The sequence below is a fragment of the Peptostreptococcus equinus genome, from assembly GCF_027125355.1.
In the GTDB taxonomy this organism is placed as follows: Bacteria; Bacillota; Clostridia; order Peptostreptococcales; family Peptostreptococcaceae; genus Peptostreptococcus; species Peptostreptococcus equinus.
In genome coordinates this window covers 115,343-576,715 of sequence record NZ_CP114052.1, presented here as the reverse complement: position 1 = coordinate 576,715, position 461,373 = coordinate 115,343, and the positions used below count along the sequence as shown (strand labels likewise).

General features: G+C 30.5%; 443 protein-coding genes, 6 tRNA genes, 6 rRNA genes, 10 pseudogenes, 3 riboswitches and 4 other annotated features (1 of these 472 running past the window's edge). Of the genes and pseudogenes, 64 read left to right on the top strand and 401 right to left on the bottom strand.

Translation table 11 applies throughout. The features are described from left to right. On the bottom strand, window positions 1–133 hold the 5' portion of the coding sequence (locus O0R46_RS03000) for a hypothetical protein (protein WP_269312101.1). 50 nt of this gene lie to the left of the window's left edge; 133 of the gene's 183 nt are visible here — the first part of the coding sequence; it begins with the start codon at window positions 131–133; its stop codon lies off the left edge, out of view. 84 nt (window positions 134–217) lie between these two features. Between O0R46_RS03000 and O0R46_RS02995 the strand changes: the two genes are divergently transcribed. Both O0R46_RS02995 and O0R46_RS02990 read left to right on the top strand, forming a co-directional pair. Then, a complete protein-coding gene (locus O0R46_RS02995; RefSeq protein WP_269312100.1) occupies window positions 218–454 on the top strand; it encodes a hypothetical protein in 237 nt (78 codons plus the stop codon). Between the two features lie 172 nt (window positions 455–626). Next, entirely contained in the window at window positions 627–1,010 is a 384-nt protein-coding gene (locus tag O0R46_RS02990) for a DUF2513 domain-containing protein (protein ID WP_269312099.1), read from the top strand. On the opposite strand, the gene O0R46_RS02985 is transcribed toward O0R46_RS02990, so the two are convergent. After that, window positions 1,007–1,213 carry a hypothetical protein gene (locus O0R46_RS02985; RefSeq protein ID WP_269312098.1) on the bottom strand — a complete coding sequence of 69 codons (207 nt, stop codon included), beginning with the start codon at window positions 1,211–1,213 and terminating at the stop codon, window positions 1,007–1,009. The genes O0R46_RS02990 and O0R46_RS02985 overlap by 4 nt on opposite strands. Window positions 1,214–1,282: 69 nt before the next feature. Here O0R46_RS02985 and O0R46_RS02980 point away from each other — a divergent pair, with 69 nt between their 5' ends. Then, window positions 1,283–1,612: a hypothetical protein gene (locus tag O0R46_RS02980; RefSeq protein WP_269312097.1), complete on the top strand. Its 330-nt coding sequence runs from the start codon at window positions 1,283–1,285 to the stop codon at window positions 1,610–1,612. Window positions 1,613–1,650: 38 nt separating this feature from the next. Here O0R46_RS02980 and O0R46_RS02975 read toward each other — a convergent pair whose 3' ends face one another. From O0R46_RS02975 to O0R46_RS02955, 5 genes are all read right to left on the bottom strand, one after another. After that, a complete protein-coding gene (locus O0R46_RS02975; protein WP_269312096.1) occupies window positions 1,651–1,887 on the bottom strand; it encodes a hypothetical protein in 237 nt (78 codons plus the stop codon). A 94-nt stretch (window positions 1,888–1,981) separates the two neighbouring features. Further along, complete coding sequence (locus O0R46_RS02970) at window positions 1,982–2,326, bottom strand: winged helix-turn-helix domain-containing protein (protein ID WP_269312095.1); 345 nt, start codon at window positions 2,324–2,326, stop codon at window positions 1,982–1,984. Between the two features lie 9 nt (window positions 2,327–2,335). Then, complete coding sequence (locus O0R46_RS02965) at window positions 2,336–3,019, bottom strand: antA/AntB antirepressor family protein (RefSeq protein WP_269312094.1); 684 nt, start codon at window positions 3,017–3,019, stop codon at window positions 2,336–2,338. A 19-nt stretch (window positions 3,020–3,038) separates the two neighbouring features. Beyond that, window positions 3,039–3,278, bottom strand: a complete 240-nt coding sequence (locus tag O0R46_RS02960) for a hypothetical protein (RefSeq protein WP_269312093.1) — start codon at window positions 3,276–3,278, stop codon at window positions 3,039–3,041. A 541-nt stretch (window positions 3,279–3,819) separates the two neighbouring features. After that, window positions 3,820–4,023 carry a helix-turn-helix domain-containing protein gene (locus O0R46_RS02955; protein ID WP_269312092.1) on the bottom strand — a complete coding sequence of 68 codons (204 nt, stop codon included), beginning with the start codon at window positions 4,021–4,023 and terminating at the stop codon, window positions 3,820–3,822. A gap of 175 nt (window positions 4,024–4,198) precedes the next feature. Here O0R46_RS02955 and O0R46_RS02950 point away from each other — a divergent pair, with 175 nt between their 5' ends. From O0R46_RS02950 to O0R46_RS02935, 4 genes are all read left to right on the top strand, one after another. Further along, window positions 4,199–5,131 carry a helix-turn-helix domain-containing protein gene (locus O0R46_RS02950; RefSeq protein ID WP_269312091.1) on the top strand — a complete coding sequence of 311 codons (933 nt, stop codon included), beginning with the start codon at window positions 4,199–4,201 and terminating at the stop codon, window positions 5,129–5,131. A gap of 11 nt (window positions 5,132–5,142) precedes the next feature. Next, window positions 5,143–5,313 (top strand): hypothetical protein, encoded by a 171-nt coding sequence (locus O0R46_RS02945; RefSeq protein WP_269312090.1) that lies wholly within the window; start codon window positions 5,143–5,145, stop codon window positions 5,311–5,313. A gap of 17 nt (window positions 5,314–5,330) precedes the next feature. Then, entirely contained in the window at window positions 5,331–6,314 is a 984-nt protein-coding gene (locus O0R46_RS02940; protein ID WP_269312089.1) for an SHOCT domain-containing protein, read from the top strand. 144 nt (window positions 6,315–6,458) lie between these two features. Next, the gene (locus O0R46_RS02935) at window positions 6,459–7,535 is read left to right on the top strand and encodes a site-specific integrase (RefSeq protein WP_269312088.1); all 1,077 of its coding nucleotides are present in this window, start codon (window positions 6,459–6,461) and stop codon (window positions 7,533–7,535) included. A 41-nt stretch (window positions 7,536–7,576) separates the two neighbouring features. Here the strand turns inward: O0R46_RS02935 and O0R46_RS02930 are convergent, their stop codons facing one another. The 7 genes from O0R46_RS02930 to thiD all read right to left on the bottom strand — a co-directional run bounded on the left by O0R46_RS02930 (window position 7,577) and on the right by thiD (window position 16,275). Next, entirely contained in the window at window positions 7,577–7,981 is a 405-nt protein-coding gene (locus O0R46_RS02930) for a universal stress protein (protein WP_269312087.1), read from the bottom strand. Window positions 7,982–8,096: 115 nt separating this feature from the next. Beyond that, window positions 8,097–9,386 carry a branched-chain amino acid transport system II carrier protein gene (gene brnQ, locus O0R46_RS02925; protein WP_269312086.1) on the bottom strand — a complete coding sequence of 430 codons (1,290 nt, stop codon included), beginning with the start codon at window positions 9,384–9,386 and terminating at the stop codon, window positions 8,097–8,099. 673 nt (window positions 9,387–10,059) lie between these two features. Next, a complete protein-coding gene (locus tag O0R46_RS02920) occupies window positions 10,060–11,979 on the bottom strand; it encodes a C39 family peptidase (RefSeq protein ID WP_269312085.1) in 1,920 nt (639 codons plus the stop codon). Between the two features lie 95 nt (window positions 11,980–12,074). Beyond that, window positions 12,075–12,497: an RrF2 family transcriptional regulator gene (locus O0R46_RS02915; protein WP_269312084.1), complete on the bottom strand. Its 423-nt coding sequence runs from the start codon at window positions 12,495–12,497 to the stop codon at window positions 12,075–12,077. A gap of 150 nt (window positions 12,498–12,647) precedes the next feature. Continuing rightward, entirely contained in the window at window positions 12,648–13,964 is a 1,317-nt protein-coding gene (gene thiC, locus O0R46_RS02910) for a phosphomethylpyrimidine synthase ThiC (RefSeq protein WP_269312083.1), read from the bottom strand. Window positions 13,965–13,999: 35 nt separating this feature from the next. Continuing rightward, a complete protein-coding gene (gene thiM / locus O0R46_RS10090) occupies window positions 14,000–15,436 on the bottom strand; it encodes a hydroxyethylthiazole kinase (protein ID WP_331275614.1) in 1,437 nt (478 codons plus the stop codon). Between the two features lie 14 nt (window positions 15,437–15,450). Continuing rightward, complete coding sequence (thiD, locus tag O0R46_RS02895; protein WP_269312082.1) at window positions 15,451–16,275, bottom strand: bifunctional hydroxymethylpyrimidine kinase/phosphomethylpyrimidine kinase; 825 nt, start codon at window positions 16,273–16,275, stop codon at window positions 15,451–15,453. 55 nt (window positions 16,276–16,330) lie between these two features. Further along, window positions 16,331–16,435, bottom strand: a riboswitch (TPP riboswitch). 146 nt (window positions 16,436–16,581) lie between these two features. On the opposite strand from thiD, the gene O0R46_RS02890 reads away from it, so the two are divergent. Next, window positions 16,582–16,992, top strand: a complete 411-nt coding sequence (locus O0R46_RS02890; RefSeq protein WP_269312081.1) for a hypothetical protein — start codon at window positions 16,582–16,584, stop codon at window positions 16,990–16,992. A 67-nt stretch (window positions 16,993–17,059) separates the two neighbouring features. Here the strand turns inward: O0R46_RS02890 and aroF are convergent, their stop codons facing one another. The 4 genes from aroF to zupT all read right to left on the bottom strand — a co-directional run bounded on the left by aroF (window position 17,060) and on the right by zupT (window position 20,849). After that, window positions 17,060–18,052, bottom strand: a complete 993-nt coding sequence (aroF, locus tag O0R46_RS02885) for a 3-deoxy-7-phosphoheptulonate synthase (protein WP_269312080.1) — start codon at window positions 18,050–18,052, stop codon at window positions 17,060–17,062. A 13-nt stretch (window positions 18,053–18,065) separates the two neighbouring features. Beyond that, window positions 18,066–18,824, bottom strand: coding sequence for a shikimate dehydrogenase family protein (locus O0R46_RS02880; RefSeq protein ID WP_269312079.1), 759 nt, complete (start codon window positions 18,822–18,824; stop codon window positions 18,066–18,068). Window positions 18,825–18,835: 11 nt separating this feature from the next. After that, a complete protein-coding gene (gene aroB / locus O0R46_RS02875; protein ID WP_269312077.1) occupies window positions 18,836–19,870 on the bottom strand; it encodes a 3-dehydroquinate synthase in 1,035 nt (344 codons plus the stop codon). A 133-nt stretch (window positions 19,871–20,003) separates the two neighbouring features. Then, on the bottom strand, window positions 20,004–20,849 hold the full coding sequence (gene zupT, locus O0R46_RS02870) for a zinc transporter ZupT (protein WP_269312076.1): 846 nt from the start codon (window positions 20,847–20,849) through the stop codon (window positions 20,004–20,006). A 172-nt stretch (window positions 20,850–21,021) separates the two neighbouring features. On the opposite strand from zupT, the gene O0R46_RS02865 reads away from it, so the two are divergent. After that, window positions 21,022–22,380, top strand: a complete 1,359-nt coding sequence (locus O0R46_RS02865) for an MATE family efflux transporter (RefSeq protein WP_269312075.1) — start codon at window positions 21,022–21,024, stop codon at window positions 22,378–22,380. A 98-nt stretch (window positions 22,381–22,478) separates the two neighbouring features. On the opposite strand, the gene O0R46_RS02860 is transcribed toward O0R46_RS02865, so the two are convergent. The 3 genes from O0R46_RS02860 to O0R46_RS02850 form a co-directional block, all read right to left on the bottom strand. Further along, on the bottom strand, window positions 22,479–23,306 hold the full coding sequence (locus O0R46_RS02860) for an exodeoxyribonuclease III (protein WP_269312074.1): 828 nt from the start codon (window positions 23,304–23,306) through the stop codon (window positions 22,479–22,481). 177 nt (window positions 23,307–23,483) lie between these two features. After that, on the bottom strand, window positions 23,484–24,176 hold the full coding sequence (locus O0R46_RS02855; RefSeq protein ID WP_269312073.1) for a VOC family protein: 693 nt from the start codon (window positions 24,174–24,176) through the stop codon (window positions 23,484–23,486). An 89-nt stretch (window positions 24,177–24,265) separates the two neighbouring features. Continuing rightward, window positions 24,266–25,303 (bottom strand): FUSC family protein, encoded by a 1,038-nt coding sequence (locus O0R46_RS02850; protein WP_269312072.1) that lies wholly within the window; start codon window positions 25,301–25,303, stop codon window positions 24,266–24,268. A 430-nt stretch (window positions 25,304–25,733) separates the two neighbouring features. Between O0R46_RS02850 and adhE the strand changes: the two genes are divergently transcribed. After that, entirely contained in the window at window positions 25,734–28,367 is a 2,634-nt protein-coding gene (gene adhE, locus O0R46_RS02845) for a bifunctional acetaldehyde-CoA/alcohol dehydrogenase (protein WP_269312071.1), read from the top strand. 72 nt (window positions 28,368–28,439) lie between these two features. Here the strand turns inward: adhE and O0R46_RS02840 are convergent, their stop codons facing one another. The 11 genes from O0R46_RS02840 to O0R46_RS02795 form a co-directional block, all read right to left on the bottom strand. Continuing rightward, on the bottom strand, window positions 28,440–29,420 hold the full coding sequence (locus O0R46_RS02840; protein WP_269312070.1) for an NADH:flavin oxidoreductase: 981 nt from the start codon (window positions 29,418–29,420) through the stop codon (window positions 28,440–28,442). Further along, entirely contained in the window at window positions 29,420–29,734 is a 315-nt protein-coding gene (locus O0R46_RS02835) for a zinc finger protein (protein ID WP_269312069.1), read from the bottom strand. Before O0R46_RS02835 ends, O0R46_RS02840 begins: the two co-directional genes overlap by 1 nt. 23 nt (window positions 29,735–29,757) lie before the next feature. Further along, entirely contained in the window at window positions 29,758–31,263 is a 1,506-nt protein-coding gene (locus O0R46_RS02830) for a polyamine aminopropyltransferase (protein ID WP_269312068.1), read from the bottom strand. Between the two features lie 15 nt (window positions 31,264–31,278). Next, entirely contained in the window at window positions 31,279–31,704 is a 426-nt protein-coding gene (locus tag O0R46_RS02825) for a DUF350 domain-containing protein (RefSeq protein WP_269312067.1), read from the bottom strand. Window positions 31,705–31,718: 14 nt separating this feature from the next. Continuing rightward, window positions 31,719–32,825 carry a DUF4178 domain-containing protein gene (locus tag O0R46_RS02820; protein ID WP_269312066.1) on the bottom strand — a complete coding sequence of 369 codons (1,107 nt, stop codon included), beginning with the start codon at window positions 32,823–32,825 and terminating at the stop codon, window positions 31,719–31,721. 19 nt (window positions 32,826–32,844) lie between these two features. Further along, window positions 32,845–33,333: a GNAT family N-acetyltransferase gene (locus tag O0R46_RS02815; RefSeq protein ID WP_269312065.1), complete on the bottom strand. Its 489-nt coding sequence runs from the start codon at window positions 33,331–33,333 to the stop codon at window positions 32,845–32,847. Window positions 33,334–33,550: 217 nt separating this feature from the next. Continuing rightward, window positions 33,551–34,315: a formate/nitrite transporter family protein gene (locus O0R46_RS02810; RefSeq protein ID WP_269312064.1), complete on the bottom strand. Its 765-nt coding sequence runs from the start codon at window positions 34,313–34,315 to the stop codon at window positions 33,551–33,553. 135 nt (window positions 34,316–34,450) lie between these two features. Beyond that, window positions 34,451–34,867 carry a 2-thiouracil desulfurase family protein gene (locus O0R46_RS02805; protein ID WP_269312063.1) on the bottom strand — a complete coding sequence of 139 codons (417 nt, stop codon included), beginning with the start codon at window positions 34,865–34,867 and terminating at the stop codon, window positions 34,451–34,453. A 6-nt stretch (window positions 34,868–34,873) separates the two neighbouring features. After that, the gene (locus tag O0R46_RS10245; protein ID WP_331275613.1) at window positions 34,874–35,173 is read right to left on the bottom strand and encodes a YbaK/EbsC family protein; all 300 of its coding nucleotides are present in this window, start codon (window positions 35,171–35,173) and stop codon (window positions 34,874–34,876) included. After that, complete coding sequence (locus O0R46_RS10240; RefSeq protein ID WP_331275612.1) at window positions 35,173–35,343, bottom strand: hypothetical protein; 171 nt, start codon at window positions 35,341–35,343, stop codon at window positions 35,173–35,175. The genes O0R46_RS10245 and O0R46_RS10240 overlap by 1 nt, the downstream gene beginning before the upstream one ends. Window positions 35,344–35,383: 40 nt before the next feature. Next, window positions 35,384–35,794, bottom strand: coding sequence for an arsenate reductase ArsC (locus tag O0R46_RS02795; RefSeq protein ID WP_269312062.1), 411 nt, complete (start codon window positions 35,792–35,794; stop codon window positions 35,384–35,386). Between the two features lie 244 nt (window positions 35,795–36,038). Between O0R46_RS02795 and O0R46_RS02790 the strand changes: the two genes are divergently transcribed. Together O0R46_RS02790 and bioB are read left to right on the top strand one after the other, a co-directional pair. Further along, entirely contained in the window at window positions 36,039–36,611 is a 573-nt protein-coding gene (locus O0R46_RS02790) for a biotin transporter BioY (protein WP_269312061.1), read from the top strand. Continuing rightward, window positions 36,601–38,289, top strand: coding sequence for a biotin synthase BioB (bioB, locus tag O0R46_RS02785; protein ID WP_269312060.1), 1,689 nt, complete (start codon window positions 36,601–36,603; stop codon window positions 38,287–38,289). Before O0R46_RS02790 ends, bioB begins: the two co-directional genes overlap by 11 nt. 137 nt (window positions 38,290–38,426) lie before the next feature. Here the strand turns inward: bioB and O0R46_RS02780 are convergent, their stop codons facing one another. The 7 genes from O0R46_RS02780 to O0R46_RS02750 form a co-directional block, all read right to left on the bottom strand. After that, window positions 38,427–39,485: an NAD(P)-dependent alcohol dehydrogenase gene (locus O0R46_RS02780; protein ID WP_269312059.1), complete on the bottom strand. Its 1,059-nt coding sequence runs from the start codon at window positions 39,483–39,485 to the stop codon at window positions 38,427–38,429. 196 nt (window positions 39,486–39,681) lie between these two features. Continuing rightward, window positions 39,682–40,404, bottom strand: a complete 723-nt coding sequence (locus O0R46_RS02775; protein WP_269312058.1) for a CPBP family intramembrane glutamic endopeptidase — start codon at window positions 40,402–40,404, stop codon at window positions 39,682–39,684. 186 nt (window positions 40,405–40,590) lie between these two features. Then, window positions 40,591–41,490, bottom strand: coding sequence for an ABC transporter permease (locus O0R46_RS02770; protein ID WP_269312057.1), 900 nt, complete (start codon window positions 41,488–41,490; stop codon window positions 40,591–40,593). A 167-nt stretch (window positions 41,491–41,657) separates the two neighbouring features. Next, window positions 41,658–43,589, bottom strand: a complete 1,932-nt coding sequence (locus tag O0R46_RS02765) for a cell wall-binding repeat-containing protein (protein WP_269312056.1) — start codon at window positions 43,587–43,589, stop codon at window positions 41,658–41,660. A gap of 284 nt (window positions 43,590–43,873) precedes the next feature. Continuing rightward, a complete protein-coding gene (locus O0R46_RS02760) occupies window positions 43,874–44,395 on the bottom strand; it encodes a hypothetical protein (RefSeq protein WP_269312055.1) in 522 nt (173 codons plus the stop codon). Beyond that, window positions 44,361–45,122, bottom strand: coding sequence for a hypothetical protein (locus tag O0R46_RS02755; RefSeq protein WP_269312054.1), 762 nt, complete (start codon window positions 45,120–45,122; stop codon window positions 44,361–44,363). The genes O0R46_RS02760 and O0R46_RS02755 overlap by 35 nt, the downstream gene beginning before the upstream one ends. A gap of 255 nt (window positions 45,123–45,377) precedes the next feature. Next, window positions 45,378–45,998: a hypothetical protein gene (locus tag O0R46_RS02750; RefSeq protein WP_269312053.1), complete on the bottom strand. Its 621-nt coding sequence runs from the start codon at window positions 45,996–45,998 to the stop codon at window positions 45,378–45,380. A gap of 1 nt (window position 45,999) precedes the next feature. On the opposite strand from O0R46_RS02750, the gene O0R46_RS02745 reads away from it, so the two are divergent. Next, window positions 46,000–46,203: a hypothetical protein gene (locus O0R46_RS02745; protein ID WP_269312052.1), complete on the top strand. Its 204-nt coding sequence runs from the start codon at window positions 46,000–46,002 to the stop codon at window positions 46,201–46,203. A gap of 192 nt (window positions 46,204–46,395) precedes the next feature. On the opposite strand, the gene O0R46_RS10210 is transcribed toward O0R46_RS02745, so the two are convergent. The 16 genes and pseudogenes from O0R46_RS10210 to O0R46_RS02670 form a co-directional block, all read right to left on the bottom strand. Next, window positions 46,396–46,581: a hypothetical protein gene (locus tag O0R46_RS10210; protein ID WP_422763626.1), complete on the bottom strand. Its 186-nt coding sequence runs from the start codon at window positions 46,579–46,581 to the stop codon at window positions 46,396–46,398. Between the two features lie 272 nt (window positions 46,582–46,853). Continuing rightward, window positions 46,854–47,423, bottom strand: coding sequence for an MgtC/SapB family protein (locus O0R46_RS02740; RefSeq protein ID WP_269312525.1), 570 nt, complete (start codon window positions 47,421–47,423; stop codon window positions 46,854–46,856). A gap of 461 nt (window positions 47,424–47,884) precedes the next feature. Next, window positions 47,885–48,079, bottom strand: a complete 195-nt coding sequence (locus O0R46_RS02735; RefSeq protein ID WP_269312051.1) for a hypothetical protein — start codon at window positions 48,077–48,079, stop codon at window positions 47,885–47,887. A gap of 319 nt (window positions 48,080–48,398) precedes the next feature. After that, window positions 48,399–48,527: a hypothetical protein gene (locus O0R46_RS02730; RefSeq protein ID WP_269312050.1), complete on the bottom strand. Its 129-nt coding sequence runs from the start codon at window positions 48,525–48,527 to the stop codon at window positions 48,399–48,401. 99 nt (window positions 48,528–48,626) lie between these two features. Further along, window positions 48,627–48,755 carry a hypothetical protein gene (locus O0R46_RS02725; protein ID WP_269312049.1) on the bottom strand — a complete coding sequence of 43 codons (129 nt, stop codon included), beginning with the start codon at window positions 48,753–48,755 and terminating at the stop codon, window positions 48,627–48,629. Window positions 48,756–49,505: 750 nt separating this feature from the next. After that, window positions 49,506–50,036 (bottom strand): DUF7010 family protein, encoded by a 531-nt coding sequence (locus O0R46_RS02720; protein ID WP_269312048.1) that lies wholly within the window; start codon window positions 50,034–50,036, stop codon window positions 49,506–49,508. Window positions 50,037–50,174: 138 nt separating this feature from the next. After that, the gene (locus tag O0R46_RS02715) at window positions 50,175–50,606 is read right to left on the bottom strand and encodes a YbaK/EbsC family protein (protein WP_269312047.1); all 432 of its coding nucleotides are present in this window, start codon (window positions 50,604–50,606) and stop codon (window positions 50,175–50,177) included. Window positions 50,607–50,726: 120 nt separating this feature from the next. Beyond that, entirely contained in the window at window positions 50,727–50,888 is a 162-nt protein-coding gene (locus O0R46_RS02710; RefSeq protein WP_269312046.1) for a hypothetical protein, read from the bottom strand. 63 nt (window positions 50,889–50,951) lie between these two features. Continuing rightward, window positions 50,952–51,266, bottom strand: coding sequence for a hypothetical protein (locus O0R46_RS02705; protein WP_269312045.1), 315 nt, complete (start codon window positions 51,264–51,266; stop codon window positions 50,952–50,954). A gap of 575 nt (window positions 51,267–51,841) precedes the next feature. Then, complete coding sequence (locus O0R46_RS02700; protein WP_269312044.1) at window positions 51,842–52,543, bottom strand: class B sortase; 702 nt, start codon at window positions 52,541–52,543, stop codon at window positions 51,842–51,844. A 205-nt stretch (window positions 52,544–52,748) separates the two neighbouring features. Beyond that, window positions 52,749–53,163: pseudogene (locus tag O0R46_RS02695) on the bottom strand (sigma-70 RNA polymerase sigma factor region 4 domain-containing protein). Window positions 53,164–53,460: 297 nt separating this feature from the next. Continuing rightward, a complete protein-coding gene (locus tag O0R46_RS02690; protein WP_269312043.1) occupies window positions 53,461–62,109 on the bottom strand; it encodes a YSIRK-type signal peptide-containing protein in 8,649 nt (2,882 codons plus the stop codon). After that, complete coding sequence (locus tag O0R46_RS02685) at window positions 62,093–62,506, bottom strand: RrF2 family transcriptional regulator (protein WP_269312042.1); 414 nt, start codon at window positions 62,504–62,506, stop codon at window positions 62,093–62,095. The genes O0R46_RS02690 and O0R46_RS02685 overlap by 17 nt, the downstream gene beginning before the upstream one ends. A gap of 3 nt (window positions 62,507–62,509) precedes the next feature. After that, window positions 62,510–62,722: an AP2 domain-containing protein gene (locus O0R46_RS02680; protein WP_269312041.1), complete on the bottom strand. Its 213-nt coding sequence runs from the start codon at window positions 62,720–62,722 to the stop codon at window positions 62,510–62,512. A 123-nt stretch (window positions 62,723–62,845) separates the two neighbouring features. Continuing rightward, on the bottom strand, window positions 62,846–63,313 hold the full coding sequence (locus tag O0R46_RS02675) for a hypothetical protein (RefSeq protein ID WP_269312040.1): 468 nt from the start codon (window positions 63,311–63,313) through the stop codon (window positions 62,846–62,848). 280 nt (window positions 63,314–63,593) lie between these two features. Continuing rightward, window positions 63,594–64,100 (bottom strand): annotated as a pseudogene (locus O0R46_RS02670) (recombinase family protein); the annotation flags it as partial. Between the two features lie 511 nt (window positions 64,101–64,611). Here O0R46_RS02670 and O0R46_RS02665 point away from each other — a divergent pair. After that, a pseudogene (locus O0R46_RS02665) lies at window positions 64,612–64,719 on the top strand (plasmid mobilization relaxosome protein MobC); the annotation flags it as partial. 63 nt (window positions 64,720–64,782) lie between these two features. Then, window positions 64,783–65,121 (top strand): VanZ family protein, encoded by a 339-nt coding sequence (locus O0R46_RS02660; RefSeq protein WP_331275611.1) that lies wholly within the window; start codon window positions 64,783–64,785, stop codon window positions 65,119–65,121. Here the strand turns inward: O0R46_RS02660 and O0R46_RS10235 are convergent. Next, a pseudogene (locus O0R46_RS10235) lies at window positions 65,092–65,196 on the bottom strand (CD1845 family protein); the annotation flags it as partial. The gene O0R46_RS02660 and the pseudogene O0R46_RS10235 overlap by 30 nt on opposite strands. A gap of 18 nt (window positions 65,197–65,214) precedes the next feature. Next, window positions 65,215–65,535, bottom strand: a pseudogene (locus O0R46_RS02655) (23S rRNA (uracil(1939)-C(5))-methyltransferase RlmD); the annotation flags it as partial. A 333-nt stretch (window positions 65,536–65,868) separates the two neighbouring features. Here O0R46_RS02655 and O0R46_RS02650 point away from each other — a divergent pair. Both O0R46_RS02650 and O0R46_RS02645 read left to right on the top strand, forming a co-directional pair. Beyond that, a complete protein-coding gene (locus O0R46_RS02650; RefSeq protein ID WP_269312038.1) occupies window positions 65,869–67,236 on the top strand; it encodes an ISLre2 family transposase in 1,368 nt (455 codons plus the stop codon). A 114-nt stretch (window positions 67,237–67,350) separates the two neighbouring features. Further along, entirely contained in the window at window positions 67,351–68,322 is a 972-nt protein-coding gene (locus O0R46_RS02645; RefSeq protein WP_269312037.1) for an aromatic ring-hydroxylating oxygenase subunit alpha, read from the top strand. A gap of 643 nt (window positions 68,323–68,965) precedes the next feature. Here the strand turns inward: O0R46_RS02645 and O0R46_RS10165 are convergent. From O0R46_RS10165 to O0R46_RS02505, 27 genes and pseudogenes are all read right to left on the bottom strand, one after another. Next, window positions 68,966–69,307: a group II intron maturase-specific domain-containing protein gene (locus O0R46_RS10165; protein ID WP_269312523.1), complete on the bottom strand. Its 342-nt coding sequence runs from the start codon at window positions 69,305–69,307 to the stop codon at window positions 68,966–68,968. A 159-nt stretch (window positions 69,308–69,466) separates the two neighbouring features. Next, window positions 69,467–69,565, bottom strand: a pseudogene (locus tag O0R46_RS10160) (hypothetical protein); the annotation flags it as partial. 48 nt (window positions 69,566–69,613) lie between these two features. Continuing rightward, window positions 69,614–73,015, bottom strand: a pseudogene (locus O0R46_RS02625) (helicase-related protein); the annotation flags it as partial. A gap of 169 nt (window positions 73,016–73,184) precedes the next feature. After that, complete coding sequence (locus tag O0R46_RS02620; protein ID WP_269312036.1) at window positions 73,185–74,612, bottom strand: AlbA family DNA-binding domain-containing protein; 1,428 nt, start codon at window positions 74,610–74,612, stop codon at window positions 73,185–73,187. A 19-nt stretch (window positions 74,613–74,631) separates the two neighbouring features. Then, a complete protein-coding gene (locus O0R46_RS02615) occupies window positions 74,632–74,811 on the bottom strand; it encodes an AbrB/MazE/SpoVT family DNA-binding domain-containing protein (RefSeq protein ID WP_269312035.1) in 180 nt (59 codons plus the stop codon). A gap of 140 nt (window positions 74,812–74,951) precedes the next feature. Beyond that, a pseudogene (locus O0R46_RS02610) lies at window positions 74,952–75,638 on the bottom strand (DNA topoisomerase); the annotation flags it as partial. Window positions 75,639–75,757: 119 nt separating this feature from the next. Further along, a pseudogene (locus O0R46_RS02605) lies at window positions 75,758–76,639 on the bottom strand (CHAP domain-containing protein); the annotation flags it as partial. Window positions 76,640–76,647: 8 nt separating this feature from the next. Beyond that, window positions 76,648–76,926: pseudogene (locus tag O0R46_RS02600) on the bottom strand (ClbS/DfsB family four-helix bundle protein); the annotation flags it as partial. A gap of 36 nt (window positions 76,927–76,962) precedes the next feature. Further along, complete coding sequence (locus tag O0R46_RS02595) at window positions 76,963–77,244, bottom strand: CD1845 family protein (RefSeq protein ID WP_269312034.1); 282 nt, start codon at window positions 77,242–77,244, stop codon at window positions 76,963–76,965. An 18-nt stretch (window positions 77,245–77,262) separates the two neighbouring features. Further along, window positions 77,263–78,897 carry a 23S rRNA (uracil(1939)-C(5))-methyltransferase RlmD gene (rlmD, locus tag O0R46_RS02590; protein WP_269312033.1) on the bottom strand — a complete coding sequence of 545 codons (1,635 nt, stop codon included), beginning with the start codon at window positions 78,895–78,897 and terminating at the stop codon, window positions 77,263–77,265. An 85-nt stretch (window positions 78,898–78,982) separates the two neighbouring features. Beyond that, window positions 78,983–80,731 carry a pyruvate kinase gene (gene pyk / locus O0R46_RS02585; protein ID WP_269312032.1) on the bottom strand — a complete coding sequence of 583 codons (1,749 nt, stop codon included), beginning with the start codon at window positions 80,729–80,731 and terminating at the stop codon, window positions 78,983–78,985. Between the two features lie 112 nt (window positions 80,732–80,843). Next, complete coding sequence (pfkA, locus tag O0R46_RS02580; RefSeq protein WP_269312031.1) at window positions 80,844–81,815, bottom strand: 6-phosphofructokinase; 972 nt, start codon at window positions 81,813–81,815, stop codon at window positions 80,844–80,846. A gap of 215 nt (window positions 81,816–82,030) precedes the next feature. Then, on the bottom strand, window positions 82,031–83,656 hold the full coding sequence (locus tag O0R46_RS02575; RefSeq protein WP_269312030.1) for a LysO family transporter: 1,626 nt from the start codon (window positions 83,654–83,656) through the stop codon (window positions 82,031–82,033). A 31-nt stretch (window positions 83,657–83,687) separates the two neighbouring features. After that, the gene (locus O0R46_RS02570) at window positions 83,688–87,278 is read right to left on the bottom strand and encodes a DNA polymerase III subunit alpha (protein ID WP_269312029.1); all 3,591 of its coding nucleotides are present in this window, start codon (window positions 87,276–87,278) and stop codon (window positions 83,688–83,690) included. A 45-nt stretch (window positions 87,279–87,323) separates the two neighbouring features. Further along, a complete protein-coding gene (gene whiA / locus O0R46_RS02565; protein ID WP_269312028.1) occupies window positions 87,324–88,289 on the bottom strand; it encodes a DNA-binding protein WhiA in 966 nt (321 codons plus the stop codon). Further along, complete coding sequence (locus O0R46_RS02560) at window positions 88,290–88,715, bottom strand: NUDIX hydrolase (protein WP_269312027.1); 426 nt, start codon at window positions 88,713–88,715, stop codon at window positions 88,290–88,292. A 31-nt stretch (window positions 88,716–88,746) separates the two neighbouring features. Continuing rightward, window positions 88,747–89,883 (bottom strand): gluconeogenesis factor YvcK family protein, encoded by a 1,137-nt coding sequence (locus O0R46_RS02555; RefSeq protein ID WP_269312026.1) that lies wholly within the window; start codon window positions 89,881–89,883, stop codon window positions 88,747–88,749. 10 nt (window positions 89,884–89,893) lie between these two features. Further along, window positions 89,894–90,757 (bottom strand): RNase adapter RapZ, encoded by an 864-nt coding sequence (gene rapZ / locus O0R46_RS02550; RefSeq protein WP_269312025.1) that lies wholly within the window; start codon window positions 90,755–90,757, stop codon window positions 89,894–89,896. A 41-nt stretch (window positions 90,758–90,798) separates the two neighbouring features. Next, a complete protein-coding gene (locus O0R46_RS02545; protein ID WP_269312024.1) occupies window positions 90,799–91,536 on the bottom strand; it encodes a PHP domain-containing protein in 738 nt (245 codons plus the stop codon). 4 nt (window positions 91,537–91,540) lie between these two features. Next, window positions 91,541–92,467, bottom strand: a complete 927-nt coding sequence (gene murB, locus O0R46_RS02540; RefSeq protein WP_269312023.1) for a UDP-N-acetylmuramate dehydrogenase — start codon at window positions 92,465–92,467, stop codon at window positions 91,541–91,543. A gap of 120 nt (window positions 92,468–92,587) precedes the next feature. Continuing rightward, entirely contained in the window at window positions 92,588–93,544 is a 957-nt protein-coding gene (hprK, locus tag O0R46_RS02535) for an HPr(Ser) kinase/phosphatase (RefSeq protein ID WP_269312022.1), read from the bottom strand. Between the two features lie 4 nt (window positions 93,545–93,548). Next, window positions 93,549–95,366, bottom strand: coding sequence for an excinuclease ABC subunit UvrC (gene uvrC, locus O0R46_RS02530; protein WP_269312021.1), 1,818 nt, complete (start codon window positions 95,364–95,366; stop codon window positions 93,549–93,551). Between the two features lie 115 nt (window positions 95,367–95,481). Next, entirely contained in the window at window positions 95,482–96,774 is a 1,293-nt protein-coding gene (sstT, locus tag O0R46_RS02525; RefSeq protein ID WP_269312020.1) for a serine/threonine transporter SstT, read from the bottom strand. A 341-nt stretch (window positions 96,775–97,115) separates the two neighbouring features. Then, window positions 97,116–99,941, bottom strand: a complete 2,826-nt coding sequence (uvrA, locus tag O0R46_RS02520) for an excinuclease ABC subunit UvrA (RefSeq protein WP_269312019.1) — start codon at window positions 99,939–99,941, stop codon at window positions 97,116–97,118. Window positions 99,942–99,954: 13 nt separating this feature from the next. Next, a complete protein-coding gene (locus O0R46_RS02515; RefSeq protein WP_269312018.1) occupies window positions 99,955–100,524 on the bottom strand; it encodes a nitroreductase family protein in 570 nt (189 codons plus the stop codon). Window positions 100,525–100,542: 18 nt separating this feature from the next. Then, complete coding sequence (uvrB, locus tag O0R46_RS02510) at window positions 100,543–102,519, bottom strand: excinuclease ABC subunit UvrB (RefSeq protein WP_269312017.1); 1,977 nt, start codon at window positions 102,517–102,519, stop codon at window positions 100,543–100,545. A gap of 236 nt (window positions 102,520–102,755) precedes the next feature. Next, the gene (locus O0R46_RS02505; RefSeq protein WP_269312016.1) at window positions 102,756–103,178 is read right to left on the bottom strand and encodes a hypothetical protein; all 423 of its coding nucleotides are present in this window, start codon (window positions 103,176–103,178) and stop codon (window positions 102,756–102,758) included. Between the two features lie 116 nt (window positions 103,179–103,294). On the opposite strand from O0R46_RS02505, the gene O0R46_RS02500 reads away from it, so the two are divergent. Further along, complete coding sequence (locus tag O0R46_RS02500; RefSeq protein WP_269312015.1) at window positions 103,295–104,506, top strand: AI-2E family transporter; 1,212 nt, start codon at window positions 103,295–103,297, stop codon at window positions 104,504–104,506. Between the two features lie 155 nt (window positions 104,507–104,661). Here the strand turns inward: O0R46_RS02500 and O0R46_RS02495 are convergent, their stop codons facing one another. The 15 genes from O0R46_RS02495 to O0R46_RS02425 form a co-directional block, all read right to left on the bottom strand. Further along, a complete protein-coding gene (locus O0R46_RS02495) occupies window positions 104,662–105,546 on the bottom strand; it encodes a DMT family transporter (RefSeq protein ID WP_269312014.1) in 885 nt (294 codons plus the stop codon). A gap of 162 nt (window positions 105,547–105,708) precedes the next feature. Further along, the gene (locus O0R46_RS02490; protein WP_269312013.1) at window positions 105,709–106,893 is read right to left on the bottom strand and encodes a pyridoxal phosphate-dependent aminotransferase; all 1,185 of its coding nucleotides are present in this window, start codon (window positions 106,891–106,893) and stop codon (window positions 105,709–105,711) included. Window positions 106,894–106,976: 83 nt separating this feature from the next. Then, window positions 106,977–108,302, bottom strand: coding sequence for a branched-chain amino acid transport system II carrier protein (brnQ, locus tag O0R46_RS02485; protein ID WP_269312012.1), 1,326 nt, complete (start codon window positions 108,300–108,302; stop codon window positions 106,977–106,979). Between the two features lie 49 nt (window positions 108,303–108,351). Continuing rightward, window positions 108,352–109,344: a 2-hydroxyacid dehydrogenase gene (locus tag O0R46_RS02480; protein WP_269312011.1), complete on the bottom strand. Its 993-nt coding sequence runs from the start codon at window positions 109,342–109,344 to the stop codon at window positions 108,352–108,354. Between the two features lie 383 nt (window positions 109,345–109,727). Further along, window positions 109,728–110,735 (bottom strand): electron transfer flavoprotein subunit alpha/FixB family protein, encoded by a 1,008-nt coding sequence (locus O0R46_RS02475; protein ID WP_269312010.1) that lies wholly within the window; start codon window positions 110,733–110,735, stop codon window positions 109,728–109,730. A 55-nt stretch (window positions 110,736–110,790) separates the two neighbouring features. Beyond that, window positions 110,791–111,582: an electron transfer flavoprotein subunit beta/FixA family protein gene (locus O0R46_RS02470; protein WP_269312009.1), complete on the bottom strand. Its 792-nt coding sequence runs from the start codon at window positions 111,580–111,582 to the stop codon at window positions 110,791–110,793. A gap of 16 nt (window positions 111,583–111,598) precedes the next feature. Next, window positions 111,599–112,732 (bottom strand): acyl-CoA dehydrogenase family protein, encoded by a 1,134-nt coding sequence (locus tag O0R46_RS02465; protein WP_269312008.1) that lies wholly within the window; start codon window positions 112,730–112,732, stop codon window positions 111,599–111,601. A 30-nt stretch (window positions 112,733–112,762) separates the two neighbouring features. Next, window positions 112,763–113,878 carry a 2-hydroxyacyl-CoA dehydratase subunit D gene (locus tag O0R46_RS02460; protein ID WP_269312007.1) on the bottom strand — a complete coding sequence of 372 codons (1,116 nt, stop codon included), beginning with the start codon at window positions 113,876–113,878 and terminating at the stop codon, window positions 112,763–112,765. A gap of 1 nt (window position 113,879) precedes the next feature. Then, window positions 113,880–115,115 carry a 2-hydroxyacyl-CoA dehydratase subunit D gene (locus tag O0R46_RS02455; protein WP_269312006.1) on the bottom strand — a complete coding sequence of 412 codons (1,236 nt, stop codon included), beginning with the start codon at window positions 115,113–115,115 and terminating at the stop codon, window positions 113,880–113,882. 21 nt (window positions 115,116–115,136) lie between these two features. After that, window positions 115,137–115,925: an acyl-CoA dehydratase activase gene (locus O0R46_RS02450; protein WP_269312005.1), complete on the bottom strand. Its 789-nt coding sequence runs from the start codon at window positions 115,923–115,925 to the stop codon at window positions 115,137–115,139. Between the two features lie 124 nt (window positions 115,926–116,049). Further along, the gene (locus O0R46_RS02445; protein ID WP_269312004.1) at window positions 116,050–117,288 is read right to left on the bottom strand and encodes a CaiB/BaiF CoA transferase family protein; all 1,239 of its coding nucleotides are present in this window, start codon (window positions 117,286–117,288) and stop codon (window positions 116,050–116,052) included. Window positions 117,289–117,335: 47 nt separating this feature from the next. Next, window positions 117,336–118,904 carry a class I adenylate-forming enzyme family protein gene (locus O0R46_RS02440; RefSeq protein WP_269312003.1) on the bottom strand — a complete coding sequence of 523 codons (1,569 nt, stop codon included), beginning with the start codon at window positions 118,902–118,904 and terminating at the stop codon, window positions 117,336–117,338. 341 nt (window positions 118,905–119,245) lie between these two features. Next, window positions 119,246–119,911, bottom strand: a complete 666-nt coding sequence (locus O0R46_RS02435) for a GntR family transcriptional regulator (protein WP_269312002.1) — start codon at window positions 119,909–119,911, stop codon at window positions 119,246–119,248. A gap of 108 nt (window positions 119,912–120,019) precedes the next feature. Then, entirely contained in the window at window positions 120,020–120,436 is a 417-nt protein-coding gene (locus tag O0R46_RS02430; RefSeq protein WP_269312001.1) for a phosphate-starvation-inducible PsiE family protein, read from the bottom strand. A gap of 171 nt (window positions 120,437–120,607) precedes the next feature. Beyond that, window positions 120,608–121,138: a methylated-DNA--[protein]-cysteine S-methyltransferase gene (locus tag O0R46_RS02425; protein WP_269312000.1), complete on the bottom strand. Its 531-nt coding sequence runs from the start codon at window positions 121,136–121,138 to the stop codon at window positions 120,608–120,610. A gap of 214 nt (window positions 121,139–121,352) precedes the next feature. On the opposite strand from O0R46_RS02425, the gene O0R46_RS02420 reads away from it, so the two are divergent. After that, on the top strand, window positions 121,353–121,757 hold the full coding sequence (locus O0R46_RS02420) for a pyridoxamine 5'-phosphate oxidase family protein (protein WP_269311999.1): 405 nt from the start codon (window positions 121,353–121,355) through the stop codon (window positions 121,755–121,757). Window positions 121,758–121,804: 47 nt separating this feature from the next. Here the strand turns inward: O0R46_RS02420 and O0R46_RS02415 are convergent, their stop codons facing one another. From O0R46_RS02415 to pdxS, 3 genes are all read right to left on the bottom strand, one after another. Beyond that, window positions 121,805–122,656 (bottom strand): hypothetical protein, encoded by an 852-nt coding sequence (locus O0R46_RS02415; RefSeq protein WP_269311998.1) that lies wholly within the window; start codon window positions 122,654–122,656, stop codon window positions 121,805–121,807. Between the two features lie 119 nt (window positions 122,657–122,775). After that, window positions 122,776–122,919 carry a hypothetical protein gene (locus tag O0R46_RS02410; protein ID WP_269311997.1) on the bottom strand — a complete coding sequence of 48 codons (144 nt, stop codon included), beginning with the start codon at window positions 122,917–122,919 and terminating at the stop codon, window positions 122,776–122,778. A 74-nt stretch (window positions 122,920–122,993) separates the two neighbouring features. Next, complete coding sequence (gene pdxS / locus O0R46_RS02405) at window positions 122,994–123,869, bottom strand: pyridoxal 5'-phosphate synthase lyase subunit PdxS (RefSeq protein ID WP_269312522.1); 876 nt, start codon at window positions 123,867–123,869, stop codon at window positions 122,994–122,996. Window positions 123,870–124,063: 194 nt separating this feature from the next. Here pdxS and pdxR point away from each other — a divergent pair, with 194 nt between their 5' ends. Continuing rightward, window positions 124,064–125,464, top strand: coding sequence for a MocR-like pyridoxine biosynthesis transcription factor PdxR (gene pdxR / locus O0R46_RS02400; RefSeq protein WP_269311996.1), 1,401 nt, complete (start codon window positions 124,064–124,066; stop codon window positions 125,462–125,464). 93 nt (window positions 125,465–125,557) lie between these two features. On the opposite strand, the gene O0R46_RS02395 is transcribed toward pdxR, so the two are convergent. The 6 genes from O0R46_RS02395 to pepF all read right to left on the bottom strand — a co-directional run bounded on the left by O0R46_RS02395 (window position 125,558) and on the right by pepF (window position 133,421). Further along, a complete protein-coding gene (locus O0R46_RS02395) occupies window positions 125,558–126,988 on the bottom strand; it encodes an aminoacyl-histidine dipeptidase (RefSeq protein WP_269311995.1) in 1,431 nt (476 codons plus the stop codon). Window positions 126,989–127,274: 286 nt separating this feature from the next. Then, window positions 127,275–127,901, bottom strand: coding sequence for a GntR family transcriptional regulator (locus tag O0R46_RS02390; RefSeq protein ID WP_269311994.1), 627 nt, complete (start codon window positions 127,899–127,901; stop codon window positions 127,275–127,277). Between the two features lie 99 nt (window positions 127,902–128,000). Then, window positions 128,001–129,308: an L-cysteine desulfidase family protein gene (locus O0R46_RS02385; protein ID WP_269311993.1), complete on the bottom strand. Its 1,308-nt coding sequence runs from the start codon at window positions 129,306–129,308 to the stop codon at window positions 128,001–128,003. Window positions 129,309–129,582: 274 nt separating this feature from the next. Beyond that, window positions 129,583–131,472: a sigma-54 interaction domain-containing protein gene (locus tag O0R46_RS02380; RefSeq protein ID WP_269311992.1), complete on the bottom strand. Its 1,890-nt coding sequence runs from the start codon at window positions 131,470–131,472 to the stop codon at window positions 129,583–129,585. Then, window positions 131,453–131,626, bottom strand: coding sequence for a hypothetical protein (locus O0R46_RS02375; protein ID WP_269311991.1), 174 nt, complete (start codon window positions 131,624–131,626; stop codon window positions 131,453–131,455). The genes O0R46_RS02380 and O0R46_RS02375 overlap by 20 nt, the downstream gene beginning before the upstream one ends. A gap of 13 nt (window positions 131,627–131,639) precedes the next feature. Next, window positions 131,640–133,421: an oligoendopeptidase F gene (pepF, locus tag O0R46_RS02370; protein WP_269311990.1), complete on the bottom strand. Its 1,782-nt coding sequence runs from the start codon at window positions 133,419–133,421 to the stop codon at window positions 131,640–131,642. An 83-nt stretch (window positions 133,422–133,504) separates the two neighbouring features. Here pepF and O0R46_RS02365 point away from each other — a divergent pair, with 83 nt between their 5' ends. Continuing rightward, window positions 133,505–134,023: a Gx transporter family protein gene (locus O0R46_RS02365; RefSeq protein ID WP_269311989.1), complete on the top strand. Its 519-nt coding sequence runs from the start codon at window positions 133,505–133,507 to the stop codon at window positions 134,021–134,023. A 187-nt stretch (window positions 134,024–134,210) separates the two neighbouring features. Here O0R46_RS02365 and O0R46_RS02360 read toward each other — a convergent pair whose 3' ends face one another. The 9 genes from O0R46_RS02360 to O0R46_RS02320 form a co-directional block, all read right to left on the bottom strand. Next, window positions 134,211–135,308: a S1C family serine protease gene (locus O0R46_RS02360; RefSeq protein ID WP_269311988.1), complete on the bottom strand. Its 1,098-nt coding sequence runs from the start codon at window positions 135,306–135,308 to the stop codon at window positions 134,211–134,213. A gap of 118 nt (window positions 135,309–135,426) precedes the next feature. Continuing rightward, on the bottom strand, window positions 135,427–136,782 hold the full coding sequence (locus O0R46_RS02355; RefSeq protein WP_269311987.1) for a glucose-6-phosphate isomerase: 1,356 nt from the start codon (window positions 136,780–136,782) through the stop codon (window positions 135,427–135,429). Between the two features lie 126 nt (window positions 136,783–136,908). Next, window positions 136,909–138,507: an NAD(P)/FAD-dependent oxidoreductase gene (locus tag O0R46_RS02350; RefSeq protein WP_269311986.1), complete on the bottom strand. Its 1,599-nt coding sequence runs from the start codon at window positions 138,505–138,507 to the stop codon at window positions 136,909–136,911. Window positions 138,508–138,604: 97 nt separating this feature from the next. Then, window positions 138,605–138,979 (bottom strand): hypothetical protein, encoded by a 375-nt coding sequence (locus O0R46_RS02345; RefSeq protein ID WP_269311985.1) that lies wholly within the window; start codon window positions 138,977–138,979, stop codon window positions 138,605–138,607. A gap of 18 nt (window positions 138,980–138,997) precedes the next feature. Continuing rightward, entirely contained in the window at window positions 138,998–140,083 is a 1,086-nt protein-coding gene (locus O0R46_RS02340; protein WP_269311984.1) for an SEC-C domain-containing protein, read from the bottom strand. Between the two features lie 99 nt (window positions 140,084–140,182). Continuing rightward, window positions 140,183–140,644, bottom strand: coding sequence for a hypothetical protein (locus O0R46_RS02335; RefSeq protein ID WP_269311983.1), 462 nt, complete (start codon window positions 140,642–140,644; stop codon window positions 140,183–140,185). 59 nt (window positions 140,645–140,703) lie between these two features. Beyond that, window positions 140,704–140,970: a hypothetical protein gene (locus O0R46_RS02330; RefSeq protein WP_269311982.1), complete on the bottom strand. Its 267-nt coding sequence runs from the start codon at window positions 140,968–140,970 to the stop codon at window positions 140,704–140,706. A 74-nt stretch (window positions 140,971–141,044) separates the two neighbouring features. Next, window positions 141,045–142,133, bottom strand: a complete 1,089-nt coding sequence (locus O0R46_RS02325) for a hypothetical protein (protein ID WP_269311981.1) — start codon at window positions 142,131–142,133, stop codon at window positions 141,045–141,047. Between the two features lie 14 nt (window positions 142,134–142,147). Next, window positions 142,148–142,462 (bottom strand): hypothetical protein, encoded by a 315-nt coding sequence (locus O0R46_RS02320; RefSeq protein ID WP_269311980.1) that lies wholly within the window; start codon window positions 142,460–142,462, stop codon window positions 142,148–142,150. A gap of 303 nt (window positions 142,463–142,765) precedes the next feature. Here O0R46_RS02320 and O0R46_RS02315 point away from each other — a divergent pair, with 303 nt between their 5' ends. The 3 genes from O0R46_RS02315 (at window position 142,766) to O0R46_RS02305 (ending at window position 143,790) form a co-directional block, all read left to right on the top strand. Further along, window positions 142,766–142,975, top strand: coding sequence for a hypothetical protein (locus tag O0R46_RS02315; RefSeq protein ID WP_269311979.1), 210 nt, complete (start codon window positions 142,766–142,768; stop codon window positions 142,973–142,975). A 54-nt stretch (window positions 142,976–143,029) separates the two neighbouring features. Then, window positions 143,030–143,206 carry a hypothetical protein gene (locus O0R46_RS02310; RefSeq protein ID WP_269311978.1) on the top strand — a complete coding sequence of 59 codons (177 nt, stop codon included), beginning with the start codon at window positions 143,030–143,032 and terminating at the stop codon, window positions 143,204–143,206. 89 nt (window positions 143,207–143,295) lie between these two features. Next, on the top strand, window positions 143,296–143,790 hold the full coding sequence (locus tag O0R46_RS02305) for a hypothetical protein (protein WP_269311977.1): 495 nt from the start codon (window positions 143,296–143,298) through the stop codon (window positions 143,788–143,790). Window positions 143,791–143,831: 41 nt separating this feature from the next. On the opposite strand, the gene O0R46_RS02300 is transcribed toward O0R46_RS02305, so the two are convergent. The 59 genes from O0R46_RS02300 to O0R46_RS02010 all read right to left on the bottom strand — a co-directional run bounded on the left by O0R46_RS02300 (window position 143,832) and on the right by O0R46_RS02010 (window position 177,696). Then, window positions 143,832–144,650: a peptidoglycan recognition protein family protein gene (locus tag O0R46_RS02300; RefSeq protein WP_269311976.1), complete on the bottom strand. Its 819-nt coding sequence runs from the start codon at window positions 144,648–144,650 to the stop codon at window positions 143,832–143,834. Between the two features lies 1 nt (window position 144,651). Beyond that, the gene (locus O0R46_RS02295; protein ID WP_269311975.1) at window positions 144,652–144,861 is read right to left on the bottom strand and encodes a phage holin; all 210 of its coding nucleotides are present in this window, start codon (window positions 144,859–144,861) and stop codon (window positions 144,652–144,654) included. A gap of 10 nt (window positions 144,862–144,871) precedes the next feature. Then, window positions 144,872–145,156, bottom strand: coding sequence for a hypothetical protein (locus tag O0R46_RS02290; RefSeq protein ID WP_269311974.1), 285 nt, complete (start codon window positions 145,154–145,156; stop codon window positions 144,872–144,874). Window positions 145,157–145,211: 55 nt separating this feature from the next. Beyond that, complete coding sequence (locus O0R46_RS02285) at window positions 145,212–145,460, bottom strand: hypothetical protein (protein WP_269311304.1); 249 nt, start codon at window positions 145,458–145,460, stop codon at window positions 145,212–145,214. A 1-nt stretch (window position 145,461) separates the two neighbouring features. Next, a complete protein-coding gene (locus O0R46_RS02280; protein ID WP_269311305.1) occupies window positions 145,462–145,818 on the bottom strand; it encodes a hypothetical protein in 357 nt (118 codons plus the stop codon). Window positions 145,819–145,828: 10 nt separating this feature from the next. Beyond that, window positions 145,829–146,863: a hypothetical protein gene (locus O0R46_RS02275; protein ID WP_269311306.1), complete on the bottom strand. Its 1,035-nt coding sequence runs from the start codon at window positions 146,861–146,863 to the stop codon at window positions 145,829–145,831. After that, window positions 146,863–148,005: a hypothetical protein gene (locus O0R46_RS02270; protein WP_269311307.1), complete on the bottom strand. Its 1,143-nt coding sequence runs from the start codon at window positions 148,003–148,005 to the stop codon at window positions 146,863–146,865. The genes O0R46_RS02275 and O0R46_RS02270 overlap by 1 nt, the downstream gene beginning before the upstream one ends. 257 nt (window positions 148,006–148,262) lie before the next feature. Next, window positions 148,263–148,814, bottom strand: coding sequence for a putative phage tail protein (locus O0R46_RS02265; RefSeq protein WP_269311308.1), 552 nt, complete (start codon window positions 148,812–148,814; stop codon window positions 148,263–148,265). Beyond that, a complete protein-coding gene (locus O0R46_RS02260; RefSeq protein ID WP_269311309.1) occupies window positions 148,811–149,863 on the bottom strand; it encodes a baseplate J/gp47 family protein in 1,053 nt (350 codons plus the stop codon). The genes O0R46_RS02265 and O0R46_RS02260 overlap by 4 nt, the downstream gene beginning before the upstream one ends. Then, the gene (locus O0R46_RS02255) at window positions 149,856–150,293 is read right to left on the bottom strand and encodes a DUF2634 domain-containing protein (protein ID WP_269311310.1); all 438 of its coding nucleotides are present in this window, start codon (window positions 150,291–150,293) and stop codon (window positions 149,856–149,858) included. Before O0R46_RS02255 ends, O0R46_RS02260 begins: the two co-directional genes overlap by 8 nt. Then, window positions 150,293–150,571: a hypothetical protein gene (locus O0R46_RS02250; protein ID WP_269311311.1), complete on the bottom strand. Its 279-nt coding sequence runs from the start codon at window positions 150,569–150,571 to the stop codon at window positions 150,293–150,295. Before O0R46_RS02250 ends, O0R46_RS02255 begins: the two co-directional genes overlap by 1 nt. 3 nt (window positions 150,572–150,574) lie before the next feature. Next, a complete protein-coding gene (locus O0R46_RS02245) occupies window positions 150,575–152,590 on the bottom strand; it encodes a C40 family peptidase (RefSeq protein ID WP_269311973.1) in 2,016 nt (671 codons plus the stop codon). Continuing rightward, window positions 152,590–153,291 carry a LysM peptidoglycan-binding domain-containing protein gene (locus tag O0R46_RS02240; protein WP_269311972.1) on the bottom strand — a complete coding sequence of 234 codons (702 nt, stop codon included), beginning with the start codon at window positions 153,289–153,291 and terminating at the stop codon, window positions 152,590–152,592. The genes O0R46_RS02245 and O0R46_RS02240 overlap by 1 nt, the downstream gene beginning before the upstream one ends. Beyond that, window positions 153,292–155,217 (bottom strand): tape measure protein, encoded by a 1,926-nt coding sequence (locus O0R46_RS02235; RefSeq protein WP_269311971.1) that lies wholly within the window; start codon window positions 155,215–155,217, stop codon window positions 153,292–153,294. Window positions 155,218–155,413: 196 nt separating this feature from the next. After that, on the bottom strand, window positions 155,414–155,926 hold the full coding sequence (locus O0R46_RS02230; protein WP_269311970.1) for a phage tail assembly chaperone: 513 nt from the start codon (window positions 155,924–155,926) through the stop codon (window positions 155,414–155,416). A gap of 12 nt (window positions 155,927–155,938) precedes the next feature. Continuing rightward, window positions 155,939–156,385: a phage tail tube protein gene (locus tag O0R46_RS02225; RefSeq protein ID WP_269311969.1), complete on the bottom strand. Its 447-nt coding sequence runs from the start codon at window positions 156,383–156,385 to the stop codon at window positions 155,939–155,941. 13 nt (window positions 156,386–156,398) lie between these two features. Beyond that, window positions 156,399–157,505 carry a phage tail sheath C-terminal domain-containing protein gene (locus O0R46_RS02220; RefSeq protein WP_269311968.1) on the bottom strand — a complete coding sequence of 369 codons (1,107 nt, stop codon included), beginning with the start codon at window positions 157,503–157,505 and terminating at the stop codon, window positions 156,399–156,401. A 1-nt stretch (window position 157,506) separates the two neighbouring features. Further along, on the bottom strand, window positions 157,507–157,998 hold the full coding sequence (locus tag O0R46_RS02215) for a phage tail terminator family protein (RefSeq protein ID WP_269311967.1): 492 nt from the start codon (window positions 157,996–157,998) through the stop codon (window positions 157,507–157,509). Next, a complete protein-coding gene (locus tag O0R46_RS02210; RefSeq protein WP_269311966.1) occupies window positions 157,998–158,456 on the bottom strand; it encodes a hypothetical protein in 459 nt (152 codons plus the stop codon). Before O0R46_RS02210 ends, O0R46_RS02215 begins: the two co-directional genes overlap by 1 nt. A 2-nt stretch (window positions 158,457–158,458) precedes the next feature. After that, the gene (locus O0R46_RS02205) at window positions 158,459–158,812 is read right to left on the bottom strand and encodes a hypothetical protein (RefSeq protein ID WP_269311965.1); all 354 of its coding nucleotides are present in this window, start codon (window positions 158,810–158,812) and stop codon (window positions 158,459–158,461) included. After that, entirely contained in the window at window positions 158,812–159,210 is a 399-nt protein-coding gene (locus tag O0R46_RS02200; protein WP_269311964.1) for a hypothetical protein, read from the bottom strand. The genes O0R46_RS02205 and O0R46_RS02200 overlap by 1 nt, the downstream gene beginning before the upstream one ends. 8 nt (window positions 159,211–159,218) lie before the next feature. Continuing rightward, window positions 159,219–159,446 (bottom strand): hypothetical protein, encoded by a 228-nt coding sequence (locus tag O0R46_RS02195; RefSeq protein WP_269311963.1) that lies wholly within the window; start codon window positions 159,444–159,446, stop codon window positions 159,219–159,221. Window positions 159,447–159,460: 14 nt separating this feature from the next. Beyond that, the gene (locus O0R46_RS02190) at window positions 159,461–160,321 is read right to left on the bottom strand and encodes a hypothetical protein (protein ID WP_269311962.1); all 861 of its coding nucleotides are present in this window, start codon (window positions 160,319–160,321) and stop codon (window positions 159,461–159,463) included. Between the two features lie 20 nt (window positions 160,322–160,341). Next, a complete protein-coding gene (locus O0R46_RS02185) occupies window positions 160,342–160,971 on the bottom strand; it encodes a DUF4355 domain-containing protein (RefSeq protein ID WP_269311961.1) in 630 nt (209 codons plus the stop codon). Window positions 160,972–161,055: 84 nt separating this feature from the next. After that, window positions 161,056–162,255, bottom strand: coding sequence for a minor capsid protein (locus O0R46_RS02180; protein WP_269311960.1), 1,200 nt, complete (start codon window positions 162,253–162,255; stop codon window positions 161,056–161,058). Then, the gene (locus O0R46_RS02175; protein WP_269311959.1) at window positions 162,239–163,585 is read right to left on the bottom strand and encodes a phage portal protein; all 1,347 of its coding nucleotides are present in this window, start codon (window positions 163,583–163,585) and stop codon (window positions 162,239–162,241) included. The genes O0R46_RS02180 and O0R46_RS02175 overlap by 17 nt, the downstream gene beginning before the upstream one ends. A 13-nt stretch (window positions 163,586–163,598) precedes the next feature. Continuing rightward, window positions 163,599–164,882 carry a PBSX family phage terminase large subunit gene (locus O0R46_RS02170; RefSeq protein WP_269311958.1) on the bottom strand — a complete coding sequence of 428 codons (1,284 nt, stop codon included), beginning with the start codon at window positions 164,880–164,882 and terminating at the stop codon, window positions 163,599–163,601. Further along, the gene (locus tag O0R46_RS02165; RefSeq protein WP_269311957.1) at window positions 164,872–165,393 is read right to left on the bottom strand and encodes a terminase small subunit; all 522 of its coding nucleotides are present in this window, start codon (window positions 165,391–165,393) and stop codon (window positions 164,872–164,874) included. The genes O0R46_RS02170 and O0R46_RS02165 overlap by 11 nt, the downstream gene beginning before the upstream one ends. 155 nt (window positions 165,394–165,548) lie before the next feature. Beyond that, window positions 165,549–165,854 (bottom strand): hypothetical protein, encoded by a 306-nt coding sequence (locus O0R46_RS02160; protein ID WP_269311956.1) that lies wholly within the window; start codon window positions 165,852–165,854, stop codon window positions 165,549–165,551. Further along, the gene (locus O0R46_RS02155; protein ID WP_269311955.1) at window positions 165,855–166,040 is read right to left on the bottom strand and encodes a hypothetical protein; all 186 of its coding nucleotides are present in this window, start codon (window positions 166,038–166,040) and stop codon (window positions 165,855–165,857) included. 885 nt (window positions 166,041–166,925) lie between these two features. Further along, window positions 166,926–167,432, bottom strand: coding sequence for a hypothetical protein (locus O0R46_RS02150; protein WP_269311954.1), 507 nt, complete (start codon window positions 167,430–167,432; stop codon window positions 166,926–166,928). Between the two features lie 16 nt (window positions 167,433–167,448). After that, window positions 167,449–167,661, bottom strand: coding sequence for a hypothetical protein (locus O0R46_RS02145; protein WP_269311953.1), 213 nt, complete (start codon window positions 167,659–167,661; stop codon window positions 167,449–167,451). A gap of 14 nt (window positions 167,662–167,675) precedes the next feature. Continuing rightward, on the bottom strand, window positions 167,676–167,882 hold the full coding sequence (locus tag O0R46_RS02140; RefSeq protein WP_269311952.1) for a hypothetical protein: 207 nt from the start codon (window positions 167,880–167,882) through the stop codon (window positions 167,676–167,678). A gap of 4 nt (window positions 167,883–167,886) precedes the next feature. Beyond that, entirely contained in the window at window positions 167,887–168,021 is a 135-nt protein-coding gene (locus O0R46_RS02135) for a hypothetical protein (RefSeq protein WP_269311951.1), read from the bottom strand. A gap of 11 nt (window positions 168,022–168,032) precedes the next feature. Then, window positions 168,033–168,416, bottom strand: coding sequence for a hypothetical protein (locus tag O0R46_RS02130; RefSeq protein ID WP_269311950.1), 384 nt, complete (start codon window positions 168,414–168,416; stop codon window positions 168,033–168,035). A gap of 29 nt (window positions 168,417–168,445) precedes the next feature. After that, window positions 168,446–168,949: a hypothetical protein gene (locus O0R46_RS02125; protein WP_269311316.1), complete on the bottom strand. Its 504-nt coding sequence runs from the start codon at window positions 168,947–168,949 to the stop codon at window positions 168,446–168,448. Window positions 168,950–168,953: 4 nt separating this feature from the next. Further along, window positions 168,954–169,130: a hypothetical protein gene (locus O0R46_RS02120; protein ID WP_269311317.1), complete on the bottom strand. Its 177-nt coding sequence runs from the start codon at window positions 169,128–169,130 to the stop codon at window positions 168,954–168,956. Window positions 169,131–169,139: 9 nt separating this feature from the next. After that, window positions 169,140–169,553, bottom strand: a complete 414-nt coding sequence (locus O0R46_RS02115; RefSeq protein ID WP_269311318.1) for a single-stranded DNA-binding protein — start codon at window positions 169,551–169,553, stop codon at window positions 169,140–169,142. Continuing rightward, the gene (locus O0R46_RS02110; RefSeq protein WP_269311319.1) at window positions 169,546–169,842 is read right to left on the bottom strand and encodes a hypothetical protein; all 297 of its coding nucleotides are present in this window, start codon (window positions 169,840–169,842) and stop codon (window positions 169,546–169,548) included. Before O0R46_RS02110 ends, O0R46_RS02115 begins: the two co-directional genes overlap by 8 nt. Continuing rightward, entirely contained in the window at window positions 169,842–170,045 is a 204-nt protein-coding gene (locus O0R46_RS02105; RefSeq protein ID WP_269311320.1) for a hypothetical protein, read from the bottom strand. Before O0R46_RS02105 ends, O0R46_RS02110 begins: the two co-directional genes overlap by 1 nt. Window positions 170,046–170,047: 2 nt before the next feature. Next, complete coding sequence (locus O0R46_RS02100) at window positions 170,048–170,314, bottom strand: hypothetical protein (RefSeq protein ID WP_269311321.1); 267 nt, start codon at window positions 170,312–170,314, stop codon at window positions 170,048–170,050. Beyond that, window positions 170,314–170,553: a hypothetical protein gene (locus O0R46_RS02095; RefSeq protein ID WP_269311322.1), complete on the bottom strand. Its 240-nt coding sequence runs from the start codon at window positions 170,551–170,553 to the stop codon at window positions 170,314–170,316. The genes O0R46_RS02100 and O0R46_RS02095 overlap by 1 nt, the downstream gene beginning before the upstream one ends. A gap of 71 nt (window positions 170,554–170,624) precedes the next feature. Then, window positions 170,625–171,083, bottom strand: a complete 459-nt coding sequence (locus tag O0R46_RS02090; protein WP_269311949.1) for a DUF3310 domain-containing protein — start codon at window positions 171,081–171,083, stop codon at window positions 170,625–170,627. Between the two features lie 4 nt (window positions 171,084–171,087). Further along, on the bottom strand, window positions 171,088–171,327 hold the full coding sequence (locus O0R46_RS02085; protein ID WP_269311324.1) for a hypothetical protein: 240 nt from the start codon (window positions 171,325–171,327) through the stop codon (window positions 171,088–171,090). 1 nt (window position 171,328) lies between these two features. Beyond that, the gene (locus O0R46_RS02080; RefSeq protein ID WP_269311325.1) at window positions 171,329–171,691 is read right to left on the bottom strand and encodes a DUF1064 domain-containing protein; all 363 of its coding nucleotides are present in this window, start codon (window positions 171,689–171,691) and stop codon (window positions 171,329–171,331) included. After that, entirely contained in the window at window positions 171,692–172,609 is a 918-nt protein-coding gene (locus tag O0R46_RS02075) for a DUF7666 domain-containing protein (protein WP_269311948.1), read from the bottom strand. A gap of 9 nt (window positions 172,610–172,618) precedes the next feature. Continuing rightward, a complete protein-coding gene (locus O0R46_RS02070; protein WP_269311327.1) occupies window positions 172,619–173,158 on the bottom strand; it encodes a hypothetical protein in 540 nt (179 codons plus the stop codon). Between the two features lie 44 nt (window positions 173,159–173,202). Further along, window positions 173,203–173,823, bottom strand: a complete 621-nt coding sequence (locus tag O0R46_RS02065) for an ERF family protein (RefSeq protein ID WP_269311328.1) — start codon at window positions 173,821–173,823, stop codon at window positions 173,203–173,205. 8 nt (window positions 173,824–173,831) lie between these two features. Then, on the bottom strand, window positions 173,832–174,371 hold the full coding sequence (locus O0R46_RS02060) for a siphovirus Gp157 family protein (RefSeq protein ID WP_269311329.1): 540 nt from the start codon (window positions 174,369–174,371) through the stop codon (window positions 173,832–173,834). Between the two features lie 9 nt (window positions 174,372–174,380). Beyond that, window positions 174,381–174,551, bottom strand: coding sequence for a hypothetical protein (locus O0R46_RS02055; protein WP_269311330.1), 171 nt, complete (start codon window positions 174,549–174,551; stop codon window positions 174,381–174,383). A 42-nt stretch (window positions 174,552–174,593) separates the two neighbouring features. Further along, entirely contained in the window at window positions 174,594–174,905 is a 312-nt protein-coding gene (locus O0R46_RS02050) for a hypothetical protein (RefSeq protein ID WP_269311947.1), read from the bottom strand. After that, the gene (locus O0R46_RS02045) at window positions 174,898–175,146 is read right to left on the bottom strand and encodes a hypothetical protein (protein WP_269311946.1); all 249 of its coding nucleotides are present in this window, start codon (window positions 175,144–175,146) and stop codon (window positions 174,898–174,900) included. The genes O0R46_RS02050 and O0R46_RS02045 overlap by 8 nt, the downstream gene beginning before the upstream one ends. Window positions 175,147–175,148: 2 nt before the next feature. Further along, the gene (locus O0R46_RS02040) at window positions 175,149–175,388 is read right to left on the bottom strand and encodes a hypothetical protein (protein ID WP_269311333.1); all 240 of its coding nucleotides are present in this window, start codon (window positions 175,386–175,388) and stop codon (window positions 175,149–175,151) included. Further along, complete coding sequence (locus O0R46_RS02035; RefSeq protein ID WP_269311334.1) at window positions 175,388–175,666, bottom strand: hypothetical protein; 279 nt, start codon at window positions 175,664–175,666, stop codon at window positions 175,388–175,390. Before O0R46_RS02035 ends, O0R46_RS02040 begins: the two co-directional genes overlap by 1 nt. A gap of 10 nt (window positions 175,667–175,676) precedes the next feature. Next, window positions 175,677–176,261, bottom strand: coding sequence for an ORF6C domain-containing protein (locus O0R46_RS02030; RefSeq protein WP_269311945.1), 585 nt, complete (start codon window positions 176,259–176,261; stop codon window positions 175,677–175,679). Window positions 176,262–176,263: 2 nt separating this feature from the next. Beyond that, window positions 176,264–177,127 carry a DUF3102 domain-containing protein gene (locus O0R46_RS02025; RefSeq protein WP_269311944.1) on the bottom strand — a complete coding sequence of 288 codons (864 nt, stop codon included), beginning with the start codon at window positions 177,125–177,127 and terminating at the stop codon, window positions 176,264–176,266. A gap of 15 nt (window positions 177,128–177,142) precedes the next feature. Further along, window positions 177,143–177,274: a hypothetical protein gene (locus O0R46_RS02020; protein WP_269311943.1), complete on the bottom strand. Its 132-nt coding sequence runs from the start codon at window positions 177,272–177,274 to the stop codon at window positions 177,143–177,145. A 66-nt stretch (window positions 177,275–177,340) separates the two neighbouring features. Next, complete coding sequence (locus tag O0R46_RS02015) at window positions 177,341–177,556, bottom strand: hypothetical protein (RefSeq protein ID WP_269311942.1); 216 nt, start codon at window positions 177,554–177,556, stop codon at window positions 177,341–177,343. Next, on the bottom strand, window positions 177,553–177,696 hold the full coding sequence (locus O0R46_RS02010) for a toxin-antitoxin system HicB family antitoxin (protein WP_269311941.1): 144 nt from the start codon (window positions 177,694–177,696) through the stop codon (window positions 177,553–177,555). The genes O0R46_RS02015 and O0R46_RS02010 overlap by 4 nt, the downstream gene beginning before the upstream one ends. Before the next feature lie 123 nt (window positions 177,697–177,819). Between O0R46_RS02010 and O0R46_RS02005 the strand changes: the two genes are divergently transcribed. After that, window positions 177,820–178,131, top strand: coding sequence for a ribbon-helix-helix domain-containing protein (locus O0R46_RS02005; RefSeq protein WP_269311940.1), 312 nt, complete (start codon window positions 177,820–177,822; stop codon window positions 178,129–178,131). Here O0R46_RS02005 and O0R46_RS02000 read toward each other — a convergent pair. The 4 genes from O0R46_RS02000 to O0R46_RS01985 all read right to left on the bottom strand — a co-directional run bounded on the left by O0R46_RS02000 (window position 178,122) and on the right by O0R46_RS01985 (window position 178,854). After that, the gene (locus O0R46_RS02000; protein ID WP_269311939.1) at window positions 178,122–178,250 is read right to left on the bottom strand and encodes a ribbon-helix-helix domain-containing protein; all 129 of its coding nucleotides are present in this window, start codon (window positions 178,248–178,250) and stop codon (window positions 178,122–178,124) included. The genes O0R46_RS02005 and O0R46_RS02000 overlap by 10 nt on opposite strands. Further along, window positions 178,251–178,394, bottom strand: a complete 144-nt coding sequence (locus O0R46_RS01995; RefSeq protein ID WP_269311938.1) for a hypothetical protein — start codon at window positions 178,392–178,394, stop codon at window positions 178,251–178,253. It abuts the gene before it with no gap. Then, window positions 178,395–178,580 carry a hypothetical protein gene (locus O0R46_RS01990; protein ID WP_269311937.1) on the bottom strand — a complete coding sequence of 62 codons (186 nt, stop codon included), beginning with the start codon at window positions 178,578–178,580 and terminating at the stop codon, window positions 178,395–178,397. A 70-nt stretch (window positions 178,581–178,650) separates the two neighbouring features. Then, on the bottom strand, window positions 178,651–178,854 hold the full coding sequence (locus tag O0R46_RS01985; RefSeq protein WP_269311936.1) for a hypothetical protein: 204 nt from the start codon (window positions 178,852–178,854) through the stop codon (window positions 178,651–178,653). A 168-nt stretch (window positions 178,855–179,022) separates the two neighbouring features. Between O0R46_RS01985 and O0R46_RS01980 the strand changes: the two genes are divergently transcribed. The 3 genes from O0R46_RS01980 (at window position 179,023) to O0R46_RS01970 (ending at window position 181,561) form a co-directional block, all read left to right on the top strand. After that, window positions 179,023–179,697, top strand: coding sequence for a helix-turn-helix domain-containing protein (locus tag O0R46_RS01980; protein ID WP_269311935.1), 675 nt, complete (start codon window positions 179,023–179,025; stop codon window positions 179,695–179,697). Window positions 179,698–179,790: 93 nt separating this feature from the next. Beyond that, on the top strand, window positions 179,791–180,390 hold the full coding sequence (locus O0R46_RS01975) for a hypothetical protein (RefSeq protein WP_269311934.1): 600 nt from the start codon (window positions 179,791–179,793) through the stop codon (window positions 180,388–180,390). Between the two features lie 145 nt (window positions 180,391–180,535). Continuing rightward, complete coding sequence (locus tag O0R46_RS01970; RefSeq protein WP_269311933.1) at window positions 180,536–181,561, top strand: site-specific integrase; 1,026 nt, start codon at window positions 180,536–180,538, stop codon at window positions 181,559–181,561. 59 nt (window positions 181,562–181,620) lie between these two features. Here O0R46_RS01970 and O0R46_RS01965 read toward each other — a convergent pair whose 3' ends face one another. The 21 genes from O0R46_RS01965 to O0R46_RS01865 form a co-directional block, all read right to left on the bottom strand. Then, complete coding sequence (locus O0R46_RS01965; RefSeq protein WP_269311932.1) at window positions 181,621–181,797, bottom strand: hypothetical protein; 177 nt, start codon at window positions 181,795–181,797, stop codon at window positions 181,621–181,623. Window positions 181,798–181,820: 23 nt separating this feature from the next. Beyond that, window positions 181,821–182,867 (bottom strand): type II secretion system F family protein, encoded by a 1,047-nt coding sequence (locus O0R46_RS01960; RefSeq protein WP_269311931.1) that lies wholly within the window; start codon window positions 182,865–182,867, stop codon window positions 181,821–181,823. Beyond that, a complete protein-coding gene (locus O0R46_RS01955; protein WP_269311930.1) occupies window positions 182,839–183,726 on the bottom strand; it encodes a GspE/PulE family protein in 888 nt (295 codons plus the stop codon). Before O0R46_RS01955 ends, O0R46_RS01960 begins: the two co-directional genes overlap by 29 nt. Window positions 183,727–183,857: 131 nt before the next feature. Further along, on the bottom strand, window positions 183,858–184,481 hold the full coding sequence (gene yihA, locus O0R46_RS01950; RefSeq protein ID WP_269312521.1) for a ribosome biogenesis GTP-binding protein YihA/YsxC: 624 nt from the start codon (window positions 184,479–184,481) through the stop codon (window positions 183,858–183,860). Window positions 184,482–184,595: 114 nt separating this feature from the next. Continuing rightward, entirely contained in the window at window positions 184,596–186,971 is a 2,376-nt protein-coding gene (gene lon / locus O0R46_RS01945; protein ID WP_269311929.1) for an endopeptidase La, read from the bottom strand. A gap of 206 nt (window positions 186,972–187,177) precedes the next feature. Continuing rightward, window positions 187,178–188,449, bottom strand: a complete 1,272-nt coding sequence (gene clpX / locus O0R46_RS01940) for an ATP-dependent Clp protease ATP-binding subunit ClpX (protein WP_269311928.1) — start codon at window positions 188,447–188,449, stop codon at window positions 187,178–187,180. 26 nt (window positions 188,450–188,475) lie between these two features. Beyond that, on the bottom strand, window positions 188,476–189,060 hold the full coding sequence (gene clpP, locus O0R46_RS01935; RefSeq protein ID WP_269311927.1) for an ATP-dependent Clp endopeptidase proteolytic subunit ClpP: 585 nt from the start codon (window positions 189,058–189,060) through the stop codon (window positions 188,476–188,478). Between the two features lie 163 nt (window positions 189,061–189,223). Further along, a complete protein-coding gene (gene tig / locus O0R46_RS01930; protein ID WP_269311926.1) occupies window positions 189,224–190,507 on the bottom strand; it encodes a trigger factor in 1,284 nt (427 codons plus the stop codon). A 127-nt stretch (window positions 190,508–190,634) separates the two neighbouring features. Continuing rightward, a complete protein-coding gene (locus O0R46_RS01925; protein ID WP_269311925.1) occupies window positions 190,635–191,108 on the bottom strand; it encodes a metallophosphoesterase family protein in 474 nt (157 codons plus the stop codon). A 21-nt stretch (window positions 191,109–191,129) separates the two neighbouring features. After that, on the bottom strand, window positions 191,130–192,530 hold the full coding sequence (gene rph, locus O0R46_RS01920; RefSeq protein ID WP_331275609.1) for a ribonuclease PH: 1,401 nt from the start codon (window positions 192,528–192,530) through the stop codon (window positions 191,130–191,132). An 18-nt stretch (window positions 192,531–192,548) separates the two neighbouring features. Then, entirely contained in the window at window positions 192,549–194,630 is a 2,082-nt protein-coding gene (ligA, locus tag O0R46_RS01915; protein ID WP_269311924.1) for an NAD-dependent DNA ligase LigA, read from the bottom strand. A 119-nt stretch (window positions 194,631–194,749) separates the two neighbouring features. Continuing rightward, complete coding sequence (locus O0R46_RS01910) at window positions 194,750–195,013, bottom strand: hypothetical protein (protein ID WP_269311923.1); 264 nt, start codon at window positions 195,011–195,013, stop codon at window positions 194,750–194,752. A 96-nt stretch (window positions 195,014–195,109) separates the two neighbouring features. Further along, a complete protein-coding gene (locus O0R46_RS01905; RefSeq protein WP_269311922.1) occupies window positions 195,110–195,835 on the bottom strand; it encodes a YebC/PmpR family DNA-binding transcriptional regulator in 726 nt (241 codons plus the stop codon). A 167-nt stretch (window positions 195,836–196,002) separates the two neighbouring features. Next, entirely contained in the window at window positions 196,003–196,761 is a 759-nt protein-coding gene (gene nadE / locus O0R46_RS01900; RefSeq protein WP_269311921.1) for an NAD(+) synthase, read from the bottom strand. Window positions 196,762–196,770: 9 nt separating this feature from the next. Continuing rightward, window positions 196,771–197,415, bottom strand: coding sequence for a YigZ family protein (locus O0R46_RS01895; protein WP_269311920.1), 645 nt, complete (start codon window positions 197,413–197,415; stop codon window positions 196,771–196,773). Between the two features lie 130 nt (window positions 197,416–197,545). Beyond that, a complete protein-coding gene (locus O0R46_RS01890; protein WP_269311919.1) occupies window positions 197,546–198,925 on the bottom strand; it encodes an aldehyde dehydrogenase in 1,380 nt (459 codons plus the stop codon). Window positions 198,926–199,077: 152 nt separating this feature from the next. Then, entirely contained in the window at window positions 199,078–199,524 is a 447-nt protein-coding gene (locus tag O0R46_RS01885) for an NUDIX domain-containing protein (RefSeq protein WP_269311918.1), read from the bottom strand. 53 nt (window positions 199,525–199,577) lie between these two features. Further along, the gene (locus tag O0R46_RS01880) at window positions 199,578–200,249 is read right to left on the bottom strand and encodes a HEAT repeat domain-containing protein (RefSeq protein ID WP_269311917.1); all 672 of its coding nucleotides are present in this window, start codon (window positions 200,247–200,249) and stop codon (window positions 199,578–199,580) included. 145 nt (window positions 200,250–200,394) lie between these two features. Next, complete coding sequence (rpsD, locus tag O0R46_RS01875; RefSeq protein ID WP_269311916.1) at window positions 200,395–201,000, bottom strand: 30S ribosomal protein S4; 606 nt, start codon at window positions 200,998–201,000, stop codon at window positions 200,395–200,397. 146 nt (window positions 201,001–201,146) lie between these two features. Then, window positions 201,147–202,742 carry a phospholipase D-like domain-containing protein gene (locus O0R46_RS01870; protein WP_269311915.1) on the bottom strand — a complete coding sequence of 532 codons (1,596 nt, stop codon included), beginning with the start codon at window positions 202,740–202,742 and terminating at the stop codon, window positions 201,147–201,149. A gap of 4 nt (window positions 202,743–202,746) precedes the next feature. Continuing rightward, window positions 202,747–203,007, bottom strand: coding sequence for a cysteine-rich small domain-containing protein (locus O0R46_RS01865; RefSeq protein ID WP_269312519.1), 261 nt, complete (start codon window positions 203,005–203,007; stop codon window positions 202,747–202,749). A 151-nt stretch (window positions 203,008–203,158) separates the two neighbouring features. On the opposite strand from O0R46_RS01865, the gene hflX reads away from it, so the two are divergent. Further along, window positions 203,159–204,475, top strand: coding sequence for a GTPase HflX (gene hflX / locus O0R46_RS01860; RefSeq protein WP_269311914.1), 1,317 nt, complete (start codon window positions 203,159–203,161; stop codon window positions 204,473–204,475). Window positions 204,476–204,588: 113 nt separating this feature from the next. Here hflX and O0R46_RS01855 read toward each other — a convergent pair whose 3' ends face one another. Continuing rightward, a complete protein-coding gene (locus O0R46_RS01855) occupies window positions 204,589–205,851 on the bottom strand; it encodes a D-alanyl-D-alanine carboxypeptidase family protein (RefSeq protein WP_269311913.1) in 1,263 nt (420 codons plus the stop codon). A gap of 200 nt (window positions 205,852–206,051) precedes the next feature. Here O0R46_RS01855 and O0R46_RS01850 point away from each other — a divergent pair, with 200 nt between their 5' ends. Beyond that, window positions 206,052–206,582 (top strand): DUF4364 family protein, encoded by a 531-nt coding sequence (locus tag O0R46_RS01850; RefSeq protein WP_269311912.1) that lies wholly within the window; start codon window positions 206,052–206,054, stop codon window positions 206,580–206,582. Between the two features lie 130 nt (window positions 206,583–206,712). On the opposite strand, the gene O0R46_RS01845 is transcribed toward O0R46_RS01850, so the two are convergent. The 10 genes from O0R46_RS01845 to O0R46_RS01800 all read right to left on the bottom strand — a co-directional run bounded on the left by O0R46_RS01845 (window position 206,713) and on the right by O0R46_RS01800 (window position 222,137). Continuing rightward, the gene (locus tag O0R46_RS01845) at window positions 206,713–207,327 is read right to left on the bottom strand and encodes a hypothetical protein (protein WP_269311911.1); all 615 of its coding nucleotides are present in this window, start codon (window positions 207,325–207,327) and stop codon (window positions 206,713–206,715) included. A 237-nt stretch (window positions 207,328–207,564) separates the two neighbouring features. Continuing rightward, complete coding sequence (gene hcp / locus O0R46_RS01840; protein WP_269311910.1) at window positions 207,565–209,205, bottom strand: hydroxylamine reductase; 1,641 nt, start codon at window positions 209,203–209,205, stop codon at window positions 207,565–207,567. 235 nt (window positions 209,206–209,440) lie between these two features. After that, window positions 209,441–210,832 carry a bifunctional folylpolyglutamate synthase/dihydrofolate synthase gene (locus O0R46_RS01835; protein ID WP_269311909.1) on the bottom strand — a complete coding sequence of 464 codons (1,392 nt, stop codon included), beginning with the start codon at window positions 210,830–210,832 and terminating at the stop codon, window positions 209,441–209,443. Window positions 210,833–210,849: 17 nt separating this feature from the next. Continuing rightward, window positions 210,850–213,504 carry a valine--tRNA ligase gene (locus O0R46_RS01830; protein WP_269311908.1) on the bottom strand — a complete coding sequence of 885 codons (2,655 nt, stop codon included), beginning with the start codon at window positions 213,502–213,504 and terminating at the stop codon, window positions 210,850–210,852. Between the two features lie 54 nt (window positions 213,505–213,558). Next, window positions 213,559–213,779, bottom strand: a binding site (T-box leader). A 139-nt stretch (window positions 213,780–213,918) separates the two neighbouring features. Further along, entirely contained in the window at window positions 213,919–217,740 is a 3,822-nt protein-coding gene (locus tag O0R46_RS01825) for a cell wall-binding repeat-containing protein (protein ID WP_269311907.1), read from the bottom strand. Window positions 217,741–217,980: 240 nt separating this feature from the next. Next, window positions 217,981–218,652, bottom strand: a complete 672-nt coding sequence (phoU, locus tag O0R46_RS01820; RefSeq protein ID WP_269311906.1) for a phosphate signaling complex protein PhoU — start codon at window positions 218,650–218,652, stop codon at window positions 217,981–217,983. Between the two features lie 20 nt (window positions 218,653–218,672). After that, on the bottom strand, window positions 218,673–219,428 hold the full coding sequence (gene pstB / locus O0R46_RS01815) for a phosphate ABC transporter ATP-binding protein PstB (protein WP_269311905.1): 756 nt from the start codon (window positions 219,426–219,428) through the stop codon (window positions 218,673–218,675). A 22-nt stretch (window positions 219,429–219,450) separates the two neighbouring features. Next, a complete protein-coding gene (gene pstA, locus O0R46_RS01810; RefSeq protein WP_269311904.1) occupies window positions 219,451–220,344 on the bottom strand; it encodes a phosphate ABC transporter permease PstA in 894 nt (297 codons plus the stop codon). A 15-nt stretch (window positions 220,345–220,359) separates the two neighbouring features. After that, window positions 220,360–221,247 carry a phosphate ABC transporter permease subunit PstC gene (gene pstC, locus O0R46_RS01805; protein ID WP_269311903.1) on the bottom strand — a complete coding sequence of 296 codons (888 nt, stop codon included), beginning with the start codon at window positions 221,245–221,247 and terminating at the stop codon, window positions 220,360–220,362. Continuing rightward, entirely contained in the window at window positions 221,247–222,137 is an 891-nt protein-coding gene (locus O0R46_RS01800; protein ID WP_269311902.1) for a phosphate ABC transporter substrate-binding protein PstS family protein, read from the bottom strand. The genes pstC and O0R46_RS01800 overlap by 1 nt, the downstream gene beginning before the upstream one ends. A 319-nt stretch (window positions 222,138–222,456) precedes the next feature. Between O0R46_RS01800 and O0R46_RS01795 the strand changes: the two genes are divergently transcribed. Then, window positions 222,457–224,007, top strand: coding sequence for a 4Fe-4S dicluster domain-containing protein (locus O0R46_RS01795; RefSeq protein WP_269311901.1), 1,551 nt, complete (start codon window positions 222,457–222,459; stop codon window positions 224,005–224,007). A gap of 71 nt (window positions 224,008–224,078) precedes the next feature. On the opposite strand, the gene O0R46_RS01790 is transcribed toward O0R46_RS01795, so the two are convergent. Then, window positions 224,079–225,629: an ABC-F family ATP-binding cassette domain-containing protein gene (locus O0R46_RS01790; protein ID WP_269311900.1), complete on the bottom strand. Its 1,551-nt coding sequence runs from the start codon at window positions 225,627–225,629 to the stop codon at window positions 224,079–224,081. A gap of 263 nt (window positions 225,630–225,892) precedes the next feature. Here O0R46_RS01790 and O0R46_RS01785 point away from each other — a divergent pair, with 263 nt between their 5' ends. Continuing rightward, window positions 225,893–228,664: a transglycosylase domain-containing protein gene (locus tag O0R46_RS01785; RefSeq protein ID WP_269311899.1), complete on the top strand. Its 2,772-nt coding sequence runs from the start codon at window positions 225,893–225,895 to the stop codon at window positions 228,662–228,664. A gap of 154 nt (window positions 228,665–228,818) precedes the next feature. Here O0R46_RS01785 and O0R46_RS01780 read toward each other — a convergent pair whose 3' ends face one another. The 5 genes from O0R46_RS01780 to O0R46_RS01760 all read right to left on the bottom strand — a co-directional run bounded on the left by O0R46_RS01780 (window position 228,819) and on the right by O0R46_RS01760 (window position 236,255). Next, complete coding sequence (locus O0R46_RS01780) at window positions 228,819–230,474, bottom strand: DEAD/DEAH box helicase (RefSeq protein ID WP_269311898.1); 1,656 nt, start codon at window positions 230,472–230,474, stop codon at window positions 228,819–228,821. A gap of 330 nt (window positions 230,475–230,804) precedes the next feature. Beyond that, window positions 230,805–232,799 (bottom strand): oxidoreductase, encoded by a 1,995-nt coding sequence (locus O0R46_RS01775; protein ID WP_269311897.1) that lies wholly within the window; start codon window positions 232,797–232,799, stop codon window positions 230,805–230,807. 203 nt (window positions 232,800–233,002) lie between these two features. Continuing rightward, complete coding sequence (locus O0R46_RS01770; protein ID WP_269311896.1) at window positions 233,003–233,884, bottom strand: patatin-like phospholipase family protein; 882 nt, start codon at window positions 233,882–233,884, stop codon at window positions 233,003–233,005. An 8-nt stretch (window positions 233,885–233,892) separates the two neighbouring features. Then, window positions 233,893–235,071 carry a tRNA uracil 4-sulfurtransferase ThiI gene (gene thiI / locus O0R46_RS01765; protein ID WP_269311895.1) on the bottom strand — a complete coding sequence of 393 codons (1,179 nt, stop codon included), beginning with the start codon at window positions 235,069–235,071 and terminating at the stop codon, window positions 233,893–233,895. 26 nt (window positions 235,072–235,097) lie between these two features. Next, window positions 235,098–236,255: a cysteine desulfurase family protein gene (locus tag O0R46_RS01760; RefSeq protein ID WP_269311894.1), complete on the bottom strand. Its 1,158-nt coding sequence runs from the start codon at window positions 236,253–236,255 to the stop codon at window positions 235,098–235,100. Between the two features lie 127 nt (window positions 236,256–236,382). On the opposite strand from O0R46_RS01760, the gene O0R46_RS01755 reads away from it, so the two are divergent. After that, window positions 236,383–237,336 carry an AEC family transporter gene (locus O0R46_RS01755; protein WP_269311893.1) on the top strand — a complete coding sequence of 318 codons (954 nt, stop codon included), beginning with the start codon at window positions 236,383–236,385 and terminating at the stop codon, window positions 237,334–237,336. A 101-nt stretch (window positions 237,337–237,437) separates the two neighbouring features. Here the strand turns inward: O0R46_RS01755 and O0R46_RS01750 are convergent, their stop codons facing one another. The 27 genes from O0R46_RS01750 to O0R46_RS01620 form a co-directional block, all read right to left on the bottom strand. Then, on the bottom strand, window positions 237,438–238,187 hold the full coding sequence (locus tag O0R46_RS01750; protein ID WP_269311892.1) for an amino acid ABC transporter ATP-binding protein: 750 nt from the start codon (window positions 238,185–238,187) through the stop codon (window positions 237,438–237,440). 9 nt (window positions 238,188–238,196) lie between these two features. After that, on the bottom strand, window positions 238,197–238,862 hold the full coding sequence (locus O0R46_RS01745; RefSeq protein WP_269311891.1) for an amino acid ABC transporter permease: 666 nt from the start codon (window positions 238,860–238,862) through the stop codon (window positions 238,197–238,199). A 34-nt stretch (window positions 238,863–238,896) separates the two neighbouring features. Continuing rightward, window positions 238,897–239,727 carry a transporter substrate-binding domain-containing protein gene (locus O0R46_RS01740; protein ID WP_269311890.1) on the bottom strand — a complete coding sequence of 277 codons (831 nt, stop codon included), beginning with the start codon at window positions 239,725–239,727 and terminating at the stop codon, window positions 238,897–238,899. A gap of 166 nt (window positions 239,728–239,893) precedes the next feature. Next, window positions 239,894–240,100: a binding site (T-box leader), on the bottom strand. A gap of 139 nt (window positions 240,101–240,239) precedes the next feature. After that, window positions 240,240–242,120, bottom strand: coding sequence for an ATP-dependent helicase (locus O0R46_RS01735; RefSeq protein WP_269311889.1), 1,881 nt, complete (start codon window positions 242,118–242,120; stop codon window positions 240,240–240,242). Window positions 242,121–242,139: 19 nt separating this feature from the next. Then, on the bottom strand, window positions 242,140–243,723 hold the full coding sequence (locus O0R46_RS01730) for a ClC family H(+)/Cl(-) exchange transporter (RefSeq protein ID WP_269311888.1): 1,584 nt from the start codon (window positions 243,721–243,723) through the stop codon (window positions 242,140–242,142). A 36-nt stretch (window positions 243,724–243,759) separates the two neighbouring features. Beyond that, window positions 243,760–244,620 (bottom strand): bifunctional 5,10-methylenetetrahydrofolate dehydrogenase/5,10-methenyltetrahydrofolate cyclohydrolase, encoded by an 861-nt coding sequence (locus O0R46_RS01725; protein ID WP_269311887.1) that lies wholly within the window; start codon window positions 244,618–244,620, stop codon window positions 243,760–243,762. Window positions 244,621–244,684: 64 nt separating this feature from the next. After that, on the bottom strand, window positions 244,685–245,329 hold the full coding sequence (locus tag O0R46_RS01720; RefSeq protein ID WP_269311886.1) for a cyclodeaminase/cyclohydrolase family protein: 645 nt from the start codon (window positions 245,327–245,329) through the stop codon (window positions 244,685–244,687). Between the two features lie 177 nt (window positions 245,330–245,506). Continuing rightward, on the bottom strand, window positions 245,507–247,183 hold the full coding sequence (locus O0R46_RS01715; protein WP_269311885.1) for a formate--tetrahydrofolate ligase: 1,677 nt from the start codon (window positions 247,181–247,183) through the stop codon (window positions 245,507–245,509). Window positions 247,184–247,552: 369 nt separating this feature from the next. Next, window positions 247,553–247,981 (bottom strand): flavodoxin, encoded by a 429-nt coding sequence (locus tag O0R46_RS01710; protein WP_269311884.1) that lies wholly within the window; start codon window positions 247,979–247,981, stop codon window positions 247,553–247,555. A gap of 12 nt (window positions 247,982–247,993) precedes the next feature. After that, window positions 247,994–248,578: a DUF3793 family protein gene (locus O0R46_RS01705; RefSeq protein ID WP_269311883.1), complete on the bottom strand. Its 585-nt coding sequence runs from the start codon at window positions 248,576–248,578 to the stop codon at window positions 247,994–247,996. Between the two features lie 92 nt (window positions 248,579–248,670). Then, window positions 248,671–250,044: an argininosuccinate lyase gene (argH, locus tag O0R46_RS01700; RefSeq protein ID WP_269311882.1), complete on the bottom strand. Its 1,374-nt coding sequence runs from the start codon at window positions 250,042–250,044 to the stop codon at window positions 248,671–248,673. Window positions 250,045–250,115: 71 nt separating this feature from the next. Beyond that, complete coding sequence (locus O0R46_RS01695; protein WP_334307487.1) at window positions 250,116–251,327, bottom strand: argininosuccinate synthase; 1,212 nt, start codon at window positions 251,325–251,327, stop codon at window positions 250,116–250,118. A gap of 116 nt (window positions 251,328–251,443) precedes the next feature. After that, window positions 251,444–252,283: a transporter substrate-binding domain-containing protein gene (locus O0R46_RS01690; RefSeq protein WP_269311880.1), complete on the bottom strand. Its 840-nt coding sequence runs from the start codon at window positions 252,281–252,283 to the stop codon at window positions 251,444–251,446. Between the two features lie 192 nt (window positions 252,284–252,475). Then, window positions 252,476–252,685: a binding site (T-box leader), on the bottom strand. 118 nt (window positions 252,686–252,803) lie between these two features. Continuing rightward, a complete protein-coding gene (locus tag O0R46_RS01685) occupies window positions 252,804–256,400 on the bottom strand; it encodes a SpaA isopeptide-forming pilin-related protein (protein ID WP_269311879.1) in 3,597 nt (1,198 codons plus the stop codon). Window positions 256,401–256,416: 16 nt separating this feature from the next. Further along, on the bottom strand, window positions 256,417–257,289 hold the full coding sequence (locus tag O0R46_RS01680) for a class C sortase (protein WP_269311878.1): 873 nt from the start codon (window positions 257,287–257,289) through the stop codon (window positions 256,417–256,419). Window positions 257,290–257,330: 41 nt separating this feature from the next. Continuing rightward, complete coding sequence (locus tag O0R46_RS01675) at window positions 257,331–258,164, bottom strand: class C sortase (RefSeq protein ID WP_269311877.1); 834 nt, start codon at window positions 258,162–258,164, stop codon at window positions 257,331–257,333. 87 nt (window positions 258,165–258,251) lie between these two features. After that, window positions 258,252–259,160 carry a class C sortase gene (locus O0R46_RS01670; RefSeq protein ID WP_269311876.1) on the bottom strand — a complete coding sequence of 303 codons (909 nt, stop codon included), beginning with the start codon at window positions 259,158–259,160 and terminating at the stop codon, window positions 258,252–258,254. Window positions 259,161–259,172: 12 nt separating this feature from the next. Beyond that, window positions 259,173–260,096: a Cna B-type domain-containing protein gene (locus O0R46_RS01665; protein WP_269311875.1), complete on the bottom strand. Its 924-nt coding sequence runs from the start codon at window positions 260,094–260,096 to the stop codon at window positions 259,173–259,175. Window positions 260,097–260,232: 136 nt separating this feature from the next. Then, a complete protein-coding gene (locus O0R46_RS01660; RefSeq protein ID WP_269311874.1) occupies window positions 260,233–262,320 on the bottom strand; it encodes a pilin N-terminal domain-containing protein in 2,088 nt (695 codons plus the stop codon). A gap of 572 nt (window positions 262,321–262,892) precedes the next feature. Further along, on the bottom strand, window positions 262,893–264,725 hold the full coding sequence (locus O0R46_RS01655) for a cell wall-binding repeat-containing protein (RefSeq protein WP_269311873.1): 1,833 nt from the start codon (window positions 264,723–264,725) through the stop codon (window positions 262,893–262,895). 120 nt (window positions 264,726–264,845) lie between these two features. Continuing rightward, complete coding sequence (locus tag O0R46_RS01650; RefSeq protein ID WP_269311872.1) at window positions 264,846–265,979, bottom strand: tetratricopeptide repeat protein; 1,134 nt, start codon at window positions 265,977–265,979, stop codon at window positions 264,846–264,848. A gap of 52 nt (window positions 265,980–266,031) precedes the next feature. After that, entirely contained in the window at window positions 266,032–267,816 is a 1,785-nt protein-coding gene (locus O0R46_RS01645) for a B12-binding domain-containing radical SAM protein (RefSeq protein WP_269311871.1), read from the bottom strand. An 11-nt stretch (window positions 267,817–267,827) separates the two neighbouring features. Then, on the bottom strand, window positions 267,828–268,823 hold the full coding sequence (locus O0R46_RS01640; RefSeq protein ID WP_269311870.1) for a hypothetical protein: 996 nt from the start codon (window positions 268,821–268,823) through the stop codon (window positions 267,828–267,830). A 129-nt stretch (window positions 268,824–268,952) separates the two neighbouring features. Then, window positions 268,953–270,407 (bottom strand): carbon starvation CstA family protein, encoded by a 1,455-nt coding sequence (locus O0R46_RS01635; protein ID WP_269311869.1) that lies wholly within the window; start codon window positions 270,405–270,407, stop codon window positions 268,953–268,955. A 170-nt stretch (window positions 270,408–270,577) separates the two neighbouring features. Beyond that, on the bottom strand, window positions 270,578–272,278 hold the full coding sequence (argS, locus tag O0R46_RS01630; protein ID WP_269311868.1) for an arginine--tRNA ligase: 1,701 nt from the start codon (window positions 272,276–272,278) through the stop codon (window positions 270,578–270,580). Window positions 272,279–272,422: 144 nt separating this feature from the next. Continuing rightward, the gene (locus O0R46_RS01625; RefSeq protein ID WP_269311867.1) at window positions 272,423–273,295 is read right to left on the bottom strand and encodes a diacylglycerol/lipid kinase family protein; all 873 of its coding nucleotides are present in this window, start codon (window positions 273,293–273,295) and stop codon (window positions 272,423–272,425) included. Between the two features lie 44 nt (window positions 273,296–273,339). After that, on the bottom strand, window positions 273,340–275,763 hold the full coding sequence (locus tag O0R46_RS01620; protein WP_269312518.1) for an endonuclease MutS2: 2,424 nt from the start codon (window positions 275,761–275,763) through the stop codon (window positions 273,340–273,342). A 212-nt stretch (window positions 275,764–275,975) separates the two neighbouring features. On the opposite strand from O0R46_RS01620, the gene O0R46_RS01615 reads away from it, so the two are divergent. Next, a complete protein-coding gene (locus tag O0R46_RS01615; RefSeq protein WP_269311866.1) occupies window positions 275,976–277,424 on the top strand; it encodes an aminoacyl-histidine dipeptidase in 1,449 nt (482 codons plus the stop codon). An 88-nt stretch (window positions 277,425–277,512) separates the two neighbouring features. On the opposite strand, the gene O0R46_RS01610 is transcribed toward O0R46_RS01615, so the two are convergent. From O0R46_RS01610 to trkA, 16 genes are all read right to left on the bottom strand, one after another. After that, window positions 277,513–278,364 (bottom strand): DegV family protein, encoded by an 852-nt coding sequence (locus O0R46_RS01610; protein WP_269311865.1) that lies wholly within the window; start codon window positions 278,362–278,364, stop codon window positions 277,513–277,515. Between the two features lie 13 nt (window positions 278,365–278,377). Beyond that, the gene (trmL, locus tag O0R46_RS01605) at window positions 278,378–278,848 is read right to left on the bottom strand and encodes a tRNA (uridine(34)/cytosine(34)/5-carboxymethylaminomethyluridine(34)-2'-O)-methyltransferase TrmL (protein ID WP_269311864.1); all 471 of its coding nucleotides are present in this window, start codon (window positions 278,846–278,848) and stop codon (window positions 278,378–278,380) included. A 1-nt stretch (window position 278,849) separates the two neighbouring features. Further along, a complete protein-coding gene (gene nth, locus O0R46_RS01600) occupies window positions 278,850–279,509 on the bottom strand; it encodes an endonuclease III (protein WP_269311863.1) in 660 nt (219 codons plus the stop codon). 94 nt (window positions 279,510–279,603) lie between these two features. Further along, window positions 279,604–280,206 (bottom strand): signal peptidase I, encoded by a 603-nt coding sequence (gene lepB / locus O0R46_RS01595; protein WP_269311862.1) that lies wholly within the window; start codon window positions 280,204–280,206, stop codon window positions 279,604–279,606. 29 nt (window positions 280,207–280,235) lie between these two features. Continuing rightward, window positions 280,236–281,627 carry an RsmF rRNA methyltransferase first C-terminal domain-containing protein gene (locus O0R46_RS01590; RefSeq protein WP_269311861.1) on the bottom strand — a complete coding sequence of 464 codons (1,392 nt, stop codon included), beginning with the start codon at window positions 281,625–281,627 and terminating at the stop codon, window positions 280,236–280,238. After that, window positions 281,614–282,243, bottom strand: a complete 630-nt coding sequence (locus O0R46_RS01585; protein ID WP_269311860.1) for a DUF3867 family protein — start codon at window positions 282,241–282,243, stop codon at window positions 281,614–281,616. Before O0R46_RS01585 ends, O0R46_RS01590 begins: the two co-directional genes overlap by 14 nt. Window positions 282,244–282,444: 201 nt before the next feature. After that, window positions 282,445–283,206 (bottom strand): DUF975 family protein, encoded by a 762-nt coding sequence (locus O0R46_RS01580; protein WP_269311859.1) that lies wholly within the window; start codon window positions 283,204–283,206, stop codon window positions 282,445–282,447. Window positions 283,207–283,302: 96 nt separating this feature from the next. Beyond that, a complete protein-coding gene (locus O0R46_RS01575; protein ID WP_269311858.1) occupies window positions 283,303–284,070 on the bottom strand; it encodes a DUF975 family protein in 768 nt (255 codons plus the stop codon). A gap of 242 nt (window positions 284,071–284,312) precedes the next feature. Beyond that, a complete protein-coding gene (locus O0R46_RS01570; RefSeq protein WP_269311857.1) occupies window positions 284,313–285,239 on the bottom strand; it encodes a DUF975 family protein in 927 nt (308 codons plus the stop codon). Window positions 285,240–285,374: 135 nt separating this feature from the next. Further along, window positions 285,375–286,202 carry a carbon-nitrogen hydrolase family protein gene (locus O0R46_RS01565; protein ID WP_269311856.1) on the bottom strand — a complete coding sequence of 276 codons (828 nt, stop codon included), beginning with the start codon at window positions 286,200–286,202 and terminating at the stop codon, window positions 285,375–285,377. Window positions 286,203–286,214: 12 nt separating this feature from the next. Beyond that, on the bottom strand, window positions 286,215–286,796 hold the full coding sequence (locus O0R46_RS01560) for a GNAT family N-acetyltransferase (RefSeq protein ID WP_269311855.1): 582 nt from the start codon (window positions 286,794–286,796) through the stop codon (window positions 286,215–286,217). Window positions 286,797–286,800: 4 nt separating this feature from the next. Further along, the gene (locus tag O0R46_RS01555) at window positions 286,801–286,923 is read right to left on the bottom strand and encodes a hypothetical protein (protein WP_269311854.1); all 123 of its coding nucleotides are present in this window, start codon (window positions 286,921–286,923) and stop codon (window positions 286,801–286,803) included. A gap of 332 nt (window positions 286,924–287,255) precedes the next feature. Next, window positions 287,256–288,680: an adenylosuccinate lyase gene (gene purB, locus O0R46_RS01550; protein ID WP_269311853.1), complete on the bottom strand. Its 1,425-nt coding sequence runs from the start codon at window positions 288,678–288,680 to the stop codon at window positions 287,256–287,258. A 27-nt stretch (window positions 288,681–288,707) separates the two neighbouring features. After that, window positions 288,708–289,985, bottom strand: coding sequence for an adenylosuccinate synthase (locus tag O0R46_RS01545; protein ID WP_269311852.1), 1,278 nt, complete (start codon window positions 289,983–289,985; stop codon window positions 288,708–288,710). A gap of 332 nt (window positions 289,986–290,317) precedes the next feature. Continuing rightward, complete coding sequence (locus O0R46_RS01540; protein ID WP_269311851.1) at window positions 290,318–291,769, bottom strand: TrkH family potassium uptake protein; 1,452 nt, start codon at window positions 291,767–291,769, stop codon at window positions 290,318–290,320. A gap of 12 nt (window positions 291,770–291,781) precedes the next feature. Then, on the bottom strand, window positions 291,782–293,137 hold the full coding sequence (gene trkA, locus O0R46_RS01535) for a Trk system potassium transporter TrkA (RefSeq protein ID WP_269311850.1): 1,356 nt from the start codon (window positions 293,135–293,137) through the stop codon (window positions 291,782–291,784). Window positions 293,138–293,324: 187 nt separating this feature from the next. Here trkA and O0R46_RS01530 point away from each other — a divergent pair, with 187 nt between their 5' ends. Further along, a complete protein-coding gene (locus O0R46_RS01530) occupies window positions 293,325–294,026 on the top strand; it encodes a PepSY domain-containing protein (RefSeq protein ID WP_269311849.1) in 702 nt (233 codons plus the stop codon). A 6-nt stretch (window positions 294,027–294,032) separates the two neighbouring features. Then, the gene (locus O0R46_RS01525) at window positions 294,033–294,614 is read left to right on the top strand and encodes a manganese efflux pump MntP (RefSeq protein WP_269311848.1); all 582 of its coding nucleotides are present in this window, start codon (window positions 294,033–294,035) and stop codon (window positions 294,612–294,614) included. 66 nt (window positions 294,615–294,680) lie between these two features. Here the strand turns inward: O0R46_RS01525 and trxB are convergent, their stop codons facing one another. The 9 genes from trxB to O0R46_RS01480 form a co-directional block, all read right to left on the bottom strand. Beyond that, window positions 294,681–295,607 carry a thioredoxin-disulfide reductase gene (gene trxB / locus O0R46_RS01520; protein ID WP_269311847.1) on the bottom strand — a complete coding sequence of 309 codons (927 nt, stop codon included), beginning with the start codon at window positions 295,605–295,607 and terminating at the stop codon, window positions 294,681–294,683. A gap of 146 nt (window positions 295,608–295,753) precedes the next feature. Beyond that, window positions 295,754–297,016 (bottom strand): DNA polymerase Y family protein, encoded by a 1,263-nt coding sequence (locus O0R46_RS01515; protein WP_269311846.1) that lies wholly within the window; start codon window positions 297,014–297,016, stop codon window positions 295,754–295,756. Window positions 297,017–297,134: 118 nt separating this feature from the next. Then, on the bottom strand, window positions 297,135–297,935 hold the full coding sequence (locus O0R46_RS01510) for a hypothetical protein (protein ID WP_269311845.1): 801 nt from the start codon (window positions 297,933–297,935) through the stop codon (window positions 297,135–297,137). A 227-nt stretch (window positions 297,936–298,162) separates the two neighbouring features. Continuing rightward, the gene (locus O0R46_RS01505) at window positions 298,163–298,630 is read right to left on the bottom strand and encodes a dCTP deaminase/dUTPase family protein (protein ID WP_269311844.1); all 468 of its coding nucleotides are present in this window, start codon (window positions 298,628–298,630) and stop codon (window positions 298,163–298,165) included. A 4-nt stretch (window positions 298,631–298,634) separates the two neighbouring features. After that, window positions 298,635–299,837: an FprA family A-type flavoprotein gene (locus tag O0R46_RS01500; RefSeq protein ID WP_269311843.1), complete on the bottom strand. Its 1,203-nt coding sequence runs from the start codon at window positions 299,835–299,837 to the stop codon at window positions 298,635–298,637. A 227-nt stretch (window positions 299,838–300,064) separates the two neighbouring features. Then, window positions 300,065–301,060, bottom strand: coding sequence for an ATP-binding cassette domain-containing protein (locus O0R46_RS01495; RefSeq protein WP_269311842.1), 996 nt, complete (start codon window positions 301,058–301,060; stop codon window positions 300,065–300,067). Further along, window positions 301,060–301,755, bottom strand: a complete 696-nt coding sequence (locus tag O0R46_RS01490; RefSeq protein ID WP_269311841.1) for a GTP-binding protein — start codon at window positions 301,753–301,755, stop codon at window positions 301,060–301,062. Before O0R46_RS01490 ends, O0R46_RS01495 begins: the two co-directional genes overlap by 1 nt. 25 nt (window positions 301,756–301,780) lie before the next feature. Beyond that, complete coding sequence (locus O0R46_RS01485; RefSeq protein ID WP_269311840.1) at window positions 301,781–302,848, bottom strand: ABC transporter substrate-binding protein; 1,068 nt, start codon at window positions 302,846–302,848, stop codon at window positions 301,781–301,783. A 397-nt stretch (window positions 302,849–303,245) separates the two neighbouring features. Beyond that, entirely contained in the window at window positions 303,246–303,647 is a 402-nt protein-coding gene (locus O0R46_RS01480) for a thioesterase family protein (protein ID WP_269311839.1), read from the bottom strand. A gap of 180 nt (window positions 303,648–303,827) precedes the next feature. On the opposite strand from O0R46_RS01480, the gene dcd reads away from it, so the two are divergent. Both dcd and O0R46_RS10205 read left to right on the top strand, forming a co-directional pair. Then, window positions 303,828–304,358 carry a dCTP deaminase gene (gene dcd / locus O0R46_RS01475; protein WP_269311838.1) on the top strand — a complete coding sequence of 177 codons (531 nt, stop codon included), beginning with the start codon at window positions 303,828–303,830 and terminating at the stop codon, window positions 304,356–304,358. A gap of 82 nt (window positions 304,359–304,440) precedes the next feature. Further along, entirely contained in the window at window positions 304,441–304,554 is a 114-nt protein-coding gene (locus O0R46_RS10205) for an IS3 family transposase (protein WP_422763599.1), read from the top strand. A 56-nt stretch (window positions 304,555–304,610) separates the two neighbouring features. Here the strand turns inward: O0R46_RS10205 and ribH are convergent, their stop codons facing one another. From ribH to ribD, 4 genes are read right to left on the bottom strand one after another with little or no spacing between them, the layout of a single operon-like run. Next, window positions 304,611–305,072, bottom strand: a complete 462-nt coding sequence (gene ribH, locus O0R46_RS01470; RefSeq protein WP_269311837.1) for a 6,7-dimethyl-8-ribityllumazine synthase — start codon at window positions 305,070–305,072, stop codon at window positions 304,611–304,613. Window positions 305,073–305,122: 50 nt separating this feature from the next. Further along, window positions 305,123–306,322, bottom strand: coding sequence for a bifunctional 3,4-dihydroxy-2-butanone-4-phosphate synthase/GTP cyclohydrolase II (locus O0R46_RS01465; protein WP_269311836.1), 1,200 nt, complete (start codon window positions 306,320–306,322; stop codon window positions 305,123–305,125). 12 nt (window positions 306,323–306,334) lie between these two features. Beyond that, window positions 306,335–307,009: a riboflavin synthase gene (locus O0R46_RS01460; protein ID WP_269311835.1), complete on the bottom strand. Its 675-nt coding sequence runs from the start codon at window positions 307,007–307,009 to the stop codon at window positions 306,335–306,337. Continuing rightward, window positions 306,994–308,091, bottom strand: coding sequence for a bifunctional diaminohydroxyphosphoribosylaminopyrimidine deaminase/5-amino-6-(5-phosphoribosylamino)uracil reductase RibD (gene ribD / locus O0R46_RS01455; protein WP_331275606.1), 1,098 nt, complete (start codon window positions 308,089–308,091; stop codon window positions 306,994–306,996). The genes O0R46_RS01460 and ribD overlap by 16 nt, the downstream gene beginning before the upstream one ends. 130 nt (window positions 308,092–308,221) lie before the next feature. Then, window positions 308,222–308,333: riboswitch (FMN riboswitch) on the bottom strand. 193 nt (window positions 308,334–308,526) lie between these two features. Here ribD and nadA point away from each other — a divergent pair. The 9 genes from nadA (at window position 308,527) to O0R46_RS01410 (ending at window position 317,065) form a co-directional block, all read left to right on the top strand. After that, window positions 308,527–309,402 carry a quinolinate synthase NadA gene (gene nadA / locus O0R46_RS01450; protein ID WP_269311834.1) on the top strand — a complete coding sequence of 292 codons (876 nt, stop codon included), beginning with the start codon at window positions 308,527–308,529 and terminating at the stop codon, window positions 309,400–309,402. 2 nt (window positions 309,403–309,404) lie between these two features. After that, complete coding sequence (locus O0R46_RS01445) at window positions 309,405–310,679, top strand: L-aspartate oxidase (protein ID WP_269311833.1); 1,275 nt, start codon at window positions 309,405–309,407, stop codon at window positions 310,677–310,679. Beyond that, entirely contained in the window at window positions 310,657–311,514 is an 858-nt protein-coding gene (gene nadC / locus O0R46_RS01440; protein WP_269311832.1) for a carboxylating nicotinate-nucleotide diphosphorylase, read from the top strand. Before O0R46_RS01445 ends, nadC begins: the two co-directional genes overlap by 23 nt. Before the next feature lie 317 nt (window positions 311,515–311,831). Continuing rightward, window positions 311,832–312,974: an acryloyl-CoA reductase gene (gene acrC / locus O0R46_RS01435; protein ID WP_269311831.1), complete on the top strand. Its 1,143-nt coding sequence runs from the start codon at window positions 311,832–311,834 to the stop codon at window positions 312,972–312,974. Window positions 312,975–312,993: 19 nt separating this feature from the next. Beyond that, on the top strand, window positions 312,994–313,797 hold the full coding sequence (gene acrB / locus O0R46_RS01430) for an acryloyl-CoA reductase electron transfer subunit gamma (protein ID WP_269311830.1): 804 nt from the start codon (window positions 312,994–312,996) through the stop codon (window positions 313,795–313,797). Window positions 313,798–313,819: 22 nt separating this feature from the next. Then, complete coding sequence (gene acrA / locus O0R46_RS01425; protein ID WP_269311829.1) at window positions 313,820–314,926, top strand: acryloyl-CoA reductase electron transfer subunit beta; 1,107 nt, start codon at window positions 313,820–313,822, stop codon at window positions 314,924–314,926. A gap of 33 nt (window positions 314,927–314,959) precedes the next feature. Then, window positions 314,960–315,436: a beta-alanyl-CoA:ammonia lyase gene (locus O0R46_RS01420; RefSeq protein WP_269311828.1), complete on the top strand. Its 477-nt coding sequence runs from the start codon at window positions 314,960–314,962 to the stop codon at window positions 315,434–315,436. 43 nt (window positions 315,437–315,479) lie between these two features. Further along, a complete protein-coding gene (locus tag O0R46_RS01415) occupies window positions 315,480–315,857 on the top strand; it encodes an acyl-CoA hydrolase (protein WP_269311827.1) in 378 nt (125 codons plus the stop codon). A 26-nt stretch (window positions 315,858–315,883) separates the two neighbouring features. After that, window positions 315,884–317,065 carry a CaiB/BaiF CoA transferase family protein gene (locus O0R46_RS01410; protein WP_269311826.1) on the top strand — a complete coding sequence of 394 codons (1,182 nt, stop codon included), beginning with the start codon at window positions 315,884–315,886 and terminating at the stop codon, window positions 317,063–317,065. Window positions 317,066–317,194: 129 nt separating this feature from the next. Here the strand turns inward: O0R46_RS01410 and O0R46_RS01405 are convergent, their stop codons facing one another. The 4 genes from O0R46_RS01405 to O0R46_RS01390 form a co-directional block, all read right to left on the bottom strand. Then, window positions 317,195–318,055, bottom strand: a complete 861-nt coding sequence (locus O0R46_RS01405; RefSeq protein ID WP_269311825.1) for a MerR family transcriptional regulator — start codon at window positions 318,053–318,055, stop codon at window positions 317,195–317,197. Between the two features lie 128 nt (window positions 318,056–318,183). Beyond that, window positions 318,184–319,293: an ABC transporter permease gene (locus tag O0R46_RS01400; RefSeq protein ID WP_269311824.1), complete on the bottom strand. Its 1,110-nt coding sequence runs from the start codon at window positions 319,291–319,293 to the stop codon at window positions 318,184–318,186. Further along, window positions 319,280–320,419 (bottom strand): ABC transporter permease, encoded by a 1,140-nt coding sequence (locus O0R46_RS01395; RefSeq protein WP_269311823.1) that lies wholly within the window; start codon window positions 320,417–320,419, stop codon window positions 319,280–319,282. Before O0R46_RS01395 ends, O0R46_RS01400 begins: the two co-directional genes overlap by 14 nt. Before the next feature lie 11 nt (window positions 320,420–320,430). Then, complete coding sequence (locus tag O0R46_RS01390) at window positions 320,431–321,360, bottom strand: ABC transporter ATP-binding protein (RefSeq protein WP_269311822.1); 930 nt, start codon at window positions 321,358–321,360, stop codon at window positions 320,431–320,433. A 192-nt stretch (window positions 321,361–321,552) separates the two neighbouring features. Between O0R46_RS01390 and O0R46_RS01385 the strand changes: the two genes are divergently transcribed. Further along, on the top strand, window positions 321,553–322,767 hold the full coding sequence (locus tag O0R46_RS01385) for a sensor histidine kinase (protein ID WP_269311821.1): 1,215 nt from the start codon (window positions 321,553–321,555) through the stop codon (window positions 322,765–322,767). Further along, window positions 322,764–323,399, top strand: coding sequence for a response regulator (locus O0R46_RS01380; protein WP_269311820.1), 636 nt, complete (start codon window positions 322,764–322,766; stop codon window positions 323,397–323,399). Before O0R46_RS01385 ends, O0R46_RS01380 begins: the two co-directional genes overlap by 4 nt. Window positions 323,400–323,521: 122 nt before the next feature. On the opposite strand, the gene tpx is transcribed toward O0R46_RS01380, so the two are convergent. The 3 genes from tpx to O0R46_RS01365 all read right to left on the bottom strand — a co-directional run bounded on the left by tpx (window position 323,522) and on the right by O0R46_RS01365 (window position 326,211). Next, complete coding sequence (tpx, locus tag O0R46_RS01375; RefSeq protein WP_269311819.1) at window positions 323,522–324,031, bottom strand: thiol peroxidase; 510 nt, start codon at window positions 324,029–324,031, stop codon at window positions 323,522–323,524. Window positions 324,032–324,182: 151 nt separating this feature from the next. Continuing rightward, window positions 324,183–324,821 carry a response regulator transcription factor gene (locus O0R46_RS01370; protein WP_269311818.1) on the bottom strand — a complete coding sequence of 213 codons (639 nt, stop codon included), beginning with the start codon at window positions 324,819–324,821 and terminating at the stop codon, window positions 324,183–324,185. Beyond that, complete coding sequence (locus O0R46_RS01365) at window positions 324,793–326,211, bottom strand: sensor histidine kinase (RefSeq protein WP_269311817.1); 1,419 nt, start codon at window positions 326,209–326,211, stop codon at window positions 324,793–324,795. The genes O0R46_RS01370 and O0R46_RS01365 overlap by 29 nt, the downstream gene beginning before the upstream one ends. 218 nt (window positions 326,212–326,429) lie before the next feature. Here O0R46_RS01365 and O0R46_RS01360 point away from each other — a divergent pair, with 218 nt between their 5' ends. Beyond that, window positions 326,430–326,963, top strand: coding sequence for an NfeD family protein (locus O0R46_RS01360; protein ID WP_269311816.1), 534 nt, complete (start codon window positions 326,430–326,432; stop codon window positions 326,961–326,963). 38 nt (window positions 326,964–327,001) lie between these two features. On the opposite strand, the gene O0R46_RS01355 is transcribed toward O0R46_RS01360, so the two are convergent. The 4 genes from O0R46_RS01355 to murJ are packed head-to-tail and all read right to left on the bottom strand — an operon-like array spanning window position 327,002 to window position 332,293. Continuing rightward, a complete protein-coding gene (locus O0R46_RS01355) occupies window positions 327,002–328,684 on the bottom strand; it encodes a hypothetical protein (protein WP_269311815.1) in 1,683 nt (560 codons plus the stop codon). 13 nt (window positions 328,685–328,697) lie between these two features. After that, window positions 328,698–329,441, bottom strand: coding sequence for an ABC transporter ATP-binding protein (locus tag O0R46_RS01350; RefSeq protein WP_269311814.1), 744 nt, complete (start codon window positions 329,439–329,441; stop codon window positions 328,698–328,700). A gap of 37 nt (window positions 329,442–329,478) precedes the next feature. Next, on the bottom strand, window positions 329,479–330,750 hold the full coding sequence (locus tag O0R46_RS10075; protein ID WP_331275605.1) for a 5-formyltetrahydrofolate cyclo-ligase: 1,272 nt from the start codon (window positions 330,748–330,750) through the stop codon (window positions 329,479–329,481). Between the two features lie 25 nt (window positions 330,751–330,775). Next, window positions 330,776–332,293, bottom strand: coding sequence for a murein biosynthesis integral membrane protein MurJ (murJ, locus tag O0R46_RS01335; RefSeq protein WP_269311813.1), 1,518 nt, complete (start codon window positions 332,291–332,293; stop codon window positions 330,776–330,778). A 201-nt stretch (window positions 332,294–332,494) separates the two neighbouring features. On the opposite strand from murJ, the gene O0R46_RS01330 reads away from it, so the two are divergent. Together O0R46_RS01330 and O0R46_RS01325 are read left to right on the top strand one after the other, a co-directional pair. Further along, window positions 332,495–333,403 carry a manganese-dependent inorganic pyrophosphatase gene (locus O0R46_RS01330; RefSeq protein ID WP_269311812.1) on the top strand — a complete coding sequence of 303 codons (909 nt, stop codon included), beginning with the start codon at window positions 332,495–332,497 and terminating at the stop codon, window positions 333,401–333,403. Between the two features lie 18 nt (window positions 333,404–333,421). Then, on the top strand, window positions 333,422–333,943 hold the full coding sequence (locus O0R46_RS01325) for a peptidylprolyl isomerase (protein WP_269311811.1): 522 nt from the start codon (window positions 333,422–333,424) through the stop codon (window positions 333,941–333,943). A gap of 46 nt (window positions 333,944–333,989) precedes the next feature. On the opposite strand, the gene O0R46_RS01320 is transcribed toward O0R46_RS01325, so the two are convergent. The 5 genes from O0R46_RS01320 to hemC all read right to left on the bottom strand — a co-directional run bounded on the left by O0R46_RS01320 (window position 333,990) and on the right by hemC (window position 340,696). After that, window positions 333,990–335,339 (bottom strand): M18 family aminopeptidase, encoded by a 1,350-nt coding sequence (locus O0R46_RS01320; protein ID WP_269311810.1) that lies wholly within the window; start codon window positions 335,337–335,339, stop codon window positions 333,990–333,992. A 9-nt stretch (window positions 335,340–335,348) separates the two neighbouring features. Then, a complete protein-coding gene (locus O0R46_RS01315; RefSeq protein WP_269311809.1) occupies window positions 335,349–337,658 on the bottom strand; it encodes an ATP-dependent helicase in 2,310 nt (769 codons plus the stop codon). Between the two features lies 1 nt (window position 337,659). Beyond that, window positions 337,660–338,112 (bottom strand): precorrin-2 dehydrogenase/sirohydrochlorin ferrochelatase family protein, encoded by a 453-nt coding sequence (locus tag O0R46_RS01310; protein WP_269311808.1) that lies wholly within the window; start codon window positions 338,110–338,112, stop codon window positions 337,660–337,662. Between the two features lie 85 nt (window positions 338,113–338,197). Then, on the bottom strand, window positions 338,198–339,724 hold the full coding sequence (gene cobA / locus O0R46_RS01305; protein ID WP_269311807.1) for a uroporphyrinogen-III C-methyltransferase: 1,527 nt from the start codon (window positions 339,722–339,724) through the stop codon (window positions 338,198–338,200). Window positions 339,725–339,739: 15 nt separating this feature from the next. Then, window positions 339,740–340,696 (bottom strand): hydroxymethylbilane synthase, encoded by a 957-nt coding sequence (gene hemC / locus O0R46_RS01300; protein WP_269311806.1) that lies wholly within the window; start codon window positions 340,694–340,696, stop codon window positions 339,740–339,742. A gap of 319 nt (window positions 340,697–341,015) precedes the next feature. Here hemC and O0R46_RS01295 point away from each other — a divergent pair, with 319 nt between their 5' ends. Together O0R46_RS01295 and O0R46_RS01290 are read left to right on the top strand one after the other, a co-directional pair. After that, entirely contained in the window at window positions 341,016–341,711 is a 696-nt protein-coding gene (locus O0R46_RS01295; RefSeq protein ID WP_269311805.1) for a Crp/Fnr family transcriptional regulator, read from the top strand. Window positions 341,712–341,877: 166 nt separating this feature from the next. Continuing rightward, on the top strand, window positions 341,878–343,062 hold the full coding sequence (locus O0R46_RS01290) for an oxygen-binding di-iron domain-containing protein (protein ID WP_269311804.1): 1,185 nt from the start codon (window positions 341,878–341,880) through the stop codon (window positions 343,060–343,062). Between the two features lie 188 nt (window positions 343,063–343,250). Here O0R46_RS01290 and thiW read toward each other — a convergent pair whose 3' ends face one another. Both thiW and cytX read right to left on the bottom strand, forming a co-directional pair. Continuing rightward, window positions 343,251–343,790, bottom strand: coding sequence for an energy coupling factor transporter S component ThiW (gene thiW, locus O0R46_RS01285; protein ID WP_269311803.1), 540 nt, complete (start codon window positions 343,788–343,790; stop codon window positions 343,251–343,253). Window positions 343,791–343,805: 15 nt separating this feature from the next. Beyond that, entirely contained in the window at window positions 343,806–344,978 is a 1,173-nt protein-coding gene (gene cytX / locus O0R46_RS01280; RefSeq protein WP_269311802.1) for a putative hydroxymethylpyrimidine transporter CytX, read from the bottom strand. Between the two features lie 37 nt (window positions 344,979–345,015). Next, window positions 345,016–345,112, bottom strand: a riboswitch (TPP riboswitch). Between the two features lie 166 nt (window positions 345,113–345,278). Between cytX and O0R46_RS01275 the strand changes: the two genes are divergently transcribed. The 3 genes from O0R46_RS01275 (at window position 345,279) to O0R46_RS01265 (ending at window position 348,895) form a co-directional block, all read left to right on the top strand. Beyond that, the gene (locus O0R46_RS01275) at window positions 345,279–345,914 is read left to right on the top strand and encodes a TIGR01906 family membrane protein (RefSeq protein WP_269311801.1); all 636 of its coding nucleotides are present in this window, start codon (window positions 345,279–345,281) and stop codon (window positions 345,912–345,914) included. A gap of 178 nt (window positions 345,915–346,092) precedes the next feature. Beyond that, entirely contained in the window at window positions 346,093–346,377 is a 285-nt protein-coding gene (locus O0R46_RS01270; RefSeq protein WP_269311800.1) for an ArsR/SmtB family transcription factor, read from the top strand. Between the two features lie 31 nt (window positions 346,378–346,408). Continuing rightward, window positions 346,409–348,895: a CoA-disulfide reductase gene (locus O0R46_RS01265; RefSeq protein ID WP_269311799.1), complete on the top strand. Its 2,487-nt coding sequence runs from the start codon at window positions 346,409–346,411 to the stop codon at window positions 348,893–348,895. Window positions 348,896–348,984: 89 nt separating this feature from the next. On the opposite strand, the gene O0R46_RS01260 is transcribed toward O0R46_RS01265, so the two are convergent. The 24 genes from O0R46_RS01260 to O0R46_RS01145 form a co-directional block, all read right to left on the bottom strand. Then, entirely contained in the window at window positions 348,985–349,758 is a 774-nt protein-coding gene (locus O0R46_RS01260) for a formate/nitrite transporter family protein (protein WP_269311798.1), read from the bottom strand. Window positions 349,759–349,989: 231 nt separating this feature from the next. Further along, entirely contained in the window at window positions 349,990–350,709 is a 720-nt protein-coding gene (gene cobI, locus O0R46_RS01255) for a precorrin-2 C(20)-methyltransferase (protein ID WP_269311797.1), read from the bottom strand. After that, entirely contained in the window at window positions 350,699–351,502 is an 804-nt protein-coding gene (locus O0R46_RS01250; protein ID WP_269311796.1) for a sirohydrochlorin cobaltochelatase, read from the bottom strand. Before O0R46_RS01250 ends, cobI begins: the two co-directional genes overlap by 11 nt. Before the next feature lie 200 nt (window positions 351,503–351,702). Next, window positions 351,703–352,557, bottom strand: a complete 855-nt coding sequence (locus O0R46_RS01245) for a formate/nitrite transporter family protein (protein ID WP_269311795.1) — start codon at window positions 352,555–352,557, stop codon at window positions 351,703–351,705. A gap of 198 nt (window positions 352,558–352,755) precedes the next feature. Beyond that, window positions 352,756–353,520: a precorrin-6A reductase gene (cobK, locus tag O0R46_RS01240; RefSeq protein ID WP_269311794.1), complete on the bottom strand. Its 765-nt coding sequence runs from the start codon at window positions 353,518–353,520 to the stop codon at window positions 352,756–352,758. Continuing rightward, window positions 353,517–354,242, bottom strand: coding sequence for a precorrin-3B C(17)-methyltransferase (gene cobJ / locus O0R46_RS01235; RefSeq protein ID WP_269311793.1), 726 nt, complete (start codon window positions 354,240–354,242; stop codon window positions 353,517–353,519). Before cobJ ends, cobK begins: the two co-directional genes overlap by 4 nt. Before the next feature lie 48 nt (window positions 354,243–354,290). Beyond that, on the bottom strand, window positions 354,291–355,397 hold the full coding sequence (locus O0R46_RS01230; RefSeq protein ID WP_269311792.1) for a cobalt-precorrin 5A hydrolase: 1,107 nt from the start codon (window positions 355,395–355,397) through the stop codon (window positions 354,291–354,293). Between the two features lie 82 nt (window positions 355,398–355,479). Beyond that, window positions 355,480–356,253 carry a cobalt-precorrin-4 methyltransferase gene (locus tag O0R46_RS01225; protein WP_269311791.1) on the bottom strand — a complete coding sequence of 258 codons (774 nt, stop codon included), beginning with the start codon at window positions 356,251–356,253 and terminating at the stop codon, window positions 355,480–355,482. 46 nt (window positions 356,254–356,299) lie between these two features. Beyond that, on the bottom strand, window positions 356,300–356,866 hold the full coding sequence (locus O0R46_RS01220; protein ID WP_269311790.1) for a decarboxylating cobalt-precorrin-6B (C(15))-methyltransferase: 567 nt from the start codon (window positions 356,864–356,866) through the stop codon (window positions 356,300–356,302). 18 nt (window positions 356,867–356,884) lie between these two features. Beyond that, window positions 356,885–357,505 (bottom strand): precorrin-6y C5,15-methyltransferase (decarboxylating) subunit CbiE, encoded by a 621-nt coding sequence (gene cbiE, locus O0R46_RS01215; protein ID WP_269311789.1) that lies wholly within the window; start codon window positions 357,503–357,505, stop codon window positions 356,885–356,887. Window positions 357,506–357,556: 51 nt separating this feature from the next. After that, window positions 357,557–358,747 carry a cobalt-precorrin-5B (C(1))-methyltransferase CbiD gene (cbiD, locus tag O0R46_RS01210; RefSeq protein ID WP_269311788.1) on the bottom strand — a complete coding sequence of 397 codons (1,191 nt, stop codon included), beginning with the start codon at window positions 358,745–358,747 and terminating at the stop codon, window positions 357,557–357,559. A gap of 11 nt (window positions 358,748–358,758) precedes the next feature. After that, on the bottom strand, window positions 358,759–359,400 hold the full coding sequence (locus tag O0R46_RS01205) for a cobalt-precorrin-8 methylmutase (protein WP_269311787.1): 642 nt from the start codon (window positions 359,398–359,400) through the stop codon (window positions 358,759–358,761). Window position 359,401: 1 nt separating this feature from the next. Then, window positions 359,402–360,286 (bottom strand): GHMP family kinase ATP-binding protein, encoded by an 885-nt coding sequence (locus O0R46_RS01200; RefSeq protein ID WP_269311786.1) that lies wholly within the window; start codon window positions 360,284–360,286, stop codon window positions 359,402–359,404. A 19-nt stretch (window positions 360,287–360,305) separates the two neighbouring features. Next, entirely contained in the window at window positions 360,306–361,367 is a 1,062-nt protein-coding gene (locus O0R46_RS01195; RefSeq protein ID WP_269311785.1) for an aminotransferase class I/II-fold pyridoxal phosphate-dependent enzyme, read from the bottom strand. A 14-nt stretch (window positions 361,368–361,381) separates the two neighbouring features. After that, window positions 361,382–362,380, bottom strand: a complete 999-nt coding sequence (gene cbiB / locus O0R46_RS01190) for an adenosylcobinamide-phosphate synthase CbiB (RefSeq protein WP_269311784.1) — start codon at window positions 362,378–362,380, stop codon at window positions 361,382–361,384. A gap of 2 nt (window positions 362,381–362,382) precedes the next feature. Continuing rightward, a complete protein-coding gene (locus O0R46_RS01185; RefSeq protein WP_269311783.1) occupies window positions 362,383–363,765 on the bottom strand; it encodes a cobyrinic acid a,c-diamide synthase CobB in 1,383 nt (460 codons plus the stop codon). A gap of 19 nt (window positions 363,766–363,784) precedes the next feature. Then, window positions 363,785–365,320 (bottom strand): cobyric acid synthase, encoded by a 1,536-nt coding sequence (locus tag O0R46_RS01180; RefSeq protein WP_269311782.1) that lies wholly within the window; start codon window positions 365,318–365,320, stop codon window positions 363,785–363,787. A gap of 3 nt (window positions 365,321–365,323) precedes the next feature. Beyond that, window positions 365,324–365,965 (bottom strand): histidine phosphatase family protein, encoded by a 642-nt coding sequence (locus O0R46_RS01175; RefSeq protein WP_269311781.1) that lies wholly within the window; start codon window positions 365,963–365,965, stop codon window positions 365,324–365,326. 13 nt (window positions 365,966–365,978) lie between these two features. Continuing rightward, window positions 365,979–366,752: an adenosylcobinamide-GDP ribazoletransferase gene (gene cobS, locus O0R46_RS01170; protein WP_269311780.1), complete on the bottom strand. Its 774-nt coding sequence runs from the start codon at window positions 366,750–366,752 to the stop codon at window positions 365,979–365,981. An 11-nt stretch (window positions 366,753–366,763) separates the two neighbouring features. Then, the gene (gene cobU, locus O0R46_RS01165; protein WP_269311779.1) at window positions 366,764–367,327 is read right to left on the bottom strand and encodes a bifunctional adenosylcobinamide kinase/adenosylcobinamide-phosphate guanylyltransferase; all 564 of its coding nucleotides are present in this window, start codon (window positions 367,325–367,327) and stop codon (window positions 366,764–366,766) included. After that, a complete protein-coding gene (gene cobT, locus O0R46_RS01160) occupies window positions 367,315–368,385 on the bottom strand; it encodes a nicotinate-nucleotide--dimethylbenzimidazole phosphoribosyltransferase (protein WP_269311778.1) in 1,071 nt (356 codons plus the stop codon). The genes cobU and cobT overlap by 13 nt, the downstream gene beginning before the upstream one ends. Window positions 368,386–368,457: 72 nt before the next feature. After that, window positions 368,458–369,603, bottom strand: a complete 1,146-nt coding sequence (locus O0R46_RS01155) for a S41 family peptidase (protein ID WP_269311777.1) — start codon at window positions 369,601–369,603, stop codon at window positions 368,458–368,460. Window positions 369,604–369,655: 52 nt separating this feature from the next. Then, window positions 369,656–370,600, bottom strand: coding sequence for a transketolase family protein (locus O0R46_RS01150; RefSeq protein WP_269311776.1), 945 nt, complete (start codon window positions 370,598–370,600; stop codon window positions 369,656–369,658). Beyond that, window positions 370,600–371,424, bottom strand: a complete 825-nt coding sequence (locus tag O0R46_RS01145) for a transketolase (protein ID WP_269311775.1) — start codon at window positions 371,422–371,424, stop codon at window positions 370,600–370,602. Before O0R46_RS01145 ends, O0R46_RS01150 begins: the two co-directional genes overlap by 1 nt. A gap of 156 nt (window positions 371,425–371,580) precedes the next feature. Here O0R46_RS01145 and acpS point away from each other — a divergent pair, with 156 nt between their 5' ends. Continuing rightward, window positions 371,581–371,955 carry a holo-ACP synthase gene (acpS, locus tag O0R46_RS01140; protein ID WP_269311774.1) on the top strand — a complete coding sequence of 125 codons (375 nt, stop codon included), beginning with the start codon at window positions 371,581–371,583 and terminating at the stop codon, window positions 371,953–371,955. Between the two features lie 93 nt (window positions 371,956–372,048). On the opposite strand, the gene O0R46_RS01135 is transcribed toward acpS, so the two are convergent. The 4 genes from O0R46_RS01135 to deoC all read right to left on the bottom strand — a co-directional run bounded on the left by O0R46_RS01135 (window position 372,049) and on the right by deoC (window position 376,638). Further along, window positions 372,049–373,350 (bottom strand): pyrimidine-nucleoside phosphorylase, encoded by a 1,302-nt coding sequence (locus O0R46_RS01135; RefSeq protein WP_269311773.1) that lies wholly within the window; start codon window positions 373,348–373,350, stop codon window positions 372,049–372,051. Between the two features lie 129 nt (window positions 373,351–373,479). Then, window positions 373,480–374,682: a NupC/NupG family nucleoside CNT transporter gene (locus tag O0R46_RS01130; protein WP_269311772.1), complete on the bottom strand. Its 1,203-nt coding sequence runs from the start codon at window positions 374,680–374,682 to the stop codon at window positions 373,480–373,482. Between the two features lie 21 nt (window positions 374,683–374,703). After that, window positions 374,704–375,885, bottom strand: coding sequence for a phosphopentomutase (locus O0R46_RS01125; protein WP_269311771.1), 1,182 nt, complete (start codon window positions 375,883–375,885; stop codon window positions 374,704–374,706). A gap of 108 nt (window positions 375,886–375,993) precedes the next feature. Then, on the bottom strand, window positions 375,994–376,638 hold the full coding sequence (gene deoC, locus O0R46_RS01120) for a deoxyribose-phosphate aldolase (protein WP_269311770.1): 645 nt from the start codon (window positions 376,636–376,638) through the stop codon (window positions 375,994–375,996). 198 nt (window positions 376,639–376,836) lie between these two features. Between deoC and O0R46_RS01115 the strand changes: the two genes are divergently transcribed. Next, complete coding sequence (locus O0R46_RS01115; RefSeq protein ID WP_269311769.1) at window positions 376,837–377,646, top strand: DeoR/GlpR family DNA-binding transcription regulator; 810 nt, start codon at window positions 376,837–376,839, stop codon at window positions 377,644–377,646. A 114-nt stretch (window positions 377,647–377,760) separates the two neighbouring features. Here the strand turns inward: O0R46_RS01115 and O0R46_RS01110 are convergent, their stop codons facing one another. The 15 genes from O0R46_RS01110 to prmC form a co-directional block, all read right to left on the bottom strand. Continuing rightward, window positions 377,761–378,015, bottom strand: coding sequence for a FoF1 ATP synthase subunit delta/epsilon (locus O0R46_RS01110; RefSeq protein WP_269311768.1), 255 nt, complete (start codon window positions 378,013–378,015; stop codon window positions 377,761–377,763). Next, window positions 378,015–379,412: a F0F1 ATP synthase subunit beta gene (gene atpD, locus O0R46_RS01105; RefSeq protein WP_269311767.1), complete on the bottom strand. Its 1,398-nt coding sequence runs from the start codon at window positions 379,410–379,412 to the stop codon at window positions 378,015–378,017. Before atpD ends, O0R46_RS01110 begins: the two co-directional genes overlap by 1 nt. Before the next feature lie 10 nt (window positions 379,413–379,422). Next, complete coding sequence (gene atpG, locus O0R46_RS01100) at window positions 379,423–380,415, bottom strand: ATP synthase F1 subunit gamma (RefSeq protein ID WP_269311766.1); 993 nt, start codon at window positions 380,413–380,415, stop codon at window positions 379,423–379,425. Between the two features lie 21 nt (window positions 380,416–380,436). Further along, window positions 380,437–381,939 carry a F0F1 ATP synthase subunit alpha gene (atpA, locus tag O0R46_RS01095; protein WP_269311765.1) on the bottom strand — a complete coding sequence of 501 codons (1,503 nt, stop codon included), beginning with the start codon at window positions 381,937–381,939 and terminating at the stop codon, window positions 380,437–380,439. 16 nt (window positions 381,940–381,955) lie between these two features. Beyond that, complete coding sequence (locus tag O0R46_RS01090; protein ID WP_269311764.1) at window positions 381,956–382,498, bottom strand: F0F1 ATP synthase subunit delta; 543 nt, start codon at window positions 382,496–382,498, stop codon at window positions 381,956–381,958. Further along, entirely contained in the window at window positions 382,498–382,998 is a 501-nt protein-coding gene (locus O0R46_RS01085; protein WP_269311763.1) for a F0F1 ATP synthase subunit B, read from the bottom strand. Before O0R46_RS01085 ends, O0R46_RS01090 begins: the two co-directional genes overlap by 1 nt. Before the next feature lie 50 nt (window positions 382,999–383,048). Further along, entirely contained in the window at window positions 383,049–383,306 is a 258-nt protein-coding gene (gene atpE / locus O0R46_RS01080) for an ATP synthase F0 subunit C (protein ID WP_269311762.1), read from the bottom strand. A 63-nt stretch (window positions 383,307–383,369) separates the two neighbouring features. Beyond that, window positions 383,370–384,077 carry a F0F1 ATP synthase subunit A gene (locus O0R46_RS01075; protein ID WP_269311761.1) on the bottom strand — a complete coding sequence of 236 codons (708 nt, stop codon included), beginning with the start codon at window positions 384,075–384,077 and terminating at the stop codon, window positions 383,370–383,372. A 99-nt stretch (window positions 384,078–384,176) separates the two neighbouring features. Beyond that, on the bottom strand, window positions 384,177–384,557 hold the full coding sequence (locus O0R46_RS01070; protein WP_269311760.1) for an ATP synthase subunit I: 381 nt from the start codon (window positions 384,555–384,557) through the stop codon (window positions 384,177–384,179). Between the two features lie 4 nt (window positions 384,558–384,561). Beyond that, window positions 384,562–384,792: an AtpZ/AtpI family protein gene (locus O0R46_RS01065; RefSeq protein WP_269311759.1), complete on the bottom strand. Its 231-nt coding sequence runs from the start codon at window positions 384,790–384,792 to the stop codon at window positions 384,562–384,564. Window positions 384,793–385,000: 208 nt separating this feature from the next. Continuing rightward, window positions 385,001–385,630 (bottom strand): uracil phosphoribosyltransferase, encoded by a 630-nt coding sequence (upp, locus tag O0R46_RS01060; RefSeq protein ID WP_269311758.1) that lies wholly within the window; start codon window positions 385,628–385,630, stop codon window positions 385,001–385,003. A 29-nt stretch (window positions 385,631–385,659) separates the two neighbouring features. After that, window positions 385,660–386,100: a ribose 5-phosphate isomerase B gene (rpiB, locus tag O0R46_RS01055; protein WP_269311757.1), complete on the bottom strand. Its 441-nt coding sequence runs from the start codon at window positions 386,098–386,100 to the stop codon at window positions 385,660–385,662. 12 nt (window positions 386,101–386,112) lie between these two features. Then, window positions 386,113–387,153 (bottom strand): L-threonylcarbamoyladenylate synthase, encoded by a 1,041-nt coding sequence (locus O0R46_RS01050; RefSeq protein WP_269311756.1) that lies wholly within the window; start codon window positions 387,151–387,153, stop codon window positions 386,113–386,115. Window positions 387,154–387,177: 24 nt separating this feature from the next. Beyond that, window positions 387,178–388,242: a peptide chain release factor 1 gene (prfA, locus tag O0R46_RS01045; RefSeq protein WP_269311755.1), complete on the bottom strand. Its 1,065-nt coding sequence runs from the start codon at window positions 388,240–388,242 to the stop codon at window positions 387,178–387,180. A gap of 170 nt (window positions 388,243–388,412) precedes the next feature. Further along, the gene (prmC, locus tag O0R46_RS01040; protein ID WP_269311754.1) at window positions 388,413–389,333 is read right to left on the bottom strand and encodes a peptide chain release factor N(5)-glutamine methyltransferase; all 921 of its coding nucleotides are present in this window, start codon (window positions 389,331–389,333) and stop codon (window positions 388,413–388,415) included. 178 nt (window positions 389,334–389,511) lie between these two features. On the opposite strand from prmC, the gene O0R46_RS01035 reads away from it, so the two are divergent. Further along, window positions 389,512–390,228: an AzlC family ABC transporter permease gene (locus O0R46_RS01035; protein ID WP_269311753.1), complete on the top strand. Its 717-nt coding sequence runs from the start codon at window positions 389,512–389,514 to the stop codon at window positions 390,226–390,228. After that, window positions 390,218–390,550 (top strand): AzlD domain-containing protein, encoded by a 333-nt coding sequence (locus tag O0R46_RS01030; protein ID WP_269311752.1) that lies wholly within the window; start codon window positions 390,218–390,220, stop codon window positions 390,548–390,550. Before O0R46_RS01035 ends, O0R46_RS01030 begins: the two co-directional genes overlap by 11 nt. Window positions 390,551–390,703: 153 nt before the next feature. On the opposite strand, the gene O0R46_RS01025 is transcribed toward O0R46_RS01030, so the two are convergent. The 25 genes from O0R46_RS01025 to purR form a co-directional block, all read right to left on the bottom strand. Next, a complete protein-coding gene (locus O0R46_RS01025) occupies window positions 390,704–391,072 on the bottom strand; it encodes a DUF1667 domain-containing protein (RefSeq protein ID WP_269311751.1) in 369 nt (122 codons plus the stop codon). Then, on the bottom strand, window positions 391,062–392,321 hold the full coding sequence (locus O0R46_RS01020) for an NAD(P)/FAD-dependent oxidoreductase (protein WP_269311750.1): 1,260 nt from the start codon (window positions 392,319–392,321) through the stop codon (window positions 391,062–391,064). The genes O0R46_RS01025 and O0R46_RS01020 overlap by 11 nt, the downstream gene beginning before the upstream one ends. Window positions 392,322–392,329: 8 nt before the next feature. Then, window positions 392,330–393,763, bottom strand: a complete 1,434-nt coding sequence (locus O0R46_RS01015) for an NAD(P)/FAD-dependent oxidoreductase (RefSeq protein ID WP_269311749.1) — start codon at window positions 393,761–393,763, stop codon at window positions 392,330–392,332. A gap of 141 nt (window positions 393,764–393,904) precedes the next feature. After that, window positions 393,905–395,407, bottom strand: coding sequence for a glycerol kinase GlpK (gene glpK / locus O0R46_RS01010; protein WP_269312515.1), 1,503 nt, complete (start codon window positions 395,405–395,407; stop codon window positions 393,905–393,907). Window positions 395,408–395,430: 23 nt separating this feature from the next. Beyond that, on the bottom strand, window positions 395,431–396,129 hold the full coding sequence (locus tag O0R46_RS01005; RefSeq protein WP_269311748.1) for an MIP/aquaporin family protein: 699 nt from the start codon (window positions 396,127–396,129) through the stop codon (window positions 395,431–395,433). Between the two features lie 167 nt (window positions 396,130–396,296). Continuing rightward, window positions 396,297–396,878, bottom strand: a complete 582-nt coding sequence (locus O0R46_RS01000; protein ID WP_269311747.1) for a glycerol-3-phosphate responsive antiterminator — start codon at window positions 396,876–396,878, stop codon at window positions 396,297–396,299. 212 nt (window positions 396,879–397,090) lie between these two features. Then, complete coding sequence (gene rpmE / locus O0R46_RS00995) at window positions 397,091–397,291, bottom strand: 50S ribosomal protein L31 (RefSeq protein WP_269311746.1); 201 nt, start codon at window positions 397,289–397,291, stop codon at window positions 397,091–397,093. 108 nt (window positions 397,292–397,399) lie between these two features. Next, entirely contained in the window at window positions 397,400–398,842 is a 1,443-nt protein-coding gene (rho, locus tag O0R46_RS00990; protein ID WP_269311745.1) for a transcription termination factor Rho, read from the bottom strand. Window positions 398,843–398,961: 119 nt separating this feature from the next. Next, the gene (gene galU / locus O0R46_RS00985) at window positions 398,962–399,855 is read right to left on the bottom strand and encodes a UTP--glucose-1-phosphate uridylyltransferase GalU (RefSeq protein ID WP_269311744.1); all 894 of its coding nucleotides are present in this window, start codon (window positions 399,853–399,855) and stop codon (window positions 398,962–398,964) included. 15 nt (window positions 399,856–399,870) lie between these two features. After that, the gene (locus tag O0R46_RS00980; RefSeq protein WP_269311743.1) at window positions 399,871–400,785 is read right to left on the bottom strand and encodes a Ppx/GppA phosphatase family protein; all 915 of its coding nucleotides are present in this window, start codon (window positions 400,783–400,785) and stop codon (window positions 399,871–399,873) included. A gap of 7 nt (window positions 400,786–400,792) precedes the next feature. Next, window positions 400,793–401,032 (bottom strand): RNA-binding S4 domain-containing protein, encoded by a 240-nt coding sequence (locus tag O0R46_RS00975; protein WP_269311742.1) that lies wholly within the window; start codon window positions 401,030–401,032, stop codon window positions 400,793–400,795. A gap of 195 nt (window positions 401,033–401,227) precedes the next feature. Continuing rightward, the gene (locus O0R46_RS00970; protein WP_269311741.1) at window positions 401,228–401,506 is read right to left on the bottom strand and encodes an HU family DNA-binding protein; all 279 of its coding nucleotides are present in this window, start codon (window positions 401,504–401,506) and stop codon (window positions 401,228–401,230) included. 302 nt (window positions 401,507–401,808) lie between these two features. Beyond that, window positions 401,809–403,251, bottom strand: a complete 1,443-nt coding sequence (yabN, locus tag O0R46_RS00965) for a bifunctional methyltransferase/pyrophosphohydrolase YabN (RefSeq protein ID WP_331275603.1) — start codon at window positions 403,249–403,251, stop codon at window positions 401,809–401,811. Window positions 403,252–403,367: 116 nt separating this feature from the next. Further along, on the bottom strand, window positions 403,368–404,984 hold the full coding sequence (locus O0R46_RS00960) for a putative polysaccharide biosynthesis protein (protein ID WP_269311740.1): 1,617 nt from the start codon (window positions 404,982–404,984) through the stop codon (window positions 403,368–403,370). A gap of 144 nt (window positions 404,985–405,128) precedes the next feature. After that, the gene (locus tag O0R46_RS00955) at window positions 405,129–406,187 is read right to left on the bottom strand and encodes a peptidylprolyl isomerase (protein ID WP_269311739.1); all 1,059 of its coding nucleotides are present in this window, start codon (window positions 406,185–406,187) and stop codon (window positions 405,129–405,131) included. 10 nt (window positions 406,188–406,197) lie between these two features. Then, window positions 406,198–409,596, bottom strand: coding sequence for a transcription-repair coupling factor (gene mfd / locus O0R46_RS00950; protein ID WP_269311738.1), 3,399 nt, complete (start codon window positions 409,594–409,596; stop codon window positions 406,198–406,200). A gap of 14 nt (window positions 409,597–409,610) precedes the next feature. Beyond that, window positions 409,611–410,171 (bottom strand): aminoacyl-tRNA hydrolase, encoded by a 561-nt coding sequence (gene pth / locus O0R46_RS00945; RefSeq protein ID WP_269311737.1) that lies wholly within the window; start codon window positions 410,169–410,171, stop codon window positions 409,611–409,613. Between the two features lie 313 nt (window positions 410,172–410,484). After that, complete coding sequence (locus tag O0R46_RS00940) at window positions 410,485–410,940, bottom strand: prepilin peptidase (RefSeq protein ID WP_269311736.1); 456 nt, start codon at window positions 410,938–410,940, stop codon at window positions 410,485–410,487. Between the two features lie 223 nt (window positions 410,941–411,163). Continuing rightward, a complete protein-coding gene (locus O0R46_RS00935) occupies window positions 411,164–412,243 on the bottom strand; it encodes a type IV pilus twitching motility protein PilT (RefSeq protein WP_269311735.1) in 1,080 nt (359 codons plus the stop codon). Window positions 412,244–412,394: 151 nt separating this feature from the next. Beyond that, window positions 412,395–412,949 carry an Mpv17/PMP22 family protein gene (locus O0R46_RS00930; RefSeq protein ID WP_269311734.1) on the bottom strand — a complete coding sequence of 185 codons (555 nt, stop codon included), beginning with the start codon at window positions 412,947–412,949 and terminating at the stop codon, window positions 412,395–412,397. Between the two features lie 200 nt (window positions 412,950–413,149). After that, window positions 413,150–414,103 (bottom strand): ribose-phosphate pyrophosphokinase, encoded by a 954-nt coding sequence (locus O0R46_RS00925; RefSeq protein ID WP_269311733.1) that lies wholly within the window; start codon window positions 414,101–414,103, stop codon window positions 413,150–413,152. A gap of 141 nt (window positions 414,104–414,244) precedes the next feature. Continuing rightward, window positions 414,245–415,618: a bifunctional UDP-N-acetylglucosamine diphosphorylase/glucosamine-1-phosphate N-acetyltransferase GlmU gene (gene glmU / locus O0R46_RS00920; RefSeq protein ID WP_269311732.1), complete on the bottom strand. Its 1,374-nt coding sequence runs from the start codon at window positions 415,616–415,618 to the stop codon at window positions 414,245–414,247. A 59-nt stretch (window positions 415,619–415,677) separates the two neighbouring features. Continuing rightward, on the bottom strand, window positions 415,678–416,331 hold the full coding sequence (locus O0R46_RS00915) for a C39 family peptidase (RefSeq protein ID WP_269311731.1): 654 nt from the start codon (window positions 416,329–416,331) through the stop codon (window positions 415,678–415,680). A gap of 68 nt (window positions 416,332–416,399) precedes the next feature. Further along, window positions 416,400–417,197, bottom strand: coding sequence for a pentapeptide repeat-containing protein (locus tag O0R46_RS00910; RefSeq protein ID WP_269311730.1), 798 nt, complete (start codon window positions 417,195–417,197; stop codon window positions 416,400–416,402). Between the two features lie 64 nt (window positions 417,198–417,261). Beyond that, window positions 417,262–418,089 (bottom strand): pur operon repressor, encoded by an 828-nt coding sequence (gene purR / locus O0R46_RS00905; RefSeq protein WP_269311729.1) that lies wholly within the window; start codon window positions 418,087–418,089, stop codon window positions 417,262–417,264. A gap of 252 nt (window positions 418,090–418,341) precedes the next feature. On the opposite strand from purR, the gene murC reads away from it, so the two are divergent. Beyond that, window positions 418,342–419,691: a UDP-N-acetylmuramate--L-alanine ligase gene (gene murC / locus O0R46_RS00900; protein ID WP_269311728.1), complete on the top strand. Its 1,350-nt coding sequence runs from the start codon at window positions 418,342–418,344 to the stop codon at window positions 419,689–419,691. A 133-nt stretch (window positions 419,692–419,824) separates the two neighbouring features. Here the strand turns inward: murC and O0R46_RS00895 are convergent, their stop codons facing one another. The 4 genes from O0R46_RS00895 to O0R46_RS00880 form a co-directional block, all read right to left on the bottom strand. Continuing rightward, window positions 419,825–420,721, bottom strand: coding sequence for a hypothetical protein (locus O0R46_RS00895; protein WP_269311727.1), 897 nt, complete (start codon window positions 420,719–420,721; stop codon window positions 419,825–419,827). A gap of 1 nt (window position 420,722) precedes the next feature. Continuing rightward, entirely contained in the window at window positions 420,723–421,595 is an 873-nt protein-coding gene (rsmA, locus tag O0R46_RS00890) for a 16S rRNA (adenine(1518)-N(6)/adenine(1519)-N(6))-dimethyltransferase RsmA (protein WP_269311726.1), read from the bottom strand. 48 nt (window positions 421,596–421,643) lie between these two features. Then, complete coding sequence (gene rnmV, locus O0R46_RS00885) at window positions 421,644–422,174, bottom strand: ribonuclease M5 (RefSeq protein ID WP_269311725.1); 531 nt, start codon at window positions 422,172–422,174, stop codon at window positions 421,644–421,646. A gap of 155 nt (window positions 422,175–422,329) precedes the next feature. Further along, window positions 422,330–422,980, bottom strand: coding sequence for a DUF1836 domain-containing protein (locus tag O0R46_RS00880; protein ID WP_269311724.1), 651 nt, complete (start codon window positions 422,978–422,980; stop codon window positions 422,330–422,332). Between the two features lie 156 nt (window positions 422,981–423,136). Here O0R46_RS00880 and trhA point away from each other — a divergent pair, with 156 nt between their 5' ends. Next, on the top strand, window positions 423,137–423,781 hold the full coding sequence (trhA, locus tag O0R46_RS00875; protein ID WP_269311723.1) for a PAQR family membrane homeostasis protein TrhA: 645 nt from the start codon (window positions 423,137–423,139) through the stop codon (window positions 423,779–423,781). 43 nt (window positions 423,782–423,824) lie between these two features. Here trhA and O0R46_RS00870 read toward each other — a convergent pair whose 3' ends face one another. The 28 genes from O0R46_RS00870 to O0R46_RS00735 all read right to left on the bottom strand — a co-directional run bounded on the left by O0R46_RS00870 (window position 423,825) and on the right by O0R46_RS00735 (window position 451,548). Beyond that, on the bottom strand, window positions 423,825–424,508 hold the full coding sequence (locus tag O0R46_RS00870; RefSeq protein WP_269311722.1) for a YoaK family protein: 684 nt from the start codon (window positions 424,506–424,508) through the stop codon (window positions 423,825–423,827). 53 nt (window positions 424,509–424,561) lie between these two features. After that, window positions 424,562–425,371: a pyrroline-5-carboxylate reductase gene (gene proC, locus O0R46_RS00865; protein ID WP_269311721.1), complete on the bottom strand. Its 810-nt coding sequence runs from the start codon at window positions 425,369–425,371 to the stop codon at window positions 424,562–424,564. Between the two features lie 170 nt (window positions 425,372–425,541). Then, a complete protein-coding gene (locus tag O0R46_RS00860; RefSeq protein WP_269311720.1) occupies window positions 425,542–426,246 on the bottom strand; it encodes a LytR/AlgR family response regulator transcription factor in 705 nt (234 codons plus the stop codon). Between the two features lie 16 nt (window positions 426,247–426,262). Then, window positions 426,263–427,615 carry a sensor histidine kinase gene (locus tag O0R46_RS00855; RefSeq protein WP_269311719.1) on the bottom strand — a complete coding sequence of 451 codons (1,353 nt, stop codon included), beginning with the start codon at window positions 427,613–427,615 and terminating at the stop codon, window positions 426,263–426,265. Between the two features lie 220 nt (window positions 427,616–427,835). Further along, complete coding sequence (locus O0R46_RS00850; RefSeq protein WP_269311718.1) at window positions 427,836–428,501, bottom strand: HAD family hydrolase; 666 nt, start codon at window positions 428,499–428,501, stop codon at window positions 427,836–427,838. Window positions 428,502–428,645: 144 nt separating this feature from the next. Beyond that, window positions 428,646–429,413: a TatD family hydrolase gene (locus O0R46_RS00845; protein WP_269311717.1), complete on the bottom strand. Its 768-nt coding sequence runs from the start codon at window positions 429,411–429,413 to the stop codon at window positions 428,646–428,648. Then, a complete protein-coding gene (metG, locus tag O0R46_RS00840) occupies window positions 429,413–431,353 on the bottom strand; it encodes a methionine--tRNA ligase (RefSeq protein WP_269311716.1) in 1,941 nt (646 codons plus the stop codon). Before metG ends, O0R46_RS00845 begins: the two co-directional genes overlap by 1 nt. A 51-nt stretch (window positions 431,354–431,404) precedes the next feature. Beyond that, window positions 431,405–431,613 (bottom strand) — a binding site (T-box leader). Window positions 431,614–431,709: 96 nt separating this feature from the next. Continuing rightward, on the bottom strand, window positions 431,710–432,138 hold the full coding sequence (locus O0R46_RS00835; protein WP_269312513.1) for an Lrp/AsnC family transcriptional regulator: 429 nt from the start codon (window positions 432,136–432,138) through the stop codon (window positions 431,710–431,712). 59 nt (window positions 432,139–432,197) lie between these two features. Beyond that, a complete protein-coding gene (locus tag O0R46_RS00830) occupies window positions 432,198–433,634 on the bottom strand; it encodes a nicotinate phosphoribosyltransferase (protein ID WP_269311715.1) in 1,437 nt (478 codons plus the stop codon). A 369-nt stretch (window positions 433,635–434,003) separates the two neighbouring features. Then, window positions 434,004–434,840, bottom strand: a complete 837-nt coding sequence (gene rsmI / locus O0R46_RS00825; RefSeq protein ID WP_269311714.1) for a 16S rRNA (cytidine(1402)-2'-O)-methyltransferase — start codon at window positions 434,838–434,840, stop codon at window positions 434,004–434,006. A gap of 2 nt (window positions 434,841–434,842) precedes the next feature. Beyond that, window positions 434,843–435,601: a tRNA1(Val) (adenine(37)-N6)-methyltransferase gene (locus O0R46_RS00820; protein ID WP_331275601.1), complete on the bottom strand. Its 759-nt coding sequence runs from the start codon at window positions 435,599–435,601 to the stop codon at window positions 434,843–434,845. A gap of 8 nt (window positions 435,602–435,609) precedes the next feature. Continuing rightward, a complete protein-coding gene (locus O0R46_RS00815; protein ID WP_269311713.1) occupies window positions 435,610–436,512 on the bottom strand; it encodes a PSP1 domain-containing protein in 903 nt (300 codons plus the stop codon). Continuing rightward, window positions 436,506–437,450 (bottom strand): DNA polymerase III subunit, encoded by a 945-nt coding sequence (locus O0R46_RS00810; protein ID WP_269311712.1) that lies wholly within the window; start codon window positions 437,448–437,450, stop codon window positions 436,506–436,508. Before O0R46_RS00810 ends, O0R46_RS00815 begins: the two co-directional genes overlap by 7 nt. 25 nt (window positions 437,451–437,475) lie before the next feature. After that, window positions 437,476–438,174 (bottom strand): dTMP kinase, encoded by a 699-nt coding sequence (locus tag O0R46_RS00805; RefSeq protein WP_269311711.1) that lies wholly within the window; start codon window positions 438,172–438,174, stop codon window positions 437,476–437,478. A 105-nt stretch (window positions 438,175–438,279) separates the two neighbouring features. Then, a complete protein-coding gene (locus O0R46_RS00800; RefSeq protein WP_269311710.1) occupies window positions 438,280–439,785 on the bottom strand; it encodes an aminotransferase class I/II-fold pyridoxal phosphate-dependent enzyme in 1,506 nt (501 codons plus the stop codon). Window positions 439,786–440,041: 256 nt separating this feature from the next. Beyond that, the gene (locus tag O0R46_RS00795; RefSeq protein ID WP_269311709.1) at window positions 440,042–440,902 is read right to left on the bottom strand and encodes a DegV family protein; all 861 of its coding nucleotides are present in this window, start codon (window positions 440,900–440,902) and stop codon (window positions 440,042–440,044) included. Window positions 440,903–441,055: 153 nt separating this feature from the next. Then, window positions 441,056–441,172 (bottom strand): 5S ribosomal RNA (gene rrf / locus O0R46_RS00790). 59 nt (window positions 441,173–441,231) lie between these two features. Then, a 23S ribosomal RNA gene (locus O0R46_RS00785) occupies window positions 441,232–444,130 on the bottom strand. A 355-nt stretch (window positions 444,131–444,485) separates the two neighbouring features. Further along, window positions 444,486–446,000: ribosomal RNA gene (locus O0R46_RS00780) — 16S ribosomal RNA — on the bottom strand. A 172-nt stretch (window positions 446,001–446,172) separates the two neighbouring features. Next, window positions 446,173–446,248, bottom strand: a tRNA-Phe gene (locus O0R46_RS00775). Window positions 446,249–446,256: 8 nt separating this feature from the next. Beyond that, a tRNA-Ile gene (locus O0R46_RS00770) sits at window positions 446,257–446,333 on the bottom strand. A gap of 22 nt (window positions 446,334–446,355) precedes the next feature. Next, window positions 446,356–446,431 (bottom strand) — tRNA-Trp (locus O0R46_RS00765). 16 nt (window positions 446,432–446,447) lie between these two features. Beyond that, window positions 446,448–446,524: transfer RNA gene (locus tag O0R46_RS00760), tRNA-Ile, on the bottom strand. A gap of 50 nt (window positions 446,525–446,574) precedes the next feature. After that, window positions 446,575–446,661: transfer RNA gene (locus tag O0R46_RS00755), tRNA-Leu, on the bottom strand. A gap of 6 nt (window positions 446,662–446,667) precedes the next feature. Continuing rightward, window positions 446,668–446,784, bottom strand: a 5S ribosomal RNA gene (gene rrf, locus O0R46_RS00750). 59 nt (window positions 446,785–446,843) lie between these two features. Further along, a 23S ribosomal RNA gene (locus O0R46_RS00745) occupies window positions 446,844–449,742 on the bottom strand. A gap of 145 nt (window positions 449,743–449,887) precedes the next feature. Then, window positions 449,888–449,963, bottom strand: a tRNA-Ala gene (locus tag O0R46_RS00740). Window positions 449,964–450,033: 70 nt separating this feature from the next. Beyond that, window positions 450,034–451,548 (bottom strand): 16S ribosomal RNA (locus tag O0R46_RS00735). The 16S, 23S and 5S rRNA genes sit together here with 6 tRNA genes alongside, the layout of an rRNA operon. 582 nt (window positions 451,549–452,130) lie before the next feature. Between O0R46_RS00735 and O0R46_RS00730 the strand changes: the two genes are divergently transcribed. Beyond that, window positions 452,131–453,318 (top strand): pyridoxal phosphate-dependent aminotransferase, encoded by a 1,188-nt coding sequence (locus O0R46_RS00730; RefSeq protein ID WP_269311708.1) that lies wholly within the window; start codon window positions 452,131–452,133, stop codon window positions 453,316–453,318. A 175-nt stretch (window positions 453,319–453,493) separates the two neighbouring features. On the opposite strand, the gene O0R46_RS00725 is transcribed toward O0R46_RS00730, so the two are convergent. From O0R46_RS00725 to O0R46_RS00685, 9 genes are all read right to left on the bottom strand, one after another. After that, the gene (locus tag O0R46_RS00725) at window positions 453,494–453,685 is read right to left on the bottom strand and encodes a cell wall-binding repeat-containing protein (protein WP_269311707.1); all 192 of its coding nucleotides are present in this window, start codon (window positions 453,683–453,685) and stop codon (window positions 453,494–453,496) included. A gap of 32 nt (window positions 453,686–453,717) precedes the next feature. Then, on the bottom strand, window positions 453,718–454,656 hold the full coding sequence (locus tag O0R46_RS00720; RefSeq protein ID WP_269311706.1) for an FMN-binding protein: 939 nt from the start codon (window positions 454,654–454,656) through the stop codon (window positions 453,718–453,720). A gap of 67 nt (window positions 454,657–454,723) precedes the next feature. After that, the gene (locus O0R46_RS00715) at window positions 454,724–455,122 is read right to left on the bottom strand and encodes an FMN-binding protein (protein WP_269311705.1); all 399 of its coding nucleotides are present in this window, start codon (window positions 455,120–455,122) and stop codon (window positions 454,724–454,726) included. 14 nt (window positions 455,123–455,136) lie between these two features. Next, on the bottom strand, window positions 455,137–455,853 hold the full coding sequence (locus tag O0R46_RS00710) for a ferric reductase-like transmembrane domain-containing protein (protein WP_269311704.1): 717 nt from the start codon (window positions 455,851–455,853) through the stop codon (window positions 455,137–455,139). 271 nt (window positions 455,854–456,124) lie between these two features. Further along, the gene (locus O0R46_RS00705) at window positions 456,125–456,865 is read right to left on the bottom strand and encodes an NAD-dependent protein deacylase (protein WP_269311703.1); all 741 of its coding nucleotides are present in this window, start codon (window positions 456,863–456,865) and stop codon (window positions 456,125–456,127) included. A 149-nt stretch (window positions 456,866–457,014) separates the two neighbouring features. Continuing rightward, on the bottom strand, window positions 457,015–458,931 hold the full coding sequence (gene lysS / locus O0R46_RS00700; RefSeq protein ID WP_269311702.1) for a lysine--tRNA ligase: 1,917 nt from the start codon (window positions 458,929–458,931) through the stop codon (window positions 457,015–457,017). Between the two features lie 36 nt (window positions 458,932–458,967). Next, window positions 458,968–459,447, bottom strand: a complete 480-nt coding sequence (greA, locus tag O0R46_RS00695) for a transcription elongation factor GreA (protein ID WP_269311701.1) — start codon at window positions 459,445–459,447, stop codon at window positions 458,968–458,970. A 136-nt stretch (window positions 459,448–459,583) separates the two neighbouring features. Further along, entirely contained in the window at window positions 459,584–460,543 is a 960-nt protein-coding gene (dusB, locus tag O0R46_RS00690; protein ID WP_269311700.1) for a tRNA dihydrouridine synthase DusB, read from the bottom strand. Between the two features lie 29 nt (window positions 460,544–460,572). Next, window positions 460,573–461,340: a type III pantothenate kinase gene (locus O0R46_RS00685; protein ID WP_269311699.1), complete on the bottom strand. Its 768-nt coding sequence runs from the start codon at window positions 461,338–461,340 to the stop codon at window positions 460,573–460,575. Window positions 461,341–461,373 lie beyond the last annotated feature (33 nt).

Here is a 461,373-nt window from a genome sequence, read left to right as displayed (position 1 = left end):
TTCCCTGCACAACCCTATATCCTTTAGCTTTTAACTCCTTGTTGCACTCACGAATTAAGCCGTAAGCAGTAGATTGCTTTTTTCCTGTTATTGCCATTACTTCTTCGTGGGTTATATAATAACTTTCTTTCATTTTTCTATTCCTCCTATTGTTTAAAATGTTATAATTTTCTTATCAACTCCTTAGTTGAAACTCAAGCGAAAGGAGGTGATAATTATGAAACTAGATATTACTGAAGCAGAATTTAAAAAACTATTCAAAGAAATAACTAAAAAAAATCTTGATATTTTTATTAAAACTTTGAAAGAAGAGATTAAAAACGCAGATAAGAAGATGAGCGTTAATGACTTCATTCTTCAATCTATTGCCAATTCTGCTAAGATGAATAACAATGTTACTTATTCGTTATTTAAAGAAGTTTTCAGTTTTTCTGATAACGATTCAACAAAGTAATTTTCATCAATTTCTTTGGACTCCGTATTACTCGCAATAATATGGAGTTCTTTTTTTATTACTCTTAGTTCAAATAATATTTCTCTTAAAAGTTTGTACATCTTTCACTCCTTTCTATTGTTCTTTTTCATCCATCCTCTGATATAATGTTCTTAAAGAGGAGGTGAACAATATGAAATTAAATCCCGATTGCATGCGTGACATACTTATATTTGCTGAATCAATACCATATGGTAGACAGTCTGGCATAGATTTGATGTGCGAACAATTAACTTATACCTATGAAGAGTTAGACTATACAACCATCAAATTGCAGGAAGCTGGCTTGTTAGATGTAATATCAAGCCATAAGTTAAACCATGTTGGTTTGTGTACTGACCGAATAAACGGTTTAACTTTTAACGGCCACCAGATCCTGGCAAATATTCGTAATGAAAAAATCTGGGAACCTACCAAATCTATAGCAAAAGAAATAGGTGCCACTTCTGTTCAAGCACTTACTCAAATTGCTTCCGGTGTTGTCACTCAGATTATCACCAAACACCTAGGATATTAATTCCTACCGCTTAAGTCGTTGATTGTTTGCTTAATTCCATAATCAACGGCTTCTTTCATTAATCGTCTTAACTCATTTTCGCTTAGCTTTCCATATTTTTCTTGGTACATACAGAAAGCTCCAATAAAACCTCTTGACCAGTACACCCATTTAGATGCAGCATATATGTTAGTTACTAGTAATATTAATATTGCTACCTTCAAAATAATCACTCCTTTCCATTGTTTTTACTCTCTCACATGCTATAATTAGCTTAGAAGGGAGGTATTTTAATGCCATTAACACACAAACAATTCTCTAAATTAACTCATGATGAATTAAATCAATCTAAGCTAACTCAAGCTGATTTATCTTCTGGAACTCTTGAAATACTGCCAATATTAAAAGACAAAGAAGATATTCCGCCTGAAATTTACGAAAAGTTCAAACAGATGTTTTATGATTTCAAAAAAGATAATCCTGAAATAGCAAAAGATTTAGAAGCTCCAACTTCTTATGATAAACCCAAATTTGCTAATTTCCTAAATGCACTAGCCGCACTCGGTGCAATAAGGGATGTAATGGCTATCATTGACTATGCATTAAAACTTTTCGTAAAATAATTTCTTCAAATAGGTATCTTTATAGATGCCTATTTTTATTACTTTGAACTATTTATGGCTTCTAATATTTCTTTATAAACTTTTAACGCTTCTTTATCACCATTATCTAGCTTATCACCAAACTCCGTACATTCTTTAGCGCTATCAAATCTTGACATTACTATTAGTGTTGTCAAAACATACTCTATGTATGAGCTTATTTCCACTCCTGACAATTCGGCTTCATTGTGATATTCTAGAGCTATCTTTATAGGTAAATTTATTTCTATTTTCATACTCTACTCCTTTCTTATTGTTTTTCCTGTAATTTCCATCACTTCTTCGTGGCCTATGAAGTAATCAGTTTTTACTTCCATTTAATCCACCTCTTTATAAATCATTTAATATAATTCTTATTTCTCTACCTACTTTCAGTCTTTCTTCAAAGGTCTCACATTGTTTAAAATCTTCTGCATATGCTTCAACCATTTCTGTATATATTTCTTGTTTAAATGTCTTTGGTCTAATATTAGGTAGTGGATAATCTTTTAGTATATGAATTGTTCTTAATCCACCCTCATACACTGTATCTATAAGACCTCTTGCCTTTAGCCTATTAACATATGTCTTACTAGTTCCATAATCTATACCAACCTCATGAGCTATATCGTCATTTGTAGCTTCTGGATTCTCTGCTACATAATCATATACTTTTTCTAATGCCGTACCTTTCATAATTACCTCCTACAGATTCATACTCTTAAAAACTCTATCAAGTACATTAGATGGGTATGTGTTTATATAACCATACTTACTATCCACGACTTTACCTATTAATAGGTTTTCATCTCTACACATCTTGGACGCTTTTCTACCGACTACTGATGAGTTATACGATTTAGGATTAATATTATTTAGATTAGTGTAAGCAATAACTGTTACATGATCATTAGTTACGTTTCTTCTGATATTATGTTCTAATCTTTTTACACTATCCTCAGTTGATGTTATTCTCTCATCCATCTCAACCATTAACTTAGCCTGTGCAAGTAATTGTTCAGGCACTGACATTGGCTTAGGGTTTCTAAATTTCTTTTCTACTTCAATAAAGTATTGTCTGATCTTTTTACCTATTTCAGACCTCTGTATCATAGATATTTCTTTAGCCATATCTAATTTTAGAATGTGGTCTACTTCATAACCTTTAGCACTCATTCTTTGTGCTGAGCCCTCAAATTTTACAGCGTTTCCATTTTTGGAATCGCTCCAAAGTTCAATAAAATCAACATTTTCAGTAAACCCATATTCACACATTCTCTTAAACCAAGTAGTGTAATTACTATCAATGTTTAATTTCTCATGAAGTTCTCTACCACTTACTACTTGTTCATTATTTTTGTTTGTTTCGACTTTTATTAGCTCTTTCAAATATTCATTACCTCTCTTTCTAAATAAGTATTACTACACCGTTGTGAGATCTAACTACTTTTTCATTTGAATATTTATTTTCGGTTATCTGAATGCCGTATTTTTCATACGGACCACAACGCAATATTTCATGAGTAGTTATAGTCTCGCAAATAAGTTTTAAATTCTCTCTTGAAAGATTCTTATCATCACAAAGTTCTAAGAATCTTTCTTTTTGTTTTTCATCATCTGTTAATAATTTAAATCTTCTAAATTCCATAATTAATTCACCTCTTGTTGTTCTTTATTTTCTCCCATCAACTTGATATACTAAAGTTATCAGTATCTACTGAAATATTATGAAAGGAGATAATACACTTGGAAAATTTAGCTTTGAACTTTGACCCCGGCGAAGATGTTACATATTACCTTTGTTTGTTGGAAATATTAGAAACTTTACCAGTAAATTCAGTTCACCGCGACACAATATCTAAACTTATAACTAAGTTTGAAATTGCATATCCAAAATTAAAACACCTTAGAAAGTAATCTTATTGATAGGCCACTATGTGTGGTCTATTCTACTTCATCCAACATTAACCTTATTTTCTTTCCTATCTCTAATCTTTCCTCAAAACTATTTGCTGATAATAATTCGTTTACTAGTTCTTTCATATTGCTTTTACCTCTCCTTCTCAATAATTCATTCCTCATTAAATTTAAATAAGTATTACTACGCTGCCGTTAATAGATTAAATCTTCTAAATTCCATAACTAATTCACCTCTTGTTGTTTCGTGTTTCGTTTTCGATACTTTATTTTTAAAAAAAATCGTCTATTGGGGTATCAATCAGATTAGATATCCTAAGCGCTTCCTGAAGGGTAAAATCTCTGCCTGCGTGACGATTGATTTTAATATTAAATGTAGATCTATCCATACCTATACCGTCCGCTATTTCTCCTTGAGAGAGACCTTTTTTAACAAGAATAGATTTTAAAACCGCGTATCTTTTATTCTCTATCATACTTTCACCTCCTTTAGTTTCGTTTTCGATACTTAAATTATATCTCCCTTAAGTTTCGAAGTCAATACTTTTTTTATATATAAATTAAATTTTTTTCAAAATCGCAACTTTTTATGTTGCGTATACGAAACAAAGATGATATAATTTAAATATAATAAGAGAGGACGTGAATAACTTGAATCAAGAAATTTCAATAGGTGGGGCGTTAAAACATTTTAGATTGTTACATGAACTCACACTAGAAAAACTAGCGGAAAATTTAAATAAACTGTATCCAGATGAAAATTTCACTAAAGGAAAACTTTCAAAATGGGAGAGAGATACAGAAACACCCAAGGTCACTTCACTAAAAAGAGTTGCAGATTATTTCGAGACCACAATAGATGAGATTTTAAATTTCCAAATAGTAGAAAATGAATACGAAAAAAGACTAAAGGAAAATAAATATAAAAACAAAATTATTGATACCCTTATAGACTTAGGGTATCAATTTGACCCAGATAGTTTCAATTTTGGCGAATTTATTGTGGATAGTATGCAAATAGAAAATACTGAGACGAATGAAGTCTACTATGTGGACCCTGCGGAGTTATATGATTCTATGGAGGATACTTTATTAAGAATTCAAAAACTTAAGTCTATAGCGGGCATAAATATAGAAATTAGTGAAGTTAGAAAAACACTCCAGGAATTATCTGATGACCGTTATTTTGGAGAACTAACAACAGTATACGTAACAGAAAAAGTTGCTGCTGGGGTTGGGTATTTATACTCGGACAACGAACAGATTCCTTATACAACGGACAGAACGGATTTACACGAGTATGATTTTGCCACTCTAGTTACTGGAGACAGTATGGATCCAAAATATAATGATGGAGATGTAATTTTGGTAAAATCAGGATATGATAATGTAAATGGAGATGTGTATGTAATTGATTATGATGGAAAATCATACGTTAAGAAATTATATAATGATGGGGATAGATTTAGACTAGTTTCAATAAACAAATCATATAAAAATATCATTATTGAAATACCACCAGAAAACGGAAAGTATTTCAATATAGTTGGTAAAGTCGTGGATAGCTTTACACCAATTAATTAGGAGGAATAAATATGGGAATATTCGGTTTAATATTTTTAGTAGCAATAGTTATGATTGTTTGCGGAATTATAAATCTATTCTCTTTTATAATTAAAATTGGTGTTAAGGCATCTATTATTGTTATAATTATCGGAATAGCTTTATTGATTATAAATAAAATTGCATCAAGCATATATGTATAATTTAGGGGGGATAAAAAATGGGATTATTTGGTAAAAAAGGAAAATGTGATGTTTGTGGCAAGTCAAATAAAAGTATTAAAAGTGCCCCAGACGGAAATATCTGTGTTGATTGTTTGAATAAGTTTTCAATTGAAAATATTCAACATAGAATGGGTATTAAAAATCCAACTGTAGAACAATGCAGAAAGGCTATAGGTGAAATAACTCAACAAACTAAAGAACGTAACCTATCAACACTTACACCAGATAAAATTTGTCCAGTTTGCGGTCTTAATAAGCCTTCATTTAAGGTGATTGATGGAAAAGTTTGTGGTGATTGTATCTCTAAAGCTACCGGTTATAATCCTAAAGCGATTTCTAACGCTAGAAATACTATGACTATTCAATCAGTGAAAGATAAAATATCTACAGTTGAAAAAATGGATTCTTACGATGATATATTTAACACTTCTCAATCGTATGGCTTGTTAGCTTTTGATTTTGATAACAAAGTTTTTAGGGTTTCAACTCCAGTATTTAGAGGGTTTACAAAAGACACTATACATGAGTATTATAAATTTAGTGATATTCTATCCTATAAGGTTTTAGAAGATGGTGATGAAATAACTTCAGGTGGTCTAGGTAGAGCAACTATTGGCGGTATAGCTTTTGGTGGCGTCGGAGCTGTTGTCGGCGCAGTAACAAGTAAGAAAAAAACAAAAAAAGAGATTTTATCATTAGATATTCTAATAAATATGAAAAATACAAATTTACCAACTATTAAAGTACCGTTCTTATTTATGAAAACTAAAGCTAGATCAAGAATATATGTAGAAGCAACTGAGAATGTACAAAATTGTATTTCTGTATTTGAGAGAATTAAAGATGAAATTGAAAATACTCCACAGCCAACTAATATTAGTTCAGCTGATGAAATAAGAAGTTTTAAAGCATTACTTGATGAGGGCATTATCACTCAAGAAGAGTTCGATTTAAAGAAAAAAGAATTGTTAGGGATATAACTATCTATTGGGAAATTCCCAATAGTTCAATAAAAAAAGAAGTAGTTGAAAGTTTGGCGACCTCACTACTTCTTACCAAGAATTAACGCACTATAAGTGTGTCTTTTTCTAATACAATTATACAGTAAATAAGGAGATAATACAATGGTTTTAAAGGATGAAAACAAAGCACGTAAGTGGAGAGTTCAATTGTCTTATAAAGACCCCGTAACTGGCAAATCAGCAAGAAAGCAAAAAAGAGGTTTTGATACAAAAAAAGAAGCTCAGGAATGGGAAAGGAATTTTCTAAACAGCCTTAACCCAACTACAGATATTACCTTTTCTAACCTCGTAGAAGCTTATTTAGAGGACATGAAGAATAGAATAAGACAATCCACACTAGAAAATAAATCATACGTCTTAAGAAAGCATGTAACACCATTCTTCTCCGATATGCCAATTAAAGAAATATCGCCAATCGTTGTTAGAAAATGGCAAAATGAAATATTAGATCATAATTTCTCTAACACATTTACTAAGACAGTTAATAATCAATTAAGTGCTGTTATGAATTATGCTGTTTCTTACTATGGGCTACAAAATAACCCCGTAAAGTTGGCTGGAACAATAGGCAAAAGTAAAGCCGATGAAATGAAGTTTTGGACTTTAGAACAGTTTAATGAATTTATAAGTTATGCTGATAGTGAAGAATACAAATTAGCTTTTATGATATTATTTTATAGTGGTATCAGAATAGGTGAGTTTTTTGCATTAACACCTAGTGATTTTGATTTTGAAAATAATACAATTTCCATATCAAAAACATATGTAGTTATAAAACAAGTTGAATACCTAAATCCCCCTAAGACAAAAAAAGGAAATCGCGTTATAGGTATGCCCAAGACTATTATGGATATGTTAAAAGTATATATATCTACAATATATGGTGTTGAAGATGATGATAGAGTTTTTACATTCTCAAAAAGTAAATTAGATAATGCTAAAAAAAGATATGCGAATGAAGCTGGCTTACCACAAATAAGAATACATGATTTTAGACATTCTCACGCAAGCTTATTAATAAATTTAGATATAAATGTAATGACCTTAGCGGATAGATTAGGACACGAAAAAGTAGATACCACTTGGAATACTTATGGGCATCTATATCCAAACAAAAAGACAGAAATTGTAAATAAATTAAATAACGCCATTTTTACGCCAAACGAAAATAAAAAATAAGTGAACCTGTTGATTTGCAACAAGTTCACTTAAATATGTACCTATTCTGGTACTATCATTACTATACAATTTGCATTTCTAAGTACATAAGATGTACAAGATCCAATCAATCTAGTTAACCCCTTCTTTGTAGACTTAGTCATAACTATAATATCAATATTATCTTCTTGAGATTTACGTATAATCTCATCACCAGCATATCCAAAAGTAAAGTATAAATTAACTTCATATCCTGATAATTTTTGTCTAGCTCTTTCTAACAATTGTTTTCCAAATTCAGAAGATGCCTTTATTTCATCTCCCATATCAATTCCGTCAACAAAAACCAATTCTTTAACGTTTATAATTTCAATTTCTACGTCTTCAGGTCTGTATATTTCCTTAATGAAATCTAAAGAGTGCATACTCCTTTCTGTTCCATCAATTGGTACTAATATTTTTTTCATAATAACGCCTCCTCTACTATTTCTCTTTATAAAAAAAGGGATATAATTTTCTTATGTTAATTATATCCCCATTTCTGTGAATAGTCAAACTATTCACTAATATTTACTTTTTATATTATGCAACTTTTTTATTTGATGCCCCTACAAAATTACCAATTATACCACCTATTATAGTTGGCACAACCCAGTTAAATCCAATTGGCGCAAGTGGCAGACTATTTACAAATCCAAATGCTGGTACACTTGTTGATAGTAGAGTAAGTGCACTTATTATTACTGCGAATAAGGCAGCAAATTTATAAACATTATCATTTTTGATCTTATTCTTAAAGAATACTAATACTATCAATACTATTGTTGGTGGGTAAACTATAGCAAGTATTGGATTTGCTATTTTAACTAATCCGCTAACACCCATTGACGCTGCAGCAGTTGCAAATACACAAACTATAGCTACTACCTTAGCATAGCTTATTTTATTGTTAAATAATGCTGTTAAATATTCTGCTGTTGCAGAAGTTAAACCTATTGAAGTAGTCAAACATGCAAGTGAAACAGCTATAGCAAGAATTACCTTACCAGTATTACCCAATAGACTTTGAGTTATATTAACTATAACTTGAGACTGCTGTACATCCATTCCATATACTTTTGATACTGTTGACCCTAAATAAGTAAGACCACCATATATTAGACCTAAACCTACACATGCTATTATACCAGCTTTTATTAATAAAGCAATCTGCTGTTTTGAATCTGAATATCCTTTATTTGCAAGTGTAAGCATTAATACTGATCCAACTGCTATTGATACGAAACAGTCCATTGTCTGATAGCCATCCATAATTCCTCTTTGGAATATATTTTCAATCATTGGCTTAGACATTGGTGTACCAAGTGGTGAAACTACACCCTTAATTATTATAACTGATAAGGCTATAATTAGAACTGGTGTTAAGAACTGTCCAACTATGTCGATAACCTTTGAAGGTCTAACAGTTAGGAAAAATGTTAGTAGGAAGAATATCACTACCACTACTATAATAGGAAGTCCCTTTCCCGCTAGTGGCATTATACCCATTTCATAAGTTGTAGCACCTGTTCTAGGTATTACTAGTAAAGGACCAACACACATAATATCAGCAAAACTCAAAATAATTGCTGGCCACTTACCTATCTTTTCAAATAATTCCATAATATTACCGTTACAGTAAGCAATAGCTATAACTGCTAATAAAGCAAGTCCTGCATCAGCAAAAGTAAATCCAGCAAATCCTGTGAACCACTTTGGTCCTGAGATTATACCTAAGTATGGTGGAAATATTAAATTTCCAGCCCCGAAAAACATCGCGAATAACGCGAAACCAAACGTAAGTGTATCTTTTACACTACCCTTGTTATTCATAATTTTCCCCTCCAATTAATACTTATAATTATAATATAAATCCAAAAAAAAGTTCAAATACTTTTTTTTTTAATTTATATTATAATTATAATTTTAATTAATTAAGTTGTCAAGTTTATACTGCAATGCAAACGCTTTATTGTTATTTTTTTATCTATTAACTCTATTATCTTTAAATTTTGTTATTACTTTGTATTTCTAACATTTTATTAATTATAATTAGGAATTTATTATTTTTTATAGCTATTATTTAATATCTTAATACAAGTAAAATATCTTAAGTTTCCAATGTCTTACGGGACAAAATAGCCCCAAAGTAAGTATATAGATCAAAATAAGAAGTTTTTTATTCATTTTATTTTTTTAAAAAATATTTTATATTTGTTTTACTTTTAACATTATGTTTAAATTTATTTAATATTATAACATTTTTATTTTATTTTTTAACATAAAAATTCAAATTAAAAAATTATATTAAATAACATTTTTTTCAAAATATTTATAATAAAAAATTTTTTTAAACCATTAGTCTAATTATTCAATCTTTTTTATTGTTTTGTTAATTCAAATTAGATTTATCCAATATATAAAGAGGATGCTCCAGCAAATGCTGGTACATCCCCTTTATATCACTTTAATTAATAACTTAACTATTTGTAAATTATTCTACAATTTATTGTATATCTTCTATATCTTCTATTATGCTAGGTGAATTTGATGTAGACGAATTATTATCCGATTCACTTGAACTTTCACTCTTAGTTTTCTCTTCATTTTTAGAAGATGATTTGCTATAACCAGGTTTACTAATTCCCCAAATCTTTTTTATTTCGCCCTTTATTTCGTCAAATGACCAAGATTTATTAGTATTAATAATACTATTAGGATCGTTTATTAAAAATTCTCCATCTTTATTATAGCCCTTAATTACAAGTATATGACCTCTTTCTGTAAATATACCTTTATCAACACTTACAATTAATATCTTACCTTCATCCAGCGCCTTTTTTAACTTAGTTTCAACAGGTACTATATCAGTTGACTCAAGTCCATAATTTTCAACTCCAGTCTCAAATAATTTCCAACTAGTGGTATTATCTTCAGATACATAACCTTTTTCTGAACTATACTTTGCAACATCATATGGATTAACATTAGAATTATCATCAAAATGCCTAATTACCATCGCTAGTGAAGTAGGACCACATCCTGATAAACCAATCATTTCACCACCATATTGTCTATATCCCCATCTTCTATCCCACTGTAAAAATAAAGGAACATCTCCATCAACTGCATAACTAGAATCTATATTTTTAGATATAGTCTTATTTAAGTATTGATCCTTGTCTTTGTAACTATAAACAAAATCAACTGTTTCGCTATTTCTTATTAACAAGTCTATTAACGCAGTTGGATAAGACTTAATGTTTTGTATTATATAGTCGAGCTCTTGAGATTCTTTCTTATTCAATTTAGGCTTGATTGCTTCAAGCTTCTTTATTTTTTCCGATTCAGTTTCTGTCTTTGCTGCTGTTTTATTATTTTTTGTAGTTTTAGTTTCTACTTTAGAATTTGTTGTAGAGTTCTTATTTTTATCTGTGTCAAACTTATCTATTGCTGCTGCAACAAAAAACAATAATAGCACTAATATTACAGCAAATGCTACTATTTTTTTAGGATCAAATCTAGATACATTTTTATTATTTCCTTTTTTATATACTTCAGATCTAGAAACATAGTCTCTTTTCGGAACTTTGTTAACTTCTTCTACTAATGGAGTCCTACTAGTTCTGGTATCTCTTCTCCTAGATTTTCTATCAATACTATCTGAATCCCTCTTCATAAGCCTTATAAGTTCTTCTATTTCACTTTCCCTAGACTTATTATTACTAGCTGTTCTATCATTTGGTTTTGTATTAAGTGTAGTCGTTCTGCCTAAGTCATCTGGTACACTTATCTTTTCAAATTTATCGTCATAATCACTTTCAACTTTATTAAATGTGGGTCTTTCAAAGTCAGAATACTCTTTATATATTTCCACATTTGACTTATCCATATTGGCCCTTTCTCTGGCTCTTTCATGGATAAATACATCTCCCTTATCCAAAGCTCTTAGCTTTTCATATAGAGAACGTCCATCTGTCTCATCTAAAATACTATCAATTGCATCTATATCTAATTTTTCATCATGAGTCATATTATACTCATTTAACCTTGATTCCAATTTTTCCCTTTTTAGTTTTTCAATACTCTTATCTTTATCAAACTCGGGAGATTCTTTTTTAGAAATAACTGGACTAGATTTTTCACTAGCTAACATACTCTCATTTCTAACGGCTCTTTTTCTCATCTGTGCATTTTTTTCTGCTTCATCTGATGACAAAACTCTAGTAACAGCTTTTTTATCCCCTGGTAATTCAGATTCGACCCCATCAGGATTTCTATGCATTTGCTTCAACATATTACTTTCATATATTGAGTTTTTATCGCTTAAATCTTGATATATATTAGCATACTTATTATCGCTATTTTTATTGCTACCTTTAAAAGTATACTTTGTCTTCTTTCTGTTTTTATTTATTGAAGCCATAAGTGCCTCCTTCCAATAGAATTATTCTTTTTAATAATATCATAAATACCTTAATTTGTATATAATTGACAGGGTATTGAACTATTTAATATATTTTACCTATTTTCTGCCATTTTTTTTATATCATTTTCCACATCAGCTATAGTTATTTTTTCTAGTATGGAAAATGCTTCTTTATTGATATAAGAGAATAATCCATCTACATATCGCCCCATATAAGCACAATAAGGACAGTCTGATTCAATATTACCAGAATGCCATTTAGACTCTAATAAAGTAATATCAACAGCTTCATAAATTTGTTTTAAATTTATATTCTTTCCATCTTTACCTATCATATAGCCACCATTTACGCCTGACTTTGTCTCTACCAATCCATTTTTTTTACAAAGAGACATTACTTTTCTTATTCTTACAGAATTAGTACATAAGTTCTCGGACAATTCTTCACTTGATTTTGATAAACCATCATGTGCTAAAAAAACCAAGGCATGTAGCGCTATTATAAACTCGCTCATTATACTATCCCCAATCAAAATATATTAAAAACTATTTTGATTATATCATAAAAAAAATAGTTTTTAAAGTAGGTTAAAAGCTCCCCAAATCAATATTTGAGGAGCTTTTATATAAAATTAGACTAATTTATTTTTATTTTTCAAAATAATTTATTTATCATCTCTAAGTATATTTAGATCTTCACCTGCCATTATTTTTTTCATAGTTCTCATTGAACACATTTTTCCACACATTGTGCATGTATCACTGTGTTCTGGTGTTGACTCTTCTCTATATTTTCTAGCCTTATCTTCATCTATTGCTAGATTGAACATTACTTCCCAATCAATATCTGCTCTAGCCTTGGCCATTTTATTGTCCCAATCCATTGCTTTAGGTATTTTCTTTGCTATATCTGCAGCATGTGCTGCTATCTTAGTGGCTATAATACCCTCTTTCATATCTTCTAAGTCTGGTAATCTTAAATGTTCTGCGGGAGTCACATAACATAAGAAATCTACTCCTGCTGATGCCGCTATCGCACCTCCTATAGCTGAAGTTATATGATCATAGCCTGGTGCTATATCAGTGACTATTGGACCAAGCACATAAAATGGTGCATTATGACAAAGTCTTTTTTCTAATTTAACATTAGCTTCTATTTCATCAATAGCCATATGACCAGGACCTTCTATTATGACTTGTACATTTTTCTCCCATGCCCTTAATGTCAATTCTCCTAAAGTTGTTAGTTCTTTTATCTGACAAGCATCAGTTGAATCATTTAAACAACCTGGTCTCATAGCATCACCTAGACTTAATGTTAGGTCATACTCTTGGCATATTTCTAGTAGCTCATCAAATCTTTCAAAAAATGGATTTTCCGCATTATTTAATTCCATCCAAGCATACATTAATGATCCGCCTCTAGATACTATATTAGTTATTCTTTTATTTCTTTTAAATATCTTCATAGCTTCTTTATTCATACCTGCGTGAATGGTTACAAAATCCACACCATCTTTTGCATGTTTTCTAACTACATCTAAAAATTCGTCTGATGTTATATCTTTTAATTCTTTGTCATAAAAACCTATCGCATCATAAACTGGTACTGTACCAATCATAGCTGATGACATAGCTATTAATTTCTGTCTAAATTCTTCAGTTTTACCGAAAGAACTCAAATCCATTATAGCTTCAGCTTTCATATCTATAGCCTTTTTTACTTTTTCTAATTCTTTATCAACATCTGGACAGTCTCTTGATATACCAAGATTCACATTAATTTTTGTGCTAAGTCCAGTACCAACGCCTTCTGCCAATAGACTCTTATGATTTTTATTTGCAGGTATTGCAATTTCACCCTTTGCTACTCTTTGCATAAGCACTTTAGGATCAATAAACTCCTTTTCAGCAACCCTTTTCATTTGCTGTGTTAGAATGCCTTTCTTAGCAGCATCCATCTGTGTAGTATAATTATTCATATCTTCCTCCATGCAATTTATTTTAATTCTTATAATTATAGTTTTGAAAATTTTTCTATCAATTTTTCTGTTCTTTTTTTGCAGTCTTCTTGATTTAATATATCTGATATTACACAAATACCATCTACATCTCTATCCTTTAAAACTTCAATATTATCTAACTTAACTCCTCCAATTGCAAGAATTGGAATATATACACTTTTTCTTATATCCATCATTGTATCTTTTGTTATAACATCTGAATCGGTCTTTGTGTCTGTAGAATAAATTGCTCCTACCCCAATATAGTCTGCACCCTGCTCTTGAGCCTCAATAGCTTCATTTACTGTCTTTGCAGAAATACCTACTATTTTATTATGACCTATCAATTCTTTAACCTTTTTAATAGGCATATCTGATTGCCCAACATGAACCCCTGCAGCATCCACAGCCAATGCTATATCCAACCTATCATTTATTAATAATGGTATATCATATTTATCACAAATTTCTTTTAGTTTTTTAGCTCTAATTAGGAAATCTCTAGTGGAAAGATTCTTTTCTCTAAGTTGAACGATTTTTGCTCCACCCTTTATACTTTCTTCTATAGTTTTATAAAAATCTTTTCCTAAACATGCTTTTTCATCTGTAACTAAATACATATCGTACTGATATTTTACTTTTTCAAAAGTTATTTTTGCATTTTCTTTTATCATTACTGTATTTAAATTAAATATGTTATTCATTACTTTTTCTTTATATGAAGCAATTCCTCTAGTTTCTGATTTTGCCAATTCTCCAGATAGGCTCATTGCTAAGACCCCAGATATAGCACTTATAAATGGATTCTTATTTGCCCCTATAAAACTTCCTATAAGTGATGTAATCATACAACCAGTACCCGTAATATAAGCTAAGGAGTCTGATTCATTTTCAATTTTCACGATATTTATTCCGTCAGTAATAATATCAATTTTTCCAGTCACTGCACACACACACCTATATTTTCTTGAAACTAATAGTGCTGCATCTATTGCTTCTATACTATCTACACTAGAATCTACTCCCTTGGTATTTACTTTTATACCTGCTAGTGACATTATTTCTGATGCATTTCCTTTTATGATATTTACATGTACCTTACTTAAAAATTCTTTTACGGATTCATTTCTAAAAGGAGTAGCTCCAACACCTACAGGATCAAAAACAATAGGTATATTATTCTCATTCGCTGTAATTCCAGCTTTTATCATTGTTTTTAATGAATCTGAATTAATTATTCCAAAATTTAGGACTAGCGCATTTGCTACCCTTGTCATTTGATCCACTTCATCATATGCATCTCCCATTACTGGTGATGCTCCTATTGCTAAAGTTACATTTGCGCAGTCATTTATTGTAACATAATTTGTTACTTGCTCTATTAATGGTTTTACTTGTCTAACTTTATCTAAAGACTGGTATATCTCTTTTTTTATTATTTCTATATTCATATTCATACCTCTATTTATAGTTCAAATTTTAAATCTTCATAAATTTTTCCCATTGGATTAGTTGGACCACATCCATGACCTATATCAAGAGAATATTCTATAGCCATAGTAATAAACTCCTTTGATTTTTTTACAGATCTAATCATATCAAATCCAAGACCTAAATTTGATGCAATAGATGATGACAATGTGCATCCTGTGCCATGAGTATTCTTAGTGTCAATTCTTACATTTGTGAAAAAATATTCTCTTGATTCTTTATCTATTAATACATCACAAGGATTTTCATCTAAGTGCCCACCTTTTATCAATACATACTTTCCTGTAGTTTTTTGTATTTCTTTACCAGCCTTTGCCATATCTTCTTTAGTTGATATTTCTATCTCTTTATCGAACAATAATCTATATATACATTGTGCTTCCATTATATTAGGAGTAATAATTTCCGCCAAAGAAAATAATTTATTTATCAACTCATTTTTTGCAAAATCATCAATTAAATCAAATCCAGATGTAGAAATCATTACTGGATCTAATACAATATTTTTTGCTTTATATTTTTTTAAACCTTCATATACAGACCTTACTATATTTGAATTTGATAACATACCAATTTTTACAGCATCTACTTCAATATCAGTAAATACAGCATCTATTTGGGCTAGAATCATTTCAGGCGAAATATTTTCTATTAAATTTACACCCATTGTATTTTGAGCTGTAACAGCAGTAATGGCACTCATACCATATACACCATGTGCAGCAAATGTTTTCAAATCAGTTTGAATCCCAGCCCCTCCGCTAGAATCAGAACCAGCTATTGTCAGTACTCTTTTCATTATTTGCCCTCCACATACAATTTTTGCAATAAAAAAAACATATATCCATGGATATATGCGGCGTTTATTGAATTCCTACGCTGGCATTACCCAGATCAGGTCGAAGGTCAAGAATCACATTCTTATCTCAGCCGATTTATCAGCACCCTTTTCATAATATCAAGTTTTTTATACTATATTCATTATATTATCATATCGATTTATATTTTACAACAAAAATAATTTTATAAATTCAATTATTATATTGTAATCATTTGATAATAGTATATAATATTCTAATAGGTATTAAGTTTTTTAGGAGGTATTATGGAAACAATTGCTAAGTTTTTTGGATTTTTGGCACTAGGTAGTTTTGGAGCCACTGTAATGAATTTTATTACAAAATATATAAAAAAGAATTTTTATCAATATATAAAAAAATATAAAATAGTAGATAAATATTTTCCTATTTTGGTAACTATTTTTGTAAAATATCATAAGATTTGGGGGTTAATGGCTGTTGGTGGTCTTTTATTACACTTTTCAATAATGTGGACTATTAATGGAATAAGTATCACAGGAATAATAGCTGGTTGTATATTGGGACTTCAAGTTTTACTGGGTATCTATGGATCAAAACAAAAAAAGAAACGATCTGGAGCTTGGTTTATATTACATAGAATTATAAGCCTTCTACTAATAGTTACAATTTTAGGTCATCTACTTTTTAAAGCTTAAAATCTAGTAATTATTTATTTTATAGAATTATTTTAAACAATTAAAAAAGAGAGCTTAGCTCTCTTTTTTATAATAAAATTTCTCTTTTAATTCTTCTACTTAAATCTACAATTTTTTTCATATATTTTGTATCAATTGTCTGTATTGAATCACTCCAAGCCTGATTCGGATTAATATGTGATTCTATTACCAAACCATCTGCACCAGCACCAATAGCTGCACATGATAGAGATTTTATCAAAGACCTCTGACCAGCTGCATGACTTGGATCAACCATAACAGGCAAATGAGTCAATTCTTTTAAAATAGGTATAACACTAATATCTAGTGTATTTCTTGAAATGTCAGAAAAAGTTCTAATACCCCTCTCACAAAGTATTATTTTTTCATTGCCTTCTTTCATAATGTATTCGGCACTAAGCAATAACTCTTTTATAGTTGCACTAAATCCTCTCTTCAGTAAAATTGGCTTGTCAATTTTACCTAATTCCCTTAATAAAGGATAATTATACATATTTCTTGTTCCAACTTGAAATACATCTATTTTATCATACATAAAATCAAGGTCTCTAACATCCATTATCTCTGTCACTACTGGAATATCTTCCTCTTTTGAAATTTTTTGAAGCATTTCAACTCCATCTCTTCCAATACCTTGAAAATCATATGGTGAAGTTCTAGGCTTGAATGCTCCTGCTCTAATCAAATTGACATCTGCTTTTTTTAGTTCCTTAGTTATGGCAAGCATTGTATCATAATTTTCCACCGAACAAGGTCCAGATATTATCACAGGTTCATCTGCTCCTATATTTATACTTCCAACTTTAAATGTAGTCTTTTCCTTATACTCTTTGCTTGTCATATATCCATAATCTATATTAATATCTAAACTATTTTTAAACTCATTCTGCTTAGATTCTATATACTCTTTCTTATCACTTTCTAATAAAATAATTACAAAAATATCAGCAACAATATGTTTTTCAAAAGCAATATTATTATCTATTAAAAACTCTATACATGAGTTGTAATCATTTTTATTCTTAAAAATATATTGCACAAATTCACCTCCATTATTTACAAATTATCTTTCTCATTTCCATTAAAACTTCGTCTATTTTTTCTTCCTCTAATCTTTTTCCTTGAAAAATTTCAGAAGATTTTACAGCTTGTGCTACTAACATCAATAGACCTGTTGAAGCTTTTGCTCCCAGTTTTTTTGCTTGACATACTAACTTAATTTCCAAAGGATTATAATTTAAATCAACCAAATACTTTATTTTATTTAATTTCCTTATATCTATAGGAAACTCAATATCTAAATGTAAATTATTTCCTATAGGAGTACAATTTATGAGAAAATCAGCTTCCTTATAATAATCAAAGTCATCTAACTTATTTATTCCTTTTCTAGAAACATTTAATATATTGCTAACACCTAAATCCTCAAGTGCTACTCTTACAGTATTATAAGTAGCTCCACCACCTACTATTAAAGGTTTTGTATTTCTTACATCAATACCTAGTTTATTTATTGTATATGTAAATCCATAATAATCAGTATTGTATCCATATAATTTTCCACTTTTATTTAGTATTGTATTTACATTTCCTATTCTAGCGGCGGCTGGATCAACAAAATCACAATATTCCATCGCAATTTTTTTGTATGGTATAGTGACATTAATACCTTTAAAGTCTTTTTTCTTAAAAAAATCTTCTATTTTATCTTCTTCTAATTCAATTAACTCATATGGCTTAGAACCTAATATTTCGTGCAAAATAGGCGAAAAGCTATATGATATTGATTTTCCTAAAAGCCCAAATTCCAATTTTATTCCCCTTACATATTCATCATGTATATAAACTCTTTTTTGTTTATTTTTACAATTTTAGCCTTACCAATATCATCCAATTTAATAATATCTATAAATTCTCCATAGGATTTTTTATCCTTAAATATATATTCATGCATCTCTTCTAGATCAAAGTCCATTGAAGTAGGTAAAGAATATTTATCAAGTAGGGATAATAAGGAATCATATACATTTACTGCTTGCTCATTGTCATTGATGAAAATCTTGCAAATACAAATCATACCCATAGCTACAGCATAACCATGAGAAATTTCATAATTAGTAATCTTTTCTATAGCATGACCAACCGTATGTCCAAAATTTAGTATCTTTCTTATCCCATTTTCTTTCATGTCTTGATTTACTATTATCTTTTTAATCTCTACGCATCTATGTATTAAAACCTTAAGATTTTCTACATCAAAAGCTTCTTTATCATTTAATAACTTATATAAATTTCTATCATATATAAATGCATATTTTATTATTTCAGCTAGCCCATTTTTTAATTCTTTATTTGGAAGTGTACTTAAAAAATCAAAATTTATATATACTTTTTTAGGATTATAAAAAGTTCCTATCAAATTTTTTCCACTTTCTGTATTAATAGCAGTTTTTGATCCTACCGAAGAATCTACCATGGACAATAATGATGTTGGTATTTGTATATAATCAATAGATCTCATATAAGTAGAAGCTACAAAGCCACCTAAATCGCCAACTACTCCACCACCAAAAACTATTATAAGATCACTTCTATCAAATTTGTTTTCAGACATAAAACTGATTATCTTATCATAAGTAGATATGGATTTTGATTTTTCTCCAACTTCTACAACAAAATCAAATACTTGTTTTTCATCAGTAAAAGTAATGTCTTTATATATTCTATCAATATTTTTATCTTTTATGATTAATATTCTGCTTGATTTGTGGTGATTATCAACAAAATCTTTTATTTTATCTATTAAATTATCATCAAAAAATATTTCGTATTCATCATTGATTTTTATAGTTTCCATTGTTAATACGACCTCCTAAAATAATCTAACTATACTATTTTACCACAAAAATTCATTATTTATATGTTTTTAAATAAACAAATAATGATTGGACAAATAATTTGACCAATCACCTTAAAACCATATTTTATAGTTATTTAAATAAAAGCAAACTTACTGCCATTACCATCATTCCAACTACCAATCCATAAATTGATAAATGGTGTTCACCGTACTCTCTTGCAGAAGGTAATAATTCATCAAAAGAAATAAATACCATTATACCTGCTACCATAGAAAAAATAACACCCATCAATGTATCACTCATTATAGGAGTCAAAATTAAAAAACCAATAATAGCACCCACTGGTTCTGATAGACCTGATAAAAATGAGTATTTAAAAGCTTTTTTCCTACTACCTGTTGAGTAATATATAGGTACTGATACAGCTATACCTTCAGGTATATTATGTATAGCTATTGCAAAAGCAATCATTATACCTAGTTTTGGATCCTGTAAAGAACTTACAAAAGTCGCTATACCCTCTGGAAAATTATGAATACCTATAGCTAATGCAGTTAAAATACCCATTCTCAAAAGTTTATGATTTTTCTGAGCCTCTTGTCGCATTATTATTTGATCCATATGATGTTCATCCATATGTTCTTCAGACATTTCTTCAATTGAATGAAGTTCATGAGGATTTTCACCTTCCGGTATTAACCTGTCAATTACAGCAATTACAAGCATACCTAGAAAAAAAGATACAACACTAATCCAAGAACCCAGCTTATCTCCTAAGGCTCCTACCAAAATCTGTTGTGACTCGTTTAATATTTCCACCATAGATACATAAATCATTACCCCAGCAGAAAAGCCCAAACTTATTGCTAAAAACTTTGTGTTGCTTTTTTTTGTGAAAAATACAATTAGTGAACCTATGCCAGTTGCAAGTCCTGCAAATAGCGTTAATAAAAATGCGTATATATAGTTATTCATATATTATTTCCCCCTAAATTAGCCAGATAGCTATATTCATTCTACCATAATATTTAATATCATTCAATTTGATAATAAAAATTTATTAGAAATACATTGAAATTTTTTATTTTATTTGTTTAAATATAAACATAATATTATTACAAAACATATACTGAAGGGAGATAATGTAATGAATAATACAAATAGCAATTCCTTAGCTTACAATAAGATGGAAGATAAAAAAATTCTTCCACTAATCATTTCTATGTCACTACCACCTCTTTGCTCAATGTTTATGCAGTATTCATATAATTTTATAGACTGTCTATTTGTATCATGGATCAGCGAAGATGCACTTACTGCAGTTTCTTTGTCCTTTCCTCTTACTACTCTAATGCTTGCCTTTTCAATCGGTATTGGAGTGGGAATAAATGTTTTAATTTCTAGATTTCTGGGGCAAAAAGATTTTGATAAAGCAAATTCAATAGTTAATCATGGACTTATACTTGCAACTTTCGTTGGTATTTTATTAAATATATTATGCTTACTTTCAATAAAACCATATTTTTATGCTTTCTCGTCTAATCCAAGATTACTTGAACTTTTTACTGACTACATGTATATATGTGCTTTTATGCAAATACCGAATATACTTCATATAGCTGTACAAAAAATAATACAAGGTACAGGTAATATGATAGCCCCTATGTGGTTTCAAATAGCAGGGGTTGTCTTTAACCTAGTATTCGATCCAATATTAATTTTTGGATTTGGACCATTCCCTAAAATGGGTATAAAAGGTGCCGCTCTTTCAACTGTATTAGGATACACATTATCGATGATTTTAGCATTTTATGTATTAATATTTACAAAGCAAAAAGTAAAGATCAAAAAAAATAATTTTTCTTTATGCTATTCATATTTTAGAGATATTATAACGCTAGGTTTACCATCTTTTATTATGAATGCACTTGGAGCATTTATGGTAAGTTTTGCCAATATGTTCCTAATAGTATATTCCACAACTGCTGTAGCATTTTTTGGAGCATATTTCAAAGCACAGCAAGTAGTAGTTATGACAGTTAATGGTTTGATTCAGGGTTGCATACCAATTATGTCTTATAACTTTGGTGCAAAAAAAATAGATAGATTAATGCAAGCATTTAAATATGGAACTATAATTGCCAGTATACTAATGGGATTTGGATCTATTTTACTTATAGTTTTTCCTGTTCATATTTTAAAAATATTTATGGCCTCAGATCAAATGATTAGTTTTGGAGTTCCTGCTCTCAGAATAATGGCTACCAGCTATATTTTTAATGGTATTTCAACGATGATAGCATCTTATATGCAGTCAACTGCAAATATAAAATATAGCTTGATTATAAATTTATTAAGACAGTTAGTATTATTACTACCAATGATGTGGATTTTAACTAGATTATTCCAAATGAATGGCGTATGGTATTCTTTTATAATTACGGAATTAATAACTTGCTTATATGCCTATATTACATACAAAAGGAATTCGACTATAAATATATAGATTTTATCTACAATAATTAAATAAAACAAAAAAGAGCTTTAAATTGACTATAAAATCAAATAAAAGCTCTTTTTATATTATTAAAATACTAATAAATTTTATAAATCTATTTCTAATAATATTGGTGTATGATCTTGTCTTGTACCAGAATCAATCATATCAGATACCCTAACTTTATCAGCAACATCGCTACTTACAACCCAGTAGTCAATCCTCCATCCTGAATTATTTATCTTACTTGTTTTTACTCTTTGTGCCCACCAAGAATAAACCCCTTCTTTATCTCCATGCAAATGACGGAAAGAATCAATAAATCCTCTTCCCAAGAAATTTGTAAATCCCTCACGCTCTTCATCCGTAAATCCTGCAGAAAAGTGGTTACTAGCTGGATTTGCGAGGTCTATTTCTCTATGGGCAACATTGTAATCCCCACATGCAAGTACTGGTTTTTTTTCAGACAATTGGCATAAATAATCTGCATATTTTTGATCCCATACTTGTCTTTCTTCTAGTCTTCTTAGTCCATCTCCTGCATTTGGTGTATAAACTTGTGTTACAAAACAATCATCAAATTCTAAAGTAATTATTCTTCCTTCGTCATCCATTGTGGATGGAGCTCCTATTGTAGGAAAGCTAACTTCGGGGTTGAATTTTTTTTTGTATAAAAACATTGTTCCGGCATAGCTTTTTCTTGCTGGTTCTTGAGAACTTCTCCACACAAAATTGTAACCAGGAAAAATTTCACCTAAAATCTCTATATGTTTTTTAGTAGGACCTTTTGCTGATAATTTTGTTTCTTGAAGTCCTATTACATCTGCATCCATTAATGCAAGATTTTTTAAAACCTCTCTTGATAATAAAGCACGTGCTGAATCACTAGTAAGCGCTGCATTTAAAGAATCTATATTCCACGAAATAAGTTTCATAAATTTCCTCCTAAGTATAATATCTAGAATATATTATACCCAAATAAGAGGTATTTTTTCTACTATTTTTTATAATAGTCAAATTATAGATTATTATAAATGCAAATTCTATTTATAGTAATGCCTTATATACATATATAAATTTTTAGGCTATATAGAATTTTACCAATCTTATATTTAATCTATTCTAAAAGTCTTCTCATCTACTTTTTTTATATTTTCTTCTAGAGGTTCATTTTTGCATACATTATTTTCTTTATGCACATAATTATCAATAGAATATATTTCTTCATCATTTTTGATGTTGCTTAAGTCAATTTGTACATTATCTTCAATCTCTAATATATTATTTTTTTCTCTTTTACTAACTCCATTTTGTATTCTATCAGTAACTTCGACCTTCTCTTCTAAGCCATATACATCAATTAACATATCTTTTGACATCTTAGTTTTAGTAGCTATTTCGTCTAATGAAAAACCTTCTTCTTTTAGTCTCCTCACAGTATAATCAAAACTTTCCCCTACTTCAATCATATGTCCATCTGGATCCAATATTCTAAAAATTTTTCTTGAAGTATAATCTTCCTGTATATTTTCTTTTACAATTGGGCTTTCAGCATATTCAGATAATTTATCTAAAAAATCAATCATATTATTTTCTTCAAAGTACAAGCAAAAATTAAACTGTCCATTGTTAATACCTCCACCTATCTCATTTTCAAATGACCTTTTGTCTTGCAAAACAATGCCATCACTAAGTATAATTTTCGTATCAAAATCTGCTACAGTATGTAAATTAAATACTTCTTTATAAAATTTACTTGATTGCTCTACATTATCTACAACTAATACTACATTTCTAAATTTCATAATAACCTCCTATATCAAAACATCTATTTATAATGAATTTTTTTCTAAATCATATATTAATATTATATCCTAAAAGTCTATTTACTAACTTAATCTTGATAATATTTGGGTATTGTATAGTGATCCATCAGTCTAATTGAATGAGTCATTAAAAATATTAGCAGCATAGCAATGATACTTCCTATAACAACACCCGCAAATCTTACAGATAATATAGAATATTTGTAGCTTTGCTCATGTAAAGACATAAGTAGTAAGACCTGAGGATTTATAAAAAAGTTGGCTAATGTGTAGTTCAAACTAACAAAATACTCAATTAATACTGCAAACATAATAATGAATATTATTGTTACTTCTTTGTTCATATCTATTTTTATTAAAAAATATCCAAAAATAAGTCCAAATAAAGTACCTAAAACTCTCCCTATAGTCCTTTTTCTAATGGCATTTAAATGTTCACCTGCTAGTATAGCTGCTGAAGAAACCAAAACCCAATATCCACTATTGTCTCTAAATAAATATGATATGTAAGCTGTAATAAAAATCACACTTGAAAAATGACATGCTTTTAAAAACATATCTGGTGATTTATGAATGGTTACATAATATTTATCTAGAAATGTAAAACTTTCGTAGTCATCTTTTTTCAAACTTTTTGGGAGCCCCATTATCAATGAAGTTAAAATACACGCTATTAAAGCTCCACATATTCCATAGAGTAAATATATTGAATTATCAAAGGCTTGAATAATATTATTTACTCTAATATTAAATCCTGAAGCGAAAACCATGATTACAAAGAAATAATCTGGTTTTGGAATTCTATATATCCTTGTGAAGAAGAAAGCAATAAAAGAAATAATGCTGATGACAAATGGTAATATCCATGAGTGCATACCTGTAATAAGACCAAAAAAGAATGAAAATAGCAAGGCTATAGCATGTAAAACTATAGCTTTTATATTCCATATAATGGATCTGTCTCTAAAAATCAAAAAAGAAAAAGAACCTAATGCTCCAAATGTACATATATTAGGATCTTTGGACAATATACCTATTATAAGAGGTATAGACATAGATATACCAGCACCTATAGATTTTATGAAAATTTTATTTTTAGATTTCATAGTTACCTCCTATCTATTATTTATATATCAATTATATCATTTTTTTATTATAATTTACTTGTTTTTAAATTTTATTACTTATATTTAATGTTTACAGTCTTGAACAAATATAAAAAATAAATTAATTTTAAAAAATAAATATCTTGATAATAGAATTAGTTTTGTTAAAACGTTATTTTAATAACTATTTATGTTTATTTTTAAACATTATTTTCCACAAAATTTTATCCAAAACAATACAGTTTTTTTAATTATATAAATACGTACTCAATATTGACTAAGATTAATTATTTGTATGCTCATATATTATTATTTATATATAGTCATACAATTGAATACACATTTTTATTGTTGACTTTTGCACACTCTAGTAATATAATTATGTTAATTAATAAACGAACGATTTTTTATTTAATAGGAGGTTATAAAAATGACAGAAGAAAAGAAAAACTTAATTGATGAGGAAGAATTTATTGTAAATGATTTAAAAACATTTGAACGAAGGCTTGAAAAGGTTAGAGAAGCTCAAAAGCAATTTGCATCATTTACACAAGAACAAGTTGACAAAATTTTTAAAGAAGCAGCATTGGCTGCAAATCACAAACGTGTTGAGCTTGCCATAAAAGCCAATGAAGAAACTGATATGGGTGTAACTGAAGATAAAGTTATAAAAAACAATTATGCAGCTGAATACACATACAATGCATATAAAAATACTCAAACATGTGGTGTGATTGAAAAAGATGATGTTTTTGGTATTACAAAAATTGCAGAACCAGTTGGTGTAATAGCTGCTGTAATTCCTACCACTAACCCTACTTCTACAGCTATATTTAAAACTTTAATTTCATTAAAAACTAGAAACGAAATAATAATATCTCCTCACCCAACAGCTAAAAATTCTACTATAGCAGCCTCTAAGATCGTATTAGATGCTGCAGTGAAGGCAGGTGCACCAAAAGATATAATAGCTTGGGTCGATCAACCATCTATAGAGTTAACTGCTGAATTGATGAAAGAAGCTGACCTAATATTAGCCACAGGTGGACCTGGCATGGTAAAATCTGCTTATTCTTCTGGTAAACCAGCCGTGGGCGTTGGTGCTGGTAATGTACCCGCTATTATTGATGAAAGTGCAGATTATAAAACAGCAGTGAGTTCAATCATACTTTCAAAGTCTTTTGACAATGGTATGATTTGTGCTTCTGAACAATCAGTTATAGTACCAGAAAAAGATTATAAAGAAATATTAGACGAATTTACTTATAGAGGTGCTTATGTTCTAAAAAATGATGAATTGGATAAATTCAGAAAAATAATACTTAATGAAAAAGGTGGGCTAAATAATAAAATAGTTGGCCAAAGCCCTCACAGATTAGGTAAATTAGCAGGTGTAGAAATACCGGAATATTCTAGAATAGTAATAGCACAAGTAGAAGAAACAAATTTTTCTGAACCATTTGCCCACGAGAAATTATCTCCTATATTAGCAATGTATAAATACAAAACTTTTGAAGAAGCTGTATATAAAGCTGAACATTTAGTTGAGCAAGGCGGTCTCGGTCATACTTCTTCACTTTATATAGATACATTAAATTGCAAGTATAAGCTACAAAAATTTATAGATACGATGAAAACTTGCAGAATAGTAGTAAATACTCCATCATCTCAAGGTGGTATCGGTGATTTATACAATTTCAAACTTGCTCCTTCATTTACTCTAGGTTGTGGATCTTGGGGAGGAAATTCTGTATCTGAAAACGTAGGGGTAAAACACCTAATAAATATTAAAACTGTAGCTGAAAGGAGAGAAAACATGCTTTGGTTTAGAGCTCCAGAAAAAGTTTACTTCAAGAAAGGCTGCCTACCAGTAGCTATGAAAGAATTTAAAGACGTAATGAACAAGAAAAAAGCCTTTATAGTAACTGACTCTTTCCTATATAAAAATGGATATACAAAAAATATCACTAATCAATTAGACGAAATGGGCATCGTACATACTACATTTTTTGAAGTTGAGCCAGATCCTACCCTAGCCTGCGCACATAAAGGTGCTGAAGCAATGAAATCTTTCGAACCAGATTTAATTATTGCTGTTGGTGGTGGTTCTGCAATGGATGCTGGTAAAATTATGTGGGTAATGTATGAACATCCAGAAGCAGACTTTAAAGACATGGCCATGACATTTATGGATATAAGAAAAAGAGTATACACTTTCCCTAAGATGGGCGAAAAATCTTATTTCTGTGCTATAGCTACTTCTGCTGGTACTGGCTCTGAAGTTACTCCATTTGCCGTAATAACTGACCAAGAAGAAGGAATTAAATATCCTTTAGCAGATTATGAACTACTTCCTAATATGGCAATAGTAGATGCTGATATGATGATGGATATGCCACCAAGATTGACAGCATCTTCTGGTATTGATGCACTTACACATGCACTTGAAGCATATGCCTCAATTATGAGAACTGAACCAGCAGATGGCTTGGCACTTCAAGCAGGAAAAACTATATTTGAATATCTCCCTCAGGCATACAAAAATGGTAAAACAGATGCTAAAGCTAGAGAAAAAATGGCAATAGCTTCAACCATGGCAGGTATGGCATTTGCAAATGCATTCTTGGGAGTATGCCACTCAATGGCTCATAAATTAGGAGCATTCCATCATGTACAACACGGTATAGCAAATGCTATGCTAATTACACATGTGATAAAATATAACTGTGCCGAGGCACCAGTAAAAATGGGTACTTTTTCTCAATACAAATATCCTGATTGTGTCGAAAGATACGCTGAATTTGCTAAATTCTGTGGTATAAAATCAGGAAAGGACAATAGAGAAACAGTTGATAATCTAATAAAAGCCATAGAAGAACTTAGAATAAAAACTGGTGTACCAGCTACTATAAAAGAAGCTGGTATAGATGAAAAAGCATTTTTAGATAATCTAGATGCAATGACAATTCAGGCATTTGATGATCAGTGTACAGGCGCAAACCCAAGATATCCTTTATTTGAAGAGATAAAAAATATGTATTTAGATGCATATTACGGTAGATAACCCAATAAATTTTCATAAATTTAATAGAAAGGGACTCCAAAAATTTGGAGTCCCTTTCACATATATTAATTTTTATAGTTCCCAATTTGGATCTTTCCATAAAGACCTACCTATACCTATTAAATCTGCTTGTTCATCTTGTAGCAAATCTTCTGCTTGCTCTAAAGTACTAACTCCACCAGTAAGAATTACTGGTATTGATACTACATCTTTAACTGCCTTTGAAGCATCTTTAAAGTAACCTGGATTTGAATCATTAGGATTTTTTATTCCGCACAGGCCACCAGAAATATCAATCAGATTTACTCCTTCTTTCTCAAAAACCTTACATGCATATACAGCGTCTTCAATAGTAGAGCCTCCCTTTACGTAGTCATTAGCTCCAAGCCTAAGTGAAATCAAATAATCTTCACCTACAGCTTTTCTTACAGCTCTAATAACTTGCCTGTGTATATTTATTCTTTTCTCTATAGAGCCTCCATATTGATCTTTTCTTTTATTAGTTATAGGAGAATAAAATTCATTAAGCAGATAACCATGCGTAGAGTGTATTTCAACTCCGTCATAACCTGCATTTTTTGCTCTTAAGGAAGCCTTAGCATATTTATCTATCAACACTTTAATGTCTTCTTCGCTCAATGCTTTTGATTTTATAAAACCTTTATCATTCTTACAACCTGGAACACTTATGCCACTTGGAGACACTATTTCATCCTTCACAATATCATAAAAGGCTTCACTACCAGCATGGTTTATTTGAAATATAGCTTTTTTCCCATATTTATGTATAATATCAGCTATTTTTCTAATACCTTCAATATCCGAATCATCCGATATTGACATCATATTTGGACTAGCCTGGCCTTCTTTAGAAATATAAGCATGTTCAGTAATAATCATAGCAACATTATCATTCTTTGCTCTAGATTCATAATAATCGATTAAATCTTGCGTTACTTTTCCATCTGAAGTACTCTTAGCTGTAGCAATTGCAGGCATTATAATTCTTCCATTTAGTTCAATATTAGCTATTTTAATTTTGTCTTTTATCATTATTTACCTCTTTCTCTTTGAATCTGGAAATAATTTTTTTCACTTTCTTCTTTAGATGCCCCACAACTTACACAAAAATTAGCATCAGAGCTATTATAATTATCACAATAACTACACATCCAATCAGGACCTTTACTAATATGAGTTTTTGACTCATCTACTGCTGCACTCTCATCTATAATTTCTGGCAAATAGAATTTCACATCTTGATCTCTACCATGTCCACAATTAGGACAAACTTGGTGTCTACCTAATATTCCATTAGTGCCACAGTATGAACAATCCCACAAAGCTTCAATTTTATAATTTCCCATACAATTCTCCGTTCAAAATAAATTTATTGATTCCAATTCTCTACAGCATTATTATAATATTGCATTAAAACTGGTTTTGTTAACCTGTTTATTTCTACATTTGTATTTTTTTCATCTTTTGCAAAGGTAAATATTGAATTTATATTTTCATTAGATAAGAATCTCGTTTGTTTTTCAATCTTAAAATTATTATCTATCTTATTCATTGATCCCATATTAAATCCCCAATCACCAAATGCTGGTACTTGAACATGATATGGTTTTACATTAAATCCTTCACTTTCTATAGTTTTATTAATAGACCAAAATGCTTTGGTTGCATAATATGGACTAGTAGATTGTACAACCATAATTGCATCATTATTCATAGATTTTTTGCAAAGTCTATAAAAAACATTTGAATAAAGCTTATTCAATGACTCAGAATTAGGATCAGGCAAATCAACAATTACCAAATCATATTTTTTTTTATTACTTTCAAGATATTTATATGCGTCTTGACTATATATCTTTAATTTTTTACTTTTTAGACTATTTTTATTTATATCTGTGATATTTTTATCAGTGCTACAAATCTTTATCATTTCAGCATCTAAATCAACTAAATCTATAGATTTAACATTATATTTTAATACCTCTCTAACAGCTAATCCATCTCCACCACCTAATATTAATATATTATTTTTATTTTTTACTTTTGACATTGGTACATGAACGAGTGCCTCATGATATCTATATTCATCATCTGTAGAAAACTGGCAATTGCCATCTATATATAATCTAATGTCATCCTTATGCTTCGTCATGACAATTTTTTGATATTTAGTCTGCTCAATTAATATTATTTTATCTCTGTATAGACCACCTTCAATAACTTTAGATATATTTTCAGCAAATACCATACCTATAGCCATAGATATAGCTAATGTAGATGCCAAAACTTTATAAAATTTAACATTGTCTATCTTATTCCAATACTTGTATATTATTATTATTGCTGCACTTATATTCAAAAAACCACATAAAAATGCAGTTGCAAAATACCCTAATTTTGGTAAAAGCAATAATGGAAAAGCTATTGACCCTAACAGTCCTCCTATATAATCAAAACTAAATAGTGATGATAAGGTAAGTTTCAAATTATTTTCATCATTTTCAATAATCCTTGCAATAATTGGTATTTCAGCACCTGCTAATGTACCAATCGATATAATTAATAAGTACATTACAATATCATATGACACTATATATAAATTAGCCAAAAATAGGCATAAAGCACTAAATCCACCTACTAAACCAATCAAAAGCTCTATTTTAACCAAACTATTGAATAAGTTTTTTGTGAAAAATCTAGATATATATGATCCCAGGCCTAAAGCACACATATATAAACCAATAGTTATAGAATATTGTAAAGTACTATTTCCTAATAAATATGAGCTAACTGCACTTATTATCAGTTCATAACATACCGAACAACCAGATATAACAAGTGTTGTAAGCATTAAAATTTTGTATTTCTTTGACATTTTTTTACTTCCTAACTAGGCTATTACTCCACCAACTATCAAGGCAATCCCTATAAAAATACCAAAAACAGTAATTCCTATTGCCTCATTTCTAGCCTCTAATTCTACATTGAAATTATATTTTTTATTTACGATATCTATTAAAAAATACGCTGCAATAAAAAATACTATTCCAGCTACTGAATATACTACTGTATCTAATACTCCATTTATTAGCTCTGGAGCTTTATTGGCAATTGTAAGTGTCTTTATAGCAAAATGTATTATAGTTCCAAGACCTATATATATTCCTGCTGAAACCCAACCTACAGCCTTATTTCCATCTTTCAATTCTTTTGGAAAATCACAAGGCACTATAAAATCTATAAGGAAATATCCAGCTAACATTACTACTATTCCTACCAAAACATAAACTACTAATTCTAACATTGTTCCAAACATTTTACCCTCCTAATTTATTTACCACTACTTAGTCCACCACCTGATGATGATCTACTGCTTGTACTTGATTGTCTCACTGAACTTGAATATGTATCAAAGTATCCATTACCCATATCCTGTACTATAGGTCCCTTATAAGTCCTATATGGAGATTCTGATTTGAATTTTTTAGAATCCGTTGGATAAGCATATTTATGATAGTTACCTGTATACCATAAAAAAGTATTATAATTTGAGTGATATGGTTTAGCCTTTGTTCCATAGGCATATTCTCTGTTAGAAACCTGTATATATGTCTCAGATGGTTTATCTTCTGGATGGTATACTATACAATATTCTTTTTTTGTAAGTATACTTGTACTCGAATTTGCTCCACTAAGACCATTATCTGTTACAGATTCAGTTTTACCATTTATAGCATCAATTAAATCAGTAGTTACTTTTTTTATCTCGCTATCTGTTCCTGCACCATTTGTATCTGTTTCTTTATAAATATTTGCTTTCTCTTTGTTTTCGCCAGTGAGTGAAGTTACATATTCATAATTTGGTCCATTTTTCAAATGTTCTTCAATTGTTGGTGTTAGACCAAATACATCATCTATTTTAGGTCCCAATAAATCAAATATAGGAGCACCCAAAAATATAATTGCTGCTAAAATTAATCCCCAAGGTATCTTTTCTAATATACCTTTATGTGATTGTTCTTTTAGTAAAATAATATCTTTTTCTTCTACGTAATGTCCTTCTGATATCTCAGTGCCATCTTCCCATATTTCAAGAGAAAAAGTTTTCTTACCCTCTTCATCTTCATATTCTACAAACTCTGAATATTCTCCAGAATCAACATCTACATCTCCATCGGCATATACTACAACTTGATTTCCTTCATCTACTTTCTTCCATTCATTACGAATCTGTCCATTTTGAAGATAAGAAGGTCTCGATATACTATATTCTTTACAAATATCATCAACACTTAACCATTGCTCACCTTCTTTAGTTTGCAATCTATAATCTGTCCATTTATTACTGTCTTTTGTATTTTTATATATAATTTTTCCAATAATTGTGCATTTTATACCTTCTATTTTTAATATATTTCCTATGTCGAAATTTATCAAATACGCTCCTCCCTTCTTTTTATAAATTTAGTTTCATATGAATTATTTTCTTTATGGAGCTGCCATTATAATTGTATGTATATTCAAAACCCATACTCTCATAAAGTCTAATTCCTTTATCCATAACCCCTTTGATTGAATCTAAGTATATTGATTTATAATGTAATTTTTTTGCTTCTTCTATTGCGTGAAATATTAATTTATATCCTAATTTTTTACTTCTATATTTTGGCCTAACATAAAGTCTTTTCAATTCGCATTTATCCATATCTAACTTAGTAATAGCTACACATCCTGCTAATTCATTCTTATAGTAAGCAATAAAAATTTTTCCATTTGGCGGATAATACTTCTTTTCAAGATTATTAAATTCTTCTTCAAAATTTTGAAACCTCAATACTTTTTTTATGCTGTCATCGCTACTTATTATTTCACTGATATATTCAGATAGTAAAGTTCTTATTTGTTCTTTTTTATCATAATCTTCAATAATATTTATATCAGTCATCAACATCCTCCTCGCATTTAGAAACTGACTTTTATACTGTTATATATTCATGGAAAGTAAATTTTTTTGATTTACATAATATAATTTTACTTTATATCACTTTATATTCCAAGACTTTTAATATTTATTTATTATATAAAATTGAATATTTATATAAAGTCTTGAATTAAAATAATAAAGGTAACTAAGATATCTTAGTTACCTTTATTATTTTAATTCAATTTTTACTTTTTAATGAATAAGAACCTAAGCCCATAATTATTGCTCCCCCAACTACATTTCCTAGTGTAACTGGCACTAGATTGTGTATTGCCATAGCCATTGTAACTTTTGACATAGTTCCAGATAGTAAGGGTACAGCATAAACTGTCATATTTGCTATACTGTGCTCAAAACCACTTGTTATGAAGGCAAATAAACAAAATACTGTCATAAATAATTTAGCAACATCATTTTCTGTTCTAAAGGTGATCAAAACAGCTAGACATACAAGCATATTACATAAAATTCCCTTGTAAAATAACTGTATAAATGTTCCAGAAGCTTTTGCTTGTGCTGCATTTGAGAAAAATTCTGCCAATGGACCTTTTGCCATAAATCCAGCTCCTACAAATATAAAACTTAAAATAATTGCTCCTATAAGGTTTCCAATATAAGATGTGCACCAAACTTTTATTAAGTCAGATAATTTAGTCCCTTTATTCATAGTACCGACAGTCATAACCATGTTGTTACCTGTAAATAAATCTGTACCTGTGAAAATTACCAAATTAAGTGCAATACCAAATGCAAGCCCCATAACTGTTTTAGTCGCTGGGCTTTTACCTAGCTGACTTCCAATAGTAAAAATTAATAAAATACCAATGCCAATGAAGGCACCAGCAAATGCGGATGAAATCAAATATTTTAAAATACTTGATTTTAAAACTTCAGCTTTTTTCTTAGCTGCATTTGTCATTTTTTCAATCGTAATATCGTACATAATATCTCCTCTTTATAACCCATTTAGATTACTTATATATTTATTTGTGATTATATTATCATTTGTATTTTAAAAAAACTGTGACTTATGTCACAGTTTTAATTAATTTTTATATTATAGATTGAAATATGTTTTTTATAAATCATTCTCATTCATTACTTTATAACCATTTTCTATTAACTTTTTTGCAAACAAGCCATTACCCTCAATTAATTTTCCTGAAAATGTACCATCATATATTTCTTTATATCCACAGCTTGGACTCTTTGCCTTTAGTATAGCTAAATCAATTGAATTTTCTTCAGCTAATTTATAAGCCCGTTCTGTACCTAAGACAAATTGATCATTCACATTTTTGCCATTTTTGTCTATTACTATATCATTTACTATTTCTGCGGGCACTCTAGGAATTGGTAATCCTCCCATTACTTCAGGACATACAGATATAATTTCATGACCTTTTATATAATCCATTACATTTTTACTATAATTATTTTTTCCATTATATTTACAATCCTGTCCTAATAGACACGAACTTACTAAAATTTTCATATTTATTTACTCCCAATCTTTACATATATCCACCCAATCTTTAAAGTTTGAATATTTTTCTAATTCTCCAATACTTAATTCTATGGCACTATTACTAGACCCTGCGTCTGGAAATACCGTATCAAATCTCTTTAATGACTTATCTAAATATACGTCCACTTCATCATTTATTGCAAATGGACAAACTGCACCAATTACATGACCTATTAATTTTTCTACCGAATCTGCTGGTATCATTTTTGCCTTTGTATTAAATTTAGCTTTAAATTTGGAATTAGCAATTTTTGCATCCCCAGCAACTACCACTAAAATAGGTTTTTTTCTACTAAAAATGACATTGTCTTTGCAATTCTCTTTTCTTCACATCCCACAGCTTGAGCAGCTAATTCTACCGTTGCACTTGAGACATCAAATTCTAGAATCTTGTTTTCCATAGAATAGGATTTAAAAAATTCTTTTACTTTATCTATTGACATAAATTCTCTCCCTCTATTAATGATTTAATATAAAAATATCCTAAAAAGACTTTCTTTTGACTCTTTCTATTAGATTCAAGACCTTATCCTCTATTAAAGTAATTGTTTTAATGAACTCTTCATCACTTTTTCCGGTAGGATCTTCCAGCCCCCAATCCTCTTTTTGAAATTTATAAGACATTATTGGACAAGATACATTACACCCCATAGTTATTAAGTAGTCCACAGGTGGTATGTCACTTATTAACTTAGTTTTTTGATTTTTTTCCATATCAATTCCATATATTTTTTTTATTAGTCTTACTCCATCCTGATTTATTTTGCTTTTTACTTCTGTTCCTGCTGAATACACTTCTAGTATGTCTAATCCATATTTTTTAGCCAAAGCCTCAGCAATTTGACTTCTGCAAGAATTATGTACACAAACAAAAGCTACTTTTGTCTCTTTCAAATCACATATCCTCCATTCTAAATAAAATTTATATACAATGCAAATATTTGAATTATTTCCCTAAATTAATATATAAATATATTATATCATCACTTATTTATAACCATTAATTTATTTTAAATTAAATTTGAATTTGATTATTCTTTATATATAGCTATATTGTAAACCTAAATAAATTTATGTTTACAATATAGTTCTTATATGCTATTATTATTTCTATAAATTTAAAAAGGAGATTATTTTCATGGAAAAAACACTTACTAATATCAATTTGGATGTAAAATCGATGGTTTTATGTTCAATATTTTCTGCATTATATGTAGTTGGAGCTTTTATACAGATACCTCTACCTAATTCAGATTACTTTACACTACAATATTTATTTATTATTTTATCTGCAATGGTTCTAAGTCCTAAAAAGGCGCTGTTGTCTGTGTGTATATATTTAGCTTTAGGTCTAGCTGGTTTTCCTGTATTTGCAGCAGGCGGTGGTATTACTTATATATTAAAACCTAGCTTTGGATATCTAATTGGTTTTGCAGTTAGCTCTTATATAGTATCTTACCTGTTAAACAATCGTAATAAAAAATTCTCTAATTTTTTTATGGCTGGAATTGTTGGATTTTTGATAATATATGTTATTGGTTTTATTTATAAATATACCGCATTAAATTTATTTATGGGTGTAAAAACACCATGGCTTGTTATTTTTTTAGGCGCCTTTCCTATAGATATGCCTGGAGATTTAATTGCTACTATTTTGGCAGCAATACTAGCTCCAAAAATTAGAAGGGCGGTATACGCTGATGGAAGATAATCTATATAACTTAAAGGCAAAGAAACTAAAAGATATGGTTATAAATGGTTATGAAGTTGATTTGGATGATATTGAAATACTCAAATACTGTGATTTAAATATTCTATGTGAGTTAGCTTGTCAAATTAGAGATGCTTTATCTGATGGAGAGTTTGATTTATGTACAATTATAAATGGTAAAAGCGGTAACTGTAGCGAAAATTGTTCTTTTTGTGCTCAGTCATCACATCACAACGTAACTGTTGATAAATATGATATTTTAGAAAAAAGTGAAATAGTAAATTCTGCAATAAAAAATTATAACAATAAAATAAATAGATTTTCTATAGTTACCTCTGGCAGAAGCCTAAAAGATAAGGAGTTAATAAAATTATGTAATACATTTGAAGAAATATCTTTAAAATGTCCTATTAATCTTTGTTCTTCAAATGGTCTTTTGACATATGAGCAATTACTAAGACTAAAAAAAGCTGGTGTTAGTAGATACCACAATAACTTAGAAACTTCTAAGTCATTTTTCTCAAATATATGCACCACTCATACTTATGATGACAAAGTAAAAACTATAAAAGCAGCACAAAAGGCTGGTCTTAAAATATGTAGTGGTGGAATATTTGGTTTAGGCGAAAACTTAGACCACAGAATTGAAATGGCATTAGACTTAAGAAAATTAAATGTCGATTCTGTACCGATAAATATATTAAATCCTATATCAAATACACCCTTAGAAAATAATAAAATTTTAAACTATGACGAAATTATTAGATCTATTTCTATTTTTAGATTTATCTTGCCACATAAAAATATAAGACTGGCAGGTGGGAGGATATTACTTGATGATAATGGTTTAAAGGCAATAAATTCAGGTGTAGACTCTATGATTTCTGGTGATATGCTTACTACCTCTGGAATTAATCCTACTGATGATATTAAAACGATAGAAAGTATGGGTTTTTCAATAAAAAAAACTAATGACAATGGTATTTTAGAAGATCACATTTCTAATATCTCACAAGTATTGTTAGAAGATACAAATTCCGATAAAAAAGCAATTTTTATAAGTGGAGCCAACACAGATATTGGTAAAACATATATTAGTGGAGAAATATGTAGTATTCTTAAGGATTCAAATATAGATGTAACATATTATAAACCAGTCCTAAGTGGAGCTCATTTAGATACAAATTATGATAATAATAATTTAATTGCAGGCGACTGTAAATATGTAATAGAAAGATCTAACTTGAATAAAAAACCTAATGAGCTTTGCTCTTATATATTTAGACAAGCATATTCACCTCATTTAGCATCTTTTATAAATGAAAAAGAAATATCTCTTGATATTATCAAAAATGATTTTTTTGATTTATATAATAAAAGCGATTATACAATAGTGGAAGGATGTGGTGGAATAGTTTGCCCTATACATAAATCCCAATATAAATTAATAATGCAGACTGATATTATAAAAATGCTGAACATAGATATTATTTTAGTAATAGGCTCAGATTTAGGTTCAATCAATCAAGCAGTGACCACTTTTGAATACTGTATAAACATGAATATTAATGTGAGAGCAATAATAATGAATAAGTTTGATACTACTAATATAAAACATATAGACAATAAAAAAATGATAGAACAGTTGACAGACAAACGCGTATTTTATTGTGAATAATACTTTGATACATTTTAAAATTTGAAATACACTTAGATAAATATTTACAACATAAACAATGTTATTAATAAAAAAACGAAGCGAATAAATTTGCTTCGTTTTTTTATTAAATTTTTCAGTAGTCATACTACTATATATTATTTCACAAATACTACAGGCTTTATTAAATCCTTTGGTTTTTTATGCATTAAATCTAGGGCATCAGATAGGTGTTCAATACCTTCAAATGTATGAGTAACTAATTTTTCTGGATGTATTCTTCCAGTCATTACAAGATCTGCAAGTCTTTCCATCCTCTTCCTTCCTCCTGGCATTAATCCACCCCTGATTTGTTTATGGCCCATTCCTGCTCCCCAATCTTCGCGAGGTATTTTAACATATTCACCTTCACCAAGGTAATTTACATTTGCTATTATTCCTCCCGGTTTTACAGCCTTTACCGCTTCTATAAAAGTATCAACCGTACCTCCTGCTATTATTACTTTATCTACTCCTTTATTATTTGTAAGTTTCATTATTTGCTCATCTATTTTTCCATCTCTATAACTTATTATATTATTTGCACCAAATTCTTTGGCTATTTCTATACAATTTGGTCTAGTGCCAACTGCATATATATTAGCTGCTCCTCTTAACTGAGCTCCTGCAACAGCCATCAAACCTACCGGACCTATTCCAACAACTAATACATTATCTCCAAACTGAATATCAGCAAGCTCTGCTCCATGAAATCCAGTAGGAACCATATCTGAAAGCATTGCTGCAGCAGTTAAATCCATTCCTTCAGGCAAATGTGCTAGGTTTCCATCAGCATCATTTACATGGAAAAATTCACCAAATACACCGTCCTTAAAATTGGAAAATTTCCATCCGGCCAACATGCCATTTGAATGCATAGAGAATCCATCTTGTGCTTCTAGAGAATTCCAATCCGGTGTTATAGCTGGAACTATACATTTATCTCCAACTTTAAAATCTTTAACTAATTCTCCTACCTCTACAATCTCACCTACGCCCTCATGACCCAATATCATATCTGTTCTTTCTCCAATTGCACCCTCAAATACTGTATGAATGTCTGATGTGCAAGGTGCTAAGGCTATTGGTTTTAATATTGCATCCATAGGACCACATAGTGGTCTTTCCTTTTCAATCCAAGCTGTTTCTCCAATTTTTTTCATAGCAAATGCTTTCATAATATTAAACCTCCATATTTGTATAATATTTATCAATTTCCTATATGATATAATAATTTTTTAACAAAGTCAATATAATAATTATATTTTAATTATAAAAAAGCTTTATATTATAGATAAAAATTATTTACTATAGCTATTATTGAATGTTAAACAAGCTATCGCATTATTTATAATTCAATAAAAAAAGATATACTTATATAAATATATCTTTTTTCATTTTATTCTTATAATCTTTATATAAATATAGCATTATTATTATTTGTATGATAGGTATAACCCACATCGCGATATTCAGTAAATTATGATTTTCTAAAAGTCTACTCAAAAATATATAGTCCCATAAACTATGATGCAAAATCAATAATATAATATTATGAGTATATAAATACATAACTGCAAAAAATATTCCAAATACAAATGTGCTAAATAGTTGAAAAGCCATTTGGTCTATACTCACACCTCCAAATAGATTCATAGTATGAAGAATAGAAAATGCAAGAGATGAATAAATTATAGCTTTTTTTATACTAGTTTGTCTCAGTAACTTAGAAAAAAGAATTTTTCTATAGCTTACCTCTTCTCCTATTCCTATTAATAATGTCAATATTGGCAACATTAAATGTTTATAGCTTAAAGAATAATCTTCTATAAATAATACTGTTGCTATAAATAGAACAGGCAGAAAACATACATGAAAAAGAAAATACTGTCTATTTTCTCTCCATTTTATTTTTAAATCTTCTTTATTTATAAAGTAAAAAATTAATGATATTGATGCTAGTATTATCAAAACTGGTAGAAAATTATATATTAATTCTGAATCAGTATATAATACATTAAAAAATATTTTTAATACAAATAAACCAATACCCATTATACCCATATAAGTACTTATATACAAATAGTATTTTTTCAAAAAATCTCCCCTTTACTATTAAACTTACTAAATTTATTTTCTTAAATTTTTTGCATTGTTAGAATAATATACAAATTTCCTTAAATATAAATTAATTAATCTTGTAATTATTTAATATAATTGTCTAAAATAATAAAAAATAGGAGATAAACTCCTATTTTTTATTATTTTAAAATTCTTAACTAGTTATTTTTGGATATTATTTTCTTCACCATTTACTTTATTTACACTATTATCAGTCGATGACCCCTGAGACTTTGCTTCACCAGTATTTTCATTCGACTTTATTACAGTTGGTAAAACAATTTTTTCTATATTTTTGGTTTTAATTAATGTCTTTGTAGTCGATTTTATAGGTGGGTTTGAATTCTCACCATTTGAATAATGATTTATTATAGTAAAGCTTGTGCTATCAAACTCAGAGTACAATAATTCTTTAGACTTCTTATCGAAATAGTAATATAAATCAATATTTTTCTTCTTATCATTTTCTATTGCTTCTTTTAAATCCTGATGCTTGTTAATTAAATCATCTTTCAGCACACCTGCTTTTTTAAGTTCTTCAGATAAAGAATTATCATTAGATCTATGATAAACAACCTTTATTACATCTTTTCCATCTTTCTTTTCTTCCCCTTTAATTTCATATTTATCTATATTTTCATCCATCATTGTACTATTAATGACACCATCTATCAATTCTTTATTTAATGGAGCATTATTTTCTAGCTCTGCTTTTTCTTGACCTGGCTTAACAACATATACATCTATTTTTTCATCATTTAATTTATAGAATATTTCTAATTTATTTTTATCATCATTAGGATCAGCAGATTTAATCTTTACAAGATTTTTATCTTTACTAATAGTATATTCATATTTTTGTTTAGCTATTTTACCGTCTTTAAACTTAATAGTGGTTTCTTGTATGGACTGCCTGTCACTTTCCTTATTTATATTTTCTATAGAAGTCTTTAGCCATGTATTATTATTTTTATCAACATTAGTTTTTTGTGCTGCTTTTTGCCCACATCCGCTTAATATAAAAGAAACTAAAAGTACACTAGCAATTAATTTTTTTTTCATCTTTACCTCCAAAATATCTTAATATTATTTATTAAAGCTTTTCTATACAATTTTAATCTTATTTAAATATAAACTATAAAATAAGATTACTTATTTACTACTATACTTTAAGATATCAAATTTTTCAATGATGAATTAGAATATGCATGTACTTTTAAAAATCATTTTTAAAGCTCTGGCTTTATAAAATAAGTTTCAAATCTCCAATATTCATCTAATAGTGAATTTGGGACTGTTATTATATACTCTTTATATTCTTCATTATATTTTCCTTCACCTAAAAGCTTATCGTTTTCAAAAATTGAAATTTTTTTAACAATATGTTTTGGCTTAAATCTATATCTAAATTCATTGTTGAACATTTCAAATGTTTCTATCTCCCCATTTTCATATTCAATCTGACCTTTAGTAGCAAATCTCATATGCTTGTATTTTGAAAATTGCACAGAATAACTTATATGAGAATTTGCTGTTTTCTCTCTAAATTCTATAGAAATATTGTTATTTTTATCCAAATTAGGGTCATTTTCATTTAAAATTTGATTATTACTATAATTACAAGATATACCAAATTCACTAAAACTTGGATATAAAACTTTCTCTTGCTTTCCATTAGAATAATGTAATATTACTCCTACATCTTTCATATTTATAGGTTTACCAAAATAGAGTGGAGATTTCAATAAATTTATTGGTTCCATCCAAATAACTACAGGTTTTTGATTTACTATTTTACCAGATATCTTATCTTTATAAGCTTGTGCTGAATTTTTAAGAGCGGCAATTACAGCGCTCATATGTCCTTTTGAAGTTATCGTAGCACCAGAAATGACATCATACTCTTCCTTTTGTCCACTATTTGCTCTCACTAATAAATCAGCTCTTTTTACACCTTTTATATCCAAGCCTGCCATCATACTTAATAATTTATCCTTCTTTTCTGCATACTGTGCGAATGAAAATCCAGAAGTTACATCATCATCAGTATAACGAACTGATTCAGCTCTTGTAATTTTTCCATCTTTAACATTAATTTTTACAACTGATGGACCACTTTTGTATTTTCTAATTGTTGAATATGAATAATATACACCTGAATCAGCAGTGCCGTAGAAATCACCATTTTCTAAAGGTGTATCATCTTTTAAATCTATTTTCTCATCTAGTCCCTCATCTTCATATGAATTATTTTCTTTCTTTGAAAATTGCTTAATTTTCTTTTCTATATTGTCAGATACAGAATTTTCTCCTCCTATAATTGTTACTTTACTTACTTTTTTTATAATTTCTTCTACTTCCTTAGATAATTTATTATTTTTGGTTAATACTATTGGAGCATTCATTTTTTTTGCTAAGGGTGCCACTGACAAAGCATCAGGATATTTATATCCATTCACTAATATAACGTTATCAATTTCACCGAATTCTTGAGCAATATTTACAGATGTCTTAAATCTGTCTTCACCAGCTAATCTTTTTCCAAATGTTTCTCTTATAGACTTTTCTCCACCAAAAGTATATTCAACTTTTAAATCATTGGGAATTTCTTTTTTATTTTCTTTATGTATTAATAAAAGAGGTAATTTCTTCTTTGCTAAGAATGGACCAGCAGTCAAACTATCATGTAATTTTTCACCGTTTGCTATACCTACCCTGCTATATCCACTATTTCTTACTATATTCAGAGAGGTTTCATATCTATCTTTTCCAAACACTCTTCGCGCATTATATTTTTTATTTATAGAGTCATAAATTTTTGAAGATATCACTTCTTCTCCTCCTAATACTCTCACTCTTTTTATTTTCAATTTATTTAGACTATTTTCCAGTTCGTCTTTATCATCAGTTAAAATAATTCCTTCTCCTTTAATTGCAGCTATAGGCGCTATAGAAAGTGCATCAGCAAAATTCCATGCATTAACTATGTTTGCTTTATTAGTATTTAATTTTTTTGAAATCATTAATGAAGTTTCAATTCTATCTTTCCCACCAATTCTCTCTACTTCAATCCTGTTTACCTTTTGTTTATCAACTTTCTCAGCTAATACAGAAACCTTTACATTACAAATAACTGTAATAGCCATAATTAAACTACTCATTTTTTTAAAACTACTCATTTTTCTCCTCCATTTTATGATTGTTTTTATTAAATAACATATATTCTCATTTAATAAAAATTATAACATATCTTTTTATTTATACAATTACTTTTTTATAAAATTTAGTATCTTTTAAACCCTAATTCTACTTCATGTTCAATTTTTTTGTTACATATTTATTTGTATACTAAAAAAAGAGTTACATATGTAACTCTTTTTTTAGTATACTTAACAGCATTAGTTTTTATATAATTTTCAATTTATCATTATTCTATTATTTATTACTACTCTATTGATTCTTTTTTTGAACCTTCTCCTTCTGCTATTAAATTACCTTTTAAATCAAATTTTTCTACAGTTCCGCCATTAATATGGTATGTAATTACATTATTACCTTTTGTAATTAAGTCACCATTAACTATGAACTCCTTGATTGCCCCACCTTTTAAGACGCTAATAGCATCAGCTTTAAGTGTTTTTATTTCTCCTTTTACTAATGTTTCTCCTTCACTCCCTGATGTTGATACTTTATTTCCAATTGTAATCTTTCCAACTGGTTTGCTAAATTGCATTCCTATTGAACCATCACCCATTGTTATAATATTTTCAAAATATGCTTCTTCTATTGTTCCATCATACTGATTAAATCCTCTAGAACCATTTCCATAAGTTATTATATTTTTTTCAGATAAAAAATTCTTCACTGTACCAAAATTTACAAAACCTATTCCACTAGAACCATAACTGATTACATCTTCTTTTACTAACCAATTATCTACCCTCCCCCATACGTCTAGTACTATCATTCGTACCATATGTATAGATACATCCATATGACTCAATTTCTTTGGCATATGCACCATAAACTATAAATATACCTCCTGTTATTAAATTAGGTTGACCTAAAGGAATCATTCCATTTGAATATATATCAGCTGTAGTCAATTTTTCTATGATTACAAAACCAGATTCATCATTAAACCCAGAGATAAAAACACCACTCCCTATAACCGGTGCGTTTTTTCTACCTATTGATATATCTTCTGCCTTTACATTGATTATACTATCTTTTTGGGGATTAAAATTATATACTGTCAATGCACCTTGGTAAACATTAACACCATATTTCATAGGTCTTTCACAAAAGAATCTAGCATCAGCTGACACTATATCCAATTTATTTATATTTAAATTCAACTTTTTATTATTGCCTCTTGTAAGAATTTGAACTACACCAGTCACTGTAAGATTATTTAAATTAATATCTCCAAGATCTTCTTCACTTGAATCTATAAAAATTGCTCTGTTTCTAGGACTCGTTTGAATTGATATATCCGATATTTCATTTTGACCGCTTAAACCTATACCATCTCCATTAATAAAACTCAAAAATATATTTTTTTCTTTAGCTATTAGTTTCTGCCCCTTTTTTAAGTTTATCATGTTGGGAGCGGATATAGACTTACTCATCTCTATTATATTTTCATTATTATCTATAGCTTCTTGTAATTGAACAAAATTTGAAACTTTCATAATCTTTCTCCTTTCTTAAAGTTATATTATATTTTTTGTTTTAAATTTATCATTTAGAAAATCATTATATCTCTTTTATAAAAATGAATTTTAATCTATTAAATACTTTTTCTTAAAAATAGGACTAATTAATTAGATTAGCCCTTTTTTCATTAATAATAATATTATTTTTTAATATTGTATTATCTAAAAATATAAAAATTTATTTATAGTTTTTCTACTAACTTTATGTGATTCAAGAAAGATTTTACAGCCTTATCTAAAAACATTTTTGTTTTTTCCACCATTCATAGTAAACTTTGAGCCATCACTAATGTTCACAACACCTACACTATCACTATTAAGCAAATTAGATGCAATGGTGTTATTATAAATATCACCGCCATCCATTATCATTGTTCCACCATTTTCTACCAATACCGCGTTTGAAGAATAAATTACCGATTGACTATTAGCAGTGATTTTATTATCATGTATTGAGCCTGAGATCAAATGAAGAGTTGAGTTTGGACCATTAGAATATATGGGCGCTACATAAGCTCCATAACCTATATGCTGATTGGTGAATTCTGCCCCATCAATAACTGTTGTTCCTCTGTTATTTAATAGTAGACCTGTTTCATTCATTATCCCAGTACTTGGATTACTTGTACTACCGCCATCTATTATCATTTTTCCTGGACTACTCTTGAAGATAAGACTAGCGCCCTCTTTCACATCAAATAAACTAGAAAAATATGTACTAACTCTTTTAAATAAAACTGAAGTTTGAGACGAAGGATCAACATTAAAAGTGAAATTTTTACCAGAATCTATTCTTAATGCTGAATCTATTAGATAATCTCCTCCCATTAAATAAATATTTGAACTAGTCAAAGTGCTTAAAGCATTTCTTAATTCTGTAATATTAGATACGAACGTATTTGTAGTTGGAGTTGTTGCTAAAGTTTTAGTGTTTCTTACTATTGATTTTCTATTATCTTTATTTACTTTTTTGTTTGTAGTAAAACTAGAATTTATTTTAGAAGTTTCTTTTCTATTAATGGGCTCTGTTGATAAATTAGTTTTGAGATTTAAATAGTTAGTTTCTTTATTGTCTACTTTTGATGTATTAGTTAAATTATTAGTATTTATATTTTTGTTATTAGAGCCATTACTATCAGTAGAAATATTTGCATTAGTTTCAGATTGAATATCAGTGTCTGTATTAGTATCAACATTAGGATTAGGATTAATATTACCGTTAGTATTAGAATTAATATCAAAATCTCTTTCAACATTTGTATTTTTTTTTATTTATAACTTCTGAGTTTATAGAATCATTATAACTCTTAGCATCGTAATTTTTAGTCGTTTGTATAGTTGTTGAGACTGATTGATTTGATTCTAAGGCAGATGATTCTACTACCGTGTATCCTAAAAATATGCTCCAACCAATAATACAGGAAGCCAAACCTATAGATAATTTTCTTAATGCATAAACGGGTTGTTTATTTTCGTTTTTTTTATTTTTTTTTCTAAATTCTTTACATCGTCATTAAACATACAACTTTCTCCTTACTTGTTAATATCTTTTCTTATAATTAAATTTTTAACTTTACAAACTATTTTTATATTAAAATTTATTATATCATATAACAATGTCTATTAAAATAAATTTAATATGCAATATTTATAAAAAATATCAATCATTTCATATTTTATTTATTTGTTCAATATTAACTTTTGATACTATCCCACTAGAGAGATAAGATCATTTTTAAAAACAGGAATATTAAGTGCATGTGGCGCTTTTATTAAATATTTAACATCATATCTTCCTTTTTGATTATCATCAACCTCTCTATCTGTAATAAGATAATCATTATTTTTAATTATTCCGCTGAGAGTAGATAAATTATAATCTAATGTAAATAGTTCAATACTGATAATATATTTATGCTTGTCTAGTGAAAACTTTGTAAACCCTTTAAATATAGTTAATGTCAAAATGGCTACTAGTGTAGTTAAAAATGCAGCAGTATAATAACCCATACCACTTGCAAGCCCAATTCCTGCACATATCCACAGAGAAGATGTTGTTGTCAATCCATCAATATTTCCATTCTTATTAATTATTGTCCCCGCGCCTAAAAAACCAATTCCTGCCACAGCTTGCCCAGCAATTTTTGCTACATCAGCGTCATCGACAACTGTTCTAAATTGAATAGCTACAAGCATAATCAAAGTAGATCCCAATCCTACCATTACATGTGTTCTAAAACCCGCAGGTCTAGATTTTCTTTCCCTTTCAAAACCAATTATTCCACATAAAAAACACTTGCAAGCATCCTAACTACTAGTTCAATATTATCAATTACTTCCATATAAACCTCCAAAATCATATATTATAAGATTTCTAAAATTTATTTGTACAAGATTTATGCAACTATCACTTATTAAATAAATCTATTGATTATCTACCCAATAAATATATAAAAACTTAGTATTTTAATTTATAAACTTTTCCACTAAAATTTTTATTTATTTAAATTATATTTATTTATCATAGTTTTATCCTCTTTATTGTTTTATAAGATAAATATATTATGTCTAATAGCATATTATAATATTTTTTCATACATACTAAACAATTCATGTTTATACACTTTTGGCTCATCTGAATCTCTAACAATTTTCTAAAGCTTTGATGCAACTTTTAATTTATTTTTTACATCTTTGTTAGATGGATCTGCACAAAAATCTTTTAAAAACTGATTCCACTAGCATACTGACTTATCATATCTATCATAATTTGATTTACCATAATAAATATCCATCATATCATTAAAGGTAAAAATACTATCCTCTGTATCTTTTACTTTTCTCCAAGCTACAACCATATCCGCTTTAAATTTGAATTTTTTTATTATTTCAAACTCTTGGTAGGACTTTATATCATTAAAATTTGGTCTCATTCACTTTGCTTCTCCATTTAAAATTTATCTTTATTACAAATATAAAATCTTTATTATATATAAATACAATATTTAGTAAATAGAATGTCTAGGGATAGTCTTCAGTTTATCCTTGGAAGTCCTATTTTTGTTATTTAAATAAATTTCCTTTTTTATAAAATCTGGCTGTTTGATCATTAATTTATACTCTAGTTTATCCTTATCTAATTCAAATCTTGTAGTTTCAGTAGGCTCAATAATGCTTCCAAAGGAAATACTATGAAATCTGTAAATTTGCTGCTCTTTACACTTTTTTTACAAATATACTTATGATACATTTTTATACTATAAGATAAAGTTCATGATTCTCCAATATACCTTTTAATGCCTCTTTTGTTGTGTAATGATATATTGAATTTCCTTTTATTTTTTCTATCTTTATTATTCCGTCAATATAATATTTTTCCATATTATTCTCCTTTATTAAGAATATATTTATTATCTATATAATCATTTAATCAACTTTAAAATCATCCTCACTCAATATAATCTCTTCTATATCATCTTCTTAATCGCCATCAAAATTTTCATTAATAAACCATTCTATAGATCTTTTAGCGATTACTTTTGTTTCGATAAAATCAAATTCTCCACCTAAAACTGCGCCAACACCCGGTACCATTTTACCTAAGATCATTAATCCTTTGCTACCAAATTTAGTTATCAATTTAAAACCTACTGCTTGATTTATTTTTGTAAGTACTTTATCTGGTATTTTTCATATCAGACTAGTAGAAAATTTATTCTCAAAGCTTATTGCAGTTTATATTAACACTTTTTTCATACATACACTTGCCAAGTATACATATACAAAAGTTTGAGTTTCGTCACTATTTAAATCATCTCCATTAATATATGCTACTGCAGCTATAATACTAATCTGAATATATATTGCACTAGTAATGTCGCTGGTAAGGTAATTAGCATAGTAATAAAACCTCCAAAACAAGTTAAAAATCCTGAAGTAGTACATTTTAATATTTGATTGTTTACCAAAGCTTCGCTAGCTTTTTTTATCTTTATATTTTTCTAAATACTCATTCGTAAATTGATACACTGATTTCTTACATTTGGTATACTACTTAAAATACTATTATATACCATATCTAATACTATAATGATTGTTTCTTGATTCATCTCCCCTTTTTAGGCATTTTAATTCCATACTTTAATCTAATTTTTTTATTTGTTTTAATTATAATAATTTATACATAAAATAATTTGATTAACCTATTATTAATAGTATTCCTACGCCAATTATCATTGTTATTACTCTAACAATTACTTCTAGTAAATTAACTAAACCTTTTTCTAAACTATATTCTTTTATTGACTTTACCAAAGTCAATAAAAGAATATCAACGCCAACAAATATAAACTTTCCATTTTATTTAATCCTCTTCATTTCTTTAATCAAAGTCACCACAAAAATTATTTCAATTACTGTTAAGGTCAAAGCTACAATAAAACCGTTAAATATATTACCCAATATCAAAGCTATTACAGGTATAATCACAGCAAAATTTCTATAAACATGGGACTTATATAGCCATGAATATGGTAACATATGTGCACCAAATACCATAGCATACACCATTATCATCTTTTCAGGAATAGCATTAAATACCCACATTACAATCAAAATATATAACATTTGATTCATAGTAAATAACATTCCTAAATTTGTAAGAGGGTTATCTTTAGAAAAAATATCTATTTTTAATTTCTTGCCAACAAGCCATGCTGTAGGAACTAAAAGACATGAACATACAAATACAAGTATATTCTTAGTCATAATATTGATATTCAAGCTCGCTACAATTGAAATCATCAACCATATAATTACTGCGGTGATAATAAATGGTAATCCTTTCTTCTGACTTATTATAATATCATTTCTTAATTCTTCTAAACTCATATTCTTCTCCTTGAAATACAAATTACTTTAATTACAAACATTATAAAACTAAATTTACATTAGTATGCTAAATACAGTAATACTTATATACTGAAAAGTTGTACATTATTTCCATATTTTTTTATAATTTCTAATAAGTCATTTTTTTATCCAAACTTTTGCAGTATTATCGTTAAGGTGTATATCAATAATACTTGTTTTTTTAATAAATTCTTCATCTAGGCAAGACTGTACTTTACATTTTTTGTCATTTAATACTCCTAAGGTAGTTACTGCATCAGGAATTAATTCCATTACATCCATTAAATCTGAATCAGATTCAAATGAAAGTGCATGGGTATTATGATTCTGACGAAAATCTTTTAAGTTTACTCTCTTATTTTCTTTTACAGTTATTAAATAGTAATTTATTTTTTTATCATCACATACAAAAAGATTTTTTGCATCAGAATCAGAATAAGGAAGTTCTATTCTAGAAATTTTATCCATATTAAAAACAGCAGGATGTTCAGTTACTTCATGCCATATTTTCAATTCATCAATATACTTGAATATTTCTGTTTTATTCAATTTTCACCATTCATATTACTTATTAGTAATATGAATTTAAATTGCATATTGTAACTTTGTTTTAATTAATATTCTAATTCACTTTTAAATTTTATAAATATTTTACAAATATTAGTATTACTATAATATAAAAATATCAATTATAAGTATTACTAAAACATTAATTAAACCTAACCAAAACAAATATTTTTTATCACAATATCTTTTTACATAAGCTAATCTAGGATTTTTATCATCATAAAATACATCTACTTCTGAATTTAGAGAGTACAATTCTTCCATCAGATTTTTTTGAATACTAACAAAGGAATTGGAATTCCTTTTTATAATTAGACTATGATCAATTTATTCAAATTCCATATCATTTTTTGACATAGGAGAAGTTTTGTTAATAAACGAAATCTTTTTGTATTCAGGGACTATTACTTTATAATCTCTACCCTCTACATTATAGATAACAACTGGCAAGTGAACTCCAGAGTTTTCAGGACCCTTTCTAGTAATTGTATATCCTTTTACATAACCTTTAGTATTTTTATTGCAATCGCTTTCTTGCAAAATGTATTTATACCACTTAATAAATGTAATTATTGATAGTATGACTATACCTGCCGTTAATAAAATTCCAAATATTATTTTAATAATTAAGATACTGTTCATAAAGATTTTATCCTTTATTGTTTTTTAGAAGTAGACTCTTTATTATTTAAAATCTTCATTTTATAATATCATAAAATAATTACCTAACATTTGATAACAGGTTAATGTAATAGATAAAATATTAATATGAAAATATAAAATAATGAAATATGCTTTAAATTTAATTTTACGACATTGGTAGGTGCTTGGCAACAACATAGGAATCTCACCTCCGCCCCTTATTCTAGACGAGCCGGCTTAAACTATTGAAGTATCATTATCACTACTTGTATCATCGAACAAATTGCCACATCTGTTTTTATGTATTCTTATTTATCGCTCACTTTCTCGTATCTTTGGCACTCATAAAGCCAAAATATTCTTCTGCAGAAAGTTCATGGCGTAAGTCATAATTCTCCACAAATAGATAACGTCCTACCTTGGTCTATTCAGTTGTCAAGGATCAACGCTTTGAAGGGTACCTTCTTTATATATTTTTTGAAAAATAATTATACTTATTGTAAAAATATAAAGAGGCTAAAATTCCCTCTACTTTATAAAGGAATTTTTAACCTCTTCCACAACCAGTTATATTATTAATTAATTCTTTTCGCTACTATGACAAACCTGCCATCGTCAGTAAAATAACTACATGTTGATAATTGAATTATTTGATCTGTGTAACTCACATCTTCCACTTTTCCATATATTGATATTTTAGATATATTTTCGACAAAGTCATTAAATCTTTCTTCAGACCAATCACCGTAATAGTTATAATATTTAAAATGTTGTTTATCTAGATCAATATGGTATGCTGCTATTATCTCGTATAGTCTTTGTCCCCCAAAAGTGTCAAATTCTATCAAGTTATTTGAATTTCTATATTCTATATCTTTATATTTTTCCAAAGTTCCAAACATCGTATGATTTTTCATATTGTGAGAATAAATAATAAACGATTTACTATTAACATCAATTCCTTCTCCTATATAAGGAGTACCACTTATAGAATTTTCTTTTTCAAAATTTCTTCTTAAATAGTAATTAGGATCATTAGGGGTGCTCATTACTGGATAATCAATTTTTGTGTTTGGTATTTTTAACCATCCAACAAAGTCATTATTTTCTTTATATATGTTTTGATACTTTCCATATAAACTAGCATTATTATCCTCTCCCTTTTTTTCTGATTCTCTTAATTCAATTTTGCTTCTTAAATCTTGAAATTTATTATTTTCTTTTTTTTCATTAATTTTTATTGACAGTAATTTATATCCAGAAAACAAAAAAATCATTATCATCAATACTATAGCTAAATTTGTTTTTTTAGATTTATTTATTTAAAACACACTCCTTTTACATATAATCTATTATATTATTGTACCATATTTAAACTATTTGCGTTATTTTTTAAGTATATATAATACTACAACTACCTAAAATACATTTATATAATTAATTAGTCTCTATACTGTAATGGTGAATATATATTAATTCCCATTATCTCTCACTTAATAATTGCCTCAATTTCTTAAGTATTTTATCTCTCTTTTTACCTACCGCTTGATAACTTATGTGTTCACGTTCAGAAATTATTTTTAAACTTTCCTCTCTATAAAATATTGATATTATTAGATTTTTTTCTTCTTTAGTCAGTCTATTAAGGGCTTTCTTTAGTTCTTCAACTTGTACACTAAACTCTACTACTTTTTCTATATCTATACTCTCATCTACTATATTATCTATAAAATGTCCATCATAATCCAAACACGAAAAAGGCAAAACATGGTTATCTCTATCCTTCTTACAAAGATATTTTTCATGTTCTGTTATTCTAAAATATTCTTTGTATACCTCTTCTGGGACTAATATCTTTTCACCTTTATACGTAAAGGTAATAATCTTTTTTATTCATTATATAATCCTCCTTTTTTGTTCTTTATTTTTTCAAAAACAAAAAAGGAGGATCTCTACACGAAAACGTGAAAAGACCTCCAAATTTTGGAACAACATAAATTGCTATTGCTAAGAATTTATTTTTTAATATTGTTGATTTAAGTAAATGAAATATAGTTTGTTACTGTACATATCTTTTTCCCTTTATACTCTAATAACATTTTCATTATAATAAATAGATAGGGCATACATATAGTACACCCCTCTACTTCTACATTATTAATCCTTACGCTAAATTACTTTTTGCGTTTGATTTTTAGTTTTCTTCTTCCTCTTCCCTTTTCTTTCTAAAGCCTAAAAGAAGTAATAATGTTCCTGCAATAGACATTAACCCTGTATATATTGTTATGTTACTAGTATCCCCAGTTTTAGGGTTTTTACCTTTTATATTATGGTTATTGGCATTATTAGAATTATTTGTTTGATTTCCATTTGTTATATCTACTTTACCTACTGGGTTTATTGGTGTTGATGGAATTGAATTAGGATTCTTTGAATCACTTCCCTTATCTTTTTCCACATCATCCGGGATTCCATCTCCATCATCATCTGTGTCTGTTACATCAGGTGTTCCATCTCCATCTATATCTCTTTGTACTTTGATTACTATTTCTTTTGTAACCTTTGATCCATCTGGATTTTCTACTGTTACTGGAATCTTTATTTCTCTCTCTTCTTCATCTTTTCCCCAGTCTTTTACTTCCGGTGTTCCTGATACAACTTTCTTCGTCTCATCATATGTGATTCCTTCTGGTAATTTTGAACCATCTACTACAACTTTTGCATCTGGATTTTCTGTAGTAATGTTAACATCCTTTATTGGTGTTTTTTCATTTAATGTTTGTTCTCCATTTGTTATATCTACTTTACCTACTGGGTTTATTGGTGTTGATGGAATTGAATTAGGATTCTTTGAATCACTTCCCTTATCTTTTTCCACATCATCCGGGATTCCATCTCCATCATCATCTGTGTCTGTTACATCAGGTGTTCCATCTCCATCTGTATCTCTTTGTACTTTGATTACTATTTCTTTTGTAACCTTTGATCCATCTGGATTTTCTACTGTTACTGGAATCTTTATTTCTCTCTCTTCTTCATCTTTTCCCCAGTCTTTTACTTCCGGTGTTCCTGATACAACTTTCTTCGTCTCATCATATGTGATTCCTTCTGGTAATTTTGAACCATCTACTACAACTTTTGCATCTGGATTTTCTGTAGTAATGTTAACATCCTTTATTGGTGTTTTTTCATTTAATGTTTGTTCTCCATTTGTTATATCTACTTTACCTACTGGGTTTATTGGTGTTGATGGAATTGAATTAGGATTCTTTGAATCACTTCCCTTATCTTTTTCCACATCATCCGGGATTCCATCTCCATCATCATCTGTGTCTGTTACATCAGGTGTTCCATCTCCATCTGTATCTCTTTGTACTTTGATTACTATTTCTTTTGTAACCTTTGATCCATCTGGATTTTCTACTGTTACTGGAATCTTTATTTCTCTCTCTTCTTCATCTTTTCCCCAGTCTTTTACTTCCGGTGTTCCTGATACAACTTTCTTCGTCTCATCATATGTGATTCCTTCTGGTAATTTTGAACCATCTACTACAACTTTTGCATCTGGATTTTCTGTAGTAATGTTAACATCCTTTATTGGTGTTTTTTCATTTAATGTTTGTTCTCCATTTGTTATATCTACTTTACCTACTGGGTTTATTGGTGTTGATGGAATTGAATTAGGATTCTTTGAATCACTTCCCTTATCTTTTTCCACATCATCCGGGATTCCATCTCCATCATCATCTGTGTCTGTTACATCAGGTGTTCCATCTCCATCTATATCTCTTTGTACTTTGATTACTATTTCTTTTGTAACCTTTGATCCATCTGGATTTTCTACTGTTACTGGAATCTTTATTTCTCTCTCTTCTTCATCTTTTCCCCAGTCTTTTACTTCCGGTGTTCCTGATACAACTTTCTTCGTCTCATCATATGTGATTCCTTCTGGTAATTTTGAACCATCTACTACAACTTTTGCATCTGGATTTTCTGTAGTAATGTTAACATCCTTTATTGGTGTTTTTTCATTTAATGTTTGTTCTCCATTTGTTATATCTACTTTACCTACTGGGTTTATTGGTGTTGATGGAATTGAATTAGGATTCTTTGAATCACTTCCCTTATCTTTTTCCACATCATCCGGGATTCCATCTCCATCATCATCTGTGTCTGTTACATCAGGTGTTCCATCTCCATCTATATCTCTTTGTACTTTGATTACTATTTCTTTTGTAACCTTTGATCCATCTGGATTTTCTACTGTTACTGGAATCTTTATTTCTCTCTCTTCTTCATCTTTTCCCCAGTCTTTTACTTCCGGTGTTCCTGATACAACTTTCTTCGTCTCATCATATGTGATTCCTTCTGGTAATTTTGAACCATCTACTACAACTTTTGCATCTGGATTTTCTGTAGTAATGTTAACATCCTTTATTGGTGTTTTTTCATTTAATGTTTGTTCTCCATTTGTTATATCTACTTTACCTACTGGGTTTATTGGTGTTGATGGAATTGAATTAGGATTCTTTGAATCACTTCCCTTATCTTTTTCCACATCATCCGGGATTCCATCTCCATCATCATCTGTGTCTGTTACATCAGGTGTTCCATCTCCATCTGTATCTCTTTGTACTTTGATTACTATTTCTTTTGTAACCTTTGATCCATCTGGATTTTCTACTGTTACTGGAATCTTTATTTCTCTCTCTTCTTCATCTTTTCCCCAGTCTTTTACTTCCGGTGTTCCTGATACAACTTTCTTCGTCTCATCATATGTGATTCCTTCTGGTAATTTTGAACCATCTACTACAACTTTTGCATCTGGATTTTCTGTAGTAATGTTAACATCCTTTATTGGTGTTTTTTCATTTAATGTTTGTTCTCCATTTGTTATATCTACTTTACCTACTGGGTTTATTGGTGTTGATGGAATTGAATTAGGATTCTTTGAATCACTTCCCTTATCTTTTTCCACATCATCCGGGATTCCATCTCCATCATCATCTGTGTCTGTTACATCAGGTGTTCCATCTCCATCTGTATCTCTTTGTACTTTGATTACTATTTCTTTTGTAACCTTTGATCCATCTGGATTTTCTACTGTTACTGGAATCTTTATTTCTCTCTCTTCTTCATCTTTTCCCCAGTCTTTTACTTCCGGTGTTCCTGATACAACTTTCTTCGTCTCATCATATGTGATTCCTTCTGGTAATTTTGAACCATCTACTACAACTTTTGCATCTGGATTTTCTGTAGTAATGTTAACATCCTTTATTGGTGTTTTTTCATTTAATGTTTGTTCTCCATTTGTTATATCTACTTTACCTACTGGGTTTATTGGTGTTGATGGAATTGAATTAGGATTCTTTGAATCACTTCCCTTATCTTTTTCCACATCATCCGGGATTCCATCTCCATCATCATCTGTGTCTGTTACATCAGGTGTTCCATCTCCATCTGTATCTCTTTGTACTTTGATTACTATTTCTTTTGTAACCTTTGATCCATCTGGATTTTCTACTGTTACTGGAATCTTTATTTCTCTCTCTTCTTCATCTTTTCCCCAGTCTTTTACTTCCGGTGTTCCTGATACAACTTTCTTCGTCTCATCATATGTGATTCCTTCTGGTAATTTTGAACCATCTACTACAACTTTTGCATCTGGATTTTCTGTAGTAATGTTAACATCCTTTATTGGTGTTTTTTCATTTAATGTTTGTTCTCCATTTGTTATATCTACTTTACCTACTGGGTTTATTGGTGTTGATGGAATTGAATTAGGATTCTTTGAATCACTTCCCTTATCTTTTTCCACATCATCCGGGATTCCATCTCCATCATCATCTGTGTCTGTTACATCAGGTGTTCCATCTCCATCTATATCTCTTTGTACTTTGATTACTATTTCTTTTGTAACCTTTGATCCATCTGGATTTTCTACTGTTACTGGAATCTTTATTTCTCTCTCTTCTTCATCTTTTCCCCAGTCTTTTACTTCCGGTGTTCCTGATACAACTTTCTTCGTCTCATCATATGTGATTCCTTCTGGTAATTTTGAACCATCTACTACAACTTTTGCATCTGGATTTTCTGTAGTAATGTTAACATCCTTTATTGGTGTTTTTTCATTTAATGTTTGTTCTCCATTTGTTATATCTACTTTACCTACTGGGTTTATTGGTGTTGATGGAATTGAATTAGGATTCTTTGAATCACTTCCCTTATCTTTTTCCACATCATCCGGGATTCCATCTCCATCATCATCTGTGTCTGTTACATCAGGTGTTCCATCTCCATCTATATCTCTTTGTACTTTGATTACTATTTCTTTTGTAACCTTTGATCCATCTGGATTTTCTACTGTTACTGGAATCTTTATTTCTCTCTCTTCTTCATCTTTTCCCCAGTCTTTTACTTCCGGTGTTCCTGATACAACTTTCTTCGTCTCATCATATGTGATTCCTTCTGGTAATTTTGAACCATCTACTACAACTTTTGCATCTGGATTTTCTGTAGTAATGTTAACATCCTTTATTGGTGTTTTTTCATTTAATGTTTGTTCTCCATTTGTTATATCTACTTTACCTACTGGGTTTATTGGTGTTGATGGAATTGAATTAGGATTCTTTGAATCACTTCCCTTATCTTTTTCCACATCATCCGGGATTCCATCTCCATCATCATCTGTGTCTGTTACATCAGGTGTTCCATCTCCATCTGTATCTCTTTGTACTTTGATTACTATTTCTTTTGTAACCTTTGATCCATCTGGATTTTCTACTGTTACTGGAATCTTTATTTCTCTCTCTTCTTCATCTTTTCCCCAGTCTTTTACTTCCGGTGTTCCTGATACAACTTTCTTCGTCTCATCATATGTGATTCCTTCTGGTAATTTTGAACCATCTACTACAACTTTTGCATCTGGATTTTCTGTAGTAATGTTAACATCCTTTATTGGTGTTTTTTCATTTAATGTTTGTTCTCCATTTGTTATATCTACTTTACCTACTGGGTTTATTGGTGTTGATGGAATTGAATTAGGATTCTTTGAATCACTTCCCTTATCTTTTTCCACATCATCCGGGATTCCATCTCCATCATCATCTGTGTCTGTTACATCAGGTGTTCCATCTCCATCTGTATCTCTTTGTACTTTGATTACTATTTCTTTTGTAACCTTTGATCCATCTGGATTTTCTACTGTTACTGGAATCTTTATTTCTCTCTCTTCTTCATCTTTTCCCCAGTCTTTTACTTCCGGTGTTCCTGATACAACTTTCTTCGTCTCATCATATGTGATTCCTTCTGGTAATTTTGAACCATCTACTACAACTTTTGCATCTGGATTTTCTGTAGTAATGTTAACATCCTTTATTGGTGTTTTTTCATTTAATGTTTGTTCTCCATTTGTTATATCTACTTTACCTACTGGGTTTATTGGTGTTGATGGAATTGAATTAGGATTCTTTGAATCACTTCCCTTATCTTTTTCCACATCATCCGGGATTCCATCTCCATCATCATCTGTGTCTGTTACATCAGGTGTTCCATCTCCATCTGTATCTCTTTGTACTTTGATTACTATTTCTTTTGTAACCTTTGATCCATCTGGATTTTCTACTGTTACTGGAATCTTTATTTCTCTCTCTTCTTCATCTTTTCCCCAGTCTTTTACTTCCGGTGTTCCTGATACAACTTTCTTCGTCTCATCATATGTGATTCCTTCTGGTAATTTTGAACCATCTACTACAACTTTTGCATCTGGATTTTCTGTAGTAATGTTAACATCCTTTATTGGTGTTTTTTCATTTAATGTTTGTTCTCCATTTGTTATATCTACTTTACCTACTGGGTTTATTGGTGTTGATGGAATTGAATTAGGATTCTTTGAATCACTTCCCTTATCTTTTTCCACATCATCCGGGATTCCATCTCCATCATCATCTGTGTCTGTTACATCAGGTGTTCCATCTCCATCTGTATCTCTTTGTACAGTTACTGGAATCGAAACAGTTTGTGATTCGCTTTTATCTTTAGAATCGATAACAACATGAATCATTATTGTTCTTTCTTCCTCTTTATCACCCCAATTTGATATTATTGGTGTTCCAACAATATTCATATTTTCATCGACTTTTAATCCAGAATTTTGTCCATCATCGTGTTGAAACTCTATAGTTGCTCCATTCTGATTAGTTGTAATTACATTAATTGTATCTGTAATAGGTTTCTTTTCTAATAAAACTGGTGGATTAATTACTGTAGCTTTAAAATTCTCTTGCCAAACAGCAAATACTTTCTTATTCGAAGTTAAATTAGTTAGTAAATTTTCTTCTGGTTTTATTGCTGTAGAACTTGAAGCCCACCCTAAAAACTTATATCCATCTCTTACTGGAGCTTCTGGTTGATCTACTTTTCCATTAACAATATTTACATATTTATCATCAGTTGTATTATCATTCCATTTTCCATTGTTTACATCAAATGCTACTTTTAAAGCTCCTACTGTAACAACAGTATCGGAAATCATTGGATTTTTCCCATCTGGTGAATACGCTACTAAGACAACCTTATCCCCTTCTGCAAAAGTTCCAGAAGCCACATCAATTTTAAACTTACCACTTTCCAAGTCAGAAAATGGTATTATAGTCTGTGCTTTTACTTCATTATCTGTATAATCTTGATCACCATCGACATATTTATATGCTTTAACTATCACATTTCCAGCATCTGTATTTACAGCTTTCAATACAGAATTTTTATCTGCTGGATTAAAATATTCAGTCTTTGGAACAGTTCCTTCAATTGATTGATCCTCGTTAGCTATAATATTTTGAGTACTAATATTAGGCTTACTTACTAAATATGATTTTGCATCAATAGGGCTTGTCTTATCATCTAAAAATTCCACATTATCTGGTACTCCATCATCATCTGTATCAACATCGTCAATATTTGATCCTATTTCTTGTTCAACAAAATTATATAACCCATCTTTATCATTATCAAAAACTTCTAAAAACGCATTTGCATATGAATTTTGAATTCTTTTATTTGTTTTTCCACCATCGGGTTTTCTAATGTTTAAAAAAGAATTTGTTGTATCAACAAAATCCGCTGTTAGCCATGATTCAAAGTTAATTTGGTTGTTATTTGTAATAATATATTCATTTAGTTTTTTTGCAAATTCTTGGTTAGACAAACCATCTTTTAGCTTATATTTAATTGTGTATGATTTACTTTGCCCTAATGCCCCATAAAATACATTCTTATCTAATTCAGTTCGTACTTTTTCAACTTTACTCCAATCTCCTCCAATTATGCTTATAATATCTGTATCCTTTGTTGAAATATGACCATCTCCGTTAGGATCAACTGTCAATTTTATAGGAGCATCTGTTTTAAAGTTACCATTTGGATCAGATACTCCTATAAAAACATTATTTGTATCAATATACTTAAGCAATTCAGGTGGTATAATTTCATTAATATATAATACCCATCCACTATTAGATTGTAAAAAGTTTTGATCTGGTTTAAATGAAACAATTGAATTTATAACTTTTTCTTTGCTATTATATGAAACAACTTTTGTTTGACTCCCTGAAGTGAAATTTCCATCCTTAGATTGTGTTCCGTCGTTATTTAAAGCATTAAGACCAGTTCCTAAGTAACTATCATTTCCATCAGATGGCTTCGCAGGTAATTCAGGTATATTTGGATTATTTTGTAATATAAAACCATTATCATATCCTCCTATATCCGCAAGAGCTTGTCCTGTAACCCAAATTGTAGTAAAACTAATCTTTTCATTAGACAATCCCAAACTATCTAGTGTAGCACCGTTTTTTAAACGTATTATTACATCATGATTTGTAACTACACCTATTGCTCCTGTGTTAAAAGTATTTGTATTAATCGGAACTTTCCATAAAGCACCGTCAGCCTCTTTTTCAAACATAACACCATTCACTTCAATTGATTCAATTTCTTTGTAAAATTCTTCCTTAAAGAAATTCAGTATATATCTTCCGTTATATGGTCCATTTTCCAAATAACCCCATCCTGCTGAATCTGTAGCCCACTTAGTCACGTTCAAATGTATACTTCCGTCGGTCCCTATATTTTTATAATCTGTTCTACCATAATCCAGAGGACCATCTACTTCACCATTAATAGTATAATAAACTTCATTGTTTATCGTTCTGTTTTCTAATTGAACTTGTTCTGCTGTTGGTTCAACTAAATTTTCATTCAAATTATTTGCAATTTCAGTCGTTGGTTCACTTAATGTTGTATCCACTGAAGAATCATTTGATGTTGATTCAGTACCCAATTTAGTTGTCAATTTACTTGTTGTATCAACAGGTTCACTACTTGTATTTTCAGTAGATGATGTTGTTGTTGAAAACGATTCGCTTGCTGTTGGTATTGTTGCTGTTACTGAACTTTCTTCTGTTGATGCTAATCCATCTTTAGTTTCGTTTGTCGTTGATATTTTATTATCAACAGGTTCACTAATACTTGAAGTTGTCACAGGTATAGATTCATTTTTATCTATAGTTGTATCTGATACAGATGTACTTATTGATGTATCAGGTGTAATTTCTGCGGCTTGTACTGAAGTAGGAGATAAAAATATCATATACCCGAGAATACATGACACAATTCCCACTGATAATTTTCTTAATCCATATTTAGGTCTTTCACTTGAACACTTTTTTCTTTTTTCCTCAATTATTTTTTGAAATATGTTTTTATTTTCCACTTTACAGCATCCTTTCATTTTTATATTTTTCACATACTTTAAAACTGTTACTTTTCTATCCCTCTTCTTCATCTTCACTTGCAAGCATACATATGCTCATATTTTTTAAATCATTTTCAATTTTCTCCTGTAACGATAAATAGTATTTTCTCACTTGACACTCTCCTTTCTCATGTAAGTCACATACCTCTTCATCTAGGCAACTATTTATCTTAAATGTTGCTTCCATTGTATTAATCACATCAAATAGGCTAATATATTCAGGGTTTTCTTTTAGGTATACTCCACCACTCATACCTCTTTTAATACTTATTATTTTGTTTTCTGATAACTTTCTCAAAATCTTTCTTGTATAATTAAAGGAGACATTTGTATTCTCCGATAATTCTTTTGATGTAATAATTCCATCATTTTTCGTCAAGTAAATTAATATCCTAACTGCATAATCAGTTGTTTTATTTAGCTTCATATATTAGTTTTTCCTCTCATTTTTTCTTGCTTTATCCAGTATTGGTTTAAACAATTTATTTTCTGCTTCTTTTCTTGATTTAACAGCTTCTGATTTTGTTTTATATATGCCTAAGCTATATCTCTTTCTTTTTAGTGTTATGTATGCTACATAGCTACCACTTTTAGTCTGACTTACTCCTTTAAATCCACTAGTATTACTTTTAGGGAGCTTCATAGTAAGCAGACCTGGTACTGCTCCATCTATTATTTCAAAATTATCTTTTTTATGTAAACATCCACAACTTTCAGTATGCTCAGATAATAAATTCCCCCGCTCTACATATGTTGTATTTTCACACTAACATAAACATTTATATTTTTTTAGGTCGTGTTCATAGGAAACTACTTTCAATTTACCTACAGTCTTTACAATAATGTCATCATATTGATGCTCTCCACAATCTTTTATATATCCTCTTTCCAATTGTTTTTTGGTAGCTTCTATATATTTTCCACATATTAAACACTTACATTTCCAAACAACTGTTCCATCTTTTCTTTTATCCGTTTTTCTCTCTACGAGTAAATTATTGTATTTTTTCCCAGATATGTCCGAAAAGCGATTGTTTATCTCTTTCATTCTGCATCCACAGCTTACAGTTCTTCCAGATACTAAATTTATATAGTAAATATCCTTTATGTTCCCACACTCACACAAGCATCTACATGTTTTTCTACCTTTTTCGTTATTAAAAACGGATAATACTAGTAACCTTCCAAATTTTTTATTTTCAATTTTTGTTGTTAATTTATTTTCCTTTTTCATTTTTAGCCACTATTCATGTAAATTACTATCATACTTATTCTTTTTGATATAAATTAATATAACGTCAAAAAACGTACACTTTTTTGACTATATGTGTTAATAAAAGATCAACCTTATTTTACACACATAGTTGCTACTAAAACTCTTACATTCTCTTTCAAAATATTTGATTTTTTCTATTATAGCATACATGTAAACAAAAGTGTACCTTTATTGGCACATTTTAATTTTTAAAATTAGATTTATAATAATTTTTTTATTTATAGTTGTTCTCTTCTAATCATTTAGAAAACATACTTGGGCTTGTTTCTAATATTTTCGCTCCTTGTCTTAAAGATATTTCTTTAAGTTTCCATTTTTGAGCAACTTCATAAAAACTATCTGGTATCTTTTTTCTTGGTCTTCCAAATTTTATTCCTTTCTTTTTTGCTTCTTTTATTCCTTCCATCTGTCTTTGATGTGTATTTTCTCTTTCAATTTGAGCTACATATGATAAAATCTGCAAAACTATATCAGATAAAAATTTCCCCGTTAAGTTATCTGTTCTTTCTCTCGTATCAAGTAATGGAAAATCCAATACAATGACATCACATTTTTTCATTTTAGTAATTTTATTCCACTCTTTGATTATTTCTTCATAACTTCTTCCAAGTCTATCTATAGACTTTACATATAACTCATCATTTTCTTTTAACTTTTTTAATAGTAGTTTATATTTTTTACGATTAAAATCTTTTCCACTTGCTTTATCTATAAATATCTTATCTTTTTTTATTCCTTCTCTTAATAGTGCACTTACTTGTCTATCAAAATTTTGTTCTTTTGTTGATACTCTTACATAACCGTATTACATAATTCCCTCCTAAAGTTTGTATTTTTAGATTTTCCTAAACTTTTATTATACCTTTGGTCACATAACTCATTTTTTAGCTATTATAATTTTTTTATACTATCACTTTATTTTTAGAATGAAACCCGCAACTAAAATTTCTTTACTCAATATCAGACGATATTGTTGTTTTTTTGTTGATCTAATATTTATATAGGTATACTATTCACGAATAATTTATTTTTTTACATCACATAATGAATATATTTTGTTATAATAGATATAAATTTAATACTTGCTTAATGCTTGCTATTTTATTCATTCTTATGTAGCAAGCACAGTAAGTGTACGGATACTTACGAAAAAATTGATGAAGCAGCCCTTCTGGATCTGCTTCTTTTTTTATCAATTTTTAGCTTGTTAGGGAGAACCCTAAAACCCCGAAATACACTCAAAGGAGGAACTATTTATGGCAAATAGAATAAGAAATGAACGACTTGAAATTAAACTAACCGAAGAAGAAAAGGCTCTTTTTGAAGAGAAAAGAAAACTTACGAAGTGTAGAAATATGAGCCATTTAGAGATTTACAAGGCTTAGCCAATATAGATAAACAATATTTGAAGCTGTGGAGGTTGAAAAATGAAGAAAAATAAAATTACAAGAATACTATTCTTTTTATATTTTATGTTACTTATATGGCTTGTGGTATTTAAACTAAATTTTTCTATTTCAGACATTCATAAAGTTAGAGACATAAATTTAATTCCTTTTCACTATGAAAATGTTATGGAAGGAGATATACCTTTATTTGAGGCTCTTCTAAATGTTATTGTATTTGTTCCATTTGGATTCCTACTTCATAAAGCATTTTACTGGAAATTTCTAAAAGAAATCTTATTGATAGCAGGAATAAGTTTTGCTTTTGAAGTTACACAGTATGTATTAGCAATACAGTATTGTTGTTCCTATGGTAAGTAAAAATGTCAGAAATGCAGTGAGGATAATTAACACCAAGCTAATTGGAAACAAGATTATTTTTAATATCCATCTCATAAATACCCTCCATTTCTACTAAATCATTTTAAAATGCCTTAAAGCATCCATAATAGCTTCCTCTTTTTCCGGTGTGCATTGTGGAATAACCTGTTTCTCTTTTTTTGATTTATTATAATGCTCCCTCAGTACAATTCCACACTTCTTTTTAATCTGTGCAATATAAAGTGTCGAAACCTTTAAATTAAATTTTTCCAATATATACTCTTTGATTTGTGCATAGGTTGCTTTACTTTCAGCACTTGTCAAATCAAGCTCATCCAGCTTAATTTCAACATCTATATGCTTATCGACATCGAGTTTGGACAATAATGCTACCGTCTCAAGATGATTAGTCAAATGAAACATACCCACAATTTCCAAGCTTTCAAGCATATAGATTAACTATACAACACATCTCCCAACTTTTAAAAATAAAAGTGGGACAAAATTAAACATCCCCATTGTCCCTAGTCATTTCTGATTAAACAAGTTTCTTTTACAATTTTTTTAAACTTAACAGTTCATTTTCTGATTCAAATTAAAGAATGCCCTCAAATAATAGTATTTTTGTGAACTTATTACTAGAACTTCCTAGTTAGCGTAAAATAATTGTAGGACAAAAATTAATAAGAGTAGCCAATATTTGATAAAATGTTTTTGACCAAAAAAACTATCAAAGGAGCTACTCTCATGTCAATTTTATCAGAAATAACTAAAAAAATCGAAGGTCTTCAAGAAAATATCGAGAAAATGTTAATTAATAAAACTACTGATTTTTCTAGAGTAGTTGAACTTACTCAGAATGTTATGAATCAGGTTGGATTAAACATTATAACTGAAGCTTTAGAAAACGAAGATGAGCGAATCAGAAAAAGTGCCTCTAGAGTAAAAAGTTGGAATATCCAAAGAAGAAATGAAAACAGGACGATTTGTACAGAAATGGGGCCATTAGTATTTAAGAGGACTTATTATGTTAATAAGCGTACTGGAAAATACACTTACTTATTGGATGAAAAAATTCATTTGAAAAAACATCAAAGGATTGAGAATAATTTGATTGCTTCACTACTATCAGATGCATCAGATATGTCCTATAAAAAGGCAGTAGATCACCATAGTCATTCAGGAATAACTAGTAAAATGACCGTGCATAATCTTGTTGTTAAATATGGAGATATCTCCAATACCGACCTTGAAGTTAAAGAGAAAAAAGAGATAGATAGAATATATGTAGAGGCTGATGAAGATCACGTTAATTACACAGATGGTAAGAACCATATAGAAAAAGTCATATACGTTCATGAAGGTAGAAAGAGTGTTGGTAGAAAGAGAATGCAACTTAAAAACATACGATATTTTGTAGGAAACATAAAATATGTTAATGAGGAGCTTTGGAGAGATGTTTTAAGCTATATAGATGATGCATATGATTTGAGTAAGGTTAAAGAAGTTACTGTGAGTGGAGATGGTGGTAAATGGATAAAAGAAGGAGTCAACCAGATACCTAAAAGTGTATACTATCAAGATAAGTTTCATATTCAGAAATACATAAAGAAAGCATCAAGGTTCATAGATGCAGAACTCAAAACAGGACACTTATTTGAAGATAATCTTAGAAAGTGCATAGAAGGCAAAGATTTTGAGAGACTGCAAGAGTACTTCAGAGAAGTATTTGACTTAGAGTTAAAGAAAAGTCAAGAAAAGGCTATAAGTGACTGTCATAGTTACTTTATAAACAACTGGGAATCAATATATAGAACAATGAGTACTGGATATGAAGGATGTAGTGCTGAAGGTCATGTAAGTCATCTATTAAGTGATAGATTAAGTTCTAGGCCTTTGACATGGAGCATTGAAGGAGCAGATAATATAAGCCGAATAAGGGCATACAAAAAGAACGGCGGAGATTTAAAGGAATATATAAGAAAGATAATAAATAAAGAGTCAGATAATGAAAAAACAGAGAAAATAAGAAATAAGAAAAAAATAAAGGGAACAGAAAATCCTATGTCAAAACCGTTGGTTTCTCGCAAAGTGTTCACAAACCTCAGAGCATAGTGAACTGTCCTACAAAAAATTGACACAACCAACTTCCTATTAAGTAATGAAATTTAAATGTTTTTATAGTATAATATAAATAAATGTTTAATTAGAAAGGTGAGGAGTATTTATATGATAAAAGATCAATGGTATGCCGTGCTTTCTTCAAGTGAAGTCAATAAGAATCAATTGGTTGGCGTTAGAAGACTTGGAATGGACCTTGTTTTCTATAGGGATAATAATGGAGAAGTTTCTTGTTTAATGGATATGTGTAGTCATAGAGGTGCTGCTCTTTCTAAAGGTAAGGTTGTAAATAATTGTACCATTCAATGCCCTTTTCATGGCTTAGAGTTTAATGGTGAAGGTGAATGTCAATTTATCCCTGCCAATGGGATTAACAATCAAGGTGATTTAACTAGATATAATGTAAGTTTTTTTAAGCTCATAGAAAAGCATGGCATTATTTACATCTGGTACGGTGATAAAGATAAATCTAGCGATGATATTCCTTTCCACGATGAAATAGACAAGTCTTTTGTTTTTTCAGAGTTCAAAGACCATTGGAATACACATTATTCAAGAGCTATTGAAAATCAACTTGATGTCGTCCATCTACCTTTTGTTCACCATAACACGATAGGTGCTGGATGTAAAACACTTATCAACGGACCTAAGGTTATCGTATCGGAAGACAAAAAAACCATTCTTACAAGTGCACATAATGAAGTAGATGAGGGACAAGCACCTAAAAAATCCAAGGACTGTAAAATTAAATCGACTTTTTTAAAATTTAAGTTTCCAAATGTATGGCTAAATAATATTACAGATAAAATCAAGGTTTTAATATTTTTTGCTCCAATTGATGATGAAAATACAATTTTATATCTTCGTTTCTACAATAAGATCACAGGCATTAAATTAATTAATAGATTTATTGGATTTTTTGGAAAATATGCCAATTTAATTATTGAAAGGCAGGACAAAAGGGTTGTTGAAACTCAAAGACCTAAGGCTTCTTCTTTAAAATCAAATGAAAATTTAATATACGGTGATAAACCCATTATTGAATATAGAAAATTAAGAGATTCTCTTCAGAATTCCTAATCTACTAACTATTAAAGAACTTAATTTTAAAAAGCTAAGTCCATTATTTTATATTTTGATATATGAGGTTATTTTGTTGTCTAATTCTTTACTTGACTATTAATTATATTTTATATCCGTCCCGTTCACTCCCCTATAAATATCTATCTTGCCTACACACGCCTACGATTTTTACTATTGATATGTTCCCACAAGATATTTTTCAAATAGAAAAATGGCTTTTTAGATTTTAGAAAAGCCTCGTGTGTGGGAACATATCCACATACTTTTTAACTATAGCATAAGGTTATTGTTAAAAGGTATTACCTCGATATACTGGGAATTATCATCCATGTATATGAGCCAATTTATGTTCCTGACTATTTATATAGTCTTCATGTTTGTGACCATGCCTCTCTTCATTTCTAAAATGACTATGCTCATGTTCATGTGTAATCATATGAGTATGCGTCACACCGTTATGTGTATGAAACAATCGTATGCGTATGACCATGAAGATGATGATTTATCATAGTGTCATATACTACAAATACTGTTCATACCAACATCAGAGCCAAACCTATAATCGAGTAGGAGACTAGTCATTATTTGACTAGTCGACCTCTCACACCACCGTACGTACCGTTCAGTATACGGCGGTTTCCTAGTTTACTTTACATTTTGCATAATAGCTGCTGAAGGTTTCAAAGCCTTTTGCAGCTATTATTTTATTAGTTAGTGATTTGTTCAGAACAATAGAAGCTCTCCATGAACCTTTTCTGGTATTCGCTATTTCCAGCGCTTTCCATTTTTCAAGTCCATAGTTTATCAGCTCTCTGATTCTTGTCCTTACCTTCTTCCATTGTTTCCAGTATACTGCTCTTATTCTTCTTCGCATCAGTTCATCAGTTTCTGCCAGAAACTTCTTCATATCTGCAAGCTTAAAGTAGTTTACCCATCCATGTATAAGCTGCTTAATCTTAGTCATCCTCTGCAGATTTCCCATCCCGTTTGAACGGTTTGTTAGCTCTCGCATTTTCTTAAGTAACTTCTCCTTGGATTTCTTATGTACTTTCAGTTTGCATTTACCTCTTGTTTCCATGAATCCGTATCCTAGAAACTTTACTTTTCCCACATATTCCACTACTGTCTTTTCTCTGTTTACTTTGAGAAATAACTTCTTTTCGATATATGGGATTATGTTCTCCAATATCCTCTTAGCTCCTCTTTTACTTTTGCATAATATCATACAGTCATCTGCATACCTTACAAACTTATGTCCTCTTCTTTCGAGTTCCTTATCAAGTTCATTAAGGAAGTTATTTTTGTTATACTCCCTGTCATTTACCTTATATTCTCCAAAGGGTACATTGCCGATAACTGCATCGAAGAAGTTATTGGAAAAGGAAGTTTCTTCCAGTCCTTTAATCTGCACTTCACTTTCAGGGTATAGTAGTTTTCCAATTCGACCGCTTACCGAGTCAAGTTCTACGCCATAAAACTTTGACTTGTTCATTTCATCAAGAATATTGCCTATAAAGTTTCCGATACCCATACTTGGCTCTAAAATATTCCCCTGTTTAAATCCCATATCCGAAAGCGTCTTATATATTCCGTCAATTACGGTTTTCGGTGTGTAAAAGCTCGTTAAAGTAGATTCTCTTGCAGCTTCGTATTCTGCATGTGATAAGTTCTCCTTTAGAAAAGCCCTTGCTTCTTTCCACTGACCTTCCTTGCTTTCATCAAAGACTTCGGAAAGTCCGCCCCAGCCTACATACCTTGCTAAAACCTCCTGAGATGTACTGTCAAGCTCTCTTTGTCCACTCTCTACACGATTAAGCATGGAAATTGCTTCAAGGTTGTTATTCAGTCTCTCACTTGGAGATAACTTTTCCGGGAGCGTTTCTTCTGTGATTTTGAAGTTATGAGCCTCAGCTTTCTTTATTTCTACTTCCTCAATAGTCTTTTCAGGTTTCGTATAGGTTAGATTTTGAAATACCCTCTCAAGGTCGCTTTCAAGACGATAAGGGATTACATCGGAGCCTGTTATCATACCGCCAAGATATTCGGTATTGTCCTTAACCGTTACTGTCTTTAGGTTATTTCCCATATCATCAAAGCCTGTGATGGTATAGTTTTTGTCCTTGTATATAACCTCATCTCCAAAAATAAAGTTGGGTCTTTCAAGGCTTATCTGCTTTAATAAGTCCTCATTATCTTCAAAGTCTATAATCGGGATTTGATAGTTTCCTCTTCTTACCGGATCAAGCCATAAATCATTTCTTCCTGTGATTTGGTTTTTAGAAATCTCCCTAACCCTGTATTCTTCATGATTAAAATAGACGGTATCACCTTCTTTAACTGCAAATTCATATGAAAGGCTTTCCTTTTCTTCATTAAGTTCTACTTCTTCTCTTTCTTTGAAATAATCAAATAACGTACCTTGAACAGGTGTTGCAGCTATTCTTTCTTCTACTTCTTTAGGTACTTCAATCTCTGTTTCTTCTTCAAAGCTAAGCTCTCCATTAAAGACTGATTGAAGCTCCTGTTCATCCATTTGTTTTACAAGCTCTGTATCTTTAAGTTCTCTAAAGGTCTTTGGAAAATCTTCTAAAATAAGCCTTTGGGCATTTAATTCTTTCAGCTCCTCAAGGTTAAAATATCCCCATTCAGGTTCAATCCCAAGTACAAGTCCAAAGGCATCTCCACTTTCCCTATCGTATTCTGTCATATACCAAGTCCAATTACTTCTAAACGGAATGATATATGCAGCATGAACCTCTTTATCCGCTAAAGATACATCTTCCTGTGCATAAAGCTCAGGCACTCTTTCAAGCATTTCATCGGTAATTAAGTTTTCAGGATCATCTTTAGAATAATATTGTGTTTCTTTTGCTTCTTCTATCTCTACCTTACTTTCTATTTTCTTTTCCTCAAGATAAAGATTTTTAGAAAGCAGCTCATCAATATGCTTTGCCACACTTGACCAAGTAAGAAATACATCACTGCAATCTTTCTTTTGTAATTTAAGTCCCTTTGCATCATGCCATTCATCACTTCCCATTGCCCCCGATACTACATGACTTCTACCACCAATTCCATACTTGTCTTTTAGAAAGCCAGCTTTTTCCTGCAAGGTATGATTTTCTCTGAAATACTTTGTTATTCGCTCTTTTCCTCTATCTACTCCGCTTCCTCTTGAAAGACTTTCAAGGACTTCATCTTCTGTGATAAATGACTTTACTTTTGGAAGTTCTGTTAGATTGGTACTGTATTCCTTTCGTGGCAACTCAAGTTCTTGCAACTTCTGATAAAGACTATCTACCTTATGATAGTGAAATCTTAGTACATCTCTATTTTCTTTATATCCTTCCAAAAACCTGCCATATTCTTCGATTGTTTCCTTTAGATACTCAGGATTTTTTAATGCTTCAGACAATCTTTTCGTTTCTTCCGGAAAGCCCCCTCCACTTGTTTTCAATAGTTCAAAATATCCCTGTGCCTTTCCTTCTTCGCTTAAATCATGCGTTAAATACCATAAGGATTCTGAAATACGATCCCTTTCATAATCAAGGGCTTCAGAAAGCTCTACATTTGTAGCAAACTCCCCGCTATCAAGAAGCTCATTTATCCTCTTTGCAGCATCACTCCAGCTTAAAACTTGCGTATTATCTTCTCTTGCTGATGTTCCATAAGCTAAATGAATACCTTTATCCGAATACCAGGAAGATACTTCTCTTTCATCAATGTAAAATCCGTTTCCGCCTCTAAATGTATCTTTGAGGTATTCTCCCAATTCTCCATTACTTTTTCCTTTAGAAAACTCTGCAATAAGAGGAAGTCTACTTCCATCGTGATTTCCTCCGTTAATAAGGACGGTATCTATATCCTTCTGAGTTAATGGAATGGTAAGCCTCATCTGTCTGTAAGTATTTTTGGGTAAAGAAAAAGAAGCATTTTCAGCTTCTCTTATCTCTACCTCAGTATTATCTTTTAAATTTCCACTACTTCCTTGATCGTCATTTCCTTCAGAGCTGAAATCATCGCCCCATACTGCGGATCGTTCTCGTCCTCTATCTTCCAATCCTCCATCAATTTCGGCTTCTCCGTTCTCATAAATTCTATCGCCTGTTTCTGAATATCCATCAGGTGTCCTGTCAGTTTCTTCTCCTTGTATAGGTCTACCAACATCTCGAAATGGCTCTGCTCTTCGCTCTCTGAAAGAAACTCCAGCCTCATCACTGCGTAGGTCGGATTCGGATAAATCTTCATAAATTCCGTCTGTTTCTCCAAGCTGTTTAGCGTATTCTCTCTGATTTTCTGTATTATCTCGTCGGTACTCTCCATTTCGGAGAACTCGCTCGTTTTCATTTCTTTCCTGATCATCTCGTCGAAGTACATTTTCTTCTACCTCCTCTAATTCTTCTTTAATCTTATTATATCCTGCTTCTTTTCCTCTTAAAACTTCTTTTTGAAGCTCCAGTTCTTTGCTTTTTTGAATGGTCGCATCAATAATCTTTCCGCTAATATCCGATACAATTTCACCTAAGCTCATAAAGGAAATACTATCAAGTATTGCAAAATTTGCCTTTAGAAGCCCATTATCTATCGGATAATCTAACTTAAATCTTGAAGCTACCGCACAGCTCACTGAGTCCCTTACAAACTTAGTAAAGGATATTCTATCCTCATCGGCTATTCTAAGCTCATTCATCAGACTGTCTATTTTTTCATCGCCGTAAAGCCTGCTTAAAGAAATTTGATTAGCTCCAAAATGTTATGAAAATCATTTATTCGCATTTTTACCTCCTTCTTTTTCAAACAAAAAAGGCGGTTAGATTTTACTCTAATCACCTTTAAATTCTGTGTATTGCAACTTACTTTTACTCATTAAGTTCCCAATGTCCATTATTACCACTACCTACATATTTCAGATTATCTATCTCTTTTATAGTTCTTTCGATAGTCTTTACGCTAACTCCAGCTTCATCTGCAATAGCCTTTCTTGTAATCCTATCATTGCTTCTCACTTTTTCTTTAATAAACTCTGCGAGGGCTATCTTATCGTGAGCGACATCGTGAACGACACCCTGAGCGACATCGTGAGCGACATTGTCGCCCCCAACCTTTTGTGTCGCTATCTTCTTTAGGGGAATAATAGTTCTGAATATATCTCCCTCCTCAAATAACGGATTTTGTCCTGAATAAAGCTGTGTGTACTTGTAAGTATTTCTCATTCCTGAGCCTAATTCATCAGCAAGACCTATTTCTCTAAAAACTTTAGATATAGAGGGATTTTTAGCAAAAGGTTCAAACTTTTGTAAATCCAAAGCTCCCATCCCATGAGCCAAGTTGCTGTTTTCAACCGTAATCCTCTCATCGTCAATAATCATCTTTGCAGAAAAACCACTTGAATAATCTCTATGAGCCAGCGTATTGGAAACTATTTCTCTGAGTATCCTGTCTCTTGCATTGACATTGACAATCCCGTCCAAGACAAATAAATCATTCAAATGCTTTTGTCCAAATTCTATCAGCCTGTCATAGCTGTCAATCAGATTTGTTATGACAACATCTCTATCATCATATCTATCCTTATTTTCAACCCTGAATATTGCATCTGTTTTGTGTTGTGGAAGAACTGACATAATAGAGTTGTCTTTTCCAAATAGCAAAATAGCAGCTAATGTGATTCCTTCACGTTTTGTTTCCGGATCTGTCAGTATCAAATTGGCACTTCTAAGAATCTCCTCATTACTCATATTTTCCCAAACATGATTTTTATTTCGGGAAACAGCCATTTTCTTAGCTTTATCAATGACAGAAGCATCAAGAAAATCAATATCAAGATTCGGATATACTTTATTTACAAAATAGCTTCCTTGTTTTCTTGCATATAACTTATATACAAGTTCAGAATGATCTGTGATATTGATGTCCCCTTCATAAGATCTGTCCCAAATTCTTCCATTGTGTCTGCACACCTGATAACCTTCTGGCACTCTTATATAGATTACTTTTTTATTGTCAACATCAAAGACTTCTGGTAGTAAATAAAGTGGCGGATACATTTTTTGCGAATTATTGATTGCCGTAGTAAATTCCTTAATCACTTTATCTACCCTATCTTTACTAACGCCAACAATCTCTCTTTTATCATTTACTCCAAGTAAAATATGTCCTCCATTTCTATTATTGAAAGAGCATACTGTATCAAAGACATCTTTGGTTAAAGCATTTTTTGATTCTTTAAATTCGACATCTATCTTTTCTCCGACTTGAATTAACTTCTTTATTTCATCTATCGTCATATGCGTCATTTCACCGCCTTTATTTCTTAATGTTTTCTTCGATAAAAACATTGGAATTTTGAATTTCAACTCTTTCTTTATTAACTACAAAAGTAACATAATCCCCATTTTCTAAATTCAAAAGTTCTCTAATCCTCTTTGGAATAGTAACCTGTCCTTTTGACATAACTTTAGCAGTATCCATAAATATATCTTTCATGACTAATTCCTTTCACCCTACTTTTCCTACAAAAGATTATAGCACTTTTGAGATATTTTTTCTACTCTGAGATTAGTCCCTACTTACTTGCTATATGTCAGAACAGCCTCTTTTATCTCATTTTCAATATCTTTCAAAAATTATTCCTTTGAAGATTTTCCCTGAGCAATATCCGATAATTCCATTTCCCACTTCGCTGTCGTTTCTGCCGACTTAAAGTTATCCGCTACAATCGTTACAAGGCTAATTCCTTTATAAGTGGCTATAAGATTTTTCTTATCTCTTTCTACAAATCCCTTAAAGATTAGGTTTTCAATAATCCCTGCCCTTGTAGCAGGTGTTCCAAGTCCTTTTCTTTCAACTTCTACACCTTTTTCTAAGGCGTCACTTCCTGCAATCTCCATAGACTTTAAGAGAGTATCTTCAGTAAAGTGTTTCGGAGGCTTAGTAAATTTTTCTTTAATCTCTTTATTTTCAATTCTTAAGACATCGCCAATGCTTACATCAGGAAGATCCATATCCTCATCTTTTTTCGCCCTGTATTCTTTCAAATACTTTGTAAAGCCCTCGTCCTTAATAACCTTTCCTGTACTCGTAAATTGAAAGCCGTCAAATTCAGCTACAATCTTCGTTGTATTCTCGATTAGCGGATAGCCCACACTTGCATGAAATTTATCAGATAAAAGGAAGTAGACTTTTGCTTCGCTTAAAGGAAGTTTAGAAACATCTTCATTTAATGAACTGATTGTCGGAATAATCGCATGATGATCCGTAACCTTTTTTGAGTTAAACACTGTCTTGATACGCCCTGTGTCAAAGTCATTCTTATATTCGCTTGGAATAATCGGTAAATCAGCCATATTCCATTTTGCATATTTTTCATCATAAGCATCAGGATTTGCCATCTGAATTAAGTGTCCAACACACCAGCTTACCTTGTATCCGTTACCTGATTTTTCTTTTGAAATCTTTTATAGGCATTTGCTCTTTTATACTCATCTGTCTTTTTATGCTCCTCTTTGGCATCACGAAACTCTAACTTAGATTTACGCTTTCTGATTTTATAGTCCTTATTTGTAAGGTCATAGCCTTTCTTTGTTTTTTTCCTATTCGAGTAATTCTTTATGCCATGAATGAGTCTTGAGCTTGTATCTGCTGTTTTTTCGCCTGCCTCTACGCCCTGATTTTCATCACTTCCATGAGATAAGTAATCTCTTACGGTTTCACTTCCTTTGGCAAGTCCTGAAAGGGCAGATACCTTTACCATATCTTTTTTTAGCTTTTTCTTTTGGTCTTTTGAAAGACTGCCATGTTCTTTTTCGCTTACACCATCTTTTCCCGACTTTTCCCCTTCAGCACTATTTTCTTTTGGTACATCGTCCTTTTTCCTTGTATAAAGGCTTTCGGAATAGTTTTTCCTTTTATACTTACTCTTTTGAGCCTTATGATTTTTAGAGGAGTTTTCTAATGGTTTTTCTTTCTGAGGTAAATTGTCATCTACATCGTAGGTCGATTCAAAGTAGTCGCTGTCCCTAAAATCATTGTCGTATCTGTCTATAATCCCGTCATTATCAAGGTCTTTTCCTAAAGGATCATAGATTTTTCCATCCTTAATCTCAGTACCATAATCAACTTTTCCAATTTCATCCTGACTTACACTTCCTGTTTCAGAACTTCTATACCTTACATTTCTTTTGGAAGTCCCTCCAATCGGATCACTGTCAGAGGTCATTTTGCTTGTTTTCTCATGAACCTTATCTTGAAATCTGTCTTTATCATGAACAATTTTCCCTCTGTAATGATCGTTATGCTTTAACTTACTTTCTTCAGGCTCTAGGTATCCGTGAACCACTGATATAATTCACCAAGTTGATTCCATTTAAATCTATCCGATGGTGTTTTTACTTGAAGCCCCTTTCTTTCATCTTCTTCCCATTTAAGAACCAAGTTGGTCCAGCCAACCTGATAAGCAAGGTTTTCTGCTGGAGTTCTATCAACTTCATCAGCTCTCTTATCTTTTAAATTTTCTGGAATATCATCAAATTCTGAAATATATTTCTCAAATGTTTTCTCTATCTCAGCTTTTAGTTCTTCTTTATTTTTGTATGTTCGCAAAAAATCACCTTCTTTCTGATTTATGAATCCTTTGATTTAAACTGACCTTATTTTTCTATTTATACCTTCTAAGAACGCTATAACTGCTGCTCCAACCATCGGTATTCCGTATGGGCTTAATAAAAAACTTAATACCAAAGCTTCTATACCAAGTGATACATCTTTTTGTACAAATGAGCCTATCGCAGCAACTATACACATCAGCATCAAAAGATAAAGAATAGTTGTTCCTATGCCGACCAGGAATGTTAGAAATGCAGTGAGGATACTTAACACCAAGCTAATTGGAAACAAAATTATTTTTAATATCCATCTCATAAATACCCTCCATTTCTACTAAATCATTTTAAAATGCCTTAAAGCATCCATAATAGCTTCCTCTTTTTCCGGTGTGCATTGTGGAATAACCTGTTTCTCTTTTTTTGATTTATTATAATGCTCCCTCAGTACAATTCCACACTTCTTTTTAATCTGTGCAATATAAAGTGTCGAAACCTTTAAATTAAATTTTTCCAATATATACTCTTTGATTTGTGCATAGGTTGCTTTACTTTCAGCACTTGTCAAATCAAGCTCATCCAGCTTAATTTCAACATCTATATGCTTATCGACATCGAGTTTGGACAATAATGCTACTGTCTCAATATGCACACTATGAGGAAACATATCTACAGGTTGCACTACTTCCACCTTATATCCTCTCTCATTCATATACTTCAAATCTCTAGCCAAAGTACTTGGATTACAGCTTACATACACCACTCTATCTGGATTCATTTGAACTATAGTATCCAATACCTTTTCATCGCAGCCTTTTCTTGGTGGATCTACAACTACTACATTGGCTCTTATACCTTGTTCATACAGCTTTGGCACCACTTCTTCTGCCTTTCCTACAAAGAATTCTGTATTATCAAGTCCGTTCAACTTTGCATTTTTTCTAGCGTCTTTTATAGCATCTTCAACTATTTCTACACCATATACTTTTTCAGCTTTTTGAGCCAAGAATAGAGAAATAGTACCTATTCCACAATATATATCAAAAACCTTATCACCTTCTTTAAGGTCGGCAAATTCTAGGGCTTTATTATATAATACTTCTGTCTGTATAGGATTTACTTGGAAAAATGATAAAGGTGATATTTCAAACTTCAAATCTCCTATATAGTCTATAATTCTACCATCACCATATATATTTATATTTTCTCTTCCCAATATTACATTAGTCTTTTTATCATTCACATTTAATACTAAAGTCTTAAATCCTTCCACATTTTCCACTAGTTTGTTAACAAATTTATCTATGTTAGGTATTTCCTTTTTTGTAGCAACTAATACTACCATTACATCATCTGTCTTGTGAGCAATTTTGGTCACCAAATGTCTTAATAGTCCATTTCCAGTAGTCTCATCATATATTGATATATTATTTTCTTCTATAAATTCTCTTAGTAATTCTACTATTTTATCGTTTTTTTCATCTTGTATTACACACTTTTCCATATCTATTACATCATGGCTCTTTTTCTTGTAAAAACCTATTTTTAACTTATCTCCATTTTTTTGTATAGGAAATTGTGCTTTATTTCTGTATCTAAATGGATTTTCCATACCAATAGCATCTTTGATCTCTATATTTTCCAGTCCACCTATTCTTTTAATATCTTCTTTTACAGAATTAGTTTTAATCTCTAATTGTTTGTTGTAGTCTAATTCTTGTATTTGACATCCACCACAGTTAACATATTTCATAGAACAGACTCTATCCACTCTAAATGGAGATTTATCTATTATTTTAGATATTACTCCTTCTGCATATTTCTTTTTAGATTTAGTAATTTTAACATCTACTATCTCACCTAATAATGCTCCATCTACAAATACAGTGAAACCTTCGTACTTACCTATTCCTACTCCACCTTGACCTATATCTACTATATTACATCTATATTTTTTTCCTTTTTCTAACATCTTTTTACCTTTCTTTACATAAAAAACTATTGCAGTCTATCATTGAATTTGATCAGAATGCAATAGCTTAAAATTTATTTATTTATTATATCTTGTAGACAGATCCACTGGTTAATTCTATTCTTAAATCATCTCCATCTTTTACCTTTTCTGTAACAGCATTTACTGATACTACTACTGGTATAGCAAGATTTATACCTGCTATAGCTGCATGGGATGTCATTCCACCTGTTTCAGCAACTACGGCGCTGGCTTTTTCTATATACTTTACCATGTCTCTATCTGTCCCTATTGTAACTAAGATGTCTCCTTCTCTAAAATCTACTGTTTGCCCTGGCATTACAACTTTGGCTTTACCTTCGATTGTATCTTGTCCAGTGCCTATACCTACACCTCTACCTAAAAATTCAGATATTGTAGATACTCTTATTAGATTTGTCTTACCTGTCTGTCCTACTGGTACTCCTGCTGTTATTACAACTATATCTCCAGAGTTTGCATAGCCTGCATTCTTAGTAGCTTCAATAGCTTCATTTACCACTTCATCTGTACTTTCCCCTTGATTTCCAAATACTGGATAAGTACCCCATACCATAGCCAATTTTCTCATTACTTTCTCTGAATTAGTTGCAGCTATTATTGGTGCTTGAGGTCTAAATTTTGATACCATTCTTGTAGTATAACCTGAAGTAGTAGAAGTTATTATTGCTTTCGCACCAAGATCTAATGCTGTTGTACAAGTAGCATGACTGATAGCATCTGTTACAGTTATTTCTTCTGATCTAATACTATTGTAATGCTTAGAATGGCTATAATCAAGTGTTTCTTCTGTTCTTCTAGCAATTCTATACATTGTTTTTACTGCTTCTACTGGATATTTACCAGCAGCAGTTTCTCCTGACAACATTATTGCATCTGTACCATCATATATTGCATTTGCAACGTCTGTAACTTCTGCTCTAGTTGGTCTTGGATTTCTTATCATAGAATCAAGCATCTGAGTAGCTGTAATTACTGGCTTTGCAAGTGAATTACATTTTTTGATAATCATCTTTTGAACTATGGGTACTTCTTCACTTGGAATTTCTACACCCATATCTCCTCTAGCTACCATTATACCATCAGATACCTTTAAAATTTCATCTATGTTATCTACACCTTCTTGATTTTCTATCTTTGAATATATATGTATATCGCAGGCATCATTTTCTTCTAATATTTTTCTAATTTCAAGTACGTCAGATGCTTTTCTAACAAATGAAGCAGCTATAAAATCTATTCCTTGTTCTATACCGAATTTTATATCTTCTATATCTTTTTCTGTGATAGCTGGTAAATTAATTGATACTCCTGGTAAATTAACACCTTTTTTACTTGAAACCTTACCTGAATTTTCAACCTTTGTATGAATATCTTTTCCAATTATATCTACTATCTTTAGAGCAACTAAACCATCATCTATCAAAACAGTATCTCCGACTCTTACATCATCTATCATTTCTTTATAAGAAACTGTACACTTGTGCTGGTCTCCTATGCAATTTTCCATTGTTATTATAAATTCAGCACCTTCTTCTAAAATTACAGGTTCTTTAAAATCTCCAGTTCTAATTTCAGGTCCCTTTGTATCTAATAGGATAGCTATTGGTAAATTAAGTTTTTCTCTTACTCTTTTTGTTCTATCCATTCTTTCTTTTTGTTCATCATGCGTACCATGAGAAAAATTGAATCTGCATACGTTTAATCCATTTTCTACCAACTGCGTTAATATCTCATCTGAGTCGCTGGCTGGCCCCATTGTACATACTATTTTTGTTTTCTTTCTACTAAGCATAAAATCACTCCTATTCTTGCTTAAAATCACTACCATTTTTATATATAAAATAATCACTTTTTATATTTTCATATTTCTTATTTATTTAAATTATATAAATCAATTTTTCTAATTAAATAGATAATACTTTTGCTATTTCATATGATTCCTCGTCGAAGTTATTTTCTAAAGAAAGTGCTTCGCTTATATCCATATCAATAGTCTCATTATTCTTTATACCCACTACTTTGGCGGTTTTTCCTTCTATTATTAATTCCACCGCTCTATTTCCCATTTTACTAGCTAGTATTCTATCAAATGCTGATGGAGACCCTCCTCTTTGAACATGTCCAAGAACTGTAATTCTTACATCTACTCCGTCCTTTTCCATCAGGTCATTTTTTAAACCAATAGCTCCATTTACAAAGCTTCCTGCTCCCTCTGCAAGTACTATTATACTATGTTTTTTTCCTCTTTTTTGAGTAGTTCTTATCCTTTTTACAATCTCATCACTTTTAATTTCAATCTCTGGTACTACTATTGTTTCTGCTCCACCTGCTAATCCTGAATATAAAGCTAAGTCTCCGCAATTTCTTCCCATTACTTCTATTATATTTACTCTTTCATGTGAAGATGAGGTATCTCTAATCTTAGATATAGCATCTATTATTGTATTCATTGCTGTATCAAATCCAATTGTATAGTCAGTATATGCCAAATCATTGTCAATTGTTCCAGGTATTCCTATTGTATGTACACCAAGTTTACTAAGTTCGTTAGCTCCATTAAAAGATCCATCTCCCCCTATTACTACTAGATTTTCTATTCCATACTTTTCAAGTATTTCTACAGCCGCTTCTCTACCTTCTGGAGTTTTAAATTCTTCACATCTTGAAGATTTTAATATTGTTCCTCCTCTTTGTATAATATCTCCAACTGACGAAAGATCCATTTCTATTATTTCTTCATCTAATAGGCCTCTATATCCTCTTTCAATTCCATAAATTTTGTAACCATAAAAAATCCCTGTTCTCACAACTGCTCTGATTGCGGCATTCATACCTGGTGCATCACCACCACTTGTTAGTACTCCTATACTTTTCATATATACCTCCATTATAAGTAGTTTTAATATTTATATTAATGGTCACTTCTTGTCCCTCATGTTTTTTTTCATCCCGTCAAGGGTAAAAAAATATACTTCTTATCCTTATATTGTTCTTAAATTATATCATAAGGGAAATCAAATATCAATTAATCTATAAATAAAAATACCATAAACTAAGCCATTTTAAACCTAGTTCATGGTATATTTTATCATTATTTTAATTTAATTTCTTTAACCTTATCCTTGTTGACTTTTAATTCTATATTATCTCCAGATTTTATAAATGGAAGCTCATCTCCTAAAGAGATTTCTAATTTATATATTTTTCCATTTACTTTTGTATAATATACAGTATTTCCATTTTTTACCACATCTCTTATATCTTCAACCTTCCCCTGAATTACGGTTGGTTTTAGATTTGGATCATTTGTTTCAATTAATTCATTTGATTTCGCAAATGATTCAAATAATGTAGATAAGCTTTTTTCTGTATATACATTTTGATAATCTTGTGCATCTACTAAGCTATAAGCCTTTATTAGACCTGCATCATCTTTCAAAGATAAAATATAATATGGTTTTTTATTTATCTTTAAAAGCAACGGAAAAGTAGGTGAATAATTTTTTTCTTGTATGCTACCTTTTGCACTTTCCATAGCAGAACTTTCATTTGCCACTGGTATACTATAAAATACTGCACTTTTTGTTCTCAGATTTACTAGATTAAAGCCCAAACTTGATGAATCTTTATTTACGGATGTTGTACCTGTATAATAATATACATCATCATTTATAGCCAAATAGTTATATCCATCCGTTGGAGTTGTCACACCTCTTTTTGTAAATATAGAATTTAAAAATCCAGATTTAAATTTACCATAATTTACTAGTTGCTCAGTAATCATTTCAGCTGAATAAACTCTGTCTACCCATTTAGGAATCTCTTTTAATTCATACATTTTACTATGTCCAGAATTTGCATCTGTTATAACTATTCCATCAACATCTTGACCGCTAAATATTATTCTATTTTTTATTATAGGAGTAATATAATATGGTTTATCCTCATCATCAATCTCCAAATGCGATTTATCTAATATCTTAGTTGGATATTGGAATCGTACATGTCTTGTAATATTTCTATTAAACATATCTGCATTACTGTACTTTATTGGTTTATCTAATTTTATTAGTTCAGCTTTTCCATTTGTCATATTGATTTTTACATAGTAGCTAATTCCGTCACCATGATTTGTAAGCCATTTAATAAAACCTGCATATTTCAATTGAGATACTCTATAAGGTATATTTTTTATATTTATTTGAGTGTAATCGTCTTCAATTTCGTACTGAGACACCAAATTTGTCAATTCACCTAGTTTTTTATCTCCCACTCTTTCAGCACTAGTCTTGTCCAATAAGGGTATATCTGTTGTTGAATCCAGCTTAAAGTCATCAGCAAAAGACTTTTTGTCTATTTTAATCATATTTGAATATCTTTTAGCGTGAAATATAGGTGAACTAAAAGCTAAAGCTAATAGTGTAAGCATAATTAGAAAAATAGGTAATTTGATTATTTTCCAATTTCCTTTTTTGGAAGCTATGATAAAACTCACAAAAAATATAGTAATAGCCAAGTATAAACAGAACTTAAAAGAGTTGAATGTCATAGCTGGCAATGCTATATAATAAGCAATAAACAATGCTAATATTATTACTATTATAAGTGGAATCCATGAAATTTTTACATTTTTATCAAATTTTAATCTATCCATTATAGATTTTGCTTTTCCTATTTTTATTTCTTTGTTATTTTGATTTTTGAACTTGTTTAACATTTTAATAAGCTCCTTAATTATTACTTATTCGTTATTTTAAAACTACATTTTCTGGATTAATTATTTTACATAATTCATCCTTTAATCTATCATCAGCAATTATACCTAGGTTTGATAGCTGATATACTTTTTTATTTCCATTTTTATTTTCATCAATTGGAAACATATTCAATATATCTGACCCTTGATGTTTTCTACATATATTAGTTATGACATCTATCAATTCTTGATTTTTCATAGAGTCTATCCTAATAAATATTTTTTTGCCAGTTCCTGTCATGGTTTTATAAGATTTTTTCTTATTATAATTTGAATTAAATTCACTTTCATCTTCTATATCTTTAATTTCACTGGCAATTATGCTTACATCTTCATCTCCTCTGATACTTATCTTTCCCTTTACAAATACTATTGAATCCTCTTTTAAAAATAATTGGTATTCTTTGTAAGTATTTGGAAATACTACTACATCCAATGTCCCAAACATATCTTCAAGAGTCAGAAAGGCCATTAAATCTCCATTTTTTGTAGTCATCATTCTTTTTGCTACAATCATTCCTCCAATAATATGTTCTTTATCATTTAACTCTTGCAGTCTTTGTGGATCTTCTCTATATTCATTAAGCTTACCATTATCTATTGAAGTTCTTTTTTCTATAGTATCTTCATAATCTGAAAGGGGATGACCCGAAACATAAATTCCCATAACTTCTTTTTCCATATCTAAAAGAACTCTATGCTTGAATTCGTCCACAGGCTTTAACTTTGCTGTCTCAAGTACCACTTCTTCTTCAATATCTGAATTAAAATCAAATAAAGATATCTGTCCATCAATGTTTTTCTTCTTATCTTTAGATACGCTTTCCAATACATCTTCAAACCCAAACATCAAAGTAGACCTATTATATCCTAATAAATCAAAAGCTCCACATTTTATCAGACTCTCAATTACTCTTTTGTTGGTAGCCTTTCCATCAAGCCTCTTTATCATATCTATAAATTCTGTAAACTCACCATTTTCTTCTCTTTCTTTTACAATATCATCTATTACACTGGCACCTACATTCTTTACAGCAGCAAGTCCGAATCTAATATCATTTCCATCTACAGAAAATTTTGCGAATGATTTATTTACATCAGGAGGAAGGACATTTATACCTAAGTTATTACATTCTCTAATATATTCAACTACCTTGTCTGTCACGCCCATAATAGAAGTCATTAATGCTGCCATAAATTCTACTGGATAATAAGTTTTCAAATATGCTGTTTCATAGGCAAGTACACCATATGCAGCTGCATGAGATTTATTAAAGGCATACTTTGCAAAATCAATCATTTCATCAAATATCTGATTTGCTACGTCTTCAGGTACGCCATTTCTTATACACCCTGCTATTTCTATATTACCTTCTTCATCATATTTTCCATGAATAAAGTACTGTCTTTCTTCTTCCATTACATCCATCTTTTTCTTACTCATGGCTCTTCTAACAAGGTCACTACGTCCAAAGCTGTATCCACCTAATTCCCTAACTACCTGCATTACCTGTTCTTGGTATACTAGACAACCATATGTAACATCAAGTATAGGTCTAAGCTTTTCATGTAAATACGTAACTTCTTGAGGATCTGATTTACATTTAATATAAGTTGGAATTGAATCCATTGGGCCTGGTCTAAATAGTGATATTCCGGCTACTATATCTTCAAAGCTACTAGGTTTTAATTGTTTCATAAAGTTTCTCATTCCAGCACTTTCAAGCTGAAACACACCTAAAGTATTTCCTGAAGCTAGCATCTCATACACTTTTGGATCATTATATTCCATTTTTGAAAAATCTATATGTTCTGTATAATTTTTCTTTTCTCGATTTAGTTCAATTAAGTCCAGCGCATCACGTATTACCGTTAATGTCCTAAGACCCAAAAAGTCCATTTTTAATAATCCTAACTCCTCTAATGTAGTCATTGTAAACTGAGTAGTTATAGAGTCTTGATTTCTATAAAGTGGCACATAGTCATATACTGGATTTTTGGATATTACAACTCCTGCAGCATGAGTAGATGCGTGTCTTACCATACCCTCTACATCTTTTGAAATATCTATTATCTCCTTTGTTTCTTGGTCATTTTCATACATTTGACCTAAATTAGGATTTACATCAAAAGCTTTATCTATAGTCATTCCAAGAGCAAATGGTATTTCTTTTGCTATTGAATCCACTTTGTTATAAGCTACATCCAATACTCTACCAACGTCTCTAATAGCAAGTTTTGCACCCATTGTACCGAATGTGATAATTTGAGCAACATGGTCTGCTCCATATTTTCTTTTGACATATTCTATTACTTCTTCACGCCTTTCGTAGCAAAAATCTATATCTATATCAGGCATTGTTACTCTCTCAGGATTTAGAAATCTCTCGAATAGTAGATTATATTTAATAGGATCTATATCTGTAATATATAGTGTATAAGCCACTATAGAACCAGCTGCTGACCCTCTACCAGGTCCTACCATTATTCTGTTGTTTTTAGCATACCTTATAAAGTCCCACACTATAAGAAAATATTCTATATAACCCATATTAGCTATCACAGATATTTCAAATTCCAGCCTATCAAGTATTTCTTGGCTAGGATTTGCGTATCTGTCATATAGACCTTTGTTACATAACTCTCTAAGATATGATTCTTCTGTATGACCTCCAGGAACATCAAAGGTAGGTATATGATAATTATTAAAATCAAACTCTACATTACACCTTTGCGAAATTTTTAAGGTATTGTCTATTGCCTCAGGAGCAAATTTAAATAAGGATTCCATCTCTTCTCTAGATTTAATATAAAATTCATCATTTGGAAATTTCATTCTAGAAGGATCGTCCATTATCCTTTGAGTTGAAATACACATTAAAACATCCTGTGTCTTTGAATCTTCTTTGTATACATAATGAGCATCATTAGTTGCCACCATAGGTATTGATAACTCTTTTGAAATCTTCAATATTCCCGCATTTACTTCCTTATCTTCTGCTAATTTATGATCTTGAACTTCCAAAAAGAAATTATTTTTACCAAAAATATCTCTATATTCTGCAGCTACATTTTTTGCTAAATCATAATTCCTAGCCAGTAATGCCTTTGCTACTTCACCATTTAAACATGCAGATAAACATATTATTCCCTTTGAGTATTTTTTAAGCAATTTTTTATCTGTTCTAGGTTTGTAATAAAAACCGTCTACATATGAATCCGATACAATCTTTATCAAATTTTTGTATCCTTCCATATTTTCTGCGAGTAAAATAAGATGTGATGAGTACTTATCAATATTAGGGTCTTTATCTTCCATTCCTCGACTAGCAACATAAACCTCACAGCCTATTATAGGTTTTATATCAGCTTTTTTGCACTTTTTGTAAAAGTCAATTATACCAAACATGGATCCATGATCAGTAATAGCGCATGAAGTCATTCCCAATTCCTTTATTCTAGGTATTAATTTATCCAACCTAGAAAATCCATCCAATAGGCTATACTCTGTATGAACATGGAGATGGCAGAAATCTGTATTGATAGATTTTTTTTCTTTATCTTCTATAATATTTTCAGACATATCTATACTAACCTCCTTCAAAAATAGCTGATGCAAAGCATCAGCCTAAAATAAATCTTCTGGGGATATCCTATCTCTATATTTTTCAGCTATCTCCTCTATTTTCTTAAATCTGTGATTTACACCCGATTTACCTAGTGGAGGATGAAGCATTTCACCCAACTCTTTTAGGCTCATATCTTCATTTTCCAATCTCAAAAGGGCTAGTTCTTGTAAATTTTTTGGAAGTTTGCTAATACCTATTGTATTTTGAACAATCAATATACTTTCAACCTGTCTAACAGCTGCATCAACTGTTTTAGAAAGATTTGCAGTCTCACAATTTACAATTCTGTTCACTTTATTTCTCATATCTTTTGTTATTTTAGTGTTTTGCAACTTCAGCATAGCATTTGTTGCACCCATTATAGCCAAAAGATCGGATATTTGTTCGCTCTCTTTTAAATATACTACAAAATTACTTTTTCTAGCAACTATTTTACTTTTAAATCCTATAGAATTTATTAGTTGTGAAAGCTCGTTAGCATAGTCTTCATTATTTGCAACAAATTCCATATGATAATTTTTTTCTGGATCATTAATTGAACCTCCACCCAAAAAAGCTCCTCTTAAGTATGCATTAGCTTCCCCAGGTTCATTTACTATTTTCATAGCAATATCATTTCTAGTAAAAAAACTTCTTTCATTTTCTATAATTCCTAAATCAACTAAAAGTTTTGCTGCTCCCATTTGTGCACTTACTGTCAGTATATAAGAATTATTTTTCTTTAACATTTGATTTTTATTTACGGTGATAGTTGTATTTATATTGAAGTCATTTTTTAATATTTTAAAAACTTTTCTCGCAATAGAGTTTAGTTCTGTAGAAATTTTTAGGCCTATTTCCATTTTACCACTTAGGTTTATACTACCAGACAATCTTACAATTGCTGATAATTCTGCAATATTCTCTCTATGATTTGAAGATTCATGTCTTGCCATTTCATTCTTTGCTTCAGTCGAAAATGACATTTAATTTTTGCCTCTTCTTTTTTTTATTTCTTCTAAAGCTACTTTTATTATTTCCTTTTCATCATCATAGCGAGCCATATCTAATACTCTTCCTATATGAACAAATTTTGCCTCTACAAAACCTTCTTCTCTTTGAGGAGTCGTTTCCATACTTTTTGTGTCCATTAAATACCAATATACCATTTTATGAACACACTTATTTTCGTTCCAATTCTCCTTGTAAGTATAGTGTATTTCTCCTAAATATTTATTTATTGAAGCCTTTACTCCACCTTCTTCTTTGACTTCGCGTAAGGCAGCTATTTCATGAGTTTCGCCAGCTTCAACTTTTCCCTTCGGTAAAACCCAATCACCATTATATTTTTTTAAAAGCAAGATTGCGTTTCCAAATACCACAACTCCTCCTGCGCTTATCTCTTCTCTCATACTATCACTCCTTAAAAATCACCTAAATACTCTACTGCTTTATATTGCTAACTATTTCGACTACAGTATCTGATAAAAGATCTGAGTCATGCCTTATATATCCATTTTTAATTTCAATAAGTCTCTTCTCCACAACTCTTATACCAAGATTATGAAGCTCTTCTCTCTGTCTTTGATCTAATATTATTAACTCTGCACCATCTTTGAAATATCTATCCAATATTACCTGTGGAAGATTTTCATTATTTACTATTACATAGTCAATAAATTGCATACCCGTATGATCAATCAGACATTTTATATGATCAAGTACGTTCATACCATCACTTTCTCCAGGCTGTGTCATAATATTACACATGTAAACTACTGGTGCACTAGCAGTAGATAGGGCGTCAACAACTCCATCAACTAATAAATTGGGAAGGATACTTGTATATATACTACCCGGTCCAATTACTATTATATCCGCATTTTTAATTGAATCTATTACTTCAGGCAAAGGTCTAACATCAATTTTATCAAGCTTAATTGATTTAATTTTAGTATTTTGTCTTCTGGCTTCATGTGGTATTATAGATTCCCCTATGATTGTATTACCATTTTCTAATTCAGCTATAAGGTTGATATCATCTAAAGTTACAGGCAAAACTTTACCAGTAATTGCGAAAACTTGACTCATCTTATAAACAGCATTTTCAAAATTCCCATAAATACCTGTCATAGCAGCAATAAATAGGTTTCCAAAATTTTGCCCCTTTAATGCTCCATCAGTAAATCTATATTGCATTACTTCATTCATAGTAGGCTCTATATTAGCAAGTGCAAGTACACAGTTTCTAATATCTCCTGGAGGTAACATTCCTAAATCATCTCTAAGAGCACCAGAACTTCCCCCATCATCTGCAACTGTGACCACTGCTGTTATTTCTTTAGTCTTGTGCTTAATACCTCTAAGAAAAACTGACTGACCAGTACCACCGCCAACTACAACTACTTTATAATCTTTTTTCTTATTTTCGAAATTCTGTATTGTTTGTTCATTTACTTCAATGGCTTTTCTATATAAATTAGAGAACCTATATAAAATATATAGCGATATCAAAAAAGCCAAGATTGAAAAAAAAGATAGAACAAATAACATCATTTCTACATTAGTCAATGTCCTCATATATATTCTCCTAATCCAGCTTTGAATCTCTATGTTTCTTTACTGCCCTGTATCCTAAATTATCTATATGATCAAATAATTTATTAGTTATAGTTACTGACCTATGTCTTCCTCCTGTACATCCAATAGCTATTACAAGATGTTGTTTACCTTCATTAACATATTGAGGTAATAAGAAATCCATCATATCAAACAATTTCTCTAAAAAAATATGACTTATGTCTGAGTTCATTACATATTCTTGAACATCTAGACTATCCCCTGTCTTGGGTCTTAAATCCACATTATAATATGGGTTCGGTAAAAATCTAACATCAATAACAATATCTGCATCCTCTGGTATACCATATTTAAAACCAAAAGATAATACCGATATTGTTATATTAGGACTTTCAAATCCGTCTCCATCATCATACATAGTAGCTATTTCTGCTTTTAAATCCTTTGGCTTCATGTTAGTTGTATCTATAATCATCTTGGAATACTTTTTTAAAGGTTCCATTATCTTTCTTTCTTCTAAAATACCATCTGAAATTTGGCTATTTGCTGCCAATGGATGGTTTCTTCTAGTCATCTTATATCTTTTTATTAGTACACTGTCATCACAGTCTAAATATAACATATCATATTTATAATTCGCATCTGACAATTGTTCTAATGCAAAGTTTAGTGTTTCAAAAAATTCTCTACCTCTAATATCTATACCTAAAGCAACCTTATCCATCTTAGAATTTGCTTGGAAAAATAATTCAGCAAAGTTAACTATAAGAGCTGGAGGTAGGTTGTCTACACAATAAAAGCCTATATCTTCTAAAGCTTTCATAGCTTCACTCTTACCCGAGCCAGATAAGCCAGTCACTATTACAAATTTCATTTTCACTCCTCCAAACTTATATATAATCTATATTAAAATAACTATTTTTTTACGTTCACTACTTTATTCCAATCTAGCCCCGATTCTTCGATAATCTTGTAGGCTAAATCAAAGTTTCCTATTTTTCTAGGACTATGTGCATCTGAACCAATGTAAAAATTAATATCCATATGCTTGATTTTTTTTATCATTTCAGCACTTAGCCTATCATGGTATCCATTTATTTCCAAGCCAGTACCTGTTTGCTCAGCTACTTTGGCAATTTCCATAATATCTACTCTTCCCTTATCTCCAGGATGGCTAATATATAAAATCTTATTTTTTTTCATAGCATTTACAATGCACTTAGTATTATACTTTCTTGAGAAAACTCCTCCAAAAATATAATTATCCATAGTGTGAAGTAATCCTTTTAGACCTTTAATTTTGGTACCGAAGTGATAGCCAGCAAGTATATAGTCAAATTTATCTATGTACTCTTTCTTCATATCGATATTCCCCTTATCATCCAAAATATTACATTCCATTCCCATCAATATATTAATTTGTGGATATTTTTCCCTAAATTCTTGTATCATATTATATTCAATTTCAAAGTTTTTATTCGATAATCCATATGTATAGTGGTCAAACCCATGCTCTGAAATTCCTATTGTTTCTATTCCTTTTTCAATAGCTGATATAATATTCTCTTCTATTGTTCCTTTTGCGTGTCTTCTTGTATCTTTTTTCCCACACGAAAAGATCGTATGTGTATGATAATCAGCAATAATTTTCATTTTATTACCTCTTATTATCTTCTTCACCTAGGATCTTAACTTCTTCTTCAAGTTTCACACCGTGCTTTTCATATACAGTCAGTTTTATATGCTCTATTAGACCTATTATATCTCCTGCACTTGCATCCTTATAATTTATTACAAAACCTGAATGTTTTTCAGAAACTTGTGCTCCCCCATACGAATATCCTTTTAAATCAGAATCCTGTATTAATTTACCTGCATAATACCCTGTAGGCCTCTTAAATGTACTTCCTGCACTTGGGTATTCTAATGGTTGTTTTGTTCTTCTTCTATTAGTAAGATCGTCCATTTTTTCTTTTATCTTATTATAATCCCCATTTTCTAGCTGTATTTTAGCCGAAATAGCAATCAATCTTTCATCAGTTAATAAACTATGTCTATATCCAAATCTCATGTCTTCATTTGAGTATTCTTTTACATTGCCATGCATATCCATTAGTCGAACTGACTTTACTACATGCTTCATTTCTCCATCATATGCACCTGCATTCATAGCTAGTGCCCCACCTAACGTTCCTGGTATACCTGATGCAAATTCAAAACCTGTAAGACAGTGACCCATAGCTTCTTTACCTATTACAGATAAAAGTGCTCCAGACTGTACTTCTATTACATCTTCCTGAAAATTAAAATCACTGAAGTTATCAGATAGCTCAATTACTAATCCTCTAAATCCACCATCTTTTATTAAAATATTTGATCCATTACCTTTTACTATAAATGGTATTTCATTTTTTGTTGTATATATCAATAAGTTTTTGATTTCTTCTTCAGTCGTTGGTCTAACTAAAATATCTGCTGGGCCTCCAACTTTAAAGGAAATATGCTTATGCATTGGTTCGTTTACTAGAATCTTTTCTTCATCTAGAATTTCTCTTAATCTTTCATATACTTCTAGTTTATCCATACTTTCCTCCTACTATTTATAAATGTACCACCTTATATAATAACCAAAAAAACAGAAAATAACAATACTTTTACTCATTATAATACATTTTTTTACTATTTGAATTTACAATGAAAATAATTATAATGTTTTTGATTGTTTATTATTTTTTTCTTCATTCTTTTTTATAACCGATGTTAATTTATCTGAGAATTCTAGTGCGGCATCATCTCCCATTTCTCTTTGTCTAAAATTCATAGCAGCTACTTCTAAGACCATTGCAGTATTTCTACCTGGTTTTACTGGTATAGTAATTTTATCTATGCTTTCTCCTAAAATTTCTTCTTTGTCTCTATCAAGTCCCAAGCGGTCGTAAAATTTATCTGGATTCCAATTTTCAAGATAAACTACTATATCAATTTTCTTTTTTAATTTTACAGCTCTTGCTCCGTATAAATTTTTTATATCTATTATACCTACTCCTCTAATCTCAAGATAATGTCTTAAAATCTCAGGAGCAGTTCCAAGAAGAAATCCATCATCTAATTTTTTTATTTCTACAGCATCATCTGCTACTAATCTATTTCCTGATTGTACTAGCTCTAAGGCTGTTTCAGACTTTCCTATACTACTTTCACCTTTTATCAACACACCTACACCGTTCACGTCTACTAAAACACCATGTACAGTTTCTGTTGGAGCCATCCTATCTTCCAAATATGTAGATAGATTATTCATGAATTTTGTGGTTAATTTATCAGTTGAACAAACTATAGTATTATATTTTTTTGCATAATAGAAAAAATCTTCTCTTAGTTCCATACCCCTTGTTACTACTACTATAGGTAAATCATATGAAAATAATTTTTCTAATGTTTTTTTTCTATGCTCTTCGCTAAACTCACCAAAAAAATTATATTCTGTTTTTCCTATTATTTGTATTCTCTCTGGTGTAAAATAGTCAAAATAACCAGCCAATTGTATACCTGGTCTATTTATTTCTCTATCATAAATAAAAGTATTTTCAGCCTTTCCTTTTGGAGCTATTATCACTTTTAAATTTAAATCGTCTATTAAATCTTTTACGCTTACTTTCATAAAATCACCTAACCCTTTTTACTGCACTAAGTACTTTTTCAGCAAGATTCTTAGTAATACCTTCTGTCTTTGAAATTTCCTCTACACTTGCCTTTGCAATATTCTCTATATGTCCAAATTTGTCTATCAATGCCTTTTTTTTCTTTGGTCCTATTCCTTCTACAGAATCCAAAATAGATTTTGTCATTTTATCATCTCTTAAACTTCTATGATATGATATTGCATATCTATGAACCTCTTCTTGTATTCCATATACAAATCTGAATAAACTGGAAGTTCTATCTAATTCAATTTCCTTTTCTAGATTGATTAAACCTTTTGTTCTATGTTTATCATCTTTATACATACCCCAAAGCTCTATATCAGAATTACCATTCATTTCCAAAACCTTTTTAATAGTCGAAACATGTCCTCTTCCACCATCTAATAAAATCAAATCAGGTAGTTTTCCGTGTTTTAGTCTTCTATCAATCACTTCTGCCATAGAAGAATAGTCGTCTGGACCTTCTACAGTCTTTATCTTAAATCTTCTATACTCTTTATGATCTTTTACTCCATTTGTATATACAACCATGGTACCAATTGAATCTACACCTTGAATATTAGATATATCATAAGCTTCTATTCTTTCTAGACTTTTCTCTATACCAAGTGCTTTTCTTAATTCCTCTAAAGCACCTATACTCTTTTCATATTTTTTCTTTTTAAGATCGTAGAATTTTTCTAAGTATTCATCTGCATTCTTTCTTACCATCATTACCAATGCTTTTTTATCTCCCTTTTGAGGAACTTTAATACTTACATTTGTACCTCTCTTAGAAGACAACATGTCATTTATAATTTCCATGTCGAAAAATTCTTCTTCTACTATAATTTCTCTAGGTATATATTCTTGTGACATATAAAATTGCTTTATAAATGATCCTAAAATATCATATCTATTATCATCCTTTACACTATCAAGCATAAATCTTTCTCTTCCAGATATTTTTCCATCTCGGATAAAAAATATTTGTACACATGCTTCTTCCCCAAAATTTGCCATAGCTATAACATCTTGATCAGAATCACTTTGCACTTTTGATATTTTTTGTTTTTGTAATACTTCAGCTAAGCTATTAATACTATCCCTATAGGCAGCGGCTTTTTCAAAATTCATATTAGCTGATGCCTCTAACATTTTTTCTTTATATATATTTATAAGATTTTCTCCTTTGCCTGATAAAAAAATCATAATTTCATCTATCATTTCCATATATTCTTTCTTATCAATTCTACCAGTGCAAGGTCCAACACATTTTTTAATGTGATAATTTAAACATGGTCTGGTTTTTGTTCTAATTGCTTTTTCAATATCTATATTACAAGTTCTGATTGGATACATATGTCTTATAATATCCAAAGTCTCATTTACAGCTGCTACATTGGTGTATGGTCCAAAGTATCTAGCCTTATCCTTTAATATTTTTCTTACCTTAAAAACTCTAGGAAATTCCTCATTTAAAGTTACTTTTATATAAGGATAAGTCTTATCATCTTTTAATAATATATTGTATTTCGGTTTATATTTTTTTATTAAATTACATTCCAATATCAATGCTTCAAGTTCTGAATCTGTCATGATATATTCAAAGCTATTGATGTTTTTTACCATCGTGACTACTTTTCTTGAATGATTTCTTGAAGACTGGAAATATTGCCTAACCCTGTTTTTTAGAGAAACCGCCTTACCGACATAGATTATATTTGAATACTTGTCTTTCATCAAATATACTCCTGGACTAGCTGGTAGCTCTTTTAAGTGTCTATCTATATCAAACATATTCTATATCCTCCAATACTTATATTATACTATATTTTGCCCATTCTTTCCTTACAAAATAAAAAGAGAACCTCTTTGGTCCTCTCAATACTTTATTATTTTTATTGCAATTAAACTATAAAACTTCTTGATTTGCTAATGCTTTTTCTTCATTTATTCTTATAGCATCTGCCTTAACGCTCTTATAATCCACTTTTATTCCTTCTTTTCTTCTTTCTTTTAACTCAGCCGCTGCTGTAAATAATACATCTGTTGATGAGTTAAGACCTGTTTCACATGAATCCTGAATAACACCTATGATAAAACCAACACCTACAACTTGCATTGCTAAATCATTAGGGATACCGAATAATGAACATGCTAGAGGTATAAGCAACAATGATCCTCCTGCCACTCCTGATGCACCGCAAGCAGAAATTGCTGCCAAGAAACTTAATATAATTGCTGTAGGAACATCTACTTTTATACCTAATGTATATGCTGCTGCCAAAGATAATACAGCTATAGTTACAGATGCGCCAGCCATATTTATGGTAGCACCTAAAGGTATAGATACTGAATATGTATCTTCATCTAAACCTAATTCTTCACATAGTTTCATATTTACTGGTATATTAGCTGCAGAACTTCTTGTGAAAAATGCATACAAACCACTATCTTTTAAAACCCTAAATACTAATGGATAAGGATTAGTTTTAATATTCAACCATACTATTAATGGATTTACTACAAGTGCTACGAAGAACATGCAACCTAGTAAAACTGCAAGTAAATATCCATAATTTGTAAATACACCAATTCCATTTTCAGATACTGTAGTAAATACTAAGCCCATAATACCAAATGGTGCACAATTGATTACCCATCTTACTGCTTGAGATACCGCTTCCGATATAGCATTTAATGTATCCTTAACTGTAATAGGTGCAGCCTTTAGTGCAAGACCAAATATTATAGCCCATGTTAATATACCAATGTAATTTGCATTTACCAAGGCATTAACCGGATTATCAACTAAATTCATTAAAAGAGCTTTTAATACCTCTTCTATACCCCCTGGTGCAGTAACATCACCTTTTGCCGCTTCTGCTAGTACAAGTTTTACTGGGAAGATAAAGCTTGCAATAACTGCTATAAGTGATGCCGAAAATGTGCCAATAAGGTACAATCCAATTATGCTCTTCATATTTGTCTTTTGCCCTTCTCTATGTTGAGCAAGAGCAGCCATAACTAAGAAAAATACAAGTATCGGTGCAACAGCTTTTAAAGCTCCTACAAACAATGCACCCAAGATACCTATTTCTTTTACTTGAGGAACAGTCATACCTAATATAATACCTATAATCATACCGATAATAATACGCTTAACAAGACTGATGCTATTCCACTTATTTAATAAGTTTCTCATTTCACCCCTCCTAAAAAAACTTGCAATAAAAATAACAAATAATAAACAACAACTAAAATACATATATTTTTTCATAAGAAAACATATATTATTTTTAGATGTAAAAATATTATACAACAAAACAGTGTTTATTACTAGAATTTTTTTATTGTTAAATTAATATAATTTTCAATGTTTAAATTTCAAAGAGCGAATTATTTTTAATTAATTATTCATTTTTCTTAATTTTCATTATAATATTATGTTATCGAATAATTTGCATAATAAAAAAATAATGATTAAGCTAAAACCTAATCATTATTTTTTAATATTTTTAGTTATTTTTTATAATAATATATTTTTTATTTTAATAATTTTTTTAAATATTGGCCCGTAAAGCTCTTCTTTACCTTTGTAATTTCTTTTGGAGTACCTATAGCAACAATCTGACCACCTAAAGTACCACCTTCTGGACCTAAATCAATTATATGATCTGCTGTCTTTATTACATCTAAATTATGCTCTATGACTACAATAGTATTTCCTGTGTCTGCTAATTTCTGTAATACATCAATCAACTTTCTAACATCTTCGGAATGAAGTCCTGTAGTTGGCTCATCTAATATATACATAGTCTTGCCAGTCGGTCTTTTACTTAGTTCAGTAGCAAGTTTGATTCTTTGAGCTTCTCCACCTGAAAGCTGAGTAGATGGCTGACCTAATTTAATATAAGACAAACCTACATCCATTAATGTATCTAATTTTCTCTTTATACTAGGTATATTTTCAAAGAATTTTACAGCTTCTTCTACATTCATATCCAGAACATCAGCAATATTTTTATCCTTGTATTTAACTTGTAGTGTTTCTCTATTATATCTTTCACCCTTACATACTTCACAAGGTACATATACATCTGGTAAAAAGAACATCTCAATCTTTAATATACCATCGCCCTTACAAGCTTCACATCTTCCGCCCTTAACATTGAAAGAAAATCTACCTTTGTTATAACCTCTAGCTTTGGCCTCATTTGTATTGGCAAATAAATCTCTGATTAAATCAAATACTCCTGTATAAGTTGCAGGATTTGACCTAGGAGTTCTACCTATTGGGCTTTGATCTATATTTATAACTTTATCAATATTCTCTATTCCTTCGATTTTTTTGTGTTTTCCAGGCTTATATCTTGATTTATTAATCTTATGTGTAAGGCCTTTATATAATATTTCATTAACCAAGGTTGATTTACCTGATCCTGATACTCCTGTCACACATGTGAATTTACCTAAAGGAAAATCTACATTAATATTTTTAAGATTATTTTCACTTGCTCCAATTATTTTTATGAAATTACCATTACCTTCTCTTAGTTCTTTTGGTGCTTCTATCGTTATTTCACCACTCAGATACTTACCAGTAATAGAGTCCGGATTTGCAACTATCTCATCTACTGTTCCTGCAGCTACTACTTGACCACCGTGTATACCAGCCCTAGGTCCAATATCTACTATGTAATCAGACGCTCTCATAGTATCTTCATCATGCTCTACTACTATAAGAGTATTCCCTAGATCTGTTAAGTCCCTTAGGGTTCCAATCAATTTGTCATTATCCCTTTGATGAAGTCCTATACTTGGCTCATCAAGTACATATAAAACTCCAGTAAGTGCTGAACCTATCTGAGTAGCCAATCTAATTCTCTGTGCCTCACCTCCAGAAAGCGTCCCTGCTTTTCTAGAAAGCGTAAGATACCCTAATCCGACATTATTTAGGAAATTAGCTCTTTCCCTTATTTCTTTTAGGACATCTTTTGCTATTTTAGTGTCTTTTTCACTTAATTCTAAGCTTTCAATAAATTTTATTAAATCTTCAACAGATAAGTCTGTCACTTCAATAATATCTTTTCCACCAACTTTTACAGCTAAGACTTCTTTCTTCAATCTTTTACCATTACAAGCTGAACATGGCTTTTCAGATAGATACTCTTCTAGCCTATCTCTCATTGCCTCTGAATGTGTTTCTTCGTATCTTCTCTTGATATTTACTGCCACACCTTCATAGTAATTCTTATATTCTTTCCATCCTCCAAATTTTGAATCAAATTTGAATTTTAGTAAAATATTTTCCTTCCCAAATAGTAGTTCATCTACAAAATCTTCTGGCAAATCTTCAAATGGTGTATCTATTGATACTCCAAAATGGTCCGCAAGCGATAAAATCATTTGTGTATAATAAGTGTTGTCATTTAAACCATTTGATGACCAGGCTGTAATAGCACCTTCTCTAAGAGATAAGGTCTTATCTGGCACTATTAAATCAATATCTATTTCCTTACTCTCACCTAATCCTTTACAAGTATCGCAAGCTCCAAAAGGTGCATTAAAGGAAAAAACTCTAGGAGATAACTCTTCAATACCTATTCCATGATCTGGACAAGCAAACTTTGTAGAGTACATAGTTTCATCACCATTTAAGTCTTCTATTATCACCAATCCATCAGATAATTTTACAGATGTTTCTACAGATTCAGCAAGTCTTGATTCAATATTATCTTTTACTATGATCCTATCAACTACAACTTCTATATTGTGTTTTTTATTTTTTTCCAACTTAATTTCATCATTGATATCGTAGTTTTCTCCGTCTATCCTAACTCTTACAAAGCCTTCTTTTCTTATATTATCCAGTACTTTTTTATGTGTTCCTTTTTGTCCTCTAACGATAGGAGAAAGTATCTGCAACTTTGTTCTAGCTTCATTTTCCATAATCTTATCTACAATCTCTTGTATAGTCATCTGACTGATTAGCTGACCACATACTGGACAATGCACCTGACCTACTCTAGCAAATAATAGTCTTAGGTAATCATAAATTTCGGTAACTGTACCTACTGTAGATCTCGGATTTTTTGAAGTTGTTTTTTGATCAATAGAAATAGCTGGTGATAATCCTTCTATTGATTCTACATTCGGCTTATTCATCTGACCCAAAAACTGTCTTGCATATGATGATAAACTCTCCACATACCTTCTTTGACCTTCTGCATATATTGTATCAAATGCCAACGAAGATTTACCTGAACCAGAAAGACCTGTAAAAACTATAAACTTATCCCTAGGTAAAGTTAGATCTATATTTTTTAAGTTGTTCTCTCTTGCCCCTTTTATCTTAATATATTCGTTCAATACTACCTCCAAATTATAAAACTATATCATCTATAGTAAACTTGGGAACATGATGTATTTCTTTTTCATCTCTATAATATTTTATATCTTCTCCCAATTTTATATCATCTGTCACTACTTCTTCTACAGGATATCCTATAGCTATAACCATTAAAATATTAATGGATTTATCCAAATTAAATTCCTCTTTTATATTCTTACCCCTAAATGCTTTGAACATACACACTGCCATACCTTTGTCTCTCGCTGCTAATGCAATGGTCTGTGCAGCTATACCCACATCTTCTCCCATGGCTTTAGCATATTTTTCGTCCTCTGCTATAACGATATATGCTCTTGGCCTTTCTCCTTCAATAGGGCCTGGCCACTCTTTTAGATACCCAGCCCAAGCAATATTTGCAAATACTTTTTCATTTCCTTCATCACTATTTACTACCAAAAATCTCAATGGCTGTTTATTTGCACCTGAAGCGGCAAATCTAGTAGTTTCCATAATATCCATTAAATCTTCTCTTTTTACTTCATTTGACTCATCAAATCTTCTACAAGTTCTGTTTTTTCTAACTAATTCATTAAATTTCATAAAAACCTCCATCTAAATCTACTTTAATTTTTTCTCTAGTTGTATAATCTTGTCTCTAATCTCTGCTGCCTTTTCAAATTCAAGTTTTTCTGCTGCATCCATCATTTCTGATTTTAGTATTATGAGTGCTGCTGCTATATCTTCTGGATCTTTAATCTTCTTAACCTTACTTAGATCATAGGACTCACCATCTTCAGCTATTAGAGTCGCTTTTATATTATCTCTAATCTCTTTTTTAATTGTTCTTGGAACTATTCCATGCTCTTCATTATATTCAATCTGTATAGAACGTCTTCTCTCAGTTTCATCTATAGCTCTTCTCATTGAATCGGTAATTCTATCTGCATACATTATTACTCTACCATTAGCATTTCTGGCAGCACGTCCAATAGTCTGAACTAATGATGTCTCAGAACGTAAAAAACCTTCCTTATCTGCATCCAATATAGCAATTAACGAAACTTCTGGTATATCTAACCCCTCTCTAAGCAAGTTTATACCTACTAAAACATCAAATTTCCCAAGTCTTAGATCTCTAATTATTTCAGTTCTTTCAAGAGTTACTATATCTGAATGTAGATATTTAACCTTTATTCCTACGTCTTCTAGATATCTAGTTAAATCCTCACTCATCTTTTTTGTAAGGGTTGTAATTAATACTCTTTCACCATTTTCTATAGTTTTATTTATTTCCACTAGTAAATCATCTATTTGATTTTCTACTGGTCTAACTTCAACTATAGGATCAAGTAAACCTGTAGGTCTTATTATCTGCTCTGCAAACACCTGTGAATGCTCCATTTCATATGAACCAGGAGTTGCTGTTGTAAATAATACCTGATTTAGATTTTCTTCAAACTCTTCAAAATTAAGGGGTCTATTGTCGTAGGCAGATTCAAGTCTAAAACCATTTTCTATCAGAGATTTTTTTCTTGATCTGTCACCACCATACATACCCCTAACCTGCGGTAATGTCACATGAGATTCATCTATTATCATCAAATAATCATCTGGGAAAAAATCCATTAAAGTGTATGGCTTTTCACCTTTTCTTCTTCCTGTAATATGTCTTGAATAGTTTTCTATCCCCTGACAAAATCCTATTTCTTTTAGCATTTCTATATCATAATTCGTTCTTTGATCTATTCTTTGTGCTTCCAACAACTTATCTTCAATTTTGAAGTCATTTACAGCTTTAGCTAATTCATCTTCTATACCAATTATAGCTTTAGCTATTCTCTCTGGAGTTGTTACATAGTGAGATGCTGGGAAAATCACAGCATGTGTTCTCTCACCAGTAATCTTTCCACTCACATAATCTATTTCTGTAATTCTATCTATCTCATCTCCAAAAAATTCAACTCTTATAGCTCTTTCATCATTGCTCGCAGGAAATATTTCTACAATATCTCCTCTAACTCTAAAAGTACCTCTGATAAAATTTATATCATTTCTTTCATATTGTATTTCTACTAATTTTTTTATTACTTCATCCCTATCTTTTAACATTCCTGGCCTAAGTGATAACATTAACTCTTTATAATCTTTGGGATCACCCAAACCATATATACATGAAACGGATGAAATTATAATTGTATCTCTTCTTTCCAATATAGCAGCAGTAGCAGAGTGCCTAAGCTTATCTATTTCATCATTAATACTAGCATCTTTTTCTATATAAGTATCACTATGAGCTACATATGCCTCTGGTTGATAATAATCATAATATGACACAAAATATTCAACCGCATTCTCTGGAAAGAACTCTTTAAATTCACTATAAAGCTGTGCTGCTAGTGTTTTGTTATGGGCCAAAATAAGTGTTGGTTTTTTTACATTTTTTATAATATTGGCCATAGCAAATGTCTTACCTGACCCTGTTACTCCCAGTAAAGTCTGAAATTTATTGCCATCTAATATTGATTTAGATATTTCTTCAATGGCCTGAGGCTGATCCCCAGTAGGTTGAAAATCCGAAACTAATTTAAATTCCATAGCAAACCTCTTTTTCTATAATATAATATTTATTATACATCAAAATTAGCAAACATGCGTTCACTTTTTTTATGTATACCCAATTTTTTTAAGCATCCAAAAATATTATAATATTTTTGGATGCTTCCACATGATAAATCAAAAAATTGCCTATAAACTAATTTTTTAGTTCACAGGCAATTTAAGTTTTTCATATTATTTTTACTATATTATCTATCTTTCTTTCTAAGTATCACTTATATATGCTTTTGTTTTTCCACATAATCAATCATATACTGTGCTTTCTTCTTTTTATCCTCATTTTCAAGTTGAAAATAATACTCTCTTTGATCTTTAGTTTTTATATATAAACTCTCTATTTTATCCTTACACTCTTTACAATTTTTTTGTGCAATTTCTATTTTATCTATAGTTGAAATTGGAGCTACTATCTTTTTTACTCTCTTTGGCAAGTCACCATGCAAACTCTTTCTACTATATTCGACATAAAAAGTATTTTCAGTTAAAAATATATAGTATAAATCTGGAACTGGACCAGAAAATTTATTATGACCTAAAAGGCAATGTGCCACCATATTGGTAGCCTGATTTGATAAATTTAACCTACATTTTGTTGAGAAACCAACTATTAATTTTTCACCATTATAAATTTCTTCCATATCAAATTCTCCCATCCGTATATATTTTCAGCTTATAATAATTTTATCATAGATTTACTGTTTGTATCAACTATTCTGTGGTATAATACAAATATTAAATTATTAAAGGAGGTATTATGCAAAGAAATACTAAATCATTTAAAAGTCAAGTAATGTTGTTGATAATATTTGGTTTAATCTTAGGTATTACATTAAATATTGATTTTGTACTTAAAAGATTTTCCGTCTTATTTGCAGTGTTAACGCCTATACTTATTGGTTGTATAACTGCCTTTGTACTAAATATTATTGTTACTCTCTTTGAAAAAAAATTATTTGATAAATCAAATAACAAAATTATCCAAAAAACAAAGAGAGGTTTATCTATATTATTAGCCTTTGTATCTATGGTACTTTTATCATATATATTACTAAATATAATTGTACCTCAGGTATCTAAATCACTATCAGTATTTATAAATCAATTGCCACATTTATTTGATGTCGTAAGAGGAGAGTTGCAAAAATACGCCAATGCTTATCCTTCTCTTCAAGAAAAATTGCAAAATGGAGATTTTGATACACAGGCAATAATACAAAAAATAGCAGGTACTATAACTTCTTGGGCTGGGGGAGTTTTGTCTATCTTAAATTCAATCTTTGGAATATTAGTAAATACAGTAATTGCTGTAATAATTGCAATCTATATTGTTAGTAGTAAAGAGAAACTAAGAGAACAGTTTGATAAACTTTTCAAAAAAATATTTACTATTAAAAGCAATAGAAAATTGTATTATATATTAGATCTGGCTAATGATACCTTTAGAGCTTTCTTTATAGGTCAGTTTATTGAAGCAATAATACTAGGATGTCTTTGTACTGCAGGAATGTTTTTATTTAAATTTCCTTACCCAGCAATGATTGGTTCATTTGTGGGAGTTACAGCACTAATACCGATGGTAGGTGCATATATTGGCTGTCTATTTGGTTTTTTAATGATTTTTCCAGTTAATCCATTTATGGCTTTTTTATTTATATTATTTATCATAGTATTACAACAAATAGAAGGTAATATAATATATCCTAAGGTAGTGGGTACATCTGTAGGTTTACCTGGATTATGGGTTTTAGTAGCCATTATTATCGGCGGTGGACTGTTTGGCGTAGTTGGTATATTATTGGGTGTACCCCTTATGGCAACACTTTATAAATTGATTAGAGATATAGTTAACGATAATGCTCATGAATTATTTGATAATAAAGTAACTACTAAAACAGATATAAAAATTGAAAGAGACATTACAAATATAAATACCGAAAGTAGTATTATAGAGATGGATTCCAAATAAAAGTAAATTTTATTCAAATAATTTTTATTTTTGAATAGAAATAACTAAACTTATCTATTCTATATTAACAATGCTGTTAGTAATAAAAATTCATTTTATTACTAACAGCATTGTTTTTATTTATAAAATTTAAAAACCATTCTCATGTTATTTATCTAAACTAAAAATGCTACTCCAATAACAGATAATATAGCTCCAAAAATTTCAACTCCATATATTTTTTCTTTATAATAGAATTTTAATAAGGGTAGTATTAATATAGGAGAAAGCGACATAAGAGTTGCTGCAATAGCAGATTGAGTATATTTTATGGCAAACATAGAGAATACTACTCCCATACTAGTGCCGATTATAGCATTACCAAAAAGAACTAATCTTCCATTATCTGTAAAGAAAATCTCTTTAACGTCAAACCAAGATTTAAATACAAAACATAAAATTATGATGCCGAATAATGCACCTATTAGTCTTAATTCAGTTGCCAGAAGAGGTGATATTTCAAGCATTCCCATCTTGCTAAGAACAACCCCTAATGCTTGGCCAACCGAAGCCAAAAAGGCAAAAATTAATCCCCTTAAATTGAATCTTATATTTTCTTCACTTTCAGTATTTTTACTACTATTAGCAATAACAATCATTATTCCACTTAATACTATAAACATACCAGCTATTTTTAGGATACTCAATCTTTCATTAAAAATAATTCTTCCCATAATAGCTGCCAATACAGGTGAAAACGAGAATATTAATAAAGTTGTCTTTGCACCTATTTTTACAAACGCAGACATTAAAAAACTATCTCCTAGGGTAAAACCAATTAATCCTGATAAAAATAAAAATACTATCCCTTTGGCACTTAGACCACTAGCTAAAGCTGTCCCCTCCAATAAAAATAATACTAATCCTATCAAAATAAAAGATACAATTTGTCTTGTAAAATTCATAGCTATTGCTGAATAATTTGAACCTTTTCTTTCACATATATTTCCACTCAAAGTCCAACACACTGATGCCATTATGGCAGTTATTTCTCCTATCAAAATATACGTCCTCTCTTAATAATATATGGTATTTTTTATATAATAAATATTATAATATTTATATACAAAAAATACTACATATTAATTATATAAATTCCAATCTTTGCAAAATAAAAGAGCTGGTAAATTTACCAACCCCTTTATTTATATGTATTTTTATGATTATTTATATTTTTTCATTAATTTTTCGAACACTTCAAGTGATTTTTCACACTTTTCAGTTTCAACACAATAAGATAATCTCATATGTGCTTTTGAACCAAATCCGGTTCCTGGAACAACTAACATATCATATTCCTTAGCTTTTTCAGAGAATTTCTCTGAATCTCCGTCTGGAGATTCTATGAATAAATAAAATGCACCAGCTGGCTTAGCTACATTATAGCCTAATTTAGTAAGTCCATCATAAAGTAAATCTCTATTTTTCTTATAAACTGTAAGGTCTGGCTCTACATTGACACATCTTTCAATTACTAACTGGAATAAAGTTGGAGCACAAACAAAACCTAAAGCTCTAGCTGCACCACCGCAAGCTGCTATTAACTGTTCATCATCAACATTATTAGGAACAAGTACGTAACCAATTCTTTCTCCTGGTAAAGAAAGTGACTTAGACCATGAGTAGCATACTACTGTGTTCTTGTACATATTTGGTATAAATGGTACTTCTAAACCATCTATTAGTACTAATTCTCTATATGGCTCATCAGCTATAATATATATTGGATGTCCATATTCTTTCTCCTTTTCAACTAATAGATCGCAAAGTTCTTGCATTTCTTCTTTAGTATAAACAACGCCTGATGGATTGTTAGGAGAATTAACTATTATTCCTCTTGTCTTTGGAGTTAAAGCTTCCTTAATTCCTTCAACATTTAATTGCATATCATCTTTACAAGGAACAAGTACTTGTTTTCCACCTTGAGCTGCTATAAACACAGTATATTCAGGGAAGAATGGAGCTAATACCATTATTTCGTCACCTGGTTCTGCTACTAAAGCCTTTATAGTTATGTTTAAAGAAGCTGCTGCGCCACAAGTCATAATAAAATTATCTTTTGAATAGTTAGTTCCATATCTTTTATTTAGATTCTCTGCTATTGCAGTTCTACAACCATCATGGCCAGCTCCAGAACTATAGCTATGGTATACTTTTGGTTCATAGTTTTTAATTATATCAACTATAGCATCCTGTACTTCTTTTGGTGCAGGAACAGACGGATTACCTAAACTAAAATCCAATACATTTTCTGCACCAACTATTGCAGCTCTCTGAGCTCCAAATCCTGCTAATTCTCTTATTACTGATTTAGATGTACCTAATTTTAACATTTCCTGAGAAATCATAAAATTTACCTCCTAAAGTATACTTATTGTTTTGTTAGGACCCAGTAAGGGTCCTAACATTATATTATTAAAATTTTTGTGAATTAATCTATTGGATCGTTTATAGTTTTTCCTACTTTTGCAAACATACTTACAAGAGTAAGTATAATCGAACATATAATAGCAGGTATAACCCATTCAAATCCTAAATTTCCAAGTGGCAAAGCTTTTATAGCTTCTACTGGCCCAGCTAGTAATTTTCCACCTCTCATTACTGAGAAAAGATTTATTGCTTCAAGCAAACCTACTCCAAAAGCACCTATTACAGCACCTGTGTAAGTCCAGTTGTATTTAATCTTTCTATCGAATATTGACATTATGATAAGTACTATTATAACTGGATATATAGCTGAAAGTATAGGAACAGCAATTGTAATAAGGCCATCAACACCTATCAATGATAGTACAAAAGCTATTGCTACTGCTACGATTACAACATTTCTATAAGATAACTTACCACCTGTAATTGAATCGAAATAGTTACCACAAGTAGATGCAAGACCTGTTGAAGTTGTCAAACAAGCTAAGGCAACTGCAAGTCCCATTGCAATTTTACCAGCTTTTCCTAATAATAATTCAACCATACCTATAAATAAAGCAGTTCTTTCAGTTTGAGCATTAAAGTGACCTCCAACTGTTGCTCCAGCATATGTTAAGCCACCGTATACTAATGCTAGTAATATAAATGCAACTATACCAACCTGAATACTTGTTTTGAATTGTAATTCTTTATCTGCATATCCACGTCTTAGTAAGTCAGATATAACAATACCTGCCATTAGCGGAGACCCAAGAGCATCCATTGTTTGGTATCCTTCTTTAAACCCTGTAGCAAATAGTGAAGGTGCACCAGTACTAACTTTTGCATCTGGAGGACTTACTATTGACATAATTATTATTACTGCGAGTATAATTAATAATATTGGAGTAAGATACTTACCTATTATATCGATAACTTTACCAGGCTTTAATGTAATAAATAATGTTATACCAAAGAATACTATACAAGTAGCCCAAATTGGAACACTTGGGAATATTGGTCTAATAAATATTTCATGAGTAGTAGCACCTGTTCTTGGTATTGCAAAGAACGGTCCTATTGTCAATATGGCAATTGTTCCTATTAGCTTTGCAAATGCTGGGCTAACTCTCTTACCTAAATCATCTGCTCTACCACCTAGTCTTGCTGTTACGATAACACCAAGTATTGGAAGAACTGGATCTGATAGTAAGAAAGCTATCATTGCTACATACCACTTATCTCCAGCCATAACACCTAGGTATGGAGGGAAAATCAAGTTACCTGCACCGAAGAATATTGCAAATAATGCAAATCCACAAATTATAACGTCTTTCTTGTTAATTTCCATAGTCATTCACCTTCTAATATAAAAATTATAGGCCTAAGCCGTTTGTTAATTAAAGACCATTAACTACGTTGTTTGGTCTTTCGCCGTTCATAACTTTAACCATGTTATCATAAGACCACTGAGACATTCTAATGAATGCATCATCAGTTGTTCCTGCAATGTGAGGAGTGATTGATAATCTAGCCTTACCAGCATCAGTTAAGTTAAATAGTGGATGATCTGCAGTTGGAGGTTCTGGAGCAATAACATCTAATCCAGCAAAGATTCTTCCGTTGTTTAATGCCTCTGCTAAATCTTCATTATTTACTATTTCTCCTCTTGCAACGTTAACAATAATCGCATCTTGTTTCATTTTTTCAATTGTTTCTTTACGAACCATATTTCTAGTTGAGTCAAGAACTGGAACATGGTAAGAGATAATGTCACATTTTTCAAGTATTTCATCGTAAGTACAGAATTCAAGATCATTTTCTATTTCGTAAGCTTCATCAGCTCTGAATACATCATAGTAAACTACTTTGCATCCAAATGCTTTTAGCATTCTAACAGCAGCTTTACCTATAGCTCCCAAACCAACAAGTCCTATTGTTCTTGAAGATAATTCACTCTGTCCTTTAACCTGATAGTCTCTAAAACTTTCATTAAATCCGTCAACCCCACCAGCTTTTATCTTAGCATCAGCTTCTGGCATTCTTCTTAAAGAAGAAATCATGTGCCCTAGTGCTAATTCAGCAACTGGTACAGCATTAACAGCTCTATTATTGCAAACATAAATACCTTTTTCTTTAGTAGCATTTAGGTCTATCTTGTCAAAGCCAACACCTAGTGATTGTATCAATTTGCAGTTTTCTAGCTGATCAATAACTTCTTTTCTAAAAAAATCAACTGGACCACAGAATATTATATCTGCATCCTTACACTGAGCAACTAACTCTTCATCCGAACAAGGATAGTTAATATACTGGAAATCCCATCCTTCTGGCTTTTTAACTCCGAATCTTTCAATAATGTTTTTGTTACATGTTACTCTAACCTTTACCATTACGTACCCCCTTGGTATTTACCACAATTTAGAATTTTGTTATTTTGTTAACCAATATGTCAAAAATTTTTTCAACATCATTGTTAATAATCAAAAATATTAATAAATAATTTTCAAATTCAAACTGAGTTTCAAATCCTTTAAAATTACAAATTAAAAAGAATATTCTAAAAATTCTTCTTGTAGCATATACCTAGAACTCAATCATCCTAGGTATATTGTACTACAAGTTTGTGTATTTTTCAACACATTTAATATTTTTTTTTACTTTTATAAACATTTTTTATTATATTAAACAAAATGTTTATAATTTTTAAATATTTTGTTTACTTTTGATATGATTTGATTTGAAAACAATGATGAAACTTTTCTATCATTTTTTATTACATATCTCCCTTTGCAGCTTTTAAAGCTCTTACTTTTTCTATTAATATTGGCATTATCTGCTTAACATCACCAACAATACCTAAATCAGCAACACCGAATATTGGTGCATGTGCATCCTTGTTTATAGCTATTATATACTCAGAATCTTCCATACCAGCTAGATGCTGTATAGCACCTGATATACCACAAGCCATATATAAATCTGGTCTTACAGTCTTACCAGTCTGTCCAACCTGTCTTTCTCTTCCTATCCAACCAGCATCAACATTCGCTCTTGATGAAGTTACTAATCCGCCTAATTCATCAGCAAGTTCTTTTAATACATCAAAGTATTCAGGGCTTCCTATACCCTTGCCACCAGAAATAAGAACTTTTGATTCAGTTATATCTACAGCATTGTGAGCTGATTTTACAACTTCTCTTATTTTTATATTCATATCTTCTGGAGTAAAGTCTACTATGAAGTTTTCAATTTCTCCAGTTCTTGATGAATCTTTTGGTAGAGCCTGCATAACACCAGGTCTTACAGTTGCCATTTGTGGTCTAAATTCTTTACAAACTATTGTAGCCATGATGTTACCACCAAAAGCTGGCCTTGTCATTAATAATAATTTAGATTCTTCATCTATTTCTAACTTAGTACAGTCAGCTGTAAGTCCTGTATGAACTCTTGCTGATACTCTAGGAGCCAAGTCTCTTCCTATTGATGTAGCACCAAATAGAACAATGTTAGGTTTTTTATCTTCTATTAAAGCATTTATTGCCTTTGTATATGGTTCTGTAGCATATACTGCCAACATTGGGTCTTCTATACAAATAACTCTCTCAGCACCATGTGAAATTAACATAGGTGCATGATCTTTTATTTTATCTCCAAGCACTACTGCTACTACTTTCTGATCTAAGTCAGCAGCTAGTTTACTAGCTATACCAATTAGTTCGATGCCTACTTTTTGGATGACACCGTCTACCTGTTCAACTATTACATAAATATCTTTGTTCATTAGGTAATCTTCCTTTCAATTATATATTATCTTATCTTATTAAAGTTTCACGTTCTTATATAAAATATTTTTCTTGTAGCTTAGCTAATATTGCATCTGCTGCTTCTTCTGGGCTTAAACCTTCTAATTTAACTCCCTGACCTTTAGCTTGCTTTGTAAATGATTTTTTAACATTTGTAGGTGAACCCTTTAAACCGATATGTTCAATATTTAAATTGTCTTCGATGTCTTTTAGTCCCCAAACTGTTACGTCCTTTTTATAAGCATTGAATATTCCTGCTATTGACATATATCTTGGAGTTATTCCTTCTGCTAATGTAGTTATTAGACAAGGTGACTGTAATTCAACTATGTGATATCTATCTTCAAATTGTCTCTTAACTATAAACTTGTCTCCTTCAACCTTTAATTCTTCAACGTATGAAACTTGAGGAATTCCAAGGTGTTCAGCTATCTGTGGTCCAACTTGAGCTGTATCACCATCGATAGCTTGTCTTCCTGCTATTATAATATCGTAATCTATGTTCTTTAAAGCTCCTGCTATTGTAGTAGAAGTAGCCCAAGTATCTGCACCACCGAAAGCTCTATCAGAAAGTAATATTGCATCATCACAACCCATAGCCAAAGCTTCTCTTAGAGCAACTTCTGCCTGTGGAGGTCCCATTGACACTACTGTTAATGTACTTCCTGGCACTTCTTCTTTTATCTGTAATGCTAATTCTAAACCTGCTTTATCATCAGGGTTAATAATACTAGGTACTCCATCACGAATCAATGTATTCTTAACAGGGTCTAGTTTTACCTCTGTTGTATCTGGTACTTGCTTTATGCAAACAACTATTTTCATCTATTTTTACCTCCCCTTATTTCAATACGTTTGATGCTATTACCATCTTCTGAACTTCTGAAGTACCTTCATAAATTGAAGTTACTCTTATGTCTCTGTAGATTCTTTCAATTGGATATTCCTTGACATATCCGTATCCACCATGAAGCTGTAATGCCTTATCTATTACCCATTTAGCTTCTTCAGTAGCGAATAGTTTAGCCATAGATGCTTCTTTATCTGCTGGCTGTCCTAAATCCATTTTGTAAGCTGCATCATATACAAGGTGGCGCATAGCTGTAATTTTTGTTTCCATTTCAGCGATTATGAACTGAGTATTCTGGAATTTTGCTAATGATTTACCAAACTGCTGTCTAGCCTTGATATACTTAAGCGCTTCTTCCATTGCACCTTCAGCAAGTCCTAATGCCTGACAAGCAATTCCTAGTCTACCAACACTTAATGTCTTCATTGCATTGATGAATCCCTTACCTTCTTTACCTAACATAGCATCTTTAGAAACCCTTACGTTTTCTAGTACTACGTCACTAGTAGGGCAACCTATCATACCCATTTTATGTTCTGGTTTACCAAAAGATACACCTTCTAGTTTAGAGTCTACCACAAAAGTAGAGATTCCCTTAACACCCATTTCAGGGTTAGTTTTAGCGAATATTATTACATAATCTGATACTGGAGCACCAGTTATGAATGTTTTTCTACCATTAAGTATATAATCGTCTCCATCTTTAACTGCAGTAGTTAATATAGAAGCTGCATCTGAACCCGCACCTGGTTCAGTAAGACCGAATGCAAACATTTTTTCACCTGTTACCATTGGTCTAAGGTATTTTTCTTTTTGTTCTTCAGTACCATCTCTTAATATAGGTGTAGACTGTAATGAGTTTGGTGATGATATCCATATAGTTGATACACCTGATGCCTTAGATAATTCTTCCATAACTATTGCATACGAACGGTGATCTCCACCAGATCCACCATATTGTTGAGGTATCTTTATACCTAAAAATCCTGCTTCAGCCATTTTTTTATAAATTTCCATTGGGAATTCGCCTGTTTCATCAACTTCTTCAGCAGTTGGTTTTATTTCTTTTTCAGCAAATTCTTTTGCTAGCTGACGAACTAACTCGTGTTCTTTTTCGAAAATCATAGATTGCCTCCTTAAAATTTTAACTTTTTACTAAATCATATCTGCAAATGTCTGCAATGCAGTCTTTGCTTGTTCGAAGTTAGTCATTTGCTGATCTACTTCAACTAAAATATTTAATATTCCAGCTTCATCAAGTTCTTTCTTGATTATTGGGTAATCGAACTCATCAGAATCGCTAAACTTAGTCATTAGGTATATAACACCGTTTGCATTGTGTTTTTTAACCTTTTCTATTATTATCTTTCCTCTTAGCTTATCTGGATCATACAAGAATGTACTTCCTTCTATATCTGAAATCCACTTAGCTAAAGCTCTAATTGGATCGTCAGTACCTTCATCAACTAAATAATCAAACTGTCCTGACTCATGGTTAATATTATCATCAACTATGCCTAAGTTAAAACTTTCAAGTATTTTTAACATATCAGGGCTGTTTCCTAAAACACCAGTTGTAACTATCTTCTTGCCTTCAAATTTTTCTTCTGGCATTTCTTTTAGTTCTTTATTTATTTCTTCTAATATTTCTAAATGTTCTTCCTTATCAAAGTGTAATGCACTATTCATTACTATTATTCTCTTTGATGGTGTCATTGTATTTAAATGAGTCGCTACTAATGAACTAAATTCCTGCATAGCCTTTCTATGCTTATTGTAAAGTACTATAGCTTCCTCAACTTTAGCTTCTTCAATCTTAGCTCCTGATATTTCTTCCAATTTAGCAATTAATTTGATATACTGCTTTTTATTGTATTCTATACCAGCATCTATCTTTCTATTCTGCCCATATCCAATATATAATGCAGGAACATTTTTTACAGCTCTTCTCCAGTTTTGGCTAAGACCTTTAAGACCATCACTTAAACCTGGTAAAATCATCCCTGACATTTTGTCTAGCTTACCTTCCAATCCTAAGTCCATAGTTCTAAGTATTGGAGAAGCATAGAAAGCTGGGAAATATTCTTTTGAAAGTGTAACGTCTCCTTCTGCTCCCCAAATTCCCATTGGGATCATTCCAGCTGCATAAACTAGTTCCTCTGGGGCATATGGTCCAGTCCAACCTATTACTTTCTCTCCAGCTGAAACATATTTATCTAGTTGTTCTAATGGACATACATCTAATTTATTTAATAGTGCATCTATACTCATCTTAATGTTCCCCTTTCATCTTTGCTGCTTTATTAGCTTCCATGACTTCAATTAAACCTTGAACTCTAGTATCATACTGTGCGTCTGAGAAGTTTCTTGGATCAGCTTGATCACCATCAAATGTTGCTGTTGGTAAACCAGTTCTTTCTCTGAATTCTCTTTCCATTTCATACATGATACCACTCCACTGCTTACAGCTTCTATTGATGTGGACTAACATACCGTCAATATTATTTTCTTCAACTAATTTTAATCTCATATCTAATGATCTTTCATATGAAATTGCATTAGGTGTTCCACAATATGCCTGCATTAATTCATAAGTATTATTATATATATATCCGAATGCATCAGCATATACAGTACCACAAACATTCACACCGCCATCTTTTAACTGCTTAAATGTATGTCTTAGATGTGGCCAACATGCTATACCTTCAAATATTATTCTATATTTTTCTTCACCCTTAAATGTTGACTTACCTGTCTTAACATTTTCTTCGAATTCTTTTGTTAATTTTTCAAACGCTATTGCTGATTCTTCTTTACCTCTTGCACAAACTGCAACAGCCATGTGATTAAATACATCAAATCCACTGAATGGTGATGGAGTATATTTAGCATACCCAGTAGCTTCTAGCCAAGCTTTACCAGTTCTTTGAGATATTTCCATTACTTTTTCAAATCTCTTATCATCCCATTTTTTTCCAGTTATATCTTCTAACTGTTTAATAGCATGATCGAACTGACCCTTTAAGTATTCTACTCTATCATCTCCTGCTTCATATTCATCATTGTATGGTACATCTATTAGAATCAGAGGTATATCTAGTTCTTTAGCTATATTTTCATACCATTTAATCATACAGTTACAAATATTGTTACAGCACGCTACGAAATCTGGCTGCGGCATGTTAAGTTCTGGAGCATCTTTGACATCCATATATGCTAAACTTATTCTAGCATAAGCACATATATCATTTGAATATCCTGCATTTTCAGCAGTTTCGCACATTCTCTGTCCTCCACCTTTTGCAGATATAGCAGCCGCCTGATTTTCAGGATAAACTACTTTGATATCCATTGTTTCCAGTATTTCCTGTGGGAAGTTAGATGCGCACCAGCCAACTTTTTCGCCTCTGTTTTTTGCATCCCATGCTTCTTGATAGTGTTTCGCAACTATTTCACCTAACAACACTTTTGCTGGCTTTTCTTCAACCATTTCTGTATTACTCATGATAAAGCTCCTTTCCTAAACCTAGTTTTTTTGATGTTCTTCGTACGCGTATAAAGCAGCTCCAATTGCACCTGCCATCTGTGAATCTGGTGAAATTTTAATTTCACAATCTAATTCTTCACTTAAAGCTCTTACAATTCCTGAATTTTTTGTTACTCCACCTGTCATTGCAACCGGTTGACTTAGCCCACCTCTTTTTGCCAATCCCGCTACTCTTGTAGCAACAGAAGCATGTATACCTCTTATTATATTTGGAATCGGTATTTTCTTTGCCATGCAAGAAATAACCTCTGATTCAGCAAAAACAGTACATGTAGAACTTATTGGAGTCTTTTCAGTTGACTTTTTATCTAATTCTCCAAGCTCTTCTAATTTTACATCCAAGACTCCAGACATAACTTCTAGAAATCTTCCTGTACCTGCTGCACATTTATCATTCATTAAGAAATTTGTAAGTTGACCATTTGGATTAAGCTTTAATACTTTAATATCTTGACCACCTATGTCTATTATTGTGCCTACTTTCCCAAATATGAAAGTACCACCTTTTGCATGGCAGCTAAGCTCACTCATTGTCTTTTTAGCACCCTCGTAACTGTTTCTTCCATAACCTGTAGATACGATTACATCTATATCTTCAAATTTCACTCCAGATTGTTCAATTACTTGCTCAATTACTTGATCAGCGCCTTTTGTTCCAGCACCTAGATTAACTACGCCTTCTCCAACTATTTCTTTACCATTCTTTAGCATTACGCATTTTGAAGATGTAGAACCAATATCGATTCCTAATGTAAAAATATCACTCATTTTTTTACCTCTCTTTGATTTTTTCCCCAACAATTGGTATCTGATTTAGACCCCTCTAAATCAGATAACCAATACTCTATTTCCTACTCAACATAATTAGTAATACTCAAAGAATAAAAGTTTCTTATTTGTCTTCCCAAACGTATAATGTCTTATCTGCTAGCATTGCGTCTATGTCTTCTTTGTTATATCCTAATTCGCTTAATATTTCAATACCATGTTCACCAATGAATGGACCTCTATCATATGGAGTAGGTCCCATTTCTTGATATTTTACTGGATGCTTAACTAATACTCTTTCCCCTTTTGGATATTTCATTTTATAGAAACAATCATTTGCCCAAGCTTGTTCATCTTCCAATAATTCTTCCCAGTTTTTAGCTAGTGCAAATGGAATATCTGCTTCTGTTAGTATTTTTTCCCATTCTTTATATTCTTTAGTACCAAATGCAGCCATTATCTTACTGTATATATCAGTTCCTAATTTATTTTCTATAAGATTCTGTACAGGGTAATATTTTTCATCTTCACCATATTCACCTATTCCTAATGCGGCAGTGAATTTTTTGAAGTACGTATTGTAGTCAGGCATACAAGTCTGTACGTATCTACCATCACTAGTAAGCCAACATGCATTTAGCGGATTGTTTGCTTCACTGATGTTTATTGGATATTTTACTCCATAGTCAGGATATTGAGCAGCCTGTACCATCATACCCATATTAAATATTGCACTCTCAAACAAGCTTGTTTCAACCTTTTCTCCTTCGCCAGTTAGTTTAGCATGATATAAAGCAGCTAATACACCAGCAGCTAGATTAATTCCAACATTATGGTCGCCTAACCCTGGAACAACATTCATTGGAACATCTGTCTTTTGTCTTAGGTTTTCTAAGTAACCGCCTCTTGCAAAGAAAGCAGTAAAATCAAATCCTGGTAAATCTTTGTCTGGACCATATTCACCATATCCTGTACACATAGCATATACTAGACTTGGATATTTAACCTTTAGAGTTTCATAATCTAAACCAGCTCTTTGTAAAGCCTGTACTCTCCAGTTAGTTATAAGTATGTCAGCACCATCTAATAATTTAAAAAATGCTTCTTTACCTTTAGGATCTTTCATGTTTAAAGATATACACCTTTTGTTTGCATTTTCAAGTTCCCAAGTAGTATTTTCATACATATCTAGAGGTCTTCCTTCTGTAGGTGCAGTGTATCTTAACGGATCTCCCTTTGCACTTTCAATTTTTATTACATCAGCTCCTAAATCAGCTAAAAATCTTCCTGTAGTCGCTGCTGCTATAAAAGTAGCTAGTTCAATAACTTTTACTCCCTCTAATGGTTTCTTTCTTGTGCTCATTACCTTACCTCCCACAATATACATAATAATTAATTACTTAATGATATTTATTTTAATTTTTCATTAACAAGCCTTTTTAATTCTTTTTCGTCAATCTTACCTGTCGAAGTTTTAGGAAACGTTTCTATGAAGACTATAAACTTTGGTATTTTATACTTGCTAATAGAATTGTTTAATTCATTTTTTATTTTTGCAACTAGTTCTGAGTTATCCTTTCCTTCTATGGTTGCTACTATTTCCTCTTGCAAAACTTCTGATTTTATACCGAATACTAAAACATTAAGTCTCGAATCAACTTTTTTTATATATTCTTCTATTTCATAAGGCGATATATTTTCTCCACCTCTTATTATCATATTTTTTCTTCTTCCTACTATATATAGGTAATTATCTGAATCTAAATATCCTAGATCCCCAGTTTTTAAGCATCCATTAGGCATCACGGCATCACAAACCACTGGATCGTTTGTAAGATATCCTTTTGTAACATTATATCCCCTTACAAATATCTCACCGATTACATTAGGTCCACACTCTTCAAAAGTATTACTATCTAGTATTTTTACTTCTACATTATCAATAACCTTGCCAGCAGAAATCGATTTTTTTTCTATAGAGTCATCAAACTTTGCTATTGTCACACAAGGTGATGCTTCAGTCAATCCATATGATGTCTGTAGATTTAAGCTTGGTAACTTGTTGCATATTTCTAAATATTCTTCTTTATATATAGGTGATCCAGCTATAATCCCAGTTTTTAAAGTTGATAAATCAAATTCTTGCATTCTTGGATTTCTTACCAAAGCTAAAAACATGCTTGGAACCCCATTTAATACTGTACACTTGTATTCTTCTATTGATTTGCAAACTTCAATAGTACTATATTTCTCTAATAGTTGTATTTTCATACCTACAATTATACTTGTAAGCAAGCTTACCGACACACCAAAACAATGAAATAACGGAACCACTAAACACATTATATCATCTTGTGACCATTTCATCTCTTCAATAACTTGACGTGCATTATTTATTAAGGAATAGTGACTTAATAATACACCCTTACAATTATTTGTTGTACCGGATGTGAATAGAACACAAGAGATATCATGTGAATCACTTTTTTCAAATTCTATATTGTTAAAAGCGTGTTTAATAGTTTTTTCCTCTATTTTCATCCATTCTTTATAGCTGTGCTCTATATTAAAACATTTCACATGCTTGTATTTTCTCATTAATCTTAGCTTGTTTATTGTTTCATCATACATAGAACATTCACAACTTCTAGTGTAGAGAATATACTGTATGTCAGCTATATCAATACAATTAACCAGTTCATTTATTCTATAACATGAATTAATTAGTACGGCAGATGCTCCAATTTTTTGAATCGCCAAAAATGCTATTATCCAGCTTGCACTGTTTGTACCATACAATCCTACTCTTGAACCTTTTCTTACACCCTGTTCATATAGTAAAACCGATAATTTGTTGGTTATATTATTAACATTTTCCCACGTGAAACTCTCTTCGCCATTTTCAATAAAAAGCTTGTGCGGACTTTCTTTAGCTCTATCAACAAAACATTGATATAGTGTTGTCTTTACTAATTCCATATACTCCTCCAAGCTTGGTATATAAGCATCTCATTCACATATACACCTTCTCAACTAATAAATACAAACTCAATACATAAGTTTGCAAAACGGTTGTTTTCTAGTCTACTTGTATACTAGATTTTACAATTTGATTGTATCACTTTTTATATTATAAGTAAATAGCTTTTATAAATTGTTAAATAATATATAACAATTTAATTAAATAGTTAAATTGTTTCGGTCATTTTAAAGAATTTACATATAAACTTTATTTATATGTAAATTCTCTTGATTATACTAAATTTAATTTAAAAGTAAATATTTTCTTAAATTCTGTATATTACAATTTCTAACTCTAACTAATCAATAAAATAATGGCTGAATTCACCTTTTGAATTTATTACCGTTGATACTGTATCTATATGATTTGAAATACCTTCTAATGCTCTTTCACAATTATTTTCTTTTATAGCATCCAAAATTAATTTATGTTCATCTATCAATTTTGCAAGCCTATAACCAGACTTTACATATACATTTCTCCATCTGCTTATATGGAGCAAATGCTCATTAAGAAGAGCTAATATATTGTTAGTTTCAACACTTAACATAATATATTCATGAAATTGCTCATCAAGTCTTCTAAATTCTTCAATATAATCATTTTCATTATAGAATTTAAGTTGTTGGTTGATATTTTCTTCCATTTTACTAATTACATCTTCTTTATTATCTTTTTTCATAAATCTATTTAGCACTTCTTTTTCAATTGATATTCTAATCAATAAAGCCGTCCTAATATATTCTAAATCAATTTTACTTACATAGGTCCCCCTTTGAGGGTAAACTGTTAAAAAACCATTTTGCGTCAGTCTTGCAAACGCATTCCTGACAACTGACCTTGAGACGTTGTATTCAAGACAAGCTTGATTTTCACTTAATTTACTTCCTGGCTCTAAGCGCAGGTTTATAATTTTATCAAGTAAATCATAATAAATAACGTCAGAAGATATTGGCTTATCCATATACATCAACTCCATATCCCAATCTACTATACTAGTATACCACAGGCAATTTATTAGAGCAATTTAAAAATATATATTATCAAAAAATAGTCGTAGAAATTTCTACGACTAAGTTATTTTAGTTTCATTCTCTTCATTTTTATCAACCAAAAACTTTTTAATTACAAAAAGCCCACCTATTGCTATTACACCCAATAGTATTTCCTGTACTCCATTGTTTTCAGGCACTAGAAGTATTTTTCTGGCAATACCATACAATAATACTTCAATTACAGCTGACTGTAAGTGCAAAGCAAGCATTATAGCAATTTCAACACCTATCACCAACAATAACATTTGTGCAAACATAGAATTAAGCAGAGCGTAATCGACTGGTTGATTAAAATTGACTATATAATTCTTATATATTATTCTAAGAGTATCGAAAATACCAAGTATTACAGCCAATAATATAACAACAGCCAATAAGTGTTCGAAAAAATATGCAGTTTTTAGTATATATTTCCTCTGTCTTTTCTTATCCATTTAATAACATTATCTCCTTTCATATAAAATACTACTTTAGTTCTTTTTAATTTCACATTCAATTATAACAATTCTTTATCACCAAGTCTATCTTTTTACTTTCTACTAGAAGTATTTTTATATTATAAATATTGACAATGCAGCATTATGAATTAAATATTTTTATTTCTATTAAAAAATATTATGATCAATTCCTTCTATATTTAATAACTTAACTTTCATATCCAATCCTCCAGAAAATCCTCCTATGCCACCATCAGTTCTCAAAACCCTATGACATGGAATAATTACTTGTATTGGATTAGCTCCTACTGCATTACCTACTGCTCTATATGCTTTTGAATTTATTTTAGAGCATATATTTGAGTAGGTAGTATCTTGTCCGTAATCTAAATTTATTAGCTCATTCCATACCTTTTTTTGAAAATCACTTCCCTGTAAATTTAATCCTATATCAAAATTCGTTCTCTTGCCTTCACAATATTCCATTAGCTCGAACTCAATTTTTTTTATTAAATCATTCTTTTCTTTTATTGGCGATACATCACTATTAGATAATATTTTTTCTTTAATAATGTCTATATTTTTGCTATTTTTTTTCAATAATAGATATAATTGTGTATCCGATGCTATTGTCAACATCGTACCAAATTCGCTTTCAAATTCACACATATATAAATTTGTTTTATTTTTTATTATCATCGTGTTTTCTCCTAATACTTATTATTTGATTAATATTTTATTTTTGTGCTTTATATTAACTTATTTTACCCTATTTAAATTTCTTTGAGAATATATATTTTTAATATAGCAGTACAATCTATAATACTTAATACTAAAATTATTAGTACTTGAATAAATTATTTTATAATACTATAATCAACTTAAGAAATATACTTTATTTAGGAGGTTTAAAATGAATAATATTAACAAAGTGAGTAATTTTTTAGAAATGGCTAAGGTATTTTATTTATCAACTGTTGATTTAGACATCCCAAAATGTAGACCTTTAGGACTATTTATCGAACACAACGATAAAATATATTTTTGTGTAGGAGATCACAAGGAAGTTTACAAACAAATCCAGAATAATAATAATATAGAAATCTGTGCAACTGTAAATACTGACTTTTTAAGATATTATGGAAAAGCCGTATTTACTGATGATGAGCTAATATATGAAAAAGCATTAAAAGCCCTACCTATGTTAAGTCAGCTTTACAATGAAAAAACCGGTTTCAAAATGAAAATGTTTTATCTTGATAATGCTACCGCTGAGTTTAGAGATATGATGAGTATAAAAGAAAAAATAGAATTTTAGACAAATAAAATCTGCTAGATCTAATAGTTACTAGCAGATTTTATTTTTTATTTATCTAATTTTTCATTAATATAGTCTTTGCTATCTAGCCTCTTTATTTGCCTAGCATTATTATTGTTATCTAGTATTATTTTTTCATTATTTCCGTATGTTAAATTACTCCCATCGAAAACATTATATGGATTAGCACTCTGTTGGATATTACCTTCATTTTGATTAATATCTAAATCTTTATAATAACCATTAATACTTTTGCTTGGTACTATTTTTTCATATCTATAATATAGCTCAATCAGAACCATTCTAATAAACTGCTGCTTGTAAAATACCGATTGAAATAAGTGCATAATTAAAGATACAATTATATAGATTACTATAATAAATAATATAATTAAAATTAGGAATGATATCATTGATGATACACCACCAAATATTTGATCAAGACTAACGGTATTCATTATCCCTTGTACACTACTAGTATCAATACTAGATAGGTTTCCTCCGCCTATTTGATCACTTATTTTCATTAAATATCCAAGCAAGAATTCTTTAGCTATATAAATAGCTAGTAATGTAAGTGCTCTCTTTACTGGTATTAACATAGCAGCAATTTTTTCGCTCATATATTCAAATTCTTCAATTAACAATTTAACTTTATCAGGATGATTTACTCCCACTTCAATTAATGCTTTTTTTACCTTTGATAAATATAAATCATCATACATAGATCCATTTTCACTAATTTCTTTTTTTCTCTTGCTTTTTTTATAATCAAAACCTATCTCTTTTATTTTATTTATAGATTCTGTTAATATGCTTGATTTAAAAGAAAAATCTATAATTCCAAGCAAGTTTATTTTTTTCTTTTTCTTTGGCTTCCCTATATCACTTTGTCCCATACTTTGTCCTCCTACTCAATAATTAAATACTTGAATATATATATACCCAGCTAACTAGCTTGATAACAACTTGTATTTTTTATTAAAAAAGCACCAGTCAATTGACTGGTGCTTTTTATCTATCTATGCTTGTTTATTTCTTCCTTAGCCTTATCGGATAATTCATTTGCTTTTTCCTTACTATTGTCTGCTTTTTCAGTAGCATCCGCTAATGTCTTATCTACCGTTTTTTCTGCCTTGTCTAGAATATCTGTTTTTGTCATAATATATACCTCCTATATAGAAATCTAATATTATATTATTACCCATATCAATATATACTAAACATTCAGACTTTTTATTTACCTCTTTCAGCCATAAGTATTTCTATTTCATCAGCATTTATACCAACCATAGCTTCACCAATATCTTCTGATACTCTTGCTATTACTTCAGGATTATCATAGTTTTTAACTGCTTCAACTATAGCTTTTGCTCTTTTTTTAGGATTTCCAGACTTAAAAATACCTGAACCAACAAAAACACCTTCAGCTCCTAGCTGTCTCATTAATGCTGCATCGGCTGGAGTAGCAACACCACCTGCCGAAAAATTAACTACAGGCAATTTACCATTTTCATGAACATATTTTACAAGTTCATATGGCACCTGCAATTCTTTTGCTGTATTGTATAACTCATCTTCTGTCTGTGCTACCACCATTTTTATTTGTCTGTGTAAGGTTCTCATATGACTAACAGCCTGTACTACATCCCCTGTACCAGCTTCTCCCTTTGTTCTTATCATACTTGCACCTTCATTAATTCTTCTTAAAGCTTCTCCTAAATCCCTACATCCACATACAAATGGTGCTTCAAATTTATTTTTATCTATGTGATATACATCATCTGCTGGTGCTAATACTTCACTCTCATCAATATAATCAATTCCTATAGCTTCCAATATTTGAGCTTCTACAAAATGTCCGATTCTACACTTAGCCATGACTGGTATAGATACTGAATCCATTATTTCTTTTATCATTTTGGGATCGCTCATTCTGGATACACCACCAGCTACACGTATATCAGCAGGTATTCTTTCAAGTGCCATTACAGCACATGCTCCCGCTTCTTCAGCTATTTTTGCTTGCTCAGGAGTCATAACATCCATTATAACTCCGCCTTTCAAAGTCTCTGCTAATTTTTTATTATGTTTCTGTTTGTCAAAAGTCATTTCATTTTCTCCTTTTATAAATTTCAATACAGCCTCTCATATTTTATGGGTAATTAAATCGAAATTTTATGGTTTTTGTTAAAATTTAGTATCAAGAAGCTGTATTGTATTTTTATTATTTATAATATATAATAAATTTGATATTATAAAAATATCCATTTTTATTAATATTTTAAATACCAGAGGTGATAAATATGTTCAATATTGATATTAATTCTAATAAAACTCTATATATTTCTATATATGAATCAATAAAAAATAATATTGAAGAAAATAAGATGATACCAGATGAAAAATTACCATCCAAAAGATCTCTTGCAGAAAGTCTAAATGTAAGTACGGTAACAGTTCAAAACGCATATAATCAGTTACTAGCAGAAGGTTATATTTATTCAAAGGAAAAAATAGGTTACTTTGTATCAAATATAGATTTCTATTTTAATAATACCAGAAAAGCAAGTGATTTTTTTAATAAAGTTGCTTCTAAAGATGAAAAAATCAACATTGATTTATCAAAAAATTCTATAAATACAAAACTATTTCCTTTTTCCACTTGGTCAAAATTAATGAGGCAAGTAATAAGTGAAAATTATGATTTGCTATTAGATAAACTTCCTAATGCTGGACTCTGGGACTTAAGAGTTGCTATATGCCAATATATAAAAAAATATAAAGATATTAATGTAAATCCAAACAATATAATAATCGGTTCAGGTACGGAACATTTATATGGACAAATAGTTAAGTTATTAGGAAGAGACAAAATTTATGCAATAGAAGACCCTGGCTACCAAAAAATATATAAAATATATAAATCAGAACATACAAATATTATACATATACCAGTAGATGATTTTGGTATGAGGACTGACTTTCTTTACTCTTCAAATCTTAACGGAAAATCCATAGACTATATACACATAACTCCTTCACATCAATACCCAACAGGTATAGTAATGCCTATCACAAGAAGGTCAGAACTACTAAAATGGGCAAATGAATCTAATAGTAGATATATAATTGAAGATGATTATGATAGTGAATTTAGGTATACAGGTAGAACAATTCCTCCCATCAAAAGTATAGATAACAATGACAAAGTTATATATATTAATACCTTCTCCAATACTATATCTCCTTCTCTTAGAATTAGTTATATGATACTACCAGATAAACTTGTAAAATTATATGAAAAAAAATTATCTTTCTATTCTTGCACTGTTACAAGTTTCGAGCAGTACACATTGGCTAGATTTATTTCTCAATCATACTATTCAAGGCATATTAGAAGAATGAGAAAAATATATAAAAATAATCTTGATGAAATAGTTAGAATACTAGAATCAAGTAAAATATCCAATAAGATTAAAATCTACAAGGAAAAATCCGGATTACACTTTGTTATGAAAATCAAATCGAAAAAAAATGATTTATGCCTTAAAAAAGATGCTGAAAAATATGGTTTAAATTTATCTTTTTTATCAGAATATAGTAAATTTTCTCAGTGTGAAAATAGTATATGTATAGTAAACTATGCTGGCATAGAACCTCATATTTTTAATAATATCATTGATATTTTAGATATAATTATGTAACTATATCTAAAACAAATTTTAAATATAAGAAAAGGCTACTCTTTTGAGTAGCCTTTTCTTATATTTTGTATATTTTATTTTTATTTACTGGTATTACTTTAATTCTCCTAATAGAGCTTTAGTGAATTTCCATACTCTTTCTACAGAAGAAATACTCATATTTTCAAGTGGTGTATGTGCATCCCTTATTTGTGGTCCATATGATAACATATCAGTATCTGGCATAATATTTTTGAATAAACCACACTCAAGACCTGCATGTATTGAGTTTATCTTTGGTTCTTCTCCATATTGCTTTTCGAATACTTCTATCGCTTTTTCTCTAAGAGGAGAATGAGCGTCGAATTGCCATGCAGGATAAGCAGCATACTCTCTTGTCTTTGCACCTGACTTTTGAGATATAACAGTTAAGACATTTAACAATTCTCTTAGTGAAGTTGTAGATGCTGAACGAACAGAAGTAGTTAATACTAATTTAGAATCTTTTTCTCCTATGATAGCATTATTCAATGAAGTCTGAACTAAACCATCTATATCCTTACTCATATACTGTACCCCATCTGGTAACATCATCAAGAAATCTATAATTCTATTACTTAAGTCTTCTACATATACTTCTTCAATTTCACAATCAGATATTTCTATCTTTAATCCTGGTTCTTCTACTCTGTATTCTTCTTTTAAGCCATCTATTAATTCATTCAATGTTTCTTTTATCTTATCAAAGTCACTACTTGTAAATTTAGCCGTAGCATTTGATGGTATAGCATTATGCTTGATTCCACCTTCAATTGACGCAAGTCTTATAGAATTTCTTATAGAATTTAAAAGTCTAGCTTCTAGTTTAATCGCATTTGCCCTTTGTAATATTATTTCCGCTCCAGAGTGACCACCCTTAAGACCTGATATTACAATCTTATATGCTGAATCTTTTGCAGCTTCTTTTTCTATATCAAAAGATATATCTATATTTGAACCTCCTGAACAGCTTACTAAAAATTCTTTTTCTTCTTCTGTGTCAAGGTTTATTAATCTTTTACCTGTTAAATAATCAGCCTTTAGTGCCATAGCACCATCCATACCTGTTTCTTCATTAGTAGTTATCAATATTTCAAGTGGTGGATGTGGTATATCATTTGAATCCAATAAAGCCAATCCCATAGCTACAGCTATTCCATCATCTCCACCTAAAGTTGTTTTATTTGCCTTTAATAGGTCACCATCAACAATCATTTCAATAGGATCAGTATCAAAATTATGATTAGAATCATCAGCCTTGACACATACCATGTCTATATGACCTTGTATAATAACTGGTTCAGATTTTTCATATCCAACAGTACCCGGTTTTTTTACTATCACATTTAAAAGTTCATCACGATGAGCTTCTAAACCTCTTTCTTCAGCAAATTTTAATACAAAATCAGTTGCTGCTTTTTCATTACCTGAACTTCTTGGAATCTGGTTCAATTCATAAAACCACTTAAAGACTTCCTTTGGTTCTAAATTACTTAAATTATCCATATAAAAACCTCCATATTTTTATTATCTAGTATATTTCAACTAAAAAAATCGCTTTTTCTGAAAGTGTTTTCTTTATTTAATGATAACTTATTTTATTAAAAACTTCAAGTCAATTGAGTAGATATTAATTTATAATATAGTAAATTAACTTTAAAGTATCTTAAATTAAGAAAATTATTTACCTAATTATATTTTTTAAATTATGCTAATAAAAAACAGATAATATATAGATATCCATATACTATCTGTTAATAATCATATTATTTTTCTGTTTTTATAAAAAATATTAAAATAATGCTTCTTTTACTTTTGATACATAATCATCAATATGAAGTCTTGCATTTTCCTCAGCCATATTCTCATCTCCTATCTCTATTGCTTCAATTATCTTCTTAAATCTTTTTGAAAATATTGTCACATCATTGAAATATTCATTGCAATAGTGCCATAGTCTCTCCGTATGTATATGTAAATCTTTTAATGTTGATCTAAGCCAAGGATTACCACAAGAATCCATAATTATAGAATGAAAAGCCTCATCCAAATCGATAGCTGTTTGATAATCATCATCTTCTTTTATATTACTTAGTTTTTCAGTAATGTCTCGTAATTCATCAAGTTTAACCTTAGAAATTTTATGAACTGCTTCTCTAGTAGCCATAGGATCTAAAACTCTTGTAAGTTCAAATAATGATTTCATATTAGTAAAGTCGATAAAAGATACTTGAACACCATATCTTGGTACTATAGTCAAAAGCATGTCCATCTCTAATCTTTGGAATGCATTTCTTACTGGCGTTCTACTAATATTAAATTCTTTGGAAATCTCTATTTCATTCAATACCTGTCCAGGAGCATATTCATTTTTTACAATTCTATTCTTTAACTCTTCATAGATATCTACTTTTTTCATAACAACTATCCTTTCTATGTGATATTACTTTTATTATACTCTGTCTTTTAGTAAAATACAATAAACATATTTTATAGAATCACACAGAATTTCATGCAATTATTTTACTTTATTAATATCATTCATAACATCTAAAATTACTTTATCTGTTATTGTCATACCATCATTACTTACCTTACCTAAATTTCTGATTGTTTCATCAACTGTTAATGACACTATACCATTTACTGTATCTGCATAACAATCTCTCTTAGCAAGTGCTGCATTTTGTACTGCTGCAGATGCTGCTGTAGATAACTTAAGCGCACAACCTGATTTTGCACCATCACATATCATACCACTAAGATCTGCTATAGCATTTTTTATAGCCCCACCAATTTGTTCTATTGATTCATCCATCAACCATGCAATACCCGCTGTTGCTCCTGTCGAAGCTGATACACCACATCCACACATTGCAGACAATCTACCTGTAAAATTCTTAATATATCCTGTAATTAAATGAGATATAGCTAAAGCTCTAGCCAATCTTTCATCTGACTGAGGGAACTTCTGACAATAAGCAACTATCGGTAATATTGCTGTTAAGCCATGGTTACCACTTCCATTTGAACTCATAACTGGTAAATCAAGTCCAGCCATTCTCGCGTCAGATGCCGCTGCTGTCAATTTCATTGAATTATTTATTACATCATCACCTAAAAGTCCTTCCTTTATAGATTCAGATATACCATAACCGACACCTATTCCTATTTTCTTTTCAAGTCCTACCTGTGCCATATCTAAATTCATCTTAGCACCATCTAATAAGAACTTTATTTCTTCAAAGTCAATATCCTCTACATTTTTTACTATCTCTTCAACCGAAGAATCATCCATTATAGTAGTTTTCTTCTGTGTAGCTGATTCAACTGGCATAAAATCTTTTTCTACATCTAATATTACATTTCCATCTTTTTCTATATATGTGAAATTATCATGTTTTTCTCTAATAATAACCTTTGCCTTGCTATTATCGCCAACGAATTCAACGCTAATAAATACTTTCTGAGTTGTATCAGCTGGTTCTATTGATAATTTACCTTCATCCATTAAATCTTCTGAAGCCTTTATTTCTTGAGCTGACATACCTTCTAATACACTTAGTCCATTTTCAGATTTTCCCCCAACTATACCAATAGCAGCAGCTATCTTTAATCCCAATCTGTTTGTTCCAGGTATACCAACACACATACCATTTTTATATATGCTTGGACTCACTAAGATTTTATTTTCAATAACCTTTTCCCCAAGTACCTCTTTACACTTAGCACATGCTAAAGCAAGCGCTACTGGTTCAGTACATCCAACAGCTGGTTTAACTTCAGCTTTTAACATCTCTACAAACTCTTTTCTTAAATCTCTCATCTTACCCTCCAATTTTATTACTATTTTTACTTTTAATTTTTACTATATAAATAGCAATTAGTATGCCAATTTTTATGCTTCAATTTTATTTTTATTGCGAAATCAAAAAACGAGCTATTCCATGTATTTTGGAATAGCTCTATGGTTATATTTTTATATTTTTTATTTTTTAACTGTTTTCCAAAAAAATTGATCTATTTTTAATTCATATTGATACTATTTTAAATCATTTAGATATATTTTATAACTATTTTATTGAATTAATTATAAAATATTATTCAAGATCATATTTTTTCAGCTTTCTATATAAAGTTGCCTTAGATATTCCCAGTTTTTCAGCAATAATTTCTTTATCTCTTTTATATACTCGATATCTTTCTAGTGCTTTCTTTATTTCTCTTCTTTCAAGTTCTTCAATAGTTCTTATCTCAAATGGTTCTTCATATTTAGTTATGTTTTTTTCTTTTTGCCTGTTTAATCTAGATGAATCTGTTTTAGGTTTCATCTCTGACACCAATGATCCTCCCATAGAAATCAAAGGCTTATCCATTTTTATAAGTGGATCACTTGATTTTATTGGTTCTTTTCTAAAATTAAATCTAGCCATTAGTTGTTCTGATTTTTCTATTATGTTTGAATCAGCCATATTTATGCAAAATTCTACTACATTTTGCAACTCTCTTATATTTCCTGGCCATTCATAAGTCATAAACATCTCTAAAACATCCGGATCTATACTATCCACTTTTTTTTCTAATTTATTAGAATAAATTTTCATCATATGTTCTAATAACTTTGGTATGTCTGATTTTCTCTCCTTTAAAGATGGAAGTACTATAGGTATCACATTCAATCTATAATATAAATCTTCTCTAAATAAATTATCATCTACCATTTTTAGCAAATTTTTGTTGGTAGCTGCAATTATTCTTACATCTATTTTTATATTTTTCTTTCCTCCTACCTTTCTCACTTCTTTTTCCTGAAGTACTCTTAGAAGTTTAGATTGAAGATGTAAACTCATATCACCTATTTCATCCAGAAAAATTGTACCTGTATTGGCAAGTTCAAACATACCAATTTTTCCCCCCTTACGTGCTCCAGTAAAGGCCCCATCTTCATAGCCGAATAATTCACTTTCAAGTAGTTCACTAGGTATCGCTGCACAATTTAGTGTTACAAAAGGTTTGTCGCTTCTTTTACTGTGAGTATGAATAGCTCTAGCAAATAATTCCTTACCTGTACCACTATCTCCAGTTATCAATATTGTTGATGTTGACTCTGATGCCATCAAAGCACTCTTTTTTACTCTTACTATACTAGGACTATCACCTATTATATCTTCTATAGTCATAGTATAATCTACATTCATTTTATTGAAATTTTCTATAGCATCTTTTTTATCTACAAAATCTATTACAAAACCCTTTAATTGCCCCTTATAAAACACTTTGTTCATATTGCAGATGCCTTTCATCTTTTTGCCTTCTGCGTATACGGTATCGCTATTTTTTCTCCCTCTTTTAAATTTTTCTAATAGTCCTTTTTCTCCGTAATCTATTATTTTAGTTATATCCATGCCTGTAGGATCATATGATATACCAAAATTCTTAGTAAATTTTGTGTTGTATGCTATTATTAGACCATTTTCATCAGTTGATACAACAGCCTTATCCATACCATCAAATACGTTTATAATTCTTTCTTTTTCAATATTAAATTGGTAAGACTTAATCTCAGCATTTAAATTTCCTGATATTAAACTTGCCATTTTCTCTATAAACGCAACTAAATTTTCTTTTTCGTTTGTAATTCTTTTCTTTTGTTCTATATCAAATGCAATCAATCCAATTACACCATAACAGTGATTATTTAGAATAATAGGACAACATAATTCTGCCTCTTCTTTGCAAGAACTCATCATAAAGCACTCCTCACATAAAGGAGATTCTCTAGGAGAGTCTATTATCATTGTCTTTTTATCTCTCATTGAAATCCCAAAAGCCGAAGACCTAGAGATTCTACTACCAACTTGGTCAGCATATTTACCTGTTCCTGCTATTCTTTGCATATCTTCATTTACAATAGTTACATCTATTTTTATCACTAGCGAAATAGCATCGGCTACCTTTTGTATTTCATTTTTAATAACGTCTAACTTCATCTTCTATCACCCCATCAGTATTTCTCTTACCAAGTTTTATTTCTTTATTAATATCTTTTAATAAAACTAATATTTTATTCAAAGTAAACTGTATCGAAAGAAGAATCACAAATAACATAACTCCTGCTACTACTTTAAAATTGATTATTCCCATTTGTTCACCTAACTTAAATTATACTATCCAACTCATCTACTAACTTAGCAAATTCCTTTAGTGCATTATCTACAGCATCTTTTTTACTCATATCAATACCAGCCTTTTTCAGCTGATCAAGTGGATACTCAGAACCTCCACTCTTTAAAAATTCTATATATCTATCAACATTCTCTCTACTATCTAGTATTAAACTACTCAACACTGAAGCTGCAGAAAAGCCTGTAGCATATTTATATACATAGAAATTAGAATAAAAATGTGGTATTCTAGCCCACTCAACTTCAGAAATTTGATCCACTTCACAAGCACCTCCATAGTACTTCTGATTTAATTCAAAATATACCTTGCTAAAATCCATAGCAGTCATTGGCTGACCTTTTTCTACCTTTTCATGACATATCTTTTCAAATTCAGCGAATAAAGTTTGCCTATAAACAGTAGTTCTAAACTGTTCTAAATAGTAGTTTAGTAGATAAATCTTTTCTTCTCTACTTGTCGAATTTTTCAATAGATATTTTATTAATAAAGTTTCGTTTACTGTTGATGCTACTTCTGCAACAAATATCTTATAAGAAGAATATATATATTCTTGGTTATTTCTTGAATAATAACTATGTATCGAATGTCCTAATTCATGTATTAAAGTAAACATTGAATTTAGATCATTATTATAAGACATTAATATATAAGGATGTGAATCATAGCTTCCCCATGAATAGGCTCCACCTTTTTTGCCTTCATTTTCATACACATCTATCCAACCTTGAGAAAATGCCTTTTTAATTAAATCCTGATATTCACTTCCTATTGGTTCTAGTGCATTAATAATAATTTCCTGTGCCTTTTCATATGATATTTCCATTTTGAAGTCTTTTGCCATAGGTTGGTAAAGATCATACATATGCATTTTATCTAATCCTAAATATTTCTTCTTAACATTCAAATATTTATTTAGTGCAGGTATATTTTCACTTACCGATGTAATCAAGTTTTCATATACCTCTATATTTATGTTGTCAGCAAAAAGAGATGCATATAGTGCTGATGGATACTTTCTAATGTTTGCATTAAATATTTCAGCTTTAATTGCTCCAAATAAAGTGGCTGCAAATGTATTTGAATATTTCTTATAAGTTCCAAACTCTGCTTCAAATGCTTCTTTTCTAACACGCCTATCTGCGCTTTTTATAAATTTATTATAATTGAAATGATTTAATTCTACCTTATTTCCTTCTTCATCTGTTATTTCTGGAAACTTCATATCCGCATAAGATAGCATTTCGTAAGCATTTTCTGGCACACCCGTTAAATCAGATACTTGGGCCATTATTTGTTCTTCTTTTTCGCTTAAAATATATGGTTTATCTCTCAATATTTCATCGATCATTTTTCTATATTTTAATAATCTCTTTTCTTTTAAGTATTCGTCTAACTTTTTTTCATCCATTTCTAGAATTTCGGGTACCACATATGAAGTAGCCTTATCTAAATCAGTTGATAGCATTTCACTTTTTGTAGCTTCTCCTAAATTTTCATTTATTCTAGTATCCTCATGATGCTTCATATGAGTATATACATAATAATGAGATAGTTTTCTAGAACACTCTTCCATCAATTTCATTACTATGTATAAATTATCGGCAGAGTCAGATAATTTTCCTTTATAATTTTTAATTTCTTCTATATTTTTTTTTATATATTTAAGATCAGATTCAATATTTTTTGAACCACTATACATTTCTTCTAAATTCCATTTAAACTTATCCTCAATCGTTTTTCTATCTTTAGCCATAGTAACCTCCTATAAATATTTTAATTATATTCTACCATACCTTGCTCTCATATGATATACTATTTCGGTAGGAGGTTGAATACATGCAAAATGGAAGAACTAAAAAATTAATAATGTTAAGCTTAATGGTCGCCTATAGCTTAGCTTTATATATACTTGAAACAATTATACCAAATCCTTTATTGGCAATTTTTCCAGGCGCAAAATTGGGTCTAAGTAATATTATAACCTTACTTTGCCTAATAAATTTTGGTTTTAAAGATACTTTCAAAATATTAAGTATTAGAATAATACTTTCAACAGTATTTGCCGGACCAGCATCTACATTATTATTTAGCATAGCTGGAGGATATTTCAGCTTAATAGGTATGCAACTTGCATTAAAATTAAAAGGATTTTCTACTATAGGTGTGAGCATTTTTGGAGCAATACTTCATAATATTGGGCAGTTATTAGTGGCTTCAATAATTATAATTAACCTTGCAATAATGTCTTTACTTCCTATGATGCTTGGCGCTTCCTTAGTAACTGGTATTTTTATAGGTATAGTAGTAAAATATGCAGATCCTGTTATGAAAGCACATAAATTAACTAATTATTAGTGTAAAATTTTTAAATGTATTTAATATTAGTATATATAATTAATTTATATATAAAAAATAGAGGCAAATGCCTCTATTTTTTTGTATTGTTATATTTTATATTTATTAGTAATAATTTTTTATAGCTTTTTTAGAATGAATTTTTATTATTTATTATAAAGATTATAAAGATTATTTATTATAAAGATTATAAAGAAAAATTCAACTTAATAGTTTTTCCAGATCTATTTACTGTTATAGTATCCTTGTCTCCCTTTGAATACGAGTACATTTTCTTACTCACATCCCCCATGTTCTTTATATCAGTGTCTCCTATTTTTAAGATTATATCATTCTTTTTAAGCCCTGCTTTTTGAGCTATAGTTCCACCTTGAACTCTTCTAATTATTATACCGCTATCAAGTCCTAAGCTTTCTCCTGTATAAGATTCATAAGTTTTCACGTCAATACCAGATACACCTAATAAAGCTCTTTCATAATTTCTTTCGTCAACTACTCTTTTTACTACATTTTTAGCTGTATTTATAGGTATTGCAAAACCAAGATTATCTGCATTTGCTTTTACAGTATTTATGCCTATCACCTGACCATCTTGATTAAGTAAGGGGCCACCACTGTTTCCTGGATTTATACTTGCGTCAGTCTGTATTAATCCCGACATATTTCCACCTTGAATACTTATATCTCTATCCAAACCACTGATAATTCCTTGCGTTACAGAATACATAAAGTCTGTTCCCAATGGATTACCTATAGCAATGGAAATATCACCTACATTGAGCTTATCACTATCTCCAAGCTCTGCAGGTATAAGGTCATTTCTATCTACCTTTAATATAGCAAGATCAATATTAATATCATTCCAAATTACTTTACCTGAACTAGTTTTCTTATCATTAAATAGTACATCTACTTTTTGTGCATTACCATCAGATATCACATGTGAATTTGTAAGTATATAACCCCTTTTATCCACTACAATACCAGTTCCAGAACCTGCCTGTACTTGTCCACTAGAAAAAAAATTATCTTCTGATACTGTTTGTGATACTATACCTACTACCGACGGAGAAGCTTTTTGGGCAACTGCTTGGTATATATTTTGACTTTTACCACTGTTATTTGATTGTATATTGATAGTATTCCTCTTGCTATCCATGCTTTTATTTGCCTGACTTTGATTTATCATATTCTTTTTTTCAAGATAATTTACTGTTGTCATACTTGAAAATATAGATGAAAATATTGCTACAATTAAAAGACCTATTATACTTTTAAACTTCATTTGATTCCTCCTTGCAAAATCTATTTATCTAATTTTATTCCCTCAGTCTTAAAAATAACTTAAAATTAATAAAAAAGATAGGCATAACTATTATACCTATCCCCGACAACTATTTAATTTATATACCCTTTATTCTTTCCTTTAATTCATCAGATTTATCTTCATAACCCGGTTTTCCAAGTAGTGCAAACATATTGGTTTTATAGTCTTCAACACCGGGTTGGTCAAATGGATTAATATCCATCATATATCCATTTATCGCACAAGCTTTTTCAAAGAAGTAAATTAGCTTTCCGAAATTATATTCATCAAGTCTTTCAATATTAATCATTAAATTAGGTACTTGACCATCCGTATGAGCAAGCATAGCACCTTCTAAGGCTTTATGATTTACATAATCTACACTTTTATTCGCCATATAATTCAACTTGTCAAGATTTTCCTCATCTAATATAATTTTTAAATCTTTTCTAGGCTTTTTAACATTTAATACCGTTTCAAACATTATTCTCTTACCATCTTGAATATATTGTCCAACTGAATGCAAGTCTGTACTGTAATTTAAAGAAGATGGATATATGCCTTTTTGATTTTTTCCATGACTTTCTGCAAATAACTGCTTCCACCATTCAGAAAATGTCTGTAGTTGGGGTTCATAATTTACTAATAGCTCAATATCTTTTCCCTTTTGCTCTAAAATCATCCTACATAGTGCGTACATATATGCATCATTTTTATATACATCCTCGTTCATATACTCTTCTCTTGCATCTTTATTACCTTCCATTATCATATCAATATTAAATCCTGCTACTGCTATTGGAAGTAAACCTACTGGTGTAATTACTGAATACCTTCCACCTATATCATCTCTTATAACAAACTGTTCATATCCTTTTTTATCAGACAATTGTTTTAATGCGCCTTTTTTAGCATCTGTAGTTGCATATATTCTTTTAGAAGCTTCTTCTTTACCATATTTTTTTTCTAAATGATCCTTAAAAATTCTAAAAGCTATAGCTGGCTCTGTAGTAGTTCCAGATTTTGAGATAATGTTTATAGAATAATCTCTATCACCTATTACATCAAATAAGTCTAATATGTATGAGGAACTAATATTGTTACCAGCATAGTATATTTCAGGTGTTCTTCTTTCTTTTTTATCTATATTATTTCTAAAGTTGTGACCCAACATATCTATTGCTGCTCTAGTGCCCAAATATGATCCTCCGATACCAATTACTATTAAAACATCTGAATCATTTTGAATTTTTTTAGCTGATTTTTTTATTATTTCAAATTCGTCTTTATCATAATTTATTGGATAATCCATCCATCCTAAATAGTCACTACCTAAACCATTTCCTGTATGTAAATTATCATGAGCATTTTTTAATAACGGTAACAAATTTTTTATATCTTCGTCACTTATAAAGTTTTTTGCATTACTATAGTCTAATTCTATACTTTTCATATATTACTCCTTAATTGTGTTATTAAGCTATTACTTATCTTAAACATAATAATATTATTATTTATATTCTACATTATCGGTATTTTTTTATCAAGTTACATAATTTATATAAATAAAATATACATCTTATTTAAAAGACCTAAAATTAGATATTATATACTCAGCACATTTTATGCCATCTACTCCTGCTGTAACTATACCACCTGCATAGCCCGCCCCTTCTCCACATGGAATTAAGTTCTTTATATTTAATGAATTCAATGTTTTCATATCTCGATTTATTCTCACTGGAGAGGAAGACCTAGTCTCGATTCCCGTCATAATAGCATCATCATCAGCAAACCCATGTAATTTTTTATCTAAATTAATCAAGCCTTCGCTCAAAGCATCAGCTACAAATTTTGGTAAACACTCTCTTAAATCAACCATTTTAACACCGGGTTTATAAGATGGTTTTACCTTTCCTATAATATTTTCTTTTTCTGAATCCAAAAAGTTTCCTACACTTTGACATGGAGCATAATAGTTTGAACCTCCTAGCTCAAATGCTATTTTTTCATATTTTTCTTGAAAATATACCCCTGCCAATACATCCTCACTTTCAAAGTCCTCTGTCCTAATATTGACTAAAAGCCCACTATTAGCGTTATCTTGATTTCTTGCATGTTCGCTCATTCCATTAGTCACTAATTGCCCCTTAGAGCTTGCAGAGGCAATAACCATTCCTCCTGGACACATACAAAAACTATATACACTTCTATCATTAGATACTTGTGTGGTTAATCTATAATCAGCTGGACCTAATTTATCATGACTAGAAAATTTTCCGTATTGACTATTGTTTATTAAGCTCTGTAAATGTTCTATTCTAACACCCATAGCAAATGATTTTTGCTCCATATGAACTGAATTTTTTTTCAACATTCTAAAAGTATCTCGTGAACTGTGCCCAATTGCTAAAATAAGATGTTGACACTCTATTATCTCATGGTTATTAACTTCAATAGCTTTTACTTGCTCATCTTCTATAAGTATATTTGTAAGCTTGCAATTAAATCTTACCTGACCACCTAATCTTATTATTTCTTTTCTTATATTTTTTACTACATTTTTTAAAATATCAGTTCCTACATGAGGTTTATGAGAATATAAAATATCTTCTGGTGCACCAAAATTAACAAATTCTTTCAGAACTTTTCTACATCTAATATCTTTCATTCTAGTAGTAAGCTTTCCATCCGAAAATGTCCCCGCTCCACCTTCACCAAATTGAACATTTGATTCATCTTTTAAAGTTCCAGTTTTCCAAAATGTTTCTATATCTTGCGTTCTTTGATCTACATCTGCTCCTCGCTCTATTAGTATAGGATTATAGCCTCTTTGAGCTAGTAACAAACTTGCAAACAGTCCTGCAGGTCCAGCACCGACTATAATTGGCTGATTTACTAGCTTTTCTTCTCCCATATCAATATCATGATATTCATTTGTCTGAATTTGTTTTACATCCTTATTTTTATAATATAATATTCTCTTTTCATTTTTCACTTCTATATCAACTGTGTAAACAAGAGATATTTTATCCTTTTTTCTTGCATCAACTGATTCCTTATAAATTGAAAAGTTTTTTATGTCACTTTCATTTATTTTTAGATTTTTACAAAGTTTTTTCTTAACTAAATCTATTGAATCATCTATATCTATTTTAATATTTGCTACTCTAAGCATATTGTCCTCTTCTCAAATAATAACTTCTTACATATTCATATAATAACAACTAACAAACTACAAATAATAACAAAAGACCACAAAAGTGGTCTTCAAATTAGTCATTAGAAATTAATCCTCTTATCAATTTCATATTGCTAAATACTTTTTCAATGAAATTTTCTGCCATTTCATCATCCAAGAATTTTATTTCAAGATTTTCATCTTCTAAAATACCTTTTTCACTGCAGTAGTTCTTAGCAATTTTTAGCATTTCCTCTTTTTCATTTTCATCTAGTTTAAAAGATTTGTAATCTACTATAACGTATTGAAAAACTTCTTGTTTTTGATTCTTATTAAAACCTATTTCAATATGATATATCACAGCATGAAGATTTTCAATCTTTTCTTCTCCCTTATAAACTGGTATAGCTGGATTAGATTTTACAAAATTTGTTGCTACAGCAATACTTTTTCCTACATTTAGACTCATTGTACCTCCTGTGGTAAATTATTTACCTAATATACTAGTTATTTCCTTATTTCTTTTTGCAAGTGTTGATACACTCACTCCATATTTTGTAGCAATATTGGCCTGTGTAACACTTTCACCTATAGATTTTTTATAATTATATTCTAATGCTGAAGCCCAACCTGCTTCAGTGTTATTTACAGTTATGTCTTCATTAACTCTAGACCATAATTTCATTATTTCATTTAATGTATCTTTATCCTTTATGTTTTCTTCCAATAAAATAACTAATTTGTTATCATCTGACTCATTATGTTCAACATTTACAGTATTTTCATCAATACCCATTTCTTCTATATTCTTTTCCATTTCTTCATCTTGATAATCACTTAATTGCAACAGTTGTAACATATATTTATAGAAGAATACTGCATTAATAGATATAAAATATTCTATATCGGCTATGTTTTCTTTATTCTTTTCATAAGCATCCATAATTGCATTATATATTATATCCTTAGTTTCTTCATGTATCCTAATTGTAAGATCAATTAATATATATATACCATCAATATTTACTGGTCTACCTAGTAAATAATCACCAGTTTTGAAATCTCCTAATATATTCTCATCTAGCGTTTTATACACTTTACCTGTAATTACATCCTTGATATCAACTTCTCTTTCACCAATCTCTGCTATTTCAAATAAACTTGGGTAAGAATTTACACAGCTGTATACAATTCTTTTTTCATCTTCTTTAAATTTACCATGCTTTATAGCATATATGGCAGGTGTATTATAATTGTCTACATAAAAATCATATGAAAAATATGAAGCAAAAAATCTATTTGCTGCAACATTTTTTATTTTAACACCATTGAACAAATATTCTCTCGCATCTTCTTCCATTTTTGCAAATTTCTCATCACTCTGTATAAGATTTTCCAAAGACTGGCTTAATTTTAATATAGTTTGAGAATATTTTTTATCTATTTTATTTTTCTTACTCTGTAAAGCCTTATTATTTAATTCGTCTACCTTATTTAATTTATCTTTTTCCATACAACATTTTTTGTATTTTTTACCACTACCACAATGACACAAATCATTCCTATTTAACATACTTCCACTCCCTATATGTAAAATTCACTTATATTCTAATAAAATGACAATATAATTGCCAAGAGCCATTATATCATATATAAGAATTATTGTAAATTGTTATAAAAGACTGAAATAAATGTCATATTTACCTTTATCATAGTGTATTTTTTCTATTATTATTGACTTATTTACCTTATAAATTTTATTTATTATATTTCTAAAATCTTTCTTATCGCAGCTAGCTATAATTTGAAAAGTATTTTTTCTATCACTATTTATTATTTGTATTATTTCTGTATTTTCTAATAATTTATTTATTATATATGTCTTTTCTGACTGCTTAATCCTATCCTTATTGCTTAAAGAATTATTGGCTCTATTAAATTGGCTATTTTCTCCATTCTCATTCAAATCATATTTGTTGTTATCTAATCTCCTATCAAATTTTTGATACTTAGAGATCCTATCTTGATATTCTATAGTCTGCTTTTTAATATACGCACTAAAAAATCCCCTAATAAATATTATACTTATAAGGAAAAAGATAATTACTATTCTCTTCATAAAAATTTTATTCATAATATCACCATTTACATTCTTACTAATGCAATATATTTTATATTAGCACTTGCTAAGTCTCAATTGATTAGTGCTTTTATTCTATATATGTCTTTTTCTGTAACTTTATCATTGATCTTCTGATTTTTTTCATCCTTCTTATTATATTCTTCTTTTTTATTATCATCTATTTTAACTTTTTCAATTCTTTTTATTTTATCTTTTTTTACTTCTTCTAATATAATTTGACTTTCCAGATCTTTTGATGCAATAATTTTCAAATCATCCTTGTTTTCTACACTAAATTCTAATCTAATACCATAATTTTTATCAAAATCTATTATCATATTATCATCATTTATGTTAGTAATTATTCTATCAATCTTATCTACCTTATTAGAATCTAATAAACTCTTATTATCTATTTTTTTGTTCTTTTGCCAGTTGCTCTACTATTTTTTTGTACATTTTCTAAATTATCTATAAGCTCAATACAAGCATTATAGTCATTTAATAATGAACCTAATGAAAGTATAAGTACAAAAACGCACAAAATACAGATAATATTATAACTTGTATCAAGCTTTTTTGATAGGTATTTGAGATTTATATACGGTTTTTTATAAGCAAAAATAAAATTCTCAATTCTAGATTTTTCGTATCTATATATAATAAAATCACAAATTTTATCATAATATCTATCAATTACAATAAAATTATTATCTTTAATAGAGGAGTGTTCTCCAGAAATATCTTCGCTGTTATCCTTCAAAACATCATCTTTAAAAAACTTATTATTGAACATACTGCTATTTTTATCATCGTTTAATATAATGCACTTACCTCTTGAATTTATATATTTTATTATATTTTCTTCAACATCAAATTCATCTATTACCATGACTTCATCTATAATCTTTTCTTTAACCGTATAAAGATATATATATGAATTTCTTATTTCTAATATAGTATTAGGAGAGTATTTAGTAATGTCCTCTTTAAATGCCTCTTCTATTATTTGATAATTTAAGTGGACTGCTTTTATTTTTTTCTTTAAAACTTTTTCAATACATGAGGATATATCCAAAACATAGTTTGGCACCAATGTTATTTTAATAAGCTCAGTATCCCCTATAGAATTCTGTGAGTTTTCTTCTAGACAATTTAGCTTCTTATAATAATACATATATTCATTGATGTTTATATTCAATTCTCTTTCAAATATCATAGAAACTAAGTTTTTTATATCTTTTTCACTAGACTTTCTTCTAACCTCTATAGTTTTAATAATAACATCATCTCTTTGATAAAATAAAAATATCCTTTTTATTTTCTTTACATCAATTAGACCTATAATACTTTCTACAATCAAATTTGTAAAATAATATATATTAGATAAATCTATTTTTCCCCTTAAGTCATCTTTTAACGATATTGTTTTGCTTATTTTACATTCTCCAAAGATTCTTATACTACAAGATTCCATCTCTAAATTAATTAATAAAAACATTTTAAATCTCCCTATTATTTTTTTGGATAAAATTGCTTATTATTGACCTTAACTTGGAGTTCACCTGATGTAAAATCTAATATAAAATCCTTAGATTCCCCTACACTTTGAACTTTTGGAACACTCTCTAAATATTTTTCATTTACCAATTCTTCTACTGTATCTATTTGATCTTTATTTTTACCTTCACTTTCTGCTAAATAATACGCAGTAGCTATGTTAGCTGCATTAGCATAATCAGCATTTTCTTTGGCCTTTTGTTGAGCTCCGCTAAATTTAAGTGCTATTATACCGGCTAAGATTCCAATTATTGTAATAACTAAAACCATTTCTGTTTATGCTTTTATGTTAACTACTGTTAATTACTGTTAATTACTGTTAACTGCTTCATTAAAAAACATCTAAAAACATTGAAATATAAATGCTTTAGTATCATAGTAGTACTTTTTTCTTCTATTGATAGTATCAGATATTATTTTTTCTATAAATTGTGATACTATTATACTTTTTTCTTCAAAAAAAAAATAAAAATATTTTTTAAAAAAGTATTGACAACACGTTACGTGTATTGTATAATATAATTAAGATAAAGGTAAACAAAAAATTATATTTAAATTTTAGGAGGTAACAAAATGAAAAAAATAGAACTATATACAGGAGTAATTGAAAGTTTGAAAGAATTTGAAGAAAGAGTTGAAATGGCAGACACTTGGGACGAAATAGAAGCAGACGAATACAAGGAAATGCTAGAGTGGGTAGAGCTAGACTACACTAGCTACAGTGACCCAGATGAAATGTGGGATGACTTCAAAGAAGCACTATCAAACGTAGTAGAAAAGTAAGAGAAGGGGGTAACACCCCTCTCTTAATATTATTATAAAGAAAGGGATTAATTTATGGAAGAAAAAAGAAAAGCAAAAATAATTTTTAACAAATCTGGCGATAAAAATAAAAGCACAGTAAATAGAGTAACTTTACCTGTACCTTGGGTGCGTGAGCTCGGGATTACAGAAGATGATAGAGAAGTCCAAATTTCTATAGAAAACAAAAAAATAATTATAGAAAAATTATAAAAAAGTATTGACAACACGTAACGTGTGGATATAATGTATATATAAGATAAAGCAAAACAAAAAAATATATTAAAACGGAGGTAGCAAAAATGACAAAATTAATCGAAAAGGAAGTAAGAAAATTTATTGAAGGTAAAAAGGAAAGTTATCCAAAGATGACTGATGAAAAGTGGGAAATACTAGAAGATAAGTTGGTATCAGAGATTAAAGAAGCTTCACAATACTATGATAGAGTAGGTGAAAGCCTAGAAGATTATATAGAAGATGTCTTATGTTACTATTCAGATATGGATGGAATAATCACAAGTATAGAAAAAATGCTAAAAGACCTAGAAATATCTGAAAAGGATTTAAAAAACATAATTAATGGCACAGAAATGGATTTAGATAAGTTATTAAGTGCTTATAACGATAATGAACTGACACTTAATGCGTTACTAGACAAAGACAATAATTTTATTAAATGTGTATGGTACGAAGGATTAAGTCAACGTAGAGGTTTTATATACGATGTAGAAAAGCATAAAATATTATCTGATTCAAAGTATAATACACTTATGGAAATAAATTGTCCGAGAAATTAATAACAATAAAAATAAGGGTAGCTAAATGCTACCCTCTTTTATTACAATAAATATCCTTCACTATTAAATTTATAATTCTTGCCATCTATTGTCTGTTCACCAGTAACCATATATCCGCTCTTATTAAAGTAGAACCAATGCTTACCATATTGCAGCCAACCAACAGCCATTTCGCCCTCGTCAGGCTTCATGTAGAACCACTTTGTCCCTGATTTAAGCCAGCCTACCTTTTTCTTTCCGTCGATATAGTAATACCACTTGCCATTTTCTTGTACCCAGCCTTTTTTAGTTGATACTGATGTTTTTTGATTACTTACTTCTACAGCAACGCTATCCTTAGTCAAGTCTAAGATTAATCGTCTAGGTTGCTTTATATCAGATAAAAACTTGTTCCACTTTGCATTGTTATAGCCTGTATATCCATGCGGACAATCTTTTCTTGTTGCGTCCCAATGTCTAACTACTTTAGCATTAGGATATTGCCTTAGAAGTTCTTTTACAAGCTCTACAGTATTGAAATACATCTTATTATAGTCACCATCTGAATTGACACACATTTCTATTGATATAGAATTTTCATTAACAATGCCACCTAGTCCAGTACCATATCCTTGATTTCCTCCAACAGCATAAGCAACTGTACTATCTCCAACTATTTGAACGATATTGGTATCGTCAACAAAATAGTGTGCGGACGCTCCTACATTATTATTCTGAAAATACTTATAGTGTGCCATTGCATTAGCACCTCTACCCTCATTTGCAGTCCAGTGTATAGCTATAAATTTAATGTTAGATTTACTTCTTCCCCAGCCAAAATTATATTTTCTTGAAATTGGTTTATAATAAAAATTAGTCATGTTATACCTCTCTTTCTGAATTGTAGTTTTTAGTTGAAATGCCTAAAATTGTGCCTAAAAACGTATCAAAAGCTGTCATAATAATAACTATTAAATCAGTTTGCTTAAAGCCTACAGCTACCCCTACAGCACCTACAAATATAGTAAGTGCAGGTAAGAATATCTGTGCTATCCATTTTAATATATCATATGTTTCATTTTTTAACTTCATATACTACCTCCTATCTATTAAATAATGTTTTTATTTGTTCTGAATTACGTATTACATCATCTTCAACCCTACTCAATCTATCATCATGCTTATCTAATATTTTATGAATATTATCTCTGTCTTTTTGAGATTCTTTCAAGTCATACGCTAACATATCTACAGATTTTTGCAGTGCTTGATTAGTCAAGTCATTTCTTTTCATAGCTGTTGTAAATGGCTGTACAACAAGCTTCACTAAGCTATAGACTGTTATCAATGCCCCACAAACACCGCTAAATGCAATTAGTTGTTCCATAAATCACCCCTATTAATTAAGCCCCATAGCTTTAACTATGAGACTTTAAACTTCACTATTCTACTTTATCTTGAATTACAAATAGTACATCTGTATATTTAGTTCTTATGGATTCATCAGTAGCTGGCTTCCATCTAAGCATACCAGCCTTTGAAAAATACATTTTATACTTTTCTCTTGCTCCTGTTTCTCCTTCATCTACAAATGCCATTGTAATTCTTGCTGCTAAAAATTCTCCCATTTCATTTTCTCCCTTCAATATAAATTTAATTTTATTAAAAATATCGCGACATATTTTAATCATTTTAGCCACCTGCTACTGTTATAGTTAATTCTTCCAATGCAGATGATAATGTATCAATTCTTGTAGCTTGTGCTACTATCTTTTTTTCTAACTCTTCTTTTTCTAATTGTTTTCTAGCTTGTTCTTTCTTTTCGTATTCAGCAATTATTTCTGCTTGTTTTTTTAGGTAAGTTTCAACAACAGCTGTATCTGTTTCTCCTGAAAAACCATCAGCTTTTAAATCTTCAAGCCAAACAATTAAAGAATCATTAATTAAAACTAGTGTTTTTTCTTTAGCTTCAGGATAATTTTCAAGCCATATTTCTTTTGAGATTTCTTTTAAATCTCTTTCTTTATCCCATATTTCAATCTTATTCATATTCAACCCCCTACTTCAATCTTGGATAAACAATGCCTAGCCAAGGATTATCATACACATATATTCTATTTCTGTTCATACATACTTTTGGAGTAAGTCCACCGCCTAAGTTATAGTCTATACCTTGTTCTTCTATAGTATATGTATCAAGATTAAGGATGGTCATTGTACCCATTATATGACTAAATATATAAATATATTTTCCAACTCCAATACCTTCCATAGTTGAAGATGAAGTCGCTTTTGGTATAGTCTTTGCATTTGTAGAAGTTCCTGTGACTGGATTATACTTATAAAGTACATAGTTTGACTGGTCTACTGAACTTTCTAGTAAGTATATATTTCCATTATAGAAGTGACCTATTGTCACGTTAGAGGTATTAGTAAATCCAAAATCTTTTATTAAAGTTAATGTCTTAGTCACCATATTTAGCTTATACATACGTCTTATACCTGGTCCTGGTGTATAACATATATATGCATCTGAACCATTATTGAAAACTCTAGTATTTTTTATGGAAACATTTAAAGTTGTAAAAACTTCTGATGTTTCATATCCAGTATCAAACTTGTATATTACAGTATTTCCAGTTGTTGAATCTGCACCTTTATAGTAGATATTCTCTTCATATGTGAACACAAAATCATCTATTGCACCCATAGTTGGAAGCCTACTATAAGGTGGAGATATATTTTTATTTTTTAACCCACCTACAGTATTAGTAAATGGGTCGTATATAAATACTTCTGTAACATTGTCTGATGTTGATGTTGGATTATAGAATATATACACCTTACCTCTACATGCAGATACTATAAACATATTTTCAGTAATTCCATTTATTGGAAATAAAGGCTTGTATGTATCAGCTTTCACCATGTCTAAGTGTTCTGCTAGTGCCACCCTATCGGCTAAGGTCTTTAAATTGGTTATAGCCGACGTTGGAGATACTACACTTTGTAGATTACTAATCAAGCTCTTAGAAATCGGTTCAAATTCAGCAAGTATCTTATCATATACTTTTCGATTAAATCGTATCGCCATTACACTATACCCCCTTTGATTGTTGCAATATCAACACCTAAAAGCTGTGCAAACTTGATATTGTTAGCGTCAATCAAGGCATCTTCACCTGTAATTTCTTGATTAAGCTTTACTATATCTTGTCTATCTAATATTTCTGCCTCTTTTAAGTTCTTAACGTCTGTGTTAAGTTGCATATTGATAACATCAGACTTTGACGGAATCCACTCGCTTATACCATCAACATGCCCTCGTACAAGAACTATCCAATCTATATTTGTATTATTTGCTGTTGTTTTATTTAGATAAGGATAGACAAGCAACTTATTGTTAGTGTCTTTAACTTTCCATGTACTTTTTGCAATATATAATTTTTTTTCAGATATTCCCCCTGACGGAATACTTGCTACTAGTGTATCTCCGACGGTGTTGCACATATAGAACCGTTGGTCTGCCAATATGCTGCCATAAATAAAAACAGTTATTTTTTCATTGTCTTTTAAGGTGTTATCATCTAAAGTGTAGATTACAGCTGGATAATTTTGTGAATTAACTACTGGTATATTACCATCATTAATAAGATTATATCTACTAGCTTGTAACCCGCTAATGTCATTTCTTAATCCAGTATCAATTAATTTCATTCCATCTATATCTGCTTTACTTGTTGCTATATCTTTCCTTAATGATTCTATATCATTAGATGACTGAATATATGGAGTTAGAATTTGTCCTTTCTCCACTTTAACTCTTCTATAGTAAATATTACCTGTACTATACCCTAAATAATACGCTACAAGTTTGATAGTTCCTGCATTTATCATATCTTGTGTTACTTTAATACTAATACTAACAACACCGCTGTTATTTACAAACATTTGTGATTGTGTATTTAATGCCATGACTTTATTTCCAGTTGGATTTAACCCAATTATACTAGCATAAGGAGTAACAGCACTATCTTGTACAAGTCCAGAACTTTTGAATTCATAAGAAATATTTAAGTAATCATTAGTTGTAAGACCTTCCATATTTATCGTTGTATTAAGAGAATAAGGTGTAGAAGTTGATTTAACAATATTAAACCATAACCAATCATATAAGGAATTACTTGCTAAATTAGGTTTTACTGTGTCAGTAACCCTACCTTTTAGCCAATCCAATACATCTTTCAGAGATTGATTGCTCCAATTAGATAGTTTGATTGTAGTTTCCTTAGCACTCTTAAAAACATATTTAATTAAATTAGATATATTGATTTCTCCGTCTGTACTTTCTGAATAACCTTCTAAGTTAGTCGTACTAACATTTCCAAGCTTTGTATCTATTATCTCAAAGTTTTCAGCTATTGGTCTAATATCAACTAAGTTATTATCTGTTACTTTATTAAAGCCATTGTTAGTTGTTTTTTCGAAACCGTCTATAATAAATCACTCCTTTCTCTTAATTCTTTAAATGTTCTATTAAGAGCAAACCATTGCCCCCAAGTAAGTCCTAACTTCTTAATATCTCCCCATGTTCTATAAATGAACTCAAATTTATAGTTAAGATGTGCAGGCTTTACTCTATCAATTGATTTTTTAATTTCATCAAGCTTGAGTGGTATGCCAACAGTTGATGTAAACCTTACGATAAATGAGTAATCCGCATAGTTTTCTATAACCTCACAAGTACCATTTGAGTACTTTTCAGCTATTTCTTTAATAACCTTTACTGTTGTAACTTGGTTACTCATTAACCCTGCTAAGATGTTAGAACGCATTATCTCTATGTCTATTTCATCATTATATTCAATTCCAACAAACTTTGCCCATAGTGGGAGTGAATTTGTTGCTGTAGATATATTAAACTCTTTTATTAAGTTTTCTATGCCTTCTTCCTCTTCTGCTAACTGAACGTTTAAAACCCTTAGTATTTCAATTATTGTAGGATTTTTTAGGTGTTCAGGGTAAAGCTCTATTAAATCTATCATTCAATCACCCCTACATTAAAAAGTACTGTTCCTACAGCTCCTATTTGGTCGTCTGCAATTTTTACATTTTTATTTGTTGTGTTGACTAGTAGATTGCTATAGTCTACTACTCCCTCTATACTTGATAATATCGCACCTACTTTAGTGTAAGTAATTTCTTTAACATCACTATTCAGATAATCGCCTAAAACAATCTTAAAAGCTTCTTTTATTCCATCAATTGTAAATCCTGTTTGAACTTCTACAGTAGCACTTACATTAATTGATAGAACGCTTGGTGTTGCAACTGTTACGCTTGCCCCTATTGGTCTAAGCATTTCTATATGCTCTTTAACAGCTGTCACTATATCTTCTGATACATTCCTTCCATTTTCCCCCATAACAACAACTTTCACAGTTCCATTGCCATTCCAAAGTGGAATACATTTTGCTGTCTTAACTCCTTGCACTTCTAATGCCCAGTTAACATAGTCATCTATATTACCTGATGTACCTTTATGAGCTTGCATGAAGTAGAATCTATCCCTAAATTCATCATCAGTTTCGGGGTCTGTACCAATGGTCTTTATAACCATGTTTGTTACTTTATCAACATTGTTCAAGTCACAACTAAGCTCTATGCTACTTGTTAAATTGTAGTCTTTTCCTTCTTTTTCAGCCATTACAAGTATATTCACAGCACCACTTGTAATTACATAAGGTTCTGCCGATTCAAGAATTACATAATTTTTATCTTGGTATGAAAAAACTGTTTCATGAGGAACTGTAGTTCCTTCTATACCATATACAGTTATATATGCTACTGTTTTAGTTCCAGCTTTTCTTTTGTATCCAAATTCTTGAAGCCTAGCGTCTAATATATCATCATAAGCATTTTGTAGAAAAGCTCTGTTGTATATCTCGTCTAAGACTACATATATATTTGCGTTACCAAGAGCAAATCCACTAGCTAATTCGTTTAAAAAACTCCCTTCATTCTTAGCAAGAGGGAGGTCTATTTTATTCAATATTTCTTGTTTTAAACTTTCTAATGTTTTATCTTCATACACTTATATTCACCTCCCCATATATGGTTTCAACAATTATATTAATTGTGAGATTATCACCATCAAACTTTACACCGTTGTTTGTTACATTTTCAATATATGGATTGATTAATAATGCTTCTGTTATGTATCTAAAAGCTTCTGATTCAGTAAGCCCTTGGCTAAATTTTTGCCCAACTAAGGTTATTAATTCAGTCCCATAATCCCATGAATATATTTCATGAACAAATCTATCTGTTAGTAGTGCTTTTTTAATCCATATTTTTAAAGCTTCAACACCTTGTAGAATTTTTATCTCGCCTTTTTCATCAAATATAAAATCATTTATTTCAAAATCATAAGCAAACTCTTCAAATAGTGGTAAATCCTTATTAGATTGATAAATATAATCATCTTCAACCCCAATAAACGGGAAAAATTGTTCTTCTTCCATTACTTCACCACCTTATCTACTAATAAAACGCTATATATACTATTATCATCTTCATAATTTGCCTTAATTAATACTGTATCACCTTTAAGCATGTTATTTGACGTTATAAGCGTTTTTGCTGTATTAGTCAACATAATCTGTTCTGATATTAACTCTAAGCCGTTAAAAGCTAATCTAAGAGGTGAAATATTTGTAATCTCTGCATAAAAAAAAGAAGGTCTAAATTCTTCTTTTGAAATTCTTCTTATTAACCTAATTAAATCATTTATACTGCTCAATTATTACCAACACCTCCTAACTGTGTACCAACCTGTTGTATATAAGCTTCGTTTTGTAATCGGAGCACCACTCGGTCCACCATTGTGTATTATTTGTCCATTACCAACATACAATACAACGTGTCTACCACTTCCAGACGCCGCACTGCTCATTACCACAAAATCACCTGGTTTTATTTGGTTAAGTGGGATTTGACGACCATTATACCTTTGGTCTGCTGTAGTCCAGCCGATATTAATACCTGCACTTGCATAGCAAAAATGTACAAACCCTGAACAGTCTGACCTATAAGGTGAGCCGTGCCCTCCCCATGTATAGCGACCTTTTCCTATCATGGAATAGGCGAATTGAACTATTCTCATCTGTCTAGGATTTTCAAATTGTATTCCATTCCAACTCAAGCTACCATTTCCACTATTTGTTGAACTATATACAGTGATGTTGTTGTGTGCCTCTTGTTCATTAGCTACCCCTGTGCCAAGTAGTGAGTTGTTCCATACTCTGCCTGAAAACTGCTGATACCATGATTTCATTTCTGCTATATAACCACTAGTATTATTCCCATCACTAACTGGAGCATAGACAGCCATTATTGCGTCAATTGACCTTTTCCCCCAGTCATGAAGATACTTAACTGATACAAGCCTAAAGTGTCTTTCTACACCAACTTCAATACTTGGATAAATAACAAATCTACCGCTTTTCTTCTTGTATAATGGGTCTGCTGTTATTCCACCAAAGTTGTTACATTCTCTAGCTAATCTTGAATTGAAGTTTGTACCTGTTTCTTTTCTCTGTATTAGAGCTATTAAAAGTGGATTAACTTTATAAGCGTTACCCCACTTTATATACTCTGCTCCTCTTCCTGCAAGTTTGCCTTTCAATACTTTGTTTATCATATCAGCTGTAATACCATGTCCCCAATCAGTACCCATAGTTGATACTGAACTAGATGTCGAACTTTCTTTTTGTTCGTCTTTTCCTGCGTCTTTTTCATCCATGATATTATCGAAATTCAAGTCTAAGTCTATATTATAGACACCACCACTCCAAGTATGCTTATCCTTGTCAATATAAAATTCTCCTACAAGTCCTGTGTGACTATCTTTGACCTGCACTTTATACCCTGCTTTACAGCTAGTGTTACCATACCCAGATAAACTACAAGTCTTTTCAATGCTTTTAAACTCTTTATTTATCTCTTCATCTGTAACCGTCTTATCTTTTCCTTGTTCGATAATTTTAGTAATAGTTTTGAAAACTGTTCCATAGTCCTTAGATGATTTACTTTTAATTATATTTCCCTTCTCATCTACAACCATAACATGATTAACCATTCCGCTTATAGATTCTTTATAGTCAGCATTCTCAATATTTACACGTTCATCAAACGTTATTTTAAGCTTTACTATACCTTTTTCTATAACGTTGATTTTGTCTAAATCTACTTCAATCATGTATTTTTTATGTGACTTATCAGCCTTAGAGTGCGTTGTATATGCACTCATTATAGCGTCATACCTTGATACTCCAATAAACATTTTAGTTATTTTTGTTCCGGCAACTGCAAGCTTTCCATATGTAAGTTGCATTTGCCCTTTAGAACCTTTAAGAATAGCTTTTGCTATATCACAAGCTGTAGTGTTGACGAAATTAAAACTTACCTCATCTTTCCCAAGTATATATCCTATGTCGTGTGACGTAACCCTAATCTCATTGTTATTAGTAGCTCTTGAAATGTCAGTAACTGTGCCTCTGAACAATTCTTTGTCATCTTCATACATACATACAGTAGACCCAACAACTAACCCTATTTCTCTTACCCTATCATCTGTAACACCTTTTAAAAAATCAAATTCAAGAGTTCTAGAAGGGGACTTAATATCCCCACTCCAAGTAATCTGTGATAACACAGGTGATAACTTATAGAACTCATTTTTTCCACGTATATGTGCTATTATTTCAATATTCCCTGCATGATACATGTCAGGATTAATTAAGTTAATTGGCTCTTTCATTAAGGTATCACCAACTTCCAATTAATATATATATAGTTGCTTCTTTTTAATTTTGGATAATTTTTTAAATTTGTTGGGTCATTTTTAATTCTCTTATAAAGCTTTCCATTGCCATAATATTTTTGTGCTAACATATACAAATGTTCGCCACGCTTAACTATGTGTATCCTTTGTTTTTTTGCAGGAACTGGAGCTGGTCTAGGCTTATTAGGAGGAGTTGTAGGTTTATTCACTACAGCTGGTGCAGGTGGTTGCCAAGTAGGAATTAATAAAGGCTCATGTTCTTTCAATTCTATTGAAAAGTATACATCTCCGCTCCCGTCATTTTCTTTGTATTCAAAGTGTGATATAACAACTGGAACATTAATTGGTGTAGTAGTAACTATATATCTCAAGCTATAGCCACCTAAAGCCCACTCTTCAATCATCCTTATATAGTCGTAAGGGTCTTTGCCCTTCACCTTGATATATTCGTTTGTTGCGTCAGCGCTTGGGAAAAAGCCTGTTATAGTTGTACTTCTAGGCTCTTTACCGTTATAGAAAGTTACTTTACCTTTTTTTACTATTTTTTCAGAAGATATGTCTGCATTCACATTCAATCCGAATTCTGATGGAAGAACAGGAAAACGTATCATATTCAGTCTATTATGCTTATGCACTAAATAGACCTCTATATCAGTAGGATTAACTATAAGTCCCATTTAGACACCTCCTTCTAGTGATAAATTCATTTTCTTAACGAATCTATCTGCTATCAAGTCAATATCTGCTTGTTCTCTTACAGTTAGTCCGAATATATTAAACACTACTCCTGCACTATTGCTTGATTTTTTATCATACTCATTAGCTTCACGCTTACTAAGTACTCTTTCACCTTGATGTAAGTTCGCTGGGAAGTTGTCGTATGGGACTCTAGCTTGACCCATTGCCCTATTAACACCTTTCCCATCAGGTGGTCTTACATATCCACTATTTCCACTTCCACCACCTGTAAAGTTTAAAACTCCACCAACTGCACTTTCCATATTCTGTTTTTTCATGTTATTAAAGGCTGTGTTCCATGATGTCATTAAGCTTGTAACTGCTGTTTCTACAGCTGTTATTGCATTATTAAACTCTGTAAGAATTGGCAGTATAACTTTGTCGGCTAATTCTAATTTTAATTTCATGTCAGCCCAATCTTTTCGCCATGAAGAAGCCAAAGCTGCTAAAGCTTTTTTTGCAAAATCTGGGTGCTCTTTTAAGAAATCAAAAATATCTCTCGCTATATCTGAGAACAACTCCATGACAGGTTCCATGCCTTCAAACGTTCTGTTGACAAACGCTCCAAAGTCATTTATTGAACTTACAGCACCAGGCGACTTGTTAGTAATTGAATCAAATATATCATTAAATAAATCCCTTATAGGACTAAGCGAATCCCAAAGTATACTAAAATCAATACCACCAAAATTAGTTTGATCCATCAACTCCCAAAAACTCTTCATAAAACTTTCTGCGTCAGAATAAAGATTTTTAAAGAAGTTCTGTAGTGCAGGGTTTTCAAACACCCCTTGCATTCTTTCGTATAATGGTGTGAATACGTTAGCTTCCATAAATGAACCTGCCATAACCCACATATCTTTGAAATTCAATGGAATATTTTTATATTGCTCGTTTATTTCTTTAGCATTATTTTCTAATGCTCTTTTAACAACTTCTGCTGTAACCAAGCCTTGTTCACCAGCTTTTTTAATGCCCATACCAAGTTCTTTTTCAATCATCTTAGCCATAAGTGGTGCATTCTCACGAACTGAACGTAATTCATCACCCTGTAATGCCCCAGAAGCTAAACCTTGATTCATCTGATACATTGCTGAACTTGCTTCTTCTGAACTTGCTCCACCTATTCTGAATGACTGCATAGCTGTCTTGTAGAACTTTGCGGCACTCTTAGCGTCACCGCCAAAAGTGTCAGGAGCCATTTGCATTAACTTAGTTACACCTGCTCTAGTATCCTTCAAGCTACCTCTTGTGTCGCTTGCTGTTGATTGCATAAGCTTATCGTATTCTTTGTAGCTCATGCCTTTTTTTATACTTTTTGCTCTAGACTTGTAGTCTGAATACTCGTTATAGCCTTCTATAGTAACTTTTATTACCTTATCTTTAAGCATAGCTAAGCCATTTTGAATCTTTTGTAATGTCCATTGGGTGGCGTCATTTATCCACACTTTTACACCGTTATATGCTGATTTCACCAGTTTTCCTAAACCAAAACCAATACCTGCTATAACAGCGAGTGCAGGAGCTTTTCCAAGAATCTTAATACCTATCTCACCAAGCTTACCCATGCCTTGCAACTTACCTTTTATAGCTTCTATGCCACTTGAAGCTAAATCTTTTATGTGCATTCTTATGCCTTTTTTACTAAGATTATCTGTTTCTTTAATCTTATCCCCAACATCTTTTACACCTTTTTTAGCTTCGTTTGCGTCCATTTTGAACTTGCGATTTTTATTTAGTTCTTTATCAACGTCTTTAGTTTCTTTTTTAAAGTTTTTAAGCTCTCTACTCATTTTTTTAAACTCTTTTTCGACGTTGTTTTCAACTTTTATGCGACCTTTAAGCTCTCTAGTGCTTATTGCCATTAATTTTCACCTCCTATTAGAGGGCAAATCTGTGTTTGCATTTCCAACTCTTTTTCTTCAAATTCTTTAATTAAAAAAGCTTTTAAGAGTATATATTCTCCATAATTTTCCTTTTTCATCTTCAATACTTGAGAGGGAGTAAGCCTAGCATATCTCCACAGATAATAAGATATGCTAAGTTCTTGGTCCCCCTCTATTAGTTTTTTATTTCTTCTACGTCAGTCACTCCATTAACCATGTCGTCATAAGCACCATAAATCATATCTATTTCATCTGGTGTAAGAAGTATAAGCACTAAATCAGCTGGTGTGCCTGCTCCAAACTTAGCCATTAGTGACTTATTCGCAAAGAACTTTTCGCCATTGTAGAATATAGAATAAACTATTGTCATAAGCTTACGTTTCTTAGTGTTTTCTGCTAGTTGTAGCTTACTATCTTTAGCGTTTTTACCATTTTCTACAAATTTCATTTTGTAGCCATAATCTTCCATTTCTGCTTCTTGAGATAGTGTCATTCTTCTCATTTCAACGATTACAGGTATGCCTAGTAGTTCTGATAAGCTAGATATTTCTATTTCTTCTTTCTTCTCTAGAAAATCTGATTTTTCCTTATTAAGTAATAAATCTATTAAGTTCACTCCATCATTTTTAGACGCTATATCAGTTACTTCTACAGCTTCTACATCATTGTTTATTTTCTTTTCTGCCATGTTATCCTCCAATTATTTAATTACATCTATCAAGTCAAAGCCATCAAAAGTGAAGGGAGCTTCTATTTTCCCTACTTCACCATTTTTCCAGTCTGCCAATGTCAAATCATCAAACTGCACATCTTTTGCCTTTATTCTTTCTGCTCCTATTGAATCAGGGTCATCCAACTTAGATATAAGCTCAAAAGCTAATGTCTTTTGGTCTTGCATTCTCTGTCCTATCAGATTAATCATTCTTGATTTAACTTTTGTCATAGTTACAGAACCTTTACCTTCTGCTCCTACTGTCTTATGAGCCTTCATCATACGTCTTGGTCTTGCTACAGTTTGTTTTTCAAAGTCAACTTTAAGCTGGCAACCCTCTATTTCTGCAACATACTCTCCATCTAGCCACACTTCGCCAAATGTTCCTGATATGCCTTCTGTACCTAGTATTTCATATACTTGTCCCTTTTCCATATATCAATACCTCCTATATAACTATATTTATGTAGAAATCTTCCATAGCGTCTACACCTCTTAATCTAATCTTTAAGAACACCTTAGAACCTGTGTTCGCTTCTCTAAGTTCTTGCTCTGTAAAGCTTGAATAATTTATGCCTACAGATTTTAAATACGTCTTATGTGCTTCAACATCTATATCAACCAAGAACTTTTTATCTATGATTCCATCCTTAGCCATACTTTCTAGGTAGTTACTAACTTCGCTTATAAGTAGCACCTTATTATCATAAGTATTTGCTAATTTTCCTATATAAAAGTTAGTTATTGCGCCCTTTATTAAGTTATTAATAGCGTTATATGTTCTTACAAGCTTAATCTTCTTGAACGAACTTCCATATGCTCCACTTGTAGAAGTTAGAGAAGTAACACCCCTAGCTATTCTTACAACTCCACCTTTTTTAATTAATACAAGCTTTCCACCATCTATAGACGCTGATATTTCAACGCTTGTCTGCTTTGGTATAGCTATAACAAAAGGAACTACTGCATATGTTATAGATTGTGTTAATGGTGTTCCTGCACATAACCCAGCTATAAATGGCAACAACTGATTAGCCTTATATGTGCCTGTTTCTGTTGTTACATCTCCAGTTGAATAAAACTCAATTATATTAGGCTTGTTGCTTGGTGTTTTTGTGTTAATTATTAAACTTGCTGAATAACCTACAGCTGGTAAACTATCTATAAACGCTATAAGCTTAGGATTTTCTACCTCGTCTGTAGCGTCTGGCATACACATATAATTGAATTCGTAACCTTCGCACTCTTCAAGTGCTTTGTCAAGCGTGAATGACTCGTTTATAATGCATACAATAACTTTAGAAGGTGTATATGCTCTAGCTTCTAAATTGTTTACTCCTACTTTTATATCTTGAACATTTCCCATAAAAGCGTCCTTAATATATTGAAGATTAGTAGGTGTGTACTCTTCTTTTACATCTTCAATAGACAAATATTCATGAAATCCCGACAAAACAGTTTCTTTCAAAATTAAAAGGACTACTCCAGTAGTAGCCCCTTCTAAATCTCTATTTTTAGCTTCCATAAAGCTAATTTTTAATTCTGGTATTCCCATTCTATACCTCTCTTTCCACTCTTATTTCTTCAAGAAGTGCTACATCAACACTTCCCATAGTATCTCTATCGTGTACATCAAAATACACTTGTTCTGCATACGACAAGTTGAAAGTATAATTAAGCCAATAGCCTATATCATCCCTCATAATATTGTCAGTAATATCTTGTATATGTAAGTATCTTTTTCCTACTACAATACTTCTTGTAAATGTTGTATCTAATATGTCTTTTAAGTCGTATAAATCTCGCTTTTTTTCAATAGATTGTGGATAATAGTTAATACTTACCTCTACATCCTTTGTGTTAAAATGCAAGTTCCTTGACTTAGACTTTCCAATGTGAACATCAATAAAAAAACAGCCTATGTCTTTGTCTGCATATAGCTGTCGTTGGTTTTCATCATCTGTAATTTTTACATTAAACTTAGTGTCTTTTACTGCTTGATAGAGCATATTAGATACAGAACTTATTAAATCGTTAATCTTAACCATTATCTACCCCCAAATAGTTTATCCCATGCTTTCTCAAGTTCTTTATCCATTTTATCTTCACCAAGTTTCATAGAATCTCTAAGCATAAACACACCAGGGACAAACAATATCTTGCCCTCTTTTTCAATTCGCCTCTTTCTTTTGTGGCTTTTTTTCAAGTTCATTCCTGCTCTTGTTCTGTGTCCGTATTCTACGTCCCAAGCATAGAATTCACCATCACCTGATTGTGCGTCATTATATACCTCTGTTATTCCACTCTTAGGATTCCTAAGCTTCCAAGCATTCTGTAGCGTACCTGCTCCAACAGCGTTTTCATCTTTATTTTTAGGTGTATTCTCAATTACATCTTCAAGCACAAACTCCCCAACTGCAAGAGCAACATCATTCATAACTACTTTACTCTTTTTCTCTGCTCTTTCAAACTCCTTTATCCAATCGTCTAAACCTTCCCACTCCATAATTACACCCTCTTTTTCATAGTAACTGGTATTTCTAAGTGTGAAGACCATTTAAAAGGCAATCCTGCTGTACAAGTGTACTCTCTTCCTAAGTGTGTAATAACTAACTTATCACCCTCTATAACATCTATTTCAGGTCTACAAAATACTGTGTAGTCTGAATTAAGTCCGTCTGTTTCGCCAGCTAAAGCATACGATATTCCACTTTGCCCATAATCTAGCTCACATAGTATGTTAGAGTGTTTCAATACTTCTCCCATATCAGTTATATGGCTAAATGGGTTTTCTTTTTCTTCATATCTATACACATTCATGCTGTCACTATATGTACTAGCTAATATATCAACTTCTGTCACTATATCACCTCATTTACACTTGGAGATATAAGCTTTTTAAATCTATTAAGTTGACTTTTAAACACCTTTATAAGGTCATCAGTGCTTGTTACAGCTATCCTAGTAGGCTGTGCAACATTATACTCAATCTTAGTCTTACCACGTGTTATAGCCTTAATTCCATTGTCTGATTTAACATCTTGACTTGTAATATTATACTTAGCATTAGCATAAGTACTCATCATATCAATAATAATCAACTCTAATGCAGGTGGAATGTCTTTTCTACAACAGTAATTAAGTATTTTTTGAACCAATATATCAAGAGTAAGACCTATTACAGCCTTACTCTCTTGTGGAATAGTTGGGACAAGTATATACAATTTATCTAGTATTCTAGTTCTTTGTAATTCGTCCATATAATCACCTACTTACTAGCTGTTTTAGACTTTGCTGTAGTCTTTTTTTCTTCCTTTGCAGGTAGCTCAACAAGTGGTACTATAAGCACTTCACCTCTTGCATTATTTCTAGTTGATAACTCGTTTATTCTTTTGCTATCTACTTCTACACCTTCCCTAGGATATACAGTACCTAAAACATAAGAAGTATTATCATCTTCTATATCTTCAAACTGCCTAATTGCAACGTATCTCATATATTACCTCCTATCTACACTCCAGGTGTTATAGTAGCTTTCACAATTCCATCTACTCTTTCAGCGAATAATAACATTGCTGATACTGTTATAGTTTCTGCTGTCAATCTCTGCATATTAACATCATGCCCTATACCTATTATTCCTGTTGAATCAGTTGTTAGGTCAAAAGCTTTATCTATCTCTCCTGAACCCATTGTTGCGTAAGCTAATACTAAGTTCTGTGAAGCTGTCATATATATAGTTCCCTTAGGTACTGACGCTGATATAATAGCTACACTAACATTTAGGAAATTCTCAACATATTTCAATCCAAATGTTGTTTGTGTACTAATATTAGCTTTAGCTAAGTAATCAGATACATCAAGTGGGTTTACAAATGCTATTGATGTTATATCATCATCTTCAAATTTTTCTGCTAATGCTCCCCAACCTTTTGCCATTGATTCTTGGAATCCTGCACCTGTAACTTCTGTTTTCCCAGTTGCTAATTGTGCAAAAAGTTTCTTTTTAAGTTCTTTCTGCAATTCTCTCATTAATTTATTATCAGTTGTTATTATAGACTGTTGGAAACCATATTTCTGAATATCTTCAACTGGAACAGCCTTTCTTTTCTTGTCCCATACTAACTCTTGCTTAGGGCCTTCAACCATCTTAACTTCTGATAATGGTATGATATCACCTGGTTCTACTACTGTTCCATCTAGTGTAACCTGTGATGTATAAGTTCTAATTATAGACCCCATAGGTAAAGGCATTTTTCTTTCAATGCCTAGCATTCTTGTAAGGTTTTTCAATTCCTTTCCAAATACTTCAACAAAATCAATTTCCTGTGGTCTTATAAACGTTCTTGATAATTTTTCTTCTACTGCCATAATTTAATTCTCCTTTTTACTTATTCAAATAAATGTTGATTTTCAGTTATTGCTTTAAGTCTTGCTTGCTTATCTTCAATCTTCATAATGTCATCTTTAGTGATTGTGCTTATTCCTGTACTAGCCGACGGAGATTTACCCTTTAGTCTCTCATTAACTTCTGCTTCTACTGCTTTATCAAATGCACCTTTGAAGTTCTTTATATTATCGTTAGTTGATTCAGCGTCTACTCCCAATAGAAAAGAACTAAACGATTCATCTAGTCCTTGGTCTTTAAGGTTATTTTTAGCTTGTAGTTCTAAATTAGCTTTTTTATATCTTTCGTTTTCCTCGATTAAAGCTTGAGTTTTTTTCTCTGCTTCTGCTTTCGCTCTCTCGTCTGCTGTCATCTTAGCAAGTCTTTCAGCTTCTGATATCTTTTCTTCCTGTTCTTTTTCCCATTCTGCTTTTGCTTTCTTTAATGCACTAGTAACCCTTTTATCACCTTCTGATTGCAACAACTTGTTTAATTCTTCTTGTGTATAAGTTTTACTTTCTTCTGCATTTTTACTTTCTTCTGTGCTATTAACACTTTCTCCACCAACTGCTCCATCATCTTCTGCAAGTAGCTGTAAATTCATTCTAATTAGTCCCTTATAGTTATTTAACATCCCTGTAAGTTACTCCTTTCAACATAAAAATAAGACAGTTTATAGACTTATCAAGGTCTTGTTTATTCAACTTTATTAATTGACTTATTTCTTTTTCTTCCCGATTTCTTTTAATTTATCAGGGTCATTATACTTCAAGTCTTGATACTTCTTAAAGCTACGTGGAATATCACTGCCATACTTCTCTCTATCTTTTTGATGTTGTTTCTTATCAGCGTGGCGATTTTTCCACTTCTTTTCCTCTTTCTTATATTCAGAGTCAGATTCAACATTTTGTTTATACCACTCTTCATAGTTCATATTCTTATCAACTTTAACATTGTTTCCTGCTTTATCTCTAGCAACTCTAGTGCCTTTTAATTCGCCTAAATAAGGAGCTGTTGCACTTCTACAATGTGGGTGCATTGGTGGAGCATTTACTCCTGATTGCATATCTTTAACATAGAATATATCATGGTCTAAACTCCTACATATTTCAGATGTTTTAATATCTAGTGTAGCTATATATATATATCTATCTAAATTCAACTCATTGTAAGCCTTCTTTTGTCCTAATGTAGCAAAATACTGTTGTTCAGTATGCACTAACCTAGAAGCTGTTTTTTTAGATACATCAAACTTTTCAACAATACGTTTAGTAGTTTGTTGAGGATTGACACCTCTTATAGCACCCTGTATTATTTCTTCTTCGATAGCGTCTTTTAATTTGCTTCTATTCTTCCATAATCGCTCACTAAAATTACGACCACTCCAAGGCTTAGAGAACTCTGCAATAATCTCTGCCTTCGTTAGCTTGTGAAAGTCACGCGGAACAAAGCTACTTACTACAGCAACATCAAACATTGTTTTGTAATAGTTATCTGCTGTTGATTGATACATAAGTGTTTCAACTTCTTCAAATTGATACATATATGCTTTATCTAACTCTTTTTGGATACTAAAAAAAGAAGCTTCTAAATTACTTATTCTGCTTCTTGTAGATAGTGTATTAAGTTCTAGCAGTATGTTAGGGTCATCTATAAGCTCCATATACTCTTTTAAATCCATTCTGAACCCTTTTATTGCATTGCCTTTTAAGAGTTCTGTTGCTCTAGTATAAGACAAACCGTTATCTTCTGAATACCTATAAAATAACGTTGCAATTTCTTTCTCAATGTTTTTTAAAGCTTTCTCATATTGTTGAGATATTAGTTTTACAACATCATCAGAAGCTCTTATATTAGCTTTATTTCTTTCTTTCGCTCTGTTTATCCAGTATTCATCAATCTTAGTTATCTTCGCCAACTATATCACCATCTTTATTATCAACATTTTGTTGATTTTTCCCAAAGTTATATGATACTGACACTTCACTATCTAATTCAGCTTCTTTCTTTTGCAACTCTTCACTTGCATTTTCTATAAATGGCAACAATGAAACTAAAGTTTCTTTGCTAAGTATTGGTTGTAAGTTCTGTATAGTTTGTGATAACTCAAACACATTTTGTGGAAGCGTGTTAGAAAACTTAATATTAATCTCTGTGAATGTATCCAAATCTTTTTGTATGCTTAGGGAGTTACAGATTAGCTCTATTCGTCTTTGAAGTCCTTTCTTGAACTTTCTCTCTTTATTGCTTCTTATCTGCTCCATAGCTAGTATTTTGTACCTTATAGACACACCACTAAGATTGTTCCCAAACGCTTCGTCCTGCATATCAGGAGTATATGAGAACTTGTGTATATCCTGTTTAATTCTATTCTTATAATTCTCAATCCAGCTATCGTTTACATCTTTTGTGAGCCACTTAGCGTCACCATCACCACCAAGCAAAAACGTTCTATCTTCTCTAGCTTTCTTTAAATCTGCACTGTTAGTATCAAACAAATTAACTAGAACTAAGTAAGCGTCTGTGAATTGCTCCATATCATTTAGCGTATTAGACTGTGCTGTATTATAAGCGTCTATAAGGGTCATTACTTGCTCAAAGTCCCCTTGCTCTTCTTTGTTATTCAGATACTCAACTACAGGCACATCACCAAATGTATGTTGTTGTTCTTCTATAACTGTAAACTTATCATCTTCTTGCTTGTATATAGTGACTTTAGCAATATCATACACTTCAATAATATCTGATTTCTCTTCACCTTCTCCAACTGTATAAAATCTAACTGCATACTTCATACTTGGATTAAGCTTCATATCATATATGATAAACATTTCTTCTGGCTCAATCTCATTAAACCTTATCTGTGCTTGCTCATCTCTATACACTACCTCGTAAGCTTTACCTTTTATACTGCATATCTTAGCAAGCTCTAAGTTTTCTTCTTGTTCATCTGAATAGTCGAAAACTGGCTGTAGTTGTTCTAATAGCTTGTTTTTATCAGTCTTACTTATATAGCTTATTGGTTGCCCGACAAAGTATCCTACTAGCGTATCAGTGATATATCTAGGAAACGGATTGACTATCTTGTTATTTGGCACTCCATTTGCTTTTTCCTCTGCTTTAAGTATTTTATGTTTACCTATATAATAGTCTTGCAACTCTTTATATCGTTCTGCAACAGTTTTATGTTTCTTTACAAACTCTGCTATCTCTTCTATCGTTAACTCTTCTTTATCTGTTCTGTACACTTTATCCCCCTTTCTACAATCCAAATTGCGACTTTCTAATTGATTTTAGTCCTTTATTTCTCATTTCATCACTCATAGCATACCTTGTAGCGTCTATTGTATGATTATCTTTATCAGCTAATCTTGGTAGTGGATTGCCGTTTTTGTCAGTTGCGTAATCTACATTACTAAACTCTCTATAAGTGTTAGGACACCTCTTAGGGTCTATAATAATAGATTCTAAATCATCAAGCCATCTTTCCCCAAACTCTACTGAATCTTGACCTTTAACAGCACCTTTACCCTTTATTCCATATCCTCTAAGTTCATCAATTGATTTAGGCTCTGCACTATCAAATAAAGTTAAGGTTGATTCATATCCTTTAGATTTAATCATATCTGCTAATTTCCTGTTAGATATCTTAACTCCGTATAATTCATCAAAGATATATAACTTCCTTCTTGTCTTATCATAGTGCATACGAACAAAAGCTAGTGGGTCAGTAGCATACCCAAAGTCACAACCTTGCTTGATATTATCAAAGTTAGCTATTTGCTCATTTGTAATCTCTTCGAATAGTAGATTGTCAAATGGTATGACACCAAGTCCAATCGCTTTACCCATATATTCCCAATCGTATTTAAGTGGCTTAGTTGCCTTTATATGCTCTGCTTCTTCAACAAACTGTTTAGATATGTAAGGATTGTCTAAATAAGTAGAATGATATACTTTAGTATTGCTTGGTAATATAGCACTCTCATACTTAACATTAACCCAAGATTGTCTCATCTTAGGCGGATTGTACGAAAAGAATATTTTATATTGAAGTCCAGCAGGCAACTCTGCTCTAAGTATAGAGTTCGTTATCATACTGACTTCATCTTCTGTCTTAAACTCTGCTAGCTCTTCTATCCATAGCCTTGTAATAGGATATCTACTAACCTTAATAGACTTAATTTTACTCGGGTCATCAGCACCTCTAAATATTATTGAATTACCTCTAGGCTTATAGGTAATCTTCATTGGACTTACCCTGTATTCGAACTTATCTTCAAGTCCTAACTGTTCTATAGCCTCTTTTAGCTGTTCATAACAGGACTCCATAAGAGTGTTAGCAACTCTTCGGACACATAGTACAGTAATAGGTTGTTCTACCACATCCATTACTAAGCCTTGTGCAAGAACTGATGACTTACCAGACCCTCTCCCACCTTTTAAAACATAGTAGAGTACATCTGTATTTCTTCTATCTCTCCAAAAACCATAGAAATGAGGCATTACAACATCTTTTAAACTTACATATTTTTTAGATATCATCTCTAACCACCACAATTTCAGTAGTATTTCCAGATTTATCAGTAAACAATTTATGAGTTCTTCCAAGCATTTCTGCCGCTTTAAGCCTATCTTTAGCGCCAACATCTATATCAACTATAGCTTGCCCATATTCTGCCCCCTCACTTTTAAGTATTTGTTCGGTTTGCTCACCTCTCATAACACTTGTAAGGTATTGTAACACCTCTGTGCCACTAGCTATACTTAACTCTGCTTTTCGCTCCTCATATGCCTTTTTAACTTCATCTATAACAGGCTTAATATGTTCATACTTATTAACACCTGCAAGCATTTCAGAAGCCTTTGTATTCGCTCCTTTTTCACTGTATCCTGCTTTTATAACAGCCTCACTACCATTAATAAAACCATTGGCTATATATTCCATTACAAATTTCTTTTGTTGATTCCTAGACGGTGCCCAATCTTCCATAAGTGATAGAGCAAGGTTAACTATCTCTCTATTAAGCTGTTCTACTCTCTCATTCTTATCCACACATTGCACACCCCTTTTTTTAAACATAAAAAATAGACCTTTTATAGTCTTGCCTAGGACTTATTTATCTCTCAAATAATTAATAAAACAATAACCTAAATATATACAATCAACCAGTATGGTGAATATTAATATTGTTCCCGCTATTATTTCCATTATTTATCACTCCTTCTTATCTCTAATCCATTATCAACTAATACAGTATAAATAGCGTCACCTAATCTAGTCAGTACAGATTCATCTAATTCATCTATCTTATACATATCAGATATGCCATGTAATATTTCGTGTACTAATGTAGCATTTTGCATACCTTCGCTACACTCATCATTAATATAAATCTTTTCATCATTATAATTAATCATACCTGCATATTCATCAGGACCCATTTGCAATTTTCTATCAGGTGTTGCTTTTTCAATGTTGTATGTTTTCCATCCAATTTTAATTTTATCTAGCATTTAAACCTCTCCTAATAACCTACATTTCGCTTTTCTTAAATACTTATCTCTTATCTCAACATCTTTTCTAATCAAGTGTAACAGATTTCTACACCCCTTATAATTAGGTAAATGTGCATGAGTATTTAACGTTTCATTTACTACTACATATCCATATCTTTTTTTAATAATTTTATATTTATACATAGTTTTCTCCATTAAAAATAAGCCTTTTTACACCATGCTTAGGGTGGCTCTAGCTATCACTTAGGATATACAATGACAAATGAAGTGATAGGACTTGCACCTACTATTTATTAACTAAAATAAATACCGACTTACTCGCACTCCCATATTAACAGAAAACAGCTGTTAGTCCACCAAATTCATGTTTTAAAATTATTAGTTGTTTGAGGAATTGTGGCTAACTATCGCTGTTTCCCGTTAGAAGAAATATATTGTGTTATATAATTATGTTTCGCATTTTAAGTCTGCTAGACTATGCTATTACTTTTTTGAACTATTACGTTTTGTAACTTTAACTTAATTTGCTTATAAAGTTTTCGCATATATCGTCATATATGCTTCGCTCTGTCTAATGAGCATTGTTAAGAGGCCGACAGTTTACGCATTTCTTTATAATTAATTTGTACACCTAATATCTATATCCTTTACCAAGGCTTAGAAAGGCTTTATTGGTTAGCTACTCCACTAATATTAGGTTGCCTTGCGTACAATTTTGGTTTGTTTGAAAAAAATCGGTTATAAAGGTTACCAGGCTTCATATCCTAGAAAAAATACATACATTTTTTAAAAGGGAATTGCAAGAATCGAACTTGCTTACACCAATATTCCCACAATATAGCAACCCCAGGCACATGTGAATTCTAACCCATCAAAGCTACTCCCATTCAGGAACACAGCGTTAATCCTTCCCAAGTTGCTATAAATTAGGCAGTTTTACAACTTACCTAGGTTGTAATCATTAAAACGGAGGTCTAACAATCAATTAATGAAAACTTACCACAATAATAGTTTAGCACCTTCTAATCATTGAAATAAGGAACATACAAGGAATTTTCTAGGAATTTTCTAGGAATTTGATACATTAAAGTTTTTATACAGAAATTCTCTTGTCCTTTCAGGATGCAAACTATTAGCTGAGCTTAATATTAAATCATCATGTAATCTATTAAGAGTTTTAATATCAATCTGCATAAAGTCAGCTATCTGTTGCTTTTTGTACCGTCTTTCTTTGTTATTAAATTCATAATCAAATAATATTTTTTGGTCTGATGTTAAGTTGTTAATAGCTATCTCTATTCTTTCTTTGATTAATAATGTTTCTTGCTTTAATCTCTCTAGCCTCTCAATCTCTTTTTCTTTTCTCAATACTTCATTTTCTACCTCACTATTAAAAGCATAGCTAGGAGATAATTTATCTTTATCATATCTAATAGCCCCACTAGAATACGTCTGTCGCTTAACAGATTCAATTTTAAGGTCATACTGTCTAATATCTGAACTAAGGTACTTATATCCTTTTAGCCATCTCTCAACCTCTTGTAACTCTTCTTTAGTGAACAGTACATCTCGCATAGACTACCCCCTTTTTCTATCCAATTAGTGCATTATTATCTTTAAGTGTTTTATCTACAATTTGTTTAAATTCATCTTGCTTACCTTCAACTGGCACTACGTATCCATCTTTTCTAGCACCACAACCACTCGCTATACATTTTATAGCGGCCATAGTTTTAAACCATTCAAGTTTTAAATTCGCATTATTCTTAAATATCGTATTTCTGTAATCGTCACCTTTATTCATCTACTTATCCTTTCCTATTTGCATAACTCTAATAGTTTCTTATTATCTTCTTTTGTCACTAATACTGTAATATCTAGCCCGTCAATATTAATATCCCACTCTTGCCCATCTTTATATTTTTCTTGAAGTTTTTTATTATAATTTTGCTGAAGAACTTGAAATATTTTTTTAGCATTCTCATTCTCATAAGTACCATTAAAACTTAAACCTTTTTTATTCATCTGCTTATCCTTTCAATCTCTTATCTATTGCATTTTCTATCACATCTTCAAAGCATTTATCACATATCGTATAAACTTTACTTCTTATCTTGTGTTTATCTTTAGTCTGCTTGTCACACTTCACACAGTTTGTTGACACTATTCCACCTCTTATTTACCATCTTCTTTAATTTGTTTAAACGATTTAACCGAATAATCTATAATTTCTTTAACTTCATTTTTAGTCCAGTTATAGTTTTTTGTACTTATTTGTGTGCTTGCTACTAACAAATACATATCATTTTTACTTGGTATAAACACTAATCCTAGAATAGAAACAACAAATACTGCTAATATTTTTTTTATTTCTTTTTTATATTTTATATGAATTTCTCTTATTCTATCTCTTTCTTCTTCCAAATATGTGCCTGAATTTACTGCATACCATATAATGTCTCCAACTATAACTACACAAATCATGAATACCAGTATTCTACATAAAACTCTAAACCCACTTAACACATTTATTAAATATAACAATCCTGCTATTTTCATACTATACCTCTCTTTCTGAATTATAGTTTTTAGTTGACACACCTAAAGTAATATTTTTTCAGCCTATCTTCGCCTATTTCATCAATAACCTTTTGTGCGGTTTCTTCTGAATCGAAATGATAGCCTCCGTACTCATTTATACGCTCATACACGGTTTCAATTTCTCCGCTATCATATCCATATACAATCTGCCAGTTTTTTTCTTCAAATTCAAAAGGTCTTGAATAATCCTTCATAATTTTTAATATCTTCAAGCGTTCAACTTCAAATTCTGCTTCTTCTTCTGTTTTAAATACGTTACCTATTGCCAGCCTACTACCATCAAAGTAATCATGTCGCTCTTCCAACTGTTTCCATGTATGTTTCAATACAACACCTTCGGAATCTATAAAATAATAGTTTTCTCCATTATTCGGCATCCATGACTTATTTTCTTCCTTCTTTTTCCATTCTTCAACAGCTTCTATCAACTGTTCTTTGCCATTCTCACTACATAACTTTTCTAATACATCTATTATTTCTTTATTTTCCATGTTTTTATTTCCTCCTTGTTGTTGATATGTATGTTACAAAAATCATAGTTGTTATAATAATGTTTATATCTGCATTATATCCTGTAAAATGTGAAACCTCTATAGAAACCTCGCTAAATGACCATAATGCAAACATTAATACAAGCTCTACTTTTTCTAATGTTCCTGTTATTTTACTCATAATTACCTCCTAAAATGGCACGTCATCATCATCAATGCTATTAAATTCTGATGAACCAACTGAACCACTTGGCTCAAACTTAGGATTGCCTCCCTTATCATCATTAGCATAATCAAGAGCCTGTATATTACGACCTGCTACCTTAGTGAAGTTTCTTTTCTCTCCATTAGGTGTTTCGTATCTATCTACTCTGATAGAACCTTGTATGCCTACTAACCTTCCTTTTGTAATATAGTTTGCACAAAATTCCGCTGGCTTACCCATTACCTCAACTGGTATAAAATCAGTTGTTGTGCTTCCATCTTTATTTTTATAATCTCTATCAATAGCTAGTGTAAATGTAGCCACTGGCGTGCCAGAACCTGGAATATATCTTAATTCAGGGTCTTTGCATAACCTTCCAACCAATACTGTATTATTCATTATTATCCTCCCTTAATATTTCTGGTAATTTTCTATTGCAATCTCTTTTATATGCCTTTTCAATTTCCTTAATTACATCACTTTTAGATGTTTCAATTGTGCTTTGAATTATATGCCTATCTCTATTATTTAAAGTTTTCTCACTTAATAACATTCGCATATCCTTTTTAATTTCATGATTGAGCTTATCTCTTTCATGAATTTTGTTAGAAAGTGATACTACTTGCCATCTAAAGAAAATACCATTATTAAATTTTTCATTATTATTAATTTTGAAGTCTGAACTCACTATTCTACCTCCCTTTTAATCCACTCTTTAAGTTGCTTGTGTTCCTGCCTTAAACTATTTAATCTACCTTGTAATGCTTTTTTATAATCCTCACTAGAATTAGCAGTTGCAAATTCATATCTATTTATTGTATATATTTCACTCTCTATGTACTCTATCGCATATTTAACAGCTATAACCTGTAGCCCATAAGGTAATTCCATTGCTATTTATCTCCTTTATATTTATTAACTTCTGTAACTTGTCTTATAATGCTTATATTAGTACAAGTATCATCACCTATAAATTTACCTTCTGAATTATAATATTCATCATATGTACTAGCTTTGTTATCGTCATCTACTCTTATACACTCATCACCTACTAGAATGCAAAATAGCCTGTTTAAGCATCTATTGTTCCTGCAATAATAGTCACCTTCATATTCAAAATGTAAATTGTGATTACTACCGCACACAGCACACTTATCCATTATTCTACCTCCCATATTTTCCAATCTATTATCCTACAATTCATCTGTTCAACGCTCTTGTGCGTATAATTCAACTCATCATCAAAATCACGCTCTATCACCTTTTTATAAGCGTCTAACTGGCTTACCGAATAAGGTACTATAGCTTTCCTACCATTTGTTTCTATTGTTATATCTAAGCCTATATTGTCATCAATAGACCACTCTATATCCTCTAATAATTTTTCTTTTTTAGTCATTTTTATTCTCCTTAATCTATAATTATCAAGCATAACACTATAATTATTAGCGTTATTGAAATTGCTAACATCTATTTACCTTCACTTTCTAACTCTTCTATCCACTCATTGAATTTTCTAGCTTTTCTTAAATCCTCTATCCCATTTTTCTTGTTCCATCTGAACGAGTATTTCAACATACTACCCCACAACCAACCAAGGTACATTTCTTTACCTAGCAATGCCCTTATCACGTCCTTAGTTTCAATATCTAGTCCGTCTAGCTTATAGTGAGATGGACTGTTTACGTTATCGTGAATCTCATCTCCAATTACCGATTTAAGAATTACATTTTCTTGGTCTAGTTTACAATTTGTTGAAAACGGATCTTCTATTTCTTCACAATCGAATGCATAAATGCAAACATCACTCATATAAGTGTGGTGCCCATCATCTAACGACTGAAATTTATAACCTATAAGATTCCATTCCCTTTCGTTATCCCATTTTACAACTTTATACCATTTACTTTTTTCAAAATTATTAACCATATACCTACCTCTCTGCTCTTTGCTTTTTAAATAATCCTTCTGAATGAACTCTCTTTTTAGCATTACTTTTTATATATGCGTTTACGTCTGCGTATTCGCCTTTTTTAGCGTTTATATTGTCTAACTTAGACTTATATACTAAATATTCTTTACAGTCGCTGTGACACCCCATAAAACGTCTCTCACATGTATAGCAAGGATTAAGTTTAGTAAGTCTGCTATTATGATAGCTATTAAAACTCATACTACCTCCTTACATTTTCAAAAAAAACATAATCTGGATACTTCTTTTTGAACATTTTCCTTTTTATGATATATTCAGCCTTTTTTCTAGTAAAATCGCTCTTTACATCTTCGACTATATATTCACCAGTTCTATTATCTATATATGCAAAGTCTGCAATATAACTTATGCTTCTTTCTTTTTTCCCTTGATTATCTGTAAACCCTTCTAGCAAGTTAAACTTTTTCTGTCTTTCAAGGTTTTTAATTTCTTTTGCTCTTTCCAAGAGGTCTAATTCTATATATCTATCTCTTTCTTTTTTAGAGTCAAACTCTATCCCCTTATATTCGACTTTAATATTGTTGTATTTGCTTTTTTTAGCCATTTACTCCCCCATATCTATGCCTGTTATTTCTTCGAATATTTTTTGGTCAAAATTAGGTATAGCTTTGATTATCTGTTTGTTACTCTTACTTAATTTATCCCACCAAATTTGTGGTTTTTCAGATTCATCTAACTTTTTAAGATAACCTCCAGTTGTTTTATGGTCAGGGAAATTTTCTTTTTCTTCGTCTGTCATATCTTCTACTACTATCCATTTAGTGTTTAATTTTTCTATTTCATTCAACAAATAGTAAGCATCTGAATTTCTCCATTCCCTTAGTGTCATTTTAGTTGGTTCATTAAACATTGTTATAAATTGTTCCTCAGTGTTAAAGCATCCACTAGAGTTATTAGTCTTGTTAAAATCTCCTGAGTTAAAATCTCCTGAATTCCTATTTCCTGAATTCCTATATCCTGAATTCCTATTTCCTGAATTCCTATCTCCTGAGTTCATATATCCTGAATTCCTATTTCCTGAATTCCTATTTCCTGAGTTCCAATCTCCTGAATTCCTATTTCCTGAATTCCTATTTCCTGAATTCCTATCTCCTGAATTCCTATTTCCTGAGTTCCAATATCCTGAGTTCCAATTTCCTGAGTTCATACGACCAGAATTGCATTTTCCAGTGTTGACTAATTGCAGCACTTCTTCCCATGTCAACGCTCTAACTATTTTAATTTTATTAGTACAGCATTTAGTGTCGTCCCCTTTTTCATCTATGCTTCCTAAAGCTTCTATTTCTGCTACTTTATTATCGCCATCAAAGTTATAGTAATTAAAACAGTCGTTTAATTCTTTACAAAAATGAAACCCTCTCTTACATATAATCGGTTCTTCATCTATTGCATATTCTTCTCCTACTGAGTATTGAAAATCTCTACACTTCCAATCTGGGTTAAAAACTTTATATCCTTTCATATTGTCCTCCTACTTATTTAGTTCTTTTATTTTCTGATTCAATTCTTCACTACTATATTTTCCTGTAAGTGAAGGTTTGAAATTATGAAATTTAGTTTGATTCGTATATATATTCTTACATTCTTTCTTTCTTACATTCTTGTTAGTTGTCGGTTGCTTGTCGGTTGCTTGTCGGTTGCTTGTCGGTTTGCTTGTCGGTTTATCATCTTTAGATTGATATGTTTCCCAATTTGCAATGGTTATAAGTCTATTTTTGTTTGTCGGTTTGCTTGTTAAAAATCCGTACTTTTCGAATTTCTCCAAACACCTTCGAATTTGCATGGTCGATATATCTTCCCCTACATTTTTTTTGATCGACTTTAAACTCGTAACAAATTGACCAGGTTTGCAAGTGTATTCTTCACCTCCGAATATCCATTTTTTTTCTTTATGGTTAGCCATTAAAAGTAGGGTTATCATTATTACTTTTTGTTCGGAGGTACAATCTTGCCATAAAGCATTTTCAAGCAATTTCCTATGCAGTTTTATCCAGCCATTATCAATGCTCATTCATTAATTGTCCTCCATTTTTAACTATTTCTTTTTTATTTTTTCTATTTAGCTCTATCATAGAATGACTTACACTCTTTAGCTGTAAGTTGTTCAAGGGTTTTTGCTTTGTAATGATTTTTCAATATTCCTTGAACATCTGCCTCTGTAAATCCTCGTGAATCTAACAATTTTTTTAATTTATCTATATTCTCTTTAGTTGCCATTTTTTCATCTTGTTTAGGTTGACTATTTGTTGAATTTTTATTTTCTTTATAATTAGAATTAAATTCTTTTTGATACTCTTCTTCGTCTGCGTCAATTGAATCATTATCTATTAAAAACATTCCTCCCATTGCATATTTTCTTGCATATGATGATGTAGCTCCTGTTATCTGTTGTTCAGATTGCCCTGTTTTACTAATTTTAGGTTCTCTAGCATAAGCATTAGCTGTAATAGTTCCTTCTCCATCTGTTATAGTACAAATGGCTTTTATATATATTTCTTCATTTGCCATAAAGATTTCGTCACTTACAAAAACTGATACATTATACTTATCAGCAAGTGGTTTTAAGTGCTTATATATGTCATCAGCTGACCTATACTTATACCTGCCTTTTACATCTCTTTCCTTAGGTACTTTCAATTCGTTCTGTATCTTTTGTAACTTCTCATATATATTCATATAACCACCTACTTAACTATCAATGTATCTTCAAATACCAACTTAGCTCCTGGCACATTTTTGCCACTTTCAATAGCTTCTCTTATAGCTGTTTTATTTTCAACAAGTGTAGTAGATACACGCTCTTTTTTATATGAATCTGGGATAAGTTTTTTATCTAAAATATCTATTCTTCCTTTTGATTTACGTATAGTCATTTTACCTAATTCAGTCTCAATTGACTTTTTACCATTTATTTCTAAAGCATTGATAGTGCTTCTATCTAATTGCTTTATCTTATTCGCGAATGTGTCTGCATAGTCATCTAATCTTTTTGCCTCTTTTTTATGCATTTCTGACAATGCTCTTATTTGCTCTTCTTTGCCTAATAAATAAAATCTATATTTAAATATGTTTACATTTTTATTTTCTATTTCAAGAGATTTATTTATTACCTCTTGAAGTTTTGCATTTGCTAATTTTTGTGTCTCTTCATCATCTGATTGCATTAATTCGTCTAATTCAGATTCTAATAATGCATATTCTTTTTCTAAATTGTATAAACTCATGTTTACCTCCTAAAATGGACTTAATGTGTCACTTGCTATTTCTTCTAATTGATTTTCTAAGTCAATTACTTTATTTTCTAAATTATGATTATGTTTGTCTTGCAACTCTATAATCTTATTTTTATCTTTTATTATTTCATTTAGCCTAGTTATTTCTTCTCTTAAATCACTATTCGCCATTTTCAACCTCCTAAAAATGTGTTATAATGTACATATAGTTTTTTATTCAACATTTTGTTGACTAGTCGTTGTTTCCGCAACGGCTTTTTTCATTTCTTCAAGATAATCTATTACGTTACTTAACTTATACACATCTGCACGTTCACTTGTAGAAATCATATGCTTTACAATTTCTTTTGATAATTCGGTGCGTTCATAATTATATGAATAATGAACTCTTTCGTTTGTGAACAATATACTACCTATATCAATTGAAAGCACTCCTTGTTCAGTAAAATATCTACTTAAATCTTGTGCTAATATTAGGTTGTTTTGATACTCTTCTATCTCTTCTAGTGTTATTTTTTTATTCATAATTACCTCCTATAACGTCAGCGTATAGACACTCTAAACTATCTTCATCTATCTTTTCTTCGTGATTTACTATATTAAAACCAAAATCACTTAAAATCTCTTTGTATTCGTCTATATCGTCTGCTATGTCTTGTACATAATCTAACGCACTATCTATATATTCCTTTGAATCAGTTTTATGTGATACTTCAATCTCGTGCGTTATTCTAATATGTTCTGTCACTGTTAGTATGTGCTTCATAGCTACCTGCTTTCTGTTATTAATACATCTTTATTTTTAGTGACTAATTTCAAATTAAATTCTTTTATACAATCTGAAAGCTCACAAGGTTCTAAAGAAGTTTCAATGAAATATGAATTTTTCAAGTCAAGTAAGCATACTTGTTCATCAAAATTGCTAACACATATAATGTACATATTGTCTCCGTCTGTAACTACATCACCTATTTCTATGTTTTCTGTTTTTCTTAAATTAATTTTCATTAGTTTTCCTCCGCTATTTTTAATGATTCTTCATATGATAATGTTCTTGGTTCTCCTATATGGTTCTTTATCCACTCTCTACATACTGATGAATCAAACACATCTGTATCAAATTCACCAACAGATTTTAAATCGTCATTTTCTGTATACACTGAACAGGTATTAATCTCTTTGTCGTATATAAACATAAATGTATCAACTCTTATCGCCCTCAAATGATCTACATTTACTAATTCTTTCTTTTCGCTATTCAAATAGCTAATTCTCATTTTTGCCATAAATACCTCCTTAATTATTTAAAAAAGCTTTTAATTCTGTGTATTTATAATGATTTTCAAATTCTTCTTTGTAAGACTTATCCATCATATCAAGACACTTTTCATAGTCGTAAATAATATATTTAGCACGTTGAACGCTATTAGTTCCTATTATCCTGTCAAACTCTTTTATAAATTTTCTACAAGCTGATATAGAAGCGTTATTAATGTTGAACTTGAAATTTTCTATGAATGATTCGCACTCTTGTTCATCTTTTTTCTTTATTTTTGGTAAGCTTGATAAATTGAATTTTTCTTTTATAGCTCTAGTTATCTGTCTGTATAACTCTTGCTTAATTACTTCGTTAGTATTAGCTACAGTTTCCTCAACTTTTGAAGCTTTTAATTTATTTAATCTGTTATACTTATCATTTTCTAATTCTTCATTTTCTTTTATATCTTTGATGTCTTTTTGCACTTCTGACAAGTTGTTTTCTACAATTTGAAATTTACTATTATTATTTGTCATCATTTGACTTACTGAATTAATGAATAATTGTTGTTGTTCTGTTTGTTGCCTAATCATTTTTTCTATTGCTTGTATTTCATTTGCCATTTTTATTTTCCTTTCTCAATTAAATTATTTCTTACTGCTACTGTCCAAGCTTCAATGCTATCTAACCCTTTGTGAATATTTCTAACTTCTATATCTTCTAAATCTTCTATATAATCTGTAACCCAAGCTAAACCACCTATACGGCTTAAAAAGTTATTCATTTCTGATAAAAATACTATTGTATTTTCAGATAAATTCTTAGAAAATCTATTCTTAGCTTCTTCTGACGTGTACTCATTTTTAAGTTTTTGCATTTCCTCTTTAGTAGCTTTTAATTCTGCTTCAATTTGCTTTCTTGCTTTTACTTCTTGTTCTTGTCTGTAACTTGCTTTTTTTAAAGCTTCGTCTTTGCTGGCTAAGTCCCTTTTAATTGGCTCATAGTCAATAGGTGTTACTTCTATCTTTTCAGTTCTCACAACCTCTTTTATAACTTCTCTAGGCTGTTTTTCTAACTCGGTTTTAAGTTTAGCTATTTCATTTTTCGCTTGTTCTTCACGTTTGATTGCTTCTTTTTCTCTCTTAACAGCTTCTCTTAGTTGTTTTACTGTCATATCCTGAACATCATTATTTTCAATGAAATCTTGTGTTTTTTCTTCTGGTAATGACAGCAATTCAATCATTTTTGATGAACTTATGACTGTCGACGTCGACAGTTCTCCAAATCTGTTGTAACAATCTATAAGCCTATAAGCTGTTCTTTCTGTGAAGTCTACCTTTTCTTTAAGCCAATATTTCCATTCTCCATTAGGAATAACTTCTTTAGACTTAACCAACCTTTTACCTATTTCTAAGAAGTTTTGTACTGTTTGATTTTTATAGTAGTTAATCTCTACTTCTAATTGCGTTACTTGTTGCAAATCATTCAATTTATCGCCTCTTTTCTAACTCCATGCATTTTCTGCTAACTTATGCCTGATAGTTTCTAGTACAATTAGTACTGCGTAAAATACTGCACCTACTATATCTATCTCATTCTCCTTTAGAAATTGCTTTGTGACGTTTGTACCTCTCATATGTCATATCCTCCTCATTCTCTAGTTTCCTATCTTTCATTTCTTGTATTAATTCTTCTAGCATACTTACTCCTCTATAACTAATTCTGTTAAATCTTCTTCATCAACAATTACACAGTTATCAATTGCAAATCTAAGCAACTTATCTGCTATTACTACTCTTGTTTTGCCTGTACTAGCTGATAATTCATCTATTGCATTTTTAACATCTGTGCTAACTCTTATCATTTCATTGAATTTCTTACCTTTTACTTCATTTTTTATTATTTGTAGTTTTTTCATTGAAACCTCCTTTTTTTAATAAAATCCCAACATGCATCAATTATCACTGCATTCTTACTTTTGCCTGTTTCTTTTGCTGTTTTACTTATTTTTTCATCTAGCTTAGGGACAACCCTAATAGTCATTCTTACTTTTTCCATAAATACCTCTCTATCTTTTAGACATCTATTAGATGTCATTTGATTATTATAATATCACGACATCTATTAGATGTCTATACTTTTTTGAAATAAATTTATATAATGTATTTAGGAGGTGTCACAATGGATAACATAACTACTAGAATACCAATTGATATTAATGAAAACTTAGAAAAAGTATCACAACAAACTGGAATCCCTAAATCTTCTCTAATACTTTACGCAATAAATGATTGTTTAAGATTACGTAAAGATATCGATATGCCTAAATTTGATTTTAGCAATGAAGATTTTGTAAGATTCACACTTAGAATGCCAGAACATCTAAAAAAAGAATTAGCAATAACTGCTAGTGAAAGAAACACCTCTATAAACTCCCTTATTGTTGCATATGTAGATTTATTTGATTTATTGTATTGGGATTGCTATAGATAATTCCATAAAGCAAAAATTATAATATGTGCTATTGGAATACCTGTTTCTTCACTCATTTTTGTCAACGCTTCGTATAACTCCTGTGGTATTCGGAGCGTTATTTCTTTTTTGTTTTCCATTTAAATCACTCCTACTATTACTAATATCAATAACACTTCTAATGTGAATGCTATTGCAAAGAAGATACTTGACTTAATAAGTAAATCGTTGTGTTCTTCTTCTAATTGTTTATTTTCTTTTGCGTATTCTGTTAAATCTACCATTTATACTCCTTTTTCTTCTGCTCCAATTCTTTCAAGGAAATATTTTCTTGGAGTTTTTCCTCTTCTTACCAAAAAACCTTTTTCTTTTAATTCTTCGTTACATTTTCTAATTAAGTTATAAGCTGTCGTATCTTTGCAACCTGTAATTTCCATAACCTCTTTACAAGTTACATAGTATTCACTCATTTAATCACCTCCGTATTTTGTTATTATAAAAATAAGATAATAACATTTTTGTATCTAAATTAGATACAAATTAATTAAAAAAAATATCGCTTACCTCTTCGCTTGAAAGAGAATATTTATCTTTAATCAAAGTTATTTCTTTTTTATTAAATTCTGACCCCCTTTCATTTATTTTGTTCGAAAAAGTTTGTGGAGCTATTTCAAGTATTTTTGCTAAATCACTTTGAGTATCTCCATGTAAAGCCATAATAGCTTTTAATTTGTTTTTATTCATTTTTTATCACCACCTTGTATCTTTTTTCGATACAATTATCATAACATCAATAAAATACGCTGTCAATAGTTTTTGTATCTTTTTTTGATATTTTTTAATTTAATGTTGTATTTTGTTCATAAATATGTTAATATTAAGATACAAATTAATTAGAAAGAGGTATTTAAAATGAAAACTTCTACAGAAGTTATGGGGGATAGAATAAAAAATAAAAGATTAGAAATGAATCTAACCCAAGAAGAGTTAGGGAACAGAATAGGAGTTCAAAGAGCTGCTATAAATAAGTATGAAAGTGGACAAGTTGAAAATATGAAAAGAACAGTTATTAAAAATCTAGCAAATGTATTCAATGTAGACCCACAGTGGATAATGGCATTTGATATTGATTCAGAAATAACTACAGAAACTTCTACTAGCACTTTATATAAATATTTTCCAGTATCTATTTCAGCTGGTTCATTAGAAAATATAGAAGGAATAAGCAATTACGAAGAAGTCCCATTAAGCGATAAGATACTTGGTAAGTATGCAGGTAGTAAGTCAATTATACTTCTTAAAGTAAATGGAGAATCAATGAATAAATATATTCCTAATAAGTCTTATATAGTTGTAGACACTTCTAAGAAGCGTGTATCTGATATAAAGAGCAAAGACATAGTAGTTTTTTCGCAAAATGGCGAATACAGCGTTAAAAGGTTTATAAATGATGAAGCTAATGGGAGATTTATATTCAAGCCCGAAAGCTATGATGATACATTTATGCCTATTGTAGTTGACTATGATAATAGTGAAGATTTAAAACTCATAGGAAAAGTTGTTAAGTATATAGTTGATGTTGATTAATAATAGTTACATTCGTGTAACTATTATTGCAACTGTTTTCCTATAGTGTTAATATTTAAGTAATTAATATATTTTTAAAAGGAGATTTAAGTTATGAAATTTAACAAAAAAGTATTAGCAATTATTTTATGTTCGTCTATATCTTTAACAGCTGTAGGCTGTGGTTCTAGTAATTCTAGCTCTGATAATACTAGCTCTTCTCAAACAGAAGAAAAAAAAGAATCTAATGTAAAAAAAGAAGATGAAGGTACTTACACATTAATTGAAGATAGAAAGAATGCTAATATAGAACAAACACAAGGTCCTATTAAATTTACTATCAATAGCATAAAAGTAAGTTCTTTTAAGCCTGATGAGCATTTTAAAGATATGTACAAGAATAAAGATGAGCTTATATGTTTAGAGTTAGATACAATGCTGGAAAATTCATCTGATAATGTAATTGACGTTATCCCAATTTCATCTAAGCTTGTTTTGCAAGATAATTCCCAAATTGAATTAGATTCACTTAAAACAAAAGCTGATACTTCTAGCTTACAAGGTAAAGCGAAAGCTCCAAGTAAATTAGTTTTCTATATCCCACAAAGTGAAGTACCAAACATAGTTACTTTACACTGTAATGCACCTGCTGACCTTAATAGCGAATCATTCCAAGAATTTAAACCATTTAAAATAGATATAAATTTAAAATAACTAACTATTGGGGATTTCCCAATAGTTCAAATAAAAAAAGAAGTAGTATCAAGTTTGGTCGCCTGCACTACTTCTTGGCTAGACACGTACAGCATTAGTACGTCCTTTTGTAATACAATTATAACATGAAAGCGAGGTTAAAACAATGCCACAATATCAAGATAAAGAGAGAAAAACTTGGTATGCTTCATTCTACTGCAATGGTAAAAAGCACACTAAAAGAGGATTTAAAACAAAAAAAGAAGCGAAAAAATATGAAGATAGTTATAAAGCAATTAAAGAAGGGACAACAAATATTACGTTTGGTGCTTTATGGGATGAATATATTAAAGAATGTGAAACAGTATATAAATTATCTACATTAATTCAGAAGCAACATTATTATGATAGATATATAATGAATGCATTAGAAGATACAAAGGTTATAGATATAACCCCTCTGATTGTCAAAAATCTTACTGATAGTATGCTAGAGGATAACAGGTCTACTAAAACTTGTAATAATATAATTTCTCAAATTAATGCTTGCATAACTTGGGGAAGAGATTATTATGACTTTAAAACTGTACCAAGATTTAAAAAGTTTAAAACTACAGTAGCAAAAAGGAATGTATGGGAGCCTGAACACTTAAATATATTCTTATCAAGAATTGATAATTATGAGTATTATGTTGCTTTTAATATTTTATTTTGGCTTGGTATACGTGAAGGAGAGTTGTTAGCGTTAACTATAGGGGATATTAACTTGCCTGAAATACAAATAACTAAAACATACAACTACATACATAATATTACAACAACTCCAAAAACTAACAATAGTGTACGTATAGTAGTTGCCCCTAAGTTTATATGTGAAATGATTGAAAAGCTAATTGAAATGAAGTATAAGCCTAGTTCTGATGATAGGCTATTTTCATTTAATAACCCAAAAAATTTACATTATTATGTGAAAAGATATGGTTATGGTTTGCCTGATATTGCAATACACGATTTAAGGCACTCGCATGCTACTTATCTAATAAAAAATGGTGTAGATATAACTAGCGTTAGTTCAAGACTAGGACACAGTGACCCTAGCATAACATTGAAAGTTTATGCACACAATTATAAGGATTCAGATAATCACGTTGCAGATTACTTAGACCACCTACAAAAAAATAAAAGTAAATAGTATCAATCTAGTATCAATATATTCTAACGCTATTTGAAAGTGAGTATATTGCTTATTTTTTAGATACTATTTGCTTTAATCATTTCTATAAGTGTGAAGGCTGGCTTTATAGTTTTTTTACAACCTTTATTGAAATTTAAGTCTTTATTGTTTTTCTCATCTACCTTATTTAATTTAAATCTTTCTTTTATAATTAACATTTTCTTATTGCATAATATTTTATTCTCTATTTTCATTTTAAGTCTCCTTTTTAGTCTTATTATTTAATAGTAGATATCAAGTCCAACATAGGACTAAGTATAGATATCATTACTATTCCAATCACTAATCCAATTATTATAATCATAGCTGGTTCTATAATTTTAATAAAATTATTTAATTCTATATCTAAGCTTTCTTCATAATACTTTGAAATACCCAACAAATTTTCTTCTATTGTACCTGTATTCTCACCTATAACTATCATTGATATAAATAAATTTGGAAATACACCACTTATAGCCAAAGAACTACTTAACTTTTGTCCTCTTTTTATATTATTTTTAGTAATATTTAATCTATCTTTTATATATCTTTCCTTGCTTATACTACAAAGAATATCTATAGATTGTTCTAAATTTACTCCACTTGAAATCAATATTGATAATGTTCTCGCAAAATTTTCTGTTAGTATTAAAGTAGATATTTTTCTTAGTTTAGGTATTTTGTACTTACTCCTACTTATATACTCTTTTATATTTTCATTCTCATTTAATTGATAAATTATAAGAAATATAAAAATCACCAAAAAAGTAAAACTCAATATAATATTTTTTCTAAGAAAAGCAGACATTACAAATATAGTATTATTTTCTATATTTGCTCCACTGCTAGAAAAAGCCAGTTGAAAATTAGGTACTACATATAAAAGTATAAAAATAAAAGATATAAATGAAATAATACAGAGAGTTAGAGGATATATGCTAGCAGAAACAATATTTTTTCTAAGCCTATCTTCTCTTTCATAATAATATGATAATTTTTCAAAAATTTTTTCCACATTTCCACTTATTTCTCCTGCATAAATCATCCCAACAAATAAATTAGAGAATTCATTTGTCAATGCAAAACTTTGACTCAAAGAATTTCCTCTCTGCAGATTTCTTTTACACATAAGTAAAGTTTGTCTCACAAAATCATCATAAAAGTATGCTATTTTTTCACTGATAAATATATAATCACAACCAGCTTTTGACATAGATGAATATTGCCTGCATATAAACTTTAGTTTATTAGCCTTAATTTTTTTCTTTAATAGATTCTTCATAAGTAATCATTCCATTTTCTATAGCTAAATCTTTTAATTGACTCTCTGTTTTTTCAGATATTATAGCTTCTTTTATTTCCTTATCAATTTTTAATATCTCATAAATTAAACACCTATCATCTTTAAGATAATTATCATATATTATTTTTTTCTTAATCAATTTTTGAGAAATTATGCCTTTAAGTGAGGCATTTATCATATATCTTTCTAAAATACCATGTTTCTGATTGATTATTTGATCTATATATTTTATTGCCTTTTTTGAAAAACCTAGTTCATTTCTGGACTTTAAAAATTCACTGTGATTCAATAATCTGATAACCAATTTTTCACCATTAATTGTCGGTATTATACTCAATCTACAATCTACCTTAGTATTATTATATTGATATGTAAATCTTCCATCTTGACTTAGTCTTTTTTCCCCTATATCGCAATTTGCTTTCAATTTTATTATTGAAACAATTGGATTTAAATCGTCTAGTGAATATTTATCAATATCTTTAAGATCTCCATTAATCCTATATCTAAGCTTAAAAAAATTTTCGAAAGGCTCTATATGAATATCACTAGCAGATATTTTAATGGCATTTTTTATAATTTCTTCTACCATTTTATTATGTAAATCTTTTCCAGTATTTGAACCTTTATATCCTTCTTCAATATTTTTTTCTATTACAAATCTATCTTCAAGTACCACACCAATATCTTTTTGACATAAAAGCTTTAATTCATTCATCAAACCAATGTCATAACTTTGCATCATCACTTTTAATTTTCCGTTTTCAATTGATATAGGAAAAACACAATTTTTTTCTGCATATTCTTTGGGTAATATTGAACATAATAATTTTTCCATACACATTCCTCCTCCAAAATCATCTAGTCAATGCTATAAAAAAATAAACCAACCAGCAATTGCCAATCGGTTTATTTTGTATTTACGTATTGAATTTTATCTATTTTTATGCGTTTATTGTTGTAATGTAATTAATCAATAGTTTTCTCATAAGTGACTTCATATCCGTGCTCTTCATATTGATTTACTATTTCATCCCAAAGTTTACCTATTCCAATTTTATTAGATGAAGAAGTCATTATTACCTTATCATTTGAATCCATAAGTAGTTTATTTCTAATTATACTTTCATGCTTTTGATATTGTCCCTTAGATATTTTATCTGCCTTTGTCGCTACTACTGCACAATTATAACAAAAGTGTTTTATCCATTGATACATTAATTTATCATCTTCTGTTGGTTCATGTCTAACATCTACTAGTAATAATATTGAGCACAATTCATTTCTATCTTCAAGATATCTTTCCATTATGCCACCCCATTTTTCTTTCTCAGTTTTAGATACTTTTGCATATCCATAACCTGGTAAATCTACAAAGAAAAACTCTTCATTTATTAAATAAAAGTTTATTGTTCTTGTCTTACCTGGAGTTGAAGATGTTCTTGCAAAGCTCTTTCTATTTAAAAGTGCATTGATTAATGAAGATTTTCCTACATTTGATCTACCTGCTAGTGCTATTTCTGGTATTCCATCAGTTGGATATTGTGTTTTTGCTACGGCACTCATAGTTATTTCAGCACTTTTTACCTTCATTTTTTCTTCTTCTACTATTTTTTTAGTATAAACAATAGGCTCTCTTTTTTCTTTATTCTTTTCCTTATTTTTTGCCTTTGATTTTGCACTTGTCTTTACATTAGCCTTTGCCATTTACTCACCCTTTTCTTCCATTAAAGCTACGTCAATTACTTCTTTCATATTTTCTACCAAAACGAATTCTATATCTTTTCTAACATTTTCAGGTATTTTTTCGAGATCCGCTTGGCAATCTTTTGGTAAAATTATCTTTCTTATTCCCATTCTATAGGCAGCTAGAACTTTTTCTCTAATACCTCCTACTGGCAATACTCTACCTCTAAGTGTAATTTCACCTGTCATAGCAATATTGCCTGGAACAGATCTCCCAGTTAGTGCCGAAATAGTAGCAAGAGTCATAGTGATACCTGCAGATGGACCATCCTTTGGTGTAGCTCCTTCTGGTATATGAATATGTATATCTTTTTCCTTATAGAAATCTGGATCAATACTCAATTCATCGGCAACAGATCTAATGTATGAGATACCTGTTCGTGCAGACTCTTTCATCACATCGCCCATCATACCTGTAAGTACTATATTACCCTTACCTTTTACTACCCCTACTTCTACTTCAAGAGTCACACCACCTACAGAAGTCCAAGCTAGTCCATTTACAAGTCCTACCTGAGGTTTTAAATCTAATGGATCCTCCTTAAATTTTTCAGGTCCTAAGTACTTTCTAACTTGTTCCTTTGTCATCTTAACTGGTTTTAACTTTGGATTTTCTACCATTTCTTTTACAACTTTTCTACATAGCTTAGCTATAGTTCTTTCAAGTTGCCTAACACCTGATTCTCTTGTATATCTTCCTATTACATACTTAATTACTTCATCATCCATTTTTATAAAGTTATTTTTTAAACCATTTTCTTTTAATTGTTTCTTTAATATATATCTTTTAACTATCTCTAATTTTTCTTCTTCAATATAACCTTCAATATCAATTACTTCCATTCTATCATATAGAGGTCTTGGTATTTGTCTAAGATCATTAGCTGTAGTAATAAATAATACCTTAGATAAGTCAAAAGGCAATTCCAAGTAATGGTCTACAAAATATTTATTTTGTTCTGGATCTAAAACTTCAAGCATAGCTGAAGTTGGATCTCCCTTAAAATCATGTGCCATTTTGTCTATTTCATCAAGTAAAATCACTGGATTCTTTGACTTAGCTTCTTTTATGGAATTTATTATTCTTCCTGGTATTGCTCCTATATACGTTCTTCTATGCCCTCTAATCTCAGCTTCGTCTCTAACTCCACCTAGTGAAATTCTAACAAAATGTCTTCCTAAGGCTCTTGATACAGATTTTGCTATAGATGTTTTACCAACACCTGGAGGTCCTACAAGACAAATAATTGGACTCTTTAGATTTTTTGACTGCTTTCTTACAGCAAGGTATTCTAAAATTCTTTCCTTTACATCATCTAGACCATAGTGATCTTCATTTAATATCTTTTCCGATTTTTTTATATCAAATCTATTTCTAGATTCCTTATTCCACGGAAGTGAGAAAATTACATCTAAATAATTTTTAGATACATTATAATCTGGTGTTCCAATAGGAGTTCTTTCAAATTTTTCTATTTCTTTTTCAATCTTTTCTCTAGTTTCTTCTGATATCTTCAATTCAGAAAGTTTTTTTCTATACTCACTTTCTTCTGATTCTTCAGGAATGTCTCCAAGTTCTTTTTGTATAGCCTTTAATTGTTCTCTTAAATAATAATCCTTTTGTATTTTATTCATTTGTTTTCTGACATTCAAATTGATTTTCTTGTCTATTTTTATTACTTCTAACTCTTCTAATAATTTTTCATACAATAGCTCCATTCTCTTTTCTAAGTCCAATGTAACTAAGATATTTTGTCTATCTGCAAATTTAAGCATCAAACTAGAAGCTACTATGTCCATAGTCATAGAGTAACCTTCAGCCTCGGCAATCTCCATAGCTGAATCAGTTGGTATGTCGGCAGCAAGATTCAAATATTCTTCAAATCCATTCATTACCCTTCTTAGATAAGCTTCTAATGTACTCTTTGATTCCTTACTTAGTTTTTCTTCATCAAATTCAATTGGTATAATTTGACCTAACCATGCATTATTTTCATCTGTTCTCATAGAAACTAACTTGGCCCTACTAACACCCTCTACTAATACTCTAATTGAACTATCAGATGTTCTAATAACCTGCTTTATATTACAAATAGTGCCTATTGTGTACAAATCATCAATAGTAGGTTCTTCCAACATTGCGTCAAATTGACTAACTAAAAATATCTTTTCGTCATTAATCATAGACAGTTCAAAACTCTCTATTGAATTTGTTCTTCCTATATCAAAAGATTGCAAAATACAAGGTGATATTGATATTCCTCTTAGCGGTATCATTGGCATTTCTATTTGTTCTTTATATATAATTGATTCTTTTTTTACTTCAATATTATCCATATTATCTCTCCTATCTAATGTAACTGTGTATTATTTATTATATATATGTGTATACCTATTTTCAAGTTATTATATCACAAATATATATATTATTTGATATTTAATGCAAAAATATGCTTCTTATATGTATTTTAATGCAAAAATAGCTTTATTATTTTGATAAACTAATAAAAAATAGATGGTAGAATTAATTCTACCATCTATAATTAATTTTCTATTGGGTTATCATTCACCAATTCACGATAATCTTTTTCTATAATTTTTGGCTTTTGATTATCTTCAATACACTCTTTTGTAACAACTACTTTTTCTATATTTTCTAATGAAGGTACTTCATACATTGTATCCATCAAGGCGTGTTCAATTATAGATCTAAGGCCTCTCGCTCCCGTATTTCTAGAAATCGCCTTTTTAGCAATTGCTCTTAGTGCATCTTCTTCAAATTCTAGTTTTGCTCCATCATATTCTAACAACTTAGTATATTGTTTTACTAAAGAATTTTTTGGCTCTGTCAAAATTTTTATTAAAGATTCTTCATCTAGTAAGTCTAACGTAGCTAGTACAGGTATTCTACCTACAAACTCAGGTATCAATCCAAACTTTAATAAATCATCTGGTATTACCTGTGAATACAGTTTTCCTAAATTCATTTCTGACTTACTTTCAATTTTGGCTCCAAATCCTAAAGTTTTATCTCTTCCTCTTTTTTGAACAATCTTTTCAATTCCATCAAAAGCTCCACCTAATATAAATAGTATATCAGTAGTATCGACTTTTAAGAATTCCTGATGAGGATGTTTTCTTCCACCTGATGGTGGAACATTAGCAACAGTACCTTCTAATATTTTTAAAAGTGCTTGCTGAACACCTTCTCCACTTACATCTCTAGTAATGGATGGATTATCAGACTTTCTTGAAATCTTATCAATTTCGTCTATATAGATTATTCCTTTTTGTGCTTTCTCAACATCAAAATCAGCTGCCTGAACCAACTTTAACACTATATTTTCAACATCTTCACCTACATAACCTGCTTCTGTAAGAGATGTAGCATCTGCTATTGCAAATGGTACATTCAATATTTTAGCCAGTGTTTGTGCAAGTAAAGTCTTACCTGAACCAGTAGGTCCCAATAACAAGATATTACTCTTTTGTATTTCTACATCATCAGTTTTTACATTTGGACTATATATCCTCTTATAGTGATTATAAACAGCTACTGATAGAGCCTTTTTGGCACTTTGCTGACCTATTACATAATCATCAAGTATTTCCATCATCTGCTTTGGAGTAGGTAGATTATCTACATCTATATTATGATCTTCAACCATTTCTTCTTTTATTATTTCACTACATAAGTCTATACACTCGTCGCAAATATAAACACCAGGCCCAGCTATTATTCTTTTTACTTGATCTTGACTTTTACCACAAAATGAACATCTGTACTGTTGTTCTTTTTCGTCTTTTTTTGCCATAGTGTCACCTCTCTTTCAATTTTGAACTATAGTCTATCTTTTATTACTTCATCTATTAGCCCAAAGTTCAATGCTTCATCAGACGTCATAAAATTATCTCTTTCAGTATTTGCCTTTACCACTTCATATGGCTGTCCTGTTCTTTCTGATAATATCGTATTTAATTTTTCCTTTATATTAAGTAAAAATTTAGTATGTATTTCAACATCTGTAGCTTGTCCCTTTGATCCTCCTAGAGGTTGGTGTATCATTATTGTACTGTTTGGCAGAGCATATCTCTTACCCTTTGCTCCAGATGCAAGCAAGAACGCTCCCATCGATGCAGCCATACCTATACATATTGTACTTACATCAGCTTTTATATACTGCATAGTATCATAAATAGCCATACCAGCTGTAACACTTCCACCTGGTGAATTTATATATAAATGTATGTCTTTATCTGGATCATCTGCCTCCAAAAACAATAACTGAGCAACTACTAAACTAGCAGTAGCATCATTTACTTCGTCTCCTAAAAATATTATTCTATCTTTTAAAAGTCTAGAGTAAATGTCATATGATCTTTCCCCTCTACCATCTTGTTCTACAACATAAGGTACTAATGCCATATTATTTCCTCCTATTTGCTTCATGATTAGTATTTATTTCTAATTAAAGACCACATTTAAATGTGGTCTTTTAAATACATTTCTTATTTTATATAATATACCTAAAATTAACCTATATTAATCAAAAGTGATTTCAATTAATTTTAGTCAATAGATTGGTAAATTATTTTACAGAAGCATTATCTAATAATAATTGTACAGCCTTTTCAGACTTAACTCTATTCTTTATATTTTCAATATCAGCTTCCTGTAAGCTTGACTTAACTTTTTCTATATCTATATTGTACATTTCAGCAAATTTCTGTAAGTCAGCATCCAATTCTTCTTCGCTAACTTCAATATTTTCAAGTTCAGCAATCTTTTCTACTACAAGGGTATTCTTAACTATTTGAGCAGCTTCTTCTCTTCTAGCTTCTCTAATATCTTCAACTGACTGACCTGATAATTCAGCGAATTTTTCTAATGACCATCCTTGATAGCTTAACTGCATGTTGATTTCCTGAAGCAATCTATCTAACTGATTTTCTATCATTGATTTAGGTATATCTATTTCAGTAGTTTCAGCTAACTTTTCTACTACAGCATCTTTCATCTTGTTTTCTGACTCTTCCTTCGCAGTCTTTTCAAGATTTGTTCTTATATCATTCTTTAATTCTTCTAATGATTCGAATTCAGTAGTATCTTTTGCGAAATCATCATCTAATTCAGGTAATTCTTTCTTTTTAACTTCATGTAATTTTATTTCAAATACAACTGGCTTACCAGCTAATTCTTCTGATGGATAATCTTCTGGGAATGTTACATTAACTTCAAATTCATCTCCAGCTTTCTTTCCTATTATTTGTTCTTCAAATCCTGGTATAAACGAACCTGAACCTATTTCAAGAGTGTACCCTTCTGAAGTTCCGCCTTCAAAAGCTTCACCTTCTAATAATCCCTTAAAGTCAATTACTACTATGTTTCCATTTTCTACTTCATTTTCTACAGTTACCATTCTTGACTGCTTTTCAACTAGTGCGTTTAGTTCAGAATTTACTTGCTCATCTGTAACTTCTGCATCAACCTTTTCAATTTCTAAACCTTTGTATTCTCCCAATTCAAATTCTGGTCTTACATCTACTTCAGCTATTAAATCAATTGAACCATCTTCATTTATTTCCTTTATGTCTATACTTGGCTGGCTAACTGGATTTATTTCTAATTCATCTATAGCATTTGGATATATTTCTGGTAATAATATATCCAATGCATCATTGAAAAATACTCCCTTACCATAATTTAATTCTATTATTTTTCTAGGTGCTTTACCCTTTCTAAATCCGTGGATATTGTATCTAGATTTTGTCTTGTTATAAGCCTTGTCTATAGCTTTTTCAAATTCTGCTGCATCTATTGCTATTTCAAATGTTACAGAATTTCCTTCTCTTTTTATGAACTCTGATTTCATGTTCTTCCTCCTAATTATATTTATTATGGCTGCCCGCCAATAATTTTATACGTAGTCTAACCACTTAATTATACTATATTGGCTGAAAAAAAACAATCTCTTATTACCTATTTATAAGGCTTTAAGTCTATAAAGTATCAAAATAATATGCAAATTTTCCATTTTCAACTTCTAAAATTACATACGATCCTTTACAACCATCCCTGGGTAAAGTGAGACTTCCTGGATTTATGACTCTAACACCTTCAATTTCTTTATCTTCTTTTATATGAGTATGTCCATATATTGCAATTTTTGCATTCACTTTTTTAGCTCTTTGTACTATTAGATCATCACTTGATTTTACTCCATATTTATGACCATGTGTTAAAAATATATTTATGCCTTCAAGTTCAAAGTCTAATTCTTTTTCTGCTGTATTAAAGTCACAATTTCCCACAACAGCCATCACTGGTACATTTAATATTGATTTTAAATATATGGAGTCTTCGAAGTGATCACCCGCATGTATTATCATATCAATATTTCCAGCTAATTTAACCTTTAATTTATCCATTAATTTTTTAGCTGAATGTGTATCTGATATTACTAGTATTCTCATAAATCTCCTTTTATTTAAAATTTATATTGTTCTATCTTCTAATATTTCTTGTAATTTTACTTTCATTATTTCAAGGGCTCTGGATCTATGGCTAAATGAATTTTTCACTTCTTCTGATAAAATTCCAAATGTTTGATCATAGCCCTCAGGTATAAACATTGGATCATATCCAAAGCCATTAGTCCCACTTTCTTCCATGGCTATTTTCCCTTCAACAATTCCCTTTGATAAAATTTCTTTGCCATCTGGAAATACTACAGCTATAACACATACAAAACTGGCGGTTCTATTTTCTAATTCTACGCCTTCTAATTCTCTAAACATCTTTTCTCTATTTTCTTTGTCACTAGCATTTTCGCCAGCATATCTAGCGGAATATATACCTGGTCTTTTTCCTAATGCATCTACTTCAATACCACTATCATCACCAATAGCTATTTTTCCTGTTTCTTTTGATATTGTCCTAGCCTTTATCAATGCATTATGTTCAAAAGTTTTTCCATCTTCTACTATCTCAATATTTTCTAAACCACAGTCTTTTAAAGATAGTATATTAAAATTAATATCCGATGTCATTTTTCTTATTTCATCTAGCTTATGTTGATTTCCTGTTGCTATTATGGCTTCTCTATTATATTCGCAACCTATTACAGCATCTGCTACTTCACCTAATACACTCCTTTGAACTCTCATAAGTTCTCTATTTCCTTTTTCTGCTAAATCCAATATTTTATTTAGTTCATCCCTAGTAAAGGGTCTTTGCTCCCCAGTACCTTGTATTTCAATAAATTGTCCCTTATTATTCATAATAATATTTGTATCAACTTCTGCATTAGAGTCTTCTTCGTAGCAAATATCCAACCTTGGGTGTCCGTCCACTATACCTACACTTACAGCTGCCAGTAAATTTTCGACTGGCATTTTCTTTATTTCTTTACTTTTATATAATTTATATAGTGCATCACATAATGCTACATATGCTCCTGTAATTGACGCTGTTCTAGTACCTCCATCAGCTTGTATCACATCACAGTCAATCCAAATAGTTCTTTCTCCTAATTTTTCCAAATTCACAACTGATCTTATAGATCTACCAATTAATCTTTGTATTTCCTGACTTCTTCCATCTATCTTACCTTTTGAAACTTCTCTTCTATTTCTTCTTTCAGTTGCACTTGGTAGCATAGAGTACTCAGCACTAATCCACCCCTTACCCTGTCCCTTCATAAAATGTGGAACGGTATCTTCTACTGAAGCTGTACAAATCACCTTTGTATTACCAACTTCTATTAAAACGGAACCTGATGCATACATTGTGTAATTTCTCGTAATTTTGACAGGTCTCATCTGATCAACAAGCCTACCATCTGGCCTTACTATTTCTTTTTCTAAATTTTTATCCACCTTATTAGATATTGTCATTAAAATGCTCCTTTATACTTACTCTCCTAATTTTTCCATTACTTCTTCTTTGCTATTTAATCCTATAAGTTTCATAAATATTTCTTCATCAATAATCTTTATTCCTAAGCTAATTGCCTTATCTAGTTTAGATCCAGCTTCTTCACCTGCTAATACAAAATCAGTAGACTTACTTACACTTGATGTGGCACTTGCCCCTCTGTCTTCCATAAGCTTTTTTGCATCATTTCTCTTTAAAGTTGGTAATGTTCCTGTCAGTACTATTTTCATACCTTCAAATATTTGGGCATTACTATTTACTTCTTCTTTTGAATTAAAATTCAATCCTGCCCTTCTAAGCTTTTCTATTATTTCAATATTCTTATCTTCTTGGAAAAATTTAATTAAACTATCGGACATTACATTGCCAAAGTCTTCTATGTTCATTAAGTCTTCTTTACTAGTTTTCATTATATCATCTAAACTTCTATATGATTTGGCCAACATCTTTGATCCTTTTACACCAACATACTTTATTCCCAAACCATTTATTAGTCTCCAAAGCTCATTTTCTTTTGATTTTTCAATTGAATTCATAAGATTTGAAACAGATTTTTCTCCCATTCTTTCCAATTTTATTAAATCATCTGGATTTAAATAATATATATCTGAAATTTCTTTTATTAATTCATTGTCCAGTAATGATGTTACTATAGATTCTCCCATTTTATCTATATCCATAGCATCCCTAGATACAAAATGAATAATACCTCTTCTAATTTGTGCGGGGCATGAGATGTTAATGCATTTAACTGCAGATTCACCTTCAATTCTTACAGTTTCTTCCCCGCAAGCTGGACAATGAGTTGGCATAGTAAAAACTTCCTCTTGCCCATTTCTTTCTTCTTTGTCTACTTGAATAATCTGAGGAATAATGTCTCCAGCCTTTTGTACTAATACTGTATCACCTATCCTAATATCTTTTTCTTTTATATAATCTTCATTGTGAAGTGTTGCCCTGCTAACACTTGTCCCAGCCAATCTTACTGGCTCTAAAATAGCCGTAGGAGTAATATTACCCGTCCTTCCCACCTCTACTTGAATATCTAAAAGTTTGGTCTTTTTTCTCTCTGCTGGAAACTTATATGCAGTTGCCCATCTAGGACTTTTTGCTGTAAATCCTAATTGTTCTCTTTGCACTATATCATCGACCTTTATTACCATTCCATCTATTTCATAGTCAAGGTCATGCCTTTTTTCTGTCCAAATATTTATGTACTCTATGACTTGCTCTATATTATTACATAGTTTATATGATTCGTTTATTTTCAATCCTAAAGATTTCATATATTCGAAACTCTGACTATGTTTTTCTATTTCTAATTCATCAATATTTTCGAGATTAAATATGAATATATCTAGTGGTCTTTTTGCTGCTAACTTCGGATCCAATTGTCTCAAAGACCCTGCTGCTAGATTTCTAGGATTTGCATAGAGAGTAAGTTCATTTTCTTGCTGTATTCTATTGATTTCTAAGAAATCTTCTTTTGAAATATAGACTTCGCCCCTTGCTATTAATTTTCTTTTTTCATTTATATTCCTAGGGATAGTTTTAATGGTTTTAATATTGCTAGTTACATTTTCACCTATATAACCATCTCCTCTTGTAGCTCCTACTACAAGCTTTCCATTTTCGTAAGTAAGTCCAACTGACAAACCATCTATTTTAAATTCTACTACATAACTAACTTCACCACTACAACCCTCTCTAACCCTCCTATCAAATGATCTTATTTCTTCTTCAGAAAATACATTTGATAGACTTAACATAGGTCTTTCATGTATATACTGTTCAAATTTATCTAGAGCCTTACCTCCTACTCTTGAAGTTGGAGAGTCTTCCTTTTTTAGTTCCGGATACTTTTCTTCTAAAAATATAAGTGATTTCATCAATGAGTCATATTCTTGATCACTTATTTCTGGATTGTCAAAATCATAGTATCTTTCACTATAATAATTTAATTTTTGGCTTAATGTTTCAACTAATTCTTCCCCCTTTTTTATATCAATTCGGTTAGAATCATAAGCTTTTGATATTTCTTCTATAAATAAATTTTCCATTTATACCTCTATTTCTATCTTGTTAATAAAATAGGCTGTAAGTCAACTTTATAAATGTTGAATTACAGCCATAATTTGACTTGTGCCAAAACACTATGAGTTAACTCATATAGTGTTCTTTAATTTTCATCTTCCGTAGCCAAATAAAATTCTTCATATAAGGCTTCACAAAGACTAACTGGTGTTGATTCTTCTATCAACGGAGCCTTAAAAGTCTTTACATAAAGTATTACTGGTTCACTAAGCTTGTATACATCTATTTCCACAAATGCATCTGAACCATTATCTACTGGCATCTCTCTATAATTAAATATGAAAGTACCTATTTTATATCCACTTAAATTAAATTCATTTACTACAAATTCACTACCTAAATTTTCCATTTATGATCTCCTCAAATATTATTTTCTTATATATATTCAAGTATTACCCTATATAAAAACAAAAAATCATTTATAGAAAAGAGTTTTCAAATATTATTAAGCTTCTTCGGGCATCTCCCAGTTATGGTGTACATTTTGTACATCATCGTCTTCTTCTAATATGTCTAATAATTTTTCTAATGCCTTTATCTGACCAGCATCATCTAGAACACTTGTAGTCTGAGGAATCAACTTAACATCTGCCATAAGGAATTTATAGCCCTTATCTTCTAATCCATCTCTTACTGTGTTGAAATCTTCTGGCGCTGTTAATATTTCAAAACCTTCTTCTTCAGCTATAAAATCTTCCGCTCCTAAATCTAGTGAATCTTCCATCAATTGTTCTTCTTCACCATCTTCTGAAGATATAAATATCTGTCCTTTTCTATCGAACATAAATGATACACATCCTGGAGTGCCAAGATTACCATTATTCTTATCAAAGTAATATCTTACGTTTCCTGCTGTTCTATTTTTGTTGTCTGTAAGTGTTTCAACTATTATAGCTACCCCACCTGGGCCATATCCTTCATATGTTATAGCTTCAAAGTTTTCTCCTTCTCCACCGCCAGCTCCTTTTTTAATCGCTCTATCTATATTATCATTTGGCATATTATCAGACTTAGCCTTTGCTATAGCTGCTTTTAATGATGCATTGTATTCTGGATCTGCGCCACCTTCTTTAGCTGCAACTGATATCGCTCTAGCATGTTTTGTGAAAACATTTGATCTAGCTGCATCTTGCTTATTCTTTCTACCTTCAATGTTATGTATACGACCCATTTATTTCATCTCCTTAAGTTTAAATAATTTTATCTCGTCACAACAATATATTTTATCATAGCTGTTAAGATAAGTAAATAATTGTAAATTTCTAATCTACGTCAAATTCCATACTTATTAATTTTTATTTATGTGTATTTAAAAAAATTCTATTTTTCATTTTACTTTTATTTAAAAACTGGAGGTCTTGCAACTATAGATCTCTTATGCTCACTTACTCTATGTAATCTATCAATTATTTCTAAATCTTTTTGTGGGACCTGATCTCTTTTGCCTTCTACTACCATATCTATATATTTATAAGTAGTACCCATTTCATTTTCATCAGTTTGTCCTTCCCATAGGCCTGCTGACGGAGCTTTTTCTATTAAATCCTTATGTATTCCTAACTCTTTTGCCCATTCATATACTTCATACTTTGGTAAATTTGCTATAGGTAAGAAATCAACTCCACCATCTCCATACTTAGTAAAATAACCTGTAAGCAATTCTGCTGCATTATCCGTACCAGCAACCAAATATCCTAAGTTATTTGCAACTGTATATAACGAACTCATTCTAATTCTCGCTCTTAAGTTTGCATCTGACATTCTTTCATTGTCAGCATTATATATATTCTTTTCCTTTAATTTTTCATTTACTGTATCTAAAATTGCTATCTGTGGTTGGTCCAAATCAAGTTCTATGTATTCTATTCCACAGCCATTTATTACTTTCATAGCGTCTATCTTATCCTGTGGATTACTTTTTATATTCATAATCACTCCCATAGAATTTTCTGGAAAAGCCATCTTTAATAAATATGCCACTACTGCTGAGTCTATTCCACCTGATACACCTACTACAGCACCTTTACAACCAGCTTCTTCTACCTTGCTCTTTATCCATTCTACTGTTTTTTCTATCTGTTCTCTTCTATTTAGCATAATATCCTCCTAATCAATAATCTTTCCATCCTGTACCGACAAATAAAATTCGTCCTTTTGCTTAATAATAGCCTTGCCATTTGAAATTTCAGTTAATAAAGAACTTAATTCATCTAGCCTAGCTAGCTGACAATAAACAATTATTTTTACATTTTCTTCATACACTATTTGTTTGACATAGTAGTCCTTATTAGTTAATTCATTTTGAAATTTACCCAATAAAGTATAGTCAATGTTTATGTCCACTTGCACAAATAGTTCCTTATCCACCATTTTAGCAGCTTCCAGACCTATTTTTGCTCCCTTGGTATAGGCTCTTACAAGTCCTCCTGCACCCAATTTTACTCCACCAAAATACCTAGTAACTACGACTACAACGTCACATAGATTTTCCTTTTTAATTATCTCCAAGGTTGGTATTCCAGCTGTACCCTGTGGTTCACCATCATCGCTATATCTCTGTATATTCATATTCTGACCTATTACATAGGCCCATACATTGTGTGTAGCGTCCTTGTACTGACTCTTTATTTGGTCAATAAATTCCTTGGCTTCATCTTCAGTAGATACAGGCTTCGCATGGCCAATAAACTCCGATTTTTCTATTATATATGTATCATGTCCTGTCTCATGGACAGTTCTGTATTTTTCCAATAGGTATCCTTCTCCTCTTCAAGAAATTCAATCAATCTATATCATTATACCATATTTAAAGCCATAATTCTCACTTATATGCCCAATAATAATTACTGCTAGCAATCACTTGAAGATTGCTAGCAGTAATTTATTTGAAATATTTTTCTATGAATTTTAATTTGTTTTTATAGGGTGGTTTTGTCAAATCAAACTGTATATTTAAAGGTCTTTTTACTATAGATTTTTTGTGGGAGAATAGATCAAAACTGTGTTTTCCATGATAGGCACCTATGCCAGAATTTCCTACTCCTCCAAAAGGTAAATACGGATTAGCAAGATGCAATAATGTATCATTTACCATACCACCTCCAAAGGATATTTCTTTTAATATCTTTATTTCCTCACTCTTATTGCCAGTAAATAAATATAAAGCTAATGGTTTTTCACCATTTTTTATAAATTTAATAACATCTTTGTCTAAATCCTTATATTTTAATATCGGTAATATTGGTCCAAATATTTCTTCTTCCATTATTGGACTGTCAAAATTAATATCAGTAAGTAAAGTTGGTGATATATATAAATTTTCAATATCTGTTTGACCACCAAAAATAATATGTTTCTTTTCTTTTTCTAATAGAGAGTTCAATCTATCATGATGCCTCTTATTTATAATTCTGCCTAAGTCTTTATTTCCTTTTATATCTTTACCATAAAATTCTACTATCGTGTCTTTTATACCATCTATAAATTTGTTAAAAATTTTTTCTTCTACAAACACATAGTCTGGTGCTACACAAGTCTGACCAGCATTCATAAATTTACCTCTCGCTATTCTTTGGCAAGCAATTTTTATATTGGCTGCATCACTTACAACTGCAGGGCTTTTACCTCCAAGCTCTAATGTTATAGGAGTTAAATTTTTTGCTGCTGCTTGCATTATTATTTTTCCTATTTTTGCACCACCTGTGAAAAATATATAATCAAATTTTTCTTCTAATAAGGAACTTGTTACCTCGGCATCACCTAATATTGTTGCAACATATTCTTGATCAAATGCTTCATCTAACACTTTTTTGATTATATTAGCTACATTTGGGCTAAGTTCCGATGGTTTTACAATGACTGTATTACCAGCAGCAATTGCTCCTATTAAGGGTTTCATAACTAAATTAAAGGGATAATTAAATGGTCCAATTATCAGTACAATTCCATATGGTTCTTTCATAATAAAACTCTTTGCAGGATATAAAAATGATGGAGTCCTAACTTTTTTATCCTTTGACCATTTATTAATCTTCTTCAAAAATAGACTTATTTCGCTTAATACATCTCCTATTTCCGTTGTATATGCTTCAAATTCACTTTTTGCAAGGTCATTATTTAATGCTTCAACAATCCCATTTTTATTGTTTAAAATAGATTGTTTCAATTTATTTAGTGCATCTTTTCTGTTATGTAAATCCTTTGTTTTATTTCTATTAAAATATTCTTTTTGTTTTATTATAATATTTTTTATGTTATCCATAATCCGCATACCTCCTTATATATTACCTGTTTTATACCCAATAATTTATACATTTTTTTGCAAAAAAAGTATGGTATATCTAATTATATACTTAAATACACCACACTTTAATATATCAATATTTATTTTTTACTATTTATTTAATATTATATTTATACAGATTTCTTTTCATCTAATTTTCTCTCATCTGTCTTCTTAAACTCTTTATATTTTTTGTATGATACATCTACTAAAGATTTTTCCTTACTATGAGATAATTTTTCTAAGGCTTCAGGAATCTTATAAAAATTACCCTGTAAGAATTCTTTGGATAGATCAACTTGAGAATTTTTTGATTCCATCACATACCACATTATGGCATTACAAACTCTCTGATTTCTACTTCTTGAAAAGAATTCATATATAGTATCACCAGCTATATCTAATATTTTTGCATCTACACCTGTTTCAAGCTTTACTCTTTCTACTGCACTTTCATGAGGGAGTCCATCACCTACTATCTTTCCCTTTGGCAATGTCCATTCGCCCTTATCGTTTTCAACTATCAAAACCTTATTTGCATAAAATACAACCCCACCAGAACAACGTCTTACTATCATCTTGAATACCTCCAATTTCTCTAGTAATATTACTTGCAGGCGCACCTGCGCCCTTAGATATTGAGTCTTGAGTATATTTTTTCTATAGACTCTTTGCAAGCCCTCAAAACATACTCCTTTTCAAAAGTAGATTTGTTATTCACAATATTTTTTAGTACCTTTATTGAGTTCTCATTGCCCATACTAGCCAAGGCTTTTGCACAATATTGTCTCACCTGTGGATTAGAATCAGATAAACCTATTTCAATGATTTGTACACTATTTTTATCGGCAATTTTTCCAATAGCAGAATAAGTTATTCTTCTAAGATTTGCATGTTTTTTTTCTACTAATGGATATAAAATATTCAAAAATCTAGAATCTTTCAATTCTCCAGCCGTCCATACTAAAACCATCAAATCATCTATATTTAATGTGGATAAAATAGCCTTAAATACTTTCTTTTTAAAAGTATCTAAATTTTCTTCCTTCAAACCATCAATAAATTTTTTTCTATCATCCTTTGCCAAAGCCAAATAGTAATCCATAATTTCTTGATTATTTTCTTTTATAGACTTATTCTTTTCCCTAAGTCTTGTTTTAGCCTTTATCAAGTCATCATTAATTTGTTCTATTGACTTATTTCTGACCCTAGCAATCTGTATGACACTAAGAGACTGCTTATAAAGAAGATAGCTAATATAGTAATCTTCAAGGTCGTCGACATTTTCCCATCCTATTACCATAATAACCTCCTATAAAATATGTGTCTATGTATAATATTCTACACAAAAATCTAAAACCCTTTAATTTTTTTAAATTTATTTACTTTATTTTAACAAAAAATACCCAAGAATAATCTCGGGTATTTGAAATATCTTTTTATAAATCTTATAAAGATGACTTTGAGTAGAATTCGACTACTAGTGCATCATTTATTTCGATTGGCACTTCTTCTCTTTCTGGTAATCTTGAAAGAACTGCTGAGAAGTTTTCAGTATTCTTAGTAATATAAGCATGTTCATTTAAAGCTGCTGCTTCAAAGTTAGCCTTGAATAGTGGGTTACTTCTGTATTTTTCTCTTAACTGGATTTCATCTCCAACGCTCACTATAAATGATGGTATATCAACTTTCTTTCCGTTAACCAATACATTACCGTGTCCAACCATCTGTCTAGCCTGTCTAACTGAATTAGCAAGACCCATTCTGTAAACTAAGTTGTCTAATCTGCATTCTAATGTTCTAATAACAGCTGTACCAGTAGGTCCCTGTGCCTTCTGAGCCTTCTTCATGTAAATTCTCATCTGCTTTTCAGATACTCCATAGTAAGCTCTTAGTCTCTGCTTTTCAAGTAACTGCATTCCGTATGGTGAAAGCTTCTTATCACTTCTTGCAGTTCCCTTTCCAGCTCTGTTCATTGCCTTTGGATGACCACAAACGTTTAATCCTAATCTTCTAGATAGTTTAAACTTAGGTCCTCTTGTAATTGATGACATAAAATTTCTCCTTTTTAATATAAATTATGGATGTACTCTTTGTACATTGTCCATTTACCGATGGATGCGTAATACGCATTGTCCATTTAAAGGAATTTCCTTTATTTTTACGACTTGTCTATTATACTATAATTTTTTATTCTTGTCTATAGCAGAGGAGAAATAAATCTAAGCATTCCATGCCATACCCTTGTTAAGAAGTTTTTATCTGTAAAATACCTTGATGTAACTTCTTCAGATTTTTTTAAAGTATCCTCATAATCTTCTTTCATCTTATTGATTACATTTGTATTATACATGAATACCCCATTTTCAAAGTGTAAGTACAAACTCCTATAGTCTAGATTTATTGTGCCTATAACAGCATACTTGTGATCCGATATAAATATCTTACAATGTATAAAGCCTGGTACAAATTCATAAATTTTCACCCCAGATTTTACAAGACTTTTGTAATAAGATTTACTTACTCTATTTACGAACTTCTTATCTGGTACTCCAGGTACAATTATTCTAACATCCACACCTCTTTTTGCTGCTGCAGCCAGTTCATCTCTTAAGTGATCATCTATTATCAAATATGGCGTTGTAATATACAGATATTCATTCGCTTTTTTTATCATATTCAAATATACATTCACTGATACATTCTCTTCTGTAAGAGGATTATCTGCAAAAGGCTGAATAATAGATAGACACTTTTCTTCTACCTTGACACATGGTTTAGCTTTTTCATCACTCTCTATTGTTTCAATTGTTTTATCTAATATTTCTAAGTCTTCTTGATTTAATAAATCTCTTATATCTTCTTGATCTTTTTTACCTTTTTTCATGGCATGCCACATCTCAAGAAATATTAATGTTAGTGTGTCTACTGGCTTTCCTCTAAATACTATACCTGCATCCTTCCAATATCCAAATGGATGAGTTATATTAAAATATTCATCAGAAATATTATAACCACCTACAAAACCAACCTTACCATCAATTATAGTCATTTTTCTATGGTCTCTATTATTCATAAACACGCTCATAATAGGAAATATCGGGTTAAAAACTCTAGTCTTTATTCCATCTCTTTTCAATTTTTTCTTAAAAGGCTTATTTATTATAGACAAACTTCCTACATCATCATAGATTATTCTAACATCCACACCTTGTTTTGCTTTTTGTATTAGTATTTCTTCTATCTCATCAAAAGCCTCTCCATTTTCAATAGTATGATATTCCATAAATATAAATTTCTTTGCTTTAATAAGTTCTTCTTTCATCCTTTCCAGTGCTAAGTAAGCTTCTGGAAAATATTCTACTTTATCACTTGAAAATGGTCTGTAGTGTGCGGAATTACTAAGATAATACGCTTGACCATATGCTCTAATATCATCTATTTTCATCTTTTCTAATAAATCATCATCATCGGGCATAATTGCTTCAAATAATCCGTATACTGATTTAAATCTTCTCCTAACAAATATAGACGAAAATTTACTGCCATATAGAAGATATAATACTATACCAGCTGGAGGTGCAGCTAACAAAATAAACATCCATAACATTTTAAAGGCATAGTTGGTATGTTTACCATATACTCTAAATACTAATATAAGAGCTATTATATAAGTCATAATACCTATAGCTTTAAACTGTTCTAATTTATATACTCCAAATACTAACCAAGCTACTTCGATAATTACACCTGTAATTACAATTGGTGCCTTTTTTGATTCATTTTTTTTATGCATAAAATCACCTCCTTCTAGCTAGTTCACTTAGCAATTTAAACTTAGACATTATATACTCATAATTTTCTGCTTTATGAGGTAAATTACAGTCACTACAGTCTTTTATTCCTTTTTTATTATATCTAAAATTTCCTCCACAAAATTCACCTAATGTATACAAGGGGCAAAAACAAAATAGACAATTAAATCCTTCTATATCACCTGTATTGTGACATGGAAAAAATTCACACTCCTTATTAGAAAAAAATTTATAGGAATTCATAATAAATTCTCCTTTATAATAATTTAATATTTTTATTATACCATAATAGATATACTCAAACACATACTTCAAAAATCTTTGTATCTTCAATAAAAACATATTCTTTACTAATATGATATAATATATATATAAAATTGAAAGGACTTTGCTAACTATGAGTTCAAAGAAAACAATACTAAATGATACTAACACAAATATTGAAGAAAAAGCATTGTGCGTTGGATTGAATCTAACGAGCACAATAAAAAAATCCTCAGATATTGATATAGAGGATTCTATGGAAGAATTAAAAGAACTTGCAAAAGCTGCAGGCGCTGATGTTGTAGGTTCAATTATACAAAATAAAAACAACATAGATACAGCAACTTATCTAGGAAGTGGAAAAATAGAAGAAATAAAAGTTTACGCTGATTCTCTAGATGCAAATATTATTATTTTTAATGATGAATTATCTGGCGCCCAATTAAGAAATATAGAAGATATTATAGGCAAGAAAATAGTCGATAGAACTATGCTTATATTGGATATATTCGCCCAAAGAGCAAAAAGTAAAGAAGGTAAATTGCAGGTTGAACTTGCTCAATTGAAATACCGCCTTCCAAGATTATATGGTATGGGTGAACAAATGTCTAGAACTGGTGCTGGTATTGGTACTAGAGGCCCTGGTGAACAAAAGTTAGAAAAAGACAAAAGACATATCTTAAATAGAGCTGCAAATATTAGAAAAGAATTGAGAGAAATCTCTAAAAATAGAGAGGTCCAAAGAACCCAAAGAAGTAAAAATAGCGTACCCATTGTTGCTCTAGTAGGGTATACTAATGCAGGTAAATCTACTCTTTTAAATGAATTAATTCAATCTCATCCAGACTACGAGCTTGAAAAGAATGTGTTTGTTAAAGATATGTTATTTGCAACCCTGGATGTAACCCTTAGAAAGGCACTGCTTCCTAACAAAAGAGAATTTTTACTGGTTGATACTGTAGGTTTTGTGAGCAAGTTACCACATGATTTAATTGATGCTTTCAAATCTACACTTGAAGAAGTTAAATATGCAGATTTAATACTTCATGTTGTCGATTCTACTAACTCTAGTTCAGATATACAACAAGAAACTACTCTATCTGTACTAAAAGATCTGGGTGTTGACGAAAAAGATACTATAACAGTATACAATAAAATAGATAAATTAGATCTTGATATATATCCAAAAAATCAAGATGACATTATATATATGTCTGCAAAAAAACATATAAATACAGATAAATTAATGAAACTTATAGAAAAAAATCTATGCAAAAATCTTTATACAGTTAATTTATTACTTCCATTTCAAAGAGGCGATTTATTTAGTAAGATAAAGGAAAAATATGTAGTTGATAAATATGAATATATAGAAAATGGTATTGAGTTGGTAGTCTCACTAGATCAAGTTGACTATAATCTATATAGGGAATTTATTAAACTTCAATAGAATGCAAAAAATGGTCATTCACTTAGAATGACCATTTTTTATTATACTTTATTTTATTATTTGTATTCACTTATTTTCTATCCCTTATATTAGTTTATAAACCTATCTTTCATCTAGAATACTTCATATACTGGAAAATCAAGTAAATATTGATTTTCTGCCTTTCTATCATCATCTACAAACCAAGAAGAAATCAGCAGTTCTAATTTAGCAAATATGCCTAAACTCTGTGCTTGTATTTCTGAATATAAATCTGAGCTAGCAATTATATTTCCACGCCCATCTTTTAGTACTAATTTTGCTAAAGGTGATTGTGGGCTTTCAGATAATTTAACTCTATAATAAGTTATTTCCTGTTTTATGTCTTCTCCATTCTTTTTAACAAATATTATATCTTTTTTTGATACTAAATTTGTTTCAAAATTACCCATTCCATTTATCTTTGTTTTGACAACGGATTGGTTAGCCTTTTTATATGATTTCGAATAGTAATGTTTATTTATATAGTTCAAAGCTTCGTATGAAGCCATTTTTCTTGCTTCCTTACTTGGAGCTCCCATACTCACACCAATTATTCTATTATTTACATCATTATTTGAATCTTTTCTAATAGGCATTGAGTAAGTAAGACAATATCCTGCTGCGGTAGTAAATCCAGTTTTTAATCCATCTACCTGTGGAATCAAAGGCAATAATGGATTAGTATTTTCTTCATTTATAGATTTTGCTTTATCTACAAAATCTGTTTTATTTGTTATTTCAGTCAGTTCATCAGGGTAATTTTTATATATAAATTTACATAATTCAAGAACATCTCTTGCTGTGGTATGATTTTCCACCACTAAACTCTTATTATTTATGTTCATTTTCATAGGAAGACCATTAGGATTATAAAAAACTGTATCTTTCATACCGATTTCCTTGGCTTTCTGATTCATAAGATTTACAAAATGTCCATAATCTCCTCCTACATGCCTAGAAATTGCCAAAGCCGCATCATTAGCAGATATTATCATCAAAGCATCCATCATATGTCCTAATTTTACATCTTCACCCGGTACAAGCTTCATATTAGTACCTTCTCTATTGTAATCTCCAGCTTCAATCTTAACTATATCTTCTTTGCTAACATTATGTTCCTTTATAGAGTCAAAAGTAATTAATAGAGTCATTAATTTAGATAAACTCGCCATTGCTGTTTTTTTATCTGCATTTTTTTCGTAAATTATTCTATTGGTTTTATAATCTGATATTATTGCAGAATCAGAATAATGATCACTATACCTACTTTCGGCTTGCGACATAGGGCCAATACATATTAATAACGATATGGTCACAATTGATATTTTTTTAAATTTATTAATAAAAATATTCATTACATCTACCCCCTACATATTATGCCAATTATTATTATACCATTTTTATATCTTTTGTGTTTATATATACAAAATTGTGAACATTTTGTAATAAATATTATATATTATTTTACATGAATGAATTGATAACCAATACTAATTCAGAAAATCTCCTTTTTGTATCTTAATATGTTATAATTATATAAAAAGGAGATTTTAATATGTTTGAAAATTCTACAGATGATTTAATTTTAGAAAAACTACTAGTATTATATACTTTAAATAATATAAAGAAAGATATTAACTCAACACAGCTTACACAAATAATATTGGAAACAGAAGTTATGGATTATTTTACACTCCAAACTCTAGTGCCTAAAATTATAGAAGCTAACTTTATAACCACTTATAATAAGTATAATACAGACCTATACGCAATAACTAGAAGTGGCATGGAGGTATTAATATATTTTCAAAATAGAATACCTGATATATTCAAGAAAAAAATTGATGCTTACTTAATAGAAAATGAAGAAGAATTATATTCTGAACATTTAAAAAAACAGGCTAATTATATTGTTCAAAGTGATACTACTTGTATAGTAACTTTATTAGCAATCAAAGGTAAAAATGATATGATGTCAATTAATTTAAATGTTGACAATGAAGAAATAGCAAAATCTATTTGTAATTCATGGACAAATGAATTATCAGATAAATATGAAGAAATTTTAAGTATTTTACAAAAGTAAAAAATAAAAAAGAAGGATTATTGCGATTACGACCAAAATTTATGTCTAAAAATCTAAAAATTTGTAAGTCTGCGCATAATCCTTTTTTTATTTTTCTATAATAATACTCGATATTTTTTAATCAAATTAACTAATTTCTAGTCAATACGCATACAGTATCATCAAGCTTTGTAAATTTAACATCAGTCTTTTCAAGCAAACCCTTTATAAATGTTTCTCTTAGACCCAAATAGTATTTTTGAAAATCTACTCCCATCTTATCCCAATAATATTTAGTAGTAGGTATTTCTCTTTTCCATATGATCTCATCATATTCTTCATTTATTATCTGGTTTATTTCCTCACTTTTTCCACCATCTAATAAAGAATTTCTTATTGAATCATAAACACTCTTTATAGGCTGGTTTTCATAATGAGCAGGTATATCTTTTCCCTCTTCATAAAATACACTCTTCAAATTTACTATCTGAGATTCATCAATTTCAATTACACATTTTATTGCAAATAGTAGTCTCATCTCAACGTTTTCCAAAATTTTATCCAAAAAACCTTCTTCACTTTTTATTCTATCTTCAAATTCTCTCTGATTTTTTAGTTCTATCTTAGGAAACCTTTCATTTATATTTTTTCTAAGATCGATATCCATCATTTCTTCCTCAGACTTCAATATAATACCATCTATAAACTTCTCCTGTTGTAATATTCTTCCATAGATTTTCTCATTTGTATTGGTGTTGTGTTCCATAATTATCTCCTCTTTACCCTTTTTTCTATACATATATTATACAATTTTTAACAAAAATTTGATAGAGTAAATTTTTAAAAATTCAAAATAATTAATTTTAATTTATTTTAGATAAAAAAATAAACTAAAGTCTATTTTTTTTAAAAAAGACTTTAGTTTATAATTTTTATAAATAATTATTAGTTATTTTATTATCAAATTTATGTTATTTAGAAATTTTTATATATTTAAAAGTTATTAGTTGTTGAAGAAAAGTTCTATATCATCTTCAACAGTACCTATACCTGCTATTCCAAAGTTCTTGACTAATACATCAACTACATTTGGTGATAAAAATGCTGGTAGAGTTGGACCAAGATGAATATTCTTTACACCCAAGTATAGTAATGATAATAATACTATAACAGCTTTTTGTTCATACCAAGCAATATTGAATACTATAGGTAATTCATTTATATCTTCTAAGCCAAATACCTCCTGTAATTTCATAGCAATTACTGCTAATGAGTATGAATCATTACACTGACCTGCATCTAATACTCTAGGTATACCATTGATATCGCCTAAACCTAACTTGTTGTATCTATATTTAGCACATCCTGCTGTCATAATAACTGCATCCTGTGGTAAAGCCTTAGCAAAATCAGCATAGTAATCTCTTGATTTATGTCTACCATCACAACCAGCCATTACTACAAACTTCTTGATAGCTCCAGTATTTACTGCTTCTACTATCTGATCAGCAAGAGATATTACCTGATTGTGAGCAAATCCACCAACTAAAGTTCCATCTTCTATTTGAGTAGGAGGAGGACATTTCTTAGCATGTTCAATTATAGCTGAAAAATCTTTAGTTGATCCTGCTTCTCCTGGGAAGTGCTTACAACCTGGATATCCTGCTGAACCAGTTGTATATAATCTATCCTTATATGAATCCTTTGGAGGAACTATACAGTTAGTTGTCATCAATATTGGTCCATTAAAACTTTCGAATTCTTCTTTCTGCTTCCACCAAGCATTTCCATAGTTACCTACTAAATTATCATACTTTTTGAATTCTGGATAGTAATTTGCTGGTAACATTTCTGAATGCGTATAAACATCTACTCCTGTTCCTTTAGTCTGTTCTAATAGAGCCTTAAGATCTGAAAGATCATGTCCTGATATTAATATAGCAGGATTATTTCTAACTCCTATATTTACCTCTGTTATTTCTGGGTTACCAAATGTATCTGTATTTGCTCCATCTAGTAATGCCATTCCCTTAACGCCTGCACCACCTGTAGCAAGAACTAATTCTATTAATTCGTCAACACTTAAATCTTGAGTAGTCTTGTAAAGAGCTTCCTGTAAAAATGCATCTACTTCTTCACTATCATGGTATAACATATTGGCATGCTTTGAATAAGCTGATAAACCCTTTAATCCATAAATTGTAAGCTCTCTTAGAGATCTTACATCTTCATCTTCAGTAGCTAATACACCAACTTTCTTGGCTTTTTCTTCCATTACGCTTAATTCTCTTTCGTCCCACATAGCAGCTTCACCAAGATTTTCTTTGCTGTTTAACTGTTCTATCATTTCTTTCTTAACATCTAAAGTTTTATTTACTCTATCTACAAATACATCAAAATCAAAGTTAGCATTTGTAATTGTTGTAAACAAGTTTAGGGTTATTAGATGGTTAACTTCTTTGCTTATTATCTTGCCTTCAGCTCTTAATTTTGTAGTCACTTCTGATAGCCCTTTAGTAACATATACCAATAAATCTTGCATTCTTGCAACTTCTGGTGTTTTTCCGCAAACCCCCTTAACTGTACAGCCTGAACATCCAGCTGTTTCCTGACATTGATAACAAAACATGTTTAAATCCTTCATTTTAATAACTCCTTTTTTAAAATATACTTACTTATTATATTGCTACCACGAAATATAATATTTCAATTTTTTATTTCGTATTTACATATAATTAAAGTATTTTTACCACTTTTATTTTTTTGTTTTAACTTATGAATTTATTATATATTTTTTATATATAAAAATATGTTGCAGATGCAACCAAACGTCAGTAAATATAAAAAACTCTCAAAATTATTTGAGAGTTTTTTATATATTAATTTAATGTTTTATTTACCACTGTTCTAACTTTTCCAACTAAATAAAGTGAACCAGCTACAAATACTATTTTATTTTTTTTCTTATCTTTCGATGTACTTTTAATTCGATTTGACTTAACCTTTTTTGTATTATTAGCTACATATAGATTTGACTTTGAATTAGCTAATTCTATAGCATACTTACAAGCGTCTTCAACATCTTCTATACATATTATATTTTCAGTATACATTCCTACTCTATATGCTAATTCCTCAACTTCCATAGCTCTAGGATTTTCTGGCTTTGTAAGAATTACGTAATCAAACTTTGGAACCATTAGCTTTACTACAGAATCTACATCCTTATCTTTTAATAGTCCAAGTACTAATATCTTTTCCCAAGATGGATCTACTAGCCTACCTACTTCTTCAGATAAACATCTTGCACTATCTTTATTATGAGCACCATCTATTACAAAATATGGATTATCGCTAATCATCTCAAACCTTCCCGGCCATTTAGTATTTAAAAAGGCCTTATAAATGGACTCATCATTTAATCTATCTAGTCCTGCTCCATTTTTTAAATATTCTAGTGCATTTAAAGATAATAGTGCATTCTTTACTTGGTGCTTGCCTATCAATCTAATTTTGACATTATCTAAATTTCTTTCATCATATAACGTACAATCAAAAATTTGATTATTTAAATTAGATTTTTTAAGTTCAATAAGACTAGGATTTGAAACCATCATATTAGATGATTTCAAATCAGCCTCCTTTTTGATTACTTCAATTACCGATTCTTCTTGCCCATATACCATCACTGCTGAATTTTCTTTTATAATTCCAGCTTTCTCATAGGCAATTTCTTCAATAGTATTGCCTAATATATTTATATGGTCTAAAGATATAGAAGCAATAACGCTTAATAAAGATTCTTTTATTACATTTGTAGAATCTGATCTTCCGCCCAATCCTACTTCCAATACTACAATTTCTGTTTTTTTCATTGAATAATAGTAAAAGGCTAAAGCTGTGACAAAGTCAAACTCAGTTGGATGTTTTAATCCTTCTGCTAACATTTGATCGGTATGTTTCTTTAGAACCTCTACACAGTCTGCTAATATTTGGTCTTCTATCTCTTCATTATTTAGCCTAATTCTTTCATTAAATCTCTCTAAGTAAGGAGATGTATATAGACCAACATTATACCCAGATTCAATAAGAGCATTTGCTATAAAGCTCGCTGTAGATCCCTTACCATTGGTACCTGCAATGTGAACATATTTCATATTGTCCTGTGGATTTCCTAATCTTCTTAATAATTCTTTTACAGAGTCTAATCCAAATACCATACCTAATTTGCTAATATTATGTATATAACTTAGTGCTTCTTCATATTTCATAATTTAAATACCCAAAACTAATTAAGTTTTTCTAGTCTTTCTTCTATAGTCTTTAGCATTTCCTCGAATTTTTCTTTTTTAGCTCTTTCTTCCTCTATAAGTTTTTGAGGAGCCTTTGACATGAATCCTTGGTTATTTAATTTGCCTTCTACTCTTTTTATTTCAGATATAGCCTTTTTCTTTTCCTTATTTAATCGTTCTTTTTCCTTCTCAAAATCAACCAACTCATCAAGTGGTATGAATAGTTCAACCCCATCAATTACTACTGATACAGCATCTTCTGGTATGTTTTCTTTCGATTCAAGAATTTCAACCTCAGAAGCAGATGCTAGAGCCTTGAAATATTCTTTACCATCTTCCATAGCTTCTTTCTTTTCATGATTAGGTACTATGATAATTTTTGCCTTCTTTGATGGTGGAACATCCATTTCAGTTCTTACATTTCTAACATTTCTAATTCCATCCATTATTAGATTCATTTTTTCTTCTTCAGATTCCATATTATCTTCTTCACAATAATGTGGATATTGAGCTCTTATAATCATACCTTCTACTGTTGGTAAATAGGAGTAAATTTCTTCTGTTATAAATGGAATAAATGGATGTAACATCTTTAGTATTTTTTCTAATACATAAGTTAGAGTATACAGACCTGCTCTTTTTGCATCTTTATCATCAGCATATAGTCTAGGTTTTACAAGCTCTATATACCAGTCACAATATTCAGACCAAGCAAAATCATAGGCTTTCTGAAGTGCTATACCTAATTCAAAGTTGTCCATATTCTGAGAAACTTCTTTTACCATTCTATTAGATCTAGATATAATCCATTTATCAGCTAAAGTTAAATCTTTTTCAACTGCTTCTCTAGTTAAGTCTCTAAGTAAAGATTTATCTTCTAAATTCATAAATACAAATCTAGATGCATTCCATAATTTATTGTTAAAGTTACGTGCGAATTCTACTCTCTCCATATAAAATCTCATGTCATTACCCGGAGAATTTCCTGTAGTAAGTGTAAATCTCAGAGCATCTGCTCCATATTGGTCAATTATCTCAAGTGGGTCTATACCATTTCCAAGGGACTTAGACATTTTTCTCCCCTCTGCATCTCTTACTAGGCCATGAACTAGAACTTTAGAGAATGGTTTTTGCCCTGTACAGAATAGAGATGAAAAGGCCATTCTTACTACCCAGAAGAAAATAATATCATAACCAGTTACTAAAACACTTGTTGGGAAATAATAATCTAATTCTTCATTTTTCTCAGGCCAACCCAATGTTTCAAATGGCCATAGTCCAGAAGAGAACCATGTATCTAATACATCCTCATCTTGCTTAATATTTTCAGAACCGCACTTTGGACAAGTCTGAGGTTTTTCTTCAGATACTATTACTTCTCCACAATCTTGACAGTAATAAGCTGGTATTTGATGTCCCCACCATAACTGTCTAGAAATACACCAGTCTCTAATATTTTCTAGCCACTGTAAGTATGTCTTGTCAAATTTATCAGGAACAAATCCCAGTTCGTCATTCTTTAATATTTCTATAGCTGGTTTAGCTAAGTCATCCATCTTTACAAACCATTGTAACGAAAGCCTTGGTTCTATTGTTGTGCCACATCTATAGCAAGTTCCCACTGCATGGTCATGCTTTTTAACAGCTATTAGGTAACCTTGATTATCTAAATCTTCAACTAGAGCTTTCCTACATTCGTATCTATCCAAACCTTGATATTTACCAGCAAGCTCATTCATGCTGCCATCATCATTCATAACATTTATTTCTTCAAGATTATGTCTTTTTCCTACTTCAAAGTCATTAGGATCATGGGCTGGCGTCATTTTAACTGCACCAGTTCCAAAATCTTTATCAACATAATCATCAGCAACAATTAATAGCTCTCTACCTACTAATGGTAGTATTGCATACTTTCCTACTAAATGGCTATATCTTTCATCTTCTGGATGTACTGCAATACCAGAATCTCCAAGCATTGTTTCTGGTCTAGTTGTAGCTATTTCCAAATATTCGTCACTATCTTTAATTAAATACTTTATATGCCAGAAATTGCCTTCTTGATCTTCATGTTCAACTTCTGCATCTGACAATGTAGTTTTACAATCTGGACACCAGTTGATTATTCTGTTTCCTCTGTATATGTGTCCTTCTTCGTATAATTTCACAAAAAATTTAGTAACCGCTTTATTACAGCCTTCATCCATAGTAAATCTTTCCTTATCCCAGTCACATGAAGCTCCAAGCTTTTTAACTTGATTTACTATCTTTCCTCCAAATTCTTCTTTCCATTCCCAAGCACGTCTTAAAAATTCTTCTCTTCCTACTTCGTACTTAGTTTTTCCAGTTTCTTTTTTGATTCTATCTACAACTTTTACTTCTGTAGCTATTGATGCATGGTCTGTTCCTGGTATCCATAATGCTTCATATCCATCCATTCTCTTCCATCTAGTTAGAATGTCTTGTAATGTATCGTCTAGGGCATGTCCCATATGTAATTGTCCTGTAATATTTGGAGGAGGCATGACTATTGTAAAAGATTCCTTATTTTTATCTACATTTGATTTAAAACACCCTTTTTCCATCCATTCTTTGTAAATTCTGTCTTCGAATTCCTTTGGATCATAATTTTTTGGCAAGTTATTTTCCATTTTTCTTCCTCCTACTTATCATATAATTTCTTAAATAAAAAAGAGCTTCTCATCCAAAAGGACGAAAAGCTCGCGTTACCACCTTAATTTTGCTTATCTAAATAGATAAACAACTCTCAAAACCTTTAACGAAGTCACCCGTGTCAAACTATCAAATGCTTTTTCATCTGACAAACTCAAAAGCTACCTTCAACAAAACATCATTAAAAATCTTCCACCGTTGATTTTCTCTCTGAAAACTAGATTTGTCTACTCCTCTTTATCACTGTCTATATATTTTAACTTAATTGATTATATAATAAATATTGAACCTTTGCAATATCCAATTCTATCAATATTTTATAAATATTTTATTATTTTCATATTTTTTAAAGTTTTTACTAAAATCAATAATGATATTTTATAAATATTTTATTATTTTTTAACTTTATCTTCCACATTTTTATCAATAGCTTGAACTCCACCAATTATTATAATATTTTTATCTTTTTCTTTAATAAATGTAGAAATATCCTCATTTATACTTTTACTACCTGTTAGTAATATAGGAGAATTTTCTCTTCCACCTGCTATTGGACCAATAGATAAAGCATCTGCAAAAACCTCACCCGAAGCTAAGTATATATTGTCTGAATTAGCAAATTTTAACTGTGCCAATTTTAAAGATGTTTCATATCTATCTTTACCTGATATTCTAATGATATTTTTCGGCAAATAGCTTTCTATATTTTTTGAAACAGATTTAAATCCCCCTATAATATAAACATTTTTTATTTTGTTGTTTTTAATAAAATTTTTGACTCCCGTATCAATATTATTTTTTCTTACAAGTAATACCGGTATATCTTCTTTAGCTGCAAGTGCTCCGGAAGATAGAGCATCTGCCCAATTTTCTCCGGAAGATATTACTGCTCCATTAAATTTCCCATTTAAATTAAGTAATCTTTGGGCTATCTTTACTGAAGTTTCATACCTATCCTTACCTGAAATTCTTTCTATGCCATTGTTTGAATATTTTCTTAATTGGTCTTCAGCATTTTTTCCTATTGATTCCAGTCCACCAATTATGATTATCTTTTTAGCTTGTAACCTTTTTATTTCATTTATCAATCTCGAATCTAAATTCTTACTATCTGATAAAATAATAGGTGCATTCATATTTTTTGCTAAAGAAGATGCCGCAAGAGCATCTGAGTATGTGTCTTGTCTTACAATTATTATGTTTTCTGCTTTTGAATAATATCTATTAGAAACTGCTACTGATGTGTCTATTCTATCTTTTCCCGCAATTCTTAATATCTTTTCTTTTTTTTCAGTTTCTTTTTTATATTCTACTACTATTGGATATACTGATATACTGTTCGTACTAATAACAACTTTATTTCCTTGTCTTTTGAACTTTAACTTTTCTACATGTCCCTCATCTTTTATATGATATACATCCTTTATTTCTTTTTCATTTTGCAAGTTTCTTGTGATATTATAATCACCTATTGCCAATTTAGATACTTCACATCTAAAAGGATTCATCAAATTCATTTGAAAAATATCAACATCTTTATTTTTTAACTCTTCAAAATCAGATTTATTTAAAGTTTCAACCAATAAATTGAGATTATTAAACTTAAATCCTTTTATTTCAGTCTTTCCTGATGGGCACACTATTGACTTTAATTCTTCTACCATGCCTTTTTTAACTAAATTTAACTCTTGAACCTGCTCACATGTTGAATGATTATATGCATACTTATGTAAACCATATTCTGACTTATCTTTTATAACTAAAGGAAATTTGAATATGTCATAGTCTTTATTTTTAACTTTTATTAAATATGTTTCATCTTCATTTAATCTTACATTAATCTTACCTTCTTTGCTTGTTGCTTTTACTTTATCAAAAGCACTAATAAACTCAAAATCCAATGATTCTTTTAATATTTTTCCATCGATTTTAATAGGAAATTCTACTGCAACTCTATTATCTACAGGATTATTTTTCCTTCTTTCTTCTAAAATTATACTGCTAACTGATTCTTTTGTCTTAAAATTATATGGTTTTTTCCCATCTATTTTGATTTCAAAATAGATATTATACATATATAGTTCTGGATCAACACTATATAATATATATATCTCTCCTTTTGTTACATCCATTTCTTGCAATTTACCATTTTTCGCAGTATATTCACCTTCGTATTTTTGCCTAGTAGAATTAAATAATTTGAATTTAATGCTTCTATTTACTGCTAACATTTTATTGTCTTTATTTAGAAAAACATTTATTTCTGGAGTCTTTATTTTTTCATTTGAAAGTTTACAAGGACCACATCCACATCCACTACCTTCTTCATCTTCGTAAACTGCATTGGGATCAAATATTCTTTCCATTCCTTTATTAGGATTAGGAATACCAGGTTTTCTATATAATGAAATATCAGTTAATAATATATCTTTTCCTTCTTTTTCATTTTCCAATAGAGCATAATATGAGTCTTTATATTTTCTTATTTTAAAATGTATTTCTTTTAAATTATAAGTATTATTTTCGTGAATTTTTACTATATACTTAACATCTCTCTTTGCTCTAAATGTCAACCAACCTAATGTATTTTCAACGGTCTGTATAGAATTATCATCACCTATAATATCAAATTTGTATCCTGGTTTTACTACAAAACCTTCGTCTAATACATATAATCTCATAATATATGTTCCTTGGAATAAACTTATATTTGAAAGTTCTTTTCCATCATGTAAATTAATTACTTTTCCATTGCTATCAATTTTAATTTTTATAGTTTTCATTTTATAATTATGATAAACACTTGGAATTAATCTAATATAATATACTTGATTTTTATGTAGTTTGTTTTTAAGTCTTCCTTCTGTGCTTGAAACTAGTTTTTTTTCTCCTGCACCAATAATTTCAAATTCTATTTTATCTTTTAAAAGCAAATCATTTTTTCTTATATCTTTTACGCCTAAATTTATGTCTATATAATTGTCTTCTTTAGGTTTTTCTCCTATTAAATTTCCATTTTCTACTAATATTAATTTTTGAATATTACCTTTTCTTTCTATCCCTTCTAAATCTGTTTCGACAGCAGGCTTATCCTCACCATTCTCATAAATATTTTTATAATTAAGTATTTCTACTAAATCATTACTTTCTGACATAGTATATTTTTCTAAATTTTTAGGCCCGATTTTATATCTTATACCCTTTTTTAATAAAATTCCTGATAGTTTACCATCAACTACTTTATAAGTTTTAATGTCATCCTTATCATTCATATTATAAACTTCAAATTCGATCCCATTTTTGATACTTTTCCCTTTTTCATCCACAACATTAATAGAAGCTATTTTAATATTAGCTCCACCTGTTTTTCTCTTTACTTTAATTTCTCTAACTATTCCTCCATCCTCTAATACTAATTCAGGAAACTCATCATTATATTGGCCTGTTTTCTTAAAAGTTAGCTTTAATTCTTCCATTTCATATAAAGGATTCTCTACTAATTTTATTGTATATTTTTTATTTTCTATAAACGAAAAACCTACTTCATCTCCACTGGCAAAATCCTTAGAATCTATCACATTACTATTTTCGTCTATGAGTTCAAATCTTAGTTTAGCTTCATCAGATATATCACTATTCCCTTCTTTTACTGAAAGATATCTTCTAGCTTTGTAAGCCTTCGTTTCCGCTATTGGTGGTGATACTTCTTGATCATTTTCTCCTTGGGAATCTTCTGTTTGCTTTTTCTCAACGGTAAATTCTGCTAATTCAAGTTGATTCCCATCTGCTTGAATTGGAAATTGTCCATTTAAAAAAGAAAATATGTTAATGGGCTTCATTGTATACTTATTATTTTCTTTTAAACTTACTTCATAAACATAACTTTCATCATACCCATTATCCAATAATTTAAAAGATGGTAGCAAACCATTTACTGTCTTTACTTCAAATTGATCTTTAGGATTTTCAAGCCCATATTCTTCATTACCTTTACTTTTAAAAACAAAAGTAAGTTCATCATTAACTTTTTTATTAGAACATAGTATTTTCATTTCTTTGGTATCAAATACCTTCTTATTGTCGTATGACTGTTTTTTATATGTATTTATTGAGCCTTCTAATGCATTAATAGAATATGATGACATAGAAACAAACATATTTATACTCAAAAATACTGCTGCTACTTTCTTTGAAAATTTTAATTTTTTTACCATTTTAATCCCCCATTTTTTAATTTTATAATTGAAAACGCTTACCAATTTTTCAACATTATAACATTTAAAATAAGTAACCACAATACTTTGAGGATTCTATTGTTCTATTTACTGATACGAATTTATAGACAATATCTATGATTAGCATTTATTGAAATAGTGAATATTTTCAATAAAATAACCATGCAGTAATCCTCTACATGGTTATTTTATCAATCCTTTATTAAATAATAGTGTTAACTACAACAATTCTACTATATCTCCGGTAGATAAGAATACTGTGCTCTCACATATATTTACTATGTAATCTCCCATTCTCTCTACGCTCTTTGCCAATAATAGTAGCTTTGAAACTTTTTTTATGTGGTCTACATCCTGCTTCATTTCTCTTATTACTTCCCTTAAAATTTGTCTACTAACAGCATCAATATCTTTATCTCCTGCAGCTATTTCTCTCGCAGACGAATCATCTCTATCTACGAATGCTTCAGTAGCCCTATCCAACCTTTCTTTTAATAGACCTAAACCTTCAGCCATTTGTTCTAAAGATTCCTCTACATCTAATCCATTGGTTTCTGGAATAACTTTAGCTATTGATTTAGCATGATCGCCAATTCTTTCTAAGTCTGGTATCAACCTTATTATTGCTATTATTTGCCTCAAGTCTGCTGATATAGGCTGTTGCAACGCTATTACTCTATAAGCATGTTTTTCCAACTCTATGCATAGATTATTTATTTCTTCATCTTCATTTACAACTTCCAGTGCTACATCAATATCTTGATTGATTAAAGCTGACTTTACTTTTAGTATGGCAAGACTCACTCTCTGGCTAATCTTTATTACTTCATGGTTCATACCTACTAATTCAGCATTTAAAATTGTTCTGCCTTTTTTTACAAATTGCTCCATAAAATACCTCTTTTCTAATCTTAACCGAATCTACCAGTAATATAGTCTTCAGTTTTTCTTTCCTTAGGATTTGAGAATATTACATCTGTATTATCATATTCTATTATTTCTCCTAAATGGAAAAATGCCGTTTTATCAGCTATTCTGGCAGCCTGTTGCATATTATGTGTTACTATAATAATAGTATATTGCTCCTTTAAACTCAATATCATTTCTTCAATTTTTGATGTTGAGATTGGATCAAGTGCACTTGTAGGCTCATCAAGTAATATAATATCTGGCTTCATGGCTAATGTCCTAGCTATACAAAGTCTTTGTTGCTGACCACCTGATAAAGATAGTGCGCTCTTTTTGAGATTATCTTTTACATCTTCCCATAAAGCAGCTTGTTTTAAAGCTGTTTCAACTGCTTCATCTAATAAATTTTTATCTTTTATTCCATGGCATTTTAATGCATATGTAATATTATCATATATTGTCATGTTAAATGGATTTGGCCTTTGAAAAACCATACCTATATTTTTTCTAGTTTCATAAATATCTACATCATCACCTAGAATATCTTTTCCACTATAGATGATTTCTCCATCCAATCTGCATCCACTTACTTCTCTATTCATCAGATTTAATGATCTTAAAAATGTAGATTTACCACATCCGGACGGCCCTATAAGTGCTGTTACCGTATTTTTATCAAATGCTAAATTAGCATTTTTTATTGCCTTAAAATCTCCGTAGTATATATCTAGATTTTTGGCTTCTATTATTGTACTCATTTATTTCTATTCCTTCCTTGTCCTATTTATCTGAATATCCTACCATCTTTTTGTATAAAACATTACCTAATAATCTAGCTAACAAGTTAAATACTAAAATTCCTAATATAAGTACTGCTGCCGATCCACTTGACACTACTGATACATCTGGTATTATCCCCTCACTGTTAACTTTCCATATATGTACTGCTAAAGTCTCTGCCGGTCTCATCAAATTCCATGGATTTGAAATTGATGCAAAATCAGTAGAAGTAAAATCAAGTGCTGGTGCGCTAAGTCCTGATGTATAAATTAATGCAGCTGCTTCGCCAAATATTCTTCCTGCCGCAAGTACTATGCCAGTCACAATACTTGGTAAAGCCGATGGCATAAGTATATTTTTGGTACACTCCCATCTTGTAAGTCCAAGGGCTAATGCTCCTTCTCTTTGATCATCTGGTATTTTTTCTAAAGCCTGTTCAATTACTCTAACAAGGGTAGGTAAAGAGAATATTGTTAATGCCAATGCTCCAGATAGGATAGAAAAATTCCATCCCAATTTAATTACAAACAATAAAAATCCAAATAGACCAACCACGATTGATGGCAAAGAACTAAGAACTTCTATAGCTGTTCTAACTGCATCTGTCAATTTATTTGCTGGTGCATACTCAGACAAATAAATAGCAGCTCCCATAGAAAGTGGAACACTAATTATCAATGTGATTACCAGCAAGTAAAATGAATTAAATAGCTGAGCTCCTATACCTCCACCCGCTGTAAATGATTCAGATGGAGCTGTTAAGAAATGTAATGTAATATTTGGAAGCCCTTCTACCAATACCTTGGCCAAGATAAATATTAATACTGCACAAATTATTGCAACTATAGCATATATTACTCCAGTTGCCAATTTATCTGCTTGTTTTGGTGTCATATTCTAACCTCTCCTCTAAACTTTTTTTCTATTTCCAATAAAATGTATAATCATAATAAATAATAATGACATCAACATAAGTACCAAAGCTAATGCCCATAATATATTATTTTCAAGCTGTCCTGGTATACTATTACCCATGCTCATAGTCAATATACTTGTTAGTGTACTAGCTGGTGTAGTAAGTGATTTAGGTATTACAGTCGTATTACCTATTACCATTTGTACTGCTAATGCCTCACCAAATGCTCTTGCCATACCTAAAACAATCGCTGTCATAATACCTGGTAAAGCGGTTTTTAGCACAACCTTATAAGTTGTCTGCCATCTAGTAGTTCCTAGAGCAAGTGCTGCCTCTCTTTGCGATTGTTCAACACCTGAAATTGCGTTTACACTCAATGAAGTGATTGTAGGCAGAACCATAATAGTTAATACCAAAGTACCAGCTAAAATACCAAAACCACTACCTCCTGCAAAAGATCTAATAAAAGGCACAATAGTAGATAAACCAATCATACCGTAAACGACAGATGGTATACCTACTAGAAGCTCTATTATTGGCTGAAGAATCTTTTTACCTCTATTTCCTGAAATTTCATTCATATATATTGCTGCACCTAGCGCAAATGGTGTAGCTAATAGTGTAGATAATAGCGTTACTGAAAAAGAACCTATTATCATGGGTAGAGCCCCTACCAAGTGTTTTCCGCTAGAATCTACACTCGACGGACTCCACTCTGATTTAAATAAGAAATCTACTATAGATACCTTATCTACAAAGAAAACTGATAGTCCCTTTGCTGCAACCATGGCTATTATGCCAACAACTGTTGCTAACATTATTAACGTGCAAAGCATGGTAAGAAACTTACCACGCTTTTCCAATCTTGCTTTACTTTTCATTATTTAACCTCAGACACCTTTCCATTGGCATCTCTTTCTATTTTCATCTGGTTTATTGATATATAACCTAATTTAGATACTAATTTATTCTGTACATCATCACTCTTCATATATTCTATAAATGCTTTTGTAGCTTCATCAGCTTTTTTCTGAGTGTACATATGTTCATATGACCATATCTTCCATTTGTTATCAGCTATATTTTCAGCTTTTGGTTCAACACCATCAACCTTCAACGGTTTAATATCTCCTTTAAAGTATGAAAATGCAAGATATGATATAGAACCAGGGGTTTGTCCCACTATTTTCTGTACTGATCCTGAATTGTCTTGTTCCTGTGCTTTAACAGACTGCTGTCCATTTAATGCAAACTTTTCAAAAGTAGCTCTTGTACCAGAACCTTGTGCCCTGTTTATTACAACAATTTCTTGATCTGCTCCACCAACTTCTTTCCAATTTTTAATCTTTCCAGTAAATATATCTGCTAACTGTTGGCTAGTTATATTATCAACTTTAACTTCTTTGTTGACAACCGGCCCCATACCTACTACTGCTACTTTATTGTCTTCTAAATTATCAGTTTTTACTTTCTTTTCTTCCGCAAATACATCAGAGTTACCTATTTGAACTGTACCAGATGATATCTGGCTAAGACCTTGTCCAGAACCTCCACCTTGCACATTTACTTTAACGTTAGGATTTTTTTCAGTAAATCCTGATGATGCTGCTTCAACCAAGGGTTGTAGAGCAGATGATCCAACTGCAGTGATATTACCTTTTAAATCTTTTCCCGTATCAGATTTTTTGTCATTTGATCCACCACATCCAACTAATGCAGATGCAGATAAAACTACTGTTAATGTAATTAAACCTATTTTCTTCTTTAACATGATATCCTCCAATTATTTAATAAATTTTTATTATTTCCATATTAATTTAGGGATCTTTTCCCTTGTACATTTATAAGTATAGCCGGTCTTTGTTAAGCTAAAATTAATGAATTGTAAAGTTTATATTAAATCGAATATATTAATCTTTTCTTTAATGAACCAAATATTATTAGTTATGTCAATCGTTTGCATATTATCTAATAGTATTTTTATTGTTTATTTTAATCTTACAATATGTTATACTTTATATGCTAATTGAGTAATATTTAACTATTGAGGTATTCCTCAAGTTCATAATAATAATTTTCGGAGGTAAACAATGAGTTTAAAAGGTATTTTTACAACTATTGACAAAGTAAGACGAGATGTTTTTACTGAGGTTGCAAAATTTGCTTATGAAGGTGAAGACTATAATGATTTAGAACAAATTCCATTTAATATCATTCCTGGTGAAATAGCTTCACATAGAGAAAGTATTTTTCTAGAAAGAGCAATTGTAGGAGAACGTGTTAGACTTGCAATGGGTCTACCACTTAGAAAAGTTTCAGAACATGCCGCTCTATCTACAGGAATAGATGAGGAAACTGTGGCCAACACTATTTACAAGCCACCATTTGTTAACATAATTAAATTCGCCTGTAATTCATGTCCTGACAACAAGTATTTTACAACAGATATATGTAGAGGATGTCTTGCTAGTCCTTGTATTGAAGTCTGTCCAAAAAATGCTGTTTCAATGGTAAATGGCAAATCTTTTATAGATCAAGAGAAATGTATTAAATGTGGCAGATGTAAATCAGTCTGTCCATATGGAGCAATTGCAAAACTTGAAAGACCTTGTGCCAAAGCATGTGGTATGGATGCTATAGGTTCAGATAAGTATGGTAGAGCTTCTATAGATTATGAAAAATGTGTATCATGTGGTGTTTGTATGTCTTCATGTCCTTTTGGGGCAATTGCCGATAAGACTCAAATATTCCAACTAATAAATGAAATAAAGTCTGGTGGTAAAGTAATAGCTGAAATAGCACCAGCTTTTGTAGGCCAGTTTGGACCAAAAGTCACTCCTTCCAAATTAAGAGCTGCTCTACTAGAATTAGGATTCTATGATGTAGTGGAAGTTGCAATAGGTGCTGATCTTTGCACTATAGAAGAAGCTGAAGACTTTATGTCAAAAGTTCCTGAAAAATTAGATTTTATGGCTACTTCATGTTGCCCTGCATGGTCTGTTATGGCTAAAAAACAATTTCCTGAATTTAAAGAAAATATATCTATGGCAATGACTCCTATGGTATTTACTGCGAGATTCATAAAACAAAGATTCCCAGATACAAAGGTTGTGTTCATAGGACCATGTGTTGCTAAAAAATCAGAAGCAACTAGAAAATCTGTAAAGAGTCATGTAGATTATGTTTTAACATATGAAGAAGTAATGGGTATGTTTGAAGCCAAAAATATAAATTTAGAAGAAATTGAACCATCTGATAAAATGAATTATGGTACTGGTGCTGGTAGAGGTTTTGCAGTATCTGGAGGAGTTGCAGCAGCAGTCGCAGATGTAATAAAAAAACATCACCCAGAAATGGATGTCAAAATCGATAGTGCTGATGGTTTAAAGGAATGTAAAAATATGCTAATGCTAGCAAAAGCCGGTAAAAGAAATGGTTATTTGTTAGAAGGTATGGCATGCCCAGGAGGTTGTGTAGCCGGTACAGGTACTATACAACCAGTTAAAAAGAGTACAGCAAATGTAAATACTTATAAAAAGAATGCTGAAATTCAGTTTGCAGATGAAAGTAAGTATGCAGATTTATTAGAAAAAATGGATGACTCATGGTTTGACAACTGGCATATAGAAAAACAAATATAAATTAATAAATTAAAAGCTGTAATCATTTGTGATTACAGCTTTTAATTTATATTTAATTATACTATATTAACTTATACTATCTTTGTGGTAAAATCTTCAATATTCCATACGTCATTTACTACATCATTATAAAATTCAGGCTCATGACTTACTAATAATACTGTACCCTTAAATTCTTTAACTGCCTTTTTTAATTCTTCTTTTGCTTCTACATCCAAGTGATTAGTAGGCTCGTCTAATACAAGAAAATTTATGTCTTTTAGCATTATCTTACACAATCTCACCTTAGCGGCTTCACCACCTGATAATACTCTCATTTGACTAGTTATATGATCATTTGTGAGACCACATTTTGCCAATGCTCTTCTAACATCTATATTATCTAGCCCAGGATATTCATTCCAAACTTCTTCCATAGCTGTATTAGTATTTTCATGTGAACTCTCCTGCTCAAAGTATCCAACTTCTAAATAATCTCCTAGCTTTAATGAACCTCCAAATGGTTTTACTATTCCTAATAAAGTTTTTAATAATGTTGACTTACCTATACCATTCATACCTTTAAGAGCAATCTTATTTCCCCTCTCCAGTCTAAAATTAAGTGGCTTAGTAAGAGCTTCATCATATCCAAGAACTAAATTAGCTGTTTCGAAAACTACTTTTCCTGAAGTTCTAGCATTTCTGAATTCAAATGTAGGTTTTATTTTTTCCTTTGGCCTTTCTAAAATTTCCATCTTATCTAATTGTTTTTGTCTAGAGTTTGCCATGCCCCTTGTCGCTACCCTAGCCTTATTTCTTGCTATAAAATCCTCTAATTTTTTTCTCTCTTCAACCTGTTTTTCATATGCCTGTTCTTCTTGTCTCTTTTTGATTTCATTCAGTCTTTCAAATTCATCATAATTACCCTTGTATCTATTGAGTTCTCCATTTTCTAGATGGTATATAACATTACAAGTATCGTTTATAAATGGTATATCATGTGATACAAGCACAAAAGCATTGTCATATTCTTGTAAGTATCTAGTTAACCAAACTATATGTTCTTCATCAAGGAAGTTAGTAGGTTCATCAAGTACTAATATCGTAGGATTTTCCAAAAGCAGTTTTGTAAGTAATACCTTTGTTCTCTGACCTCCAGAAAGATCTTCCACATCTCTATCTAGACCAATTTCACCTAGACCCAATCCATTCGCAACTTCTTGAATCTTCGCATCAATTGTATAAAAACCACTATGTTCTAGTACGGTTTGAATGTCAGCTGTATCCTCCAAATATTTTTCCATTTCTTCATCACTTGCATCAGCCATTTTGTCATAAATTTCAAGCATCTCTTTTTCAAGGTCAAACATATGAGAAAAAGCTCCTCTTAGTATATCCCTAATAGTATTACCTTTTGCAAGTACTGTGTGCTGATCTAAATAACCAACTGTTACTCTGTTTGACCACTTTATATCTCCAGCATCTGGAGTTAATTTCATAGTAATTATATTTAAAAAACTTGATTTACCCTCACCATTTGGTCCTACAAGAGCAATATGCTCTCCTCTTCTGATTCTAAAAGATACATCTTCTAATATAGTTCTAGAACCAAAACCATGACTCACTTTATCTACTACTAACATCTATTCCTCCTTATTTATTTATATTTACTTTTTACCTCTATCAATATATTACTTACTTTTTTACAATAATATATTTAAAATCATTCCCTTTTAACATTATTATTTTATTTATATACTCTATCTAGTTAAAATATCACTTTAATTAATATAATTTTTACTCCAACATATATCATATTATTATTTAGGATATTATTCAAGTAAAATTATTGTAATATGCACATTTTTCAAGTATAATTATTGATAGTAAGGAGGTTTATATAAATATGAAAAAAGAAAAACCTGAAGATAAAAATAAGATTAGAAGACGTAGCGTAAACTCTTCTAACAGTAGAAGATCGGCAAGCGACCGTAAATCTGAGTCTTATAGTGGACAGGATATAATTCTTCCATCTGAAAGAGCTAAAGCCTCTTCTAGTACTGATAATAGAAGAAGATCCTCTTCAACGCAGAGGAAATCTTCAACAAACAACTCATCGAAAACAAGATCTGTAAGCGCATCAGCTAGATCTGAAAACAATACAAAAAATGAAAGAAGAACTAATACTTCAAAAAACTTAAAAAAGAAGAGAAAAACAAAGAAAAAAAGAAAGATTATAGCATTTATAATTGCTTTTTTTATTGTTATAACAGCAGCAGGACTAGGTTTAGTATTTGCATCTCTTAAAGATGTCAAACCAGTAAACGAAACCTTACTTGATAAAATGACTCACCAAACAACCACAATAAAATTCGCAAATGGTGAAACAATGTCAATGGCACCTACTTTGTACAAAAAGACTCCAATACCTCTAAGTGATATTTCTCCTTACTTAAGGAAAGCTATAGTATCAATAGAGGATGAACGTTTTTACTCACATAGTGGTGTTGACTATTGGGGACTAGGAAGATCTACTATTAAAACACTCGCAGGAAGCAAGCAAGGTGGTAGTACAATTCCTATGCAGGTATCTAAAATGTTACTTACAAGTAGTGATCAGACTATCAGCAGAAAAATAAAAGATATTTACTATGCCCTTGAAATGAACAAAACAGTGAGCAAGGATAAATTACTCGAAACTTATTTAAACAACTATTTTGTTGGTAAGGGACTATGTGGTGCTGAAGCAGGTGCTAGAGGATACTTCAACAAAGGTGCCAAAGATTTAACTTTGGCAGAATCAGCAATGTTAGCCGGTGTTACTAGAAATCCATCTAAATATGCACCTTACTCAACTGCTAGAATAACTGGTGACGAATCTAGAAAAGACCTAGATCACAAATTATTATTCTTTATGCCTAGTGAAGGCTTGGATGCAGCTAATGGCACAGAAAAAGATATGTATGAAAAATTACAGGAATGGGATTTAGTGGATAATGATACATATAAACAGCTAAAGGCTGGGGATTTGGTTATCAGAAAAGCAATAAATAATCCTGAAGCTAAAAAAAGACAGGAAACTGTTTTAAAGAAGATGAAGGATTTAAATGTTATCACAGAAAAGCAATATGTTTCTGCTGTTAACGAAAGAATCGATATACAGTTCCCTGATGATAAGGAAGAAGTAGCAAATTCAGTGGAAAGTTTAATAGAATATGATGTTATCGATGCTTTAATGGAACAAGGAAAGACTGAATCAGAAGCTAGAAATATGTATTATAACGGTGGATTAATAATAAATTCAACTATAGATCCGAAGATACAAAAAGTTATTGAAAGACAATATTCAGATGCTTCTAACTTCCCTAATAATACAGTTACTCCAAACGGCTTAAGTCAGCCACAGTCTGCATCAGTAATAATAGATTATAAAACTGGTAATATTAAGGGATTAATTGGTGGTAGAAATATTAAGGCTAGAAAAACTCTAAATAGAGCTATAACACCATTCCAGCCAGGTTCTACTATAAAACCTTTATCAGTATATACACCAGCAATCGATACGCAGAAAGTTACTCAATCTACTCTAATGTCTGATGTAAGAGGCGGATACAGATTTAAGGAAAATAGAGCTGATAATCCTAATACTACAACATCTGGTTCAGGTTCTATGTCACTAAGAAGAGCCGTAGCCACATCATCAAATACTATAGCTTATAAGACTGGAGAATTATTAGGACCAACTTATGATGACTCAATCGACGTAATGATGGATTACCTAAGAAACTTTGGTATTACGACTATATTAGATTTCAAAGAAGAAAATAAAGCAGGTATGAAGAGTAGTGATAGACACTTCAACTCATTAGTACTAGGTGGTCTTACAAGAGGAGTAAGTCCATTACAAATGGCGGCTGCATTTGGTACTTTAGCAAATGGTGGTATATATGTTGAGCCACAAGTTTTCACTACCGTAACTTCATATAACGGTGAAATTATAGTTAAGAATACTCCTAAAACTCACAAAGTGGTCGATCCAGAAGTTGCTTATGTAATGACTGATATGCTAAAGGCTGTTGTAACTGAAGGTATTGGTAAAAATGCTGCAATTTCTAATATGCCAGTAGCTGGTAAGACAGGTTCTACAAATAGTTACTTAGACACTTGGTTTGTAGGATACACTCCTTATTATGTGGGCTCAGTATATATTGGTGATGATGCTGGTATTAAGAAAGAAGATGGAACAACTGTTGAAAGAAGACCTATAGAGGGTGGTGCAGCAATGTCATCTGCTAAACTCTGGGGATCTATAATGAGTGATGTTCATGAAAATCTTGAATATAAAGATTTTAACAAGCCAGATAAGATATATATGACAACTATAAATCCAATGGATGGTGGTAGGACATCTTTCGGTGTGTCAGCAGCTTTTATAGATGGAACAGCACCTGATAGATACAGTTATACTGGCTTCTTGAGAAAGAAAAAAACTACTACAAAACAGCAAAATCCTCAAACTCAGGATGGCACTTTAAATAACAATGGAAATGGCGGTTTAAACAATAATCATGGTGGTGTAAATGTTGGTCCAGGAGCTACTGGAACTACACCAAACCCTGGTGGTACTACTGGAACTACACCAGGTGCTGCAGGAAATACAAGATATAGAAATAGATAATTTATTATACAAAACTCTCAAGTTAAATCTTGAGAGTTTTTATATTGCTAGTATCAGGCAACAAAAATAGAGTAGGTAAATTTCCTACTCTATTTTTACATATTATTATTTAAAATATTTGGCATAACTTCTAATACTTTTTATATTTATAATCTTACATTCTATCTCTTTTTTTACTAAAATTCGAATTTCTTTTTCTAGAAGTATTATCTCTTTTTCCAGCTCTTTCTATATTAAGTTTATTTCCTTTAATTTTTCTACTCTTCATTTTTTCAATTATTGTCTTCGCTGCACTATTTGATACATCAACAAATGAATATTTATCATATATATCAATACTGCCTATCTTATTACTGCTTATTCCTGTCTCACCAGCTATAGCACCTAATATATCCTTAGCTTGTACTTTCTGTTTTCTGCCTACATTTAAGAATAATCTTGTCATATCAGCATCATTTCTACTTCTATTCTTATTCCTTCTATTATCGCTTGATTCTTCTTTTATTTCTTGTTTTTCTTCATCACCTAAACTATTTTTAACTATGGCTGCACATACATCAATCAAAGAATAATCTTCTTCATTAAGGAAATCTTCCACTAACTGTAAATGTTTGGCAAAATTACCTTCATCTAAAATTTTCTTTATTTCTTCAAAATACTGATTTGCTCTCTTTTGCTCTACATCATTTACTGTAGGTATGGCATGCTTCATTACTTTCGATTTCGTATATCTTTCTATATCTTTTAACTTTCTCATTTCTCTACCAAAGGCAAAAGAAAATGCTAAGCCGTCTCTCCCAGCTCTACCAGTTCTACCAATTCTATGAACATAATATTCTTCGTCTTGTGGTAACTCATAGTTAAATACACACTCTACATCATCTACATCTATTCCTCTTGCAGCTACATCTGTTGCTACTAGAATATCAATAGTACCTGATCTAAATTTATCCATTACTATGTCTCTTTGAGCCTGCTTTAAATCTCCGTGTAATGAATCTGCTCCATAACCTCTTGCCTGTAGGCTTGATACTAATTCGTCTGCACCTTTTTTAGTATTTGTAAATACTACCGATAGCTTTGGATTATATACATCTATCAATCTAGTCAGTACTTCTAATTTATTTGAATATCTAGTTTCTATATAAAATTGTTTGATGTTTGATACAGTTAATTCTTTTCTAACTACCTTTATATGTTCTGGATTGTTCTGATATTTCCTAGTTAATTCTAAAATAGCTTTTGGCATAGTAGCCGAAAATAAACTTGTCTGCCTATCTTCAGGAACTGAACTAAGAATAGTCTCAATATCTTCTCTAAATCCCATATCAAGCATTTCATCTGCTTCATCTAGAACTACCATATTAACCATCCCTGTTTTTAGTGTTCTTCTATTTATATGATCAATTACTCTACCTGGTGTTCCTATTACTACTTGTACACCACTTTTCAATGCCTTTATCTGTCTATCTATTGGTTGTCCACCATAAACTGGAAGTGTTTTCACTCCTTGTAGGTACTTGGCCAGCTTTCTTAATTCTTCAGACACCTGTATTGCAAGTTCTCTTGTTGGACATAATACTATAGCTTGTAAATTTTTGTTATTTGGATCTATTCTCTGAAGAAGTGGAATACCAAATGCAGCAGTTTTACCTGTACCTGTCTGTGCCTGCCCTATTACATCTATTCCTGATAATACAGCAGGTATTGCCTTTGCTTGTATTGGTGATGCTTGTTCATATCCTAAATCTTCAATTGCTCTCTGTAATTCTTCTTTTATTTCTAAATCTTTAAATTGTGTTATTTCCATATATCTACCTTTCTTAACATACCTTACTATTATACTATTAAAATACTATAATAGCAAGATACTTTTTAATTTTTTTAAATTTTTTATCTTTATTTTTTAATTTTTTAAGCTATTTTTATAGATTTATTATATTAAGTTAAATAATATAAAAATTGTTTTCATAATTTTTATATACAGCAAATATATAATATTACATTAATAAAGAGGCATTAGATCATCTAATACCTCTTTATTTTATTTATTAATTTTTAATATAAAGTTTATGTTTAGAAAATTTTCGTAGACAAATTTCTATATATTATAAGAATTCATTACTTATATCAAATGAATTTATATATTATTTCCTACTTCAAACGCATCCCAAATAGCATACATAATATTAGAAACATTCTTTGAATCTCCTAATAGATATATTTCTGGAATATCTTCTTCTACCTGTTTATATAAATCTTGGTCTGATATATACCCTGTTGCAAGGATCACACTATCCACATCTATAGATTTACTTCCTTCTTTTGTATCTATATTAAGTGTTTTTCCGTCATAAGACTTTGCTTTAGCATTAAATATGGTATTAATTCCCTTGAATGGTATTAAGGCGTGGAGCATATCGTGATTTGCATGACAAGTTGGTCCATTTACAAGTATTATATCTTCTAGCGCTTCTACTATTGTTACTTCTTTTCCTAACTCTCTCAAATGTAGGGCAAGTTCACAGCCAACTAAACCACCACCAATTATAGCAGTAGAATTACCTACATCTTTTTTGCCCAACAGTACATCCATTGCCTCAAAAGTTTTTTCATCACAACCTAGGCTAAATACCTTTGCTTTTGACCCAGTAGCTAAAATTAGCACATCAAAATCTTCTGAATTTTTGATCATATCCTTATCGACTACTGTATTAAACAATACAGGTATATCTAATAGTTCTATCTGTCTAGAATACCAATTAGCTAGTAATATATCGTCTTCTTTAAAGGATGGTGCACCTCCTGCATGAAGTACACCTCCTAATTTATCAGTTTTTTCAAATATCGTAGGCTTATGACCTCTTATAGCAAGTACTCTAGCAACCTCACAGCCAGCCAGTCCACCACCAACAATCATTACCTTTTTAGGTTTACATATAGGTTTATAATGTGTTACAGCTTCTCTACCAGCTAATGGGTTTACAGCGCAATTTATCAATGAATATTCTTGTATTCTACCCATACAACCTTCTTGACATGATATACATGGTCTAATCTGATCAACTCTGCCAGTTCTTATCTTATTTGCATAATCTGGATCAGCTAGTAGTGGTCTACCCAAGCTTATCATATCACAAGTTCCATCTTGAATAGCTTCTAAAGCCATTTTAGGATTGTCCATTCTACCTGCACAAATTATAGGTACGTTTACCACTTCTTTCATAATTTTTGCATAAGGTCTGTATAGTCCTTTTTCTTGATACATTGGCGGATGGCTCCAATACCAAGCATCATATGAACCTACATCTACGTCAAGTGCATCATATCCGTATTCTACTAATAACTTTGCAGCTTCCTTTCCTTCTTCTATATCTCTTCCTTTTTCCTCAAATACTTCTCCAGGAAGACCTCCTTTTCTCCAATCTTTTATAAATGATTTTGGTGAATATCTAAGAGTTACTACAAAGTCTTCACCACATCTTCTCTTTATTTCTTCTACTATTTCTTTTGCAAATCTCAGTCTATTTTCTAAAGAACCACCATATTCATCTTCTCTATGATTAAAAAATGCTATAGCAAATTGGTCAAGTAAGTAACCTTCGTGAACAGCATGTATTTGAACACCATCAAATCCTGCTTTTTTACAGTTCACCGCTCCTTCACCAAATTTTCTTACCATCATTTTTACTTCTTCTTTAGTTATTGCTCTACAGTTTCTATCTATAAATCTATGCGGTATTACTGATGGAGCAACTGGATCGTGCTCACCTATAACATTTGGTATTGAAACTCTACCAAATCCAGCTGACATCTGATAGAAAACTTTAGCACCATATGCATGGATTCTTTCCGTCATTTCTTTGCTGGTTCTGATAAAATGCAATGGATTCATTGTAGAAGATGGACATGTTGGTGAGCCGTGATGCTCTACTTCTTCATCTACAAAAGATACACCAGTAATTATTAATCCAGTTCCACCTTTTGCTCTTTCAACGTAATAGTCAATTCCTCTTTGATTAAATCCGCCATCAGTATCAGCTAATCCCAGTGGACCCATAGGTGCCATGGCAAATCTATTCTTGATTTTTACATTTCCTATAGAAATAGGGCTAAATAGCTCTGAATATTTCATAAACACGCTCCTTTATAAGTATTTAGGATAATATACATAATTTTCAGTTTTTTATCCTAATTATATTTTAACACTTTGATAATGGTTTTAAAATATAAAAAACCAAGTATTTAATAATTAAATACTTGGTTACTAATTTTTAGCAATTTCCTATTTCATTTATATTTATTTTCCTTACTTTTTCCATTTATTATTTACTGATCTTATTTATTATTCTTGATAAATTCTATCCATTTATCAAGTTCTTTTTGTCCTTGATAAAATGCTTCTTTATATGTATTTTCTAGTTTAAATAAATCTAATTCTCTCTGATTTATTTTCATATCATCCGGATAGACTACATAGGCTTTTCCTTCTTTTTCTAATTTATCTATTAAATCACATTGTCTATTATAATTCTCATATCTTGTTATTAGTGCCTGATAAACTTTGGGATAATTTCTATAGTGTTTTTTTAATAACTTAGTGCGTTTTGGCTTTTCTTTTCTATAGCCTCTAGGCCTAGTCCTAACTATAAAGAATTTCTCATATCCATCATTTATTGCATTTTCTATGGCTATGCCACCCGTCAAGCCACCATCATAGAAATCTCTTCCTTGATAGTGTGTGGGTTTCATAAAAATTGGTAAAGATGATGATGCTCTAACTATTTTTATTATATCATCACTAGAGTTAACATCTTCATTAGTAAACTCTCTACCTTGTGCACTTTCAATATCAAAGGCTATTATCTTAAATCTAATATCAGTGGCCATAAGTTTTTGAAAGTCAAATTCTAAAATTTGTCCAGGTTGACTAGACTCTTCATAAATATAGTCAGAATTGAAATATCCCTTCCCAGACATAAAAGTCTTCCAACCACCAAAATTCTTATCAGCTGCTATATCCACAAAAGTTTTCTTGGTCCTAATAGTATCTTTTATTACGTAGTTTACCAATATTGAAGAACCTGCGGATATTCCAGTTACGTATTTAAAATTTATTTTATTCTCTACCAAAACATTTGATATTCCGGCACTAAAGGCACAACGCATACCTCCTCCTTCAAATATCAAAGCTATATTTTCTACATCTAAATTATCCATGTCATCTCCTAGTATGAAATTACTTCCATAGTCGCATTTTCTATTGCTGACTTAATTAATCCTTCTACATCTAACTTAGTTTCAGATTTTTCTATTCTCTCCAATCTTGGCTTTGTGACTGGTTTTTTAGGAGAGAATAAAGAACAACAATCCACTTCTGGCATTATTGAAGTTTCATAAGTTCCTATTTCTTCAGCTATTTTTATTATTTCAACCTTATCCATTGCAATTAGTGGTCTAAAAACTGGCATAGAAACTGATGCATTTGTACATACTAAACCTTGCATAGTCTGTGAAGCAACCTGTCCTATACTTTCACCTGTAATAAGTGCATCGCAATATCTAGTTTTACCTATTTCCTCAGCTATTCTCATCATAAATCTTCTAGAGAGTATAGTAGTTTCTTCTTCATTACATTTTTCAGCTATAGCCTTTTGTATATCTAAAGTATTTACCATATGAAGTTTTATTGGTCCACAATATTTAGAAAGTATCTTTGCAAGTTCTCTAACTTTTTCTTGAGATCTCTCATTAGTGAATGGATATGAATGAAAATGTACAGCTTCTATATCCACACCTCTTTTTGCAACTAACCAAGATGCAACTGGACTATCTATACCTCCTGATAAAAGACTAATTGCCTTACCATTTGTTCCAAGAGGTAGTCCTCCATAAGCTTCTATTGAGCTAGAGTATACTAGTATATGTTCATTTCTATATTCACAAGTTATCATTACATCTGGGTTTCTAACATCGACTTTCACATTTTCATTATTTAAGTTTTTAAGTACATAAGCACCTATATCTATACTCATTTCTTGTGATGTAAATTTAAATGTTTTATCTCCTCTTTTTGAAGCTATCTTAAATGTTTTTACATCATTTTTTTCTATTTCTTCACTTAGCATACTAAGTGCTGTCTCTTTTAATAGTTCATAATCTTTTTCTTTTTTTACAGCTGGGCATACCCCTACTACACCAAACACTTTTCTTACTTCTTGAGCCACCTGCATATAATTTGTATCGTCTACATCAATATATATTCTGCCGTACTCTTTATATACATTAAATTCCCCTATTGCTTTCAACATTGTTCTGATATTTCTTATTAATTTATTTTCAAAGATATATCTATTTTTTCCCTTTACTCCTATTTCGCCGTACTTGGCTATTAAAATATTATACATATTTATCCCTTTCAAATTTTCTTTTATTATCTTCTTTTAAATTTTGATAGTAATCTAATATCTTCTATATGATTTTTAAGTTTTTCAACTACATAATCTATTTCTTCTTTCGTATTATCCTCTGACAAGCTGAATCTAATAGCTCCATCGATATCAGCCTCATTTAGTCCAATGGCATTTAGTACATGACTACCTTTTTTCTTTGCTGAGCATGCTGATCCTGTAGACACACATATTCCATCACCTTCTAAAAAATGTAAGAGAACTTCTCCCTTTACTCCCTTAAAAGTGATATTTAACACATGACAAACTCCATTTTCTACATCTGAATTTACTACTATATCTTTTATATTTTCTTTTATAGAATTATATAGATAAATTTTATTATCTCTTATTTTTTCTATAGTTTTATCTAAGTCTTTATATAAAATATCTATAGCCCTACCCATTCCATAAATGCCTGGCACATTTTCAGTTCCCGACCTTAAATTAGATTCTTGTCCGCCACCAGTTAAAAAAGCATTAAATTTATTAATATCTTTTATATACATAAATCCAATTCCCTTAGGACCATGTATTTTATGAGAACTAACACTCATAAAATCTATATCTAAGTCATTTAATTTGAAATTTATTTTTCCATAGGCCTGTACAGCGTCTACATGAAATTTAGTATTAGGATTTTTACCTCTAATTATTTTTGAAATTTTGGAAATAGGCTCTATACAACCTATCTCGTTGTTTACAAACATTACACTTACAAGAGCTGTATTTTCATCTATTGAATCTTCTAATTCTTTTAAATCAATAATTCCTTTATTATCAACCTTAAGAATCGTCAACCTATAGCCTTTATCCTCTAAGTCTTTCACTGTATTTAATACAGCAGGATGCTCAATTTCAGTTGTTATAATATGATTCATTTTTTTATTATTTTTACATACACTTCTAATTATGGCATTATTTGACTCTGTACCTCCTGAAGTGAATATTATATTTTTATCTTCAACAGCCAAAGTATTGGCTATATTTTTTCTTATTGATTTTATCTTTTTTTCTACTTCAAATCCATTTCTATAAGCAGCAGACGGATTATAAAATTCATCACTAAGTGATATTATCATTTCATCTACAACTTCCTTATATGGCTTTGTAGTAGCACTATTATCCAAATATACTTGCATGTAATTCAACCCCTTTATAATCTTTAATTATACCATACATTGCATTGAATAGAAAATAATTATATGCTATACTTTAGACGAACACCTAGTAATAGGTATTAAATTATGTTTATAGAGGGTGATTTATTTGGATAATTTTATTTTTGCTTTAAATGCTACCATGCCAGTTTTTTTGGTAATATTAGCAGGAAAATTTTTTATTAAACTTGGTATAATAAATGAATCTTGGGCCTCTGTATCAAATAAATTCGCATTTTATGTAGCTATGCCACTAGTTTTATTTAAAGATATATCTTCAATGAAAATAGATTTTAATCAAAATATAAAGTTTATTTTATATTGCTTTTTTATCACAATAATTATGTTTACTCTAGGATGGATAATAGCAAATATATTTATAAAAGATAAAACTATGGTAGGATCATTTGCACAGGGATCTATTAGAGGTAGCGCTGCAATTCTTGGACTTCCATTTGTATATAATATATATGGAAATGCAGGTATGGTACCACTTATGATACTTGCATCTGTACCACTCTTTAATGCTATATCGGTAATAATTTTGGCACTTGGGGCAAAATCTAATTTACGAGGTAATAAAAGGAAAATTGATCCCAAAATGCTTGTAAAGTCTATATCAAAAAATCCCTTGATCATAGGTATCGTTCTCGGATTTCCATTTTGCATTTTTGGTTGGCAACTTCCGCCAATAATAGTAAAACCTATGAATACTATAGGAAATACAGCAGTGGCACTTATGTTACTATCTCTAGGTGCAGATTTTAAAATCGGCAATCTTGGAGCAAAGTTTAAAATTTCAGCTTGGGCTACTTCAATAAAATTGATTTTTTTACCCTTATTATTTATGCCATTTGCAGTTTATATGGGCTTTAAAGGAAGTGAATTAATAGCAATTTTAGTAATGTTAGGAGCTCCATCTGCTATATCTGGCTATGTAATGTCAAGAGCTATGGATAACGACTACATACTAATGTCTAATATTATAGTAATGACAACACTATTTTCATCAGTTACATTTACACTTTGGATATTTATATTAAAATCGATGGGCTTGATATAGTATTTAATTATAAAAACATATAAAAAACTGCTATATTACTATAGCAGTTTTTTTGTGATAAGTTTCTGTTTACCACAGAGATTAAATGGATTTTTATCAAATTATATTAATATTTTATTAAAGAAATCTTTCGCTCTATCACTTGTTGGGTTATTAAATACTTCTTCAGGAGTACCTTCTTCCATTATCTTTCCCCCATCAACAAATATCACTCTATCAGCTACTTCTTTAGCAAATCCCATTTCATGAGTTACTATTGCCATTGTCATTCCCTCAATAGCAAGTTCTTTTATTACGTCCAAAACTTCTTTTACCATTTCTGGGTCAAGCGCAGAAGTTGGTTCATCAAATAACATCATATCTGGTTCCATTGCCAATGCTCTAGCTATTGCTATACGTTGTTGCTGTCCACCTGATAGTTGACCTGGGTATGAATTTATCTTATCTATTAAACCTACTCTAGTAAGTAACTGTTCTGCCTTTGCAGTTGCCATTTCCTTACTTAATCCCTTCACCTTTATAGGTGCAAGTGTGATATTTTCTAAAATAGTCTTGTTTGGAAATAGGTTAAAATTCTGGAATACCATACCTATTTTTTCTCTATTTTTATCAATTGTTTTTAGATTGGTTATTGAATGTCCTTCAAATATTACATCTCCACCAGTTGGAACTTCTAACAAATTCATACATCTTAGAACCGTACTTTTACCTGATCCTGATGGACCAATTATTACTAATATTTCGCCCTTTTTAATATCCAAATCTATACCTTTTAATACTTGTAAGTCTCCAAAGCTTTTTTGAAGATTATCTAATTTCAATAATGTTTCTTTTTCATTAATTACGTTCATATCCTTCTCCTATCTATCTGTAGACATTTTCTTTTCTAATACTCCAACTAGCTTAGAAAGTGTAAATGTTATTATAAAGTAAATTAAAGCTGCAAATATATAAGGTCCAAAGGCATTATAAGTTGAGTTCTTTATTGAGTTTGATATAAACATCAAATCAGTAATTCCCACAAAAGAAACAATTGATGATTCTTTTACAAGTGTTACAAACTCATTTGCTAGTGCTGGTAGTATATTTTTTATAGCCTGAGGCACTATAACATGTCTCATTGACTGCCAATAATTTAAACCAAGTGAACGACTGGCCTCCATCTGCCCTTTATTAACTGCCTGTATACCAGAACGCATAATTTCTGCTATATAAGCACCTGAGTTAAGAGTAAGGGCGAATGCTCCCGCTGAGAACTCTGGACTAAGTCCAAATATACTAGGAAAGTTAATTCCAATAGTCGGTAAACCGAATGCTATTAATGATAACTGTACCAATAGTGGTGTATCTCTAATTATTTCTATATATGCACCTGATATAAATCTCAAAATTTTAGAATTTGAGATTCTAGCTATACATGCAATCAAACCTACAAAAAATCCTACAAATAGGGCTATGAACGATATTCCTATTGTTATCCCAGTTCCTGATAAATAAGAACCATAGTACTCTGTTATAAAATCCATCAATTAATCTCCTTATTTCTCTACATCACTTCTATTATTTCTTTTCTTTGCTTACCATTTCAACGGCATTAGCCAATATCTTATCATATTCGCCACTCTTATTTAATTCCTTAATTCCATCATTAAGCATCTTTATTAACTTAGCATTGTTTCCTTTTTTAACAGCTATTGCCATGGCTTCTTCTTCTCCACCGCCAGTAAGCTTAACATTCGCAACCTTTATGCCTTCATATTTACCTTCATTTATCTTTGCAACCTTGCTGTTTAAAACTATCGCATCTAACTTACCACTTTTTAAATCCATAGCTAAGTCTGGAACAGCTGTTAAAGCTTTATAATCTTTAAGCTTTAATGTATCTTTTAAATAAGTTTCCTGAGTAGAACCTTTTTGAACACCTAGTTTCATCTTCTTTAATTCATCTTCTGATTTTATTTTATTAACATTTTTTTCTGCAACTAATACACCATTTTCTCCCTTAAAGTATATTTCAGAAAAATCTACTGATTTTTTACGTTGTTCATTTGGTGACATACCTGTAATTACTGCATCTACTTTTCCAGCCTGCAAAGCTGGTATTAAAGCATCAAAATCCATTGTTTTAACTTCTAATTTTACCCCCATTTTATCAGCTAACTTTTGTGCCATATCTATATCAGCACCTACTACCTTGCTCTTACCACCTTCAGACACTAAAAATTCAAATGGTGGATAATCTGGTGAAGTTCCAACAATTATTTTACCGTTCTTTTTAATCTGATCTAGTGCATCTGTATCTGCATATTTATCAGACCAACAACCAACCATACCTACTGCCATTACAGCAACTAAACTTAAAGCTAATAATTTCTTAAGACCTTTTTTCATTTTAATTCTCCTTTTTAAAATAATTTTATAATGATTTCCTTGGTGTTTTTATAACCCATTTCATAAAAATAGCCTCTTGGTCAAAACCAAGAGACGAATATACCGCGTTACCACTCTTTTTGACACTATCTTCATCATTGTATAAAAAAAGCCCCTTGGTTAAAAACCAAGAGACGAATATACCGCGTTACCACTCTTTTTGACAAAAATTATGTCCACTCAAACCCTTAAGGCGGGAAACCTGTCGAAATACTAAAATTTCTTACGACAATCTCAAAAGCTCTCTTCACTATAGAATCCAATATAAGGCTCACACCAACGCCCTTACTCGCTGTAAATTCATCTAAGTTACTCTCTTCGTCTCAGATTTATATTTTATTGATATATATTATAAATCTTTTTATTTTGATTGTCAATGGATAATTAATAATTTAATATAGAAAAATAATCTGTTTATAAATTATATTAATTTAATTGTTATTCATATTTTTATCCTACTTTTATTTTTTGCTTTAGCTAAATTTTATTTCTTTTAAAAACTCAGACTTATCAATTTTTCTTCCGAATCTTTTTTGAGGTGAACTTATTGTAAGATTTTCCTTAGCTCTAGTAATTGTAACATATAATAATCTTCTCTCTTCTTCCAAAGTTGAGTTTGACATATTTTCATCATCATTGTTGTTATATGGAATTACTCCTTTGTTTACACCTGCTACGTATACATTTCTAAATTCAAGTCCCTTTGAGCTATGCATAGTAGATAATATTACACCATCTCGTTGACTTTCAGAGTTTATTTGATTAGCGTTTTTATTTGCTCTAATTTTTACTTCTTCTCTAACTTCATCAATATGTTCAAAAAATTTGAGATTAGTTTTATATACCTTTGCCGAAGTCTCAATCTCATCCAAAATTTCCACTATCTGCTTTGATTTTATCTTTCTCTGATTACAGTATTCTAAAATATATCTATCATAATCCAAGGTAGACCTAATATAAGATATAGCATATCCTGGTGCTAATCCTTTTATATAATTTAAATCTTCTAGCAAATCATTTAAGTCTTTTTTCTGATATGATTTTAATCTATCATCTTCCATCAATTGATCAAAAAAGTTTAGACCTTTACTGGCCTTACTTATAGAATCTCTCGAAACATACCTAAATGGTTTGTTAATAATCCTAATCCAATCATCAGTTGTACCAATATCCATCGCTATTCTTAGATAAGCTAATATATCAAGCGAAACCCAATGATCATATATAGTTTTTGCAGAATCCTTTAATACAAACGGTATTCTAAGGTCCAAAAATGCATCTACAAAAGCTCTTGCTTGCCTATTAGTTCTGTATATAACAGCAAAGTCACTATATTCAAAACCAGCATTTTTATCATTTACAACATTTAAAATTTCTTTTCCTATAAATATAGCCTCATCATCTGTATCTTTTGGATAAATAGTCTTAATCAAACCTTCATTTGTGCTCTTTGCTACTATATTTTTATCATATCTATCTTTATTATTTTTTATTAATCCTTGAGAACAATCTACAATATTTCTCTTTGACCTATAATTTGTATCTAGAACAATTTCTTGTGCGCCTTTGAAGTATTTTGAGAAATTCAACATAAAATCTGGTCTGGCTCCTCTAAACCCATAAATACTTTGGTCTTCATCACCTACCACAAAAATATTATTATTAGGGTGTGCTATTAACCTTATTGTTTCAAACTGAACCCTATTAATATCTTGAAATTCATCTATCAATATATATTTAAAAACTTGTCTAACTATTGATAGCACATCATTATTTGTGTTTAAAAGCTCATATGTCATAATCAACATATCATCGAAATCTATCTTATTATACTGCTTTTTTCCTTTTTCATATAGTCTATAAATTTCTAGAAATTCATCTTTATTAAAAATTTGAGAATTAAAATCCATATAATTCATAAGTTCATTTTTTACATAAGAAATTTCAGATAAAACATCATTTATGTCATCATCACTATAATCACTTATATTTAAGTGTTTTAAAATAGATTTTATTAATTTATATCTGTCTATTTCCGATATTATGCTCTCTAAACCTAGCCCCTGATATTTTCTTAAAATTCTAAAAAATGTAGCATGGAATGTTCCAAAATTAACTTTATTAAAAGCATTGTCTACGCCCATTTTCAAAGTTCTAGCTTTCATCTCCATTGATGAAGCCTTGGTAAAGCTAATTGCCAAAATTCTAGTTGGTGCTACATTTTTATTTTTCACTAAATTTATAATCCTATGTGCTATAACCCTTGTTTTTCCTGAACCAGGCCCTGCTAGTACTAAACATGGACCACTTACATGCTCTACAGCTATTTTTTGATTCTTATTAAGTATATCCATATTCCCTCCTAACTTTGTCCTAAGAGCATATTTCTAATAAGAAATCTCTCATCAAGGCTGACTCATCTTTATTTACAACTACACTAATCATATCTCCTTCAATAATCATAGTCCTACCCCTAGGTAATATTTCTTTATTACCCCTTTGAATAGATACTATCAACATATCTTCTGGCCAATCAACTTCTGACACTAACTTTCCTTCGACATCAGAACCCAAGCATACAGAAATATTCAATAGCGTTTTTTTATCACTTTTATTCACTTTTTTAACTTCATCATTTTCTAATATATTTTCTAACAGCATTTCATATACTGGTTCCACACCAATAATCTCTGATACCATCAATGAAATAAATACCACTATTGATAAAGGCAAGAGTTGACCAAATGATCCAGTCATTTCGAAAATCAATATTATTCCTGTTATAGGTGCCTTTACAGTAGCTGCAAAATAACCTGCCATAGCTAATATAGTCAAATTTATCAAATATCTATTTGGTATATTAAAATAACTTACACATATAAATCCCACTATTGTACCAATCAAGGCCCCTATTGCCAATAGTGGAAAAAATATACCACCTGGTACTCCAGACCCAAAAGCTATAAAAGTTAATAGCATTTTCATTACCAACAAAATTATTAAACTTATAAGGCCTATTTTTAATAATTGTGGGCTCATAATAAGACTATGACCTCCACCCAAAAGAATTGGCATATATATGCCAATTAAAGCGCTTAGTAAAAATGGTATCATTATCTTAAATTCCATTTTTATTGGCATTTTTTTATATAATTTCTTAGATTTTACTACACCTTTATTGAACACATATGATAGCAAACCCAATATAATTCCTAATATGATTAATGTCCAGTAATATTTTATAGGCATGATATGTAATCTACTGAAATGAAGTGCTGGCTTAAATCCTAATACAAATTTTGCTAATGTATCTGCAGTCATGGCAGATACCATAGCTGATAATAAAACTATCGGTGAGAAATTTTTATGAACTTCCTCTAAAGCAAACATTACTCCAGAAAGCGGTGCATTAAATGCGGCTGCCAAACCTGCAGAAGCCCCACTAGTTAAAAGATACTTGTGTTCATAGTCTAATTTATTTCTATAATTTGAATAGCCTTCACCTATTGCTGCACCCATTTGTACAGATGGACCTTCTCTACCAATTGAAAGACCTGCTGCCATTGATACTATACCACCTAAGTATTTATAAACCAATACGGTGAACCAATTGGTCTGTATTTTTCTACCTATACTTCCTTCAACTTGAGGTATACCAGATCCAGAAATATTAGGTTCTTTTTTTACGCAATAAGAAACAAATAAAGACATTGCGATTAGTCCAATAAATATTAAAAATAGATTCAAAGTATTTCCTATACTATTTTTATATAGAGTAGCCATCATTTCTAATAATTTTTCCCCAAATACCCTATAAGATACTATTACTATAGATGTCAGTATTCCTATATAGAAAGATTGAATAATCATCCTATATTTTATTCTGGCTTTACTATGCAAAATCTCTTCTATTCCTGACATTTCTCTTTTTTCTTTTTCTATTTTCTTTTTTTTCATTTTTTTGCTAATATAAGAAAGCAAAAAATCTCCTCCTTATTTTATATTATTTTTTTGCATACATGCCTTCAGTGTATTTTGGGCAAGTATTGTACTAGTTACCGCTCCTATGCCTCTTGGTACAGGCGTAATCATTGATACTTTATCCATAACATCATCTAGATTTATATCTCCACACATTTTTCCATTTTTATCGAAATTAATTCCTACATCTACAGCTATAGAATCTGTGCCTATATATGAAGAATCTATCATTTTAGCTCTTCCCATACAAGATACTATTATGTCTGCATTACTAGAAATTTGATTTAGATCTTTTGTCTTTGAGTGACATATAGTTACACTGGCATCTTCATTTAATAATAACATAGATAGAGGTTTGCCTACTACCATTGACCTTCCTAGTACACAAATATTTTTACCTTGTAAATCTACCTTGTAAAATTTCAAAGTTTCTATTACAGCCATAGGTGTACATGGTGCAAATCCAGTCTCATCATTTGACATCAATTTCGCAAAATTTATGGGCGAAAAGCAATCTACATCTTTATTCTCAGCTATGTGATATTTAACTACTTCTTCATCAATATGTTTTGGTAAAGGTCTAAAACATAATATTCCATGTATACTATTATCCTTGTTCAATTTATCAAGTGCTTCTATATATTCTTCCTGACTTGCCTGTTCACTTAACTCAACTATTTCGGTTTCTATTCCACACTTTTCGCATCGAGAAATAGCTCCTCTTTGATAAGCATCATCTTCTTTCCTTGAACCAAGCTTTAAAATTGCTAATTTAGGATTAATATTTTTAGACTTTAAATCTTCAACTTTTACTTTTATATTATCTGTAAGATGTTCTGCCACCGTCTTACCTAACATTAATTTTTCTTCCATTACTACCTCTTTTCTTTTTTATTATTTTAAAAAATGTTACATTATAAATTATTAATTCTTATGCTTATTTACATATTTTATAGTAAATTTCATTATATATTTTATCACATTTTTCTTCTATATATTTTACAAGAACTTGCATATCTGACTCATATTTTTTTGTAAAATCTTCATCCAAAATATATTTAATATTTATAGCGATATTTATTTTTGCACTCAGAGCTGCTGACCTTACCATCAATACTCCAACACCTACATCACTTAAAAGCATTTTTGATCCCATAATTGATAACTTTTCATGTAAATCCACAATATTCTTGCATTCTTTTAGTAAATCCATAGGCACTGAAGCTGTTAACTTCAAACATTTTTGCTTTTCTTTATCTGCTAATATTTTTTCTTCTTCACTTCCCTTTGGCAAAGAATATGCTGCCGAAAGTTTTAGAAATTCTTCTGCATCCTTATCTACTAATTCTAAAAGTCTTAAGTTTAACTTTTCTGTATCTTTTAGTATAGCCTCCATATTTTTATCATATTCTTGATAGGCTTTTTTACCTATAGTAAAATTAGCTACCATAGATGCTAGAGAGTTTCCAAGCGATGCTACATAAGCTGCCGCACTTCCTCCACCTGGCATTGTTGTCTTAGCTGCTAAAATATTTGAAAATTCTTCTAACGACATATCTATATATTTTTTATTATTATCCATATAAACCTCCATTGTATACAATATAAATTATAAGTCATATATAAAAAAATTTCGACCTCTTTATAAAATAAAAAAAGTCTACCTTTGTTTGGCAAACTTTTTTTCATTTTTTTGATAAATTGTTTATATAAAACTTAAAAATTTTATTTCTTTAAATTTAAAACATAATTATAAAATCTAGAATAATCCTGAGATCACTCCACTTGCATCTACATCTATTCTTTGAGCCGCTGGTAATTTTGGTAATCCAGGCATCTTCATAATAGCACCAGTTAATACTACTATAAATCCTGCACCTGCAGATACATTTGCTTCTCTTACCAAAATTCTGAATCCTCTTGGTCTACCAAGCATTGTCTGATCATCAGACAATGAGTATTGAGTTTTGGCTACACAAACAGGAAGTTTTCCAAATCCTAAATATTCCAATTCTTCTATCTGTTTTTCTGCTTCTTTAGTGTAGTCTACACCATCTGCTCCATAAATTTTTCTAGATATTGCATCTAATTTTTCCCTTATAGACATATCATTTGTATAACAATATTCAAAGTTATTATCTGATTGGTCTATTAATTTTAAAACTTCCTCAGCGACCTCTATACCACCTTGACCACCTTTTTCCCATACTTCCGATAAAGCAACATTTACATTTAATTCCTTGCATTTATTTCTTACAAGCTCTAATTCTGCTTCTGTATCAAGTGGAAATTTATTTATTGCCACTACTGCAGGTAATTTGTATACCTGAGTTATATTTTCTATGTGCTTTAACAAATTTGGAAGACCTAACTCTAATGCTTCTAGATTTTCCTCGTTTAATTGTTCTTTTTTAACTCCGCCATTGTATTTAAGTGCTCTTACAGTAGCAACTATTACTACAGCATCTGGTCTAATACCAGCCTTTCTACACTTGATATCTAGGAATTTTTCAGCACCTAAATCTGCACCAAATCCTGCTTCTGTAACCACATAATCACTCATATGAAGTGCCATCTTAGTAGCAATTATTGAGTTACATCCATGTGCTATGTTCGCAAATGGTCCTCCATGTATAATAGCAGGTGTTCCTTCCAACGTTTGTACTAAATTCGGTTTTAATGCATCTTTTAATATTGCTGCCATTGCACCATCAGCTTTTAAATCTCTCGCTGTGACTGGTTTACCCTTATAATCATATGCTACTACTATATTACCTAGATTTTCTTTTAGCTCACTTATGTTATTAGATAGGCAAAAAGTTGCCATTACCTCTGATGCTACTGTTATATCAAAGCCATCTTCCCTAGTAACACCATCTACTTTTTTACCAAGACCATCTACTATATTTCTTAGTTGTCTGTCATTCATATCTACACATCTTCTCCAAGTAATTCTTTTTGGATTAATGTTTAGCTCATTTCCTTGATAAACGTGATTATCAAGCATAGCAGCAAGTAAATTATTAGCAGCACCAATAGCATGCATGTCACCTGTAAAGTGTAGGTTTATATCTTCCATAGGTATTACTTGGGCATATCCTCCACCAGCGGCTCCACCTTTTACTCCAAATACTGGACCCATAGAAGGTTCTCTAAGAGCTGTAATTACATTTTTATCCAACTTTGCTAAAGCATCGGCTAATCCAATAGATGTAGTTGTCTTACCTTCTCCTGCTGGAGTAGGATTTATGGCTGTAGTAAGTATTAACTTACCATTTTTGTTCTTAGCTCTATTGACTACATTATAATCAATCTTTGCCTTATACTTACCATACAATTCAATATCGTCTTCGGATAAATTTATTTTTTTTGCAATTTCTACTATATTTTGTGGTTTTGCTTCTTGAGCTATTTCGATATCTGATTTAAATGACATTTTACCTCCTAAAGTTTATAACCCCTTAATAAATAATTTAAAACGATTTTCACTTATATTATTTTTAATATTCCGCAATATAGTTCGTATTTATACGAACTATATTGCTTTTATGTATAATAATAGTATATATAAAAAAAATATATAAGTCAATAAAAAAACTGGCTAAAAGCCAGCTTTTTATGTTCCAACACAAATGAGGGTATTAAATTTGTTTATATCAATGCAATTTGCATCAAATAACTATTTTACTTGTTTTTAAGTTCTAAATTTTGTATATTTACTATTTTTTTAAATACTATCTATTATCTTAATTATTCACGGTATAATCATACCTTATTTTTATAATTTACTCTTAATTTATATTTATTATGACTGTGCAAAAGCCTTTGAATAAGCCTTGCATTTTTCTAAAGCTGAAGCATCTGGTTCTTCATTCACAATCATGCCTTCATCTTCATATAAATTTGCATTGGCATCATTTACTCTATCCTGCCAAGTTCTCATCCATTCACCATCACCCCATCCATATGATCCAAATAAAGCTACATCTTTACCAGATATTGACTTTTGAGCTTCTTGGAAAAATGGTTCAAACTCCGATTCCTCTAGTTCCTCAACACCCATTGATGGGCAACCAAACATAAGCTTTTCATAGTCGCTTACACTAGCATTTGCTGTTGAAATATTTATTAAATCATATTCAACTTCAGCTTCTTTTAGACCGTCTGCCATAGCATTGGCCATACTTTCAGTATTGCCAGTTCCACTCCAATAAAAAATACCTATTTTCTTCATAACTCAATCCTCCTATAATGCATATTTATTTAGATGAGGCCAAAATAAAATCTCCTCTAAACACTTACCGCTATTTAACAAGGTTATAGAATAAATTCTAAGTTTATCGTAAAGGTCAAATAATTTCTTTGCTCCCTTCGTATTCTCATATACCTTCCAATAACCACAGTACTCATAGTTCTTACCTTTATTTTCTATAAATCCTACTACATCATTGTATGGATATCCTAGAAATAAACCAATCTCATGCGGAAAATTGAAATCCCTTGTTCTAATTCTCAAATTGTTTATGTAATACTGTAAATTATCTATATTTTTATATCCATAATTTGCAAGCATTGCCTGAACTTGATCGCTCTTTAAGTAAGCCAATAGAGAGGCTTTTTTATAAACTAAAATAAGCATTCTATTATCGCACTCGCATATTTTTGAAATTTCCAATCCAAATTTATTAAATTTTTCATTATATAAATCTACTACTGTATTTAAGTTAGGTATCTCAGATTTTGACACAGAAACTAAGTTAGATACTTTTTTATTTAACAATACAGGAGAACAAAAATATGCCAATGTACGTTCAAATTTTTTATTAGTCATAATTAACCTACCTCATCTTTATTTCAATTGATTATTTATATCAATCAATTTATATTTTCATTATAGGTTAAATGATAATAATTGTCAATAACTTATTTCAAAAAACTTTTCAAATTTCTAATATTATTTTTAACCTGTTCTATTGCAGGTCCTCCAATAGACTTTCTATTTGATACACAAGTTTTTACATCTATAAAATCATACACATCAACTTCAATTTTCTGAGAAAACTCTTGGTACTCAAAAATATTAAGTTGGTCTAAAGATATATTTTTGCTTATGCAATAAAATACTATTTCTCCAGTAATTTTATGTGCATCTCTAAAACTTATACCTTTCTTTACAAGATAATCAGCTAAATCTGTTGCATTTGTATATCCACCCTTAGCTGCTTCAAGCATATTATATTTTTTTATTTTCATAGAAGTAATCATTGGAGTCATTATTCTCAAACATTTTTCCCATGTTTCAATACCATCAAATAAAACTTCTTTATCTTCTTGCATATCCTTATTGTAAGATAAAGGAAGGCCTTTCATAGTGGTAAGTATGCTCATTAAATCACCATAAACTCTACCAGTCTTGCCTCTTACCAATTCCGCTGCATCCGGATTTTTCTTTTGTGGCATCATAGAACTTCCTGTGGCAAATTCGTCATCTATTTCAATAAAATCAAATTCCTGACTTGACCATAATATCAACTCTTCACAAAATCTACTTAAATGCATCATTCCTATACTTGCATTTGCCAATATATCTATTATATAATCTCTATCACTTACTCCATCTATTGAATTCATACAAGCTGAATCAAATCCTAATTTTTGGCATGTATAATTTCTATCTATAGGAAAAGTTGTACCAGCTAAGGCTCCAGATCCAAGAGGCATCACATTATAAATATTCATCCATGCATCTAACCTTTGAATATCTCTTTTTGCCATTTCTGCATGAGCCATTACTGTATGAGCTAGGCTTATTGGCTGTGCCCTTTGTAAGTGCGTATATCCAGGCATTATTGTATCTAAATTGTTCTCTGCAAGTTTTATTAAAGCCTTTAGCCAGTCTTTTAACAGTTCCTTTAATTCTAATACTGCATCTCTAGTATAAAGTCTTACATCCAATGCCACTTGGTCATTTCTACTTCTAGCTGTATGTAATTTTTTTCCTGTATCTCCAATTTTATCTATTAAGAGGCTCTCTATATTCATATGTATGTCTTCTTGCGATACTGAAAATTCAACTTGTCCATTTTCTATATCATCTTCTATTTCTCTTAGAGCTTCTATAATTTCCTCAGAATCTTTAAGATCTATTATATTGCATTTAGCTAGCATTTCAGCATGAGCTATACTTCCCATTATGTCATAATGATATAATTTTTTATCAAAGCTTATGGAAGAATGAAAATCTTCCATAAGCTTACTTGTATCCTTTTCAAATCTTCCACCCCAAAGCTTTTTCATAAATGTCTCCTTTTGACTCTATAATTTTTCATATCAATAAATATGTTTATTCTTATTTAATATCACTTGTTTTACTTCATATTATTTTTCTTTTTCATCATAGCATTTACCTTTAGAGGTAAACCAAATAAATTTATAAAACCTTCTGCATCTGCTTGATCATATACATTATCTTCTCCAAATGTTGCTATTTCTTCACTATATAATGAATATGGAGATGTCATTCCTGCACTGTGGCAATTTCCTTTATATAATTTCATCTTTACTTGTCCTGTACAAGTTTCTTGAGTAGAATCTACAAAGGCATCTAAAGCATTTTTTAGAGGTGTAAACCAAAGTCCATCATATACAAGCTCTGAATATTTTATAGCTACTTGTGATTTATATGAAGCTGTATTTCTGTCTAAAGTTAAACTTTCTAGAGCTTTATGTGCTTCAAATAAAAGTGTTCCCCCTGGAGTCTCATATACCCCCCTAGATTTCATTCCCACTAGACGATTTTCAACCATATCTAAAATTCCTATTCCATGTTTAGCTGCAATTTCATTAGCTTTTTCCAACAATTCTAGTGGCTTTAATTCTTTTCCATTTATTGCTACAGGATTACCTTTTACATAATCTATAGTTATATATTCTGGCTTATCTGGTGCATCTTCTGGATTATTGCAAATTAAGCAAAGGTCAGAAATTGGTTCATTTTCAGGATTTTCTAAGTCCCCACCTTCGTGACTCAAATGAAGTACATTTCTATCCATACTATATGGGCGCTTCTTTGTTACAGGTACTTCAATTCCATGTTCATTAGCATAGTCTATAGCGTCTTCACGAGATTTTATGTCCCAAACTCTCCATGGTGCAATGATTTTTATATCTGGATTAAGAGCTTTTACTCCCAGCTCAAATCTTACCTGATCATTACCCTTACCAGTTGCTCCGTGGCATATATACTCTGCTCCTTCTTTTTCTGCAACCTCTACTAAAGCTTTTGCTATTAAGGGTCTAGCACAACAAGTTCCAAGCAAGTACTTTCCTTCATATTTTGCACCTGATTTTATAACTGGAAATACATAATCAGCTACAAACTCCTCTTTTAAATCTGCTATATAACATTTACTTGCTCCACTTTTTAAGGCCTTATCATATACTGCATTTAATTCATCACCCTGTCCTACATCTCCGCATACAGCTATTACTTCGCTACCTTCATAGTTTTCCTTTAACCAAGGTATGATTACTGATGTGTCTAATCCACCTGAATATGCTAATACTATTTTTGTCATTATATTTTCCTCCTAATTATCCTATTATTTTCTTTTGTTTATTACTACTTTTATAAATTTTTTCATTATTTTACTTTTTAGATTTTTATTGCTTTTAGCTAAATTTTCTATGCTAAATTTTACTTACTTGTTTGACTTGCAATCTCTATATTTTTGTCTAATATCTTTTGATATTCTCCACTATCCTTTAATTCTTTTATCAAATTATTTGCTTGTTGAATTAGTTCTTTATTATTTCCTTTCTTAAATGCCATTGCAGCTTGTTCTCCACCTGAATATGATTTAAGTTCTAAACCTTGAGCTAATTTTACACCTTGATATTGTTTTACATTAATTTGACCAACTACTGTACTAACTACAACAGCATCTATATTTCCATTTTTCAAATCACTAACTAAGTCAGGTACTGCAGGTAATGATTTTACAGTCTTTGCTTTTAATTTGTTTTTAGCGTAAATTTCTTGTGTACTTCCTTTTTGAACACCAATTTTTAAATTTTTCAAATCATCTTCATTAGCTAATTTTGACTTATTTGAATCACTTATAATCACTGAGTTAGTTCCATCAAAGTATACTTGTGAAAAATCTACTGCTTTTTTACGTTCCTCTGTAGGTGTCATTGCTGTTATCGCTATATCTATTTTTCCTGCTTGTAAAGCTGGAAGTAAGGCATCAAATTCCATTGATTTAATTTCCAATTTTACTCCTATTTTATCTGCCAATTTTTGTGCGAGATCTATATCAGCTCCAACTACCTTACTATTTCCATCCTTAGATGTTGCAAATTCAAAAGGTGGATATCCTGGAGCTGTACCCACTACCAACACTTTTTTGTCTTTTATAGCTTTTAAAGCTGATTCATTTTTATCTTTTGATCCACATCCAACTGACAGTATACAAAGGCATAATACCAATGCTAGACACATTATTTTACTAAGTTTTTTTAATATTTTTTTCATCTCTATCTCCTAACTAATATAATTTCTTCTTAATTGAATTTTCTTAAATCAAAAAAGCCTCTTAGGCTGTAAGCCTAAGAGACGAAAATTTCCGTGGTACCACTCTTATTGGTGTATAATTCTAAACACTATCTCATCCGGATTAAAATAATGCAATAATCATGATATAAAAAAAGCCTCTTGGACAAAAGTCCAAGAGACGAAAATTCCGCGTTACCACTCTTATTGATAGAATAAATACTACCCTCTCAAACCCTTAAGGCGGGCTGACCTGCTATAATACTATAATTTCCTATAGCAACCTCAAAAGCTCTCTTCACTATAAACTTCAATATCGAACTCACACCAAACTTCGACTCGCTGAAAATCCACTTATGTTACTCTCTTTATCATCGGCTTTATTTTGTTGATTTTTATTATATTAGTTTTTTTTATCATTGTCAACAATAATTTTCTTTTTTATAAAGAAATTGCAAAAAGTATATATATTATCTGTAAATATTTACTCTTTCAAAATGATTTATTTATATGTTTTTATGTAAAAACTTTTTGAGAAAAAACCAAGTGCAAGTATCAACGCACCAAATATTGTATATAAATACGTACCATTTCCTCCAGTGTGCGGATATTCTGGCAATTTCTTATTTTCTACATTTATTTCTGGTATTATTTCTTGTGTTTCACCATTACCAGTACCGTTTGCTGGAGTAACTTCAACACCCGTTTCAAAAGAGTAGACTCCTCTATAAGAATAGTAATCACTTGAATCCATAAAAGCCTTCAAATGCAAATCTTTACCTGTTTTATCGACATTACCTGTTATTTTCACAACATATGTTTTTTGGTAGGCATAACTCCCAAAGTTAATATCATACCTAGTACCCCCATACTGATATGATATTGGACCCGATACCGTAAAATTTTTAGTCACATCTGTATATTCGCTTGTATCCACTCCATAACTTGCAGGAGGATTCTTTCCATTTGTATCAAAAATCACTATATTTTTTATATCCGCAGAACTGTCCAGTCCGTATTCTTTTTCATAGTGATAATCGTATATTGATACAAGTGTATTGAATGCACCTAATCTTAGTGGGTTTACATATAAATACTGTGTAAACGTACCATTTGTTTCATCATATTCTGTAATCAAACCACCTAAATTTGATGTTCTTGCAGATCCATAACCTTCATAGTCAATATTTATGTTTTCACTATAATTTGTATTTGCCAACTTATTTGTTATACTAATGTACTGATTATTTTTGACTAAATTACGATTTATGAATAAAGGGAAATTCACATTAAAGTTTATTTTATTTAAACCATAAACAAAATTAGTAAATTTGAATCTAATTGTATTTGTATTATCCAATAACTCTCCTATAGCAAGCGGTTGATTATTATCACCATATATTACTATTGGTGCTGTATATGGATCTATACCTTTATTATCAACCTTCGGATCCAAGACGACATCAAAATAATCGCCTTCGCTGACATTAGCTCCATCAATTACAGTTCCAGAAAATTGTATTCCAAGTCTTCCACTCTGATTAGGATATATTGTATTTGTAGTACTCTCTTGATTACCACCCCTTGGATAATAAGAAAACTTATAATTTGATATAGTTATTTTATCTGACAAATCAACTCCATTTATCTGGTTAGGATCATCTTTTTGTACACTTAATGGATTTTCTGTCAGTTTAGTATAACCATTCTCATATACATTTACAGTCCAAGTTCTATCCGTACCTATATAGCCATTTGGAGCCTTAGTTTCTTTCAATGTATAAACGCCAGATGGTAAATTTCTAAACTCAATTTTTCCCTTACTGATTTCCCCTCTATAGATGCCCTTTGCATCTAAATTAATAGGAGCTGATTGATCAGTCAACTCTGTATACTTTCCATCGTATAAATCAAATGTAGCTCCCGAAATAAGTTCACCCAAAGAAGTCTTATTTATAATAAATTGACCTTTGTCTTTCTCCACTACTGGTGGAGGTATCAATTCATTTACTATTTTGATTGGCTGAACAACAGCTTCCTCTACCGTACTTCCACTATCAGTTTTTTTTAATTCAACCACACTACCATCATCCTTAACATAAAATCTAGTCTCAGATGTAATCTCTTTATATCCACTCGGTGGCTCTGTTTCTGTAAGTACATATACTCCTGGTTTTAAGTTGTCAAAAAGTACTCTTCCTGTATCTTTTTCTGATGTTTTATCTGCATTAAAACTAGGGTCACCTTCCTTTTTAAGGTTAAATTTAGCACCTGCTAAACTAGTTCCATCATTAGTTGTTTTTTTCAATTCAATATTAGCAGTTATTTTTTTAATGTTTATAACAGTTAAATTTGTTCCATCTATTGTAGATTTTCCATCTACTTTATCTTTGATAATATTAGTTTTTCCGTTTTCGTCTACATTAACTTTCCAAGTTTCATCAGTCTTATCATAATTATTTGGTGGAGTTTCTTCAGTCAATATATAAGATCCCTGAGGTAACTTATCAAATACAATCTTGCCATCTTGAGAATCTGACTCTAGACTATTATTATAATCTCCGCTTACAGATTTTAAGTTAAATTTAGCACCGCTTAGCTTTTCTTGACTATCACCCTTTTTAAAAATTGTAAAAGAACCGTAATTTATAGGGCTATTAATAACTTTAAGTACTAATTCATTGTTATTAGGTTTAACTATTATATCTGAAGAAGATGTACTAACATTAGTAGATATTCCCGAATTCTCACCTATTTTATTTGTAGAGTTTGAAAGTACTCCTGTCTGTACAAGCGCAGTCTTAACAGTTGAATCCACAGGATATTTCATTTCACTATCAATAGTAACAACATATGTATCTTTTGTATTATTAGGAAAATTTATTACCAATTTGCCATCAGTAATTGTAGGTGTAAAACTACTACTTACATCTTCTAACTTGCTCTTATCTAGTATTGGTGCATCAGATAAACTATCAGTACTCTTAAGCATATATATATTTACCTTTGTTTTAGCACTACTTATATCTGCCGTGTTAAAAGTGCTTATTCTAGTCAAATCTGTTGGAAATACAGTTAACTTTGGGTTAGTTCCTAGATCATTTTTATCCGTATTTACATAAAATAATTGTGTATACTTTCCTAATTGGTCATTTGTGTATAAAAATGCACCCTTTATATTTAGATTACCTGAACTTTTTACATCCTCATATTTAACTCCCCATGTTTGAGCAACTTCGGCATCCGAACTTTCTCTAACTTTTACTTCAAAATTATAATTTTGATTTTGTGTAGCTACATTCATATTTACCGAATGACCTAAGTTAAGTGAAAAGTTTATTTTGTCAGACGTACTTGCATTACTAGTAAAAGTATATCTAACTACTTTACCTGTCCCTTTGGATGGATCTTCTTGAACTAGTGTGGGATAAGCTATTATTTTATTATTCGAACCATAAATATTTGGATATGTTGATTTATCTGGTTGTAACATATTATAGTGCAAAGTATCAGAAACTTCTAATTCAAAATAGTCACCGCTGTTGATTTTTTCGCTAGTTGAAAAATTCAAATTTATTTTTATGTCATTTTCTACAGTTCCAACATCTATAGAACCAACAACACCTTCACTAGGACTATCATTATATTTCATAGTACCAGTATAAGATATTTTAGAACCAACATTTACTCCACCTGTTTCTATAGGTGTTATGTTATCACTTTTTTCTCCTACAAATACTCCACCATCGCTTCTTACTACTACTATCCATTCCTTATTTGAAATCTTGTAATCCTGTGGAGATTTAGTTTCTTTCAATACATAAGTTCCTGGTTGTAAATTAGCGAACTCAAATTTAGATAGTTGTTCACTGTCACCTAGCGTTTGCTTGTATGTAGAACCATTTTGTCCTTCTAGTGTAAATGTCGCACCTGCCAAACTATCTTGGTTTTCATTCACTTTATTTACTACTAGCTTACCGTAATTTACTGTCTCTGCCTGTACCTTATTGTAAATATCTGACCACATTTTTGTCGGTATATTTCCTATTGACATAAGCATTATCAAGGTTATTATTATAATTTTTCTTAATATTTTCAACTTCATCCCTCCTCATTTATTTTTCTCTATCCTCAATCAATTTATACATTTTTATTAATATCTTTATAATCAATATAAAAAATACCAAACTTATCAAATATGGTCCCATTTTTCTAAGCTTTATATTCATTGGTACCTTATCATTTCCTAAATATGTGAACAAACCATTATCTGTTGTTTTAGGACTATTTTCATTTTTAACATCTCGAATTGCACTTACAATTAATCTTTTATTATAATATGGTCTTTGCGTACATGTAAGTAGAGTCAAAACATCTTTATTTTCTATAGCTTTAATCTTGTCAAAATCTGTTGGATTAATTATTTCTTTTTCATATACAGAGTATACTAATGTTTTATTTAAGAATTTTATAATTATTTTGTCACCTCTATCCAGCTTTTTTATATGCATAAAAAATATCCTGTTATAGTATCCGTCATGACCTGCTATTACAGTTCTCTTACCTGCCCCTCCAATTGGTGGATCAGATTCCTTTAATACTGCAACACCCCTTGCAATCTTTTCATAATTTGCATCTAAATATAGATCAAAAGACTGTCCAAGCTTTGGTATTGATACGTATCCAACTTTATCGTTCGTGTTAATTCCGAGCTTTGAGTACTTAGATTGTTTATTATCTACATCTTTACTTGTAAATACATTTTCCAATTGAAAATCTTCATCTTTGATATTTTTCTTGTTCAATTTTTCAAGTTTTGATAATTTATTACTAATACTCTTATCTTTTGAAATTAAATTATTAAATTTTTCATTCTTATTAGCCTGACCATAATCATCTATAGACATACTAATAAACGGATAAGCAACTAGTAATAATCCAAGCAAAAATATCGTCAATGCGAAAATTTTCATTGTGTTTTTTTTCATTTTATTTCCCTTACAAGTATATACGTCAGTAAATACTTTTTTTATTTTTTTATAATTCTTATTAGTTCTATAACTTTCCTATTTTTCCTAAAAAATATTGCTAATAAGGACAATATTATCAAGAAAATAAATATTGATTTATATTTTTCTAATATTCCTTTTTTCTCTTGTTCTTTCACTAGCTTTGCATCAGGTAGGGGTATTCTATGGCCTCTTACCAATAACCTATGTGTATTTATCATATATGGAGTGCATGTTAGTAATGTCGCATAATCTTTATCTTTTACTATTTTAATAGGCCTAAAATCAGATGGCTCTACTGTAGTGATTTTATCTACTTTATATGCGAGTTTTTCTTTTATATTTACAATATAAAATATGTCTCCTATTTCCATCTTGTTCAAATCAGTGAATAATCTAGCTGATGGTAGACCTCTATGAGCTGTTATTACAGTATGCGTACTAGGTCCTCCGACTGGTAGACTTGTTCCTTGAAAATGACCAGCACCCTGTTGAAGAACTTTTTCATTAGTACCTGCTTTTATGATTATATCTTGATTTATCTTAGGTATTTTTATATGACCTATCTTTTCATGAACTTCCAACATTCTCGCATATTCTGCTATTCCTTTTTTCTGTATTTCACTAAATGGATCACCGATCTTTTCTGGCTTTAAAGTCTGATTGTATGCTGTCGCTAGTTTAATTCTTTTTTCTGCATCACTATTTATCAATTTTTTTGCCCTTTGATCAAAATCATTTACCTCTTGAGTCTGTAAGATTTGATAGTACTTTTGACTAGCCATTGGATATACCATAATTAACAAACCCAGAACAATAATTAATATCCATCCATATTTTTTTAAAGTTTTCACAAAGCGATTATTAGATTTTAGAAATTTATTTATGTAAATTTTTTCAAATTTTACTAATAGATTATTTTTTTGCATTTTAATATATCCTTACTTAACACTTTTTTTCTTTTTATTCCTTCTCAAAAGCAAATACACTAATAACAATAAAACTAGTATCACTATTCCTATTTTTATTAAAGCTGAAAATTTATATTTACTTTCTTCTTTATTCTTTTTGTCTTGATTATATGGGATTCTATGTCCTCTAACTAATAATCTATGTGTATTTATCATATATGGAGTACATGTCAACAAAGTAACATAGTCTTTGTTGGTATCAATAGCTAAATCTCCAAACTGTGTAGGTAATACTACTTTTATTTGATCAACTTTATAGGCTATTGTCCCTTTTATATTAGTAATATAAAAAGTATCTCCAATTTTTAATTTAATTAAATCAGTGAATAACCTGTTGTTTGGCAATCCCGTATGAGCTGTCAATACTGAATGTGTGCCCTTTCCTCCTATAGGAAGAGATGTATTTTCCATATGCCCTACACCTTTTTGAAGTACTTTTTCTGTAGTACCAGCATAAATAGGCAAATCCTCTTTTATTTTTGGTATAGATACATGTCCAATCTTCTCATTTATTTCCAACATCTTTGCATATGACTTTCTTCCTTCATCTAATCTCTTTTTTGTATATGGATCAAAAACTGTGTTGTTGGTTAAAGAATCATTATATGCTTTTGCCAAAGTCATTCTTTCTTCTACTTCTTTTGAAGTTAATTTTTTCGTTTCCTCATTAAAATCTTCTACATTTTGTTTAGATAAATAAGAATAATAGCTTTGACTTAGAAAAGGGTATGACACTACTAAAATCCCAACGATAATCATTGAGTTGACTATATAGTTGATTACTTTAGATTTTTTTTTCTTAACTTTATTATTATTTTTTTTTATATTTATTTTTTTCTCATGTTCTTTTAAATGACTGCCTTTATCTATATTATTCAAATTTCTACCTCTTTATCTTACCTTTTTATAGATTTTATAACCTATAGCCATCATTATAATACCAACACCAATCAATAAATAAATTAAATTATCTCCTGTTTTTATAAGTGAGCCTAAATTTTTAGAATTGTTGTTATTTGCCTTATTAACATTATTTTCATTAATGCCACTTTCGTTCTTGCCGTTATTTTCTTTTGTATTAGTAATTATATATGTATTAGTTTTTTCATTATATTTTTGACTTGAAACGTATCCTGATGGCACTATCTCTTTCACTAAATATTTTATATCTTTTCCGTTCTGGTCTATCCTATCAAGGTTTTTGAAAGAGAATTTCCATTGATTTCCTTCATTAAGTTCTACTTCATTTATCTTTTTGTCATTTGCGTATAAATGAACTTCTACCTTACTTAATTTTCCTCCAACCCACACTTTTTCTACATCTAACTTATCTTTGCCTGCTAATTGCTCTTCATTTGACTTAGGAAATACCCATGTCTCTGATTTTTCTGTTTTTATTGTGACTATTGAAGGTATTGCAAAATTTATCTTTTCCCATTTCTTATCTTTTTTTTCAATTCCTATCAAATAATATGAACCTTTGTCTATATTATTTATGCTAGCTTTTCCATATTCGTCCGTATCAGGTGCTACTATCAAATCTTTAGCTGAATATTTTTTTAAAATTGTATCTAAATCCAATTTTTCTAATTCCAACATTTTTTCTTTTTTCTCGCTGTCAAAAAAATCAGTGTTATCACTAATTTTCACTAGTCCAAATTTCTTTCCACTTACGTCTTTTTCTGTATTTACGTATTCAATCGATAATGAACTTTGATTTTCCATGGCTTTGGCCACCGGAATTTTTGTTGCCACAAAGGTCAACGCAACTACTAAAGTAGTCATAATAGCTAAAATACACTTATTTTTTTTCATTAAAACTCTCCTCTATCCTATCTATTTACGATTTTTGAAATTCAAAATTATACTTTTTCTCAACAAAAAGTTGAATACTTTTTATTCAACTTTTTGTTGAGAAGCCGAAAAACTCGGCAACTCATATATTTTAGTATTATTCTATACTAGAAGTTCTCTTTTTAAGATATACACCAGCTGCAACTATTGCTATACCAGCAACTACAACAATAATAGATCCTATACCACCTGTCATTGGTATTGAAATTCTATTATTTCTAATCTGCATTGCATCTTTCTTATCAGTTGTATTAGCATTATCGTAGTCTATATCTCCTGCACTAGTATATGTATTGTAATCAACATTGAACTTAAACTCTTGTGTTGATGTAAGTGCATATCCATTTGGTGCTTTAATTTCTCTTAATGTGTATTCACCTTTTGATAAACCAATCACTTCAAACTGACCCTTATCATTAGATATTAGTTTTACTAGCTTGTTGACTGTATTATTAGATAATTCTTCATTACTAGTAGCTTGAATTTCTTTCCACTCATAGAATAATTTAGCCTTTTTATATGCCAAATCGCGTGCATCTTTTTTCTGCTTTATAGTTTCAGCACTTGCACCAGATTCATATACAAGCGTATCATTTTCATCAATTTTTACTTTTGCGAGTTCATCTCTATACTCTTTTTCTGCTTGTTCATATGCGTTTTTCTCATCAGTCATCTGCGAGTCAGACTTATAAGTTAGGAACTTACCTTCATTATTAGTAACCACAAATTCAGCTCCAACTAGTGGCTTTGTAGCATTACCTGGTTTTTCGTTGTTAGTTTTCACAAACTTTTTACCATGAGTTATTACACTTACTGGTTCTGGCTCTATTGGTTTAGGATTAGGATTTTTTTCATTCTTTATTTGTACATCCCCTGCAGTAGAGCTAGAGTAATTAGGTATTACTGTTCCATCGACATATTTTTCTATTACATAGTACTTTTCTGTATCTGATAAATTGTCAAATTCTACTGAACCAGTTGTAGTAGTCTTAGAATTGATTAATTTACCATCACTTTCTTTATATAATTCGAATGTTACTTCTTTTTGAACTGTTCCTTCACCCCAAGTTTTTGTAGCTTTTATTTTACCGTTACTTGGATTAACTGATTTAGGAGTAGAGTTTTCTGTAGGTCTATTACCCCAATCAAATATAACCTTATTTGGTTGTTTTACATCTACCTGAGCTTCACTGTTTAATGTAGCTGAATATTCAAGCGTGAATTTAACTTCTTTAGTTTTTGCAGCTGCTTCGACTTTAGATAAACCAGTTGCATTCAATGTAAGTATAAATCCGTGCTGAGTATTTATTATATTGTAGTTTTCTGTTCCAAAAACAGAACCATCCATTTTAATAACTACATTTTTATTAAATGTTAATCCTTTTGACATTTCATCACGCCACTGTAAAGTCTTATATGTAGATCCTTCAGATATTGTAGAATTAATTATATAAGGTACTTCATCACCCACACTTATACTTGGTATTTCTGTATTTTCTACTGATATTTTATTAGTGAATTCTTTATTGAACTTCTTAGTTGTAGTAGGTGCATTCTCAGTATTTTTTGGATATACATGTGCTACCTTAACTACACCAGTCTTATCAACTATAGGTAAAGTAAGTTCAACTGGAACGGCTTTCATCTTTGTTAATTCCTTATTATTGTCATCACCTTTATATGTTGACTTTGTTCTATCTTCAACAATGACAAATTTACCTCTTAATCCACTAGTCTTAAATTCAATACCTTGGTTTTGTGTTAGACCTCCTACGGCTTGTGTAATGTCATTAGTTCCCTCAAGTGGTTTTTTTGGTGTCAGATTATCTGTATCCTTTTTTACATATTGACCTCTAAGAGTAGAATCTGAATAGTCATCTGCAAATTTTAAGGCAAAGTATACCCCTGACACTTCTTTTGAATTTTGCCCAAAATACTTTGCAGTATCTGCTATTTGACCTCCTTGGTACACAGTTCCATCTAAACCTGTAGTTCCTGGGAACTTGTCACTAGATATACTAGCATCATCTAATACCATTTTATGTAATGTTACTGTATCAGTTGTATTATCGACATCTGCTGCTCTTGATACTAGAGGCGCTAAAATTGTAAGCATCATTACAAATGCCAAGAAGGTAGAAATAAACCTTAAAAACCTTCTCTTTTCTTTCCTTGAATTACTCATTGCTTTTACTCCTTTTCATTTTTTATTTGCCTGCTAATAGATTTTAATAAGATAAACTTCAGACTTTTATTTTTTGAATTATAATTATTTTATACTTATTATTTCTATTTATTACTTTTCATACTTTATTATATTTAATAAAATAATTAATAATTCAAACACAAAATTAACCTTTATTTAGATTTACTATAGCCATATTTTTGATTCATATTAGCCTCAATTTCACTTTTATTATTTTAACAGTTTTTATTTAAAAAGTAAACTATTCTATTTAAAATAATTAAATTATTTTTTATTAAACTAATTTCCCAAAGTTTTCAATGCAATAGATATATATCCAATAATTAAACATATATTCATATTGTGTCAAAATTACGGCTAATTATAAGCATAAAATAAGTCAAACACTATATTGTTTTATGAACTTACCAAATTAAAAAATCCTATCTCTTTTGAGATAGGATTTTTTAATTTGGTCGATAATATATAATCAAGTATTTTATTCCAAATTTTTGGAGAATTTATTAATTTAAAATATTATATTTTTATGCCTATGAAAATTTTTTATACAATTAATTTATATATCTTAATGTGTTTAAATAATGATATCCCCAAGTATTTGTAATTATACTCATAGGCTCTGTAACATATCCATCTGCTAGTGTGGCATGTATTGTCATTGGTCTATCTCCATTCTTTCCTATATAAAGGGCTGCATGGTTATATCCACCTCCATTAGGAGCTGCAGAATAATTTATATCTCCAGGTCTCATATTATTAAAGTTCGTAGGTATATATTTGAACCCATATTCATTTGCCTTTTGATATTGAAGCCTCACCATAATGTATCCACCTTCTAATTTTATATTCATATCATTGGGGCCCATCATTCTAATTCCAAACTCTTTATAAGCGGAATAAACAGCTCCACAGCAATACACACCTCTGGAATCTCTTAAATCTGATCCGTACCATTTAAATGGTAATCCATCATATTGTAGAGCAAAATTCACTATGTCTTGTCCTCTAAATCTTGATTTTGCATCTTCTTGTCTCAGCCAACCATTTTGTAACTCTATATTATTTGGACCATACCATTTCACACTCTTTCGTCTATATCCCTGAGCCTTGGTTCCTGTTTTCAATTCTCCATTTATTCCAAACCAGTATGCTCCTTCACCCGTTGACTGAATTATATCGCCTGAATACATATGATAATCACTTGGAGAAAAATAGTAGATGGAGTTGCCTATTTTTTTCCAACCTCTTATAAATCCAGTTTTTAGTTCAGAGTAGAATGTTTGTGAATCATTTTTAATCCATCCGCTTCTGATCGAACTATCTGTATTGAGTAAATACATCTTACTATCTAAATTTATTATTCCATTTTTTGTATCATTATAATTAAATTTTTTATTTGTTGAAGTTTCTATCAAGTAATTTTTTTCATTTTCAGTTATATAAGAATATTTGCCATCAATCTGCACAAATTCTGTACCTTTAATCGCTTGATTTACAGCTGCTTCCCAAACAGAATCTTGACCCCCTACTACATAAATTTCGTCTGCTTCCGCGCTTAGGTTTGTAGTTGATATATTTTTTGTTATTGGTACTAATACTACATCACTATTTCTACTATTTGCAATATTTACAGCACTAAGTGCATCCGCATAATCTCTTCCTGATACATATGTAATATTTATACTTTCTGTCATTCTTGCTATTTCAATAGATGTATCATATCTATTTTTTCCTGCTATTCTCTGCCCCTTACCTATTTCTGGAACACTATTTACACCTCCGAAAATGTAAGATACATTCATGCCTTCAGGTAGGGATATGTTGATTTTTGGATTAATCAACATAAGTCCAAGTTCTTTTTCTTTTAAAAACTTTGAAGAACTTAAAGCATCTGCATAATTAGTTCCATCAGCTAAACCTAAATTTTTATATTTAGTATCTTTCAATGTTTCTAAATTAGTAGCATATCTATCAATACCAGCTAATCTTTTTATTTCTATATTAATCCCTTTTATATTTTCTTCAATTTGAGCTGATATTGTTGAGTTTCCACCTACTATATATATTTTCTTAAAATTTGCTTTTTTAATATAATCTCTTAAGTTTTCATCACCTCTTACTAATAATAACTTTGCATTATATTTATTGCAAATATTTACCGCACTTAGAGCATCTGCAAAAGATGATCCACTCGCAAGAACTAAAACATCTGAATTCATGTATTCAGATGTTAGTTTAGATGTTTCATACCTATCATTTCCATTTACTCTAATAAATGTATTTGTTGCACTAGAAGAAAATGTACCTAAACATAAAGAAATAGCCATAGACAATGAAATCATTTTTATAGCTATTCTTTTAAATCTAATTTTATTAATTTTCATAGACTTACCCCCCTCATTTTGTTTTAAAATAATTATAACATAATTTAAATATTAAAACTGTAATAAGTCTATTTATAAATATCCTTAGTCAAATTTAATAATACACATATCCACGCAAAATTATATCTGACTCATACAAGCAATTGTAACTTGATCAGTTGGATCAATTTCATAAGCTCTTTCTATATAGTATTTTGCATTATCATAATCTCCATTATGTAAATATGCCATTCCTAAGTTACATAATATTTCTGGATTATCTTTTTTAATTTTACTTGCCTTTGCCAATAACTCAATTGACTGATTTAGATTACCTTCCTCTGCATAAGATAAAGCTAGTTCTACTAATGTATCTACCTGAGTTGGTCTTATAATTAATATCTTTTCCAAATAAGATTTTGCCTTTGTATTCTCTCCAAGAGATTTGTATGCAAGGCTTATTACAAATAATAAATTCCACCAATCCGGATTTTCGTCTTCTAAGGGACGTAACTTCTCAAGCCCTTCTTCAGCATTACCTTGGAATACTAGATTGTATCCCTCTTCATACTGAACTTTAAATTCCATCCTATCCAAATTTTCTATTAGTTCAGAGTTTAGTTCCTCTTCTAAACCCAATTCGATGGCTTTTTGCCATGTTAATTTTGATTTCACATATTGTTTTTGATTTGAATAGTGAAAACCTAACTGATAGTATGCTAAAGCAAATTCCGGATTTACGTCTATTATTTTTTCAAGGGCAGTAGATGCCTCTATCAAAAAATCATTCATAGCTTTTATATCCTCGTCTTTTTGGTATCTCATACTTAATTCTTGACAAATAATAGCATACTGATAAAGTGCCATCGTGTCCTTATCATCTCTTCTTAGATATGATTTTATGTATACTAGTGCATCACTTACTTCTCCTCTATTATATGCTTCTTGAGACATATACCCCAAATATTCTAAAGGCTTGAAATTCATTCTTTGGGAAAAAGCTTGAATAAATTTATCATATTCATCATTGTATAAAAAACCGCTATCTATGCCCTGTAAAAATAGGACAGCATCTACTATTGACACTAAATTTAATTCTTCCTGTGCCTTATTATCTTTTATTGAGTTTACTAATACAGAACTTTTTATAGGAAGTTTTAATCCTTCTTCGGGTATTTCATAGCCTGGCAAATTCAATTCGCTTGATTCATTTATTGTAATAAAGACCAATTCCTCAGACTTTTCTAATATGTATTTTTCTATTCTATTTTTCATAATTTACCTCTTTTCAAAACTATAACACCCTATTATAACACAGTAATTTATTTTAAGGTAGAATTACCTCATAAGCATATGATTTTTCAAATATTTTATCTATATTGTAATAGAATAAAATTGTATTTTGCCTTTGTTCAATTTTACATTTTAAATCCTTTTTAATATCCATAATATTGTACTTAAATTCTTCAAAGTGAACATGCCTTATTATATTTTTAGCTGCTTGAAATTCATTATTAGGTGTATACTTTACTTGATTCTCCTCTATTTGCAAGAATTTATGTCCTTTGTTTTTATAATCATTTACATCTATCCTATTTAAAAACACTGGCAGACTAGTTACCTTTCCAATAGATATATAGTCAAACTTTACTACTTCATTAAAAATATCATTTTCTATTAATTTATTTTTAGATTTAAATACTCTTTCTTTAGCAAAATCTAGTAAAATTTCATATAATTTATTTTTTGCATTAGCTAAATCAAAGTATCCATTTTCATTAAAATATGAAGCCATTTCCCTAAAAAATTTAAATGGACTATCATAATATCTCTCTAGTAAGTATTCTATAGATAAAGAAAAATTCCTCGAATTATAATAAATTTCCAATATTTCTTCTATATCCTTTAATTCTAAAATTTGTTCATATGTCATAAATTTATTAGATAATATCTCATATGGAGGATAGTCCTTATACACATAATCAAATTCATCTGACCGCTCTCTAATCCCTGTTCCCTTTATCATTTTTAAAAAACCAAGCTGTAAGCATTGAGACTTTAAGCTGAATACATCATCAAAAGACTGTGAAAATCTGTCAAAATCTTCATATGGCAGCCCGGCTATAAGATCCAAGTGTTGATGAATATTCCTATATGAACTAATTGTGTTTACTACCTTTGTTAATCTTTTGAAATCATCATATCTTCCAACTGCTTTTAATGTTTGTAGATTTGTAGATTGTACACCTATTTCAAACTGGAATAGACCTGGTTTACAATTTTTTAAAAAATGCAACATATCATCATCAATCAAATGAGCTGTGACTTCAAAATGATAAGTCGTAATTCCATTGTCGTTTTCCATCAAAAATCTCATTATATTTTTTGCAATCTCTCTATTTGCATTAAAAGTTCTATCTATAAATTTTATTTGAGATACCCTTGCATCTATTAAATTTTTTAAATCTCTTTTTATCCTATCAGTAGAGAAGTACCTAAGTCCTTTAATAGCTGATGACAAACAATATTGACAATTAAAAGGACATCCTCTAGATGATTCAAAATATACTATTTTATTTTCATACTCGCGTACATCTATATTTTCGTAAGGACTTGGTATATCATTTAAATTTTCTATCAAAGGCATAGGAGGGTTCTCTACTGCATAGCCCCCTTTTCTATATGCAATACCTCGAACCTTACTTATATCAATTTTTCCTAGCAAATTCTCAATCAACTCTCTATAAATTCTTTCGCCTTCTCCATATAATATATAATCTATACATTTATACTTATTTATTGAATCAATATAATCATATGAAACTTCCGGACCACCCAATATTATTATTAAATCAGGATTTATTTTTTTTAGGTTTTCACATAATCTAATAGTATCTTCTATGTTCCATATATATGTTGACATGGCTAAAATATCAATTTTTCTTTTATATATATCTTTTATTATATAATCTATAGAATTATTTATGGTATATTCTTTTAAATCAACCTTATATTCCTTACCTTCCAAATCTCTTGAGTATTCTCTAATATACCTAATAGCCAGATTGGTATGTATGAATTTGGAATTTAAGGTGCTCAACAATACTTTCACCTAATCACCACCTATTTTGTTTTAATTGGCAAAATAAATTCATAAATACCTGTCTTAGTACTCAATTTCATTTTGCATTCATCATTTTCAATTTCTTTTTCTATAATTTTAGAATTATTTAATATGGGATCTGTAAATTCTTTACCCACCCTATAAGACACAAAATTTCTAGGATTAGGCTTTTGTCCAATTCTTTCATATTTATTTTTACTCACAGCTTTATTTCTTAGTTTTATGATATATTTGCCCATAGATTCTATAAAGTCCTTTGTGAATGTATTGCTACTATTTTCCATACACAAGTTTGTATTTTCATTTTTTGATATATTTTGATTGTCTATAAAATTGATAAAATAATAAAATAATATAGTTTGTTCTCTTAACTTGAAAACATCTTTGTCTACTTTTCTTTCTTCTGTGTTCTTCAATCTATTTATAATTTCTAATACTTTGAATCTAGAATAAAACTCATTCCATTCAATTTTATGTATATCTTCTATATATTTTATTTTTTCAAGCTGAAAATGTATCATATCTTTTTTACTAATACCTTGTGGATTATATTCCTTAACCTTATCCAGTAATTTTGAAATAAATTCTTCATATTTATCACTATTTTTCATAAAATTTCTATCTATAATTAGGGATCTAATTAAAATATCTAAAGTCATAATATCTAAAAAATAAGTGTTTTTTTTATCTTCAATAAAGAAAAATCTAGTATACTTGTCTAAATAATCAATTAGTGTATATTCATAAGCTTGGAAATTTCTTGAAACTAACATTAAAGGAATAAAAAATTTTATTCCATAGTTAACTTTTTCTCTATGGTAATATTTAAAATACACAAATTCATCATATAGTCTGTCTATATTTACTATAATATTATTATTTTGATTTAATTCTATAACCTTACTTCCTATTAATATCAAATACTGCATAGATTGAGATTCACACAAAAATAAATCCTTATATAATTTTTCTATATTTTCTTCTAATTTTTTCATGCCAAACTCCTTCTAAATATTTTACCTCTAGCTTATATTTTAACTTTAATGCTTAAATATGTAAACAAGTCTATTTAATTCAAGAAAAAACCCCCAGATAACTGGAGGTTTTTAAGATTATAAGTATTATTATGCTGCCAATCTTTCACTATTTTGTAAAGATTTCTTGCCTGCTTTTACAATTAAATAAGCATATATTATAGCAAGTACTACACCCACTATATTTGCTATATTCTGAGGTACATTAAATCCAATTTTAGCACCTAATAAATAAGATGAAATAATGAATGTATAGAACATACCTGGTATTAAAGAAATTATGTATGGCTTCTTTAATTTATATAAATATAATGAAATCATTGCAAAAGCAAAAACAGCTATTGTCTGGTTTGCCCATGCAAAATATTGCCATAATATATTGAATCCCTTAGCATCAATCTTTGCAAATATTAATATAGCTATAACTGGAGTAAATATAAATGCACTTAGTATAACTCTATTTAATGGTTTAGACTGATCATAACCTATGGCGTCTGCTATCATAAGTCTAGCAGCTCTTAGTGAAGTATCTCCTGATGTGATTGGAAGTACTATGACACCTATAATAGCTACTAATCCACCGATTTTACCTAACATATCATTGGCAACTAAACCTATTATTGCTGGCTTACCAACTAATTCTGCAGGTACACCATAATTGTATATACCCATAGCTGCTGCTGCCCATATCATCGCTATGAAACCTTCAAGTATCATCATGTCATAGAAAGTATGTTTTCCTTCTCTTTCATCTTTAACTGATCTACCTATCAAAGTTGCCTGAGTTGAGTGGAATCCAGAAACTATACCACATGCTACTGTTACAAAGAATACCGGTAGTAGAGGTACTCCCTGTGGATGTGATCCCATCCAATTCGCCATAGATAAGTTATCTAACTTGTAACCTTTAAAGAATAGACCAAAGAATATACCAATTGCTGACAATAATAGTATAGCACCAAATATCGGATACACTTTACCTATAATTTTATCTATTGGGAAAAGTGTAGCCGCTAAATAATATAAGAATATACAACCATACACTACCCAAACTATTGGATTTCCTATAATAGACTTTTGTTTTAATAAGTTTACAATGATAAGATCTCCTGGAGTATAAATAAATACAGCTCCAACTAATATCATTAGGAAAATAACAAAGATATTATATATCTTGTACACCTTATTTCCAAGATGTTCTTTTATTAATGCTGGCATCTGCATACCTTTGCTTCTGATTGATATCATACCACAGAAATAGTCATGCATTGCTCCTCCAAGAACACAGCCTATTGGAATTAATATAAATGCTATAGGTCCAAATAATATACCCTGAATTGGTCCTAATATGGGACCCGTTCCAGCTATATTAAGCAATTCTATTAAAGCATTCTTCTTCTTATCCATAGGAACGTAATCAACACCATCGTTGATACTTGTAGCTGGAGTTGGTCTATCATCTGGTTCAAATACGTTTTCAACGAATTTACCATAAGCCATTCCACCTACGATTAGTATTACTAAACCAATAATAAATGTAATCATAAAAATACCTCCATATAAAATTTAAGAGGGGCAAAATATAGTCCCCTCTAGATTATACAACTCTATGAAATTAATTTCAATACAATATGAATTTAAAGTTAATATAACGTTAATTTTTTTTAATAAATTCACATTTATTTCACATAAAAATATTTTACCAACAAAAACTTTTACATTTTTTCTGGAGACTTCATTCCTAGTATAGCTAATGAATTCTCTATAGTTTGTCTAGTTGCTTCTACTAATGCAAGCCTAGCATTTCTTAGTTCTATATCATCGCTAATAATAATATTATTGTGATAGAATTTATTAAAGGCTTGAGCTAAATCTAGTACAAATCTAGTCACAATGTGTGGTTCATTTTTATTCATAGCATGTACTATTGACTTATTAAACGATTCTAACACCTTTATTACATCTGTTGAGTCTTCATCTGTAAGTAAGTTAAAATCTATATCAGAGCTTATATACACATTGGCCTTTCTCTTTACGGCACAACATCTAGCATGAGTATACTGTACATATGGTCCAGTTTCACCCTCAAAACTAAGAGTCCTTTCCCAAGAGAAAGTATAATCCTTTATTCTACTATTAGATAATTCTTGGAATACAACAGCTCCTACACCGACTTCTCTAGCTATCTTATCTATATTTTCTGCATCAGGATTCTTTTCTTTAACTATCTCCCTAGTCTTATCTATAGCCTGTTTTAATACATCTTCGAGAAACACCACTCTACCTTTTCTAGTTGACATTGTTCCCTCTTCAAGAGCAACCATACCAAATTGAACATGTATCATATCCTTATACCATTCATATCCCATTTTTCTAAGAACATTGAACAATTGTTTGAAATGCAATTCCTGCTGTGATCCTACAACATAAATTGCTTTATAAAAATCGTATGTTTTTTTTCTATATTCGGCTGCTGCCAAATCTCTAGTCAAATATAATGAAGAACCATCATTTTTCTGAATCAAAGCTGGAGGAAGATTTACATCTTCTAAATCAACTATATTTGTTCCCTTTGATTCAATCATTAAATTTTTGCTATTTAATTCATCAATTATAGCTGGCATCTTATCAGAATAGAAACTTTCTCCTGCCAGTGAATCAAAGTCAATTTCTAATAAGTCATATACTCTTTGAAATTCCTTCAAACTTTCATCTCTAAACCACTGCCATAATTCTTTTGCTTCTGGATCTCCATTTTCAAGCTTAGTAAACCATGCCCTAGCTTCATCTTCCATTTCTGGTTTTTGCTCTGCTTCATCATGGAATTTTACATATAACTTTAACAACTCTTTTATTGGTTCTTTTTCAACTGCTTCTTTATTTCCCCATAGCTTGTAAGCTACTATCAACTTACCAAACTGAGTACCATAATCTCCTAAATGATTTATTCTAATTACATTAAAGCCTTGAGAATTATATATTTTATAAAGTGCATTACCTATTACTGTTGTTCTAATATGACCTATATGGAATGGCTTTGCTATATTAGGTGATGAGAAATCTATTGTAATATTTTTTCCTTTCCCGATATCACTCTTACCATAGTTTTCCTTCTCATCAAAAATCTGCTTTATTACTTTTTCTGCTAATTCACCCTTGCTCACGAAGAAATTTACATATGCTCCTAGATTTACAACTTTATCTATTCCATCGCCAACTTCTATTTTTTCTGCTATGTCCTGTGCTATCATATTCGGAGCTTTTCTAAATAATTTAGCTAATTTAAAGCATGGAAAAGCATAATCACCCATTTCTTTATTAGGTGGAATTTCAATCAATGCTTGTATTTCTTCCAACGTCATATCTTCTATTTGGCTTTTTAATTTTTCAGATACAACAATTTTATAATCTGCCATTAATAATCCTCCATTACCATTTATATTTATATAATTATTCTATATTTTAGTCTACAATATTATATATTAACCTAGATTTTTTAATATATCAATATCTTAGTCTATTTTACTTGATTATTTACTTAATATTAAAGTCCTAATATTTTAATAATAAACTTCTATATGTTTTTTTAATACTTCAATTTCAACTGGAAGATTATCTCCCTTATCTCCATCTAAATCTGTCTCAATATCTTCTGTAGAGCATATTTTTATATTACTAGCTTTTAAAAAAACTACATCTTTATTTTTCTCAACAGCCCCTTCCATAACACTCGGAATTAGTCTCATTTTTGTAAGAAAGTCACTATTTTTCAAGATTAATATATTTGCATACCCATACTCATCTTCATCTTCTACTAATCTCATATGGCCAAATGTATCTCTAAGCAATATTAATACATGACTTGCAGGCCCATAGTATTTATCTTTTTCTGTTTCTATTGACACTTGTTTTACTTTGTCATCTCTTATATTTTTTATTGTGCTAAAGGCATAAGCCATAGGTCCATACCTTGTTTTTTCATCAATGCCAACATTATGAATAGCTTCAGCTACTACTCCAATACTAAATATATATGCAAAATATTTGTCATTAGCTTTTCCTATATCTAGTGGAGTATATCTATTGAAGTCCAATCGTTTAATTGCCCAATCTACTCTCATAGGTATATTTAACATTCTAGCCAACATATTTACAGTACCCCCTGGTAGAATACCAAATTTTGGTCTGTATTCTTTTAAAGCCATACCTGATATTACTTCATTTACAGTACCATCACCACCAAGTGCGAATATGCTATGATATCCTAAATCACATGCTTGACCTGAAAATTCAGAGGCATCTTTAGATTTTTTAGTGATTCTAATATCTATCTCATCAAAAAATGTTGAAAATTTTTTCTGTATCTTTTCTATATACTTAGGTCCCTTTGTCGATCCAGCTGTTGGATTGATAATAACCATTACTTTTTTCATATCATACCTCCATAATTTTATTATTTTGGCTCTTTATCTGTATATTATTTTATTTTTACTATTGTAACTCCTGGTCCACCTTCTCCATACTGGCCTGGTCTAAATGATTTAGCATGTACATTTTTCTTTAGCCACTCGTTTATTCCCTTTTTCAATACTCCAGTTCCCATTCCATGAATTATAGTAACTTCTTCATGACCAGCCATACTAGCATCATCTAAATACTTTTCAACTTCCATTATGGCTTCCTCTAAATTCATACCTCTTAAGTCAACTTCTCTTTTAATATTACCTGATTTTGATCTTATTATTTTTCTAGTTGACTTACTTACGTTAGATTTAGCCTTTTTGTCTGATACCTTTAGCGATTTATATGGCAACATCATTTTCATAATACCAACTTGCACTAATGCTTCTTTTTTCTTGTCATCAGATGAAATTATTACCCCTTCTTGCCTTAAGGTAACTATATCTACATTTTGTCCTGGCTTTAAGCTCTTAATTTCTTTTGAAGAATATTTTGGAACTACTATTGATTCTAAGGATGGCTGAAGTGAACCCATATTCTGAGAAATTTCTTTTCTTATAGATTCTATTCTTCTATCTCTATCCTTAGCTTCATTTATTTTTTCAAGTTCTTTCAATTCTTTAATTATTTTTTCAGAAGATTCTTTTGTATCTCTTACTATTGAAAAAGCTTGACTTCTAGCATCTTCTAACATTTTATCCTTAGATGCCTGGAATTTATTTATCTTTCTTTCATATTGTTCTTTATTAAATTCTATTTCTTTCTTTAGGAGCTCTATATTTTCTAACTCTTCATCTATTTTAATTCTATTTTTTTCAATACCTTGTAAAACTTCTTCTAACTCAATATCATCACTAGATAAAAATTCTTTTGCTTCTTCTATTATATAAGTTTTTAGACCGATTTTTTTTGATATTTCAAAAGCATTTGATTTTCCAGGAACACCAATCATCAATCTATAAGTTGGCGAAAGTGTATCCATATCAAATTCTACTGCTGCATTTTCTACATCTTTTTTAGCTAATGCATATTTTTTGAGTGCACTATAGTGAGTTGTCGCTATACATAATGCACCTGCCCTCTTTATATCTTCAAGTATAGCAATAGCTAATGCTTCACCCTCTTCTGGATCTGTACCTGCTCCTAATTCATCAAATATTACTAAAGATTTTTTGCTTACTTGTTGTGTAATATCTACTATTCTAGTCATATGAGATGAAAATGTTGAGAGATTCTGCTCTATACTTTGTGCATCTCCAATATCAGCAAAAATATTATCAAACACACACATTGAAGAACCATAGTCAGCTGGAATGTGTAAACCACATTGTGTCATCAAAGCAAATAGTCCAACCATTTTTATTGTTACCGTTTTACCACCTGTATTTGGACCAGTAATTAATAAAGTTGAAAATTCATCTCCTAAATATACTGTATTTGCAACTACTTTATCCTTTTCTAATAGAGGATGCCTGCCTTTTATTATTTTAAATTTATTGTTTGAGTTTAATACTGGTTCAATCGCTCTCATTGAAATTGATAACTTTGCTTTTGAAAATGCGAAATCAATCCTAGCAAGTATTTCCTGATTAGATATTAGTTCTCTACACACTGAACCAACTTTATCAGATAAATCTGCCAGTATTCTATCTATCTCTTCTCTTTCTCTTAATTTTAATTGCCTTAAATCGTTGTTCATATCAACTATAGACATGGGTTCAATAAAAAGTGTAGCACCTGATGATGACTGATCGTGTACTATACCATTTACTACAGACCTATACTCAGACTTAACTGGAACTACAAATCTATCTCCCCTCATAGAAATAATTGCATCTTGCAAATATTTCTGATAAGTAGTAGACGAAATTATAGTATTTAACCTAGACCTTATAGATTGATTCTTTTGAATTATTTTTCTTCTAATATTCCTAAGTTCAGAGGATGCAGAGTCTGATATTTCAATTTCACTAACAATAGCATTTCCTATATCCTCTTCTATGTCTTTATGTATATATAGGCTTGAAGCCAGTGACTGGATTATAGGATAATTAATAGTATCATCATTTTGCCAAACTGATGTTTCTTCATTACCAAAAGTTTCAACTTTTATATTTTTACTTAATATATTTGAAATAAGCCTACTTGCACGCATTGTATCGCAAACTTTTAAAAGACTGGCCGCATCTAATACTGCTCCTAATTCAGCTCTTTTTGTATAATTTGCTATATCATTTATTCCTGCAAGTGGTATATGTCCTCTCTTTATTAAAATTGATTGTGCTTCACTAGTCTCTTCCAATGAGTTTTTTACCTTATAATAATCACTCATAGGTTCAAGATTTTTTATTATGTTTCTACCTAATTCTGAAGATGCTTTTTGTGAAAGTAAATCTATTATTTTCTCTAGTTCCAACACATTAAAATATTTATTATCCATAATCACCATCCATTCATTTCTATTCATTTCACTCTTATAATTATACCATTAATGTAGCTATATACATAAATTTTTTTATACTTATATACTCATAACATGTTATAATGTAAATGAATATACTTTTTTGTTAATTTGATATCTTAGTCTTATTAATATTTTTAGTATATTATTTAATTATTGCAATTAAATACTCAAATATGGAGGTGATATATATGACTTATGTAACAAAAGACCTAAGACCCAAATCCGTTTTTAGGAACTTTGAAAATATTTCCAAAATACCTAGATCATCAGGGAATGAAAAAGAAATTAGCGATTATATAAAAAAATTTGCTGAAAATCTTGGATTAGAAACTTTTCAGGACCAATACAATAATTTAATGGTTAAAAAACCTGCCAGCAATTCCAATTCAAAAACAACTATTATGTTACAAGCGCATATTGACATGGTTACAGAAAAAGGTGATAAATCAAACCATGATTTCAATAAAGATCCATTAAAGTTAGTGGTTGAAGATAACAAACTTAGGGCGACTGATACTACCCTTGGTGCTGACAATGGTATAGGTATAGCTTATATGATGTCAATATTAGAAGACGATAAAATTCAACATCCTAACTTAGAGTGTGTATTTACAGCTGATGAGGAAGTGGGTTTGATTGGTGTAAGCAATATGGACTTATCAAAATCAAAAGCTGACTATGTGATAAACTTGGATTCTGAAGAAGAATATAATATACTTGTTGGTTGCGCGGGAGGTGTAGACTCAATCCTATCTATTAGAAAAGAGTACAAACCTGCTAAACCTAGGAATATAGCCTTAGAAATAAATATTCAAGGACTTCTTGGTGGGCACTCTGGTATGGATATAGACAAGCATAGGGCTAATGCGAATGTAATACTTGGTAGAGTTTTGAATTCTATTAAATATCCATATGATTTATTCTATATAAATGGCGGTTCAAAAAGAAATGCCATACCTAGAAATAGCGAGGCTGTAATTTCCATATCATATGACAATTTAGAAGCAATAGCTCACGATATACACAAATTTAGATCAAAAATTCAAAAAGAATTTTATCCACTTGAGCCAAATTTAAATATAAAATTAAGACGTACCGCACCAACCGACTTTAAAGTTTACTCTGACAAATGCAAAAGAGATATAATTAATCTATTATTATTAATGCCTAACGGAGTAATATCAATGGATACAAATCTTGAAAATATGGTAGAGACATCTACTAATTTTGCAATTGTTGTAGAATCTTCAAGCCATATTAGATTTAAAAATCTATCTAGAAGTTCACTTCAAAGTAGAAAAGACTTTCTAAAGTCAAAATTTTCTTCTCTTGCTGAACTAGTAGGAGGAAAGGTTATATTTGAAGCCGAATATCCAGCTTGGGAGCATGCTCCAAATTCTTTTTTAGAAAAGAAAGCAAAAAAAATATACAATGAAGTATTTGAAGTAGACCCGGATATAGTAGTAATGCACTGTGGTTTGGAATGTGGAATTCTTTTGGACAAGTTGACGAGAGAAGCTGATGCTATATCAATAGGACCAAATATGTACGATGTACATACACCACACGAATATGTTGAAATTGATTCCGTAGAAAAAATATACAAATATTTACTTGAGCTTTTGAAACAACTATAATTAGAATACTTGATTGATTCAGAAAAATTAATGTAAGTAACCCCTAGATAAATATCTAGGGGTTACAATTATTCCAAATTAATTATAATTATTCACTTTTAAAACATATAAAACCAGTTGTTCCTGGACCACCATGCGTACCTATTCCACATCCTATCCTAAAATACTCTATGTTTTTAGGTTTTAGAGTTTTTATAATCTCTTTTTCTAATCGGTCTCTTTCTGCAAAGTCATCAGTAGTACCTAGAAATACTGTCTGATTAGATAAATCTCTTACTCCATTTTCTTGAGCAAGCTCTACTAACTTTACCGCAACATTCCTTTTACCTCTTGCCATACCTTGATTATCAACAATACCGTCTTTTATGACACATAAAGGTTTTATACCGAGGACTGTACCTATTACAGCTCTTCTTGAAGATATTCTTCCTCCTTGTGATAAATATTCTAAATCATCACATGAAAAAGTTCCATATACATTGTTCTTTAATATCTCTATTTCATCTACAATTTGATCCAAACTCATTCCTAATTCCCTAAACTCAGCAGCCTTTAATATTAGTAAACCCACAGCAAAACATAAAGTTCCAGAATCTATAACTCTTATATTACCACCAACAATATCATTTTTTGCCATTATAGCTCTCTCATAAGTTCCTGTAGCTTGAGATGCAACTGATATATAAAGTATTGACTTTCCTTGCTTAGTATATTTATCAAAACACTCATAAAAGTCACCATATGTTATCTGTGAAGTCTTTGGCACTATTTTTTCTTCTCTTATTCTTTTATAAAATTCGTCTAAACTTATTGTCACCCTATCCCTATACTCTTCTCCATTCATATAGATGTAAAGTGGTAGCATGTCTATATCATATTTTTCCAGATAAGAATCTGGAATATCTGATAAGCTATCACATATGATTTTTATTTCATTCATTTAAACCTCCCATTTACTCCAATTCGCCATAATCCATTTGCCTTAAAGCTTCATAGACAGCTATTGCGACTGAGTTTGATAAATTTAAACATCTAGCTCCTTCTATCATTCTCATCGGTATTCTAATTGTATTATCAATATTAGCTTCTATCAAATCTTTAGGAAGCCCCTTAGTTTCTTTTCCAAACACAATAAAACATCCATCTTTATATTCAACATCTGAATGTCTATTTAGACCTTTAGTTGTAGCATAAAAATAATCAGATTCTGGAAATTTTTTTTGCAATTCATCAAATGAATCGTAATATTGTATATTCGCTATATCCCAATAATCTAATCCACATCTTTTTAAATGCTTATCATCCAATGAAAAACCTAATGGCTTTATCAAATGAAGCACTGCACCTGTAGCTGCACACGTTCTAATAATATTTCCCGTATTATGTGGTATTTCTGGCTCAACTAATACTATATTTATTGCCATCTTACTTCTCCTTTTTTTTATTTTCCACAGCATAATAATTGCAATAATCTCTTATATTACATTTATCACACTCTGGCTTTCTGGCTTTACAAACTCTTCTACCTTGAAATATCAATAAGTGGTGAGAATGTGTCCATCTATCTATTGGTATTGCCTTCATCAAAGCAAACTCTGTTTTTTCTACTGTATTTTCTTTTATTATTCCAATTCTATTACTTACCCTAAATACATGTGTATCGACAGCAATAGCTGGTATACCAAATGCATTACTCAGTACAACTCCAGCAGTCTTTCTGCCAACTCCGGGTAATTTTATTAAATCATCTAAATTCTGTGGAACTTGCCCCTCAAAATCTTCTATCAAAATTCTTGAGCTATCTTTTATTTTTTGTGCCTTGCTTTTATATAATCCACAAGTTCTAATCATATTTTCTATTTCTTTTATAGATAATTCATTAAAATCATATGGAGTATTGTACTTTTTAAACATTTCTTCCGTAACTATATTAACTCTTACATCAGTGCACTGGGCTGATAATATAGTTGCGATTAATAATTCAAAAGCATTCTGATGCACTAGTTCACAATGTGCATCAGGGTGCAATTCAGTCAATAAATCTAATATTTCAATTACTTCTTTTTTTGTTTTTTTTCTAGGCATAGTGTCGACTCCAATTCATTTTCAAACAAAATAAATTACAATGCTCTATATAAATTAAAATAAAATTTATCTCTATATCTTTTTATATATATTATTATTCCACAGGCCCCAAACTGTTTATTGGTAATAACCTAACCAGAATATTTCCAACCAATTTTTTTTCTGGTACGAAACCAACCTCTGGATATCTACTATCTAAGCTCCTAGATCTATTGTCGCCCATACAGAACAATTTTCCTTGTGGTACTGTTGTGTCTATATTACCATCTGTAAAATTGCCTATTGATATATAGTCTTCTTTTACTTGCTGTCCATTTACTTTTACAATACCATCCTTTATTTGTATTTTATCTCCCCCAACAGCAATAACTCTTTTTACTAAATCCTTAGTCTGACTGTCATCTTGCAGTACAAAATCCATAGCTTGTCTTAGAGCATTTTTTTCGCTTGTTTTTGTTCCTATTGGCATATCGCTATCGAAAACTACTATGTCTCCTCTATCCACGCCTGTATATCTACTGACTCTATTAATTATCAAATAGTCATTATTATCTAAGGTAGGATACATGGATATTCCATCCACTCTAGTAGGTCTTACAAATTGTACAATTACTATAGCCAAAATAATTGCCATTGAAAATACCTTTATTATTTCCCATATCTCACCTATGCAACCTTTATTTTCTTTTCGGCTCACTTTTTTCTCCTTTCCAGCACAATGTAATATTAAATGTTTTTTCTTAAACCCTTGGGATATTTATTTTTTAATTGTCCATTTGATTCCTTTGCCCATCCCAAACCAATTCCATTTACACATACCAAAGTCCAAGATCTAGATGCATTTGTAGCTATGCTTTGACCGCTTAAATACCTACTTATGTTTTCATCATCATATTTAAAATCAATATAATTTTTGACTTTATTTTTATTTAAAATCATAGCAAATGAATGTGCTGGTTCAAATCTATTTTTCAATATTTTACCTAATAACAAACCTTTTCTAAGTGTCTTGGGCATATCCTCTACTTCAATTTCCTTAGGAAAAATATACAAAAGCCCACTCCTATCAATAAATTTATATTTTTTTTTGATAAATTTGCTATAGTCATCTTTTAAAAACTTAGAAGAAAATTCTTCAAATTCTTTACATTTATAATCACATGGCTTATTCTTTTTTTTATTATTTTTATTCATAAACTCTTCATCCATATTGTCATTGGTATTTAGCTTTTTAATTTTTGCACAGAAGTGTCCTTCTCCTTTTTCTTTATGAGGCCAAATTCTATCCATAGAAATTAACTCGGTATTTTTAAATTTACATAAAAAATTATTGACTATCTCTTCATTTTCACTTTTAGTAAATGTGCATGTAGAATATATTATAGTCCCCTGATCTTTCAGCATATAATAAGCATCAGTCATTAATTCTTCTTGTATAGAGCAACATTGATCAACTTTATCCTCAGACCAATCTTCTATTGCGTATTCATCTTTTCTAAACATACCCTGACCAGAACATGGTGCATCTATAAATATCTTATCAAAATAACCTTTAAAAAACTTTAATAATTCTTTAGAACTCATATTGGTAATTAAAGAATTTATAGCTCCAAACTTTTCTAAATTTTCTCCTAGAGCTTTTAGCCTAGACTTATTAAATTCATTAGATACTAAAAAACCACTGTTATTTAATTTAGACAATATATAAGTAGATTTTCCACCCGGAGATGCACACATATCTAAAATATAATCTCCCATATCAATTTCACTTTGACCTACTACACTCATTGCTGAAGGCTCTTGTATATAATACAATCCCGCATCAAAAAGTGGGTTCATACTAGGTCTTTTATCCAAAGAGATATAGTAACCTTCATTTGCCCACTTTATCTTATCCTCAGCTAAGTTAATTTCAAAAAGATTTAATTTTTCAAAGTCATCTTGATTCATTTTTAAAGTATTAAGTCTTATTGAACTTGTTTTTTCATCATTATAACTATCTATAAAATCATCGTATTCACTGCCTAGTAAATCTCTCATATCTTCTTTGAATTTACTAGGCAACTTATCTATTATATCTATTTCTTCTTTAAACTTTACTTCTTTATTTATATTCATATGTATTTGTTGCCTCACATATAATAACTTTCAATGGAGTGTCTATAGTTGATCTATAGTTAGCTATAAATTTATTTATAGTATCGTCACTCAAATCTAATTTCTTTTCGCTTATAACAACTAATTCATTTCCATTCATCAATATTTTAATATCATTTTTGTCATTTTGTATCCTATATTCTAAGATAGTCTTTTCTTCTAGCTGACTCTTATATTTTTCAAAAAAACCTAGCTTTATAGCTCCCTTGTCATTATTTACTAATTCATCTATATCAAAATCATTTATTGACTTCTCTGATTTATACTTATCTTCATCAGATTTAGAAAAATTCATTTGGTTAGGATCCATTCCCATTTTTTTCATTTCATCCTCTAACATCTTGGGATCTATACCATATCTTTCCATCATTTTCATTTGTATATTAACTAATTTCTCTTCTGATATATTATTTTCTTGCATATATTCCGACATTTTTTTTGAAAATTGAAACATAGTCATTTGACCTGTGTTTATTTGCATATATAAATCTTGTACATATTGCTCAAACTTATTTATATCCGATTCTTTTACTTTTTCTTTTAATTCATTAAAATCAATTATTTTATCATCTGACATTTTAAAACCTCCAGTCTACAATTATATAAATTATTTTATCATAGTAAACTCAATTTATACATAATAAAAATATTTTTTTATATACATTAAAATTCCTTTTTATACAAATGAAAAAACTCCATATTTTATGGAGTTTAGTATATGAATATTAATTTTATTTTTATATAAAAATATCATGATATCTTTTATTTATATAAATTTTTATTTGTGTACTAATTTAGCTAAAAGATCTTTTTTCTCTTTCAGCAATTGGCTATAAAATACTGCAATTGAAACTTTAATATAGGGTACCAAGAGCACTAGTCCGATACCGAATGTAAATATAGATAAAATAAACCAACCTGTAAAAGAGATTATTAAAGAAAACAATCTCCATTTATAATCTTTGACTAATTTCAAGGTGAATCTTATAGTATTTGTCGGACCAATCTGATCATACTGACTAAATACTACATATTTATATAACACTATACTACAAAATATATACGAAGCCATTATAAAATATATAATTAATAAAAATATATTAAATAGAATATCCGGTATACCTCCAGTCTTTGCTATTATATATAAAATACCCTCATGAACAAAGTGGTTTGATGATATAAAACCAGCAAAATCTGATCCTTTGGCAGCTATACCCACCATGAAATTCAATATATTATATAGAAGTATAATCATTATTGAATAATTGCACATTTTTACAAAAGATCTCAAATCAAATATAGAGTTTTCTAAAGTTATTTCTTCCTCTATGCTTAGGTTAAAAGCTATTTTTGATAAAAAATTCATCAATATTATCGCAAAAAAAGCTATTATATTGGTAATAATAATATTTTTTCTAGCAAATATATAATTTATTATAAAAGTTAAAACAAAGACTATCAATGTTATAATTGCGAATAAAGGCCAGTGACTACTTAATCTACTCCTAGCCTGTAACTTTATTTTTCTATTAGAAAGCATAAACACCTCCATAATTTTTTAGTCACCAATTTAGCTAATTAATGACTATTTATCTTATAATTATAACATTATAGAATATTCTATTCAATGGAAAGGCTATTTTTCTATTGTTCTAATTATTCTATTTTTCTTCTCAAGTATTTCTTTTTTATAGCTTAGCAAACTTTTATAATAATTTGCTTTTGATACTTGATAGTAAGAATTTAGCCACAAAAATCCAATTCCGAAAGTAAATATAGACATAAAAGCCAATATAGTAAATGGCAAAATAAAATATAAAAATTCTATTCTATGTCCTTTGATAATATTAAAAGATAAATTAACAATTTTTATAATATTAATTTTTTTATTATTTCTAAATATTATATAATAACCAAATATAAACCCCAAGCATACATATATAATAGAAAATAGGTATATAGAAAGTATTATAAAATTAAACAGTGTCTTTTTAATTAGTGTAATAGAAAGTACAGTAAGTATATCAAATCCTCTCGAGCTTATATCTACTTCCCATATTGTACTTTCAATGAGTATAAAAATTATGTTTATTATATGAATAAGTACAAGATTAATCAATATGTATATAAACAAATTGATTAATTCTTTTTTTTTGAAAATTTTATAATTAAATGGTTTTTTTGCATCTCTTGAAATTTTATAACCCAACTTTGTGGTTATGCATATGATAAATATTGATAAAATTTCCAATATGAAATTAATTAATCTATTTGTTGTTTTGACACTAGAAAATGAAATAAAATATATAGAAATCAAGCACATAAAATTTATTATTACTAGCGTATTCCATTTACCAGATAATTGCTTTATCGATTTACTTTTGATACTTTTTAAACCAATCAATATTTATTCCCCCTTCAATAATTACAAATTTGCAAAGCTTTTCCATAAAATTACACGTCATTATAGCACCGCTATAAATATACTTCAACGAAATCCAATTAAGTGTAATTTTTTGTAATTATTGAATTAGTATTGTTCTAAAAAGTAAATAAAAAACCTCAAATATTACAAAAATACTTGAGGTTTTATCTTAAAAACATTACAATTTTTTACTATTAAATATATTTTAATATCATTTTTAACTATAATATAGGGTCATTTTTGTCAGCTGTTTTTGTATCATCTTTTTCAAGGTCTATACTTTCAAAAGTAACTTTTTCTTCTGAATAAGAATCATTAATATCTCTTGAATAATTATGTTCTTCTCTCATAGTTCTATATTCTTGCTCATATTCTCTATCCACTACTCCCGATTGTCTTGCTTCTTCTTCGTTTTCTTTCAATAATTCAAGATAGAAATTAGCATTTGCAACATATGAGTATGACATCAAGAATAAGAATCCTATTCCCAAAGTAAGTACAGATAAAATAGCCCAACCTATAAATGATAAATTCAAGCAAAATAATCTCCACTTATATCCCTTCATTATAGAAAAAGAAAGTTTCATCGCATCAATTGCTCCTATGTCATCATGATCTCTTAATATAATATAAATTGACTGTGCAAATGCCAAGCTAAAGAACAACATAATAGCTATAAATACTATTATAATAACTAGCAATATTATTATTGTACCCGCTCCAAGATTTCCTAACAATTCGTTTATATTACTGGGATCAGCCATTGAACCCACACCTAGACCCATAATAGATGCTGCACCCACTATAAATAATATAATACCTAATATAATCTCTAATGCAAATATTATTACATTCATTAGTATAGAATATAATAGAGCTCTTAGATACTGTCTCTTATTTAATACAAATCGTGATGCATCTACTTCTTTTCCATTTGCTATATCAAGTCCCAACTTATATAGGCCAAATGTCAACAATTCAGTAAGCAATGAAAACACAATAGATATTGAGTTTAGCTCTGCCTTTATCATTATAGTATACATTAAAGCTATAGCTGCTATAACTAGTAAATTAATTATAGCCATTTTTCCCCATTTACCGCTTAATTGAGCTCTACTCAATTTTCTTATTTCCGAATTTTTTAACATAATTCCTCCTCTAATAAAATATATTAAAATATAAGTCTTACAATACTATTTTATTATATATTCTGATTCTTTGTAATACATTTTTAATCAGTATATATTTTTTTATTTTTTATTTATTTTTTCTTTAATAAATATTTATTTTTTATTCTTCACTTCATATAAATCTTTTCTAAGGTTGCTTGTTAGTGGCAATTGCTTTCTTAATGAATCTACCTTGTTTAAATCAATATCAGCATAGATTATTTCCTCATTATTACCAGCTTTTGCAATAATGTTTCCCCATGGATCTGAAATTCTAGAATTTGCATATGAAATGTATTCAGCATCTTCATTCCTAGCAGGACAAGCTCCAACAAAATATACTTGATTGTCTATTGCTCTCATTCTGACAGATATTTCCCAATGAGCTGGTCCTGTCGTCATATTAAATGCTGCTGGTAATATTATTAATTTTGAACCCATATTAGATAATAATCTGAAATATTCTGGAAACCTTATATCAAAACAAATACCTAAACCTACTTTACCAAATTTAGTATCAAATACCGAAAATTCTTCTCCTGGAGTTAAGCTATCGCTTTCCTTAAAATATTGGCCATCTTCTATATCAATATCAAAAAGATGCATTTTTCTATGTTTTCCTATTAATTCACCTTTATCATTAAAAAAATATGAAGTATTATATAATTTTTCATTTTCTTTTTCAGATATTGAACCTGCAACTAGATGTATCTTACATCTTTTTGCGACATCCATCATTGCCACAGAAGTTTTTCCTGGATATTCCTCTGCATAATTATAAAAAGATTTTGTACTATATGGTCCATTAAAAATCTCTGGTAATACTACCAAATCAGCTCCATTTTGAGAAGCTTCTTCAATTTTTTGGACAGCATTCTTAATATTTTCTTCCTTACTCTCGCCTACCTTTAATTGACACACAGCAATTCTAAATGTATTCATCATGCACCTCTTTTATAATTCATTCAATGCTTTTATCTGTTTACCTTCTTTATCAAAATTTGAATCTTCTAACCAAGCTTCAAATTTATTTTTTAGTAACTTCCATTCATCATCAATTATAGAAAACCAAGCAGTATCTCGATTTCGACCTTTATATACCATAGCTTTTCTAAAAAGTCCTTCATATTTAAAGCCAAGTCTTTTTGCGGCCCTTTTAGATGGCTCATTGTAGTTATCACATTTCCACTCATATCTTCTATATTTAATATCTTCAAATACATATTTCATTATTAAATATTGAGCTTCAGTTGCCATTTTACTTTTTTTGAGAATATCTGAATATAATATACTGCCAATCTCTATAACTCTATTATTTTTATCAATCCTCATTAAAGCAAAACTACCAATAGCTTTTTTTGATTTATTATCTATTATTGCTAAATAATATGGATCTATTGATTTTATCATGTTCTCAAAAAATAGCTTAAAACACTCTACTTTTTCAAATTTATCAAATACCATATATGTAAAAGAATCATCTGAAGTTAAAGAGCTATATACAGAAAATAAATCGTCGAAATGCTTATATGACATTTTCTCAATGCTTACTAAATTCCCTCTTATATATGTCTATCACTGGCATATTTCCTTCATGAAAATCTATTAGTTCTTTACCTATAGGTTGATTTAGCTGATTATAAATAATTTCTTTTTGATTCATAATATTCTCCTTATTAAGCAGTTATATATTTTTCTTACTTCAAAAGTTTACTTGTTTAAGTTATTATATCAAACAAATAATATCTTTACTATTTAAAATTTATATATTTTATAATCTTAGCAAATCATAAGTCATAACCTAATACTTTATCATAAAACATTTCAATATAATAACTATCCCTTTATATTCTTACGCCAATCTAAAACTTTTTTATAATAGCTATTTTTATATATTAATCAATATATAAAAATAGCTAAACCGAATACGCTTTAGCTATTTGAAATTCATATTTATTTTCTTTTTATATTACATTTATATATAATTAAACAACATTATACTGTTATTTCTGCTGTTTCTATAGTTTCTTCTTTATATAGTATCGGACCTACCACATTATTCAAAAATTCTTCAACCTGTAGTGGAGCTGCTCCAACATATAATTCTGGTTTTAAGACTTCAAGTATTTCTTCTTTTGTAATACCAAAATCAGAGTCACCAGCAATTCTATCCACTAAATCATTTTCCATTCCTTCTGATTTTACCATTCTTGCAGCTTCTAAAGAATGTACTCTTATCTTTTCATGAAGTTCTTGTCTATTTCCACCTCTTTTTACGGCATCCATCATTATATTTTCTGTTGCCATAAAAGGTAGTTCTTTCATTAATCTCTGTTCAATGACTTTTGGATATACAACCAATCCATCACTTACGTTTGCACATAAATTCAATACTGCATCAGTTGCTAAAAATGCCTCTGGAACTGATATTCTTTTATTTGCAGAGTCATCCAAGGTTCTTTCAAACCACTGCCCTGCTACTGTCATAGCTGGATTGAGCATATCTGAAATCACATATCTTGATAAAGATGCTATTCTCTCACTTCTCATAGGATTTCTCTTGTATGCCATAGCTGAAGATCCTATTTGATTCTTTTCAAATGGTTCTTCAACTTCTTTTAAGTGTTGTAAAAGCCTTATATCATTAGAAAACTTTGTGGCTGACTGTGCTATGCCAGAAAGTATATTAATTACCTGACTGTCTATCTTTCTTGAATATGTCTGTCCAGTCACTGGAAATACATCATCATACCCCATTTTATTTGCAATCATCTTATCTACTTGCTTAACTTTTTCAAAATTGCCATCAAATAGTTCCATAAAAGAGGCTTGAGTACCTGTCGTACCTTTTGCTCCTCTCAATCTTTTTCTCTGTAAAAAATCTTCTAATGTTTCCAAATCCAATAGAAAATCTTCTATCCATAATGTTGCTCTTTTGCCTACTGTAGTCGGTTGAGCTGGCTGAAAATGTGTAAATCCTAACGTTGGCAATTCTTTATACTCATCAGCAAATTTAGCTAGGACCTGAATAACCTTTATTAGCCTCTTCTTTATCATTTCCAAGGCTTCATACATTACTATTAAGTCTGTATTATCTCCAACAAAACAGGATGTAGCACCCAAATGTATTATACCTGCAGCCTTTGGGCACTGAACTCCATATGCATATACATGACTCATAACATCATGTCTAACTTCTTTCTCTCTCTGCTTTGCAACATCATAATTAATATCATTTTGGAATTTTTTTAATTCATCTATTTGTTCTTGGCTAATGTCTAAACCTAGTTCTTTTTCTGTTTCAGCCAAGGCTATCCACAGCTTTCTCCAAGTAGTAAACTTTTTATCTGGAGAAAATAATTCCTGCATTTCCTTACTTGCGTATCTAGATGTAAGGGGTGATTGATATGTATTATTCATTATTTTTCCTCCTTAAAATTAGAGCCACTATGGCATTACTATATATTGTTCTCTTTCAGCACCTACAGAAACGTAAGTTATTTTACAATCTACTACTTTTTCTATATATTTTATGTAATCTATAGCCTCTTTTGGAAGTTCTTCCAATGTCTTGCAGTTGGAAATATCTTTCATCCATCCCTTTTTATATTCATATACGGGTTGAGCCTTGAATAGTTTTTCTCCTATTGGGAATTCATCAAGGACTGTATCATCAAATTTATATCCTACACATACTGGTATTTCTTCAAAGTATGAAAGTACATCTAATTTTGTCAAAGCTATTTCGTCTGCTCCTTGACATCTTACACCATATCTAGAAGCAAGTACATCAAACCCTCCTACTCTTCTTGGTCTACCAGTAGCTGCACCATATTCATTACCAGCTTTTCTCAGTTGCTCTGCTTCATCTCCGAACATTTCAGCTGTAAATGGTCCTTCACCTACACAAGTTGAATAAGCCTTCATTATACCTATTGATCTTTCAACCTTCAAGTTTGGAACCCCTGCACCAATTGGAGCATAAGCTGCTATTGAAGATGATGATGATGTAAATGGATATATACCAAAATCTATATCTCTTAAAGCACCTAATTGTGCTTCAAACATAATATTCTTTCCTTCTTTATTTGCTTGATTTAAGTATAGACCAGTATCACATACAAATTTCTTTGCAACATCACCATATTCTTTTAAATATGACCACATTTGATCAAACTCTATTGGACTATCTCCATAACCATCAGCTAGCATAAGATTCTTCCATTCAATAATTCCTTTTAGCCTTTCTTTTAAAGATTCTTCACTATCTAATAGTTCTCCCATTCTAAGGCCTTTTTTCATGTACTTGTCTCCGTATACTGGAGCTATCCCTCTTTTAGTTGATCCATATTTTGCATCTGACAATCTTTCTTCTTCTAGACAATCTTGCTTTACATGATATGGCATTACTATTATAGCCCTATCGCTTATTTTCAAATTATCAGGTGTAATTTCAATACCCGCACTAATTAACTTGCCCATTTCTTCACAAAGATGTTTTATATCAACTACTACACCATTTCCTATTATATTTACAACGTCTGTTCTCAGTATGCCTGATGGCAATAAGTTTAGTATAAACTTTCCTCTTTCATTTACTACTGTGTGACCTGCATTATTTCCACCTTGATATCTAACTACTATATCATAATCTTCAGATAGTAAGTCTACCATTCTTCCTTTACCTTCATCGCCCCAGTTTATTCCTGTTATTGCTGTTAACATACAAACATCCTTTCCATATATAAGTTTATTTTAATAAACAATTTAATCAAAAAAAGTGTCCTAATGGTAATAAGTATTACGTAATAAACTCAATCTACCAATGAACACGTCTATTACTTATAAAGTATACCACACTAATAATTATGACGTAAAGGATAAAAAGACAAAAATATGAATTATTTCTACCTTTTTCCATTTTTAGTTCTGTAAAAACTGAACTAATTTTATCTAATCTTTTTTTTTATACCTAGTTTTCTTAAATTTTCAGTTAGTTATCTTTATTTGTACCATAATATAATGATGTAAATACCAATAAATTTAATTTATTTTATTTAAAATCTTCTTTTTAATATCCTAGGACTGAATAGCAAGATAATTGGGAAAATTTCCAATCTACCTATTAACATATCAAATATTAATATTATCTTCGAAAAATCTGAAAATGAAGAAAAATTTCCTACAGGCCCACATATTTTTCCTAAACCTGGTCCTACATTATTTATACAAGTTATTACTGAACTCATATTTGTTTGAAAATCAAAATTATTAATAGATATCAATAAAAAAGAAAATAGTATTATAAAACTATAAAGTATTAAATATGCAGATATACTTCTTAATGTACTATCATCAATAACTTTCCCCTCAAAGCTTATATTATTAACTGATCTAGGGTGTATAATTTTCTTTATTTCACTTTTCATATACCTAAATATTATCAATACCCTTGAAACTTTTAAGCCTCCTCCAGTAGAACCTGCACATGCACCTATTATCATAAGCAATATTAATATTGCTTGAGAAAAGCTAGGCCATAGATTAAAGTCAGCAGTCATAAATCCAGTAGTTGAAATAACCGTCACTACTTGGAAAGACGCATATCTAAACGCCTTTAACACTGATCCATATACACTGTATGTATTAATTGTTATCATAGTTGTGGCTATAATTATTATTATTAAATACCATCTTAATTCTTCACTCTTAAATGCTCTGCTGAATTTTCTAAGTAATAGTAAATAAAATATATTGAAATTTATTCCAAAAAATATAGTAAATACTGTAATCACACCATCTATATATGCACTATCAAAATATTTCACACTATTTGACTTATTAGAAAATCCTCCCGTACCTGCTGTTGAAAATGCATGCATCAAACTATCAAAAAATGACATATTACCAAACATTAAGAATACTACTTCTAAAAGAGTCATTACAATGTATATAGTATATAATATCTTAGCTGTTTGCTTTGTTTTAGGAACTAACTTATCAACTGATGGACCAGGTACTTCTGCTTGCATTATATTCATAGTACTACTACCAACTAAAGGTGTAATAGCCATCACAAATACTAATACTCCCATTCCACCAATCCAGTGAGTAAACGACCTCCAAAATACAACACCTTGTGGTAAATCCTCTATGTTTGTGAGTATAGAAGAACCGGTCGTTGTAAATCCTGATACTGTCTCGAATAGAGCATCAATTACACTAGGTATAGATCCTGTAATTATAAATGGTAATGAACCTATTATAGAAAAACAAATCCAAGCCATACCTACTATTAATATTCCATCTTTAGTAAATAAGTCCGATTTCCTCGGTTTCTTTATAGTTGTAATAAATCCTATGATTGTAAATACAATTGCAATTATTGCAATTTGCATAGATGTCTTGTATTCTCCATATACTAGAGATACCAAGGATGGTACAAATAATAGCAAACCTTCTATCTTTGCTATACTCATTATTACATAAATCATCATTTCATAATTCATCTTTTATAACCTCTATTCTATTATATCATCTATATCTAATATATCTAAATAAGAAGTAACTATAATCACATCGTCCCCGTTTTCTATTGTAGAGTTACCATTTGGAATAATTATCTTTCCTTTTCTAACTATACAACCTATAAGTAAATCTTTTTTTATAGATAGGTCTTTTAATTTTTTTCCCACAATTTGGCATGCTCCATTAACAGTGAATTCCAATACTTCAATCTTTTCATCTACAATTTTATACATACTATTTAATTTACTGGCATATGAATTATTCATAGATCTGACATATCTTACAATGATAGTGGCTGTTATATCTTTAGGAGAAATAACTGTATCTAAATCAAAGTTATATACCATATTTTGAAATGTTGATTGACTTACTTTTGTAATTACCTTAGATATATTTTTTGTATTTGCATACATAGATAAGAGTATGTTTTCTTCATCTATACCTGTAAGAGATACAAATGCCTCTGCTTCTTCTAAACCTTCTTCTTCTAGTAATTGTTGATCAGTACCATCACCATATATTACTTCTACTTTAGGAAGAGATTGTGATAGATTTTTACATGTATTAAGATCTTTCTCAATTATCTTTATGTTAATATTATTTTTTTCTAAGGTTTTACATAAATAGTAAGATATTTTTCCTCCACCTACTATCATTACTGTTCTAATTACTTTTCTAAATCCACCAATCTCTTTTAAGAAGTATTCTAGCTCCTCATGAGAAGCTACTATGCTTAGCTTATCTTTTTCTTCTATTACAGTCTTTCCATTTGGAATAAATACCTTTTCTCCTCTTTGAACTGCACAAATTAAAACATTTATTCTAAATTTTTTTGCTATCTGATTCATTGCCATTCCAGCTAAAGGAGATTCTTTATATATTTTAAATTCAACTAATTCTACCTTCCCCTTGGCAAAAGGTTCTACTTTTATTGCAGATGGAAACCTAAGTATTCTAGACATTTCTCTAGCTGCTACTAGTTCTGGATTAATTACCATATCTAGTCCTAAATCATCTTTTATATAGTTTAATTGATTGTGAAGTTCTGGATTTCTAACTCTTGCCACCGTTTTCTTTGCACCTATTTTTTTTGCTAAAAGACATGAAAACATATTTATTTCATCAGATGAAGTACATCCTATTAATAAATCGGCATTACTTGCTCCAGCTTCTTCCAATACTTCATAATTTATACCATTTCCATTAATACAAGCTATATCTTGATGTACTTTTATTTTATTTATTACATCAGTATTTTTTTCTATTACTGTTACATCATGTTCTTCCAGTGAAAGTTTTTCAGATATTTTTGTTCCTACCTTACCGCCACCGATTATTATGATTTTCAAAACAGCACCTCCTTTAATCCATGTTCAATCATTATAACATACTACAAACTTACTTGTTATAGCTTTTCTTTATATATCTTTATATTTTCTTAAACTATTTTTTTGAAACTTATATTAGTTATAAGCATTCATTTATAATATCATTTACTGTATAATAATATTATAAAATTGAACTGGGAGGATTGAAATGAAATATACAAAAAAAAATATATGTATTGTAAATAAGAAAGTAATTATGATTTCTTTGTCTGCTCTTATATGTATTTCAAGCGTAGCTTGTACAGACAATAAGAAAAAGGATTCGCAGGTCGGAAAAGCTACAGTTGAAAGAACAGAAGATTTTTCTGATGTTAGAATGGCAAAAATTATAGGTCCACAACAAGCAATATTAAAATTTACTACAGCCAATAAAGCTAGTAGCATTATTTCTTTAGAGCTTAAAAAAGTAAATAACAAGTTCTTATACTTTTTAGATGGTGTTACTAAGACTAAGGAAAATCAAATACTTACAATAGATGCTAGCAATGGAAATATAATTAAAACAGAAAATAAAGGTCCATTAGGCAAAGGTAATAATAAATTTATTGATTTTGCGACTACATTAGATCTTAAAGATGCAATTGAAAAAGCTACACCTTACACTAAAGATGCTAATGTAAATATTGTAGAATCTTATTCATTCTACAATAAGGACGGAAAAAACTTATATAAGTTTAATTTTACCAATGCTGCAGAAAATGAAAAGGAATTAATAAAAAAGACTATAATAATAGATGCTGAAACTGGAAAAGAATATATAGAAAGTAAGGATAATAAAAATTCAAAAGAATCTAATAACACTGATACTGAAGATACTAAATCAAAAAAAAGTACACCTACAGGAGAATAATTATTTATGAGATTGTTTGATATTGTTTTGATAGGCACTGGTCTAAGTATGGATGCTTTTGCAGTAGCAATTTGTAAAGGTATGTGCCAGAGAGAAATGAACTGGAAAAAAGCTGGCATTATAGCCTTATTCTTTGGATTTTTCCAAGCTTTTATGCCTTTTATAGGATATTTCCTCGGATCTAAATTCGCAAACTTTATTGCTTCCATTGATCACTGGGTTGCCTTTATTTTATTGGCACTAATAGGTTTTAATATGATTAGAGAATCTAGAGAGGTCAAAACCGAAGAAGAGATATTATGTGATGCAAGTGGAGATTTAAAAATTGACTATAAAGAGCTGTTAACGCTATCTATAGCTACTAGTATAGATGCTTTGGCTATAGGATTCTCTTTTGCCTTATTAAAAATCAATATTTTATTTGCCTGTTCAATTATCGGTTTAATAACTCTTACTTTATCAACTTTGGCTGTCTATGTCGGATTTAGATTCGGTACAAAATATAAAAGTAAATCTGAAATAATAGGCGGTACAATATTAATTCTAATAGGTTTAAAAATTTTATTAGAAGGAATAAGAGTTTTATAAATTATATAAAAGTGAGCTACTAAAAATTTTAGTAGCTCACTTTTATATGTATTATTATATTTTTTATTAATGATTCTCTAATATATATTTTTCTGCCGCATGAACTGCTATAGCTCCATCCGCTGCTGCTGTTATTACCTGTCTCAAAGATTTAACTCTTATATCTCCTACTGCATATATTCCTGGTATATTTGTTTTACAGTCTTCGTCAGTTACTATATATCCTTGCTTATTTAATTCTACAAGATCATTTACTAAATCTGACTGTGGTATACCACCTATAGCAATAAATAATCCATCTATTTCTATTTCTCTCTCTGAATTATCAGTCTTATCTACGGTAATAATAGACTGAACTTTATCCTCACCTTTTATCTCTTTGATTGTGCTATTCCAGACTACTTCGACACCAGAATCAAAAAGTCTAGTCTGGAGAGTCTTATTTGCTCTTAATTCATCTCTTCTATGTATTAGATAAACCTTTGAAGCTAATCTTGACAAATATAAAGCATCTTCAACAGCTGTATCTCCACCACCATTTACAGCTACTACCTTATTCTTATAAAATCCACCATCACAAATTGCACAGTATCCTATACCTCTACCTGCAAGTTTATCTTCTTTATCTAAATTTAATTTTCTAGGTGTAGATCCCATAGATAAAATAACAGTTTTTGTAAAAATTTCATCACTTCCACATATAAGTTTCTTTACTCCGTCTTCCATTATTTCTATTGAATCTACTCCCTTGTAATCTATCTTTGCACCAAACTTTTTTGCATGTTCCAACATGGTATTAGATAGTTCAATTCCATTAGTATCAGGAAGTGCAGGATAATTCTCTATTTCATTTGTAGATACCATCTGCCCTCCATGGAAATTTTTTTCTAATATAAGTGTGTCTAGCTCAGCTCTACCACCATATAAAGCTGCAGTCATCCCTCCTGGACCACCACCGATTATTACTATATCATGTATTAATTTTTCGCTCATAACTTCCTCCTCATATATTTACATATTATATCTATGTAGTTATATATACCACATTTTACTTATATTACTCATATAATATTGTACTATCTATAGTTATTATAACAGCACAATATTAATTTTCATAGACTTTAAAATATGCAATTTTCTTAGAGGTAAACTAATCCATCTTTTTTATTTTTACTTGTACCACCTTCCATATGTTTAAACGATCCATTAACAAAACTTGCTCTTTGTATAGATTCCGTTCCATATTTATCTCTAATAGAATCAATAGCACTATATAGCTTTAATTCTTTTTGATTAAGTTTTTCATTACTTATAATGTCTAAAAAATTTATCTGATCTATTTGTTTATCAAAAATTTTACTAGTAGATACACCTATATGTCTTATTGGTCTTCCATCCCATAAATTATCAAATATAGAGCATGCACATTCATAAATAATAGTTATTGAATTAGTTCCAAACTCCATTTTTTTCTGCATACTATATCTTTTAAAATCTGTGTTTAAAAATTCTAAGCTCACCACTTTTGCTTTCATATCTTTGTGCCTTAGTCTAGCGCAGACAGTTTCTGCCAAGGATAATATTAAATGTTTTGCTGTTTTTCTATCTTCTATATCAAATGCTGTAGTCGTAGAATTACCTATAGATTTTTCTTTTGACCCTTTTTTCAAAAAATCATAACCGTCTAAACCATTTGCATGATTGTATATAATTTCTCCATGTTTATTAAAGTATTTTCGTAAAACAGATATGTTCATATTAGCCAATTCTCCTATATTTGTTATTCCTATATTTCTCAATTTCTTTGAGGTTTTCCTGCCTACAAAAAATAAATCTTCTATGGGTAAAGGCCATAGTTTTTTTTCTATTTCATTTTTAAATAAAGTGTGTGTTTTATTAGGTTTAGAAAAATCGCCTGCCATTTTCGCTAGTACCATATTTTCAGATATACCAATATTTATAGTGAATCCTAATTCTTCATATACCTTCTTTCTCATATTATCAGCACATATTACAGGATCGCCAAACAATCTTCCAGTACCTGTCATATCAATAAAAGCTTCATCTATAGAATATTGATATACATTAGGAGAGTATGTTCTTAACAATTGCATCAATTTTTTTGAGGATTCTATATATAAGTCAAAATCAGCAGCTATTACATATATATTAGGACATTTTTCCCTAGCTGTTTTTATAGATTCACCTGTTTTTATACCAAAAATTTTGGCCACTTCACTCTTTGCTAATACAATTCCACTCCTTTTATCCGGATTTCCAGATATAACAGATGCTACTTTTCTTATATCTAATGCTTTTTTATCACTTCTTAATCTTCTAGCTGCTTCCCAGCTAAGATATGCTGAATTAACATCTATATGAAAAAATACTTTATTGATCATAAAACCCTCCTTTTTCGAACATATGTTTGTTTTTTATTCTATCATATATTAATCTTTTAATCAATTTATTTATAAATAAAAGAGGAAGAACAAATTTGTTCTTCCTCTTTTATTATTTTTATTTATGCTTATTACCATAATGCTTTCCATTATTCCACTTCATATTTTCAATATTCCAATTTCCACTTTCAAAATCATCAATATAATACCTCTCTATATTTGTTCTTAGATCTCCTTTACCTCTGATTATTATATTGTCAGTATTTTCTTTACTAATGTTTTCTCTAATATAGCTATAAGCTTCAGATTCAGGTTTATTGTATAATGGTTTTTCTACTTCTAACCTTTCCGATTCCATATTATTTAAATCTGTATTTACAGTTTCTGATTGCTCTTCATATTGTCCCATTATTTCCACATCATCATTACTGCCTTCAAAGTATTCAAAATCTTCCAGAATAACTCTGACTATTTTATAGTCATCTTCATTTAATAGAATTTCAATACTTGGATTTTTAATAATAAAGTCATTATCTTCTGGCATAATAAATTTTTCATCACTAAAATTAGTATCACCATAATTTAAAGGAGTATTGTTTGATATTTTGCCATCATTTAATTTATTAACTTCTATATTATTCGATGAATAAAGTTTATCATAGTATCTTCCTTTATAATTTATTTTATATGTATTATTATATATTAAATTTTTAGAGTCATCTCTTAGATCTTTATCTATTATTACATTACCATACAGCTCCCTCTCAATTGATTTAAAAGGATACTTTTCTTTCTTTGATTGCTCACTTATTTGATACTTCATCATTTTTGCAAAGTTATTATTTACAATAGCCTTTACCGTAAATATTGATGATACTGTAATCACTAAAGTAGTCATCAGAATTATTACTTTTTTCATTTTTATTTTTCCTATTCAATAATAAAATTATTAACTAAATTTTATTATACCATATATATGACTCAAAAAATACATTATTAAAGCAATCGATTTGCTCCAAGGTTTTTAAACAAAAAAAACGACCTAGTTAAACTAGATCATCTTTTTTGTTTTTAGACTCTTGCTCTTTCGCAACAATACTACTATATTATATCATTTTATAGCTTTTTTTTAAAGTCTAAAAAGATTTATTTTTTTCCCGTAGAGCCTACACCACCTAATCTTTCCTGTGACTTTGGACAATCATCATCACTTATAAGGTATTTAGTAAATATCGCTTGTATTACTCTTTCTCCCGCCTGAATTACTACTTCTTGGTCAGTTAAATTTCTAAGTTTAAAACCAATATTACCATCATTACCTGGATTTGAATAATAGTCTGAATCTATTATTCCAGTGATATTTGCAAGTGCTAATCCTTTTTTCATACCAATCGAACTTCTTACATGTGTACACAAAACTTCATCTTCTTGCATATAAGATTTTATATCCGTAAAAATCACATCAGAACATTCTCTTGGACCTATTTTTATATCTACTGGCGTACAAATATCATATCCTGCGGATTTTGCCGTTCCTCTTTGAGGTAAATTTATTTGTAAATTTGGATGCTTTCTATGTTCTTCTGAAACTAATTCAAAACCTCTTATCTTCATAATGTTAAGCTTCCTTTACAGCTTCAGCTATTTCCTTGGCTAATTGTCTCAATGATTCTATATCATTATCTTCCATAGTTCCTTTTACATCTACCACAGTTGGCATTACTTGGAAATCTCCACCCTCTGAAGCGAAACGAGTTAATTCTTTTATTGCACCGCCACTCCATCCATGTGATCCAAATATACCTAATGCATGATTTTTCATCTTGTTCATTTCAAATGTATACAATAACTGATTCATAGTCGGATATACATCATTATTATAAGTACAACTTCCTAATATAAGTCCTTTGTACTTCCATGCTTCACTTAATATATAAGATACATTAGTTTTAGACACATCAAATACTCTTACATTTTTTATTCCTTCTTCTGCTATAAATCTTGCTAATTGATCTGCCATCTTTTCTGTATTTCCATACATTGTTCCATATGCTATTACTACACCCTCTTCATTAACTTGGTTAGCATATTTAACATATTCATCAATTATTCTCTGTGGATTTTTTCTCCATACTACACCATGTACTGGGCAAATAACCTTTATATCTAAAGCTTTCACTTTTTCTAGTGCTCTAGCAGCTTGCTTAGAATATTTTCCTACTATATTTGAATAATATCTTCTAAACTCATCTTCAAAAAATTCAAAATTCATTTCATCATCAAATACTGTACCATTTAAAGCACCAAATCCACCAAATATATCTTGTGAGAATAATACTTTTTCTGAAGTTTCATAAGAAACCATTGATTCTGGCCAATGTACCATAGGAGTATTCACAAATGTAAGTGTCTTCTTACCTAATTCTAAAGTATCTCCATCTTTTACTTCTAAAAAATTCTTTGGTTCAAAACCAAAGAAATCATTCATCATTGCTCTAGCCTTCTTGTTGGCTACAACTGTAACATTTGGATATATATCCATTATTGTCTTGAAGCAGCCTGAATGATCTGGCTCCATATGATGAACTACTAAATAATCAAGGTCTCTTTCTCCTAAATTATTTCTTAAAGTTTCAAGAAATCCGTCCACCTTAGTTATTTTTACTGTATCTAAAAGCGCTGTTTTTTCATCAGTTATTAAATATGAATTATACGCAACTCCCTCTGGTAATGGCCACATATTTTCAAATAAATTAGTATCTCTGTCATTTACACCCATATAGTATAAATCTTCTAATATCTCTACAGAAACTGTATTCATAAAATTCTCCCTTCATTGTTAGCTTTGATTTAAATCATTTTATCCTTTATAAACAAATTCATAAAATTCCTATTAAATATTATACAATAATTGCAATCTAGTGTCTACAATAGTATTTACAATTATTTTATATAATTTAAACAAAATGTCATCTTATTTTTTATACCCATTTATTTATATGATAATTATTAATATTTAATAAAGTGTATCCATTTTATCTAATTAAACTATAAACTTTCACCATATCTTAAAGCTCTTCTTAATTCTTGTATTTTTCTATCCATATCTTCTAATTCTATTAATTTATTTTTTTCATTTACCGAAGTATTTATAATATTTATGATTGCACCATTATTAATTACTATTCTCTTATCTGCTAATAGTGCAAGATTGGGATCATGAGTAGCTATTAGAACTATTTTATCTGATGAAATGAGTAAATCTAAGGCTTTTTTTCTATCAATTCCTGCATTTTCTATTTCATCTATTAAAACTATTGGTGAAGATGAAAGTATTGCAGTATCAGCAATCATCAAAGCTCTAGACTGACCTCCACTAAGAGCTGTAATTTGTGTATCTATTCTAAACTTTTCACCAGCTAATTTATTTGCTTCTTCTAATATTTTTTCTACGGTCTCTTCTATGTCTTCTACCATTCTACTTCTTGCATGTAATTCTAAAAATTCTTTTACTGATAAATCCATGACAAAATTCATATTTTGAGATAATTGGGCTACTAACTTATTATTAGATGAAAATCTCCATTTTTTATCTGGATATTGGTCGTTAATAAGTATTGTTCTTTTAGTGGGTGTATCATTTTGTGCGGTCCATTCAATATCTGCTAGTAGTCTAGATTTTCCTGACCCTGTCGGTCCTACTATAGCTATCATTTCGGATTTTTTTATGTCTAACCTTTCAAAACCTTCTGGATTCCCCAATTTATCTTGTCCAGGAAGTATTGTCAGTACATCTACAGAGTTTGAAACTTCTATACCTAAAAACGATTTCATTTGTCTAATATACTCTTGCAAATCTATTAAATTTTTATTTAAATCCAGAGCCATATCTTCAACCTCTTCCAAGGTAAAATGATCTAAAAATTCAATAAAAGTTTTATTTTCGTATCCACTAATATCTAATTTGTTTTCTTCAAAATACGATTCCACAAAAGGATACTTTTCTAAAAGCTCATTAATTTTTAGTATTTCAACTTCTTTCATTATCTATCCTCCAAATCCATTTTTCTAACATTTCCCATTTGAAATTGTTCTCCTATTCTAGTTTCTCCTAGACAGTAAGAACATAAAGCCGATGGCATAGGGAATCTTAATTTCATACCCTTTACACTATCAATTTCCTTTTCTTCGTCCATTAAAAGTGTACTTAGTTCATAAGTGCCTTGTCCTGTAAGCCCATTTACATGCATCGTTATTGCTGTAGGATTGACAGAGTTTACCTTTGAAGAAAATACTTCTCTTTCAGCTTGAGATACAATATCTCCCTTTGTAATCACCACAATATCTGCAGCCTTTAGCATAGGACCTATTTTTTTGGGTGTATTAATCCCTGATAGATTATCTATTACACAAACTCCTTTTATTTCCTTTATATAAGGAGAACATCTATTGCATAAACCCGCCGATTCTGTTATCAATAAGTCTAATTTATTATCAATACCCCATTTAACTACTTCTTCGATATTAGAAACAAAAAAATGATCTGGACAAAGTGCTCCAGATAAACCCTTTCTTACTGGTATTCCAGCCTTTTCATAAAGTATATCATCATCTGTATAAAGACAATCAAATTTTACTACTCCTACTTTTATATCTTGCCCTTTTAAAGCTTCTATTGTTTTTAATATTACACTTGTCTTTCCTGATGAAGGCGGTCCAGAAAATACTATAAGATTCATATTTATCCCTTTCTATATTCATATGTTATTGTGCTATTTCTCTATTAAATTTATTCTCAATTTCTCTAATTAGAGCTCCTATATCAGTTGAATGAATAAAGTCCCAACCTACCCATTTAAATTTTTTTTCCTTTTCTAAACCATTATCTACATATTTGTTAGTTGAAGGGAATTTTCCATTTGCTGAAAATATTTTTCCGACTTCTTTTGACATAAAAAAGTCTATTATCGGTTGTGCCTTTTCTTTATTTGATTTCTTTGACATCATAAATATTGGACTAATTACTGCCCCATCTTCTGGCCATACAGCTACAGTGTCTGTTCCTTGTATCATCTGAGTAAAGAAATACGGTATTATACTTACAGCTGGTTCTTTGTGTTTACCTGTACTTTTTGCTTTTACCATTTGTGCTGGATGAAGACTCTTCATATATGATCTTGCAAGATTCGAAATTCCCTCCATACCATATTCTTTATACAAACTTACTACTAATGCATTAAATAAATCCAGGTCTCCCATAGGTATGGCAACTGAATCTTCAAATTCTGGACTAAGTATATCTGTCCAGTTTTTTGGAAACTTTCTATTTCCTAACTCTTTTTTGTTTACTAAAAAAACAGCTGGCACAACACCTGTAATTAGATATTTTTTCTGTGGATCTCTAAGATCTAGATATTCATTAGAAAAATCCTTATTAAACTCATTTGTGGCCGCTTCAAATATATCATTCTCCATATACTGACCCATTAACTCTTTATCAAAGAATAAATCAAAGCCTGCTGACATCAAAACATCTGGTATCATATTAGGATTTCCAGTTTTTACTTGATCTTTTATCCAATCTAGACCTAAATTTGCTGATTGGAGTTCATATCCTATAGAATAGTCAAATTTGGATTTATTATCTTCTAACCAAAATTCAAAACTTTCTAGAAGAGGTATTCTAATTGGACAAGGTAGAACTCCTTCAACATTTATATCTGCTTTTTTATTTTTATTATCCTCTATTAATAGATTATCCACACTATTGCTTTGACTTTCTAAAAATGTTAGAAATCTTTTTTCATACAATTCAACATTCATTTTTTTCATCTTGAGTGCCGTAGAAAGATTGACTTTATTAGCCATTATTTCAAAAGACTTTCTATCTTTTAGATTTTCAAAACCATTTGAGATTAGAAAATCTAATGCTTTAGGATTTTTTCTATTATATCTGCTATTTTGTCATTTATTGAAAAATATTTATTCATCTTTTGCTCCTCTTTATTAATTTAATATATTATTTAAATTTGTGATTTTATTTTTTAACTTTTAATTTTAATGTTTTTTTTTAATTATATTCTTTATATAAAATTTATATATCTTGATATTATAATTTTTTAATTTTGCTTTATATAATATATATTATAATCTAAAGATGAAAAAATAAATTGCAAATGCAACAAAAAAAGAAAAAGACGGAATTTAATCCGTCTTTCAAAATAAATTTTTATTTATTTTTTGCTTTTTCAATTTTAGCATTTACATTAGCAAGAAATTTATCATTTTCTATAATAAATCTTTCATGAGTTCCTTCACCAATCAAATCTAGCTCGTCATAGCATGTAACCTTGAAGACCAATCTGGATCTATCTATTTCTACTAATTCACACTCACATCTTACATTCATACCTATTGGTGTAGCTGCCTTATGCTTAATATTTACGGAAATTCCAACAGTTCCTAGTCCATCTTCTAAATGTTTCTGTGCACAGAATTTACAAGTCATTTCCATAAGTCCAATCATAGATGGAGTCGAATATACATCTAATCCACCACTACCTACTGCAGCTGCTGTATTTGTATTATCTACCTTTGATTTTTCTTCGTGTTTTATGCCTACTTCTAACATTTTATTCCTCCTCATATGTTATATATTTTTTACTATTATTTTACAAACAATTATCAATCTCTTAATCATAAGTTTACCCCAAATACTATTTAATGTAAATGATAAATAGGAGGTTACTTATAGTCCCACTTGTGATAAAATAAAAACATAAAATAAAGATAATTATATGGAGGTCAGAAAATGATTTTATCAGGAAAGGAAATCCTAAAAAATATAGAAAATAAAAATATTATCATAGAGCCTTTTGATAAAAAAAATATAAATCCTAATAGCTACAATCTGACACTAGGAAACGAATTATTAGTCTATGAAAATGACGAGTTAGACATGAAAATTCTAAATAAAACTAAAAAAATCGTCATTCCTAAAGAAGGTCTTCTATTAGAACCAAATAAATTATATTTAGGTAGGACTAATGAATTTACTAGTACAAATAAATTCGTACCTATGTTAGAAGGTAGATCTTCAACGGGTAGACTAGGTTTATTTATACATGTTACGGCAGGATTTGGAGATATAGGCTTTGCTGGCTATTGGACGCTTGAGATATTCTGCGTTCAGCCTATAAGAATCTATCCAAATGTACAAATTTGCCAAATATATTATCATGATATACTTGGTGAATACGATCTTTATTCAAGTGGAAAATACCAGCATAACAAGGGTATACAACCTTCACTTATGTACAAGGATTTTGAAGAAAAAGAATAAATAAAATAAAAATCCCCAATTCTGATATCTACCCTTTTTACTGGACAAACCTGTAAGGAGGGTATTTTTATGAAATATAATTATGAATTCAAAAAATGAGTACATATATTATTACAATAATGAGCGAATTCAATACAAAACAAAATGGATACCCCCTACAAAATATAGGAAGCATCCAATGTTTCTAACTAATTAAATATTGTGTCCAGTTTATTGGATACACATCAACCTAGGGGAATTTGATTTTATTTACTATATGTTATTTATTAGATTAATCATTTCTATAGCCCCTACAGCTACATCATATCCTTTATTTCCAGCTTTTGTGCCCGCTCTTTCTATAGCCTGTTCAATATTTTCAGTAGTTACAACGCCAAACATTACTGGTATACCTGTATCCAAAGATACATGAGCAATTCCCTTTGAAACTTCACTACAAACATAGTCATAATGTGAAGTATTTCCACGTATTACAGCACCTAAGCAAATCACAGCATCATATTTTCCGCTTTTCGCCATTTTTGAGGCTACAAGTGGTATTTCAAATGCACCTGGTACCCAAGCTAAATCTATATTCTCATCTGCTACATCATGTCTTCTTAGTGCATCTAATGATCCATCTATCAACTTTGATGTAATAAACTCATTAAATCTTCCTGCTACAATACCAATTTTGGCTTCTTTTGCAACTAAATTACCTTCAAATACTTTCATTTTAATTCCTCCATTTATTTTTCAAATATTATATTATGTCAAACTTTCAATTATAGAGCCAGTATATGACCCATTTTTTCTTTTTTAGTATGTAGATAAAATTCATCATGCTCATTTGCCTGTATTTCAATTGGTACTCTTTCAATAATTTCCATACCGTAGTCAGATAGTTGATATACCTTATCTGGATTATTTGTAAGAAGCCTAAGTGTTTTTGCTCCCAAATCTTCCAAAATCTGAGCCCCTATAAAATATTCTCTTAAATCACCAGCAAATCCTAGAGCATGATTTGCTTCTAATGTATCCATTCCTTGATCTTGTAGGGCATATGCCTTTAATTTATTAACTAGACCTATTCCCCTTCCCTCTTGACGCATATATAATAATATTCCTCTTCCTTCTTTCTGTATTTGTTTCATAGCAGCTGCAAATTGTTCTCCACAATCACATCTACAAGAGCCAAATACATCTCCTGTCAAGCACTCTGAATGAACTCTACAAAGTAGGTTTTTACCATCACCTATATCCCCTTTTACGAGTGCAATATGATGTTCTCCATTTATTTTATTTATGTACACATGAGCCTTAAAATCTCCATATTTAGTAGGCATATTTACCACACTTGAACTTTCTACATGTTTTTCATTCTTTTTTCTATATTCTTGTAATTTTTTTATAGTTGTAAATTTTAAACCAAATTTCTTTGATAATTCTATAAGCTCTGGCGTTCTCATCATTGTTCCATCTTCTCTCATTATTTCACAACAAAGTCCAACTTCCTTTAGTCCAGCTAATCTCAGCAAATCAACTGTAGCTTCAGTATGACCATTTCTTTCTAATACTCCATTTTTTTTAGCTTTAAGTGGAAACATATGTCCTGGTCTACGAAAATCCTGTGCTTTTGCATTTTCATCTACACAAGCTCTAGCAGTATATCCCCTCTCCTCAGCAGATATACCTGTAGTAGTGTTTACATGGTCAATAGAAACTGTAAATGCTGTCTCATGATTATCTGTATTGGTAGTTACCATCTGCTGTAATCCTAATTTTTGACAATATTCTGCACTCATAGGCATACATATAAGACCTCTTCCTTCTACTGCCATCAATGTCACATTTTCAGTAGTGGCAAACTCAGCAGCACATATAAAATCGCCTTCATTTTCTCTATCCTCATCATCCGTTACCAACACACACCTACCTGCTTTTAAATCTTCTAAAACTTCTTTTACACTGTTAAATTCAAACATTTTTTCCTCCTATTAAAAACCATTTTTTAGTAAAAATTCCATATTTATATTTGATTTATTATTTAAGTTTTGATTTTTTATACTCTCCATTGCATCTACTTGAAAATTTAATAATTTTTCTATATATTTTCCTATTGAGTCATTTTCCAAATTTACCTTATCTCCTACTTTTCTATGGTTTAAAGTAGTATATGTAGATGTATGAGGTATAATAGAAACGCTAAAATTATCCTCTTCAAGCTTTGCTACAGTAAGGCTTATACCATCTATAGTGATTGACCCTTTTAAGATAATATACTTCATTATCTGCTTTTGAGTTTCTATCTGATACCATATTGCATTATCGTCTTTTTTTATAGATTTTATTATTCCTAATCCATCTATATGACCGGATACAATGTGTCCTCCAAATCTTCCTCCTAATTGCATAGCCCTTTCTAGATTTACTTTTGAACCTATAGATATATTAGCCAAGGATGATCTATCCATTGTTTCATGCATTATATCGACTTGAAATTCATCTTTTATAAATTTTGTAACTGTTAAACATACACCATTTACTGCTATAGAGTCACCTAATTTTACATCTTCTAACACTGTTTTTGCTCCTATGTATAAAATCTGTGATTTAGGTCCTTTTTGTATATTTCTAATAGTTCCTATTTCCTCAATTATTCCTGTAAACATCCAAAAACCTCGCTTTCTAACAATATATCATCACCTAAAATAGTAATTTCAGGTCTAGATAAATTAAATGCTTTATTTGGATTTTCTATACCACTTCCTCCAACTGGACTCTTAGCATTTAAACCTCCAAAAATTTTATTTCCTATATATATTTGAACTTTATCTACTATATTAGAATTTAGAGCAGACCAATTTAATCCTGAACCACCCTCTATCACAATAGAATCTATTCCCATCTTGCCTAGTTCGACAATTAGAGATTTTAAATTTATTGAATCTCCATCATTTGTTTGTTGTAATATTTGGCATCCATACTCTTCTAATTCCTTTATTTTTTTAACATCCTTAGATTTTGTGACTATAATTGTCTTGTAATCATTGGACGTTTTAACTATATTTGATTTTATTGGAATCCTTAAATTAGAATCACAAATTATTCTAATAGGATGTACAGGATCTTCGCATCTGCAGTTAAGAGTGGGATCATCTGACAAAACTGTTCCAATTCCAACCATTATGGCCATATACTTTTTCCTATCTTCATGTACTTTATTTCTTGCTATTTTACCTGTTATCCACTGAGATTTTCCACTATAACAAGCGATTTTACCATCCATAGTCATAGCATACTTTAAAATAATATATGGCTTTTCCTTATTTATATAATTAAAAAATACTTGATTTAATTTATTGCATTCATCTTCCAACACACCACATACCACTTCTATACCAGCATTTTCTAAAAGTTTAACTCCTTTACCTGCTACTAGTAAATTAGGATCCAATGACCCTATTACCACTTTTTTTATTCCACTTTCAATTATTACATCAGTACATGGCGGTGTTTTTCCATGATGGCAACAAGGTTCTAAATTTACGTAAATAGTTGCTCCTTCTAAAGATACTTTGGCACTATTTATAGCTTCTCTCTCCGCATGATATTCACCAAATCCTTTATGGTACCCACAAGATAATATTTCTGAATCTCTAACTATTACAGCACCTACTAAAGGATTTGGATTTACCTTTCCTATTCCTTTTTTTGCTAAGTCTATAGCCATATTCATATAATATTCGTCCAATATTTACACCTCCATATAAAAAAGCCCTGAATTAAATTCAGGGCTTGATAATGCGAAATTTCTCAAATAAATATAGTAAAATAAAAACTGAAATGTATAAAACATTTCAGAGCAAATAAACTATATAATACTACTTCTTCTTTCATCCAGACTTTACTGTCGGCTTTGGAATCTAACCAAATCTGCTTTCGCTCGCGGGCTTTACCGCCGGTAGGGAATTTCACCCTGCCCTGAAGAATAATCTATTAAATTAAGTTCATTTTAGCATAGCAAAAAAACGTTGTCAATAAATTGTTTTTATTTTAATTTACACAATATAAAATTCTACATTTTATTGTATATTTATGTGTCTTGACACTAATTAAAAACATATGTTATACTCTAGTAAAATAAGCAAAGGAGAAAAGAACGTTGAAATACGATTATTTACAAACTTTGAAAAAAGAAAAGGATGCAGTCATTTTAGCACATTACTATGTTGATGAAGAAATTCAAAAACTATCAGATTATGTGGGTGACTCATTTTTTTTGGCCCAATTAGCTACAAAATTAGAAAATCCCATTATTGTAATGGCTGGTGTAAACTTTATGGGCGAAAGTATCAAAATACTGAATCCAGATAAAAAAGTTTACCTAGTAGATCCAAAAGCTGATTGTCCTATGGCTAGAATGGCAGATATAAAGGCTATAGAAAATATAAGAAAAGAATATGATGATATAGCTATTGTTTCATATATTAATTCTACTGCTGAGATAAAGGCACACTGCGATGTTTGTGTAACCTCTTCAAATGCAGTAAATATTGTGAAAAAGCTAAAAGAAAAGAATATATTCTTCTTACCTGATAAAAACTTAGGTGCATATATAGCAGAATTTGTACCTGAAAAAAATATAATTTTAAATGATGGATACTGCCCTGTTCACAATAAAATAAGTCCTCAGCAAATATGGGAATACAGAAAAAAATACAAAGATATATATGTTCTCGCTCATCCTGAATGTCAAAAATCTGTTCTTGACTTAGCAGATTATATTGGTAGTACAAAAGGAATTATAGAAAAAGTAAACGAACTTGACTCAAAAGATTTTCTTATTGTCACTGAAGAAGGTATCAAGTCTGAATTGAAGAAAAGATACCCTGATAAAAAATTCCATTTCTTAGAGGATTTTACATGTAAAGATATGAAAATGCTAACAGTTGAAAAATTAATAGACTGTATAGAAAAAGATAATAATGAAGTATTTGTAGATGAAAAAATTGCTAAGTTGGCAATTAAACCACTCAATATGATGATGAAACTAGGTGAATAAAATTGAAAATATTGGAATATGATGTAGTAGTAATAGGCTCTGGAGTTGCTGGAAGCATAAGTGCCTTAGAGCTAGACGGAAATAAAAAAGTAGCACTAATCACAAAAAAGAAACTCAAAGACTGCAATTCATATTTAGCACAAGGTGGCATTTGTACAATGCGAGATGACTATGACAAAGATGATTTTATAAATGACACCCTAAAAGCTGGACATAATAAAAATAAATTAGAAGCCGTAAAAGTTATGGTTGAGGAATCAAGAGACGCCATAAATAGCCTAATAAATTATGGTGTAGATTTCAATAAAGAAGAAAATGGACACTTGGCTTATACAAAAGAAGGTGGTCACAATAAGGCAAGAATTGCTTTTTGCCAAGATCAAACTGGCAAATGGATTATGGAATCACTAATTCAAAGATTAGCTGAAAGAGAAAATATTCATATATATGAACAATGTACATGTCATGACATTATTGTTCAAGATTCAAAGTGCATAGGCGCTTACTGTACTTTACATTTAGAAGATTTAGCTTTTATAAGTTCAAAAACAATATTGGCAACTGGTGGTTTGGGCGGTGTATATAAAAACACTACTAACTTCAAACATATACAAGGAGATTCCATAGCTATAGCTCTAAAAAATAATATAAAACTAAAGGATATTTCTTATATACAAATTCATCCAACAGCTTTTTATGAAGACAATGACGACAGAAGATTTTTGATTTCTGAATCTGTAAGAGGTGAAGGTGCTCTATTATTTAATCATAATAAAAAAAGATTTATTGATGAGCTTCAGCCAAGAGACATAGTATCAAAAGCAATACTAAATCAAATGGATAGTGAAAAAGTTGGTTATGAATGGCTTGATATGACTTATGTAGAACAAGATATAAAAGTAAGGTTTCCCAATATATATAACTATGTAAAAAATACTGGTATTGATCCTAAAAAAGACTTAGTCCCTATTGTACCAGCCCAACACTATACAATGGGTGGTATAGATGTTGATTTATATGGAAAAACTTCTATGAAAAATTTATATGCTGTTGGTGAAACAGCTTGTACAGGTGTACACGGAAAAAATAGGCTCGCTAGTAATTCTCTACTTGAAAGTGTAGTATATGGAAAAAGAGTTGCCCTAGATATCAATAAATCTGTATTAGAGAAATATTATCTAAATTTAAATAAATTCAAAAAAGAGAAATTAAATTATGATATTTCCAGCAAATACATTAAGGAGACTATAAAAAATGATAGATTATTGCATGCCTAATAATTTTTTAATTGATAAGCACATAAAAAAATCTTTGGCAGAAGACATAACAAATGAGGATATCTCTACAAACTCTATATATAAAAATGGAGAAAATGCTACGATAGACCTTATAGCTAAAGACAATGGTATAATAGCTGGAATTGATATATTTAAAAGAGTATTTGAAATAATTGATTCGAATATATCCTTTAATATAAAAAAATTTGACGGAGACTCAGTTAAAAAATCAGATCTTATTTTAACTATCACTGGTGACGTCAAAACTATATTGATGGGAGAAAGAGTCGCACTAAATTATCTTCAACATTTAAGTGGTATAGCTACTACTACAAATAATATAATAAAAAAATTAAATGACCCTAATATAAAAATACTAGATACAAGAAAAACTACTCCCAGTATGAGAATTTTTGAAAAATACGCTGTAAAAATTGGCGGTGGATATAATCATAGATACAATTTATCAGATATGATTATGCTCAAAGATAATCATATAGCTGCCGCTGGTTCAATAAAAGAAGCTATAAAAAGAGCTCGTGACTACTCTCCTTTTATAAAGAAAATAGAAATTGAAACAGAAACTCTTGATATGGTAAAAGAAGCCATAGAAAATAATGTAGACATAATAATGCTAGATAATATGTCCATAGACGATATAAAAAAAGCAATTAAGATAATTGATAAAAAAGCAATAATTGAATGTTCCGGTAATGTAGATATAAATAATATTTCAAGATTTAAGGGCCTTGATATAAACTATATCTCGAGTGGGTACATAACCCACTCCTCAAAAATTTTAGATATCTCTATGAAAAATTTAAAAATTATATAATTACAAAAACACAGCAGATTAATTCTGCTGTGTTTTTTATTAATAAAAAGTCTACCAAAAAATCTTGCTCATTTGTAAAACTATAAGTCTAACTTACTCACTTTGTCAAAATATAATAAATTTTCTAATATTTTATATAGGTACAGTTAGTGGAGACTTTATTTTTTATTAACACTAAACACCTAAAATTTATTACTGTTATTTTGTTGACAATACAGTTGCTATATAAGATATAACTCAATTATGAGATATTTTTCAGCAAGTCAAAATTAAAATGTATATATAGTAAGTAATTAAAAGAAAGGATGAAATAATATATGGATTTTTCATTAACTAAAGAACAGGAAATGATAAAAAAATTAGCTGGACAATTTGCACTAGAAGTACTAGAAACTGTAGCAGCTGAATTAGATGAAAGTCACACATTTCCTATTGAAAATTTCAAGAAAATGGCAGCTTTAGGATTTACTGGTATTGGTGTCCCTCGTGAATACGGTGGAACTGGCGGTGGTGCTATTGAAGAAGTTATAGCAGTTAACGAATTTGCTAAAAAATGCATGTCTTCTTCAGCTATTCTATCAATTCATTTGATTGCACCTCATGCGATAAATAAATTTGGTAATGAAGAACAAAAGCAAAAATATCTTCCTAGATTGACAAAGGGCGGAGAATTAGGCGCATTTGCTCTTACTGAACCTAATGCCGGATCAGATGCTGGTGCTGTAAAAACTGTCGCTATACTAGATGAGGATACAAACGAATATGTAATTAATGGCACTAAATGTTTTATATCAGGTGGTAGCCGTGCTGATATTTTAACACTATTTGCTCTTACACAACCTGAAAAAGGTCTAAAGGGTATGTCAGCAATAATAATTGAAAAAGGTACTCCTGGATTTAGCATAGGTAAGATAGAATCAAAAATGGGGCTTGCAGGTTCTGAAACAGCAGAATTAATTTTTGAAGATTGCAGGGTTCCAGCATCTAACCTATTAGGAAAAGAAGGTCAGGGATTTAAAATTGCAATGCAGGCTCTGGATGGTGCTCGTATTGGTACAGGTGCTCAAGCGGTTGGGGTTGCTGAAGGAGCTTTAGATCTATCTGTAAAATATGCAAAGGAACGTGTACAATTTGGAAAACCAATAGGTACTTTACAGGGAATACAGTGGTACATAGCAGATATGGCTACAAAAACAGAATCTGCTAAAATGCTAGTTTATTATGCCGCATATTTAAAAGATGCTGGTAAAGCACATACAAAGGAATCAGCAATGTGTAAGTTAAATGCTTCAGAAAATGCACGCCATGTCACAAATATGGCTCTACAAATTCACGGTGGTTACGGATATATGAAGGACTATCCACTTGAAAGAATGTATCGCGATGCTAAAATTACTGAGATATATGAAGGTACTTCTGAAATTCACAAAGTAGTTATAGCAAGAGAAGTTATGAAATAGGAAAAGGAGTATATGAACTATGAGAATTTTTGTTTGTGTAAAGCAAGTTCCGGATACATCTGGTAAGGTCGCAGTAAATCCTGATGGAACTCTTAATCGTAATTCTATGGCGGCCATTGTAAATCCTGATGATATGATTGCCTTAGAACAAGCTCTAAAATTAAAAGATAAGTTAAATTGCCAAGTAACTGCCCTAACTATGGGTCCACCCCAAGCTGAATCTATGCTTAGAGAAATCTTAGCAATAGGTGCAGATGATGGTGTGCTAATATCATCTAGAGAGTTTGGGGGTTCTGATACATATGCAACATCACAAATTATTGCTGCTGCAATTTCTAATCTAGGTTTAAATAAAGAAGATTTAATACTTTGTGGACGCCAAGCAATTGATGGAGATACTGCACAAGTAGGACCACAAATTGCTGAAAAACTATCTATACCGCAAGTTACTTATGCTGGAAAAATCAATAAATATGATGATAAATTAGTTGTAAAAAGAATGCTTGAAGATGGTTATATGAATATAGAAACTAAAACTCCTTGCCTAATAACATGTGTAAAAGATGATGATATATTCCCTCGCTATATGACAATTGATGGAATTATGAATTGCTATAGCAAAGATATTACTGTTCTAACTTTTGAAGATTTAAAAGATGAACCTTTAATTAACCCTGATACTATTGGTTTAAAAGGATCTCCAACTAATATTTTCAAATCATTTACACCACCACAAAAAGGTACAGGCATATTATTTACTGGCGATGAAAAAGAGTCAGTTGCACAATTAACTAATAAATTAGAACAACTACATGTTATTTAATTATGAAAGGAGACAATAAAATATGGAATTTAATAGTTCTTTAATAGAAGAATTTAAAGATATATGGGTCTTCTGTGAACAGCGTCACGGAAAAATGATGAACACAAATTTTGAATTAATTTCTGAAGGTCGTAAATTAGCTGATGAAAGAGGTTCAAACCTTATAGGTGTAATTCTTGGCCATAATATTGAACATCTTGCAAAAGAATTAGGTGGCTATGGCGCTGATAAGGTAATTGTATGTGATAGTGAAGAATTACAAGATTATACAACTGATGCCTATACAAAAGTTTTTTGTGATTTAGTAATGGATAAAAAACCTGAAGTAGTACTGATTGGAGCTTCTTTTATAGGTAGAGATTTAGCACCAAGATGTGCAGCTAGACTGCATACTGGACTTACAGCTGACTGTACACATCTAGATATAGATATGAATAATTATGTAGATTTTATAGAGACTTCATCTACCTTAGATCTTTCAAAAACTTCTTTTAAAATGGATGATATAAATTTAAAAATGACAAGACCAGCATTTGGCGGTCACCTAATGGCAACAATAATCTGTCCAAGATTTAGACCTTGTATGTCAACTGTTAGACCTGGAGTAATGAAAAAAGGCGAATTTATAAAAGAAAAAGCCGATGCATGCCAAATAGAAAAATACCCTGTAAATTTATCTAGTGATGACTTACAGACAAAAGTTCTAGAAACAATAAAAGAAGCAAAACAAATGGTTGATTTAATAGGTGCTGAAATAATAGTATCTGTAGGTCGTGGTATTGGAAAAGATATAGAAAAAGGTATAGAGCTAGCAAAAGAATTAGCAAATGCTTTTGGCGGTGGTGTAATCGGTGGTAGCCGTGCGGTAATAGATTCTGGTTGGTTATCAGCAGATCATCAAGTAGGACAAACTGGGAAAACAGTTCATCCAAAAGTGTATGTCGCTCTAGGAATATCTGGAGCCATACAGCATAAAGCTGGAATGCAAGATTCAGACCTTATTATAGCTATAAATAAGGATGAAAAAGCACCAATTTTCGACTGTGCTGATTACGGAATTAGTGGAGATTTATTTAAAATAGTTCCTATGATGATAGATAACATAAAAGAAATTAAAAACAATAAATAATAAATTTATAAAAATATATTTGGAGGCGTAATTATGAGAAAGGTATCGTATTTAAGTTACAACATGACAACTGCAGATGCAGCTAACCCTGATGGATTAATTTCAATCGGTCGTCAATTCGATTTTATCGGTGACGTTGAAACAGAGGAAATGATTTTATGTGATGGTGATGAATCACTTTGCTTAGGATATCATGATGTAAAATGTTTCAAAGATGTATATGTAGGAGACATGATTGATTATAAAGCAACATTAGTCAACATAGGTAATTCTTCTCGTGATTGTAAAATTGAAGTTTATAAGCTTGCAACACCAGCTTTCCGTGAAGGAAAATCTGATTGCAAAAAAGGTGAAATGATTTGGTTTGATGAACCTGTTCTTTGCACAGAGGGTTTTGTACGTTTAGTAGTTAAAAAACACTTACAACGTGGAGAACAACCTGAAGGACTAGTTACAGATCCATGGTTCCCACTTGATGATTTTCCAGAAGAAGATGAAGTTGAAATATAGGTTTTTAATTTAAATAAAAAATAATATTAAAAGGAGTCTAATTATGAACGAACAACAGACAGTAACATTCCGTTATAGAATGTCAAATAGAGATGTTTTTTATCTAGGTGGTTTAATAAATGGTGCAAGAAACATTACTCTTATGAGTGATACAGCAGTTAGATTAATGGCTAAAGTATTTGGTAATACTGGTCATTGCGTAGAAGTAAAAAAAATACGTCTATATACACCTTCTCAAGCGGGAGATTATATGGAATATGTAGCAAGAGCAAAAAAAATAGAAGGCAAGAAAGCTCTTATAGAAGTCAGAGCATTTAAAGTTATAGAAGTTCCTAGTGATCCTCCATATCCTAGCTCAATAGATGTACTACCAGAACCAGTATTATCTACAGTTGGACAGTTTGTTTATGAAGCTTATTAAGTAGAAATTAAAGGAGAATAAAAATAATGAAAAAAGCGCTAGAAGGATTAAAAGTTATAGACCTTACTTCCGCATTAAATGGACCATTCTGTACAATGATGTTGGCTGATTATGGTGCAGATGTAATAAAAATAGAACCTGTTAATGGTGATCAATGTCGTGAATGGGGACCTATAGACGAAAAAAGTGGAGAAAGTGGCTTTTACTGCTATGTAAACCGTAATAAAAAAGGAGTAACTCTAAACCTTAAATCTGAAAAAGGTAAAAAAATGTTCTTTGATTTGGTAAAAGATGCAGATATAGTAGTCGAAAACTACAAGGGAGGAGTTACCAAAAGACTTGGTATAGACTATGAATCAGTTAAAAAAGTAAATCCATCTATAATTTATGGATCTGGTTCTGGTTTTGGTCAAAACAGCCCTATATCACATAGAGCTTGCTATGATATAGTAGCTCAAGCCATGGGTGGTATGATAAATCTTACAGGTTATAAAGAAACTAATCCTGTAAAGGTCGGACCATCAGTTGCTGACCATGTAGCTGGTATATACTTGACTGTAGGTATATTAATGGCTCTTTATAATAGAGAAAAAACTGGTCAAGGTCAATTGGTAGATGTATCAATGGTAGATACAATATTTAGTTTACTTGAAAATGCACTAGTAAACTATACTGTTGGTGGATTTATACCAGAACGTAATGGTAACATAGATCCTTCTATAGCACCATTTGATGTTTACGAATGTAAGGATGGATTTGTCGCAGTTGGTGTAGGTAATGATAGACTTTTTGCTAAATTCTGTAAAACTATAAATCACGAAGAATTACTAGATGATCCTAGATACAAAACAAATACTCTACGTTGCGACAATTATGAACCAGAATTAAAAAATATCATTGCTGATTGGTGTAAAAATTATACAAAAAAAGAAATTGAAGATGCCATGGATAGGGATGGAATACCGTGTGGTCCTATACTAAATGTAAAAGAAGCAATTGAGCATCCACATATACAAGCTCGTGAAATGATGGTTCACTGTGAACATCCAACTGCAGGAGACCAATATTTCCAAGGTTGTGTAATGAAGCTTTCTGAAACTCCAGGTACAGTAGATACACCTGCACCACTTTTAGGTCAACATAATGCAGAAATATTTGGACTAAGTGAAGATGAGATTAAATCTTTAAAAGAAGAAGGAATAATGTAGTTTACCCTATATATAAACTTATAATATACTAAATACAAAAGAGAAGATTTACATAATCTGTAAATACTTCTCTTTTGTATTTTAAAAGTTTATTGTAATATATACTTTATCATAACCATATTTTTTTCTTTATATTTTTTTTACGGGTATTATTACTTTTGTTACATGTTCTTCAGGATTATTAACATCAAATGGTGATATGATAAATTCTTCTGAAATATCTCCGCAAATGCTATATCCACTCTTATTTATATATTGAATCATCTTTATATGTGTATTTATTATATTAGAATAATCACCTACATGTATGGTGGTAGCAGCAGTAAATCCCCCAAATTTTTTGCATTCACATAAATTTACAGGTTCATCCAAGTACATACCAAATTCTATATCTATATCCTTGTATAAAAATTGATCTAAAGGATTTGAATAATAAGTTACAACGATTGATCCCTTATTTTCAATATTAGTCTTATTTGATAAATTTATGAGTTCTACCCATCTTTCTAATGACACATCTCTATTAGAATAATTTTTCATAACTTTTCTAGTATACAATAAATATGATTCAGGTATTTCTTCTATTACTATTCCTTTTTTTTCAAATTCTTCTTTAGCGTACAAAGATAAAATATCTACACCCTTTTTTAATCTTTGAGAAAATCTGCATCCCTCTTCATATTTTTGCTGTAAGGCTTTTATTTCATTTGAAATATCTACTAATTTCGAATCTACACTCTCTTCTAATATATGTGCTTTATTATCATGAATTATATTATGTATTTCCTTTAATCCAAAACCAAGCATTCTTAACTTACGTACTATGCATATGGTAACCATTTGCTCTTTACTATAGTATCTGTAATTGCTTTCAGAATCTCTAAAGGATGGAACAACTAAATTAATCGAATCGTAGTAACGCAGTGTCTTTATAGGTATATTACAAATTTTTTCAACTTCTCCAATTGAATATCTATCATGTGAAATCATACATATTACCCCATCTCTGCTAAAATCTCTATAACTATATTTTTTGTTAATAAATAGTCTAGTATATATTTAAATTATAACATAATTAAGTTCTCCTATAAATGAAAATACTATAATATTCTATTAATTTATAAAGTTCTTGTTTTTCTTTTACTTGACATATAGCCCAATAGGACAAAAGTTATGAAGAATAGTATTTGTATTCCTATATATATATATGTATCACTATTTCCAAAACTTCCATCCATTATTAATCTATATAATTTATTATTCCAATACATTGGTGAAATTATTGCTATTTTTTCAATAGATTTTGGCAAAAATTCTAATGGTACAAATACACCTGATATAAATGACAATGGAAGTACTATAAAATTAACAAGCGCCGTATTAACATTAGTATCTTTTGATATAGTAGCTATTAAATACGCTAAGCCATAAGTAGGTACAAGATATATAATACTTGATAATATATATTCTAATCCTATAGAAGAAAATAATAGTTGTCTATCAAAAAGAACAACTGTTGTAAACAAAAGCACTAACCATACAAAAGCCACAAATATTAGAGAACTAAGTAAAACTTTTGTTTCTACTTTTTTACTTGCCATAGCAGAAGATCCTATCCTATCTTTAACATTTCTTTGCTTATATTTACTGTAACCAATAAATACTCCTATCATTATTACTGACATCACCACAAATGACTGACTATTGTAATAATAATATAATGATTCTGACTTCAACGTATTTTGATCTTTTATATAAGATATTTCAACATTATCTTCAAGTATATTTTGTGTCTTTGAATCTGCATTTTCTATATTATATTTGTTTAGTAATTTATTTGTTTTTAAATATTCTTCTACCTTTCCATTTACTATAAATGCAACACCAATATCTTTATTTATATAGTATTCCATAGAATTATCTTTATTTATTTTTAACACATAAGATACATATTGAGTAAATAGATTTTCTTTAATTGTTTTTTCATCATTTCTTATTTTTTTTACATCAAAATTTTTGTTTAAATACTTTTCTAGTTCTTTTGAAGTTTTATCATTACTCATATTTATTACTGCAATTGTCTTTTGATTTTTAACATAATTTCCTGGTTTGCTATTTGAAAGAGAAACACTCACCATAACAGATATTGATATAAAAATTACCATATAAATCATTATGCCTACGGAGTTTTTTCTCATTATTTTTAAATATGATTTAAATACTGTCATTTTGTCTCCTCCTTGATAAAATCCAAATAATTATAGTCAGTATAGATATATAAGCTATACTATTTATTATTGATATAATGAATTCTGAATTTCCTTTATACAGATATAATGAAGAAAAACTTCTAGATATTACCGTTGCAGGATTTATATAGTTTAATATTGGAATATTGTTGCTGATTACACTTGGTACTGAACTTATCATCATACCAGATAAAAAACTCGAAAATACATAAAATGCTGATGCGAAAGATATTTTAGCATCTGTCTTTAGCGGTAATATTAATCCTAATATTATTCCTATTAATATTCCCATAATATTTCCCAATATCAATATTGATATAATTTTCAAATTATCACCACCAAAATCTACTCCTAGCACCGTATTTACATAATAACAAAGCGCTACTGAAGTAACTACTCCTATTAATGCATATGCAATAGTCTGAGAAAAAAGTAGTTTTCCTTTAGTTATTGGTGTAACAGAAATTCTTGATGCATAAGCAAAATCACCTTTTATATTATAAGTTTCAACAATTGAAACGCCAAAAGTTATTGATCCTAGACAAGCCATTGCTAACAAAGAGTACATAAAAACATTAGTAGATTTAACTTCTTTTATATTTTTTGACTTTTTAATCTTATTATCACTATTCTTTCCTAAATCGGCTACTACTTGATTAATTTTAGAATAGTTTCCTTTACTTGACAGTATCTGCTTAGCAGTTAGATTTGAGTGACTAATATAATTTACAGTTGAGTATACAAGTGAAGAATTTAAATCATCCTTACCTATAATTAATTTTACCTTTCTTAAATCATTTTTAGAATCTCCAATAGATTTTATATAGGCATCTATTTTTTTATCTTCTAATGCTTTCTCTGGCTTATTTAATTTCCTAATATCAAATACTTTTTTATTACCTACCTTTATGTCTGATAAGATTTTTTCATACTGTATATTATCAGTCATTACTGGTATAGGTTCTAGATTCAGTCCTTTGTCTACACCCTTTAAAGAAAACCCTATTATAGTAGCTAACATAAAGGGAAAGGCTATAGTCCAAAATAATACTTGTTTTATTCTCAATATTACTTTTATGTTATATTTAAATAAAAATCCGAACATTTTTTACCTCCTTAATCCCTTAATTCTCTACCTGTTATCTCTAAAAATACATCATTTAATGTAGGTGACAATATATTTATGGATTGGAAGAAAATATTATTTTTTTCTAAATACATAAGTATCTTTGTAACTGTCATCTTATCTTTTATCTGTACATCTAAATTTCGGTTTTGACTCACTACCTTTCCTACACCATCTATTTTTCTTATAGTTTCTATATTTGATGAATCAATTTCTATATCTTTTAAAATAAGTGAATCGCTTAATCCTACCAATTTTTTTAGTTCATATTTATCTCCGCTGATTAAAATCTTGCCCTTATCCATTATTGAAATCCTAGTACAGATTTGTTCAACTTCCTCCATATAGTGAGTAGTATATATAACTGTCGCACCATTTTTATTTAATTTCTTTATTCCTTCTAATATAGAATTTCTACTTTGTGGATCTACTGCAACTGTTGGTTCATCTAAGATTATTAATTGTGGTTTATGAGCTATTCCACAAGCTATATTCAATCTCCTCTTTAATCCACCACTAAGTTTTTTAGGATAAAATTTTCTAAAGTCATTTAAGTCTACAAATTCTATAGCATCTTCAACATATTTTTTTCTTGTATCATTATCTTTGACATATAGACCACAAAAAAAGTCTATATTTTCATATACAGTTAACTCTTCAAACACAGCTATTTCTTGTGGTACATATCCTATTTTAGCCTTTATGTCAAATCTATTTTGGCTCATTTTTTCTCCAAATAAATATACTTGACCCTTTTCATAATGAAGCAAAGACAGCATACAATTTATTGCGGTTGTCTTTCCCGAACCATTTGGCCCAAGTAAGCCATAGACTTCCCCTTCCTTTATCTGTATATTAAAATTATCTAATGCAATTAAAGAATCAAATCTCTTTAACACGTCTTTAAATTCTACTATCATAATTACCTCCTATTATAAAATATACTTTTTATTTCTTTATATATTTATTATATTTTATATAAAGTTTATGCGTTAGTGTATATACTCATTTATATGTATTACATATGTCATATTTTAATGTATTAATTCTCATATTATGCTATTATAAAAATATGATTTATAAATTTTCTAAAGTAAAATTTGAGGTGAAAAATGAACATACTTATTAATAATAAAATCTTCAAGAAAGCAATACTGATTTGGTTTATATCTATAACCATTTTGATTATCTATAATAAAGAAGCTTATTTGATAATTCCACTTTGCTTGGGGACAATTTCAGCTTTTATTTTAACTTGCTCAAACAAAAAATATATTTATATCTTATCTTTAGGTATCTTTTCGTTGTCATACATACTTGCTTTTTATCTTAAAAATAATAATATATATACTTCTATGCACATTGAGCATATCGGTGTATTTACAGCACTTATTATTTATATAAACAGTCACAGAAATTTTAATAAAAATAATAAAAAAACAAACATATCAATAAAAAAAATGATTAATGAGGATACTTCAGACATAAGTATTAATAAATATATAAAGCAAATAAATCTAGTCTATTATATGATATTTTTATTTTTTTCATTTATTATGACCTTAGATTTTATATTAATTATACTAATAAGTCTATTTTCTCTATTCTCATATAACATAGCCGACTTAGAGATAGACTTGCTTTTTACCAAAGATAAATATTACTCTTACTACTCTAATTCAAAAGACCACGAAAAAATATTAAAAAATAAATATGAGGATTTAATAGTCAAGCAAGATAAAAAAATAGAAAATGCTATTTTAAATGAGAGAAATAGAATCTCTAGAGATATACATGACTCCTTAGGTCATCTAACATCTAGAGGTATACTTCAAATTGGTGCTCTTATGGTAATTGAAAAAGATAAACAAAAACATGAGCAACTATCTATGCTCAAATCAACTCTTCAAGAAGGTATGAACGAGGTTAGAAAAAGTCTTCATAATTTTCAAAACCAAACTATAAACCTAAAAAATGAGTTGGATAAAGTGATAATCGACTTTAACTTCTGTCCTATTTCATTTACTTATTCTTTAGATACAGACTTAAATCTAAAATCAAAATATACAATAATTTATATAATAAAAGAAGCTTTAACTAATATAGTCAAACATTCAAATGCAGACCAAGCAGAAATTAGTATAGTGGAGAGTTTTGATAAATTATATATAAAAATTTTTGATAATGGTAGTATTGAAAATATTGATGCAGATGGTATGGGACTATTCTCAATAAGAAAAAGAGTAGCCGATTTAAATGGAGTTCTTGAAATATCTACCAATAATGGTTTTAGAATATTTATAACGCTCAACAAGGAGGAAAAATGATTAGAGTATTAATTATAGACGATGATAAAATGATTTGCTTTGCCTTAAAAACTATAATAGAAAATGAAGAAGATATGGAAGTCGTTGGTCTAGGACATAACTTTGATGATGCAATAAATCTATACACTGAACATCAACCGGACATATGTCTGTTCGATATACAAATTGGCAAAAAAACTGGATTAGATGCACTTAAAAAATTAAAAGAATGCAATAATAATGTAAGAGCACTTTTTCTTACTACTTTTTTAGATAAATCTTATATCGATCAAGCCTTAAAATTAGGTAGCTGTGGTTACCTTTTGAAAGATGAATTTGAATCTATTTGTCCTTCTATTAGGGCTGTAAGTGCAGGACAGAACGTATTCGGCAACAAGGTAATAGATAATATAAGTAAAAATTCTCAATCGTACAATAACAAAAACAATAGTAAGCTAGATTTACAAGAAAAGCTAAACCAAAGAGAAATTGATATTTTAAAATCTGTCGCTGATGGATTAAACAATAAAGAAATCTCTAGTAAATTATTTTTAAGTGAAGGCACAGTAAGAAATTATATTTCATCCATGTTGGTAAAATTAGATCTGAGAGATCGTACACAACTAGCTATTTTTTATTTAAAGAATATATAAAATACAAGTTTGAATAGTATTAATTTTTATAACGCAAAGGAGTAGTCAATGAACTGAAGATTTCATAGGCTACTCCTTAAACTTAGTATAAAATTTAAAATTGGCTTAAAAATGATTTTCTATTATATTAAAGCTTTAACAGCTTCTATAGCTTTATCATAATCTGGATGATCTGTATTTTCTTTTACGTATTCTACATATCTTACCATATTATCCTTATCTAGTACTACTATACCTCTGTTTAGTAGTCTAAATTCTTCCATTAAGAATCCATAGTTTAGACCGAATTCTGTATCCTTGTAGTCAGAAACTACTACAGCATTTTCTATTCCCTTTGCTCCACAGAATCTAGCCTGTGCGAATGGTAGGTCTTCACTTATTGTAATGATAGCAACATCATTTAATTTTGATGCTTCTTCATTAAATCTGATTGTCTGTAACTCACAAACACCTGTATCAACTGATGGTACTGCACTTATTAATTTTACCTTACCTTCAACATCCTTTAAAGAAAATGGGCTTAAATCTCCATTTACCGCTACAAACTCTGGAGCTTTATCTCCTACTTTGATTTCCTTACCTAAAAGTGTTACTGGATTCCCAGCAAATGTTGTTACTGATCTTTTTTCCATTGTATATATCCTCCATAATTTAGAACATTATTAATTATTTTTATCTGCTATATTAAATACCCATCAAAATTTTATTTACTCAATTTATTTGATAAATTTTTTCTTTAAAAAATAAAGCAGTAAAGTACCGCTTTATTTAATAATTTATTTATTATCTATAATTTTTTCTAGAAAAATTCTTCATATATCCTAAATCTATTGCCTTTAGTGTCATTTCTTGATAATTACTAACATTTAATTTTTCGTATATATTTATTAAATGATTTGCAAGCGTTCTAGGCGATACATAAATTTTTTTAGCTATCTGCTCTCTAGTAAGCCCTCCAACATAAAGCTTTACAATTTCTATTTCTCTTTGTGTGAGTAAATCCTCTTGCATAATGTAGTCTTCAAAATAAAACTTACCTTCATTCACTTTCAAGAGTATCTCATATAAATCTTTGCTATTTTTATTCTTATCTATAAATGCATAGGCTCCTATGTCTCTTGCTTGCTTTTCAAAAATTGGTTTATCATAACCTGTAAGTACAATTATTTTAAGATTTGAAAATTTATCCAGTAATTTTTGCGTTAGTTCTAGTCCATCAAAATCACAAATATTTTTAATATTTATGTCTAACATAAGAGTATCATATCCTTTTATACTTATTAAGGATAAAATATCTTCTACTTCAAATTTATTCGATAGTATATCTATAAAATGTATTTTTTTATTTATATCATTAATTTCTAGGCTATATTTTACACCATATGCAAAAATACTATGATCGTCTATTAATAATATCCTCAATTATATCTTCCCCCTTAATAGGAATTTTAATATTAACTGATTTTCCCTTATTATTTTCAAAATTTTCTATTTCTATTTTTCCATTCAATCCATCTAACGTATTTTTAATAGATTTTAACCCTCTATTTTGACTTGATAAATCTTCGAAATCAATATTTAAATTACTATCCTCATCAATTACATTTAAGAATATAATATTATCTATTATATCTAACCTAATCTCTATATAATTTGATTGTGTATGCTTTATCGCATTGGTTACCAACTCATTTATAAATTTATACAATATTTCATCATAGGGAAATGGTACAAAAAAGTCTTCCTTGCAAGTAAAATCTATCAGTATTTTTCTATTACATTTCAAATAGAATTTCTTTATCAATGATAGATAATTTTTCTTTAAAGATACCGAATTTGAAATATATGGTGATATTTTCTCTATCTCATCCCTAATTGATTTTACCATTTGATCTATTATTTTCTTATTTTTTTCTATATCTTTATCCATACTGCTAGATGAAGCAAGTGAATACATATCACTTATGTTCCTCTTTAAATAAAATAAATTTTGCAATACTTCATCATGCAAGTAATCTGCATGTTTTTTATTCTCTATAGCATCATTATATATTTTTCTATAACCTATTATAGTCTTTATAGCTGAACTTTCGCCATCAAAATCATTCGATATATTTAATATATATATTGACTTCATCTCCAAACATATAATAATTAAAAATGCTATTAATATACTAGCATTGCTGTAGTCTATTATATCTATTATTGCTCCAAATAACATTGCTGCTACTAAGTATTTTTTATACCAAATTCTGCTAAACAAATATCTTGCAAACATATTCACATTATCTTGTGATATTCGAATAGCTACATATGATGTAAATACAAAATATAATATCAGTGCCACCATCAAAGATCTATCTAAATAAAATGACAACAAAACTGATAACACCACAAATGAATATTTTATTTTATATGATTTTATATGTATATTTTTGAAAAACTTGTACATATGTATTAATAAAAGAGTCATTATCGTGGCATTCAATATAAGCAAGATCACTATTATGTTTGCATTATAGTAAAATGTCTTTGGATCTACCAATTTTACTTGAAAATCCAAAACAGACACTACATCTAATATTATGAACTTTACAGTGGCTATTATTCCTATAATAGCTAAAAAATTTGTATCTTTATACTTATTGCTAACTTCAAAAAAAATACATACTGCAAGCAAGACAAAAGCCAAGCTCAAGTACATATTACCATCTATCCAAACCATTTTACCTATGACATTGTAGAATAGCATACATAAAACAGCGAATTCTATAGATAACAGACTACTTAAACGTCCATTAAGTTTATTCATTTATACCCCTCCAAAATTGAAACACTTCTTTATTATTATATCTACTTGATTATAATAATAATTTTCCTCATATAATATTCTACTACAATTTAAATATAATTTATATAGTAGTTAATTAAATTGCATAAAAATCCTATACAATATTTTTTTATTATCTTGTATAATTATACTAATTTATAAATATATTTTTAATATTCATTTTGAATTTGGAGGTTCTTATGTATGATGAAAATGATTTAAAAAGTGATTTGATATTTTGGATAATTGCAAGTATTTTAAGTCTAGTATTTATATATTTTTTTAAAGGTTTTGCCATCGGCAGATTTAAGCCACCCTTTATTTATATCTGGTATGCTATACTTTTAATTGTTCTCTATTTTTCTTTTTTAGAAGCTAAAGATGGCGATGCAATTATTACAGGCAAAACACAATCAATGGGCATAAATAATTCATTTACAGGTGCTTCGTGTTTATTCATTTGTTTATCTCCCTGGTCACGTGTTGCAATAGTACATTATTTTATTATTACAACTTTATTATTTACTGTAAGATACTTTGGCAGAAAATCAAGAGGAAAGCTAAAAGAATTAGTTGGAAAAGAAGGTGTAATGATAAGCAATCTTCACAATAGCGGGTCTGCAAAAATTGATAATAAGGAATACAAGGTCTATAGTAAAGAAGATCTGTTCTATGGTTCTAAAATTAAAGTTGAAGAAATAAAAGCTTCTTATATATATGTTAAAAAAATTTAAAGCCCATAATTATGGGCTTTAATTTTTTTTAATTTTTATTATATTCTTTTTAAAAATTTTATAAATCTAATTACTGAAATTGAGGAAATCAATAGTATAAGTGTTATTAAAATACCTATGGCTATTCCCTGTAAACCAAAATCTGCAATAAAGTATAATATACTTACCATCATAATAATAAAGAATATCACCACAAACATAAGTAACATTGTAATAGATTTATTTACTCTACTTGCTAAATCACTAATATTCTGCCACTGAGTCCAAGTATGTTTGTAGTCATAAATTATCCAATTTCCAGCCATTGACATAGATACAATAATAAATATAAATAGTGCAAGTATGATGTAAATAGAATTAATTTTTAAAAACATAAAGGCTCCTACTATTGCTATTACCCCAAAAATCAAACTCACAGTAGATGAAATAATATATTTATTTAATAAATACTTTCTCATATCTACCGGCAATGATTTTATATAATCATAATTTTCTCTATCTAGAGATATCATTATAGCAGGTAATGATATAGAGTTTATATTATTTAAAATACCTAATGCAAATGCTATTGAAAAAGATATAAGCAACTGATTGATATCAGATAATAAATCTAATTTCATTTTACTTAGATTTATTACAACAGGTATTATCATAACTATAGGCAATATACCTCCACTTATTATAGACTGATTAATTACTTTTGAATCAGATACTAGAGACTTATTGTACTCAAATAAATTCTTAAAATTTGACCTTGCTTTCATAAAACCCCTAATATCAAAATCCTTGGTCTTTGCCATTATATTTTTATCTTTATTTTTTCCTTGTATGCTGTTTTTAAAATCCTTATGTTTTTTATTATTTGTAAAATCAGTACTTTGTAGGGATTGTAAATATGAGTAAAATTTTCCATTTATATTTGACATTATAAATTGATATATTAAATACAAAATTACGAACAAAATAACTATTAATAAAAAATGCTTTAAATTGCTTTTGTAGATTTCTGTCAATGGTCCATATATTTTCACCTTACTAGCTACAGCTTTTTGCGATAAATCATATGAATAATTCTGAAATAATAATATAAAAGCAACATTCATTATCATGGCTATTGCACTTATTATAGTTACTATCTTATTTCTCATTTTTGAAAGAACAGCTGATTTTGCCAAAAGCTGTATAAATACCATATTTATGGCTATCACTATTCCTAAAGATAATAGAAAATCAAAAACCGCAAATACAATTGCAATCAGTCCATATCCTGATCTAAAGTAATAAATCAAATACATAGATATTATTGGAACTAATAATTGTATAGTTGAAATTGTAACCACAACTAATTTTGATTTAAAAACATCTTTTTCAGATATAGGCATAGACATATAATTTTCTACATCCTTACTTTCATAAAAGACATTATAAAAATAAGTAAATGTTTGAAGCAAATTCAATACAATAAAAAATGCTATAGATACATCTAATAAATATGGAAACTTCGAGAAATCAAATGGTAAAAATATTAGTGTGTATATAAAAAACATAAACAAAGGCATGAAAAATAAAATTCTATTTTTTAAGGATTTTATTAAAATTTCTGGATCTTTTTTAAATTTCTCTTTTTTTCTCATAGCACTTACATATGTGATATTGGCATATATAAGGTTTATATTAAAAAGATATTCCGATATAGGATTTGATTTAAATATTTTTTTCATAGTAGCCACCAACCTATACCAATGATTGATCTATTCTATTATCTGAATTCACCATATCTAGATAGATTTTCTCTAAAGTTTGATTTGGATGAAGGTTTTTTAACTCTTCCATAGTTCCAACAAAAATTAACCTACCCTTGCTCAAAATACCTATTCTATTACATATTTGTTCTGCCACCTCTAATACATGTGTTGAAAATAATACGGTTTTTCCTTTTTTAGTATGCTCTCTCATGAGCTCTTTTAGATTATATGCAGATTGAGGATCAAGGCCTGTCATAGGTTCATCTAAAATCCATATATCTGGATCTGATAATAAAGCTGCAATAATAAAGGCTTTTTGTCTCATACCATGAGAAAATTCCTCTATAGTTTTTTCATAGCTATCTTCCAATGAAAATATTTTACATAGATACTCTAATCTTTCTTCCCTAACAGCTTCAGGTATTTCATATACATCAGCAATAAATCTCCAAAAATATAAAACTGGCATCTTTAAAAATAAATCTGGTGTGTCCGATACATATCCAATTTTTTTCTTTATTTCTAGTCTATTTTCTTTTAAATTTTTGCCATCAAAAAATATATTTCCATATGTTGGCTCTATTATACTGACTAGCGATTTTATAGTTGTAGATTTACCTGCACCATTATGTCCAATTAATCCAAATATCTCTCCATCATTAATTGTGAGATTTAAATTATCCAAAGCTTTTTTAGTTCCATACTCTTTCGTCAATCCTTCAATATTTATCATAAAATCCTCCTTTTTCTTTTTTATATAATAAATTAATTTACTCGCTTATTACATTTTCTATAATTATATCATGTTTTTCCCTAGGTATATCTTCGCTTATTTGCTTTTTTCTAATAAGTAATACCTTATAGGCATGACTATTTTTTATATATCTATCATAATAACCTCCACCAAATCCCAATCTATGACCCATTAGATTTGCTGTAGAGCAAGGTATTATCATAAAATCAATTTTATCAATAGATATATGCTTTGCTTTATCTATATCAGGTTCTAAAATGTTGAATTTCCCAAGGTGCAGTTCCTCTAAGGAATTAATTTGATATGCTTGCATTTTTTCCTTGTCTACACAATATGGTACACACACAATTTTTTTATCATTCAAGGCTTTTTCTATTATTGGCTTTGTATTTATTTCAGGATATTCACCAATATATGTAAATATTACTTTAGAAGATTTATATGCCTCACTTTCAAATAATTTTTGTGAAATTATCTTATCTGCCTCTTCCATATATGATAATTCTAGATTCTTACCTATATCTTTCATATATTCTCTTAATTCTTTTTTTTCTTTTTTTATTTGTCTCATTTCAGATTCCCTTTTTGAGAATTCACATCCACAATAGTCCTGCCTGTATAAATTATATTCTTGTGTAATCTGACATGAACGCTTGTATCCGTTATTCTTTTTAAAATCTGATGGTAAATGCCTTACACCTATTTCTTTACCTACTTTTTCACCTATTTTATTAAGAACTTGAGAGTTTTTATGAGGGCTGATGCTTAGAGTTGTCGTAAAGTAATCAAATCCTTCTTTTTTCGAAATCATGGCAGCTTCTTTGAGCCTTAGCTCATAACACTTGTGACATCTTGCTCCTCCCTCAGGAATATCTTCCATACCTTCGGCCATTTTATAAAATCTATCAGTATCATATTTACCACACACCATATCTATAGGATATTTTGAATCAGTCAAATCTATTATCTTCTGTTGTTCATCCACCCTATACCAATACTCATCAGATGGATAAATATTAGGGTTGTAGTAAAATACTTTTATCTTAAAATACTGTGATAAATACTCTAGTACATACGAACTACAAGGTCCACAACAGCTATGAAGCAATAAAGTTGGAACAATATTATTAGCTTCATTATATTTAATTATTTTTTCTAATTCTTTTTGATAATTTATTTTTATTACTTGTTTATCTATTTCTTTTATATTTATTTGATTCATATTTTTTATATTATTTTTAATTTTTTCTTTATTATACTCTTTGTTCTTTAAAATTTTATCTTCCATCAATACCTCCCAAATATTTTTATACTTAAATTTTATTTTTTATCCTATATATAAAATTTTTAAAAATATTCTTTGAATCTGATATATTAGCAACTATTATTAGAGCAAAATACACTACACTTGCGATTAGTGCTGTTAAAAATAATGCTTTATCAGTTTCTAATATGTATTTTATTTCATTGAATCCCAATTTAGCTATACCTATGACAGATAATGAAATAAATAAAATTTTTATAATATTTTTCAAAAATGCTTTAGTGTTTAACTTTCCTATTTTCTTTCTTAATAATATTGTAAGTGTTAATGTACCAATCAGTGAAGCAAGAGATGTTCCAAGTGCAATTCCTTTTAGTCCAATGAATCTAGCCAAGAAAATACTAAATGTCGCATTCATAAATACCATTAACATACCATTTTTAACTGGTGTTCTTGAATCTCCTAAGCAGTAAAAAGTCCTAGCTACTATTTCTCTTAAAGATGCACCAATCATTGTAAATGAGAAAAATGCTAAGCATTCACTAACTTTAATAGTATCATCATGTGAAAATGCTCCTCTTTGATATATAACTTCTACTATGGATTTGCCAAAAATTATAAAGGCTACAACTATAGGTATACAAAAAAGTAAATTTATCTGTGCATATTTGAATACACTCTTTTTTAAATTTGCCATATCTTTATTGATAGCAAATTTGCTTAGAACAGGATAAGAAACCGTAATTATTGATGTAATAACTATATATACTAAAGCATTTATCCTATCAGCGTAGTTAAGAGTTGCGACACCCCCTACTGCTATTTGTGATGCCAATGTCTTATCAACAAATACGTTTATTTGGTCAACTGCTATACCTATCATCAAAGGAACTGCAAGCATTAATATATATCTAATATTCTTATCTTGTAAGTCTATTTTAAAACTGTGCTTGTAACCTACCTTTATTAATGCTGGTATCAATATTAAATTTTCTACTACTGTGGCAATCAAAATACCCACCGCCAACATATATACATTAGTATAAACACTTACAAACGTAAATATAATCAGAATTATATTTTCTATTACTGATCTAGTGGCAGGTATTATATAGGATTTATGTATATTCAAATAACCCGTATATATTGATGCTACAACATTTATTGTTGCACTCACAAGCACAATCCTAACAAAGTCCACTGCCAAATCGAATGTTTGACCTTTAAAACCAGAAGCCAATGCAAAAACTACTTGCTCTGCAAATATAATACCTAATATAGATATTATTATACTTATTATTGCTATTACATTTGCTATATTCGAAGTAAATCCATCTGCTATAGTTCTTCCACTATTTTTTCTAATAGAGCTATAGCTAGGTATAAAACTTGTATTTAAACTATTTGATATAAATGCTAAGATAACAGTTGGTACTGACAGAGCAATTACTACTACATCTGTAACAGGTGATGTTCCATAGAAATTTGACATTAAAATCTCTCTAATAAATCCAAATATCCTAGCAACTACTGTAATTAACATTATTATTACTGCTGTATATTTCATATTTCCTCCATTAACTATATAACTTATTATATTATACAATAAATGTAGCAACTATATTATATTTATTAATTAACAATAATAATTACTATATTAAGCTTGCAATTCTTTTATTTATGAAGAAAGTTTGTTATAATAAAGGTTAGAATATAAAAAAAAATTATAAATTAAATAAAAAATATTGTAATTTGAAAGGGGTTAAACATGAGTTTATTAGTTTTTGGTCATAAGAGTCCTGATACAGATTCAATCTGTTCATCTTTGGTAATGACTAATTTAAAAAAATCACTAGGAATAGATGCACAAGCTTGTTGCTTAGGTGAATTAAGAAAAGAAGCACAATTTGTTTTAAATTATTTTGGAGTTGAAGCTCCAAAAATGATTTCTTCAGTATCTGAAGAGGACGAATGTTGCATAGTTGACCATAATGAATTTGGTCAAAGTGTAGATGGTTTAGAAAATGCTACAATAGTTGAAATAGTAGATCATCACAAATTAGGCGGAATGATAACATCTGCTCCACTTAACATGACATTAAGAACAGTTGGGTGTACAAACACAATATTATTCTCAATGTATAAGGAAAATAAGATAGAAATTACAAAACCAATGGCTGGGCTAATGCTATCTGCTATTCTTTCAGATACATTAATATTCAGATCTCCTACAACTACACAGGCTGATATTGACGCTGGTAAAGAATTAGCAAAAATAGCAGGAGTTGACTATGAAAAATACGGCATGGAAATGTTTAGGGCTGGAACTTCACTAGATGGATATTCTGTAGAAGAAATAGTAAAGATGGACTTCAAGCCATTCCAAATGGGAAATAAAAAGGTTGGAATAGGTCAAGTTATGACTTTAGATATAGATTCTGTACTAGAAAAGCAGGATGAATTCTTATCTTATATCAATGGAACTGATTACGATATGTTATTTTTAGCTATAACAGATATAATCAAAGAAGGTTCTTATTTACTATATAAGGCTCCAGACCAAGTAGTAGCAGATGCATTCAAGGTTGAAGGAAAGCAAGGAGTGTTTGTAGAAGAACTTGTTTCTAGAAAGAAACAGATAGTACCAAATCTTACTCCAGTAGTAGAAAATTTTTAATTGATAAAGAGGTGTAATATGGAAAATAATCCAATACTAACAATAGAAATGGAAAATGGAGGGATAATAAAAGCTGAACTTTATCCTCATATAGCTCCAAATTCAGTAAATAATTTTATATCACTTGTAAATAAAGGTTACTATGACGGCCTAATCTTCCACAGAGTAATTAAAGGATTTATGATTCAGGGTGGTTGCCCAAATGGTAATGGTATGGGTGGACCAGGATATTCAATAGCTGGTGAATTCACTATGAACGGATTTACAAATAATCTAAAGCATGATAGAGGTGTTCTATCAATGGCAAGAGCTATGAATCCTAATTCAGCTGGTTCTCAGTTCTTCATTATGCATCAAAACTCTCCACACCTTGATGGACAGTATGCAAGTTTTGGTAGAGTTATCGAAGGAATGGACATAGTAGACGAAATAGCTGATACTAAAACTAGCTTTGGAGACAAACCAAAAAAAGATCAGAAAATAGCGAAAATGACTGTAGACACTTTTGGAGTAGATTATCCAGAACCAGAAAGAGTATAGTGAATAAAAAATTGAGGCTGATAAATTCAGCCTCTTTTATTATTTACTATATACTAAAAAATTCTTTCATCGCCTGTCTATAATTATTATAATCTTCTACCATAGCTAGTTCTCTAATAGAGTGCATAGCTAATATCGGCATACCAAAATCAACTATTGGCATGGATAATTTTGAAGATACTATTGAGCCTATTGTGGATCCGCTTCTTTTATCAGACCTATTAGTGAACAACTGATACTCTATTCCTGCACGTTTACAAATATCAGTAAATACAGATACTGATTGTGCATCACTAGCATATGCTTTACCAGCATGTATCTTTATTGCCAAGCCCTTTCCAAATTCCGGTTTGTTAGTTGGATCTGCTTGGTCTTTATAATTTGGATGTACAGCATGAGCGAGATCAGCTGAAAGCATAAATGAATTTTCAATAGCCATTAACATTTCTTCTCTACTTTTACCTAGTCCAATACATATTCTTTCTATTATATTTTCCAAGGTTCTGGAATCTGCTCCTTCTTTTGAAAGACTTCCTACCTCTTCATTATTAAATACTACAGCCATATTTATAGCTGAACTAGAATCTCTAGTAGTGTCTATCAACGCTTCTATACTTGCGTAAGCAGAAGATAAATTATCTAATCTTCCAGAAGATATAAATTCACCCTTTGCTCCGACCAATGATGCTTTTTCATATTCATATAGATATAAGTCAAAATCCAATATATCTTCTTTTTCAATTTTTATATTATAATCTCTTTCAATTAATTCTACACATAAAGTATTAATATAGGATTCTTCAACATCTTTCATTGTTGAAAGCACAAGTGGCATAAGTTCATTTTGTTTATTATAAGCATGCCCATCATTTACTTGTCTATTCATGTGTATAGCTAAATTTGGAATTATACATTCTGCTCTTTTACTATCTACTACAAATTCTTTAGGCTTAAATATATGCTCTTTATTTCTTATAAATACTCTACCAGCTATTCCTAGTGGTCTATCTAGCCATGTACTATCTATCATTCCACCATAAGGTTCTACGTTTAATTTAATATAATCTCCTACTTTTACTTCAGGATTTGGTTTAATCCTAAAGCAAGGCGAATCACTATGACTACCTATTATTTTTAAGCCCTTAGTCTCAATTTCATCACACTTTATTGAAAACGCAATCAATCCAGATGAACCTAAAGATATATAATAATTTCCACCGACTTGCATAGAAATTTTATTTTTTAAGTCTATTTCCTTATAACCGTACTCTCTTAGAAAATCTATTAAATTATCTATAGCATTATACATACTTGGACTTAGATTTATAAAATCTACCAATCTTAATGCACAGTCCTTATCCAAGCATCTGTTATCGACATTTTCTATTTCTTTCATAAGACCTCCTTAATACTTTAAAACTTTTATTGTGGTATATTCTAGGTTTATCTTTTTTACGCCTTTTTTATTAAATGCTACTGTTACTTCTGCTCCCGCTTTTGAAATTATTGAACCCTCTCCAAAAGTAGGATGTTCGATTTTAGATCCTATCTTCACTTTTGGAATTTCTTCAGAATTATAGGAATCATATCCTGCACCTTCACCCTTTACTGGTTTTTCAATTATTTTTGCGCCAACTTTTTTAGCTCTATCAATATTCATATTTGTCTTATATTTGTCTGAATATTTTTTAAGTAGGCTATAATCTGCATTTCCATATGGTGTCGCTTTTACTGGTGTATCTAAAATCTCTATAGTCTCATCTGGAAGTTCACCTAAAAATCTAGATTTTAGGTTAATAGAAGTTTTACCATATAGGGTTCTACTCGCTGTATATGTTAGGTATAGCTCTCTCATAGCTCTAGTGATACCAACATAGCATAGCCTTCTTTCTTCTTCTATATCAGCTGTTTCCATACTTGATATTGCTCTAGCTATTGGGAATATTTTTTCTTCCATACCTACAATGAACACGACTGGAAATTCTAGACCTTTTGAAGAATGCATTGTCATTAATGATACTTTTTCAATGCCTATTTCCTCTTCCTCATCTATTACATCACTTGCCAAGGAAATATTTGCTATAAAATTACCCAAAGTCTTTTCTTCATCTTCAAATTTATCAGAATTCTCATATTCAAGTGCTATAGAAATAAATTCCTTTAAGTTGTCTATTCTATCCTGTGCTTCTTGGGACTTTCCGTTTTCTAAGGATTGATTTTTGTTTACAATTGCTTCTAATTCAGCTAAATAACCAGTTAAATCTAGCACTTTTTCTACCATTTTACTCGGAGACTCATTTTGCTCCAAGGCTCTAAATAAACCTATTAAATCTACAAATTCATTTATACCCTTTTTTGACTTTGTAGATATATCAGAATTATTATCTACATCTAAAAGCACCGAATATAGACTTTCTTTCATAAGATTTGCTCTGTCTTCAAGTTTTTCTATAGTTCTAAGTCCTATAGATCTTTTTGGTATATTAATTATTCTTTTTATAGCTATATCATCCTGAGGATTCACTATAACTCTGAGATAAGCCATCAAATCCTTGATTTCTTTTCTTTCATAGAACTTGGTGCCACCGTAAATATTATATGGTATTTGGAATCTATTTAAAGCATCTTCTACTGCTCTTGCCTGTGCATTAGCCCTATAAAGTACAGCATAGTCTGAATATGGTCTACCTGATTTTGTTGCATTTTCATAAATCTCATTAACAACATAATTTGCTTCTTCTACTTCCGATCTTAAAAGCTTGACTTTTACTAGATTTCCTTCTTTTCTATCACTCCAAAGACTCTTTTTCTTTCTTTCTACATTATTTGCAATCAAATGGTTTGCTGTATCTAGTATTGTCTGAGTAGATCTATAATTTTGTTCTAGTTTAACTACGAAAACATCATCATAATCTTTTTCAAATTCTAGAATATTTCTAATATCAGCACCTCTCCATCCATATATACTTTGGTCATCATCTCCAACAACACATATATTTTGATGTCCTAGTGCCAACATCTTTATTAATTCATACTGAGCTTTTGAGGTATCCTGATATTCATCTACCATAATATATTTGAATCTTCCTCTATAAAAATTAAGTACATCTTCATTTTCTTTTAGAAGTTCTACTGTCTTGTAAATTAAATCATCAAAGTCAAGAGCACTATTTCTCTGAAGTCTATCTTGATATATAGCATAAACTTCTGCTATTTGAGAAAGCCACAAATCACCTGATGCCATTCTTGCAAATTCTGCTGGACTCTGAAGTTTATCTTTTGCTGATGATATATATGATATTATTGATTTTGGTTCAAATTTTTTGTCGCTTAAATCAAGTTCTTTCATACACTCTTTTATCAGCGTCAATTGGTCCGCAGAATCATATATAACAAAGCTTCTATTATATCCTATCTTATTAATATCTTTTCTTAATATTTTTACGCAACAAGAATGGAAAGTTGATATCCACATATCCTGAGAATTTTCTCCAACAATATTTTGTACTCTTTCTCTCATTTCATTTGCTGCTTTATTGGTAAATGTAATAGCTAAAATATTAGTTGGATTTACATTTTTGTCTTCAACTAAGTATGCTATTCTTGTTGTTAGTACTTTTGTCTTTCCTGATCCCGCACCTGCTAGTATTAAAACTGGACCTTCAGTTTTTTCTACTGCCTGTTTTTGGGCTGGATTTAAATCATCTATATTCATTTTAATCCTCCAAATAAGCTTTTAATTCATCTCTCAAATCTCTAGCCATCTTACAATTATTTCCAAATGTAGATACAGATACCATTACATCTGTATCCTCTATTTTTTCCGTGAAAAAACCTGTATTTATAAAATTAGATTTTTTTCTATCATCTACTGAGTTTACTAGTATCCTATTTATTTTACAATAATTTGCTATGTCTGTATTTAGTTTTGAATTGTCAAGTGCCGCATATACTATATCAGCCTCTTCTAAGTCAGACATCTGAAATTCTTTCTTTACTAATTCAACTTCAAACTCATTCTTATTAAAATCTGAACAAAACTCTTTAGAAATCACTTTTACTTTTTTGCCTAACTGAGATATGAATTTTGCTTTTTTATATCCTATTTTTCCCCCGCCTACTATGATTATATTCATATTTTCAATGTCAATCATTATTGGAAAAAACATAAGCTCATCCCCTCTCTATATTAATTTTCAATTTTTTCTTGTTCTAAATTAAATTCATATTTTATATATATAATTATATTTATTTTTACCTATCTTTCTTAGCATCTTCTATTATTTTTTCAACCATGGATTCTATGCTGGCTTTTTGAGCTTGTAGTTCTATTTCAAAACCTGCTTTTTTTATTGTATTACTTGTAATATCTCCTATTGATACTTTCTTTATATTATTTAGATAAGATTCATTTTCTTTACCTAGCATTTCGTATAAGTTCGTAAAAGTCGATGAGCTGGTAAAGCTGATATAGTCTACATTTTCATTTTCTAATACATCTATCAAATAATCCCTACTGTTTGTATTTACAGAATTTGTATATACCTCTATCCTATCTATTTGAACGCTACAATCAAACACTGATGTAAAGTTGTCAGTTGATATTTCTGAGCATGGATATAATATTTTACAATCTCTTATTTTATTCTCTTCAATCTCTTTATGTATATCAAAAGCCAAATCTTTTCCTGTAAAATTTTTAGGCATCACGTCTGAAAAAATCCCATATTTATTAAGTTCTTTTTCTGTTGCTGGACCTATGCTTCCTATTTTTATTCCTCTCAACTCTCTGAAATCAAATTTTTTATCAAGCAAGATTTCAAAAAAATACTTAACAGAGTTATGACTTGTAAATGCTATATAATCATAGATTTTATTTTTTAAATATTTTATCAAAATCTCCTCTGATTCTTTTTTCTTAGCTACCTTTATTGTTGGAACTTCAAATACTCTAGCTCCATATTCTTCCAAGATTTGCCTATACTCAGAGTTTTTTGACCTAGTTCTTGTCACTAACACTGTTTTTCCATATAATTCTCTACTTTCAAAGAAGTTTAATTTATCATGTAAATCAACCACCTCTCCTATAACAATTAAAGAGGGTGCTTTAATGTTATTTAAATTTACACAATTTTTAGCTTCTTTTAATTTGCAAGTATAGGTCTTCTGATTATACCTAGTCGCCATTGAAATAAAGGCCACTTTTTCATCAGGACTTTTTCCATTAGCTATTAGGTTATCTTGTATTTTTTCTATATTTCCAATACCCATTAAAAATACTAGCGTTCCTTCAATTTTTGCAAGAGATTTCCAATCTGTATCAGTCTCTTGATTATTTCTAGCATTGCCTGTTATCACATGAAATGATTGAGAAAGTCCTCTATGAGTAATAGGTATACCTGCATAAGTAAGTCCACCAATTGAGGATGATATGCCTGGGACTACTTCAAAACTGACACCTTTATCTACTAAATATAGAGCCTCTTCTCCACCTCTTCCAAATACATAAGGATCTCCTCCCTTTAAACGCACAACCATACTTTCTTTTGATTTTTGATATATTAAATCATTAATATCCTCTTGTTTCATGGTATGTTTATAGGCATCTTTTCCTACATAAATCATTTCACAGTTTTCTTTTACATCTTTTAAAATATCTTTATCTACTAATTTATCATAAATTATAACATCGGCCCTTTTTATTAAATTCAAAGCCTTGACTGTTAATAGAGACTTATCTCCAGGCCCTGCCCCAACTAAAAACACATTACATTTTTTCATATAATCACCTATTAATTAAAATTTATTTGACAATTTGGATGCCAAATCTCTACCCATTTTTTCTGCCAAATCTAAATTATTATATATTTTTTCATAATTATTTTCTAAGTAATCATTATCAAGTTCTATTGATATGCTATCTATTTCTAATTTAGTTATATCTTCATCACCAAATATTGCTTTTAGTTCAATAGATTTTTCTCTCCATATAGTTACAGCTCCAACTGGTACATGACATGATCCATTTATAGAATATAAAAAACTTCTCTCTGCTGATATTTCAAAATTACTCTTTTTATGACTTATTTGTTCAAATATTTCTTCTAATTTAGAATCTTCTTTTCTAATTTCAATAGCTAATGCACCTTGTGCTGGTGCTGGTATAAATTCTTCCTTATCAAAGTAATAAATATTTTCTCCACTTATATTTAGTCTTTGCATAGCAGCTGCAGCTAAAACTATAGCATCTAAATTTTCTTTTTCTATTTTTTCAATTCTAGTATCTATATTTCCCCTAATGGGTACAATATCTAAATCAGAGTTTATTTCCATAAGCTGTGCAGATCTTCTCTTACTTGAAGTTCCTATTTTGATATTTTTAGAATTTCTTATCCATCCAATTATATCTTCTTGTTTATCATATTTACTATTCAAAATTATAACATCTCTTGAGTCTGCTCTTTTCGGAGATTTTGTTAGTTTTAATCCCTCCATTAATTGTGATGGCATATCTTTTAGACTATGTACAGCAAAATCTATATCTTTTGAAAGTAGCTGTCTTTCTATTTCTGATACAAATAAACCTTTATCTCCAATTTTGTCTAAAGCCTTGTCTAATATTTTATCTCCCTTAGTCTTTATCACTTTTATATCAACATCAATATCCGGATAAATACTTTTTATTTTTTTAATGACAGATTTTGTCTGAACTAGGGCTAATCTGCTTCCTCTACTTCCTGCAATTAACTTCATCTAACACTCCTATTTAAATTTCAATTATACCTTTTAGTATAACATATACATAATTTTTAGTATATAAACTCATGTTCTAAAAAGCTTGTCTTAAATGTAATTTCCAAGTTTTACGATTATTTTTAATATTTTATTATCATCTAAAAAATTGCCTAAAACTAACTTTAAATATATACTATAATATAAAATATAATAAATTCAAAAACTAATCTAATACTACATTGTTAATGTCAGTTAAATTATAAAAAAGTATCAACTACGATACTATAATTTTGAAAGTAAATCATAAGAATAGTAAATTGAAAAAGGAGAAAATAATATGTCATGCTCATGTAATTCATGTTCTAATAAAATTGCTTTCTGTACAAGTTCTATAAATTTATTCAAAGATTTACCAATGGAAGTTCAAGCTCATATTGTTTCTAATGTTACACATTTTGAGGCCAACGCAAACCAAATCATTATAAGAGAAGGCCAAAAAGCTGAACATATGCTAATAATAAGGGAGGGTAAGGTAAAACTAAATAAGTTTGATTCAGAAGGAAAGGAATATATTCTAGATATATTAATAAGTGGAGATACTATAGGCGAAGATTCTTTTATGCAAAAAGAATTATTTGACTATAATGTTGAAACACTAAGTCATAGTAAATTTTGCCAAATATCAAAAAAACAAATATTAGATTTAGTATACGAAAATAGTCAGTTTGCCGTTTCTTTCGTCGAACTATTATGTAAGAAATTAACTACTAGTAATGACAAAATAAATCTTTTGATGTCCAGTAGTGCATATAAAAGAATTGTAACTTTTATACTTGAAAGAGATCAAAGATTAAATGGAAAGCCCATTAGTCTCACAGTAGATGATATAGCTGCCAGCACAAATTTAAGAAGAGAAACTGTTAGCAGGAAGCTTAGAGATTTGCAAAAAGACAATGTGATAAAAAGAACTGGACAAAAGAAATTAGAGATAATAAACCGTAAAAAATTATTTGATATTTTCTATGAAAATTGATTTAGATCACATCTTTATTTTTATTATTTTGCTAGAATCTAATTAGGATAAAGAAAGAAGTAAATAAGTATCGTTGAAATTAATAATAGCAATTAAATAATAAAACTTTAGTTGGTAAAGTGGCAAAAACAAAGATAAAATTTATTTAAGAAAGGATGAATTTATTATGAAAAAATTAGTAAAAAACAATGTAAACTGGGTAGGTTTTATTGATTGGGATTTGGAAACTTTCCACGGAGATGACTATAGCGTTATGAATGGTTCAAGCCAAAACGCCTATCTAATTAAAGAAGGAAAAAATGTTTTAATTGACACTGTATGGAAGCCACATGATGATACATTTGTAAAAAATTTAAAGCAAGAGATAAATTTGAAAGATATAGACTATATCATTATAAACCATGGTGAAGTTGACCATTCAGGTGCTCTTCCAGCACTTATGGAAGAAATTCCTGATACTCCTATCTATTGTACCGCAAATGCAGTAAAAAGCTTAACAGGACAATACCATAAAAAATGGAATTTCAATGTAGTTAAGACTGGGGATAAACTAGATATAGGTAATGGAAAAGAATTGATTTTTGTTGAAATGAAGATGCTTCACTGGCCAGATTCAATGGCTACATATATGACTGGAGATAACATTTTATTCTCAAATGATGCTTTTGGTCAACACTTTGCAGCAGAAGAATTATTCAATGACAAAGCAGATCAATGCCTATTATTCAAAGAAGCTATGAAATATTATGCCAATATTTTAAATCCATTTTCTAAACTAGTTTCAAAGAAAATCGATGAAATTGTTGCTCTAAATCTTCCTATTGATATTATTGCTCCTAGCCATGGCGTAATCTGGAGAGAAAATCCTCTTCAGATAGTAGAATTATATGCCAAGTGGGCTGCTTCTTATCAAGAAGATCAGGTAACAGTTATCTACGATACAATGTGGGAGGGTACAGCTCAAATAGCCAGAAGGATTGCATCCGAAATAGCTGTGCAATCGCCAAACACTAGAGTAAAAACTTTCAATATTTCAAAGTATGATAAAAATGAAATAATGACAGAGGTGTTCAAATCAAAATCCATAGCACTTGGCTCTCCTACAGTTGGAAATGATATTCTCAGCAGCGTATCAGGTTGGATACATTTCTTAAAAGAATTGAAGTTCCAAAACAAAAAAGCAGCAGCATTTGGTTGCTACGGATGGTCCGGAGAAAGTGTGAAAGTTCTTCAGAAAAGCTTAAAAGATGCTGGATTTGAGGTAGTGGATGAAAATATTAGAGTAAATTGGAATCCAAGAGAAGAAGATTTAGAAAAGGCAAAAGAAATCGCATCAGCACTACTAAAATAACCTTATAAAACTCTATTAAATATATATAATTAAAAATTAATAAAAAATTTTAAAAAACAGCACTCATATTTTTCACTAAGTACAAATAATTTAAATTTGTAAAAGTTTGTAAACTTATAAGTGCTGTTTTATTTAAAAAATATTTATATAAATATTTTTTATGTGTTATATTATGTCTGTGCTATAGTCTAGATAATATCTGTCTTTTTTAGAGAGATTGCTATTACTCCACCTATTATCGATCCTACAACAGTAGATACTAAAAATGGAACGATGTATACATAAAATGCCAATTGTGATGCTACTTTTCCCATAAACAATAGGGCTATTGGATATGCACAAAGACCTCCTATTATGCCTGTACCAAATGCTTCCCCCACGCAAGTTGTTAATATATTTTTAGTTTTTTTGTATACAATTCCTGCCAACAAAGCTCCAATCATACTACCTGGAAAAGCTAGTATGGAACCTAATCCCATAATATTTCTCAAAAAACTGGATATAAAAGCCATAGCTACAGCATAAGCTGGACCCAAAATCACTGCAGCCAATACATTTACAATATGCTGAACTGGTGCACATTTACTCCCCATTATAGGAAAGGATATGAAGCTTCCGATAACTGATATACCTATTAATAAGCCTCCAATAATCATCTTTTTATGATTGGTATAATTATTGACTTTATTATTGTTTTTTTCATTCTCAATTTCAATTAATTTATTCATAAAATACTCCTTATATTAATTTTTTGAAGGAACAAATTTACCTACTAAATAAGCAAGTATCATCGTGATTAAAATATCTGGCAATGAACTTCCTATATTTAGATTTTTATCAAGCATATATCTGTATATTACAAATCCAACTATCCATATAACTATATTTCTTATATTGAAACTATTTTTGATTTCTTGATTTTTTAATATATAAAATTCAACTATCAAAATAGCTATCATGGGTGCAAATACAGAACCTATAAAATATAGAAAATTAGTTATATCATCCATTGGGAACAATACAGCACAGATAATTCCTATTATTCCTGTTAAAATTCCTATCATCTTTGCTGATATTTTTGAAGATATTGACGCAAATGAAAATCCAGCAGAAATTGCATCTAAAAATGCTGTAGTAACAGTAGAGAATACTATTAATGCTAGTCCCAATATTCCAAAACCAGCCTTCAACATTATTATTGCTATATCTGTTTCTTTAGTGAATATTGCAAGACCTAATCCTATGGCATACATCCAAATACTGACTATATTATAGGCTATAACACTTGTTGTAGTTGCCTTTAAGGGCTTTTCTGCTCTTCTTGTATAATCGCTTATTACTGGAAGCCATGATAGAGGCATAGCTACCGCCAGTTCAAGAGCTGCACCAAAAGACATAGCATCTTTACTTGGCCCTGCATTCAGATTATGTCCCTTGAATACGAGTACAGAAAGAACTAATGTAAGAGCAAATAGGCCAATCATAGCTACTAAATTGATTTTACCGAGATTTTCAATTCCAATCACTATCCATAAAATTATCAATCCTCCTATTATTATAGCCCATAGCCATGTACCTACAGAAAATATTCCATTTGCGGCAAGGGCTCCATCATAAATCATTATTGCGGTCCAACCTACTAGCTGTACTACATTTAAAAGAGCAAAAATTAATCCACCTTTATTACCAAAACCAATTTTTACAGTTTCCATAGATGTTAGTTTTGTCTTTGCTCCCATATAACCAGCCAAAAACATTAAAAAACCACCTATTATATGACCAATTACTATAGCTAGCATAGCTCTTGAAAATCCAAGAGATGCGAAATATGTTCCAGTTATTATTTCTGCAATAGAAACACCCGCTCCAAACCATATGAGTCCATTATTAAATACTGACACTCTATTTTCCTTCATATAGTACCTCCTAAAATAAAAAATCTGCATACCAATAGGCATACAGTAAAAAAGTTTCCTACGTTGGCATTATCCAAATCAGGTTCTAGGGTCTAAGTCAAACTTACTCTCAGCAAAAGCTCCCCTTTTAAATTATTAACTTAAATAAAGTATAGCATATAATATTATAAAACACTATAATTTGTTCATGTTATGTTAAATATAAAAATTTCATTGTCAATAAAAAATTCATACTGTAATATTATATTATAGGTTAATACTAAATAAATTTACAAATATAATTTTATAAAGGAGAAAAAAATGAAGAAAATATATTTAAATAAAATAATGAAAACTTCTAGGCATACAATTTTTATATGGTTTATTCTAGCAAGTGTAATTTTTATATTCTCATTTAAATCCTTGTATTATTTTGATATTGATAATCTAAAGATACCTGAAAATACGGGTTATAGTCGTCAAACCATAAAGGAAAATTATAATTATCTTATATACTACAACCTATCATTTAAAAACAAGCCCTTTAAATTACCAAATCTACCATCTTCTAAGGAAGCTATTATACACTTTATTGATGTTAGAAATATAGTTCAAATACTTATAAAATTATTATTTATCTTTTCTATGACATCTATATTAGGTTTTATATATATAATAAAAAACAAAGATTGGAAATACTTTTTAAACATATCTATACAAATATTAATTTTACCCTTGCTTTTATCTATTCCTTTTATAATAAATTTTGAGGATAGTTTTGTAATATTTCACAAAATTTTTTTCAGGAATGATTATTGGCAATTTGATTCTAATAAAGATCCAATCATAGATTTGTTGCCTGAAACTTTTTTCTTTCATACAGCACTTTCACTCTTAGTTATATTGTTAATTTTAAGTTCAATATTTTTCTTTATTTACAAAAAGAAAAATAAATAGATTTTTTCTTGACTTATATATCCAAATATCGTAATATATAAATATAAAGTTATTTGTATATTGTTATTATATTGTATATATTCAATATAAGTATTTATTACTATATAACTAAAAATCGTTTTCTATATCATTGTGATATAAAAAATAAATTATTAAAATTTGAATAAAGGATGATAAAATGGAAATTAAAACAACTAAGGAAGAATTAATTAAATATGCAGATATTTTGAAAGCTCTTGCACATCCTGTTAGATTGTGTATTGTAAAAGGATTAATAGAGAATGGTCCTCACAATGTATCAGATATGCATTCATGCTTAGATATGGCACAATCTACTGTATCACAGCATTTGGGTAAATTAAAATCTGCTGGTATATTATCTAGTAAGAGAGAAGGTACCGAAATAATTTACTCAGTAAATAATAAATTTGTTGAAGGAATAATAAAAAATTTAGACGTATAAATATTTTACTAAAAAGAAAGGTGGTCAGTAAATGAAGAAAATATTAATAGTGGGCGGTGTAGCTGGTGGTGCTACTGCTGCAGCAAGATTAAGAAGATTAGATGAAACATCAGAAATTATAATGTTTGAAAGAGGTGAATATATTTCTTTCGCAAATTGCGGTCTGCCATATTATATAGGAGAAGTTATACAAAATAGAGATGCTCTATTAGTGCAAACTGTTCCTGGTATGAGTCAAAGATTTAATATTGACATAAGAAATTTTAGCGAAGTTATATCTATAGATCCAGAAAATAAGACTGTAACTGTAAAAAAAGTACAAACAGGCGAAGAATACACAGAATCATATGACGAATTAATCTTATCACCTGGAGCAAATCCAATCAAGCCCCCAATTCCAGGATTAGACCAAGCAGAGAATGTATTTACTTTGAGAAATATACCAGATACCGATGCGATAAAAGCCTATGTAGACGAAAGAAAACCAAATGAAGCTGTAGTAATCGGTGGTGGATTTATCGGTGTTGAAATGGCAGAAAATCTAGTCGAAAGAGGCGTAAAAGTTCACCTTATAGAAATGCTCGATCAGGTTATGGCACCATTTGATTTTGAAATGGCACAAATACTTCATGGACATATGGAAGATAATGGTGTTGATTTAATATTAGGTGATGGTGTGGATTCATTCAAAAACAACGGAAAAACAATTGTACTAAAGAGTGGAAAGGAAGTAAATACAGATATTACTATTCTTTCAATAGGAATAAAACCAGAAAATGAATTAGCAAAATCTGCTGGTCTTGAACTTGGACCTAGAGGCCATATTATAGTTAATGAAAATTTAGAAACTTCTAAGAAGCATATACATGCTGTTGGTGATGCAATACAGACGAAGGATTTAATTTATCAAGAACCTGCTAGTATAGCTCTTGCCTCTCCTGCAAATAGACAAGCCAGGATAGTAGCTGATAGAATAAATGGAATAGACTCAAAATATAAAGGCGTTCTTGGAACATCAGTTGCAAAAGTATTTGATATGACTGCCTCTTCTACTGGTAATAACGAAAAGAAATTAAAGCAGATGGGAAAGGAAAATTATCAAACAGTTCATCTTCACCCATTGTCAAATGCAGGTTACTATCCTACAGCAATGCCAATGGACTTAAAGCTAATATTTGAAATTCCAAGTGGAAAAATTTTAGGTGCTCAGGCTGTTGGTTTTAATGGTGTAGAAAAGAGAATAGATGTTATTTCTACAGCAATATCAGGTAATTTAACTGTAAGAGACTTACAAGACGTAGAACTTGCTTATGCACCTCCATTCTCCTCAGCAAAAGATCCAGTAAATATGGCAGGATATGCTGCTACCAATATATTAGATGGTTTAGTCAAAAAAGTAGATGTAATGGATATAGACAAGTTAGTAGAAGAAGGTGCTTACCTTTTAGATACTAGAACTACCGAAGAATTTTCACTTGGATACATAAAAGGTGCTATAAATGTTCCTTTAGATGAACTAAGAGATAGACTTTCTGAACTTCCAAAAGATAAAACTATATATGTAAATTGTCAAGTAGGACTTAGAGGATACTTAGCTACTAGAATTCTTAGCGAAAATGGTTTTGATGCTGTAAATGTAGATGGTGGATATAATTTATATGCTAATTATAAAAGAGAATTGAAGAAAGATACTTCATCATTACAAGGAGTTGGTTTAGCTTGTACAGATAACTCCGATGCAATGCCAAAAAAAAAAGTAATTAAAGATTCTAATATTATAAAAATAGATGCCAGAGGTCTACAGTGCCCAGGTCCTATAGCTAAAATATTTACAGCTATGAACGAAGCCAAGCAGGGAGATGTAGTAGAAGTATTAGCATCGGATCCAGGTTTTGGAAAAGATATTGCAAATTGGTGCCTAAAGATGGACTACAAACTTATGGAACTGGAAAAAGATGGTAAAAATACAAGGGCTCTAATTGAGAAAACTACATATAAACAAAAAGGAAATGTCAATATTTCTTGTAGTGTATCTTCAAAACCTAAAGATAAAAATGGTGCCACTATGGTAGTATTTAGTGGTGACTTGGATAAGGCAATAGCTTCATTTATAATCGCTACAGGTGCTGCTACTATGGGTAAAGAAGTCACTATGTTCTTCACTTTCTGGGGCCTAAACATACTTAGAGATCCTAAAATTAATGTGGAAAAAGAAGGTATGGAAAAGATGTTTGGAAAGATGATGCCAAAGGGTGTCGACGAATTAAAAATATCTAAGATGAATATGGGTGGCATGGGAACTAAGATGATTAGAGATATAATGGAAAAGAAAAATGTCGATAGCCTTCAGCTTCTAATTTCAAGAGCACAGGAGCTTGGAGTTAAATTTGTCGCATGTTCTATGTCAATGGATATAATGGGTATCAGAGAAGAAGAGCTAATAGATGGAGTTGAAATAGCTGGTGTTGCATCATATTTATCGGATGCAGAAGATGGCAACTTAAATCTATTTATATAATAATTTAAATAAAAAAGTCGCAAGATATGAAATATTATTTAGCGACTTTTTTATTATTTTTTATATATTATTTTTATTTTAACTTTTTATTATTTTTCTATAGTGGATAATCTTTGGAAAGCTGCTCCTACAAATAATCCTCCTCCAACTATATTACCTAATGTAGCCATTATTAGTGCTATTAAAGCATTAATAAAAGTAACTCCTTTTATAGTACTTGAAATTAAGGCTATGCTATAGACAGTCATATTTGCTACACTATGCTCAAATCCAGAAGTAAAAAATGTAACTATAATCAAGCATATAACTAATATTTTTGCTGAATCATCTTTTACCCTATTAGTTATAAAAATTGCTAAACATACAAGAAAATTACACAATATAGCTCTTAAAAAAATTTGAAACGGGCTTATTGTGACTTTAGCATGAGCAACCACTGAAAAATAATCCATAGTGGTACCTCGATCTACTAATCCTGAACCAACATATAATACAGCTAACAATATAGCACCCATTAAATTTCCTAGCCAACTAGCTCCCCAAATTTTAATCATCTGTAAGCTTGATACCTTGTTTGACATCCTCCCAATAGCCATAGACATATTATTTCCTGTAAAAAGTTCAGTGCCAGTAAAAATAACCATAACTAAGGCCACTGAAAATGATAACCCCCCAAAAATCTTAGCGCTTGGATTGTTAACACTTGACATTAGTCCTCCTATTGTAAAAGAAATTATTACACCAATACCAATCAATACACCTGCCATCATCGACGATATCAGATATTTTGATTTATGATTTTCAAACATCAAACTTTTTTCTATAGATGATTTTGAAATTTTTTCTATGGTTTCCTTGTACATATAAAGTCTCCTTTTAAAAATATTACAGATAAATTCTACCTTTTCTAAAATTATTGCATCCTATCATTTTCCAAATTTATTATATCATAGTTCGATATATTATGAAATATCTTTATATATATTTTTATAAAGTTCGTTTTATTTGAGCTAAAACTCTTATTATTAATTATTTATAATATTCATATAAAAAAGGCCTATGCAATATAAGCCTCTTTTTTAAATATTAGTTAATTATATACTTTTATCAATCTTCTTATTAATAATTATGGTAGAAAAATATGGTATTGAATCAAGTTCATATACCGTATTAAGATTTTTATATTTAATCTCATTTTCCATTGAAGAATTCGATACCATAATAGCATGTTTTTCTAAACCTAATTCAAATAATAATTCTAAAATGACTTTAAAATTTTTATATACTTTCATTAAAACAATAGAATCAAATTCTTTTATTATATTCCTTATTCTATGAATATTTTCTGTACTAGGTACAATTGCTAAAGCTTCTTTATCCATAGACAACGGAAAATTATTTGATGACGATATATTTGTAAAAGAAGTTATGCCAGGTATTGTTTCAACTTCTATACTGTCTATTACTCTTTGGAGTATATATACATATGTTGAATAAATCATAGGATCTCCTAGACTTATGAGACCCACACTTTTTCCAGACTTCACATCTTCCATTATTTCAATGGAAATTAAATCCCAAGCGCTTATCTTTGACTCTATATCATTAGTCATTGGAAAGTGCCTCTCCTTTATTTCTAAATCTTGTCTTATATATTCACTAATAATTTTTTTTGAGGTACTCTCACCTTTCTCGCTTGCCAAAGGAGTGTATAATATATCTATTTTTTCTATAGTTTTAATTGCCTTTATAGTAAGTAGTTCTGGATCCCCAGGTCCTACTCCAATACCATATAATTTTGCTTTATTGTTCATCAATACCTCCTAAAGCCTCTAGTGTATGATTTAAAAATATATTTTGAATTTTTTCAAACTCTCCTATTCCTTCCATATGCACTTTTACTTTGAAACCTTCAGCTTTTAACCTATTTAACCATGAATTTTCATCTTGACCTGCCATATCATTTTTTGCATGATCGCCAGCAACCAATAAAAATGGTCTTAAATTTACTTTATTTATTCCATCCTTTTTCATAAAATAGATTACATCTTCAATACTAGGATGCCCTTCTACCGTTCCAATATAAGATTTTATTTCTCTTTTTCTTAGTCTGTATTCTAGCCCTGCATAGCTTGAATGGGCTGTATGCTCTGTTCCATGACCCATCCAAAGTGTCGCTGTATCCAATTTATTTTCTATATTATCATATTTTGTAACCTCTTCTATAAAGTCAACCACTTCATCATAGTCCTCTAATTTACTAAGTAAAGGCCTACCAATTTTTATAGAATCAAACTTATCTCTGAAAATCTTAATAATTTCCAGTAGTTTTTCATACTCTTGTCCATTTATTATATGTAATGATTGTATTAATATATCTTTATATCCTATTTTCACTAATTTTTGAAGTGTCTGACTAGGATATTCTATTATCTCACCATTTTTTGATAACTTTTTTATAATCATAGTAGAAGTCCATGCAGAATAAAAATCATAGTTTTTTATATTATTTTTTATTAATTTTTCACAAGCTTCTATTGTTTTTTTTCTAGTATCTGGATGAGAAGTTCCAAAGCTAATTACTAGAAGTGCTTTTCTATTTTTCATGAAGTTTTCTCCTTTTTATCTTTTCATTTATATTATTTTTATATTTTATTTGATAACATTTTTACTTACTTTTTCCATTATAACATAGTATTAATAATATATATTCTCATATAATACAAAATATTTATTCAACAAAAAAAGGTCCTTATAACTAAAGCCTATACTTTAGTTATAAGGACCATAAAAAATTAGAGGCAAATTTAAGCACCTTTTCTGCTTAGATCCATATATATAAACTTTAAATCTAAACATCTATTAATACCAATATTAATACTAGGCATAGTAAATTTCTTTGTAGATATTCTGTAGAAAACTGCTCCTACTAACAATCCACCACCAACTATATTACCTAGAGTTACCATAACAGTGGCAAAGGCAATTTTTGCAATTGAAACATTAGCAATACCACCAGCTATATAAGCTATAGTGTATATACCCATATTTGCAATGCAGTGTTCAAAACCGGATACAAAGAAAGCTATTATTATTAAGCATATAGCTATCATCTTTGCTACTTCATCTTTTAGTCTATAAGCCATGAAAATAGCCATACATACTAAGAAATTACAAAGCACTCCTCTAAAAAACATTTCAGATGGTGCTATAGCAAGTTTGTTCTGAGCAATATTAGTAAAATATGATAAAGTAAGGTTTCTGTTTGCTAAACCTGAACCCACATATATAAAGGCTATAATAATAGTCCCTAATAAATTTCCTAACCATGTAGCTAACCAAACATTAAATAAATCAGAAGTTTTGATCTTTTTGCTAAGTCTTCCTATAATCATAGTCATGTTATTACCTGTAAATAATTCTGTTCCTGTGAATACAATTAACATTAAAGCTATTGAAAAAGTAACAGCAGATATAAGTTTTTCACTTGGACTATTATGTTGAGCAAAAATAGCACCAATTGTTAATGCTATTATAATTCCTATACTAGCAAATACACCTCCCATTACTGAAGAAAGCATATATTTACTTGAATCGTCTTTTAACATAAATGATTTATTGAGAGCAGCATTACCGATTTTTTCTATTGTGATTTTATTCATATTTATTCTCCATTTCAATTTTATAAGTATTATGTATCTCGTATATTGTATACAATATATTATAGCATAAATTTTACAAAAAGGAAGACTTTTTTTATAAATTAATTCACTAACTATTAAAATTACATAAAAAAGGAATACAAAAACATGTACTCCTTATAAAAAAACTATTTTATACTTGCACTTAATATAAGATTTTTAACCAAATATTAAGCTTTCTTCTATTTCTGATATATCATGTACCATTTTTTGATAATTTATCATCTTTCTTCTAATAATTATTATTGGCACTCCAAGTTCTATACAAGCATCTAATTTATCAGTAAATCCACCCGCAAATCCACTTTCCTTTGTTATCACAACGTCTACTTTTGCATGTTTTAATAAAGCCATATTTATATCCTTATTAAAAGGTCCTTTTAATGCTATAATATTATCTGCATTTAGTCCCAAAGATTCACAGACTTTCATTACCTCGCTAGTCGGAAGTACTCTAGCACTTAAGTTTTTCCCCTTTAATTTTTTTACATAAGTAGCAAGATTTTTGCTTCCAGTTGCCAAAAATACATTCTGCCATTCCTTATTATTCAATACCATTTCACATGCTTCTTCAATAGTATCTACTATATATTCGCCTGGATACATAACTTCATCAAGAAGCGACTTTCTTTCAAATCTAATATATTTTATATCCGTTTCCAAACAGGCTTCCATTGCATTCATTGATACTTCTACTGCATATGGATGTGTGGCATCTATTATTTGCCTCACTTCATTTAATTTTATAAATTCTACCATTTCATTTTTATCCATACGTCCATTTATAATTTCATCTGCATGAGTTTGAGCTAATTCTCGTCCAAAATCTGTTGCTACAGAAAGTACAAAATCATTTATACCTATAGAATTTAATTTATCACATATTTTTAAACTATCTGATGTACCACCTAAAACTAATATCATATCTTATACCCCCTAGGAGTTATTATCTTCCCATTATCTATATATGTTTCTTTATTCCCTATTATTACCATTGTAGCCATATCACAAAGATCAAAATTCATACGCCCAAAGTCCATTACATATACTTCTTCATTGTCTCTGCCCGCATTTTTTACTATACCTACTGGTGTATTGGAATTTTTATATTTTTCCATTATTTTAAATGCATAAGAAAGATGTTCTGGTCTTCCTTTACTCTTTGGGTTATACAAACAAATTACAAAATCAGCCTGTGATGCAAGTTCTAATCTTTTTTCAATCTGTTTCCAAGGTGTCATTAAATCACTTAAACTTATTTGACAGAAATCATTCATTAAAGGTGCTCCTAGACTAGAAGCCGCTGATATACAAGATGTCACCCCTTGTACTACCTTTATTCTTTCCTTTTTATCTCTTTTGGAATTTAATTCATAAATTAAACCAGCCATACCGTATACTCCAGAATCTCCTCCACTTATCAAGGCTACACTTTTACCTTTGGATGATATTTCTAGGGCCATATTACATCTATCTATTTCCTGCCTCATTCCATTTTCAATTATTTCCTTATCTTTTATTAAATCTTTAATTAGATTTATATAGGTTTTATATCCTATTATTACCTGACTATTCCTTAAGCAGTCTATGGCTTCTTTGGTCATATGATCCAATTTTCCTGGACCTATACCTATTACATATATCATAATTATTCCTTTCGCTCATATTTATATAATAACTCTAGCACATCAAAACTATTTAATTCTGCCCAAACAAAAACTTACTCCATTTGTCTTTATATTATTTCCAATAATATTTGAATTACTTAGTAAATCGCATACTGGTTGGGCAACAGAATATACGCCAACTGTATTCTTAACAAAATCTGATTTTTCATATTTATAATCGACGCTAGAAATTTGCTCTTTAGTAAAAAATTTTTTTTCTATATTATACTTTTTAGAAAAATCTATTATACATTTTTCTCTACTTTTAATGTCTATACTTCCTATATATGAAATAGAATTGGGATTTATATCCATTTCTTTTAAATATGAAATCAAAATATTTTCAAAATCTGCTGATTCCTTATTTTTTCTGCAACCTACACCTAGTACATTTAACCTTGGTACTATATATAAAATTTTCTCACTAATGTTATCAACATTTTTATTCTTGTTTTTAACTATATATGACTCTAATTTTTCTTTGCTATTATAAGATTCACTAATATATAATAATATTTTCGATGTAGATGATTCTAGTGATTCTATCAAATTAAATCCATTAAAAATATTTTTATCTATTTTAATTAGTATATCATAATATTCTCTATCTATTAATAAATCAATTTGCTCTGATTTTAATAGTAAGGAGTTTATCTGTAATGATAAATCTCTAAAATTCTCATCTTTATTTATTTTATCTATATCTGCATTTAAATTTCTTATAATTGAATCAAAAGCTCCCTTTGAATTAACATCTGTAGATGTAGTAATTACAGGATTGGATCCCATTATATGAGAAATTTTTCTACAAAGATAATTCGCTCCACCTATATGACCACTGAGCAAAGAAATTATATTATTAGCTTTTTCATCCATTACTAATATAGCTGGATCACTTAATTTATTATCTAATAGATTTGCAATTGACCTTACTACTATACCACTTGCCATTATAAAAAGCAGAAAATCAGACTCTAAAAAATATTTCTTATCACTAGATTTAAAAGTTTTGTAATCTATGATCTCAAATTCCACATCAGAAAAGAATATACTTATTTTATTTCGACATTTTTCTTTTATTATTTTTGCCATAGATTTTGACTGGTCTGTCAAATATATAATTCTTGCAAGCATATTTCCTCCTATACTTTGAAAATAGTATCTACACTTATAATTAATAATTATTTACTTTAATTTTGTATATAAAACTATGATATTATTTATTTCTATTATATATAGCATCCCTATATTCATGAGAAAAATATTTTGAATATAATTTTGAATAGTTGTATTTATCTCCCAAAAAATCTCCCACTAATATTAAAGCTGTCTTTGAAATTTCGGAGTTTTTTACTTTCTGAGTAATATCATTTAAAGTACCCATTACTATTTTTTCATCTTCCCATGTAGCTTTATAAACAACAGCTATTGGTGTATTTTCTTCATAGGCTCCTTCTAATAATTTTTCTACTACTTTTTCTATATTTTGTACTGATAGAAAGATAGCCATTGATGTCTTATGTTCGGCTAATAATTCCAACTTTTCAAGCTTAGGTACGGGAGTCCTGCCCTCTAATCTAGTAATAATTAGCGACTGAGAAATCTCTGGAACAGTATATTCAATTCCTAGTGATGCCGCAGCTCCTAAAAAGGAACTAATTCCTGCTACAGATTCATAATCTATTCCAATTTTTTTTAATTCTTCTGCCTGTTCTCTAATTGAGCCATATATCGAAACATCTCCAGTCTGTAGTCTGACAACTATTTTGTCTTTCTTTGCACCATCTCTCATAATCTCAATAATTTCTTCTAAATATAATACAGAACTATCATAAATTTGACAATCTTCTTTACAATAATCTAATAATTTGGGATTAACTAAGGATCCTGCAAAAATTACTATATCTGCTCTCTTAAGCAACCTATACCCCTTTAGACTAATTAATTCTTCATCACCAGGTCCAGCTCCTACAAAATATATTTTTTCCATAACTTACTCCTATATAAAAACTTTATTTCTTAATTTATATAAATTTCTATTTTTTTCCTTCAATAATGAAAATTGGATTCTCTGGTTTTAAAAAATTACCTTTTCCCAATTTTTCTAACTTACTTATAATTACCTGACTAACTTCAATATCTTTGAAACCACATTCACTTAAATAATTTTTTGTGTCAATAAGATTCTCTATAAGTATAAAATTGGCTACAAACTTTCCACCTATCTTCAACAAATCATATGACCACTTTATTATTTCCTTTGTATTTTGCCCACTTCCACCCATAAATATGCAATCTACTCTACTATTTAAGTCAGATTTATCCAGGTCACAAGGTGCATTATTTTGAATTTGCTCTACATTTTTTAAAGCAAATTTTTCTATATTTTTTGCAGTTAATTCAAAAGCCTTAGCATTTTTTTCTATTGAATAAACTTTTAAGTTTGGGTTTATGTATGCCGCCTCAACACTTATTGAACCTGTACCTGATCCAATATCTACCATTATTTTTGCTTTTTCTAATTCCAACTTACTAAGATTGATAGATCTTACCTCTTCTTTAGTAATAGGAACTCTATCTATTATAAATTCACTATTTTTCATAAATACTCCTAAAAATTATTATTCCTTTATAAGTACTACCACAGCCAATTTATCTTTATGAATATCTTCAAAATCACTATGCCTTCCTTCTAATATTTCTTCATCTTCATATGATAAGTTATAACCAACATACATTTTATAATTCAAGCTCTTAGAACTTATGGCCTTTGAAATGACTGCTGGACTATTTTTCTTATCAGTCAATAAGGCCACCTTTGAATGTAAAAAAATAAAATTAAAGTCTGGCTCTCTACCATGCCCACTAGATATATATAAATCATTCATACTTTGTCCAATTTTGGAAAACATAAGTTGTACTACAGATATTCCTGGTATAATATTTATATCGGAAATATCTAAAAACTCTCTTTGTATAAAGTTTCCTATTCCGTAAAGACTTGGATCTCCACTTGCAAGTATACATATTTCTTTACTAATATTTAATTTTATATATGACTTCAAGGTCTTTAAATCAGACTTAAAAACATACATTTCTTTGTCTAAAATATCCATATTTTTATCAATGATATCAATTTGTCTCTGAGCGCCTATAATAATCTCAGATTCTTCTATTATATTTTTTACTTTATCATTTATATAAAGGTAATCTCCAGGACCTATTCCTACTACATTTATCATTTTTCACCTCTATTTTTACATCTTTCTTGGTTTTAATCCACGTTAATTTATCTATTTATAATTTGATCTAGCCAGTACATCTGATTCCATAGAAAACAATATTATTTCAATTTCTATATTTTGCTTTTTTCTATCCAGTCTCATATAATTCCAAGCTCTTTCTGCTGCTTTTTGAGCTATTATTTCATACACTCCATGCAGATTATTTTTATCTATTACTTTAAGCATAGCATCAGTCGTCTTACATTTTTCGATCTCTTTTAATATTTCTAGACTAGCACCCATAAGCGCTAGATTTGCTATCATTATTTCATGCCTAGCATCAGCAATTCTATTATGGCTATCCATAATACCTGCTGATAACTTTATTAACTTGCCAATATGACCAGCTAAGTATATTTTCTTGAATCCTAGCCTCTTACACTCCATTAGCATATATCCTATAAAATTACTCATCTTTACTATGGAATCTGGACTATACTTAAGTTTTGAAACCATAGCATCATATCCAATGTTTCCTGGGACCAAGATTATTTTGTCTAATCCTTTTTTAACTTTTGTATAAAGCTCTAAAGATAGGGCTTTTTTCCAGCCTTCATCACTCATTGGCTCTACTATTCCAGTGGTACCTATTATTGAAATACCTCCTTCTATACCCAAATTTGAATTAAAGGTATTTTTTGCTATCTCTTCTCCTCTTGGTGCTGATATAGTAATTAAAAAAGTTTTTTCTTTATCTAATTTTTTTTCTATATCTATTTGCAAATCTTCAATTATTTCTTGAACGCTATCAGCAATCATCTTTAACGGAACTGGATTAATGGCCGGTCTATTACACTCTACACTTAGACCTTGTGCTTTTACTGTACCAATACCATTTGAACTAGTAATTTCCAAATAATTACTTTGCTTTTTTGATCTTATTTTTGGAAGATTACTTATAGGTATAATTTCAATTTTCGAACAAATTTCCATACCATGAGTGGCATCTATATCATCCCCTCCATCTTTTATTACACCTACATTGACTGATTTTATATTTTTATTTTCAAAGTATTCTATATCAATATTTTCTATTTCAATAGAAATGGCTTTATATTTGGGTGTATCTACGTTTATTTTTTTTATTTTTTTTCCCGTAAATAGTATATAAGCAGCCGCTTTTGAAGCCGCTGCTGCACAAGTTCCAGTCGTAAAACCTCTTCTATATTTTTTCCCATCGACATAAATATATTTTTCCATAAATACCTCTCTTATCTTTTAAAATAATGATATAAAATAGCATTTACTATAGCCGCTGCTAAGTTGCTTCCACCTTTTCTTCCTTGAGATATTATATAGTCTATTTTTGAATTAGCTAATTGTTCCTTTGATTCTGCTGCACCTACAAATCCAACTACCACACCTATTATTGCACTTACATGTAAACTACCTTTTTCTTCCAGTTCAATAGCCTTATAAATAGCCGTTGGTGCATTTCCAAATAGTAAAATCTTTGGCCCCTTATCTTCTGCTATAATTTCTACAGCAGCCATAGATCTTGTCATAGATTTTTCCTTGGCTAGTGCTATAGTTTTTGAATCAGATATTAGGCATTTGTACTTACACCCTAACTGATCTAGTATTCTCTTATTGATTCCACTCATAGCCATAGTAGTGTCTGTGTATATAGTTGCCTTGTTTTTCAGAGCACTCACTATATTTTCTATAGCTGATTCAGATATTTTTAAAATATCTAAATAGTCAAAGTCTGCGGTAGTGTGGATAGCTCTTTTTATTATTTTTTCTTCTATATCTGATTTGAAATTATACTTAGGTCTATTTTCTTTGATTTCTCTACCTATAATTTCAAAGCTCTTCTCTTCTATTTTTCCTGGGTCCTTTATGTATTCCACTCTACCCCTCCTTTCTTAATCCACCTCTTACTACATCACAAAGATAGATTTTTTTATATATTTTAGAAATATCCGAATTAGTTATTTCATATGTTAATTTTTCTAAATCTGTTTTTTGACTGATTCCTATACCTACAACTGTACCTGTATGGGCTATATTTAAAAAACCATAGTCACATTTATTAGCACATTCTATTAAATTGCGTAAAAAGGGTGTATTTTTTATACTTTCATTAGCAAGTGCACTATTTTCACAAGCTGATTTTATAAGTCTTAAATCTTCTTTTTTAAATCCCTTTTTCAGCATTTTAAATGCAGTTTCAGTAAAAATTTTATTTTTATTTAGTTTGTCATAGTATTGTTTGCTGGCCCTAATACTAACAGTGTTTATTTTTAAATTTGGCTCTAGTATTAATACTTTTTCTATTGGCAAATAACCCAGTGAAATCTTTTTTTGACCCTTTAATGGATCAAAAATACAAACTTCTGGATAATAAATTGAATCTGTTGGTTCAATTTTTGCAACCATATCAGAAATTTCTTCTGGACTCATATAAATGTCATAAAAATCAAGTGTAGCCATTATACATGCACCTATATCTGCAGTTGAACTAGCCATTCCCTTACCTTTTGGTATTTGTGAGGTTATTTCTATATCTAAATTATTTAAACTATTTTTGTCTATAGAAAATCTATCTAAAATCATTTCTATAGCAGTTAAAGATTTTTTTCCTAACTTATTTTTTATATCGCTATTAGATTTTTCAAAAATTTTTGCTTTAGAATACAAATCAATACAATATGAACTTATATATTCGCCTTTAGCCATTAGTCCTTGAACAAGCTCTCCACAAGTTCCTGGACATACTCCGAAACCACTTTTCATTTTAACAACCCCATTTATTCTAATTAAATATATCTATCAATGCTTTTATTAAGCTAATATTTTTTTCTCTGTCCTTTATTGCTACCCTGAAGTACTTAGAGTCAAGATACTTAAAATTACTTGCATCCCTTATTAATATACCATAATCCAAAAGCATTTTTTCTTTTAGGCGATCCGAAGTAATATAATTTTTTATTCTAATTAGGAAAAAAGCAGCTTCTGACTCATATACCTCTATATTCTTTATTTTTGATAAGTTTATATACATAAATATTCTCTCATCATAATAATATTCTCTTGTACATTTAACGAAATCTTTATCTTTTATTATTTCTTTTGTAATTTCCTCTGCAAAAGAATTTACAGTCCATGGCTCTTTTATATAATTTATTTCTTCTATGAATTTTATATCTCTAGTCCATAAGTATCCTAACCTCAGTCCAGGCATCCCAAAAAACTTAGTGATTGCTTTTATTACGTATATATTTTTATAATTATAATTCATCGCTGTATGAGATTTATACTTGATTGAAAATTCCATAAAAGTCTCATCGACAAAAATGTTTATGTTATTTTTCTTCCCTAGATTTATCAGCTCAGTCATCTCTCTAAGCTTCCCATCTGGATTATTTGGATTACAAATATATATATTATTGTATATGTTTGTATTTTTTTGTAATTCTATAATAAGTTTCTCATAAGTTATTTCATCATAGTCTAGGTCACTTAGCATTGCAGATCTACTGTATTCACCAAAACTCGGACTGACAATAGCAAGTCGTCCTTTCATAAGCTTCATGGTCAAAAATATTAGCTCTGTAGCTCCATTTCCAACCATTATATTTTTATATGTAAAATTATTCTCATCACAATTTGCTACCTGAGACCTCAAATATTGTCCTAAAGACTCTCTCAATTCTATATAATCTATGTCTGGATAAACTTGTAGACTATAAATAGATTTTTTTACAATCTTTTCAATATTAGTTGGCATTTTAGGATTTATATTTGAGCTAAAATCTAAAATTTCTCTATTTATATTATATTTTCTTTTCAGACTTTCTATATCTGCTCCGTGCATACAATCTCCTTAAATTAATGCAATAAATATATTACATATGTTAAAATTGATAATAATAAAAAATTAATGAATGTAGAAATGTATAATATTTTTATACTCATTGTTATATTTTCTTTATCTAATCTATTTATATTATCACCTATAGTAGGTTTATGTACTTCTTCTCCAAAGTATATATTTATACCACCAAGCTCAATATTCATTGCTCCTGCATATGCCCCTTCTGGATAAGCACAATTTGGACTTTTATGTTTTTTTCTATCTCTTATCGATATTCTAAAGCAACTTTTCCAGTCAAGTTTTAAAAATATACTTGAAATTGCTATTGAAATAATCGAAATTCTTGCTGGTATAAAATTGAATATATCATCAGTAATTGCTGGCACTTTTCCAATAAATTCATAACGTTCATTTCTATATCCCAGCATAGAATCCATTGTATTTACAGCCTTATATACCATAGCCATCATTGGACCACCTATAAAGGCATAAAACATGGGTGCTATCGTTCCATCTACAGAATTTTCTGCTACTGTCTCCACTGTTGCTCTAATAATTTCTTGTTCATCGAGACTTTCTGTCTGCCTTCCCACTATATAGGATAAACATAATCTAGCTTTCTTTATATCATTACTTTTTAAAGCTTTATAGACTTTATTAGCTTCTTTTCCCAAGCACCTTGTCGAAAATGTAATCGCTATAATTACTGCTGAAACTATTGATTTTGCAAAAAAGCTAAATTCAAATATTTTTATAATTATGTATGTAACAACACTGGTTATTGCAATCAACGACAAACAAATAAAAATTCCTACAGCAAATTCAATTTTCTTTGTACTTTTATGTTCTTTATTATTCGTTCTATTATCAATACTTTTATTTTTTCTTGCTAGCCTTTCAACAAAAGCTATATATTTCCCCATATATATTACCGGATGAGGAAACCAATATGGGTCTCCTACAATTAAATCGATTATATATGCGATAAATATAATCCATACAATATTCAGCATTATTATATCCTCTTATTGGCACCGCTTAATAAATAGCAAATTATACTTAGATTATTATAAAAATGTATGTGTAAGTAAGTAGCTAATGTATTTTTTTCATAATATCCACTTTCCCAAGTATCTATCACCTTTCCATCTGAATATTTTTCCATTACAAATGCTGGCTCTAAATCTGATATAAACTCTGAATAATGGAATTTATGTCCACAAATCTGTTGATTTTTATATGCTATTAAATTATCTTCTTTTGATGTTGCTATACAATATCCAAAATGTACTAATCTATTTGTCATACGACTATGACCAGATATTGCTCCAACCATATCAAACTTTTCACCTTCTGAGTCTTCATAATAATCACCCAGATACATAAGACCACCACATTCTGCATAAATTGCATTCCCTGCTTCATGGTATTCTTTCAAACTTTTCCTCATGGATACATTTTTTTCTAATTCTTTAGCATAAACTTCTGGATATCCTCCACCAATATAAACTAAATCTGCCGCAGGAACATAATTATCATGCATTGGTGAAAAATATACTATATCTGCTCCAAGTTTTCTAAATAGTTCTATATTGTCCTGATAGTAAAAATTAAAAGCTTCGTCATAAGCTATAGCTATTTTTTTCCCTTCTGATAACTCTCTTACTTCTGGATCTTCTAGAAACATATCCATTTCAAATGATGAACTAATGGTCTCACTTTCTGATAACTCTACAATTCTATCTATATCTACGTATTTTTCAAGCATTTGAGATATTTTTTCTATTTTTTCATCTAAATCTATATCATCACTAGTAGGTAATAAGCCAAGATGTCTTGATCCAAATTTCAAGGAGTCATCTGGTGGCAAGTAACCCAACACTTCTACATTACAATATTTTTCTATAGACGATTTTATTGTATTATAGTGTTTTTCTGTTTTTACGTTATTAACTATAACACCTACTAAATCTACATCCTTATCTAGATGTTTATATCCTAATACCATAGCCGCAGCAGAAGCAGATATAGACTTTCCATTTATTATTAAAATCACTGGAGCTTTTAGTATTTTAGCCAGTGAGGCTGTAGATCCGTTGTGTATGTCTGAGCCAGTTCCATCATATAATCCCATTACACCTTCAATTACAGATATATCTTTATCTTTAACAGCATTTGTAAATACATATTTTATCTGCTCTGAATCCAACATATGAGTATCAAGATTTCTAGAATAATTTCCCGTTACATATCTATGATAGCTAGGATCTATATAATCCGGTCCTACTTTAAAGGCTTGAACCTTTTTATTCCTATTCATTAATGCTTTCATCAGACCCAAACTTATAGTAGTTTTTCCTACACCACTGTTTGTCCCTGCTATTATAATTTTCTTCATAAATTCAACTGCCTTTTCATTATTTTTTGTCAAATATAATCTTGTATAATAAATCAACGGATATATTATCCCTAATATGATTAGATAATTTATCATACTCTTTATCTTTCAACTGATTTAAATCTTCTTTTAAAACAATTTTTTCTATGCCTTTTTTGGCACATATATTATTAATAAGCCCTAAAGTAAAATCTTTATTATCAAATATACCATGACAATAAGTACCTAATACTTGGCCATTTTTTATGGTAAATATAGATTTATTGTCTATATTATTCTCCACTCTATCTTTATCTAACTGCTTTGAATCTCCAAAATGTAATTCATAGCCTCTAATATAAATCCCTTCCATATCCTTGAAATATAAATCCGATTTTATAAATTGTGTAAATATTTGTCTAGTTTTCTTATTCTTTGAAAATATTGTGTCTACATCTAATATAGAAAGTCCTTTTGTACTAGCTTTATTATTATCATAACCATTTGTATCTATTATATTATTACCTAAAATTTGATAGCCACCACATATACCTACTATGGGATTTCCTTCTTTTTCATAATATATAATTTGCTTGTCTAGTCCCGATTTTCTAAGATAATCCATATCAGATATTGTATCTTTACTTCCCGGTATAATCAATAAATCTGGTAATACTAACTCTCCATCTTCTGATATATCACCAATATTTTGACCTTTTTTGACAAATCTCAAATTCACTCTATCTATATATTCAAAAATATTAAAGTCAGTAAAATTAGACATATGTTCCAATTTTATTACTTCAATATTAATAATATCCGCATTTTTTGTATAATCTAGTTTAGTTCTATTAAAAAGTTTATCGCTTACCCCATCTTCTTCTTCAATCCTAATATCAATATATGGTATCACTCCTAGAACAGGTATATTAGTCAATTCTTCTAGCATTTTTACACCCGTATCAAATGACTTTTTATCACCCCTAAACTTATTTATAATTATTCCTTTTACTCTTTTCCTTTCATCTTCTTTCATCAATTGCAAAGTTCCTACTACTGATGCAAAAACTCCTCCTCTATCAATATCTCCTATTAATACCACTGGAGAATCTGCAATTTTTGCCATCTCCATATTCGAAATATCTAATTCATTAATATTTATCTCCACTGGACTTCCTGCACCTTCTAGAACAACTATATCGTAATTTTTTTCAAAATATTTATAATTATCTATTAAAATGGGAAGTAAACTAGGTTTATATTTCCTATATTGGTCGGCTTTCATATTTTGAACCACTCTACCATTTACTATTAACTGAGATCCCAATCCCTTATTAGGCTTCAATAAAATTGGATTCATCTTTGCTTCTGGTATGATTCTACAAGCTTCTGCTTGAAATACCTGAGCTCTTCCCATTTCACCTCCGTTAATATCAATAAAAGAATTCAATGACATATTTTGTGACTTAAATGGTGCTACACTAAATCCTTCATTTACTAGAAACCTACAAATTCCTGCGCTAATAATACTCTTACCTACATTTGAGGCTGTCCCTTGAAACATTATATTAGCCATAAGTTAGTCCTGTTCGTTATATAGGGACCTTATCAATGATTCATCATAAGGTATATGCCCCATCTTGGATAAAATAGGGAAACCATCATAAAATTCAAAACAAGATACTGCTGCGTTTTGTATGCTAAAACTCCAATGTAATTCGTTATTTTTAGTTAGTAGGTAGGAAATTAAGTTTCTAATCGTACCCATATGTATACATAATAGTACATTATCCACTTCATCACATTCTACTAAAATATTTTCTAACGCTATTACATTTCTTTCAAACATATCATTTAGGCACTCTCCATTTGGAAATGTATATGTAGAATCTCCTGAGAATAACATTTCAATTTCATCTGGAAATTTTTCGCTAACCTCTTGAAATGTCAACATATCAAAATCACCAAAATCCATTTCTTTTAATCCATCTAATTTATTAATTTCTAGATTTTCCTCACATGCAAACTCTTCAATAGTTTGAACTGTCCTTTTTAGAGTAGAAGTATAAATCCTATCTATATTTAATTTTTTTAAGTACTCCTTCAAAGCCTGTGCTTGCTGAATACCTACATCACTTAAGACACAGTCGCTTAATCCAGAGAACCTTTTTTCCTGATTATCAGTTGTATGAGCATGTCTTACAATAAATAATTTTTTCATATTCTCCTTTTCCTTAACTTACTATTATTAATATATATATTATAAATATTAATTCCGCCAATTCTATACTACATCCAAGCACATCACCAGTTAAACCGCCTATTTTTTTATATATACCTATTTGAAACATAGTAGATAAAAATATTAATATAGGTATGGATATTATAGACATAAACGAAATAACTATATCCCCAGTAAATACTAATGATAATACTAAAATTCCTATGGATACCAGACTTGTACAAGCTAAGAGAGTCCCTATATCACATTTACCTATGAAGGTATTTCCCATTCCACTTGATTTTGCTGGTCTAGTCTTATAGGTTAAAAATACAGCCACATATCTGCCCACAACAGGCATTAAAAATATTGGCCAAATTATATATTTTTGTATAAATACATTCAAAATAAAAACCTTGATCAAAATTAAAAATACTATGGCTAAAAGTCCGTTTGTACCCAACCTTGAATCTTTCATTATAATTAGAATTTCTTCTCTACTTCTGTATGAAAATATTCCATCAAAAGTATCACCTAAACCATCTATATGCAAACCACCAGTAATAAATACCTCTGCCAATACAATTATTATTGCTACTAGCACACTAGCTCCACTAAATGTCAATAACTTCATAGATAATAGACAAAGTAATGTTATAATTATGCCTATTACCGCTCCCACAGTTGGAAAATATATAATTCCTGTACTTAATTTTGGATCATATTTCACATTATTTTTTACTTTGATTCTAGTTAAAAATTGCAGTATATTTATAAATTTTTCCATATATCCTCTCTTTATTTTATCTTAATGCCAATGCCAGATACCACTAGATATGCATCTTGGGCTTTTAAAGCCATCTTTTGATTAAACTTCCCTACTAGGCTGGCATAATATCTATTTAGCTTGCTTTGTGCTACTATTCCCATACCTATTTCATTTGTCACAACAATAAAATTAATATCATTTTTTTCTATTGCTTCAATTAAATTATCTATTTCTATATCTAATAATTTTTCAATTTTTTCACATAATTCTTCCTCTTCTGCTTGAAAATTTATATCCTTATCAAACATAAAGTTACTGATCATCATAGTTAGACAATCAAGTAAATAAGTCTTTGTTCCCGAAATAACTGTTCTATCTATTATTTTGTATAGATTTTTATATTCTTCTACAGTTTCCCATCCAAAATCTTTTCTCCTTTGAATATGCTTTTCTTTTTTTATTTGCATCTCAAAGTCAAGTGTTTTTGATGTTGCAATATAACATGTTCTACCACCTATTTGCCTGCAAAGATTTTCTGCATATTTACTTTTTCCTGAATTTGCTCCACCACTTATAAATATTAATTTCCCCATTTTCTCAGTAATTCTCCAATTGGTTCATCATCAAATTTAGCCATATGGTTGTATGCGTAAATAGATGAATCTATAATATTCATAACTAAAACTGCACCACTACCTTCTCCTAGTCTCATATCTAAATCTATTATAGGTTTTATGCCTAATAAATTAATAGCTTCTATAGAACCAATTTCATCAGATAAATGAGAACCTATCAAGTAATTTTTTGTTCTTGGATTTATTTTGCTTGCTATTAAAGCCGCCGCATAGGAAATATAACCATCCAAAACTACTGGAATATTATTAGCTGCACACCCTAGCATAACTCCTGCCATAGCACCTATTTCAAAACCACCTACTTTTGACAGTACTTCTATCCCATCTGTCGGATTAGGATTATTAACTTCTATAGCTCTTTTTATAACCTTTGCCTTATTTAAAATCAAATTTTTATTAAGACCAGCCCCCATATCTGTTATTTCTAATGGATTTATACCTGACATGACTGATAAAATTGCTGTAGATGGTGTAGTATTTGAAATTCCCATTTCTCCTACCCCTATTATTTTATAGCCATCAACAATACACTTTTCAGCCACTTCTATTCCTATTTCTAATGATTTCACAGCTTCGGCTATAGTCATAGCAGGACCTTTTGATATATTATCTGTACCTTCTCTAATTTTATAATCATATACTCCTTTTATAGGTTCTTTTCCCTTTAAACCTACATCCACTGCCATGATATCCACTTTATTAAAATTAGCTAGTGCTCCTACTCCACACTTACCATTTACAAAGTTTTCAAACTGCATTCTGGACAATTCTTGTGGATGAGGAGATACGCCCTCTTCATATACGCCATGATCTGCAGCGAATGCTAATAAACATTTTTTTGGCGAATCTTCAATCACTGAATTTCCATATATTCCGGCCAACTTTATGCTAATATCTTCTAATCTTCCCATCGATTTAGGCGGATGTATTAAACTAGCCCATTTTTGACTAGCTTCTTTCATCTTTTTTTCGTCTAATGGATATATGTTTTTTGATATACTTACTAAAAGATTCATTATACCTCCGATTATTCTTCTATATTTTCAAATAACCTTCCACGCCTAAAACACAGAAGGTTATTTATATTTTTATTTTATTTTTTTCTGTAAATATTCAATTGCCTTTGGTAACTGTTTACCATCTTCTTTAACTTCAATAGTTGGTTTTATCCCCTTTTTATTTATATAATGACCATCTGGAGTAAAATACTGTGCTGTTGTAAGCTTATAACCACTTTTATCAGATAATTGAATTACTGATTGAACAAGCCCTTTTCCATATGTTCTTCTTCCTATAGATATACCAGCATCATTATCTAAAATTGCACCTGTTAGTATTTCAGAAGCCGAAGCAGAATTTTCATTTGTTAGAACTACTATAGGAACGCTTATTTTTTCCTTATCAGTACTTCTTGAATAATCTTTGTTACCCTCTCTATCTTGAGTATATACTATCACAGATTTTCCAAGTATCATATCTGCTATACCTTCTACTATATTTAATAATCCACCACCATTATCTCTTAAATCTATAACTAATGCCTTCATATTATCTTTTTCTAGTCTATCTATTGAAGACCTGAAATCTTTTTCTGTGTCTTCTTCAAATCCTTTAATTTTTATATATCCAATTTTATTGTCCATCATTTTACTTTCAACAGACTTTATTGTTATCTCTTTTCTCTTAAGTTCTTTTACATAAGGCTTTCCATCTCTTACAAATGTTATTACAACTGATGTTCCTTCATCTCCCTTTATATTTTTTACTGCAATATCCATTTCTTGATAAGTATATGCCTTGTCATTTACCTTAATTATATAGTCTCCTTTTTTAACACCTGCCTCTTTAGCCGTACCACCATCAAATACATTTTCTATTTTGATTGCACCACTTTCTTTATCTGGGCTAACCATTATACCAATTCCTACATATTTACCTGACGACATTTCCAAAAGTTGTTTCATTTCGTCTTTTGTATAATAAGAAGAATAAACATCTTCTGTCCCTTGGAACATTCCCTTTATCATACCTTCTTCTAACTTTGCTTCATCTGGTTTTTTGTAGAATTTTTTATCTATTTCCTTATTTAAACTAATTAACTTTTTATATCTTTTGTATTGATTATGAGGTATTATTCCCACAAATCCAACACTAGTTAATACAAATGTAGTAACTAAAGCTGTGGCAACTATTGTTATTAGCATTTTTATAAACGACTTTTTGTTCTTAATCATATAAACCTTCTTTACATAAAACTACTTAATTCTATAAATCAATATATGCATTTTATAATTCTGAATCTATATCCAATATTTCTTTTGCGTATTTTACAATACTATCCACTGTTATTCCATAATGTGCATATAACTCTTCTGCCTTGGCTGACATTCCAAATTCGTCATTTACTCCTATTCTAATTACTCTAGTAGGGTAAGTCTGGCATACTATCTCACTAACTGCAGATCCTAAACCACCTATTATTGAATGATCTTCTACAGTTATTATACCTCTAGTATTTTTGGCTGCATCTACTATTGCATCTATATCTATTGGTTTTATAGTAGACATATTATATAGTTTAACCCTAATATTATCTACTTCTAATATCTTAGCTGCTACTAGAGACTTTTCAACCATCGGTCCACAAGCAATTATTGCAACATCATTTCCCTCTTTTATTTTTTCAGCTTTTCCAAATTCAAATCTATAATTATCATAATGAATATTTTTTGTATCATCTCTAACCATTCTCATATACATTGGCCCTGATTCTTTTGACATATATTTTACCATTTGAGCTGCTTCTACAGCATCTGTCGGCACTAATACTCTCATATTTGGAAGAGATCTCATAATAGATAAGTCTTCTATACTTTGGTGTGTTGCACCATCTTGTCCTGTCATCAATCCTGCATGAGTAGCACATAATTTCACATTTAATTTGGCCATACAAACCATATTTCTTATTATTTCATATGCTCTGCCAGTTTCAAATACAGCAAATGAGCTAGCAAATACATTTTTACCAGTACTTGCTAATCCAGCAGATACACCTACTAGATTTTGTTCAGCTATACCAACATCTACAAATCTAGATGGAAATATTTTTTTGAAATATTCAGTTTTGGTAGATTTAGATAAATCTGCATCAACTACGACTACATTATCATTTTCTTTACCAATTTCAACCAAAGACTTACCAAAAGCCTCTCTCATAGATTCTATTGACATTAGTTTGTTCTCCTATCTAGTTCTTCAATTGCTTGAGCATATTCTTCAGTATTCGGTACCTTACTATGCCAACTGCACTGATTTTCCATGAATGATACACCCTTCCCCTTTATTGTATTGGCCAAAACTAATATTGGCTGAGTTTCTATTTTATCAAAAATATTAAATACACCAAATATCTGATCAAAATCATGACCATCAATTTCTAATACATACCATCCAAAAGATTCAAATTTTTTGGAAATGGAACCTAAACTCATAACTTCATCCGTACTTCCATCAATTTGCAGTCCATTCATATCGACTATAGCCATCAAATTATCCAAGTTATACTGACTTGCAAACATAGCCGCTTCCCAAATCATTCCTTCTTGTAATTCTCCATCTCCTAGCAAAGTATATACACTATAATCTAAATTATCCATTTTTGCAGCCAATGCCATTCCGCATGCTGCAGATAGACCTTGACCTAATGATCCTGTAGACATATCTATGCCACTTATCCTAAGCATATCTGGACTTCCTTGTAATGCTTGATTAAATTGTCTAAATCCCTCTAATTCTTCTTCCAACAAGTAACACTTTTCCACTAAAGTGGCATATATTGCTGGGGAGGAATGACCCTTAGACATCACAAATCTATCTCTATTTTCTTTATTAGGATTTTGTGGGTCTATGTTCATTCTCCCAAAGTATAATGCTGTCAAAATCTCTATACAAGATAATGAACCACCCACATGACCAGACTGTGCATTGTATATCATTTTTATTACATTTTTTCTTATATTTTTAGCCTTCTTAGATAGATCATTATAATCAACCATATCTTTTTCTACCTTTCATTATTTAAATAAATATAAAAATTTGTCACTTTTTATTATACCATATCTATCAAAAATAATTTAGTATTTATAATACTATGACAATAACAATATGATATAATTTATTAATAAAAATGTAGATTATCAATGGAGGTAAATATGATTTATGGAATCGGGACTGATATAATTGAGATAGATAGAATAAAAAAATCTTATGAGAAAAATCCTAAGTTATTAAATAAATTATTTTCTGATAGAGAAATACAAGTATTGGAGAAAAAAAAATTCAAACCTCAATCTATAGCAGGAATGTTTTGTGCCAAAGAGGCAATAGTAAAATCTGTCGGAACTGGGCTTAGAAATTTTTCTATAAAAGACTTAGAAATTCTTAGAAATAATCTGAATAAACCTGTAGTCATTATGACTGGAGCTTTTAAAGAGTTTTGTGATGAAGAAGGTATAGAAAATATTATGGTTTCTATCTCTCACTCTATAAATTACGCTACTGCTACTGCAATAGCTGAAAAAAAATAATTTTTTATTTATGAAAAAAGCGAGATTATAAAAATATAATCCCGCTTTTTTCAGTTTATTTAGTAAAATTCAATTGTACTTTTTTATAATATATTAACCTAATATATCTTCTACTATTGGTATAGAATTTACTTTTTCTTGTGAATATGTGAATGTATCATAGAACTTATTAATCCAATCCTGGCTTAGTTCTTCATCGTGATAAACTGTGCATAGAAGATCTCCTTCTTTGACTTGATTACCCTTCTTTACATTCATCTTTAGACCTACGGCATAATTAATTGAATCTTCTTTTGTCTGTCTGCCTGCTCCTAAATACATAGCAAGTATTCCAAGCTGCATTGAATGAATGTTACCAATATATCCATTTTCTTTTGACTTCATTTCAGTTATAAACTTTGATTTAGGTAATAAATCTGTATTTTTAATCTGTTCTACATTACCACCTTGAGCCTTGACCATCTCAAGTAATTTTTCATAAGCTTTGCCTGATGATATAGCTTCTTCAAGCATTTTTCTAGCTTCTTCTTTAGACTCAGCTAGCTTAGCCTGCATAATCATTATTTCGCCAGCGCACATGCATAGTTCGGTGAAATCTTTTGGTCCATTACCTTTTACTGTTTCAATAGCTTCTTGAACTTCTAATGCATTACCAATTGTATTTCCTAAAGGTTGGTTCATATCAGTAATCATAGCCATTGTATTTCTTCCTAACTTATTTCCTATAGAAATCATAGCGTTGGCCAATTCCTTAGCGTCTTCTATAGTCTTCATAAAAGCACCTTCGCCATACTTAACATCTAATAAAATTGTATTTGAACCAGAAGCTAATTTCTTTGACATAATTGAAGAAGCTATTAAAGGTATAGAATTAACTGTACTAGTTACATCTCTAAGTGCATATAACTTCTTATCTGCTGGAACTAATTCCCCAGTTTGACCTATAATAGATAAACCTATTTCATCTACTTGCTTTTTGAATTCTTCTTCACTTAGGAAACAATTAAATCCTTCTATTGATTCTAATTTATCTAGTGTTCCTCCTGTATGCCCAAGACCTCTACCTGACATCTTTGCTACCTTAAGGCCACAAGCCGCTACCATAGCACCTAGTGCAATTGAAGTCTTGTCACCTACCCCGCCAGTAGAATGCTTATCAGATTTTATTCCATCTATACAAGATAAATCTATTACATCTCCACTATTCATCATAGCTTCTGCTAGCTTTGCTGTTTCATGTTCATCCATACCATTCAATACTATAGCCATCAATAATGAACTAGTCTGGTAGTCTGGTATAGTTCCATCTGTAACACCATCAATCCAGAATTGAATTTCCTCATCACTTAAAGCTATCTTATTTTTCTTTTTTTCAATAATATCTAATATTCTCATATACTCGTGCAATAAATTTTTTATTGCTCCTCCTTCCAATATAATATTATTTTTTGTAATTTATTTATCATTCTTTCTAACTACTACTCTTGATTTTTTATTTTATTATATATTTATTATTTATATTTCCTATATAAGCATTAATAATCCTACTATCATCGCTGAAAGTAAACTTACAGAAAAACCACCAAACATAGCTCTTGTTGCCAATCTAGCTAATGTAGGTCTTTTTTCTGGACAAAGAACTGATATACCTGATACACATATACCAATGCTGCTGATATTTGCAAATCCTGCTAATGATATTGCCAACATCAATCCAGTTCTTTCACTCATGCCATGTAATAATGGAGCTAACTTACCAAATGCAACAAATTCATTCAATATTAACTTACTACCTAGTAATTCACCTGCTTTTAATGCTTCTGGTCCAGCAAGACCCATTAAATATCCTACAGGAGCAAATACATAAGATAATATTTTTTCTAGTGATAATCCAAAGTTACCTAATATACCATTGAATAAAGCAACAATTGATATAATAGCTATCAATGAAGCTCCTATAGCCATAGCCATCTGCATACCATCTATAGCTCCTGATGCTAAAGCATCTATTACATTTTCATTATTTCCTTTTCTATCCATCTTAACTTCGCCGACTTCTTTAAATTCTTCTGTTTGAGGGCAAATAATTTTTGAAATAATAATTGAACCTATTGGTACCATTGTAGAAGCTATTAATAAAGACTGCATTGGTATTCCTAGTGCTGTATATCCAGCTATTATACTTACTGACATACTACCCATACCTGATACTAAGACTAACATTATCTCACTATCTGTCATTAGGTTTAGATACTTACTTACTAAAATAGGTGAATCTGTCTGTCCAAGGAACATATTAGCAACAGCAACAAATGATTCAACTTCAGAAGTCTTAAATAATTTTCCTACAACCCAACCTATTTTTGATACTACAAATCCAAGTATCCCTAAATAGAATAAAACAGCTACTAAACCTGATATAAATATTATGTTAGCTAGTGTCTGGAATGCAAAAATAAATCCTGTTGGCGCAGTTGGCACCCCTAGAGAACCAAATACAAACTGTATACCCTGGCTACCATAACCTAACACCTGTACTACTACATCGCTCACTGCTGATACTGCTGCTCTACCTGCTGGTACTTTTATTAGCACTGCTGCAACAATGAATTGAGCAACTAACGCTATACCAATTCTTTTGAAATTAACTGATTTTCTGTCGATAGAAATCGCATACATAAATGCGATTATGACCATAATTCCAAGTAAATTAAATAATAATTTCATATACATTCTCCCTAATTTTATTTATTTTTTTATTTGTTCATAAAAACTTTTTCCTGAAATATCTGCCTTTATATAAAACATATCTGCCATTGTAGCAGCTATGTCAGAAAAACTATCTCTAGTCTTTAAATCTACACCCTCTTTTATTGATTTTCCATATACTAGCATTGGAGTATATTCTCTTGAATGATCTGTACTCTGTGTAGAAGGATCACATCCATGATCTGCTGTAATTATTAAACAATCATCTTCTTTCATCTTGTCCATTAATTCCTTTAACTGCACATCGAATTCGCTAGCTGCATTTGCATAGCCATCTATATCATTTCTATGACCATATTTCATATCAAAATCAACAAGATTTACAAAACACAAGCCTTCAAAATCCTTATCCATTAGCTCAAGTGTCCTATTCATACCATCTATATTATTCTTTGTCCTATAAGTTTCAACTATTGACTTGCCAGCAAATATATCATTGATTTTACCTACTCCTATAGTTTTAAAGCCATTATCTTTTAATGCATCTATTATTGTCATTTTAGGTGGTAGAAGTGAATAGTCGTGTCTATTGCTTGTTCTAGTGAAGTTTGGGTATTCGCCTACAAAAGGTCTAGCTATTACCCTACCAACTCCTAATTCCTCAGTTAGCATTTCTCTTGCTATTTCACAGTATTCATATAATTTATCTAATCCCACTACTTCCTCATGAGCTGCTATCTGAAATACTGAATCAGCTGATGTATATACTATTAAGGCTCCTGTTTTTACATGTTCTTTACCATAATCTTTTATAACTTCTGTACCAGAATAAGGTTTATTGCATATACATGCTCTACCAGTTCTTTTTGAGAATTCATCTAGGAAATTCTGAGGAAATCCGTTTGGAAATACTGGTAAGGGGTCTTTTGATATAATTCCTGCTATTTCCCAATGCCCTATTGTTGTATCCTTACCATTTGAAGCTTCTTTAAGTCTTGCAAAAGATCCTATAGGATTTTCTATCGAATCTCTGAAGTCCACACCTTCTATATTAAATAGTCCAAGGCTTTCTAAATGGGGTGTATGGTATTTTTCTGATTTACATATGGCTTTTAGAGTATTGCTACCTCTATCTCCATATACATCGGCATCGGGCATTTCACCAACACCATAACTATCTAGGACTATTAAAAATACTCTTTTTATATCTTTATTTTTCATGCCTTTCTCCTTATTTATGTGCTCATATAGTTTTAATATTCAGAAGAATACATGACTATATGAACACCTTCTTTTTCATTTTTATTTATGTTTAAAAGCTATTATTTTTTACTTCAACATATTTACAGCTGAGCTAGTACCAATTCTTTGACAACCAGCTTCTATAAAGTTCTCTATATCTTCAACAGATTTAACCCCTCCAGCAGCCTTTATTTTTACATCAGGTCCTATATGTTTTTTAAATAATAAAATATCCTCCATTTTAGCACCATCAGTACCAAAACCTGTAGAAGTTTTTATAAAATCAGCTTTAGCATTTGTAACAGCTTTACACATTTCTATTTTCTCTTTATCATTTAAATAACAAGTTTCTATGATAACTTTTAATATATTGTCTCCTGTTGCCTTTTTAAGAATAGCTATTTCTTCTTCTACTTTTTTATAATCACCATTCTTGACATCTGATATATTTACTACCATATCGATTTCCTTAGCCCCATTAGCTAAAGCATTTTCAATTTCTAATACTTTTGACTCTGTAGAATTGTATCCTAGAGGAAACCCTACAACTGTACAAATATTTATATCATCACCATATTTCTCATTCACTCTTTTGATATATGTCTGTGGTATACAAACAGAAGCCGTTTTGTATTCTATAGCTTCATCACATAATTTAACTATATCTTCCCATTTAGCAAATGCCTTTAACAAGGTATGATCAATGTGACTCAATATAAATTCTTTTTCCATATTTATTCCTCCAAATTATTGTATTTATTTATAATTTAATATTATATCAATGATGTTTAATTGTCAACATATTTATGTTTTATTTTTACCATTTGTGCTTTATCTAACATTTTATGTTTTATTTTTATCAAAATACTATACAAGTCTATTATTTAATGCTATACTTTTATTAATATTTAAAATATTTGGAGTTATGTTATGTCTAAGAAAAATAATCGTTTAAAGAAAATAATATCTATAGTAAAAGATAACAATGGAGCTTCAGTTAAAGATCTTTCAAGTACTCTTGATGTATCTGAAATGACTATCAGAAGAGATATAAAGCTATTAGAAGATAAAAATATAGTTGAATCATACTACGGCTCTGTTGTTTATAATCACAATCTAGACAATCCTATAATAGGACCTAATAGTGATAACAAAAATACAATTGAATATAATCTAAATCTGAATTCACTTTTGATGGATGATGAAAAAAGCGCAATTGGAAAAAAAGCTGCAGAGCTTATCAAAGAAGATGATGTAGTTATTATCGATGTAGGTACTACTACAGAAAAGTTATCTCAATATATTAATGAGCTAACTTCTTTTACTGCCTTGATTTTTTCATGCAATAACTTACTTCATTTAATGAATAAGCCAAAAGTAAATTTAATAATGGCTGGTGGTAATTTTCACAAAGATACTGGTATGTTTGAATCAAAGGAAGCCTTATCTATAATTGATACAGTTAGAGCTAGAAAAGTATTTTTATCTGCAGCCGGTGTTCATGACAAACTTGGCGTTACATGTGCAAACCCATATGAAATTGAAACAAAAAAACATATAATGAAAAATTCACTTGAAATAATACTCTTAATAGATTCTAGTAAATTTGGAACTGTTAAATCTTCACATTTTTGTGATTTAAATCAGATTGATACCATAATTACCGACTGTAAAATAAGTGATGAGTGGAAAAATATAATTGATTCCAATAATATCAAACTAATAATAGCTGATAAATAGAATATTACTTATGTAAATTTCTATTATCAGTTTTTTTATATATTTAAAAATATTATATTTAAATTTGACATAAAAAAGCAATCTCTTAAAAGAGATTGCTTTTTTATTATATTTTTATTCCCAACTAGCGTTTTCAGTAACCAATACTGTATTTGTCTCATTATCTACAGTTATAAAACCGTCTCCTATCGAAGCTAGTCTAAAGTTTCCGTCAATTTTGACCTTCATTTGTCCTTTTTTTACTCCTGCAACGAATGGAATATGACCTCTTAGCACGGCTCTATCACCAACTGTAGTCCTTACAATTACCATTTCTATGTCTGATTCAAAAAAAGTACTATTGGGCGTTACTACCTTTAGTTTAAACATTAGTTAGCACTCCCTTTCCCCTTTCTTACAGCGTCTTCAATTGTTCCTACGAACAAGAATGCTGATTCTGGAAGGTCATCATGCTTACCTTCTAGAATTTCTCTGAAACCTCTGATACTTTCCTTAACAGGAACATACACACCCTTGATTCCAGTAAACTGCTCACCTACTGTGAAAGGCTGAGATAAGAATCTCTGAATTTTTCTTGCTCTTGCAACTATCACCTTATCTTCATCAGATAATTCATCCATACCAAGTATGGCTATGATATCTTGAAGTTCTTTATATCTCTGAAGTATAGACTGAACTCCTCTTGCTACTTCGTAATGTTCTTTACCTACTATGTTTGGATCAAGTACCCTTGAAGTTGATTCAAGTGGATCAACTGCTGGATAAATACCTAGAGAAGATATCTGTCTTGAAAGTACTGTCTTAGCATCTAGATGTGAGAATGTAGTTGCTGGGGCTGGGTCAGTTAAGTCATCCGCTGGTACATATACAGCCTGTACAGATGTGATAGAACCCTTATTGGTTGAAGTGATTCTTTCCTGTAAAGTACCCATTTCAGTAGCTAGTGTTGGCTGATAACCAACAGCTGAAGGCATACGTCCTAGTAAGGCTGAAACTTCTGATCCTGCCTGTGTAAATCTAAATATATTATCTATGAATAATAACACGTCCTGTCCAGCTTGATCTCTAAAGTATTCAGCCATTGTAAGACCAGTAAGTGCAACTCTCATTCTTGCTCCAGGCGGTTCGTTCATCTGTCCGAATACCATGGCAGTTTTCTTGATAACTCCAGACTCTGTCATTTCTTCGTAAAGGTCATTACCTTCTCTTGTTCTTTCTCCAACACCCGAGAATACTGATATACCACCATGTTGTTTTGCTATATTATTTATTAATTCCTGTATTAAAACTGTTTTACCAACTCCGGCACCACCGAATAGACCAATCTTACCACCCTTTAAATAAGGTGCTAGTAAGTCAACTACCTTGATACCTGTTTCAAGTATTTCTGCCTTTGTTTCAAGTTCATCATACTTTGGAGCTTCTCTATGTATTGGAGAAAGTTCTACTCCTTCAGGTTGTGGTTTCTCATCTATAGCTTCACCTAATACATTGAAAACTCTTCCTAAAGTTTGTTCACCAACTGGTACAGATATTGGAGCACCTGTATCAACTGCATCCATACCTCTTACCAATCCATCTGTAGCACTCATGGCGATACATCTAACAGTATCATTACCAACATGTTGAGATACTTCGGCAACTATTTTACTTCCCTTTAATTCTATTTCCAATGCGTTATATAGATTTGGTAATTGTTCAGCATTTTCAAATCTAACATCAAGTACAGCACCCATTATCTGTACAATTTTTCCTGCATTTGCCATCTTTTCCTCCTTACTTTAGAGCTTCAACACCGGCACTAATTTCAGTAATTTCCTGAGTAATTGCACCCTGTCTAACTCTATTGTAGCTAAGTTCTAAGTTATGTATCATTTCGTTGGCATTATCTGTAGCTGATTCCATAGCTGTTCTTCTAGCACCTTGTTCTGATGCATATGATTCAACTATCCCTCCGTTTATTATCCCAGCAACATATGTTGGTATTAAAAACTCTAGCACAGACATCGCGTCTGGAAGATACTTCATTCTAGTTTTAGTATTTTTTTCTTTTACTGAATTTACGACTTCTTGAGATTTTTCATCTTCAACCTTACGCTGTTGTTCACGTTCTTTTAGAACATCATCGCTAAGCCATACATCCGGATTATTTTCTTCTTCTAATTGGCTCTTTCTACCTGAACCATGTTCGATTGGCTTATCAAATACAAGTGGCAATAACTTTATTGTTCTTGGTTCTTGTGATAAAGCTGATTCAAATTTTGTATAGGTAAATAATACTTCGCTTATTTCCCCTTTTAAGAATAAATCCATGACTTTCTTTGAAATTCTCTTTACATCTTCATATTCGTATTTTTCTACATCTTCTATTCTATCTATTATTTCGATGCCTTTTTTTGCAAAGTAATCGTAAGCTTTTTTACCAATTGGCATGGCACAATCTTGTGAAGCACCAATATATTTAGCAGCTTCTTTTAAGACGTTTGAGTTATAACCACCAGCCAATCCACGGTCACCAGCAACTACGATATGACATCTTTTCTTTAATTCTTTTTCTTTTAAAAACTCGCTATTTACACCCTTTGTATTCATTGCAATTTCAACTATTGTCTTGTACAATGTATCAAAATATTCACTTGAATCTTCAGCTGCTTGCTTAGCTTTCCTAAGCTTAGAAGAGGCTACAAGGTGCATCGCATTTGTAATCTGCTTTGTATTGTTTATACTTGCGATACGAGTTTTCAAAGTTTTCATACCAGCTCCTGCCATTTAATTACCTCCTTAAATGGATTATGCTTCAGCTTTAAACTTAACTTTGTATTCTTCTATTGCCTTAGTTAAATCGTCTTTAAAATCTTCCGCTTTTAATATTTTTTCTAATATTTCTGGATGAATATTATCCATAAATTCATATAAACCATCTTCAAATTCAGAAATCTTTTCTATTTCTATATCTGCTAATAAATTATTTATTACAGCAAATATTATCACAACCTGATTTTCAACTGTGATTGGCTTATGCTCTTCCTGTTTAAGAACTTCCACTATTCTTTGCCCCTGATCAAGTCTTCTCTTTGTATCTTCATCAAGATCTGAACCAAACTGAGCAAAGGCTGCAAGTTCTCTATACTGTGAGTAAGCAAGTTTTAGTGTACCAGCTATTTTCTTCATTGATTTAATCTGAGCAGATCCACCAACTCTTGATACTGATATACCCGGGTCAACGGCTGGTCTAATACCTGCATAGAATAATTCTGGCTGTAGATATATCTGTCCATCAGTAATTGATATAACATTTGTTGGTATATAAGCAGAAACGTCTCCTGCCTGAGTTTCTATAACAGGAAGTGCTGTCATTGATCCTCCACCTAACTTATCTGAAAGTTTAGCTGCTCTTTCAAGTAATCTTGAATGTAAGTAGAATACATCCCCTGGATAAGCCTCACGACCTGGTGGTCTTCTAAGTAATAATGACATCTCTCTGTATGCAACTGCCTGCTTACTTAAATCATCATATACTATTAATACATGCTTTCCATTATACATAAATTCTTCACCTATTGCAGCACCAGCATATGGAGCTAGGTACTGAAGCGGAGCAGATTCTGATGCGGATGCTGATACAACTATAGTATAGTCCATTGCACCATATTGTTCAAAAGTAGAAACTAACTGAGCAACAGTTGATCTTTTTTGACCAATAGCTACATATATACAGATAACATCTTTACCCTTCTGATTTATTATTGTATCAGTTAGGATTGAAGTCTTACCTGTCTGTCTATCACCTATTACAAGTTCTCTCTGCCCTCTACCTATTGGAATCATTGAGTCAATTGATTTGATACCAGTTTGTAATGGTTCAAATACTGATTTTCTATCCATTATTCCTGGAGCCTTAGCTTCAACAGGTCTTGTCTTTTCAGTTACGATTTCACCTTTACCATCAATAGCTTGTCCTAGAGCATTTACAACTCTACCTATCATTGCTTCTCCAACTGGTACTTCAACTACCTTACCAGTTCTCTTTACAACGTCACCTTCTTTGATATTAGTGTCATCACCAAGTATAACGGCACCTACTACACTTTCTTCCAAGTTTAGGGCCATTCCATATATTTGTCCGGGGAATTCAAGTAATTCTCCTGACATTGCATTTTCAAGTCCGTAAACACTGGCTATACCATCACCAACATTTAACACACTACCAGTATCTGTTAATTTGATTTTGTTCTCATAATTTTTGATTTGGTTCTTAATTATGGAACTAATCTCTTCTGGTCTTAAATTCATGGGTTCACCACCATTTCTATGATATTACGCGAGATAGATCGCTCTTTAAATCGTCAAGTCGAGACTTTACTGTACCATCTATTTCTTCGTTACCTATTTTTACTAGAGCACCACCAATAATGCTCTCATCTATTTTATTTGTTAGCTTAATATTCTTATTATATTTAGCTGATAGCTTGTGTTCTAATTCTGAAATTTTATCCTCTGATAGTGGAATAGCTGTTATTACTACTCCTTCTTCAATATTGTGCTTGTTGTTAAGTAATTCTTTATATGCCACTGTAATTGAAGATAAATCGATAGTTCTATTATTATCGATCAATACCATCATGAAGTTTCTTGTAGTCTTTGATAAGCTTCCCTCAAATATCTGATCAGCTATATTTCTCTTTTCCTCTTTTGTCACAAAAGGAGACTTCAATACATCCTTTAATTCAGAGTTTGAATTAATAAGGCTAAGTATCTCTGTCAACTCCTGGTAAATTTCAGATATTTTTTTTTCTTCATCTGCTAAGTCGAACAACGCTTGAGCATATCTAGTAGCAACTTGGTTTTTCATTACTTAACATCGCCTACTTCCTTAATAAAATCATCTATTAAATCTTTATGCTTATTTTCATCTAAATCTTTTTCTATTATTTTACTTGCAGCCATAACAGCCATTTCAGATATTTCATTTTTAATATCATTAAAAGCTTTTTGTTTGTCTTTTTCTATATTATCATAAGCTTTTGTCTTGATATTTTCTGCTTCTACTCTAGCTTCATCTACTATAGATTCATATTTTTTTTCTGCTCTTTGTTTAGCATTTTCAACTATCTGATGACCTTCATTTGTGGCCGTATTTAGTTTTGTCTCATACTCTTCCTTAAACTTTAAACCTTCTTCTTTTGCCTTTTCTCCCACTTCAATACTATTTTTGATTGATTGTTCTCTCTCATCTAATATTTTTAAAACTGGCTTAAAAAGAATTTTCTTTAGTATCAAAAATATTATTAAAGTATTTGCAAGAGTAAAGAAGTATTCGTAGCTTAAACCAACTAATGGCTTAAATTCCATAGTCTTCCTCCTCCTATATACGTCTTTGGCAGATCAAAATTTCCTTTAAATTACATCTTTATCCATGGATTAACGAATATTAGTATAATCGCTATAACCAATCCGTAAATAGCTGAAGACTCTGCAACGGCCTGACCAAGAATCATTGTTGATATGATATCACTCTTAGCTTCTGGTTGATTAGCAACTGCTTCTGCTGCTCTACCTGCTGCATAACCCTGTCCTATACCTGCACCTATACCTGTCATAACTGCCAGTCCTGAACCTATTGCTGTACCTGCTACTGCTATTGCTGTTGATAATTCCATATTATTTTCCTCCTAAATCTTCCTAATTTCAATTTTGTTTTAATATTTGTTGTGTTTAATTTTTTACTCTGTTTCTGCAGCATTACCAATGAATACTAATGTTAATGTCATAAATATGAATGCCTGCAAACTTCCTGCAAATATATCGAAATATAAATGTAGCGGAACCGGAAATGCTATTTGACCTATTGGTATTTTCAAGTTTGGAATCAAACTTGAAAGAAAAGCATTTAACTGATAAACCAATCCCATTATTATTGTTCCTCCGAGTATATTACCGAAGGGACGGAAACTTAGCGAGATAGGTCTTGCTATTTCTCCTACTATGTTAAGTGGTAACATTACTGGTGTAGGCTCAATAAATTCCTTAAAATATGATGGTCCCTTAAATTTAACACCCATTACATACATAGTTGCGATTGTAATAGATGCCCAAGCTACTGTAGTATCCAAATCAGTTGTTGGTGATTTAAATCCAAATAAGCCAGCCAAATTTGAAAGTATAAAGAATAAAAATATTGTACCTACATAAGGGACAATACTCGGTACTCTAGAAACAAATTTTGTGCCCATCATTTCAGTTGTATATCCTTTAATACCACCAACGAACCACTCTAATAGTAGCTGCCTCTTAGTATCCGGATTCTTCTTCAAGCCTCTAGTCATAAATAAAGCTACTGCTATTAAAGCAAGCATTATTATCCATTGGACTATAATGGTTTCACTTATCTTGAAGTTACCAATATACAGCAAATACCTTGCTTGATACATATCAATTTCTCCTTTCATTTTAAATAACCAAGCTCAAACTACTTTTGTATAAGCTTAGTTTTCTGTTTTAAGAATAGATAGTAATAATTTAATTATTTATTACTTTTTTTTAGTTTTAGAAAATATTTCCTGAGCTTTTATTACAAGGCTAACACTAAGTAAACCAACTGCTACAGTATATACATTGATATAATTAGTCTTAGCTGCAAATATTAAAACTACGGCATACAGACAAAATCTAAAAAAATATCCAAAAACAGCCGAAAAAGTTGCTTTTCCAGTATCTTTTTCTACAAACCCTACCATGCCTCTAGCAATAGTCAACAACGAAAAGATCGATATTGCACAACCGACTATTAGACCTAAAACTGTAGAAAGTGTTAATTTTTGTATTAACAATAATACAATTAAACCAACTAAAGTATAAATGAGTACCCCTGTAGTAACTTTCTTTATGCTATCTAAAATCTGTTTGTCCAATTCATCACTCCCCTTTGTCATAGTAAGTTTTCAGAGTTTTATAGAGACTTAAAAATGCACTAGCCACTCCAATAATAATAAAAATTATAGAGAATATGGGGCTGGTTCCAAATTTCTTGTCTATTGTTATTCCAATAAAAGCACATCCTAATATACAAACTAGCATCATAACGCTTAATTGTGTTAAAAGCGAAAACGATTTAGATATTTTTACCCAACCTTTTTTATCTGACATATTTCCTCCATAATTTATATTACTATCTTGAAAACCACTAATGATTATTCTACCACTTAAAGTAAAAATAATCTACAGATAGATAGATAAATTCATACCCAAATTGCCTAAAATTCAAACCTTTTTCAAAAAAATTATGGATAAAATATCCGGCCTACAAAGCGTAGCCCGGATAAAATTTTCAATAATTTTTTATATAATATTACAATTATTTTGTTCCAAAAAGTCTATCCCCTGCATCACCCAAACCTGGTATTATATATTTGTGATCATTTAATTTTTCATCAACTGCTGCCACATATATATCAACATCTGGATATTTAGCGTGAACAGCTTCAATTCCTTCTGGAGCTGCAACTAAATTTATCATTCTAATATTTTTTGCACCCTTTGCTCTAAGTAGTTCAATAGCCGCTGTAGCTGAACCACCCGTTGCTAGCATTGGATCTACAAGTAATACTTCTCTTTCTCCTATATCTTGAGGAAGTTTACAATAATATTCTACTGGTTCATGAGTTTCTGGATCTCTATATAGTCCTATATGTCCAACTTTAGCTGCTGGTATCAAGCTTACAAATCCATCTACCATACCTATTCCAGCTCTTAATATTGGTACTATAGCTAATTTCTTTCCTGATAATATTTTTGAATTCATTTTCTGTATTGGCGTTTCAATTTCTACGTCAACTAAAGGAAGATCCTTAGTTACTTCATAGCCCATAAGCATTGTTATTTCTGTTAATAATTCTCTAAAATCTTTTGAGCCTGTGTCTACCTTTCTCATGATTGTCAATTTGTGCTGAATCAATGGATGATCAGTTATTATTACATTCTTCATATTTTCCTCCTGATATTATATATAAAATATTATTTTGACTCTAAGGCCATCATTTTATCTATCCTAGTCTGGTGTCTACCACCTTCAAAACTTGAATTTAGATATGCATCTACTATATCTATACCTAATCCTATACCTATTACTCTTTCACCAAGTGCAATCATATTAGCATTATTATGTGCTTTTGTCATTCTTGCTGAAAAAGTATCGCCTACTGTTGCACATCTTATTCCCTTAATTTTATTTGCTGCTATACCTATACCTATACCAGTTCCACAAACTAAAATCCCACATTCTGCCTCTTTATCAACTACAGCCTTTGCAGCCTTTGCAGCATAATCTGGATAGTCAACAGATTCACTTGAATTCACACCAAAATCTAATACCTCATAATCTAGTTTTTCTAGGTGTTTTTTAATTGCTGTTTTTAAATTGATTCCACCATGATCGCATGCTAATGCAATTTTCATTATTTATCCTCCTTAAACCTCAATCAGCCTATAAGCTGCTGATTTTTTTAATCTATTCATTATAGCAACACCCACATCTTTTTCTTCAAAAATTTGAGCATATGCAATATCGATTTGTTTTTGGTCTAATTCTATCAATTCATCAAATAAGTTTTTTGCTACTTCTTCATAGCTATCTCCAAGTTCAAACACGTCTGCTTCAAATAAATCTTTGTATTTAGACATACATAAAACACCCGTTTTTATACCTTTGGATACATTTTCTTTATTTTTTTCATTTACCATTCTAGCAAAATCTTCTATTTGACCTTTAACCATATAAACATCCGCTTTAGGAGAATAATGTTTATATTTCATACCTGGCGCCTTTGCCTTTATATTATCAGATTTTCTCATAAGAGCCGGATCTAATTCAACCTTTCCTAGAACTTCTCTAAGCATTTCTAATGTTATTGATCCCGGTCTAAGTACTACTGGATACTCTCCTGATAAATCGACTATTGTAGACTCAACCCCATAATTGCATGGACCCCCAATCAGAATGCCATCTACTCTTCCTTGCATATCATTTATTATGTGTTCTGCTTTTGTAGGAGATGGTCTACCTGATAAATTTGCAGATGGTGCTGCTATTGGTTTTTTAGATGATTTTATTATTCTTCTAGCAACTTCATCTGATGGCATTCTAATAGCCACAGTATCCAAACCACCACTGGTTCTATAAGGTATTATATCTTTCTTTTCAAATACAATTGTTAGTGGACCCGGCCAAAATTTATCCATCAATAATTTAGCTTTTTTGTCTATCTTTTTAACCAATGGATTTATTTCTTCAATTTCTGACACATGAACCAATAGAGGGTTGTCACTTGGTCTACCCTTAGCTTCATATATTTTAGATGCAGCATCTTCGTCTAAAGCATTAGCTCCTAACCCATAAACTGTTTCAGTGGGGAAGATTACTGTCTTACCATCAGCTATCATTTTTCCAAATTCATCAATTATATCTTGGTCTATATTATTTGGGTCTATTTTCTTGATTATTGTTTCCATACTGACCCCCTATTTATACTTTTATTAGAATGATGACATTTTTTCAGTTTGGTCAACTGTTATTAATGCGTCTATCATTTCATCTAAATCTCCGTCTAAGAAAGCATCTAATTTGTATAAAGTTAAGTTTATTCTATGATCGCTTACTCTACCCTGTGGGAAATTGTAAGTTCTTATTCTTTCAGATCTATCTCCAGTACCTACCTGAGATTTTCTTTCAGCAGCTATATCCTTATTTTGTTCAGCTAAGGCTCTATCATATAATCTGGCCTTTAATACTTTCATAGCTTTTTCTTTATTCTTTAACTGTGATTTTTCATCCTGACAAGATACCACTTCACCAGTTGGTATATGAGTAAGTCTTACAGCAGAATCCGTAGTATTTACACACTGACCACCGTTACCAGATGCTCTAAATACATCAAATCGAATATCTTCTGGATTTATCTGTATTTCTACATCATCTACTTCTGGTAGTACAGCAACAGTTGCTGTAGATGTATGTATTCTACCACCTGATTCAGTTGTAGGTATTCTTTGAACTCTATGCACACCTGATTCATACTTAAGCCTTGAATAAGCTCCCTTACCCTTTATCATAAATGATACTTCTTTGTATCCTCCAACGCCTGTTTCATTTGAAGACATCAAAGTTGTTTTCCAACCTCTTCTTTCAGCATATCTGCTATACATTCTAAATAAATCTCCCGCAAATAAAGCTGCTTCGTCTCCACCTGCTCCACCTCTAACTTCTACTATAACATTCTTTTCATCATTAGGATCCTTTGGAACAAGTAATATCTTTAATTCATTTTCTATCTTACCTATTTGATCTTCAGCTTCAGACAATTCCATCTTTGCTAATTCTCTTAAATCTTCATCACTTTCTTCTTCTAGAATTGTCTTTGACTCTTCTATAGTCTGACTTACCTTTGAAAATTCTCTATACTTCATAACAATTGGTTCTATTTCAGAAGTTTCCTTCATCAATTTCTGCCAAGTCGGTTGGTCGCTAATTATTTCTGGGTCTGCAACCTTATCGCTTAGTTCCCTATACTTATTTTCTAAGACTTTAAGCTTATTTAGCATTAATATCCACCTTTCTATATTAAACTGGCACCGCCAATTTATCTTATTAAACTTCACTCTTTTTTAAATTAATCAATTAAATATTATATCATATTTTCCTATTATTAACAATTAATCTAATGTATTAATTTCAATTACTTTAGTACTTTTTAATTTCATAAATTTTCTTCCTATATTTTTACTAATTTTCCTAAAATACATCTTTCAAACCCCTGTAAATCTTTATAAATATTTATATCAGTATATCCACATTCTAGCATCTTTTTCTCAATCTTTCTTGCTTGATTATGACCAGACTCAAATATCAAATATCCATTGTTCTTTAAATATTTTAAAGAGTCTTCTATAATAGCATTGTAAAATCTCATACCATCCTGTCCACCAACAAGCGCCATCATAGGTTCATAATCCTTCACATCAGATTTCAATGTGTTTATTATATCATCTTCAATATAAGGCGGATTTGATACTATAATATCCAAACTATCAATTAACTCTTCAAATTTAGAACTGGCAAATAGATCTGAATTTATCAATTCTATAGGTTCTACACATAGCTCTTTAATATTTTTTTTGCATATATTCAGAGCTTCTTTTGACAAATCTACACCATAAAATTCAGCATTTATATCAACTTCATTTTCTTGTATAAGTTTTTTAACACTGACTATTATCGCTCCTGAACCTGTACACATATCTAATATTTTCAAATTATTATGTCTATTAGTAATGCCATTAGAAATATCTTTTTTTACGACTTTAATTTTATTATATAATTTTTCTACTATTAATTCTGTATCTGGCCTAGGTATCAATACATTTTCATCTACATAAAAATCATAGCCCATAAATTCCTTTTTATTAATAATATAGGCTATAGGCATTGATTTTTTTCTTTTTTCCATATAATTTTTAAACTCTTTTAAATCTTTTTCTTCTATATATGATTCATATGATGTCATCAATTTTATTTTATCTATTTTCAATACGTGGCATAACAATATCTCAACATCTAATCTTGGTGTAGGACTAATACATTCCAATTCTTTAACGGATTCTATTATTAAGTTCCTTATTTTAATATTCTGCAAATTTTCACCACCTTTTTTAAATATTTTTCTAATCAAAACTACTATTTATTATACACAATAATTTAATCTAAATAAATAATATCTGATAATAAGCTATAAGAATATTCTAAAGTATTGTTATAGCTTATTATCAGATGTTATAATGTTTTTATTATAATTTTTAAAAATAGGAGTAGATATGACAAAAAAGGATAAATTAAAAAAGGCTTTTTTCACATCATTACCTATAGCTTTTGGATATGTTGCACTTGGTATTATGGGAGGAGCCATGATTCAAAAGGTTGGTTTTAATCCATTACAAGTTGTTTTGTTTGCTGTTCTTGTATTTTCAGGTAGTGCTGTATTTATTTCTGCTAGTATGCTAGCTTCTGGAGTTTCACTTGAAATTTCCCTATATCTTATAGTGACGATACTAATAACAAATTTGAGAAATACAATGTATAGCTCGTCTTTGATAAATGATGTAAGAGATTTAAAGGGCGTTAAAAAGATTCTTTTTTCTCTGTTGGTGACAGATGAAACTTTTGCTATAGATAAGATTATGTTTGAAAAAGATAAAAATTGGGATAGTCAACAAGCTCTTTATTTAGGATATTTCGCTTGCTTTTTTGGAATGATTGGTAATTTATTAGGTGCTTTATTTGGTGAAATTATTGATATACCTGTAGACTTAGCATTTTTTATGATGACTAGTATGTTTGTAGTTCTTACAGTCCTTAGAATAAAGGATAATTTAGATATTTTAATGCTTTTTGTTGCTATTATAGTATCATTTATAGTACTTTCTATCTATCAAGGCGGATTAGATCTTATAATTATAGCCTTAATAGTTACAAGCATTGGTTATTTCCTAGATAAAAAACATAGAATAAAAGGAGGGATAAATGTTGAATAAAAACCTTCTAATCTATTTTATTATCTTTGTTTCATTTATTTTTATGTTTTTAATTCGCTATCTTCCTTTTGCCCTAAGTGGAGAAAAGGGAACTTCAGAAGAATTTGAAAGATTTATAAAATATATACCTCTTGGCGTTTTCGTTGCCTTGATAATAAAGGACGTTTTTTTTAAAAATGGACAAATTTTCATTTCTATCGAAAATTATAAACTTATACCTCTAGTATTAATCAGCATTATCTCTATAAAATTCAAAAATATAGGTCTATCAGTTATTTCTGGAGGAATAATAATTTTTATATTTATTAACTATATATATTAAAAAAGCTCTCCATAATTTCAAGGAGAGCCTTTTTAATAGTATAAATTTTTGCTTACAGTCAGTCGTTTTTATTTTTTAAGACTCTACTAATCTCTATTTTTCTACGTAACAATTTTCTGTTTGTATATTTTTGTATAATTTAGTCTTTTGTTTTTAATTATTTTTTGCTATATTTCTAGTTGCTACAATATTTGATCCTGTTCCAAGAATATTTTCTATTAAAATATCTCCAACTTTTATAGGTGCTGTTACTCTATACTTATTTATTTCTTTCATAACATCGAATATCATTTCTTTAGGTATTTGCTTATCAGTTTTCACTGGAACCAAATTTAAAAAACCATCTTCAACTCTGATAGTAGATGCTATATTGCGCTTTGGAGCAATCATTTCCTGCTGAGCATATATTTCTCCTCTTTTACAAGTATTACCATTTACGTTGTACTGATTCTCTTCCTTTGTTACTGTCAAATGACATCCTACAGGACACACTATGCAAGTGAATTCTTTCTTATTTTCCAATCTCTTTCACCTCCACTTTTATCTTGTCGTTTAAATTCGCTATTTCTTCTGGACTAAGTGGAATGTTTACCATTTCAGAAGGTATCATAGCAGGCATTTTTTTAGTCTTGATTACTTTATCCCCTATAAGAACTTTTACTTCTACCTTTTTATAAGGTTTTCTAGATCTAAAATATAGGTTTGCTCCGTCTTTTCCACCAGATACTACATAGTTTGGTATTACATAAGAAACTCCATTTCCAGCTTCAGTTTCAAAAAGTTTTTTTCCATCTGAATCGTTTATTCCTTTGATATAGTCAGCTGCATTTTTACCAGCAACTCTACTTTCCTTAGTAACAAAGTCAACTATATCATGTACATGTAATACGTTTCCACAACTAAATACACCTTCCATACTAGTTTCCATATTTGATTTGACTTTAGGTCCATTTGTAACTTCACCAATTTCTATGCCAGCATTTACCGTCAATTCATTTTCTGGTATTAATCCTATTGATAATAATAAAGTATCACAAGAGAAGTATTGTTCAGTCCCTTTTATTGGTTGCCATTTTTCATCAACCTTACATATAGTGACACCTTCTATTTTTTCTTTTCCGTGAACCTTGTTTATATTATGACTTAAATATAGCGGTATATCATAATCATTTAAACACTGAGCTATATTTCTATTAAGACCGCTTGACTGAGGAGATATTTCTACTACACACTTGACCTTAGCTCCTTCGAGTGTCATTCTTCTTGCCATTATTAGGCCTATGTCACCTGATCCGTAAATAACTACTTCCTTACCTACCATAAGCCCTTCCATATTCATCATTCTCTGAGCCATACCTGCTGTATATACTCCTGCTGGCCTATATCCATTCATAGCAACTGCGCCAGCAGTTCTTTCTCTACATCCCATAGCAAGAACTATAGATTTAGCTCCTATATTAATTAGACCATCTTCGCTTAGAGCAATTATTTCTTTATCCTTGTTAAGCTCTATAACCATTGTATTTAGTATATACTCAATTCCTAATTCGTTTACTTGATCTATAAATCTTTGTGCATATTCAGGTCCAGCCAGTTCTTCTTTAAATTCGTGAAGTCCAAATCCACTGTGTATACACTGATTTAATATACCACCTAATTCTCTATCTCTTTCTATAATCAAAATAGAATCTATTCCATTCTTTTTAGCTTCAACTGCAGCTGCAAGTCCAGCAGGACCTCCACCTATCACAACTAAATCGTAATTTAACATATTTCCCCCTATTTTTTTAAATGTCTTTCTACTATTTTTGAACCAGACAAATCTTTTCTAACTTCTGTTGGATCTATATTTAACTCTCTTGCAAGTATTTCTATTACTCTAGGTCCACAAAAACCACCTTGGCATCTACCCATACCAGCTCTTACTCTTCTCTTAACACCGTCAACTGTCTTTGCGCCAGCATTTCTTCTTATTGCTTCTATTATTTCTCCCTCAGAAACTGTTTCGCATCTACAAATAATCTTTCCATACGCAGGATTTTCTTTAATCTTTTCTGATTTTTCTTCAGTCGATAATTCAGAAATTCTAACTATACCCTTTCTCTTAGGATTGTAATTAGGATTTTTCTTTGTATCCATTCCATTCTCTATCAATATTTCTTCTACATATTCAGCTATTGCAGGAGCAGACACTAAACCAGGCGATTCAATACCACCACAGTGAACTAAACCTTCCATATTTTTAGAAGCATATATCATAAAATCGCCTGTATTAGGTTTTGCTCTTACTCCAGTAAATACACGAATAGTATTTTTAGGATTAAGGTCTGGTACAGATAATTTTCCTAACTTGTCTATTATAGCCAGAGATTCACTTTCTGTAGTTGTATCTTCCACAGTACCTATTTTATCTGAAGTCGGTCCTATCATTGTATTTCCATCATAGGTTGCTGTAACCAAAACGCCCTTACCTCTTTCAGTTGGTGTTTGAAAAAGCACTGTGTTTATAGTATCAGATTTTTTCTTATCAAATAGCCTATATACTCCCTTAGTTGGTATTATGTTAAAATCATAATCTCCACCCATATTAGCTATTTTATCAGAATAAAGACCAGCTGCATTTATTACATATTTGGTCTGAAAATCTCCATTATTAGTCTTTACTAATATTCCATCATGATTTTTTTCAAGTCCTATTAATTCAGTTTCAGTAAACAACTCTACACCATTATCCATTGCATTTTCCATCATTGCATAAGTTAGGTTAAATGGATCAACTACACCAGCTGATGCACAATATAAAGCACCTACTACTTGATCTGACACCTTTGGTTCTATTTCTTTTACTCTCTTTGCATCTATTATTTCTAGACCTTGAACTTTATTTTCTATACCTCTGTTGTAAAGTTCCTCAACCGTTTTCATTTCATCTTCACTAAATGCCAAAACTAAAGATCCTATCTTATTAAACGTAAAATCTAGATCTTTACTTAATTCAGGAAACATCGAATTTCCTTTTACGTTCATTTTTGCTTTTAAAGAACCTGGCTTACAGTCGTATCCGCCGTGAACTATAGCTGAGTTCGCTTTTGTAGTTTCTTGACAAATCTCATAATTTTTTTCTATAAGCCCTATCTTCTTATCATATTTTGATAGTGTTCTAGCAATTGAACATCCAATTACACCGCCACCTACAATTATAATATCGTACATATTACCTCCATAACTTAAAAAAGAGCACACAAAACCAAGCATGAATTGGTTTCGTGTACTCTATTAATTCAATAATTATATTTTTATTAATTTATTCTTTTATCATTATAGCACAAAATCAATTTGTTAGCTAGTCTTCAATTAATCTTCCTTATCTACCCAGTCCATAGTTCTTTCTACAGCCTTTTTCCAATACTTGTAGTTTTTAGCTCTCTTTTCTTCTGGCATTTGAGGAATAAATTCCTTATCTATTGCAAATACTTGAGATATTTCCTCTAAATCTTTCCAATATCCCACTGCTAAACCTGCTAAGTATGCTGCACCTAAAGCTGTAGTTTCTAAAGTTTTTGGTCTATGTACTTCTGTATTTAGCATATCCGCTTGGAATTGCATCAAGAAGTCATTGGCTGATGCACCACCATCTACCCTTAGGTAAGCTAATGGTAATTCTGCATCTTCTTGCATAGCATCTATTACATCTTTTGATTGATAAGCTAAGGATTCTAAAGTAGCTCTAACTAAATGTTCTCTCTTAGTTCCTCTTGTAATACCAAATATTCCACCTCTAGCGTACATATCCCAATATGGAGCTCCTAGACCAGTGAACGCTGGTACTACTACCAAACCATCTGTATCATCTATTTTATTTGCATAATACTCACTCTGTGGAGAATCATAAACCAATCTTAGTTCGTCTCTTAACCACTGAATAGCAGCACCTGCTATAAATACGGATCCTTCAAGAGCATAGCTAACCTTACCATCAATACCCCAAGCTATTGTTGTAAGTAGTCCATTCTTTGACTGAATCATTTCCTCTCCAGTATTCATGAGTACAAAACATCCAGTTCCATAAGTATTTTTTACCATACCTGCATTGAAACAATTTTGGCCAAATAATGCTGCCTGCTGATCACCTGCTATACCCGCAATTGGTATTTCTGCTCCACCATAAGTAGCTACATCAGTTACTCCATATACTTCGCTTGAATTTTTAACTTCTGGAAGCATAGACTTTGGAATATTTAATCTTTCTAATATTTCATCATCCCATTTTAATTCCTTTATATTATAAAGCATTGTTCTAGATGCATTTGAATAATCAGTAACATGAACTTTACCTCTAGTTAAGTTCCATACTAACCATGTGTCCACTGTTCCGAAAAGCAATTCACCCTTTTCAGCTTTTTCTCTAGCTCCTTCAACATTATCAAGTATCCAAGCTATTTTTGTTCCTGAAAAATAAGCATCTATTACAAGACCTGTCTTATCCTTTATTTTATCAGTCCAACCCTCTTCTTTAAGCTTTTCACAGTAGTTAGCTGTTCTTCTACACTGCCATACTATAGCATTGTATATTGGTTTTCCTGTATTTTTATCCCATACTATAGTTGTTTCTCTCTGATTTGTTATACCTATAGCAGATATCTGATCTGGTCTTATAGCAGACATTTCTAGCACTTCTCTAGCAACACCACTTTGTGAAGCCCATATTTCCATTGGATCATGTTCAACCCAACCAGCCTTTGGATAAATCTGCTTGAATTCTTTTTGGGCTACACTTATTATTTCACCCTTTTTATTAAATATAATTGCTCTAGAACTAGTTGTTCCAGCATCAAATGACAATACATACTTTTCCATTTCTACCATTATCTTTTCCTCCTTTAGAATAATGCTTTAAATATTACTGCTCCTAAGACCCCACCAACTAATGGACCAACAATTGGAACCCACGCATATCTCCAGTTTCCGTCTTTTTTACCACCAATAGGAAGGAACATATAAGCTATCCTAGGACCTAAGTCTCTAGCTGGATTAATTGCATATCCTGTAGCACCACCAGCAGACACACCCATAGCTACTATTAGTAGACCAATGGCAATTGCTCCTACTCCATCGCTTATTTTATTATTATTTATAAGCTGTATGCAGAAAACTAACATAAAAGTACCAACCGCTTCTGAGATAACGTTTAACAACGGATTATCTATAGCTGGACCAGTTGCAAATATCCCTAGTTTATTGCCTTCTGTTTCTTTCCAATGTGGTGCATAAATTAAATACACTAGACATGATCCCAATATAGCACCTATTACCTGTGCTATACAATAGCCTAGTACTTGTGACCATGGAAATGCGCCTATTACTGCAAGACCTAGTGTAACCGCCGGATTCAAGTGAGCTCCACTAATTCCTCCTACTGCATAGATACCCAAAGTAACGCCTAATCCCCAACCAAACGTTATCGTTAACCATCCTGCTCCATTTGAATATGATTTCTTAAGATTTACAGATGCACAAACACCAACACCAAAGAAAATCAAAATCATCGTTCCTATTACTTCCGCTAAATAAACTGACATATAAATCCTCCTAATTATCTTGCTGAAATTAAAAAAGAGCATAGTGGGCCCACATTGAATAGACTCTATATACTCTTATATTCATAACTCAACAAATATTAAATTTTATAGGAAAATGATACCATGATTTATATACGTATGTCAACGTTTTCTTTTTATATTTTTGTCTAGTCTTTTAACAATTTTATACTACTTGTAGAAATTGCATCAGCACCACTATTTATTATTTCATATATTTCTTTTTTATGCCTAACTAAACCTCCTGCTATAATAGTCATCTTAGGCAATTTTTCCCTCACTTCTCTTATTACATCATGTACCATTGCTGGCATAATTTCAACTGCATCTGGAGTAAAATTCTGAGTAATATTTTCTAGGAATATATTCTTTGATTTTGAGTCAACCATAAAAGCTCTATGTATTACTCTTATATTTTCACTGATAGCTTTTTTTACTAAAGCTGGTTTTGTAGTTATTATACCTACCTGTTTTTCAAATATATCTCCAACAAACTCCACCACAGCTGGCGAGCTTGACATACCTGATATCATATCTATATGCACAAAGACCAACTTATTTTTTTCTAATAATTTACCAACAGTTTCCCTTAAATCAGATATAGTTCCACTCAATAAAAAGACTATCTCATTACTTGATTTCAATGCAAACTCCAAGGTATTTTCGTTGGTAACAGCTACTACCATAGGATTATCTTCAAATTTATCTTTTAACTTTTTAGACGAAATCATTTTTACCCTCTCAAACATAATTTTTATTATTATAATTACATTAATATATTATTTTTATCAAATCTCAATAGCTAAATTATATCACTACAATAAAGTAAGTTCTATAGGCTTTTTTTATTAAAAAACAAAAAAAGCCTATAGAACTTAGGCCTTATAATCTATTTTATGTAAAAAAAATCCAATCTGCCTTTAGACAAATTGGATTTAGAATACTATTCCATGTTAAATCTCTTCTTAAATTTGTCGATTCTTCCACCTTTTTCTATATTCTTCTGCTTTCCAGTATAGAAAGGATGGCATTCTGAACAAATTTCTACCTTTATTTCATCCTGAGTTGATCCTGCCATAAATGTGTTTCCACATGCACAACGAACTTCAACTTCTTTATATTCTGGCTGTATATCTTTCTGCATTCTTTTCACCTCTTTCTCCGCTTATAGTAACGAATCTTTCGATTCCATAAAATTCAACTCCCTTATTATATCATAATAATTTGACTTAGACAACATCTTTATCAATAACTAAGAGAAATTTATTTTTTTTATCAAATCTATTAATTCTTTATTATTCTTTGTTCTTTTCATTTCTTCTATTATTCTATCTGTAACGCTTTGAGTTGATTCTTCACTAAGTGCTCTTCTAAGCTTATAGACTACTTCTTGTTCGTCATCTGTAAGTAACAAATCATCCCTTCTAGTTCCAGATTTATATACATCAATCGCTGGAAATATTCTCTTTTCAGCTAGACTTCTGTCAAGATTTAATTCCATATTACCAGTACCTTTAAATTCTTCAAAAATAACATCATCCATTCTTGAACCCGTATCTACTAGAGCTGTTCCTAATATGGTAAGTGATCCTCCATTTCTAATATTTCTAGCCGCTCCAAAAAACTTCTTTGGTCCATATAAAGCTCCTGGATCTAAACCACCAGATAAGGTTCTACCAGTAGGTGTTATAGATAAATTGTAGGCTCTAGCTAATCTAGTTATACTATCTAATAATATGACTACATCTCTTCCATGCTCCACTAATCTTTGTGCTCTATTAAGTACCATTTCTGCAACCTTTACATGATGTGCTGCCGCTTGATCAAATGTAGAAAAAATCACTTCCCCGTCTATTGACTCTTTCATGTCAGTTACTTCTTCTGGTCTTTCATCTATTAATAATACGATTAGCGTAACTTCTGGATAATTTTCGGTAATAGAATTTGCAATTTCCTTTAAAAGAATAGTCTTACCCACCTTTGGAGGAGCCACTATTAACCCTCTCTGCCCTTTACCAACTGGAGCAAATAAATCCATAATTCTAGTTGATATTGGATTACTTCCAACTTCTAACTTCAACTTTTGATCTGCATATATTGGTATTAATTGTTCAAATGGAGTTCTTGATCTTCCTGTTGATGGATTCTCTCCGTTTATACTGTATATATACATAAGACCTTTAAATCTTTCATTTTGATTTTCAGGTTTTGTTACACCACTTACAAAATCACCTGTCTTTAAATTAAATCTTCTAATTTGATTTGGAGATACATATATATCATTTTCTGTTGATAAATAGTTACTTCCTCTTAAAAAACCAAATCCATCTGGCAATATTTCAAGAACCCCTTGAGCCTTATTTTCCTCTGTAATAGGTGGAGGAGTAATATTATCACTATCTCTAAAATTTCTATTATTCGTATTATTATCACCAATAAAATTATTCGTATTTTTTATCCTTCTATTGTTTTGCTTGCTGTTTTCAGCATCATCTTCAGTACTTTTTTTATATTCTTGTTTAGATGTTTTTTGCTTACTATATTCTAACTGAGTTTTTGCTTCAATAATTTTTTCTATTAAATCTGCTTTTTTTAGGCTTGTGATTGATTTTAGACCAAGCTCTTTTGCCATTAATCTAAGTTCAACCAAAGCTTCCTTTGAAAGCTCTTGTTTAAGAGTATCTAAATCTGACATACAAACCTCCTACCCTTGTAACAGAACACTAATTGTAAAAGCAACACTAGAAACAATAAACATTAATGCTATAAATATTACTACTAATTTTTGAAACGTTTTTTTCTTTTTTGCCATAATTACCTGTCACTTTCTTGTTTTTCACAAACTTCCTTTAAATATTTTAAGAATGGTTCTTTTAGTTCTGGTCTTTTTAGAGCAAAGTCCACTGTGGCCTGTAAAAAACCTAATTTATCTCCTGAATCGTATCTTCTACCTTGAAATTCGTAAGCATACACATCAGTTTTTTCATTTAATTTTTCAAGGGCATCAGTTAATTGAACCTCTCCATTTTTTCCTGCCGGTAAATCACTTAATATATCAAATATCTCTGGTCTAATTATATATCTACCTAATATAGCTATATTTGATGGAGCCTTATCTGTATCTGGCTTTTCGACAAGTGAATTAACTTTATATAAACCTTCTGATACTTTTTCTCCATCTACTATACCATACTTGTCAGTATTTTCTTTTGCAACCTTTTGAACTCCTAATATTGTAGATTTCTTTTCATCATAGGCATCAATTAACTGTTTTAAACAAGGTGTCCCACCCTGATTATCCACTACATCATCTCCTAGCATTACAGCAAAAGGTTCATCTCCTATAAAATGTCTTGCACAATATATAGCATCACCTAGCCCCTTCGGCTCTTTTTGTCTTATATAGTGAATATTAACCATGTTTGAAATTTCTCTTACAATTTCAAGCAATTCATTTTTCCCCTTATTTTCTAGTTCTAATTCAAGTTCTACAGATTTATCAAAGTGATCTTCTATTGATTTTTTATTTCTACCTGTAATTATTAATATCTCTTCTACACCTGATGCTACAGCTTCTTCAATTATATACTGTAAAGTGGGTTTATCAACTATTGGTAGCATCTCCTTTGGTTGTGCTTTTGTAGCTGGAAGAAATCTTGTTCCTAGTCCAGCCGCTGGTATTACTGCTTTTTTTACACTCTTATTCATAAGTTGTCTCCTTATTTATAAATCCATATTTTTTATATAGCCTTCTAAATTATCATATTCACTTACTAATATTTCTTCTATGCACAAAGATTTTATAATTTCATATAAAATCATCTCTCCACATAAAATTATTTCTGCTCTTTTCTTTTGTAGACCTTTTAATTGTCTTATTTCTTCTATAGACATCTTCTTTATTTTATTTATTTGATTTGCAATTTGAGAACTTCTTATTTTACTCATATGTATCTTATCCATTGAATATACTCCCAATTCTTGTTCAATAGCTGATATAGAAGTAATAGTTCCCCCTATGCCTATCAATCGCAAATTACCAATTTTTTTTATTTCATCTATTACTATAAAAATTTTATTTTTTATTTCCTTTTCTATTGATTCAATAGTACTAGCATCAGTTGGGTAGGATTTAATAAACTTATCACTTAGGCTAAGTGCACCTATATTTAGACTTTTTTTATATTGAATCCCTTTAGAATCTCCAATAATAAATTCAGTTGACCCCCCACCTATATCAACTACTAATATCTGTGAATCCAACTCGCTAATACCGCAAATAACTCCTAGAAATCCCAATAGAGCTTCTTTTTCACCATCTATTATCTGTATGTCCAATCCTATTCTTTCTTTTGCTTTTTTTACAAATATACTGCTGTTTTTAGCATTTCTAAGTGCAGCGGTTCCCATACAGTAAATCTTATCACAAGATTTCTCTTTGCATATACTATTAAATTCTTCTAGCGACTTTAAATTTATTTCCATGGATTCATTGCTGATATTTCCAGATTGGTCAATGCCTTTACCCAATCTAGTTGTATTGATTATTTTTTCTCTATTGTATAAGCAACCATTTTCGTAGTCAGCTAATAATAGCCTCATTGAATTGCTACCTAAATCGATTATTCCGTATCTCATATTTCACCTAAATAGCTTCATACATTTCTTTGGCTTGATCTTTTAAAACATGTTCCTTTATCTGAGTAATTCTATACTCCACTACTTTTTCTCCAAAAGTCAACTTTAATATATCTCCAACTTTTACTTCTGTAGATGATTTAGCTGTTTTTCCATTTATTTCTACCATGCCTTTTTCACAAGCCTCTTTTGCTACTGTTCTTCTTTTTATTATTCTAGAAACTTTTAAAAATTTATCTAATCTCATATTTCACTTCCTATTTTCAGTATTCTTTAATTTTTTCAAACTATATCTATACAATACTTGTTATATGTGAATTTAAAACAAATATTTTTTATAACTAATCTGTATATTATAACATATATGAATTAGTTTATCAAAATCAAAAAAAAGTATTGGCAAGATACCTCACCAATACTATCAAATCTTATATAGATTTTCTTACTTATTTACTAATTCTTTAAGACCCTTACCAGCCTTGAATACTGGTGCCTTAGAAGCTGGTATTTCAATAACTTCTTCAGGCTTTCTTGGGTTTCTTCCTGATCTAGCAGCTCTCTGTCTAGTTTCGAAAGTTCCGAATCCTACTAACTGAACTTTTTCTCCAGCTACTAAAGTTTCTTCTACAACTTTCATGAAAGCATTTAAAGATAATTCACTTTCCTTCTTAGTTAAGTTACTCTTTTCTGCCATTTTTGCTACTAATTCTGCTTTGTTCACAATAATTACCTCCTGTAATATATTTTACAACCTAAATCTCATTTTTATCTAGTTGACAACCTTATTATACATAAGATTTGGCTATATTTCAATGTTTTTTATTAATTTTTATATTTTTACCCATAAAAATCGATTTTTTCACTTTATTTTCAATTTTATTTTTTTAAAGCACATATATTTTTTAATTATAATTCATATGCATTGATATATGGCCTGTACAGTTCTTTGATAGATTTATACACTTTTATAAGTATTTAGTATGTATTAACCATAATATAACATATTTTTAAAAATAACTTTAATTATTTGCATACATCAATTTTCTTAGCTTCATTCCAATATATATCCATAGTGTTCAAGTCGACATCTTCAAAAGTTTTTCCTGATTCTAATATTGCATTTTCCACATACTCAAATCTACTGATAAACTTATGATTAGTTAACTGTATAGCTTCTTCTGGATCTATTTTCAAGAATCTAGCAAGGTTAACCAAAGAAAATAATAAGTCTCCGAATTCATTTTTCATTTTTTGCTTATCAAAGTTTTTATACTCAACTAAAAATTCATTATATTCTTCTAATACTTTATCAAATACTGGTTCAATACTATCCCAATCAAAACCTACTTTTGCTGCTTTATCCTGTATTTTTTCTGCTTTCATAAGACCTGGTAAAGATTTTACTGTTCTTTTTATAGATTCAGTTATTTTTGTTTCATTTTTTTCAATCATCTTTTTTTCTTCCCAAGTCAAACTATTGTCCGCATTTTCTTTATCAAATACATGAGCATGCCTATCTATCATTTTTTTACTAATGGCATTACTAACTTCATATATATCAAAATAGCCTTCTTCTATACCTATTTGTGAATGTATGGTAACTTGATATAATATATCTCCTAATTCTTCTATTATTCCATCTATATCATCTTCTTCTATAGCTTCTACCAATTCATAGGCCTCTTCAACAATATATCTCTTCAAAGAACCATGGCTTTGCTCTTTATCCCAAGGACATCCATCTTCACTTCTAAGCTTTTTAGTAATTTCAATCAAATCTTCTATATCCATAAATCTTTTTTTATCAGATTTAGGTATATATAGACTAGTTAAATGATCAAACTCATTTTTTATTGAATCTAAATCATACAAATGCACTTTTTTCTTATATTCTAAATTTTTAATACCTGCAGATTTCACTAGCCATACGTCTTGTTCATCATCATAATAATCCATAAGCTTTAGTTTTACATTTGAAGCTATATATCTATCATATACCTGTGTAATAATTATATTAGATTCAGAATCCAAATTTTTCCTTCTTACTTCAAATGCATCAATTAATGTGAATCCATCAGATGGATCAAATCCAAGATAATTATACATGGCATCAATAAAACTCATTGAAGCAATTATTTCTAATTCTATGTTTTCTAATTTTGCATACTTTTCTATCAAGCTTACTGTCTTTTCTGCAACTCTAGGATGTCCGGGCACAGCATAAATAATATCTTCTTTTTTACCCTCTTCTACTATCTTTTCTGATATAGCTTCATAAACTTCTTCAAAGTTTTCTAATCTATCATAGTATTCATCAAAAGATGTATATTCAATGTTCAAATATTCTACGATAGGGTGGTTATCAGTTCTAAGATATATTTTTTTATCTTTTTTCAATTCGTTTACAGCTGCAAAACTTATTTGAGATAAGTCACCAGCTCCTAGACCAACTATAGTGATTGACATAATTCCTCCTAAAAAATAAGGTTGTTCAAACTATTAAATAATTTGAACAACCTAAATAATTTTTATTTTATTTATAGTTTATATTATATATTTTTCTGTATATAATTATATAATTTTTATCTAATCAATTTTGCCTTTTTTAACTTAGCTAACATTTTATCTCCCTTTGGCATAGATAAAATTTCATTCTGAGTTATTCCACCTATTCCAAGAAGGACTAATATATACACTATACCACCAACAGCAATTGATATTAGAGTTGACAATTTGGTACCTATAAACATACCTAATCCATAATTAACCAATCTAACAGAAAGATACATTATTATAACAGTTATTATAGGTTTAATAAAGTAATCCATAATATTGAATTCTATATTTAAAGACTTCTTTATATACACATATTCAAAAATTGCTGCTATTAAATAAGATGCTACTGTACCAAACGCAGAACCCAATATATTTATTGAAGGTATGGCTGTAAGTGTATAACTTATTACTATCTTACCAATTATACCACATAACAAAGCATAAACTGGTATCATCGGTTTGCCCATTCCTTGAAGTATTCCATTAAAAGTATATAGAAGTCCTAAAAATACACATGCAGGCGCAAGTGTAAATAAAATCGATCCCAATATTACTGATGATTCTTTAGGAAATAAAAGTCCCATTATTGGTGATGCAATAGCTGCTAAACCAAAGGTACAAGGCAACAATAATAACAAGGTTATTTTAAATGCTATTTTAGCATTTTTACGGGCATCGTCAAATTTTTTTAATGTATAAGACTCTGAAATTGCTGGCACCAAACTCATTCCTATTGCTGTCGTAAATATCATAGGCATTGAAATTATAGGTATACCCATACCTGTTAACTGACCTAATAGAGAATTCGCTGCCATTCTAGTAAAACCTGCCGCTTCTAACCTTGCTATAACTATTACAGTGTCTACAACATTTACTAAAGGCATTACACAAGCACCTATACTGATTGGTATAACTACCTTCACTATTTTTATTATAACTCTCTTTGTACTCTGTTTTACATACCCTACACTAGAGTCCATAAGTACTTTTCTTTCTTTACTATCTTTTATATATACAAATACCAAAAACAAGAATGATGCAAAGGCACCTATTGAAGCACCTGATATACCACCAGCTGCACCAAGTTTTGGACCAAACTGTTTCATTAATATAAATGCCAAAGTCAGACCTAAAAATACTCTAAATATCTGTTCAATTATCTGAGAAAGTGCTATTCTTGACATTTTTTGATATCCTTGATAATAACCTCTATAAGCTGACATAGATGGAACAATCAATAAAGCTGGAGCAATTGCATGCATAGCTGATATTGCATTTGGATTGTGTTGTACATTACCTACTATAAACTCTGCTCCAAAAAACAAGACTATAAATGTTACAAAACCTGTTAAGAATAACATCAAATGAGTTATCTTAAAGATATCATTTGCTCCCTTGTGATTACCAAGGGCTGCCTGTTCAGACACTAACTTTGCTATTGCTGTAGGAAATCCTGCAGTAGCAAGTGTTAAAAACAATGTATATACTGGGTATGCGGTCTGATAATAACCCATACCTTCTGAACCAATTAAATTGCTAAGTGGTATTCTAAATATTGCACCTAGTATTTTTATTATTACACCCGCAGCACCTAGAATTAAGGTACCTTTTATAAAGGTGCTTGTCTTACTCTCTGTTCTCATTTCTACCTCCATTTATATAAAAACCTCTTTTACTTTTACACAGATAAGAAATATTATACCACAGATTTATTAAATATTACATTAAAATAAGTATTGATAAACATAAAAGAGCCGACAAAAATATCGGCTCTTAATAATATTAAATTATTTTTTCTTTTCTTCATCTTTCTTTGATTGTGTAGATGAATTTTTATTATTTGTATCTTTTTTTTCTGTATTCTTAGCTTCTGGTATTTTGCCAAAATCTATTTTCTTTAATGCCTCTTCATCTTTTTTAATCTTAGCTTTTGATTGTATATCACTCACTGTTTTCTGTGCTTTTTCTTGCGTTAAAGTAGTCTTTAATTCACCCTTTGCTTTTTCAAAGTCAATGTTTACTACTTTATTCAGTTTGATTATATGATAACCAAATTGAGTTTCTACTACATCTGATACTTCACCCTCTTTTAAGTTGAAAGCTGCTTTTTCAAATGCCGGTGCCATTACACCCTTGCCAAACTCACCAAGTTCTCCACCCTTTGCTACTGAACCTGGATCCTGTGAATTTTCTTTAGCAAGCTTAGAGAAATCTTCTCCATCTTTTGCTTTTTTTTGTATTTCTTCAGCTTTTTTCTTTAACTCAGCTTTTTCCTTTTCTGATACAGGCTTTCCATCTTTTGCTGTTGTCGATATTAATATATGAGAAGCATCTATTTTTTTGTTATTTTTATCATAGTATTCTTTCAATTCTTTATCATTAGGTGCAGACTTCTTCTCTAGGTCAGAATAAAAAGCTGCCAAAGTGGCTGCATCTTTTGCATAATTATCTAGCATATCTTCTGTCACACCAGCTTCATCCATGCTTTTTTTAGTGTTTTTATCTTCTAACATTTTCTTATTCTGCTCTTTATATTGCTTTAACATTTTTTCATCTGGCTTAATTTTATTCTTTTCAGCGTGACTTAAATATAATTTTTTCTGGATAAGAGATTCTAATACATTCTTCTTTATCGTTTCTTTATAGTTTTTATCCTGCATTTCCATCTGTTTCCAGATTCCATCTCCATATTGCATTTGATATATCCATTTATTAAGCTTTAATTCTTTTTTAAATTCACTTTTAGATATTGACTTTCCATCTACAGTAGCTACTGATCCACCAGAACAAGCTACAGTAGATAATGCTACACTACACGCTAATAATATTGCTAAAATTTTTTTCATTTACTACCTCCTAATTTTTGGTATTTTCTTTGTTTTTTATAAAACCCTCAAGCATAACTTCAAGTTCCATTACTATATCATAACCATTGCTCTCACTACTTATATATTTTGTAAGTGGTTCTAAATTAATCTCTTTTCCATTTTGCTTTACCTTATTTATTTTTAGCCTTTTACATAGAGATTTAATATAGGCTATATTTAATAATGTTTGAGTTTCCTTTGGTATATTAGAGAATCTATCTTCTAATTCTTCTTGTATTTCATACATATCTTCTTTACTATCTATTGTAGCAATTTTTTTGTACATTTCAAGTTTCAATATTTCATCTTCAATATAAGAGCTTGGTATAAATGCATTTACACTAAGGTCTAATTCTACATCTGTATCTTCTATTAAAACTTCTCCTTTAATCTTAGAAATTGCTTCATTTAACATTTTAACATATAGTTCATATCCTATTACAGCCATATGACCATGTTGCTGAGATCCTAGAACATCTCCAGCACCTCTAATTTCAAGGTCCCTCATAGCAACTTTAAATCCTGAACCAAATTCAGTAAATTCTTTTATAGCTTTTAATCTCTTCTCTGCTACTTCACTTAGGACTTTATTTCTTTCATACATCAAGTAAGCATAGCCTTGCTTTGTACTTCTTCCCACTCTACCTCTTAACTGATAAAGTTGTGAAAGACCCATCTTATCAGCATCATAGATTATTATGGTGTTAGCATTTGCTATATCCATTCCTGTTTCTATTATTGTAGTACATACTAAAACATCAAATTCTTTAGCCAAGAAAGACAAGACTGTATTTTCCAGCTGACTAGAAGTCATCCTACCGTGTGCTACACCAACTCTTGCATCTGGCACCAGCTTTTTGATTCTAGATGCCATTTGCTCTATGCCTTCCACCCTGTTATATACAAAAAATACCTGACCTTGTCTATCAAGTTCTCTTAATATTTCATCTTGTATTATACTATCCTTAGCCTCTGTTACATATGTAAGTACTGGATATCTTTCCTGAGGTGGCTCTTCAATAATACTCATATCTCTAATGCCACTCAGTGACATATGAAGTGTTCTAGGTATTGGTGTTGCAGATAAAGTAAGTACATCAACATCGACTTTCAATTTTTTTAAAGCTTCTTTATGCTTTACGCCGAACCTTTGCTCTTCATCAACTACCACTAGACCTAGCTTACTTAAATCTATATCCTTTGATACAATTCTATGCGTACCTATCAAAACGTCTACCAAACCTTTTTTTGCATCTTCTACGATTTGCTTTTGTTGTTTGGCGGTTCTAAACCTGCTTAGAACCTCTACTCTGATTGGATAATCTTCAAATCTTTCCACAAAAGTGTTATAGTGCTGTTGAGCTAATATTGTAGTAGGCACTAATACAGCTACTTGCTTACCATCCATAACAGCTTTAAATATAGCTCTTATGGCTACTTCTGTTTTTCCGTAACCAACATCTCCACATACTAATCTGTCCATTGCCTTTACAGATTCCATATCTTTTTTAGTCTCTTTTATAGCCTTTAACTGGTCATCAGTCTCTGTAAATGGAAACTTATCTTCAAATTCATTTTGCCAAACAGTATCTTTAGAGAATTTATATCCTTTTCTCTTTTCTCTTTTGGCGTATAGCTCTACTAGTTCCTTGGTCATATCTTCTATCTCTTTTTTAACCTTATTCTTTGCTTTTGACCATTCCTGTGTACCTAATTTATTTAATTTTACTTTTTCTACATCTCCACCTATATATTTTTGGACTTTATCCATTTGATCTATAGGTACATATAGACTATCACCGCCATTATACATAACTTTTAAATAGTCTCTTTTTATTCCATCAACACTTATTTGTTCTATGCCAGTATATTTACCAACACCACTATTCTCATGAACTACATAGTCGCCTACCTTTAAATCCATAAAGGATTCTATCTTTGAAGAATTTTTCTTTTTGGTTCTCTTTTTCTTCACACCAGACTTGTTTGAACCAACCAATTCCTTATCCGTAATTATTTGAAATTTTATCGAAGGATATTGAAAACCTTGACTTATATTAGCTGGTACCACTATTATTTGAGAACTTTTTATTTCTACATCTCTACTGGTAGTATATATATTATCTATTTCATTTTCTATTAATATCTTACTTATCTTTTTTGCTCTTTCACTAGAATATGTAGCTATTATAGTCTTATATCCTGAATGTCTAAGTCTTTTTAACTCTTCAACTAGCATATCAATTTTACCATTATAGCTTGGTATTTCTCTAGAATCTATAGATACAACCCTATTTATTCCCATATCATTAATGGTCTTATTTAGCAATGTATTCATTAATATGCTTCTATTGCCAATATAGTGGTTTAATTCCTCCAATGAATGAAGTAAACTACCTTGAGTTTTTAATGCTAATCCTCTTTCTAAATTTAAAATATAATTTTCTTTAAATTCAGAAGCAATATTTTTAAACCTTTCCCTATATCTATTGAAATCATCAATAAATATTATGGCATCTTCATCTAAAAATTCAAATAAGGATTTATCAACATCACCATATATATAATCTATATAATTTTCCATTCCATCAAAATATTCTTTTGACTCGATTCTTTCAATATTTCTAAGAACATCTGGATCTGCATTATCACTTAATTCACTTTTTAATTTCTCTACTGCAAACTCAACTTGATCTGGATATATAAATTCTCTAGATGGTGTAATTGTCACAGAAGTTTTCTTTGATATCGATTTTTGTGAATAAATATCAAACTCTCTAATAGAATCAATCTCATCATCAAAAAATTCAAATCGCAATGGAAAATCATATAGTAATGTAAATACATCTAAAATCCCACCTCTGATACTAAATTGACCAAAGCCTTCTACCTTGCTAACTCTCTGGTAACCCAAACTAACGAGAATTTTACTCAATTTATCCATCTCCATAGTCTGCCCAATTTTTAATTTAAAAACATTGTCTAATATTATTTTCTTTGGAACATACTTTCTAGACAATGCATCCACAGATGTAACAAATATTGACTTTTCTCTTTTTACTAATTTCAAATATACTTTTAATTTTCTAGCATCTAATTTTCTGTCTCTTGCATCCAAATTATAAAAAAGAATATTGTCTGATGGTAACATTTCTACTTTTGACTTATTATAAGCACTTAATTCCTCAAAAATCTTTTTAGCTTCATATTCGCTACTTGCTACATAAAGCATCTGTTTTGATTGATCTTTAAATATAGAATAGCCTATATTAGCCCTACTATTTTGCATTAAGCCTACTATCTGAACATGTTCTTTTTTATTAATAGCATCCAGTATACCATTATATTCACCACTGTTTTTCAATGGATATACCAATACATCATTCATTTACTTCACCATTCCTAACCGTTATATTTATTCATCGCTGAATCAATATCCTTATCAATAATTTCTTCTACTGTCTTAACTGCCTTATCAAATCCACTTTCCATATCTTCCACTTGTTCTTTAGAAACTCTTGAAAGTACAAAATCAGCCAAATCTCTTCCTGCTTGAGGCTTTGATACTCCTACCCTTACTCTAGGAAATTCTTGACTATTTATACACTTTATTATAGATTTCATGCCATTGTGAGATCCTGCACTTCCTTTTTTTCTAATTCTTAACTTTCCTACATCTAAATCTATATCATCATATATTACTATAAGATTTTTTAAATCTATCTTGTAAAAATTTACTAAACTGATTACAGATTCACCGCTGAGATTCATATAAGTCTGTGGCTTTACTAGCACTACTTTTTCATTTCCTATTCTTCCCTCTCCTATTAAAGCCTTGTGTTTTATCTTGTCGACTTTAATACTGTGCTTATCTGCCAGCTTATCTATCACATCAAAACCAGCATTATGTCTGGTTCTTTCATATTTCTTACCTGGATTTCCCAACCCAATTATTATATACATTATATCTTAACCCTTCCTTTATCTAATTTAATAATGATAGTGTCAATATTTATTAAACCATTAAAAATAAACGGTTAGATCCAGATCAAACCGTAACAATATCATATAGTATATACCCACTAACCATAGATTAGCTCATAATGTGAACTAATAATATTAATCTTTATCAATTTTTACAAAATAATATTGTCGTTCACTTAACTTTAAATTATACATTAAAATTTCAATAAAAATCAAGTTTATCTAAATGAATTCTATATGAATTGATTCAAAATCTACTATAAAAATATACTAAAAATATAAAATAATACTCCTATTTTATATTAATTATTTGCTGATTTATTATATAAGCTATACATATAAATGGAATAAAGGCAATAATAGATTCTTTTTTCTCAGATAATATCGCTTTTAATAATATATATATACTTGCAGATAAAAAAGAAGATATAAAAAAAGTATATGTATATGATAATTCTACACTAATACCAAGTGCAAAGAAAAACCATGCATCTCCTTCTCCCATTGATTTACTAAGTTTTACTATTGAAAATGTTACTAGAAATAGTATAATTCCACCTATTAATCCTTTCACTATATTTTCAGCGATCACTATAAAAAAAATATTTTTCTCATAAGCGACAAAATTATTATAAATAAAATATATTAAAAGCGTAACTATAAAAGTAATCATTATATCAATATCATAAATTTTTTTATAGTAAATATCTACTATTGAAACAACTATAAATATAGGCACTAATGCCATTGTTAGAAATGAATATATATTAAAATGTGAAATGTAAGTACAGTTTATTAAACAAAGAAATAGGATGATAAAAATATAATATTTGCTTTTATAAGCTAAAATAATATCTCTAATAAATAAAACTTTGAAAATAATTAACGTTATTACAATACATCCAATTATCAATAAAACATCAAATAAGTCTATTAATATTAAATTTATTAATAAATTCTGTAAATATATATTATATATCAAGCGAATCAACTCCATTTTTTCTAAGTCTACTAACAATAAAATCATAATCTACACAATGTCTAATCAAGCATTTTTTACTTATTATGCGATTTTCATATAATTTTAAAAGTTCTTTGTCCATACTAATCATATTTTTATTAGTCAATATGTAAGCTTGTATCTGATTCAATTTTCCTTCTCTGATTAAATTTTCTAAAGACCTATCAATATTTGCAAATTCAATTACCGGCACTCTCTCCCCATAATTTGTCAATATTAATTGCTGAGACATTATACATCTTGTAAGTTTTGAAATCTGAAAATACATATTTGATATATATCTTATGTCAATCATATTAGCCACCCTTTCTACACAAGAAGCAACTCCCAAAGTATGTAGGGTACAAAAACATAAATGTCCACTTTCCGCTGCTCTAAGACATGTAAGTAAAGTATTCTGATCCCTTATTTCTCCAATTACAATAATATCTGGATCCTGTCTAAGACTTGATTTTAAAGCCTCTTTAAAATCTTTGCTGTCATTCTTAACCTCGACTTGAGTAATAAGGGATTTTTTACTGATATAAGTATATTCAATTGGATCTTCAAGACAAATGATATGCTTATTTTCATTTTGATTTATATACTCAATTATAGCTGCTAAAGTACTGGTCTTCCCTGAGCCCGTTGGTCCAGTTACAAATACTAAACCACTTGAAAAATTTGATAAGTCACTTTCTTTTAAACTTATATTTAAAGCCTTTAAATTATCAATATTATCTTTTATAAGTCTAATAACTACACATATTCTATCCATTGAAAAAAATATATTAGCCCTGGATCTTTTTCCTAATTCTCTAAGTTCAAAAGAAAAATCAACTTGCTTATTTATATTTAATTTTTTTAAAATTTTTTCAAAATCAACATCAATCTCTTCGAAAAATTCCTGTATATAATTTAATTTGGCCATTAAATCTGTTTTCACTAATAATCCATTTTTTCTGATATAGATAAACTCATTTTCTCTGATATGAATATCCGAAATATCTTCGTGATTGTTTTTAATAATACATTTCCCTATAAAGCTCAAGTATATCCCTCCTAATATTTTCCTTTAGTTTTATAGACAAAATGTATATTAAAAAATCTGACTCATATGAGTCAGATTTTTTAGGTTACTTTTTACTTTTTACTTTTTACTTTTTACTTTTTACTTTTTACTTTTTACTTTTTACTTTTTACTATGATTTTAACGATAATATAATTCCTAGACAAATTGAAAGGAATGCAGCAAATAGTACTCTGAAATCTGCTGGTATCATAAATGTTATTGTATGAGCAGGTATCCAAAACGTCGGTATAGTCCCTATCAATACATTTTTAGCATAAGCATAATAGTCTATATTATTGCAAATATCTTTCAAAGTTATTTTCTTATTTCTATCTTGATGTCTTAGTTCTAAGTATGTGTCTGTATGCTTGTGAAATACCATAAATACTGGCCCAAAACAGAAGTTCATAACTAACGAAGTCACTAAACCGAAAATAAAAGTACCAAATAGTGTAGACAAGTCCAGACCAGCTTTTGTAAGTTTTGTTGCCATTGAATCAGCAAATATACCCATCATAAATGCTATCCATACTCCAAGTAAGCCCCAGATAAGCATTCTAGCTCCTATAGAATGTGGAACTGTAAATTTTTTGTTTTTAATACTGCATGCTATTATTTCACCAAGAGTCGCTAATATTGCGAATTTAATAAATGATAATACATAATGATTCGTTAAAATAGACATTTTTCCTCCTAAATATTCTTCTAATTGAAATCGTTATCCAAGACTTATATATTATAACCTAGATATTGTTAAATTTCAATCTTTTTAATTTTATTTAATAATATTATTATCATTTTAAAGCACAATCAAAAAAAGTCCAATTTAATTGGACTTTTTTTGATTGTTGATATGAATTTTTTATTTCAAAAATAAACTGTATACTAGAACAGCTTACTTACTGAATCACAAGTATATATTCTATTGATTGCATCTGCGAAAAGATCTGCAACAGATCTAATCTTTATTTTATCTATTTTCTTTTCTTCTGGAAGTTCAATTGTATCAAGTACTACAAGTTCCTTGATTACTGAATTATCTATTCTTTCAATTGCTGGACCTGAAAGAACTGCATGTGTACAACAAGCATATACATCCTTCGCCCCAAATTTCTTAAGCGCTGCTGCTGCATTTACTATTGTTCCAGCTGTATCAATCATGTCATCAAGCAAGATAACATTCTTATCTTTAACCTCACCTATTATGTTCATTACTTCACTAACATTTGGCTTAGGTCTTCTCTTATCTATTATTGCAATTGGAGTTTCCTTGCTTATATTGTTAGCAAATTTTCTAGATCTTGTAACACTTCCTAAATCAGGAGATACAACAACTAAATCTTCTAAGTTTAAACTCTTAAAGTAATCAGCCAGTATAGTTCCTCCTAATAAATGATCTAGTGGAATATCGAAATATCCTTGTATCTGTGATGCATGTAAGTCCATTGTAAGAATTCTATCTGCACCAGCTGCAGTCAATAAATTTGCAACTAACTTAGCTGTAATTGGATCTCTGGCCTTTGCTTTTCTATCCTGTCTTGCGTAACCGTAATATGGTATTACAGCCGCTACTGTTCCTACTGATGCTCTCTTTAATGCATCTATTAATATTAATAGCTCCATTAAATTATTATTTACTGGACTATTAGTTGACTGTATAACAAATACATCGCATCCTCTTATTGTTTCATTGATAGACACTGATATTTCCCCATCACTAAAAGTTTCAACCTTGCAGTCTACTAGGTCCATACCCAAGCTCTTAGCTATTTTTTCAGCTAATTCCTTAGATGCGTTACCAGCAATAAGCTTCATCTTATGGCTATTGTAACAACTCATAATTCACAAACCTCCTAAAGTAAAATATAACTATATTAAAATTTATTTATAAATATTCCTTTTTATTATACCATAATTCTATGATTCTTATGATGACTTATATAAATTTATTTTCCTAAAATTTTAATTTCATTAATTTGTTTATTTTTTATTATCTTTTTCTCTTTTCTTTGCTACCCAACCTTCTTTTACTACTTGTCTTTGTCTAGCAACGGCCAAAGCTCCAACTGGTATGTCATCAGTTATTGTAGACCCTGTAGCTATAAAAGCATCTTCTTCTATAGTTACTGGAGCTACTAGATTTGCGTTAGACCCTACAAAGGCATTATCCTTTACAATTGATTTGAATTTATTTTTACCATCATAATTTACAAATACCACTCCACAACCTATATTTACATTTTTTCCTACTTCCGCATCACCTATATAAGATAAATGAGATGCCTTTGAACCATCACCAAATTGAGTATTTTTAACCTCTACAAAGTCACCAATTTTGCAATTATCTCCTATATCTGACTTGGGTCTCAGATAAGCATATGGGCCTACATTAGTGTCCATACCTACTTTTGCGTCTATTAATTCCGATTTTTTAACTGAAGTTCCATCTCCAACTACAGAGTTTTCTATACATGTATATGGCCCTATCTTACAGTTAGTTCCAATTTTTGTTCCTTTTGTTAGCATACAGCCTGGTAGAATTATTGTGTCATTTCCTATTTCTACATCTGCATCTATATATGTAGAATCTGTGTCTATTATAGTAACACCATTAGTCATATGCATTTCATTAATTCTCAGCTTCATAGTCTTTTCAGCTACAGAAAGTTGATTTCTTGAATTAACACCCATCAATTCATCAATTGTAGCTCCTAAAAAAGCACCTGTATCCATCCCTTGAGATTTTATAATCTCTATTGTATCAGGTAAATAGTATTCTCCCTGTGCATTATCGTTTCCAACATATTGTAATGAAGATTTTAAATAAGCTCCATTAAAACAATAAATACCTGAATTTATTTCATCTATCTTTAAAGTGTTTTCATCTGCATCTTTTTGCTCAACTATTTTGACTAAACTACCATTTTCATCTCTAACTATTCTTCCATATCCTGTAGGATCTTCAACTCTTGCAGTTAACACTGTTACCCCATAATTTCCATTATCATGATATTCAAAGAATTTATTCATAGTCTCAGGCATTATAAGCGGAGTGTCTCCACATAATACTACTACAGTATCTTCATCATTTATATACTTATCTGCCATCATTACAGCATGTGCTGTTCCTAACTGTTCTTCTTGATATACAGTTTTTACATCTTCACCTAATACAGATTTCACCTGATCTATACCATGTCCAAGTATAGCTATAATTTGATCTACTCCTGCTTTTTTTGAAGAATCTATGACATGATTTACCATTTCTTTTCCACATACTTTGTGAACAACCTTTGGTGAACTTGATTTCATTCTAGTTCCTTTTCCAGCTGCCAACACAATTGCTTTTTTCATTATAAAATCCTCCCCTACTTATCTATTTATATTCTTAATTAAATTTATTTTTTTATAACTTATTTAATTATTATAGCTCTTTGACCCATTTGGTAATATATTTTTATAAATTGCCAAAAATACAAAGATTGCTTACCCTTTATTGGATCTACAATTTTAACTTTACCAAGCCCCATACCTTCAACTACTACACAGTGAAGATTTTTATATAATTTGTTTTTATTGCCATTTTTATCTGTATAAGATACCATAGATTCTTCTGGTGATTTATAATCAGTTGTAAACCATACAGCTACTGGTTGTTTTTCTACCGCTACACGATGAAACAATAGCAATATATTCATCCCAGTCTTATCCCTAGCTTGCTTATCTATTCCATTATCTTTAAAATATGAGTTAGCTGCCTGAACAATAGGCCCTGCATAACAATAAAATCCATCTGAACTACTTCTAGGGTTTCCTATATAAGCTAGTTCTGGATCTGCATTTGAAAAACCAGATTTTGGCAAATAATCATTTATTATATCCTTACTTATGTTAATATTGTTATAATTCATTAACATTTGAAGTGCAGTTATTTCACATCCATTGGGAAAATCTGGATTTTGATATTTTTCACCAACATTCAAGCTCTTGTCTGGAATCAAATAAAATAAAAAAGCTATAATAATGGCCAAACAAATTAACTTTATTAAATTCCATAATTTTCTCATTAGCACAATTACCTTTCTAAAATTAGTCTGATAAATATTTTATTACAAAATATTGAACTAGACCTTAATTAATACGCAATAGCTTCTTCTTTAGTCATCCAAAAATGTATACCATGTGATGAATCTAACCATCTATTATCATCAAAACTATCCGCATAAGAAAATTGTCCCAACCTATATATAAAAGTTTCATCAACCAAAGATACTGCTTCCCTATAAAATCCACTGCCATCTAGTTTACTAATTGCTATAACTTTTGCTTTATCGCACCTACATGCTGAATTCGTTCCTGAAGACCTCTTAGCATCTGTTGGTATCAGTAATGTTACCAGAAGATCATTGAAGCATTTTTTATACCCAATAAAATATCCTTCTTCAGGACATCTTAGGGAAAAATTTTTAGTAGATTTATCATATATTATTCCTTCTAAATTTGTATCTAGTAAAATGGAGTTTTTGAAATCACTTCCTATGCAATTTGCTTCTTTTAGACTACAAGTCCTAAAGTCGCATGCACTAAGGCTTGAGCCTTCTAAATTCGCCCTATAAAAATCCACATTTCTACAAAGTGTATTTTCTAGCTTTGAATGGCTAAAATCAGTATTTTTGCAAGAAGTATTTCTTATTTCTGACCAAGATAAATCAACATAAGAAAAATCTAAATCACTTATATCTATTGAATCAATTTTAATATTCCTTAAATCAACCAAATTTTTTATGTTAATTTTTTCTTTTGAAATTTTATCAAGTTCACTATCAGGATTTCTATTAATATCTTTATTATGATTTTCATTTAAAACTCTATCTGTATCTGGTTTTTTATTTGATAGAGCTCTTACTAAATATTCTCTTGTAACTTCAATCATTTTGAAACCTCATTTACCCAATAAACCCTATATTCATCTTTGTTAAGATATATTTGACTTTTATTTAATCTCTATACTCATTGATAAAAGTCTTTAGATTAGGTTTAGCCACTATTTCATTTCCACTAGTATCCAGTTCTAACAACGATATATAGTTAGATACCATTTTATCTTCTGGCTTAACTGTTGATATAAATACTCCTGTACCTACAACCTCTGTTTGGAACTCTTTCATTAATTCTATCATACCCTTTATTGTTCCTCCACCACGCATGAAATCATCTATTATTATAACCTTGCTATGTGGTTTTAGAGCTCTACTTGGCAGGCTCATTGTTTCAACTTTTGAAGAAGTTCCTGTTAGATATGTCATACTTAGAGTTGGACCTTCTGCTACCTTTGTATTTTTTCTAATTATAACTAGAGGTAGATTCATTGCTTTCGCTGTCATAAGTGCCATAGGTATTCCCTTTGTCTCCATAGTCACTACATAATCAACATCAGAATAGTCTATATTTGATGCAAAGATTTCACCGATTTTAGCCACTACATTTGGATCGTATATAAGGTCTATTAAATACAAAAATCCACCTGATAAAATTCTACCTTCATCCTTTATCCTTTCACATAAGTGTAGTAAAAATTCCTCATTTTCTTCCTTAGAAGTCTTTGGTATATATTTTACACCACCAGCTGCTCCTGAAATTGTAATTACCTTTCCTAATTGTAATTTTTCAAAAACGTTTTTCACAACTATTAAGTCCTCGCTAATTGTAGATTTAGCCGCATTAAACTGTGTAGTAAAGAAACTAAGTGTAAATATCTTATTTGGATTATCAGATAAAATTTTTACAATGGCTCCAATCCTTTCATTTCTTTTAAACTTTTCCATATTTTATATATCCCCCTATTAATTTCAACTTTTTTTTGAAAAAACTATAATTTATTAGTTTTAAATTTATAAAATTTTACTTTTTCTTTATTTATTTCTATCAAATATTCACACTTTAAACATTTGTGGTATAATATTGATATTATAATTATATTCAAAAAACTTCTGAACATTAAAACATTATACCATATTTAATGTTCATATTACATACTTTAGGAGTATTTTTTGTAATATTTGAAAGGTGGGTAGTAAATGAAAGTACATTTTATAGGAATTGGTGGTATTAATATGAGTGCCCTAGCTGAAATCTGTATTAATAAAGGATATACAGTTACAGGTTCAGATATGCAGGAATCTTATTTAATAGAACATCTTAGAGAGCACGGAGCAAAGATAGTAATTGGACAGAAAAAAGAAAATATAACTGATGACATAAATATGGTCATCTATACTGCGGCAATATCAGAAAATAATGAAGAATTTCAAGAGGCTAAAAATAAAAACATCTTGATGATTAACAGAGCTGCATTTTTAGGACAGATAATGAGAGAATATAAAAATTCTATAGCTGTATCTGGTACACACGGAAAAACTTCAACTACAAGTATGCTTTCTGAAATATTTAATCATGCTGAAAAGGATCCTACAATTTTAGTAGGTGGAAATCTTAGTGCTATAGGTGGAAATGTTAGAATAGGATCCTCAGAAAATTTCATCACTGAAGCATGTGAATATGTAGATAGTTTTTTAAATTTTAATCCATTTATATCAATAGTTTTAAATATTGAGGAAGATCACCTAGATTATTTTTCAGGTATAGAAGAAATTAAAGCTTCATTTAACAAATTTGGTAAGTTACTTCCTAAAGAAGGAGTATTCATAATAAACGGAGATAATGAAAACACTAAAGATATAGTGTATGATGTCAAAGCAAAAATAATTAGATTTGGTCAAAATGAAAAAAATGATGCAATAATATCTGATATAAAATATGACGATGATGGGTTTGCAATGTTTAATTTGAAATATAAAGGAGTAAATCTTGGAACTTTTAAATTATCAGTCTACGGATTACACAACGTGTACAATGCTACTGCAGCAATAGTAGCTTCAATAGAATCCAATATCGAAGTAGATGTTATAAAGGAAGCTATTAAAAAATATAGAGGCGTTGGTAGAAGATTCGAAATAAAAGGCAACTTCAAAAATAACATGGTAGTTGATGATTACGCGCACCATCCAACAGAATTAAAAGCTACCCTAGCAGCAGCTAAAAATCTTAAGAAAGATAAATTATGGGTTATATTCCAACCTCATACATATTCTAGAACAAAAGCACTGTTCAACGAATTTTCAGAAGCCTTTTATTCTGCTGATGAAGTTATTATAACAGATATTTATGCCGCTAGAGAAGATAATCCCGGAGATATAAGTTCAAAAGACTTAGTTGAAAGATTGTACCAGAAAAATATAAAATCCAAATATATTCCAACTTTTGATGAAATAGTAGAATATTTAAAGGAAAATATTGGTGAAAATGAACTTATTATCACATGTGGTGCTGGTCCAATATACAAAGTTGGAGAGAGTCTATTAAAATAAAAGCCTATAAAGATGTTTATAGCTATCCCTTTAATGCTATATACACTTTATACATAAATCAAATAAAAAAGGTGGAGATATTCTCCACCTTTTTTATTTGTATATAAGTCATTTCTATTTTTTCTAATACATATTAATTAAACACATCATCATGCATATAATTATATAAGTCAGGATAAACCTCATAATATGCTGTATTATCTCCGCATATAACTTTTATAAAGTCCTTTCCCATTGTCTGTATAGTTAAATCTACACCTGATTTTTCCATTTTTATCGTATAGTTATCTTTTGTTTCAGAAAATTCTTTTTCAGGCTGGATTTTCCCTACTTCTCTTTTATAAAGTATTTTATAAACTAAGTCATCTTTATTCCATGGCATAATTCTCTTTTTATCATTCTTATGATAAACTTCAATTTTACCTAAACCTTTTTTACTAGTTATAAAGTCAACAGATGTATAAATCATCCTCCTATAAAGATTTTCAAAATCATCTTTCATAGCTACTGGTATCTTATAAACTTCCACCCTAGATCCCTTTATGATTTTCATATAATTAAAATCAGTTTGAAATTTTATCCCATCCTCTGAATAACCATGATATTTTGCATTGAAAGTATCATCTATAGATCTAATCTTTACAAACATTTCCAAGTGTCTATCAAAGTTATCTAATATAGATCCTGTTATTTTTATATTTTCAACATCTTCATCTGCTATATAAACTTTTTTTGATTGACTCAGTAATATAGAAAGAGACTTTTTCGCCTCCTCTTTATTCTTTATCTCAATTTGCTTTTCAACCTTATTTTTTTCATTGCCAGTATCAACATTTAATACATCTGTAGTTTTTGATTTTTCAATATGATTTCTAACTGCAGAAAAAGCTCCTATATAAATTGCAAAAAATATTAAAGCACAAAGTATTATAAAGGCCAATTTATTTTTTCTATATAATTTATAGAACAGACTATATATTAAGTGAAAAAAACTAGCTATCAACTTAAAAATATATCTTATAATCTTCATACTACTCCCCTTCTAATTTTTTATTTATATTATTTGCTAGACTAGCAAATTCTTCTAGACTTAAAGTTTCTCCTCTTCTCTTTTCATCTATATTTGATTCCAATAGTACCTCACTAATCTTACTTTTATCTAAAATTCCCATACTTGTAAGTGAATTTAATAAAGTCTTTCTTCTCTGACCAAATGCTGCTTTTACTGCTTTGAAAAATAGTTCTTCATTATCTACCTTGTATTTTTTTTCTGGCCTAACTCTTAATGCTATCACTATTGAATCAACATTTGGTTGTGGTACAAATAAATGCCTTGGAACCTTAGCCACTATTTCAGTATCGCAATAGTATTGAACTGCTACAGAAAGTGCCCCAAAATCTTTTTTTCCAGGTTTTGCATTCATTCTCTCTGCAACCTCCTTTTGTACCATAACTACTATATCACTAACATTTATAGATTCTTCTAAAAATCTCATGATAATTGGTGTAGTAATATAATAAGGAAGATTTGCAACCAATTTTACTGGTCCACCGTCTAGATTTTGGTCTATGAGCGTCTTTACATCTGCCTTTATAATATCTTCATTTACTACCTTAATATTATCAAAGTCTGATAAGGTATCTTCTAAAATTGGTATAAGACTTTTGTCTATTTCTACAACCAATACTTTTTCCGATTTAGATGCCAGGGCTCTTGTAAGAGTTCCTATTCCAGGTCCTACTTCTATTATTTTATCATTTTTACCCGCATTTGCTCCTTCAACAATTTTATCTATTATATTATCATCTATTAAAAAGTTCTGACCTAGTGACTTACTGAATCTAAAGCCATGCTTATTTACAACCTCCATAGTTGCTTTATGCGATGATAGTCTCTTATCCATATCTTAACCTGCTTTCTTAATCTCTCATCTTTTCTTCCATCAGACTTTTTATAATTCTCTTAAAGCATCTTCAAATTCTTTTCTACTGACACCATAATTATTTAGCCTATTTAAAAACTGCTTTGAATTCCCGTATCCAATACCTAATATCTTACCTAAAAAGTCTCTTTTATAGGATGAATTTTCACTCCCTATTAGTCCATTATATATTAAATCTTTTTGTGAAAATTCTTTTCTATCCTCTATTGATTGTGTTCTAACTTTCTCAAGTGCTGATAAAATACTCTCTGGACTGGCATTTTCGATGCCTATATCTCCATCTTTTATTGCATCTTCTCTTGGTAAAAATGCATGCTTGCAATTTGGTACTTGCTCAACTATTTTTTTTCTAATTTTTTCTCCTGCAAAATCTGGATCAGTAAAAATAATTACACCTCTTTTTTCTTGTGCTGTCTTTATTCTTTCCATCACTCCTTTAGGAAATCCAAATCCACCAGTTGCAATCAATTCACAATCTAGAGCTTTCTTAACCGCCCTTATATCATCTCTACCTTCTACTACAATAACTTCCTTTATCATCAACAAAACTCCTAATTTTATATCTAAAAATCTATCTTTTTATCAGTTAGAACTCCTTTGTTTAGAGCCATCCTATATTATATCACAGACATAGAATAATATAGTCAATTTTAATTATTTTTATTCATTTAAATCAAATAATTTTTCTAGACTTCTTATTTTTCTTCATTATTCTTTTCATCTATATTTATCTTATTTTCATTATTATTTCTAACTAATATTCTAGCAACCTCTCCTAGCAAATTTGAATAATATGATAACATTAATACTGTCATTAGCTTATCTTCTCTTCTAATTGTCTCATCATTTTCTATTTCTTTACGAGAATTTTCATTGACTACATCATCCTTATCAAGAGCATCAACCTTACTGTCATAGTCGCCTTCATTTCTTTCAATAAAAGTATCTACTATATCCTCTATTTTTACCTTGACCCTATCATTCATGCTTAACTTATTTTTTAGAAATGAGCTATATACCTTTTCTATGTCATCATCCGTTGCACACTCATCCATTAATTCCTTTATTTCGGCAAGGCTCATACTTCTTTTTAATATACATACTATAATAATTGTCAAAATATGCTCTCTATTATACTTTTTCTTTGCTGCAGGCTTTATTATACCACCTTTAGCATAATTATTTATCATTGTCTTTGTTACTTTTTGTTCCGTTTCATCATATGGAAAATACTCATCAAATAAAGTCAGCACCTGATCCATATACAAATCTATTTTGGGAATTTCATCTAATTTAATATCTTCTTTTTTTATCAATTGATCAATAATATATTTTACTTCTTCCATATTGTACCTCTCTTAAAATTAATACCTATATAATTATTATAATTCAAGACTTGTTAAAAGTCATTATATAGTTTATAATAATATTATAAGTAGTTTTTAAAACTACTTATTTAAAATATAAATATATAATTAAAAAATCAAAAGAGGTGAAAAAAAATGAATGCACTTAGAGACCCAATCAGCTCACTTACACATCTAATAGGTGGTTTTTTATCCTTACTTGGACTTGCTCTATTAATATCAAAACAATTAATAGTCGGAAATATAAATATTCAACTATTAGTGGCTACAATTATATTTGGATTATCCATGGCAATACTTTATTTTACCAGTGGAATATATCATGCTATCAGAGCCAGCAAAGAAAAAGCTATTTTAGTAATGAGAAAATTGGATCATTCGATGATATATGTATTAATTGCTGGATCTTATTCTCCATTTTGCCTATATGTATTACCTAAAAAAATAGGAATACCTGTTTTTTTAATTCTTTGGTTTATAACAATAATAGGATCTGTAATGAAAGTCATGTGGATTAATATGCCTAGAAAATTGTCTTCCGCTTTATATATAGCTATGGGCTGGACAGCAATATTTTTAATAAAAGATCTATATATAAACTTGATCCTGCCTGCCTTTATTTTATTAGTGCTAGGTGGCTTATTCTACACTATCGGTGGTGTAATTTACGCAATAAAAAAACCTAACATAAAAAATTGGAATTTCCATGATATTTTCCATATATTTATTATGTTAGGATCAATAAGCCATTTTCTATTAGTATTTAATTTTATAATTTAGTTATTTACATAAAATAAGAGCCCCTAATGGGACTCTTATTTTTTTAGCTAGACCTAGAATATCTTTTTTTCTCTCTATCTATAAACATTAGAATAAGTGCACAAAGTAAAAGAATAGGACTAATTACTATAGCCTTCAATCCTATAACCTGAAGTGATTTAGCTCCTATAATCGCTCCTAACACAAAGCAAAATATCACAAAGAAATACATAAGACCTGATTCTAAATGCTCTCTTCTTCTCGTGTGTATAAATTCCATTGTCTCATGAGTACCAGACCTAAGATTTCCTATACACATAGTAGTTGAAAATCCCTTACTATGTAATTTTCTAAATGCCTGAACCTGTATGCCACATGCAAAAGAAATTATAGAGTTTGCCAAAGAATTACTACTAGCAGAGAGCATTGATACATACGCTAATAGTATAACCTCTACTAAAAGAGCGAGCTGTCTCCAATGTATTCTCCTATATTTATACAAATTCATCTTCATTATCTGTGCCAAAGCTATCCCTAAGGCAAAAGCAAGTATAGGAAATAAATAATAAAGACTTTTTTCCAAATCACCCTCGGCTGCATGCACTCCAAACAAAAGCATATTACCAGTTTGAGCGTTTGAAAATACCTCTCCTCTCCCTAAATAAGAATAGGCATCCATCAGTCCACCGCTCAATGCTAAAAATATAGCAACTTCAAATGATTCTGACATCTGTACAGCTTTTCTCAAAACATTTACTCCCTTCTGTTATAAATAAAGCTATAAGCAATGATACATTTTTATTATTTATCCTTACTCATTTGCTTAGATTTTTCTACGCATGCAAGTTGACCTTTTATAACAGCGTTTCTAAGACCATTTTCTTCCAGTACTTCAACTGCTGCAATTGTAGTACCTCCTGGAGAACAAACCATATCTTTCAATTGACCTGGATGTTTTCCTGAATCTAACATCATTTTAGCAGCTCCTAATACTGTTTGTCCGACCATTTTATAAGCTTTATCTCTTTGAAGTCCTGATAATACCGCTGCATCTGCCATAGCTTCCATAAACATAAATATATAAGCAGGACCAGAGCCGCTTAGACCTACTACAGCATCCATTAAATTTTCTTCTATTATTTCTGCTTTTCCAAATGAATTAAATACTTTATATATTTTTTCTAAGTCATCTTCATTTACTTTATTATTTACAGCTATTGCAGACATAGCTTCACCAACTAAAGCTGGTGTATTTGGCATAACTCTAGCAATTTTTTTATCATATCCCAAATATTCTTCAATTTCTTCAATAGTAATTCCAGCTGCAACCGAAACTATGATAGCAGTATCCTTAATTAGACCGCATACCTCTTCAAGAACCTTTTTTATCATATTTGGTTTCACTGCAAATATGACCATATCTGCACCCTTTACTGCATCTCTATTACTTGAGGTAACACCTACCCCAAATTCTTTTTTAATTTTTTCTAGCTTATCCTGTCCTCTATTTGCTACAGTAATATTTTCTGCAGATACTAAATTTGATTTAACAAGACCACCAACCATTGCTGATCCCATATTTCCTGCACCAATAAAAGTTATTCTATTCATAAAATCCACCTCTATTAATTATATTTTCTACTTCTTTAAATTTATTATAGCATAAATTATGCCTTCTATTATTTAAAAAAGCATAAGTAATATTTAAACATTACTTATGCTTTAAAATCGAATTTGCTTTATTTAATTATTTATTTAATCATATTATAATTCTTAAATGTTTAGTCAAGTATATATGCTCTAAATTCTTCTAAGACTTTTTTACTTTTTCTTCTCGATACTGGTAAAATCTTACCTGAATATAAAGTCAGTTTATCTGCTCCTATATTTTTTATGTGTTTAATATTAACATATACACCTCTATGTATTTCTACCAGAGATTCTATTCCAAAGGGCAAAGCTGTAAAAGTTCTATAACAAGTTTTTATTATTGATTGATGCTTTATACCTATATACAAATTTTTATCAACTCTTTCTATATATTCAATGTCATTTAGATTAATTCTATAATGATTTTTATCGTAGTCTACTATTTCATATATACAACCTATTTGTTCATATTTTCTAATAAGCCTATCCATAACCTCTTTTAAGTCATTTTCTAAATGAGATTTTCTAACAAATCCAAAAGTATCTATAGAAAAAACTTCATATACCCTATCATTTTGAGATGTCACAAATATAAATATAGCTGATGTATCAATTAGCGATATATTTCTAGCCAATTCAATGCCATCATCCTGACCTATTTCTATATCCAAAAAATACAGAGAAAATTTGTATTTATCTATATCACTTATTAAATTGTAACAACTATCGTAGCAACTTATATTTACATCTATAAAAGCTTTCGAAAAAATTTTACTGATTATATTTTCTATATCTTTTAAGAAAACACTATTATCATCGCATATAGCTATATTCATAGTCTCCCCCTTGAGTTTAAGCTCTAAAATAAAGCTTTAATTTGAATAACTTATCCTTTTCTCGCTTCATATGACCACCATACTTGGATACTATATCCTCAACTATTTTTAAGCCGTACCCTCTAGATAGTGAATTTTTTTCCGCATATTTGCGCTTGCTAATATCCTTATTTTCATTAGAACTACATTCCTTGAAATTATTATAAATGGCATATTTTATATAGTCACCACAAAGTTCTGCTCTAATTATAATTTTTCTATCTTCTTCTTTTAAATTAAGAGAGGCTTCAATTGCATTATCTATTGTATTAAATAATATTGAAGATAATTCATAATTATCCAATGAAGTTTCTTTAGGTAAAGCTACTTTTATATCATAATTTATGTTATTAGCATCCATATCTTCTATCTTATCATTAATGACTACATCTGCTATAAAATTTCCAGTTCTGAGCTTTATAGGCAGATTTTGATATTGCTCACTTAAGGAATTATAATAGCTTACAACACTCGTATCATCTATTATCCCTTTCATAACATACATATGATTATTTATATCGTGCATCATCTTGGAAATTTTTTCCTGGCTATCTATCATTTTGTTTAGATATCTTTCATTTGACTTACTCATACCTTCAATTATTAATTTATCTGTAGTAATTCTGTTTGAATCGGATATCTTATTATAGAAATAGAAATTAGCGATAGATAGAACAGCAATTATTAATTTTATATACGATTCATATTTACTAGCTTTTTCATAACTATTTACTATATTAATATTATTAGTATTATAGTCAAAAGAGTTCAGAATACTACTTATACTTGATATTGCCACGATGGATAATACTAAAATTATTGCAAAAAAAATCTTATCTTTTTTATTGTAAAATTTAAATGTTGGCATAAATTTTTTGAACATATATAGCACTAATATTGTAATACTTATTCTTAAAAAAATATATATTAACTGAACAATAACACTGCTTCTTATTGGCGAAATTATAATTTGATATAAGCTACTTATACATATACTACCAAATATTACATCAACTATTGTCATCAGAAATATTGATATCACACCATACAAGAAAATAATCTTATCTTTATCCATAAAATAAAAATATATACTTATAACTATTATATATGCAACTCCCAGAACGCCACCCATGTTCATAATAATATTTATTTTTTTTGGCAGTAAATTTAGTATAGCAAAAGGATAAAGTAATATACAGAAACCTATATCTAAAACAAGCCTTTTCCCTCTATTAAATCTTCCACCACCTAATATATATATACTAGCAATAAATGGAATTAAAATAATTAGATAATAATATAAATACCCCTCATAAAATAACTTATACATACATTTTCCTCCTTCAATTATCTTGATAATTGAATTATAACAGAAGATTTCATAAAAATGTCTACCACATATAACCTATATATGACCGCATATGTATTAAGTATAATTTTTAATATATCACAAAAAACGGTGTGATCAAACACATCATATGTGTTTGATCACACCGCATAAATTAGCAATTTTCATCAACATTATTCGACAAATAACCCTTAAAATATTATTACTTGTTATTCTTTTCCAGCCAGTCTATTACCTCCAATAATCCATCACACCTAGCTATAGACTGATTCTTCATAGCTTCTGTAGGTTGTTTGAAATCAACCACATTTATACAAGGAAAGCCACCATTATAAGCAGCTTCCACACCAGATGGAGAATCTTCTAATATTAAACACTCTTTTGGCTCTAGTCCTAATTGCTCCGCAGCCTTTAAAAATATTTCTGGATTTGGCTTTGAATGTTCTACCCAATCACCATACATATAACCTTGAAACCTATCATATAAATTGGTTCTTTTTAATCTATCTACTGATCTGTCTTCTCTAGTAGAAGTTGCTATTGCTCTTTTGTATCCATTTTTTTCTAGATAATCTACTATTTCATATACTCCAGGTAGTACCGGTATAGGGCTAGAATCTAATTTAGCCACCATAGCAGCTGTCTTTTCTCTTGAAATTGAATCAAAATCTATAGAGGAGTCATTATATATTTCCTCTAAACCTTTTATTAGTCCTGTTCTATTTCTTCCCATTACCTGCGTATAGATTGAATCATCCATTTTATAGCCATACTTTGCCATAGTTTTTGTCCAAAAAGTTGAAGACATCCTCTCTGTATCAAAAATTACGCCATCAACATCAAATATTACGCCTTTTATATTTTTCATTACAAAACCACCTAACATAAACTTTCTTATAAAATTATACATATCCAAAAACTGGATAGGTATAATTTTTTATTGTATAAATATATTTATACTTTTCTAGTTATCCATATTAAGTCTTATATACTTTACAACATAAAACCGCTATTATACTCCAAAGAATTTCTTTGCATTTTCTCTAGTTATTCTACAAACCTCTTCATATGGTATGTTTCTTTCTTCTGAGATTTTTTCAGCCACATATTTTACAAATGAAGGATTATTTCTCTTGCCTCTCATTGGAACTGGTGCAAGATATGGTGAATCTGTTTCAATTAGCATATATTCCATAGGTATTTGCTTTGCTACTTCAATAGTCTTTCTGTTATTTTTAAAAGTAATAGTTCCAGGTATTGATATATAGCATCCTAGCTTTATGTATTCTTTTGCTAGTTCCACCTCACCGCTATAACAATGTAGTACACAGCCAGTCTCTGGAGCCTTGTATTTTTTTATTATTTCAAAGCAGTCTCCATGAGCATCTCTATCATGAACAATAAAAGGCAACCTTAGCTCATTAGCTAGTTGAATTTGCTTAATAAAAAATTCTTTTTGGGTTTCTCTAGGCGAAAAATCATAGTAATAATCCAAACCTATTTCACCTATTGCTACTACCTTTTTGCTAGAAAGAGCAAGTTCTTTTATTCTTTCTATATCCTTATCCGTAATATTTTCAACTTCATGTGGGTGATATCCAACAGCCGCATATATAAAGTCAAATTCTTCTGCTAATTTTATGGCATCTATAGAAGTCTTTGTATCTACTCCAGGATTTACTACATTACTTATATTATTATCCCTTAATAACTGTACCAACTCAGATCTATCTTCATCAAATTTCTCATCAGTAATATGAGCGTGTGAATCAAACAGCATTATCTCACCTCAGATCCATCAATTGCCCCTAAAACCTCTGGCAAAACTAAATCACTTCCATTATCTCCAGCTGCCAATATCATACCTTGAGATTCTACTCCCCTTAGTTTTACTGGCTTTAAGTTACATACTACAACTACTTGTTTTCCTATCATTTCTTCTGGTTTATACCACTGTGCTATGCCAGAAACTATCTGTCTAACTTCAGAACCAAGTTTTATCTGTGATACTAATAGTCTGTCCGCTTTTGGATGCTTTTCACATTTTACGACTTTACCAACTCTTAGCTCAACTTTTTCAAAATCTTCAATAGTGATTTCTTTCTTGTGTTGTATTTTAACTTCTTGATCTACTATTTTTTCAGCAAACATTTCTTCTAATATCTTTATTTCTTCTTCAACATCTAATCTTGGAAATAACACCTCTCCCTTTTCAACCTTTGTTCCATCTTTTATTAATCCAAATTCATTTGTACTTTCCCAACTTGTCAATTCTTCTTTGCCAGCTACACCTATCTGAGCAAATATCTTTCTTGAAGTCTCCGGCAACAATGAACTAATTAATGTCGATATCAGCCTTATAGACTCACAAAGATTATACAATACATGATTTAACTTATCTTTTGAAGTCTCATCCTTAGCTAAAGCCCAAGGCATAGTTTCATCTATATATTTATTTGTTCTTCTTACAAATTTCCATACACTTTCTAGTGCTTCATGGAACATTAATTCATTCATTTGCTTTTCAAAATCTACTCTAGATTCTTTGTATGTATCTATTAAAGATTGATCAAATTCATTTGTTTCATCATTTTTCACTAAAATATTGTCATTATATTTTTCTACCATAGATACTGTTCTGCTAACCAAATTTCCTAAATCATTTGCTAGATCTGAATTTATTCTATTTATAAAATTCCTATGAGTATAAGATCCATCTTGTCCAAATGAAAACTCTCTTAATAAGAAGTATTTCAGTGCATCTACTCCATATTTATCTACCATCTGACCTGGATAAACTATATTACCCTTTGATTTACTCATCTTATCATCAGCAAATAAAATCCATCCATGACCAAATACTCTCTTTGGAAGTGGTAAATCAAGTGCCATCAATATTGCAGGCCATATAATTGTATGGAACCTTACAATCTCCTTTGCAACCAAATGTACATCTGCTGGCCAGTATTTTTTGAAGTTTGTATCGTCTTCACCCTCGTACCCCAAAGCAGTTATATAGTTGCACAAGGCATCTACCCATACATAAATTACATGCTTTTCATCAAATGGAACCTTTATACCCCAGTCAAATGAAGTTCTTGTCACAGATAAATCTTCCAAACCTGGATCTAAGAAATTTTTTATCATTTCATTTTTTCTACTTTCTGGAAGTACAAAATCTGTATTTTCAAATAAATCTCTTAACCTATCTTCATATTTAGATAACTTAAAGAAATAAGATTCTTCTTTTACAACCTTTGTTTCTCTACCACAATCTGGACATCTATTTCCTTCTAGCATCTGACTTTCTGTCCAGAAACTTTCACAAGGAACACAATAATTACCTTCGTATGACCCCTTGTATATATCTCCCTGTTCATAAAGCTTTGTAAAGATTTTCTGTATAGCTTTTTCGTGTCTTTCTTCTGTTGTTCTAATAAAGTCATCATTAGTTATTTCTAACTTTTTCCAAAGGTCCTTTATTTCAGCTATTTGAGCATCCAAAAAATCTATTTCTTTCATTCCTGCTTCTTTAGCTTTTTTCTGTATTTTTTCTCCATGCTCGTCTGTTCCAGTTAGAAATCTTACATCATAACCACAAAATCTCTTAAATCTTGATATAGCATCTGCTGCTATTGTAGTATAAGCATGACCTATATGTAATTTTCCACTTGGATAGTATATAGGTGTTGTTACGTAAAATGTAGGTTTTTCTGCCATATTATTCCTCCTAAATAAATATTAAAATAAAAAATACCCCTATGTATAAAACATAGGGGCGAGTATTAATTCACGGTACCACCCTAATTTACCAACTAAATAAATTGGTATCTTAAGTGACTTAACGCGCCAAACGCACATCTTACTCATTTCAGATATGAGGCTCCAAGACCATTTTCAATATCTTTGGGGTATTGGTTTTCAGCTAATCCAACTCTCTGTAACCTTAGTAATATATCTCTTCTCTTCACTGCCAATATTAATTATATATTTTCATTTTATTATATATATAATTAAAAGTCAATCTAGATAGAAAAATGCACCCAAGTTAATTTACTGAGTGCATTTTTATATACTTATAAAATTGATTTTGCCTGAATTGGAGTTGATAGTATAACTGAAGTCTTTGTTCTACCAAAGTCTTTTAAACCATCTATTACATCTTCAAGTTCATCCATATTTTCAACTATTACCTTTATTAATGAACTATCGTCTCCTGTTATATGATGACATTCAACTATTCTTGGATCATTTTTTACCTTTTCTAAGAATTTTTCATAAGCTGATCCTGGAAGAGATACATTTATAAATGCCTTTATTACTCTGCCCATAGAATCTGGATTTATTATTGCCTTATATCCTGATATTATACCAGCTTCTTCTAATCTTTTTACTCTTTCAGATACAGCTGGAGAAGTTAAACCTACTGCTATACCTAAATCTTTCATAGAAATTCTTCCACTATCCTGTAGTATTTCTATTATTTTTGCATCTGTTACATCCATTCTTTCTTCATATGGTTTTCTCGTCATTTTGTCACCCCACTAAAACTTATATTTATATACTAAAATTTCTTTTTCTGAGCAATCATATTTTGTTTCAAATCCCATAATTTTTGTGACAGGTCCACCTTGTAAATATGGGGATTCTTTATTCTCTTGTATTGATTCCATATACAGGCGAGTTCATTGCGTGTATGATCTTTTACTTCTTCCACTGTCTTCTTTTCTCTTACACATATACCCTTTAAGAATAATGGAGATAACATCTCCTTTACCTTATAATTTTCATAAGTTTTTGTTTTCCATGTGTAAATTGGATCAAAAATTTCTAGTGGTTTACTAGTATCTATCTCTTCATCTGAAAGCATTATTAAATCCGCTTCTGATTTACCAAAACTATTGTATATTCTCACAACCTTTTTAAATCCTGGATTATTAATTTTTTCTGGATTTTCAGATATTTTAATCTTAGGCTCAAGTATACCTTCTTTGTTTGTTGTTGCGCAAAGCTTATAAACACCACCTAATGAAGGATAATCATAAGATGTTATTAATTTAGTTCCAACACCCCATGAATCTATTACCGCCCCTTCCTGTTTTAAAGAAGTAATTGTATATTCATCCAAATCATTTGATGCTGTTATTTTCGCATCTGGGAATCCCGCTTCGTCTAGGCGTTTTCTTACTTCTTTTGACAGGTAAGTCAAGTCTCCTGAGTCAAGCCTTACACCTAGTGGTTCATAGCCCTTTTCTCTTAACTCTTTAAATACAGTAATCGCATTTTTTATACCACTGTCTAAAACATTATATGTATCAATTAAAAGCAAGCATGTCTCTGGATAGGTATCTGCATATGCTCTAAAAGCATCTAGTTCTGTATCAAATTTTTGCACCCAACTATGGGCATGTGTACCTGAAATTGGAACATTAAACATTTTTCCCGTCAATACATTTGATGTACCAACACATCCACCTATTATAGCTGCTTTTGCTCCATATAAACCCGCTTCTGGTCCTTGTGCTCTACGAAGACCAAACTCTAAGACTGGGTCTCCATTAGCAGCATAACATACTCTTGAAGCCTTAGTCGCTATTAAAGTCATAAAGTTTACTATTGATAATATGGCTGTTTCTACTAGCTGAGCTTGGTACAATGGTGCTTTTACTATTAAAATTGGTTCACCAGGATACATGACAGTTCCATCTTCAACTGCATATATATCACCAGTAAATTTAAACTTTCTTAAAAATTCTAAAAATTCATCATCAAACAAGCCTAAACCTTTTAGATATTCAATATCATGATCATTAAAAGCCAAATTTTGCACATAATGAACTACTTCTTCCATACCACATACAATTGTATAACCGCCTTCGCAAACGTTTTTCCTGAAAAAAACATCAAATACCGCTATATCTTCGTGTATACCTTTCTTGAAGTATCCATTCATCATTGTCAACTGATATAAGTCAGTCAACATTGTTAAATTTGTTTTCATTTTTATCTCCTTATATTTCCGACAATAGCCACCTAATCTAACTTTAGTTTTTAAAGTTTGTATAAGTTACCTTTATTTTAACATATTTATTAATAAAATTCCATTTAATTTAAAAATATATTGATTTTTTTACTTATACACATTATATATATAGTATTTTATCTTTGAAAATGTATTCCTATTTTAATTACTATACTTGTAATCATGAGTTTAAAACCTAATTTTAAGAGTTTTTTCTTTATAAGAAAATGCAAACAAGAAATGTAGGTTAAACAAAATAAAACATTCTCATTTGCATTATATACTTTTTATTAAATTCTCTAATCTTTTTATATGATTTAATTTTTTATTTATATTAAATTTGGTAATTTATAAATCTAATACCTGTTTATAAATTATATCTTTTTTAACTTTCCTTTCTCTACTGACCATTTTTATGGCATCTTTTTTACTTTGTCCTTGCTCAATTAACTTAATTACATAATCTCGATCACTAAGTTCAGAATAATTGTTTAAATCTTCGTCAATCGGATTTGAATTACCTTCTAATACCAATATATATTCCCCTCTAGGATCATTTTCATTATAAAAGTTTATAGCCTGACTTATATTTGTCCTATGATAATCCTCATATTTTTTGGTAAGTTCTCTACACAAAGATATTCTTCTCTCTCCCAAAATATCAAACATTAGTTTAAGAGTCTCTTTTAGTCTATGTGGTGATTCATAAACTATGAGTGTTCTCTCCTCATTTTTTATCTTCTCCAAACGATCTTTCTTTTTCTTTTTATCCCTATCTAAAAAACCTTCAAAAACAAACTTATTAGTATCTAAACCAGATCCTACCAATGCGACAACAAATGCTGATGGACCAGGTAAAACCTCCACTTTAATTGAATTTTCAATACACAAACTAACCATATCGGCTCCTGGATCTGAAATGCCTGGCATACCTGCATCGCTTACAAGAGCTATATTAGTTCCCTCTTCAAGCTTTGATATTATAGCTGATCCTTTCGTTATTTTATTATGCTCGTGATAGCTAATTAGTGGCTTTGATATATCAAAGTGATTCAATAGTTTTATAGTATGTCTAGTATCCTCTGCCGCTATTAAATCTACTTCTTTTAATACCCTCAGAGTTCTGTAAGATATATCTTCTAGATTACCTATAGGTGTTGGGCATATAAATAATTTACCTTTCATCCTTATACCTCCACACTTTGATTTGCATAAATACTTAATAATTCTTCAGTATATGTTCCATCCTCTTTATACACATATAAGGGATTCAGTATCTTAAGCTCTGGCTTAGCATATTTTACAAACTCTACCAGTACTAGCTTAGGAGACTTTCCTACTTTTGAATGAATAAATCTCATAACCTTGGCTTCCAACTTATACTTTCTACCAAAATCTATTATATCAACTAGTCTTTGACTTCTATTCACCATAAAAAATTTTCCATTTGGCTTTAATAAATCTGCTGCTATCTTTATAACATCTTCTAAATCACACATTATACCATGCCTAGAAATAGCTTTTTTATCGTTTGGATTAATCATTCCATTTGAGTGCATATATGGTGGATTAGATGTAACCACATCATAAGAATTTTTACCAATAATCGAACATATTTGTCTCATATCTATATTCTCAATTTTAATTCTATCTTGTAAACGATTGAGCTCAACAGATCTTTTTGCCATATCAGCTACTTCATCCTGTATTTCTACTCCAATAATTTCAGATACTCTACTTTTCCCAGATACTAAAATCGGTATTATACCTGTTCCTGTTCCAAGATCAACCATCTTATGTTTTTGTTTTACTTTCACAAAATTAGCTAATAATACAGCATCTATACCAAAACAAAATCCATTGGGATTTTGTATTATCTTTAATTCATTAAATTGTAAGTCATCTATTCTTTCATTTTCTTTTAGATACTTATCTATATTTTCCATATAATTTCTTATTCCTGTTCTAATCTCTTTAATTCTGCTAAAGCTTCTGCATCTAATGTTTCATCTGCTATAGGATTTGTCTTGATATTATCTTTCTTAAAGGCCTTTACTACCTTGTAATCACCTTCTGATAATACACCAAACTCTTTATTATCTTCATATTCTACCTTAATAGTTTCTAGCAAATAATTTGCTTCTACTACTTTTGCTTTTCTATTATCATATAAATCTTTTACTATCCATCCCTGAGCAGGCATTTTCTTGATAGCTTCTGCATATCCCTGAGACTCATATTTTAGACAGCAGAATAATCTGCCACATACCCCTGAAATTTTTGCTGGATTTAAAGATAATCCTTGGTCTTTTGCCATTTTTATTGATACAGGCATAAATTCACCTATCCAATTTGAGCAACATAAACCTCTTCCACAAGGTCCAATGCCATTTAGTATTTTAGCTTCATCTCTTACACCAATCTGTCTAAGCTCTATTCTAGTCTTGAATATTGCAGCTAAGTCTTTGACTAGCTCTCTAAAGTCAATTCTTCCTTCTGCTGTAAAGTAAAAAATTAGCTTGTTTCTATCAAACGTATATTCACAATCTATCAAAAACATATCTAGATCATGCAATTTTATCTTTTCTTGGCAAACAGCCGTAGCCTCTTTTGTCTTTACTTTATTTTCTTGATATATTTTGCTATCTTCATTAGTTGCCAGCCTAATAATAGGCTTTAAAGGACTTACAATATCATCTTCTTTCACTGATCTAGTCTCTATAACAACCATACCATATTCGAGACCTCGAGATGTTTCTACTATCACGTCATCTCCTATTTTTAATTCTATATCAAGCGGATCAAAATAATATATTTTTCCCGCAGCTTTAAATCTTATTCCTACTATATTTACCATATATTCACCACCTCGTATATATTTAATGACATAGTCTGCATACATGTATTGAAATTACAATTAGAAGCTAATTTCTTTTTACTATCTTCTAATATATCTATTATCTGCCCCATCTGATATACACTCAATGCACTTGCTAATTTATTCAAAAATTCATATCTATATTTATTTGCGATTAAATTTTTATCTGCATTTGATTTAATTAATATTGCATCTCTTATATATAATTCAAATATTTCAATCACACTATTTATTTGCATACTATATTTTTTTATATTTTCCGAAAAACGAGTTATTTCATAATAGCCTTCTCTTTTTAAAAGTTCTTCTATAAAATTTTCCACTTCTTCCCTTATTTCAACTAAACTGCTACTATTTGCTATCTCAAGTGCAAGACTAGCATTTCCTCTCGAAAAAATACTTGCCACACTAATACTTTCTTCACTATAGCCATTATCTGTGAGTATATGCTTTATACTATCATCAGATAGTGGCGAAAATTTTAATTCTATACATCTAGAAAGTATTGTTTCTAATAACAAATCTTTATTTTTAGTTATAAGTATTATTATACCATAGCTACTGGGTTCTTCTAAAGTTTTTAATAAAGCATTCTGTGCTTGAACTGTCATTTTATCTGCATCATTAATTAAATAAATTTTATACTTTCCATATGGTTTTATATTTATACTATTATTTATTGATCTTATAGCTTCTATCTTTATTGTCGACTCATCTTTTTTAGGATTTATTTCAATAAAATCGGAAGTATTATCAAGTCTAACTCCCATTATTTCCTTAGAAAATTCTCTTGCAAGTTTTGCCTTTCCAACTCCTTCAGGTCCAGTAAATACATATGCATTAGTTAATTGACCATTTTTTATAGATTTAAATAATATGTTTTTTGCAAACTCATGACCATATATATTTTCAAACATTTTATCTCCTATGTATTCAATATTTTTATTTAGTATTTATTTGTTTCTTTATTTTACTATAAATTTCATTGTGTATATCTTCTATAGATTTCATTTTTATATCGTCATCGACTATTTCCATACATTCTATAATACTCCAGTTGTATTTTTCTGCAACATATTTAGAATTACTATATGTCTTTTTTAAATATTCAATATCACTTTCATGTATATCTTTTTTCGATTCGTTTGTAATTTTATTTTTTCTATCTTTCATCAGTCTTTCTGTCATTTCTACAGGTACATCTAAAAAAAATACTTGGCTTGGCTGAGGAAGTTTATATAGACCATATTCGTAATTATATAGCCAATTTAGAAACATATCCTTATCTTCTTTGCTATCTATTTTAGAAGCTTGATGAACCATATTTGAAGTTGTATATCTATCTGCTAGTATAATCCCTCCATCAAGATAAAAGTCTTCCCATTCTATCTTATAAGAAGCATATCTATCTGCCGCATAAAATGTAGAAGCTATATACCCATCTACATCATCCGCTTTTTTTCCAAACTTACCATCTAAATACATTTTTACAAGAGCTGAAGAATCAGATTTGTAATTAGGATATTCTACTTTCATTACTTTATATCCTTCTTCTTTCAACCTATTGTATAATAGTTCTGTTTGGGTCGCCTTTCCTGAACCGTCTGTACCACTTTCTATAACAAAAATGCTCCCTTTCATAATTCCTCCACACATTTTATTTAATATTGATTGACTCATAACAAAAAATTACTATTAAATTTTTAAATTAATTAATAATTTATTCCAACGAATCTCTAATTTATATTATATATCTTTTATAACACTAATATATTTAAAATCTTTACTTTCTATTCCATTTATATCTATTTTCAATTCTTGAGAATTTTTAATGAAGTCTATAATCTCTTTATTTATCTTTTCGCCAGGTCCTATTAAACATACACCTGGTGGATATGGAATTATAAAGTCTGCACATAATCTATCTAGTGATTTATGTATTTCTATAGACTCTCTATCTAAATCCATTGCCTGCTTTGGTCTTAAAACAGATAAAGGAATCTCATTAGGTAGATTTAACTCTATAGATTTACTCATATAAATTGGCCTGATTGGCTTATCAGATATATCATCGTCCATTGAGTGAAAGTATACAAAATTTTTTTCCTCTGGACCATATAATTTTCTCTTAGCAATGTCATTTATAGAATCATCTAGTTTATTGAAATCTTCTTCATTGTTTCCAATGGTACATAAAAGTAAAATGCCATAATAATTTGCTAATTCCACTTGTATATTATATTCATACCTTAAAAGTTTTGCAAAATCATACCCATTTATGCCTTTATCAATAGTATTTATAAATAATTTTGTTCTATCATCTCCAAGAGTTATCTTATATTTATTTTGTTTTTTTCTAAATTCATCTATATTTACCAGTAGCTCTTCCATAAGTGCTTTACCATTTTTTTCATAAATTTCCAATCCTATTTCTATACTCATCATCAATATATATGAAGGACTAGAACTTTGAGTCATGGATAAAAATACTCTCATCCTATTAATATTTATTCTCTTGCAATCAACCACCATTATAGAAGTTTGGGTAAAGGTAGGCAAGGATTTATGCAAACTCTGTACTACTATATCCGCACCTAAATATAAGGCCGATTTTGGCAACTGACTGGATAAGTTCAAATGCGCTCCATGTGCTTCATCTACAATTACAATCATACCTTTAGAATGAGCTTTTTTTATAATAGCCTCTAAATTAAATACATTACCATAATACGTTGGTCTAGTAATGAAGACCGCTTTTGCATCTGGATTATTATCTATAGCTTGTAAATAAGCATTAATATCGCTTCCTTCAAGTATAGAATTCCTTTTATTTATAATATCCATTACAAATATAGGCTCTAGATTTGCCATAATACATGCATTGTATGCGGACTGATGGCAATTTCTATTTATTATTATCTTATCTTTATTTTTACATGAGTACATTATAGCTGCTTCAATGCCAGAAGTACTACCGTTCACTAAATATGAAAGCTCATAATTATCAACGCAATCCAAATCATTAAACAATATTTTTAATGCCTGTTTCTGAGATTTATCTATTATTTCTTTTGGGCTATGTAGATTATCAGTACCTATTATTTCAGTAGTGTCTAATTTATAAATATTGTGCATCAAATCTGTGTAACCTAGTTCATCAAAAAGCTTTGCATTATTATGGCCTGGCATATGAAAAGATGTCATTTTTTTACTGTGAATTTCATTTAATTTATCATATATATATTTTTTCATTATGCTCTACCTCCAACTATATTATAACATATTTAAATAAGTTACTCTTTCTAATACTAGTATTATTCAATATAAAACTAACTTTATAAAAAATAAAGGCTCTATACTATTTAACATTGTTCTTGATAAAATTCATAATCGTAATTAAACGAAAACAAAATATTTCTATCAACATTAAATATTATAGAACCTATTCCTTTTGATTCTTAACTAACCTCATTTGGCAAAGAATATATTCAATACTTCTTTATATTTTTTATTTTGAATTATATTGGGGTTTAAATAATATTCCAGACACTAAGCCTGGTCCTGTATGAACTCCTAACGTTGCTGTTATTTGATTTGTAACTGTGAATTCAGCCTTTTTCAATTCTTCTTTAAGTTCTGATTTTAAATAATTTATCCCCTCTGGACTGTTTCCTTCACATAACATAATCCAATATGGATCATCTGAAATTTTTTCTTTTATCAACTTAGAAATTTCTTTGATAGAATTTTTACGTCCCCTAGCCTTTTTAACTGTATAATAAACACCTTCATCATTACAAGATATTACTGGTTTAATATTTAATAAATTAGCTAGAGCACCATCTACATGGCCAATTCTCCCACCTTTAATAAGATATTTTAAATTTTCTAATGTATAGTATCCATAACAATTATCTAAATTGTTTTTTACAATATCACAGATTTCTTCATACCTATAACCTTTGCTTCTAAGTTTAGATGCAAAAACACCAAAACATCCAGACATAAGCCCTATCCTTTTAGTATCAATAACTTCTCCTTTGTAGGCTAATTCCTTAAGTGCATTATAACAAACTTGATAAGTTCCGCTTAAACCAGAAGATATTGTAATTATAATAAATTCTTCATATCCTTTTTTATGTAAATTTTCTAAAATTTCTATTACCTCTCCTATTGAAGGTAAACTCGTCTTAGGTATTTCATTTTCAAAGTTATCATAAACTTCTTTTGCCTCTATTTCTAACATATCCTTATATTCTCTGTCTGTATATCTTATTGTCAATGGTATTAATTCAATACCATATTCTTTAGCCATATTTAAAGATATATCCGTTCCAGTGTCTACAATAATAGCCGTCTTATAATTCATTAAATCACCTCACATAGTATTATATACTAGTTTATCTGGTTATTCAATCTTTATATTTTATATTGCTTTTAAATTGTAAAAATAAGATAAAAATGAAAAATATATTTAAATATTAAATATAAAAGACTCTAGATAAAATCTAGAGTCTTTTTAACGTGGCTATGTCCTATTCTCCCAGACAGCTTCCCACCAAGTACCTTCAGCGCTAAAGAGCTTAACTTCTGTGTTCGGTATGGGAACAGGTGTATCCTCTTTGCTGTAATAACCACATATTTAATTGAAAGTTTGTACCTTCAAAACTGAATATATTATGTATTATGTCATCTTTTTTGGTCAAGTCCTCGATCTATTAGTATCAGTAAGCTACATACATTGCTGCACTTACACCTCTGACCTATCAACCAGGTAGTCTTCCTGGGATCTTAACCTTGCGGTGGGAAATCTTATCTTGAAGTTGGCTTCGCGCTTAGATGCTTTCAGCGCTTATCCTTTCCATACATAGCTACCCAGCTATGCCCTTGGCAGAACAACTGGTACACCAGAGGTATGTCCATCCCGGTCCTCTCGTACTAAGGACAGATCTTCTCAAATTTCCTACGCCTGCGACGGATAGGGACCGAACTGTCTCACGACGTTCTGAACCCAGCTCGCGTACCACTTTAATGGGCGAACAGCCCAACCCTTGGGACCAACTACAGCCCCAGGATGTGATGAGCCGACATCGAGGTGCCAAACCTCCCCGTCGATGTGGACTCTTGGGGGAGATAAGCCTGTTATCCCCAGGGTAGCTTTTATCCGTTGAGCGATGGCCCTTCCATTCAGAACCACCGGATCACTAAGTCCGTATTTCTACCTTGCTCGACCTGTATGTCTTGCAATCAAGCTCCCTTTTGCCTTTACACTCTTCGTACGATTTCCGACCGTACTGAGGGAACCTTTGAGCGCCTCCGTTACCTTTTGGGAGGCGACCGCCCCAGTCAAACTGCCCACCAGACAGTGTCCCAAGACCAGATTCATGGCCTATGGTTAGAGTCCCAATACTACAAGGGTGGTATCCCAAGGCTGACTCCATCAAAACTGACGCCCTGATTTCATAGTCTCCCACCTATCCTGTACATGTAGTATCGAAACCCAATGTCAAGCTACAGTAAAGCTCCATGGGGTCTTTCCGTCCTGTCGCAGGTACCCGGCATCTTCACCGGGATTACAATTTCACCGAGTCTGTTGTTGAGACAGTGCCCAAATCGTTACGCCTTTCGTGCGGGTCGGAACTTACCCGACAAGGAATTTCGCTACCTTAGGACCGTTATAGTTACGGCCGCCGTTTACTGGGGCTTAAGATCACTGCTTCGATTGCTCTAACAGATCCCCTTAACCTTCCAGCACCGGGCAGGCGTCAGCTCCTATACATCGTCTTGCGACTTAGCAGAAACCTATGTTTTTGGTAAACAGTCGCTTGGGCCAATTCTCTGCGGCCCCATTTCTGGGGCACCCCTTATCCCTAAGTTACGGGGTCATTTTGCCGAGTTCCTTAACAACAGTTCTCTCGCTGGCCTTAGGATACTCTCCTCACCCACCTGTGTCGGTTTGCGGTACGGGTACCTTTAATCTCGATAGAGACTTTTCTCGACAGTGTGAAATCAGCTGCTTCGCTACTTAGTTTCGCTCCCATTCGTATCCTAGCATTAATCAAACGGATTTGCCTATTTGATCTGCCTCAATACTTAGACACACATAACCAACAGTGTGCTCAGCTTATCCTACTGTGTCATCCCATCTCTCAAACGATTATCGGTAGTACAGGAATATCAACCTGTTATCCATCGCCTACGCCTTTCGGCCTGAGCTTAGGTCCCGACTAACCCAGGGAGGACGAACCTTCCCCTGGAAACCTTGGGTTTACGGCCTGAGGGATTCTCACCCTCATCTCGCTACTCATGCCAACATTCTCTCTCCCATACTGTCCACAGCTCCTTACGGTACTGCTTCATCCTGCATGGGAAGCTCCTCTACCCATCATATTTGATGCCGTAGCTTCGGTAGTATGTTTTAGCCCCGGAAATCTTCGGCGCAGGATCACTCGACCAGTGAGCTATTACGCACTCTTTAAATGAATGGCTGCTTCTAAGCCAACATCCTGGTTGTCTATGCAATCCCACATCCTTTACCACTTAACATACATTTTGGGACCTTAGCTGACGGTCTGGGCTCTTTCCCTTTCGACTATGAACCTTATCACCCACAGTCTGACTCCTGAATAAAAGATTATGGCATTCGGAGTTTGATAGTCTTCGGTAAGTGCAATACCCCCTAGGACATTCAGTGCTCTACCTCCACATCTCTACATTCAAGGCTAGCCCTAAAGCTATTTCGAGGAGAACCAGCTATCTCCGAGCTCGATTGGAATTTCACCGCTACCCACAAGTCATCCCCGCACTTTTCAACGTACGTGGGTTCGGACCTCCGCGAAATTTTACTTTCGTTTCATCCTGCTCATGGGTAGGTCGCCCGGTTTCGGGTCTACGTCATGTAACTAATTCGCCCAGTTAAGACTCGCTTTCGCTACGGCTACACACCTGAAGTGCTTAACCTTGCCACATAACGTAACTCGTTGGCCCGTTCTACAAAAAGTACGCGGTCACGCGAATAATGCGCTCCCACAGATTGTAAGTGTAGGGTTTCAGGTTCTATTTCACTCCCCTCCCGGGGTTCTTTTCACCTTTCCCTCACGGTACTATTCACTATCGGTCACTAGGTAGTATTTAGCCTTGGTGGATGGTCCCACCTGCTTCCCACAAGGTTTCACGTGTCTCGTGGTACTCTGGATCATGTCGGAGTCTTCTTGCTTTGTTTACGGGACTATTACCCTCTGTGGTCGAACTTTCCAGAACTGTTCTACTCACAATACCTCTCCTTTGTGACATGTCCGCAACCCCAAATTAGTAAACTAACTTGGTTTGGGCTCTTCCGCGTTCGCTCGCCGCTACTTACGGAATCGAATTTCTTTCTCTTCCTTCAGGTACTTAGATGTTTCAGTTCCCTGAGTTCCCCTCCATAGACTATGTATTCATCTAGGGATACTTGAACATTACTTCAAGTGAGTTTCCTCATTCAGAAATCTTTGGATCAAAGTGTATGTGCCACTCCCCAAAGCTTATCGCAGCTTATCACGTCTTTCATCGGCTCCTAGTGCCAAGGCATCCGCCCTACACCCTTAATAACTTGACCAGTTATTATTGAGATTTTTCTAAATTTAAGACTTACGTCTTGTTAAGAATAATTGGTGTTTTTACAAGTTTTCTCTTGGATAGATTACTATCATTTTATTAGATGTCATTGTATATCACAATATATTCAGTTTTCAAGGTACAATACTCGTTTATCTTTTTGTATTCTTTAAGATACTCCTTATAAAATACTCAGTCACATACTAATTGTATGTTCCATCCTATTTTTTAAGTGCGTCTCTTAAATTATGTCAAAAATATTTCACGAGCTTTATGATACTTATTGAAAGTATTTTTATTTGAAGTTTTCATGTTAAATGAACCTTCAAAATTGAACAGCAGGTAATTCTCCTTAGAAAGGAGGTGATCCAGCCGCACCTTCCGATACGGCTACCTTGTTACGACTTCACCCCAGTTATCGACTCCACCTTCGACGATTTCCTCCTTACGGTTGGATAATCGGCTTCGGGTGTTTCCGACTCCCATGGTGTGACGGGCGGTGTGTACAAGACCCGGGAACGCATTCACCGCAGCATTCTGATCTGCGATTACTAGTAACTCCAGCTTCATGTAGGCGAGTTTCAGCCTACAATCCGAACTGAGAATGGCTTTAAGGGATTAGCTCCACCTCACGGTTTGGCAACCCTCTGTACCACCCATTGTAGCACGTGTGTAGCCCTAAGCATAAGGGGCATGATGATTTGACGTCATCCCCACCTTCCTCCAGGTTATCCCTGGCAGTCTCTCTAGAGTGCCCAACTAAATGCTGGCAACTAAAGACAAGGGTTGCGCTCGTTGCGGGACTTAACCCAACATCTCACGACACGAGCTGACGACAACCATGCACCACCTGTCACTTTAGCCCCGAAGGGAAGGTGTGATTAAACACCGGTCTAAAGGATGTCAAGCTTAGGTAAGGTTCTTCGCGTTGCTTCGAATTAAACCACATGCTCCGCTACTTGTGCGGGTCCCCGTCAATTCCTTTGAGTTTCACACTTGCGTGCGTACTCCCCAGGCGGAGTACTTAATGCGTTAGCTGCGGCACCGAGGGGGGTAACCCCCGACACCTAGTACTCATCGTTTACGGCGTGGACTACCAGGGTATCTAATCCTGTTTGCTACCCACGCTTTCGTGCCTCAGTGTCAGTTGCAGTCCAGAAAGCCGCCTTCGCTACTGGTGTTCCTCCCAATATCTACGCATTTCACCGCTACACTGGGAATTCCACTTTCCTCTCCTGCACTCAAGTCTTCCAGTTTCAGAGGCTGACTACGGTTGAGCCGTAGGCTTTAACCACTGACTTGAAAGACCACCTACGCACCCTTTACGCCCAGTAAATCCGGATAACGCTAGCCCCCTACGTATTACCGCGGCTGCTGGCACGTAGTTAGCCGGGGCTTCCTCACAGGGTACCGTCATTATCTTCCCCTGCAACAGAACTTTACGATCCGAAGACCTTCATCGTTCACGCGGCGTTGCTGCATCAGGCTTTCGCCCATTGTGCAATATTCCCCACTGCTGCCTCCCGTAGGAGTTTGGACCGTGTCTCAGTTCCAATGTGGCCGATCACCCTCTCAGGTCGGCTACTGATCGTTGCCTTGGTGGGCTGTTATCTCACCAACTAGCTAATCAGACGCGGGTCCATCCTATACCGCTAACACTTTGATACATCTACGATGCCATAAATGTACATTATCATGTATTAGTAAACTTTTCAGTATGTTATCCATGTGTATAGGGCAGGTTACCCACGCGTTACTCACCCGTCCGCCGCTCAACTTAAAGATGCAAGCATCAATAAGTCGCGCTCGACTTGCATGTGTTAGGCACGCCGCCAGCGTTCATCCTGAGCCAGGATCAAACTCTCATAAAAAATTTGTTCTGTGCTCAGACTATTGTTATCTCTAAAATATCTGGCTTGGTTTGTTTGTGGTTTAAATCTTGAAAAACTATTGTCTTATCAAGTTTAAACGATTAATCAATTTGCTATTTAAAGCTTATTGAATTAACCTGCTGTTCAATTTTCAAAGTTCATTCCATTACTATGGTGCCTAGAGGCGGAATCGAACCACCGACACGGGGATTTTCAGTCCCCTGCTCTACCGACTGAGCTATCTAGGCATATAAATTGGTGGGCCTAGCTGGACTCGAACCAGCGACCTCACGCTTATCAGGCGTGCGCTCTAACCACCTGAGCTATAGGCCCATCTATAAATCTTCACATTAAATGGCAGGGGTAGAGGGACTCGAACCCCCGGCGCACGGTTTTGGAGACCGACGCTCTACCAACTGAGCTACACCCCTATGGTATCATATAAAATGGTGGACCATCAGGGACTCGAACCCCGGACCTACCGGTTATGAGCCGGGCGCTCTAACCAACTGAGCTAATGGTCCACATGCTGGTATCACTTTTGTAAAGTTCTTAATAATCTATATTTATATAATGCCGAAGACCGGAATCGAACCGGTACGAAAGTATAAGTTTCGCAGGATTTTAAGTCCTGTGCGTCTGCCAGTTCCGCCACTTCGGCACTTATACGTGGCTACGTCCTATTCTCCCAGGCAGCTTCCCACCAAGTACCTTCAGCGCTAAAGAGCTTAACTTCTGTGTTCGGTATGGGAACAGGTGTATCCTCTTTGCTGTAATAACCACATATTTAATTGAAAGTTTGTACCTTCAAAACTGAATATATTATGTATTATGTCATCTTTTTTGGTCAAGTCCTCGATCTATTAGTATCAGTAAGCTACATACATTGCTGCACTTACACCTCTGACCTATCAACCAGGTAGTCTTCCTGGGATCTTAACCTTGCGGTGGGAAATCTTATCTTGAAGTTGGCTTCGCGCTTAGATGCTTTCAGCGCTTATCCTTTCCATACATAGCTACCCAGCTATGCCCTTGGCAGAACAACTGGTACACCAGAGGTATGTCCATCCCGGTCCTCTCGTACTAAGGACAGATCTTCTCAAATTTCCTACGCCTGCGACGGATAGGGACCGAACTGTCTCACGACGTTCTGAACCCAGCTCGCGTACCACTTTAATGGGCGAACAGCCCAACCCTTGGGACCAACTACAGCCCCAGGATGTGATGAGCCGACATCGAGGTGCCAAACCTCCCCGTCGATGTGGACTCTTGGGGGAGATAAGCCTGTTATCCCCAGGGTAGCTTTTATCCGTTGAGCGATGGCCCTTCCATTCAGAACCACCGGATCACTAAGTCCGTATTTCTACCTTGCTCGACCTGTATGTCTTGCAATCAAGCTCCCTTTTGCCTTTACACTCTTCGTACGATTTCCGACCGTACTGAGGGAACCTTTGAGCGCCTCCGTTACCTTTTGGGAGGCGACCGCCCCAGTCAAACTGCCCACCAGACAGTGTCCCAAGACCAGATTCATGGCCTATGGTTAGAGTCCCAATACTACAAGGGTGGTATCCCAAGGCTGACTCCATCAAAACTGACGCCCTGATTTCATAGTCTCCCACCTATCCTGTACATGTAGTATCGAAACCCAATGTCAAGCTACAGTAAAGCTCCATGGGGTCTTTCCGTCCTGTCGCAGGTACCCGGCATCTTCACCGGGATTACAATTTCACCGAGTCTGTTGTTGAGACAGTGCCCAAATCGTTACGCCTTTCGTGCGGGTCGGAACTTACCCGACAAGGAATTTCGCTACCTTAGGACCGTTATAGTTACGGCCGCCGTTTACTGGGGCTTAAGATCACTGCTTCGATTGCTCTAACAGATCCCCTTAACCTTCCAGCACCGGGCAGGCGTCAGCTCCTATACATCGTCTTGCGACTTAGCAGAAACCTATGTTTTTGGTAAACAGTCGCTTGGGCCAATTCTCTGCGGCCCCATTTCTGGGGCACCCCTTATCCCTAAGTTACGGGGTCATTTTGCCGAGTTCCTTAACAACAGTTCTCTCGCTGGCCTTAGGATACTCTCCTCACCCACCTGTGTCGGTTTGCGGTACGGGTACCTTTAATCTCGATAGAGACTTTTCTCGACAGTGTGAAATCAGCTGCTTCGCTACTTAGTTTCGCTCCCATTCGTATCCTAGCATTAATCAAACGGATTTGCCTATTTGATCTGCCTCAATACTTAGACACACATAACCAACAGTGTGCTCAGCTTATCCTACTGTGTCATCCCATCTCTCAAACGATTATCGGTAGTACAGGAATATCAACCTGTTATCCATCGCCTACGCCTTTCGGCCTGAGCTTAGGTCCCGACTAACCCAGGGAGGACGAACCTTCCCCTGGAAACCTTGGGTTTACGGCCTGAGGGATTCTCACCCTCATCTCGCTACTCATGCCAACATTCTCTCTCCCATACTGTCCACAGCTCCTTACGGTACTGCTTCATCCTGCATGGGAAGCTCCTCTACCCATCATATTTGATGCCGTAGCTTCGGTAGTATGTTTTAGCCCCGGAAATCTTCGGCGCAGGATCACTCGACCAGTGAGCTATTACGCACTCTTTAAATGAATGGCTGCTTCTAAGCCAACATCCTGGTTGTCTATGCAATCCCACATCCTTTACCACTTAACATACATTTTGGGACCTTAGCTGACGGTCTGGGCTCTTTCCCTTTCGACTATGAACCTTATCACCCACAGTCTGACTCCTGAATAAAAGATTATGGCATTCGGAGTTTGATAGTCTTCGGTAAGTGCAATACCCCCTAGGACATTCAGTGCTCTACCTCCACATCTCTACATTCAAGGCTAGCCCTAAAGCTATTTCGAGGAGAACCAGCTATCTCCGAGCTCGATTGGAATTTCACCGCTACCCACAAGTCATCCCCGCACTTTTCAACGTACGTGGGTTCGGACCTCCGCGAAATTTTACTTTCGTTTCATCCTGCTCATGGGTAGGTCGCCCGGTTTCGGGTCTACGTCATGTAACTAATTCGCCCAGTTAAGACTCGCTTTCGCTACGGCTACACACCTGAAGTGCTTAACCTTGCCACATAACGTAACTCGTTGGCCCGTTCTACAAAAAGTACGCGGTCACGCGAATAATGCGCTCCCACAGATTGTAAGTGTAGGGTTTCAGGTTCTATTTCACTCCCCTCCCGGGGTTCTTTTCACCTTTCCCTCACGGTACTATTCACTATCGGTCACTAGGTAGTATTTAGCCTTGGTGGATGGTCCCACCTGCTTCCCACAAGGTTTCACGTGTCTCGTGGTACTCTGGATCATGTCGGAGTCTTCTTGCTTTGTTTACGGGACTATTACCCTCTGTGGTCGAACTTTCCAGAACTGTTCTACTCACAATACCTCTCCTTTGTGACATGTCCGCAACCCCAAATTAGTAAACTAACTTGGTTTGGGCTCTTCCGCGTTCGCTCGCCGCTACTTACGGAATCGAATTTCTTTCTCTTCCTTCAGGTACTTAGATGTTTCAGTTCCCTGAGTTCCCCTCCATAGACTATGTATTCATCTAGGGATACTTGAACATTACTTCAAGTGAGTTTCCTCATTCAGAAATCTTTGGATCAAAGTGTATGTGCCACTCCCCAAAGCTTATCGCAGCTTATCACGTCTTTCATCGGCTCCTAGTGCCAAGGCATCCGCCCTACACCCTTAATAACTTGACCAGTTATTATTGAGATTTTTCTAAATTTAAGACTTACGTCTTGTTAAGAATAATTGGTGTTTTTACAAGTTTTCTCTTGGATAGATTACTATCATTTTATTAGATGTCATTGTATATCACAATATATTCAGTTTTCAAGGTACAAATGGTGGAGATGAGGAGAGTCGAACTCCTGACCCCTTGCTTGCAAGGCAAGTGCTCTCCCAACTGAGCTACACCCCCATAACATTTTTTTAAATTTTAAAGATTCAAAATGAACCTTCAAAATTGAACAGCAGGTAATTCTCCTTAGAAAGGAGGTGATCCAGCCGCACCTTCCGATACGGCTACCTTGTTACGACTTCACCCCAGTTATCGACTCCACCTTCGACGATTTCCTCCTTACGGTTGGATAATCGGCTTCGGGTGTTTCCGACTCCCATGGTGTGACGGGCGGTGTGTACAAGACCCGGGAACGCATTCACCGCAGCATTCTGATCTGCGATTACTAGTAACTCCAGCTTCATGTAGGCGAGTTTCAGCCTACAATCCGAACTGAGAATGGCTTTAAGGGATTAGCTCCACCTCACGGTTTGGCAACCCTCTGTACCACCCATTGTAGCACGTGTGTAGCCCTAAGCATAAGGGGCATGATGATTTGACGTCATCCCCACCTTCCTCCAGGTTATCCCTGGCAGTCTCTCTAGAGTGCCCAACTAAATGCTGGCAACTAAAGACAAGGGTTGCGCTCGTTGCGGGACTTAACCCAACATCTCACGACACGAGCTGACGACAACCATGCACCACCTGTCACTTTAGCCCCGAAGGGAAGGTGTGATTAAACACCGGTCTAAAGGATGTCAAGCTTAGGTAAGGTTCTTCGCGTTGCTTCGAATTAAACCACATGCTCCGCTACTTGTGCGGGTCCCCGTCAATTCCTTTGAGTTTCACACTTGCGTGCGTACTCCCCAGGCGGAGTACTTAATGCGTTAGCTGCGGCACCGAGGGGGGTAACCCCCGACACCTAGTACTCATCGTTTACGGCGTGGACTACCAGGGTATCTAATCCTGTTTGCTACCCACGCTTTCGTGCCTCAGTGTCAGTTGCAGTCCAGAAAGCCGCCTTCGCTACTGGTGTTCCTCCCAATATCTACGCATTTCACCGCTACACTGGGAATTCCACTTTCCTCTCCTGCACTCAAGTCTTCCAGTTTCAGAGGCTGACTACGGTTGAGCCGTAGGCTTTAACCACTGACTTGAAAGACCACCTACGCACCCTTTACGCCCAGTAAATCCGGATAACGCTAGCCCCCTACGTATTACCGCGGCTGCTGGCACGTAGTTAGCCGGGGCTTCCTCACAGGGTACCGTCATTATCTTCCCCTGCAACAGAACTTTACGATCCGAAGACCTTCATCGTTCACGCGGCGTTGCTGCATCAGGCTTTCGCCCATTGTGCAATATTCCCCACTGCTGCCTCCCGTAGGAGTTTGGACCGTGTCTCAGTTCCAATGTGGCCGATCACCCTCTCAGGTCGGCTACTGATCGTTGCCTTGGTGGGCTGTTATCTCACCAACTAGCTAATCAGACGCGGGTCCATCCTATACCGCTAACACTTTGATACATCTACGATGCCATAAATGTACATTATCATGTATTAGTAAACTTTTCAGTATGTTATCCATGTGTATAGGGCAGGTTACCCACGCGTTACTCACCCGTCCGCCGCTCAACTTAAAGATGCAAGCATCAATAAGTCGCGCTCGACTTGCATGTGTTAGGCACGCCGCCAGCGTTCATCCTGAGCCAGGATCAAACTCTCATAAAAAATTTGTTCTGTGCTCAGACTATTGTTATCTCTAAAATATCTGGCTTGGTTTGTTTGTGGTTTAAATCTTGAAAAACTATTGTCTTATCAAGTTTAAACGATTAATCAATTTGCTATTTAAAGCTTATTGAATTAACCTGCTGTTCAATTTTCAAAGTTCATTTATGCTGTATTAACAGCTTTTATATTATAGCAAAGATATTTAAATTTGTCAATTTTTTTAGCAAATTTATTTTATCTTTTTTCTTTAAGTCCTTTTTTTATTTTCTTTCATTTCTTAAGGACAAGTAATACTATACCACCATAATAATCCAAAGTCAATATTATTTTTATTTTTTTTAAACTTTTTTATTTATTGTACACATTTTTATAAATTACGTTTTTTTTGTTCGGATTTTTATTTTTTTTGTAGTTTTTTTATAGTTTTTAGATTTTAAAATTCGTCTTTTGTGGTAAAATTATATACAACAGTATAATAATATAAATATATAAACTTACTTAGATATACATTAATTCATTTAGATATATATTAATTCATTTAGTATTTAGTATTTAGTATTTTTATATAATTAAGGAGGAAATATGCTATCAAATCGTTTAAAAAATATAACACCTTCCGTTACGGTAGGTATTAGTTCAAAGGTAAAAGAACTTAAAGCTCAAGGTAATAATATAATTAATTTAAGCATAGGAGAGCCTGACTTTAATGTTCCAGAAAAAGCAAAAGAATATGGTAAAAAATCATTAGATGATAATAAAACAAAATATGATTTAGTCTCTGGTATAACCGAATTAAGAGAAGAAATTTGCAAAAAGTTATCTAAAGAAAATAATATAGAATACACTCCTGACCAAATTGTTCTATCTAGTGGTGCTAAAAATTCTATTACTAATATTTTACTTGCCATTACAGACCCTGGCGATGAAGTTCTACTTCCATTACCTTATTGGGTAAGTTATTCTGAAATGGTAAAAGTTACAAATGCCATTCCTAGAGAAATAAAAACTAAAAAAGAACATGATTTCAAACTAACAAAGGAGGATCTTCTAGCTTCTATAAATGAAAATTCCAAATTGCTAATTCTTACAAACCCTTCTAACCCAACAGGAGCTGTATATACAAAAGATGAACTAGTAGAAATAGCTAAGGTTTGCATAGAAAATAATATTTATATTATGGCTGATGAAATTTACGAAAAAATTCATTTTGATAATAGCTTTATTTCCGTAGCATCTCTTAGCCCCGAGATAAAAGATATCACTATTACTGTTAACGGATTTGCTAAGTGTGCAGCTATGACTGGTATTAGACTTGGCTATACGGCTTCTAACACTGAAATAGCAAAAGCTATGTCTTCTATACAAAGCCATGTTGTTTCTCATCCATCACTTACTGCTCAATATATTGGATTGGGGGTTCTTAAGGAATGCCAAGATGACATGGATAATATGGTAGAAACATATAAAAGAAGATATGAAATAATAACTAATAGATTAGATAAAATTAAAGGAATTTCCTATGTAAAACCATTAGGAGCATTTTATATTTTTGTTGATTTATCTAACGTTAAGAAAAACTACAACTATGATGAAAGTTTCTCTATAAAATTCTGTGAAGACTTTTTGAATGAAAAAAGAGTCGCTCTTGTACCTGGCAAAGCCTTTGGAATAGATGAATATGTAAGAATATCTTACGCTTGCCATGAAGATGAATTTTTAGATGGGGTTAATAAATTAGAAGATTTTATTAACCCTTACATACAACAATAACTAACTATAACATTTTATAATTCAAATTATATAATAAATATAAAAAAAGAATCTCTTATTCAGAGATTCTTTTTTATTTTTTTAATACTATATATCTAGCACAATTCAAAACTATTCTATAAATTAAAATTTAAAAACTTAAAATCTAATATCTTTACTGTTATTGAAAATTCTACTATTTAATTTTCAATAAAGTCTTCTTTAAATTCTTTTTAACACTATTTGATATAGATTTATATCCACCAATTATTGTAACTTTATTTGGCTTTATATTTTTTATATGCTTGTTGATTCCGTCCAAGCCTTCAGTTTCATTTACCAACAGTAGATTGGCATTTTTCTTAATAGTATAAGGAGATACTGACAATGCATCTTCATAGTTAACACCACTAGTTACGACTAGTTCATTATGCCTGCTGCGCTTCTAGTTGCTGAAGCAGTTACATCAATCTCTCTTATGTAATTCTCATTATTAATATATTTCCAATACTCTCTTATTATTTTGCTTATTTCACTAGTGAATACTGGATTTGTTTCTTTTGTGTCAAGTGGATAACTAAGTTCTTTGACTCGACTTTTTATATACTCTGGAAGTTCATTAATTTTTTTATTCTCAATTTTATAACTCAAATCTCCAAACTCTCTAAAAGCTTCAAGGGTCATGTTATAATTATTATTTAACAATGAATCTTTTACGGCCATAGATTTATTAATAAAACTCATATCATCAGATATTTCTTTTACATTTATCTCTTCTATTTTCCCATTTTTAGTCGTCACTTCAACTAAAATGTCCTTGCCCTTATGCCCCTTTGATTTACCTATAAATGTTCCATTTTTTTTGCTTTCAGGTAAAACAAACTCATTCTTTGATGTAGAATTATCTTCTGTTTTAATATTGTTTTTTTCAATCTCTATTTTTTTTATTTCCTCATTTTTCTTATTCAATTTTTCTTTTGTTTCATGTAATTCTTTTTCTAGCTTCCTTATTCTTTCTTCTAAGTTATTAGTGTATGAAGAATCTGCTGAAGTTTGATTACTCGCTTTTTCTAAGGCATTCTTTACTGCTGATTTAATTCCATTGCTACTAAAGGTAGCTCTGCTTACTATATCTACTGCAGGACTATTTTTTTCAATTATGCTATTAATAACTTTTGATTTTGCATTTGAGAAAAACGGCTCATCGTCACCAGTAGAAACTATATCTATATTCGTTATTTTTTGCTTTTCTATTCTAACCTTTACTTTTGTTTGCCTATTTTCATAACCTAAGCCGACACCTTCGTATATGCCATCTCTTATCTTACTCCTATCTACTTTAGAATTATAATTTATCAATTCTGCTATTTGCTTTTTTAATTTATCATTTTCTATTTTATATCTATCATTACTAGTCTCACTTTTATTATTTGTGTATGATATCTCCTATTAGATTCTTAGCATTATTAAAATATTCCTCATCGTCGCTAGATTCTAAAATTTCTATATCAGAAATTTTTCCACTATCCACTTTTACTCTAACTTTAATGTCTCCCTTAAATCCCTTAGATATACCATCATAACTAGCTATGTTAGCTTGTGTATTAGATTTTTTTGAGACGTTATCATTAATAGAGGAATCCTTTTTCACATCATTGCAATTTTTATTTTTTAGTTCATATCTATCCTGTTTATGTACCTTCTCTTCTGCTTTGTTATTCCTAGCTGTTGTACTTATTTTATCTATAGATGATCCTATACTTACTAAAATTATTATTAACAAGCTGGCACAAATTGTAACTATTAACTCTTTTTTTATTCTCACTGAACCCCCCAAACTCATCTACTCTGCACTAAAGCTCTATTTCTTCTCTTCTCCAAAATAATCTTCAATTTTAATACTGTATAAGTACTAAAAAGCAATATATAGAAAATAAGATTTAAGTTTCTTGCTAAACTAGATGGCTTACTTAAATAAACCATTATTATCTGCACAAAAATCATGGCATAAAATATATAGGCAAATTCTTGCAGATTCTTCCACGCTTTACCATTCATCTTTTTTCTAATAAGAGTAAAAGAAGTAATGAATAATGGAATCATAATTCCTATAGCAAATATTCCCGATGCAAACATCATTAAATTAAGCCAAAGTGAAATATCTCTTCCACTTACAATATTTTTCATATTCAATATGAATGCAAATAAATAATGAATGTTATGTGGTATAGTAATTATACAAGCAATTATTGATAGTTCAGCTCTTATAGTCCTTAATTTTCTAGCATATATCATCCTCATATCAAATACTCCCATATACATTACCAATATAAAAAAAGCTCCGCCCATCGCTCCAGAGTCTATTGCTTTCATCAACCACTTAAGAACACTCACATAATGAATTGAATAAGAATTTAAAATTAATATAGCATGTATAATTGCCATCATAGACAGTGTTGCCACCCAAATATAAATATATTTGTTATACTTTTTTATTTGATTGCTGAATAAATAAGATAATCCAACAGCAATAAATAAAGAAATTATTATGTTCACCAATCTCCCCTTTTCTAAATCTGGAATTATTTATCGAATGATATCCATTTTCATAAATTAGAATATCATAATCATTTGATAATGTCAATCAATAAATATTATTTAATTTAATTCCCTTGTCAATATAAACTAGTATTTTCAAATATTTTAATAAAAAAAGAAGATACATTTAAGTATCTCCATTTTAATGATTATCAATTATCTTATTTTCAATTAAATAAATATTTCTTATATTTATCTTTCATCATATTAAATATAAATATTTTTATTGCTAAATAATATTCCTTAAAATTTCTCCTACAGATCCCTGTATAAATATATCTTTTTTATTATCTAATTTTACGTTTATTGGTTCTTTGTTGATAACAACTAAGTGTTTGCCAGTAAAATTATGAACATAAGATGCTGCAGGATATACTTGTAATGAAGTTCCCGCAACAATAAGCATATCCGCTTTTCTAATAGCAGATATCGCATTACTTACGGCATCTTCTGGAAGACCTTCCTCATATAATGTTACTTTTGGACGAACAATACCTCCACATTCACATTGAGGTATACTTTCCTTTGAATCAAATATATAGTCTGATGGATACTTCTTATTACATTTATCACAATAGTTTTCTTTTGTTGTTCCATGTATTTCATAGACAATATTACTTCCTGCTTTTTGATGCAAACCATCAATATTTTGAGTGATAATAGATTTTAATTTTCCAAGTTTTTCCAGTTCGGCAAGGGCAAAGTGGGCTGCATTTGGCTGAATATTTCTTGCATCCATTTTTTGCCTATAAAATTCAAAAAATACCTTTGGCTCTTTTACCAGACATGTATGGCTAAGTAAATATTCGGGAGGATATTTATCAAATTTAATATCTTTCTGATTATATAAACCATCTTTGCTTCTAAAATCTGGAATGCCACTCTCTGTAGATACTCCCGCTCCTCCGAAAAATACTATATTATGTGATTCTTCGATATATTCACTGAATTTTTTAATCAAATCTTCCATAATTATCACCTACCATTTTAATTTTATTCAATATAAACTATTTAATATATTTTCGGTAAAAAAGAACACATTTATGAATTATCATATTTGTGTTCCTTACTTTTAAACTAAAAACTAATTTTAAACTTACTTATTTTAATTTTATACTCTTAATAAAGTTTTGCTCCTGCTGGTATTCTATTGCTTAACATTAGAAGATTTAATCTTTCTTCATCTTCTTCCTTATGTACAGCTGATATTATCATACCACAAGATTCTATACCCATCATTTTTCTAGGAGGCAGGTTAGTTATTGCAACTAAAGTCTTTCCAACTAGTTCTTCTGCTGAGTAATAATCCTTTATTCCACTTAGAATAGTTCTTTGAGTTCCAGAACCATCATTTAAAGTGAACTTAAGTAACTTCTTGCTCTTTGGTACTTCTTCGCAAGCTATGACCTTTACAACTCTCAAATCTGACTTTGAAAATGTTTCAAAGTCTACCATATCTTCAAATAAAGGCTCAACCTTTACCTTAGAAAAATCTATTTTTTCTTCTAGCTCATTTGATGCTTCAACTTCTACTCTTTCATCTACATGACCGATTGGCTTCATTGTAGGGAATAATAGTACGTCTCTAATAGTAGTAGAATTTGTAAGTAACATTATTACTCTATCTATACCAATTCCTAGACCACCCGTTGGAGGTAGACCTACTTCTAGTGCATTTAAGAAATCTTCATCCATTTCGCAAGCTTCATCATCACCTAATTCTCTTTTTCTAACCTGATCTTCAAATCTTCCTCTCTGGTCAATTGGATCATTTAGTTCAGAGAATGCATTTGCTAATTCCCACTTATTTGCGAATGCTTCAAATCTATCCGTTCTTCTTGGATCATCTACATTTCTCTTCGCTAGAGGCGACACTTCAACTGGGTGATGAGTTATGAATGTTGGCTGTATTAATTTATCTTCACCAAATTCTTCAAAGAATGCATTTATTACTTCTCCTCTTCTCATACCAGGAGTTATTTCTATTCCCTTTTCTCTAGCCACTTCTAAAGCTTCCTCATCTGTGTTAATCCCTGCAAAGTCAACACCTGCATATTCTTTTACACATTCTTCCATAGTCATTCTCTTCCATGGAGGAGTAAAGTCTATCTCTGTCCCCTGATAATTAACTTTCATACTACCTGTTGCAACTTCTGCCATATGTGAAATTACATTTTCAGTAATTTCCATCATATCCTTATAGTCAGCGTAAGCCTGATATAATTCTATGGCTGTATATTCTGGATTGTGCTTCATGTCCATTCCTTCATTTCTGAACATTCTACCCATTTCATAAACCTTATCAAATCCACCAACTATTAGTCTCTTTAAATATAATTCATTGGCGATTCTTAAATACATTGGAATTCCAAGAGTATTATGGTGTGTAATAAAAGGTCTTGCATTAGCTCCCCCAGCAATAGTATTTAGAATAGGAGTTTCAACTTCCAAAAATCCTCTATCATCTAAATAAGATCTAAGGGCCTTTAACGCCTTTGTTCTAGTAAGGAATGCTTCTTTTACTTCTGGATTTACTATTAAATCCACATATCTTTGTCTATATCTTAAATCAACATCTTTTAATCCATGATATTTTTCTGGTAATACCTGTAATGACTTTGATAATAGGGTCACCTTTTCAGCGTGAACAGAAACTTCTTCAGTCTTTGTCTTGAAAACAAATCCTTCTATTCCTACTATATCTCCCATATCATAAGTCTTGAATAACTTATAGTCATCAGTTCCTATATCATCTCTTTTGATATAAACTTGTATTTTACCATTCTGGTCTTGAATATGAGCAAATGCTGCCTTACCCATTATTCTCTTTGTCATTATACGGCCAGCTATACAAACATGTTTTCCTTCTAGCTTATCATAGTTATTTTTAATTTCATCAGAATGATGTGTAACATCATACTTGCTTATTTTAAAAGGGTCTTTTCCTATTTCTTGAAGATTTTTTAGCTTATCTCTTCTTACCTGTAGTACTTCACTTAGGTTTTCAACCTGACTTTCCTGGTTAGTATTTCCCATTATATCCTCCTATTTATATTTTATAATTGCTTTGAATTATCTATTTATTTCTTTTATCTCGATTTTTGTGATTCCATCTGGCACATTTACTTCTACTACATCACCCTTTTTGCAACCTAGAAGAGCTTTACCTATTGGAGATTCATTAGATATTTTACCTTCGAATGGATCTGCTTCTGCACTACCAACTATTACATAATCAACTTCCTCATCAAAATCTCTATCATATATAGTAACCTTTGATCCTATAGTAACTATATCAAGATCTACATTACTTTCATCAATTATTATGGCTACTCTTACCATATTTTCTAGCTTTAATATTCTTTCTTCCAATGCTGCCTGTTCTTTTTTAGCTTCATCATATTCAGCATTTTCAGATAAATCACCAAATGATATGGCTACTTTTAATCTCTCTGCTACTTCTTTTCTACCTGTTGTTTTTAATGCTTCTAATTCTTCTTCTAATTTATCAAAACCTTCTTGAGTAAGTATTATCTCTTTATTTTCTTCCATGCCCGTAACCTCCAAATTTAAATTCTTTTATTTATATAAGCTATTTAAAATAATTTATAAGTCTATTTAAATTGTGCGAAAATTATACACAATTTATTGTGTGTCCGGTATATTATATTCTAAAAAACCTAGAATGTCAAGCTTTTGCACATTCTTCCAAAGCTTTTATCACTTCAGTTTCACTAGTCAAATGATTTATTTCATCTCTAAATCTAGCTGAATGCTTCATTCCTTTTAAATACCATCCTATATGTTTTCTCATTTCTCTTATGGCAACATATTCTCCATGCTCTTTTATAGCCATTTTTAAATGTTTTATAGCTACGTTAATTTTTTCTTCCTTGCTTGGTGGATCTAATATTATGCCTTTTTGTATATAGGCATTTATCGTTTCAAAAATCCATGGATTTCCTTGAGCTCCCCTACCAATCATAATAGCATCACATTTTGTTTTTTCTTTTATTGCAATAGCATCTCCTATAGTAACTACGTCTCCATTACCAATTACAGGTATTTTTATTTCTGATTTAATTTGTTCAATAATATCCCAATCTGCTTTTCCTGAATAATATTGTTCCTTAGTTCTTCCATGTATTGTAATTGCATCTACGCCTGCTTCTTGTGCAATTTTTGCTATCTCAATGGCATTTACGGAGTTTTCATCCCATCCTTTTCTTATTTTTATTGTCACTGATTTTTTTGACTTTTCTAATACTTTATCTAAAATTCTCTTTATTTGCTCTGGATTTTTCATAAGAGCTGACCCATCACCATTTTTTATAACCTTTGGTGCCGGACATCCCATATTAATATCCAAGACTTCATTAGGATATTCATTTAAAATCTCAGTAGCTCTTGCCATATACTCTGGTTCACTGCCAAATATTTGTACTGCTACTGGCAATTCTTCATCTGCTATGTTCAACATTTTTTTTGTATTTTCGTCATTATAACAAAGGGCCTTTGCGTTTATCATTTCTGTATATAATAAACCACATCCATGCTCCTTACATATCAGTCTAAAAGGCAAATCTGTAACTCCAGCCATTGGAGCTAAAAATACTTCATTTTTTACTTCAAAATCTCTAAACTTCATTTATATCTCAACTTTCCATTTTTAAGAATTTAACAGTTCTTTTCGTAGATAATTCTAAGTCCTTCTAAGGTTAGATTAGAGTCGACTACATCTATAACATCAGTTTCTGATGATATCATATTAGCCAAACCTCCTGTTCCTATAACTGTCGTTTCATTCTTACCCAACTCCTCTTTCATCAAGCCAACAATTTTTTCGCATTGACCAGCATATCCATATACTAAACCTGCTTGAATTGAGGATATTGTATCCTTGCATATTATATTTTCAGGTTTCACAATTTCTACTCTCGGTAATTTTGACGCTTTCTGAAATAAGGCTTCGCTTGATATTTTAAGTCCAGGTGCTATTACTCCTCCAAGATATTCTCCTTTTCCAGAAATTGCACAATATGTAGTTGCTGTTCCAAAATCAATTACTATCAATGGACTTCCATACTTTTGTATAGCAGCTACTGCATTTACTATTCTATCTGCTCCTACCATTTTAGGATCATCATACTTAATATTCAAGCCAGTCTTGATTCCAGGTCCTACTACTAATGGCTCTATATCACAATATTTCATACAGAAGTTTTCTAGTGAGTGCATTACAGCAGGCACTACTGAAGATATAATTATTGCATCTACCTTGTCTAAACTGAGATTACTAGCATCAAATAAACTCTTGATCAATACCCCATATTCATCTGATGTCTGATTAAGTGCTGTATTTATACGCCAATCTCTAACCAAATTTTTGCCATCATAGACACCTAGTACCATATTTGTGTTTCCTACATCGAATACTAATAACATATTATTATTTTCCTCTCATTACCATTATCTGTT

Bases quoted from the DNA above. Each gene is read 5' to 3' on its own strand.
- O0R46_RS02300 (WP_269311976.1), bottom strand. From the start codon at position 144,650: ATGACTAATTTTTATTATAAACCAATTTCAAGAAAATATAATTTTGGC.
- O0R46_RS02755 (WP_269312054.1), bottom strand. From the start codon at position 45,122: ATGAAAGTTTCAAATTTTGTTCAATTACAAGAAGCTATAGATAATAAT.
- O0R46_RS01420 (WP_269311828.1), top strand. From the start codon at position 314,960: ATGAGAAAGGTATCGTATTTAAGTTACAACATGACAACTGCAGATGCA.
- O0R46_RS02930 (WP_269312087.1), bottom strand. From the start codon at position 7,981: ATGAAAAAAATATTAGTACCAATTGATGGAACAGAAAGGAGTATGCAC.
- O0R46_RS01730 (WP_269311888.1), bottom strand. From the start codon at position 243,723: ATGAAAAAAAAGAAAATAGAAAAAGAAAAAAGAGAAATGTCAGGAATA.
- O0R46_RS02420 (WP_269311999.1), top strand. From the start codon at position 121,353: ATGAATAATATTAACAAAGTGAGTAATTTTTTAGAAATGGCTAAGGTA.
- O0R46_RS01610 (WP_269311865.1), bottom strand. From the start codon at position 278,364: ATGAATGAAATAAAAATCATATGTGATAGCTTATCAGATATTCCAGAT.
- O0R46_RS01415 (WP_269311827.1), top strand. From the start codon at position 315,480: ATGAACGAACAACAGACAGTAACATTCCGTTATAGAATGTCAAATAGA.
- O0R46_RS01465 (WP_269311836.1), bottom strand. From the start codon at position 306,322: ATGTTTGAATTTAACAGTGTAAAAGAAGTTTTAGAAGATTTAAAAGCA.
- O0R46_RS02235 (WP_269311971.1), bottom strand. From the start codon at position 155,217: ATGGCAATAAGCACTAGAGAGCTTAAAGGTCGCATAAAAGTTGAAAAC.
- lysS (WP_269311702.1), bottom strand. From the start codon at position 458,931: ATGGGAAATACTAACCAGGAAAGTCAGGTTGAAAACCTAAGTGAAGTA.
- O0R46_RS01990 (WP_269311937.1), bottom strand. From the start codon at position 178,580: ATGAGTGAATACTATGTAACTTGTAAAGAGGTTATGGAAATTACAGGT.
- murJ (WP_269311813.1), bottom strand. From the start codon at position 332,293: ATGAAATATACAGCAGTAATAATAATGTTAATTACAGTAGTTGCTAGG.
- pth (WP_269311737.1), bottom strand. From the start codon at position 410,171: ATGTATATAATAATTGGGTTGGGAAATCCAGGTAAGAAATATGAAAGA.
- O0R46_RS02570 (WP_269312029.1), bottom strand. From the start codon at position 87,278: ATGTCTGAAAATATTATAGAAGATAAAGAAAAAAAATCTATCAATACA.
- O0R46_RS00855 (WP_269311719.1), bottom strand. From the start codon at position 427,615: ATGTATAAGTTATTTTATGAGGGGTATTTATATTATTATCTAATTATT.
- uvrC (WP_269312021.1), bottom strand. From the start codon at position 95,366: ATGTTTGATATAGATAGACACTTAAAAGAGCTACCAGCTAGTCCAGGA.
- O0R46_RS02340 (WP_269311984.1), bottom strand. From the start codon at position 140,083: ATGTTAAATAGGAATGATTTGTGTCATTGTGGTAGTGGTAAAAAATAC.
- O0R46_RS01705 (WP_269311883.1), bottom strand. From the start codon at position 248,578: ATGACTAATAAAAAATTTGAACGTACATTGGCATATTTTTGTTCTCCT.
- O0R46_RS02155 (WP_269311955.1), bottom strand. From the start codon at position 166,040: ATGTATAAATATAAAATTATTAAAAAAAGATATGGATATGTAGTAGTA.
- brnQ (WP_269312086.1), bottom strand. From the start codon at position 9,386: ATGAATAACAAGGGTAGTGTAAAAGATACACTTACGTTTGGTTTCGCG.
- O0R46_RS01220 (WP_269311790.1), bottom strand. From the start codon at position 356,866: ATGAAAAATAGTGAATTTATAATAGATAGAGTTCCTATTACTAAAGAA.
- O0R46_RS02505 (WP_269312016.1), bottom strand. From the start codon at position 103,178: ATGGAAGAAATTTATAATGGTGAAAAATTAATAGTTGGTTTCTCAACA.
- O0R46_RS01355 (WP_269311815.1), bottom strand. From the start codon at position 328,684: ATGAAAAAAATATTTAAATCAAATCCTATATCGGAATATCTTTTTAAT.
- glpK (WP_269312515.1), bottom strand. From the start codon at position 395,407: ATGGAAAAGTATGTATTGTCATTTGATGCTGGAACAACTAGTTCTAGA.
- yabN (WP_331275603.1), bottom strand. From the start codon at position 403,251: ATGTCAATCACTATAGTTGGTCTAGGAGCTGGTGACTTATCTCAAATA.
- nth (WP_269311863.1), bottom strand. From the start codon at position 279,509: ATGCCTAGAAAAAAAACAAAAAAAGAAGTAATTGAAATATTAGATTTA.
- O0R46_RS02380 (WP_269311992.1), bottom strand. From the start codon at position 131,472: ATGAAGTTAGACGTTATTAAAAATGAAATACAAAAGGTAGCCGATGCT.
- cobI (WP_269311797.1), bottom strand. From the start codon at position 350,709: ATGAACAATAAAGCAAAATTATATGGTATTGGAGTAGGACCTGGGGAT.
- pfkA (WP_269312031.1), bottom strand. From the start codon at position 81,815: ATGAAAAGTATAGGAGTACTAACAAGTGGTGGTGATGCACCAGGTATG.
- rpsD (WP_269311916.1), bottom strand. From the start codon at position 201,000: ATGTCATCAATTACAAGAGGACCTAAGTTTAAACTATCTAGAAGATTA.
- O0R46_RS02725 (WP_269312049.1), bottom strand. From the start codon at position 48,755: ATGATCTTAGGTAAAATGGTACCGGGTGTTGGCGCAGTTTTAGGTGGA.
- O0R46_RS01000 (WP_269311747.1), bottom strand. From the start codon at position 396,878: ATGATTTCGTCTAAAAAGTTAAAAGATAAATTTGAAGATAATCCTATG.
- phoU (WP_269311906.1), bottom strand. From the start codon at position 218,652: ATGGAGCAATTTGTAAAAAAAGGCAGAACAATTTTAAATGCTGAATTA.
- O0R46_RS02765 (WP_269312056.1), bottom strand. From the start codon at position 43,589: ATGAGTAGTTTAATTATGGCTATTACAGTTATTTGTAATGTAAAGGTT.
- O0R46_RS00705 (WP_269311703.1), bottom strand. From the start codon at position 456,865: ATGGAAGATTTGATTAAAAAATTCAGTGAATATATCGAAGAATCACAT.
- O0R46_RS00820 (WP_331275601.1), bottom strand. From the start codon at position 435,601: ATGGAAAATATAGATAAGTATCTAAAAGAAAATGAAAGAATAGATGAC.
- O0R46_RS01555 (WP_269311854.1), bottom strand. From the start codon at position 286,923: ATGAATCAAAAAGAAATTATTTATAATCAGCTAAATCAACCTATAGGT.
- O0R46_RS02390 (WP_269311994.1), bottom strand. From the start codon at position 127,901: ATGAAAAAAGTAGATATCTATGAAGAGTTAAAGAATAGAATTGTAAAA.
- O0R46_RS01135 (WP_269311773.1), bottom strand. From the start codon at position 373,350: ATGAGAATATTAGATATTATTGAAAAAAAGAAAAATAAGATAGCTTTA.
- O0R46_RS01035 (WP_269311753.1), top strand. From the start codon at position 389,512: ATGACAAAAAAGGATAAATTAAAAAAGGCTTTTTTCACATCATTACCT.
- O0R46_RS02835 (WP_269312069.1), bottom strand. From the start codon at position 29,734: ATGGGAAATTATAAAATTGAAGCTTTGTGGGATTGTTCATACTGTGGC.
- O0R46_RS02070 (WP_269311327.1), bottom strand. From the start codon at position 173,158: ATGAGCATTGATAATGGCTGGATAAAACTGCATAGGAAATTGCTTGAA.
- rpiB (WP_269311757.1), bottom strand. From the start codon at position 386,100: ATGAAAATTGCATTAGCATGCGATCATGGTGGAATCAATTTAAAAACA.
- O0R46_RS02020 (WP_269311943.1), bottom strand. From the start codon at position 177,274: ATGAGAGGTACAAACGTCACAAAGCAATTTCTAAAGGAGAATGAGATA.
- O0R46_RS01310 (WP_269311808.1), bottom strand. From the start codon at position 338,112: ATGTTTTTTCCAATAATGATTGACATTGAAAATATGAATATAATCATA.
- O0R46_RS01225 (WP_269311791.1), bottom strand. From the start codon at position 356,253: ATGGAAAAAATATATTTTGTAGGAGCTGGACCTGGTGATGAAGAATTA.
- O0R46_RS02850 (WP_269312072.1), bottom strand. From the start codon at position 25,303: ATGAAATCTAAAAATAAAATTTTCATAAAATCTATAGGTGCTGGTATA.
- O0R46_RS10075 (WP_331275605.1), bottom strand. From the start codon at position 330,750: ATGGAAGATAAAATTTTAAAGAACAAAGAGTATAATAAAGAAAAAATT.
- O0R46_RS01790 (WP_269311900.1), bottom strand. From the start codon at position 225,629: ATGTTAGTAGTAGATAAAGTGAGTCATGGTTTTGGTTCTAGAACTATA.
- O0R46_RS01690 (WP_269311880.1), bottom strand. From the start codon at position 252,283: ATGAAAAAAATATTAAAAAAACTTAGTAAAATAATGTGTCTAGCATTG.
- O0R46_RS01970 (WP_269311933.1), top strand. From the start codon at position 180,536: ATGCCACAATATCAAGATAAAGAGAGAAAAACTTGGTATGCTTCATTC.
- O0R46_RS02385 (WP_269311993.1), bottom strand. From the start codon at position 129,308: ATGAGAGATTTAAGAAAAGAGTTTGTAGAGATGTTAAAAGCTGAAGTT.
- O0R46_RS01260 (WP_269311798.1), bottom strand. From the start codon at position 349,758: ATGTACAAGGAAACCATAGAAAAAATTTCAAAATCATCTATAGAAAAA.
- trxB (WP_269311847.1), bottom strand. From the start codon at position 295,607: ATGAGCGAAAAATTAATACATGATATAGTAATAATCGGTGGTGGTCCA.
- O0R46_RS01125 (WP_269311771.1), bottom strand. From the start codon at position 375,885: ATGAAAAATAAAGATATAAAAAGAGTATTTTTAATAGTCCTAGATAGT.
- murB (WP_269312023.1), bottom strand. From the start codon at position 92,467: ATGGATAAACTAGAAGTATATGAAAGATTAAGAGAAATTCTAGATGAA.
- O0R46_RS02345 (WP_269311985.1), bottom strand. From the start codon at position 138,979: ATGAGTCTAAATGTAGGAAAAAGTATTGCTGTAGCAACAAATTTTGTA.
- O0R46_RS01150 (WP_269311776.1), bottom strand. From the start codon at position 370,600: ATGTCAATAGAATCTATGAGAGAGGCTTTTGGTAAGTCTTTGGTTGAA.
- O0R46_RS01965 (WP_269311932.1), bottom strand. From the start codon at position 181,797: ATGAAAATAGAGAATAAAATATTATGCAATAAGAAAATGTTAATTATA.
- O0R46_RS02465 (WP_269312008.1), bottom strand. From the start codon at position 112,732: ATGATTTTCGAAAAAGAACACGAGTTAGTTCGTCAGCTAGCAAAAGAA.
- O0R46_RS02265 (WP_269311308.1), bottom strand. From the start codon at position 148,814: ATGATAGATTTAATAGAGCTTTACCCTGAACACCTAAAAAATCCTACA.
- O0R46_RS01485 (WP_269311840.1), bottom strand. From the start codon at position 302,848: ATGAAAAAAATGAATGTTGAATTGTATGAAAAAAGATTTCTAACATTT.
- O0R46_RS02100 (WP_269311321.1), bottom strand. From the start codon at position 170,314: ATGGATAAGTGTGCTGTGTGCGGTAGTAATCACAATTTACATTTTGAA.
- O0R46_RS01955 (WP_269311930.1), bottom strand. From the start codon at position 183,726: ATGGAAAAATTATTATGTTCAATATTACCCAAAGAATATGCAGAAAAA.
- O0R46_RS00810 (WP_269311712.1), bottom strand. From the start codon at position 437,450: ATGTTTGAAAATATATATGGTCATGAGTTTGCAAAAAACATATTATTT.
- O0R46_RS02615 (WP_269312035.1), bottom strand. From the start codon at position 74,811: ATGAAAGATATATTTATGGATACTGCTAAAGTTATGTCAAAAGGACAG.
- O0R46_RS01395 (WP_269311823.1), bottom strand. From the start codon at position 320,419: ATGTTCGGATTTTTATTTAAATATAACATAAAAGTAATATTGAGAATA.
- O0R46_RS01500 (WP_269311843.1), bottom strand. From the start codon at position 299,837: ATGAATACAGTTTCTGTAGAGATATTAGAAGATTTATACTATATGGGT.
- O0R46_RS01570 (WP_269311857.1), bottom strand. From the start codon at position 285,239: ATGTTAAAAAATTCGGAAATAAGAAAATTGAGTAGAGCTCAATTAAGC.
- O0R46_RS01270 (WP_269311800.1), top strand. From the start codon at position 346,093: ATGGAAATTAAAACAACTAAGGAAGAATTAATTAAATATGCAGATATT.
- O0R46_RS02145 (WP_269311953.1), bottom strand. From the start codon at position 167,661: ATGAATAAAGGTGACGATTACAGAAATACGATATTTAAGAATAATGCG.
- trhA (WP_269311723.1), top strand. From the start codon at position 423,137: ATGAATGCACTTAGAGACCCAATCAGCTCACTTACACATCTAATAGGT.
- O0R46_RS02735 (WP_269312051.1), bottom strand. From the start codon at position 48,079: ATGAGACCAAATTTTAATGATATAAAGTCCTACCAAGAGTTTGAAATA.
- O0R46_RS01800 (WP_269311902.1), bottom strand. From the start codon at position 222,137: ATGTTAAAGAAGAAAATAGGTTTAATTACATTAACAGTAGTTTTATCT.
- O0R46_RS01495 (WP_269311842.1), bottom strand. From the start codon at position 301,060: ATGAAAGAAGTTGAAATACTAAAAATTAATGAGCTTTTAGAAAAGTAT.
- O0R46_RS02575 (WP_269312030.1), bottom strand. From the start codon at position 83,656: ATGTTAAACAAGTTCAAAAATCAAAATAACAAAGAAATAAAAATAGGA.
- murC (WP_269311728.1), top strand. From the start codon at position 418,342: ATGAAAGTACATTTTATAGGAATTGGTGGTATTAATATGAGTGCCCTA.
- clpP (WP_269311927.1), bottom strand. From the start codon at position 189,060: ATGGCATTAGTACCTTATGTTGTAGAACAAGATGGTAGAGGGGAAAGA.
- O0R46_RS02475 (WP_269312010.1), bottom strand. From the start codon at position 110,735: ATGAACAAAGATATTTATGTAATAGTTGAACAGGTAGACGGTGTCATC.
- O0R46_RS02375 (WP_269311991.1), bottom strand. From the start codon at position 131,626: ATGGGAATAATCAATTTTAAAGTAGTAGCAGGAGTTATGTTATTTGTG.
- O0R46_RS02730 (WP_269312050.1), bottom strand. From the start codon at position 48,527: ATGGAAAAATATTATATTGACGGAATAATAAAGATAGAAAAAATAAAA.
- atpG (WP_269311766.1), bottom strand. From the start codon at position 380,415: ATGGCAGGAGCTGGTATGAAAACTTTGAAAACTCGTATCGCAAGTATA.
- O0R46_RS01480 (WP_269311839.1), bottom strand. From the start codon at position 303,647: ATGTTAGAAGTAGGCATAAAACACGAAGAAAAATCAAAGGTAGATAAT.
- O0R46_RS02700 (WP_269312044.1), bottom strand. From the start codon at position 52,543: ATGATTTTTTTGTTTTCTGGATATAAATTACTGTCAATAAAAATTAAT.
- O0R46_RS02445 (WP_269312004.1), bottom strand. From the start codon at position 117,288: ATGAGCACAAGAAAGAAACCATTAGAGGGAGTAAAAGTTATTGAACTA.
- O0R46_RS02060 (WP_269311329.1), bottom strand. From the start codon at position 174,371: ATGAGTTTATACAATTTAGAAAAAGAATATGCATTATTAGAATCTGAA.
- O0R46_RS01830 (WP_269311908.1), bottom strand. From the start codon at position 213,504: ATGGAAAATAACTTGCCAAAAAATTATGATCCAAAGGAATTCGAAGAC.
- thiC (WP_269312083.1), bottom strand. From the start codon at position 13,964: ATGAATAATTATACTACACAGATGGATGCTGCTAAGAAAGGCATTCTA.
- O0R46_RS02080 (WP_269311325.1), bottom strand. From the start codon at position 171,691: ATGGCTAAAAAAAGCAAATACAACAATATTAAAGTCGAATATAAGGGG.
- O0R46_RS02150 (WP_269311954.1), bottom strand. From the start codon at position 167,432: ATGCGAGATGTACTGTTCACTAAAGAAGAGTTACAAGAGGTTGAGAGA.
- cbiE (WP_269311789.1), bottom strand. From the start codon at position 357,505: ATGATAAATGTAGTAGGAATAGGTCCTGGAGATTACCTTTATATAAAT.
- nadE (WP_269311921.1), bottom strand. From the start codon at position 196,761: ATGCTAAATAGAAGAGAACAGATAGAAAAAACAGTAGAATGGATAAAG.
- O0R46_RS02430 (WP_269312001.1), bottom strand. From the start codon at position 120,436: ATGGATAAGAAAAGACAGAGGAAATATATACTAAAAACTGCATATTTT.
- cytX (WP_269311802.1), bottom strand. From the start codon at position 344,978: ATGAAGGAAAATAGAGTGTCAGTATTTAATAATGGACTCATATGGTTT.
- O0R46_RS01005 (WP_269311748.1), bottom strand. From the start codon at position 396,129: ATGTCAGTTTATTTAGCGGAAGTAATAGGAACGATGATTTTGATTTTC.
- rph (WP_331275609.1), bottom strand. From the start codon at position 192,530: ATGACAATATCTAATAAGGTGGATAAAAATTTAGAAAAAGAAATAGTA.
- O0R46_RS01625 (WP_269311867.1), bottom strand. From the start codon at position 273,295: ATGAAAAAAGTAATGGTTATTATCAATCCAACAGCTGGATCGACAAAG.
- ribH (WP_269311837.1), bottom strand. From the start codon at position 305,072: ATGAAAGTATTTGAAGGTAATTTAGTTGCAAAAGAAGCCAAAATTGGT.
- O0R46_RS02560 (WP_269312027.1), bottom strand. From the start codon at position 88,715: ATGAGAGAAGAGATAAGCGCAGGAGGAGTTGTGGTATTTGGAAACGCA.
- O0R46_RS02085 (WP_269311324.1), bottom strand. From the start codon at position 171,327: ATGAGTTTTAATAGCTATCATAATAGCAGACTTACTAAACTTAATCCT.
- O0R46_RS01750 (WP_269311892.1), bottom strand. From the start codon at position 238,187: ATGAACGTAATTAATGAAAAAGAAACATTATTGAAATTAGATAATCTT.
- acrC (WP_269311831.1), top strand. From the start codon at position 311,832: ATGGATTTTTCATTAACTAAAGAACAGGAAATGATAAAAAAATTAGCT.
- greA (WP_269311701.1), bottom strand. From the start codon at position 459,447: ATGGAAGAAAATAAAGAGATAATACTTACTCAAGAAGGTTTTGATAAA.
- O0R46_RS02090 (WP_269311949.1), bottom strand. From the start codon at position 171,083: ATGGTTAATAATTTTGAAAAAAGTAAATGGTATAAAGTTGTAAAATGG.
- O0R46_RS00960 (WP_269311740.1), bottom strand. From the start codon at position 404,984: ATGAGAACAGAGAGTAAGACAAGCACCTTTATAAAAGGTACCTTAATT.
- O0R46_RS01290 (WP_269311804.1), top strand. From the start codon at position 341,878: ATGAAAAAATTAGTAAAAAACAATGTAAACTGGGTAGGTTTTATTGAT.
- O0R46_RS01245 (WP_269311795.1), bottom strand. From the start codon at position 352,557: ATGAATAAAATCACAATAGAAAAAATCGGTAATGCTGCTCTCAATAAA.
- O0R46_RS02360 (WP_269311988.1), bottom strand. From the start codon at position 135,308: ATGAAGTTTAAAAGTATAATAGGTCTTTTAATTGTAGCAATATTTTCA.
- O0R46_RS01585 (WP_269311860.1), bottom strand. From the start codon at position 282,243: ATGTCAGATGATAAAATAATTGATTTTAATGAATTAAAAGAAAAAGTA.
- deoC (WP_269311770.1), bottom strand. From the start codon at position 376,638: ATGGAAAAAGAATTTATATTGAGTCACATTGATCATACCTTGTTAAAG.
- pyk (WP_269312032.1), bottom strand. From the start codon at position 80,731: ATGCTTAGTAGAAAGAAAACAAAAATAGTATGTACAATGGGGCCAGCC.
- O0R46_RS01715 (WP_269311885.1), bottom strand. From the start codon at position 247,183: ATGTCATTTAAATCAGATATCGAAATAGCTCAAGAAGCAAAACCACAA.
- O0R46_RS01185 (WP_269311783.1), bottom strand. From the start codon at position 363,765: ATGAAGAAAATTATAATAGCAGGGACAAACAGTGGTGTAGGAAAAACT.
- O0R46_RS01385 (WP_269311821.1), top strand. From the start codon at position 321,553: ATGAACATACTTATTAATAATAAAATCTTCAAGAAAGCAATACTGATT.
- O0R46_RS01390 (WP_269311822.1), bottom strand. From the start codon at position 321,360: ATGATAGTAGAATTTAAAGACGTGTTAAAGAGATTTGATTCTTTAATT.
- O0R46_RS01315 (WP_269311809.1), bottom strand. From the start codon at position 337,658: ATGAATATAGATGATTTAAATCCAGCCCAAAAACAGGCAGTAGAAAAA.
- O0R46_RS01845 (WP_269311911.1), bottom strand. From the start codon at position 207,327: ATGGAACACAACACCAATACAAATGAGAAAATCTATGGAAGAATATTA.
- O0R46_RS02040 (WP_269311333.1), bottom strand. From the start codon at position 175,388: ATGAAAATTAATTTAAGAAAAACAGAAAACATAGAAATAGGTGATGTA.
- O0R46_RS02860 (WP_269312074.1), bottom strand. From the start codon at position 23,306: ATGAAACTTATTTCGTGGAATATAGATTCTTTAAATGCAGCGCTTACT.
- O0R46_RS01825 (WP_269311907.1), bottom strand. From the start codon at position 217,740: ATGGTAAAAAAATTAAAATTTTCAAAGAAAGTAGCAGCAGTATTTTTG.
- O0R46_RS02170 (WP_269311958.1), bottom strand. From the start codon at position 164,882: ATGATATCTAAAAAATATGTAAGTTTAAAAGATGTTGTAATGCCTCAT.
- O0R46_RS02045 (WP_269311946.1), bottom strand. From the start codon at position 175,146: ATGAAGCACATACTAACAGTGACAGAACATATTAGAATAACGCACGAG.
- hflX (WP_269311914.1), top strand. From the start codon at position 203,159: ATGAGTTCAAAGAAAACAATACTAAATGATACTAACACAAATATTGAA.
- O0R46_RS01075 (WP_269311761.1), bottom strand. From the start codon at position 384,077: ATGTATCAAGCAAGGTATTTGCTGTATATTGGTAACTTCAAGATAAGT.
- O0R46_RS01590 (WP_269311861.1), bottom strand. From the start codon at position 281,627: ATGAATATAAATAAAGAAGTAAAGTTTAAAGAAGAAATAGATATAATA.
- O0R46_RS01745 (WP_269311891.1), bottom strand. From the start codon at position 238,862: ATGGATTTTATAACAGAGTACTATGGTTCTTATTTATCAGGAACTGGG.
- O0R46_RS02315 (WP_269311979.1), top strand. From the start codon at position 142,766: ATGAAAAAAATAGAACTATATACAGGAGTAATTGAAAGTTTGAAAGAA.
- O0R46_RS01925 (WP_269311925.1), bottom strand. From the start codon at position 191,108: ATGAGAATACTAGTAATATCAGATACACATTCAGCTAAAAAATTAATG.
- O0R46_RS01660 (WP_269311874.1), bottom strand. From the start codon at position 262,320: ATGAGTAATTCAAGGAAAGAAAAGAGAAGGTTTTTAAGGTTTATTTCT.
- lon (WP_269311929.1), bottom strand. From the start codon at position 186,971: ATGGATAATATTGAAGTAAAAAAAGAATCAATTATATATAAAGAACAA.
- O0R46_RS02215 (WP_269311967.1), bottom strand. From the start codon at position 157,998: ATGGTTAAGATTAACGATTTAATAAGTTCTGTATCTAATATGCTCTAT.
- O0R46_RS00980 (WP_269311743.1), bottom strand. From the start codon at position 400,785: ATGAGATACGGAATAATCGATTTAGGTAGCAATTCAATGAGGCTATTA.
- whiA (WP_269312028.1), bottom strand. From the start codon at position 88,289: ATGTCATTTTCGACTGAAGCAAAGAATGAAATGGCAAGACATGAATCT.
- O0R46_RS02415 (WP_269311998.1), bottom strand. From the start codon at position 122,656: ATGGGACAAAGTGATATAGGGAAGCCAAAGAAAAAGAAAAAAATAAAC.
- O0R46_RS01175 (WP_269311781.1), bottom strand. From the start codon at position 365,965: ATGAAAAAATTATTTATTGTAAGACATGCTCATACAACTGATAATCAG.
- O0R46_RS02650 (WP_269312038.1), top strand. From the start codon at position 65,869: ATGTCAATTTTATCAGAAATAACTAAAAAAATCGAAGGTCTTCAAGAA.
- thiM (WP_331275614.1), bottom strand. From the start codon at position 15,436: ATGAATATAGAAATAATAAAAAAAGAGATATACCAGTCTTTAGATAAA.
- O0R46_RS01460 (WP_269311835.1), bottom strand. From the start codon at position 307,009: ATGTTTACAGGAATAATTGAGGAAATAGGAACTATTAGAAATATACAA.
- O0R46_RS02190 (WP_269311962.1), bottom strand. From the start codon at position 160,321: ATGGCAGTAGAAGAAAAATTATCAAGAACGTTTATAAGACCACAGGAA.
- O0R46_RS02000 (WP_269311939.1), bottom strand. From the start codon at position 178,250: ATGGAAAACAAAAAAGAAATAACGCTCCGAATACCACAGGAGTTATAC.
- O0R46_RS02055 (WP_269311330.1), bottom strand. From the start codon at position 174,551: ATGGCGAATAGTGATTTAAGAGAAGAAATAACTAGGCTAAATGAAATA.
- O0R46_RS02330 (WP_269311982.1), bottom strand. From the start codon at position 140,970: ATGATAATAGATTTTGATAAAAATTATGGTATTAGATTAGAATTTAGT.
- thiI (WP_269311895.1), bottom strand. From the start codon at position 235,071: ATGTATAATATTTTAATAGCCAAGTACGGCGAAATAGGAGTAAAGGGA.
- cobA (WP_269311807.1), bottom strand. From the start codon at position 339,724: ATGAAAAAATGTAATGTGTTTTTAGTTGGGGCAGGGCCTGGAGATAAG.
- O0R46_RS02515 (WP_269312018.1), bottom strand. From the start codon at position 100,524: ATGAAATTTAATGAATTAGTTAGAAAAAACAGAACTTGTAGAAGATTT.
- O0R46_RS00955 (WP_269311739.1), bottom strand. From the start codon at position 406,187: ATGAAAAAAATTTTAGCAATATTATTAGCGTGTAGTGTAGCATTATCT.
- O0R46_RS02035 (WP_269311334.1), bottom strand. From the start codon at position 175,666: ATGGCAAAAATGAGAATTAGCTATTTGAATAGCGAAAAGAAAGAATTA.
- O0R46_RS01740 (WP_269311890.1), bottom strand. From the start codon at position 239,727: ATGAAAAAAGGTCTTAAGAAATTATTAGCTTTAAGTTTAGTTGCTGTA.
- O0R46_RS01295 (WP_269311805.1), top strand. From the start codon at position 341,016: ATGTCATGCTCATGTAATTCATGTTCTAATAAAATTGCTTTCTGTACA.
- argS (WP_269311868.1), bottom strand. From the start codon at position 272,278: ATGGCAGATTATAAAATTGTTGTATCTGAAAAATTAAAAAGCCAAATA.
- pstC (WP_269311903.1), bottom strand. From the start codon at position 221,247: ATGAAAAGTAAAGCAAGATTGGAAAAGCGTGGTAAGTTTCTTACCATG.
- O0R46_RS01545 (WP_269311852.1), bottom strand. From the start codon at position 289,985: ATGTTAACAGCAATAACAGGAATAAACTGGGGCGATGAAGGTAAAGGA.
- O0R46_RS01325 (WP_269311811.1), top strand. From the start codon at position 333,422: ATGGAAAATAATCCAATACTAACAATAGAAATGGAAAATGGAGGGATA.
- O0R46_RS02450 (WP_269312005.1), bottom strand. From the start codon at position 115,925: ATGAGTGATATTTTTACATTAGGAATCGATATTGGTTCTACATCTTCA.
- O0R46_RS00860 (WP_269311720.1), bottom strand. From the start codon at position 426,246: ATGAATATAGCTATATGCGATGATAATAGTGTTTTCTTAAAAGATATA.
- O0R46_RS00815 (WP_269311713.1), bottom strand. From the start codon at position 436,512: ATGGTAAATATAGTAGGAATAAGATTTAAAGCTGCGGGAAAAATATAT.
- uvrB (WP_269312017.1), bottom strand. From the start codon at position 102,519: ATGGAATTTAAATTAGTTTCGGATTTTCAACCTACTGGGGATCAGCCT.
- O0R46_RS00805 (WP_269311711.1), bottom strand. From the start codon at position 438,174: ATGAAAGGGAGCATTTTTGTTATAGAAAGTGGTACAGACGGTTCAGGA.
- bioB (WP_269312060.1), top strand. From the start codon at position 36,601: ATGGAAGATAATCTATATAACTTAAAGGCAAAGAAACTAAAAGATATG.
- O0R46_RS01770 (WP_269311896.1), bottom strand. From the start codon at position 233,884: ATGGATAATTTAGATGTAGAAAATATAGCTTTGATATTTGAAGGAGGA.
- argH (WP_269311882.1), bottom strand. From the start codon at position 250,044: ATGAAAAAGCTTTGGGGTGGAAGATTTGAAAAGGATACAAGTAAGCTT.
- O0R46_RS01735 (WP_269311889.1), bottom strand. From the start codon at position 242,120: ATGGATATACTTAATAAGAATCAAAAAATAGCTGTAGAGCATGTAAGT.
- O0R46_RS01720 (WP_269311886.1), bottom strand. From the start codon at position 245,329: ATGGATAATAATAAAAAATATATAGATATGTCGTTAGAAGAATTTTCA.
- O0R46_RS01360 (WP_269311816.1), top strand. From the start codon at position 326,430: ATGTATGATGAAAATGATTTAAAAAGTGATTTGATATTTTGGATAATT.
- dcd (WP_269311838.1), top strand. From the start codon at position 303,828: ATGATTTTATCAGGAAAGGAAATCCTAAAAAATATAGAAAATAAAAAT.
- acrA (WP_269311829.1), top strand. From the start codon at position 313,820: ATGGAATTTAATAGTTCTTTAATAGAAGAATTTAAAGATATATGGGTC.
- rsmI (WP_269311714.1), bottom strand. From the start codon at position 434,840: ATGAAAGGTAAATTATTTATATGCCCAACACCTATAGGTAATCTAGAA.
- pdxS (WP_269312522.1), bottom strand. From the start codon at position 123,869: ATGACTTTTGACAAACAGAAACATAATAAAAAATTAGCAGAGACTTTG.
- O0R46_RS02285 (WP_269311304.1), bottom strand. From the start codon at position 145,460: ATGATTAAAATATGTCGCGATATTTTTAATAAAATTAAATTTATATTG.
- O0R46_RS02815 (WP_269312065.1), bottom strand. From the start codon at position 33,333: ATGACTGATATAAATATTATTGAAGATTATGATAAAAAAGAACAAATA.
- O0R46_RS01985 (WP_269311936.1), bottom strand. From the start codon at position 178,854: ATGAATAAAAACAAATTAAAAGCTATTATGGCTTTACATGGAGATACT.
- sstT (WP_269312020.1), bottom strand. From the start codon at position 96,774: ATGAGAAACTTATTAAATAAGTGGAATAGCATCAGTCTTGTTAAGCGT.
- O0R46_RS02645 (WP_269312037.1), top strand. From the start codon at position 67,351: ATGATAAAAGATCAATGGTATGCCGTGCTTTCTTCAAGTGAAGTCAAT.
- O0R46_RS00925 (WP_269311733.1), bottom strand. From the start codon at position 414,103: ATGAGTTGTTACAATAGCCATAAGATGAAGCTTATTGCTGGTAACGCA.
- O0R46_RS01330 (WP_269311812.1), top strand. From the start codon at position 332,495: ATGAGTTTATTAGTTTTTGGTCATAAGAGTCCTGATACAGATTCAATC.
- O0R46_RS02075 (WP_269311948.1), bottom strand. From the start codon at position 172,609: ATGAAAGGATATAAAGTTTTTAACCCAGATTGGAAGTGTAGAGATTTT.
- O0R46_RS02675 (WP_269312040.1), bottom strand. From the start codon at position 63,313: ATGAAAAAGGAAAATAAATTAACAACAAAAATTGAAAATAAAAAATTT.
- O0R46_RS02660 (WP_331275611.1), top strand. From the start codon at position 64,783: ATGAAGAAAAATAAAATTACAAGAATACTATTCTTTTTATATTTTATG.
- thiW (WP_269311803.1), bottom strand. From the start codon at position 343,790: ATGAATAAATTAATTGAAATTGAGAATGAAAAAAACAATAATAAAGTC.
- O0R46_RS01850 (WP_269311912.1), top strand. From the start codon at position 206,052: ATGTTTGAAAATTCTACAGATGATTTAATTTTAGAAAAACTACTAGTA.
- clpX (WP_269311928.1), bottom strand. From the start codon at position 188,449: ATGGCAAAAAAAGACGAAAAAGAACAACAGTACAGATGTTCATTTTGT.
- O0R46_RS02030 (WP_269311945.1), bottom strand. From the start codon at position 176,261: ATGGCAAATGAAATACAAGCAATAGAAAAAATGATTAGGCAACAAACA.
- glmU (WP_269311732.1), bottom strand. From the start codon at position 415,618: ATGAAAAAAGCAATTGTGTTGGCAGCTGGAAAAGGAACTAGAATGAAA.
- metG (WP_269311716.1), bottom strand. From the start codon at position 431,353: ATGGCAGAAAAACCTACATTTTACGTAACAACACCTATATACTATCCA.
- rho (WP_269311745.1), bottom strand. From the start codon at position 398,842: ATGTCAGATTTAGATACTCTTAAACAAGAGCTTTCAAAGGAAGCTTTG.
- dusB (WP_269311700.1), bottom strand. From the start codon at position 460,543: ATGAAGTTTAGAGATTTTGAAGTAAAAAATGAAGTATTTTTAGCTCCA.
- O0R46_RS01090 (WP_269311764.1), bottom strand. From the start codon at position 382,498: ATGAAAAACCAAGTTGCTACTAGATATGCTCAAGCGTTGTTCGACTTA.
- O0R46_RS02425 (WP_269312000.1), bottom strand. From the start codon at position 121,138: ATGATAATAAAAAATAAAACAAATTTATATATGTGTGAATTTGAAAGC.
- O0R46_RS02915 (WP_269312084.1), bottom strand. From the start codon at position 12,497: ATGAGCGAGTTTATAATAGCGCTACATGCCTTGGTTTTTTTAGCACAT.
- O0R46_RS01380 (WP_269311820.1), top strand. From the start codon at position 322,764: ATGATTAGAGTATTAATTATAGACGATGATAAAATGATTTGCTTTGCC.
- O0R46_RS02310 (WP_269311978.1), top strand. From the start codon at position 143,030: ATGGAAGAAAAAAGAAAAGCAAAAATAATTTTTAACAAATCTGGCGAT.
- O0R46_RS01350 (WP_269311814.1), bottom strand. From the start codon at position 329,441: ATGATAAATATTGAAGGATTGACGAAAGAGTATGGAACTAAAAAAGCT.
- O0R46_RS02325 (WP_269311981.1), bottom strand. From the start codon at position 142,133: ATGTTTTTATTAATTAATTTAGAGATGGAATCTTGTAGTATAAGAATC.
- O0R46_RS02480 (WP_269312011.1), bottom strand. From the start codon at position 109,344: ATGGTAAAGGTTAGAGTAACATGTAACAAAAACATTATTGAAAGATTC.
- O0R46_RS01785 (WP_269311899.1), top strand. From the start codon at position 225,893: ATGAAAAAAGAAAAACCTGAAGATAAAAATAAGATTAGAAGACGTAGC.
- O0R46_RS02855 (WP_269312073.1), bottom strand. From the start codon at position 24,176: ATGAAATTTAGAAATGTAGTATTAGTTGTAGATAATGTAGAGCAATCA.
- O0R46_RS02760 (WP_269312055.1), bottom strand. From the start codon at position 44,395: ATGATAGTACTAGACGTATGGGGGAGGGTAGATAATTGGTTAGTAAAA.
- O0R46_RS01580 (WP_269311859.1), bottom strand. From the start codon at position 283,206: ATGCTTTCTAATAGAAAAATAAAGTTACAGGCTAGGAGTAGATTAAGT.
- O0R46_RS02230 (WP_269311970.1), bottom strand. From the start codon at position 155,926: ATGGCAGAAAAGAAAATAAACAATGATGTAGAAGCTGTAGAAGTAACT.
- O0R46_RS01880 (WP_269311917.1), bottom strand. From the start codon at position 200,249: ATGGTAATAGGATGGGAAAATGTCGACGACCTTGAAGATTACTATATT.
- O0R46_RS01265 (WP_269311799.1), top strand. From the start codon at position 346,409: ATGAAGAAAATATTAATAGTGGGCGGTGTAGCTGGTGGTGCTACTGCT.
- O0R46_RS01795 (WP_269311901.1), top strand. From the start codon at position 222,457: ATGAGTTTAAAAGGTATTTTTACAACTATTGACAAAGTAAGACGAGAT.
- O0R46_RS02355 (WP_269311987.1), bottom strand. From the start codon at position 136,782: ATGAAAAGTATAGAATTAGACTATAGTAATGCAAAAAACTTTATAAGT.
- O0R46_RS02115 (WP_269311318.1), bottom strand. From the start codon at position 169,553: ATGAATAATACAGTATTGGTTGGAAGGTTATGCAAAGACCCTGAATTA.
- ligA (WP_269311924.1), bottom strand. From the start codon at position 194,630: ATGGAAAATTTATTTATAGAAGAAATATCAAAAGCTTATGATTCTAAC.
- O0R46_RS01870 (WP_269311915.1), bottom strand. From the start codon at position 202,742: ATGCATAAAAAAAATGAATCAAAAAAGGCACCAATTGTAATTACAGGT.
- O0R46_RS01505 (WP_269311844.1), bottom strand. From the start codon at position 298,630: ATGAAGATAAGAGGTTTTGAATTAGTTTCAGAAGAACATAGAAAGCAT.
- galU (WP_269311744.1), bottom strand. From the start codon at position 399,855: ATGAATAAGAGTGTAAAAAAAGCAGTAATACCAGCGGCTGGACTAGGA.
- O0R46_RS02015 (WP_269311942.1), bottom strand. From the start codon at position 177,556: ATGAAAAAACTACAAATAATAAAAAATGAAGTAAAAGGTAAGAAATTC.
- O0R46_RS02500 (WP_269312015.1), top strand. From the start codon at position 103,295: ATGCAAAGAAATACTAAATCATTTAAAAGTCAAGTAATGTTGTTGATA.
- cobT (WP_269311778.1), bottom strand. From the start codon at position 368,385: ATGAATCTTTTAGTAAGTATATCAAAAAACATATATCCATTAGACGAA.
- upp (WP_269311758.1), bottom strand. From the start codon at position 385,630: ATGAAGAATGTAATAATAACTGATCATCCATTGATTCAGCACAAATTG.
- O0R46_RS00880 (WP_269311724.1), bottom strand. From the start codon at position 422,980: ATGGAAGAAGTAAAATATATTATTGATCAATTGATAAAAAAAGAAGAT.
- O0R46_RS02995 (WP_269312100.1), top strand. From the start codon at position 218: ATGAAACTAGATATTACTGAAGCAGAATTTAAAAAACTATTCAAAGAA.
- O0R46_RS02720 (WP_269312048.1), bottom strand. From the start codon at position 50,036: ATGAGTTTAGAAGAATTAAGAAATGATATTATAATAAGTCAGAAGAAA.
- O0R46_RS02770 (WP_269312057.1), bottom strand. From the start codon at position 41,490: ATGAAAAAAAAATTAATTGCTAGTGTACTTTTAGTTTCTTTTATATTA.
- O0R46_RS02005 (WP_269311940.1), top strand. From the start codon at position 177,820: ATGGATAACATAACTACTAGAATACCAATTGATATTAATGAAAACTTA.
- O0R46_RS02290 (WP_269311974.1), bottom strand. From the start codon at position 145,156: ATGGAACAACTAATTGCATTTAGCGGTGTTTGTGGGGCATTGATAACA.
- O0R46_RS00730 (WP_269311708.1), top strand. From the start codon at position 452,131: ATGCTATCAAATCGTTTAAAAAATATAACACCTTCCGTTACGGTAGGT.
- O0R46_RS00685 (WP_269311699.1), bottom strand. From the start codon at position 461,340: ATGTTATTAGTATTCGATGTAGGAAACACAAATATGGTACTAGGTGTC.
- tpx (WP_269311819.1), bottom strand. From the start codon at position 324,031: ATGGAAAAAAGATCAGTAACAACATTTGCTGGGAATCCAGTAACACTT.
- O0R46_RS01710 (WP_269311884.1), bottom strand. From the start codon at position 247,981: ATGAAGAAAATAGGTATTTTTTATTGGAGTGGAACTGGCAATACTGAA.
- O0R46_RS01510 (WP_269311845.1), bottom strand. From the start codon at position 297,935: ATGAAAAAAGTAATAATTCTGATGACTACTTTAGTGATTACAGTATCA.
- cobU (WP_269311779.1), bottom strand. From the start codon at position 367,327: ATGGGGAAATTAATATTTATAAGTGGTGGAGCAAATTCAGGAAAAAGT.
- O0R46_RS01640 (WP_269311870.1), bottom strand. From the start codon at position 268,823: ATGAAAAAATTAGAAGAAAATATAGAAAAATTATATAAGGATTTATTT.
- O0R46_RS02555 (WP_269312026.1), bottom strand. From the start codon at position 89,883: ATGAGGACATTGACTAATGTAGAAATGATGTTATTTGTTCTATCTTTT.
- O0R46_RS02780 (WP_269312059.1), bottom strand. From the start codon at position 39,485: ATGAAAGCATTTGCTATGAAAAAAATTGGAGAAACAGCTTGGATTGAA.
- O0R46_RS01890 (WP_269311919.1), bottom strand. From the start codon at position 198,925: ATGGATAACATAAAAAATATTATAATAAAACAAAAAGAATATTTTAAT.
- O0R46_RS02710 (WP_269312046.1), bottom strand. From the start codon at position 50,888: ATGGAAGAATTGTACTCTCTAAATTCAGAAGTAGATGTATTTTATGAT.
- pdxR (WP_269311996.1), top strand. From the start codon at position 124,064: ATGTTCAATATTGATATTAATTCTAATAAAACTCTATATATTTCTATA.
- rnmV (WP_269311725.1), bottom strand. From the start codon at position 422,174: ATGATAAAGGAAGTTATTGTAGTAGAAGGTAGAGATGATATAAGGGCG.
- O0R46_RS02620 (WP_269312036.1), bottom strand. From the start codon at position 74,612: ATGACGATAGATGAAATAAAGAAGTTAATTCAAGTCGGAGAAAAGATA.
- O0R46_RS02790 (WP_269312061.1), top strand. From the start codon at position 36,039: ATGGAAAAAACACTTACTAATATCAATTTGGATGTAAAATCGATGGTT.
- pepF (WP_269311990.1), bottom strand. From the start codon at position 133,421: ATGGCTAAAGATAGAAAAACGATTGAGGATAAGTTTAAATGGAATTTA.
- O0R46_RS02955 (WP_269312092.1), bottom strand. From the start codon at position 4,023: ATGATAGAGAATAAAAGATACGCGGTTTTAAAATCTATTCTTGTTAAA.
- O0R46_RS01760 (WP_269311894.1), bottom strand. From the start codon at position 236,255: ATGCAAGTATATTTGGATAATAGTGCTACTACAAAGCCATATAAGGAA.
- O0R46_RS02210 (WP_269311966.1), bottom strand. From the start codon at position 158,456: ATGGAGTGGGAAGGTTTAGACGATTGGATAAAGGAGTTTGAAAGAGCA.
- cobK (WP_269311794.1), bottom strand. From the start codon at position 353,520: ATGATATTAGTTTTAGGTGGTACATCAGATAGTTTAAAAATATGTGAT.
- O0R46_RS01540 (WP_269311851.1), bottom strand. From the start codon at position 291,769: ATGAATTATGAAATGATGATTTATGTAATAATGAGTATAGCAAAGATA.
- O0R46_RS02295 (WP_269311975.1), bottom strand. From the start codon at position 144,861: ATGAAGTTAAAAAATGAAACATATGATATATTAAAATGGATAGCACAG.
- O0R46_RS01065 (WP_269311759.1), bottom strand. From the start codon at position 384,792: ATGTCAGATAAAAAAGGTTGGGTAAAAATATCTAAATCGTTTTCGCTT.
- O0R46_RS02095 (WP_269311322.1), bottom strand. From the start codon at position 170,553: ATGACTAAAAAAGAAAAATTATTAGAGGATATAGAGTGGTCTATTGAT.
- O0R46_RS00930 (WP_269311734.1), bottom strand. From the start codon at position 412,949: ATGTCTATTTTAACGAATCATTATGTATTATCATTTATTAAATTCGCA.
- O0R46_RS01560 (WP_269311855.1), bottom strand. From the start codon at position 286,796: ATGTCATATAAGCATTTCGACGATTTATTTTCTGTATATAGCTCTTTA.
- hcp (WP_269311910.1), bottom strand. From the start codon at position 209,205: ATGAAGGATTTAAACATGTTTTGTTATCAATGTCAGGAAACAGCTGGA.
- O0R46_RS02685 (WP_269312042.1), bottom strand. From the start codon at position 62,506: ATGAAGCTAAATAAAACAACTGATTATGCAGTTAGGATATTAATTTAC.
- O0R46_RS02980 (WP_269312097.1), top strand. From the start codon at position 1,283: ATGCCATTAACACACAAACAATTCTCTAAATTAACTCATGATGAATTA.
- O0R46_RS01050 (WP_269311756.1), bottom strand. From the start codon at position 387,153: ATGGAAACAATAATCAAGAAAATAGACCCAAATAATATAGACCAAGAT.
- O0R46_RS02140 (WP_269311952.1), bottom strand. From the start codon at position 167,882: ATGAATAAAAAAGGTTTAAGTTTTAATGGTACTTATGAGAATGAGAAT.
- acpS (WP_269311774.1), top strand. From the start codon at position 371,581: ATGATTTATGGAATCGGGACTGATATAATTGAGATAGATAGAATAAAA.
- O0R46_RS02125 (WP_269311316.1), bottom strand. From the start codon at position 168,949: ATGGAAAATAAAGAAATAATAGATGTATTAGAAAAGTTATGTAGTGAG.
- O0R46_RS02840 (WP_269312070.1), bottom strand. From the start codon at position 29,420: ATGATAAAAGACAAAATTAAAATAGCTAATATTGAACTAAATGGAAGA.
- O0R46_RS02940 (WP_269312089.1), top strand. From the start codon at position 5,331: ATGGGATTATTTGGTAAAAAAGGAAAATGTGATGTTTGTGGCAAGTCA.
- O0R46_RS02455 (WP_269312006.1), bottom strand. From the start codon at position 115,115: ATGAGTAATACAGAAATGGTTGAAGAAAAGCCAGCAAAAGTGTTGTTA.
- O0R46_RS00975 (WP_269311742.1), bottom strand. From the start codon at position 401,032: ATGAGATTAGATAAATTTTTAAAAGTTTCTAGAATAATAAAAAGAAGA.
- atpA (WP_269311765.1), bottom strand. From the start codon at position 381,939: ATGAATTTAAGACCAGAAGAGATTAGTTCCATAATTAAGAACCAAATC.
- O0R46_RS01200 (WP_269311786.1), bottom strand. From the start codon at position 360,286: ATGAAAAGTGGTTTCGGAGTATGTCCAGGAACTTGTGGAGAGCTTGTT.
- O0R46_RS02275 (WP_269311306.1), bottom strand. From the start codon at position 146,863: ATGGCGATACGATTTAATCGAAAAGTATATGATAAGATACTTGCTGAA.
- purB (WP_269311853.1), bottom strand. From the start codon at position 288,680: ATGAATAATACATATCAATCACCCCTTACATCTAGATACGCAAGTAAG.
- O0R46_RS01180 (WP_269311782.1), bottom strand. From the start codon at position 365,320: ATGGCTAATATAATGTTTCAAGGGACAGCCTCAAATGTAGGTAAGAGT.
- O0R46_RS01835 (WP_269311909.1), bottom strand. From the start codon at position 210,832: ATGAAATATGAAGAAGCACTAAGTTATATACATAATATTAGCAAATTA.
- O0R46_RS02195 (WP_269311963.1), bottom strand. From the start codon at position 159,446: ATGAGATACGTTGCAATTAGGCAGTTTGAAGATATAGAAGATGATAAT.
- O0R46_RS02240 (WP_269311972.1), bottom strand. From the start codon at position 153,291: ATGGGACTTATAGTTAATCCTACTGATATAGAGGTCTATTTAGTGCAT.
- O0R46_RS01650 (WP_269311872.1), bottom strand. From the start codon at position 265,979: ATGAAAAATAGAATAGAAAAATACATATTAGAAAAGTCTGAGGAATTG.
- O0R46_RS01110 (WP_269311768.1), bottom strand. From the start codon at position 378,015: ATGTTTAAACTAAAGGTAGTAACGCCCAATAGTACTTTTTTTGAATCA.
- O0R46_RS01515 (WP_269311846.1), bottom strand. From the start codon at position 297,016: ATGATCAATAAAGTATTTTTTCATATAGATGTTAATTCAGCATATCTT.
- O0R46_RS01855 (WP_269311913.1), bottom strand. From the start codon at position 205,851: ATGAATATTTTTATTAATAAATTTAAAAAAATATCAATTGTGACCATA.
- O0R46_RS00845 (WP_269311717.1), bottom strand. From the start codon at position 429,413: ATGCTGTTTGATTCACACGCTCATATTACTGATGAGAAATTTGATGAA.
- O0R46_RS00895 (WP_269311727.1), bottom strand. From the start codon at position 420,721: ATGAAGATTATAAGATATATTTTTAAGTTGATAGCTAGTTTTTTTCAC.
- O0R46_RS01400 (WP_269311824.1), bottom strand. From the start codon at position 319,293: ATGACAGTATTTAAATCATATTTAAAAATAATGAGAAAAAACTCCGTA.
- O0R46_RS01680 (WP_269311878.1), bottom strand. From the start codon at position 257,289: ATGAAAAAAAACACAATGAAAATTTTCGCATTGACGATATTTTTGCTT.
- O0R46_RS01250 (WP_269311796.1), bottom strand. From the start codon at position 351,502: ATGAAAAATAGAAAAGCACTTCTAGTAATTAGCTTTGGAACTTCTCAT.
- O0R46_RS01775 (WP_269311897.1), bottom strand. From the start codon at position 232,799: ATGAAATATTCAGAGCTATTTAGCCCTATTTCTATAGGAAATGTAAAA.
- O0R46_RS00835 (WP_269312513.1), bottom strand. From the start codon at position 432,138: ATGGATGTAACAGATGCAAAAATAATAGAAATACTACAGGATAGTGGA.
- brnQ (WP_269312012.1), bottom strand. From the start codon at position 108,302: ATGGAAATTAACAAGAAAGACGTTATAATTTGTGGATTTGCATTATTT.
- O0R46_RS02805 (WP_269312063.1), bottom strand. From the start codon at position 34,867: ATGAAAATTTTAGTAAGTTCGTGTCTATTAGGACAGGATTGTAAATAT.
- aroB (WP_269312077.1), bottom strand. From the start codon at position 19,870: ATGGAAACTATAAAAATCAATGATGAATACGAAATATTTTTTGATGAT.
- O0R46_RS02440 (WP_269312003.1), bottom strand. From the start codon at position 118,904: ATGGAATTAGTAAAGACAACACTATATCAATGTTTTGTTGATAGAGCT.
- O0R46_RS01130 (WP_269311772.1), bottom strand. From the start codon at position 374,682: ATGAAATTATTATTTAATTTACTTGGAATTATGGTCATAATCGCATTT.
- O0R46_RS02935 (WP_269312088.1), top strand. From the start codon at position 6,459: ATGGTTTTAAAGGATGAAAACAAAGCACGTAAGTGGAGAGTTCAATTG.
- O0R46_RS01565 (WP_269311856.1), bottom strand. From the start codon at position 286,202: ATGAATACATTTAGAATTGCTGTGTGTCAATTAAAGGTAGGCGAGAGT.
- O0R46_RS01405 (WP_269311825.1), bottom strand. From the start codon at position 318,055: ATGATTTCACATGATAGATATTCAATTGGAGAAGTTGAAAAAATTTGT.
- O0R46_RS01665 (WP_269311875.1), bottom strand. From the start codon at position 260,096: ATGAAAAAAAATAAGTGTATTTTAGCTATTATGACTACTTTAGTAGTT.
- hemC (WP_269311806.1), bottom strand. From the start codon at position 340,696: ATGAAGTTAATTGCAGGAAGTAGAGGAAGCAGATTAGCCCTAGTTCAG.
- O0R46_RS02245 (WP_269311973.1), bottom strand. From the start codon at position 152,590: ATGAAAGAGCCAATTAACTTAATTAATCCTGACATGTATCATGCAGGG.
- O0R46_RS02320 (WP_269311980.1), bottom strand. From the start codon at position 142,462: ATGGTTTTAGTTATTACAATAATTGGAATCTTAGCCGGTATAATAGCA.
- rlmD (WP_269312033.1), bottom strand. From the start codon at position 78,897: ATGTTAGAAAAAGGAAAAAAATATAGATGTAATATAGTAGATATAGGT.
- O0R46_RS01655 (WP_269311873.1), bottom strand. From the start codon at position 264,725: ATGAAAATTAATAAAATTAGATTTAAAAGAATAGCTATAAAAATGATT.
- O0R46_RS01275 (WP_269311801.1), top strand. From the start codon at position 345,279: ATGAAGAAAATATATTTAAATAAAATAATGAAAACTTCTAGGCATACA.
- O0R46_RS02105 (WP_269311320.1), bottom strand. From the start codon at position 170,045: ATGGAATTACCTTATGGGCTACAGGTTATAGCTGTTAAATATGCGATA.
- O0R46_RS02130 (WP_269311950.1), bottom strand. From the start codon at position 168,416: ATGAAAATAGCAGGATTGTTATATTTAATAAATGTGTTAAGTGGGTTT.
- O0R46_RS01030 (WP_269311752.1), top strand. From the start codon at position 390,218: ATGTTGAATAAAAACCTTCTAATCTATTTTATTATCTTTGTTTCATTT.
- trmL (WP_269311864.1), bottom strand. From the start codon at position 278,848: ATGGCAATAAATATAGTATTAGTTGAGCCAGAAATACCACATAATACG.
- O0R46_RS01910 (WP_269311923.1), bottom strand. From the start codon at position 195,013: ATGGAAAATTTAGGTAGTGAATTTGTAGTAAATGAATTTAATTTAAGT.
- atpD (WP_269311767.1), bottom strand. From the start codon at position 379,412: ATGGCAAATGCAGGAAAAATTGTACAGATAATGGGTGCTGTACTTGAT.
- O0R46_RS02470 (WP_269312009.1), bottom strand. From the start codon at position 111,582: ATGAAAATAGTTGTTTGCATAAAGCAAGTACCAGATACAACAGAGGTA.
- O0R46_RS01635 (WP_269311869.1), bottom strand. From the start codon at position 270,407: ATGATTACATTTATTATTGGTTTAGTAATACTAATCGTAGGTGGAATG.
- O0R46_RS01980 (WP_269311935.1), top strand. From the start codon at position 179,023: ATGAAAACTTCTACAGAAGTTATGGGGGATAGAATAAAAAATAAAAGA.
- O0R46_RS02350 (WP_269311986.1), bottom strand. From the start codon at position 138,507: ATGCTTAGAGTAGCAAATATTAAAATAGATATAGATGATTCAATAGAT.
- O0R46_RS02545 (WP_269312024.1), bottom strand. From the start codon at position 91,536: ATGAAAATTATTGCTGATTATCATACACATACGATCTTTTCGTGTGGG.
- O0R46_RS02705 (WP_269312045.1), bottom strand. From the start codon at position 51,266: ATGAACAGTATCTTAATTATTAAAATAATATTTGGAATTTTATTAACG.
- O0R46_RS02680 (WP_269312041.1), bottom strand. From the start codon at position 62,722: ATGAAGCTCCCTAAAAGTAATACTAGTGGATTTAAAGGAGTAAGTCAG.
- O0R46_RS02255 (WP_269311310.1), bottom strand. From the start codon at position 150,293: ATGGAAGAAGAACAATTTTTCCCGTTTATTGGGGTTGAAGATGATTAT.
- O0R46_RS01365 (WP_269311817.1), bottom strand. From the start codon at position 326,211: ATGAATAAACTTAATGGACGTTTAAGTAGTCTGTTATCTATAGAATTC.
- nadC (WP_269311832.1), top strand. From the start codon at position 310,657: ATGATAGATTATTGCATGCCTAATAATTTTTTAATTGATAAGCACATA.
- O0R46_RS02990 (WP_269312099.1), top strand. From the start codon at position 627: ATGAAATTAAATCCCGATTGCATGCGTGACATACTTATATTTGCTGAA.
- O0R46_RS01975 (WP_269311934.1), top strand. From the start codon at position 179,791: ATGAAATTTAACAAAAAAGTATTAGCAATTATTTTATGTTCGTCTATA.
- O0R46_RS02975 (WP_269312096.1), bottom strand. From the start codon at position 1,887: ATGAAAATAGAAATAAATTTACCTATAAAGATAGCTCTAGAATATCAC.
- rsmA (WP_269311726.1), bottom strand. From the start codon at position 421,595: ATGGATAAGAGACTATCATCGCATAAAGCAACTATGGAGGTTGTAAAT.
- rapZ (WP_269312025.1), bottom strand. From the start codon at position 90,757: ATGAAATTTGTAATAGTGACTGGCTTATCTGGCTCGGGTAAGAGTGAA.
- O0R46_RS00910 (WP_269311730.1), bottom strand. From the start codon at position 417,197: ATGATTGAAGTTACAAGAGAATATTTAGTAAGAGCTCTATCAAATAAA.
- rpmE (WP_269311746.1), bottom strand. From the start codon at position 397,291: ATGCAGAAAGATATACAGCCAGAATATAAAGAAGTTGAAGTTCGTTGT.
- O0R46_RS02435 (WP_269312002.1), bottom strand. From the start codon at position 119,911: ATGGATAAGCCAATATCTTCTGACGTTATTTATTATGATTTACTTGAT.
- O0R46_RS01960 (WP_269311931.1), bottom strand. From the start codon at position 182,867: ATGAAGAATCTATTAAAGAAAAAAATTAAGGCTAATAAACTAAAGTTT.
- O0R46_RS02945 (WP_269312090.1), top strand. From the start codon at position 5,143: ATGGGAATATTCGGTTTAATATTTTTAGTAGCAATAGTTATGATTGTT.
- O0R46_RS01320 (WP_269311810.1), bottom strand. From the start codon at position 335,339: ATGAAAGAAATAGAAAATGTCGATAACAGATGCTTGGATAAGGACTGT.
- O0R46_RS01015 (WP_269311749.1), bottom strand. From the start codon at position 393,763: ATGTACGATATTATAATTGTAGGTGGCGGTGTAATTGGATGTTCAATT.
- O0R46_RS02490 (WP_269312013.1), bottom strand. From the start codon at position 106,893: ATGATTTCTCAGGAAATGTTAAAATTAGGTACATCTAAATCAGTAATA.
- O0R46_RS10165 (WP_269312523.1), bottom strand. From the start codon at position 69,307: ATGGGAAATCTGCAGAGGATGACTAAGATTAAGCAGCTTATACATGGA.
- thiD (WP_269312082.1), bottom strand. From the start codon at position 16,275: ATGAAAAGAGTACTGACAATAGCTGGTTCTGATTCTAGCGGAGGGGCT.
- O0R46_RS00800 (WP_269311710.1), bottom strand. From the start codon at position 439,785: ATGAAAAAATATATATATGATAAATTAAATGAAATTCACAGTAAAAAA.
- O0R46_RS01995 (WP_269311938.1), bottom strand. From the start codon at position 178,394: ATGGTAGATTTAACAGAATACGCAAAAGAAAATAAACAATTAGAAGAA.
- O0R46_RS02365 (WP_269311989.1), top strand. From the start codon at position 133,505: ATGCAAAATGGAAGAACTAAAAAATTAATAATGTTAAGCTTAATGGTC.
- O0R46_RS10240 (WP_331275612.1), bottom strand. From the start codon at position 35,343: ATGTCAATAGATAAAGTAAAAGAATTTTTTAAATCCTATTCTATGGAA.
- O0R46_RS01020 (WP_269311750.1), bottom strand. From the start codon at position 392,321: ATGTTAAATTACGATTTAGTTGTGATAGGTGGAGGTCCTGCTGGACTT.
- O0R46_RS01155 (WP_269311777.1), bottom strand. From the start codon at position 369,603: ATGATTAAGAACAAAAAGTCGTTTATAAAAATGCTAATAACAATAGTT.
- O0R46_RS00795 (WP_269311709.1), bottom strand. From the start codon at position 440,902: ATGAATTATAAGACGGCTATTATTGTAGACACTGGAACGGATATATCT.
- O0R46_RS00915 (WP_269311731.1), bottom strand. From the start codon at position 416,331: ATGAGAAAATTATGGAATTTAATAAAGTTAATTTGTTTGGCCATTATT.
- pstA (WP_269311904.1), bottom strand. From the start codon at position 220,344: ATGACACCAAAACAAGCAGATAAATTGGCAACTGGAGTAATATATGCT.
- purR (WP_269311729.1), bottom strand. From the start codon at position 418,089: ATGGAAAAGTTTAAAAGAAATGAAAGGATTGGAGCCATTGTAAAAATT.
- O0R46_RS01195 (WP_269311785.1), bottom strand. From the start codon at position 361,367: ATGCACGGAGCAGATATAGAAAGTCTGAAAAGAAAATATAATATAAAT.
- prfA (WP_269311755.1), bottom strand. From the start codon at position 388,242: ATGCTAAATAAGCTTAAAGTCTTAGAAAATAAGTATAGGGAACTAAGC.
- O0R46_RS02960 (WP_269312093.1), bottom strand. From the start codon at position 3,278: ATGGAATTTAGAAGATTTAAATTATTAACAGATGATGAAAAACAAAAA.
- O0R46_RS02395 (WP_269311995.1), bottom strand. From the start codon at position 126,988: ATGGATAATTTAAGTAATTTAGAACCAAAGGAAGTCTTTAAGTGGTTT.
- O0R46_RS02460 (WP_269312007.1), bottom strand. From the start codon at position 113,878: ATGAGTATAGATGCACTATTAAATAAATTAGATGTATGTCCATTAGAA.
- O0R46_RS01905 (WP_269311922.1), bottom strand. From the start codon at position 195,835: ATGGGTCGTATACATAACATTGAAGGTAGAAAGAATAAGCAAGATGCA.
- O0R46_RS02920 (WP_269312085.1), bottom strand. From the start codon at position 11,979: ATGGCTTCAATAAATAAAAACAGAAAGAAGACAAAGTATACTTTTAAA.
- O0R46_RS02335 (WP_269311983.1), bottom strand. From the start codon at position 140,644: ATGAATAAAATTTTTATGAAGAGAATAGTAATTATCTTTTTCCTTATA.
- O0R46_RS02065 (WP_269311328.1), bottom strand. From the start codon at position 173,823: ATGAATATATATGAGAAGTTACAAAAGATACAGAACGAATTGAAAGTA.
- O0R46_RS02225 (WP_269311969.1), bottom strand. From the start codon at position 156,385: ATGGAAAAGGGACAAGTATATGAAATACTAGGTACAGAAGGCATATCA.
- tig (WP_269311926.1), bottom strand. From the start codon at position 190,507: ATGAAATCAGAGTTCATAAAAAGAGAAGGAAATTCTGTAACATTTGAA.
- O0R46_RS00940 (WP_269311736.1), bottom strand. From the start codon at position 410,940: ATGGCATTAGTGCCTATATTTATAGTTGTTTCAATAGTAGATATTTAC.
- hprK (WP_269312022.1), bottom strand. From the start codon at position 93,544: ATGAAAGTAAGCGTAAAAGATTTAATAGACGATTTAAATTTAAAAGTG.
- O0R46_RS02890 (WP_269312081.1), top strand. From the start codon at position 16,582: ATGGAAACAATTGCTAAGTTTTTTGGATTTTTGGCACTAGGTAGTTTT.
- O0R46_RS02410 (WP_269311997.1), bottom strand. From the start codon at position 122,919: ATGACAAAAACAGATATTCTAGACAAGGCAGAAAAAACGGTAGATAAG.
- cbiD (WP_269311788.1), bottom strand. From the start codon at position 358,747: ATGGAAAAATATATTTATGTCGATGGGAAAAAATATAGAAGAGGTTTT.
- O0R46_RS02825 (WP_269312067.1), bottom strand. From the start codon at position 31,704: ATGTTTGGAACAATGTTAGAATTAGTAGTTTATGTTTTGGTAGGAATA.
- O0R46_RS02120 (WP_269311317.1), bottom strand. From the start codon at position 169,130: ATGAGTAAAATAACAGGAACATTAGAAAAAGTAGAGCTTGTATTAATG.
- O0R46_RS01115 (WP_269311769.1), top strand. From the start codon at position 376,837: ATGTCTAAGAAAAATAATCGTTTAAAGAAAATAATATCTATAGTAAAA.
- O0R46_RS02220 (WP_269311968.1), bottom strand. From the start codon at position 157,505: ATGGGAATACCAGAATTAAAAATTAGCTTTATGGAAGCTAAAAATAGA.
- O0R46_RS01885 (WP_269311918.1), bottom strand. From the start codon at position 199,524: ATGATAGTAAGACGTTGTTCTGGTGGGGTTGTATTTTATGCAAATAAG.
- cobJ (WP_269311793.1), bottom strand. From the start codon at position 354,242: ATGATATATGTAATAGGTATAGGTCCAGGAAAATTGGATCATATGACC.
- O0R46_RS02595 (WP_269312034.1), bottom strand. From the start codon at position 77,244: ATGAGATGGATATTAAAAATAATTTTGTTTCCAATTAGCTTGGTGTTA.
- zupT (WP_269312076.1), bottom strand. From the start codon at position 20,849: ATGAATAACTATATATACGCATTTTTATTAACGCTATTTGCAGGACTT.
- O0R46_RS02690 (WP_269312043.1), bottom strand. From the start codon at position 62,109: ATGAAGAAGAGGGATAGAAAAGTAACAGTTTTAAAGTATGTGAAAAAT.
- O0R46_RS01490 (WP_269311841.1), bottom strand. From the start codon at position 301,755: ATGAATCTTATAGTATTTTCTGGACCGCCTTCATCAGGAAAGACAAGT.
- cobS (WP_269311780.1), bottom strand. From the start codon at position 366,752: ATGGAAAAATTTATAAATATACTGCAATTTTTAACTAGAATCAAAGTA.
- cbiB (WP_269311784.1), bottom strand. From the start codon at position 362,380: ATGCTGAATATTGTATGGATTATATTTATCGCATATATAATCGATTTA.
- O0R46_RS02185 (WP_269311961.1), bottom strand. From the start codon at position 160,971: ATGTTAAATAACTATAAGGGACTAATTAGAATGAATTTACAGCTACTT.
- O0R46_RS10205 (WP_422763599.1), top strand. From the start codon at position 304,441: ATGAATTCAAAAAATGAGTACATATATTATTACAATAATGAGCGAATT.
- O0R46_RS01620 (WP_269312518.1), bottom strand. From the start codon at position 275,763: ATGGATAATAAATATTTTAATGTGTTGGAACTAGAGAAAATAATAGAT.
- O0R46_RS01525 (WP_269311848.1), top strand. From the start codon at position 294,033: ATGAGATTGTTTGATATTGTTTTGATAGGCACTGGTCTAAGTATGGAT.
- acrB (WP_269311830.1), top strand. From the start codon at position 312,994: ATGAGAATTTTTGTTTGTGTAAAGCAAGTTCCGGATACATCTGGTAAG.
- O0R46_RS01145 (WP_269311775.1), bottom strand. From the start codon at position 371,424: ATGGTTGATTATAATGATCTATCTAAGAAGGCTAAAAATATAAGAAAA.
- proC (WP_269311721.1), bottom strand. From the start codon at position 425,371: ATGAATAGAATAACTTTTATTGGTGCAGGAAATATGGGATCAGCAATG.
- adhE (WP_269312071.1), top strand. From the start codon at position 25,734: ATGACAGAAGAAAAGAAAAACTTAATTGATGAGGAAGAATTTATTGTA.
- pstB (WP_269311905.1), bottom strand. From the start codon at position 219,428: ATGAGTACAATAATAGAAGCCAAAAATCTAGATATATACTACGGAGAT.
- O0R46_RS02160 (WP_269311956.1), bottom strand. From the start codon at position 165,854: ATGCTAGATAAAATTAAAATTGGATGGAAAACATACAACATTGAAAAA.
- O0R46_RS02200 (WP_269311964.1), bottom strand. From the start codon at position 159,210: ATGGACGAATTACAAAGAACTAGAATACTAGATAAATTGTATATACTT.
- O0R46_RS00850 (WP_269311718.1), bottom strand. From the start codon at position 428,501: ATGAAAAATATAAAAGGCGTAATATTTGATGTTGATGGCGTAATTTTT.
- mfd (WP_269311738.1), bottom strand. From the start codon at position 409,596: ATGAATGATGTATTGGTATATCCATTGAAAAACAGTGGTGAATATAAT.
- O0R46_RS01725 (WP_269311887.1), bottom strand. From the start codon at position 244,620: ATGGAAGAAAAATTAATGTTAGGTAAGACGGTGGCAGAACATCTTACA.
- O0R46_RS02305 (WP_269311977.1), top strand. From the start codon at position 143,296: ATGACAAAATTAATCGAAAAGGAAGTAAGAAAATTTATTGAAGGTAAA.
- O0R46_RS01780 (WP_269311898.1), bottom strand. From the start codon at position 230,474: ATGGAAATAACACAATTTAAAGATTTAGAAATAAAAGAAGAATTACAG.
- O0R46_RS02280 (WP_269311305.1), bottom strand. From the start codon at position 145,818: ATGAATAAGATTGAAATATGGGATAAAGAAAGAGATTTAAAAGAAATC.
- O0R46_RS01410 (WP_269311826.1), top strand. From the start codon at position 315,884: ATGAAAAAAGCGCTAGAAGGATTAAAAGTTATAGACCTTACTTCCGCA.
- O0R46_RS02810 (WP_269312064.1), bottom strand. From the start codon at position 34,315: ATGTACGATATTACGATTGAAAAAATGACAAATGCAGCTAAGAAAAAA.
- O0R46_RS01230 (WP_269311792.1), bottom strand. From the start codon at position 355,397: ATGCTTGCAAGAATTATATATTTGACAGACCAGTCAAAATCTATGGCA.
- O0R46_RS02830 (WP_269312068.1), bottom strand. From the start codon at position 31,263: ATGTCAAAGAAATACAAAATTTTAATGCTTACAACACTTGTTATATCT.
- O0R46_RS02050 (WP_269311947.1), bottom strand. From the start codon at position 174,905: ATGAATAAAAAAATAACACTAGAAGAGATAGAAGAGTATCAAAACAAC.
- O0R46_RS02865 (WP_269312075.1), top strand. From the start codon at position 21,022: ATGAATAATACAAATAGCAATTCCTTAGCTTACAATAAGATGGAAGAT.
- O0R46_RS01085 (WP_269311763.1), bottom strand. From the start codon at position 382,998: ATGGAATTTAAGCCATTAGTTGGTTTAAGCTACGAATACTTCTTTACT.
- O0R46_RS01615 (WP_269311866.1), top strand. From the start codon at position 275,976: ATGACTTATGTAACAAAAGACCTAAGACCCAAATCCGTTTTTAGGAAC.
- atpE (WP_269311762.1), bottom strand. From the start codon at position 383,306: ATGGAATTATCAACAGCAATAGCAGTAGCAGGTACAGCAATAGGTTCA.
- O0R46_RS02010 (WP_269311941.1), bottom strand. From the start codon at position 177,696: ATGGAAAAAGTAAGAATGACTATTAGGGTTGTCCCTAAGCTAGATGAA.
- O0R46_RS01530 (WP_269311849.1), top strand. From the start codon at position 293,325: ATGAAATATACAAAAAAAAATATATGTATTGTAAATAAGAAAGTAATT.
- yihA (WP_269312521.1), bottom strand. From the start codon at position 184,481: ATGAAGGTAAAAAGTGCTGAAATAACTATGAGTGCCGTAGCAAAAACA.
- O0R46_RS02970 (WP_269312095.1), bottom strand. From the start codon at position 2,326: ATGAAAGGTACGGCATTAGAAAAAGTATATGATTATGTAGCAGAGAAT.
- O0R46_RS00830 (WP_269311715.1), bottom strand. From the start codon at position 433,634: ATGAAAACAAATTTAACAATGTTGACTGACTTATATCAGTTGACAATG.